The sequence below is a fragment of the Mesorhizobium sp. 113-1-2 genome, from assembly GCF_016756475.1.
Classification (GTDB): domain Bacteria; phylum Pseudomonadota; class Alphaproteobacteria; order Rhizobiales; family Rhizobiaceae; genus Mesorhizobium; species Mesorhizobium loti_C.
This window is the reverse complement of sequence record NZ_AP023242.1, coordinates 5,290,323-5,738,467: the sequence shown is the minus strand read 5'-3', so window position 1 is coordinate 5,738,467 and position 448,145 is coordinate 5,290,323. Positions and strand designations below refer to the sequence as shown.

The window sequence follows — 448,145 nt, the reverse complement described above, 5'->3', positions numbered from 1 at the left end:
ATGGGCGCGGCACCCCGGCTGGCGGCGATCATCACGCGTCGGCCGCATGTCTTCGACGGCCTTCTCGACCCCGCCCTTCTCACCGAACTGCCTGACCGCGCCTATCTCTCGGCACGGCTTTCTGCCTTCCTCGAAGGCGACCGGGCCTATGAGGAGGTGCTGGACCGGCTGCGTATCTTTGCCTCGGAACAAAAATTCCTGATCGGCGTGCGGCTGCTTGCCGGCTCGATCGATCCGTCTCGCGCCGGCCGCGCCTTTTCCGACCTCGCCGATCTCACCATCGAGGCGGCGTTGCAGGCGGTGTCCGCCGAATTCGCGGCGCGCCACGGCACGGTCGCCGGCGGCGTGGTTTCGCTGCTCGGCATGGGCAAGCTCGGCAGCCGCGAATTGACAGCTGGATCGGATGTCGACCTCATCCTGCTCTACGATCATAACGCGGACGCCGAGGACTCAGACGGCGACAAGCCGCTGGCGCCCTCCCACTATTACACGCGTATGACGCAGCGGCTGATCTCGGCCGTGTCGGCGCCGACGGCGGAAGGGGTGCTCTACGAACTCGATCTGCGGCTGCGGCCGTCCGGCAACAAGGGCCCGGTGGCGACCCACATCGATGCCTTCAAGAAATACCAGCGTCAGGAGGCCTGGACCTGGGAGCACATGGCGCTGGCGCGGGCGCGCGCCATTGGCGGCGACACCGGCCTGTGCGCCGAGGTCGAGGCGGAAGTTGCCGCGGTGCTTGGCCAGCCGCGCGACGCGGCAAAGGTAAAGGCCGAGGCCTTGGACATGCGGGCCATGATCGAGAAGGAAAAGCCTGCGCGTGACCTCTGGGACATCAAGCTGATCCCCGGCGGGCTGATAGACCTCGAATTCATCGCCCAGGTGGCTGTCATCACCGGGCAGGTCGAGGCCGGGCCGCGTGCCACCGGTACGGCAGAGATCCTGTCGCGCCTGGCAGCCAGCTTCGCCGATGCCGGGGTCAGGCAGGACCTTGGCGATGCCTATACGCTCTATCTGGCGCTGACCCAGATGACGCGGCTCTGCCTCACCGGCCCGTTCGAACGCGACGACGTGCCACCGGGGCTTTCCGATTTGCTTCTGGCGGTTACCGACCTGCCGGATTTCGGTGTGCTGGAAGCACACCTCAAGGAGACGTCGCAAAAGGTCAGGAAGGATTTTGATCTTTTGCTTCGTGCTGGATGACCGTGAAACGGTTGTCCGGCCGCATCGGGGGTGACGATGCAACAGGAGAAGACCATGAGAAAGTCAACCAAGCTTGCCCTTGCCTTCGCGGCACTTGCCGGAGCCGTCGGCACCACGGCCTACGCCGAAAACAATGCCAGCGCAAAAATGCGCGAGGACACGATGATGCGCCTCAACAAGGCGATGAGCGATTCAGACGGCGCCATCACCTTCGACCAGTTTTCCAACGCCATGAACGCGCGGCTGAAGAAGCTCGTTGCCGACAATGGCGGCAAGCTGACCGTCGCCCAGCTCGCCGACGCGCTGGAGAAGGCCCGCTTCGAGCGGATGGCCAAGCGCATCATCGCCCGCTACGACACCAAGGGCGACGGTACGCTGACCACGGATGACATCACCGGCCGCGAGAAGAAGGTGTTCGCCATGCTCGACAAGAACAATGACGGCAAGATCGAGAAGAGTGAACTGCCGAAGGGTGGCCGCTTTGGCCATCATGGCCAATCGGATGACGACGACGGCGTGGAGTGAGGCTGCTGAGGCGGGCTTCCGGCACGATCAGCCGGAGCCTGCTGCTTAGGCCGCCACCTTAACGGCCGCCGGCGCCTTCTTCACTGGAATGCGCACCGATACGATCGTGCCGACACCTTCGGTCGAACGGATCTTCAGCGCGCCGCCCTGGAGCTCGGCCAGCGAGCGTGAGATCGCGAGGCCAAGGCCTGATCCGGCATGGTTCTTGGAGAACTGGTTCTGCACCTGTTCGAAGGGCCGCCCGAGCTTGCCGAGCGCCTCCTTCGGAATGCCGCAGCCATTGTCCTCGATGGTCAGCACCAGCGCGCCCGATGTGTTGCGGGCCCTGACCGATATGTGGCCACCCTGGCCGGTGAACTTCACCGCGTTGGACAGGAGGTTGATGACGATCTGCTTGATGGCCCGGCGGTCGGCGAACAAAGTCAGCGCATCGGCGATACGTGTTTCCACGGTGATCGCCTTCTGCGCCGCCTGTAGCGAGACGACGCGCACCGTCTCGCTGATCAGCGGGCCGAGGTCGATCTGCTCGCGGTCCAGCGAGAACTGGCCGGCCTCGATCTTGGACATGTCGAGAATGTCGTTGATGACGCCGAGCAGATATTTGCCGCTGCTGTTGATGTCGGTGGCATACTCCTCGTAGCGCTCCGACCCCAGCGGCCCGAACAGCCCCTGTTCCATCAGCTCTGAGAAGCCGATGATGGCGTTCAGCGGTGTGCGCAGTTCATGCGACATGTTGGCCAGGAATTCCGATTTGGCCCGGTTCGCGGCTTCGGCGCGCTCGGTTTCCTTCATGTATTTGCGGTTGAGCTCGACCAGTTCGCTGGAGCGCTCCTCTTCGGAGCGCCTGGCGAGGCTGAGGTCATGGATCGTTGCCATTAGCCGGCGTTCGCTGTCGACCAGCTTTTCCTGATGCAGCTTGATCTGCGTGATGTCGGAGCCGACCGAGACGATGCCGCCGTCCCGGGTCCGGAGTTCATTGACCTGCAGCCAGCGGCCGTCGGACAGCTGCCGCTCGAAAGTGGCGCCGCCTTGCGGACCATTGGCGTTGGCAAGCCGGCGCTCGGACGCAAAGGCCAGCATCCGTTCTTCCAGCGAAGCGCGCGTCACGCCTGGCATCACGTCGCGATCCGACAGCCCGTTGTCCTGCTGGTATTTGGAGTTGCACATGATCAGCCGCTGCGCCGAATCCCACAGCACGAAGGATTCGTTGATGTTCTCGATCGCGGTCCTCAGCCGCAGATCGGCCGCTTCCGAACGTAGCGCCAGATGGCGCTGCTCGGTGACGTCGACGGCGATGCCGATCAGCTGGATTTCCGGCGCTTCCGGATCCATGACCTGTGCACGCGCGCGCATCCACACCCATTGGCCATCGGCATGCCGCATCCGGAACACCTGGTCGATGTGGTCGATCTCGCGGGCGACAATCTTGTTGGCGAGCTCGAACAGGTCGCCGTCCTCCGGATGGATGATCTCGTCGACTTCGCCGAAGGACAACATCGTGTCGCAGGGCTCGTAGCCGAGCATGTCGTACATCGAGCGCGACCAGTACATCTTGCCGCGCACCATGTCCCAGTCCCACAGGCCGCAGCGGCCGCGCACCAGCGCCATGTCGATGCGTTGATGCGCTTCGAGATAAATGCGGTCAGCGGCTTGGGCGCGCGCGGCCTGCCCGAAATAGGCGTAGAGGATGATGATGAGCACGCCGGCTGTCAGCACGAACAGGGTGACGTTGAGCGAGACGGTCTTGCGCCATGTGTCGAAGACTGCTTCCTGCGGCACCAGGGCCGCCGCCGCTCCCTTCCGGTCCTTGGCCACACTGACCGCCGCATACCAGTCCTGCCCTCCAATGCTGACCTCCATGACGCCGGCGCGGTCGCCGAACATGAAGAGCGGCTGGCCGCCCTCGACGAGGCCGTCGAGCGAATGGCCTTGCCATGGCATCGAGCGCGGCGTCACCGCGGTGATCTTGAAGGCGTTGTCGGTGATGACGAGTACGTGGCTGCGGCCCATCGCGCCCTGGCGGCTGGTGGTTTCCAGCAGGTCCTGGATGGCGCCGGGTACGGTGTCCGAGGTGGTAGCCAGCGAACTGGCCAGCTGACCCGCCGCCAGCGTCAGGATCGCCTTGGCATCGCGCTCGACATCGTCGCGCTCGTTCATAAGTGACAGCACGCGCAGCGCCGCGATGACGAGCAGGAAGATGATGATGAGGGCCGGTATCGACCGGCGCAGCAGCGGTTCGGCGGCCAGAAGCCGCTTGTAGGCCGGTTCGGCAATGAGCCGCGTATTCCCGGCAAGGCCATCGCTGCGCGTCTCGCGACGCGCAAAAGCCATCCCACCGGGCGCGCCCCACGCGTCCGCCTTCGCCATAAATGGCACTCCCCGAATTTGCCTATGCTGCTTTGTGATCCGGCAAACGCCGCACATCCGAATCGTCAGTAAAGAATCAAAGGTGATTCGCCTTGTCCAGTGGTCCGGCGAAAAAAGATTAAAAATCGACTAAAATAATCGGTTTTGGAGGTGCGACGGCTCGGGCCTTCTCCCCGCATGGGGAGAAGGCAAGGGGTGCCTAGGCCAGCGTGCGCTCGACGATATCGCGCAGATCCGCCGACAGGTTTTCGGCATTGGCGATCGAAAGCAGCGCTTCCCTGGCCTTGGCCTGCCGGCCTGGTTCGAGCGAACGCCACGACCGCAGGGCGGTCGCCAGCCTTGCCGCCACTTGCGGATTGCGCTTTTCGACCTCGAGCACGGTTTGCGCGAAGAACCGGTAGCCTTCGCCGTCGGCGCGGTGGAAGCCGGTCTGGTTGGCGCTGGAGAAAGTGCCGATCAGCGAGCGCACCCGGTTCGGATTGGCCATCGAGAAGGCTGCATGAGCCGATAGCGCCCGAACCGTGTCTATCGCCTGCGGCCCCGGCACGCTGGCCTGGATCTGGAACCATTTGTCCATGACCAGCGGGTCGGATGCATAGGTCTTTTCGAACGCCGCCAGCGCATGGTTTGCCTCCGGCGAACCATGGTGGCGATACGCGAGCACGGCAAGGGCGGCTGCGCGGTCGGTCATGTTGGTGGCGGACTGGAAATGCCTGGCCGCCAGTGCCGCTCCGTCCGGCAGCAACGAGAGATAATCCAGCAAAGTGTTGCGCAGGGCGCGTCGTCCTGCGCTCGCCGCGTCGGGGCTGAAGGCGGCCTTATCGGCAAGGCTGTGGTAGAGGCTGGAAAATACCTCGCCATTGGCCGTGGCGATGACCTGGGCCAGCGCCTCGCGGGCCGCGTGAATGCCGTCTGGGTCGATATTCCTGCCGATGTCGCGGGCGATGTCGGCGTCGCCCGGTAGCGCCAGCGCCAGCGCCCGGTAGGCGGGCTCCAGCGTCTCATCGGCGGCGATGCTGCCGGCAAGCTCGGTAAGCCGCGTCGCGAAGACCGGCTGCTTGCCGCCAAGGATTTCGCGGAAGGCTGCGATCAGCGCATCGGTGAGCAGCGTGTTGAAAGCTTGCCAGCGCGAGAAGGCGTCGCTGTCATGGCGGGCGAGGAAGAACTGGTCGTCGGCCTTCTGCTCGACCGACAGCGTTACAGGCGCCGAAAAGCCGCGGTTGAGCGACACGGCGGGACGTTCGGCAACGCCCGAGAAACGCACCATATGGCGGCGCTTGCGAAGATGGATGACGCCGTCCTCGACGCTGGCGCCCTCGACGCCGCTATAAGCGACAGGTTTGCCGCCGGTGCCGATCAGGCCGAAGGCGAGCGGAATATGCATCAGCCGCTTGCGGCTTTCGGAGGGTGTCGGCGGTACCGACTGCTCGATTTCGAGCGTAAACTCCTGCGCGGCCGCATTGTGCGTCGAACTGACCGTCAGGTTCGGCGTGCCCGCCTGGTGATACCAGAGCGCGAACTGCGACAGGTCACGCCCCGAAGCATCCTCGAACACCTTGATGAAATCCTCGATCGTCGCGGCGTCGCCGTCGTGCCGCACGAAATAGAGGTCCATGCCGGCGCGAAAGGCATCTGCCCCCAGAATGGTACGGATCATGCGCACCACTTCCGAGCCTTTTTCGTAGACCGTCGCCGTGTAGAAATTGTTGATCTCGCGGTAGCGGCGCGGCCGCACCGGATGCGCCAGCGGGCCTTGATCCTCGGGAAACTGATGCGCGCGCAGCAGGCGTACCTCGGCGATGCGCTTGACTGGCCGCGAGCGCTGGTCGGCGGAGAATTCGTGGTCGCGGAAGACCGTCAGCCCTTCCTTCAGGCAAAGCTGGAACCAGTCACGGCAAGTGATTCTGTTGCCTGTCCAATTGTGGAAATATTCATGGGCGATGATCGCCTCGATATTGGCGAAATCGGCATCCGTCGCCGTCTCCTGGTCGGCCAGCACATATTTGTCGTTGAATATGTTGAGGCCTTTGTTCTCCATCGCGCCCATGTTGAAGTCGGACACGGCGACGATGTTGAAGACGTCGAGGTCGTATTCGCGGCCAAACGCCTCCTCGTCCCATCGCATCGACCGCTTCAGCGCGTCCATCGCGTAGCCGGCGAGCTTCTCCTTGCCGGGTTCGACATAGATGCCGAGTTCGACCTTGCGGCCGGATAGGGTGACGAAACTGTCGGCGACCTGGCCGAGATTGCCGGCCACCAGCGCGAACAGGTAGGACGGCTTGGGGAAGGGGTCGTGCCAGACGGCATAGTGCCAGCCGTCGCCGATATCGCCACTGTCTCCCGGATTGCCATTGGACAGGAGCAGCGGCGCCTCGTCGCGCGGCGCCTCGATGCGCACGGTGTAGACGGACAGGATATCGGGGCGATCGAGGAAATAGGTGATGCGGCGAAAGCCCTCGGCCTCGCATTGCGTGCAATAGACGTTGTTCGAGCGGTAGAGCCCCATCAGGGCCTCGTTGCCGGCCGGCGCCAGTTCGGTCTCGATCAGCAGCTGGAACCGGCGCGCGGCAGGCGGCTTGAGAAGGGTGAGCTGGTCAGGGGTTACCAGCAGGTCCGCCGGTTTAGCCTTCTTGCCGTCGATCTCGATGCGCTTGAGCGTCAGCCCGTCGCCGTCGAGAACCAAGGGCGCCGCCGCGGATACGCCGTCGCGGCGTTCGATCGTCAGTATTGCGGTGACGATCGTGGCCTCGGGCGAAAGACGGAAGGTGAGGTTGGTCTGCGGAATGAGATAATCGTTGGGGCGATAGTCCTCGAGCTTGAAGACCTGGCCGGTGTCCGTGCGCATTCCCTGGGTTTTCCTGTCGATTGCGTTGGAAGCGGACAGTTCCCGCTGGTCCAAGAAATTTGAAGTCCGCGCTCTTTACACGAAACAGTCCCTCGACAAAACTCAGCGGATGCCTATTTCAGGCGTTCCTTCTCCACATCCTCACGAGGCAGCCATGACCGTCGTCACACCGAAATTCGGCATGGGCCCATCGCCGACGTGACGTCAGGAAAGGGGACCGAGCCAGAAACGACCAGCGGCCACGGCACGCTAAGGGGCATCGCACTGAAGATCGTCTCGGTGGCGGTTTTTGTCGGCATGCAAACCTGCATCAAGGCGGCCGGCGACGTGCCGGCCGGGCAGATCGTCTTCTTCCGCTCGTTCTTCGCCATCTTCCCGATCATTGCCTTCCTGGCGTTGAAGGGACAGCTGACGACGGCATTCGTCACCAAACGTCCCTTCAACCACGTCGCGCGCGGCGTCGTCGGCGTCGGAGCCATGGGGCTGGGCTTCTTCGCGCTGACCAGGCTGCCGTTGCCGGAGGCGATCACCCTGAACTACGCGCAGCCGCTGCTGGTCGTGGTATTCTCCTCCGTCTTCCTTGGCGAGACGATCCGCGTCTATCGCTGGAGCGCGGTCGCCGTCGGCCTCATTGGCGTGCTCATCATCTCATGGCCGGAACTGACCCTGCTCAACTCGGATGAAGCGCTCGACGACCAGGAGGTCCTGGGCGTCATGGCCGCGCTGGTGGCGGCGGCGATCTCGGCTGTCGCCATGCTGCTCGTGCGCAATCTCGTGCAGACGGAGAAGACGGCGACCATCGTGTTGTGGTTCTCGTCGACCGCGAGCGTGCTCTCGCTGCTGACGCTGCCTTTCGGCTGGCAAGCTCTGACGCCGGCGCAAGCCGCGCTGCTTGTCATGGCCGGCTTCTGCGGCGGCCTTGGCCAGATCCTGATGACCTCGGCCTATCGCCATGCCGAGGCCTCGGTGGTGGCGCCGTTCGAATACACCTCGATGATCCTCGGCGTCGTCGTCGGCTATTTCATTTTCGGCGACGTGACCTCGCTCAACACGCTGATTGGCGGTGCGATCGTGGTGGCCGCCGGCGTCTTCATCATCTGGCGCGAGCGGCAACTCGGCCTGGAGCGCACCCGAACGCGCAAGGTGACGCTGCCACAGGGGTGAGGAGAGGTCCGCGTAGCGGACGGAAAGCCAATTGCTTGGCTTTCCGAACGACGAACGCCCGGAGCGGTAGCGAGAGGCCGATATCCTCAGTTACGATCGTTCGTTTCGCTCCTTCGCCAGCCGCACCAGCACCGCGCGAGTCTGCTCGTCGGCCGGGAAAAATGACTCAATCGCCAGTTCCGACAAGGTCACATCGAGCGGCGTGCCGAACACGGTGATGGTGCTGATGAACGACAGCACCTGATCGCCATGCGCGAGGCGCAGCGGATGCACGATGGCGTTCGGCTCGACGGGCGTCGGCCGGTTGCCCTTCAGCCCGGACGGATAGCCGCGCAGCTCGCGCTCGAGATCGACCAGCACCGGATCGCCGCTGGCATCGTTCTGGTGCTTGAGACGTTCGAGCAGGTGCGTGCGCCATTCCGCGAGGTTGACGATGCGTGGTGCGATGCCGCCGGGGTGCAGGCTCAGGCGAAGCACGTTGACCGGCGGCGTCAGCAGCGAGGCCTCGCTGACATCGGCGAGGAAGGGAGCAATCGCGGCATTCGCCGAAACCAGGTTCCAGTGCCGGTCCACCGCCAGCGCCGGGAAGGGCTCATGCCCTTTGAGCACGATCTCGACCGCCGCCATCGCCGGCGCCAGCGTCGTGTCGGTCAGCGGCCGCTCGCTGAAGCTCGGCGCAAAGCCTGCCGCCAGCAGCAAATGGTTGCGTTGCCTCAACGGGATCGCCAACTGCTCCGCCAGATGCAGCACCATGTCGCGCGACGGCGCGGCGCGCCCGCTCTCGACGAAGCTCAGATGCCTTTGCGAAATCTCGGCCTCCATGGCGAGGTCGAGCTGGGACATACGGCGGCGCGTGCGCCATTCGCGGATGAGACTGCCGGCGGAATTTTGGGCTGATGTCATGGGTCAGGATTAAGGCGGCGGCAGAGGGATTTCAATTACCTCCGTGGTTATCGCTAGGAGAGTGCCCGCAGCTTCGCCTTGACCTCGAGAAAATCCCGCCATGCCAGCTTCTTGTGTGCCGGCGTCCGCAGGAGATAGGCCGGGTGCAGCGTCGGCATGGCCGGAATGGCGATGCCGGAGGCCGTGGTGTGGGCACGCCAGTTGCCACGCAGCCGCAAAATGCCTTCCGAGGTATTCAGCAAGGTCTTGGCCGACGGCCCGCCGAGATTGACCAGCACCTTGGGATTGACCAGCTCGATCTGCCGCTCGATGAACGGCCGGCAGATTTCGGTCTCGTGCGGCGTCGGCGTGCGGTTGCCTGGTGGCCGCCACGGGATGACATTGGCGATGTAGACTGATGTGCGGTCGAGCCCGATCGCGGCCAGCATGCGGTCGAGCAGCCGGCCCGAGCGGCCGACGAAGGGCAGCCCCTCAATGTCCTCATCGCGGCCCGGCGCTTCGCCCACCAGCATCACCGCGGCCTCCGGGTTACCATCGGCGAACACCAGGTTCTTGGCGGTGGCCTTGAGATTGCAGCCGTCGAATGCCGCCATGTGCTGGCGCAACTCGTCCAGGGTTGTTGCCGTTTTCGCCAACTGGCGCGCAAGTGCCGCCTGAGCTTCGTCTGGCACGGCGGCGACCGATGAACGCGCCGGTGCGTCCGGCACCCGGCTCGCATCCAACCCGGGCGATGCCGCGGGGCGCTCCGGCGCCTTGTCTTCGCGAGGCGGCGCCGTCGGCGTAGGTGCCCGCTCGACAGGTCTCGGCGCCGCCTCGGCGAAGCGGTTCACCGGGGCGTCTTCCAGCGCCTCATCGACGCCGGCGCTGGCATAGAACGCCAGGATGTCGGCAATATCGGTCGGGCTGTTGGGGGAGGCGGCAGTCATGGCGCGCACATTCGTCCGCATGACTGCAATTTGCAAGACCGGCTGCTTGCCCTATCCGGTCGGGATGCGCGGATCTTGCACCAGATAGAAGGTCCATCGCGGTGTGTAATCGGTCATCAGGAACTCGAAACTGACGGTCTTCAGCGGGTCGACCTTGCCGTTCTTGAACAGCAAGCGGTCATAGGGTTCGAAGTCGCGGTCGAAATCGGCGAAATTGCTCGACCAGATATTGTCGGGGGTCTTGTTGCGCTGGTCGAAGGAAAGCCCATCACCAAACACGCTCGGCTGATCCAGGATCTCCTGAAGCTCGAACTGGAACTCGATCCAGGCCTGGCCGCTGTTGTTGAGCACGTTGATGCTCATATACATGATGCCATTGGCGAATTCGCCCGCCTTGCCGAATGTCTCGATCGGCTTTGTGGTGCGGATGGTCAGCGTCACGGGTGTCGCCGAATTCAATTCTTCGGTGATGACCAGCGGATCGTCCTTGGTTCCGATGCCGGAGGCTCCGGTGATGCGGAAGCCGCCAAGTTCGTCGGAGAAGGAGTAGGCGCCTGTCGCCCAGACCTTCACCTCGTCCGCGGCGGCGTGCCCTGGTGCCGACGTCATAAGGGCCAGAAGAATCGCCCGGCAGGCCCGGCCGGGCGACAAAAGAAAGCGCGTCGAAGGAAAGCCGGCTGGCCCAGGAATGCGCATGGCGGGAAGTATGGCCGATAAGCACGCCGCCGAACAATTAAAAAACGCAAGCACCGTAGGTCGCGCCGGGCACGAACGGCTGCCCTGCCGCAGGATGCGCGACTTTTTGGCCAAATCCGCATTGTCACGTATGCGCCGGTTTCCTGTCGCCAATTGATGCGCTATGCAGCGCAGGAGCCAGCAAGATACGCAACAGCGGCAAGCCAGTGCGGAGGGGTTGATGAGCGATATCGAACGCGAAAGCATGGAATTCGACGTGGTCGTCGTCGGTGCCGGTCCGGCCGGCCTTGCCGCGGCCATCCGCCTCAAGCAGGTCAATCCCGAGCTTTCCGTCGTCGTGCTGGAAAAGGGCGGCGAGGTTGGCGCTCATATCCTCTCCGGCGCCGTCGTCGATCCGATCGGCATCGACCGGCTGCTGCCCGGTTGGCGCGAGGAGGAGGGGCATCCCTTCAAGACGCCGGTCACGGCGGACCATTTCCTGGTCCTCGGCCCCGCCGGCTCGTTTCGCCTGCCCAACATATTGATGCCGCCGCTGATGAACAATCACGGCAACTACATCGTCTCGCTCGGCAATGTCTGCCGCTGGCTGGCCGCCAAGGCCGAGGCGCTGGGCGTCGAGATCTATCCGGGTTTTGCCGCCGCTGGCCTGCTCTACAATGAAGAAGGCGCTGTCACCGGTGTCGTCACCGGCGACATGGGCGTCGAGAAGGACGGCACGCACGGCCCGGGCTTTGCACCGGGCATGGCGCTGATGGGCAAATATGTGCTGATCGGCGAAGGCGCGCGGGGCTCGCTCGCCAAGCAGCTGATCGCCAGATACAAGCTCTCCGATGGCCGCGAGCCCGGTAAATACGGCATCGGTCTCAAGGAGCTTTGGCAGGTCAAGCCGGAGAACCATAGGCCGGGCCTGGTGCAACATTCCTTCGGCTGGCCGCTCGACATGAAGACCGGCGGCGGCTCCTTCCTCTACCATCTCGAGGACAATCAGGTGGCGGTCGGCTTCGTTCTCCACCTCAACTACAAGAATCCCTGGCTTTCGCCCTTCGAGGAATTCCAGCGCTTCAAGACCCATCCGGCGATCCGCGGCACCTTCGAAGGCGCCAAGCGCCTGGGCTATGGCGCGCGCGCCATCACCGAGGGTGGCTGGCAGTCGGTGCCGAAATTGTCCTTCCCCGGCGGCGCGCTGATGGGTTGCGCGGCGGGCTTCGTCAACGTGCCGCGCATCAAGGGTTCGCACAATGCGGTGCTCTCCGGCATGCTGGCGGCCGAGCATGTCGCCGAAGCGATCGGCGCTGGCCGCGCCAATGACGAGCTTACGTCCTACGAGCAGGCCTGGCGCGCGACCGACATCGGCAAGGATTTGAAGAAGGTGCGCAACGTCAAGCCGCTATGGTCGCGCTTTGGCACCATCGTCGGCGTCGGCCTTGGCGGCTTCGACATGTGGCTGAACACGCTGTTCGGCGTCTCGCCCTTCGGCACGCTGAAGCATGGCAAGGCCGACTATGCGGCGCTCGAGCCCGCCGCCAAGCACGAAAAGATCGCCTATCCGAAGCCGGATGGCGTGCTGACCTTCGACCGCCTGTCCTCGGTGTTCCTGTCCAACACCAACCATGAGGAAAACGAGCCGGTCCATCTCATCGTCGGCGACATGGCCTTGCAGCAGCGCTCCGAGCACGATGTCTTCGCCGGACCCTCGACGCGCTATTGCCCGGCTGGCGTCTATGAGTGGGTCGACAAGGACGGCAACGCCGCCGCCGATCCGGCGGCGAAGGATGTGCGCTTCGTCATCAACGCGCAGAACTGCGTCCACTGCAAGACATGCGACATCAAGGATCCGAACCAGAACATCAACTGGGTGCCGCCGCAGGGCGGCGAAGGTCCGGTCTACCAGGGCATGTGACCTCGCGCGGCCGGGCGGTTCAGGTCTCTGCAGCAAAAAATGCAGGTGACTGCTGGCTGCGAGGGCATGCAGGCCGGCAGAACCGTTGAAACGGCCACCGGTCTATGGTTCCTTCTCCAGGGATAAGGAGAAGGCCATGCGCCGCACGGTTCTGACATGCCTCGTGGCCATCGGGGCGCTGTGTGCATCACAGGCCCTGGCCGGCGCCAGGGCTGTCGTCCAGACGCGGACCTACGACATTGCGGGAAGCTCGGGCGCCGCTCTCGTCGAAGCGATGGACAGCAAAGGCCCTAGGCACGGCTTCATGACGCATGCCATCGCCACCACGGCCTATACGGTCGACTGGAACCTCAACGCCACTGAGGGCAACGGCTTCTGCAGGATGCGGCGGGTCAATGGCACGCTCAACCTTTTCTACACCTTCCCTCGCCTTGCTTCGCCCGCGACGCCGGAGCTGAAAAGGCGCTGGGTCAGGTTTTTCGCCGGTGTTCGCGCCCATGAGGAAACACATGGGCGCATCGCCAGGGAGATGATGCGCGCTACGGAAAGGTCGATAGCCGGCCTGCGGGTCGCCAACGACCCGTCTTGCCACAAGACGCGCCGCGAAGCGCAGCTTCGCATCCGGGCTGTCTATGCCGAATACGAGGCCAAACAAAACGCCTTCGATCGGCGCGAGCACAGCAAGGGCGGACATGTCGAACATCTGATCGCTGCCTTGATCAGAAAACCATGAACGTGTGATCCGCTCAGCGTCGTGGCGCGCGGGCTTCGCTCAGCTGTGAGGCTTGGCTGACAAGTCGCTCGCCGCGAGCGCTGTGGCGTGGTCATTCTCAGGCTGCTTGTCGTCGGGGCGAAGCGTGAACTCGACCAGCACCGGCAGATGGTCTGAGCCGGTATCCTCCAGCCGCGTCGAAGACAGGATCGTCAACCCGCCCTTGCTGAACACCTGGTCGATCGGCAGGCCCGCATAGCGGCGCAGGACATCGGGCAGTGTCCGGTGGATCCAGGTCGGCCCGGCCGAGGGCATGAGCGTCAGCCCGCCGAGCGCCGCGACCCGCCGCACCGCCGCGCTCCACGGCACGGCGTTGCAATCGCCGGCCATGATCGCGGTCTCGCCAAGCCCGGCCAATGTCTGCGCCAGTTCGCCGATCTGCCAGTATTGCTCCTTCGGCCACGGCCAGCTCAGATGGATGGCGGCGACATCGACGCCGATGCCGCCGAAGTCGACGGTGGCGGTTGCCATCGCACCGCGCGGCTCGCAGCGCGGTGCCGTGCCTGCCACGAAGGGCCTGCGCGACAGCAACGCCACCCCGAACATGCCGTTCGGATAGGGACAGAGGATACGGTAGGGGTAGGCGCCGGTGATGGTGCCAAGCTCGGTCGTCCACATCTCCGACACCTCATCGAGGGTGATCACGTCCGGGTTGGTGCGGCCGATCAGGGAGAGAACTTTCTTCGGTGTCGGGTTGTTGAAGCGCAGGTTCATCTGCAGCAGGCTGTGCACAGCCTGATCGGAGGGCTTGGCGACCGCCGGCTGCGGCCAAAGCCTGGGCAGGGCGCTTGCTGTCGTGGCCAGGCAGGCGATGGCAAAGACCAGCCCCGCTGCGGCCTGCAGCCGAAATGAGCTGGCAAGCAGCGGCAGCGCCAGGAGCGCCATAAGCACGCTGAAGTGCATGCGGAAATGCGAGAAGGAATCGAAAGCCGGATGCAGCGTGCCGAAGAACCCGGCCAACAGCGCGGCCGACAATGCCGTCATCGCCAGGAATGCCAACCCAGCCGTCATATTCAAGCGCGCGCCTGTTGTCATTGAGGTCGTGTCTGCCGAATGCCGCCTGCGTTCGATCTGCTTATCGGCCAAATTGCGGCTTGAGCAAGACGGCGAATTGCCTCGCCGAGGCTTGGCGGCCGCCTACTGGAACGCCGTCTCCGAAAAGCTCCGGAGCTTGCGCGAATGCAGCCGCTCCATCGGCATCTCGGCCAGCTTCTCCATCGCCCTGATGCCGATGGTCAGGTGCTGCGCCACCTGCCGCTTGTAGAACTCGGTCGCCATGCCAGGCAGTTTCAACTCGCCATGCAGCGGTTTGTCGGAAACGCACAGCAGCGTGCCGTAGGGCACTCGGAAGCGGAAGCCATTGGCGGCGATCGTCGCCGATTCCATGTCGAGCGCGATGGCGCGGGACTGTGACAGGCGCTGCACCGGTCCGCGCTGGTCGCGCAATTCCCAGTTGCGGTTGTCGATGGTGGCCACCGTGCCGGTGCGCATGATGCGCTTCAGATCGTAGCCGGACAGGCCGGTGACTTCGGCGACCGCTTCCTGCAGCGCAACCTGGATTTCCGCCAGCGGCGGGATCGGCACCCAGACTGGAAGATCGTCGTCCAGCACATGGTCCTCACGCACATAGGCATGCGCCAGCACATAGTCGCCGAGCGCCTGGGTGTTGCGCAGCCCGGCGCAATGGCCAAGCATCACCCAGGCATGCGGCCTCAGCACGGCGATATGGTCGGTGATCGTCTTGGCGTTGGAAGGGCCGACACCGATGTTGACCATCGTGATGCCGCCATGGTTCGGCTTTTTCAGATGATAGGCCGGCATCTGCGGCAGACGCTGCGGTCCAACACCTTCGCTGGGCGTGCTCTGTCCGGCCTTGGTCACGACATTACCCGGTTCGACGAATTCAGCGTAACCGCCGCCGCCCTTCTCCATCAGGTCGCGGGCGCGGGCGACGAACTCGTCGATGTAGAACTGATAGTTGGTGAACAGCACGAAGTTCTGGAAATGCTGCGGGCTGGTGGCGGTGTAATGGGTCATGCGGTGCAGCGAATAGTCGATGCGCTGCGCCGTGAACGGCGCCAGCGGTCTTGGTTCGCCGAAGGCCACTTCGAACGTGCCATTGGCGATCTGGTCGTCGGTGCCGTCGAGATCCGGCACGTCGAACAGGTCGCGGATCGGCCGCTTGATGCGCTCCGCGGCGGCCCCGTCGACGTAAGCTCCCTCCAGGAAGGCGAAATGCAGCGGAATGGGCGTGGTCGATTCCGAAACCGTGACCGCGACACCGTGGTTGCGCATGATCAGGCGCAGCTGTTCGATAAGGTACCGCTCGAACAGCCGCGGCTGCGTGATCGTGGTGGCGAAATGGCCGGGCGTCGGCATATGGCCATAGGCCTGGCGCGAGTCGACCTGGGTGAACGAACTCGTGGTGACGCCGATCTCGGGATAGAAGGCGCGGTAGCGTTTGCTGCTGTCGCCGCCGGCCGACGCCAGGGCCGCGAAGGCATCGCGCAGGAACTTGGTGTTGCGGTCGTAAAGCAGCTGCAGCGCCGCAACGGCCTTTTCGGCGCTATCAAAGCTTTGCCGGCCAAAAGGCTCCGGCATGACGACCGATTCGATGGCTTGGGGATAGATTCGCTTTTCCATGGCTCAATATAGAGACTTGGACGTGCGGTTGGGAGGGGTGTCGCTGTCGAAGGCGCCCAAAGCGCCACTTTTCTTTATCCGCGCTGCAGGCTGACCAGCAGCACGAAACCCACGCCGGACTTCCTCAGGGCCGGCGCCTCGATCGTCGAGCCGGCGTCGGCGCGCATTATTGGCACGGCCAGAACCGGTGCTGAAAGAGCCACCAGGACGAGCGCAGCCCGCGGCAGGAGCCGAAGGGTCTGGAGGGTATTGGCGGCGATGCGGGTCATGGCTTTTGCTTTTCTCTCTGGATCTGTGTCTTTGTCGCTTCAGCGGCGAAAATGGTTCACGCAATCGAATTGGCAGGAACTGGCTTGGTCCCAGGAGCGGGGGGAACGGCCCGCTTCAGCGACGAGGATGGCGAAGAACATCCCAAACAGGCTCATCAGCAGGCAGACGATGGTGAAGCGGCGAGCAAGCATTGGGTCGTGTCTCCTTCAACACGCGAGAGAATGCCCCAACGCCTCTGAACCGGCTCTGATGTCGGCGTTCATCTGCGGTTCAAATTGATTGACGGGATTTTAGCGGGTCGCCGCGAGCCCGGACGGCCACAGCCAGCAGGGCGGGAGCACCAGGGTTCGACGTGCCGCTGAAACGAAAACGGGGCCCTGCCGGGCCCCGTCGTCAGGTCACAAGGATGTGGTCGATCAGAGCTTGTGCCAGGTCTGGCTCTTGCAGATCAGTCCGCCAAGCACGCATCCGCTCATCTTGAGCGAGGTGCCCGCCAATGTCGCCTTGCCCGAATAGGTCTTGTCGTTTGCCGGATCGGTGATGCTGCCGGCATATTTGTTGTCGCCGGCCGCTTTCAGCGAGCCGATGGTCTTGCCGGCGTATTTTCCTGATTTGAGCGTGATGGAAAACGAGCCGCTGCCTGAAATGGCGGCGGTGTCGCCGGCTTGCGTCTTCCAGTTGCCCTCGATCGGATCGGCCCACGCCGCACCGGCCATGATCAATGTGGCTGCAAGAGCCAGGCTCACTTTTCGAAACATGTCTTGCTCCCTTTGGATAGCCGGCCGAATTCTCCGCCTCGCCGGTCTGCCGCTTACGCAAACGTAAGCTAATCCAGCTCCCGACAAAACAAAAGCGGGTGCCGCAACGGAAGACTTTGGGATTTTGAAAGCACCTGAATCCGCCTTGTCGCGGAGGAAATAAAACGATCGGCGCATCGTGTTTGTTTCCCGTGGTTAGCGGAGTGTTGATTCCGCCGCCGAAAATTTTCGTCAAATTTGGCGAAAACCAGCCGAATTGCTGGCTTCGTATCCTTAACGAATTTACCCGTTTACCTCTTGTTTTAGCTTTGTTTTCTTCAAATTAAGCACGCTATTTAACGACGGATTCAAGCCTGATCGGCATTCTCGAAAGCATCGAAAGAGCAGCCCGGACAAGACAAACGGAGGCAGCTCTCGGGAGCCAGACAGGGGACTAAAATGGCACGTTTTGAAATGCTTGAAGCAGGTTTCGGCGCCATGGGGGCAACTGCCCAGGCCGACATTCTTTTCGAACTGGGCATGATGTATGCGACCGGCCGCGACTGCGAGACCGACGTCGTTGCCGCCCACAAATGGTTCAACATCGCCGCCATCAAGGGCTCGGCCCGCGCCGCCGAACTGCGCTCTGAACTGTCGGCCGCCATGTCGAAGGTCGAGATCGCCAAAGCGCTGCGCGAAGCCCGCGAATGGATGACCATGCACTGAGTTCCGGCAGACGGGGGCGCTCCGGCCACGACCGCTCGAAGACGGTCGGGCCAAACAGGATAAGGCTGCGCAGACAGCCGGGCCACAGGCCATGAACGACAAGAATGCGGCAGCCGGACAGGCCAAGCCGTACGACGGACCATGATCCCGAAAAGTGGAATCCGGTTTTCGGACAAGATCATGGCAGGGAAGACAGGGAAGGCGACGTTGGGTTTCGTGGCGCGGGGGCGCTGGGGAAACAGCCCGACAGGCAAAAAAGCCACGACCAGCCGGAACAAGGCTGGCGTGGCTTTTTCGCGTGTATGGGGCCTCGCAGGCCCAATCGAGCGGTGCGGATGCGCCTAGACAGGCCCAATGAAGGATGAAATTGTCCCGCCTCTCTGGAAGAAGCGCGGCCGGGGCGGCCGCGCGTGAGTGGAGGAGTTCTATTGCTATGAAAAAAATGAGTATTTTGAGCGCGGCCATTTTCGGCCTGATGATGAGTGCTCCGGTCGCCTTCGCCGATGACATCACCGTTTCGGTGGTCGGCCCGATGACTGGGCAGCTCGCCACCATCGGCGACCAGTTCAAGCAGGGCGCACAGGCCGCCGCCGATGCCATCAACGCCGCGGGCGGCGTCAACGGCTCGATGATCAAGCTCGACATCGAGGACGACCAGTGCGACCCCAAACAGGCCGTGTCGGTCGCCAACCGCATCGTCGCCAATGGCGTCAAATTCATCGACGGTCATGCCTGCTCGGGCTCGAGCATTCCGGCCTCGGCCGTTTATGCCGAAGCCGGCGCGCTGATGATGAGCCCGGCATCCTCGAACCCGGTGCTGACCGACGCGGCCGCCAAGGCCGGCTGGCCGACCATCATGCGTCTCTATACGCGTGACGACGCTCAGGGCGCCTTTATCGGCCCGTGGATCGCCAAGAAGTATGCCGGCAAGAACGTCGTCATCCTGCACGACAAGAGCGCCTACGGTCAGGGCGTCGCTGATGCCGTCAGGGCAACCATGAACACCGGTGGCCTCAAGGAAGTCTACTATGACGCCATCAATCCCGGCGAGAAGGACTATTCGGCGCTCGTCACCAAGCTCAAGGATCTCAAGGCCGACGTCGTCTATTTCGGCGGCTACCATCCTGAAGCCGGCCTGATCCTGCGTCAGTCGGCCGAACAGAACCTGAAGTTCCAGCTGATCATGCCGGACTCGATCGCTTCGCCGGAATTCTGGCAGGTTGCCGGCCCGGCCGGCGAAGGCACGATGTTCGTCTTCCCGTCGGACCCGCAGGCGAAGCCGGAAGCCAAGGCCGCGGTGGAGAAGATCAAGGCTGGCGGCTTCGTGCCGGAAGGCTTCACGCTGTTCTCCTACGCCGTGGTCCAGGCTTTCGCCGAAGGCATCAAGCGCGCCGGCAGCGACGATCCTGCGAAGGTTGCCGAAGCCTTGAAGAACGGCACGCCGATCAGCACTGTGGTAGGCGACGTCACTTTCGACGAGAAGGGTGACCTCAAGAACGCCAGCTACGACATCAATCAGTGGCATGACGGCAAGTACGCTCCGATCGCGCAGTAATCACTCTGGTGATCAGATAGACCAAAGAAATGGCCGGGTTCGTCCCGGCCATTTTGTTTGCGGTCGGCGATGCGCTCCGTGTCTCAGCCGGCGGCAGCGGTCGAGGCGGTCTGCTCCTCGACGAACCGCACCAGCACCGTCCCGTCCGTGACCTGCGCACCTTCCACCGCGATCTCGGCAACCACCCCATCATGCGGGGCGGCGATGGTGTGCTCCATCTTCATCGCCTCGAGGATCAGCAGCGCTTGTCCCTTGATCACCGCGTCGCCCTTGGCCACGCGCACCAGCTTCACAAGGCCCGGCATCGGCGCGCGCAGACTGCCGGAGGCAGCCGCCGCGTCATCGCTGCGTGCCAACGGGTCCTGCACCGCGAATGTATAGCCGACGGCGCCTTCGAACACCGTGATGTGACCTGGCCAGCGGGCGAGGCGGGGAACGGCGCGAAAATCATGTGCATTGGCGCTGTCATAGGGCGCGCCGAGCGCCACCTGGAAGCGCCCGTCCGGCCGCACCGAAACCTTTGCCAAAATATCGGCATCGCCGAACTTCAGCCGCGTGCGCCGCGCCACACCGTGGAAATGTGCGTAGCCGGAAAGCGAAGACCATGGCTCGCTCGTTTGCGGCAAAGCTTCTGCACCGGAGGCGGCAAGGGCGGCTGCCGCGACGATTTCGCCGGTCGGCGGTGCGACCTCGGTCAGTGCCGCCTGGTGTCTGCCGATCAGGCCGGTGTCGACGTCACCAGTGCAAAAGTCCGGATCGGCGGCAAGGGCGGCAAGAAAGGCGGTGTTGACGGTGGAGCCGGCGATCTCGGTTCGCGACAGCGCCGCGCCCAGCGCCTCCAGCGCCGACTGCCTGTCCTTTGCATGGACCACCAGCTTGGCGATCATCGGATCGTAATAGGGCGAGATGGCATCGCCGGCCCGCACGCCGGTCTCGATGCGCATCGCGGCACCATCGGGTGCCGCCTCGGGAAACTTCAAATGGTGCAGCGTGCCCGTTGCCGGCAGGAACCCCTTTGCCGCGTCCTCCGCATAGACGCGCGCCTCGAAGGCATGGCCGGCAAGCACAATCTCGCTCTGCGTTTTCGGCAGCTTCTCGCCGCTGGCGACCCGCAACTGCCACTCGACCAGATCGGTGCCGGTGACCATTTCGGTGACGGGATGCTCGACCTGCAGGCGGGTGTTCATTTCCATGAACCAGAAGCGATCGGCCGTCAGCCCTTGCGAGGCGTCGACGATGAATTCGATGGTGCCGGCGCCGGAATAGTCGATCGCCTTGGCGGCCTTCACCGCCGCTTCTGTCATCGCCTTGCGCAGCGCCGGCGTCATGCCGGGGGCGGGCGCCTCCTCGATCACCTTCTGGTGGCGGCGTTGCGCGGAGCAATCGCGTTCGTAGAGATGCACCGCATTGCCGAAATTATCGCCGAACACCTGCACCTCGATGTGCCGCGGCTTGTCGACATATTTTTCGACCAGCACGCGGTCGTCGCCGAACGCGGCTTTTGCTTCGCGCCGGGCGCTGGACAGCGCCTCGGAGAAATCATCGGGATGCTCGACGCGCCGCATGCCCTTGCCGCCGCCGCCGGCCCGCGCCTTGATCAGGACGGGATAGCCGATCTCGCGAGCCTTGGACGCAAGCAGCACGATCTCCTGCGCCTCGCCATGATAACCCGGCACCACCGGCACGCCGGCCTTTTCCATCAGCCGCTTGGCGGCGTCCTTGAGCCCCATGGCGCGGATCGAGGCTGCCGACGGGCCAATGAAGGTGAGCCCCGCCGCCACCACCTGGTCGACGAAATCGGGATTTTCCGACAGGAAGCCGTAACCGGGATGGATCGCCTGCGCCCCCGTCGAAAGCGCCGCCGCGACGATCTTGTCGCCACGCAGATAGCTCTCGCCGACAGGCGAGGGGCCGATATGAACGGCCTCGTCGGCCATTTCGACATGCATCGCTTTCGCATCGGCATCCGAATAGACAGCGACGGTGTGCACCCCGAGCTTGCGGGCCGTGCGGATGACACGGCAAGCGATCTCGCCCCGATTGGCGATCAGGATCTTGGCGAACATGGAGCCTCCATAGCCAGGGCTTGCTGAAAGCGACGCAGGCGTTCCTTCGCGCTCCTGCCGTCTCGCGAACCTATACAGGCAGGCTTCCCCTTCGCCGGATACCGCCTTGCAGTTCGGCACTTGATGCAGAGCATTCCCTCACCAAGGGAGCGCTCTGCGAGCGAAGCGCACTTGCCTACTTCGATGCCGAGATCGCGCAGCCGCCACTTGCGGTCTTGAGCTTCCAACGCGTCAAGCCGGCCTGGCAGTTGCGCAGCGCCATTTCTTCCGCTGCCTTCTGGGACGGCGCGTTGAGCTTCGTGCCGCAGATGATGTAGAGGTCGACGACGCGCGAATAAAAGGTCGTGGCGTAGGCCGAATGACCGCTCGCCGCGACGTAGCCCTTGTAGGCAACGTTGCATTCGCCCGTGCCCAGGGTCGGCGGAAAACGCACGTCTCCCTTGCTTCCTGCGAGCGATCCCGCCTGGCTGGCGCCGGCTGTCGTTAATATTAGTAATCCTGCAAGTATCGACGCAGCCGTCCGCTGGCAATATTTCAGTTTCATTTCCACCCTGTCCCCATTGCATTGCGCGGGAAAAGCAGTAGCGAATATTTTTCCTCGCCGCCAGTTCCTTGTCGGGGGTCGGAGTTTGCTTATGCTGATGAATCGGTTGGTCCATGCAATTCAACCTTTCCGCAGCGCAGCAACGGCTCGCCGGTATAGTTCCGCCATATGCTCGCCGAAGCAGCAGAAGATGACGGTTTCGGGCGTGTTTTTCTCTTCGACGATCATGCTGACCGTGCCGACAGCGATTTCGGCCGCCTCATCTTTCGGGTAGCGGTAAACACCGGTCGAGATCGCGGGAAACGCCACCGAACGGCAATCATGGGCGGCCGCGAGTTCCAGCGACCTGCGATAGCATGACGCCAGCAATTCGGCTTCGCCCTTGCTGCCGCCTTGCCAGACCGGCCCAACCGTGTGGATGATGTGCCGGGCCGGCAGTTTGTAACCCTTGGTGATCTTGGCGTCGCCGACCTTGCATCCGTTCAGCATCCGGCATTCGAACTCGAGTTCGCGGCCCGCGGCACGATGGATGGCGCCATCGACCCCGCCGCCGCCGAGAAGCGAGGTGTTGGCGGCATTGACGATGGCGTCGACATCCAGCTTCGTGATGTCGCCGGTGTGGATGCGGATCCTGTCCAGCGCCGTGCTCATCTTACATCCTGAACACGCCGAAGCGCGTCTCCTCGATTTCGGCGTTGAGCGACGCGGAAAGGCTGAGTGCCAGCACCTCGCGCGTCTTCGCCGGATCGATGATGCCGTCGTCCCAGAGGCGGGCGGATGAGTAGAGCGGATGGCCCTCATGCTCGTATTTCATCAGGATCGGCTTCTTGAATTTCGCCTCCTCCTCGGCGCTCCATTCGCCGCCTTTGCGCTCGATGCCTTTGCGCTTGACCATGGCAAGCACGGTTGCCGCCTGTTCGCCGCCCATCACCGAGATGCGGGCGTTCGGCCACATCCACAGGAAGCGTGGCGAATAGGCGCGGCCGCACATGCCGTAATTGCCGGCGCCGAACGAGCCGCCGATGATGACGGTCACCTTCGGCACCCTGGCGGTGGCAACCGCCATCACCAGCTTGGCGCCGTCCTTGGCGATGCCGCCGGCCTCATATTTCCGGCCGACCATGAAGCCGGTGATGTTCTGCAGGAAGACCAGCGGGATTCCGCGCTGGCAGCACAGCTCGATGAAATGCGCGCCCTTCAGCGCGCTTTCGGAAAACAGCACGCCATTGTTGGCGATGATGCCGACCGGCATGCCGTGGAGATGGGCAAAACCGGCGATCAGCGTCGTGCCGTAATTCTGCTTGAACTCGTCGAATTCGGACCCGTCGACAAGACGCGCGATGACCTCGCGCACATCGTAGGGCTGACGCAGATCGGTCGGCACGACGCCATAGAGTTCATCCGCCGGATGAAGCGGCGGAATCGATCTCTGTAAGTTCAGGCTTACGGTCTTGTTCCGATTCAGGTTTTTGACGATGCGCCGGCAGATGGCGAGCGCATGTTCGTCGTCCATCGCATAATGGTCGGCAACGCCGGAAAGCCGCGTATGCACGTCCGCGCCACCCAGATCCTCGGCGCTCACGTCTTCACCCGTGGCCGCCTTCACCAGCGGCGGGCCGCCGAGGAAGATCGTCGCCTGGTTGCGCACCATGATCGTCTCGTCCGACATCGCCGGCACATAGGCGCCGCCGGCGGTGCAGGACCCCATGACGCAGGCGATCTGCGGGATGCCGGCGGCCGACATGTTGGCCTGGTTATAGAAGATGCGGCCGAAATGCTCGCGGTCGGGAAACACCTCGTCCTGGTTGGGCAGGTTGGCGCCGCCGCTGTCGACCAGGTAGATGCATGGCAGATTGTTCTGCAGCGCGATCTCCTGCGCGCGCAGGTGCTTTTTCACCGTCAGCGGGTAGTAGGTGCCGCCTTTCACCGTGGCGTCGTTGACGACGACCATAACTTCGGTGCCCTCGACACGGCCGACGCCGGCGATCATGCCGGCCGAGGAAATCTCCTCGCCATACATCGACCACGCCGCGAACTGGCCGATCTCGAGGAAGGGCGAGCCGGTGTCGAGCAATTGCGCGAGCCGTTCGCGCGGCAACAGCTTGCCGCGCGAAATATGGCGCTCGCGCGCTTCCTCCGAGCCTCCGCGCTCGACCGTCGCGGCCTTGTCGGCGATATCGGCAACCAGCGCGCGCATGCGCTCGGCGTTAGTGCGAAAGGTGTCGGAGGAGGGGGAGATCTGGGTTTGGAGTACGGCCATGCTACACCCCCTCCGCCATGATCTCGCGGCCGATCAGCCAGCGGCGGATTTCGCTGGTGCCGGCGCCGATCTCATAGAGCTTGGCGTCGCGCAAAAGCCGGCCGGTCGGATAGTCGTTGATATAGCCATTGCCGCCCAGCAGCTGCAGCGCGTCGAGCGCCATCTGCGTCGCCTTCTCGGCTGCGAACAGGACGCAGCCGGCGGCGTCCTTGCGTGTCGTCTGGCCGCGATCGCAGGCGGCGGCGACGGCATAGACATAGGCGCGGGCCGCGTTCATGACGGTGTACATGTCGGCCAACTTGCCTTGCACCAGCTGGAATTCGCCAATCGGCTGGCCGAACTGCTTGCGCTCATGCACATAGGGGATCGCCACATCGAGGCAGGCGGCCATCAGGCCGATCGGGCCGCCGGCAAGCACCGTGCGCTCATAGTCGAGGCCCGACATCAGCACTTCGACGCCGCGTCCTTCTTCGTGCAGCACATTGTCGAATGGCACTTCGACATTCTCGAACACGAGTTCACCGGTGTTGGAGCCGCGCATGCCGAGCTTGTCGAGTTTCTGCGCCACGGAGAATCCCGTCATCGCCTTCTCGACGATGAAGGCGGTGATGCCGCGCGATTTCCGCTCCGGATCGGTCTTGGCGTAGACGACCAGCGTATCGGCATCCGGTCCGTTGGTGATCCACATCTTGGTGCCGTTGAGCACATAGCGGTCATTGCGCTTTTCGGCACGCAGCTTGAGTGAGACGACGTCGGAGCCGGCGCCGGATTCCGACATCGCCAGCGCGCCGATGCGCTCGCCCGAACACAGCGGCGGCAGGAATTTTTCCTTCTGCGCCGGCGTCGCCCAGCGGTTGATCTGGTTGACGCAGAGGTTGGAGTGGGCGCCGTAGGAGAGACCGACCGAAGCCGAGGCGCGGGAAATCTCTTCCACCGCAATGACATGGGCGAGATAGCCCATGCCGCTGCCGCCGAAATCGGGATCAGCGGTGATGCCGAGCAGGCCGAGCGCGCCGAGTTCGCGCCACAGATGCGCCGGAAATTCGTTCTGGCGGTCGATGTCGCCGGCGATCGGCGCGATCCTGTCCTGGGCGAAGCGCCGCACCAGGTCGCGCAGCGCCTCGATGTCCTCGTCATGCCCGAAGCTGAGCGTGTTCGTATACATGTTTCTCCTCCGTGGCGCATGACCCCGAAAATCGACTTTGATTTTCGGAAAGGATCATGCGCGAAAATCAAAGTGGGACAGCGTCCTTTGCGCGTCCGATGGACGCGGCGCTGTCAGCGATCTTCGCGCCGACGAGCCGCATTGTCATTGAAAGATATGTCGCTGTTACTTCAGGGACCGACAGCCGTTCGCCCGGGCGAAACCAGACGATGACGCCGGTCATCATCTGGATCAGCGCCATGGCCGTCAGGCCGGTGTCCTCGATCTCGAAGGCGCCGGCCTCGGCGCCGTCGCGCAGGATGGTGCGCAGGTCCTTTTCGTAGGCCGTGCGCATGCGCAGGATCTGTGTCAGCCTGTCGGGCGACAGGCTGCGCAATTCCATGTTCGACACATGCGTGGCGTGCCGGCGTTCGATGTGGAAAGCGATATGGTTGCGCACATAGGCCGCAAGCTGCTCCGCCGGATCGGCGCCGGTTGGCCGGGCATGTTCCCAAGCCTCGCAAAGCCCTTCCATGTGCTCGCGCATCAGGGTGAACAGCAGGTCTTCCTTGGTTGGGAAATAGCGGTACAGCGCGGCCGCCTGCACGCCGACCTCGGCCGCCAGCTGACGCATCGACATCGCCTCGTAGCCGTAGCGTGCGATCAGGTTGACCGCCGCTTCGCGGACTGCCGCCTCGGTTCGCCCGCCGTCGGATCCTGTGGTGCGCGCCATGATCGCCTCGTCAATGCGAAGATAATAAAACGAACGTTCAATTAATTCAAGAGAGTCCGATGAATTCAAGACGCGCATGCGCCTATGCGACGATCCTAAAATCTCCAGGCGCGGTCCAGGTCTCGATCTCCTCGACATCGATCCGTGAGATCGAAGCGCCCTGCGGGCCTTGCCAAAGTCGTTCGATCATAGCCGAAACCGCCGCGTCGGCGCCGGCAAGCCATGCCGTTACCGAGCCATCTCTTTCGTTACGCACCCAGCCCACCAGCCCAAGCCCCGTCGCTTCGCCTCTCGCCCAGATCCTGTAGCCGACGCCTTGCACCTTGCCGTATATGCGGGCCTGCACTGCCCGCTTCCGATCGCTCATGGCTCACTCCCTTGCATAGAGTCTGGCGCAGGATCGAGCCAAGGCAACTGGGTTGACTGGGGACGCTATCAAATTGATGAGCCGCGGTTGTCCGAAGATAGATGACTTGATCCAGTATATAATTGACTTGGTCAACTTTTTCGCGATGATCCGGCAGCATGGGAATCTTCTGGGGTGCCTGACATGTCAACCGATCGGAATGCTTTGGTCCGCAACCTCAGGTGCTTCAACCGGTTCTATACCGGCCTGATCGGGCTGCTCGACGAAACCTTGACGCACAGCGCCTACACGCTGACCGAGGCGCGGGTGCTGTTCGAACTGGGCCGTCGATCCGGCCATATTGCCGCCGCCCCTGACGGCAAGACAGGTTTCCTGGCAAGAGCGTTTCAAGTCGATTTCGCACCAGCGGCGTCCGACGTTGCCCGGGAACTCCAGTTGGAGCCGGCCTACGTCACGAGAATCCTTCGAAAATTCGCTGCCGCCGGCCTGACCGAAATGCGTGTTGGTCCCGATGCTGTGGGCCGGCGCATTCTCTCGCTCACCGCGCGCGGCCAGGCCGCGCTTGCAGCGCTTCAGTCGGCCGCGGATCGCGATCTCGCCCGCCTGACCTCAAACCTGGATGACGAGGAAGCTGCCGAGCTGTCGAATATGCTGGCACGCGTCAGGGATCTGCTGGGCGGAGTGCCGGCATCCGAACGCCGCGAAATTGGCTAGTTCGCTCGCGCCGCCGCCAAGGCGCCGGGCAGTTCCTCGGCAAAAATGTCCAGTTCGTGGTCGAGGCCGACGCTGACGCGGATGCAGCGGTCGAGCCCTGGCGCCATCGGCTTGCGGATGAAGACGTCGCGCGACAACAACCCCTGCAGCACTTTCAGCGCAAAGGCAGCATCGTGGCCACAATCGATGGTGACGAAATTGGTCGCCGAGGCCAGCGGCTTCAACCCGTTCTGCTCGGCGATATCAGCGATGCGCCGGCGCCCGGCAGCCACCCGCGCCACCACCGTCTCGAGATAGGCCCGGTCGGCAAGCGCCTCGACGCCGGCGATTTGGGCCATGCGGCTGACGCCATAGTGGTTGCGGATCTTCTCGAAGTCGCGGATCACCTGGGTCTCTGCAATCGCGTAGCCGCAGCGTATCCCGGCAAGTCCGTAAGCCTTTGAAAAGGTTCGCATGCGGATGACATTCGGCCGCGAGATATCGATCGGCGGCAGGGCCGAGGCCGGCCCCAATTCGCCATAGGCCTCGTCGAGCACAAGCATGGTGGTTTCCGGCAACTCTTCGATGAAACGGGTCACCTCGTCCGCTTCCCACCAACTGCCCATCGGGTTGTCCGGGTTGGACAGATAGACCAGCGGCGCCTTCTCCTTGACGACCGCCGCGAGCAAGCCATCCAGGCTTTCGCGGTCGTTCACGTAAGGCACGGCCACCAGCCGCCCGCCAACGCCGGCAACATGGAAGTTGAAGGTCGGATAGGCGCCGAGCGAAGTGACCACCGCATCGCCAGGCGCGACATACATGCGCGCCACCAGGCTGAGCAGGCCGTCGATGCCTTCGCCGACAACGACATTCTCGACGGCCACCTCGTGATGCGCGGCAGCCGCGACCTTCAGATCGAAATTGTCGGGATCGCAATACATCCACATGTCGCGGGCGATCTCGGCCATGCGGGCGATGACGCGCGGCGAAGGGCCAAAACTGCTCTCATTGGCACCGATGCGGGCACGGAAGGCTCGCCCGCGCTCACGCTCCTGCGCTTCCGGACCGACAAAAGGCACGGTCGACGGGAGTGCTGCGATAAGGGGCGTGAGAGGAGGACGCAGACGCATGAGGGAAGCTCGCGTGGAAAGGGAGTTTCTTGCTAGCGTGGCGACAAGGTGGGCGCAAGCTTGCGGAGCGTGCAGAAGGCTGGATTCCTTCGTGGCTTTTTGCTAGCAAGATTCAATGAACAACCGTCTGCCACCCGCCTGGGCAAAACACCTCAAGTCTGGTCCCGCGCCGAAGCCGCGCTTGCCTCAAGCAAATCCGACAGTAGCAAAACCACTCGAGCGCGCGGCCAATGACGCGCGTGCGCGGGCTGATGAACAATTGCTGGTGCAGGCGTATGAACATCAACAGGCCAAGCGGCTGGCCGAGGCCCAGGACTTATGCCTCGAGGTGCTGACGCGCACGCCGTATCATCCGCTGGCTCTCTACATCATGGGCACCGTTTATCTGGGCTACGACGACGAAGCGGCTTTGCGCTATTTCGGACGTGCGATCGCTGAGGAGCCTAGAAATCCCTACTACCATCTTAGCCTCGGCGAGGCCTATGGGAAGCTGAGTGAATTTTCAGTTGCCGTAAATCATATCCAATACGCCTTGGAAGTGCGGCCCGACCTTATCGAAGCCCTGTGTGCCTTGGGGCTTGTTTATACCCAGTACGACAAACCCGACCTGGCCTTGCCGCTTTATGAGAAGGCGCTGAAGATTAACCGTAATCACCCCAAGGCGCGGATCGGCATGGCTGCTGCGCTCACTGGTCTTGGGCGCATGGACGAGGCCGGCGTCTTTCTTAAGGAGGCGATCGAACGCCGCGTCGACGTAGGGGCGGCCTATTACGACCTTGTGCAGACCCGAAAATTCACCGAGGAGCCGGCCGAACTCCAGTCGATCCTGCGCGAGTTGGAGAGTCCGGGAATTAAGCCGGAGACGAAAGCGAGTCTCAACTACGCCGCCGGTAAGGTGGAAAACGACCTCAAGCGCTATGCGGAAGCCTTCGACCATTTCAAGAAGGCGAAGCAGGCCGAAGGCTATAGATTCGACATAGACCAGTACCGCCGCTTCATTGACGCATCGATCGAGACCTTCACGGCGGACTTCTTTGCAGAAAGGTCCGGCTACGGCAATCCTTCGGAAGCCCCTGTATTCGTGGTCGGGATGCCGCGTTCCGGCACAACGCTTACCGAACAGATATGCGCCAGTCATCCGGAGGTCCATGGCGCCGGAGAGCTCAGCAAACTGAGTCGGGTAGCCAACGCGATCGGTCTGCGACCCTCGGCTTCCGATTTGAAAAAGCCGGTCATGACGGTCACTGAAAGCTTGTCCAGGACGTTGGCCGAAGAGCACCTATCTTATTTGAGGGAGCGCGCTCCAACCGCACAGCGCATCGTCGACAAGATGCCGCACAATTTCGAATTGATCGGCCTTCTCACCCTGCTCTTTCCCAATGCCCGCATCATTCACTGCCGCCGCGATGCCATCGACAATTGCGTGTCGTGCTTTGTCCTGCCTTTCGGTTCGGCACACAGCTACAATACAGACCTGCGGGCACTGGGCCTCTATTATCGGGAATATGACCGCTTGATGCGGCACTGGAGCGAGGTTTTCCCGGGTCGTATCTTTGAAAATCGCTATGAGACACTTGTAGAGGATCAAGAGGCACAATCGCGCCGGCTCATCGATTATCTCGGGCTTCCCTGGGATGACGCGTGCCTTCGTTTCTTCGACAGGGAAGGGGCGGTCACCACGCCCAGCCGCTGGCAGGTCCGTCAGCCGATCTACAAATCGTCCATGAAGCGCTGGAAGAATTACGAAAGTGAGATCCAGCCTTTGATTGAAGCGTTGGGCGACCTCGCCGACGTTTGACCAGTTTCACAGGCCAAGGCATGTCAAAGAGCTAGGCGCAGAAGCGAATCTCAGAGATCGCGACACGCTTCGGCGCTTGGTAGAATCGCCAATGCGACGCCAGTGCGCCGCAGTCATCCTTCGGGCTGGACCTGGCTTGATCCGAGGATCCTTGCCGTGACCTGAGAGCGCCGCCACAGTGCAGAACTTGCTCCACCGCACTCCTCGGCAAAAGTCATGCATGGACCCTTGGGGCCTCGCTCCGCTTCGTGTCGCTCTGCCCAACGATGTCGCCCAAAGTGCGCAACGGCGCTGGAACAACGGTATGCATCAAAACAAAAAGAGGAACCCGGCGGTCGCCCGCCGGGTTCTCCTGTCTCCCCAGAAATATCTGGTTTTAGAAGTCGCGCTGGAAGCGGATGATACCGCCGACGCTGTTCTTCTTGGTGGCGCCGGTCCAGTTCGAGTTGTCGGCCTCGTCGAACTTGCCGTCGTGAAGGTAGTCAACTTCGCCGGTGACCGTGAAGCCCGGAACGAGAGTGTAGGCAACGTTCGCCGCGACCCCGTAATTCTTCCACTGATCACCCGACACCTGGAGATTGAACGAGGTCTTCTCGTTGAACTTGTAGGTGCCGCCGGCCCAGAACGCCCAATTGCCGCCCCACTGTTTGTAGAAGCCGCGGCCGCCGGCGGGGCTACCAACGATGAAACCGCCGCTATCGCGATTAACATCATTGAGCTTGCCGTCAGAGCCGTAACCACCGATGACGAACAGCGACAGTTCGTTGGAGACGTTGACGTCCAAGCGAATCTTGCCGGCCACCGACTCATAGTTGCTGTCATAAGCAACGACGCCGCTGATGCCGCCCCAGCCCTGCGTCCACTTCACGCCGCCGACGACATGCGGAACATAGCTATCAATCGTGCCTACACCGTAGAAGTCAGGAGTGCCGCCGCCCGCACCTTCTTCCAGCGAGACCACTGCCGAGAAACCATTGCCGGCGTCGAAGTAATACTGGATCTCGTTCGTCTGGAAATCGCCGTAAGGAACCAGCGTATCGTTGATGACGTTGCCGGCGTAGCCGATGAACGTATCGAACGCCGATTCGTCGAGACCAACGCGAAGACCGCCGAGCTGCACCCAGGCGAAGTGCAAGTCGAAGCTCTTGTTGCCGGCGGAATTGACATCGTCATCAGCGTTATGATTACCGAAATTCATGCGCATTTCGGTGTAGGTCTTCAACGTGCCGAGCTCGGTTTCCTGGCCGGTCCAGGTCTTCAGCGTGAAGCGGGTGTTCTTGAACCAGGTGCCCTGGTCCTTGCCGCTCGTCACGTCACCAGTGCGAGCACCATCGAACGAGCCGATATCGCCGCCGGCGGCATCGTAACGGACATAGCCGCCGATGCGCAGGCAGGTTTCGGTGCCGGGGATGTAGAAGTAGCCAGCGCCGTAGACGTCGCAAATCTTGACGTATTCAGCGGGTTCCGGCTCGGCGACGACGACGGCGTCGGCGGCGCGCGCACCGGAAACTGCGATCAGGGCCGCAGCGGAGCCGAGAAGAAGGCTCTTGATGTTCATTTTCTGACCTCCAGTCAGAATCGAGAGTGGAGGTCAGCGAAAAGCAGATCGAATGGCCGTTTTTCGTTTTATCTCAGATAGATAGCGTCACGGGCCGTCAGTGGGGCTCAGTTCGCCAAAATCGCTTGCTCGCAAAAGCCTTGCCCGATCCGGTCTTGAAATACTGCTCGAGCTGCCGTGCATTGGCCTCGGTTTCGACCGCGATATACGTCTTCAAGGCGACAGGCAGATGAGCCTTGGTCGAAGTCACATAGCCCGACTGATGTGATTCGAACCGGCGTCGAAGGTCGTTTGTCGACCCGACATAGACGTCACCATTATGGAGCTGCAGGAAATAAACGTACCACATAGTCCCCCTGCGCTACTTCGTAGCTTCGGGCGACACCTCACGCCCAAATGCGGCTTCGGGTGGCCTGCCACCCGAAGCCCGAGGGGCGTAGGGTGGCGGAGAGGATGGGATTCGAACCCACGAGAAGCTTTTGACCTCTACTCCCTTAGCAGGGGAGCGCCTTCGACCACTCGGCCACCTCTCCGTTGCGCCGCTGGATAAAGAAAAGCGCCGGCACAATCAACAAGCCCGCGTCATTATATGGAAAAATAACAGCGCACCGAACCGCGGCTTTCCCAGCTGCGGCGGTTCTGCGGCAATTCCCGGGCCGGTGACTCGCAGCCTTGCCATGATTCCGTCGGCCGATTGCCGGATTCGGCTGGAAATAAGCGGTTCCGGCGGGGCCAATGGTTAACGAGAGCTTTCTGAGTGAGGCCAAATCGTGTCATTTGTGCAACAACGCTGGGGGATAGCAGCCGAACAGCCCTTTCGCCGGTACGATCGTGGTTGAACGCCGCCGCCTCATGGGTAATGTCGAATTCGAAGGAGCGGCGCGGTGCGCATCTTTTTCGGTAGTGGGGATGGGGCAGGGAACGCTGTCCTTCAGCAAAGAATACCCAGACCCGTTTTTTAACTTTTGACTGGAGGTCAGAAAATGAACATCAAGAGCCTTCTTCTCGGCTCCGCTGCGGCCCTGATCGCAGTTTCCGGTGCGCGCGCCGCCGACGCCGTTGTCGTCGCCGAGCCGGAACCCGCTGAATACGTCAAGATCTGCGACGTCTACGGCGCTGGCTACTTCTACATCCCCGGCACCGAAACCTGCCTGCGCATCGGCGGCTACATCCGTTACGACATCGGCGTCGGTGACATTGGATCGTTCGATGGTGCTCGCAGCCACGACGTCGTCGACGGCAAGGACCAGGGCACCTATTTCAAGCATGCTCGCTTCGCGCTGAAGACCTGGACCGGCCAGGAAACCGAGCTCGGCACCTTGAAGACCTACACCGAGACCCGCTTCAACTTCCAAAACCACAATGGCGATGGAGATCCGAACGCCGCTGGCAACGCCGACACTGTCTCGCTGAACTTCGCCTGGATCCAGCTCGGTGGTCTCCGCGTTGGTAAGGACGAATCGGCCTTCGACACGTTCATCGGCTACGCCGGCAACGTCATCAACGACACGCTCGTCCCCTACGGCGGCTTCGACACCAACCTGATCAGCTACACCTTCGACGCCGGCAACGGTTTCTCGGCCATAGTCTCGCTCGAAGAAGGTTCGGGTGGTGGCAACCAGAAGTACGGGAGCTTCTATGGCGTCGGCACGATCGACAGCTATGTTCCGCACGTCGTCGGCGGTGTGAAGTGGACGCAGGGCTGGGGTGCGATCACGGGCGTCGTTGCTTACGACAGCAACTATGAATCGGTGTCCGGCAAGGTCCGCTTGGACGTCAACGTCTCCAACGAACTGTCGCTGTTCATCATGGGCGGCTACGGCAGCGACGGCAAGCTCGATGATAACACCATTCATGATCCGGCTGGCGATCGCGGCTTCTACAAGCCGTGGGGCGGCAACTGGGCGGTGTGGGGCGGCGGCACCTACAAGTTCAACGAGAAGACCTCGTTCAATCTGCAAGCCTCGTACGACGATTGGAAGAACCTCGGCATTGCGGCGAATGTCGCTTATGACGTCGTTCCCGGCCTCACTGTCACAGCCGAAGTCGACTACGTGCATGCAGGCAGGTTTGACGACGCTTTTGACGGGACCGGAAACAATTACAACTGGACCGGTGGCACCAAGAAGAACAGCGTCGGCGGCATGCTCCGCTTCCAGCGCTCCTTCTAAGGGCTGGTTTTTTACAGGTGAAATCCAGCCCGGGCGCGCAAACGCCCGGGCTGTTTTTGTTTCGTGACTGGGTCAACGCAACAGAAGGAACAGGGGGAATCGGTAGCTGAATAGATCCGCGGGATGATGTCGTGGGATCCGTTGATGGGCGGATGGGATCACAACCGCGTGATTAAAATCTCTTGAAAGGACGCTTCCAAGCGGGTAGGGCTGATCTATCCACTCGGGGGTGTGATCAGTTATGACCAACGAAGCGATTCAAGAGGGTAGCCCCCCGGATCCGTTTTCGATGTTTTCTTCTCAGAACTCAAAGATCAAGTACACCTACAACAAGATAAGAGAAGTAAAGTCGTACAGGGTCGGAGAGCTTTTTTCAGCTTACCGGGATATACTGTGGGATGATGGGCGGCATAAATACAATGTCAGCTCTTTCATCGGCGAAATAGACGAGATCCTCCTTGGGGAGCGTTTCAGCGCCGTCGACCAGAGTACCCTGGATAACCTTATCGGCACCTTGCGCCAGCGCGGCAACAGCAACGCAACCATCAATCGAAAGATGGCTGCCCTGAGCAAACTGCTGCGCAAGGCTTACAAGATGGGAGATATCCACAGCCTGCCCGAGTTCCGCCGCCAGAAGGAGCGGGCGGGACGGATTCGCTTCCTCGAGAGGGAGGAAGAGGCAAGGTTGTTCGCTGCCATCAGGACCCGCAGCGAGGATGCCTACAGGCTTTCCGTCTTCCTGGTCGACACCGGATGCCGTCTCGGCGAGGCGCTCGGGCTGATCTGGAACGACATCCAGGAACATCGCGTCTCCTTCTGGATTACCAAATCCGGCCGCAGCCGCACCATTCCGATGACCGAGCGGGTCAAGGAGGTCATCAAGCTGCCTCCGACCGAAGGCCGCCGGCCCAAAGGCCCGTTCACCAAATTGAGCCAGGCACAGTTCCGTGCGATCTGGAACGAGGCGAAAGCCGAAGTTGGCCTTGGCGCCGACGATCAGGTCGTGCCGCACATACTGCGCCACACCTGCGCCTCGCGCCTTGTCCAGGGCGGTATCGACATCAGGCGCGTGCAGATGTGGCTTGGTCACCAGACCCTGTCGATGACCATGCGCTACGCCCATCTGGCCACCAACGATCTCGATGGCTGTGTCGTGGTGCTGGAAACGCCGCGAAGCGAAGATGCGTCGCGTGGTGATGAAAGCTCGGCCTTCTCGTCCCCGCTGACCGCGCCTTCGGCGCCAAAGCGGGGCCAGACAGGCGAGGCGGGCGCGGCGAAGCCGGCCAAAGCGTCCGGAAAAAGCTCGAAGGCCAAATAGTTCCGCTGGCCTGCATATATTGTCATGATGACCCCAGGATCGGATCTGGTCTTGGGGTTTACTTTGTTTGGTCTAGAGCATGATGCCGAAAAGTATGAAGCGGTTGTCGGACGATATCATGCTCCAGCTCCAATGCATGTCACCCAAAATTGGCCTCGGTTTGCGAGAACGACATGCATAGAACAAAGACCTAAAGCGCGTGGCATGAATCCGTTCAGACGCGGCGCGCTCTAGCGTTCAGCCCGATCAAGGAAGGTCGCTATATCGCCGGGCAGGCTGCCGGTTTCGAGGAATGGCGCGTGACCTTGGTCGTCGACCGTGATCGTTTCCATCGCCGGATGGCGCTCTCGCATCTGCCGCATGGTGTCCGCGGACAGCAGTTTCGAATTGGCTCCGCGGATAGTGAGCAAGGGAATGGCGGCCAGCGCGTCGAACTGCGGCCACAAAGCCGGCAACGGCTGCGACAGGTCGAGACCAGCGACCGTGTCGACCAGTTTCGGGTCAAAATCCGGCAACAGCCCTTGATCCGTCTCGCGGTAGAGCGCCCCCACCATCCGCGTCCAGTCGGCGTCGGTGAGCACGGGAAAATCCTTGCCGTGAACGCTGCGTTGGGCATCCACCGCCTCGGTGAAGGTTTTCGGCTTCGGCGCGCGTTCGAGATAGGACTGGATGTGGGCGAGACCGGCCGGCTCGATCGCCGGCCCGATATCGTTGAGAACAATGGCTTTCAGCGCGGCCGGCCGCAGCGCGCCAAGCACATGGATGATCAGTCCGCCGCGCGAGGTGCCGATGAAAGCCGCCTCCTCGATGCCGAGTGCGGCCAGTCCGGCAAGGATGTCGCCAGCCTCGACGCCGACATTGTAGTGGCTGACATCGGGATCGTGGGCCGACTGTCCGCGTCCGCGATAGTCGAAGGCAACCACCTTGCGCGTTACCGGGGATCGCGTCGAAAGATACAGTGCAAGCTCATGAAAATCCCGTACGTTGCGGGTCAGGCCAGGCAGGCAGACGACCGGCCAGTGTCCGGAATTCGCTTCGCCATAGACGCGCGCGTGAAGTCTCAGCCCGTCTGGCGCGGCATAGAAGAAGTCGGAAAAACCTTCAGTGCTCGACATCTGGACACGCCACCTTCTCGCTGCTTCTCTGACTGCTACAGGCGAGGGCGGGGAGCGTCAAATGAAGGCCTTCCCTTCTCCCCCTTTGTGGGGCCAGAAGCGCGGGCGAGGCGCGTGACTCGCCCAGGGCAGTGGATCGGCGCAGCGCCGAGACGGTTGAGACGTTGGCGTTCCCTGGAGCACCCCTCATCCGGCCTCGCTTCGCGAGGCCACCTTCCCCCATAAGGGGAGAAGGAAAGAACCTCAGCTGCGTCCGTTCACCAAGTCGCCGACGATGTCGTATTTGCCGGAAATACGCATCTTGTAGACCTCGTAATTCTCCATCACGCGCTGTACGTAACTTCTTGTTTCCGTGTAGGGAATCCGCTCGATCCAGTCCACCACCGCATCGATGTCCTTGCCGCGCGGGTCGCCGTATTTCGCCACCCACTGGCTGGCCCTATTGGGGCCGGCATTGTAGCCGGCGAAGGTCAGTACATAGGAACCGTTGAAGCGGTCGAGCTGCTCGCCGAGGAAGGCTGAACCGAGTGTCGCATTATAGCCGGCATCGGTGGTCAGCCGTGCCTGCGAGAACTGCAATCCGGCCTTCTTCGCCAGTTGTTTGGCGGTGCCCGGCATCAGCTGCAGCAGCCCGCGCGCGCCGGCACTGGATACGGCACCGATGTTGAATTCGCTCTCTTGCCGGGCGATCGCATAGGCCAGCGCCTTGCCCGAGCCGGAAATATTGGCCGAATCAGGGATGACGCCGAGTGGGTGCGACAGCGCACCGACGTCGATACCGCGCGCGCCGGCGATCTTGCCGACCTTCAGCGCCATAAAATGGTTGTCCTGCTTCTCGGCAAGGACAGCGAGCAGCGCCAGTTCGCCCGGGCTGGTCAACTGCCCGGCAAGGTCGCGGTAGAGCGTTTCCGCATAGCGGTCGTAGCCTGCCTCCTGCAGCCGCTTGATGGCGCTGACAGCCTCGCGGCCGGCAAAATTCTGCCGGTCGGCGGCACTTGGCGTGGGATAGACGATGTTGAGCGCCTGCCTTCCGACACGTTCGGCGGCGAGCTGGCCATAGAAAGTCGTGCCGTAAGTGGCGGCGCGCCCAAAATAGTCCTTGGCATTGCCCGGGCCGCCGACTTCCGCCGCCCGGCCAAGCCAGTAATAGGCGCGCGACAGGGTCATCGGCCCCTGGGCAAGGTCGGCGATGCGCGCAAAATGCGTCGCGGCAAGCTTGGGATCATTCAGGCCTCGCAGCGCATACCAGCCTGCATGGAACTCGGCTTCGGCCGCATTGGCGGCACTTTCGGCGGCATGCGTGGCGACAATCCTGTACGCCGTCTTCATGTCGCCCTCGTCGACCAGTTCGCGCGACAGCACCCGGCGCTCAACCCACCAGGCATCCGGATCGACCAGAGCCTCGCGGTCCGTCGGCGCCTTCATGACGACGGCCGCGGCGCCGGCAAAGTCATCCTGCTTGCGCAGATATTCGGCCTGCGCGAAGAAGTAGCCGGCAGAACGCTGGGCCGCCGGGACCGCCTTCAGCAGTTTCAGCGCATTCTTGTCGCCTCTGTCGGCCGCGGCCCAGGCCTCGGCAAACTGCTGGGCGCCGGCAAGGCCGGCAATGCGCAACGCGGAATTCACCCGGTCGGCATAGAACATACGATCCATGCGAAAACGGTGGTCGGCGGCAGGGATCAGACTGCCGAATTCCTTGATCAGCGCCGTCTCGTCCTTGGCTTCCAGGATCGTGGTGCGCCAGAACGGCGACAGCACCGAGCGCGCCGCCTTGACGTTGCCCGTCGCCACATAGGCGCGGGCGAGAACCATGACGCCTTCGAATGTCTGCGGCTGGCTGCCGTCGAATGCCGCAATGACGATGTCGGGAGCGGGGTTTTCTCTGTAGAGCGCCCGCTCGCTGTTCTTGCGCAAGGCAATTGTGCCTGGCCAGTTGGGCAGCATCTTCGCGGCGGCGGCAATGTCACCGCTCGGAACCTTGTCGCCGCCGTAAAGCGCGATCGCCCAGGCCAGTATGTGCTGGTCGAGCGATTGGGCGGGAAGCGCGTCACGCACGCCACGGGCGGTAGGAATGTCTCCGGCGGCCAGTGCGTCCAGCCCGCTTTTCAACAGCGCAATGCTGGGCGAGGGGGCCTGCTGCGCATTGTCCTGCGGGCTCGGCATCGGGATCGCCGAGGTGACCCGCGCATCGACGCTGCCGCTGATCGCCACGCCGGGCATCAGCGCGGCGATGGCGCCAAGCAGCGCGAAGAGGTGGGGCCGACGGGTCGGCATGATCTCGTGTCTTTCCCTGATCCAGCATTTTACCAGCAGGCGAAGATGCCTCGAAGCCTAAACTTAGGTCGTGAAGGGCTCGTAAACAAAGAGTTATCGAGGCTGTTCGAATTGCGCTTGCTGGCACCATGGCAATGCTTGCCGCGCAACCATGTCGAGACTATGGTGCGCCGCCTCGCTTTCGGTTAGAAGGCGCGCACGACGAAAACACCGATGCATGTCGCCCAAAAGTGGATACCGGTTTTGGGACAACGGCGTGCATAAACCAAAGATGCATGTCGCCCAAAAGTGGATACCGGTTTTGGGACAACGACATGCATAGACAAACAAGTCCCAAGGAGTTGGACGACATGCTGAGAGGCTCGCTTACTGCGCTCGTGACACCGTTCGAAAAGAGCGGGCGTTTCGACGAGAAAGCCTTTCGCGCGTTTGTCGAATGGCAGCTCGGAGAAGGCACCACCGGCTTGGTTCCCGTGGGCACGACCGGCGAGTCGCCGACGCTGTCGCACGATGAGCACCGCCATGTCGTCAAGGTCTGCATCGAGGTGGCCAAGGGCCGCGCTCCGGTCGTCGCCGGCGCCGGTTCCAACAACACCGCGGAAGCCGTCGGCCTCGTGCAATACGCCGAAAAGGCCGGCGCCGATGCCGCCCTGGTCGTCACCCCCTATTACAACAAGCCGACGCAGCGCGGCCTCTACGAGCATTTCGCCGCCGTCGCCAGGGCGACCAAGCTGCCGATCATCATCTATAACATCCCGCCGCGCTCGGTGATCGACATGATGCCGGAGACGATGGGCCGGCTGGCGCACGACTTCAAGAACATCGTCGGCGTCAAGGACGCAACGGGCAAGGTCGAACGCGTTTCCGAGCAACGCATGACCTGCGGCAAGGATTTCATTCAGCTTTCCGGCGAGGATGCCTCGGCTCTCGGCTTCAACGCCCATGGCGGTGTGGGCTGCATCTCGGTGACGTCGAATGTCGCACCGCGGCTGTGCGCCGAGTTCCAGGAAGCCACGCTCTCCGGCGACAGCGCGAAGGCGCTGGAATTGCAGGATCGTCTCTTGCCACTGCACAAGGCGATCTTCCTCGAGCCCGGTGTTTCCGGCGCCAAATACGCGCTGTCGAAGCTGGGTAAGGTCGAGAATGTGCTGCGGTCGCCGCTGGTCACGGTCGAGGAAGCGACAGCGGCGAAGATCGATGCGGCGATGAAGCATGCCGGCTTGATTAATTAGGGATGAGGCGCCACCTCTCCGCATCATGAATCAAGTCAGAAAAGCCGATCCCAACAACAAGACCGTTGCGGAAAACCGCAAGGCACGGTTTTCCTATGAGGTTCTCGACACGATCGAGGCCGGCTTGGTGCTGACCGGCACCGAGGTCAAATCGCTGCGCCAGGGGCAGGCCAATATCCAGGACAGCTATGCCTCGGTCGAGGGCGGCGAGATCTGGCTGATCAATTCCTATCTGCCGGAGTATCTGCAGGCCAATCGCTTCAACCACGAGCCCAGGCGACGCCGCAAACTCCTGCTTAACAAGCGCGAGATGGCCAAGCTGTCGCAGAGCGTCGACCGCGAAGGCATGACCTTGGTGCCGCTGAAAATCTATTTCAACGATCAAGGGCGTGCCAAGCTCTTGCTCGCTGTCGGGCGCGGCAAGAAACTGCACGACAAGCGCGAAACCGAGAAGCAGCGCGACTGGTCGCGCGAGAAGGGCCGACTCTTGAAGGAGCGTGGGTGAGAGACATCTGGCGGTAGCCCTAGAAAAGCCTGCTTGGCTTTCAAGTTTCGTGCAAGCGCGGTCGGCAGATGCCAGAGGGGGCAGCCTTGAAGAACCGGATCATCCTCTGGGGATCAGTCACTTTGGTTTTTGCAGCGCTGGCCGTGGCCGGTGGCTTCATCTACTTCCACACCTATTCTCCCGACCGTACCAAATATCCGGTCAGGGGCATCGACGTTTCCCATCATCAGGGCCAGATCGACTGGCGCCGCGTTGCCGCCGACGATGTCGCCTTCGCCGTCATCAAGGCGACCGAGGGCGGCGATCATGTCGATCGCACCTTTGCCACCAATCTGCGTGAGGCCCGCGCGGCCGGCATCGCCGTCGGCGCCTACCATTTCTTCACCTTCTGCCGGCCCGGCGCCGACCAGGCGAAGAATTTCATCTCGGTCGTGCCGCACGATCAGCCCTTGCTGCCGCCGGTCGTCGACATCGAGTTCGGCGGCAATTGTCCGCAACGTCCATCGCCCGAACAGTTGAATGCCGAACTTCAGGCTTTCCTTGGACCTGTCGAGGCGGCGTTCGGCAAGACGGCGATCGTCTATCTGACCGATGAAGCCGAGGCCGCCTATGCCGGGCAGATCGCCGCTCGCCCACTCTGGCTTCGCTCACTGCTCATGGAACCGGACCGCCACGACTGGGTCTATTGGCAATACCACAACAGGGGGCGCGTGGACGGTATTGTGGGTGACGTCGACCTCAACGTTTTGCAGGGCGGGCCGGAGAAATTGGCGGCGCTGCTTGCGTCAGCGCATTGAAGTCTTCTGGCCGAATCGATCGGGGCTGCAAGTCCGAATCTGTTTCTTCATAAACCGGGCTATGCTCTTGTATGCATTGACGATCCGGCTGCTGCCGGCATCGTCAAACCGCCTCGGCAGCGTGCCTTGCCATTGCTGAGCCGCCGCCGCTTCAAGCCGCGGCCTGGGCCATCTCCGGCGCCAGCGTCACATTCGCATCGCCCCAGACTTTCAGGGCGGTGATCACCGGTTCCAGGCTTCTGCCGCGCGGCGTCAGGCTGTATTCCACCTTCGGCGGCACTTCCGGATAGATCTTGCGGGCAATCAGTCCGTCGGCTTCCAACTCGCGCAACTGGTTGGTCAGCATGCGCTGCGTGCAGTTGGGAATCCGCCGGCGGATCTCGTTGAAGCGCAGCGTGCCCTGGAACAGATGGTAGAGCACAACGCCTTTCCACTTTCCGTCGATATAGCGCAGCGTTCCCTCCACGGTGCAGCCGGGACTGCAATCGAATCGCTCATGGCGAATGCGCGGCATGACGGTATCCTTTTCGACACTATGTGCTTTATATGTGCATTCTTGCGCTCGACGTACATAATCCGCATCTCTGCCCCAGACAAAGCTCAACAGCAAATCGCGGAGATCGAAATGCGCGCCGTCGGCTATCAGATCCCAGCTCCCATCACCGATGAGGCCTCCCTCGTCGATATCGACCTGCCCAAGCCGGAGTCGAAAGGCCGTCAACTGCTGGTCGAGGTGAAGGCGATCTCGGTCAATCCGGTCGACACCAAGATAAGGCGAAGTGCCAAACCCGAAGCCGGAAGCTGGCGCGTGCTCGGCTGGGACGCTGCCGGTAGGGTCGTTGCAACGGGTCCGGACGCCAGCCTGTTCAAGGCTGGAGACGACGTTTTCTATTCCGGTGCGCTCGCGCCGCAGGGCACCAATGCCGAGTTCCACCTTGTCGATGAGCGCCTGGTCGGCCGCAAGCCCGGCTCGCTTGACTATGCGCAAGCGGCGGCACTGCCGCTGACAGCGATCACCGCCTTTGAGGCGCTGTTCGACCGCCTTGATGTGAAGAAGCCTGTCGTGGGTGCCGCGAATGCCATCCTGATCATCGGCGGCGCCGGCGGCGTTGGCTCGATCGCGGTCCAGCTTGCGCGCCAACTGACCGATCTGACGGTGATCGCCACCGCATCGAGGCTTGAAACACGCGACTGGGTGCTTGGGCTTGGCGCCCATCATGCCGTCGATCATTCCAAGCCGCTGGCTGCCGAGGTCGCTGCCCTCGGCATCGGCGCACCGGCCTTCGTGTTCTCGACAACCAACACCGACCGGCATTTGGCCGGGATCGCGGAACTGATCGCTCCGCAAGGCCGGTTCGGCTTGATCGACGATCCGCAGACGCTCGATATCAATCCGTTCAAGCGCAAGAGCGTTTCGGTCCATTGGGAACTGATGTTCACCCGCTCGCTGTACGAGACGCTGGATATGGCCGCGCAGGGCGAGCATCTCAACGAACTGTCACGACTTGTCGACGCCGGCACCATCCGCACCACCTTGGGCGAGACGTTCGGTCCGATCAATGCCGCCAATCTGAAACGCGCCCATGCGCTGATCGAGACCGGCAAGGCGAAGGGTAAGATCGTGCTGGAGGGGTTCTAAAAGGGCGGCACTATGTCCGCAGGAACGCCGCGATCTCGCTGAACACGTTGACGAACATTTCCTCCGTCAAAACGCCGGTGTTGGTGTTGTAGCGCGAGCAGTGATAGCTGGAAAACAGCGTGATGCCACCGGCCGGCAACTGCCCGCCATGCTTGAACGGATAGGCGGCGACGCGCCCGCCGAGCGCACGCACGGTGGACTGGTGCGCGATCGACCCCAGTGCCAGCACGGCGCGCAAGTTGGGGAACCGGGCGATCGTCGGCACCAGGAATGTGCGGCAGGTGGAGATTTCGGCGCCGACCGGCTTGTTCTCCGGCGGTACGCAGCGCACCGCATTTGTGATCGCCGTACCGACAAGCTCCAGCCCGTCATCGGGCCGCGCCTTGAATTCGCCGCGTGCAAAACCGTGAGCGATCAGGGTCGAGTAGAGCAGATCGCCGGCATAGTCGCCGGTGAAGGGGCGGCCGGTGCGGTTGGCGCCACGCAGGCCGGGCGCCAGCCCGACGATCAGAAGCTGGACGCTATCCTCGCCGCCCAGCGGCAGGAAAGTCGGCACCGGCGCGTTGAACCAGGATGGCTCGAGCTGCCGCCACTGCGCAATGAAATCATGCAGCCGCGGGCAGAGCGGGCAGTCGCGGTTCGGTTCGGAAGCAGAGAGGGCGGTCAAGGCGCCCGGCCTCAGTAGTCGTCCTCATCGACCTCAGCCGGTTCGGGCCGCCTTACGGGCCGTTCGGAGGGATCGCGGCCGACTTCGTTCTTCAGCGTCGTCAGGTCGATGAAGTGGTCGGCCTGGCGGCGCAGATCGTCCGAGATCATCGGCGGCTGCGAGGCCATGGTCGAGACGATCGAAACCTTGCGACCGCGCCGCTGCAGCGCCTCGACCAGCGTGCGGAAGTCGCCGTCACCGGAGAAGATGACATAGTGGTCGACGACATCGGCGAGTTCCAGCGCATCGACGGTGAGTTCGATGTCCATATTGCCCTTGATCTTGCGGCGGCCGGTCGAGTCGGTGAATTCCTTGGCCGGCTTGGTCACCACCTTGAAGCCGTTGTAGTCGAGCCAGTCGATCAGCGGGCGGATCGAGGAGTATTCCTGATCCTCGACCAGCGCCGTGTAATAATAGGCGCGCAAGAGATAGCCACGCTTCTGGAAACTCGACAGGAGCTTGCGATAGTCGATGTCGAAGCCGAGCGCCCGCGATGTGGCGTAGAGATTGGCGCCGTCGATGAACAGGGCGATTTTTTCACGAGGGTCGAACATGGAAAATATTCCTTTTCGAAAAATGCGGCCGTCTAAACGAAATGCGGTAGCGACTATCGGTCAGGCTCATAATAAACCGGCTGACCTTGTCCATCCGAGATAACGCCAGTTTGCTGGCAATCCAAGGCGAGATGGCGCAACGCAAGCAATTGTGATCGCGGCATAGGGCGCCATGGACGCAACGGCGTTTTGCTTCAATCTAGTGTTTGACCGCAGGATTGAGTGTCCTGCAGCGCCGACTTTGGCATGATGCTTGTATTTTGGCGGCGTTCGGGTTATGGACCGCGCCTGTTTTCCATCAAATCCAGGCATGAAAGGGGCAGTCCATGGCCCGCGTAACCGTTGAAGATTGCATCGACAAGGTCGACAACCGCTTCGAGCTGGTGCTTTTGGCCGGCCACCGCGCTCGCCAGATCAGCCAGGGCGCGCAGATCACCGTTCCTCGTGACAACGACAAGAACCCGGTCATCGCCTTGCGCGAGATCGCCGACGAGACGTTGTCGCCCGACGACCTCAAGGAAGATCTGATCCATTCGCTGCAGAAGCATGTCGAGGTTGATGAGCCCGAAGCCGACGGCGAAGTGATCGCCGACCAGACCGGCGGCGCCGTTGCAGCCGCCGAAACCGATGACGCCGAGGACAACATCACCTTCGATCGCATGACCGAGGAAGACCTGCTGGCCGGCATCGAGGGTCTGGTGCCGCCGGAAAAGAGCGACGACTACTAAGCGAGCGCTCTGGACCTGCCCGGAATACGTTTCCGGCACTTCCGTCCGGTCAGTTTCGTGGCTATCTATGAGGTGCGCCGTACGCTAGTGCGGCGCATCAATCATTTCAGCACCGCGAGATTCCGCCCATGATGCGTCAGTATGAGCTTGTCGAGCGCGTCCAGCGCTACAAGCCTGACGTCAACGAGGCGTTGCTCAACAAGGCCTATGTCTATGCCATGCAGAAGCATGGCCACCAGAAGCGGGCTTCCGGCGACCCCTATTTCTCGCATCCGCTCGAAGTCGCCGCCATCCTCACCGAAATGCACATGGACGAAGCGACGATCGCCGTCGCCCTGCTGCACGACACAATCGAGGACACGACCGCGACGCGGGCCGAGATCGACGATCTGTTCGGCCCCGAAATGGGCAAGCTGGTCGAGGGCCTGACCAAGCTGAAGAAGCTCGATCTCGTCTCCAAGAAGGCAGAGCAGGCGGAAAACCTGCGCAAGCTGCTGCTGGCGATCTCGGAAGATGTGCGCGTGCTGCTGGTCAAGCTCGCCGACCGCCTACACAACATGCGCACCCTCGACCACATGCCGGAGGCCAAGCGCCTGCGCATCGCCGAGGAGACGATGGACATCTACGCGCCGCTGGCCGGGCGCATGGGCATGCAAGGCATGCGCGAGGAGCTGGAAGAGATCGCCTTCCGCTTCATCAATCCGGAAGCCTACCGCGCCGTCACCGCGCGGCTTGCCGAGATTTTCGAGCGCAACAAGGACGTGCTGACCGACATTGAAAAGGCGCTGTCGGCACTGTTTGAAAAGCATGCCATCAACGCCGGCGTGAAAAGCCGGCAGAAGAAGCCCTGGTCGGTGTTCCGCAAGATGGAAGCCAAGGCACTGTCCTTCGAGCAGCTGTCCGATATTTTCGGCTTCCGCGTCGTCGTCGATACGGTCGAGGACTGCTATCGCGCGCTCGGCGCCATCCACACCACATGGTCGATGGTGCCTGGCCGCTTCAAGGACTACATCTCGACGCCGAAGCAGAACGATTATCGCTCGATCCACACCACCATAGTCGGGCCGTCGCGCCAGCGCGTCGAGCTGCAGATCCGCACCCGCGAGATGAACAAGATCGCCGAATACGGCGTCGCGGCGCACTCGATCTACAAGGACACCGGCGGCAAGACCAACGGTGCCGGTCATGCGATCTCGAAGGAGACCAACGCCTATGCCTGGCTGCGGCGCACCATCGAGCAGCTTGCCGAAGGCGACAATCCTGAGGATTTCCTCGAAAACACCAAGCTGGAACTGTTCCAGGACCAGGTGTTCTGCTTCACGCCGAAAGGCATGCTGATTGCCTTGCCGCGCGGCGCCACGCCCATCGATTTCGCCTATGCGGTGCACACCGATGTCGGCGACACTTGCGTCGGCGCCAAGGTCAATGGCCGCATCATGCCGCTGATGACGGAACTGAAGAACGGCGACGAGGTCGAGATCATCCGTTCCAAGGCGCAGGTGCCGCCGGCCGCCTGGGAATCGGTCGTCGTCACCGGCAAGGCGCGCGCCGCCATCCGCCGGGCCACCAAGAACGCCATCCGCAAGCAGTATTCGGGTCTCGGCGCGCGCATTTTGGAGCGCGCCTTCGAACGGGCCGGCAAGAATTTCACCAAGGAAAGCCTGAAGCCGGTTCTGCACCGGCTGGCGCGCAAGGACATCGAGGACGTGCTGGCGTCGGTCGGCCGTGGCGAACTCGCTTCCACCGATGTCATGAAAGCGGTCTTCCCCGACTACAAGGACGAGCGTGTCACGCCGGCAGCGCCCAAGCAGCGCGAGGAGGGCTGGTCGAAGATCCGCAACGCCGCCGGCATGCTGTTCCAGATTCCGGGCCGCGCCGCGCGCAAGGACAAGGACCAGCCGCGCGACGGCGCCGTGCCGATCCGCGGCGTGCGCGGCGACTTGCCGGTGCGCTTCGCGCCGGAAGGCGCGGTGCCGGGCGATCGCATCGTCGGCATCGTCCAGCCGGGCACCGGCATCACCATCTATCCGATCCAGTCGCCGGCACTGCAGGCCTTCGACGATCAGCCCGAGCGCTGGATCGATGTGCGTTGGGACATTGACGAGCGCACCAAGGAACGCTTTCCCGCGCGTGTTTCGGTCACCGCTATCAATGCGCCGGGCTCGCTCGCCGATATCGCCCAGGTCGTTGCGTCCAACGATGCCAACATCCATACGCTGTCGATGGTGCGAACCGCGCCCGACTTCACCGAAATGCTGATCGATCTCGAGGTCTGGGATCTGAAGCATCTCAACCGGCTGCTATCGCAGCTCAAGGACAATTCCAGCGTCAGCGACGCACGGCGTGTAAATGGCTGACACGACTGATCTATGAGGGGATAGGCGCAGATGAAGACCGATGAAGTGCTGGGCATTTTCCGTGAAGCGGGTGCCGTTCTGGAGGGGCATTTCATCCTGACGTCTGGCCTGCGCAGCCCGGTCTTCCTGCAAAAGGCACGGGTGTTCATGCATGCCGACAAGACCGAGCGGCTGTGCAAGGCATTGGCCAAGAAGATCCGCGCCGCTGTGCCGGGCAAGATCGACTATGTTGTCGGCCCGGCGATCGGCGGACTGATTCCGGCTTACGAGACTTCACGCCATCTCGGCGTGCCGGCGATCTGGGTCGAGCGGGAAGGGGGCGAGTTCCGCCTGCGCCGCTTCGAGATAGCTCGGGGAGCGCGCGTTGTCATCGTCGAGGATATCGTCACCACTGGGCTCTCGATCCGCGAAACCATCGACTGCCTGCGTGAGCTTGGCGCCGAGGTGGTTGCCGCTGCTTGCATCATCGACCGTTCGGCCGGCAAGACCCATGTCGGCGTGCCACTGATCGCGCTCGCCGAATACGAGGTTCCGGCCTACCCGCCGGACCGGCTGCCGCCGGAACTCGCCGCGATACCGGCGGTGAAGCCCGGCAGCCGCAATATCTAGCGAGGAGGGCGAGATGATCGTCGGTATCGATCATTTCGTGCTGACGGTGGCGTCGCTCGAAGCGACCTGCGGCTTTTACCAGCGCGTGCTGGGCTTTGAGCGCATCGATACGCCGGGCCGACCGACGGCGCTGGCTTTTGGCAACCAGAAGATCAATGTCCACGAAGTCCGCCGCACTTTTGAGCCGAAGGCGAAGGTGCCGACGCCAGGGTCAGGCGATTTCTGCTTGATCACCGAACGGCCGCTCGACGAAATCCGTGCCCGTCTCGACGCCAATGGCGTTGTGCTCGAGCTGGGACCGGTCGAACGCATTGGGGCGCGGGGCCCAATGATGTCTGTCTATTTCCGCGACCCGGACGACAATTTGGTCGAGGTCAGCGAATACCGGTCTTAGCCGTCAGCAAGGCCGTGCCCTTCGGCGAAGCAACTGCCGGCTCCATAAATTCGCCGCGATTGTCCAATGTTCGAACCGAGGACTGCCTATGCCGAAAGGACGGCAACATGTAGGCGCCGTACAGACGGTGTTCGGTTGTTCTTCCGGAAGCGCGTCGCTATATCAATGTTGCGATTGCCATCGGGCGATCGTTTAGCGCAAGATGATACATCTCACATTCGGCTGAAATTGCCGGCGCGAGAGCCGTGGAACGGGAACAGAGTGCTTTTTCGACGTCGCAAGCCTGATGGCCTTTTCGAACGGGTGCGTACCTACCTTTGGCCGCGCCGCTCGTTTTCGCGTTCGCTGCAGTATTTTTCGAAGCGCATCCTGCGGCTGAAGGCCACGCCGCATGCGGTGGCCGCCGGAGTGGCGGCCGGTGTCTTCGCTTCGTTCTTTCCCGTGGGCTTCCATTTCATCATTGCCGCCGTTCTGTGTTGGGTGATCGCCGGCAATCTGGTGGCGGCGGCGCTCGGCGCTGTTTTCTTCGGCAATCCGCTGACTTTTCCGATTCTGTGGGGCGCATCCTGGGAAACTGGCAAGCTCATCCTGCACGATCGCCTGCCGACACATGGTCCGCCGGCGCATCTGGGCGAGATGCTGCACACGCTTTCCTTCGCGAAACTGTGGCATCCCGTGCTGGAACCCATGCTGATCGGCGCGGTGCCGCTCGGGCTGGTCTTCGGCCTCCTGTTCTACGGTGTCACGCGCTGGGGCATGACTGTCTTCCGCGAGCAAAGGCGCAAGCGGTTGGCCGAGCGCGCGCGTCGCCACGCGCAATCGTCTCATCCCGGCGGAAGCGTCGGTTCCGCCGCACAATGATCATCGGCATCGGCAGCGATCTGATCGATATCAGGCGCATCGAGAAATCGTTGGATCGTCACGGCCCGCGCTTCGTCCAGAGAATCTACACCGAGGTCGAACAGGCGCGTTCGGAGAACCGACGTGCCCGCGCTGCCTCCTACGCCAAGCGCTTCGCCGCCAAGGAGGCCTGCGCCAAGGCGCTGGGCACCGGCCTGGCACAAGGTGTCTTCTGGCGCGACATGGGTGTCGTCAACCTGCCCAGCGGCGCGCCGACCATGGCGCTGACCGGTGGCGCGCTGGCGCGGCTGGAAAAGATCCTGCCGAAAGGCCATCGCGCGGCGATTCACCTCACCATCACGGATGATTTTCCGCTCGCTCAAGCCTTTGTGATCATCGAGGCGTTGCCCGTCGAAGAAGCGCCACATTGATTGCATTTGACGACCGGCATTGACGTTGCCCAGCGCGCGCCGAGACTCTATACATCCAACGCACAATCGAGGACGACATGAGCGTGGCTGAAAAATCCCAGAAGAAATCCGGCGGGCTTGGCGAAACCGTCAGCGTCATCGTCCAGGCGCTTTTGCTCGCCCTGGTCATCCGCACGCTGTTGTTCCAGCCCTTTTCGATCCCGTCGGGATCGATGCGGCCGACGCTTCTGGAAGGCGACTATCTGTTCGTCACCAAATGGTCCTATGGCTATTCGCGCTATTCGCTGCCTTTCGGACCTGACATCTTCTCGGGCCGCATCTGGGGCTCCGAGCCCAAGCGCGGCGACGTTGTGGTGTTCAAGTTCCCGCCGGATCCGTCCGTCGACTACATCAAGCGCGTGGTCGGCCTGCCCGGCGACAAGATTCAAATGAAGGATGGCCAGTTGTTCATCAACGGCGTCGGCGTGCCGCGCGTGAAGACCGGCCAGATCGACAATCCCGATATCACCGAAATGCCTCAGCCGATCGACGTCTACAGGGAAACCCTGCCCAACGGCGTCAGCTACGACACGCTCGACCTGAATCCGAATTCGATCGGCGACAACACGCGTGAATTCGACGTGCCGCCCGGTCACTATTTCATGATGGGCGACAACAGGGACAATTCGGCCGACAGCCGGTTCACCGTCGGCTACGTTCCGGCCGAGAACCTGGTTGGCCGCGCCAACCTTGTCTTCTTCTCGATCGCCGGCAAGGCAAGCCCTCTCGAAATCTGGAAATGGCCGTCGCTGATGCGCGTTTCGCGCCTGTTCCATTTCGTCAACTAGGGATGGCACCGGCAAAACGGCTGACCGCCGACGCGCTCGCCGAAGCGCTTGTGGAACGCACGGGCCATGCCTTTGCCGACCGCCAGCGCCTGCAGCGTGCGCTGACCCATGCCAGTGCCCGCGGTGCCAATGCCGGCACGGACTATGAGCGTTTTGAATTTCTCGGCGACCGGGTTCTCGGCCTGGTCGTTGCCGACATGCTGCTGGCCGCGTTTCCCGATGCGGCGGAAGGCGAATTGTCGCTGCGGCTCAACGCGCTGGTCAATGCCGAGGCACTCTCCGAGATCGCCGAACATATCGGGTTGCCGGACCTGATCCGCGCCGGATCCGATGTGCGCGGGCTCGAGGGGCGCAAGCGCGTCAATCTGCGCGCCGATGCGTTGGAATCGCTGATCGCCGTGCTCTACCTCGACGGTGGGCTGGAGGCGGCGCGTGCTTTCATCCATAAATACTGGCAGCCGCGTTCGCAGGCTTCCGGTGCGGCGCGCCGCGATGCCAAGACCGAATTGCAGGAATGGGCACATCAGGCCGCAAGTGCCGTGCCTGCCTACCAGATCGACAGCCGCGAGGGGCCGGACCACGATCCGCTGTTTACCGTCAGCGTCAGGGTTGGCGCTTTTCAGCCGGCAATCGGCAGCGGCCGTTCCAAACGTGAAGCGGAGCAGGCAGCTGCGGCTGCCCTTCTGCTGCGCGAAGGTGTATGGAACGCGGCATGACAAATATTGAAACTGCTGAAGCCCCTGCCACGCATTCCGGCTTCGTCGCTCTGATCGGCGCGCCTAACGCCGGCAAGTCGACGCTGGTCAACCAGTTGGTCGGCGCCAAGGTGTCGATCGTCACCCACAAGGTGCAGACGACGCGGGCCATCGTGCGCGGCATCGCCACGCATGACAACGCGCAGATCGTCTTCGTCGACACGCCGGGCATCTTCAAGCCCAAGCGACGCCTCGACACGGCAATGGTGACCACGGCCTGGGGTGGTGCCAAGGATGCCGATATCGTGCTGTTGCTGATCGACGCCGAGCGCGGCATAAGGGGCGACGCCGACGCCATCCTCGAACGGTTGAAGGACGTGCGTCAGCCGATGGCGCTCATTCTCAACAAGGTCGATCGGGTCAAGCACGAGACACTTCTGGCCCTGTCCGCGGCGGCGAATGAGAAAGTGCCGTTCAAGCGCACCTTCATGGTCTCCGCACTGACCGGCTCCGGCTGCAAGGACCTGCTCGATTATCTGGCGCAGGCGCTGCCGGCCGGCCCCTGGTACTATCCGGAAGACCAGATTTCCGACCTGCCGATGCGCCAGCTGGCGGCCGAGATCACCCGCGAAAAACTCTATCTGCGGCTGCATCAGGAACTACCCTATTCCTCGCATATCGAGACCGAGAAATGGGAAGAGAAGCCGGATGGCTCGGTGCGCATCGACCAGACCATCTATGTCGAGCGCGACAGCCAGAAGAAGATCGTGCTGGGCCACAAGGGCGAAACCATCCGCGCCATCGGCCAGGCGGCACGCATGGAGATTGCAGGCATCCTCGAGCAGAAGGTGCACCTGTTCCTGTTCGTCAAGGTGCGCGAGAACTGGGGCGACGATCCCGAGCGTTACCGCGAGATGGGTCTCGAGTTTCCTCACTAGGACAGATGGACGGCACGGTTACCATCGACACAGCCCTGGTTCGCCGGTTGGTCGCCGCGCAATTTCCCCAGTGGCACTGCCTTGCCGTCAGGCCCGTTGAATTTGGCGGCTGGGACAACCGCACCTTCCATCTCGGTGATGAGATGACCGTGCGGCTGCCAAGCGCTGCCGCCTATTCCCTGCAAGTGGAAAAGGAACATCGCTGGCTGCCGAGATTGGCGCCGCTTTTGCCGCTGCCCATTCCGGTACCGCTGGCGATGGGCGTTCCGGCTGGTGGCTATCCCTGGCATTGGTCCGTCTATGGCTGGATCGAAGGCGAGACCGCGAAACCGGATCGCATCGCCAACCTGTCTCAATTCGCTGCGGACCTGGCCGGGTTCCTGACTGCGTTGAAACGCATCGATCCGACCGATGGACCTTCGCCAGGGCAGCACAACTTCTGTCGCGGCGGACCACTGACCGTTTATGACGACGAGGCAAGGCAAGCCATCACCGCCCTTGGCAACCGCGTCGATGCCAGTGCGGCGCGTGCCGTTTGGGAAGCAGCCCTTGCTGCGACCTGGCAAGGACTGCCTGTCTGGTTCCATGGCGATGTTGCCGAGGGGAATCTCCTCGTTGAGGACGGCCGCCTGAGCGCCGTGATCGACTTCGGCACCTCCGGCGTCGGCGCCCTCATGCGACCTCGTGATCGCCTGGACCCTGTTCGAGGGCGAGAGCAGGGAAGTTTTCCGCGCCGGCATCGCGGTCGACGACGCAGCCTGGGCACGCGGACGTGGCTGGGCGTTGTGGAAGGCGCTGATCACCGCCGCCGGTCATATAGACAACTCGGTTGAAGTCGACAAATCCTGGCGCGTCATCGACGCGGTGCTGGCCGATCACAGGCGCCGGACGTGATGTGATTCCTTGATCGTCCTTGTTTCTGCTCGCCTGTGTTTGTCGCGTTGGGCTTGAAAAGTGGTCCCGTGCAGACTCACGGTAAGCGGGTGGCTGTCACAATCGATAGCGTTGGAGCGTGCGACAGCCTGTTTCGACCGCCTTGGCGAGATTTGGCCGACTTGGCAGGCGGTGTTGGAATTCCCTTGCGTCATCACGGGACATAGGACGCCTGCTTCACATCTGTGGCACGCAACGTAACGGTTACTTTTCAATATAAGTAGCCAAGAAATGCCATTTCCAGGCCATTATTTGGAAACATCTCGTGCTGAACGTATAGTTAGCCGAGAAACTATCCGAATATATATTGAATATGTAACGTTGTGCCAATTGTGCCAACCGCTATGTCGGCAAGTGTTATTTGTGCAACACAACATTAATCTGTTCGCAGAATCTCCTTTATTTCCAAAACCGTCATTGAAGGCGGAAGTTTGATGGGTATGTTCGCCGCGAAAAGGGGACGCGGTGCGCGCCTTTTTCGTTGTGGGGGTGAGGCGGGAAAACATATCCGCCAGCCACAAATCCGAAGCCATTTAAAACTATGACTGGAGAGGTCAGAAAATGAACATCAAGAGCCTCCTTCTCGGCTCAGCCGCGGCACTGATCGCGGTCTCCGGCGCTCGCGCCGCGGACGCGGTCGTCGTCGCCGAACCGGAACCGGCCGAATACGTCAAGATCTGCGACGTCTACGGCGCCGGCTACTTCTACATCCCGGGCACCGAGACCTGCCTGCGCATCGGCGGCTATGTCCGCTACGACATCGGCGTCGGCGATGCCGGCTCGTTAGATGGTGTCAACCATGTTCCGGACCATCAGAACGCCGGCGACACGCACTCTACCTACTACAAGAACACCCGTTTCACGTTGAAGACCTGGACCGGCCAGGAAACCGAACTCGGTACCCTTAAGACCTACACAGAGACTCGCTTCAACTACGGCAACAGCAGTGGCGACTATGCCAACCAGAACGCTTCCAATGCGGACGACTGGCAGGGCCGCAACAAGTCGCTCTCGCTGCGTTTCGCCTGGATTCAGCTCGGTGGCCTGCGCGTCGGTAAGGACGATACGGCTTTCGATACGTTCATCGGCTACGCCGGCAACGTCATCCAGGATACGCTGGTTCCGTATGGCGGGCAGGAGAGCAACGTCGTTCAGTACTACTTCGACGCAGGCAACGGCCTCACGGGGTTGGTCTCTCTCGAAGAGGGCGCCGGCAAGGTCGGCACCATCGACAGCTATGTTCCGCATGTCGTCGGCGGCTTGAAGTATAAGGGCGATTGGGGTGCGATCACCGGCGTCGTCGCTTATGACAGCAACTATGAAGAAGTCGCCGGCAAGGTTCGTTTGGACGTGAATGTGAGCAAGGAACTGACGCTGTTCGTCATGGGCGGCTACGGTTCGGACAACAACCTCAACGACAATGCGGGCAACGCCATCGATGCCAGCGGCCGCGGCTTCTACAAGCAGTGGGGTGGCAACTGGGCAGTCTGGGGCGGCGGCACCTACAAGTTCAACGACAAGACTGCGTTCAATGCCCAGATCTCCTACGACGACTGGAAGAACCTCGGCATTGCCGCCAACGTTGCCTATACCGTTGTGCCCGGCTTTACGGTCACGGCTGAAGTCGACTACCTCAATGCGGGTAAGTTCGGCGACCCCGACTTCAACAACTGGACCAAGGCTACCAAGAAGAGCAGCCTCGGCGGCATCCTCCGCTTCCAGCGCTCGTTCTAACGATCGACCGATTCCACTCGAACGCCCGCAGCGCATCGCTGCGGGCGTTTTTGCGCGCTGTCACGGCGCCGGACTGCCAGGCACCAAAGCCTCATCTTGATTTCGCCACCCAACGGGTGAAAAGCTCTGGGCATGGAATGGCGCGACGAGGGAATCATTCTCGGCACCCGCAAGCATGGCGAAACCAGCGCCATCCTCGAGGTGATGACTCGTGCGCATGGCCGCCATCTCGGCCTTGTCCGTGGCGGCCGCTCGCGCAAGCAGCAACCCGTTCTCCAGCCCGGCAATCGCGTCGATCTGTTATGGCGCGCACGCCTTGACGAGCATCTCGGCACCTTTCAGGCCGAGGCGATCGAGATGAATGCCGCGCGGCTGATGGACAGCGCCGTTGCTGTCTATGGCCTTCAGACCATGGCCGCGCATTTGCGCCTGTTGCCCGAGCGCGATGCCCATGGCGGCCTTTACGAGGCGCTCGCCGTGATGATCGTCCATCTCGACGATGCCGATGCCGCCGGCGAACTGGTGGCGCGCTTCGAGCTTCTGATCCTCGATGAACTCGGCTTCGGCCTCGACCTCAGCCAATGCGCGGCGACCGGCACAAGGCAGGATCTTGCCTATGTCTCACCGAAGTCGGGCCGCGCGGTGTCGCGCGAAGCCGGTGCGCCGTGGCGCGACAAGATGCTGGCGCTGCCGGCCTTTCTACAGCGCGGCTCCGGCCTGCGCGCCGATCCCGCGGCGGTCGAGGATGCCTTCCGGCTGACCGGCTTCTTCTTTGCCCGCCATGTCTATGAGCCGCGTGCCATCGAACAGCCCGACGCCCGCGCCGGCTTTCTCGCCGCGCTGCGCAAACATCACGCGGCGCGCAAGGCCATTGCCGGAGACAATGCTGCCAGAGAAATCATCACATGAGCGAAGTCGAACTCTATCCGGGCCGGGTCTCGCCGCTCGGCCTCGGCACCATTCCGCACGCCGACATCCTGAAATACACTGGCCTGGAATTGCTGCAACGAATCATCGACGGCAAATATCCGGCACCGCCGATCTCGTTCCAGCTCAGCTTCGCACTGACCGAAGTGTCGGAAGGTCGTGCTGTGTTCCGCGGCGTGCCGAATGAGCGCCACCTCAACCCTTTGGGCGGCGTCCATGGCGGCTGGGCGGCGACGTTGCTCGATTCGGCGCTGGCCTGCGCCGTGCAGACGCTGCTCGAGAGGGGCGAGGCCTACACGACGGCGGAGTTCAAGGTGAATCTCACGCGGCCGATCACGCCCAGGACCGGTGAGGTGGTCTGTGAAGGCAAGGTGGTCCACAAGGGCCGCACGCTTGCCGTTTCGGAAGCGACGCTCAGGGATGCCGCTGGCAAGTTGCTGGCTTTCGGCACCGAGACATGTTCGATATTTCCAGCCGCCAATCTGGCGGCACGTTGAGTTTTCCAGCCGTTTAGCCGCCGCATTTGAATGTCAGTGAGATGAAACGTCAGTGAAAACTGGCCTGGTTTGGGGGAACCGCCATGTTTGAAAGCCTGATCGGCCTTGCCGCCATCATCGCCTTGTTCGTCATCATTTCGCGCCAGCAGAGTCGCATCGGCCTTGTCGAGCGCGAACTTGGCGCACTGCGCAGCCTCATCCTGTCGGGCGCGGTGCCGCCGGTGGCCAAGCCGTCCGAGCAGGCCGCGACCGACAGCAAACCTGCAGATGTGGTTGCGGCGGTAGCCGCGGCCGATATGGCTTCGCCTGCGGTGAGCGAGGCCATCGTCGCGCCGGCGCAGGCTCCCGAGCCGGTGGCCGTCGCGACCAGCGAGGCTGTGCCCGGCCCCTGGTCCGCGGGCGAGGCTCCGAAGGCCGCGGAACCCGTCGAGCCGGTTGCGGCGGCCAAGGCCCCCGGCAAGCCGGACATCGAAACGGCGCTCGGCACGCGCTGGGCGGTCTGGGTCGGCGGGATCGCCCTGGCGCTGGGTGGCCTGTTCCTGATCCGCTACACCATCGAGGCCGGCATTTTCGGCCCCGGCGTGCGGCTCACCATGGCAGCGGTGCTCGGGTTGGTGCTGGTCGCCGGCGGCGAGTTCATTCGCCGCACCGGTTTCAAGGTTCCGGTGCAAGGCGTTGCCGGCGCCTATATTCCGGCGATTCTGACGGCGGCCGGCGCCTTCATCCTGTTCGGCACCGTCTATGCCGCCCATGGTATTTACGGCTTCATCGGCCCGGCGCCTGCCTTCACGCTGCTCGGCGCCATCGGCGTGGCGACGATCGTCGCTGCTCTCGTCCACGGTCAGGCCCTGGCCGGCATCGGTCTCGTCGGTTCCATGGCGACGCCGGCGCTTGTGTCCTCGCAGGCGCCAAATCCATGGGCGCTGTTCGTCTATCTCGCGATCGTGCTTGCCGCCACGGCGGCGATCGCCCGCATGCGCGACTGGAAGTTCCTGATAGCGGCCGCCTTCTTCGGCACCGGCGCCTGGACCATCGCCTATATGACGAACGCGCCCGGCGCCGACCTTGCCGTCATCCTGTTCATCGACACCGTGACGCTTGCCGTGCTTGCCCTTGTCTGGCTGGGCAGTCGTGGCGGCGAAGAAGAAACTGCAAAGCAGGGCTTCGACTGGCCGTCGATCGTGCCGGGCGTTTTTGTTGCGTTTTCGGCGCTGGGCCTATCCGTCGACTCCACACTTGTCGCTGCCGGCGATGCCTTGCCTGGCGCTTTGGTCCTCGTCGCCCTTGTCGCCACCGCGCTCTACCGACCGCGCGCTTTGCCGCTGCTGCACACCGCCGGGGTGGTGAGCGTGATGATCTATCTCGGCATCATTCCGCCCACCACCATCGGCCCCGATTTGTCCCAGGGCAACATAGGCTTTGACGGCCTGCAGGTGGCGGCCGGAAATCCTTTGACGCTGCGCATCGGCATTGGCCTCGGTCTCGTCTTCGTCGGCGCCGGTTTCTGGGCCGCCCGCCGTTTCGCCGCCGTCGCGCGGATCCGCGCGGCATGCTGGGCAGCATGGGGCATCGCTGCGCCGCTGGTCATCCTGCTGGCGCTGTGGCTCACTTACGGCAACCTCGACCGCGACTTTGTCTACGCCGCCGCAGCAGTGCTGCTGGTGGTGGTTTTCGCCGGCGGTGGCGACTGGATCGCGCGCGCCGAAGAGCCACCGCTCAGGGGCGGCATGGCGGTGTCCTTTGCTCTTGGCGGCGCGGCGATCGCCGGTCTCTTGATGTTGCACATGGCTTTCGATTCCGGCTGGACCACCATTCTGCTCGGTGCCGCTGCCATCGTACCGGCGCTGGCCACGCGTTGGCGCTCTTACCCGGTGCTTGGCTGGATTTCGGTTGGCGCGGCGATCGCCGTGCTTGGTCGTGTCGGCTTCGATCCGACCATCGTCGGCGCTGAATTCCTCTCCAGGACACCGGTGTTCAACTGGCTTCTGCCGGGCTATGGCGTCCCGGCGCTCGCCTTCGGCTTCGCTGCCTGGCAGCTCGCCCGCACCACCAAAGGCCGGCCTCGCCTCGCCATGGAAGCGGCGGCGGCGCTGTTTGCGCTGCTTGCCGTTGCCATGCTGGTGCGCCACGCCATGCATGGCGGCGTCATCGACACGGGGGCGATGACGCTTGCCGAGCAGGCGATCTACACGCTGATTGCCATCGGTGCCGGCGCCATCCTGGTCGCCATCGACATGCGCTCGCCAAGCTCGGTGCTGCGCTATGGTTCGATGGCGGCGGGTGTGGTTTCGGTCGCCCTCATCGCCGTCAGGCATTTCGTGGTGCTGAACCCGCTATTCACCGACGAATCGACCGGCCAGATCCCTGTGTTCAACCTGTTGTTCCTCGCCTATCTCCTGCCGGCCATCGCGGCCGGCGGGCTGGCGCTGTATGCTCGCAACAAGCGGCCGAAATGGTATGCGCAAATGTTGGCGGTGGTGGCGGCCGTGCTTGCCCTGGCCTATGCCACGCTGTCGGTGAGGCGGCTGTTCAAGGGCGAGTTTATCGGCCTGTGGAGCGGGCTCGGCCAGCTGGAAACCTACACCTATTCGGCGCTCTGGCTGGTGATCGGCGTGGCGCTGCTCACCGCCGGCGTCTGGCTGAAATCGCAGGTGCTGCGCATTGCCTCGGCCGCGCTGATCGCGATCGCCGTGCTGAAGGTCTTCCTCTTCGACATGTCGGAACTGGAAGGCGTGCTCAGGGCGCTGTCCTTCATCGGCCTGGGCGCCGTGCTGATCGGCATCGGCCTGTTCTACCAGCGGCTTTTGACCAGGGCAGCGAAGGAAAACGGATAAAGGCAAACAAGAACAATAAGATTTCAGTCCGGCCGGGAATAAACCGGCACCCGCCAGCGTTGTCTCATTGCTTGGGTGACCGGGGCGGTGGACCGCTTCGCGCTGGCCGCTTGCGTCGCGCCCGGAAGGCGCGTTGAATCGGGATCAATAAGGGCGATTTCAGAACCAGCGGTCATGGACGAAAAGAAGGCAGCAATCCTTGGCGAAATACCGCGCCTGCGCCGCTACGCACGCTCGCTGTTGCGCGACCGCGATTCTGCCGACGACCTCGTTCAGGACTGCCTCGAGCGCGCACTCATGCGGCTCGACAACTGGCAGACGGGAGAAAGCCCCAGGAGGTGGCTGTTTACGATCATGCATCATTTGTTCATCGACCAGATGCGCAAGGTGAACCGTCGCGGCGAAGCGGCAATGCTGCCGCTCGAAGCAGGCGAGGCGGTGGCCCAGCCGGCCGAGCAGCTGGAGGGCATTGCCTCGCGCGAGATCATCGACGCGCTGCAGGCGATCAGCCCCGATCGCCGCGCCGCCCTTGTCATGGTCGCCATCGAAGGCTTTTCCTATGCCGAGGCCGCCAACATGCTGGGCGTGCCCGCCGGCACGCTGATGTCGCGCATTGCGCGCGGGCGTGAGGAATTGCGCGGCTTGCTGGATGACACGGCGCGCCGCCGCGCGATAAGGATCGTCGAGAAATGATCCGCCGCGATTTTTCAGAACGTGACATCCACATGGCGCTCGACGGCGAACTGCCGGCCGACGAACGTGCCGCCTACGATGCCTGGCTCGACGCCAACCCCGAGATGAAGGCCAGGAGCGCCCGCTTCACAGCCGACCGCGAGGCATTGCGCTCAGCCTTTGCCGGCGTGCTGGATGAGTCTGTTCCCGCGCGCTTGCGCAAGGTGGTGCTCGGCGAAGCGCCTGTTAAGGCCGTGGTGCCAGGCTCGCGCTGGTGGCTTGCCGCTGCCGCGGCCGTGCTTTTGGCCACGGGCGGTTTTGGCGGCTATTTTGCCGGCGTCGGCGGCATCGGACAGGAGGATCCGGCGGAGGATCGGCTCGCCGAACAGGCGATTGCCGCCCATGTCATCTACGCCGCCGAGAAGCGCCATGCGGTGGAAGTGCCGGCCAGCGACAAGGATCATTTGCAAACCTGGCTGTCCAATCGGGTCGGGCTGAAGCTGGTGGCGCCGGACCTGACCGCGAACGGCTTCCAACTGGTCGGCGGCCGCTTGCTGCCGGCCGGCGAGGCCAAGGCCGCGATGCTGCTCTACGAGGACGACAAGGGCGAACGCATATCGCTTTTCGTCACCGCGGAATCGGCGGAGAATGCCAAGGGCACCTATGCTTCGGCGCAGGACGGCCCGCAGGCCGTCTACTGGCTGGACAAGGGCTATGGCTGCGCCGTCGTCGGCTCGTTGCCGCGCGAGCAATTGGCGGTCGTGGCCAAGAGTGCCTATGGCCAGCTTCTGGCAGGCCTCGCAAGCTGAGTTGGCCGCAATTGTTCGCAGCCGGTGGCCTATCAAAACAGCGATCCTGTTCAAAGCCCGCGGGCTTCCTTGCCGGCGCGGAAACTGTCACAATTCGGCCCTAATCAAGGAGCGATAGCGCTTGATGAATACCGGCGCTTCAGCCGGTGTTTGCGACGCTTTTGACCGGGGCCGTTTCCGCAACGCAATCGAGGTTTTCTCAAGTCGCATGCCTGCCGAGATCCGCACGGCCCGCGCGTCTGACGTCGATGATCTCGCCGCCATCGAGAAAGCCGTTTTTTCGAGCGATCGCATTTCCCGTCGCTCCTTTCGCCTGTTCATCGAGCGCGAGACCGCCGAGACGCTGGTCGCCGAAGTGGATGGCCGCGTCGCCGGCTACGCGATCGTGCTGTTTCGCAAGGGCAGTGGGGTGGCGCGGCTTTACTCCATAGCCACGGGTCCGTTTTTTGGCGGGCTGGGTGTCGGCCGCATGCTGCTTGCGTCGGCGGAGGAGGCGGCCTTCGAACACGACCGCATGATGCTGCGTCTCGAAGTGCGCGAGGACAACAGCCGCGCCATCCGCATCTACGAGCAGGCCGGCTACCGTAAGATCGGCCGTGAGCCGGGCTACTACGAGGACGGCGAGACCGCACTTCGCTATGAGAAAACCTTACGCGGCGACGTTCCGATCGCCACCAGGGTGCCGTTCTATCAGCAGACCTGCGAGTTCACCTGCGGCCCATGCTGCCTGATGATGGCCATGGCCAATTTCGATCGGGGCTTCGTGCCCGATCCGGTGATGGAAATCCGCCTCTGGCGCGAAGCGACGACCGTCTTCATGATGTCGGGACCGGGCGGCTGCGAACCATTTGGCCTCGCTGTCTCGGGGTACGAAAGCGGCCTCGCGGCGGAGATTTTCGTTTCCTTCTACGGCGCGCTTTTCCTGCAGTCGGTGCGCAGCGAGGACAAGCGCCGGGTGATGGAACTGGCCCAAGTCGACTTTCGCCGCCGCGCGGAACTATACGGCATCCCGGTGAATTACCGCTCATTCAGCATCGATGACATCCGAACCGCGATCGCTGCGGGAAAACTGGTGCTGGTGCTGATCAGCGGCTTCCTGATGTTCGGCAAGAAGGTGCCGCATTGGGTGCTGGCCATCGGCGATGATGGCGATCATATTCTGATCCACGATCCCTGGGTCGAGGACGAAAGGCAGGAAACCATCCTTGATGCCGCCAACATTCCCGTGCCCTACGGCATCTTCATGAACATGGCGCAGTTCGGCCGCGACGGACTGCGTGCCGCCATAACTCTGGGGAAGCGCGACACACAATGACCTGGGTCATCCTTACCGGCCGGCAGAGCGATCTCGACCAGGTGGCGACACCGCACAAGATCATCACCAATCGCGATTATCTCGCGCATCCGTCGCTGTTCCGTGGCCAGCGGCCGAAGGTCATCAACCTGTCGAACAACTATGGCTACCAGAGCCGTGGCTACTATGCCTCGCTGTTGGCGAGCTCGCGCGGCCACAAGGTCATCCCGACCGTCGAGACGATGATCGACCTGTCGGAGCGCAAGCTCTACGAACATGCGCTGCCGGAGCTGGAACTGGCGCTCAACAAATGCCGCAAGGACCTCGGCGGCGCCTTTCCGGCCAAGGTGTGTATCTTCTTCGGCATCGGCCCCTCGAAGGTCTGGGACCGCTTCGCCAAGCTGTTGTTCGACTGGTTCCGGGCGCCGGCGCTCGAGGTCCACATCAAGGACAGTGCCGAATGGGCCTCGATCCGCAAGATCGGGTTCCATCCGCTGGCGCGCATGACCGAGGACGAGGAAAAAAGCTTCATCCAGTGCCTGGAGACCTACACCAACCGCGAATGGCGCGACACCAAGGGGCGCACGCCGGCGCGCTACACTTTCGCCACGCTGGTCGATCCGCATGAGGAATTGCCGCCGTCGGAAATCTCGTCGCTGCGCTACTGGGCCAAGATCGCCGAAAAGATGGGCGTCGAAATCGAGCCCATCACCAAGAAGGATCTTGCCAAGCTCGCCAACTACGATGCGCTGTTCATCCGCGAGACCACCTCGATCTCAAACCACACCTATCGTTTCGCCCGCCGTGCCCAGCAGGAAGGCATGCCGGTCATCGACGATCCGCTGTCGATGATCCGTTGCACCAACAAGGTCTATCTCAACGAACTGATGTCCTACAACAAGGTGCCGGTGCCGCCGACAGTGATGATCGCTGGCACCTCCGACTTCGAACTGGCCGCACAGACGCTGGGCTTTCCGCTGGTGCTGAAGATCCCGGATTCGTCCTTCTCGCGCGGCGTCAAGAAATGCGGGAATCTGGAGGAGCTGACACGGCTTGCGACGGAGTGGCTGGAGGATTCCGACCTTCTCATCGCGCAGAAATTCATTCCGACCGAATATGACTGGCGCGTCGGCGTGCTCGGCGGCCAGCCGCTGTTTGCCGTGCACTATCTGATGGCCAAGAAGCACTGGCAGATCGTCAACCACAAGGCCAATGGCAAGCCCGACCAGGGCGGTATCAAGACCTTTACCCTGAAGGAGACGCCGCCCCATGTCGTCGAGACCGCGGTCAAGGCGGCGCGCTGCATCGGCGATGGCCTTTACGGCGTCGACCTCAAGGAGACCAAGGACGGCGTCTTCGTCATCGAGGTCAACGACAACCCCAATCTCGACCATGGCTGGGAAGATTCCGGCGAGAAGGACGAGGTCTGGGTGCGGCTGACGCAATGGTTCCTGGAGCGGCTCGACCGGCCGGGACGACAATAATTCAACCAGAGCGGCTCTGCGTTTCACGGAAACGGCGAGCCGCTCTATCTCTTTGTTTTGAAGCAATCCCTGTGGGGAAACCGCTTCACACTTTTCCTGGAATTGCTCGGGGGAAACATGCAGTTCATCGTGATCGAGGATTTCACCGGCTGCGATCGCAAGGATATCTATCGCCGCTTCCGCGATCGGGGCCGCCTGAAGCCGGAGGAACTTGTCGTGCACCACAGCTGGATCGCGGCAGATATGAGCCGCTGCTTCCTGCTGGTGGAGACGGACGACGTCACGCTGCTGCAGCGCTGGGTGATCGAATGGGCTGATCTGGTCGAGTTCGAGATTGTTCCGGTCGCGACGAGCAAGGACATGGTGGCGGCCTTGAGCGGGCACCTCTGATCATCGGGGTCTGTCAGATCAACGCAGCGCCGGCGAGCCCACTGTGCGCCGGCATTCGGTGATCAGCCAATCGCGGAACGCCGCTACCACGTCACGCCCGGCGCTGCGCTCCGGTATCGTCAGGCAATAGGGCTGGCGCAACGCTATCGCCCTGGCGGCGGGCCGGACCAGCCTGCCATCCTCCACCGCTTCGGCACAATAGACCCCTTGCGCCAACGCCACACCCAGCCCCGAAATGGCTAGGTCGAGTGCGGCGCGCGACGAGTTGGCCGACAAGCCGCGCTGCGCCGCCCGGCCGGGTTGCACACCTTCAGCCTCGAACCAGTTGCGCCAGGACGGAAACGAGGCGCCGGTCGGGCCCCAATCGGTATGGATCAGCGGCAGCCCTGCGAGTGGACCGCCGTCAGCCTTGATCCCGCTGGCAAGTCCTGGCGCGCAGACCGGATAAACGGCGTCCCGGGCGATATCCTCGGTCGGGTGCTCGCGATAGTGCGGACCGTAGGAGAGCCTGATGTCGATCAGTTCGCGGTCGAACGGCACCGGGTCGTCGTCGCCGCGCAGCGATATGTCGGCGGCGCCATGGCTGGCGACAAAGCCGGCGAGGCGCTGCGAAAGCCAACCCATGGCCATGGATGGCGGCACCGAGACCACCAGGCGCGGGCGGAAGGCATCGCCGCCCAACTCGCGCGAGACACTGCCGATTTCCTGGAAGGCCAGGGTCAGCCGAGGCAGCATTTCCACGCCGGCCTCGGTAAGCACAACCTTGCGGCTGACCCGATGAAACAGCTGACGGCCCATTTGTTCCTCGACGGTGCGGATGAGCTGGCTGACGGCGGCGGCCGAGACCGAAAGCTCTTCCGCCGCAGCGGCAAAGCTGCCCGTGCGCGCCGCAGCCTCGAAAGCCTGAAGTCCTTTGAGAGATGGAGATGTGACCATGACTACCGGATAGATAAGGTAAGCTTATCTAAATTGCAGCAATCGTCGTTTTTGGAAAGCTTTTTCATCGACTAGAGTGGGCCTCATCAAACCCCCAGCCTGGATCGAAGCCGATGGACCATCGCGACATAATCGCGTCATTGACCCCTGAAGAGCGCAGTCGCCTGACCGCCAAATCCAATGTTGCGGGCCTCCTGCAACTCGGTGCTCACTGGGGTGCGATTGTGATCACCGGATCGTTGATCGCGGCCAAGGTGCCGTTCTGGCCGCTGCTCATGCTGCCGCAAGGCATATTGATCGTGTTCCTGTTCACGCTACTGCACGAGACGGTCCATCGCACGGCCTTCGAGACACAGTGGTTGAATGACGTCGTGGCGCGGGTGTGCAGCCTGGTGCTCGCGCTGCCGGCGGACTGGTTCCGCTATTTCCATTTCGCTCATCACCGTTTCACCCAGGACCCCGAAAACGATCCGGAACTGGCTTTTCCCAAGCCGGAAACGCTGTGGCAATATCTCGTGCATGTGTCCGGCATCCCGCTGTGGTGGGGCCATCTCAAGACGCTCTACGCCAATGCAGTTGGCGGCGGCCAGGAAGGCTATGTGCCGCCGAAAGGCCGGCCCAAGGTGCGGGCCGAGGCGCGCGCCATGATTGCCTTCTATGCCGTCGTTCTTCTGCTGGCCGTTTATTTCCGGCTCACCGTGCTTCTTTACGTCTGGATCATTCCCGCTCTGCTCGGTCAGCCCTTTCTGCGCCTCTATCTCCTGGCCGAGCACGGCCGCTGTCCGTTCGTTGCCAACATGCTGGAGAATACGAGAACCACGCTGACCAACTGGGTGGTGCGCAAGCTCGCCTGGAACATGCCGTTCCATGCCGAGCATCACGCCTATCCCGGTGTGCCGTTTCATCAACTGCCGCAGTTTCACGCGCTGATCGAGCGGCATCTAAAGGTGGTCGAACCCGGCTATGTCAGTTTCCACGAGAAATATTTGGAAACGCTGCGTTGATGATGATGCGCGGTCGGCAACCGGTCGCGCCCTGCTCGAGGACGCGGCCGGCGTGACGGGCTAGACCTGTGCGGTGCCACCGTCGACGAACAGCTCAGCCCCGGTGACAAAACTGGAATCATCGGAGGCCAGGAACACAGCCGCCTTGCCGATCTCGTCAGGGTCGCCGAGCCGGCCCATAGGCACCTGGGTAGCAAGGAAATCAAGCAAACCCTTCTGCTGTTCGGCTTCGGGTCCGGCAAGCTCGGCAAGGCCTGTCGTACGGGTCGGACCAGGGCTGAGGATGTTGACGCGGATCTGCCGCTCCTTCAGGTCGATTATCCAGCTGCGGGCAAAATTACGCAGCGCAGCCTTCGACGCGCCATAGACGCTGAACGCCGCAGCGCCGGTTGAGCCTGCGGTCGAACCGGTCAGGATCACCGAGGCACCGTCGGCCAACAGTGCGAGCGCTTTCTGCACCGTGAACAGCACGGCCTTGACGTTGCGGTCGAATGTTTCGTCGAAATGCTGCTCGGTTATCTGGCCGAGCGGCAGCATGGAACCACCGCCGGCGTTGACCGAGAGCACATCGATACGGCCGCTTTGTGCTTTCACCTGAGCGTAGAGACGGTCGAGATCGGTGAAACTGGTCGAGTCGGCTTGGATACCGGTGGCGTTTTTGCCGATTGCTGCGACGGCCTTGTCGATCTCGGCCTGTCGCCGTCCGGTAATGTAGACATGCGCACCTTCCGCGGTGAAGCGCTTGGCAATACCAAGGCCGATGCCGCTGCTGCCGCCGGTAACCACGGCGATCTTTCCTTCGAGTTTCCTTGTCATTTTCGTCACTCCTGTTGTGGGTGACAGAGACATATGGACAGGTGTATCCTTTCGAAATAGCAATGCTTGCAAACAATCATTGCAGGATTGATGATGTCGAAAGTCCCGGACTTTGAAGGTTTGGCCATGTTCGCGAAGGTCGCGGAGGAGCGATCCTTTGCCGCCGCCGCACGTGTGCTTGGCCTGTCGGTGGCGACGGTGTCACGTGGCGTCAGCCGCCTGGAGGAGCGGCTTGGCGCGCGGCTTTTCAACCGGACGTCGCGCCGCCTGGCCCTCACGGATTTCGGTCATCGGCTCGCCGAGCGCGCGTCTCGCCTCTACCGCGACGCGGAGGATGCCGAGAACGCGATGCGAGAACTGTCGGCCAGTCCTCGCGGCCTTGTACGCCTGGCCGTTCCAATGTCGTTCGGGCTGAGGTGGGTGGCGCCGCTGCTTCCTGATTTCTTCAGGCTCTATCCTGACGTGTCGATCGACATGCATCTAAGCGATGCGGTCGTCGATCTGGTCGGCGAGGGGTTCGATGCAGCTTTGCGGATTGCCGTGTTGCCGGATTCCTCGTTGGTTGCCCGGCGTTTGTGCAACATTGCCCCGTTCATCGTTGCGGCGCCGTCCTATCTTGCCAGGCATGGCCGGCCGGGCACGCCACGCGACCTCGACGCACATCACTGTCTTGGCTATGCCTATCGGCCGCGGCACGACGTTTGGCATTTCAGCAATGCCGCGGGCGATGAAGAGGTTGTCACACCGTCAGGACCGCTGCGGGTCACCAATTCCGACGCCCTCGTTCCGACTGTGCTGGCCGGGACCGCGATCGCCGAGCTGCCGGAATTCATCGCCAGCGAGTATCTTGCCGACGGGCGTTTGGAAGCGATCCTGACCGATTGGACTTTGCCGAAGGGCGCGCTGTATTTCGTAACGCCGTCGGCCCGCGCGCGCCCGGCCAAGGTCGAAGCCGTCGCCGGTTTCATGGCTGCCCACCTGTCAAAACCGAGCTGGCAACCGATCCATCAATAGAGGGCAGGGCGCCCTCGAACGAATCAGCCGGTCCGGCTGTGCAGAGCACGCGCCTTCAACAGACGCTGGATGTCCGCGGCCTTCGACGGCACGCCGATCAGATAGCCTTGCGCCTCGGCACAACCATTGTCGCGCAGCATATCGAGTTGCACCTCGGTCTCGACGCCCTCGGCGGTGACGACAATGCCAAGCTCTGTGCCGAGCCCGATAATGGTGCGCACGATCGCCGCCGTGTCGCGATTGCCCATGTCGTGAATGAAGGAGCGGTCGATCTTGATCTTGTCGACCGGGAAACGCCTGAGATAGCCGAGCGAGGAATAGCCGGTGCCGAAATCATCCAGCGCGATGCGGATGCCGAGATCGCGCAGCTGGCGCAGCGTCTTCAACACGGCTTTGCTTTCGTCCATCAGCACGGTTTCGGTGATTTCCAGTTCCAGCTGTCCGGCCGGCACGCCGGAAAAGGCCAGAGCCGAGATGACGCTGCGGGCAAACCCACCGCTTTTGAGCTGCACGGCCGAGACATTGACCGCGATGCGCAAGCCGGGAGGCCAGCTTGCCGCCGCCGTGCAGGCCTTCCTCAGCGCCCATTCGCCGAGCGGCACGATCAGTCCGGTTTCTTCGGCGACGGGAATGAACGCATCCGGCGCGACCGTGCCGCGCGCCGGAGAATGCCAGCGCATCAAGGCCTCCGCGCCGATGATCTCGCCGGAGGCGATGTTCATGATGGGCTGGAAATCGAGATCGAACTCCTGGCGCGGCAGCGCCGCGTCGAGGTCGACTTCGAGCGCCCGTCGGGCTTGCACAATGGCGTCCATCGCGGGCTCGAAGAAGCGATAGAGGTTTCTCCCTTCGCTCTTGGCCCGATAGAGCGCCGTATCGGCGTTTTTCAGCAGCGTATCGGCGTCCTTGCCGTCTTCGGGGAAAACGGCAATGCCCAGGCTGATGCCGATATGCATATCCCGGCTCTTGTCGCGAAACGGTTTTGCGATGGCCTCGACGATACGCTTCGCCAGCTTTTCAGCATCGGCAATACCCCTGGAGTTGAACTGCATGACGACGAACTCGTCGCCGCCGAAGCGGGCGACGACGTCTGTCTCATTGCGCAGGCAACGCTGCAGCCTCTCGGCGACGCTTTTCAAGAGCCAGTCGCCGGCGGGATGTCCCCAGGTGTCGTTGACCGCCTTGAAGCGGTCGAGATCGAGCGAGAAGATCGCCAGCGGCGGCGCCGCCGCGTCCTCCAGCGCCAGGTCGAGCCGTTCGCGAAACATCGAGCGGTTGGGCAGTCCGGTCAGCGTGTCGTGATGCGCAAGATGGATCATGCGCTCTTCGGTGCGTCGACGTTCGGTGACGTCGTCGAAGGTCACCACCCAGCCGCCACCGCTCATCGGCTGGCGCGTGACCAGAACCGTCCTGCCGTCGGTTAGATAACGATAGGCCGAGTGCATTTTCGCCGCCGCCAGGCAGGCCTCTGTCTTGGCGACCTCGCTGTCGACGTCGATCTGCTGATAGATGCCGAGTTCCAGGAGCTTTTCGAGCGCGTCGCGGTGCGTCGTTCCGAGCGGAAAGTCCGCCGCGGTGGCGTTGTAGAGCTCCAGAAAACGCCGGTTGCGCACGATCATCTTGCCGTCGGCGTCGTACATCAGCAGCCCTTGCGACATGTTGGCGAGTGCTGCGTCGAAACGGCGATGCTGCTCCTTGAGGTCCTGCTCGGCGCGCCGTTGTTCGGTGATGTCCTCGTAGATCGAGACCCAGCCGCCCACGGCCAGCGGGCGGTGTGAGATGTTGATGATGCGACCATCCGACAGCGTCTCTTCGTAAGTCGAGGGTTTCGCCTGGTCGATATAGGGTTTGCGGATGGAATAGAGCTCGTCGGCGCTTTGCGAGGCGATGCCGATGTCGACGCTGTGGCGCAGGATGTCGATGAAGTGGATGCCCGGTCGTACCAGCTTGGCGTCGAGGCAGAAGAGTTTGATGTAGTTGCCGTTGCAGATGATCATGCGTTCGTCGGCGTCGAACATGCACAGCCCATGCGACATGTTCTCGACAGCGGCTGAAAAGCGTTCGTTCTGTTCGCGCAGCTCGTCTTCCATGCGTCGCGGGCGCTCCACGCCTTCGGGCGCCCGCTCGGGGACGATCGAACCATCCTTGACATCCACGACGGGCATGAGGCGCGCCTGCGGTGTGATCGAACACCACACTGTTGCCGTTTCCGGTTAATTTAGCGTTCTCTACCCTACCGCCGACGTCGCAACGGGATGCCGCGACGTCTCAAGCGCCGAAAACCGCTTCAGGAACGCATCCTGTGCCCAGGTTACCGAGCGCGGCGTGAAATCGAAGCGCTCGGCGGAAAAACCGCGCGGACGGCCGAAGAATTCGGTTGCTTCGGCGGTCGAGAAGCCGGCGAGCAGCGTTGCCTCGAAATAGGCGGCGATCTGGTCGGCGCGCTTGATGTCCCTGCGCAGCGCCGCGGTCGGTTCGGGAGGCAGCGAGAAGCGCAGATGGATGGCGCGCTGCAGTCGCAATTCGCAGTCCTTGTAGCTGCCGCCCATCACCGACTTGAACGGCGAGATCATGTCGCCGATGACATATTCAGGCGCGTCGTGCAGCAGTGCGGCGAGCCGGTCGGTGGCCGAAGCGTGTGGCACCAGATCGTTGAACAGGGCCTCCACCAGCAGCGAATGCTGGGCGACCGAGAACGCGTGCTCGCCGCTGGTCTGGCCGTTCCAGCGGGCGACACGGGCGAGCCCATGGGCAATGTCGGAAATCTCGATGTCGAGCGGTGAGGGGTCGAGCAGGTCGAGCCGGCGGCCGGACAGCATGCGCTGCCAGGCGCGTGGCGGCGCACCGGTGCGGTCTGCCGCCATCAGGCTTCCTCCGCGCTGACGGTTTCCTGCGGAAAACTGAATTTGGCCCAGGCGGGAATGGCCACCGTCACCGGCACAAGGCCGGCCAGGATCGGCTGGCCGGCGTCGAGCGCCGCCTTGACCCTGTCGATGCGGGCAATGGCAAGCCCTGTTGTGCCGGCGCTCGAGCCGAGCGTGCCGGCCGGCCGACCCTCGACGGTGAGTTCGGTGCCGGAAGCGGGCAGGGCAAGCCCGGCCCGCACGATCAGCACGCGCCGCCTTGCCGTGCCGCGATGCTGCATGCGTGAGACCACTTCCTGGCCGACATAGCAGCCCTTCCTGAAGCCGACCCCGCCGGTCTCGTCGAGCAGCACGTCATGCGGGAAGGCGTCGCCCAACGCGTAGTCGGCTCCGCTTTCGGCGATGCCGTGCGCGATGCGGAAGGCCTGCCACGCGGCGATGTCGCCGGTATCTGCAACGCCGGCATAGGAGCGCGTAACGCCTTCGTCGGGAAAGCGCCTGTCGGCAACCGCGGTTGAATCATTTTCTGAGGCGATTGACTCTCTTCCCCACGCAACGGTGACAAGCGCCTGTTCCGACTTGGTAATCTCGACCTTGGCGCGAAGTTTGTAGAGCATCAGCCGGCGAACGAAATCACCTGAAATATCGGCTCGGCATTCCAACCGGAAGGTGTTTTCGCCGGCGCGCGAGATCAGGAAGTCGAACAGGATCTTGCCTTGCGGCGTCAACAGCGCACCGGGCTTGGCTTCGCCGGCGCCAAGCGTGTCGAGATCGGTGGTCAGGATGTTTTGCAGAAAGTGCTCGGCATCCGGGCCGGAGACGGAGATGAGCGCGCGGTCTTTCAGCAGGGCAAAGGGCATGGGGAGGATAAAAGCCTGATCTTGCAAAACGGTTGGCCATTACGTAAGCCGCTGACACTCCCCCCGCAAGAGAGCATGGCCATGACCTACGACCTCATCCTGACAGGCGGCACAGTGGTCAACCATGACGGCGAGGGCGCGCGTGACATCGGCGTGAAGAATGGCCGCATCGCCGCAATAGGCGATCTCCGCCAGGTCTCGGCCGGCGAGACGATCGACTGCCGCGGCCTGCACATCCTGCCTGGTGTCGTCGACAGCCAGGTGCATTTTCGCGAGCCGGGACTGGAGCACAAGGAAGATCTGGAAACGGGCTCGCGGGCGGCGGTGCTTGGCGGCGTCACCGCGGTGTTCGAGATGCCCAACACCAACCCGCTGACCACCAGCGAGGCAACGCTTGCCGACAAGGTCCGGCGCGGCAGCGGCCGCATGCATTGCGATTTCGCGTTCTGGGTCGGCGGTACCCGCGACAACGCCGGAGATGTCGGCGAGCTCGAGCGGTTGCCGGGTGCGGCGGGAATAAAGGTTTTCATGGGCTCGTCCACCGGCGACCTGCTGGTCGAGGATGACGAAGGCGTCGCCTCGATCTTGCGGAACACCCGTCGCCGTGCGGCCTTTCATTCCGAGGACGAGTTCCGGCTGCGCGAGCGCCTTGGCGAGCGCATCGAGGGGGACCCGTCATCGCATCCGGTCTGGCGCGACGAGATCGCCGCCTTGCGCTGCACCGAAAGGCTGGTGCGCATCGCCAGGCAGACCCGCGCCCGCATCCATGTCCTGCACATCTCGACCGCCGAGGAGATCTTGTTCCTCGAACAGCACAAGGATGTCGCGACCTGCGAGGCGACGCCGCACCATCTGACGCTGAGCGCCGACGATTATGCGCGGCTGGGCACGTTGATCCAGATGAACCCGCCGGTGCGCGCCTCCCGCCACCGCGACGGCGTCTGGCACGGCATCGCGCAAGGCATCGTCGACGTGCTCGGCTCCGATCATGCACCGCACACGTTGGCCGAAAAGGCAAAACCCTATCCGGCCTCGCCCTCGGGCATGACCGGGGTACAGACGCTGGTGCCGATCATGCTCGACCACGTCAACGCCGGTCGGCTGACCCTGCAGCGTTTCGTCGATCTGTCCAGTCACGGCCCGCAGCGCATCTTCCGCATGGCCAGAAAAGGCCGCATCGCAGCCGGCTACGACGCCGACTTCACCATCGTCGACATGAAGCGGCGTGAGACCATCACCAATGCGCAGGCCGGTTCGAAGGCAGGCTGGACGCCCTATGACGGCAAGGATGTGACCGGCTGGCCGGTCGGCACCGTCATTCGCGGCCAGCGCGTCATGTGGGAAGGCGAGATCGTCACACCAAGCCAGGGCAGAGCGGTGGAGTTTTCCGAGGCGTTGCCGGGATAGCCTCGACCTCCCCCTTGTGGGGAGATCGGACCGAAGATCCGGGAGGAGGGCGCCCTCCTCACAAGGTGAGCTCGCTCAATCCCCGGCGACGAAAAATGTCCACTGCCCGGCGGGCGTGATGCCGACGCGGTAGAAGATGTACGCACCGAACTGCTTCATGTCGTCGAAATCGCCGGCGGTGACAATTTTGAACAGTTCGACCCGCTGTTTGGCGTCAAGCTTGTCCAGCGGCAGCGCGAAGAAATACGGCCAGACATAGAGTTCCTGCGGTGTTCCGGCGTCGACATGGACATAGCCGGCACTGAGCACTTCCTCCAGGATGGCCAGGATCTCCTGGCCGTCAGGGTCGCCGGAAAGGCCTTTGAGGAAGGCGATGGCGTCGCCGTCGATGTCGGCCAGCGACAGCTGGGTCATGCTGTCGCCCTTGCCGATCAAGGGCCGGAGTTTTTCGATGTCGCCGCTCCTGCACGCTTCGATGATGAGATCATGCATGCGCCGCACGGGCTCGGGCAGCTTGCCGAGATCGTAGACGACCTCCGGCAAGGGCGCTTCGGGATCGACTCGCGGCCTGTTGGTGCCGCCATCGGATGGACTGTCAGGCTCCGCGGCGTCCGGAGCGGCCGGCTGCTGGCCGGTCGAAGGCGGCGTTCCCATTGGGTCAGGCATGGGAATCGCGCCGCCGGGCGAAACGTTGTCATTCGTCGGCGGAGTGACAGGCGAGGGAAGCTCTTCGCGTTGGATCTCGCTCAGGGCATAGGCCGGTCTGCTTGCCAGGCACGTCACAAAGGCAATCGTGGCACAGCAAGCGGCGAGGCGGATGTAGAGGACCAAACCCTGCGGCCCGCCTGACATCGGAAAATTCACTGCCCGTATCTCCTTGGCTCCCGGGCACTTGATCGTCAAGGAACCGGATGTCGGTTCAGTGGCGCAGCCGCTCGGGTTCGAAGGCGCCAGCAATCACCTTCTCGCGCATGCGGTCGAGCAGGGCAAGGGCAGAGGTCTCGCCGTTGGCGCGCAGCATTTCACCGAATGCGGTTTCAAGCGCCGCTTCGGCAATGATCTCCGGCTCGATGCCGGCCGAAAGGCCTTCCGCCCAGGCTTCGCTGTGGCTCTCCACCGCGGTCAGGCGCTTTTCCTCCCTGACCAGGGCATCGATGTCGTTGGCAGCATGTTCCATAAGCGATGTCCACCCTTTCAAGCGGCGATCCATCCGTGCGGATCAGGCTTGATCTGTTCCGTTACACGCAGCCTCAAGTAAGTATCTGTAAATACGACATTTTTTTGATCGTCTTTTACAGAGGCGGCTGTATTTGGCGAAGCTGCGTTTCAACCCGGATCAAACTTAGCCGATTAGACCGGCCTGCGGGGCGAAAACCTTCAGTTTGAGTTAATTTCGCATTCGTGCGGTAACGTTTGATTAACGCTGTTGCAGAAGCGCAACATCAGGATTGCACCAAGACACAGACCGGTACAAGCCGGATTTGTCCGACATGCCCAGCGACGGCTAGGATATCTGTTGATGGATGCCTAGTTTCCGTAGCGCGAGGCGATATCACGCGACAGCGTCTCGCCTTCCTTCATGTAGCGGCTGATGGCCTCGGTAGCCGAGGCGGTGCACTGCGTATAGGTGCCGCCGAAGGAACGATAGCCGCGATTGAAGCTGGCGATGAAGCGGGCGCGCCGTTCGGGGTCCGGATTTTCCGAATCGAGCAGTTTTTCCATCTCGCCACGCCACTGGTCGCCCTTCTCGCCGCACAGATTGCGCAGGAAATGCAGCGAGCCCAGAACCTCCGCCAGCCGCATCAGTCCCGGCTCGAACGGCGACTCGGCACTGAACGCCGGCCGCACGGCCACGGCCGTACTGACGGCAAGGCATAAAGCGACAAGAAGAGGAGCGCGGCTCATAAGTCTATGTGGCCAAACAATTTGTCGCCTGCAAGGCGTTTCCGGCGCGGCAGTTTGGGAATTCAGCGGCTTTCAGGAGAACCAGCAGGTCGGCCAAGCAGATCTTCCGCCACCGCGAACACCGAACCGGCAAGCGGCAGCGCCGCCATCTCGTTGAGCGTATAGAAAGCGGCTGTCTCGGCATCGTCGCTGGCCATGGCCTCGCCACCGGCATAGGCCGCGCCGAAGACCGTAAGGCGGTAATCGACAGGGTGGGAATCGTCCCTGCCGTCGATATGGATTTCCCGAAGCGGGCGAAAACCGGTGGCACGCAAACCTGTCTCTTCCTGCAGCTCTCGCTTCGCGGCATCCTCCAGCGTCTCGCCGGCCTCGACCTTGCCGCCGGGAAAGGCATAGAGCCCTTGCGAGGGCTGCCGCGCTCGCTTGACCAGCAGCACGGTGTCACCACGCACGACGGCCACCGAGACGGCCGGAAGTGTCTTGCGCTGTTCGTTCATGGTTTCCGATCGGGCTCGATGGCAGGTCTGTTGTGGACCGCCCAGCATGAGGAAGCTTTAGCGGTTGCGCAACGCCGCTTCCATCGCCACCTTCGACCCGAACCATTCGAAGGGCGCCAATCGACCATGTGCGGACGTTTTGCCTTGACCGCGACGCCGGACCAGACGGCCGCCTATCTGGGCTTGGCCGAGTTGGAGGGTTTCCCGCCGCGCTACAATATCGCGCCGACGCAGCCGGTGCTGATGGCGACCGCGGGCGCGCCGCGCGCGCCCGGCTCCAATCTGCCCGACCGCCAGCCGATGCTGGTGCGCTGGGGGCTCATTCCCGCTTGGGTCAAGGATACGAGGGAGTTTCCGCTGCTGTTCAACGCACGCTCGGAAGGCGCAATCGAAAAAGCCTCGTTCAAGGCCGCGATGCGCCATCGCCGCGCATTGGTGCCGGCATCCGGCTTTTATGAGTGGCGGCAGACCGGGGGCAAGAAGGGGCAGCCCTATTGGATTCGCCCCAGGCATGGCGGCCTGGTCGCCTTTGCCGGCCTGATCGAGACCTATGCCGAGCCGGGCGGTTCGGAAATGGACACCGGCGCCATCCTGACGGTCAACGCCAATGCCGACATCGCCCATATCCACGATCGGATGCCGGTGGTGATCGATCCCAGGGATTTCGCTGGTTGGCTGGATTGCCGCACGCTCGAGCCGCGCGATGTCGCCGATCTGCTGCGGCCGGCGCAGCTCGATTTCTTCGAGGCTATCCCCGTCTCCGACCTCGTCAACAAGGTTGCCAACACTGGACCGGAGATTCAGGCGAGGGGCGAGATCGGGCCAGAGCCCGAGAAGGCCAGGCGCCAGAAGCCTGGCGCCGACGACAGTCAGATGACGTTGTTCTAGCTGAGCCTGTTATCTGGAGGCGTATATGAGCGCCTCATCGGCGCCTTTGGCGCCGGTCGCGCACCGCTTCAGGCAGCGCGGGGCGATACGATCTTCGGTGCCGGCTTCTTCTTCTTGGCGGTGTGGAGAAGGGCGGCGACGATCGCGGCCGGGCCGATTGCGCGATAGTGGCTGGCCAGCGCCGGTTGCTTGGCGCGGGTGGCGTCTTGCTTGCTTCGAGACATGTTTCTCTTCCCAGGTAACGTTTTCGTGTTCGCGTTTGACCGTTGATTCCGACCAAATCGTGACGCTTGGTGATCTAGCCGGCGAATGTTTCATGACTGTGCCGACATGTTTAATAAAATGTTTCACTGGCTGATTCCGCGTGATCAAGCGACGGATTTGCCGGTCCTGGCGACGTTTTTCCTGGGGTCAGCGGCTTGACGGCAACACTGACCAAGGCGATAAAGCCGCCCATGAAAACGTCTTTCGCCATTTGTGGCATTTGCATTATTGGCTAGCCTCGCGCTGGTCCGGACGTTTTCGCCTCATCTTTCCCCAGATTGGACAAACGCCCCGGCCAGCAGGCTGGAGTCTGATTTGCGCCTCGGCGCGCGGTTGGCTCCATCCAGATAAGAAGTTCTGAACCGGGAAGGCATGGAATGTCTGACGCATCGCAGGGCCTGCGCCTCTACAACACACTGACGCGCACGAAGGAGAGTTTCGTTCCGATCGATACGCTTAACGTGCGCATGTATGTCTGCGGCCCGACCGTCTACGACTTCGCGCATATCGGCAATGCCAGGCCGGTCATCGTCTTCGACGTGCTGTTCCGCCTGCTGCGCCATCTCTATGGCGAAACGCATGTCACCTATGTGCGCAACATCACCGACGTCGACGACAAGATCAACGCGCGCGCGCTGCGCGATTTCGGTAGCGAGATATCAGCCGGAAAACTGTCGCTCAACGAAGCGATCCGGCGGGTGACCGAAAAGACCGCCGACCAGTTCCACAGGGATGTCGCCACGCTCGGCTGCCTGGAGCCGACGGTTGAGCCGCGCGCCACCGAATTCGTCGAACCGCGCGCCGACGGCAAGACCGACATGATCACCTTGATTCAAAGCCTGATCAAACGCGGTCATGCCTATGTCGCGGCAGGCGAAGTTCTGTTCGACACCGCGTCGATGCCGGACTACGGCCAATTGTCGAAGCGCAATCTCGACGAACAGCAGGCCGGCGCCCGCATCGCTGTCGATGCCCACAAGAAGAACCCTGGCGATTTCGTGCTGTGGAAGCTGTCGTCACCGGAAGAGCCGGGCTGGGAAAGTCCGTGGGGCAGGGGTCGGCCGGGCTGGCATATCGAATGCTCGGCGATGTCGACCGCCTATCTCGGCGAAGTCTTCGACATCCATGGCGGCGGCCTCGACCTGATCTTCCCGCATCATGAGAATGAGATCGCCCAGTCGCGCTGCGCCCACGGCACGTCAGTCATGGCCAATGTCTGGATGCACAATGGCTTCCTCCAGGTCGAGGGGCAGAAGATGTCGAAGAGCCTCGGCAATTTCTACTCGATCCATGAGTTGCTGGAGACCGAGACCTTCGGCGGCCGCAGCTGGCCGGGCGAGGTGCTGCGGCTGGCGATGCTGATGACGCACTACCGCGAGCCGATCGACTTCTCCGTGCGCAAGCTGGAGGAGGCGGAGAACACGCTGCGCAAATGGAAACGCGCGGCGGATCTGGCGCCAGCTGCCGGGCAACTGCCGGCGCAGGTGGTCGATGCCTTGTCGGACGATCTCACCACCTATGCCGCGTTCCAGATTTTGACGCAGATGGCCAGCGAGGCAGCGGACGGCAACGAGGCCGCCGCTGCGCTGAAGGCGTCGCTGCAATTCCTCGGCTTCGATGTCGCCTCGGCAGAGGTGGATGAGGACAAGGTCGCCAAGGCAATCGCCGATCGCCTCGCGTTTATCGCGGCGAAGAACTGGGCCGAAGCCGACCGCATCCGCGACGAGCTTTTGGCGCAAGGTGTACAGTTGAAGGACGGCAAGGATCCGGTGACCGGCGAGCGCGTCACGAGTTGGGAGGTTAAGCGGTGAGGTTGGAGGCTTGGACCGCAGGATTGGAGAGGACGGTGCGAGGCGCCCCCCTCTGTCCTGCCGGACATCTCCCCCTCAAGGGGGGAGATTGGCTGTCCCAGCCGCCTTCGCCAATCATCAACGCTGATGGTGGGGCGCGGTTCGCGAAGCTGCTGATCTCCCCCCTTGGGGGGGAGATGCCCGGCAGGGCAGAGAGGGGGGGCTCGCAATGACCCATCATCGGGTATCTCCCATCAATCGCGGCAATGCGCGCAAGATGCGCAGGGTCATGACCGATGCCGAGCTGAAGCTTTGGAACGGGATACGCGCACACCGACTCATGGGGCTGGCGTTTCGACGTCAAATGCCGATAGCCGGCTTCATCGTCGACTTTGCTTGCCCCAACAAGAAGCTGATCGTTGAGCTGGACGGTTCCCAGCACGCTTCTCATGAGATTTCGGCGTCCGATGCCGCGCGAACAGCCAGACTTGAGGCGCTGGGCTGGACCATCCTGCGCTTCTGGAACGACGATGTGATCCGCGATATCGACAATGTCTGCCAGCACATCGTCATCGAGGCCGGCCTCGCCGGTGCCGAAGTGCCGGCGCATGAACCAGCAAGGGAGGCATTTCCATGATCGACCATCTCGGCATCGACGTTGCCGATTTCGACGCTTCGAAAGCCTTCTACGACAAGGCGATGGCGCCGCTGGGTGCCTCGCTGCTCTACATGGTGCCGCTGGAATATACCGGTGGCGCCAAGGTTGGTGGCTATGGCCGCGATCGGCCGGTATTCTGGCTGCAGGAAGGCAAGGAGGGTCAAAAGGCCCATCAGCACGTCGCCTTCACCGCGCGCAGCCGCGCCGAGGTCGATGCCTTCCATGCCGCGGCCCTTGCCGCCGGCGGCAGGGACAATGGCGCGCCGGGCCTGCGCCCGCACTATCATCCGAACTATTATGGCGCCTTCGTCTTCGATCCCGACGGCAACAATGTCGAGGCCGTCTGCCATGATCCGGAGTGAGACATGATGAGCCTCGACAACCGGCCGGTCTACACAGGCGGCTGCCAGTGCGGCGCGGTGCGCTTCCGCATCGAGGGCACGCTTGGCGACGCCTCGATCTGCCACTGCCGCATGTGCCAGAAGGCGAGCGGCAACTTCTACCTGCCGCTGGTCTCCGTGCGCGGCGCCAAGGTTGACTGGACGCGCGGCGAGCCCAAGCGCTTCCGTTCCTCCAATGCCGCCTGGCGCGGCTTCTGTGCCGAATGCGGCACGCCGCTGACCTTCGAGGCGCCCGACGGCATGGCGCTGGCGATCGCCGCCTTCGACGATCCGGCTGGCATCGCGCCGACCATCCAGTGGGGCACGGAGGCGAAACTGCCTTATGTCGACACCATTCCGCAATTGCCGGGCGAGGACACGATGGCGGATATGGGGTCGGCCCCCTATCTCGCCGAGCTTGTCTCCTACCAGCATCCCGATCACGACACCGACCAATGGCCGCCGGAGGAAAGACCATGACCGAGATTGTCCGAACCGGCGGTTGCCAGTGCGGCGCCGTGCGCTTCCGCGTCAAGGGGGCGCTCGGGCGCCCGTCCATCTGCCATTGCCGCATGTGCCAGAAGCAGTTCGGTTCGTTCTTCGGCGCGCTCGTGACCGTGCCCAAGGATGGCGTCGAATGGACGCATGAGGAACCGAGCTATTTCCAGTCGTCGGTCAACATCGATCGCGGCTTCTGCGCCCGCTGCGGAACGCCGTTGACCTACCGCCAGCCCGGCGGGCTGGAGATCGCCATCGGCGCCTTCGACGACCGCTCGGATCTGGCGCCGCAAATCCAGGTCAACTATGCGGCCCGGCTGCCCTGGGTGGAAAAAATCTTCGAGGCGCCGATCCATGACGACCGCGACTATTACGCAAGGCAGGAGCAGATCATCTCCTTCCAGCACCCCGATCATGAAACGGCCAACTGGCCGCAACAGGGCCTGAAACTATGACTGTTCACAGCACTTCCTTGCGCACCCTCTACCCGGAGATTGAACCGTTCGACTCGGGCATGCTCGATGTCGGCGACGGCCACACGGTCTATTGGGAGCGTTCCGGCACCAAAGGAGCCAAGCCGGCGGTGTTCCTGCATGGCGGACCGGGCGGCACCATCTCGCCAAAACACCGGCGGCTGTTCGACCCGAAACTCTACGATGTCATCCTGTTCGATCAGCGCGGCTGCGGAAAATCGACGCCCAACGCCTCGCTGGAGGCCAACACGACCTGGCATCTCGTCGCCGACATCGAACGGCTGCGCGAGATGGCCGGCTTCGACACATGGCTGGTGTTCGGCGGCTCCTGGGGGTCGACGCTGGCGCTCGCTTATGCCGAAACGCACCCCGATCGGGTCAGCGAACTGGTGGTGCGCGGCATCTACACGCTGACCCGCGCCGAACTCGAATGGTACTATCAGTTCGGCGTCTCCGAGATGTTTCCCGACAAGTGGGAGCGTTTCCTGGCGCCGATCCCCGAAGCCGAGCACGGTGACATGATGGCAGCCTACCGCAAGCGGCTGGTCGGCTCGGACCGCAAGGCGCAGCTGGAAGCAGCCCGCGCGTGGAGCCTGTGGGAAGGCGAAACCATCACGCTGCTGCCGGAACCGGAAACCAGCGGCAAGTTTGGCGAGGACGACTATGCCATCGCCTTTGCCCGCATCGAGAACCATTATTTCGTCCATGCCGGCTGGCTCGACGAAGGGCAGCTGCTGCGCGATGCGCATAAGCTCAAGGATATTCCTGGCACCATCGTCCATGGCCGCTACGACATGCCGTGTCCGGCGCGTTACGCCTGGGCGCTGCACAAGGCCTGGCCGAAGGCCGACTTCCACCTGATCGAAGGCGCCGGCCACGCCTATTCGGAGCCCGGCATCCTCGACCGGCTGATCCGCGCGACGGACAAATTTGCAGGCAAATGACCATGACCCGCGAGCGCCTCTATCTCTTCGACACGACACTGCGCGATGGCCAGCAGACGCCGGGCATCGACTTTTCGGTCGAGGACAAGATCGCGATTGCAAAACTGCTCGACGAGTTCGGCATGGATTATGTCGAGGGCGGCTATCCCGGCGCCAACCCGACCGACACCGCCTTCTTCCAGCAGAAACGCACCGCACGCGCCAAATTCGTCGCCTTCGGCATGACCAAGCGGGCAGGGGTGTCGGCGTCCAATGATCCCGGCCTTGCCGCGCTCGTACAGTCAAAGTCGGATGCCATCTGCTTCGTCGCCAAGAGTTGGGATTACCATGTCCGCGTCGCGCTCGGCTGCACCAACGAGGAGAATCTGGAGTCGATCCAGACTTCGGTCGAAACCGCTGTTGCTTCCGGCAAGGAGGCGATGGTCGATTGCGAGCATTTCTTCGATGGCTTCAAGGCCAATCCGGACTATGCGCTGGCCTGCGCGAAGACGGCCTATGACGCCGGTGCGCGCTGGGTGGTGTTGTGCGACACCAATGGCGGCACGCAGCCGTCGGAAGTACGCGTCATCGTCGACAAGGTCATCGCCTCGGGCATACCGGGCGATCATCTGGGTATCCACGCCCATGACGATACCGGCCAGGCGGTTGCCAATTCGCTGGCCGCTGTCGAGGCCGGCGTGCGCCAGATCCAGGGCACGCTGAACGGCATAGGCGAGCGCTGCGGCAATGCCAATCTGATCTCGATCGTGCCGACGCTGGCGCTGAAGCCGGCCTTCGCCGATCGCTTCGAGACGGGCATCTCGACCGATGCGTTGACCGGCATTTCGCGCCTGTCGCGTGCGTTCGACGAACTCTTGAACCGCGCCCCGGAAGCGCAGGCTCCCTATGTCGGCGCCTCGGCTTTCGCCACCAAGGCCGGCATCCATGCCTCGGCGCTGGCCAAGGAGCCGGCGACCTATGAGCATGTTCCGCCGGAATCCGTTGGCAACCGCCGCCGCGTCATGGTCTCCGACCAGGGCGGCAAGGCCAATTTCCTCGCCGAGCTGAAGCGGCGCGGCATCGAGGTGCCGAGGGACGATCACCGGCTCGATGCGCTGATATCAGTGGTCAAGGAGCGCGAGGCGGAAGGCTATGCCTATGAGGGCGCGGATGCGTCTTTCGAACTCTTGGCGCGCAAGATGCTGCATGGCCTGCCGGAATTCTTCAACGTCACCTCGTTCCGCTGCATGGTCGAGCGCCGCTTCGACGCCAACGGCAATCTGAAGACGGTTTCGGAAGCGATCGTGAAGGTCGAGGTCGACGGCGAAGAAAAGATGTCGGTCGCGGAAGGGCACGGCCCGGTCAACGCGCTCGACATCGCGCTGCGCAAGGATCTCGGCAAATATCAGAGCGAGATCGTCGACCTCGAACTCGCCGACTTCAAGGTGCGTATCCTCAATGGCGGCACCGAGGCCATCACCCGCGTCCTGATCGAATCGCATGACGGCACCGGCGCCCGCTGGTGGACGGTCGGGGTTTCCGAAAACATCATCGATGCTTCGTTCCAGGCGCTGATGGATTCGATCATCTACAAGCTGATGAAGAACCGCGAGATGGCGGGACTGGTGGCTGCGGAGTAGGCGCGTGGGTTTCTCGATAAGCTGGTTTGGCTTCCGCGGTTACGGGATCAAGGAAGCCGCGGCCTTGTTCGGCAGGGAAGTCGGTGGTTCGTCGGAAGATTTCGATGCCACGGTGAACGCTTATCGCAGCGAAAAGAACTGGGCGATTATCATCCTGGGCTACTGCAGCTTTCCCAATCCTCCTGACAGCTATCTGTCGGCGTTCTCGCAGGGCAGGGAAATGGTCGTCGTGCACATAGAAGAACATACTATGTTCGCTCGCGCCGAATTCTGGAGCAGCGGAAAGAACATCTGGAGGGTATGGCATACCGGCGACAAAAACGTCAGGGACCTTCATACCACAGGCGACCTTCCGATATCCTTTGAAGGCATGAGGCAGGCGGCCTTTTCAAAACAGGATGAAGATGCCGAAAGCCCGGGGGTCGACTTCGTTTTCGACATTCCTCTCGATCTTGCCGCAGAGTTGACGGGCTTCAGGCATGATGAGGGGGCGCCCGACAGGCTGTTCTTTGAGCTTATCGAGAAGCCCATCCAGAAATGAGCTGACAAGTTTGTTGCCATAGCTCTCGATGACGCAGTTCTTCGAAGGCGGCGGCTTGAACCATCAGCGAAAGTCCATTGATCCATCAGAACTTTGCGATGGTCTTGCAGAGGTTACTGGGCCATAGCGTTGGGCCATGGTCACTGAAGCAATTGCCTTGGACGCTGATTCACAGGCCCGTCGCGGCTTCCTGCTGGCGCTGGGGGCCTATCTCTTGTGGGGATTGCTGCCTTTCTACATGAAAGCGGTGGCGCATCTGCCGCTTGCCGAGGTCATTGCCCACCGCATCGTCTGGTCCGTGCCGATCGCCGCGGCGGTTTTGGTCTGGGCCGGCCGCACGGCGGACTTCAAGGCGGCCATTCGCTCGCCCCGCACCATCGGCATGGCGGCGCTGACGGCGGCGCTGATTTCGGTCAACTGGGGCATCTATGTCTGGGCGATCGCGGTCGACCGCACCGTCGAGACAGCACTCGGCTATTACATCAACCCGCTGGTGGTGGTCGTGGTCGGAGCCGTGCTGCTGGGCGAAAAGCTGGACCGGTTGCAGATCGCGGCGGTCGCGCTTGCGGCGGTTGCCGTCACGCTGCTGACGATCGAGGGCGGCAAGCTGCCCTGGGTGTCGCTGGCGCTGGCGTTTTCCTTCGCCGCCTACGGCTTCTTCCGCAAGACGCTGCCGATCGGCCCGAGCCAGGGCTTTCTGCTCGAAGTGCTTTTGCTGTCCGTGCCGGCTCTCGGCTACATCATCTACCTGATCACGACAGGGCAGGACCACATAATATCCAGCACCGGCACCGACACGGCGTTGCTGATCGGTTGCGGTCCGGTCACATCGGTGCCGCTGCTTCTGTTTGCGTTCGGCGCCAAGCTTTTGCGCCTCTCCACCATCGGTATCATGCAATACATCGCGCCAACGATGGTTTTCCTGATCGCGGTTTTGATTTTCAACGAGCCGTTCGGCACGGCACAGGCCGTTGCCTTTGCGCTGATCTGGGCAGCCCTGGCGATGTATTCCTGGTCTATGTTGACGAGCGCACGCCGGGCGGCTCGATAGGGATCTTCGCGCTTTGGCGCAAAGATGCCAGGTTGCGCTACAATCCCCGGCCAAGCCGCCTGACGAACAGATAGGTGGCTGCGGCGATAGCCACCGACACCGCCGTCACCGCCCAGAAGCCCACTGGCGTGTCGACCAGCGGCAGCCCGCCGACATTCATGCCGAACAGGCCCGATATGATGGTCATCGGTAGCAGCACCGCCGTCATGACCGAAAGAATGTAGAGCAACTGGTTCGACTGCATTGTCAGTTTCGCCATTAGCTCGTCCTGCAACAGCCTCGTGCGCGCCTGCAACTGCTCGCCGTCATGGTAAAGCGTCTGCGCCCGGTGCGAGAGCCGGGCCGCCATATCGTTGATCGGGTCAGGCAACTCGTCGCGATGCGAATGGTCGAGATGCCGAAACAGATTGGTGAGCGTCGCCATTTGCCGATGGATCACCACCAGTTGCCGGCGCGCCTCGACCAGCGCTTGCCGCTCATTGTGCCATGCGTCGCGCACGACGCGATCCTCGATGCCGTCGAGCGTGTCGCCGAGCTTGCCGAGCTCGGCCGACATGCCGTCGAGCGACTGGCCTGTGACCGCCTCGATCAGGTCCGCCGGCGAGCGGAATTTCCGTGATCCATTTTCCACCACCTTGCGGACCGCGTCGACCGACTCCAGCGGTTGCTTGCGGGCGCCGATCAGCATCGTGTCGTTGAAGGCAAAACGGAAATGGACGAGCCCGCGCGCCTCCGAAAAATCGTGCTTGAGGTCCGGCAGGTCGCCATAGAGCCAGCCATCCTCATAGTCGATGTGGCAGCCATGGCTGGGCGCCAGGAAAGCATCGCGCGCCGGGGTCGGCAGAGCCTTCTCGGCGCTGATCTCCTGGCGAGCGTGGAGGTCGGTGATCTGGTAGCTGCGCCAGGTCCATCGCGCCTGCGCAAGGTCCTTGGTGCGGGAGCCGTCGGCTGTGAAATGATAGGTAAAGAACAGCCCATGCTCATCGGGCAGATAGGGCGACAGGTCGGTGCCTTCCGGGGCGAGGGCGGTATCCATGGGCAGTGCCAAATGCAGGTTTCAATACGCCGCCGCATTGGCGGTCGCCTGGCCGCAATTTCTAGCACGTGCGAACCCGGTTCCGTGTGACGGTTTCTTGACAGCCGATCACAGTGTGTCGAGCAGGGAGAGGATCGATGCACCAGTTGCCGTCATCTTCGACGCTTGGATGGACTTCGCATCCACCGCAACGGGGCTGCAAGTCGTCGCCAACTGGGTGACGCGAGCAGTGCGTCGCGCTCGGCAAGAAGGTTGTCTCGATCATGCACCAATGCGTTCCGTTCGAGGCCGAGCTCACGATAGGCGCGGTTGATTGTGTCGCGCTCGCCGCGCAAATGGTCGGCCTCGGCCGCCGCCGCGGCGCCCACGACAGTGCATGCGTCATCGAATCTTGCCCGCATCAGGTCCAGCTCATCGCGCAATTCCTGGCTGTCGCCGTCGTCCGCCATGGCACATAGAATGTCGTAGGCAGCGCGGATCAGCGATGTCATATCCGGATGATTCTGCAGGTCCCCGACCGTTGCCCGTTCGTGATGCAGGTTCGCTGTCAGGAAACGCCCTATCTCGGTCTCCGCCTGGTCTAAGGGTGTCGGCCAGACGATGCCGGTCTTCTCCGCCGCGCGCTCGACATGATATCGCCAATCGATCAGGAATTGTTCGTGGCGAATGAAACAACGTGGCATGTGCCGCGAATGATATTCCGCATCGAGCAGGTGCCTCAGCCAGAGCAAAAGCGATTTTGCCAGCGGCAATCCATCCCGCCGCTCCAGCGAATAGGCGACCTCGAGAGGGTTGCGGAGCGGGAGCAAGGCCACCGGGTCGGTCTCCATCTCGGCAAGAATCGACGACATGAACGGAACGAACCGGCAGATCCTGGGATCCTTGACGAAAAACAGCGGCTCATCGCCGTACTCGCTTGCAAGGATCGCCTTGATCTTGTGGTGGTGACGCTCCGCCGCCAGCGATTGCAGCCATTGCGGATCGAGTGGCCGCCAGTCATGCCACGAGGAGGCTGCCGCTGTGAGCAGCTCGTCGTTGGCGAAATTGAGCGGGGTGCTTTCCCAATATCCCCGGGGATTGTTGCGGTCCGCGCGCAGTGGTTTTTTGGGGCGGGCCGATCCCAATGCGGCGATGGTGCCGGCAAGCATCGAGGTCCCGCTGCGGTGCATTCCAAGCACCAGGATCGCTTTTCTGCGGGAACGGCGCGGGCGATCGGGCATCGACGCGGCCTGTGGCGGCTCTTGCCGCAATGGCAGCCGGGCTTCGAGCCATTCGGCTATTCCCGCGGGCAGCGCCAGCGTTCCGTCCAGAAGCGGGTTCGCGGCAGCCGACTCCTCGTTGAACAGTCCATGATAGTGAATATGGACCAGCCGGGCCGGATCAGGCGCCGTGGCCGGGTTGAAGTTATGAAGCGGAAAATTATGCGTGGCCGGCAAAAGCCGCACGGAATGGTTGCCGGCAGTGGCCGCCAGTGAGAAGGCAGCCTGGCTCGTGCCCCAGAAGGCGGTGGCCTCTCCCTGCAAAATGCCTGTTCCGGTGCTGTAGGTTGGCTCGGCTCCGGCCCATGGCTTCATATTGGCCGCCACCAGCTTCCTGAAGATGTCTTCGGTGCGCTGAAAGAGGCCGCTCGTCCTTTTTGCGGCGATGAGCCCGCCATTGTAGCTGGCGCGCACCGCCAGGCCGTCGACGCTCGTGCGCACGATGGGCAGGTGCTCGTAGTCGACACCGGCAAGGGCGCATAGCTGTCGCCAATAAGCGTCGAATGGGTCACCAGGACCGGTCGTGCACATGCCCTTGCTGTCCACCGGGCGGGCAGCGGCGGAGCATGTACCCAACGAAAAGTCGGGCTCGGCTATGAATATCGCATCGCTGTCAAGCTGGATGATGACCGGCGGCCCGGACCGTCTTTCGGCATGAGCAAGGGAATGTATCCGGTATGAGGTGCCATATTGCGGACAGCAGCTGTCGACCTCGATTGGCAGATAGTCGACGCCGAGTTGCCCGAACCGGTCTATCGTCGACGGCGAGGGACGACGGCTGCTTCTGGGCGAAACCGCCGTTATCCGGGATCGGGAATAAGAGCCGGCGAAACATCTTATGCTTTCGCACAGCAGCAGGGCCTGCGCTTCAAGAATGCCCGCCTCGGCAATCAGCACGAACTCGACGTCGTTTTCAGATCCATCGGCTTTGGCTTCGGTAACGGGTTCTCGGCGCGGGGCAGGAGATGGAATTGCCGGGCGCTCATTCCTGGCGACGCCGATCTTCTGGATGACGACTTGCTCTCCTCGGTACAGCTCGCGGTATTGGCCAGCATGTACCGACAGGAAGCTGTCGATCCCGAGTTTTGGACGCTCGACCTCGTTGGCAAAGAACGTCCATTCGTAGTCGTCGAAAATGACGATCCCGCCGTCCCGCACCATCGGCCAGGAGAACACGGCATCGGCCTGGACATCGGCGCTGTGATGGCTGCCGTCGACATAGACGAGGTCGAAACGCCGCTCGTCGGTGATAAGGCGGGCCAATGCCTGGGACGAGGGACTTTTGATCTTCTCGACCCGTTTGCCGAACGCGGCGAGATTGCTGTCGAAGCGTTGCTCGACATGCGCAAGCGGGTCGCTCCATTTCTGCCGCAAGGTGTGTTCGGGACTGCCCCCGAATGTATCGATGCATGTCAGCCGGCATTTGCCGAAATAGTTGAGAAAGAAGATCGCCGACCGGCCCTCCCAGGAGCCGATCTCGAGGACATCGAGAGGCTCGTCGCGGCGCGACTGGAGCAGTGTGGCCCAGAGGGGAAAGAAGCGCGAAGTCCAGTCGGTCGAAAGGCTTTTGCCTGCAAACCAGGCAGAATAATCAAGGTCCATAATTCTCACTCTTTACGGCAGACGGCACCCTTCGGTTTCCAGAAATCTGTTCCTCGTCAATTGGGGCAGTATCAGTTCAACTGCCTCTCTTGGGCAACCACGCCTTGAGCCCGATTGCCAGTCGCTTCGTCACCGCACCGGCTACGGTTCGCCAGTCGAGCGGCCAGCACAGATAGCAGATGCGCAGCATCCCGGTGAAACCCGGCAGCGGGCTGGCCAGCATGCGCGCGACGATGGCATGGGCCAGCTGCCTTGCTGCAACCGCATCCTCCGTGCGCCTGAAGGGCCGCGACGCTGCAAGGAAAGCCTTGAATACGCCAAGCAACTTGCCGTAGGCGGCGGCGCGTCGGTCGACGGCGATCACGTGCCCGCGGATGAACTGGGTGAGGTCCTGGGCGAAAGCGTCGTCATAGAGGTCATAGGTCAAGCCGAGGCGCGCCCATGATGCCTGGCGGATCGGATGCGTGCGATTGCGGGCATTCGTTGCGTTTGTCGCGGTCAGCCCAAGTGCGTTCAGCCGGTAGCGCGTGAGCGGTTCGGCAAGATTTCGCGCCCGGCACAAAGGCAGCATGTCGAACCACAGATAGTGGTCCTGCGAGACCAGTTCATCGATCCTGTAGCGCCCGGCGGCCTCGAAGCAGCTGCGGCGGTAGGCGACCGTCGAATGGTAGAAAGGATTGTGGAACAGGATCGTCCAGCGAATCTCCAGATCCGTCTCGGGCATATGCTGCGCACCGACGACGCGGTCGGCTTCGTCGATCAGCGTCACAGCGTGTCCGACGAGGCCAAGTTCGCTGTCTTCGTCCAAGGCCGCGACCAGTCGGCCGACATGCGCGGGCTCGGCGATATCGTCCGCGTCGAGGCGCAGGATGATCTCGCCTCGGGCCGCCTCGATGCCGCGATTGGCGGCGGCGGCGGTGCCGAGATTGGTCGGATTGATGACCAGCCGGATGCGCGGATCGCGACGCGCCAGTTCCTGAAAAACCGCGTCCTGGCCCGTTCCGTCATCGACGATGATGAGTTCGAGATCGTTGAACTCCTGGGCCAGGATGCTGTTGACCGCTGCGTCGAGAAAGCGCTGGTCCGTATAGACGGTCATGACGACGGAAGCGCGTGGAACGCGATCCGCGTTGCCGCCTGTTCTGTCCGCCACCGTTCAATCCCCCTTGCGCATCTCTCCGATAACCAACCATCAGATTCGCCGCAAATGGAAATCGCCGGAGCGTTCGTGAGGCTCTGAATTGCCGCTCGACCCGCGGCCGGCGGTGAGCGCCGCCGACCGCACCGTCCGATGTGGTTCAGCGCTTCGGCCCAAACCCGGGGTAGGGGTTGAGCGGCACGATCGCGGCGATGTTCATCATGCCGGCCTTGATCAGCGGCAAAGTGGCGAGATGGCCGCGCACTTCGGCGTCGTCTGCGGCCTCGAACATCAGGCCGCTGCCGGGAATGTCGCCACGGTTCCAGACCTGGCGCACCGCGCCTTCGGCGTAGAGCGCGCGCCGCTGCTCGGCCTCGCCGGGCAGAAGCGGTGCGAAGTCGGCGTCGCCAAACTTTTCTGTGTTGCGGGTGAGAAGGGCGAAGAACTGCATGTCGGTCTCCTTGGTTGGGATGGCCGACTATCCCTTTTGGCTGGTCAGACTGTCCAAGACTGATTAGGCTAAAGTTGAGACCTGTTGGGACGTAAGCCTGGGATAAAATGTTCGACCTGCGCCAGCTCCGCTACTTCGTCACCGTCGCCGAGACCGGCAATGTCGGCCGTGCGGCCGAACTGCTGCACATTTCGCAGTCGCCGCTCAGCCGGCAGATCATGCAGCTCGAGCAGCAGCTGGGCGTTGCGCTGTTCGAACGGGCAAAGCAGCGGGTCCATCTCAATGCCGAGGGCCGCGCCTTCCTCACCGAAGCCCGCGCGCTGCTTGCCAATGCGCGACGCGTGGAGGAGTTCGGCCGCAACCTCGCCAGCGGCGCCGTCGGCCGTCTCGCCATCGGTTATGTCGAGGGCGCGGTGCATGCCGGCCTGATCGGCGGCATGCTCAGGCAATTCCGCCGCGAGCGGCCGCAATTGCATCTCAGCCTGATGAGCCTGCGCTCTGCCGCGCAGTTGGAGGGGCTGCGCCAGCGCACGCTCGATCTCGGCCTGATCTATTCGCCGCCGCCGGCCGATTATCCCGAAATTGCTTCGATTCTAGCTCGCCGCGAACCGCTGGTGCTGGCGATCCCAGAGGGCGATGCGCTCACCGCTCTTGCCGACATCCGCCCGCATCATCTCGACGGCCGCACCTGGGTAACCGTGGTGCGCCAGCCCGCCGACACCAACCGTGGCCAGTTCCTGGCCGCTTGCATCGAGGCCGGCTTCGTGCCCGACATCGCTTATGAGACGGCCGATCCCTTGACCTCGCTCGGCCTGGTCAGCGCCGGACTGGGGCTGGCGACGGTGCAGGAGAGCCTGCGAAGCGCCGCGCCGCCGGGAATCGTCTTCCGCGACCTTCCCTGGTTCAAGCGCAGCGTAGCGATCCATCTCGCCTGGCGGCGGCAGGATCGGCGGGCGGTGATTGCGGATTTGCGGAAGGCAGTAGGGCAGTAGGCAAGCCCTATCCCTACATTTTGTCGATCACCGACTGCATGCCCTCGGTCGGCGCGTCGACGGAGGAGCCTGCCACCATAATGGCGGCGACGATGGCTTCCGGATCGTTGATCACCAATGGCTGAACGCGTTTTGCAGTATGGATGAAGCCCTCTGCCGCCATGTGATCAAGCAACGACAGCATCGGGTCCCAGAATCCATTGATATTGCCAAAGACGATCGGTTTGCGGTGATGGCCGAGCTGTCCCCAGGTCATGATCTCGACGATCTCCTCCACAGTGCCGATGCCACCAGGCAGCGCCACAAAGGCGTCGGATTTCTCGAACATTCTGTGCTTGCGCTCGTGCATGTTGTCGGTGATGAGGAGTTCATCGAGCCGGTCGAGCGCGGTTTCTGTTGCTTCCTTGTTGATGAGGAAGCGGGGAATGATGCCTGTCACCTTGCCGCCGGCCTTGAGCGCGCCTTCGGCGACTGCGCCCATAATGCCTTTGGTGCCGCCGCCATAAACCAGCCGCAGGCCCGCTCTGGCAATTGAGCGCCCAAGCAGGTGTCCGGCCTTCGCATAGATTTCATCGCGGCCCGGAGACGAGCCGCAATAGACGCAGACGGATCGAATCGTGTTCATACGGATGATTGGTGATTGGGTCTGAAAGCGTGGTCAAGCCCCGGGGTGGGCTTTTTCTTGTCGGCTTTGGCAAAACACGCTAGACCGGCGTTAGGTGGCTAAGGGGTAGGGAAATATGGCAATTAATCCATTGAAGGCGTTCCTGTTCGCGGCGGGTGGGACCGTCGCGGCCGCGGGAACGGCCTATGTATCGGGCGCACTGGACCCGTATCTTCATCCAACGCCGCCGGCGCAGGTTGCGGCCTTGACGCCACCAGAGGCGCCGAAACCGGCTGATCCCGGCACGGAAGGTCGGCTGCCAGCGCCTGCGGTGCCGGCCGCTCCCGCCGCGGCGCCCCAGACGGCGGCTCCGGCAGCACCTGCGACAGAGGCTCCAGCAGCGCCCGCAACCGATGCGGCGGCTCCGGCCGCACCAGCAGCGGCCGGCCCGATCGCGCCGACTTTCGATGTCGTGCGCGTCGAGAGCAATGGCTCGATCGTCATTGCCGGAAATGCAACGCCCAATTCAAAGGTCGAGATCCTCAGCGGCACGACTGTGCTTGGTTCGACCGTGGCGGGGCCCGATGGCGCTTTCGTCATCGTGCTCGACGATCCGCTGAAGCCGGGCGACTACACAATTGCCCTGCGTTCGGCGGTCGGCACGGTGGTGACCGTCTCGGTGCAGACCGCCGTTGTTTCGGTTCCCAAGAATGCCGCCGGCCAGGTGCTGGCCATGGTCGAGGAGCCGGGCAAGCCGGCCGAACTGCTGACGGTTCCCGCGCCCGAGACCAAACCGGCAGCCCCTGCTACCGGCGACCAGGCTGCCGCACCGGCTGCCCCGGCGCCAGCTCCGGCCGCCGAAGCGCCCGCGACTGCTGCTTCGGCGCCTTCCGCACCGGCCCCGGCCGTCGTCGAGACGGCACCGGCCCCGGCCGCTCCGGCAACATCGCCCGCGGCAGCCGTGGCCGAACCAAAGATCGTCGTCGAGGCGGTCGAGATCGACGGCAACAAGATCTTTGTCGCCGGCCTCGCCGATCCGGGCCGCAAGGTGCGTGCCTATGCCAACGACATCCTGCTCGGTGACGCGCAGACATCGCCGGACGGTCATTTCCTCGTCGAAGCGAAGCGCGACATTCCGGTCGGCAGCTATACCATCCATGTCGACGGCCTCGATGCCGACGGCGTGAAGGTTGTGGCCCGCGCCGCCGTGCCGTTCGAGCGTGAACCGGGTGACGCAGTCGCCGCCGTAGCACCGGCCGAGACCAAGCCTGCAGAGACCAAGCCGGCCGCACCTGCAGCCGCCGAAGCGCCTGCCGCTCCGGCTCCTGCGGCGCCTGCCGTTGTCGCGGCTGCTCCGGCCGAGCCCGCTCCGGCCGCACCTGCCGCCGAGGCACCGGCCGTTGTCGCTGCGACCACGCCGCCAGGCGACGTGCCGGAGGTTGTGTCGCCCAAGCTCGAACATGCCGACGGCGCCGTCATCATCCGCCGCAACGACACGTTGTGGCAGATCTCGCGGCGCGTTTACGGCCACGGCGTGCGCTATTCGACCATCTACCTCGCCAACCAGGACCAGATCAGGGATCCCGATCGCATCTGGCCCGGGCAGGTGTTCAAGGTGCCGGAAAAGTCCAAGGAAGGCGAAGCCGCCGACCTCAAGGCAATGGGCGAGCAGGCAACGACGGCGCCGGCCAAGACGCAGTAGAGGCCCACTTCGATCAGCTGGCATCGCCTGCTTGATTGGAGTGAAGCGCGAAGCCGGTTGCACCGGAATCGCCCAGCTCAGGGCGGAGATTCATACTCGGGATGAGATAATCTCCGCCATTTTGGCGACGGTATGGGATGGGCGTCGTCGTCGCTAGTGTCCGCATCCTGTCGCGCAGGCGTTCAGCCACGGGTTCGAAGCCGGTCTCGTCCAGACGATCGACCTTGTAGACCACGAACGGCGGAAGCACGTCGTATCCGGGGTAATAAAGGATCCCGTGATTGATCGGGAACAGCAGGTCGTCGATAGGGCCGTTGATCCCGCGGGGCGTATAGTGCTCTTCCCAGCCTCCGGCGGTCACGATCAACATCGCTCGTTTCCCGACAAGGGTCCCCTCGCCATAGCGATCGCCCCAGCGCCGATCGCTATGCTCGCCAACGCCATAGGCGAATCCGTAGGCGAACACACGGTCGACCCAGCCCTTGAGGATCGCCGGCATGGCGAACCACCAGAGCGGGAACTGCAGGATCAAGGTGTCGGCCCACAGGAGTTTCTCGATCTCGGCCTTCACATCGCCGGTTAGCGTGTCGGCCTCGAAACCCTTCTTGGAAGCCGCGACCGGGATGAGCCGTGCATCGGGTTCCAGTGATGGGAAGTCGGCGCGGTCGACTTCGGATTTCCAGCCATCGGCGTAGAGGTCCGATACGCGCACCTCATGCCCTTGAGCCTCGAGTTCCCTTATGGCGACGTCACGAAGGGCGCCGCTCAGCGAGCGTGGTTCAGGATGGGCGAAGACAAGCAGGACTTTCATGGGTCAGATCCAATGTTGAGGAAACTGACGCAAACGTAGCCAACGACGGTACGATCCACTATATGCAGGTAATGCATAATATTGTGCCGAATAATGGATAAGTCAGACATTACATTCGAGCGTATGCGTAGCTTCGTTCGCGTGGCCGAGCGTGGCAGCCTGTCGGCGGTCGCGCGGGAACTTGGGGTTGGGCAGTCGACGATCACGCGGCACGTGCGGGAGCTCGAAGAAGCGGTCGGCGTGCCTTTGCTCAGCAGGACGACCCGGCGTGTCACGATGACCGCTGAAGGCAGCCGCTATTATGCCAACAGCGTCCAGATACTGCGTCTTGTCGAACAGGCCAGCGATGAGGCCCGGGGCACGCGTGGCGCGCCCGCCGGCACGATCAGGATAAGCTGCACGGCGGCCTTCGGTGTCTTGCACGTCAGCCGGCTGATCTTCGCTTTTCAGGACCGTCATCCTGACATTGGCGTTGACCTCAGCCTCACCGATGAGCGGGTGGATCTCGTCCGCGAGGGTGTCGATATCGCGCTTCGCCTCGGGCCGCTCACGGACAGCTCGTTGAAACTGCGGGCCCTTGGCCAGTCGCGGCGTCTGCTCGTGGCCTCTCCGGATTATCTGGCGGCGCGGGGAAGGCCGGCCGTCCTCTCGGATCTGTCCCGGCATGAGGGTATCCGGATGTCGAATGTGGCGGGTAGCGAAACGCTTGTTTTGCAGGGCGCCGGCGGCGAACGCCATACGGTGCCTTTCGCGGGGCGGCTGCGCATCGATCATGGACTTGCCGCGCGGCAGGCCATGGTCGCTGGTCGAGGGATCGCGCCGGCGCATCGATGGCTTGTGGACGATCTCCTGGCGGCGGGCTTGCTCGAGACGATCCTGACGGATTATTCGCTGCCGTCCGTCCCGCTGAACATGTTGATTGTCCCGGAGCGCGCGGGCGTCGCAAGGGTCCGCTTGCTGGTCGAGTTTCTGGCGGAGCAGATTGCCGCTATTCCTGGGATCGAGAAATCCGTCTCAAAGGACTAGCCGCCGTCCGATCTGCCCGGAAGAGTAGCTTGCGGCGGTGCCGTCCATCGTCTATCGCCGATGAACGATGGCAGAATCCACCCTTGAACCAGACCGCGCGACCAGCGCTCTACCCAACCGCATCTCCGACAGCCGTGCTGTTGCGGCGCGATTTGCGGCGTTGTCGCATCCGGCACGCATCGAGATACTGAAGCACCTCTCGGCCAGCAATTCCTGCTGTTGCCGCGAGGTCGTAGACCGTTTCGATCTGGCGCAGTCGACGGTCTCGCAGCATCTGAAAATCCTGGTCGAGGCCGGCCTGGTCCGCTTCGAGCCCGACCGCCAGCGCTCGCGCTATGCCGTCGATCGCGCAGCCCTTGCCGATGTATCGGCATCGCTCGCCGCTCTCGTCAATTCCTGCTGCTCCGGCCGCTGACCCTCTCACCCAAAAGGCAAGAAAAGTGGCCGAAAAAACCGTCTCCGCCGACACCTCAACCCTTACCACATTGCGCAACCTCTGGCCCTATATGTGGCCAGCCGACCGTGCCGATCTCAGAGCGCGCGTCACCTGGGCAACGCTGCTGCTGGTCGTTGCCAAGCTGACGCTGGTTACCGGTCCCTATTTCTTCAAATGGGCAACGGATGCGCTGGCGGGAGGCTCCAAAACACCACCGCCGCTGCCGTCTTTCCTGCTTGCCCCGGTCATGCTGGTCATCGCCTACAATGTGCTGAGGCTGGTCCAGCTTGGCTTCAACCAGTTGCGCGACGCGCTGTTTGCCCGCGTTGGCCAGCATGCGGTGCGCCAGCTCGCCTTCCGAACCTTCGTTCACATGCACCAGCTGTCGCTGCGGTTCCATCTGGAGCGCCGCACCGGCGGCCTGTCGCGCATCATCGAGCGCGGCACCAAGGGCATCGAGACGATCGTGCGCTTCATCATGCTCAACACCGCGCCGACCATTCTCGAATTCGCGCTGACCGCCGGCATCTTCGGCTTCACCTATGGCTGGAAATATGTGGCCGTGGTGGCGATCACCGTCTGGCTTTATGTATGGTTCACGGTCAAGGCCAGCGACTGGCGCATCTCGATCCGTCGCGACATGAACGACAGCGACACCGACGCCAACACCAAGGCGATCGACTCCCTGCTCAATTTCGAGACCGTCAAGTATTTCACCAACGAGGCCATGGAAGCCGACCGCTTCGACCGCTCGATGGCGCGCTATGAGATCGCCGCCACCAAGACCTGGACCTCGCTCGGCTGGCTGAACTTCGGCCAGGGCGTCATCTTCGGCATTGGTACGGTCGTCGTCATGTGCATGTCGGCGCTGGAAGTGCAGGCCCACACGCAGACGGTCGGCGATTTCGTCTTCATCAATGCCATGCTGGTGCAGCTTTCCGTGCCGCTCAACTTCATCGGCTTCATCTACCGCGAAATCCGGCAAGGCTTGACCGATATCGAGCACATGTTCGACCTGCTCGACGTGCCGCAGGAGATCGTCGACAAGCCGGACGCCAAGCCGCTCACCGTCGGCGCGGGCAAGGTCGAGTTCCGCGACGTGCATTTCTCCTATGATCCGAACCGCAAGATCCTGAAGGGTGTTTCCTTCGAGGTGCCGGCCGGCAAGACGGTAGCCATTGTCGGGCCGTCGGGTGCCGGCAAGTCGACCATTTCGCGCCTGCTGTTCCGCTTCTACGACGTGCAGGCCGGCCAGGTGCTGATCGACGGCCAGGACATCCGGGATGTCACCCAGGACAGTTTGCGCGCGGCACTTGGCATGGTGCCGCAGGACACGGTGCTGTTCAACGACACCATCGCCTACAACATCCGCTACGGCCGCGTCGGCGCGAGCGAGGAGGAGGTGCGCAAGGCCGCGGAACTCGCCCAGATCGGGCCGTTCATCGAAAAGTTGCCCGACGGCTACAAGTCGATGGTCGGCGAGCGCGGGCTGAAGCTCTCGGGGGGCGAGAAGCAGCGCGTGGCGATTGCCCGCACCATCCTGAAGGCGCCGCCGATCCTGATGCTCGACGAAGCCACCTCGGCGCTGGACAGCCACACCGAGCAGGAGATCCAGGCCGCTCTCGATCTGGTCAGCAAGGGTCGCACCACCATCGTGATTGCCCACCGTCTGTCGACGGTGATTTCCGCCGACGAGATCATTGTGCTGAAGGACGGTCAGATCGCCGAACGCGGCACCCATGTCGAACTGATGCGCAAGCACGGCCTCTATGCATCAATGTGGGATCGCCAGCGCGAGGCGACCGAAGCCGAGGAGCGGCTGCGCCTCGCCCGCGAGGGCGACGAACTCGGCGTCATCGTTCGCCGGCGGACCTCGGAGGTAAATTGATTTTTATGCTTGACCTCAACTTAAGTTGAGATTGTACGCCGTTCCTGGAGCCCGAAAACCCCATCATCCAGGAACGGAACAATCGAAATGAACGACATAAATCAGAACGTTAACGGCGGCAGCGTGTTCAGGGTGGACAAGTTCGTCGTCCCCGCCGCCTCTCGCGAGGAGATCCTCGTCAAGGTCAGGACGACGCATGAATTGCTGCGCCAACAGCAAGGTTTCGTGCAGGATTTCCTACTTGAGCAATTTTCAGGGCCAGGCGAATTCAACCTGGTGACGATCGTCGAATGGGAAAGCCAGGCGGCCGTCGACAAGGTCGTGCCGATCGTCAAGGCTGCGCATGAGCGCATCGCGTTCAACCCGCAGGAGACGATCGCCCGGCTTGGGGTGCGCGCCGACATCGCCAACTATCAGCGGATCCCGGGACTGTAGGTTTCGTTCCTAGGGCCAGCCGGCGCCAGGTGCCGGCGCTTCGATGCTGAGCACCTGGCCGGTGCGGGCGTCGCTGACCATGTGCTCGAAGCCGCGCCACTCGGCGGCGGCGATGAACAGCGTTTTCCTGTCCGCGCCGCCCAGCATGCAGGCAAAGCAGCCGCGATCGGCGGTGACGGTCTGCAGCACCTCGCCGCCTTCGCGCACCCGCACGCAGTGCTTGTTGGGAACATCCGCGTACCAGACCGCGCCTTCGGCATCGAGGCAGATGCCGTCGGGATAGCCGTCGAGATCGGCCCAGGTGCGCCGGTTGGAGAGGCTGCCGTCGGCGGCGATATCGAAGGCGGTCAGCCGGTTGCCGTGGGATTCGGCAAGGATCAGGGTCTTGTTGTCCGCAGTCACCGCCATGCCGTTGGCAAAGGCGATGTTGTCGGCCACTTGCCGTATCGCGCCGTCCGGCGTGATCAGCACGATGGTGCCCGGGCCGAAATACTCGCCAGCAGCCGGCGCCGGCCCGCCACCATTGACATAGATGTTGCCGCGCCCGTCGACGACGATCTCGTTCCACGGGCTTTTCGACAGGCCGCGCAGATCGGCATGAGTGACGAGCCTGCCATCGGCTTCCTGCCGCAGCAGCAAACCTTCGCGGCCTGAGACGACCAGCAGCCGTCCATCCGGCAGCCAGTCGATGGAATAGGGCAGGACAGCCGGTACGGTGAGCATGATTTCGCGGTTGCCTTCGGCATCGACCGCTATGATCTCGCCCGTGCCCCAGTTGCAGACCCACAGGCGTCCGTCATGCCAGCGCGGCGATTCCCCGAAGGCGAGGCCGGCGGTGACCAGATGTGGTGGGGAGACCGATTGTATCGGCATGGGGAACTCCTTGTGGATCTGTCTCACCAAGGACGGGCGAGGGGTCTTCTTTCCGACAGCCGCTTTGTTAGTTCGTTCAGGAAAGATTGCCGGCAGGGCGTTGGCGCCGCGTAATGGCGGCTTGTCGTCGAGCCCGCCAGCCGCAGCCAATGCGGCTTCGCCGATTGTTGCGTTGCGGCGAGGGGGGCTTTCGGCTATTGAGGCCGGACTTGAAACGGAGCCAGCCCCAGCCCGATGAGCCTTGTCGATACGGTCAAGAACGCGTTCGTACCGATCCATCGCGAAGGCTATCCCTTTATCGCGGCCTTTGGCGCGGCGACGCTTTTCCTCGGCTATTTCTCCTCGATCCTATTCTGGATCGGCCTGATCCTGACCGCCTGGTGCGTCTATTTCTTCCGCGATCCCGAGCGCGTCACGCCGGTCGATGACCGTCTGGTGGTGAGCCCCGCCGATGGCATCATTTCGGCCGTAGGACCAGCCGTGCCGCCGCGCGAGCTTGGCCTCGGCAATGTCGAGATGACCCGCATCTCGGTGTTCATGAATGTCTTTTCCTGCCATGTGAACCGCTCGCCCGTGCGCGGCCGCATCGCCAAGATCGAGCATCGGCCGGGGAAATTCCTCAACGCCGAACTCGACAAGGCCAGCACCGAGAACGAGCGCAACGGCCTGGTCATCGAAAGCCCCAACGGCACGGTGGCGGCCGTCCAGATCGCCGGCCTGGTGGCGCGGCGCATCGTCTGCTGGGCCGAGGCCGGCGGCTCGATCGGCACCGGCGAGCGTTTCGGCCTGATCCGCTTCGGCTCGCGTGTCGACGTCTTCCTGCCCTTGACCGCGACGCCGCGCGTTGCCGTCGGCCAGACGGCGGTCGGCGGCGAAACCGTGCTCGCCGAATTCGGTGGCGTCGCCGGCACTCCTCTTGTGCGGATTTCCTGAGCCTTGGGCGCGCCGTTCAAGAAATTCGAGGCTCATGCCAGCGGCGGTCCGCGCATCCGCGAGATCCCGATGCGCATGGTGCTGCCCAATCTGGTCACCGTGCTTGCCATCTGCGCTGGCCTGTCCGGCATCCGCTTTGCCTTCGAAGACCGCTTCGAGACGGCGGTGGTGATGGTGCTGCTGGCTGCCTTTCTCGATGGCATCGACGGTCGGCTTGCACGCATGCTGAAGGCGACTTCGAAATTCGGCGCGCAGATGGATTCACTCGCCGACATCGTCAATTTCGGTGTCGCGCCTGCTCTGGTGCTCTACGCATTCCTGCTCGACCGCGCCGGCTCGCCGGGCTGGATCGCCGCCCTTCTGTTCGCCATCGCCTGCGGGCTGAGGCTCGCCCGCTTCAACGTGCTCGACGACGAGAAGGCCGAGCGTCCGCTGTGGCAGTCGGAATATTTCGTCGGCGTGCCGGCGCCGGCCGGCGCGGTGCTGGTGATGCTGCCGCTCTATCTGTTTTTCCTGCGGCTCGGGCTGGAGCCAAGCCGCCTGGCCGCCTTCGTCGCCACCGGCTTCACCATCCTGGTCGCCTTCCTTCTGGTTAGCCGGCTGCCTGTTTATTCCGGCAAGAGCATCAAGATTCCGGGCGACAGGGTGCTGCCGGTCATTCTGGCCGTCGTGCTCTACATCCTCTTGCTGATGACCTATCCCTGGTACACGCTGACGGCGTCGGTCGCGGGCTATCTGATCTTCCTGCCGTTTTCCGTGCGCGCCTACTCCAAGCGCGCCAAGCTCGAGGGCGAGAAGGTACCGCCTTCGGACATAGGGTAGAACCCTAAGCAGCCACACCCAGGCCCAGCCTGTCGATCGCCAGCTTTCTGGTCGAGACATAATCGGTCTTGCCGGAACCCAGCACCGGGATTTCCTCCACCTTGACGATGTCGTTGGGCACCATCAGTTCGGCGGCCCCGGCCTTCTTGCCGAACTGGCGCAGCTCTTCGGGATTGGCATCGTCGGCGGTGGTGACCAGCACGATACGCTCGCCGCGCCTTTTGTCCGGAACCGCCACCGCCGCGTGGCGTTCCTCCGGCCACAGCGATTGCACCAGCATCTCGACGGCGCCCAGCGACACCATCTCGCCGGCGATCTTGGCGAAGCGCTTGGCGCGGCCGCGGATGCTGATGAAGCCTTCGCGGTCGACGGCGACGATGTCGCCGGTGTCGTGCCAGCCGGTCAGCGGTTGCAGCTCGCCGGGACGATCCGCGGTCATATAGCCCATCATCAGGTTTGGTCCATCGAGCCACAATTGCCCGGCATCCGAGATGCCCTCGACCGGCTCCAGCTTCATGCGCATCGCCGGCAACAGCCGCCCGACCGTGCCGTCGCGGCCATGGATCGCGGTGTTGACGGCAACCACCGGTGCGGCTTCGGTCAAGCCAAAACCTTCGATGATCTCGGCCTGGAAGCGCTCGCGATAGACGCGGCGCGTTTCCGGCTTCACCGCCTCGGCGCCGGCAACGACGAAGCGCAGGCTGGAGAAATCGCCGTCCTTGGCGGTGCGCGCATAGTTGGCGAGGAATGTGTCGGTGCCGAACATGATCGTCGGTTTCACCTTGCGGGCGATCTCGGGGATGATCTTGTAGTGGAGCGGCGAGGGGTAGAGGAATAGTTTTACCCCGGTGACCAGCGGCAGGATGGTGCCGCCTGTCAGGCCGAAGGAATGGAACACCGGCAGCACGTTGAGCAGGATATCGGCCGGCGAGATGGTGATGCGCGCCTCGGCCTGCATGGCGTTGGCGAGCAGGTTCCTTTGCGACAGGACAACCGCCTTGGGGGTGCCTTCGGAACCCGAGGTGAACAGGATCACGCCCGGCTTGGCCGCATCCTGCCGCTGCAGCGGCCAGCGCCACAGCAACGCGGCGGCAAGCTTGTCCAGCGCGGTCACGCTGGTCCGAACATCTTCCAGCCACAGCAGCCTGGCGCCGCCCTTTTCGACCGCGGCGACGATATCGGCGAGATCAGCCTTCTCGACGAAGGCCCGTGAGGAAATGACGGTGCGGATGACAGCCGTGCGCACGGCCGCCGTGACGCTCGCCGGCCCGGCGGTGTAATTGATCATTGCCGCCACCCGGCCCGCTGAGAGAAGGCCGACCAACGACAGCACGACACCATTGGCGTTGGGCAGCATCACCCCCACCGCTTCGCCCGGTGCCGTCACCGCCTCGAAGCGCCTGCCCAGCACGCGCGCGCCGATGAACATCTTGCGGTAGCTCAGCGCGCCCGAGATGACATCCTCGATGATCGGATGCGAGGCGCCGACCCTGGCCGCCGCATCGCGCATGGCCAGGAACATGCCGCGGTCGAGGTTGGTGCCGAAAAGCCGCGCTTCGGCGACGCGGTCGAACAGCGCATTGGTGTTCGAGGCCTGGTCCGGGTTGCGCGCCACCAATTCGGCGATGGTCATCGGCTCCAGCACACTGATCGACAGCTGTGGAAACCAGTGTCGCGGCGCCTTGTCCGCCGGCGTCAGCGACACAGGCAGGCTGCGCGCGCCGGCAACGAAGATCGGCACGATGCGGGCGTCGGCCTGCATGGCGATGCGGGTGACGGCGCGAAACAGCCGAAACGTCTTGACGTCGGGCTCGACCGCATCCGGCAGGTAGACGGCGAGCCGCCCCTTGCCCTTCAGCACCCGCACCAGCCGGCGGCTGACGAAAAGATGTTCGGCATTGAAGGCAATGGTGCGGCCAAGCTCACGCCAGGGTTCGAGCCAGGGCGAACGCGCCGAGACCTCATCGAGAATGTGCAGCGTGTCGTCCGGCAGCAGCGACAGCATCAGCGCCGGTTCGAAGCGCGACTGGTGCGAGATGACGTAGATGACGGGAGCCTGCGCCTTGCGTGCGATCCCGATGCGGTTGTCGCTGATCCGGTAGGCGAGCTTGAACGGCACGTAGAGCAGCGCCTGGGTGAAACGCAGGCCGAGGCGGAATTTCTCCACCACGCCGATCAGCAGCCAGGCCAGGGCAAGACCCGCAAGCAGCGCCAGTGTCAGGATCATGCCGCGTCTCTCCCAACGTTTTTGTCATCACGGCTCTGCGGCCGCTTCGGAGGCAGAGGGTAGCGGAAGTGCGCGCGAGGTCAATGCGGACTGATGCGGTGCTTCGATCGCCACTTGAAAGGTTGCGACACATGTCGTAAATAAACTGACACGTGACGTAGAAGTGAGCATGGCCAGTTTCCCGACGGGGTTTGCGGAAGCACCACACATGGAGCCGGAGTTCGAACGGCTGGTCGACCTGTTCGGCGGGCCGAAGGTTCTTGGATCCTCGGTATCCAGCCCGCTTGAGGCCCATGAAATGATCTTGCGTGGAATTCCAAGCCAGGCCTTGGAAAGCCTTGTCAGGCAACTGACCGTTATTGATGCTGATGCCTTCGAGGCGGCATTCGGCATGAGCGAGCGGACATTTCAGCGTCACAAATCGGATCACTCCCGGACGCTCAATCGGGAGCAAGGCTCACGGACCTGGAATTTTGCCAGGGTCCTCACCAAGGCCACGTCCGTTCTGGGAAACCAGGAAGCGGCTGAAAAATGGATGATTGAGCCCGCCATGGGCTTGGACAACCGGCGACCGATTGATCTCTTGGCCACGGCGGCGGGCACCATCCTTGTCCAGGAATTCCTCGAGCGGCTCGACTATGGTGTCTACGCGTGACGCCTTTGCCGGGCTCTCTTGGGACGGGAGAAGTCCTCGGCTGGAGACTTGATCACAAACGCTTCCAGGCAAGTTGGCACAGCGGTGAGGGGGCCTTCAAACTCGGTGGACGATGGAACAGCAAAGGGGTCAGGGCCGTATATGCGTCCATTGACCCCTCGACCGCCATTCTCGAGGTGGCCGTCCACAAGGGGTTTCGGACGCTGGATACGGTTCCGCATGTGCTGACGGCATTCGACATCGCCGATCCATCGAAGATTCATGTGGTGGAAATTGACGATATTCCAAACCCAAACTGGATGCGCCCCGGCATTCCCAGTGCAGGACAGCAGCAATTTGGTGACGGCCTGCTGGCAAAACATTCCTTGGTTTTAATTCCCAGTGCGGTATCCCCGCACAGCTGGAACCTGGTGTTCGACCCCGGCCAAGCGGCCGGTCGTTACAGGCTACACCTCCAGGAGGATTTCGCCCTCGATACAAGGTTTCATCCTCCTGCCAGGTAGCCGTTCGGTCGGAGCGGGCGCAGGAGCAGAATGCCCTTACGCCGCCTTCAGCCGGCCGCAGATGAAGCGGAACTCCTGCGTCTTGCCGCCATAGCCGTAGGCGGCTGCCGGCACTTCATGCACGAAGGCATAGCTTTCCTCGTGCACGCCACCCAGCAGGCGGCCGAAGGCCTCGAAGAGTGCCTTGAGATAGGCTTCCAGCTCGAGTTTGGTGTTGGTGCCGTCGACCACCTTGATATCCAGCCAGAACGTGTTGGTGCCGTGCTCGGCCAGCGACTTGCCGCCGGCGAACCAATGCTGCGGGTCGACATAGGACACGGCAACGGCGGTGATCGTCGGATCCTTGCGCAATTGCGTGGCGGTGATCTCGGTGATTTCCCTGGCGATGCTGGCGGACAAAGCGGCGTCTGGCTTGCCGGTGACGCTGATGTTGATGATGGGCATTTTTCGTCTCCTTGGTTCTAGCGGCGTCTAATCGCCGTTGGAGAGACCATGTCACTCTCCCTAGATCAAAAAAATCGAATTGTTTTCAACTAAAGATTCGATATTATGGAATTATGGAATTATGGAAACGCTCGATCCGGATCTGCTGAAAACCTTCCTTGCCTTCGTCGACAGCGGTTCGCTGGCGCAGGCGGCGTCGAGCGTCGGCCGTTCGCCCTCCGCGGTGACCGCCCAGATGCAGCGGCTGGAGGAGATCGTCGGCGAGCCGCTTCTTGCGCCACAGGGCAGAGGGCGCGGCCTGACGCCGGCCGGGGAGGACCTTGTCGGCCATGCCAGGCGCATCCTTGCTGTGCATCGCGAGGCGTGGCTGGCGCTGAAGGGGGCACGGGCCGCCGGGCGCGTCGCCATCGGCACGACGCAGGATTTCGCCGACAGCGGTCTGCCAGACCTGCTGCGCGCCTTCGCTGCCAGCCATCCGCGCGTCAGGATCGAATTGCGCGTCGGCCGCTCCGCCGAACTGGCGCAGGCGCTGCAGGCCGGCAGCCTCGATCTGGCGATCGTCATGCGTCAGACGGCGGCGCCGGACGAGGTCGGCGTCCTGCGCGAGCCGATGATCTGGTTGTGTTCGCAGAAAGGGCTGGCCTCGCGGCAGGAAGAGCTGCCGCTGGCGTTGCTCGATCCCTATTGCGGTTTTCGCGAGGCCGCACTCGCGGCGCTCGATGCTGCCGGCCGCCGCTACCGCATCGCCGCCGGCAGTGCCAGCCTGGCCGGCCTGCGTACAGCCGTGAATGCCGGCGTTGCGCTGACCCTGCGAACCCCGCGCTTTGCCCATTCCGGCATTGTCGAAGCGCCGCGTGAGCTGGGCCTGCCGCCGGTTCCGATGGCCGAATTCGCGATACGGCTGCGTGCTGGAGCCGATGCTTCCGCAGGCGATCTGGCGGCGCTGCTCAGCGGCAATCTGGCCCTGTCCCAGCCAGTTGCCTGAGTTGGCAGGGCTCGGAGCCATGTCAGCCTGTCGGCAAGGACAAAGCTGGCGGTCGGGCCTATCTGGCAAAGAAAAAGCCGACCTTGCGGTCGGCTTGGGAGTAGGACGGGCCGAGGGGTTCGGGGGGACTTGGGGGGTGGCCCGTCGCACCAATAATGTCTGACTCGGATGATGGTTCCGTGACTGTGTCATTTTTTTAAGAAATATTTGACGCTGCCTGCTGCGAGCGGGCCGCCAGCCAGTCGCGGCCGGCATGGGCGAACACTGCGCCGAGGACAATGACGCCGCCGACCATGCTGGCGACAGGCGGTATCTCGGCCAGGAAAAGGAAGGCAAACAGGATCGCGAACGGCACCTCCGCCGAGCCGAGCAAGCCGGATTCGGGCGCCGGGATAAGCCGCGCGCCTTCCGTCCACAGGATCGACGACAATGCGAAGGATGTGCCGAAGGTGACGAGCAGAACAGCATCCCTTGCCGAAACCGCCAAGGGATCGGTGATGATCCAGCCGATAATGAACAGCAGGAAGGCCGAAACCGCGCCCGCCCACACCACGGGCGTGTCGCGGAAAGCGCGCACCATGATCATGTAGAGCGCGCTGCCGGCCGTCATCAGCAGCGCCAGCCCGTCCCCGAACAGATTGCCGGTGCCGAAGCCCGACCAGACCATGATGGCCACGCCGCACAGCGATACGGCGGCCGCGAGCATTGTCTGCAGGCGGAAAGGCTCGCGCACCAGCACCCAGGCCAGCACGGCGGCAATGAAGGGCGACGTTGCGTAGATGACCGCGACATTGGCGACGTAGGTGAATTTGAACGCCGAGATGAAGGCGATGCTGGCCAGCGCGCCTTCCACCGCCAGCAGCCAGCCGCGCCAGCCAAGGCGGAGCGCGTCGCGGTTGCCCGACCGGCGGCGGCGCCAGAGCACATAGAGGCTGATCAGGATTGAACCGACAAAGCCGCGCCAGCAGGTAATCGTCAGCGGATCGGCGTGGATCGACTTGGTCAGCACGCCGGTCAGGCCGAACACGGCCGCCGATGACGACACCAGGATGATGCCAAGCGTGCGCTCGGCGGTTTCGGCTGTGGTGGCTGGGCCGTCAGTCATGCCCGCAGCCTACCTCGTCAGGTCCTGACATCGTAGTGTCAGCAGTGAGCGCCATCCCGATCACAGCCGCTTGCGGAAATGCTCGCCGCCGACGATCAGCAGCCCGGCGGCGATGATCAGGGCGGCACCGAGAAACACTTCGCGGCGCGGCACGTCGCCCCAGATTGCAAAGCCGAGCGCGAACGCCCACAGCAGCGAACTGTATTCGAGCGGGGCGAGGATCGATGCCGGCGTTCGCTTCATGCCTTCGAAGAGAAGATATTGCGCCAGGCCGCCAAGGGCGCCGACGCTGCCGAGAAGCAGCAGCTGGGTCAGATCAGGCGTATGCCACCACAACAGCGCCGGCACCGCCGAAAACACCAGGAAATAGAAATTGTTGAGCAGCAGCTGGATCGTCGAGCGTTCGGCAAGTGCGGTCTTGCGCAGGAGCACGATGGCGATGGCCCACAAAAGGGCGGCCGCCAGCACCAGCAGCACCGGCACGGACAGGCCGAGATGGGTCGGGTCGCAGGCGATGAAGACCCCGGCAAAACCGACCAAAACCGCCAGCCAGCGCAGCATGGGCACCTTTTCGCCGAGCAGGAACACCGAAAGCACGGTGACGATGATCGGCGCTGCGTAATAGACCGTGGTCAGTTCGGCGAGCTGCAGGCTGCGCGCGGCGTTGTAGTAGCAGAGCCATGCGGCAAGCGTGAAAGCGCTGCGCACCAGCATGGGCCGCACGATCGGCGAGCGCACCGTGTCGATAAACAGTTTTCGCCCGCCGATCGCCGCGCAGGCGCTCAGAATGGTGATGCTGCGAAAGAACATGATCTGCCAGACCGTCATGCCGGTCACCAGCAGCTTGATCGAGGCATCCTGCGTCGAAAACAAGAGATAGGCGGCACCGGTCAGCAGGATTCCAGCGAGAACCCTTTCGCGTGTTTCGAGAATGGCGATGTCGGCCATAGGCGCGGGACCAGTGTTACGGGAAGCGACAGAGATGCCGTGGATCAACACGATGGCCGGGAAGTCAGGCCTTCTTGCCAAGCTATACGGTCGAAAGTTGGCACAGCGCTACGCCAGCCCTGGGCTTGCGTTGGGGCAGGAACTGGCGGTCTTGCTTCGGCGAGGCGATAGGCACTTATATCTGGAAAAGCCATGCTGAAGGCTGGCCACAAAAGCGAAAGAGGCAGCGACATGGATGCAACCGAACTGAAGGCCATGCAGGCGCCGCTGAAGCAGGCTTACCGCGACGATGCTTCGCAGGCGCTGATCACACTGAGAGCGAAGGGGTCGATCGACGACCAGTCGGTGGCCTGCAAGGTGGAGACCGGCAGGGCGTTGGCCATCGCCGGTCTGCATCCGGCAACAGGCGGCTCTGGGCTCGAGCTCTGCTCCGGCGACATGCTGCTGGAAGCCCTGGTGGCCTGTGCGGGGGTGACGCTGAAGGCGGTGGCGACGGCGCTCGAGTTCAAACTTGACGCTGCCACGGTGGAGGCCGAAGGCGATCTTGATTTTCGTGGCACGCTCGGTGTCGCCAAGGACGCGCCGGTCGGTTTTCGAGCCATCCGGCTCAATTTCAGCCTCAACACGGATGAACCGCAGGAGCGGATAGATTCGCTGCTGAAGCTGACCGAGCGCTATTGCGTGGTGTTCCAGACCATCAACCAGAAGCCGGAGCTGACGGTGAGCGCCCGGAGCTGAAACGACAAGGCCCGCGGCCAGCGGCCGCGGGCCTTGCTGTAACGGATGCCTACTGCGCCGCCGGCTCTTCGGCATCGCCCTCGTCGGTGAAGGGGGAGGCGCTCGGCACGCACTGTACAGACCAGCCGGGGGGTGTCGGCTGCTTCTGATATTCGGTGATGGCGGCGGTGCACTGCTCGCGCTTGTCGAAGGTGCTGGGCAGCACCACCATGCCGCCCTGCGGGCCGGCGATTACCAGATACCAGACCAACGCTGCGGTCGTAGCCATGGGGATGTCCTTGTTCTGCCCAGCAGGGCGCTCGTTGTTGTGGGAGTCGTTTCGATCCTAACAACTCCTTGGAAATGACGAAAGCATGACCGCGACCCGGCCTTTCCCCCTCAGATCACAGCCGCGTGATGATCCAGCGGATTTTGCATCCAGATTTTGAGGCCCAATCGGCTCGGTCTGTCGCAAAACATTCGAAGAACGTCGGGAGTGCCCGAATTCTTCCGGCAAAAGGATGCAGCTACTCCGGTTGCCGGTAGGCAACAAAACGATTGTGCTTGGCCTGGAATATCAGTCCAGTCTCTTTCAGCTCGGGGCTCGCCAGCGGCACGATACGCTTGGCGATCTCTGAGGGGTGCGGCAGCGTCTCCGGATCCTCGCCGGGCACGGCCTGGGCCCGCATGGCGGTGCGGGTGGCGCCGGGGTCGGCGGCATTGACGCGCAACGGCAGGCTTTGCGTCTCGTGTGCCCACGAGCGCATCATGGTTTCGACCGCCGCCTTCGATGCCGCGTAGGGCGCCCAGAAGGCCCGTGCCGAATGCGCCGCGTTGGAGGACAGTATGATGGCGCGGCCGGCATCGGAAAGCCTGAGCAGCGGGTCGACCGAGCGGATCAGCCGCCAGGTCGAGGTGACGTTGATGGTCATCACCTTCTCGAAGGTTTTTGCCTCGACATGGCCGATCGGCGAGATGACGCCGAGCACGCCGGCATTGGCGACGAGAATGTCGAGCTTGCCCCAGCGCTCATGGATGGCGCCGCCCAGCCGGTCGATGCCGGCCATGTCAGCGAGATCGAGCGGCACCAGCGTCGCCTGGCCACCGGCTGCCTTGATCTGGTCGTCGAGTTCTTCCAGCCCACCGACCGTGCGCGCAACCGCGATAACATGCGCGCCGGCTGCGGCCAATTCCTTGGCGATGAAATAGCCGATGCCGCGCGAGGCGCCGGTGACGACCGCGACGCGGCCGGTAAGGTCGAGGGTCATGCGAGAATTCCGTAAGGTCCAGAGCAATTCCAGGAAAAGTGTGAAGCGGTTTTTCCGTCCGGAATTGTGTCAAAACAAAGAGTTAGAGCGGTTCGCCGTTTTCCGTGAAACGGTGAACTGCTCTAGCCTACGCCCCGTTGTTCGCCAGCAGCGACAGCGTGCGCACATTGTCGTGGCCTTCGAAGTCGAGCAGGCGGGTCGGGTATTGGCCGGTGAAGCAGGCGTCGCAGAACTGCGGCTGGTCGTCGTTGCGGCTGGCCTCGCCGACGGCGCGGTAGAGCCCGTTGATGGAGAGGAAGCCGAGTGAATCGACGCGGATGAACTCCGCCATCTCTTCCACCGACATGCGCGACGCCAGGAGCTTGGATTTCTCCGGCGTGTCGACGCCGTAGAAGCAGGAGGCGCTGGTCGGCGGCGAGGCGATGCGCATATGCACTTCCCTGGCGCCGGCGTCGCGCACCATCTGCACGATCTTCTGGCTGGTGGTGCCGCGCACGATCGAATCGTCGACCAGCACCACGCGCTTGCCCTCGATCATGCGGCGGTTGGCGTTGTGCTTCAGCTTGACGCCCATATGGCGGATCGAATCGCCGGGCTGGATGAAGGTGCGGCCGACATAGTGGTTGCGGATGATGCCGAGCTCGAAGGGAATGCCGGCTGCCTGGCTGAAGCCGATGGCCGCCGGGGTGCCTGAATCCGGCACCGGCACGACGATGTCAGCCTCAACCGGGTTCTCCTGCGCCAGTTCGGCACCGATGCGCTTGCGCACTTCGTAGACGTTGCGGCCTTCGACCGAGGAATCCGGCCGGGCGAAATAGACATATTCGAAGATGCAGAAGCGGGTCTTCTGCGGCTCGAACGGGAACAGGCTTTCAATGCCCTTGGAGGTGACGACGACCATCTCGCCGGGTTTCAGGTCGCGCACGAAACGCGCGCCGATAATGTCGAGCGCACAGGTCTCGGAGGCGAGGATCCAGGCGCCGTCGAGATCGCCCAGCACCAGCGGCCGGATACCGAGCGGATCGCGGCAGCCGATCATCTTCTTGGCGGTCATCGCCACCAGCGAGAAGGCGCCCTCGACCTGCCGCACGGCGTCGATGAAGCGCGAGTTGAGGTCGCGCTCCTTGCTGGTCGCAACCAGGTGCAGGAGCGTCTCGGTGTCGGAGGTGGAGGAGAAGATCGCGCCCTGTTTCTGCAGCGCGCGCTGCACCGTCATGGCGTTGGTCAGATTGCCGTTGTGGGCGACGGCAAAACCGCCATCGGCGAGCTCGGCGAAGAAGGGCTGGATGTTGCGCATGCCGGCGCCGCCGGTCGTGGCGTAGCGCGTATGGCCGATGGCGCGGTTGCCTTGCAGGCTGTCGATGACGCGCTGCTTGGTGAAAGTGTCGCCGATCAGGCCGACATGGCGTTCGACATGGAACTGGCTGCCGTCATAGGAAACGATGCCGGCTGCTTCCTGGCCGCGATGCTGCAGCGCATGCAGGCCGAGTGTGACGATGGCCGCAGCATCCTGCCGGCCGAAAATGCCGAACACGCCGCATTCGTCGTGGAAATGGTCGTCGGCCTCGGCGGAAAGCACGTCGTCTGCGTCTGCCATCTTAAGCTCCGCTAAAATCGCCATATAAGGCGCTCACGCGTCGAAAGCAACGCACACCGTGCAGTCGTTCACACCATCGTCCGCTCTGACGCCCATTTCAGGTGTCAGTTTGCCGGCGCTGCCGGCGCCGGCTTGGTGGTGTTGTCCGCAGGGCCAGCGTCATTGTCGTCGGGAGCCGGTGCGTTGGCGTCGTCGCCGCCGGCAGGGGCATCCGCCGCCGGTGCGTCAGGCGCTGCCGGTGTCTCGGCAGCCGGCTGATTTGGATTGAGCTTCTTCAGGATGGCGTTTTCCGGATCCTCGGGCAGCAGGCTTTCGAGCTTGGCGCCGATCTGTTCCAGCAGCGGCCGCGACTTGGCCTCCATCACCCAGGCCGGAGCCTTGGCGCCTGCCAGCCAGTTGAAGAACAGCAGCGCGACAGCGACGACCAGGATGCCGCGCGCGGCGCCGTAGAGGAAACCGAGCGTGCGATCGAGCGCGCCGATCCGCGAATCGATGATCCAGTCGGCGAGCTTCATGGTGATGACCGAGACGACGATCAGCGCGATGATGAAGACGACGCCGGCGGAGGCCGCCATGGCGATCTTCTCATTCTCGATATAAGGCTTCAGGTAGGGCAGGACCGGCTTGTAGAAGAAGAAAGCCGCCGCCGCTGCCGCCGCCCACGACACGACCGACAGGATTTCGCGCGAGAAGCCGCGAACCATGGCGAGCATCGCCGAGACCAGGGTGAAGCCGACCAAGATTCCGTCAAGCAGCGTAATCGGCATGTCTTTCGCCCCACTCCGATCTCTTTTTCACGGCTCGACGAGCCGCGTCACTCTTCATCGTCGACACGGCTGCGCCGTGAGCCGGCTATGCGCGCCACGAGGTCGGCAAGCTCGGTGGGCTGGAAAGCGCCGGCCCCGATCCCTCCGGCAAGTTCCTCGCTGCCCAAGGGCAGAACCGCGTTACCAAAACCCAGCTTTTCGGCTTCCTTGAGGCGTTGCTGCGCATGCGCAACCGGCCTCACCGCGCCCGAAAGGCTGATTTCGCCGAAATAGACGCAATCGGCGGGAAGGGCAAGACCGGTGAGCGAGGAAACCAGTGCGGCGGCGACCGCGAGATCGGCCGCCGGCTCGCTGATGCGGTAGCCGCCGGCAACGTTGAGATAGACGTCATGCTGGCCGAAACGAACGCCGCAATGGGCTTCGAGAACCGCCAGGATCATCGACAGGCGGGCTCCGTCCCAACCGACGACGGCGCGTCGTGGCGTGCCGAGCGAAGATTGCGCCACCAGCGCCTGGATCTCGACCAGAACCGGCCTTGTGCCTTCCATGCCGGCGAAAACCGCAGCACCTGGCGATTTCGCATGCCGCTCGCCAAGGAACAGCTCGGATGGATTGGCGACCTCGCGCAAGCCCTTGTCCGACATTTCGAAGACGCCGATCTCGTCGGTCGGCCCAAAGCGGTTTTTCACTGTGCGCAGGATGCGGTAGTGATGGCCACCTTCGCCCTCGAAGTAGAGCACGGCATCGACCATGTGCTCGACGACCCGCGGTCCGGCGATCTGGCCTTCCTTGGTGACATGGCCGACCAGCACGATCGCTGCCCCGGTGGATTTCGCATAGCGGATCATCGCCTGGGCGGCGGCGCGCACCTGGGTGACGGTGCCTGGCGCCGAATCGGCGAGGTCGGTCCACAGCGTCTGGATGGAATCGAGAATGACCAGATCCGGCCGCTTGCCGTCGGCGATCGTGGCAAGAATGTCTTCTACATTGGTCTCGGCGGCCAGTTCCACCGGTGTGTCGGCGACGCCGAGCCGCTGCGCCCTCAGCCTGATCTGCGCGACGGCTTCTTCGCCCGAGACATAGACTATGCGGTGGCCTCGCGACGCCAGCGCAGCGGCAGCCTGGGTGAGCAGCGTCGACTTGCCAATGCCGGGATCGCCGCCGACCAGAAGTGCCGAGCCGCGCACGAAACCGCCGCCGGTGGCGCGGTCAAGCTCGCCGATGCCCGAGATGATGCGCGGCGCGTCCTCGATGTCGCCCGAAAGCGTGGTCAGCACCACCGCGCGGCCCTTGCGGGCGTTGCGTGTGTTGGCCGGCCCCGAGCCGATGCCGCCGGAGGTTCCTTCCTCGACCAGCGTGTTCCATTCGCCGCAGGCATCGCATTTGCCGGCCCAGCGCTGATGCACCGATCCGCAATTCTGGCAGATGAACTGGACGCGCGATTTAGCCATCAGGCGTGGTCTGCCGTCAGATACGCGCACAAGGGTGCTAGAAGGGTCGAGGCCTGTCTCAAAAGGTCACTCAAACCTCTCCGCAATATGGTGCTCCTCAGCCAGATCGGAGAAGCGGGTGAATTCGCCGTGGAAGGCCAGCGTCACCGAGCCCGTGGGGCCGTGGCGCTGCTTGGCGACGATCACCTCGGCCTTGCCGCGCATCTCGTTCATCTCGTTTTCCCACTTGACGTATTCCTCAGTGCCAAGCTTGGGCTCGCGGTTCTTGAGGTAATACTCCTCGCGGTAGACGAACATCACGACGTCGGCGTCCTGCTCGATCGAACCGGATTCACGCAAGTCCGAGAGCTGCGGGCGCTTGTCGTCACGACTTTCGACCTGACGCGACAGCTGCGACAGCGCGATGATCGGCACCGCCAGCTCCTTGGCCAGCGCCTTCAGGCCCGTGGTGATCTCGGTGATTTCCTGCACGCGGTTCTGCGAGGCCCTGGCGGATGAACCCTGCATCAGCTGGATATAGTCGATGACGATCAGGTCGAGGCCGCGCTGGCGCTTCAGGCGACGCGCGCGGGCGGACAGCTGGGCGATGGAGATACCACCGGTCTGGTCGATGAACAGCGGGATCTTCTGCATGGTCTGCGAACAGGCGACCAGCTTTTCGAAGTCCATTTCGGTGATTTCGCCGCGGCGGATTTTTGAGGACGAGATTTCCGTCTGCTCGGAAATGATACGGGTGGCCAGCTGTTCGGACGACATTTCGAGCGAGAAGAAGCCGACCACGCCGCCATTGGCGGCCTTGAAAGAGCCATCGGCCTGCTGCGCCGGCACATAGGCCTCCGCGACGTTGAAGGCGATGTTGGTGGCAAGCGACGTCTTGCCCATGCCAGGGCGACCGGCAAGCACGATCAAATCGGACGATTGCAGGCCACCCATGCGGCGGTCGAGATCGCGCATGCCGGTGGCAAGGCCTGACAAATGGCCGTCGCGCATATAGGCGGCGTTGGCCATGTCGACCGCGGTCTTGACCGCGTCGGTGAAGCTCTCGAAGCCGCCATCGTAGCGGCCGGTTTCGGCCAGTTCGAACAGGCGGCGCTCGGCGTCCTCGATCTGCTCGGACGGCGACATGTCGACCGGCGCGTCATAGGCGATGTTGACCATGTCCTCGCCGACGGTGATCAGCGCGCGGCGCGTCGCCAAATCATAGATGGCGCGGCCATAATCGGTGGCGTTGACGACGGTTACGGCTTCGACCGCCAGCCGCACGATATATTGCGCCACCGTCATGTCGCCGACCTTTTCGTCGGCCGGCAGGAAGGTCTTCAAGGTGATCGGCGTCGCCACCTTGCCCATGCGGATCAGCTCGGCCGCGATCTCGAAGATCCTGCGGTGCAGGGGCTCGTAGAAATGGCCTGGCTTCAGGAAGTCGGAGACACGGTAGAAGGCATCGTTGTTGACGAGAATCGCCCCGAGCAGCGCCTGCTCGGCCTCGATATTGTTCGGTGCCTCGCGATAGAGCGGTTGCTCCGCCACGCCGAATTTCCGCGCTGCCTCTGCCATGATGTCCCCGATTTAGATCCCGGCCTTTCGATATCAGAACGAGACGAAACCGTGCTGACCTTTCTGCATCACCGCTCGACCAAACAGCCTTGATGCCCGTTGTTCACAGGAACGACAAACCGTCCACAGGACAGTGTTCCTGTGTCCCGATTCCGGTTGACTCGGCAAGCGGTGATTCTTATGCGAAGCCCTGGAACGAAGCAAGAACAATCGGTCGTTCACGTGCTGCCTGGGTCGAGCCTGTCGCCCCAGTCCAGCCGCCGGGCCAGCTTGAAGTCCGCGCCGTCACGCTTGGTGAAGAGTTGCTCCGTGGCCGTGCCGTCCTCCTGGCAAAGCTTGAGCAGAACCTTGCCGGAACCGGATTTCGGCGGTGCGATGACCCGCGCGGCGTGCGAAGCGGCCGGCCGGCGCGACGCGGCGACATAGATGAATTTCTCGTCTTCCCAAGGCACTTCCGCGTCCTTGGCCAGCCGGTGCAGGCGCGAGCGGGCGACGCGGCGGGAGAAGTGGCACCAGTCGGGCGGGGTGAGCGGGCAAGGCGCTGCGTGCGGGCAGGGCGCCAGCAGATGCGCACCGGCCTCGACGAGTTGCCGACGCACCGCCAGGATGCGCTGCCAGCCGGCCGGCGTACCCGGTTCGACGATCAGCAGCGTATCTGTCGTCAACTGCCATAGCCGGTCGACCATCTTGGGCAGCGATGCCGGCACGATCTCGTCCAGCACATAGGCGCAGGTGACGAGGTCCGCCGGCTGAAGCTCGGCAAGATCGATAGTGACGTCGCCGGCCTGCCAGACAGTGCGGGCCGTGATGGCATCGGCGGCGAGCGTCTCGCCGACCTTGCGCACCGCGGCACTTGCTTCCAGCAGAACGGCCTGTTCGAGATCGGGCCAGAGCGCGCTGGTGGCCCAAAGCACCGTACCAGGACCGGCGCCGACATCGAGCAGGGTTTTCGGTGCGAATTCAGGCCGCGCCTCGTTCAATGCGTCGAGACTGGCATGGACCGCGGCATAGGTCGCCGGCAGCCGCGTCGCCAGATAGGCCCTGACCGCCATGTCCTGCGCCATGTGCAGGCGGCCGTCGCGCAGTTCGGCGCGGTAGCGGTCTGACAGTGTTTTCGCCGCTTGCTTCAGCTCGAGCAGCGGGACTTTTTCCAGGATGCGATCGACAGCTTGTCGAAGAGGGGCTGGCAGCTCCACGCTATGCTCCTCGCGGTGCGAGCAGGATGACCGAAGCGCCGGCTATGCAGAGCGCAGCACCAGCAAAATCCCAGCGGTCGGGCCGCACGCCTTCCACCAGCCACAGCCAGGCCAGCGATGCGACGATGTAGATGCCGCCATAAGCGGCATAGGCGCGGCCCGCCGCATTGGTGTCGACCAGCGCCAGAAGCCAGGCGAACAAAAGCAGCGAGACGAAGCCTGGCGCCAGCCACAAGGGCGATCTTTCCAGCCGCCACCAGGCCCATACCGAAAAACAGCCAGCGATCTCGGCGAGCGCCGCGGCGGCATAGAGGAGATAGGTCATGAAAAAGGCCTCGCGACGATCACGAGACCTTTTTCAGGGCAGGGGCTGGGAATGGCAAGCGCCAATGGCGAAAGCCTGCGAACGCTCGGCTCTATTCCGCCACCTTGCGGCGGCGGGCTGGCTTGGCGGGCTTCTCGACGGGAGCCGCTTCGCGGCGGCCCATGTCGCGCATCTCCAGCGCCTTTTCGCATTTGGCCATATAGTCGCGGGTCATCGGCAGCGTGTCGTTCTTCTTGGCGATCTGGAACTGGAAGATGACCAGATCCTGCCAGCGGAAAGCGGCTTCCGAAGCGGCCAGATAGAATTCCCACATGCGGCAGAAGCGTTCGTCGTAGATGGCCTTGGCCTTGTCGCGGTTGGCGGCGAAGCGCTGGCCCCAGTGCTTCAGCGTGTCGGCATAGTGGAGCCTCAGGATCTCGACGTCGGTGACCACGAGGCCGGACTTCTCGATCGCCGGCAGCACCTCCGACATTGCCGGGATGTAGCCGCCCGGGAAAATGTACTTGCGGATGAAGGCGCTGGTCGCCCACGGCACGCCAGAGCGGCCGATCGTGTGCAGCAGCATGACGCCATCGGGCTTCAGCAATGTCGCTGCCTTGTCGAAGAAGGTGCGGAAGTGGTTCACGCCGACATGTTCGAACATACCGACCGAAACGATGCGGTCGAAGCGTTCGTTGAGTTCCCGATAATCCTTCAGCTCGAAATGGACATGGTTTTCCAGGCCTTGCGCATGCGCCCGGTCGGTGGCGACGCCATGCTGTTCGGTGGACAGCGTCACGCCCTGCACATCGACGTCGAACGCCTTGGCCAAATAGAGGCCGAGCCCGCCCCAGCCAGAGCCGATGTCGAGCACGGTCTGGCCGGCCTTCAGCCTGAGCTTGGCGGCGATATGGCGTTTCTTGGCGGCCTGTGCCTCGTCCAGCGTCATGTCCGGCTGCTCGAAATAGGCGCAGGAATACTGCATGTCCTCATCGAGGAAGAGCCGGTAGAGATCACCAGACAGATCGTAGTGGCGCTGCACGTTGCGGCGCGAGCGCGAGGTGGTGTTGATTTGCTGAAGGCGGCGGAAGGCGTGGCGCAGGCCTTCGATGGCTTTCGACCAGGTCGCGTCGATGCCGCCGCTGCCCATGTTCTGGAAGGCGATGCGCATCAGTCCGAGCACGCCGCCTTCGAGAATGTCGAGTTCGCCGTCCATGTAGGATTCTGGCACCGCCAGCATCGGATCGAAGGTGATGGCGCGTTCGGCATGTCGGGTCTTGATGTGCATGTGCACTGGCTCGCCGCTGCCGTCGCCGAAGACGAATGTCGTGCCTTTTGGCCCGGTTACCTTGAGATTGCCCGTGCGCACCAGGCGGTCGAGAACGCGCTTCAGCAGAATGTTCATAACCAAATGTCCCCTCACGGTCAGACTGGCTGCCTTAATTCTGCAACAATATATGGGGGTTCGAAAAGTTCCTTTTGGCACAAAAATGCCAGGGCGAGAGGCCCGGGCATTGGTCCAGAACGGCTGGATTAAGACAAAGTGATCGGAGCGCCGCTCCCTCGCTTGTCTTATGCGATCAGGCGTTGTCTTCGCCGCCGTCGAACTCGGCGTTCGGATCGAAGAAGTTTTCCGGCCGCGCATTGTCGTTGATGTCGTCGCCATAGATGGCTTCGGCGGTGGTCAGCGTCTCGCCCTTGGCCTGGCGCTCGGCTTCGTCGGCCGTGCGGGCGATGTTGAGCGTGACGGTGACTTCGACTTCCGGATGCAGCGCGATCGCCACATTGGTGAGACCGATGGTCTTGATCGGCTGGTTGAGCAGGATCTGGTTGCGGTTGACCGAAAAACCTTCCGCGGTCAGCAATTCGGCGATGTCGCGCGTCGACACCGAGCCGTAGAGCTGGCCGGTTTCACCCGCGGAGCGCACCGCGATGAAGCTCTTGCCGTCGAGCTTTTCGGCGACCTGGCTGGCTTCCGACTTGCGCTCGAGATTGCGGGCTTCGAGCTGGGCGCGCTGGCCTTCGAACTTCTTCTTGTTGGCTTCGTTGGCGCGCAGTGCCTTGCCCTGCGGCAGCAGGAAATTACGGGCAAAGCCGTCCTTGACCTTGACGGTATCGCCCATCTGGCCGAGGCGGGAAACGCGTTCGAGAAGAATGACTTCCATGGTTTTGTTCCTTTTGGTTGGGCGTCCGTCCATGAAGGCCGGCGCCGAATTCTCTGGAACAGGTCAGGAAGCAAAAGGGGCGTTGCCGCCGGTGTCGCTGTCCTGCCTGTCGCGGCAGTTAGAGGTTTTGACCTCAACTCGGGATTTGATGGCTTAACCGGTCACGCCCGTCATGGCCGGTGAAAGGAACGGGCGGCGAACCGCCCGTTCGAGAGAATTAGCGGACCACGTAGGGCAGCAGGCCGAGGAAGCGGGCGCGCTTGATCGCCTTGGCGAGTTCACGCTGCTTCTTCTGGCTGACGGCGGTGATGCGCGACGGCACGATCTTGCCGCGCTCGGAAATGTAGCGCTGCAGCAGACGCACGTCCTTGTAGTCGATCTTGGGTGCGTTGGCGCCGGAGAACGGGCAGGTCTTGCGGCGACGATGGAACGGGCGCCGGGTCGGGATCTGGTTGATGTCGACCATTATTCTGCACCCCCTTCAAAGCCTTCGCGCGGACGGCGCGGACCACGATCGCCACCGGCGTCGCCGAACGAACGCGGCGGACGATCGCCACGGTCGCCGCGATCACGGTCGCCGAACGAACGCGGGCCACGATCGCCACGGTCGCGGTCACCGAAGCTGCCGCGCTCGGAGCGCTCTTCGCGCTTCTGCATCATGGCCGACGGACCTTCCTCATGCGCCTCGACCTTGATGGTCAGGAAACGCAGGACGTCCTCGGACAGACCCATCTGGCGCTCCATCTCGTTGAGCGCTGCCGGCGGGCAGTTGAGGTCCATGAGCGTGTAGTATGCCTTCCGGTTCTTGTTGACCCGGTAGGTGAGGGACTTCAGTCCCCAGTTCTCGACCCGGCCGACGGACCCGCCATTCGCTGAGATGACGCCCTTGTACTGTTCGACAAGCGCATCGACCTGCTGCTGCGAGAGGTCCTGCCGGGCAAGAAACACATGTTCGTAAAGAGCCATTATGTCTTCGTGCCTTTCTTCGTTTCTCTCCCGGTTCCCGGCGGCAAAAGCCTCTGCAACTTCTCTGACCCGCTGGTCCCGGTTAAAGGGGCGGGGAAGAAAGGAGCATGACGAGACGGTCGAGAGCGGAGACACGGGAGGCGGAAGCACTTCCGGCTTCACACGAAGGCTTTTGATAAAACCTCCGGCCCTCCGTTCAGCCCCCAGCTGGGACCGGCAGATTGCGGGCGTCTATACAGCAATCCATAGGGAAGGCAAGGGCGGCCGGGCTATGGCACGTTTCCACGGTGTCGCAGCAGTGGAAAAAACGCCAACGTCCGCCAACGGTCGACCGCTTCCTGCAGGTCGCGCCGGACGCTGGTATAGCACGCAGAACGTTCAGTCGAGGTTTGCCCGGCGCTGACCACCAGCCTTCTCTTCGCGTCGTGCCTGTCGTTCGGCGGCGATTGCGCAGACCCTCGACGGGGACTGGGGTGAGATGTCGGTCCATTCAGCTTGCAGCCTGGCGAGATCGCTGGGCTTGTCCTGAGTCAACAACGGCGGTGAAATCCCTATCCGAAGCATGGCAACGAACATGGCTACGCGGGTATTCCAGCCGATTCCGTCACGCGATCCGTTCCACATTGAAATGAGCACTGGTTCGGCAACGGAGCGGCCAGCCGAACCGACGCGGCAAAGCCCCTCGATTCCGGCCTGGTCAACTGACGGGGCCAACGCTCGAGCATTGACAAGATAGGGTAGCGCTTCAGTGCCGAGGTCGCCCAGTCGCCTGAGCAGGGCCCCTGCCTCCCACAGCCAATGTTTGTCATCAGCCCTCGAGTAGAGGGCAAGGAGGCGAGGGCCAAATCCGACGAACCTCTCGTGAGGCATGGCGGCAAGCAGCCGGGCAAGTATCAGGCCGCTTTCACGCGCCCGGTACTGGTCCTTGCCGATGAACGCCGCCGCACGTTCCAGCCCGGCCATGATTGCATCGGCGCGAGTGGCCAAGGCCCCAGGATGGGTGGTCACCGCGTCAACCTGCCAATCGAGGCCCTTGGCAACGGGATTATCGATCATGGCATCGATGTTCGCCAGTTGGCGTGTCAGCGTCTCGTCCTCGACCGTCGCCATCTTCGCCAGCACGACCGCAGGGTCGCCGCCTTTGCGCTCTTCAATAGTGACAGGCTTCAAGCCCAAAGCCCGGGCAAGCACCATTGTATCCCGGCGGTATCGCGTATTGCCCGAAACGAGGGGCGTAAGGTCCTGGCGCCAGAACCGGGCCGCACAATCCCACCTTGCGCCTGAAAAGTTCACCCCGCAGCCTATTATCGGCAGGGGTATCCAGCTCAGAGGCGCCGCCACTCCTCCAAGAAGCTGGAAACGCTGTCCATCCGGCATCCGGATGGTCGTCGTGACACGGGTTGCTGGCAATCTTGATAGAGAAACCTTCTCCTCCCGCCGCGTCACTTCGACCTGAGGAAGCTCCGGCCGTTCGGGCATTGACAGCGCGCAGAAGCGGTTCTCCATTCGCTGCTCGCCGACAGTGTCTCCATCGTGAAATCCGAACGCATGCACGAAGCTGGCGCGCAGCGCGGGTGTTTCTCTGACCTTGGTGCAGACGGCGGCCTCCGCTATCCGATCGGACAGATATCCTTCAGGAAAGTTGGAGTTGGCGGAAAATGCCATGGGCAGGGCATAGTTTTGCGTGAGCCAGCCACCAGAATCTCCATCATTGGTGAAAACCAGCGACTGGCGGTTGGCATCGAATGGAATAGCAGCGCGCGCGTTGGCGGCATCATACGCGGCCGAAAGCAAATGCAGCACCATGTGATCATGGGCGGCCGATGCAAAATAGCCGCCGTAGAATGCCAGCGGCAACAGCAACCACCCCCGCGGCACTCTGCCGAACGCGACCTCGGCTGCAATCCCGATCATTCCAGCGTTGACCAGGAATACCGACCAGAACATCGCCAGTGCGAACATGAGGAAGATGCCGGTGACCGGAATAGCCTGAAGCGCGAAAACGGCCAGGGTCACGGCAAAGAAGACGAGCGAGACTGGGAAGTACGAACGCATAAGTTGTAGCTACTATCTGTGTCTGAACAATTCGTACAAGCAGGCGACTGGGGGTGGATGTCCTCGCCCTGCCTCATTGGTGCTCGGTCGGAAATCGTGAGAGGCGCCGGGTTGGCTGACACGGGGGAACCGGCGGACACGAAACTTCAGGGCTTGTGGGAAGGGGAACGGAAAGGTCCGCGACGGGTCAACCGATGACCTTCAAGCGCGACTTGACGCCTGGTATCAGGTTCGAGGAGGATTTTTTGCAAGCCTGCTGCTCGCGTTCGCCGATTTCGTGGTCGAAAAGCGCGAGGCATCGAAGAATGCCGGCGGCGCGAAATGACCGCAATGGCGGTGTGATCGCGACGCGCGGCCGGCTCAACTCGTATGGGCGACGACCTTGTCGACCGTCTCGGGGAAGAAGTCGGGCGCGGCTTGGCGTTTGCCGAACATCATGTCGTACTGGATGAGCCGGAAATCGCGGATCGCCGGGTCGATCTCCTTCTGACGTGACCAGTCGGGCGTGGCCTCGCCGGCCGGCGTCAGCAGCAGGTTGCGGTCGACGACGCGGTAGTGTTGACGCATCTCACCCAGAAAACCCGTGTAATAGGGATGGGTAATCCCCGCGGTGGTGAGGATATGATAGGGCAGGAAGGCCGGGCTCACCGCGCCAAGGTTCTCGACCGGACCGGAGCGGTTCGACCAGATGATCAGTGGCGTCTGATGATGCTCCAGTGCGTCTTGCGGTGTTGCTTCCTTACGTGGTGCGACATTGTCCTTCAGGAAGCCGGTTTCGACATAGACCGGCCCCAGCGGCGGCAGGTGGTCGCCGAAAAAGGCGATGACGGTGGGGCGGGAGCGCTTCTTGGCCCACTCGATCAGCCGTTCAAGGCCGCGGTCCGCGTCGGCTGAACCCTCCGCATAGCTCAGCAGCGAATCGCGCGCCCACTGGCTGATCGGCGCCTGCACCGCGTGGGTCGGGTTGTAATAGCGGTTCGGTTCATAGGGGCCATGGTTCTGCAGGCTGACCGCGAAGAAGAACACCGGGTCGTCGCTGGCGTCGGCTTCACGGATGATCTCGTCCGTCATCGCCGCGTCCGACGCCAGCGGTCCGCGCTTTTCCATCGGCGGCAGCGTCTCTTCCGACTTGAAATCGTTGAAACCGAAATCTGCATAGACCGCGCCGCGGTTCCAGAACCAGTTGGTGCCTGGATGGATGGCGCGCGCCTGATAACCCTCGCTCTTCAGGAAGGTCGCCATCGAAGGCGTCGGCGTACGCACATATTGCTGGTAGGGAATGCTGCCGGCGGGCAGGAAGGCGTTGGAAAAACCGGTCAGCGCCTCGAATTCGATGTTTGCGGTCATGCCACCGAATTCAGGCGAGAACATCGAACCGGAACGCAACGCCCGCACGGTGGGAATGGGATCCGGCGTGATGGTGACGCCGGGCAGCTTGGTCGGATCCCAGAAGGACTCGCTCATGACGACGATGATGTCGGGCTTTTCTTCGGGCACTGAAGCGGCAATCTGCGGCCGGTCGATCGCCGCGATCGCCTTGTCGGAGTAGCCGGGCGGTGCCGAGACATGCGCCATCGGCACGTTGAGCGCGAAGGCGAGCGCAAAGCCGTTGGAGGCGTAGTTTTCCTTCTGGTCCCACATGATCGGGATGATCTGCAGCCGGTCCCTGGTCCAGGAGAAGGTGGCGTAGTCCATGATCGAGACGAAGAAGGCGAGCAGCGGCACCGCCAGCGTCAGACGGGCAAGGCGGCCCTTGTGGCTGAGTGCGGGAACCCTGCGGCGCCACAGCCGCCAGCCATAGACGAGCAGCGACAGGCCGGCGACGATGCCGATGACCATGGCGAGCGCGGTCATCGGCCGGTCACGCACCAGCAGCGGCAGCAGGGCGACGATCTGGCGGGAGTAGAGGAAATCCGTCGGGTAGAGCGGATCGCCGAGATAATGCGATTTCTGGTGGCCGACAAAAGCCAGTGACAAGGTCAAGGGTGCGACGATCATCAGGCTTTGATGGCTGCGTCCGAGCACGGCATCGAGACCGATGAGGATAAGCGCAAAGACGACGATGGTCGTCCAGCCCGGCTTGAGCGGCTGCAGGAAGAAGGAAACGGTGCCGGCAACGTCACCGCGCACGATCAATTCAATGGCAAACACCAGGATGGCCGAGATCGCCAGGCTGATCAGCCCATAGCGGACGACCGGCCATCTCCGGCCCGGCAGATAGCCGGTGGACGGATCGTCTTCCAGGAATTGCGGCGCAGCTTTGCTGGCGCGTTTCGAACTCTTTGCCACTTTAACTTCCCACCCGGCGACAACCCAAGTCATGCGATTGTCATATAATTGTCACGCAAAGCTAGCGCCTGTGGCGGAAATAAGAAGAGCCAGCAAACGATTCGTGAGCGGTTTTCATCAGGAGTGATCGCCAAAAAGCCTTTTGGAACAGGCACTCGGCGCACGGCTCGAAGCTGGCACCGGGTTGAACCGGGCTTGACTTGGCGGCCTGCCTTGCGCCACAGGCAGGGAAAATTCGTGTTATCAGGCAAGTAAAACCAGTCTTCGGGAGCCCTCGCATGGCCGTCGCATTCACCTTTCCGGGACAAGGCAGCCAGGCTGTCGGCATGGGCAAGGATCTCGCCGACGCCTTTCCCGAGGCGCGCAGGGTCTTCCAGGAAGTCGACGACGCGCTCGGCGAAAACCTGTCGAAGTTGATCTGGGAAGGTCCGGAAGAAACCTTGACGCTGACGGCCAACGCGCAGCCGGCGCTGATGGCGGTGTCGCTGGCGGCGGTCAGGGCGCTGGAAGCGCGCGGTTTTTCGCTGAAGGACAAGGTCGCCTATGTCGCCGGCCATTCGCTGGGCGAATATTCAGCCCTAGCCGCCGCCGGTTTTGTTTCCGTTGCCGATGCCGCCCGGCTGCTGCGCATCCGCGGCAACGCCATGCAGGCGGCGGTGCCGGCCGGCGAGGGCGCCATGGCGGCGATCATCGGACTGGAGCAGGCGGATGTCGAAGCCGCTTGCACCGAGGCCGCGCAAGGGGCTGGCAAGGTCTGCCAGATCGCCAACGACAATGGCGGCGGCCAGCTGGTCATCTCCGGCGCCAAGGCCGCGGTCGAACTTGCGGCGAAACTGTGCACCGAAAAGGGCGCCAAGCGGGCGCTGATGCTGCAGGTCTCGGCGCCCTTCCATTCGGCGCTGATGGCGCCGGCGGCGAACGTCATGCGCGAGGCTCTCGCCGGTGTGGCGAAGCATGCACCGGCGGTGCCCGTGCTGTCCAACGTCACCGTGACCCCGACCGGCGATCCCGACGAGATCGCGCGGCGCTTGGTCGAGCAGATAACCGGCCGCGTGCGCTGGCGTGAAACTGTGGAATGGTTCGGCGCCAATGGCGTTGCAACGCTTTACGAGATCGGCGCCGGCAAGGTGCTGTCGAGCCTGGCACGGCGTATAAACCGCGACATCGCTACCGCGTCGGTCGGCACATCGGCCGATGTCGAGGCGGCGCTGGCCGCACTTGCATAATCCACTGGCGATTTGACCCCACCCGTGTGAAGGGTGTTTCCCTCAGATCAGGAGACGAAAATGTTCGAACTGACCGGCCGCAAGGCGCTCGTCACCGGCGCATCGGGAGGCATCGGCGAGGCGATTGCCCGCGTGCTGCATGCGCAAGGCGCCATCGTTGGGCTGCATGGCACCCGCGTCGAGAAACTGGAGACTTTGGCAGGCGAACTCGGCGATCGGGTCAAACTGTTCCCGGCCAACCTGTCGAACCGCGATGAGGTCAAGGCGCTTGGCCAGAAGGCGGAGGCCGAGCTCGAAGGTGTCGATATCCTGGTCAACAATGCCGGCATCACCAAGGACGGGCTGTTCGTGCGCATGTCGGACGCCGACTGGGATACGGTGATGGAGGTCAACCTGACTGCTGTGTTCAGGCTGACCCGCGAACTCACCCATCCGATGATGCGCCGCCGCCATGGCCGCATCATCAATATCACCTCGGTGGTCGGCGTAACCGGCAATCCCGGCCAGACCAATTACTGCGCCTCCAAGGCCGGCATGATCGGCTTCTCCAAATCCCTGGCGCAGGAAATCGCTACCCGCAACATCACCGTCAACTGCGTCGCCCCGGGCTTCATCGAATCGGCGATGACCGACAAGCTCAACGACAAGCAGAAAGAGGCGATCATGGCGGCGATTCCGACGCGCCGCATGGGCACGAGCGTTGAAGTGGCGTCCGCCGTTGCCTACCTCGCCTCCAACGAGGCCGCCTACGTCACCGGCCAGACCATCCATGTCAACGGCGGCATGGCCATGATTTGACGGATACAGCGGGGCTGTGAAAAGAGACCATTTCGCCTTGGACCTCCGCCATTTTTCGTGTAATGCGGCCCGCAACCCGGCGGTTCGGGCAAAAACCGGTCTGTAGCCGTTGCGTTTCCGGCAGGACCATCTTTCAGCTTGATTAGCGGCATTCTGCCCGCTAACGAAGACAGACAAACAAAAGACGAGGATGCCCCAAATGAGTGACACCGCAGAGCGCGTCAAGAAGATCGTCATCGAGCACCTTGGCGTCGATGCCGACAAAGTGACGGAGCAGGCGAGCTTCATCGATGATCTGGGCGCCGACAGCCTCGACACGGTCGAACTCGTCATGGCGTTCGAAGAAGAATTCGGCGTCGAGATTCCCGACGACGCGGCCGAGACCATCCTGACCGTCGGCGACGCGGTTAAGTACATCGACAAGGCTTCGGCCTGACGCTTTCAGCAGTCATCACCGGGGAGGACCTGCGATGAGGCGTGTCGTCGTCACGGGCCTTGGGTTGTTGTCGCCGTTCGGCATGGGCTTTGAGCACAGCTGGAAGGAACTTCTGACCGGCCGCAGCGCCGCCAAACGCATCACCGAGTTCGAGGTGGAGGATCTTGCCTGCAAGATCGCCCACGTCGTCCCGCGTGGTGACGGCAGCAATGCCACCTTCAATCCCGAGGCCGTGCTCGAGCCGAAGGAATTGCGCAAGATCGGCGACTTCATCCTGTACGGGATTGCCGCCGCCGACGAGGCGCTGAAGGATTCCGGCTGGGAGCCCAAAACCCACGAAGAGCAATGCGCCACCGGCGTGCTCATCGGTTCGGGTATTGGCGGCATCGAGGGCATCGCCGAGAACGCGATGATCCTCAAGGAGCGCGGTCCGCGCCGCATCAGCCCCTTCTTCATTCCGGGCCAGATCATCAATCTCGTCTCCGGCCAGGTTTCGATCCGGCACGGGCTGAAAGGCCCGAACCATGCCGTCGTCACGGCCTGTTCGACCGGCGCGCACGCCATTGGCGATGCGGCCCGGCTGATCATGTGGGGCGATGCCGACGTCATGGTCGCCGGTGGCGCCGAAGCGCCGGTGACGCGGCTGTCGATCGCTGGCTTTGCCGCTTGCCGGGCTCTGTCGACCGACCGCAATGACGCGCCGCAGACGGCGTCGCGTCCCTATGACCGCGACCGCGACGGCTTCGTCATGGGCGAGGGCGCCGGTGTTGTGGTGCTGGAAGAACTCGAGCACGCCAAGGCGCGCGGCGCCAAGATTTATGCCGAGGTAACCGGCTACGGCCTCACCGGCGATGCCTATCACATCACCGCACCCGCGGAGGATGGCGACGGGGCTTTCCGTTGCATGACTGCGGCGTTGAACCGGGCCAAGCTTACGCCCGCGGATATCGACTACATCAACGCGCACGGCACTTCGACCATGGCCGACACGATCGAGCTCGGCGCGGTCGAGCGGCTTGTCGGCAATGCCGCGTCGAAGATTTCGATGTCGTCGACCAAGTCGTCGATCGGCCATCTTCTGGGCGCGGCGGGTGCCGCCGAAGCGATCTTTTCGATCCTCGCGATCAGGGACAACGTCGCGCCGGCGACCATCAACCTCGACAACCCCGAGCGCGAAACCGCGATCGACCTGGTGCCGAACAAGCCTCGCTCCCGCCAGATCGACGTGGCGTTGTCCAATTCCTTTGGTTTTGGCGGCACCAACGCCTCGCTTGTGTTCCAGCGCTACAATGGCTGATCGTCCGGCTGCCGGACGAAGCTTCGGCGTGCCGTCAATTTTGCCATATTCGCCCCTACTCTGCCGCAGGGGATTCGTTGGGCGATCAAACGGTAGGGCAAGATGAACACAAATCCGTCGGGCAACGGAGAATTCGGGCAAAGGCCGGCGAACACCGGGCCGATCGTGCCGAAGACAGCCAGCGAGGCCTTGCGGCCGGAAGCCGGAACGCCGCCGCCGAAGCGCTCGCGCGCTTCGCGCAGCCAGGTCGTCGTGTTCATGAACTTCGTTATCTCCTTGGTGATGCTGATGGTTCTGGCGGCGGGCGCGGCGCTTTACTTCGGCAAGCAGGAATTCACAGAAGCTGGTCCCTCGGCCAATGGCGACACCTTCCTGGTCAAGCCGAACACCGGCGTCGCGGACATCGCCGACCAGCTTGAGCGCCGCGGACTGATCAGCGACGCCCGCGTCTTCCGCCTTGGCGTGCGTGCCTTCGGCAACGATTCGGCGCTCAAGGCCGGCGAATATGAGATCAAGCCCCGGGCATCCATGCGCGACATCATGGAGCTTCTGAAGAGCGGCAAGTCGGTGATGTATTCGCTGACCATTCCGGAAGGGCTGACGGTTGACCAGGCCCTGCAGCGTATCGCCGACGAACCCGCCTTGAGCGGCGACATGCCGGCGAAAACGCCCCCCGAGGGCAGCCTTGCCACCGACACGCTGCGCTTCACGCGCGGCGCGACGCGCCAGCAGATGATCGACAAGCTGGTGGCAGATCAGAAGAAGCTGGTCGACGAGGTATGGCAGCGGCGCGCGCCGGACCTGCCGCTCGCCAATATCGAGGACTTCGTCACCTTGGCTTCCATTGTCGAGAAGGAAACCGGCAGGGGTGATGAGCGTTCGCGCGTCGCCGCCGTCTTCCTCAACCGGTTGGCCAAGGGCATGCGCCTGCAATCCGATCCGACCATCATCTATGGTCTGTTCGGCGGCAAGGGAAAGCCCGCCGACCGCCCGATCTACCAGTCGGATATCCAGAAGCAGACGCCCTACAACACCTATGTGATCAATGGTCTGCCGCCGACGCCTATCGCCAATCCGGGCCGTGCCGCGCTCGAGGCCGTGGCCAATCCGTCGAAGACCGACGATCTTTATTTCGTCGCCGACGGCACCGGCGGGCATGTTTTTGCCGCGACGCTCGACGAGCACAATGAGAACGTCGCCCGTTATCGTGCGCTGCAGAAGAAGCAGGCCGATGACGCGGCCAAGGCTGCTGCCGCTGGTACCAATGGCGCTGCCGACAAGCCTGCTGGCGACAAGCCTGCCGATGGCAGCGACGGCACCGGTGGCGACACTGGCGATGCCGGCGGCGATGCGGGCGATGCCCAGTAAGATAAAAAAGGCGTTGCCCGGAACGCGGCAGCCTGACATTTGAAAGAAACGCCACGCGTCCGATTTCGACGCACCCACGGCGTGGTCATTTTTAAGCGGCACTTGCCCCTGTCCGGAAAGCTGGTTTGGGGTGATGCGCCAGGGGTGTGCAGGCGACATGAATTTGCAGAGCATGACCGGATTTGCGCGTGCCGTCGCCGAACATGACGGCACCTCGATCGCCTGGGAGGTCAAGTCCGTCAACGGCAAGAGCGTCGAGGTGCGGCTGCGGCTGCCGCAGGGTTTCGAACGGCTGGAGCCGGCGGTGAGGCAAACGCTGCAGAAGCGTTTCGCCCGAGGCAATTTCCAGGCGACGCTGACCATCGGCCGCGCCGCCGGTGCGCAGGCGCAACCCGTCGTCAACGAGGCGTTTCTGAAAGACCTTGCGGGTCTCGCCAAGCGGCTGCAGGAACAATTCGGCGTTGCTGCCGCGACGGCTGACGGGTTGCTGTCGCTGCGTGGCGTGCTCGACATTCCTGAAACCGTGGAAACCGAAGAGGCGCGCGCCGCGCTCGACACCGCCATCATGGCTGCGCTCGACGTGGCGCTGAAAGGGCTGGAGCAGGCAAGGCAAGGCGAGGGTGCGGCCCTGGCTTTGCTGCTGTCCGGCCATATCGACGCCATCGAGGCACTGACGCTGCGCGCGGAGGCGGATCCGTCACGCGAGACGGCGGCGATCCGTGAACGCATCGCCGAGCAGGTCAGGCTGCTGATGGACGCTTCCGCCAATCTGGATGCGAGCCGGCTGCACATGGAGGCGGCGTTCCTCGCCACCAAGGCTGATATTCGCGAAGAGATCGACCGGCTGAAAACGCATGTCGCATCTGGCCGGACCCTGCTTGGGGGCGGCGGCCCCATCGGCCGCAAGCTCGATTTTCTGGCACAGGAATTTAACCGCGAATCGAATACGTTGTGCTCGAAGTCGAACGCCGCAGCCGTCACAGCGATCGGGCTGGAGCTGAAGGCCGTGGTCGACCAGTTTCGTGAACAGGTCCAGAATCTGGAGTAGCCGATGGTTGCCAAGGAACCGATGGTTCCCAGGGATTTGGGTTCCCGCATCCGCCGCCGGGGGCTGATGCTTGTGCTGTCGTCGCCATCGGGCGCCGGCAAGTCGACGATCGCGCGCAACCTCCTGGAAAGCGATTCCAGCCTCGAACTGTCGGTCTCGGTCACCACAAGGCCGCGCCGCGGCTCGGAGATCGAGGGTGTTCACTACCATTTCCGCACCATGCGCGAGTTCGAGCGGCTGCGCGATTCCGATGCGCTGCTCGAGTGGGCGGAGGTGCATGGCAATTGCTATGCGACACCGCGCGAGCCCGCCGAACTGGCGCTGGCGCAAGGCCGCGACATGCTTTTCGACATCGACTGGCAAGGCGCACAGCAGCTCAAGGAGAAGATGCGCGCCGACATCGTTTCGATCTTCATCCTGCCGCCGTCGATGAAGGAATTGAAGGCGCGGCTGAAGCGTCGCGCCGAGGACCAGGAAGCGGTGATCGAGACGCGGCTGAAGAACGCCCGCAACGAGATCGAGCACTGGAAGGAATACGATTTCGTCATCGTCAATGACGATCTCGACCGCGCCTTCGCCGAAGTGCGCGGCATCGTCGTCGCCGAACGATTGCGGCGCGACCGCCGGCCCGGTCTGTTCGATTTCGTCTCCGGTTTGCTGGACGAGAAGACCGTCTAACCGGCTCAGGGCGCCATGCCGTCGGCCAGGATCAGATGTCGGCTGAGCGCGGCGTCGCGCACATCCAGTGCTGCAGCATACTCGGCCGATGCGTACCAGCGCCGTGCCTGCTCAATATCAGGAAATTCGACGACGATCAGCGGTGTGGGATGCCACTCTCCCTCCAGCGTCTCCACTTGGCCGCCGCGTACGAGGTAGCGTCCACCATAGTGGGCGATGGAAGCCGCGGCACGCGAGCGGTACGTCTGGAATGCCTCTTGGTCGCGGATCGTGACATCGGAAATGATATAGGCAGGCATTTGGCTTCTCCGGCAGTCTCACCAGCCTATCTATGCCGCTAACGTCACGATTCCAGGGCTGCCTGTGCTAAGCCGCATTGGTCAGTCGCACAAATTCCTCGACGCTGAGCGTTTCGGCGCGCCGGGTCGGATCGATGCCCGCGCGTTCGAGCAGGGGCTCGCCGCCCAGGCTTTTCACACTCTGCCGCAGCATCTTCCGGCGTTGGCCGAAGGCGGCTTCGGTGACGCGTCCGAGTTTTTTCACATCAGCGGGCAGGGGCGTCGCACGTGGCTCCAGATGCACCACCGACGAGGTGACCTTGGGCGGGGGTGTGAAGGCCTGGGGTGGCACGTCGAAGGCGATCCTGGCCTGCGTGCGCCAGCCGGCCAACACGCCGAGCCGGCCATAGGCATCGCTGCCGGGTGCTGCGACGATGCGCTGGGCCACCTCACGCTGGAACATCAGCGTCATCGAGGCGTAGAAAGGCGGCCAGTCCGGGACCGTCAGCCACCGCACCAGCAACTCGGTGCCGATGTTGTAAGGCAGATTGGCCACGATCCGCACCTGACCGCCGTCTTGGGCAGCCGAGGAGGCGAGGGCGGCAAAGTCGGTCTTCAGCGCGTCGCCGGAAATCACCTCCAGCCGGCCGGGATAATGAGCGGAGACTTCGGCAAGGGCAGCCAGGCAGCGTTCGTCGCGTTCGATGGCGACGACCCGGCGGGCGCCGTTGGAAAGCAGCGCCCTTGTCAGGCCGCCGGGCCCTGGACCAACCTCGATCACCGCGGTGTTTGTCAGATCGCCTGCGCTGCGTGCGATCTTGCCGGTCAAATTGAGGTCGAGCAGAAAATTCTGGCCAAGCGCCTTTTTCGCCTGCAGCCCATGGCGCTCGATGACGTCGCGCAGCGGTGGCAACCCATCGATGCTCATGCGTTCGAACCCGAAACGGCAGCGCTCATGCGGCCACGGCCTTTGCGTCGGTGTCGGCGAGCTTTCTGGCGAGCTTCAGCGCCGCGATCAGACTGTCGGGCCGTGCAACGCCCTTGCCCGCGATATCGAAGGCGGTGCCATGGTCGGGCGAGGTGCGGATGAAGGGCAGGCCAAGCGTGACGTTGACCGCCTCGTCGAAAGCCAGCGTCTTGGCCGGGATCAATGCCTGGTCGTGATACATGCAAAGTGCTGCGTCATAGCCTGCCCGCGCCCGGGCATGGAACAGCGTGTCGGCCGGCAGCGGGCCGAAAGCATCGATGCCTTCGGCACGCAGGATGTCGACTGCCGGGCGCACGATACGCTCATCCTCCAGGCCCATGGAACCGCCTTCGCCGGCATGCGGATTGAGGCCGGCAATGGCAAGCCTCGGCCTGGTGATGCCGAAGCGGTTGGCGAGGTCGGCCGCGGTGATGCGCGCGGTCGCGACGATCAGTTCGGTGGTCAGGGCCTTTGGCACCTCGGCCAGGGCGATGTGGATGGTGACGGGAACCGTGCGCAGGTCAGGGCCTGCCAGCATCATGACCGGCATTGCCTCGACACCACTATGCCGCGCCGCCAGATGCGCCAGATACTCGGTGTGGCCGGGAAAGCGGAACCCTGCGTCGTAGAGCGGCTTCTTGGCGATCGGGCAGGTGACCACGGCGGCGGCGTCGCCGGCAAGGCAGGCGGCGACAGCGCGGTCAATGGCCTCGACGGTGCCGGCCGCATTGGCCGGATCCGGCCGGCCGGGGCTGTCAATGAAATGGGCCGCCAGTGGAACGATGGGCAAGGTATGGGTGAAAACCTGCGCCGCTTGCACTGGCGTTGTCTCGACGATCGGCACCGACACGCCCAGCTGCCTCGCCCGCGAGGCGATCAGCGCCGGATCGGCCAAAAGATAGAAGGCGGGCACGCCGGCTGCCTCGCGCGCCAGGAAGGCGGCGATGGCGATTTCGGGGCCGATGCCGGAGGGATCGCCGACGCTCAGCGCCAGCGCGGTCATCGCGCTCTTCACGTCAGCGCTTGACGATACGGGCTTTCGCCTTCAGCTCGTCGACATATTTCTTGCTCAGATCGTCGGCCGCCTTGTCGTTGGAGCCTTCGCTTTGGAACACCATCTGAGCCGTCTTGTCGTCTGACACTTCGCGCGATGAGCAGATGCCGATGAATTCGACGCCGCGCTCGGTTTCGCGTGTGACCGTGGCGCCACCGACCTTGGTCGCCTTGATCTGCTCGGCCCAGTCCGGCGGCAATTGCGGCGCCAGCACCCGGCCCAGATCGCGAACGGTGACGTCGATGAGGCCCTTGGCGAATTCGCGCGTCGTGTTGCAGCCGTTGAAGCGGGCACGCATGGCATCGGCCTCGCGCTTGCGCTTGGCCAGCGTCGCGCTGCGTTCGGCGGCCGGTACGACGAAGATGACCTGCTGCAGCATGTACTCGGTGGCGCTTGGTTTGGCCCCGCCCTTATCGAGCATGCGCCGGACCGCGTCCTGTTCGGTCACGCTGCCGCCTTCGCCGGAATGGTAACGCGCACTCAAGGCCTGGTTCCAAGCCATCTGGGCGCGGATGAACTCCTTGAAATGGTCCTTGCCGACGCCGGATTTCTCCATCACGCCATCAAGCTGGCTGAGCTGCATCTTGTTGTTGGTGGCAAAGCGCTGATAGGCCGCCTCGACCTGGGCGTCGCTGATGCGGATGCCAAGCCGTTTGGCTTCGGCAAGGCGCAGCGTCTGGTCGATCATCTCCTGGGCGGCATCGCCCTTCTTGCGCTGCAGCTTCAAAAAGGCGGCGCGGTGCGCGATATCGCCTGACGTGACGGGTATGTCGTTGACGACGTATTTGATCTCGCTGGCAAAAGCCGGCGGCGTCATGACGGTCATCGACACGGATGTCGCCGCCACAAGCAGCGCGAACCCTGCTGAAAAGAGGTATTTCCTCATCATTAGCATCCCAATTCTATCCCGGTTCCGCCCAATTTCGTCCTCTCCCGGGTGCGCGAATCCGTGCCAGCCCTATGCGGCGAAACGATGTCTCGCCGGCTACTGGATGGTGTCGATTGCGCTGGTCGACGAGCCGAAGTCGCCGAGGGTGCGGAACGACAGGTTGAAGCCGATGCTCTGCGTCACTTCCCTGGTGTTCAGGTCACGCGACTGCGAGTACGTCATCAGATAGGTGAAGCAGGAATCGTTGTAGGCGAAGCCGACCCCATCCTTGACCAGCAGGCTTTCCTGCAGATCATAGGTTCCTGTCCCGAACACGCGCCAGTTCTGGGCAAGATGCGTCGATGCACCCAGCGTGACCTCGTGACGGTCAGTGGTGAAGCCGTACAGCGGCTGGGCCTGGATGAAGGCATATTTAGCGCTGAGCGACACCGGCAGGCCTGAATAGGCGGCCTTGAACTCGGCGCGGCGCATCTCGAAGGTCTGTTCGTCGAAGCGGCCGCTGACGGAGGCTGCAAATCCGTTCGGGCTGTTGACACCAAACAGGCCGACATAGTCGGACTTGGTGGTCTGAAGGCCCGAATAGGCGCCGACATTGACCAGATCCGGCTCGGCGAAGGAGTTCTCGCCGCCAATCTGATAGGACTGGCCGAAAATGGCATTGGTGCCCCAGCCGTTGATATAGGAGCCGGAATAGCGGACGCCGACATTGGCGCGCGAACCGCCTTCGATGCGGTCGTAACCGGAGAACTTGTCGCGCTCGAAGAGCGTGGTCGCGTCGAACACCATGCTCTGGGCGTCTTCATTCGGAACGGCGAGGCCACCGACATACTGTTCGTTGGGACGCAGAAATACTTGCGCCATCGGCTCGATGACATGGCTCGATCCGCTGGCCAGCGAAAACAGCATCGGCCAACGCATTTCGAGCCCGACGGTTGCCATGTAGCGGGCGAACGACGAACGCATATCGGCGCTGGCATTAATATCTGGGTTGGCCGCCATGTGGTTGATGGCATCGAGCGAACCTGATGACGCGTTGAGATAGTCGACATCGCCCTGCAGCGCCAGCAACGGTGTCAGCACCAGCCCGTCATCGCTGACGAACGACCGCTTCCACTCGGTCTCGGCAGTGAGACGGCCGGATTCGCCTTCAATGCCGCGCACGCGCTGCACAGGCGTGCTAGCGTCGTATGGGGTGTTGAAAGTCTGATCAAGTTCACCGCGGCGCAGGACCCGCGTGTTGACGTTGAGCGACAGCTGGCCGCCGGCCAGCGGCGCGTCGGGGATATAGGCGTAGTCAAGCGACGGCAGAACCCATGGCTGCTGGTTGCTGCGCGCGGCGATATTGCTGTTGAGTGTATTTTCCTGCACGTCGAAGTGCATGGCGCGCACATCGAAGTAGTTGCGGCCATTGAGACCTGTCAGGTAGACCGTCGACTGATGGACGCCGGCATTGTACTTGTCGATGTTGTAGGTGCTCGAGAAGTCCTTGTCGGTCTGCAGCAGCACGTCCCAGCCGAAGTTCCAGCGTTCGTTGATGGCGAACTGGCCTTGCGTGCCCATCATGCCGCGGAATTTGTTGGGATCGCCCGCCGCGCCCGAATCGACGTTGCGCCCGGCGCTGTCGATGAAGGCGTCCGGATCCCGCTGCTGGATTCCGGCGATCTTCAAACTGTATGCGCCATTGTTGAAGCGCTGGCGCCACTCGGCCTCTCCGAGGAAGCCCTGCTTGGTGTAGCCGCTTCCCGTCACCGTCAGGTCATAAGTCGGCGAAAGGGCGAAATAATAGGGAACCTTGACGCTGTATCCCAGGTGGCTGTTGTAGCTGATCCCCGGGATCAGGAAGCCGCTCTTGCGCTTCACCGTCGGGTCGGCGATCTCGAACGCCGGCAGGTAGGCGAGCGGAAAGCCGAAGAATTCGAAATTCGCATTCTCGAAGCGAACCGTCTTCTTCTCGCCGTTCCAGATGATCTTCCTGGCCTTCACGCGCCAGGTCGGTGCCTTGTCGGGCTTGTCCTCGCATGGCTCGCAGGCGGTGTAGACACCATTGTGGAATGTGGTCAGCACGCCGCCCATGCGCTCGGCGCTTTCGGCGGCGAAATAGGCCTTGTCGATGGTTTCAACGCGCAGCGCGTTGACGAAACCGTCGGCGAAATCGTCGGTGATGTCGATATGCTGCGAATTGATCTTGGTGCCGTCGCTGTTGACGATCTCAACATTGCCGGTGGCAACCATCCGCTTGGTGTTGCGGTCATATACGACCTTCTGGGCGACGAGGCGGTTGCCGCCATAGTCGATCTGCACGCCGCCAACGGCGGTCACCGTCTGGTTGTCGTTGTTGTACTCCAGTGTGTCGGCCGCCAGCAGCATCTGCGAGCCGGATGGCACGTTGGTCGCCATCTTGCCGACTTCCTGCGCGAACGCAGGCAATGGCACGGCGCTGGCAAGCAGGCACGCCAAGGCGCTCGCCGCATAGAGGCGCGCCAGATTGGCCTGCCTGTTGCTGGGCAAAAACGCCTCCCTCACTAGCCGTCTTCCTTGTATAGCAGGAAAGTCACCCCGAAGAACATAGCTACCACGACCGGCACCCAGGCGGCTATGGCGGTCGGCACGAACCCCGCCACGCCGAATGCCTTCACCAGCACCGAAACGACATAAAGCAGAAACCCGGCAACGACGCCACCCAGAATCATCGTTGCCGATTGTCCCATCCTCGCAAATCGCATTGAAACTGTTGCCGCAATCAGCGTCATGGCGACGAGGAGGAACGGCAACGCCACCAGCGAATCAAACTGCATGGCAAACGCATTTGCCTTGAGGCCGAAGGAACGGGCAACCTCGATTTTTCCAGGCAGGTCGTAGAACGGAATGGTCTCCGGTCGCGCCAGTCGCTCCTGCACGAATTCGGGCTTCAGATTGGTCGGCACACGATCGCTTGCCGCAGGCTGGATGGTGCCGTTCCTGAAGGTCTTCACATCCTGCAAATCCCAATAGCCATCCCGCAGGTAAGCACGCGCGGCATCCTTGCGCTCGACGATGTTGCCTTGCTGGTCGAGGACGAAAAAGACGGCGTCGGACATCTCCAGACCCTGGTTGAGGATGGCCCGCGCGCCGATGATGGTGTCGCCGGTGCCGGTTTTCTGGCGAATCCAGGGGGCGGCATCGGCCGAAACCGTATTTGATTTGCCGGAGCGCAACTGCGTCTCGATCTGCTCGGACAGAGAGAAGGCGTGCGCGGCGAGCGGGTTGATGAGCCCGACCGATACAAAGCCGAACAGCAAGGCTCCGATGCAGCATGGCAAAAGGAATTGCCAGGCGGAAACGCCGGCGGACCGCGCGATGACCAGCTCGTAGCGGCGGTTGAGCGAAACCAGTGTCGCCATTGCCGAGAACAGGCCGACAAACGGCACCGTCTGCAGCATGATCATCGGCATGCGAAGGCCCGAAATGGCCACCGCCGTTCCGTAGGTGAAGCCGGGCAGGCCGGTGGTGCGGCCGGACAGCTCGGTGAAATCGATCAGGAACACCAGCGCCAACAGGCCCAGGAAGAACCAGATCGTGATCGTGACGTAGCGGAAGAAGAAGTAACGGCCCAGCGTCCAGCCCATCAGCCGATCTCCTGGCCTGAAGTGCCGCGCCTGGACCAACGCAGCTTGAGGGCGTTCCAACCGTCACCGACGCGGCCGGCCAGGTTCGTCATCCAGTCCGCCCAGGCCACCGGCAGTTCCATGGTCCGGTTGGAGACGATGAACCAGATCGCCACTGCGGAAGCCACTATGGGCACGCCATAGACCATGTAGGCATATTGCGGCACTTCATCGGCCTTGCTTGCGGCAAAGAAACCCAGCCAGCGCACGAACAGCGATATGGTGATGGCCGTGATCAAAGGATTGACGCGCGCCTCGCGATGCGAGCGCGCGTCGCCGGCAACCGCGAGGGCGATCAGCGCGAACACCATGGAATACAGCCATTCCGAAAATCGTTGGTCGATCTCGGCCCGGTACTCCTGGGGGTTCTGCTGATAAAGCTTGTCGTTGACGTTGGGATTGAGCAGGTACTGGGTGGTCTGGTCCTTCGGCAGCAGCGTCACTTCGGAGGCCGCCGCCATGAAGGCCGACATGTCGAAGGCATAAGACGTGAACCGGATGACACTGAGGTCGCCGGTCAGCGTTTTGCGGTGGATGACGCCGTCATTCATCATCAGCACCTTTTCGCCGCCGCGTTCGACGACGCTGCCGGTCTTGGCGTAATAGACGAGATTGACGCCTTCCTCGCGCGAATCGGCGACGAAGATGCCGCCCAGCTTGTTATTGGGAAGCCGCTCGCCAATCTGCAGGAACAGCCCGTCCTCGATCTTGCGGAAAGTGCCTTCCTGGATGATCAGCGACAACAGATCGGCGCGCGACTCGGCCACCAGGGCGCGGTTCTTCTGCCGTGCATAGGGGTCGATGCCATTGTCGACGGCAAAGGAAAAAACGCTGGCTGCGAGCGCCAGCAGCATGATTGGCCGCACGATCGTCCAGCGCGAGGCGCCGGCGGCGTTGACGACGGCCAGTTCGGAATCTGAATTCATGACACTGAGTGTCTGGGCGACCGCCACCACCAGCGCGAAAGGCACGACGATCGGGATGATCGAGGGAAGAATGAGGGCGGCGACCTCGAAAAAGGTCAGCGACGACTGGCCGCTGTCGGTAACCAGGTCGATCTTGGCCAGCACCTGCGTGGTCCACACGATGGCCAGCGTCCAGACCAGCGCTGCCAGGAAGACCACGAAAGCGCGGCGCATGATGTAGCGTTCAACGACCTTCATGAAGGCTTTACTCGATTTTCTCGAACGGCATCATGCCACCACGCTAAGGGTAGCCGCCCGGCGGCGCCCGCACAACTGGCTCCGATAGGCTCGATCAGGCAGGCACTCCGGTTCCCGTCCCACGTCGCGTGCCGCAATGGACCGGAGTGTCGGAGGGAATGGATAAGAAAGGGAAAACATCGATGGTTAACAACAGGTTGCGGCATGAAGCGGGGCCGTGCCGCGACGAATCGCCATCGATTCCACGTGTCATATGGGTAGCCATTTCGGCAAAGTCTTGCCAAATGCCGGAAAACGACCAAATGTCGCGGATCGCTTCGAACCGCTTCGCTTACCATCGCGCAATCCCCGAAAGCAGGACATGATGAATCCGAGACCGTCGATCGCCTTTGCAAAATTCGCAGCGCCTCAGACGGCGGCAAGCAGAAAGGGCACGGTCTTCGTGCTGTCGGCGGATGACGGCGGCCTGAGCGGCGCGGCCATGGCTTACGATCCCGGCAAGACGCTGGAACGGGCCTTTCCGGTGGCCGAGTTCACCGGCAAGTTCGCCGGCGTCGTCGAGATTCTGGCACCAGAGGGAACGTCACTCGACAGGCTGGTCGCGGTCGGTGCCGGCAAGGCGGCGGGGCTCGATGAACATGCCTGGCTGAAACTGGGCGGTACCATTGCAGCGGCGTTGCGTAAGGCAACCGACGTTTCGGTGGTGCTCGACCTGGTCGGCGCTTCGGCGGATGGCAAGGATGCCGCCAACCTTGCGGCGGGCATTCTCCTGCGCAGCTATTCCTTCGACAAGTACAAGACCAGGAAGGACAAGGATGACGCGAAGGCCGATCCGAAGAAGCCGGTCAAGGTAACCATCCACACCGCCGATCTGGCAGGCGCCAAGAAGGCCTTCGCGGATGCCGAGGCGGTGATCGACGGCGTGCTTCTGGCGCGCGACCTCGTCAACGAACCGGCAAATATACTGGGACCGATCGAGTTCGCGGCCCGTGCCAAGGAACTCGAGACGCTCGGCGTCAAGGTTGAGATCCTGACCGAAAAGGAGATGAAGAAGCTTGGCATGGGCTCGCTGCTCGGCGTCGCGCAAGGCTCGCCACGTGGCGCGCGCATGGCCGTCATGCAGTGGAGCGGCGGCAAACCCAAGGACAGCCCGGTCGCCTTCGTCGGCAAGGGCGTCACCTTCGACACCGGCGGCAATTCGATGAAGCCGGCATCGGGCATGGAGGACATGAAGGGCGATATGGGGGGTGCCGCGGCGGTCACCGGGCTGATGCACGCCTTGGCCGCGCGCAAGGCGAAAGCCAATGTGGTTGGCATCATCGGCCTGGTCGAAAACGCCGTCGATGGCCATGCCCAGCGCCCCGGCGACATCGTCACGTCGATGTCGGGCCAAACCATAGAAGTGCTCAACACCGACGCCGAGGGCCGCCTCGTGCTGGCCGACGCGCTGTGGTACTGCAACGACCGCTTCCAGCCGAAATTCATGGTCAATCTGGCGACGCTGACCGGCGCCATCATGGTCGCGCTCGGCCTGCATTATGCCGGCCTGTTCTCCAACAATGACGAACTGGCGGAAAGGCTGGCGGCGGCGGGGCAGGCGACGCAGGAGCGCCTGTGGCGCATGCCGCTTGGCGCCGAATACGACAAGTTGATCGATTCCAAGAACGCCGACATGAAGAACATCGGCGGCCGCTACGGTGGCGCCATTATCGCCGCACAATTCCTGCAGCGCTTCGTCAAGGACACGCCCTGGGCGCATCTCGACATTGCCGGTACGGCCATGGGTTCGCCATCGAACGAGATCAACCAGTCCTGGGGCTCAGGCTTCGGCGTGCGGCTGCTCGACCGGCTGGTGCGCGATCACTACGAGAGCTGACCTTGATCCATGGCCGACGTGCTGTTCTATCACCTGACCGAATCGACGCTGGAGGATGCGCTGCCGGGCCTGCTCGAGCGCAGCATCGATCGTGGCTGGCGCGCCGTCGTGCAGACCGGCACCGAGGAACGACGCGACGCGCTCGATCAGCATCTTTGGACCTTCCGCGATGATTCTTTCCTGGCGCACGCGACCGATCGAGAGGCTTATCCCGGCGAACAGCCTATCTTGTTGACGACTGGCGATGGCAACCCCAACGAAGCCAAAATAAGATTCCTGGTCGACGGCGCGGTACCGTCAGACCTTGCCGGCTATGAGCGTGCCGTGTTCCTGTTCGATGGCCACGACGCCGCCCAGGTCGAGGCGGCGAGGGGGCATTGGAAGACGATGAAGGACGCGGGCCATGCCGTGACCTACTGGCAGCAGACATCAGACCGCCGCTGGGAGCGCAAGGCTTAACGCCACGCAGGGAACACAGGCCTGAAACGCGTCGCATCGATCCATATCGATGCGACGCGTTTCAACCAGCGATTTGGCGCGGATGATAAGGCTCTATTCTCGTGCCTTGATCCGTTTCTGTTTCCGGCTGACATAATCGCCGTATTTCAATTTCATGAACTCGTCCGCCAGGTTGCGATGCGAGCTCCTGAAGACGTACCAGTCGCCATCCGGTAATTTGCGCTGATAGAGCACCCTGCCGGCCTGGCGATGCTCGAAGCAGGTGAGGGCGTTGGAGTCGCCTCCCGCGCCATGCCATTTCGCCCGGAAGCAAAGCTTGCCTCCGCCAGGAATGAACCAAATACCGTCACCGTAGCCCAGCTTGCCCTTGTCCGAAGTCCAGGCGCTGAACTGACGACGCTGCACGGCAAAATATCCAGCGCCGTTTCGGCCCCAGAGCCACGAGCGGTTCTGATACATCTGGTAGATGCCTTCGTCGGGCATCGCTTCGGCCTGCTTGGCCAGTTCGGCGACTTGTGCCGCTGTCTTGGCTGCTGCTGGAAGCTGGCAAACCAAGACTGCTATGGAACAGGCAAGTGCCGTTCCAATGGAATTCCCCAGTACTCGTTTCACGACCCTACCCCTACGACTCTACGCCACACCCAATTTTTACGCTTGCATTTGCACCCGGTGCACGAGGTCTAGGGCAAGACGTGCTGGGTAACCCGCCAATCGGGCAGCCCATAGCCACCCAACCATGGCCACACTTCCTTCTGGTTGAAGTAGACGACCGACGTCAGGGCTGGAAATTCCGCATAGGACTTGCGGGAATCGGCCGCCCATTGCGACACATATTCCTGCTTCCCTACATAGCCGAGCTCCGCCACCTCGATCGGCTTGTTGAAACCCGCGACGCGGTCATATCCGGGCTTCAGCGTCTCGGCGAACGTACGATCACGCCCCTTTTCGTCGTTGTCTTTTTTCTGCAGGCCGAACACCGACAGGCCGATGACGTCGACGTAGTCGTCGCCAGGGTAGTATTTCTCCAGACCCTCTTCACCCTTGGGTGACCACATGTATTTGGCGGCTGGAGCAGCCTTGCGGCACACATCGACCTCGCGCTTATAGGCGGCGATCCAGTCCTTGGGTGCCCAGTTGGCCCAGGTGAAGCGGCCGTTCTTATCCTCCATTTCTTGCGCCCAGCGAATGGTGACGGGGCTCTTCATGGCCCCCACCAGGTTGCAGATTGCCTGCATGTTTGCGTCATATTTGCCGCTCAATATGCCGTCGCGCAGTTCGTTCGGGGTGATGCGCCAGTCCTTCGACCAGGTCCAAGGCTCGATGGTGATCAAGAGCGACCGGTTTCGCTGAAGAGCGTAGGCATCGGCCAGGGGAAGGCTCGCCAGATCGACGTCTTCCCAAGGCAGGAACAACTCCTCGATGCTGGCGGTCTTGTCGGCGCTGAAGTCGCCGTAAGGATCATAGGATCCAAACGCCGACGCGGCGCTGCTCGTCTGAACGGGATCCGTCGCGGCTGCCGATCCGGCACCCGCTGAAGTCGGCAACGTCGCACTGCCGCCCAAGGCCAACGCGATGGCAAGCGCGCTTACTGCGGTATGTTTCATGATAATCTCCCATGGCTTCGATATCCCGTGGGAATCGAAGCCTCGCCCACGCGTCGACAAGTGATCGACGCAACCATTCAACCCTATCGGCTTATCGGCGGAATCCGCGGGATTTCGGAGCGACTATTGGCGGGAGTGCTACGCACGGATCCCCACCATGAAAATCATCTCTCAAGACGCCGGTACGAGGAGCTCAAGAGAGAAGGTTTCGCCGCGATACTCACAAATTCGCGCCATATTCCGATATATCATCCCAAGCTAATTTAAGAGCCGATCGCGACCAGGAGTCAAGTACAATTAACGGTTGCTTAACCATAATACGCTCGGCATGGTTAACGGGCCGAGCTTGCCGGAATCCGACCGGGCGCGTTTGACTCACCAGCTATTTTCCAACGCTGAAAATTTCACTGGACGTCTATTCCGAAGTCGACCATCGGCCCTCGTGCCGAAAGTTTGGGCTCTCGTTCAAGGGGTTAGGTTAACCAACGCTCAAGAAGCATGGTTAAGGAATATTTAATTTAGTTGACACTAACGGAGCGACGGCCGATTCTGCTGCGGGGATTTAAGGGCCTTGCAGCAGTCGTTGGCTGCAGCCCAAAGTGGCGGCGTGTAAGGGTATGAGTTTAGACGTAGGCATCATCGGCCGTACGAGCACACAGGCGAGGCGGCCCGGGTCGGCTCTGGCCAACGCGGCGCAGAAGGCTCCTTTTCTCGTGCCCGTACTTTCTCCGGCCCAGCAATGGATCCTGCGGGCAGGCTTGGCTTTCTGGTTCGTCACCCTCGGCTTTTTCTGGGTCTGGTGGCTGAAGCCGGAACATATCGAACACATCGGACCATTCACCTTTGCCACGCTCGTGCTGGCCTGGCTGACCTTGATGCCGATGTACTTCCTGCTCAACGTGCACGCGTCACGGAAACCTTCAAAGCTTTACAGTGTCCCTAAGCGTTCGCGGGTCGCGATGGTTGTCACCAAGGCCCCATCGGAACCGTTTGCCGTGGTTGCGCGCACGCTGGAAGCGATGCTGGCGCAGGACTACCCGCATGATACCTGGCTTGCCGACGAGGATCCCTCCGAAGACACGATCGCCTGGTGCAATGCTCACGGCGTGCTGATTTCGACGCGGCGCGGCAGGGAAGACTATCACCGCAAGACATGGCCGCGCCGCACCCGCTGCAAGGAAGGCAATCTGGCGTTCTTCTATGATCACTATGGTTATGAGCGTTACGATTTCGTCGCCCAGATGGACGCCGACCACGTACCGACGCCGACCTATCTCAGGGAAATCCTTTATCCCTTCGCCGATCCCAGGGTCGGCTATGTGTCGGCGCCGAGCATCTGCGACAACAATGCCGCCGAAAGCTGGTCGGCCCGCGGCCGGCTGTTCCCGGAAGGGATGTTCCACGGCCCCTTGCAGTCCGGCCATACCGGCGGCGGGGCGCCGCTTTGCATCGGCTCGCACTATGCCGTGCGAACGAGGGCGCTGAAGCAGGCAGGCGGTCTCGGTCCGGAACTGGCGGAGGATCATTCCACCTCGATGCTGATCAACGCGGCCGGATGGCGCGGCGTGCATGCGATGGATGCCATTGCCCACGGCGACGGCCCGCAAACCTTTGCCGATCTTGTCACCCAGGAATTCCAGTGGTCGCGCAGCCTGATGACAATCCTGCTCGAATATTCGCCCACATACTTTCCCAAGCTGTCGCCGAGGTTGCGGTTCCAGTTCCTGTTCTGCCAGCTCTGGTATCCGCTGTTCGCCGTCTTTGCGCTGTTGATGTACGCAATGCCGATGTATGCGCTGTTCACCGGGCGCAACTTTGCCAATGTCATGTATGCCGACTTCCTCTTCTACTATCTGCCCAACGCCGGCGCCCTGGTTGGCCTTGTAATGATGCTGAAGGCATTCGGCCTCTCGCGGCCGATGACGGCCAAGACGATAAGTTGGGAAGGTACGCTGTTCCTCTTCTTCGCGCGCTGGCCCTGGGTGCTGGCCGGTACGGTGTCGTCGCTGCGCGACTATCTGACGAAGTCTTTCGTAGATTTCCGCGTCACACCAAAGGGCAGTGGCCCAAAGAGCCTGATTCCGCTCCGCGCCTTCTTTCCCTATGTGGTGCTGGCGATCGGTGCGGCGCTGCCCGTCCTGCTCGTTGACCACCCCTTCGACGCCACCGGCTTCTACTGGTTCGCCGCCCTCAACGCTTTCCTCTACGGGCTCCTGGTGTTGGTCATTGTCGTAAGGCATGTCATCGAGAACAGTATCCCGTTGCGTGCGAATGTGACGAAGCTCGCCTTGCAGGCTTCGCTTGCAATGTTGGCGCTCGTCGTGCCGGCGATGGGGTTTTACGACCGTGGCATGGAGGGCGTCTACGGGCTGCAGCAAGGCGCCGGCGGCTTGCGCATCGTACGCGTCGCCTATGTGGTTTCCGGTGCTGGCCAGGGCAATATCGGCACCCGCAACTTCTACTTCGATCCTGGTTGGGAAACGCGGCGCTGACGCCCAGTCTCATCCAACCGTAAAGAGTTCTCCCGAACTGCATCCACCTTGATTGACGGTCTCGATTGCGGGCCAGCGACCTGCTGCAGCTTCAGGCGTGAGCAAATAAGATCAAATTTTAATTATAATAGATCGAGCGCTGAAAGGCGGCACTGACCATGCCGTTTGCGCGAATTTTAATAAGTATCCTCTAATATTCGGGCAATGATGTGAGTGGCAGTTGGCTGTTCACGCGGCGCGGAAGACACCAAAGAAAAATATCTCTGCGTCCAATCGACTTGCATTTATCGACAGGGGATAGATGATGAACAAATTCATGAGGGGTTTGGCTGCCAAGGGCAGAAAAAATGCCTGGTCTATGGCTGCTGTTGCATTGATCTCGATGGTTTCCGGTTGCCAGAGCATGGACGCGACCACGACCGGCTCACTCGCCGGCAAGCCTGCGGTGCATGCGCCAGCCAAGAAGATCCACTACGTCGGGAAGAAGAAGCTGAGTCATGCGTTTAGCCGCAAGCGGCTTATGCAGACGACCAGCGTGACACGCACGACCGAGACTGCCTACGCCGCCTTCGTGCGGCCGCAACGGGCCAGGATCGTCGCGCCGGCGCCAGTGAGGGTTTCTTACCAGCCAGGCAATGGTGGCCCGTTCCTGGGTCATTCCCCCTGGATCTGCGGTCCGAGCGGATTTGGTCAGCGCGCGACTTGCCGCGCGCGCTAGCAAGACTTTCGGTGGGGACTGGAATCCGGGCGCGAGAAGTGAGGCGGCGCGGGGCGCGCCAGCCACCCCTTGCGCCCGGATTTCCATTCGTGCCGATATCAATCGGCAAACGCCCTCCAACCGTCCTCGGGCGGCCTCGTGGCTTGATGTCGAAGTCTCACATCGGCGCGTGTTTGCGGTGGCTTGTTGACCCCTTGGCCTGAAGCGCCGCGCTACGGCGCAAAAGGTTGACATCGGTCTTTGCCCGGCTGTTAATGACCGCAAGCCAAAGCTGCTGACCGCGCGCCCGGGAAACCCGGTGCTGCGTCGATGGGGAGAACGCTCCGAGGTGGCGCGTCCTCGGCCACGATCATGTCGGCGCTAAGCTGGATCGGGATACGAAAGCCGAAATGCGACCGCTGATTGTGCCGACAGTTTGGACCGGATTGCGTCGGCCTCGCACAGAGCCGGAACGCGGCCAGCCTGCCAGGCGCGCCTGGCTTTTGCCCCTGCTGGTCGTTTGTGGCCAGTTGGCGCTTTCTGGAGCGGCTCAGGCGGCCAACGAAAAGAACCCCAAACCTGCGGAAGCCGCCGTGCCGACGGCTTTCGAATTGCAGCTTCTCTACACGGACCGCACATGGCTGTGGAAAGACGGAGCGGCTTATTTTGGACAGATCGGTCGCCCCCTTCGGGCCTGGACGTCGGGGCAGGATTCAGCCTCTGTCGCAGAGGGCAGGTGGCTGGTGACCAAAGACGGCAAGATGTGCATGGACGTTGCCTGGCGGTCCAAGAGCTACAAGGGTAAGCAGCAGCGCACCTGCTACAGCCACCGCATCGTGGGTGGAGCAATTCAGCAACGCAAGGATCCGGATGGGGTATGGTACAGTTTCAAACGAACCCCTGAGGACCCGTCAGACGAGTATCAGAAATTCGAAGTGGGTGACGCCAAGGGCGCGCAGTTCGAGGAGACCCGCAAGCTGATCGATTCCAAGAATTAGGTCGGTTTCAGCCATATTGAGCCGGTGGTGCCTTGCATGAGCGTCGACGCAGTGAGCGATTGTGCGTTTCGCTCCAGGCCCGTCGCGACGGGCTGAGCAACCCCCAAATCCTTCCCTGTTTTGACAGTGCGCTGCTTTGCCGGCGCCTGTCGGGGAACCTGCGAATCGCTTATGGTCAAGCATCAAGCGGTTCTGCTGGGGCAGTAGGCGCGCCGACCGCCGATCGATCGCATTCAATTGCAACTGACGGACGACGAGACGGTGGCCTACCATAGGTTTTTATGAAATTTAATAATTAGTGATGTCTAATGTTCATGCGTGATGTGCGAGGGGTCGCCCGCGTGGCGTAGAAGCGACGAAGGCATGGTATGTCGCAATGCGCCCTTGGCTCATACTGATAACAAGGGACACATGATGAGCAAATCCGCAATGGGCGCATTTGGCCCAAGCAAAAATATAGTATCTATTGTTGCGGCTGTGGCGATGATCTCTGCGGTTGCAGGCTGTCAGGGCCTGGATGCGACCAAAACCGATGCGGTCTTCATCAAGCCTGTGGTCCATCCGGTCCGCGCCAAGCCCGCGGCTCAGCCGGTCTACGCCATGTCCACGGTTCATTCGCTCAGAAGCGATCCTCAGATTCTGATGACGAGCGCGGTACGAACGACTGAAAGTGCCTACGCCTTTACATCGCCGCAGCCGATCAAAGTGCGCACGCCGGGGCCTGTGAAAGTCTCTTTCAATCCGGGCGATGACGGTGCGTTGCTGGGCAGTTCGCCTTACATCTGCAGCCCTAGCGGTTTTGGCCAACTCGCAAGTTGCCACCCGCGCTATCTCTGATCTATCCAGCCGCGACGGATGCGGCCGCCTGGCTTGGCGGCAGTTTCACCGGTTTCGTCTGCAGCCCGAAGAACGGCGCCGCCGTCCTGACGATCGTGTCGATGTCGGAAAGCTGCGGCACAAAGCCAAGATGCGCGCGTGCCTGGCCCGGATCGGCATAGAGCTCGGCCGGATCTCCCGGGCGCCGGACTCTGAAGACGGCCGGAACCGGTCTTGAGGTTATCCGGCTGACCGCCTGTACGATCTCCCTGATGGAAACGCCTCGCCCGGTGCCAAGGTTGACCGCCAGGCTTTGTCCGCCGCCCTCGAGGTGCTGGAGGGCTTTCAGGTGGGCGCGGGCCAGGTCGCTGACGTGGATATAATCGCGCACGCAGGTGCCGTCCGGCGTGTCATAATCGGTGCCGAAGACCTCGATTTCGTCGATCATGCCTGACGCCGCCATCAGCACCCTGGGAACCAGATGCGTTTCCGGTGAATGCCACTCGCCGAGCTCGCCGTCGGGATCGGCACCGCAGGCGTTGAAATAGCGCAGGATCGCAAATTTCATCCCATAGGCGGACGCATAGTCGCCGATGATCTGTTCTCCCATCAGCTTGGTGCGCCCGTAAGGGCTGATCGGATTTTGCGAGGAGGTCTCGCGAATGGGCAGCGCTTCCGGCACGCCGTAGGTTGCGCAGCTGCTGGAGAAGATGATGTTTTCAATGGCGTGCGCGCGTGCCGCGTCGAGCACGGCGATGGTGCCGGTCACATTGGTCGAATAATAATCGGCCGGCTCGCCAACGGATTCCCCAACATAGGCCAGCGCCGCGAAGTGGATGACCGAGGTCGGCCTGTATGTCCCGATCGCCGTTTGCAGCGCATCCCGGTCCCGGATATCGCCGACGACAAGCGGTCCCCAGGCGACGGATTTCCGGTTGCCGCGGCACAGATTGTCGAAAGCCACGGGCAGATAGCCCGCGGCGGCCAGCAGCTTGCAGGTGTGACTGCCGATGAAGCCCGCCCCACCTGTCACCAGGATCGCCGGTCGGCTCATGAAGCCGCGGCCCCCGTGATCATCCGGCTGCCGTAGAGCAGCGTGTCGAAATAGTCGACGGTGTGCGCGAGCCCCTGGGCCAGGTTGATCTTTGGCTCCCAACCGAGATTGTCCCTGGCAAAGGAAATATCCGGTTTGCGCTGCCTGGGATCGTCGACCGGCAATGGCCGGTGCACGATCTTGGATCTGGAGTTGGTGTAGCCGACGACCAGCGTCGCGAGTTCCATGATGGTGAATTCGCCGGGGTTGCCGAGATTGACCGGATGGGCGGGCGCATGCGGTGCATTCATCAGCCGCATGAAGCCCTCGATCAGGTCGTCGGCGTAACAGAAGGAGCGGGTCTGCAGGCCGCTGCCATAGACGGTCAGGTCTTCGCCGCGCAACGCCTGGACGATGAAGTTCGAGACCACGCGCCCGTCATCGGGCTGCATGCGGCGGCCGTAGGTGTTGAAGATTCGGGCAACGCGGATGTCGAGGCCATATGTTCTCGAATAGTCGAAGAACAGGGTTTCGGCCGAACGCTTGCCTTCGTCATAACAGGACCGCGGTCCATGCGTGTTGACGTTGCCGAAATAGCTCTCGGGCTGAGGGTGTACGAACGGGTCGCCGTAGACCTCGGAAGTCGAGGCCTGGAATATCTTGGCATTGTTCCGGCGCGCGAGTTCCAGAAGGTTCAGCGAACCGAGCACACTTGTCTTGAACGTATGGATCGGGTCCGCCTGATAGTGCGGCGGAGAGGCAGGGCAGGCGAGATTGTAGATCTCGTCGACTTGAAGATCCACAGGCAGCGGATCGACGATGTCATGCTCGATGCAGGTGAATTTTGGATCGCGCAGAAGGGCGTTGAGATTGTACCTCTTGCCGGTGTGGAAATTGTCCAGCACGACGACATCATACCCATCCCGCAACAGGCGTTCGCACAGATGCGACCCCAGGAAGCCCGCGCCCCCGGCAACCAGGGCGCGACGTCGTTTTTGGTTCGGCTCTCTTTGACCGATCCCAGATCCCAGTTTCAGAACCTTGATGACCTTGCTCATGCTTGCCCCTTACGCAACGCGCACGCTATCGCCGAGCCGGGACAACAGTCCGACTACGCCTTCAGAACGTGACAAACCCTCCGCATCAGCGGATTCGCCAACATTGATGTGCGTCAATTATTCTTCAGGTTCGCCGGGCCGGTGCCGCACGCTTTACGTGCTGCCGCTTACCCTGCTCCGCGCCCCAAAATCGCGATCACGTGCCCAGTGCCATCATCGTCGATTGCTCGCCCAAATTGCACATCCCAACGCATTGAAAATATACCTGTGGAGATCATAGTCAACTAAATTAGCAATTCGTTAACTACAACAAATTGCGAATGGTTAACCCTCGGGTGGGTTCGACCCGCAATGCCATACCGCGCGGGTCCGAGGAGGATACCCTTTGCAAATCAACAGTTTGGATCGGCCATTTGACGGCCCGCCAGGGGGGCTGGGCACCGGGAAACACCGATGTCGGCACCCTATTGCATCTCGGCCTATATCCCAGGAAATATACCCAAATGAAGACGGGGGCTCGCGCGATCTTGGCGGACGTCAAACTTTCAGAGTGCAACTAGATTGTTGCCCAAAGCCGCTCGGGCTGCAAATATAAACGTCAGGATGAGAATATTTTGCCAATATTTCTTTATGAAGGGAGGATAGATCGCAACCGGCTATAGCGGAAAAGAAGCCAAGAACCAAAACCTGAACGGAAAGCCGCTTCGCGGAGATAGGCCGCAATTGCGGGTTGTTTTCATCGCACTGCTCGCAAGCTCTGCGCATAAAGGGCCTCTCATTCGCACCGCGCGGATCAATGGTCATTTTTGCCGGAAAGCGCGCACATGTCCATTCTATGCCGTAACATCGGTCATTTCGGCATGGCATTGAGCGCATAGGTAGAGAGCGCCGTCCATTGCGCGATCGCGTATCTGCGCGGAACGGCATGTCGGCATGGTGTCGCCCGACCTTGTCGGTTACGAGCGTCCCGTGTTCCTATTCAACGGCCGTGACACGATCCAGGTCGAGGCGGCCAGGGGACATTGGAAGAGATGAAAGTACGCCGACGCCACAGCCTACTGACAGCCGATGCCGGATCGGCGCCCGGAGCGCAAGGCCTGAGAAACGTTTGCAAATGATCGTCGCCTGCGCTTGGTTGTTACTGGCTCTTCTCTTCGATAAGCAACTGCCGGTTGGCTTGCAGCAGATCGAGATACCGCTGCCTCGTTTCCGGATCCGCTTGGCAAAAGAATCTCAGCAATTCGTTGGCACGGTCTTCGAACGCGCGAAACGCCGGAAACTCTTTCGTTCCGACACTTGTCGAACGACTGAGTGTGAACCGGTCACGTAAGTTCGATCCATCTCCCGAATAAGACACGATGATCCTGTCTACCTGCCCATCAATGTAGGATGTCGAGACACGCGATTGGTTTCCATTGGGCTTTTCATCGATCGTCTGGAGAATCCCGCTGCCGCCTGGATTTGGGCACTCGACCGAAACTCTCAGGAAATCGGTGTTGGCAAAGCAAGAGGTGGCTCCGCCAAGCAGCAAAACCAACGCAAGACCGATCGAGGTTTGCAAGGGCGGAGACCTTCTTTGCTTCACTCAAGAACTTCATCGTCGACGACGATTGACGGAATATCACCATAAATTGTTAGCATCGATCTATGAGTTGGAAGAAGAGCAACTCACGTGGCGGGCTGAGAGTGCGGATCAAGATCATCGGAACCGGGCGTGCCGTGCCGGCAAGGTGCGTGACGTCGCGCACGCTCGACGAAAAATTGGGACTCAGCCTCGGCCAGCTTGAGGCCGCCACCGGTGTCGTCGAACGCTATGTCTGCGATGCGGAATCGCAGGTGGATCTCGCTTGCGCGGCAGCCCGTCTGGCGCTCGCGGATGCCGGGATTGAGGCAAGCGAGATCGATCTCGTAGTAGGCGGCTGCGGCGTGCCCTACCAGCCGCTACCATCGACCGCGCCGCTGGTGATGCAGCGGCTGGGCATGGCCGATGGTTCGGCGGCGGCCTTCGACGTCAACAGCACTTGCCTCGGCTTCCTGACCGCCTTCGAGACTGCCGGCCGCATGATCGAGGCCGGGCAAAGCAAACGGGCGCTCATATTCTCCTCGGAGATCGCCTCGCGCGCCTTGCCCTGGAAAGACCAGCCGGAAATCGCTGCCCTGTTCGGCGACGGCGCGGCGGCGGCTATTCTGTGTCGGTCGGCGCCGGGAGAAGGCAAGATGGTAGCCAGTCTGATGCGAACCTATCCCTCAGCCTATGACGCTTGTGGCATAGGTTCCGGCGGAACTCGTTTCGACTTCCATCGCCAGCCGCAGGAATTCGCCAGCCACACTCTGTTTCACATGGATGGCAAGGAGCTGTTTCGCGTCACATCGCGACATTTCAACGGCTTCCTGGCTGACTTGTTGGAACGCGCGGGCTGGGATCACGAAGAGGTAGACCTCGTCGTGCCGCATCAGGCCAGCCCCTTCGCCCTGGTCCATATGGCGCGTCAGACCGGCTTTGCCCGGGAGAAGCTCGTCGATATCGCGGCGCGCTATGGCAACCAGATCGCCGCCTCCATCCCCTTCGCCCTCGACATTGCGCGGCGCGAGCGGCGCATAGCGCCGGGAGCTAAGCTACTTTTCCTCGGCACCTCGGCCGGCGTGTCGTTCGGCGGCATGGCGCTGCAGGCATGAGGCGCGTGCTCGTCACTGGCGCCAGCGGCTTCCTCGGCGCGCATATCGTGGCGCGGTTGGCAGCGGATGGCATGCAGGTGGTGGCGCAAGGCCGCGATGTCGGGCGCTGCGCGGCGCTCGAAGCCGACGGTCATGCGGTTGTCCGCCGCGATCTGTCGCAGCCGCTCGATGCGGGTGCCGGGGCCGCATTCGGGGAACTCGGTGCCATTGTGCATTGCGCGGCGCTTTCGGCGCCGTTCGGCCGGCTGGCGGATTTTCAAGCAGCCAACGTCACGGCAACCCGCAATCTCGTCGATTTCGCGCATCGGCAGGGCGTGCGCCGCTTCGTCCAGATATCCAGCCCCTCGGTCTGCTTCGCCTTTCGCGACCAGCTCGGCGTGCCGGAGGACATGGCTTTGCCGGAGCCGGTCAATGCCTATGCCCTCACCAAGCGGCAAGGGGAGGAGATCGTGCTCGCTGCGTCCGGGATTGGCCCGGTCATCTTGAGGCCACGCGGCATCTACGGGGCTGGCGACCGCGCCTTGCTGCCGCGCCTGCTTGCCGCGGCCCGGCGGCCATTGCCGCTGTTTCGCGACGGTCAGGCGCGTATCGACCTCACCCATGTCGACGATGTCGTCGAGGCGGTGGTCGCGGCGCTCGAAGCCGGCAGCGATGCCGATGGCCAGATTTTCAACATTTCCGGTGGCGAGGTGCTGCCGGTGCGCCGCATTGCCGAAACCGCCTGCGCGCGCGCCGGCGTGGCGGCGCGGTGGCGAAAAATGCCGTTGTGGCCGGCCATGCTGGCGGCGGGTGCGATGGAGGCGGTGGCACTGCGCTTGCCGGGCCGGCCCGAACCGCCGGTCACGCGCTACGGCCTCGGCCTGTTCGCCTATGCCCAGAGCCTCGATATTTCAAAGGCTGCGCGGATGCTGGGTTGGGCGCCGAAAGTGTCATTCGAGGAGGGACTTGACCGCACATTCGGCAAGGCGGCGGAAAGCCGGTTTGTAACAGGGAGGGCGGTAGCGTGAAGATTGTCTTCGCCAACAGCGCCTGGGTCAGTGCCGCCGAAAGGCTGATCCTGCACGGCGGCAGCTGGCGGAGCGTCCGGCTGCGTGTTCGCTATGGCCTCATCATCCACCCGCGGACCGGCCCGGTGCTGATCGACACCGGCTATACGCCGCAAGCGACCAGCGGCACCGACCGTGGCGCTGCACTGCGCCTCTATGGCGCGATACTGAAGCCCCAGCTCAACGCGGCCGAGCAACCGCTGCCGGTGCTGGCGCGGTTCGGCCTCACCCCGCACGATGTGCGCACTGTCATCGTCACCCATTTCCATGCCGATCACATTTCCGGCCTGTCGCAGTTTCCCAATGCCCGTTTCATTGCCAGCGACGCCGCCTGGTCGCGGCTGAAGGTGCGCGCGGCGTGGCAGAATCTGCGCCATGGCGTCTTCGCCGAACTGTTTCCGACCGACTTCGAGACCCGCCTCGACGGGCTGTCGACCAAGGCATGGATCGCACCGCGTGGCGCCATTCCCGGCGGGGCCGATCTGTTCGGCGACGGCAGCGTGGTTGCGGTCGATCTGCCCGGTCATGCCGACGGGCAGTTCGGCCTGTTGTTCGCCGGAATGGAGCGGCCGCTGCTTTACGCGGTCGATGTGCAATGGCTGCTCACGGCACTGGTGCAGAGACGTACACCCGGCTTTCCCGCGAGCCTGCTGGCCGAAGACTTCGCCGCTATCGAGCCGACCAGCGAAGTCCTGCGCCGTTTTCTGGCGGATGGCGGCGAGGTGATGTTCTGCCATGATCCGGAACCGAAATCATACGATCTGGATGGCGAGAGCGTATGAGTAGGTTTGCAGAAGCGCTGGGCTCGTTCGCCCACACCCGATGGGTGTCGCGCAAGAGCCGCAGGAATTTCGAACGCTGGCAGGCCCGCGCCTTGCGGCGCTGGCTCGACCGCGACCTGCCGCTGGCGCCTTTCTATGGCAAGCCGCCGCACCGTCTCGACGATCTGCCGGTGACCGACAAGGTACTGCTGATGGCGAATTTCGAGCGCTTCAATATCGGTGGCGTGTCGGCCCGCGATGCCTGGGCCGCTGCTTCCTCGGATGGCCGCCTCGGCGACCTGACCGTCGGCGCCAGCACCGGTACATCGGGCAATCGCGGCCTGTTCGTCATTTCCGAGGCAGAGAAATATCGCTGGCTGGGTACGATCCTGGCCAAGGCCATTCCCGACCTTCTGTGGCGCCGGCAGCGCGTGGCCGTGATCCTGCCGCAGAACAGCGGACTTTATGACAGCGCGCGCCAATCCCGGCGCGTCGAACTCGGCTTCTTCGACCTTAGGCTTGGTCCGGAAAATTGGCGCGATGCACTCGAGGATTTTGCGCCGACGGTGATCATTGCGCCGCCCAAGATACTGCGCCACGTCGCGACGGAGAATTTCAGGCTGGCGCCGGTCCGTGTCTTCGCGGCCGCCGAAACGCTGGATCCGGTCGACCGGCCGGTCATCGAGGCGTTTTTCGGGCTGCCGCTCGACCAGATTTACATGGCGACGGAGGGACTGTTCGCGGTCACGTGCCGGGAAGGCAGGCTGCATCTGGCCGAAGATTCAGTGTATTTCGAGTTCGAGCCGGTCGGCGACGGCTTGGTCATGCCGCTGGTCACGGCCTTCCGCCGGCAGACGCAGATCATGGCGCGTTATCGGATGAACGATTTGCTGCGTCTGTCCAAGGTGCCTTGCCGCTGTGGCTCGCCGCTGCGCACGGTGGACGAGATTGTCGGCCGCATGGACGATGTCTTCCGGCTGGTCTCGATGCATGGACCAATCCTGGTTACGCCAGATATTTTGCGAAACGCCGTGTTGGGGGCCGATCGCCGTATCGACGATTTCCGGCTGATCCAGACGGCAGCCGATACGGTCGAGCTGCGGCTGGCGCCGGGCCTCGCCGACGACGCGGCGGAGGCTGCACTGGAGGCGGTGCGCGCGCTGCTTGCCGCGCGCCAGGCAATCGTCGCAGTGGAACTCGTTCGTGCACCGCTGCCACTGGAAACCGGCCGCAAGTTGCGCCGCGTCGAATGCCGGCTGGGGGCGGGGCCGTGAGTCTTGGAAACATCGACGAAAGCCATGCCGATCGGGTCGAGAACAGTCCGCGCCAGGTCGAGGCTCTGGTCGAGCTTTTCAACGAGGTGCCCTCCCGCGATCTCGTGCGCAACCTGACGGTCAGGGTCGAGGCTTTCGAGGTCGCCGGGCGTATTTTTCCACTGACGTTGAACGACGCCAGCGAGGCGCCGAATTGCTACATCTGCTGCCCGTCCAGCGCCTATATCGACTATGCCATCGACGAAACGCGCAATTTTGCTTCGAGCCCATTGCTGCAGCGCACGGTTCGCGCGTTGGTCCGTGCCTGCGCACCGCTGGTGAAGGCAAGCGGCCTCGACCATCAGGTACAGGTCAACAATTGGCTCTATTCGACCAATCCGGTGCCACGGCTCGAACGCGCCGCCATCGCCGAGATGCGGACTGAGCTGACCACGCGCTTTCCCGATCGCGCCATTGTCATCCGCTCGCTCAACGATATCGCGGACCCCTCAACCATCGCGGCGCTGAAGGCGCAAGGCTTTCGCATGCTGGCGGCGCGGCAGATCTATATCTTCGCCGATCGCAGCGCGGCGCCGTCGACGACGCGCGACATGAAACGCGACCGTACCCGGCTGCGCTCGACGCCCTTTCGCTTGGTCGGCGATCGCGACTTCAGCGAAGCCGACTACGTCAGGAGCGAAGAGCTCTATGCTATGCTCTATCTCGACAAGTACACGCCACTCAATCCGCACTACACAGCCCGCTACATAGGCGAGATGCATCGTCGAGGCATCCTCAGACTTGCCGGCTTGCGTGACGGCAGCGGCAGGATCGTCGCCGTCACCGGTCTGTTCGAAAATGGCCGGACGCTGACCCAGCCCATCGTCGGTTACGATACCAGCCTGCCGATCGGCGACGGGCTCTACCGCATGGTGATGGCGATGGCGCAGGATCATGCCACGGCGCGCGGCCTGTTCTTCAACATGAGTGCCGGTGCGGCCGATTTCAAACGCCGTCGCGGCGCGGTGCCGGCGATCGAGTACAACGCCGTCTACGTCAGGCATCTGCCGCTTGGCCGTCGCGTTGCGGTTCGGATCATGGAAACGGTGCTGAATTGGGTCGGCATTCCGCTGCTTCGGAGATTTGAGCTGTGAGCGAGCCTGTGAAGAAAGACCACTGGCAGGCCGTATCACTGTCCACCGATGTAGGGCGCAAACCCTGGCGTCTCCTGCTGGATGGCGCGCCGGTGGTGCTGTTCCGCTCGACCACCGGGATATCCGCCCTGTTCGACCGCTGCGCGCACCGGCTGGTCGAATTGTCGACGGGCAAGATCGTCGAGGGCGAGATCGAATGCCCTTATCATGGCTGGCGTTTTGACGGTGATGGCCGCTGCACCGCCATTCCCGGCCATGTCGGCGCGGTGCCGCATTATCGGGTGCGGCGCTACCCCGCGATCGAGCGCGACGGCGTCGTCTTCGTTGCGGTCGGCTCCCCCGAGGGCGAACCTTATCTGCACTGCATGCAGGGCCAGGATGTGATCGTGCGGCGCGTGCGCTCCTCGACACAGTCGACGGTCATCGACGCCGCGGAAAACATCCTTGACGCCACCCACACGCATTTCACCCACAAGGGCTTGCTGCGCGGGCTCAGTGCCAAACGGCATCTGGTTCATGTCGAGGTGACCGGCGGCGAGGGCTGGGTCGAAGCCTGCTATACCGGCGAAGAGCGCCAGCAAGGATTGATCAGCCGGCTTCTGGAAGGCGCGCGCACCAAGACCATCGGCCGCTTTCGCCATCCCGGTATCGCCGAACTGGAATATTGGGGCACAAACGGGCTTGTGCTGGCGACGACTTTCCATCTGCGCCAGGCCGATGAGCGGACCGTCGAGGGTGTCGGCTGGCTGATCGGTCCGCGCCAGGGCGGGATCGGCCACCTCAAGGCGCTCGCCTTCAAACCGCTGTTCAACATTGCCCTGGAGCAGGATCGCAAGGTGCTGAAATCGGCGAGCGACAATGCGCGTTTCTCGCCGGAGGCGTTGCCGGCAATCGGTCCACTGGATTTCCTGCGCCGCGACATAGCGGCTATCATGGAGGGCAAGATGCCATCGGCCGCGGCGGGGCCTCGCGTTCACCAGATCGAGCTTTAGCTCTTGATCGATATTTACAAAGACCGTTCCTGAACGACGGGATAGGTCCATTTATCGATTCGACGAGGATCAGTCCTGAAGTGGTCCGTTCCATTCGATGTCGCGCGTCGACGCCTGCTGCAGGCTGATGTGCTGGCGCAGTGACGTGCCGGCGATCTCGGCCAGAGCGCGCCATTGCGCCCGTTTCGGCGCGGGGTCGCCGGGCCAGTCGAGCAGTTCGTCGGCTGCGCGCATCGCCTGACTGAAGCGCGCGATCCGCAGGAATCGTAAGGCCGCCGGCAATCCGTAGATCCACATCGCCAGCCGCACTGTCTGCGGCGTGGAGACGTCCGGTTTCACTTCGCGGCCATCCTCAAGCATGGCCTCAGTGAAACGCCGGGGATCCCGGAAGAAGTGCAAGCCGCTCACGGCACGCGGATTGCACTCCAAGGGCTGCACCCGGCCACCCTTTTCGCGCATCAGGTCGAAGGATATCTGGCCGGTCCAGCCGGTGCCGGCGACGAAGGTCTCGACGAAGCGGCGGGCGGCGGGGTCTTCCACCAACTCGAAGCAGATGCCGGCGCCCTTGCCGGCGCGGTAGAGCGAACGATAGAGCCCCAGTGCCTTGAGCTTGCCATTTAATGCCACCGCGTAGGCGCTGATCTCGTCGCCGGTGACAAAGCGCTGCGCCACCCACGGCATTGCCGGTGACGGCTCAATGGCATCGAGTTTTTCCGGTGATGGGCGCAGCAGGACATGGCTGGCAAAACGCGACCACACCGGCTTGAACACCAGTTCGCGCGATCGGCTGCGCACCGCCTGCAGATCCTCCTTGCTCTGCAGCAGCATTGTTTCCGGCACGGCGAGGCCGAGGCTTTCGGTCAGCTGCGTGAAGGCGTGCTTGTCATGCACCTGCGCCAGCAGCGCCATGTCGGGCGCGAACAGTCGCGCAGGCATGGCGCGGTCGCGCCAGAGCTGGCCGAGATAGAAGATCTCTTCGCAAGTCGGGATGACCAACTCGATACCTTCGCCGCGGACCAGTGCCTCCACGGCTTCGCCATAGGCGCGCCCGGCAAATCGCGGCGGCGGCAAGCGGTGATAGAGCGCACATGCGTTGCTCGCCGCGGCGATAGGGCGGGCCGGGCTGTCGGCCAGGATAACCCGCCGCCCGGCGCCGTGAAGCAGGCGCGCCAGATGCAGCGCCACCGGTGCTCGGGCTCCGGTGATCAGCACCGTGCTATTCGCCATGGGATATCGGCTCACGCGCCATTCGAAATCGTTTCGGCGCGAGCGTTGCGCGAAATCCCAGGCGTTGGCAATGCCTATGCGACAGTCAATCTGGCCGGTGCAAAATGACCAAACCTGGAAGATCGCGAAGTCGTCATTGGTGCTGACGGCATGCGGTGCTTTGATTAGGCATGACCCGCCGTCGACGGGTCATGCCGATGGCCAGAGGGAGCCATACCAGGCATCACTGACCGCCCATTTCCTTCTTGAATGTGTCGAAATCGACCTGCATGCCGTTGAAGATGGTGCTCCAGTGGCGGGTCAGCGCGGCCATCGCCACGGCTTCCTGGATTTCCTCGTCGGTGGCGCCGGCGCGCTTGGCGTCCTGCGTGTCCGACCAGATGCAGTAATTGCACGGAATCTGCGCCGCCACCGCCAGCGAGATCAGCGACTTGACCTTTGGCGGCAGCGCCGTCTTGTCGCTGAGTTCGATGGCCTTGACCTCGGCCCAGGCACCGGGCAGACCGGCCTTGGGAAACTGCTTCACAAAGCTCGGCACGCCGCCCATGGTCGACTGGATGTCCTTGAGGGTTGCATCATAGTCGTCGGCATGGACAGGTGCCGCGGCCAGCGTCAGCGCGCAGCCGGCAGCAGCGAGCAGGCAGGTCTGGCGTATGGAAGAAGGCACGGATGAAAGAATGCGATAGGCAGACATGACATTCTCCTCTGGTCTTTGTTAGCCTTACGATGTAAGGTGATGTGGAAAATGAACCTTACAGCGTAAGTTGTCAAGCGGCGCCATGGACTCACCGATCAAGAAAAAGCGAGCACGCGGGCGACTGTCGCGCGAAATGATCGAGGACGCCGCTTTCGAGGTGATCGAGCGGGAGGGGTTCGCCGGCTTTTCCACGCGCAAGCTGGCGGCCGAGCTCGGTTGCGAGGCGATGAGCATCTACCACCACTTTCCGTCCATGGCGCATCTGTTCGAGGCGATGGTCGACAGGCTGGTCAGCCAGCTGAAGATGCCGGATCCCGACCTGCCTTGGCGTCAACGGATGCGCATCGCGGTGCTGGACTATCGCCGGATCGGTCGGGAGCATCCAGCCTTCGCGACGTATTTCCTCACCTACCGGATGAACTCCCCCACCTGCCTTGCCTACATCGACAACATTGTCGGCCTGTTCAATGATGGCGGATTCAGTCCAGAGATGGCAGCAAGGCTGTTTCGCGCGGTCGGCTATTATCTGGGCGGAGCACTGCTCGACGAGACCGCAGGCTATGCCAAAGGCCCGTCGGCGGTCACAACCGTCAGCGACGAGCAACTGGCGCGTGATTTTCCCAACATCGCCGCCGCCGGCCGCTACTTCGGCAAGGCGGAATTCGACACAACCTTCGATCTTGGCCTCAAAATGCTGCTGGACGAGATGGAACGCATCCGCGACGGTGCGAATGCAGAATAATTGCAAGGCACGCCTCTGAATGCGCTTTCTGTTTGTCCTGATCCTGCTGGCCGGCACCGGCATCGGCCTCCTCTACCCATGGGCGATGACCAATTTTTCCGGCCGCGAGATCGGCACCTGGCGGGTCTATGAGCAAGGCCGCTTCAAGCCGTTGACGGTGTCGCTCGCAGGCCGCGATGCGCCGGTGCGGGTGTTGGTCGACCTCACCGCGCGGGCGGAACGCATCGTTTCGCAGCAGCGCACGGTGCTGACGCTGACCGCCGCCAGCAACGGCCGCACGGCGCTTGCCTCGACGCTTCAGTTCAACCATTCGGACAATCCGCGCCAAGCCAGTCCGCAACTGCCCGACAAGATCTTTCGCGACGAGGCTGGTGTGATCGCGACCGTCAGTCCCGGTCCCTATACCTTCACTGTCGGTCCGGGCGATGCGGAGGACATTCCGATACGCGCGGTCGACCTTGTCCTGCGTTCCGGTGTCGGCGAAACCGACCGGCGTGCGCGGCCGGTCGGCTTCTCGCTGATGGCGGTCGGCTTGATCGGCTTCCTGCTGTCCTTGCGTTCCGGTGGCGGCCGACCGGACAATCCGAACTCGCAGCCACCGCCGCCGCGCTGGGGCAGGGGACCTAAGTGAACTACCGCCACGCCTATCACGCCGGAAATTTCGCCGATGTCGTCAAGCATGTCGTGCTGACGCGGCTGCTCGACTATCTCAAACAGAAGGACAAGGCGTTTCGCGTCGTCGACACCCATGCCGGCATTGGCCGCTACGATCTGTCGTCGCTCGAGGCGCAGAAGACCGGCGAATGGCAGGGCGGCATCGGCAGGCTGATCGACGCCTCGTTCGACGCCAAGGTGGGTGCACTGTTGGCGCCCTATCTGGAGGCGGTGCGGTCGCTCAATCCTGAGGGCGGCATCCAGAAATATCCGGGCTCGCCGCTGATCGCGCGGCATCTGATGCGCAAGCAGGACCGGCTGTCGGCGATCGAACTGCATCCCAAGGATGCGGCGAAGCTGAGGACACTCTTTGCCGGTGATTTTCAGGCCCGCATCATCGAACTCGATGGCTGGCTGGCGCTCGGCGCGCATCTGCCACCGAAGGAGAAGCGCGGCCTGGTGCTCATTGATCCGCCCTTCGAGGAGGAGGGCGAGTTCGATCGCCTCGTCGACGGGCTCATAAGGGCACACAAGCGCTGGCCCGGCGGCATCTATGCGCTGTGGTATCCGATCAAGGACCGCAAAGCGGTGATCGCCTTCAGGAAAGCGCTGAAACAATCCGGCATCCCGAAAATCCTCGACATAGAATTCGAGATCAGGCCGGCCTCTTCTGAGCCAAGCCTCGATGGCAGCGGCATGGTGGTGGTCAACCCGCCCTTCACACTGGAAGGCGAATTGCGAACCGTGCTGCCGGCCCTGCACAAATTGCTCGCGGTGGAAAAGCCGGCGCACTGGTCGCTGGAATGGCTGGCCGGAGAGTAGGCGGGCATGGCTTCGGCTGCCTCGGCCGATTCTATACTCCGGTGGCAGCCAGCGCGGCCGGCGTGATGCCGGAGAGCCGCCTGCTCTCGCGTATCAGATGGGCCTGGTCCGCATAGCCGGCCTCGATCGCTAAGACCGCGGTCGAGGTATCGCCGGATGCCTGCCGCAGGCGCCTGAAGCGGTGGAAGCGCAGGATCCGGTCAAGCGTCTTCGGGCCATAGCCGAAACTTTCCTCGAAACGCCGCCGCAGCGTTCGTTCGCTCATATGCAGGGAGCGCAAGAGGAAAGGCACCAGCGGCTTGTCGGCTGGCAGACCCCGGTCGATCACGTCAAACGCAAAGCCCATGGTCGCATCGGGCGCACGGTGGTCTTGCGTGTGTGCCCCGATTGCCTCCTCCAATTGTCCCACCAGCTTGGCGAGATCGGGCGTTGCCTGGATGCGGCCTGACAGATGGCACGCGCTCGCACCCCAGAGTTCACCGAGGTCAAGACGTTCGCCGACGATCCGGTTGGCCGGCACGCCCAGCCAACCCGCTGCCGCCCCTGGCCGGAATCTGAATCCGACAATCGTCGCTCCTGACGGCAGTGTCTCGATCTGCGGCTCCCGGTCCGGTCCCGCGATCCGGAACCGACCGTCGATCCACTGCAGGTCGATCGTCGCATCCGGCGTTATCACGACAGGCGGAGCGTCGTGATCACGCATGCGGTGGACCCAGACGGACGTGAAAGCTGCAGCCAGCCGCCGCTCCGCGGGCCGTTCCCGAAAAAAGCCGGTGGTCTGCGCCAGTACCGCTTCCATCCCTTCAGCCTTCGTCAGTCCGCTCCGTCCTGGTGGTCTTCTCGCCGGCTTGCCGTTCGGTCAGTGGCCTCCGGCATTTTGGCCGAAATCTTCAATGCGTGCCGCTCCCGGCATGGCAAACCCGCACAAAGCCTTTTCGGTGCCATTCGCAATTACATCCGCGCCGAGGTCACCGATACCGTCCAAGTCCCGAACATAGAAAGGAGAAGCCAAAATGAAAGCTCGCATCAGTGTCATCACGCTTGGTGTCGACAATCTGGAAACGTCGCTCGAATTCTACCGAGACGGACTGGGGTTTCCGACCGAAGGCATCATAGGCAAAGAGTTCGAGCACGGCGCCGTCGCCTTCTTCGATCTGCAGAATGGCTTGAAGTTCGCGATCTTCGAACGCTCCAACATCGCCGTTGACGCCGGCATCGCCCAGACCGGCCGCAGCCCGACGGAGTTCACCATCGGCCACAATGTCACGAGCGAGGCCGAGGTCGATGCCGTGATGGCGCAGGCTATTGGCGCTGGCGCGCGCCTCGTCAAGCCGGCGCAGAACACGTTCTGGGGTGGCTATGCCGGCTACTTCCAGGACCCGGATGACCATCTCTGGGAAGTCGTCTTCAACCCTGCCTTTCTTCCCGAGGACTGATACTGGAGAGGAACGCGTAGCCGCTAGGTACGTTGGTAGACGCTCCAGATCGTTTCTGGAAACCATTGTTTCCGCAACCGCTTGACCGGCGCCAAGCGAATCCGCACAGTGCGCGTAATCGACCTTGAGAGGCTGCCATGACTCGCTTCGCCAAATCCGCACTTGCCGCCCTGATTTCGCTCTGCACCCCGCTTGCCGCGCCTCTCGGTATCACCCAAGCGGCGCAGGCGGCCGACCTTGCCGTCTATTCCGACGACGATGGCGGCGTCTGCGGCCAGCCCTGGGTGCTGAGCAAGATCACCAGCCGCTTCTCCTACCAGGTGCATCACGTGCCGCATCTGCCGGATGTGCAGATCACCGATTTCCAGCGCATCCACCAGCATCGCTATCTGCCGGCCAACGACACCTGGCCGATCGGCCGTCGCTATTGCGGCGCCACCGTCAGTCTCTCCGATGGCCGCGCCCGCACCATCTGGTACCTGATCGAGGAAGGCCAGGGCTTTGCCTCGATCGGCGACAATGTCGAATTCTGCGTCTCGGGCTTTGATCGCTGGATGGTCTACAACGGCCGCTGCCGCGTTCTCCGCTAGACGCAGCCTTCCAATTTTCGATTTCCTTTAGCGCCTGCGGCTCGACCGGCCGCAGGCGTTTTTCATGTCGTGTTGACAGAAGGCGAGATCCGTCTCATAGGTATGAGACAGACCTGTCTCATCACTTGGCGCTCACCATGACACCGTCACCTCTTTCCGACAAACGCCAGCATGTCGTCGAAACCGCCTATGCGCTGTTCAAGCGCGCCGGCTTCCATGCCACCGGCATCGACCGGATCATCGCCGAGGCCGATGTGGCCAAGATGACGATGTATCGGCATTTCCCCAGCAAGGACGAGCTGATCGTCGCGGTGCTCGACTATCGCGCCGGGCGTTTTGACGACCAGCTCGACCAGCTTGCCCGCAAGAGCATCACGCCGGAGCAGAAAATCGCCAGGATATTCGACTGGCATGGCCGCTGGTTTCGCAGCCCGGATTTCCATGGCTGTCTGTTCGCCCATGCGCTGGCCGAGTTCGGTGACCCCGAGCATCCGGTGTTCGAGGCTGTCGCCAGGCAGAAGAATGGCTTGAGGCAGCGCATGCAGTCGATCCTTATGGAAGTGATGCCGCGCGGTAGGGCCGAGAACGTGGCGGCGACGCTGTTGATGCTGATCGAAGGCGCGACCCTGATGGCGCAGATGGGGCAGGCGGAGACCGCCCTTCGTGAAGCCCGCAAGACCGCCCTGGACATCATCGCCGCCTCGCGCAGGCCGCAATGAGCCCGCTGGTCATCGGCCTCGCGCTGTTCGCGGCGATCCTGCACGCAAGCTGGAACGCTTTCCTGCGCACCGGCGCCAACAGGCTGTGGACCGTCACCGTCATGAGCTTCTCCAGCACGGCGCTGGCCATTCCGCTGGCCATCTTCAGCGGTTTTCCAGCCACGTCGGCCTGGCCCTATGTCGCGCTCTCGGCCTGTCTGCAGGTCGGCTACAGCGTGTTTCTGGTGGCAGCCTACAGATATGGCGAGTTGGGGCAGGTCTATCCGATCGTTCGCGGCAGCGTGCCTCTGCTCGTCACCCTTGGCGGCTTCCTGCTCGCCGGCCAGCAGCTCACCGTTCTGGAGACCGTCGGCGTTGCTCTGGTCGGTGGCGGCATCATGGGTCTTTCGCTCGGACGCGGAAGAGCGGCTACGACATCGATCCTTTATGCGCTGGCAACAGGAGCAATCATCGCCGCCTATGCGACGGTCGATGCGATCGGCGTTCGTGCGGCAGGCAATGTCGGTGCCTACACCGCCTGGGTCCTGCTGGCCTATGGCGCCTTGCTGCCGGCGACCTTCGTTGCCAGCCGCGGCCGGCTCGCTGTTGACCCGCGGGCGCCGGAGACCTGGAAGGCACTGGGCGGCGGCCTGTTCGCGCTGATGGCCTATGGCGTCGTGGTGGCGGCCTTCGCGCTCGGGCCTGCCGGTCCGATCACCGCGATCCGCGAGACCAGCGTCGTCTTCGCCGCGTTCATCGGCCGGCTGTTTCTCGGCGAGACGCTGACGCCGCGGCGGGTCGGCGCCTGCGCCGTCGTCGCGCTCGGCGCCATCTGCCTCGGCTATCAGTCGTGACGGCAATGCATGCGCCTGCCGGCACGCGCGCCACTGCCATCGACAATGGTCTGCTTGTCACACTCGCGGTCGCCGCGGGCCTGACCGTGGCCAACAATTATTACAACCAGGCGATGCTCGGCCTGCTGGCGCATCAGTTCGCTCTGTCCGCCGGCGCGGTCTCGGCACTTCCCGTCGTGACGCAACTGGGCAACGTCGCTGGCATCCTGTTTCTGGCGCCGCTGGGCGACCGGCTCGAGCGGCGTTCCCTCATCCTGGCGACGACGGCGGCACTGGTCGTCGCTCTTGCTGGTGCCGCACTGGCGCCCAGTTTTCCCTGGCTGGTCGTCGCCGGCATCGGCATTGGTCTCTTCGCCACGGTGACACAGCAGATTGTGCCGCTCGCCGTGCATCTGGCGGCACCGCACGAGCGCGGCCGCGTGCTTGGCATCGTCACCGGCGGCATTCTCGTCGGCATCCTGCTTGCCCGCACCGTCAGCGGCCTCATCTCGGATATCTGGGGATGGCAGGCCGTCTTCGCGGCCGCCGCCGCATTGATGCTTGCCACCGGCGCGGCACTCGCCTGGCGCCTGCCGCTAGTCGAGCCGGTCACCGATCTGAGCTATGGCAAGCTGCTCGGCTCGCTGTGGACGCTGCTGCGCACGCACGGCCTCCTGCGGCAGGCGATCGTCGTGCAGGCACTGATCTTCGCTGCCTTCATCGGCTTCTGGTCGACGCTCGCTCTGGCCTTTGACGCCGCCCCCTATCATTTCGGCGCCACGGCTGTCGGCCTGATGGCGCTGGTCGGCGTCGCCGGCGCGCTTGCGGCTCCGCTCGCCGGCCGCTTCGCCGACAAGCGCGGACCCGATGTCATCGTCTCGATCGGCGCCGGCCTGGTGGTCGCCGCCTTCGCCATCCTTGGCCTGTTCCAGGGATCGCTGGCGGCCATAATCGTCGCTGTGCTGATTCTCGATCTTGCCGTGCAGTCTTCGCAGGTCGCCAACCAGGCGCGCATCCATGCCCTCGATCCGGCCGCCCGCAGCCGCCTGAACACCATCTTCATGACGACGATGATTCTTGGTGGCGCTTGCGGCTCTGGTCTTGCGGGACTTGCCTATTCGGCGTGGGGGTGGAGCGGCACCTGCCTGTTCGGCGCAGCATCCGCCGCGGCTGCACTGCTGGTGTCACGAAGGTCCTGAACTTTCGGGCTATCGCCGGCAGGCAAATCGGCTAACCTGAGCACCCGAGAGCAACGCATCACTTTCGGGAACCTTCATGGACCTTGCCACCATCCTTGCCTTCGCGGCCGCCTTCTTCGTCTTCGCCGCCAGCCCCGGCCCCGACAACATGACGATCGTCGCCCGCACGATCTCCAGCGGCGCGGCGTCGGGCATCGCCTACGGCGCCGGCACCGTGGTCGGCATCCTCATCTTCCTGACGCTCGCAGCCTTCGGCCTGTCGATCATCGCCGCCAAGATGGCAATCGTGATGACGGTGCTTCGCTACGGCGGAGCAGCCTATCTGATCTGGATGGGCATCAGGCTCTGGACGGCCGTGCCCGTCGTGCCGGAGCTGCAGCCCGTCTCCGGGCGGCGCGGGCTGCTGACGATCTTCGCCACGGGTGTCGCGCTCAATCTCGGCAATCCGAAAATGCCGCTGTTCTATGTGGCGCTGCTGCCCAACGTCGTCGGAGCCTCGCTCACATCAGCGCATCTCGGCATACTGGTCGCGGTGATCATGGCCGTCGAGATCGTGGTGATCGGCGGGCACGTCGTTCTCGCCGGCCGCGCCCGCAATCTGTTGCGCACGCCCAGGATCGTGCGCCGGGTCAACCGCGCTGCAGGCGGCGTGATGATCGGGGCCGGTGTTGCCGTGGTCGCCACGCGCTAAAAACAATTCCAGGAAAAGTGTGTAGCGGTTTTCCCGGGGAATTGCGCCAAACGAAGCGCCTGAGAGCGTTCGCTCGTTCGCAGTGCTATTTCCTGCGTCGCGCGGGCTCGGCCATGTCGATGAGCTTGCGAAGATAGGCGATGTGGCCGCGAAAGGCCCGCCGCCCAATCGTTGTTGCCTTGATCCGGGTCTGCGGGCGCCGCCCGACAAAAAGCTTCTCGACATCGACATAGCCCGCTCTGGCGAGCGTATCGATGTGCGCCCCGAGATTTCCATCAGTGGCTTCGATCGTGGCCTTCAACTGGCTGAATTCCAACGCTTCGCGCCTTTCCAGCGTGTTCAGGACGGCCATGATCCTGAGCCTTGTGCCCTGGTGGATGATGTCGTCGGCGCTCATCGATGGGCTCCAATGCGGCAAGGCCTTGGGCCATCGCCACGGGGCTCGGCAACCGCGGCAGCGGTAGCTCTTGTGCAGAATACTCTGCCACACAGAGTATTCTGTCAACATGTCAGCAGTCGACGGAAGCGTGCTTGACAAGGTGATCTTCAGATCGGTCGTCGCGTCAGGTTCGTGATCCGCATGGACCCTTCACCTGCAGAAGATGATTGCCACGACGAGGTGGCATGTCGTGATATTCGCGGCCGAAGATCATGCGTGAAGCTGCTCGCTAATCTTCGCAGCGTCATGATGGCTTCGCATCGAGAATGCCGACGTGAAATTGCCGACCACATCAGAAGATCAGCAGCGGATTTTTGCGGTGATGAGTGCGATCGTGTGTCGATCTCAACCAAAATTTAAGCTGAGAAAATCATACCATTGCTTCGCTGGCTAGCGAGCCGCGAGTCAGATATGCATTGCGCGCCGGGGTCATTCACGGCCATCGGCATAACGTGAAGGGGCATGACATGGCTAAGCAGTCATCTAAAGCGCCGGCATCCAAGGCACCGGCAAAGAAAGCACCCGCAAAAGCAGTCGCGGCGAAGGCCGCAACAGCAGTGAAGAAAGCAGCGCCTGCGAAGGCGGCGGCAAAGCCCGCAGCGAAGGCAGCACCGGCCAAGAAGCCGGCGGCGGCCAAGGCTGTGGCGAAGCCCGCAGTGAAGAAGGCAGCGCCCGCCAAGGCAGCGGCAAAGCCGGCGGCCAAGGCAGCACCGGCGAAGAAGCCTGCAGCCAAGGCAGCGGCAAAACCCGCGGCCAAGAAAGCAGCGCCCGCCAAGGCTGCGGCAAAGCCCGCCGCGAAGGCAGCGGCAAAGCCGGCAGCAAAGCCAGCCGCGAAAGCAGCAGCGGCTGCGACCAAGCCTGCGGTGAAGAAAGCCGCCGCGCCGAAGGCCAAGGCAGCGCCTGCGAAGGCGAAGGCTCCGGCCAAGAAGTAGACCGGTCGTTGGGGCGTCGCGCGTCCTCCGGGACTCGGCAAGGACGCTCTGACGCACTGGATCGAAACAGTCCGGCAGCGGGTTCAGCCCGGAGGGCTGAACATCGGGATGGGACCGAGGGGCAAGCAAAGCGAGGCGCCGATTGGCTGCCTCGCTCGCCCTTTGAATTGTCTCCTTGCCGCGGTTGGCGAAGGCCCGGCGCAATGCCTGGGGTTGGTGCGATACGAATGCAGGTTTGAATCCCGTCAGCCTGCGGTTGTCGTTTGCTCGAATTTTCCAGCGTACCAGTCTGTAGGCTTGTCCGTGATATCTGGAGCGGAAGCCGCAACCGGTTTCTGGCTGTTGTTTTTCTGCGCTCTGGCGGTTGATCGCAAGCGCCTGTCCAGTCAACACTGGACGCCTGCAAACAGGAAACCGATCCATGCCGAAGCTGCTCTACGCATCCACCTCTCCCTACAGCTCGAAGGTGAGGATGGCCGCGGCCTATGCCGGGATCGCGATGGATCTGGTGCCGGTCAAGACGGAGGACAAACCGGCCGAGTTGATCGGCGCCAATCCGCTCGGAAAGATACCGGTGCTGGTGCTCGACGATGGCCGCTCGATTCACGACAGCCGCGCCATCACCCAGCACCTCAACCGGATTTCGAAGAACGCGTTGTTCCCACGCAATCCCGACAAGCGGCTGGAAGCGGAAGTGCTGGAGGCGCTGGCCGACGGTATCTGCGATTGCGCGCTGTCGATGGTCTATGAGCGCCGCACCCGGCCTGAGGAAATGGTCTATCAGCCCTGGCTCGACCGGCAATGGGCCAAGATCACCGCGGCACTGGACTTACTCAACGCCAACCCGCCAAAGCTGCCGAAGAAGATCACCGTCGGTCAGATGGCGTTGCGCGCCTGCCTCGGCTATCTCTCCCTGCGCTTCGCCGGCAAATGGGAAAAGGGCCGTGGCCGGCTGACCCGCTGGGCGGCGCGTTTCGACGAAAAATTCCCGGAGCTGAAGCCGGCGGTTCCAGGGTGAGAACTGCCGACTTCCCCTAGCCGGGAGATCAGCAGCTTCCTCACTGCCTCTCTCTATCTTGTGCGTTGAAGACAATTCGCTTTCGTGCTCGCATAGCACCCGGCAAATCGCACACAGGCGGTGAGCATGGCGAAGTCATCCACCACAACCGGCAGCGCGGTCGACCCGATGGTCGCTCGTCTGCGCGGTGCCCTTGGCAACCGGACCTTCACCGAACAGAAGATGTTCGGCGGCACCTGCTTCCTCATCAACGGCAACATGCTGGTCGGCGCATCGAAGCGTGGGCTGCTGGTCCGCGTCGGCAAGGCCGCGCATGCAGAGGCGGCCTTGCGTCCCCATGCGCGACCGATGGAGATGGGCGGGCGTTCGATGGAAGGCTACGTCCGTGTCGCGCCGGAAGGCACCGCGACCGATGCCGACCTTCGCGGCTGGCTCGATCTCGCGCTGGCCTTTGTCAGTACGCTTCCAGCAAAATCGAAATCCGCCAAGGTCGCAAATAAGCGCGCCTGAGCGGCTGGCTCAGCGCATTCTATGCATGTCGCCCAAAGTGACGTCGGTTTTGGGAGAACGACATTGCATAGAAACAAGCACCTCAAGCGCGTCGCATAAATCCCCTTTCGACGCGACGCGCTTCAGGCGGGTTGGGCGCATGGCGAGGGGAGGGTGCGATGGTCCTTACGGGAAACTGTATGTGCGGGGCGGTTGGCTGGACCTACTCCGGAGACACCACGCGCAATCTGGTCTGTCACTGCGTTGACTGCCAGCGCGCCACGTCCTCCCCCTTGACGGCCTTCCTGGGGATGAGGCGGGAGCACCTGAACTGGACCGGTGATGTCGTGCACTATGAGAGCAGCCCCGGGACGTTCCGGGGATTTTGCCCGACCTGCGGCACAAGGCTCTATTTCCGCTCTGGGAGATGGCCTTCGGAGGTTCACGTCCACGCCGCGACGATGACCGATCCGGGCGAATACCAACCAGACGCGCAAGTCTTCATTGGCGCGAGGATGAAATGGCTCGACCGGCTGCGGTCGCTTCCCAACCATCAGGGTTTTCAGCAAGCTCCGCAGGATTCTGCCGATACGCCCTGAGGGCGGAGCGAACGTGCCTGCCTGCACGGTCCGGTTTGTTGCTGTCTCGCACAAAGTTCTCGAAACCGGCAAGCTCCTGGGCTAGAAAGGTTTTTGAGAATGGCGGCGCGAAAATCGGACAATGACCATAACCAGCGAAGACAGCCCGAATGGCGCAGGCCATGCCACATTCACGCCGCCCGGTGATGGCGCTGCCGTGGAGCGGGTAGGGCGCCCGCGCAAGGCGCTGCTCTCGTCCTCCATGGTCGGCTCGACGAATCGTGGCCGCGTGCTACAGGCGCTGTTCGATCTCGGCCCCACCAGCCGCGCCGAGCTCGCGCGCATGGCCGGCGTCAATCGCACGACGATTTCCGGCATCGTGCAGCCGCTGATCGACGACGAGGTGCTGGTCGAGAGCGATCCCATGCCCGCCAATCCCGGTGGTGGCAAGCCGGCGCGTCCGCTTTGGTTCTCGCCGAAAGCCCGTCCCATCTGCGGTGTGCTCTTGATGCCGGACGCGGTGCACGCCTGCGTGGCGACGCTCGACGGAAAGATCGAGTCGGAACGCAAGATGACGCTGCCGGACGGCAGGGGGCAGGTCGCACCGATCATCGAGACGATTGCCGAATGTGTTGGCGAAACGCTTGCCAAGGCACGGCGCAAGCCCTTTGGCATCGGTGTCGCCGTCGGCGGCATGGTCGACACCGATCGCGGCTCGATCGTCACCGTCAATCTGGCCCCGGCGCTCGACCGCTATCCGCTGGCCGACGATCTCGGCCGGCGCTTCGGCCTGCCGGTCAAGCTCGATCATCATCCGCGCGCCCTGTTGGTCGGTGACCGCTGGTTCGGCGCCGGCCGTGGCGTCAGGCAATTCGCGGTCGTCTATACCGGCGAAGTGCTGGGCGGCGCGCTCTATTTCGATGGCCATCTCCATCGCGGCACGTCCGGAGCAGGCGGCGAGCTCGGCCACACTTTCGTGCAGCTCGATGGCGAGCTCTGCCGCTGCGGCCGGCGCGGCTGCTGGGACACCATCGCCACGCTGAGCTGGCTGCGGCGCGAGGGTGCCAATGCTGGCCTGCCCGAACCCCATCTGATCGACTCGGCCCGCCTTGTCGACATGGCCGATCGCCGACTGCCAGGCGCCGAAAAGCTGCTCGACCGCTATGCCCGCAACGTGGCGGTCGGCATCGCCAATCTGCAGCAGACGGTGGCGCCCAACATCTTCATCCTGCATGGCGACGTCGTGCTCGGCGGCGATCGTCTGCTCGGCGCGATCGCTGACCATGTCCGTGCCATGGTGCCGTCGCGCCCAGGCGGCGCGATCGAATTCATCGCCGGCGATGCCGGCGATGGTGCGGCATTGCTCGGCGCCGCAGGCCTGGTGATTTCGGAGTTGTTGCAGCTGCCGATCTAGACCCTAGCCGTTTTAACTTGGCTAGCGGGGTGGCGCCCCGATGGCGCACCGGTCGCAACGCGCAAGTCAATCTCAGCGCAAAGCCTGACCTCATCGCTTGAGTCCTGCGGCATGCGACGCCCATGACAGGTTATTCGTAGAGACGCGAGAAAGGGCTATAAACGTTACTTTCCAATATCGGCGCCGCGCCAATTGATGTCGTCGCCCCTACCCGATGTGGTGCGCAAAAACGCGATTGACAATATCGTGGTTTAGCGCATTCTAAATACACAGTTACTCTGAAATCGAAAACTACTGGGGAGCGTGCATGGTCAAGGCGCTTGCTTTGGCGGCGTTGCTTTGTTTGTTTTGACAGTCGGCCTTTTGCTGGGAGAGAGATGATCTAGCCAGCTTTCCTTAAGGGGTCAGAAATCGCGAAGGGAGAAATCCGTGAAACTTCCATTCAAGCCATGGTTGGACCAAGCCGGAGCATTCCCAATTTCCCATATCGCCGGCATACCGCACTACAACACACCGGTCTCTCCGACCACGCCGAGGACCGGCGTTCTCCATACCACGGAAGGAGGCTGGGCCGGCAGTTTGGCAATCTTCCGAGTGCACTATGCTCCGCACTTCATGCTCGGATACGATGCGACAGCCAAAGAAGTACGAATTGCTCAATTGGTCCAGGTGGGGACCATTGGCGCCGCGCTGAAGGCACACAACAACAAAGCGTTGGTGCAAATAGAAATGATCGGCTTCTCGAAACCCACGCCGTGGCTGCCTGACGATGGCACCGTGGAGGCCTTGGCTTCGCTGATGGCTGTTTGCTTCGTCGAATACGGAATACCGCTTACACGTCCTTGGGCCGACGGCGATTTCGGCAAGGCGGGGCCAAATCCGCACCGTACATCTGGAAACTACGGAACCGTCGCAGGGTGGTATGGCCACGGGGACTGTCCCAGCCCAGACACGCACTGGGACCCAGGTAATCTCGAATGGAGCAAGGTGTTCGCCAAGGCGCAAACGATAGCCAACAGCATGGGGCCATCATCGGATACGATTGGACCCGCCGCGATGGCAGGCATAGCAACCTCGAACGCTACGTCACCCGCAGCAAAGCCTAAATAAAGCGAAAGCCGGCGAAAGTAGATAGCTGCGTCGTGATCGGTGGTTCGTCTGCGCTGCCGCTGGCAGTGTGTCAAAAATTCAATGGCGATTTCGTAGACGGTTGCAATTCGTCGTCTCGTTATTCCAAGCCGCTGCGCATTCTTGAGTGACATGCCTGGTTACCCGGCCAAGCCCGGATAAGTCTGGAACCATGGCCTGATGCGCTCGAAGCGCGCCGCCATGTTGAGCACGCTCTCATCGGCATGCCGTCGCCCGATGATCTGCAGGCCGACCGGCAGGCCCTGCGCCGTCAGGCCGGCTGGAACCGAGATTGCCGGATGGCCGGTGTAGTTGATCGGATAGGTCATGCACCAGCCGATCAGCGGATCGACCGCCTCGCCGTTGATGGAGGTCGGTCCGATTGTGTTGCCGTCGGTGGCGTTCTTGACCGGCGGAATGGCAAGCGTCGGCGATACGATCAGATCGTGGCTCGCAAACACATCCTCGAGCCCGTCATGCACGCCGGTGCGCAGGAGATCGTCGAGCGCGTGGTCGACGGCGGACACTTTGTAGGCGTCCTTCAGCATGGCGAGGAATTGCGGGGTGAGCACGCCGGCATGCTCGCCCATCAGGTCGATGCCTTCCTGTTTCCAGTAGACCGCGATTGCCGCGTAGTGGATCGAGATCGTACGCACCCAAAGTGCCGCGAGGTCCTTGTGGTCGGCCCTGAAATCGAGTTCGATCTCGTCGACCGCAATGCCGTTGTCGCGCATGGCCGCGACCGCGTCGGCGACCACGGCGGCGACCTCAGGGTCGACCGGGAAATTGCCGAGGCGCGGACTGTAGGCGACGCGCAGCGGCCGGAAGGGCCCGCTCGCTGCGCCGACATAGTCGACGCCATCGTCGGGCAAGCTAAGCGGATCGCGGCTGTGCGGACCGGCCATCACCTTGGTCATCAGCGCGGCGTCGCCGACGGTGCGCGCCAGCGGTCCGATATGGACAAGCGGATGTGCCCACAGGAAACCGTCAGGGCGCGTCACGGAAGGGATGCGGCCGAACGAGGGCTTGAAGCCGACAGTGCCGCTGAACGAGGCGGGGATGCGCACCGAGCCGCCGCCATCGGTGCCTTGCGCCAGCGCCGCCATGCCGTCGGCGACGGCTGCGGCACTGCCGCCCGACGAGCCGCCGGAATTGTAGCCGATCGCGAAAGGCGTGCTGGTCGGCCCGAAGCGGAGATTGTCGGTAATGCCCTTGTGACCGAACTCCGGCGTGTTGGTCTTGCCGAGCACGATGGCGCCGGCTTCGAGCAGGCGCTCGACAGCCGCGGCGTTGGTTTGCGGCACCCTGTTGTGCACGGCGCGCGACGCCATTGATGTCGGCACGTCGGCGACATCGTCGAGATCCTTGATGCCGACCGGCACGCCATGCAGAGGGCCGAGCGGAACACCGGCCATCACCTCTTTCTCGGCGACGCGCGCTGCGTCCATCGCTTCGTCGCCGAGGACCAGTGTGTAGGCGTTGATGACGGGATTTCGCGCTTCGATGCGGCGCAGATAAGCTTCGGTTACCTCGACCGGCGACAGGTCGCGGCGCCGGATGCGCTGCGCCAGTTCGGCAGCCGGCAGGAAACAGAGTTCGTTGTCCGCAGAAGTCATGGAAGCCATTCCGTCTATTTGATGAAAACCGGATTTGTCGAACCGCCCGTGCCCTTGCTCACCTTGGTGGGACTGGCGCAGTAGAAGCCTTCGTAGCGCCGGTCCGCCGCGCAATCGGCGGCAAGCCGGTCGAGCGCGGCCATCTCGGTGAACACGATGCCGAGATTGCGCATCAGCGCCGCGTGCAGCACCAGCATCAGGCCGGTCTCGGGATCGTAGGTGGTCTCGTTGGCCAACGTGTCGGTGACCAGGCAAGGCACCTGCATAGCGTCGAACCAGCGCACGAGGTCCAAGCTGAAGGTCAGGCCGGGCTCCCAATAATTGTTCCCGACCGATTGCTGCCCGGCGGCCAGTGCGCCAACCCAGCCGGTGCGGATGAGCAGGATGCTGCGCGGCAGGATCTCGACACCTTGCGCCCGGGCGCAGTCCATCAAATCGTGATGAGAGAAGGTCTCGGCGCGATCAAGCACCGGCTTGCCGCGGAAGCGGGCAATGTCGAGCAGCACGCCACGTCCGACAATGCCGCGCTCGGCGATTGGCATGATGCCGGCCGTGGTCATACCGCCATTGGTGCTCGATGCCGGAAAGCCGTTCCACAGCGTGTCGTCGAACCACATATGGCCGAGCGCGTCGCAATGCGTGCCGGCCTGCGCAAAGCCGGTGACATAGTCATCGGCGAATTCGAGCCCGCCGGGCAGGGGGTGCCAATGGCCGTTCTCGAACCCGGCCTTGTCGGCGACCATGAAATGCTTGGCCGGCCAGCGGCCGGGGAACACGGCGTCGCCTTCGGGGCTGCCGATCGGCACGCCAAGCGTGAAGGTGCGGCCGTCCCGCACCGTCGCCAGCCCGCGCTTGACCTCGTCAGGCGTGAGATAGTTGAGCGCGCCGATCTCGTCGTCGGCGCCCCAATGGCCCCAGCGCTTGGGTGCGTTCGCCAACAGCCGGCGCAGCGTCATTGCGTCGGTCGCGCTCATGCGCCGGCCTCCATGGCCGCGGCGCTCATCGCCTCCTTGGCGCCGGTTATGTAGGCGACGACCTCTTCCATGTTGGTGGCGGAACTTGGCAGATCGGCGGCCTTGCGGCCCCTGCGCATCACCACCACCCGGTTGCAGACCTGCCAGAGGTGATCGAGATTGTGGGTGACCATGATGATGGTCAGTCCCTTGGCGCCCAGCCGTTTGATCAGCTCCAGCACCTCGCGCGATTCGCGCACGCCGAGTGCCGCCGTCGGTTCGTCGAGCAGCAACAGCTTGTGGCCCCAGAAGGCACCGCGCGCGATCGCCACCAATTGGCGCTGGCCGCCGGACATGCGCTCGACCGTTTTCGAGCGCACGCCGGGGATGTCGATGTGCAACTCGTCGAGCCCCTTGATCGCGGTGTCGCCCATCGACTTCCGGCGGATCCAGCGCAGCAGCGCCGGGCCGCGCCCATGCGCCAACTCGCGCCCGAGGAAGAAATTTTCCGCCGCGGTGAAGGTGCCGATCAGCGACAGGTCCTGGTAGACAGTCTCGATGCCGAGGCGCTGCGCCTCGGCCGGCGGCGACAGTTTTCGCGCCTGGCCTTCGAGGATCACCTCGCCGGAGGTCGGGTCATGCGCGCCGGCCAGGATCTTGATCAGCGTCGACTTGCCGGCGCCATTGTCGCCGACCAGGCCGATAATGTCGCCCCTGGCGATATCGAGCGAAACCGTGTCGAGCGCCTGGATGCCGCCAAAGCTTCGGCAGATGCGGCGCAGGCTGAGCAGCAGATCCTTTGCCATGGCCTAGCCCCTAGCGAAGCGGCGGCCGATGCCGCCGAGCGCCACGGCGACGACGAGCAAAGTGCCGGTGAACAGGAACTGGGTGAAGATCGGCGCGCCGATCATGGCCAGGCCATTGTTGCCGACGGCGACCGTCAGCACGCCGATCAGCGTGCCGAGAATGTGGAACTGGCCTTCGCGCAGAGCGGCCGAGCCGAGGAAGGCGGCGGAGAACGAGGTCAGCATGAAACTGTCGCCGGCCGTTACCTGGCCCGAGCCCAGATTGGAGGCCATCAGCACACCGCCTATGGCCGCGCATGTGCTGGCGATGGCGAAGGCGACGATCCGGCTGCGGTCGACGGCGACGCCGGCACGGCGCGCCGATTCGGGACTGACGCCGATCGCCTTGATGTGCTGACCCTGTACCGTGCGGTTGAGGATCATCCAGAGAAGGATGAGCACCACCGCCATGATGATGACGAGATGTGGCACGCCGGCGATGCGGCCGATGGCGATCCTGGTGAATTCGCGTGATTGGGTGAGCTGCAGCGGAATGCCGCCGGAATAGGCGTAGTTCAGCCCGACGACGATGGTGCCGGTGCCGAGCGTGGCGATGAAGGCGTTGACGCCGATCTTGGAGACGACGAGGCCGTTGACGACGCCGATGATCGTGCCGAGCGCGACGACGAGAACGATGGCCAGCGGGATCGACAGGCCGCTGCTCAGCAGCCCAACCGCGAGCAGGCCGCAGAAGCTCGCGACATAGCCTATGCTGAGATCGAAATCGCCGGCCACGAGTGGCACGGTGAGGCCCGCCGCGACGATGGTGCCGATTGCCATGTCGTTGATGATGTTGCGGAAATTGCCGACCGTGGCGAAGGTCCCCGGCTGCAGCACCGAGAACATCGCCAGCATCAGCGCCAGCACGATGATGGTGCCATAGGTGCCGAGCAGGCGCATCAGAAGCGCCCGCCGGTCGCGCATGCCGGGAGGGAGAGACCCGGCCTGCGCGACCGGCAAGGCGGCCTCCGCCGGAGCGGAGGTTTCTGGCAAGGGATGATCAGCGGTCATGACGGCTCTGTGCATGATGGAACTCCGGTGTGACCGGGCGTGCCCGGCCGCACCGTCAATCTGCAGGACTTACTGCGGATTGTCCTTCATGAACTGGTCGACATTGTCCTTGGTGACCAGCGTGTAGCCCGGCACGAAGGATTTCGGCTGCCACTTGTCGCCGGCCGCCAGTATGTCGGGGATCTGGTCGACCAGCATCTTGCCGGCGGACGTCAGGTCGACGCCGAGCGTCGCGGTCATCGTCCCGTCCTTGACCGCCTGGACGGCGGGCGCCGTGGCGTTGAACGAATAGACCTTCACATCGCTGCGGCCGTTCTGCTTCAGCGCCGCGATCGCGCCCATGGCGTTGTCGTCATAGCAGTTGAAGATCGCGAAAGGCCCCTTGGCATTGGCATTGGCGGCAAGCCAGGCACTGGTTGCGGCCTGCGAGGATTCGGCCGCACCTGGAATGCTGATCTCGTGCGACGTTGCCTTCAGCCCCGGATTGGCCTTCACCGCGGCATCGAAGGCGTCGGCCCGCTCGCGGCACGGAATGCCGGGGTGATAGGTCAGGTCGAGCACGGTGCCGGCATTGCCTATGTCCTTCAGCATAAGGTCGAGCAGTGGCGGCGCCGCTCCGGTGCTGGCCGAAAGCGCGATGCCGTCGGCCATGCCGCCGCCGGCGGAAAGCACCGGAATGTCGGCATCGGCCGCCGCTTGCAGCCCGGCGGCGAGGCCGGTCGAATCGAACACCGTGACGATGATGGCGTTCACCTTCTTGGTCGCCAGTTGCTTGATCGAGGTGATCGCCTGCGAAGGATCGCCATTGGCGTTGAGAGTTTCCACCGTCCAGCCCTTGGACCGGGCCTCCTTGCTCATCGTGTCGACCATCTGATTGGTGTCGACGTCGGAGGTCGAGAAGGTGACGATGCCGATCGTCAGCTTGTCATCGGCATGTGCTGCCGGCGCGAAAGATGCCGCGACGAGCGCCGCGGTAGACAGTTTCTGAAAGCGGTTCACGTTGCAAATCCCCTTTTGACCGAGTGTTCCGGTTCGCATCCCGACCTCGCCTGGCCTTGTGTCAGGCCTGTTTGCGGGGTCATCACAGGTGCACCTGTTTGTTCGTGCGAGACACGTACTAACTATAGGCACAAGGCTCGGGAGCGTGCAACGGCTATTTTGCGGGCTTCTCCTGTTCCGCAAGGGGAGACAGGTGGGAGGAGGCAGGCAATAAAAAAGCCGGGCGCGAGGCCCGGCTTTTTCGTGTCGTGGCTTGAACGACTTAGAACTTCATACCGACGCCGAAGGTGACGCGGTTGTCGGTGGCCTTGACCTTGCCGATACCGTCGAAGCTCTTTGAGCCGAAATCGGTGTAGCGATACTCGACACGGCCGAACACATTGTCGGTCAGCTTGATGTCGGTGCCGAGACCCGCAGTCCAACCGATCATCGTAGCCCGATCTGTGCCAAAGATAGGATCTTCCACCTTCAGGCTCCTGCCGGCCAGACCGCCGGTGCCATAGAGCAGGATTTCCGGGGTCACAGCGTAACCGAGACGGGCACGCAGCGAGCCTTCGAAACCGGCTTTGGAGTTTACGCCAGAATCGTCGCCCTTGACGCCGTTGTAGCCGAGTTCGGCTTCACCGCCGTAGACGAAGTTCTCCTGCTGCCATTGATAGCCGCCGAAGACGCTGCCGACGAAGCCCTTGGTGCCAACGTCAACGTTGTCTACTCCGAGGTCCTTCTCCTTGGTGTGGCCACTGAAGCCGTAGCCAACATTCAGACCGGCGTAGGGGCCGGCCCAGGATGCGACGGGCAGTTCGGCAACCGGTGCGGGTGCCGGGGGCTCTTCCTGGACGACGTCTGCGGCATAGGCAGTACCACCGAGGGCGAAGAGCCCGAGCGCAACGGCCAACGGCCGTGCGAATTTGAGATTGGCTTGCATTGTTCTTTACTCCTTAAGCCACAGGACACAGGCTTGTTTCTCACGATCGCCATCAACCCGTCCGGGGGGTGAAACGGATCTGGCGTTCGTCGGTTCCAAATGTCGTGTCAAAATGCGGCTGAAGCGAACCTGAACTTGGGTCATTACCCGGCGCGAATGAGGCGGAACCTTGACGTTGCATCTTCGCAACAGCGAAATGTCAGCAGCCATTTCATGCTGCGCTGCACACCGCTTGGTGCAAGGAGTCCAGCGTCCTATATTGCGGTCCGGCGGGTCCGGCTCCAAGACGAGTCGGCATGCCGAACCGGGCGTTTCGCCACAATGCTGCCCCAGGTGCGAATGCCGTTTAACGCATGCCGAGCCATATTTCGTCGGCGTCGTGTTTTCGTGCCGAAATTGAGGATTGACAACAGATGAGCAAAGCCACTGCCGCGGCGCTGGTGACGGGCGGGGCCAAACGGATCGGCAAGGCGATTGTCGAGGACCTCGCCAGCCATGGTTTTGCGGTCGCCATCCACGCCAATCGCTCGGGCGACGAGGCGGATATCTTGGCCGCGGGAATCAATCAGTCTGGCGGTCGCGCAGCGGTGGTAAGTGCCGACCTGACGGACATGGACGCCGTCAGCGACCTCGTCGGCCAGGCCGAAGCCGCGTTGGGCCCGATCTCGCTGCTGGTCAACAACGCTTCGCTCTTCGTTGATGATTCCATTGAGGATTTCGACTGGCAGGCCTGGGACCGCCACTTTGCCATTCACGTGAAAACCCCGGCGCTGTTGGCGCAGAATTTCGCCCGCTCCTTGCCGGAACGGCAGGAGGGGCTGATCGTCAACATCATCGACCAGCGCGTCTGGCGCCCGACGCCGCGCTATTTCTCCTATGCGCTGTCCAAATCCGCGTTGTGGACCCAGACGCAGATGTTGGCGCAAGCGCTCGGCCCGCGCATTCGTGTCAACGCGATCGGTCCCGGCCCGACGCTGAAAAATGTGCGCCAGGACGATTCCGACTTTGACGCACAGCTCGCCGGCCTGATCCTGAAGCGCGGCCCGGAATTGCCGGAATTCGGCGCCACCATCCGCTATCTCTGGGATGCGCGCTCGGTCACTGGCCAGATGATCGCGCTCGATGGCGGCCAGCATCTTGCATGGCAGACGCCAGATGTGACAGGCATGACGGAATGAGTCCTCTCGATCACAAGAACAAGGGGCGCGGCGGCGCCGATGATCTGCCTCCCGAAATTGACCTCGAGGATGAGGCGCTGGAGGAGATCGTCGAACCGGCCGGCCCGGATGTTGCCTTCACAGCCATCGACTGGACGCCGCATGCCGGCGATGCCGAAGGCATGGTCGGTGCCGAGGTGATCCAGACGCTGGTCAAGCGGCTGCCCAACGCGCCCGGCGTCTACCGCATGATGAACGCCGCCGGCGACGTGCTCTATGTCGGCAAGGCGCGCAGCCTGAAGAAGCGCGTCACCAATTACGCGCAAGGCCGGTTCCACACCAACCGCATCGGCCGCATGGTGCGCGAGACGTCGACGATGGAGTTCGTCGTCACCCGCACCGAGATCGAAGCGCTGCTGCTCGAAGCCAATCTTATCAAGCGCTTGCGGCCGCGATTCAATGTGCTGATGCGGGACGACAAGTCGTTCCCCTATATTCTCCTGACCGGCGACCACGTGTCGCCCGGCATCTACAAGCATCGCGGCGCGCGGTCGCGCAAGGGCGACTATTTCGGCCCCTTTGCCTCGGCCGGCGCCGTCGGCCGCACCATCAATTCGCTGCAGCGGGCCTTCCTGCTGCGCAGCTGCACAAATTCTTTCTACGAGAACCGCACGCGGCCGTGCCTGCTCTACCAGATCAAGCGCTGCGCCGGCCCCTGCACCGGCGAAATCTCGCATGAGGGCTATGCGGAACTGGTCGCCGAGGCGAAGGATTTTCTGTCCGGCCGCAGCCAGAAGGTGAAGACCGAGATTTCGGCCGCCATGCAGCAGGCGTCTGAAGACCTCGATTTCGAACGCGCCGCCATCTATCGCGACCGGCTGGCGGCCCTGTCGCATGTGCAGAGCCATCAGGGCATCAACCCTGCGACCGTCGACGAGGCCGATGTCTTCGCCATCCATCAGGAAGGCGGCCAGGTCTGCATCCAGGTATTCTTCTTCCGCACCGGCCAGAACTGGGGCAACCGCGCCTATTTCCCCAAGGCCGATCCGGCGCTGGAGGGAGCGGAAGTGCTGGGCTCGTTCCTCGCGCAGTTCTATGACGACAAGCCGACGCCGCGTGCCATTTTCCTGTCGCAAACCGTAGAGGACCAGGAATTGCTGGCCGAGGCGCTGTCCACCCGGGCTGGCCGCAAGGTGGCGATCTCGGTGCCGCAGCGCGGCGAGAAGAAGGACCTGACCGACAATGCCCTGCAGAACGCCCGTGAGGCGTTGGGCCGCAGGCTGGCCGAAACCTCGACGCAAGGGCGGTTGCTTGCCGGTTTCGCCGAGACCTTCGGCCTGGCCAAGCCGCCGGTGCGCATCGAGGTCTACGACAACTCGCACATTATGGGCACCAATGCGGTCGGCGCCATGGTCGTGGCGGGACCGGAAGGGTTTGTCAAAAACCAGTACCGGAAATTCAACATCCGCTCGACCGAAATCACGCCAGGCGACGATTTCGGCATGATGCGCGAGGTGATGGAGCGGCGTTTTTCGCGATTGCTCAAGGAGCATGGCGATGTTGCCGTGGCCGACGATGCGGCAGCGGGCGAGGCGGCCGATGATATCGAAGACGATGTCTCCGGCAGCTTCCCGGCCTGGCCCGACGTCATCCTGATCGATGGCGGCCAGGGTCAGATGACGGCGGTGCGCAAGATTCTCTCGGATCTCGGCATCGAGGACCGCGTCGTGGCGATCGGCATCGCCAAGGGGCAGGACCGCGATGCCGGCCGCGAGCGCTTTTTCGTCAAGGGCAAGGACTCGTTCTCACTGCCGGTGCGCGATCCCGTGCTCTATTTCGTCCAGCGCCTGCGCGATGAGGTCCATCGCTTCGCCATCGGCTCGCACCGGGCGCGGCGCAAGAAGGAGATGGTCAAGAGCCCGCTTGACGAGATCGCCGGCATCGGCCCCGGCCGTAAGCGCGCGCTGCTGTTGGCATTCGGCACCGCCAAGGCGGTCAGCCGCGCTGCGATCGAGGATTTAAGGAAAGTCGACGGCATTTCCGAACAGATCGCCAAACTGGTCTACAATCATTTCCACGAAAGTTAGAAAATTCTGCAGTTTCAGCTGGCCAGTCGAATCTGCCCTGTTGACCCCCTACATTGCCTTCTGATTTGAGTACGCAGGCAGAAAGAGTCCACAAGATATGGCCCAGCGCGCGTTCAACCTGCCCAACATGCTGACCTACGCCCGCATCATCGCGGTGCCGCTGGTGGTGCTGTGCTTTTTTCTTGAAGGCCATCTGAAATCGAGCGACTTCGCCCGCTGGTCGGCGCTGGTCATTTTCCTGCTGGCGTCCATCACCGATTATTTCGATGGCTATTTTGCCCGCGCCTGGCAGCAGACCTCCAACATCGGCAAGATGCTCGATCCGATCGCCGACAAGCTGCTGGTCGCCACCTGCCTTTTGCTGCTCGCGGCCGACACCGACCGCCACGCCGGCATTGCCGGCTGGTCGCTGTGGGCGGCGATCATCATCCTGTGCCGCGAAATCCTGGTTTCGGGCCTGCGTGAATATCTGGCGGCGCTCAAGGTCTCGGTGCCGGTGACGCAGCTTGCCAAGTGGAAGACCACCATCCAGATGGTCGCCATCGCCTTCCTGCTGGCGGGGCCGGCCGGTGACAAGATCTTCCCGCTGACCACGCAGACCGGCCTGGTGCTGCTGTGGATCGCGGCACTCGTCACGCTCTATACCGGCTACGACTATTTCCGCGCCGGCCTCAAGCACATTATGGACGAGTGAGATGACGACCCGTCTCATCTATTTTGCCTGGGTTCGCGAAAGGATCGGCATGCCTGAGGAGGATGTCGAATTGCCCGCCGGCATCGAGACGGTCGCCGACCTTTTGCGCTGGCTGCAATCGCGGGGCGAAGGCTACGAACACGCACTGCAATATCCCGACGTGATCCGCGTTGCCATCAACCAGGAACATGTCGACCACCGCGAGAAGATAGCGGGCGCGCGCGAGATCGCGCTGTTCCCGCCGATGACCGGGGGCTGACACCCATGTCGGCCGCTCTGGTGCCGAGCGTGCGCATCCAGCGCCAGGATTTCGACGTTGCCGCCGAGATCGCCGGGTTGACGCGAGGCCGTGCCGATATCGGCGCGGTGGTCACTTTCTCGGGTCTTTGCCGGGACGAGCAGGGCGCGCTCTCGGCATTGGAGCTTGAGCATTATCCCGGCATGGCGGAGGCCGAGATCGGCCGCATCGCCACCGAGGCGGTTCAGCGCTGGCCGCTGCAAGGCCTCACCGTCATCCACCGCCATGGCAAGATCGTGCCCGGGGAGAACATCGTGCTGGTGGTGGCCGCCTCGGCGCATCGCCAGGCGGCGTTCGAGGCGGCGAACTTCCTCATGGATTATCTGAAGTCACGGGCACCCTTCTGGAAGAAGGAGCATCGCACCGATGGTTCCGAGGGCGGCTGGGTCGAGGCCAAGGAAGCCGACGCCCAAGCGGCGAAGCGCTGGAAATCGTCCTCCGAATAATCCTGTCGCAGCCACGCATTGACCGCAATCCTTTGGCCAACTCCGCAGGGTTGATCAACCCGGGGATAGGCAACCCGGGCAAGGGAGGTGGTCATGCTGGGCAGGCTCGCAGAGTTCTTCGTCTTCGGATTCGTGCCTCTGGTCGTCGGCATCCTGGCTGTGCCGGAACTATCCGTGGCCGCTGAAAAGGCGGTGAGGGGCGAGGTGATCTATCGCGAGCGCATCGCCCTGCCGCCCAGCGCCGTGCTTTCAGTCCAGCTTGCCGATGTCTCGCTGGCCGATGCGCCGGCCAAGATCATCGGCGAGCAGACTGTCAAGCCGGCCGGCCAGGTGCCGATCAGCTTCGAGATCAAGTTCGATCCATCGGTGATCCGGCCGCAGATGACCTATGCGTTGCAGGCGCGGATCATCGTCGACGGCAAGCTGATGTTCATCTCCGATGTGCGTCATCAGGTCGATCCACTGACCGATGCGCCGCAGACCATCATGCTGAAAATGGTCGCGCCAGGCACCGAGCCGACGGCTTCCGTCTTTGGCCAGCTCTGGGTGGTCGACTATGTCGACGGCATTGGCGCCATCACCGCGCCGCAGGCGACGTTCAGGGTCAGCGAGGCCGGCAAGGCCGGCGGCAGCGGCCCCTGCAACACCTATTTCGCCACCGCCAAGGTAGATGGCCTGGCGATCGCGATCAGCGAGATCGGCTCGACCTACAAGGCTTGTGCGCCAGAGGTGATGGCCGAGGAAAAGGCGTTGTTCGATGCGTTGGCCAAGGCGGCATCATACCATGTCGATGCCGGCAAGCTCGCCATATCAGACAAGGACGGCCGCGAAATCCTGCGCTTCAGCGCCGCGAGCTGATTTCCGGATCGGCGTCACGTCGCGGCCGTCTCCTTGACCATGACCTTGACGATCTCGAACACGCATCCAAGTCAGGTCAGCTCGGCTCTCGACCGGGGGTGAGCAGCCGTCATCTGCCGGATGACTCGGCATTTGCGGCCACCTATACTCCGTGCGCCTCAGGCGAAAGAAAATGCGATGCGCAAAGCGCTGCCATGAAAGTCGCTCTCTTTGTCCCGTGCTTTATCGATGCGTTCTATCCAGAGGTCGGCATTGCGACGCTCGAGCTGCTGGAGCGCCTGGGCCTCGATGTGGACTATCCCGAAGAGCAGACCTGCTGCGGTCAACCCATGGCCAACAGCGGCGCACAAAAGGAAGCGGCAGGCGCGGAGGCTGTCTTCGTCAGCAACTTCGCCGGCTACGATTATGTCGTCGGACCTTCGGCGAGTTGCATCAATCATGTGCGGTCCCACCTGACCGCGATCGAGCAGACTGCGTCCGTGCGTCACGTCAGGGCGGCGGCCTATGACCTGACCGAGTTTCTTCATGACGTGCTGGACGTGCGTGAGTTCCCCTGGGCGGAATTTCCACATCGCGTCGGGCTGCACAACAGCTGCAGCGCCCTCCGGCATCTGCGCCAGGCGACAGCATCCGAAATCGATGAGCCGCCGTTCTCGAAGCCGCGTGCCTTGCTGGAAGGCGTCAAGGGGATCGAGTTCGTCGCACCGTCTCGGCCGGATGAATGTTGTGGCTTCGGCGGCACGTTCTCCGTCACCGAAGAGGCCGTTTCCGTGCGAATGGGTCAGGACAGGGTACGTGATCATCTGGCCGCGGGCGCCGAATACATCGTGTCCGGCGACATGTCGTGCCTGATGCACCAGCAAGGCTGCGCCGATCGTATGAAGCTCAATGCGCGCTTCATCCACATTGCGCAAATTCTGAATGGCGCTCGGGCATGAGCAAGCGGGTCGATCACGCCAAGGCCGCAAGCAATTTCCTCGCCAAGCCGGACCACGTGTCGTTCCACGACCGGCGGCTTTGGGATTTGCGGTTGAAGCGCGACGCACAGGCGCACGGCTTACCCGAATGGGAAACCCTTCGCGATCTCGCTTCCGGCATCAAGGAGCACACGCTCTCTCATCTCGCCCAGTACGTGGAGCAGTTTGTCGATGCGGCCGAAGGCAACGGCGTCGTCGTCCATTTTGCCGCCGACGCCCGCGAGCACAATGAGATCGTCTTCAGCCTTTTGTCCGAGCGCGGCATGACCACGCTGGTCAAGAGCAAGTCGATGCTCACCGACGAATGCGCGATGCGGGCCCATCTCGAGCCACGTGGCATCGTGGTGATGGAGACCGATCTCGGCGAACGTATTCAGCAGCTCGACAATCAGGACCCAAGCCACATGGTTGTTCCCGCGGTGCACAAGCTGCGCAGCGACGTGGCCGAGTTGTTTGGCCGCACCATCGGCACCGATCCCGCAAACAGCGACATCCATTACCTCGCCGAAAGCCAGCGCATGGACACGCGCCCGCACTTCCTGCGCGACAAGACGGCGGGCATGACCGGCTGCAATTTCGCGGTCGCGGAGACGGGCACAGTTGTCGTCTGCACCAACGAGGGCAACGCCGACCTGTCCGCCAACATTCCTCCTTTGCACATTGCCTCGATCGGCATCGAGAAACTGATACCGCGCCTTTCCGATCTCGGCGTCTTCATCCGGATGTTGTCACGCAGCGGGCTGGGTTCGCCGATCACGCAGTACACCTCGCATTTTCGCAGCCCCCGGCCAGGCACCGAGATGCACTTCATCCTGGTCGACAACGGCCGCTCTGAACGCCTCGCCATGGAGGACTTCTGGCCATCGCTGAAATGTATTCGCTGCGGCGCTTGCATGAATACCTGTCCGGTCTATCGCCGCAGCGGCGGCCTATCCTATGGCAGCACCTATTCGGGACCGATCGGAGCCATCATCAATCCGACCTTCGATCTGCAGCGTTTCAGCGCGCTGCCCTTTGCCTCGACGCTGAACGGCAGTTGCACCAGCGTCTGCCCGGTGCGCATCAACATCCACGAACAGATCTACAAATGGCGCGAGGTGATCAGCGCACGGCACGAGACACCGTTCGTCAAGGCGGAGGTGTTGAAGATGGCCGGGCGGCTGCTCGCCAGCCCGACATTGTATCGCGCCACCATTGCCTCGCTTGGCGGTGCCTTGAAACGGCTGCCCAACTTCCTGCTCTACAACCCGCTGAATATCTGGGGCCGGCAGCGCGACCTTCCCGATGCCCCAGTGCAAACCTTCCGCGACTGGTACCGCGAAAATCGGAAGCAGCCGAGATGACCTCCCGCGCCGTTTTCCTGGCGAAAATACGCAAGGCACAGCCTTCGCCGGTGTCGCTGCCCGACGTGCCGCTCTTCGCCACGCCCGCAGGCGATCGCGCCTCGCGCTTTGCGACGGCGCTGGCGCTCATGGGCGGCACATGCATCACGCTGCAAGGTCTTGGCGAGGTTCGAACCTGGGTAGCCGATCGTTTCGGCTCGGATGCTGTGATCGCATCCGCGGTGCGGGGAATCGATGGCAACAGGGCGATCGATTATCGAACCCTTCCCGCATCGCTGGAGGATGTCGCCGTCGGCATCGTGCGGGCGCGCTTTGGCGTCGCCGAAACGGGCTCCGTGTGGTTCAGTGAGGACGAATACGTCGTCAATGCGATCGGCTATCTCGTGCAGCATCTTGTGGTGCTGCTTGATCCCATGCGGATCGAGGATGGGCTTCAGGAAGCCTATCGCCGGCCAGACTTCAGGACCGCCCGCTACGCCGCATTGGTTACCGGACTATCCGCCACCGCCGATATTGAAGGCATCATGATCCGTGGCGCCCAAGGCGTGAGATCGTTGACGGTGGCGCTTGTACCTTGATGCCCAAAGTGTAGCAGCACCGCACGCATACGGACGCGCTGAATATCGACGTGCTCCGAATACGATCGGTCAGAAGAAAAAGGCCGGCGAAACGCCGGCCTTTTCCAATTCAGACTTGATGATATCGGCTCAGCCGACGATCTCGGTGTCCGAGAACCAGTACTTGATCTCCTGCGCGGCGGTTTCCGGCGCGTCGGAACCGTGCACCGAATTCTCGCCGATCGACAGCGCATGCACTTTGCGGATGGTGCCTTCGGCGGCGTTGGCCGGGTTGGTGGCGCCCATCACTTCGCGGTTCTTGGCAATGGCGTTCTCGCCTTCCAGCACCTGGACGATCGTCGGCGCCGACGACATGAACTCGACCAGCTCGCCGAAGAACGGACGGTCCTTGTGGACGGCGTAGAAGCCTTCGGCCTCACGGCGGCTCATCCACACGCGGCGCGATGCGATGACGCGCAGGCCGGCGTCTTCGAGCATCTTGGTGATGGCGCCGGTGAGGTTGCGCCGGGTTGCGTCCGGCTTGATCATGGAAAAGGTGCGTTCGAGCGCCATGGGTCGTCCCTGTCTGAGAATGGAATTGAGAGTGGCGGGCTCTATACAAGCCGTCCGGAGCCAGAGCAAGGGGTGAGGAGCGGTCCGCAAAGCGGACGGAAAGCCAATTGCTTGGCTTTCCGAGTAACGAACGGTGAAAGCCCGGTCCGCCTTCGGGCGGATTGAAAGGTCCAGTGGACCTTTCAAAGGGTTTGAACGCCCGAAGGGCAGGGAGCGATAGCGAAGGGCCGGAACAGTGCGTGTTTCTATGCAAGGCTGGTGTCGACAAGGCGAGCCGGGAGACGACATCAGATGGCTGCACAGCAACACTTTGCTTGCTATAGTCACGTGTCGGCGCCGCGCTGAAGTCGGCCCGAATGGAGACAACATGACCATGGCAGACGATCGTCAGGAGCGCATTCGCAATCGCGCACATCAGATCTGGCAGGAAGAGGGGCAACCGGCTGGTCACCACGAACGCCATTGGCACCAGGCGGCAGCCGACATCGATCGTGAGGACGCGGGGAAGAAGCCGGCCAAGAAGGCATCTGCCGCTGGCAAGGCGAAAGCCGCCCCCAAGGAAGAAAAAGCTGCCGCGAAAGCCAGCAAGCCGAAGACCAGCAAGCCAAAGAAGGCGGCCAAGTAAGGCCCGCTATTCTGCCGCTGATTTTCGCCACGGATTGACGGCGCCCAAGCCTTGCGGGCAGGGCAGGCGTTTTGCGGGTGTTAGGCCGCCGCGGCGACCTTTCGTCCAAGCCCGCCATGCAGGTCGAGGCAGCGGGCGAACCATTGCGCCACGACGTCGCTGTTTTCGAGCAGCTGATAGGGCGTAGCGATGCGCGCCCATTGCAGCGCGCCGAAGACGATATAGTCCGCAAACAGCGGTGCGGCGCCGCCAATGAAGGGCTGGTAGCTCAGCATCGAGCGCAGTGGCTCGAGCGACGCCCGAAACGCCGCCAGCCCGGCGTCGCGGCCCGCGACGACGTCTTCCAGCCGCTTGCCCAGGCGCTGCTCACGGCTCTGGCGGAAATAGGTGGCATTCTCCTCGTCCTGCATGGTGTGGAGATCGACGATCGCGGCGGTGGTGACATAGGGGTGGATGGTCAATTGCGACCAGCGCTCGATGAAGCGCGCCATCGCCTTGCCGCCTTCGCCGCCAAACAGCGTCGGCCGGTCCGGGTAGGCCTCGTCGAGATAGAGCGCGATGGCGAAGGAATCGGTGACGACCTTGTCGCCGTCGCGGATCACCGGAACGGTTTTCGAAGCACCACCCTCGATGGTAGGGACCTCGAGAAAACGCGTCGGCGCGGTTGAGATGTCGAGCCCCTTGTGAGCCAGCGCCATCGTCGCCTTCCAGCAATGCGGGCTGAACGGACGGCTCTCATCACGCCCGACGAGATCATAAAGCAGAATGGTCATTGGCGCGGGTCCCTTTGCGGTCTAGGTATCGCTCGCGACATCCCGAAAACGGGGCGGCGGGAGAAAAGATGAAACAGCACTTCATGATGTTTGCTGCGTACAATCAATGGGCCAATGGCCGCATCTACGATGCCGCCGCCGATCTCGATGAGGAGGAATTCAATCGCGATGTCGGCGCCTTCTTCGGCTCGCTGATGGGCACGCTCAACCATTTGCTCGCCGCCGATCGCATCTGGATGAAGCGCTTCACCGGCGAAGGCGATGCGCCGACAGCGCTGGATGCCATCCTGCACCGGGCCTTGCCCAATTTAAGGATGGCGCGCGAGGCGGAGGACCGGCGGATCATCGACTGGCTCGGCGGCTTGGGCGACAAGGCGCTGTCGGGCCGCTTCACCTATATGACGGTGTCGGATATGCGCACCGTCTCGCAGCGTCTGGCGCCCGCGCTGGCGCATGTCTTCAACCACCAGACCCATCATCGCGGCCAGGCGCATATGATCCTTACGGTTCTCGGCCGGCCTTCGGTGCCGCTCGATCTGGCGCATTTCCAGCGCACCGAAGAGGGCAGGGCTTTCGCCTGATCCAGATTGTCTCGTCCTAAACCGAGCGGCCTGCGCTGACTATCGCCGCATCTTCTGCAGAAGCATGGCCTTCACGTCAGGCCATTCTGAATCGATGATGCTGAACCGCACGGAATTGCGTTTCCGGCCGTCCGGCATGATCCGCTCATTGCGAACGATCCCTTCCTGCTTTGCCCCTATCCGCAGAATGGCCGCTCTCGATGCGTCATTGAGTTCATCGGTGGTGAACTGCACCCGCACACACGCCATGGCCTCGAAGGCATGGGCCAGGAGAAGGTACTTTGCTTCGGTGTTGACCCCTGATCGCTGAACCGAAGCGCTGAGCCACGTGTGCCCAATCTCCAATTTTCTGTTCATGCGGTCGATCTTCCAGAACCGCGTACTCCCACAGATCGCTCCGGTGCCGCGCAGGATGATTGTATAGGGCATGACGGTTCCGGTCCTTCGCCCGGCCAGGGCGCAGGCGACATAGTCATCGATCGTGGCTGGCCCGGGAACCACGGTGGCCGTCAAGTTCCACAGCTCACCGTCCGAGGCTGCAAGCAGAAGGCCCTGCGAATGCCCAGGCTGAAGCGGCTTGAGTTCAACAATTTTGCCGGCCAGGGCGGGTTGCATGGATTGGACGTCCATCAACCGTTGGTCCTCAATTTTCTGACCGGCGGTCATCGGGGGACAATTGGGGGCTGATCCGAATTTCAGACAGCTTCGGCAGCCAGGTCGTGGGCTTCGCTATCCAACTGGCGTTGCGTGAGAGCCGCTTCCGCCATCACCCATTGCTTGAACAGCAGCACCTTGCGTGCGGCAAGGCTCTTGTTGGGGGAGACGAAATACCAGCCTGCACTGTTTGGATGGTGGACAGCGAAAGGCGCGACTAGCCTTTCGGCGCGGATGTCGCTGGCCATATAGGCACGGTTGGCCACGGCAAAGCCCATTCCGGCATTGGCCGCCTCGTAAGACATCATGCACGAGTCGAAATAGATGCTTTTGGTCTCGCTGAGCACGAAGCTGGCGCCGGCGAAACCAAGCCAGGATTGCCAGTTCTGGGTGCAGGTGTCGGAATGCAGAAGCGTGAAGTGCTTGAGGTCGTCCGGTGTCACCTTTGACACCGGCTTGTGGCCGAGAACCTCATGGAACAGCTTGCGGCTGCACACTGGCGTGAGGTCTTCCCGAAACAGCAGATCGGATGGCAGCCCGTTGAACTGGCCGTCGCCATAGCGGATTTCGAGGTCGAAATCGGAGCTTGTGAACTCATGCGTCGCGTAGGAGGTCGAAACCCGCATCACGATATCGGGATATTGCCGCTGGAATTGCGGCAGGCGTGGAAACAGCCAGCGCGCGGCAAAGGTCGGCAGCACGGATATCTTCAGCACATGCTCCTGCGATTGCCCGGTCGCCTCCATACTGGCGGCGACGATCCGCTCCAGCGCTTCGCGAACGCGGGAGACATAGGTCTCGCCTTCCGGCGTCAGCGACACCGCATTGCCGCCGCGCTGGAAGATCTTGAAGCGCAGCTGATCCTCCAGGCTTTTGACGCGCTGGCTGACCGCCGAAGCGGTGATGAATTGCTCTTCGCCGGCTCGCGTGAAATTGCCGTGGCGCGCAGCACTCTCCACGATTTTCAGCGAATTGAGGTTGACCTGACTGAGCAGACGCACGGGCTTCGACCTTAAGCTGGGCTTACAGTAGCACCAGCATTCCTAATTTTACAGGGGGGGCTAATTTAATCGACTGTTAACTAAGTGTTTGCCCCCCACTTGGAGAAGTACAATGAACGCACATACCATACCCGAACTGCGCTACGCGATGAGCCGCGAGGCCATTATCGGCCATGAAACCGCTTGGAAAATATCGAGTTTCGGCGTTGCGCAGTATCTGCATGGCTATGATCCGGCCCTGCTTGCAGCGATCGAGGAGGCCGCTTTGAAGCTCAAGGCCAGCCATGCCGTGCACAAGCACCTCGATCTGACCTTCATCACGGGTGCCGACCGTTTCATCCCCGAAATCAAGGAGTTGCTGCACGACAAGCTGCGCCTGGAGCGGCTGTCGGACATGATGGGCACGAAGCTGGAGCCCTATCCGCTGTCGATCGTCGGTTCGACTGTCACCTTCATGAATCCAAGGGACGGTGCCGTCGAATGGCATTGCGATGGCGTTCCGGTTACCGAGCTCATTCCGCTGTCGATCAGCGATCCGCTGGTCGGCGGCCATCTCGAAATCTATTGCGACGATTCCGAAACCGGCCGCGCCATCCTCGAATCCGGCCGCGAGATTCCGCGCAACCGCATCATGCGTATCGATCACAAGATGAATTACGCGACGCTCGGGCAGTTCCTTGGCGTCCTGCATCGCACGGCACCGATCCAGTATGGCGACCGCGTCACCTTGGTGCTCAACCAGCGCTCGGTGGCCAAGCCCTATGTCGACGACAACAGAATGTTCTATCTTGCCGCCGACAATGATCACGACCGCGAATGGGTCAACGAGCTGGCTGAAGACGTTTGGACCAACCAGCTGCCGGCCTATCGCCGGTTCGAGGCGGAGCATCCCACGCCCGCCCCGGCTGCCGAAGCACAGGTTCCGGGTGGAGCCAGGGAATCATGGTAGCCAAATCCGCGCTGGTCTTTGCCGCCGGCGCGGTGGCTTTGTGGTCGACCAATGCCTTGGTCGGCAAATCCCTGCTGGCGACCCATCCGGTATCGCAGGTGCAGTTCCTGCAATTTGCGGGAGCTGCACTAGTCTTCGCCCTGATCCGGTTCACGAGCCGGGAGGGCGCCCCGCCGGTGGCGCCCAGCGGCGCGTTCGCAGCGTTCGTTGTCGGCCTCATCGGTCTGGTCGGCACCATGGTGCTGCAATACATCGCCTTCGCCTCGATGCCGGTGATCGAAGCCAATCTCGTCGCCTACACTTGGCCCCTGATGGTTGCAGCGGCAGTGATCGCCTTCGAAAATCCGCGGCGTCCGGCTTTGCTGGGCCTTGCCGCGGCCCTTGGGTTCGTCGGCGTCTCCCTCGTGATTTCGGGAGGGCGTGATCGCACCTGGTTCCAGGGCGATCTCGTCGGCTATTTCGCCGCATTTGGATCCGCATTGTGCATGGCGTTCTATTCGGTGACGGTGGGACGGCTCGGTACGTCGCCGGAGCGACTGTTGCTGCCCTCGTCGCTGATCGGCGTCGCCTTGACGCTTTTATGGTCAGCTCGCGAAGGCGTCGCTTGGCCGACCGGGGTGGATCTGGCGCTTGGGCTCTATCTCGGCGCCGGCCCGATGGGGCTGGGCTACTATTTCTGGTCGCGCGCCTTGAAGCTCGAAGGCAGCGGCAAGGTCGCGGTCGTCGCTTATCTCACGCCGATCGCGTCGACACTGCTGCTGACCCTGTCCGGTGAACGGCTGACGACGACCGCCATTGCCGGCGCCGTCCTCGTCATCGGCAGTTGTATCGCGGTCGGTCTGGAACGGTCGGAGGCGCAAGACTATGTTTGACGACAATGAACGTCTCGCCAGGCAAGAAGCGCATTGGCTCATCAAGGAATTTGGGGCCGAAGCACCGCTTTATGCTGCAATGAAGGCCGAAAAGGCGATTGAGCAGAAGGATTTCGGGCGCTGTGCCCGCTGGAAGCGTATTCTTGAGATACTGGCTGATGGCCGGACAACCAAGTCTGCCGCGTCCAAGTATTAGATTTTCTAATTTGCATGACGTCGATTTCCAATAAAAATAGTTGACGTCAAGTCTTGATTCGTTTTGGAGCTTGGCGGCCCGTTGGGGGACGCGGTTAAAGAGATACATCGACAAAAGTCTTCGCTGGGGTGGATGACTTTGTCGCAAATAGGGTGAAAGAATTGTCAAATATCGAGGATAAGACCGTTATCGAGCTAACGGCCGATATTGTCTCGGCCTATGTAGGCAACAATCCGCTTCCGGCTTCCGGCCTGCCTGACCTGATTGCCAGCGTGAGCGCATCGGTTCGAAAGCTGGCTGGTGCGGCCGTGGTGGAAAGCCCGAGCCTTGTTCCGGCTGTAAATCCGAAAAAGTCGGTGTTTCCCGACTACATCATCTGCCTGGAGGACGGAAAGAAGTTCAAGTCGCTCAAGCGACACCTCAGGACAGACTATGGTTTGAGCCCGGACGACTATCGGGCCAAATGGAGCCTGCCGCCGGATTACCCGATGGTCGCTCCGAATTACTCGGCGACCCGTTCGGCGCTGGCAAAGTCGACAGGGCTTGGCCGCAAACCGGCAGCAGCGCCGGCCGCCGTGGCAAAGGGAGCGAAGCGCAAGGCAGCTGGCTGAGCGCGAGGCGACCCGGCCAGCCGGCCTGGACGCGACACCCAATGGAACCCGGAATGCGGCTCTGCCTTCCGGGTTACCGCCTTATCTGCGGCTGATCGTGCAGAACCACGTTCAGCAACGAACTGTGCACCACGAGTTTCCCATTGTACTCGATGAATCCGAGGTCACGGAACTTGTTCATGAAGTAGCTGACTCTCGGCCGCGTTGTGCCGATCATTTCGGCTAGCGTCTCCTGGTTGACCTTGCCGAGAATGGGTTCAGGCTTTCCTTCCTTGCCGAAATTTGCCAGCAGGAGAAGTGCCCGTGCCAGGCGCTTTTCGCTCGAATTGAAAAGCTGATCGACCAGATCCTCTTCGACGCGGATGGTTCGTGTCAGAAGGTGGGCGATGAACATTTCCGAAAATGCCGGCTCGTTGTGAATGACGCGCATGATCGCCTTCTTGTCTATCTGCATGATCTCGCAATCCGTCATCGCAACCGCCGTTGCCATGCGCCGGGTCTGGCCGGCCATGCAACCTTCACCGAAGAAATCGTTGGTCCCCATTATTGCGACGACAGCTTCCTTTCCCTGTTCGGACAGGACACTGATCTTTACCTGGCCCTCATTGATGTAGAAGACCGAAGCTGCGACATCGCCTTGCGAGAATATTTTCTGGTTGGGGCCATAACGTGTAATCGTGCGCCCAAGATCGGCTTTCGCCAGAAAAACCTTTGGATCGAACGGCTGATCTGATTTTCCTTCCATCAATGACCTCATCCACTGACATCATGATGCGGGCGAGGCTTCAGCCTCGATGGAACAGAATCCAACATCTCGCGGGACCGGTCAATATTGACCAGACGCGGCTCGCTGCGAAGGCTATCCAGATGCGGTCGGCGTCATTCGGGTCTTCCTCCCCCGATCCTCTGGCGCCTTGATGAGTCCCTGGCCGGGGCTCTCGTCAGGCAAGGCATGCCTGCCGCAGTGTTCGGAATGGTTGGGAAGCCGCTTGCGAAGCGGTTTGACGTCGATGATCCGGGGTGAGCGGTAAGCGGGCCGCGAGCGCGACGCTAACGAGACACAGTTCCTTGCGCCAAGGGTCCCTGGGATGCAACTTCCTCACGCAATGTGTCGGCAATTTCCGTCAGACTGTGTCCGGCCTCGGGATGAGCGTCGAGCAACAGGCTGGCAACGGCTGCTATGTCCAGCCTGCGCCGACGCCGCCCGGCATCGGAAACGACATCTGCAATCTTGAGCGCCAAGGGAAGCGTGGGCATCCTCGAATCTCCGCCGCCTTGGGTTATCCGGGTCCTGATGGGAGTTTTGGCGGCCCTCCCGTTTCTGTGATGCAGGGCTGTTTCCTCTGCCGTGCTGAAAATCCCCGGCCGGGGCTCCTGCTGTCGCAACCAACTGTGGCTGGGGGCAGTCGGGTTTCGTCAGCCTGCGAAGCCTAGGATGCGCACCGGCCGGCCGTCTGTTCAATATTGACCACCCCAGCGCGGACGGGGATGCTGATAGACTTCACCTCGAGACTTTGCGTGCAGGAAGAAGGTAGTAATTGTTGCAATTCAAAGCGGGGCTAACTCAATCGCGGGTAGATTTTTGCAAGAAAAGATCGAAAAATTCCCAAGAGTCAATTATTGTCGGCTCTTGGCCCGAATTGGACGCGCTGCGATCACCTATCTCTCTGATTTTGTTGACCGTAAGGTCATCAAGGATCTCCGGCGATGAGCGTCGTCGCGTTTCACGATCGGGCCTGTTCGGACTGCTCCCGCGGTGGTCGAGGATAGGCGCGAATTTTCGCGGACAGGGCTACCAATTCGGGCCATCGCTCCCGCCCGTCTTCAGCCTCGTGCGGCCAACTGGCCCGCAAGGTCTTGCGAAGCGCTGATGTCCGGTGCAAAAGCGCGGCCATGCTGATCATCAATGACCTTTCGCTCCGCATGGCCGGGCGCCTGCTTCTCGACCACGCCTCGCTGACCTTGCCGGCTGGCACCAAGGCCGGTCTTGTCGGTCGCAACGGCACCGGCAAGACGACGCTGTTCAAGGCCATCACCGGAGATTTTCCCTCCGAGACCGGCTCGATCAGCCTGCCGAAGAACACGCGGATCGGCCAGGTGGCGCAGGAAGCGCCGGGAACCGAGGAGCCGCTGATCGAGATCGTGCTCAAGGCCGATCTCGAACGCACGGCGCTGCTCGAAGAGGAAAAGACCGCCACCGATCCGCACCGCATCGCCGACATCCACATGCGGCTTGCCGACATTGACGCGCATTCGGCTGAGTCCCGCGCGGCCACCATCCTGGCCGGCCTCGGCTTCGACGATGCCGCGCAGCGCCGTCCGGCCTCGTCCTTCTCCGGCGGCTGGCGCATGCGCGTGGCGCTCGCTGCCGTGCTGTTTTCCGAGCCCGACCTCCTGCTGCTCGACGAGCCGACCAATTATCTCGATCTCGAAGGCACGTTGTGGCTGGAAAACTACGTGTCGAAGTATCCGCACACAGTTCTGCTGATTTCGCACGATCGCGACCTGCTCAACCGTGCCGTCAACTCGATCGTGCACCTCGACCAGAAGAAGCTGACCTTCTGGCGCGGCGGTTACGACCAGTTCGAGCGCCAGTATACCGAGCAGAAGGAATTGCAGGAAAAGGGCCGCGTCAAGCAGGAAGCCGCCCGCAAGCACATGGAATCCTTCGTCGAGCGTTTTCGCGCGAAGGCGTCCAAGGCCAGGCAGGCGCAGTCGCGCATCAAGGCACTGGAAAAGATGAAACCGATCGCGGCCATCGTGAACGATTCGGTGCGGCCGTTCTCTTTCCCCGAGCCGGTGAAGACGGTTGCCTCGCCGATCGTGGCGCTGAACAACGTCAATGTCGGCTATACCGAGGGCCAGCCGATCCTGAAGAAGATGACGCTGCGCATCGACGCCGACGACCGCATCGCGCTGCTCGGCGCCAACGGCAACGGCAAGTCGACCTTCGCCAAATTGCTGTCCGGCCGGTTGAAGCAGGAGACCGGCACGATGACGGTGGCGCCCGGGCTGAAGGTGGCGATCTTCGCCCAGCACCAGCTCGACGATCTCCGTCCGGAAGAAAACGCCTATGAGCATGTGCGCCGGCTGATGCCGGAAGCGCCGGAATCGAAGGTGCGCGGCCGCGTCGCCCAGTTTGGTCTGACGACCGAAAAGATGAACACGCCTGCCAAGGACCTGTCCGGCGGCGAGAAGGCGCGTCTGTTGATGGGCCTGTCGGCCTTCGAGGGGCCCAACCTGTTCATCCTCGACGAGCCGACCAACCATCTCGACATCGACAGCCGTGAATCGCTGATCCATGCGCTCAACGAATTTCCCGGAGCCGTGATCCTGATTTCGCACGACCGCCATTTGCTTGAGGCGACCGCCGACCGGCTGTGGCTGGTCAAGGATGGCGCGGTCAACCCATATGACGGCGATTTGGAGGACTACAAGACGCTGGTCACCGGCGTGTCCGGCGATCGCCGCGGCAAGCGCGAGGCGGACAAGGCGTCAAAAGCCGACCGCCGCCGCGACGCCGCCGCGCGCCGTGCAGCCTTCGAGCCGCTGGCCAAGGAAATTCGCGCCACCGAAGCGCTGATGGACCGCATCCGCAAGCGCATCGACGGCATCGAGGACGAACTGGCCAATCCGGCGATCTACGAAAAGGATCCCTCGACGGCGACACGCCTGGCCAAGGAACGCTCGCAACTCGCCCAGACGCTCGCCGGCCATGAGGAAAAATGGCTGACCATGTCGGCCGAATATGAGGAAGGCACCGCGGAGTAGGGCGGCCGACTTTGTCGCAAAACCGCGATTGGGACCGATCACAGCGCCAGCCCATGCCGCAATTTCATGCAGCGGCATCCCAATCAGGCGCAAAGGGTGGCCGAACGAAGCGCTGGTCCTTCGGGAGAGCAGCGATCGTCGCGCGATCCTCATCGTCGAGCTGGATGCCGAGCGCATCGAGATTGGACTTCTGGCTTTCGGGGCGGGCGGCTTTCGGGATCACGATGACGCCCTCCTGGTCCAGAAGCCAGGCGATGGCCATCTGCGCGGCGCTGCAGCCATGCTTGCGCCCGAGGCCGGCGAGCGTTGCGTCACTGGCGGCCCGGCCCTGGGCGAGCGGCGCGTAGGCCGTCAAGGGGATGCCTTTGCCCCGCAGGTAGGACAGCATCCGGTCCTGGGACAGGAATGGGTGGTATTCGAGCTGGACGCTCGCGATCGGCGCGCCAATCTCCTCCACGGTGCGGCGCATCATAGGCATGTTGAAGTTGCACACGCCGATCGCACGCGTGAGGCCTTGCTCCTGCAGCGACATCAACGCCTCCAGCGTCGCCTTGATGTCCAGGTCTTTGGACGGCCAGTGGATCATGTAAAGATCGACATGGTCGAGCCGAAGCTTGCTCAGGCTGGCGTCAAAGGCTCGGCGCAACGCAGCCGGCGCAAGCTGGTCGTGCCATACCTTCGTCGTAACGAAGAGCTCGTTCCGGTTCACGCCGGACGCTGCTATGGCGGCGCCGACGGCGGCTTCGTTCTCGTACATCGCCGCGGTGTCGATATGCCGGTAGCCGAGCGCAATGGCGCTCTCGATGACCGGCTGGGCGTCGTCGCCCGGCATGCGGAACGTGCCGAAACCGAGGCGCGGAATCGCAATGCCGTGCGTGATGATCGATTCCATGATGTTTTCCTTTCGAAGCTGTGGCGGCGGCAGGGCACGGGCGACCGCCACCGCTTCGCGCGGGTGGCTGGTTCGCAAGTCCATGCGGCAAATCGTGATCGTGTCAGGTGGCTGCCCGGCTCGCCGCGACGAGGTTGGCGACAACGCTATCGAGCGTCGTTGTCCCTTTGATCGCCGACCGGCCTTGGTCGCCGAACTCGATCCAGCCCTCGTTGAAGCCGTCAAGCATCCGGATCCGCGGCAACGGATTTTGCGTACCCTGGGAACGGAAGATCTGCTCCCAGCTCTCGCGCGGCACCGTCTCGACCTTGACCGGGCGCTCCAGCACCGTAGCGAAGGCGCGGGCGAGATCGTTGGGCGAGACGCGGACAGGGCCCTCCAGTTCGACGACCCGCGTCCCGATCCAATTCTCCTGGAGCAGCACGGCGGCCAGGCGGCCGACATCTTGCGTCGCGACCATCGGCAACGGCCTGTCGGCCGGCTGCAGGAAGCTGCGCAGCACGCCTTCGTCGCGCGCCGAGGGAATATCCCAGAGCGAATTCTCCAAGAACCAGCCGGGCCTCAGGAAGGTGACCGGAAGCCCGATCCCGTCCAGCGCCTGTTCCATCAGTGTGCGCTGGGTCAGCAGGTTCTCGTGCGGCGCGTCCGCGCCGATGGTCGACAGGCAGACCACCTTGCCGGGACGCGCCTCGGCCAAGGCAGCGGTCACGGCCGAGATGACGCGCATAGCCTCGGGAAAGCCGGGCTCCGGATCGAACTCGGAGGGAGGCAGGATGAAGACGCCCGCGGCATCCCTGAAGGCCGAGGCCAGGCTTGCCGCATCGTCCATCTCGGCCAGGGCGACGTCACAGCCGCGACGTCTCCACTCCGCCGCCTTGGCCGCGTCGCGCAGGACGGCGCGGACAGGCAATCCCTCGGCGAGAAGGCTGCGCGCAAGCGCGCCGCCGACCTTGCCGGTTACTCCGGTGATTGCATACATGGTGGTTCTCCAAAAGGTTGATATCGATCGCCAGGGGCTCAGGCGAAGCCGGCATAGAGACCGCGCTCGAACGCGCCGTAGAGCGCGACGACCCGCTCGTCGTAGAAGGGCAAGACCTGGGTGAAGAGCGCGCCGGTGACGTGCTTCGCCGGGTCGAGCCAGAAGTAGCAGTTGAGCAGACCTGCCCAGGAGATGCTGCCCGCGGAGCGCCCATTCGGTCCCGGCTGCGTGTTGATGTCGAAGGACAGGCCCCATTTATGCGGCTGTTGTGGGAACTGGTCGAAGCTGCGGGAATAGGACGGCTGCGCCGAGCGCATCTCCTGGACGTTCAGCTCGCCGATCTGGTTCTGCATCATCATGGCGACCGTCTCCGGACGCAGGATTCGCGCGCCGTGCAGCGCGCCGCCATTCAGCAGTGCCTGCAGGAAGGCCAAATAGTCCCGCGGTGTCGAGAAGGCACCGCCGCCGCCCATGAAGAACTCCGGCCGTTGCGGCATCTCGAAGGGCGCCGGCTCCAGCCCGCCATCGGCGCGGCGGCTGTGGAAGGTGGCCACGCGCTGCTTCTGCTTGGTGCCGATCAGGAAGCCTGTATCCTTCATGCCGAGCGGCGCGAAGATGTTCTCGCGGAAGTAGATTTCGAGCGGCTGGTCGGACACAGCTTCGACGAGCTTGCCGATCCAGTCCATGCTGATGCCGTATTCCCACCGTTCGCCGGGTTCGAATTCGAGCGGGGCGGTGAAGGCAGCGTTCTTGCAGGTCGCGATGTCGGGCATGCCCGTCACCTTCTCGTAGCGGGTCAGGGCCTCGCTCCAGATCGAGTAGGTGTAGCCGGAAGTATGCGTCAGCAGATGGCGCACCTTGATCGCGCGCTTGGCCGGCCGCAGTCGCGGCGTTCCATCGTCGGCAAAGCCGTCGAGAATCTGCGGCGAGGCCAGCTCAGGCAGGTATTTCGCCGCGTCGTCGTCCAGATTGAGGCGACCCTGCTCGATCAGCTGCATGCAGGCCGTAGCCGTGAAAGCCTTGGTCATCGACAGCAGCCAGAACACCGTGTCGAGCGTCATCGGCGCCCCCGTTGCAGTGTTCGCCTTGCCGAAGGCACCCTCATAGATCATGCCTTTCGGCGTCGCCGCGACGGCGATGACGCCGGCCACGTCGTTCTTCGAAACGCCTTCACGCAAGGCGGCGTCGATTGCCTTGAACCGCACCGACGAACCGGCTGGCGTTGCCTTGGCCAGAGCGGGGCTGACGGTATCGAGAGCCAGGATGGCTCCCAGCATTCCGCCGCGCTGAAGCATCGTTCTGCGTGTGAGGTGGTTCATGGCTGACTCCTTTCCGGATCGAAGAAATCCGGCTTGCTCGGCCTCCTTCGGCCGGTACCGCCGGGACGCTGTGCTTGTACGTCCCGCCATCGAGTGATTCACGCGCATTAAGATCAGTGCTATGATGACCAAAACTCACCGCTCTCTGGTGTCGGGTGTAGCGGCTGGGGGCGAAAGGAGATCGAATGGTTTTCGACACGCGGCTTCTCACCGGCGTCGGTGTCCTGGCTGCGGTCACCGAAGCCGGGAATTTCGCCCGTGCCGCGGAGATGCTCGGCCTGACGCCATCAGGGGTGAGCCGCGCCGTCGCGCGTCTGGAGGCCCGGGTCGGCGTGCGGCTCTTCGATCGCAATCCACGCGAGGTCAGCCTGACCGAGGAAGGCCGGCGCTTTCATGCGCAGGTGATGCCGCTGCTCGCAGGCCTGGACGAGGCGGCGGCCGAGGCCGCGGGCGCGGCGGCGGTGGTGCGCGGACGGTTGCGCGTATCGGTGGACCCATGGTTCGCACGCACGGTGCTCGCAGGCGGGCTGCAGCGGTTCCTCGCCCGTTATCCGCTGCTCGTGCTGGACTTATTGACCAGCAACTATCGCGAGGAGATGATGAGCGGCGTGGACGTGGCGATACGCTTCGGGCCGCCCGACGCATCGTCCCTTATCGTGCGCAAGCTCCTGGAAGCCCCGATTCTGACGGTTGCGGCGCCGGCCTATCTCGAACGGCACGGCGAGCCGCGATCGCCGCACGACCTCGTCCATCACGAGGCGCTTCTCTTCCGCGATCCCCAGACCGGCCTTCCTTTTCCATGGGAGTTTCACCGAGGCGGGGAGATCGTCGAGGTCAAGATCCCAAGCCGTCTGGTGCTGGATGATCCTTCCGTTGCGGTAACGGCCTGCGTCGCAGGCCAAGGCATTTTCCAAAGCCTCGCCATCGGCCTGGCGCCGTTCCTGGCACGGGGCGACCTCGTGCCGATCCTCCCGGAGTGGTCGGAAGAGCTTTACCCCCTCTACGCCTACCACCCATCCCGCCATCTGCCACCGGCCAAGGTCAGGGCATTCCTGGATTTTATCCAGGAGATTGCCGTTGGGTTGTAATCGATGCTGGAGGCCATTGATGTTCAAGCGCACTGACGGCGTGCAACTGGCCCTACACGCTGTCTCGTCATCCCGCTAATCTCACGTCCGGACAGCCGAGGCGCCTATGTCAGCTATAGATGATCTCATCGATGAGTTCGTGCGCGAGGACGGGTTCTTTTTCGGCTTGCACCAACGGCAGTTTGACCCTGTCGCGGCCAAGCGTGCCTTGAAAGCTCTTAAGCGCACCGAGATCGGTGCCGATCACGGGGCGAATTATCGTCTTGTCGATCTTCTTTTTAACGCCGGAGTCGAGCTTAGTACCTACGCATATTACAATCGCGACAACGAAATGTTCGACCATCACTTCAACTTACTCTTCTTTGAGATTGCCGAGCGGTTCAATTCGGTCGGTAAATTAGGCGATGTTATGCGCGAGAAATAGCGTTCGGAGAGGCATCGATGCTCAGGGAATTTTGGATCGAAGCTGGAGAAGTACTGGCTCTGGATCCCAAGGCTGTCGTCAAATGCCCTGAATGCGGCGAAGCAGATCTGACGGTATTCGACACCAAAGCGGGTAGAGACCACATTGAGCGGCACATGCGCTGCCCAAAATGCGGCGCACACAACGCGCTCTACAAGAACATAAGCTGCGACTAGCCCGCAGATGTCTATTCCGCCCGGGCAAAGTGACTGCGGTGGGAGAGAAACCGCATCCTCAAAGGCAGCGTGTCAAGCAAATCTGGCCCTACACGCCTCGTTCGGAACCAGCTAGTTTGCCCCCATGAACCAGCACGCCAAGCTCCGCATCGGCCATTCGGCCTGTCCGCATGATTGCCCGTCGACCTGCGCGCTCGAGGTCGAACTGCTTGATGGCAATCGCATCGGCCGTGTCCATGGCGCCAAGTCCAACACCTATACGGCCGGTGTCGTCTGCGCCAAGGTTGCGCGCTATGCCGACCGCGTCCACCACCCCGACCGGCTGCTGAAGCCGCTGGTGCGGGCCGGCGCCAAGGGTGAGGGCGCCTGGAAGGAAGCGAGTTGGGAGGCTGCACTCGACCTTGTCGCCGAAAAATTCATCGCGGCCGAGGCGAAATACGGCTCGGAGACGGTCTGGCCCTATTTCTATGCCGGCACGATGGGGCTGGTGCAGCGCGACGGCATCGACCGGCTGCGTCACGCGAAAAAGTATTCAGGCTTCTTCGGGTCGATCTGCACCAATCTGGCTTGGACCGGCTGGATGATGGGGGCAGGCGCATTGCGGGGGCCCGACCCGCGCGAAATGGCGAAATCCGACTGCGTGGTGATCTGGGGCACCAATGCCGTGGTTACGCAGGTCAATGTGATGACCCATGCCATCAAGGCGCGCAAGGAGCGTGGCGCGAAGATCGTCGTCATTGACGTCTATGAAAACGCGACGATGAAGCAGGCCGACATGGGTCTGGTGCTGAAGCCCGGCACCGACAGCGCGCTGGCTTGCGCGGTCATGCATGTGCTGTTCCGGGAAGGGCTGGCCGACCGCGCCTATCTCGAGAAATACACGGACGATCCGAAGGGGCTGGAGGCGCATCTGAAGACGCGCACGCCGGAATGGGCCTCTGCAATTACCGGCCTTGGCGTCGCTGAAATCGAAGCCTTCGCGCGCTTGGTTGGCACGACCAAGAAAACCTATTTCCGCCTCGGCTACGGCTTTGCCCGCCAGCGCAACGGTGCCGTCAACATGCATGCCGCGTCCTGCATCGCCGCGGTCACCGGCAGTTGGCAGTACGAGGGCGGTGGCGCCTTCCATTCGAATTCCGGCATCTTCAAGCTTAACCAGGAGGTGCTGGAAGGCTCCAGGATGCGCGATCCCTCGATCCGCTATCTCGACCATTCGCGCATCGGTCCGGTGCTCACCGGCGCCAGCGATGCGCTCTATGGCGGGCCGCCGGTGACGGCGATGCTGATCCAGAACACCAATCCGGTGAATGTCGCGCCCGAGCAGCGGCTGGTGAAGCAGGGCTTTCTGCGCGACGACCTGTTCACGTGCGTGCACGAGCAGTTCATGACCGACACCGCCAAGCTGGCCGACGTCGTGCTGCCGGCAACGATGTTCCTCGAGCACGACGACGTCTACAAGGGCGGCGGCAACCAGCACATAACGCTCGGGCCGAAGCTGATCGAGCCGCCGGAAGGGCCGCGCACCAACCATTTCGTCATCGAGCAGCTGGCTGAGCGCCTGGGGGTCGCCGACCGCCCGGGCTTTGGCCTCACCGAACAGCAGCATATCGACATTATTCTCGGCAAGCGCGGGCTGGGCAGCTTCGACAGCTTGAAAGAGCAGAAATGGCTCGATCTGCAGCCGGATTTCGAGACCGCGCATTTCATTAAAGGCTTCGGCCATGCGGATGGAAAATTCCGCTTCCGCGCCGACTGGACCGGCCAGGCGGCTCCCAACCGGCCGCCGAAGAGCATGGGCCTGTTCGGACCGGTGGAACGGCTGCCTGAGTTTCCCGACCATGTCGACCTGATCGAAGTGGCCGACGAGGCGCATCCGTTCCGGCTGACGACCTCGCCGGCGCGCAACTTTCTCAACTCGACCTTTGCCGAAACGCCGGTGTCGAAAGAAAAGGAAGGCAGGCCGGTGCTGCTCCTGCATCCCGATGATGCAGCGGGCCTTGGGCTTGCCGATGGCGATCGTGTCGAGGTCGGCAACCAGCGCGGCGACCTCGTGCTGCACGCGAAATTCTTCGACGGCATCAAGCGCGGCGTGGTGATCGCCGAAGGCATCTGGCCGAACAGCGCGCATGAGCGCGGCGAGGGCATCAACGTGCTGACCGGCGCCGACGCACCGGCACCCTATGGCGGCGCTGCCTTCCACGACAACAAGGTCTGGCTGCGCAAGGCAAGTTGAGCCGGGCAAGGCGCTGGCGGCCGATTATACTGGCAGGGCCTCAGCCGTCTTTTTCCTGTTCAGCCGGTGCCGAATGTCATCGGCGATCGCCTGGGCCTCGATGCCGATTTCGCGCAGCAATCCGGTGACGGCATTGTGGAGACCGATGAGGTAGAGGCCGAGATCCGAAGCTTTGGGGGTAACGCCGCTGCGGTCCGGTTGGATGCCGGGCTCAAGAAATCTGGCATAGCCAGGCCGGTAGCCGGTGGCGAAGATAATCGCGTCGAATTCGCTGTGTTTGCCGTCGGTAAAACGGGCGCCGCGCTGCGATATCTCGGCGATGTCAGGTGCGACCTTGATGGCGCCTTCGCGGATCTTGCCGATGGTGCCGACGTCGATCACCGGAATGCGCGATGCAATCGCGATCTGTTCCAGCAATCCCTGTCCCGGCCGTCTGAGTCCATATTTGTCCAGCCGACCCAGCACCAGGTCGAGAATGATCGGGAAAAGAAAATCGTTGACGCGTTGCGGTCCCATGCGCGCCGCCATGCCGACCATCTGGATGGGCACGCCGAACAGTTCGCGCGGTACGATATGAACGCCGCCGCGCACGGAAATCGTCGGCCGTGCGCCGTTCTCCACCAGATCGAGCGCAATCTCCGCACCGGTGTTGCCCATGCCGATGACCAGCACCGACTGGCCGGCGAAAGGCGTGGCATTGCGATAATCGGCGCTGTGCAGCGTCTTGCCGGTGAAGCTGTCGATGCCGGCAAATCCGGGCCGCAAGGGCTCGGCATTGTAGCCTGACGCGATCACCACATGTTTGGCGCGCAACGGGCCGGATGTCGCATCCACACGCCAGCCGTGACCCGCTCGGGTGACCGCTTTCACCGTTTGCCCGAAGCGGGGCTTGAGGTCGAAGCGTTGCGCATAGGCGTCGAGATAGTCGACGAAGAGAGCGCGCGGCACATAGCGCGGATAGTGTTTGGGAAAGGGCACGAAAGGCAGCGACGAATAGCGCTTGGTCGTGTGCAGGTGGACGCGCTCGTAATGGCGCCGCCATGCGGGCGCGGCCTGCTGCTCCTTTTCGATGATGATGAAGTCGACGCCGGCCTGTTGCAGGCATGCGGCAACGGCCAGACCTGCCGGCCCGGCACCGATGATCGCAACTGTCGTGGTGTCGTCCAAGCGCGCCTCCCGGCTCAATTCGCGTCCTGAGAATGTCAAAAGCATGGCGGGACGGACCGGAGCCTGCCTGCCGGCAGGAGCTCAATCCGGCAACGGCACCGTCAGCCCGACTTTGACACGGTCCATGGCGACGAAGGTGCGGAACTTCCGGACATTGTTGCTGTCGAAGAACAGTTTTCGCGTCAGCGCCTCATAGGCGCCCATGTCGGCCACGGTGATGATGAGGATGAAATCGGCTTCGCCAGTGACGTAATAGCATTGCTGCACTTCAGGCGTTTGCGAGAATAGCCGTTTGGCCGCGTCGATCAGTTCGGTGCGTTCGCTCTCCAGCTCGACCTCGACGAAGATGGTGATGGGCTGGCCGACCGCCGCGGGTTCGATGACAGCGACATTGCTTGCGATGACACCGGTCTGTTCCATGCGCTTGATGCGGCGCTGCACGGCCGGCGCCGACAGGTTCACCGCTTCGCCGATCAGCCGCTGCGGTGTCGTGTTGTCCCGCTGCAAGATGGCCAGGATGGCGAGATCGAAACTGTCGAGCGGGGGCGGCGATTGAGGCAATGGCGATATCCCAAACGAAACAAACTTGCATTTCGCAGGCCCAATTACAGCGCTCTTTGCGCCTGTCCTGCAATATGGTTTCGCTTGATACCAAGGAGACCGCCAGTGTTCCTGCCCAATCGCAACGCCTTGCACGGCGAGCCGCTTGATGCGGCCGATGCCGAAACCCTCGGGATCGCGGGCGCGGACACGGTCGAGCGCTTTCTCGCCCATCGCGACAATCACGCGATGACGCCGCTGCACGCGCTGCCGGCGCTGGCGAGCGAACTCGGCCTCGCTCAACTGCATGTCAAGGATGAGGGCTTTCGTCTCGGCCTGGGCAGCTTCAAGGCGCTGGGCGGCGCCTATGCTGTCTTTCGACTTGTGCTGGAGGAGGCAGGCAAGCGGCTTGGCCGCCCTGTCGATGTCGAGGATCTCAACAGCCCCGATGTTCGCGCGGTCGCGGCAAAGATGACCTTTGCATGCGCCACCGACGGCAATCACGGCCGCTCTGTCGCGCAAGGCGCCGAACTTGCCGGCGCCAGGGCGGTGATCTTTGTCCACGCCGGCGTCAGCGACGAGCGCATCGCCGCGATCGCCCGCTATGGCTCGGAGATGGTCCGCGTCGACGGCAATTATGACGATTCGGTCAGGCAAGCCGCGCAGGTCGCCGCCGAGAAAGGCTGGACCGTGGTGTCGGATACGTCGTGGCCGGGCTATGAGCGCATTCCCGGCCTCGTCATGCAGGGCTATACGGCGATCGTGCGCGAAGCGCTGCGCCAGCTCAGCGAACCGCCGACCCATGTCTTCGTCCAGGCCGGCGTCGGTGGCATTGCCGCCGCGGTGGCCGGCCATCTCGCCATTGTGCTTGGCGACGCCAGGCCAACCTTCATCGTCGTCGAGCCGTCACGCGCGGCCTGCGTTGTCGGGGCTGCCCGGGAAGGGCGCGTGGTCAAGGTAGCGCACGACCAGCCGACGGTCATGGCCATGCTTGAATGCTACGAGGCTTCGCAGGTCGCCTGGCGCGTGCTGGCGCGCGCCGCCGACGCCTTCATGACCGTGGACGAGGACGACGCCATCGCGGTGATGCGTCGGCTGGCCCGGCCTGCCGGCGGCGATCCGCTGATCATCGCCGGCGAGAGCGGCGGCGTCGGCCTTGCCGGACTGATCCGGGCGATGGCAGAGAACAGGAACGATCTCGGCCTCGACGGCAAATCCCGCGTGCTGGTGATCAACACCGAAGGCGCCACCGACCCGCATCGCTATGCCGAACTGGTCGGCTTGAGCCCGGCCGATGTGCTGGCCGGCAAGCGCGCTGCCGGGGCAACAGCATGATCGCGATCGACGCACAGCGCCTACTTGGCCGCATCCGTGAACTCGGTGCTGTCGGCCGCAACAGTGAGGGCAGGCTGACCCGGCTGGCCGCCTCCGACACCGACAGACAGGGCCGCGACCTCTTCGTCGGCTGGCTGAGCCAGGCCGGGCTCGATGTCGCCATCGACCGCATCGGCAACATTTTCGGCATCTGGCAGAGCGCTGACAATGCAGGCGAGGCACCGCTGCTCATCGGCTCGCATATCGACACGGTCATCGACGCCGGCATCTATGACGGCTGCTACGGCGTGCTCGCCGGGCTGGAAGTGATCGAGACGCTGAAGGCCTCCGGACGGTCGCCATCGCGCCCGCTCGCGGTCGCCGCCTTCACCAATGAGGAAGGCGTGCGCTTTTCTCCCGACATGATGGGATCGTTGGTCCACGCCGGCGGCGTCGATGTCGAGGCAGCACTTGCTGCTGTCGGCATCGACGGCAGCACCCTCGGGCAGGAACTCGCCCGCATCGGCTATGCCGGCGAGCGCGAGCCGGGTTTTCTCAAGCCGCACATCTACATCGAACTGCATATCGAACAGGGGCCGGTTCTGGAGCGGGAGGGCATCCCGATCGGCGCGGTGGAAACCCTGCAGGGGATTTCCTGGCAGCGCATCACCCTCGATGGCATCGCCAACCATGCCGGCACTACGCCGATGTCGATGCGCCGCGATGCCGGATATGCCGCGGCACGCGTGGTCACCTTCCTGCATGACCGGGCAGCGGCATCCAACTCGCCAACCGTGGCCACGGTCGGCACGATGCGTTTGGAGCCGAACGCCATCAACGTCATTCCGTCGCGCGCCGTCTTCACCGTCGATCTGCGCGATCCCGACGAGCAGCGCCTGCAGGCGCAGGAGGCAGCGCTGGCCGCTTTTTTGGAACAGCTCGTCGCCGAGGGCATCACCGTGACGGTCGAAAGACTGGCGCGCTTCGAGCCGGTTATCTTCGACGGTCGCGTCGTCGAACTGATCGAGGCTGCAGCGAGGAAGCACGGGCTTGCCTCGCGGCGCATGACCTCGGGCGCCGGCCATGACGCGCAGATGATCGCGCGCATCGCGCCGGCGGCGATGATCTTCGTGCCGAGCGCCGGAGGCATCAGCCACAGTCCGAGCGAACACACCGAAGATGCCGAGCTTGTTGCCGGCGCCAACATCCTGCTTGATGTGGTCGCCGAACTTGCCGAACTCGAAGGCTGAAGAGATGGCTGAACTCGATCGCGAAACACTGAAGCGCGAGATGACCGCTTGGCGGCGCGACCTGCACGCGCACCCCGAATTCGGTTTCGAGGAGAAACGCACCGCCGCCTTCGTTGCGGCCAAGCTGCGCGAATTCGGCCTGGACGATGTCACTGAGGGTGTCGGCGGCACCGGCGTCGTCGGCACGCTGAAGCGCGGCACCGGCAACCGCGCCATTGCGCTGCGGGCCGACATGGATGCGCTGCGCATAGCGGAGCAATCGACCGCGCCCTACCGCTCCGGCAATCCCGGCGTGATGCATGCCTGCGGCCATGATGGCCACACCGCCATGCTGCTTGGCGCGGCAAAGCTGCTGGCCGGCGAGGGGCGTTTTGACGGCACCGTCCGCTTCATATTCCAGCCGGCCGAGGAGTGGGGCAGGGGCGCGCTGGCCATGCTTGACGATGGGCTGATGCAGCGCTTCCCTTTTGACGAGATCTTTGGCCTGCACAACATGCCCGGCCTTCCCATCGGGCATTTCGAGACCCGCGCCGGCCCGATTATGTCAGCCGAGGATAACTTCGAGATCGTGCTCAGGGGACTCGGCGGCCATGCGGCACGGCCGCATTCGGGCAACGAGACGCTGGTCGCCGCCTGTGCCCTGGTCACCAATCTGCAGACCATCGTCTCGCGTCGGCTGAGCCCGGCCGACATAACGGTTGTTTCGGTGACTGAACTGATCACTGACGGCACCCGCAACGCATTGCCCGGTCTTGCCCGTATCCTTGGCGACGCGCGCAGTTTTCGCGCCGAGGTCAGCGCGGAGATCGAACGCCAGATGCGCATCATCGCCGAGGGTACCGCTGCCGCCTACAACGTTGCCGCCGAAGTCAATTACAGCCGGGAATTCGTGCCTTTGCGCAACGATGCCGAACTGGTCGAGGCGGCCTTCGCCGCCGCCAGGAACGTCTTCGATCCAGGCAATATCGCGCTTGCCCGTGAGCCGATGACGGCGTCGGAGGATTTCGCTCGCTTCCTCGATCACGTGCCGGGCTGCTTCGTCTTCCTCGGCAATGGCGAGGCCTCGGCGCCGCTGCACAATTCCAGCTACGACTTCAATGATGACGGGCTGGTGTTCGGCGCGAATTTCCATGTCGCCATCGCCAGGCAACGGCTCGAGGTTTGACAGCCTTGTCGGCGCTTTTGCGGGGAAAAACGCCCGGAAAAGGCCGAAATCCGCGATCCCGGATGACGCAGCGGCAAGACTCAGCTAACCTATCTTGTGCGGCGGACCTGATTTATCCGCTTGGCCGGCGCCTTCTCCTCCCAAGCGGCGCCGGCCTTCTTCGTTGCGCCGACCCTCGTCTAGATTAGCATTTATCAAATTTAGAATATCCGCACTTGCCGGAAGTTAGCGTCTTTCTGGCATGGGAAGCCACCGGTCGTTAGGTGTTTGCGGGAAGACGGATGCGCGGGCGAAACTGGATTAAGGCGTTGCGTCAGGACGAGGCGCGGCAGGTGCGTGCGCGCATCGCTGAACTCGAGAAAAACCTGACGGCGTCGTCTCCGTCCCGGGGCCGTCAGCAGCGACGCCAAGTTCCGCCTTGAGCGCCTTGAGGAATGCATCGCGCCAATGCAATGAGCTTTCGACGGTAACCTTATTGCACTGACTTATCGACAGTCCCTGCGTTCATGACAGGATTGCCAGCGTGGGAGCTTTGTTCGGCGCCAGGAGCCTTGGTCGGTGGCAGTTTGTTGTCGCAGGCAGAGACAGCCAAAGCCACCAGAACGAGGCTTAATCTTAGCTTTTTCATCGCTACCGCCTCCAATCTACAACGAGCCTCCAATTCAAAACGAGGCGATATTGGTTTGGTTGCGAATTAGCGTTGAGGGAACAAAACACCATGCCTGCGGTTGATCTCTATTAGAGGAGGACCGCAGCATGATCCGTTTGCTTCTGGCAGGCACCTTTGCCTTTCTCGCTTACCGCCTCGCGCGCAAGATGATCGATGACGTGCCCGGCGACATTGATCCCCTGTTGCTGCCCGCATCGAGAAGCGACCGCGAGGCTCTGCGCCGCCAATCGGCGGCCATGGGTGTCGATCCCCGGCGCTAATTCCTCGTGCCGCTTGTGTATTGCGAACAAAGCGGAAACGATGCTTGATGGGCGATGAACCTCGCCGCCCATGATTCGACCTTTGTGGAATCGACTGCCCAGCCCGCTTATCTCGCCCGGCTGAACGACGCCCAGCGCCAGGCCGTAGAGCATGGCGACGGCAGGATCGCCGGGCCGCTGCTGGTCATTGCCGGCGCCGGCTCGGGCAAGACCAACACGCTGGCGCATCGCGTCGCTCATCTGATCGTTAGGGGTGCCGACCCGCGCCGCATTCTGCTGATGACTTTTTCGCGGCGCGCCGCCTCTGAAATGGCCAAGCGCGTCGAGCGTATCGCCGGCGAGGTGCTTGGCCGTGACGCCGCCGTGATCACCGATGCGCTGACCTGGGCCGGCACGTTTCACGGCATCGGCGCGCGGCTGTTGCGCGACTATGCGCTGGAGATCGGCCTCGATCCGGCCTTCACCATCCACGATCGTGAGGATTCGGCCGACCTGATGAATCTCGTGCGCCACGAGCTTGGCTTCTCCAAGACCGAGGCGCGTTTCCCGACCAAGGGCACATGCCTGGCCATCTATTCGCGCGCCGTCAACGCGCAGGCGCCGCTCGGCGAAGTGCTGGGATCCGCCTTCCCTTGGTGCGCCGGTTGGGCCGATCAGCTCAAGCAGCTGTTCGCCGGCTATGTCGAGGCCAAGCAGGCGCAGAATGTGCTCGATTACGATGATCTGCTGCTCTACTGGGCGCAGATGGCGGCCGAGCCGGAAATCGCGGCGCATCTGGGTGGGCGTTTCGACCATGTGCTGGTCGACGAATACCAGGACACCAACCGGCTGCAGGCCTCTATCCTGATGGCGCTGAAACCCGACGGCGCCGGGCTGACGGTGGTTGGCGACGATGCGCAGTCGATCTATTCGTTCCGCGCCGCCGAGGTGCGCAACATCCTCGATTTTCCCAAACAGTTCGCCCAGGCCGCTGATGTGGTGATGCTGGAGCGCAATTACCGCTCGACAGAAACCATTCTGGCGGCAGCCAATGCGGTGATCGGTGAGGCCTCGGAGCGCTTCACCAAGAATCTCTGGTCGGAACGCAAATCCACCGACAAGCCAAGGCTGGTGGCCGTGCGCGACGAGGTCGAGCAAGCCAACTTCGTCTGCGATACGATCCTGGCCGAGCGCGAGGCCGGTACGGCGCTGAAATCGCAAGCGGTGCTGTTTCGCGCCTCACACCACAGCGGGCCGCTGGAGATCGAGCTGACGCGGCGCAACATTCCTTTCGTCAAGTTTGGCGGGCTGAAATTCCTCGATGCCGCCCATGTCAAGGACGTGCTGGCGGTGCTGCGTTTTGCCGAAAACCCGCGCGACCGTGTTGCCGGTTTCCGCGTCCTGCAACTGATGCCGGGCATTGGCCCCTCGGCCGCCGGACAGATTGTTGAGACGATGACCACGGCACTGGATGAGGCGATGGGCCTCGCCGGCTGGCGCCCGCCACAGCGCGCGGCGGACGACTGGCCGGCCTTTGTTTCGCTTTATTCCGGCCTGCGGGCCGGCGCCAAATGGCCGGCCGACCTCGAACAGGTCAGGCTCTGGTACGAGCCGCATCTGGAGCGCATCCATGAGGATGTCATTACGCGCCGCGCCGATCTGTTGCAGCTCGAGCAGATCGGCTCGGGTTACGCCTCGCGCGAACGCTTCCTGACGGAGCTGACGCTCGATCCGCCGGATGCGACCAGCGACCAGGCCGGGCCGCCGCATCGCGATGAGGACTATCTGATCCTGTCGACCATCCACTCGGCCAAGGGCCAGGAGTGGAAGAATGTTTTCGTGCTCAACACCGTCGATGGCTGCATCCCGGCTGATCTCGGTGTCGGCACCAAGGAAGACATCGAGGAGGAGCGCCGGCTGCTCTACGTGGCGATGACGCGAGCCAAGGACAGCCTCAACCTCGTCATGCCGCAGCGCTTCTTTCCGCACGGCCAGGCCGCGCGCGGCGACCGCCACGTCTATGCCTCGCGCACCCGCTTCATCCCGGCCTCGATCCTTGACGCGTTCCAGCAGATGTCGTGGCCGGGCGCGCAAGCGGCTGAGGGCAGGGCGTCCCGGCCGGAGGTGCGCGTCGACATCGGCGCACGCATGCGCGGCATGTGGAAATAGCTGACGCCATGGCGCAACCGCCGATCAGGATCGCCATCGCCGGGGCGCTCGGCCGCATGGGCCGCCAGATGGCGGACGCCGTTCAGGCCGATTCGCGGCTGGCGCTTACGGCCCGCTTCCATCGGCCAGGCAGTGTCGGTGACGGGCTGGTGAGCCGCGACGAGGCGCTTGCCATGGCCGATGTGGTGATCGATTTCACCACGCCGGCCACCTCCGCCGATCTGGCGAGCTTCTGTGCCAAGCGCGGTGGACCGGCTTTGGTGATCGGGTCCACCGGTTTCGATGCCGCCGAACTGGCTGATATTGCCGATGCCGCGAAAACGATTCCCATCGTCCGCTCCGGCAGCTTTTCGCTTGGGCTCAACATGCTGGTCGGGCTGGTCGAGCAGGCGGCCAGAGCACTCGATGCCGATGACTGGGATGCCGAGATTTTCGAGGCGCATCATCGCCACAAGATCGATGCGCCGTCGGGCACCGCGCTGATGCTGGGACAGGCTGTTGCTGGTGGACGCGGCGTCGAACTGGATGCGGTCGCAAGGCGCGTCCGCGACGGGGTCACCGGCGCGCGTCCCACGGGTGAGATCGGATTCGCGGTGACGCGCGGCGGCAGCATCATCGGCGAGCACAGCGTCAGCTTCTGTGCCGAGGGCGAGCTTGTTACCTTGTCGCATGCCGCCGGCGACCGCATCATGTTCGCGCGTGGCGCCATTGCCGCGGCACTCTGGGTATCGGGACGCCCGCCTGGCGAATATGACATGCGTGACGTGCTGAGGCTGAACGATTGATGAGGCGCACGTCGTCCCGGCATGTTGCCCTGTGGTGGCGGGCAAGCGGCGGCTTACCAATCCGTAAGCTTTGATTTTCAGCTTTTCCTTGAAAGCTGGATGAAAGGTTGGTGCCATAACTGTTGTTTGGCGCCCCCATATTGTCGTGCAAAAGCGATGGGAGAGAGAGGGGCGCGGGAAACGAACAAAGGGAAGAGGCCATGTCGCTCGCGCGAATTCTGCTTGATTCAGCCGCCACAACCGCACTCGTCGCCATCATGGCCTTGTCAGCGCCATCCGCGCGCGCCGACGAAAAAATCTCCATCATGGTCGGCGGCTACGAAAAACAGATCTATCTGCCCGCCAAGCTGACCGAGGCCCTCGGTTACTTCAAGGACGAGGGCCTCGACGTCGAATTGCTGAATGAACCGGCCGGCGTTGATGCTGAAAACGAGATGCTTGCCGGTGCCGTCCAGGGGGTCGTCGGTTTCTACGACCACTGCATCGATCTGCAGGCCAAGGGCAAGTTCGTCGAATCCATCGTCCAGTTCAGCCAGGCGCCGGGCGAGGTCGAGCTGGTTTCGACGAAACATCCGGAGATCAAATCACCCGCCGACTTCAAGGGAAAGAGCCTGGGCGTGACCGGTCTGGGCTCATCGACGAATTTTCTTACGGAATATCTTGCCGTCAAGAACGGCTTGAAGCTCGGGGATTTCACCTCGGTTCCGGTTGGTGCCGGCACCACCTTCATCGCCGCCATGCAGCAGGACAAGATCCAGGCAGGCATGACGACCGAGCCGACGATCACCCGCCTGCTAAAAACCGGCGAAGCGACCGTTCTTATCGATATGCGCACAATGGAGGGCACCAAGGCCGCGCTCGGCGGCACTTACCCGGCCGCATCCCTCTATATGCAGACCGACTGGGTCGAAGCGCATAAGGACATCGTGCAGAAGCTGGCCAATGCCTTCGTCAAGACGCAGAAGTTCATCAACACCCATAGCGGCGCCGAGATCGCCGACAAGATGCCGAAGGACTATTATGTCGGCGACAAGGAAGGCTACGTGAAGGCCCTCGATGCCGGCAAGGCGATGTTCACCCCCGACGGGATCATGCCCGAAGGGGGCCCGGAGACGGTGCTGACGGTTCTTTCAGCCTTCAAGAAGGAACTGCAGGGCAAGCAGATCGACCTCTCTAAGACCTACACCTCGGAATTCGTCAAGAACGCCAAGTAGCAGGCCGAGCCGGCGCGATGCGCGACATCGCGCCGGCAATCGTCAGTTCTTAACGTCCGGCGGCCCTTGCCGACGGCTGGCGTCCGCTCGAACCCGGAGTTCCACCATGGCCCATGAAAAGACCACACCAGCGATTGAGCTGATCAACGTCAGCCGTCGCTTCCTATCGCCCACCGGTAAATCGCTGACGGCACTGCGTGATTTCACCATGACCGTAGAGCGCGGCGAATTCGTCGCCGTCGTCGGCCCGACCGGTTGCGGTAAATCCACCACTCTCAACCTGGTCACTGGATTGGCAAGCCCAAGTGCTGGCGAGGTTCGTGTCATGGGCGCGCCGGTCAAGGGGATAGACCCTCGCATCGGCTTTGTCTTCCAGAGCGATGCTTTGTTCCCCTGGCGAACCGTGATCGAGAACGTGATGGCCGGCCCGCTCTTTCGTGGCAGGGCTAAGTCGGATGCCACGGCCGCGGCACGCGATTGGCTGGCGCGCGTCGGCCTGTCGCGTTTCGAGCACCACTATCCGCACCAGCTTTCCGGCGGTATGCGCAAGCGCGTGGCGCTGGCCCAGACCTTTATAAATGGCCCGGAGATCCTTCTGATGGACGAGCCGTTTTCGGCGCTTGACGTACAGACGCGCGTGCTGATGCACGAGGAATTGCTGCGCCTGTGGTCGCAGGCAAAGGCTTCCGTGGTCTTCGTCACACACGACCTCGAGGAGGCGATTGCGCTTGCCGACAAGGTCTATGTCCTGACCGCCGGGCCAGCCACGGTAAAATCGGTCTACACGATTGATCTGCCGCGCCCGCGCGTCGTCGCCGATATCCGCTACGAACAGAGCTTCATCAATTACTCGCGCACGATCTGGGCGGACCTCAAGGAAGAGGTCGAGACCAGCTATGCGCGTGCGGCAGCCTGAGGAGGAAAGCCATGACCGATGCCGCCATCGACATCAGAGCAGGGGCCTTCAAGCCTGGCACATCAGACGCCGAAATCGAAGCCGCCGCCGCGAAGGCGGCAACGCATCGCCGCCGCACCGTGATGGTCTGGCGGGTCGCCATTCTCGTTGCCTTTCTCGGCCTTTGGGAAGTCGCCGCGCGCAAGGCCTGGATCGATCCGTTCTTCTACGCAATGCCGAGCGCGATCGCGCAGCGGCTCTATGAATGGACGACGGAAGGAACGTCCGAGGGGCCTCTCTGGTATCATCTCTATGTCACCATGGAGGAGTCGGTCATCGGCTTCGCGACCGGCTCGGTCGCCGGTATCATCATCGGTGTCGCGCTCGGCCGCAACCGGATGGCCGCCGACATTTTCTCGATCTATATCAAGGTCATCAATTCCATTCCGCGCGTGGTTCTGGCGCCGATCTTCATCATGATCCTCGGCCTCGGCCTCGCCTCGAAAGTGGCGCTTGCCTTCGTGATGGTTTTCTTTGTCGTCTTCCACAATGCCTTCCAGGGCGTGCGGGAGGCCGACAGGGCAATGATCGCCAATGCCCGCATCCTCGGCGCATCCAACTGGCAACTGACCCGCTCGGTGATCGTCCCTTCGGCGATGAGTTGGATCTTTGCCAGCCTGCATGTCAGCTTCGGCTTTGCCATCATCGGCGCGATCGTCGGCGAGTTCGTCGGCGCGCGCTTCGGCATCGGCCTCCTGATCAATATCGCCAAAGGGTCCTTCGACGCCGCCGGCATGTATGCCGCGATCGTCATCGTCATGGTGGTGGCGCTTGGTGCCGAGTATCTGATGACGATGGTCGAGAACCGCCTCGCAAAATGGCGCCCCCAGCCATTGCACGAGACGCAGTGAGCGGCGAAATAATTCAGCTGCCTGCCAGTGGCAGCCTGACCTCGACCACCAGACCGCCGGCCGCGCCATCCCGCAGGGTGACGCGGCCGGCGGCATTTTCGACGACCTCGCGCACTATGGCGAGCCCCAGCCCGCTGCCTTCCTCGGTCGAACCGGCGATGCGGTAGAAGCGCTCGAACACATGGTCTCTTTCGTCCACAGGGATGCCCGGACCGTCGTCGGAGACCGTCAGCATGGCTTCGCCATCGACGGCTGCCAGCCTCACCGTGACGCTGCCGCCTGATCTGGAGTAGCGCAGCGCGTTGTCGACGAGGTTGACGATCATCTCGCGCAGCATGGTGCCGTCGCCGATGACCGGCACGGGGCCGGCCTCCTCAAGGCCGAGATCGATGTTGCGACTGATTGCCAGCGGCGCTTGCGCCTCCAGCACGTGTCGGGCCGCTTCGGTCAGGTCGATGCGGTCGGCGCGCGGTCGCCGGCTGCCCGGTTCCGCTCGCGACAGGGTGAGCAACTGTTCTGCCAACCGCGCCAGCTTGCCGGAGCTTGTCTGCAGCGCCACCAGCGCCTCCTGGCGTGCGTCGGAGACAGTTTCGCGCAGCGCGTAGCTCGCTTGCGTCGACAGCAGCGCCAGCGGCGTGCGCAGCTGGTGCGCGGCGTTGGCGATGAAGCGGCGCTGGGCTGCCATCTGCGCCCGCACGCGCTCCATATAGACGTTGAGCGCATCGATCAGCGGGCGGATCTCGCTTTGCGCACCTGGCACCTCGACCGGGTCGAGATCGCTGCGACTTGGCGAGCGCACCGCGTCGCGCAACCGGATCAACGGTGCAAGGCCGCGATGCAGGCCGAGCAGAACGAACAGGCCGGCAATCGCCACCAGTGCCAGCTGCTGGGCAAAGGCGCCAAACCAGAGACGCCGCACCATGGCATCATGTCCGGCAAGCGTGACGCCAACGGTAACTGATATCGGCGAGTCGTCTCCGGCGCCGACCACCGTATGGCTGTAAGTAAGCAATCTCAGCAGATGGTCCCGATAGCTTGCCTCGGTGCCGGGATACTTCACCGCCTCCGGCAGGTCGGGATAGCCGGTCAGCAGCCGCCCTCCACGGGCCTTGACATGGTAGTAGACGCTGTCGCGGTCGCCGGTGTCGAACATCTCGAGCGCCGCCGGTGGTATCGTGGCGTCGAGCACGCCGTCAGTCACGGCGACACGTTCGGCAATAGCCCGGGCCGAGCCCATCAGCATGCGATCGGTGACCAGATCCGCGGTTGCCAGCGCGTTGCGATGGCTGGTCCACAGATTGATGGTGACCAGCCCAACGAGCGGCAAGACCACCCAGGCCAGCAGTTGCAAGCGGAGACTGTTAATCCTCATGTCGCAAGAGATAGCCGAGGCCACGCAAGGTGGCGATCTGGACCCGCGACCCCTCGAGCTTCTTGCGCACACGGTGCACATAGATCTCGATGGCGCTGGGGTCGGCGTCTGTCTCGAAGTCGTAGATCGCCGCCGAAAGCGCTGCCTTGCTCACCGTACGCCCGGCCTTGACCATCAATTGCTCCAGCACCGCATGTTCGCGCGGCGTCAGCGCCAGTGTCTCGCCGGCCAGCGAAAACAGCCGTGTGTTGGTGTCGAAGACGAGATCGCCGCAGGCAACGACAGGCGCGGTCCGGTCATTGGCGCGTCGCAGCTGCGCCCGGATGCGCGCCTCGAGCTCCTCGACCTGGAATGGCTTGGCCAGATAGTCGTCGGCGCCTTCATTGAGCCCCTTGACCCGACCGTCGAGGCTGGCATTGGCAGTCAGCACGATCACCGGCACCCGGTTGCCGCGCGCCCGCAGCATGCGCAGCACCTCCAGGCCGCTCATGCGCGGCAGCGCCAGGTCGAGGATGACAAGCGCGTGGTCGCCAGCGGCCAACGCATGCTCGACATCCTCGCCCTCATGGACGATGTCGACGACATAATTCGCCTGGCGCAAGGTCTTGCCTAACCAGTCGGCCAGTTCGTGATTGTCCTCAACAAGCAGCAGTCGCATATCTATGGCAGTCTGGATCCCATTTCCCTGCGGATCGCCTTGGGCGTGATCGGCCACGGCATCCCTGATCTCCGTTGAATGAGCGACAGTATCGATCTCAACGCAAGACAAATGCGATCTAGGCTAGCGGCAACAGCAGATCGTTACAGGTTCAGGTCGGCCAGTTTTCATCCAAAATCGAACCGAACGGTTCGGTTCTGATTGACAGATTGTATCGCAAACAGTGAACAATGGCCTCCAAAAGCACGCTGGTTCCGTTGGAGGTGATGAGCTTAATAGACTGAAATTGCTTCGTAAATCGCCTCGAGATTGCTGCGGTGCAGCATGCATTGTCTATAATATAAGGAAATTCTTCAAAGCCGACGCGGCTGGAAAACCTAAAAAGCATTCCCTACTTCGGGGTGGTCCGAGCGACGCGAAAATCCTCCCAAGGGCACGCCACCAGACGGACAGGAAGACAAATACTGGAGTACTTAAGATGACCAAGATCGCTCTTACCGCCGCCGCCATCCTCGTTGCCACCGGCACCGCTTTTGCCGGCAGCGACAACTACGGTTCCAACAATGTCAACCAGCCGGTTGCCAGCCAGTCGTCCGCCAACGTCGACACCACGCATACCGGTTCGATCGCGAAGTCCGTGAAGGCACAGGGCGACGCCAATGCCAACGTACCGGCTCAGTCGGGCCAGGGCATCTGGGGCCGCTAATTCCTTCAATCCCGGAAGACGACAAAGAGCGGTGGGCTTGGCCCGCCGCTCTTGTTTTTGTGCGCTGGGACAGATGTCTGCCGGTCGGGCTGGCAACTTACCGCCTGGCATGTCGAACGACGTCGTTCACCCAGACGTTTCACGCGGGTGTGCCGATCGAAAATCGAACCGGTCGGTTCAAGTTATGTTGACGAACCGTGAGCGGATGATTGATGCCGGCTGGGTGGATCGCCGGATCGTTCGCTGGATGTTTCCATATAACTATATGATATTAATAAATAAAATCCTTCTTGCCTAATCTCCTGGCGGAAGTTCAAGGTCTGGATTCGCCGCGTGATGGAACATCTTCGTGATTGGAAGTCGACGAACGAAAAACCCACTTCCGACCTGTCCGAGCGACGCGAAATTCCTCCCAAGGGCACGCCACTAGACGGACAGAACAGAGAAATACTGGAGTACTTAAAGTGACCAAGATCGCACTTACCGCCGCTGCCATCCTCGTTGCCACCGGCAGCGCCTTCGCCAGCAGCGACCATTATGGTTCGGACAACGTCAACCAGCCAGCCATCACCTCGCACGCCAGCGACATCGACCACAGCTACACGGCTTCGACCCGCAAGCCGGTCGAGCACCACGGCTTCAAGCTGACGCCCGATTCAGTCCAGCCGGAATCCGGCCAGGGCATCTGGGGCAACTAAGCCAACGCCCAACAGGGCCGCAGCACCTGGGCCGCTGCCCGCGCAGCAGGCCTTGATAACAAGAGCGGTGGGCTTGGCCCACCGCTCTTGTTTTTTGCGCAACAGGGCAGGCACCGGCGGCCAACGGTTTGAGCAGCCGGTCGTCTCAACCGGCAGAAAAAGCCTCCACCTCCAGGAATAAAATCGGACAGCCTCGGGTCTTATCCCTAGAGCCGGATGATTTCACGTCGAACCGACCTGAAATCTGAATCTGCCTCTAAATCAAAGAGATAGAGCATGATGTCGTCCGAGAACCGCTTCGCGCTTTTCGGCATCATGCTCTAGCGGAACCGTCCTCCCAAGACGCCGCTTAACGGATGAAACAGGAGATTGAAATGAACAAGATCGCTTTCGCCATTGCCTCTATCCTCGTTGCGACCGGCAGCGCCTTTGCCGGCAGCGACCATTATGGCTCCGACAATGCCAATCAGCCGGTAGCCTCGGTCGCCGGCGTGGATCATGCCGTCACCGGCGCGGTCAAGAACACGGACACGGCCGGGCACAAGGCAGCCGACACCAGGATGAAGACCACCACCGACTGGCCGGAACCCGGCCAGGGTATCTGGGGCAACTGAGGAGCGCGACGGGCTTGCCTGCTGCATCCGCCCGTCATGAAACGTCTAGCCCAGATCCTTCGGACGCAGGCAATGCGTCAACCGCCCGGTCGACAAGCCAGACCAGTCGCCATCGAAGACAAAGCGCGCGAGGGCCGCTGTGGGGAACTTTTCCTCGAGCCTCTTACGTGCTTTGGCCTCCGAGCCTGACCCGGCAAGCAGGTTCGCCAGATCCTCCAGACCCGGATTATGGCCGACCACCACCAGACAGCCGCTCGACGGCTCGGCCAGACGAATCTGGCTCAGAATATCGGCCGCCGAAGCCTCGTAAAGCGCTTCGGCAAACACGACCCGGGGGTGCGTCGGCAGTTCCGCGGCGACCAGCCGCCAAGTGTCGCGGGTGCGCAGCGCCGACGACACCAGAACCTGATCCGGCAGCCAGTCGCGCGCTGCAAGCTCTCGCCCGATCAATCGGGCCGCCTTCAATCCGCGTTGCGCGAGCGGCCGGTCGAAGTCGTCGAGGTCAGGGTCGTCCCAGCTCGATTTGGCGTGGCGTAGCAGGAGTAGTTGTTTCATCGATTTGAGTCCGACCAGGGGATGTCGGCATGAAAGTCTTTGCCATATCCGCCGCCGTGCTTTGTGCCGGCTTTCGTATCGAAAGCTGCGGAAAGGGCACCGAAGATGAACAACCCGACACGCCGCTCATCCTTATCCCACCGGACAACGATATCCGATCCGCTGATGGCCCAGGCGCCCGATCGTATGTGAATTGTATCAACGACGGAGCCTGACTCGTCGCCTTGTGCTCGATAGAGGTAAAAATACGCAGTGGCGTTTCGCGGGTCTCCGGCCTCGTCATACTCAAAGACTCCGGCCAGGTCGCCTTTCGTCCGGATCGCACTGTTGAAAACGTCCATTGGCCTGGGCCCTCAGGGCGTAATCCGCGCCAGATGCTCGAGGTCGGCTTCCTCGCGCAGCGGATCTGGCGCCATCACCACCGAGGTGCCGTTGTCGGCATCGTCGGCGAAGTGGGCAAGTACCGTGCGCCCGGCCTCCATGCGTGCCTTGCCTTCGGCGACCAGCCCGAGCGCCAGCGGATAGAGCCGGTGCTCGGCCTTCAGCACACGGGCAGCCAGCGTATCGGCATTGTCGCCGACCATCACCGGCACGGCGGCCTGGGCGATGATCGGCCCGTCGTCCATCTCCGACGTGACGAAATGCACGGTGCAGCCATGGATGCGCAGGCCGGCGGCCAGCGCTCGCGCATGGGTGTCGAGGCCCTTGAATGCCGGCAGCAGGGCAGGGTGGATGTTGATCATCCGGCCCTGCCATTTCTGGACGAAGCCGGAAGAGAGGATGCGCATGTAGCCAGCCAGCGCCACGATCTCGGCATTGAAGGCGGTGAGCGCCGCGTCGATCGCCGCGTCATGCGCCTGCTTGCTACCATGGTCGGCGCGGGCAATGACCTGCGTGGCGATGCCGCGCGCCTTGGCGATGCCCAGGCCTGCGGCGTCCGCCTTGTCGGAAATGACGCCGACGATCTCGGCCGGAAAGGCCGGGTCGCTGGCGGCGGCGATCAGCGCGGTCATGTTGGAGCCGCGCCCCGAGATGAGGACGACCGTGCGCTTCCTGCTCATAGGCCGATCGTGCCCCGATAGATGACGCCGGCGTCGCGGCGCGGCACGATGCGGCCGATCGGCGTCACCGTCTCGCCGGCTTCCTGCAGCACGGCGGCGACCTGCGCCGCCTGGCCGGAAGCGACCGCCAGGATCATGCCGATGCCGCAATTGAAGGTGCGCATCATCTCTTCGGGCGCCACGCCGCCGGTCTTGGCCAGCCACGAGAACACCGCCGGGACGTCGATGGCTTCGAGGTCGAGCTCGGCCGAAAAATCCTTGGGCAGCACGCGCGGAATGTTTTCCGGGAAACCGCCGCCGGTGATGTGCGCCAGCGCCTTGATGCCATGCGTGTTGCGGATGGCCTTGAGGATCGACTTGACGTAGATGCGGGTCGGTTCGAGCAGCGCCTCGGCCAGTGTCGCGTCGTCGTTGAATGGCGCCGGATCGCTCCACGAAAGGCCGCTGGCGGCGACGATGCGGCGCACCAGCGAAAAACCGTTCGAGTGCAGGCCCGAGGAAGCGAGGCCCAAAAGCACGTCGCCTTCGACGATGTCGTCCGTGGGCAAAAGCTGGCCGCGTTCGGCCGCGCCCACGGCAAAGCCGGCGAGGTCATAATCCTTGCCGTGATACATGCCCGGCATTTCCGCCGTCTCGCCGCCGATCAGCGCACAGCCGGCCTGCCGGCAGCCCTCGGCGATACCACCGACGATCGCCGCGCCCTGATCGGGGTCGAGCTTGCCGGTGGCGAAATAGTCGAGGAAGAACAGCGGTTCGGCGCCCTGCACGACGATGTCGTTGACGCACATGGCGACAAGGTCGATGCCGATCGTGTCGTGCTTGCCGGCATCGATGGCGATCTTGAGCTTGGTGCCGACACCGTCATTGGCGGCGACCAGCACGGGATCGCTGAAGCCGGCAGCCTTGAGGTCGAACAGCCCGCCGAAACCACCGATCTCGCCATCGGCACCCGGCCGGCGCGTGGCACGCACCAGCGGCTTGATCTTCTCAACCATGAGATTGCCGGCATCGATATCGACGCCCGCCTCGGCATAGGTGAGCCCGTTCCTGCGCTTGCCCGTTTTGTTCTGGCCAGTCTCGCGCTTGCTCATCGCAATTTTCCTGCTCGTTTGCGGGCTCTTCGCATGAACGGTTTCGGTCCGCAAGGATAACGGCGGAACCGAGCGCCTTTTGGCCTGACAAAAGCGTGGATAGCATTTTCCGACATTCGCGGCGAACACCGTGACAGCCGAATTGCGCGGCACGGAGCTTGCGGCGCCTCTCCATCTCCATCATCTATCCCTGACCTGAGAGGACGGCTGAGCATTTGACCATCCCCAACCTGATCACCATCCTGCGCCTTGTCCTGGTGCCTGCCGTGGTGCTGGCCATGCTGCAGGCACGCTGGGACTGGGCCTTTGCCGGCTTCGTCATTGCCGGCGTCTCGGATGGCGTCGACGGTTTCATCGCCCGCCGTTTCAACCAGCAGTCCAGGCTCGGCGCCTATCTCGATCCGATGGCCGACAAGCTGCTTTTGGTTTCGGTGTTCGTCGTCATGGGCTTCATTGGGCAGTTGCCGTTGTGGCTGGTCGTCACCATGGTGTCGCGTGATGCACTGATCATCTGCGCGGTTCTGTTGTCCACGGTGATGGCCCATCCGGTCGAGATAAAGCCGTTTCTGGTGTCGAAGGCTAACACGGCCATCCAGATCGTGCTGGCGGCGGTCGTGCTGGGGGAACTGGCCTTTGCCGTGCACCTCGACCCTTTGCGGCCAAGCCTCATATTGCTGTCCGGGGTCTTGACCGTGGCTTCGGCCGCAGCCTATCTCGTGGCTTGGCTGAGGCATATGAGCGGCTATGGCGAAGGCTCCAATCCGGACATCTGAGAAAGACGCGGCAGTGATCGAGGCTGCAGCTGCTGATCTTGCCGCGGCCTCCGCGTTCCGCCGGCAGATCTTCTTCTGGCTGGCCGGCGTCGCCGGACTTGCGCTGTTCCTCTATGTCTTCAGCAACATCCTGCTGCCCTTCGTCGCCGGCATGGTGCTGGCCTATTTCCTCGATCCGGTTGCCGACAGGCTGCAGCGGCTCGGCCTGTCGCGTTTCATGGCGACGGTGGTCATCCTCATCACCTTCCTCATTCTGCTGGTGCTGGCCTTCGTCATCCTCATTCCGGTCCTGGCGACGCAGATGGCCGATTTCGCCGGCAAGCTGCCGGAATATCTGACCCGGTTGCAGAGCCTGATCACCTCCTTTGACCCGAAATGGCTTGAGCAGAAATTCGGCGTCAACGCCAATGGCTTGCGCGACGGGCTGAATTCTTTGCTGACTTCCGGTTTCGGCTTGCTCACCACGGTCTTCACCTCGATCTGGAGTTCGGGCGTGGCGCTGGTTTCGGTGGTCAGCCTGTTCGTGGTGACACCTGTCGTCGCTTTCTACATGCTGCTCGACTGGGATCGTATGGTCGCGGTCATCGACAGCTGGGTGCCGCGCGACAATGTCGCGACCGTGCGCGCCATTGCGCGCGACATCAACACGGCGACCGCCGGCTTCGTGCGCGGCCAGGGCACGCTCTGCCTGGTGCTGGGCGCCATGTATGCAACCGGCCTGACGCTGACTGGGCTGAACTTCGCCATCCTGATCGGCCTGTTCGCCGGGCTGATCTCTTTCATTCCCTATGTCGGCTCGCTGACCGGGCTGGTGCTGGCCGTCGGCGTCGCTTTCGTCCAGTTCTGGCCGGATTGGACCATGATCGTCGCGGTTGCCGTGGTCTTCTTCATCGGCCAGTTCATCGAAGGCAACATCCTGCAGCCGAGGCTGGTCGGCAAAAGCGTCGGCCTGCATCCGGTATGGCTGATGTTCGCGCTGTTCGCCTTCGGCGCGCTTTTCGGTTTTGTCGGCCTGCTGATTGCCGTGCCGGCTTCCGCCGCCGTTGCCGTTCTCGTGCGCTTTGCCATCGCCCGCTATCTTGAATCGCCGCTCTACAAGGGCCACGCGACAGAGTCCGCGCCGCCGCTGCCGGCCGATCGCGGCGGCGGCCACCGCACGCAACCGCGTCGCTCGAAGTGACCGCCCAGCGAACCGATCCGCCGCGCCAGCTGCCGCTCGATCTCGGCCACGGTACCGGCTATTCCCGCGACGAGCTCGTCGTCTCCGGCACCAACAATCAGGCGGCGGCCCTGGTCGACCGCTGGCCGGACTGGCCTTCACCGGTGGTGGTGCTGGCAGGCCCCGCCGGCTCCGGCAAGACGCATCTGGCCGCCATCTGGCGTGCGCGTGCCAACGCGGTTGCCGTCGACGCCGGGCGCATCGGCGACAGCATTGCCAGTCTCGGCGCGCGGCCGGCGCTCATCGACGATGTCGATGCGGGCGCGGTCGACGAACAAGGCCTGTTCCATCTGATCAATGCGGTGCGTGGCGCCGGCTCGACGCTGCTGTTGACCGCGCGGCGTTTTCCCTCGGCCTGGGGTGTTTCGCTGCCTGATCTGGCCTCGCGGCTGAAGGCGGCGGCGACCGTCGAAATCCACGAACCCGACGACCTCCTGCTGGCCGGTGTCATCACCAAACTGTTCGCCGACCGCCAGGTCGAGGTCGAACCGCATGTCGTGCAGTATCTGGTGCGGCGCATCGAACGCTCGCTCGGCACAGCCATGCGCGTGGTGGAGCGGCTGGACCGCACCGCACTCGAGCGCAAGATGCCGATCACCCGGGCGCTTGCCGCCGAAACGGTCAACGCCATGGACGAGGGGCAGGGCGCGTTCGAGATTTAGATCTCAAACGACCGGTGAACCCAGGCGTGTCCCATTTTGGGAAACAGGACTGGCATCTATCTTGCTGCACCAGCTTGCCGGCTGACCCCGGTCCTGATTGCGTTCCAAATCAGGTTGTAGGCTCGCCGGGAATGAGTTTGGGGTTCTCGCCCGGCGAGCTTGCCTTCAGGTGTATCGAGCGATCGCCCCCGCCGCGGCAGCGGGCATGCAACAGGCATCGCTTCAATCATCGAAACTATTGAGATGGACCATTCAATGGTCCATGCGGAGCAAGCCTGGCCAATCTCAGAGCCACATTCTGACGAAATGCCGGACCAGCAGATAGACAGCCGAATGAGCGGCGACGTAGCAGGCTGCGACCAGCACAAAAATCCCGATACTGACAGGCCAGGAACGGGAGGCGATCGTGCCCGGAGACAGCCTGGCCTGCCTGCGGCTCTTACGATTGTTCCATGCCGCCAGCGCCGCACAAGCGACCGCCCACGCCACCATGAATGGAACCGTCACGCCCGCATAAGCAAAATAAGCCGGTCCGAACAGCGACACCCCCGCATCGATCCCAAGCATCGGCTACCCCCCGTTTTGCGGGAGTGTAAGCCGGCAATGTCGACGGATGCGAGCTTGAAATGGTGAAACCCGGATACTGGGATCAACCCTTCTCTGAGAATCCTGCCGCGCGGCAATAGCCGGCGAGTTGCCCATCATCGACGTCGGGCAAATTGATCACGATGTTTTCAGGCGTTCTGCAGGCCAGCCACCACAATTCTTCCGTCGTGCTCATATTGGCTTCCAGATGCGGCAGGAACGGCGGCACGAACATGAAGTCGCCGGCCGAGAGCTCGACAAACTCCTGATAGTCCTTGCCGAAATACATGCGGGCGTTGCCGGACAGCAGATAGGCACCGGTTTCCGCCTCGCCGTGATGGTGCGGCAGCGATCTGAAGCCGGCGCGTTGCTGGCCTTGCCAAACTACAATTTCGTTGCCGAGGTATGCTGCGGCCCAACGTCTGTCACCAGCGCCATGCCGCCGGACTGGCTGGTCTTGCTGCTCTCCTGGCCTTTCCGGGTGATCACCGGCCTGTCATTGGTTGCCATTCGAAGCGCTCCGGTATCAGACTCGCGCCGGAAAACCGTCGCAGCAAGGGCCCGCGACCGGGGCGGCGCAAGATGGCCATGCGGCCACGCCAATGCTGCATTTTCGAGAGGATGGTCGGAGTGGAGAGATTCGAACTCCCGACCCTCTGGTCCCAAACCAGATGCGCTACCAGCCTGCGCTACACTCCGAACGGTCTGTTGCCTATTCATTTCGGTGTTACATGGCAAGTGCAAAAACCTTGCCGCCATGCGCATTGCGCAGTAATGACGGGCGAAGGGGCGGCGATGCTGCCTTGCACAACCATGAGGTGGCCATGTCCGCGCGCATTTTCAGCCCAGCCAAAACCGCGATGCAGTCCGGCAAGGCCAAGACCGGCCACTGGGTGTTGGAATTCGACCCCGAGATGCGCAAGAAGATCGATCCCTTGATGGGCTATACGACGTCGGGAGACATGAGAAGCCAGATCAGACTCACCTTCGACACACGCGAAGAGGCCGTGGCCTACGCCGAAAAGGAAGGCCTTGCCTTTCGCGTCGAGGAGCCGAAAGAGACCAAGCGCCGCCAGATTTCCTATGCGGAGAATTTCCGCTATGACCGCAGGACGCCCTGGACGCATTGAACGGCGCCAGCGCCAGATACCCAGCCGGCCTCTTTGGCCGGCCAGCGGTCCCGTAGCTCAGCTGGATAGAGCACCGGCCTTCTAAGCCGATGGTCACAGGTTCGAATCCTGTCGGGATCGCCATTAAATAATTGATTTTACGAGATTATTTCTGCTCTATTAAAGGCGTGTCGGCTTACCTTCTGCCGCGTCGGGATGATGCCAGTATGCGCCGCAAGAAATGACCGGCGGGAACCTGACGCTTGCCGGCGCGTTGCCTCGCATGCTCAAGAAGATCGCCTTCGCCGCCGTGCTGTTCCAGGTTGCCGTTTTCTCGGCTCTGATAACGCAGACGGTTCTTTTCGCATCCACAGCGACTGAAGCGGCCGACGTGCAGCACGGCCAACCCGTTGCCGTCACCGACAAGGAATGCGCCGCCGCGACGTGGCCGAACATTCCGGATCGATGTCTGGAGCGGGTTGAGGCGCAACTCTATTACGACACTGGTGCTGGCGGCCGGGCAATAGAGCAACGCTGCCTGGGGCCATCAGGAATTATTTCGTGATCCGCCGAGGTTGGAACCTTAGCGCACACCGAGCGTTCGGGGCCTTGTATTCGCGGAGCCTCATAAAAGGCAATGTGCGGGCCGGCGAATGGGCGGGGCAAAACAAGCGCGGGTTGGGGGAGGAGAAAACGAGGCCATGTCGAAACGTGAAATTGGAACGTCCCCTGCCTTGGGGCGGCGTATTGCTGAACTCAAGGCCAGAATGCAGCATGCCGAAATTTCCGATTATGAGATGAAGACCTTCCACAAGGTCGCAGCCATCATGGGGGCAAGCGACGGGTCCCTACGACTGGATGCTGACGACCTGATCGCGGCATCCTTCGTCGTCGAGGCGGGTGAATCGGCGTCCAGCCGTTGACACCAGGGATTCCCTGCGTTGCAATCCAGTGAACGAGCTTGCTTTTATCGCCGGAGCACGGCCGCCTATTGGGCGAGCATGCTCCGGCTTCCGCTCATCTGATCTCGAATTGAAGGAAAGTCTTATCATTTTGTTTGCGTTGGTACGTCATAGTAGTGACGGCTAACGGAGTGGAACGCAATGAAGCTCGATCTGTCGCCGACGAGCTGGGGCAGGGTGATCGCTGTCACCGCTGCCGGTACGGCATTCTTCATCGCCGTGGCGTTTTTCGTCGACTCGTTCAATTTCCCCTATCTCTCGCCCGAGGCTGTCTGGCGCGCGCAAATGACAGATCTGATGCTGCCCCTGGTGCTGGGCGGGTCGTTTCTGTTTTTCCTGATGTGGAAGATCCGCCAGCTGGCCATAGCCCAGCGTGACCTCAGCGTCATCGCGGCGACCGACAGCCTGACGGCGGTGCTGAACCGCGGTGCCTTCTCGATGCTGGTCGAGGCCTATCTCGAGCAGACCCGCAAGCAGGAGGATACCCGCTCTGGCGCTCTGCTGATCATCGACGCCGACCATTTCAAGTCGATCAACGACCGCCTCGGCCATGACTGCGGCGACCAGGCGCTCAAGCTGATCGCGCAGGCGATCAAGGGACAGCTGCGCGGCAGCGATATCGTCGGCCGCATCGGCGGCGAGGAGTTTGGCGTGTTTCTTCCCGGTGTCGACCCCTCGCAATCCTGGCTGGTTGCCGAAAGCATCCGCCGGCGAATTCGCGAAATGGACTTTTCGCCCGGCGGCCGCGCCTGTCCGCTTTCCGTCTCGATCGGCGGCACCAGCTTCAGCGGGCCGACGACTTACGAGGCGATATTCTCCGCCGCCGACAGACGGCTCTATGCCGCCAAGTCGAATGGACGCGATCAGGTCAGCTTCGACCCGACGGAAGCCGCCTCGCAGGTGCCCCAGCCCAGCGTCGCCACGGTGCATTGACCGCTGCCTTGCTGCGCGCGATGGCTGACGTCGACCGCTTTCCTTGACGCTTTCTTGCCGGTGTGCTTCCTCCGCATCCAGGCCGCCCAGGTAAGCGCTACGCATGATCCATTTGTTCAACGGCTTTCAGAACCCGTTTGGCGGCAGCGAGCGCGAAACCCTGGACCTGTACCGGCTGTTGAGTGCCGACTCGCCTGTGCGTCTCTGGGCAACCTCATCGCACGTCTCCGACGAGCTCATGCGACAGTTTCCTGTTCGCCGTGTCTCGCCGGCAACGCGCGACGTGCCGGACGGCGGCACCTATGTTTTCCTCGGTGCGCATTGGCGCAACAAAATCTGGCCTTACCTGATCGCGCGGCCGCGCCGACTGATCTATGTCTTCAACACCTTTCACCCGAAGATCATCGCGCTGACGACGCGCATGCCGCGCCTGCTGGGCTGGCCGGACGCCGAACTGGTGCTGATCTCCGACTTTCAGAAGCGCATGCTGCAGGTCGAAGGCGTCGTGCATCCGTCACCGATCGATATCGAACGTTTCTCACCACGGCCGGCAAGGCCGGATCGGCCGTTCACAGTGGGGCGGCTGAGCCGCGATACGGCAGACAAGCATCATGCCGACGACGTTGCGCTCTACGAAGCCTTGCTGGCCGATGGCGTTGCGGTGCGGATCCAGGGTGGGATGCCGCTCAAGGACAGGCTCGCGCCGCATCCGCAACTCGAACTCCTGCCGCAGGGCCAATTTCCCGCCGAACAATTCCTGCCGACGCTCGACGTCTTCTACTATCGCACCGGCTCGCATGTGGAGACATTCGGCCGCGTCGTGTTCGAGGCGATGGCCTGCGGTTTGCCCGTGGTCTGCCATTCGCATGGTGGCTATGCCGACCACATCAGCCATGGCGAAAACGGTTTTCTGTTCGAGACGACGCAACAGGCGGCGCGGATCCTGGCCGAGCTCAAAGCCGATCCGGCGCTGCGAGCGAGAGTGGGCGACAAGGCGCGGCAGACCGTCGAGCAGCTGTTTTCGCCACAGGCATTGCGGCAGCGGCTGGATTTCTATCGGCGTTAGCGATACCGACCTGCGGAACCACGGTTTGCTCACCCCGTTTGTCATCGACCTCGACATCGCCAAAGCTGACATGCAAAAGAACCATCGGGCGGACCGCATCGGTGCCACCAGGTCGAGCGGGGCTCCTTACCAATGACATTGATGGGCGCGGCGGCGCTGCTGATCCTGGTCCTGACCTATGCCGGCGTCGCTATCGGCCGCATCCCTGGCCTGCGTCTCGACCGGGCGGGGATTGCGCTGCTTGGCGGCGCGGCGATGATCGCCATTGGCGCGATCAGCATGGAGGATGCCTACCGCGCCATCAATTTCGACACCATCACGCTTCTGCTCGGCATGATGATCGTGGTGGCGCATCTGAAGGTCTCCGGTGCCTTTCGTGGCCTTGGCGCCATCGCCATCGAACATGCGCATGCGCCGTTCATGCTGCTGGTAATGGTGACGCTGCTGACCGGCGTGCTATCGGCCTTCCTGGTCAATGATGCCATCTGCCTGGTCATGGCGCCGATCGTCGTGCATGTCACCCGCGTCATCAACCGCAATCCGATCCCCTATCTGATCGCCACCGCCACCGCGTCGAACTGCGGTAGCGTCGCCACTATCACCGGCAATCCGCAGAACATGGTCATCGGCACGCTGTCGGGCATCTCCTATCCCGCCTTTTCGGCGGCACTCGCGCCGGTCGCCCTGTTCGGCCTCGTCGCGGTCATCGTCATCGTGCGCATCGTCTATCGCGCCGAATTCACCCGCACCGCCGAATTGACGCCGCATGTCTCGCGCGGCCGCATGCATCGCGGCCAGGTGCTGAAGGCCGTGATCGTCTGCATCGGACTGGCCATCGCCTTCTTCGCCGGCGTCCCCGTTGCCAAGGCCGCGTTGATCGGCGGCGCCATTCTTCTGCTCACCCGCGCCATCAAGCCGGATCGCATCTACCGTGAGATCGATGGGCCGCTGCTGTTCATGTTCGCCGGTCTGTTCGTGGTGGTTGCCGGCGCTGAAAGGACGCTGCTGACGCCTGATCTCATCGCTTCGGCCAAGAATCTCGGCCTGGACGACGTCTGGCGCCTGTCGGGTTTCACCGCAGTGCTTTCCAACATCATGAGCAATGTGCCGGCCGTGCTGGCGCTGAGACCGTTCATACCCGGTCTGGAAAACCCCGAACGGGCCTGGCTGGTGGTGGCGATGAGTTCCACGCTCGCCGGCAATTTCACGCTGCTCGGCTCGGTCGCCAACCTGATCGTCGCCGAGCAGTCCAAGACTGCCGGCACGCCCTTGTCCTTCGGTGCCTTCTTCAAGGTCGGCCTGCCGCTGACGCTGATCACGCTCGTGGTCGGCACGGCGTGGCTGGCGCTTGGGTTCTAGAGGGAGCGGCAAAGCAATGGTGAACACCAATCAAGGTGAAAGCGGAGATCTGATTCGCCGGGCTGTGGCCGCTTTCAATTCCGGCAATCATGACCAGGCAGTGGATCTGTGCGAGTTGGGCCTAAAGCAGCGTCCGGGCGATTCGGCGCTTTGCCATCTGATGGCCGCGGTCCTCTTCGCGAGGGCCGACTTGCCGGAGGCTCGTGCGCGCATCGAAGCGAGCCTTGCCGCTCGTCCGGACAATGTACCAGCCTTGATTCTCGCGTGCCGGATTGCCCGGGCCCAAGGCAGGCTCGAAGCGGCGTTGCAGCATCTGGACCGCGCGGCAAGGCAATCATCGCAGGCGGAGATCCTGCTCGAGCGGGCACGTACCCTCGATCAGGCAGGTGATGCCTCGGCGGCTGGTGTGTGCTGGACACTTGTCTTGCAAAGGGAGCCGAAATCCAAGGAGGCAATGGCACGCCTGGGGCATTTTGCGTGGGAACGCGGAGAGTCTCTGGAGGCGGAAGCCTTCCTCGAACGCGCCGTCGCTGGCGGTGGGCATCCGGCTGCCTGGTTCGACCTCGGACTGGTGCGTCAGGACATGCGCAAATTCGGTAGCGCCGCCGAAGCCTACCGACGCGTGCTTGAGATGAGCCCGGACGCACCGGAGGCTGCCGTCAATCTGGGCGTCGTCTTGCAAGAAACCGGCGACCTCGACGGGGCTATGGCGGCGTATTCGATGGCCTATCGTCTGCGCCCATCCACGTTCGGCGTGATCGCCATGGCACTCACATCGGCGTCGAGCGGCAGGCTGTGGCTCGATGAAGAGGCGCTGCGTCGATCACTCGCCAGTGGTGCGCCCCCGCCTGGCGCGAAACCGCTTGCGGTAGACGCCGGGCGTTGACAGGACATCCGCGACCGTCTGCGCATAGGATGCCTGCCGCTTCTCGTCGAACACCTCGTACTCCAGCTGTGGCGCGGCGCGCGGAACCGCAAAGCACTGTGCGACAGGAGTTCCTTTCCGGAGCACGCCGGAGAATTCGGGCTCCGTCCAGATCGCCGGGAAATTGATGCCGCCGTCGCTGAACCGGTCGGAATCCACAAGTCCCGTCACCAGCCTGAACGGAAGATCCTGGCGATTGACAGGATGTGTCGCGAACAGCGACCAGCCATCCTCGACCTCGATGGTCCAGAAGCTGTTGAATTTGAGGGCGGCTTGGCTGGGCGTGGCAAACGGGCTTCCGGCGAGCTGCCCCGGCGTGTGGAAGCTCAATGGCGCTCTGGGGTGGTTCCGCGTGACCGGTTCTGGAATTTGCCAATCCCAGGAAAAAGTGCCCTTGTCGACGACGACGTCGCACGGCAGCAGGACCATGAAGCCATAGGTCATCGCATCGACAACGGGTGGGCACTGCTTGAGCGTGCGAATGTCACGGCCGTGGATCGCCGAATAGGCGGTGGCGGGCATGGCGCGCAGCCATTCCGGTAGAGCGCCCCGCGCCGGGATCGGGCGCGGCAAATGCTCAAACAACATTGGATCACATCGAAAGATGACACGCATCGCCGCCTCCTGGCATTGCGATACCATGCTTGCCGGCCACGCTCCAAGCGCGGTTGGTCAGTCCTTGTTCCGGCATCTCGCCCCAACAAGCGTGGCAGCGGCTCGTCCTCCTGCTTCGATGTAGTCGGGATTGCGATGGATCAGCATGATCGAAAAGCAGCCGTCGATCAGCAGCACGATCTCGCGGGCCAAGGCTTGCGGCTGCTCAATATCAAACCGGGACAATTCACCCGCCAGCCATGTCTCGAAATTCGACTTGTGGCGTGATCCGACCTTCACCGCCGGATGGCCGGGCATCGAAGCGAGTTCCGCGGCCGTACGCAGAAAACCGCACCCCTTCCATTTCGGATGGCGCGCAACCCGCGCCAGATTGCTGAAGATCGCTTCGACCTTGCGGTCCGCGCCGCCCTCCGCGGCATCAAACCAACTGGCCAGCTGCCGCAGATTGGGCTGGTCGCGGCCGTCGAGATAGGCGGCGATGAGGTCGTCCTTGCTCTTGAAGTGATAGTAAAGCGTGCGCTTGGTGAGGCCTGCCTTTTCGGCAACGGCATCGACGCTGACACGACCGATTCCCTCGGCATAGAACAGCTTCGTCGCGGCATCGACGATGCGTTTGCGGGTCGGGCTGGCGGCTTCAGGCATGGAGCATGTATACCGACTAGTGAATATACACGCAATCGAAAGCATGATCCCTTTCCGTCGTATCTGGAAAGGAAGAACAATGGCCGATCTTGTCCTGAACGAGACCCGTGACGGGGTGAGCGTCCTCACCCTCAACCGCCCGGAAAAGCTCAACGCGCTGAACTATGCCCTGATCGATCGCCTGCTCGCGGTCCTCGACGACGTTGAAGTCGATGGCAGCATACGGGCTGTCATCCTCACCGGAGCAGGGGAGCGGGCGTTTTCGGCGGGTGGCGATATCCACGAATTCTCGGCGAGCGTGGCTCGCGGTGCAGATGTGGCGGTGCGCGACTTCGTCCTGCGCGGCCAGCGGCTGACGGCAAGGCTTGAAGCCTTCCGCAAGCCCGTCATCGCCGCGGTCAACGGGATTGCCTTCGGTGGCGGCTGCGAGATCACCGAGGCCGTGCCGTTGGCGATCGCCAGCGACCGTGCGCTGTTCGCCAAGCCGGAGATCAACCTTGCAATGCCGCCGACCTTCGGCGGCACGCAGCGCCTGCCGCGGCTCGCCGGGCGTAAGCGCGCGCTCGAACTGCTTTTGACGGGCGACTGGTTTCCGCCGCCGCGGGCGCTCGAACTTGGTCTTGTCAATCAGGTCGTGCCGCATAGTGATCTGATGCCGGCGGCGCACGATCTTGCCCGCCGCATCATCACGCATTCGCCGGCAGCGCTCGCCAGCATCCTCACAGCCGTAGCGCGTGGCATCAACCTCAGCATCGCCGATGGGCTGCTGGTCGAGGCCGAGCAGTTCGCCCGCATGGCCCCGACTGCCGATCTCAGGGAAGGGCTTGGCGCCTGGATCGAGCGGCGCAAGCCCAGCTATGACGGCTCCTGGACGCACATCGCAAGGCCGGACGAGGCAAGGCGCGCCTCACTGCGGCTCGACCGGGCGGCGGGTCAGGGCAAAGCCTCGAGGTGACTCGTCATCTCGGGCGCAACGTCGCTGTCTGACGGCCGTCACTTCGCCCTGACGATGAACCCCAATTGCCCCAGCACTTTCACCGCGCCGCTCTTGCCGCCTTCGAAGTCGCCGGAGGCCAGCCTTTTGCCGGTGGCGAATTCGTAGGCGGTGCCGAGGATCGCTTTCGGCGGATAGACGCGGGTTTCCGCGACCAGTTCGTAGGTCGTGGTCGGGGCAAATCCGTGTTCGGCGAAAAAGCGCTCAGGCCCCAGCCGGTCGTATTCTTCCATCGCCCGCGCTACGTGGGCGCGGGTCACGCTGTTCCAGGCAATCATGGTGCCGGTGACGATGGCGACGGAGTTCGACATGGCAAGTCTCCTGTTTTCAGATCAGGGCAGGAAGTCGAGGATCGCCTTGGCGATCTCGCTGGCATGCGTTTCCAGCGCGAAATGGCCGGTGTCGAGGAAACGCACCACCGCGTCCGGCATGTCGCGCTTGAACGCATCGGCGCCGGGCGGCAGGAAGAATGGGTCGTTCTTGCCCCACACCGCCAGGAACGGCGGCTTGTGGGTGCGGAAATAGGACTGGAAGGCGGGGTAGAGGGCGACATTGCTCTTGTAGTCGCCGAACAGGTCGAGCTGTACTTCCTCGGCGTCCGGCCGGCCGAAATAGAAGCTGTCCAGCGAATAGCCGTCGGGCGAGACCAGGTCCGCCGGCGCGCCATGCGTGTACTGCCAGGCGATCGCGTCCGGCTTGAAGGCAGGGCGCAGCGCCTCGCGGTTGGCCGGCGAGGGGTCGCGCCAATAGGCGCGGATCGGATTCCAGTCCTCGCCGAGCCCTTCCTCATAGGCGTTGCCGTTCTGCGAGATGATCGCGCTGATGCGCTCCGGGTGCTTCACCGCCAGCCGGAAACCGGTCGGCGCGCCATAGTCGAACACGTAGAGCGCATAGCGGTCGAAGCCGACCACTTCGGTGAAACGGTCGATGATTTCGGCAATGTGGTCGAACGTATAAGCAAACGTCTCGCGCGGCGGCATGTCGGAACGGCCAAATCCCGGCAGATCGGGTGCGACGATGTGGAAGCGGCCGGCAAGCAGCGGAATGAGGTCGCGGAACATATGGCTCGAGCTCGGGAAGCCGTGCAGCAGCAGCAGTTTCGGCGCGCCCGGTGTCCCGGCCTCGCGATAGAAGATGTTGAAGCCGTCGACATCGGCGTTGCGATAGGCGGTCATGGTGCTCTCCGTTGCTGTAACCGAAAAATCGGCATTGGGAAGGTTATTGCGATTGAAGGCGGCTCAGGCTCACGCTTCGCCGGCACGCGCCGCTTCGATAATAATGTCGACGACGGCATCGGGCGCGGTGACCATCGCCGTGTGGTCCGCCGGTTGCACACGCGTCATGGCGTTCATGCGCCTGGCCATGAAATGCTGCGTCTCGGCAACGATCATGCGGTCCTGCTCGGCAATCAAAAACCAGGCCGGCCGGTCCTTCCACGACGGTCGCGGCATCGGCACGGTGATGCAGGCCGGCGAGATTGGCCGCTGGACTGCCTGCAGCACCGCCAGTTCGTCCGCCGAGGCGTTCTGGGCAAAGGCGGAATCAAAGGCACTGTCCGGCAGGTGGATCAGGCCATGATCGTCCGGCGCGAGCTTGGGCGCCTTGGCATGCGGCGTTGTGCGGTAGAACACGTCCGCCACGGTCTCGCCTTCGTCGGGCGCAAGGGCGGCGACATAGACAAGCGCCTTCACCTTGTCGCTGCGTGTCGCCCCGATCACCTCGCCGGCATAGGCATGGCCGGCAAGCACGACAGGCCCGGCGACGCGCTCCAGCGTCCGGTCGAGTGCCGCCACATCGTCCGCGAACGACGTCAGCGGCAGCGGCGCGGCAACCACGTTGAAACCCTGCGCCACGAGCGGCGCGATCACTTTGGCCCAGCTCGAGCCGTCCGCCCAGGCGCCATGGACGAGCACAACACTGACATCGTTCGAGGGCATCGCGGCATCTCCTTCCGGATTGAATTGACTAGTAACCTGTTAAAGCTGTCAGAAAGGGTTACTGGATATGAACGTAACTTGTCAACCGGCCTCGAAAGGGTTATCACCGATTTGTGTTTAGAGCGCTCGGCGGGATCGACGCGCGATTGGAGTTACGATGACCCCTGCGATCTTTGTCGGTGACGCGCTCGGCCTGGATTTCCTCAATTCGATCGCAACGCCGGTCGATACCCCTGTCGATTGGATCAAGGACGGCGAGGGGTTGCTGGATTGGGTCGAACAGGCGCGGCTGGCGCCGCCCGAGGCGCTCGACAGCGTTCGCACGCACGCTCTGCCGGGCGAACTCGATAAGGTGGCCGATCGGGCAAGGCATCTCAGGGAGTGGTTCCGCGGGTTCGTACGCGAACACAAGGGGCGTCCGCTGGTCGCCCAGGATCTTGCGCAATTGGAGCCGCTCAATCGCCTGCTCGACCGCGACGAGATCTTTACCCGGATCGCCCCCGTCCTTGCCGGTAAAGACATGCCTGCGGGTAGCGAAATCCCTTTTCAGCTTCAGACGGATCGCAAGTGGCGCACGCCCGAGGCGCTTCTGCTGCCGATCGGCGAAGCGCTGGCGCGGTTCGTCTGCAGCGAGGATTTCTCACATGTGAAAGCCTGCGAGGGCCCAGCCTGCACGCTGCTTTTCGTCGACCACACGCGCGGCCATCGGCGCCGCTGGTGCAGCATGGCGCAGTGCGGCAACCGGGCAAAACAGGCCGCGCATCGTCACCGCGTCAAAGCGCATCACGATTAGCCGCGCCGGCTCCTGCAAGATTGGACCGACGCCGTGAGGGCTGGCGGCTCTACGCCGCCAGCCGCAAGCGCATCACGGCGCCACGTTCACATGACCCTTCATGTTGGGGTGGAAGCGGCAGAAATAGTCGACCGCTCCCGCCGCCTTCAATGTCAGGCTCGCCGCTTTCTTCGGCGGGATCATCACTTCCCAGCCGCCCTTCACGGTGGCCGTGTGGGCAATCACGTCCTTGTTCACCCACTCGATCGTGTCGCCGACCTTCGCCTCGACGGTCGCCGGCGAAAAGACCAGCTTGTCGATGGTGACCTCTATCGTAGCGGCCGCCGCCGGCGCCGCTGTAAGCATCAGCGCCAGGGCGGCCAACCGCGACGGATGGATCAAGGCGCTCGCTTTCATTTCAGCATGCCGGCGACATGTTCGGCGTGCTGCTCATGCCCCTGGAAGATCTTGAGGCCGGTCTCGAGCAGGCTTTTTAGCTCGGCATTGCTGGCCGAGGGGATGAGCAGCGTTTCGAGCGCGCCGTTGACCTGCTTGTGATAGGCGACCTCGTTCTCGATATAGGCCTTGTCGAAAGCCGCGCCCTTCAGCTTGGCGAGCTTGGCACGTTCTTCTTCCGCCGCCTTGCTCAGTGCCTGGCTGGTGGCGTTGTCCTCGGGCTTCACCTTGAGCTTCTTGACCAGGTCGAGCGCCTGCTTGTTCACCGCCTCATGGTCGCGCTCCATGTCCTTGGCGAAGGCAATGACCTCCTTGTTCTTCGATGTCTTGATCGCCAGCTTGGCCGCCTCGATGTCGAGGACGCCGGCTGTGTAGGCGATGTGGGCGATCTGCGGATCGGTCGGCTTGTCCGCGGCTTGCGCGAAAGGGGCGGCGCTGACGAAAAGCAGGGCGGCAAGGCCGGCGGTATATCGGGTGAACATGGCATCCTCCTTCGCCCGGCTGCGAGGAAGCGCCGGGGCTTACATTTTCAGTTGACGCTGATTGGATGCGCGGCCGGGAGAAACGTTCCCGAAAATCAGAACAGGATCATTCGAAACCCAGCCGTCCCATCACGGCCTTGGTCAGCCGCTCGCAACGGCGGCCGGCGAAGGGGAAGGCGTCGAGCAGCACCGGGCCGATCTCGTCGTCCAGCGCCTTGCGCAACAGGCTGCGCGCCCGGTGCAGCCTTGTCTTGACGGTCTCCGGCCGCAGGTCGAGCAGATCGGCGGTTTCCTCCATGCTCAGGCCCTCGATGACGCGGGCCACGAAGACCATGCGGTAGATTTCGGGCAGGCTGTCGGTCGCCCGTTCGACAAGTGCGAGAATCTGCCGCTGCGCCATCGTCCGCTCCGGGTCGTCGCTGGGATTGAGGGGAAAGCGGATGATCTGCGCTTCCGGGTTTTCGGGCATCGCCACGGTGTGGCGCCTCTTGCGCAGGCGGCCGAGCGCTTCGTTGATGACGATGCGCGACAGCCAGGTGGCGAGCGAGGCATCGCCGCGAAATGTGGCGAGGCCGGCGAAAGCGCGGACATAAGCCTCCTGGACGACGTCCTCGGCTTCGGCGTCGTTGCGCAATATGCCGCGCGCTATGCGGTAGAGCCTCTGGTTGTATGTCTTGATGACGGTGCGGAAGGCGCCCGCGTCGCGCGCCAGTGCTCGCTGTACAAGCAGCAGGTCGGCGGAGAAGGCCTCGACCACTTCACGCCTTTTGACGGGCATTGCGAGCTTGCTCATCGCGACCGGATCTCCCGAACAGACGCTTGACTGCACGTTGGATGCACCTGCCGGAAAAAGGTTCCCGGATTTCGGCAACCTGGCTTCGCTATTCTAAGCCGCCGCCAGTCCCTTGTCTGCGGCCTGCACGCGTGCGGCCGCCGCCAGAAGATCGGTCTGCGTGATCAGGCCGAGAATGCGCCGCTCGCCATCGACGATGACCACGGCATGGCTGCGGCCGTCGGTCAGAATGGGAAGCAGGCTCATCGCCGGCGTGTCGGGCGAGGCGGTGCCGGCCTTCGACATCACGCCCTTCACCGTATCGATGGCCTTCGTCAGTTCGCGCAGGCCAACGGCGCCGACCAGCCGGGCATCCGCGTCGACCACCGGCAAGGTGCGGATATTGTGATCGAGCAGCTGCCGGCGCGCCTCGTCGACGGTGGCCTGCTCTGGCACCGAAATCACGTCACAGGACATGATGTCCTGGCACAGCAGGGTCCGGTGCGAGCGCACCATGGCCTGCAGTTCGACTTGTCTCAACAGCCGTTCGAGGTCGTTGCGGTCGATGTCGAAGGTTTCGTCGAGCGTGGTCAGCGCCGCGTCGATATCCTCGGGCCGGAAGCCGACGCGCTGCTGCGCCGGCGGATCGGCGGTCCCGTGACTGTTGGCGGCGGATGCGGCGACATGCGGGTAGTTGCGCCGCGCCAGCCTGTGGAAAAGGAAACCCAGGGTGACCAGGATGATCGAGTTCAACGCGACTGGCACGAAGGGAAACAGGAAGCCCGCGCTGACAACGGCAGGTCCGCCAAGCACTCCCGTCAACGCCGCCGCGCCGCCTGGCGGATGCAGGCAGCGCGTGAACGACATCGCCGCGATGGCGAGCGCCACGGCAAGGCCAGAGGCAAATACAGGATCATGGATGAAATGCGCCACGGTCACGCCTACCAGCGCCGATATGGAATTGCCGCCGATGATCGACCAGGGCTGCGCCAACGGGCTCGCGGGCACGGCGAAGAGAAGCACGGCGGAGGCGCCCATCGGCGCCACCAGCAGGGCCACATGCGGGCCGCCGCCCATCGCCAGCCCGCTGATCACGCCGGTCAGCGCGATGCCGATCGTGGCGCCGATGCAGGCAAGCAACCGCTCGCGCAGCGTCGCGCCGGCAAGGATGGGGACAAAAAGGCGAAAGGCCATGGCAAGCTTTGTTGGAAATGGATTGGTCGGGGATGCCGTGCAGCAGGCAATGCAGCCGAACCCACGGATTTGAAAGTCAAACAAATCCGCAAAGTCGCCGGCCAAGAGAATAATATTGCGCGCCACACCTCGCTGGGATGCCGCGAACGGCTCACACTTTGTCATCAGCGTCAGAGCCTTGCGGCCGTTTGCTGATTCCGTCCAGCAGTCAGCCGGCGCGCTGGTTAGGCTGTCGCTGCGGCCAGCCCACGCAAAATGTCGGCTTTTAGGTCGTCGACATCCTCAAGACCGATCTGTAGGCGGATCAACGGACCGTCATAGGGGCCTTTTGCAATGACACGGTCGCTGAGCCAGACCGGCACCGCGAGGCTCTCATAGCCGCCCCAGGAATAGCCGAGCCCGAAGATCTGCAGTGCGTCTAGAAAGGCATGCTGCTCCTTCTGGCCGCCGCCAGCCATAACGAAGGAAAAGATACCGCTCGAACCGCAAAAATCGCGCTTCCACAAGTCGTAATCCGGGTGGCTGGGAAGGGCAGGGTGGAGCACGCGCGCCACGCCCTTCTGGCCTTCGAGCCACGATGCGATGGCAAGCGCGCTGCGCTGATGATGCTCCAGGCGCACGCCCATCGTGCGCAGGCCGCGCAGCACCTGGTAGACGTCGTCGGGTCCCGCGCAGCAGCCGAGCGTGCAGAAGCTCTCGTAGAGCTGCTTCCAGTGGCTCTCATTGGCCGAGACCGTGCCGAGCAGCACGTCGGAATGGCCGGCCGGATATTTCGTCGCCGCGTGGATGGAGATGTCGACGCCGTGGTCGAGCGGCCGGAAATAGAGCGGCGTCGCCCAAGTGTTGTCCATCATCACGATGGCCCCGGCGGCATGCGCCGCCTTGGCGATCGCCGGTATATCCTGCACCTCGAATGTGTTGGAGGCCGGCGATTCCGTGAACACCACTTTGGTGTTGGGCTTGATCAAGGCAGCGATGCCTACGCCGATGCGGGGATCATAGTACTCGACCTCGACGCCGAGCCGCTTCAGCATCGTGTCGGCGAAATTACGGGTCGGATGGTAGACGCTGTCGACGATCAGCAGATGATCGCCAGCCGATACGAAGGCGAGCAGCGGAATGGTCACCGCCGCCAGGCCCGATGGCACCACGATCGTGCCGGCGGATCCCTCCAGCGTGTCAATGGCATGGGCAAGGGCGTCCGTCGTCGGCGTACCGCGTGTGCCGTAAGTGTATTTCTGGTTGCGCGCCGCCATCGTCGCGGCATCGCGGAACAGCACCGTCGAGGCGTGTACGACAGGCGGATTGACGAAGCCGAAATAGTCGTGCGGGTTGTTGCCCGAATGGGCAAGCCGCGTGTTGATCCCCATTTTTCCGGAAACCTGCTCGTTGCCGTCCTTAGCCATTCTTCGTCTTCGCCTTGTTTGACAAGGCGCTAGCCATAGTGCGGTGTCAGGGACCGTGCAACCGCCCACCGTCCGCCAGGGATAGACTTCGAATATGCCAATTCTCCAGCGGACCGGCGTCGCCGTCAGGTCGTGAAACCGGCCGGTCAGATGCGGCAGTGCGCAGGTGAGCAACCCGACACCTGGCCTAGCCTGCCGCCAAGGAAGGCCTGTGGATCGCCGGCATCGCCATCCTCGTTCTCCTGGAAAAGACAGTCACGACCGGGCCGTTGATTCCGCGCATTTCCGGTGTGTTGATGGCGGCGGCCGGCGCCTGGCTCGTTTCTCGGGCGCTTTAAGAGCGCACGTCTGATGACAGTCTTCGGGAGTGCCAATTCATTCCGTATCCAGATCAGTGACGCAACGCTGGTGTCAGGGATGGGTTTCGCCGCCGGCCCGCATTTGCGTTGAATGCGCTTTGCCGACTTTATTCGCGCCGTGACTAAATTGCGGGCGTGTTTGTCTGCAATTCGGGCATTTCAGGCAATCGATTTTCAAACACGTTCGGATTCGGTCATTTTCCTTGACCTCACGAGAATTATCGCCTTCGATGCCGTTCGTGAATGGGAGGCGGCGCGTCGGTTACGATGTGGAATTCCGGGGAATGGGCTGGAATGGGAGCCGCGTTCACACGGGAAAAAGAATCAGGGTTTGCCTGAAAAACAGAGAAAAGGGTCTGTGGGTCATGAAACATATTGCTATCGGCATTCTTGGCGCCGCTACGCTCGGGCTTATGGCGTCGGCCGCGTCGGCGACGACGCTCGACACCGTCAAGGCGAAGGGCTTCATCCAGTGCGGTGTCTCGACCGGTCTCGCCGGCTTCTCGGCGCCGGACGACAAGGGCGATTGGCAAGGCATCGATGCGGATTTCTGCCGCGCTGTCGCGGCCGCCGTCTTCGGTGACGGCACCAAGGTCAAGTTCACGCCGCTCAGCGCCAAGGAGCGCTTCACCGCGCTGCAGTCCGGCGAGGTCGACATCCTGTCGCGCAACACCACTTGGACCATCAACCGCGACACCGCACTTGGCCTGAATTTCGTCGGCACGACCTACTATGACGGCCAGGGCTTCATGATCAACGCCAAGAAGCTGCCGGGCGTCAATTCGGCCCTCCAGCTCTCGGGCGCTGCCGTCTGCGTACAGAGCGGCACCACCACCGAGCTCAACCTCGCCGACTACTTCAAGGCGAACAAGATGGAGTACAATCCGGTCGTCTTCGAAAAGCTCGAAGAGGTCAACGCCGCCTATGACGCCGGCCGCTGCGACGTCTACACCACCGACCAGTCGGGCCTTTACGGTATCCGCCTGACGCTGGGCGCGCCGGCCGATCACGTCGTGCTGCCCGAGATCATCTCGAAAGAGCCGCTCGGTCCGGCGGTGCGCCAGGGCGACGACCAGTGGTACCACATCGTCAAGTGGACCTATTTCGCGCTGCTCGACGCCGAGGAGCTCGGCATCACCAAGGCCAATGTCGACGAGATGAAGAATTCCCCCAGCCCAGAGATCAAGCGCGTGCTCGGCCAGGAAGCCGACACCAAGATCGGCACCGATCTCGGCGTCTCCAACGACTGGGTCGTCAACATCGTCAAGGCCGTCGGCAACTACGGCGAAATGTTCGACCGCAATGTCGGCTCGGGCAGCCCGCTCAAGATCGCGCGCGGCATCAATGCGCTGTGGACCAAGGGCGGCCTGCAATACGCTCCGCCGATCCGCTGACCGAAATGTGATCCGGAAGGCAGATATCTGCCTTCCGGTTTCTCTTTCCAGGGGACGGTGACATGGCATCGCAGGAAGTTATTCGCGAAGGGCCCAGCGGGGCTTCCTTCATCAATGATCCGAAAGTCCGCAGTCTCTTCTTCCAGACGCTGGTCGTCATCGTTCTGTTCGGCTCCGTCTGGTGGATTGTGCAGAATGTCATCGACAATCTGCAGCGCCTGCACATCGCTTCCGGCTTCGGTTTCCTCAGGGGACGCGCGGGATTCGACATCTCGGATACGCCGATCGCCTATACGTCGGATTCGACCTATGGCCGCGCCATCCTTGTCGGCCTGATCAACACCATCATCGTCGCCGTGGCCGGCATCATCACCGCCACCATCATCGGCTTCGTCATCGGCATCGGCCGGCTGTCGCATAACTGGCTGATCCAGAAGATCTGCACGGTCTATGTCGAGATCTTCCGCAACATCCCGCCGCTGCTGGTCATCTTCTTCTGGTATTCCGGCGTGCTGGCCGTGCTGCCGACGCCGAAGGAAAGCTATCATCTGCCCTTTGGCTCCTTCCTCAACCAGCGCGGCTTCTACTTTCCCCGCCCGGTCTGGGGCGAGGGCTCCTGGCTGATCTTCGTCGCTCTGCTTGTCGGCATTGCCATGGCATGGTTCGTCGCCCGCACGGCGCGTCAGCGGCAGATGGCGACAGGCCAGCAATTTCCGGTGCTCTGGACCTCGGTAGCGCTGATCGTAGGCCTGCCCTTGCTCGCCTACGTGCTGAGCGGCTTCCCGCTGAGCTTTGATCTCCCGAAGCAATCGACCTTCAACCTGACAGGCGGCTTTCAGGTCAAGCCGGAGTTCCTGTCGCTCTATCTGGCACTGTCCTGCTACACGGCGGCCTTCATCGCCGAGATCGTGCGCGCCGGCATCAGGGGGGTCAGCAAGGGCCAGACCGAGGCGGCCGCTGCTCTTGGGCTACGATCCGGGTCGATCTTACGGCTGGTTGTCGTACCGCAGGCCATGCGCATCGTCATTCCGCCGCTGACCAGCCAGTATCTCAACCTGACCAAGAATTCCTCGCTGGCGATCGCCATCGGCTATCCGGACCTGACGGCGACCGCCGGCACGGTGCTGAACCAGACCGGACAGGCGGTCGAAGGCGTGCTGATCATGATGATCGCCTATCTCATCCTCAGCCTTGTGACCTCGGCCGTGATGAACGTGGTCAACGCCAGAATGGCGCTGGTGGAAAGGTAGAGCCATGCAGGAACACGATATGTCCTGGGTGCGCACCGAAATGGCCCTGGCGCAACCTGCGCCAGCCAGTGTCAGCGGCCCCGTGGCCTGGGTGCGCAGGAACCTCATCGGCACGGTCGGCGACACCATCATGACCATCCTTGGCATCGCCATCGTTGCCTGGGTCCTGCCGCAGGTCATCAACTGGGCGTTCATCAATGCCGTGTGGACCGGGCCGGACCGCACGGTCTGCGCGACCGTCGCACAAGGCGGTATCCAGCCGGATGGCTGGAGCGGTGCCTGCTGGGCCTTCGTCAATGCCAAGTTCGGACAGTTCATGTTCGGCACCTATCCGATCGAGGAGCGCTGGCGGCCGATTCTGGTTGCCATCCTGTTCGTGGCGCTTTTGGTGCCGATGCTGATCCCCCGCGTACCACGCAAGGGACTGAACGCCATCCTGCTTTTCCTGGTGCTGCCGATCGTCTCGTTTTTCCTGCTGATCGGCGGCGTGTTCGGCTTGCCGCATGTCGAGACCTCGCGCTGGGGTGGCTTGCTGGTGACGCTCAGCCTGTCCTTCGTCGGCATTGCCGTGTCGCTGCCGCTGGGCACCGTGCTGGCGCTCGGCCGGCGTTCGAAAATGCCGATCGTCAAGACGCTGTGCGTGGTCTTCATCGAGACGGTGCGCGGCATCCCGCTGATCACCGTGCTGTTCTTCGTCAGCGTCATGCTGCCGCTGTTCCTGCCGGCGGGCGTCACCTTCGACAAGTTCCTGCGGGCGCTGATCGGCGTGTCGCTGTTTGCCGCCGCCTATATGGCTGAAGTCGTGCGCGGTGGTCTGCAGGCGATCCCCAAGGGCCAGTATGAAGGCGCCGATTCGCTCGGGCTCGGCTATTGGCAGAAGATGGGGCTGATCGTGCTGCCGCAGGCGCTGAAGCTGGTCATTCCCGGCATCGTCAACACCTTCATCGGCATGTTCAAGGACACCAGCCTGGTCCTCATCATCTCGATGTTCGACCTGCTTGGCGTCGTCAAGCAGAACTTCTCGGACGCCAACTGGGCGACGCCGCAGACGGCCAGGTCCGGCCTGGTGTTCGCCGCCTTCGTCTTCTGGCTGTTCTGCTTCGGCATGTCGCGCTATTCAATGTACACTGAACGCCGGCTCGACACCGGCCACAAACGCTGATGCATGTCGCCCAAAAGTGTGTTGCGGTTTTGGGATAACGACATGCATCATAACCAAAGATAAAAGAACAAGGGGACCCTGTCATGGCCACCGAAAACGCCGTCAGCGCGGAAGAGATCAAGGTCAACGCCGCCAAGATGCACATCTCGACCACCGATGTCGCCATCGACATCATCGCCATGCACAAATGGTATGGCGAGTTCCATGTGCTGAAGGACATCAACCTGAAGGTGATGCGCGGCGAGCGCATCGTCATCTGCGGGCCGTCCGGCTCGGGCAAGTCGACGATGATCCGCTGCATCAACCGGCTGGAAGAGCACCAGAAGGGCAAGATCATCGTCGACGGCAAGGAACTGACCAACGATCTGAAGAAGATCGACGAGGTGCGCCGCGAGGTCGGCATGGTGTTCCAGCACTTCAACCTGTTCCCGCACCTGACCATCCTGGAGAATTGCACGCTGGCGCCGATCTGGGTGCGCAAGACGCCGAAGAAGCAGGCCGAGGAAATCGCCATGCACTTCCTCAAGCGCGTGAAAATCCCGGAGCAGGCCAACAAATATCCGGGCCAGCTGTCGGGCGGCCAGCAGCAGCGCGTGGCGATCGCGCGCTCGCTGTGCATGAACCCGCGCATCATGCTGTTTGATGAGCCGACCTCGGCGCTCGACCCGGAAATGATCAAGGAAGTGCTGGAGACGATGGTGGGCTTGGCCGAAGAGGGCATGACCATGCTGTGCGTGACCCACGAAATGGGCTTTGCCCGCAAGGTCGCCAACCGGGTGATCTTCATGGATCAGGGCCAGATCGTCGAGCAGAACACGCCGGCCGAGTTCTTCGACCATCCGCGCCATGAGCGCACCAAACTGTTCCTCAGCCAGATCCTGCACTGAGCGGTTCCACACCGAACGCAAGAGCCCGGCCGCAATGCGGCCGGGCTCTTTTCTTATCGATCGGCCGATGCGATTGGCGGCAGGGCAGCGGGGGGCGTCATCGATGAGAAAAGTGCTGCGTTTCCTTCTCCTATTGCTGGCCGCGATCGTGCTGGCAGCAGCCCTAGGCACGCTGGTGCCGCGGCCGCTCTGGCCGGCGGCGTCCGCGGGGGAGCGTGCGCGCCATATACTGGTGCTGAAGAACCCGATCCATACCGACATCGCCATTCCGGTGGACGATGCCGTGCGTCAGCGCTTTCATTTTCTGGTTGAAGCCGGCATCCCGGCCGACATTCCCGAGGTTCGCTACATCGTCTTCGGCTGGGGCGGCCGCGCCTTCTATCTGGAAACACCGACCTGGTCTGAGCTGAAGGCCGTACCGGTGATGAAAGCGCTGACCCTTGATGCGTCGGTCATGCATGTCGATGTCGCCGGCGATATCGTCGAACCGCATCCCGATGTCGCCGGCTTCGACATTGGTGACAACCAGTTCGCGGCACTGCTCGATTTCATCGAGGCCAGTTTTCAGCAGGGACCGAGCGGTCCAATCCATATCCAGAATGCCGCTTATTCCAAATTCGACGGCTTCTTCGAAGCCCACGGCCATTTCAACGCACTGGTCGGCTGCAACACCTGGACGGCGGCGGCGCTGCGCACCGCTGGCCTGCGGACCGGCTGGTGGAACCCGTTGCCGATGTCGCTGGGATGGTCGTTGCGGCTGTACAATTAGCTCCCACGGGCGGGCCGCCGAGCCATGCCTCGATTTCAACGCCGAACGACCTTCGGCTCCTCCCAGCCATAAAGCCAGTCAAGGTCGGCCGCGAGCTTCTCCGCCGGCCGTGCCGCCAGCACCAGGTTGCGGGCCAGTGCCACCGGGCCTCGGGCGTGCCAGGCAAGCCGGTTGAGCGCGCCACGCTTAAGCACCTTCTCCACGCGCGGCCGCCGCAGGTTCTCCCAGGTGGTGAGGCTTTGTCGCGGATCGGCGGGAAAGTTGGCGACCAGAGTGGCAAGCGAGGCTGCGTCCTCAATCGCCATCGCCGCGCCCTGCGCCGCGAACGGCGTCATCGCATGCGCGGCATCGCCGATCAGCGCGATGCCGGCTGGCGTTGTCCAAGGCTGTTTCTGTTCGACGGTATGCAGCGGCCAGGTCAGCCACGGGCCGGCCATTTCCGCCAACCTCACGAGTCCTAGCGCGGTGCCGCGCATGGCGGCGGCGAGAATGCCGGGATCGGCATGGCCGGACCAGCCCTCGGCGATCCGTTCGCCTTTGGTGAAGGCGACGAGATTGAAGGCGTCGCCATTGCTGACGGGATAGGCCACCATGTGGAAACCCGGATGCAGGAAAGTTGTGACGCAATCGGCTGCGCCGATCGCGGCGAAGGCACGCCCGGCGCTGCTGTCGGCCGCGACGGTGGTCCGCCAGGCCAACTCTCCCGAAAAACGGCTTCTTGGCGACGCCATCCTTTTTGCGTCGACAAGCCCGCGCACCGACGACCAGACGCCATCGGCGCCAACCAGCAAGGAGCCTTGTTCCTCTGCCGTCTTGCCGCCGAGCTCGACGGTCGCCGTGACACCATGGCTGCCAGTCGCAATTCTTTGGATGCGCGCCCCAAGGGTGAGATGGACATCAGGCATCTCTGCCGCACGCGCCATCAGCGCGCTCTGCAGGTCGGCCCGGTGCGCGACGAGATAGGGAGCGCCCCAATGGTCTTCGCCCGATTGCCCCAACGGCACATGCGCCAATTCGCGCAACGTCCTGGCATCCTTCAGCACCACGGCCTCCGGCCGCACCGCCGCTGGCAGCAGCCGGTCGAGTACGCCGAGGTTGCGCAGGATGCGTGTCGCGTTGGGAGAAAGCTGGAGGCCGGCGCCAACGGCTTCCAGGCGCGGGGCTTGCTCGAACACCTGCACGGGGTAGCCGCGTTCGGCGAAGGCAATGGCCGCGGTCAGTCCGGCGACGCCCGCTCCGGCGATGACGACTTGCCGGGAGCGCGTGTCGTCCATCAGCTCTGTCGCGAAAGAATCAGGCGGCCTGGTCGATGTAGAGGCAGCCGGCCGGCAGCGTTTCCGTCGCCTTCAGCTTCGGCGAATAGCGATAGAGCGTCGAGCAATAGGGGCAGACCTTCTCATTGTCCTCGCCCATATCGAGAAACACATGCGGGTGGTCGAAAGGCGGATTGGCGCCCGTGCACATGAATTCCTTGACCCCGATGTCGATCGCCGGATGGCCGGCATCGTTCTGGAAATGGGGAATGGAACCGCCTGCCATCGTCGTCTCCTTAACGCAGTCTTGCATGCATCTGGATCATAACAGGTCTCTTTGCAAGATCGATGAAATGAAACTGTCGCAAAAGCCTGTCAGAGGATAAGTTGAGCCGGTTAAGCGTGTGACCACGGACGCCAAGCGATTCCGCGACCGATCATGCGTCACAAAGGCATGTTAGAGCGTCCATCACCATCTGGCGGCGCTTCAAAAGGAACGGTTGCGGGCAGGAACCATGAATGAACTGAAGCCGGTACAGAGCGAATTCGTCAACGTCGAGGCGGCCAGTTCAGAGGGCGGTAACCCGGATCGCTTCGTCAACCGCGAGTTTTCCTGGCTGCAGTTCAATCGCCGCGTGCTCGAGGAATCGCTGAACACCCATCACCCGCTGCTGGAGCGCGTCCGCTTCCTGTCGATCTCGGCGGCCAATCTCGACGAGTTCTTCATGGTGCGTGTCGCCGGCCTCGCCGGTCAGGTGCGCGAAGGCATCACGCTGAAAAGCCCTGACGGCCGCACGCCCGAGCAGCAGCTCGAACAGCTGCTGCGCGAGGTCGAGCGGCTGCAGGAAGACCAGCAGAAGAGCCTCTCGGCGCTCACCGTGCTGCTCAACAAGGAAGGCATTGAGAGCATTGCGCGCGATGCGCTGACCAAGGACGAAAAAGTCTGGCTGGAAGAGCATTTCCAGGATCAGGTGTTTCCAGTGCTCACCCCGCTGTCGATCGACCCGGCGCATCCGTTCCCGTTCATCCCCAATCTCGGCTTCTCGATGGCGCTGCAGCTGCGCCACCGCAAGAATGGCGAGGAGATGAGCGCGCTCTTGCGCCTGCCGGTGGCGCTGAAGCGCTTCATCCGTCTTCCGGACCGCAAGCACCATGTCCGCTTCATCCCGCTGGAAGAGGCGGTCGGCCTCTATATCGGCAAGCTGTTCCCTGGCTATGAGGTCAAGGGTTCCGGCACATTCCGCATCATCCGCGACAGTGATATCGAGGTCGAGGAGGAGTCGGAAGATCTCGTGCGCCTCTTCGAGACGGCGCTGAAGCGCCGCCGCCGTGGTTCGGTGATCCGCATCGAATTCGACAAGCTGATGCCTGGCGAATTGCGCGACTTCGTCGCCGGCGAGCTCGGCGTCTCGTCGAGCCGTATCAGCGTGCTCACCGGTCCACTGGCGCTCAGCCAGATCTCCGAAATCGTTGCCATTCCCCGCGAGGATCTGAAGTTCACGCCCTACAACCCCCGCTTTCCCGAACGCATCCGCGAGCATGGCGGCGACTGCTTTGCCGCTATCCGCGAGAAGGACATTATCGTCCATCACCCCTATGAATCCTTCGACGTCGTGGTGCAGTTCCTGCGCCAGGCGATGGCTGACCCGGAAGTGGTGGCAATCAAGCAGACGCTTTACCGCACCTCCAACGACAGCCCGATCGTGCGCGCGCTGGTCGATGCTGCCGAGGCCGGCAAGTCGGTGACGGCGCTGGTCGAGCTCAAGGCGCGCTTCGACGAGGAAGCCAACATCCGCTGGGCGCGCGATCTCGAGCGCGCCGGCGTCCAGGTCGTGTTCGGCTTCCTCGAGTTGAAGACCCACGCGAAAATGTCGCTGGTAGTGCGGCGCGAGGACGGCAAGCTGCGCAATTATGTGCATCTTGGCACGGGCAACTACCACCCGGTCACCGCGCGCATCTACACTGACCTGTCCTTCTTCACCACCGATCCGACGATCGCCCGCGACGTCGCCCAATTGTTCAACTTCATTACCGGCTATGCCGAGCCGACCGCCGAAATGCGGCTGGCGATCTCGCCGTTCACGCTGCGGAACCGCATCCTCCAGCACATTTCCAACGAAGTCGCCCATGCTCTCGAAGGAAAGCCGGCGCGCATCTGGATGAAGATGAACGCGCTTGTCGACCCGATCATCATCGACGCGCTCTACGATGCTAGCCGAGCGGGGGTGGAAATCGACCTCGTCGTGCGCGGCATCTGCTGCCTGCGGCCGCAGGTGCCGGGTCTGTCGGAAAATATCAGGGTCAAGTCGATCGTCGGCCGGTTTCTCGAGCACAGCCGCATCTACTGCTTCGGCAATGGCCACGGCCTGCCGTCGGACGAGGCGATCGTTTACATCAGCTCCGCCGACCTAATGCCGCGCAATCTCGACCGCCGGGTCGAGACCATGGTGCCGATCACCAATCCAACTGTGCATGAACAGGTTCTGGGCCAGATCATGCTGGGCAACATCATGGACAATCAGCAAAGCTTCGACGTATTGGCTGATGGAACCTCCCGGCGCGTCGTGCTGGAGGAGGGCGAGGAACCGTTCAACGCGCAGGAATATTTCATGACCAATCCGAGCCTGTCGGGACGGGGTGACGCGCTGAAGTCGCATGCGCCCAAGCGCATTGCACAGTTCAAGCGCCGCAAGAAAAACGGCGCAGCGTCCATCTGATGCTGTCCGTTTCCCAGGGCCGGCTGCAGGACCGCCGACCGCTGTCCATCATCGACATCGGGTCGAATTCGATCCGCCTCGTCGTCTATGAAGGGCTGGCGCGCTCGCCGACCATGCTGTTCAACGAAAAGATGCTGGCAGGTCTTGGCCGCGGCATCGTTTCGACCGGCAAACTCGACCCCGAGGCGGTGACGCGCTCGATGGAAGAGTTCCGCCGCTTTCGCGCGCTGTCTGACCAGGCCGGCTCCGAGCATATGTATGTCCTGGCAACCGCCGCCGCGCGCGAGGCGATCAACGGTCCCGATTTCATCCATCGCGCCGAAGAAGTGCTCAAGACCGAGATCCGCGTGATCAGCGGGCGTCAGGAGGCCTATTATTCGGCGCTCGGCGTCATTTCCGGCTTCCACCCGGCGAATGGCATCGCCGGCGATCTGGGTGGCGGCAGTCTCGAACTGGTCGACGTCAGTGGCGAAGCCATCGGCGACGGCATAACGCTGCCGCTCGGCGGCCTGCGCCTGCAGGACATGGCGAAGAACTCGCTCAGCCAGGCGCAGAAGATCGCACGCGAGGAACTGGCACGGGCAAAGCTGTTGAAGGGTGGGCAGGGCCGGCCCTTCTATGCCGTCGGCGGCACCTGGCGAAATCTCGCCCGGCTGCACATGGAGATGACCAACTACCCGCTTGGCGTCATGCACCATTACGAGATGTCGGCCGACAGCGCGACGACCTTCCTCAAGCAGGTGGCCAAAGCCGAGATCGAGAAGGTCAAGGGGATCGAAGGCGTCTCGAAGAACCGCCGCTCGCTGCTGCCCTATGGCGCCATAGTGCTGCAGGAGATCATGGCGGCGATGCAGCCGTCGAAGATCATCGTCTCGGCGCTCGGTGTGCGTGAAGGCTTCCTCTATTCGCTGCTCGACGAGGCCGAGCAGAAATCGGACCCACTGATCTCAGCCGCCGAAGAACTGGCGCTGTTGCGCTCGCGCTCGGTCCATCACGCGCATGAACTGGTCGAATGGACAGGTAAGGCCTTTGCCGCCTTCGACATCGACGAGACCGAGGACGAGGCCCGCTACCGCCACGCCGCGGCATTGCTGGCCGACATCGGCTGGCGCGCGCACCCGGAATATCGCGGCAGGCAGTCGCTCAACATTATCGCCCATGCCTCGTTCTTCGGCGTCGACCATCCCGGCCGTGCCTTCCTGGCTTTGGCCAACGCCTATCGTCACGACGGCATCTTCAACGAGTCCATCGCACCGGAAATCAAGGCGCTGGCGACGCCGCGCTACCTCGAGCGGGCTCGCGTGCTGGCGGCAATGATGCGCGTCGTCTATCTGCTGACAGCCTCGATGCCCGGCATCATGCCCAGGCTGAAGTGGGAGCAGCGCGCCAATGGCGTGCTGGCGCTGGTGTTGCCGGCGTCGCTCTCCGACCTCTACGGCGAGCGGCCGGCCGGCCGGCTGGCGCAGCTAGCGCGCATCACCAACCGCAGGCTGGTGCTGGCCGTTGAAGGCGGACCGAGCGTGTCGGTGAAGTAGGCCGTTCTGCGGACGGAGGCTCAGGTCACGTCTGCACCGATAGCGAAACCGCGCCCGTCCGCCGACCAGGCTCCGGCACCAGCCATGGCAAGCGCCAGGAAGCCGCCTGCTGTTGCAATGTCCTTCATCAGCATCTGCTGGTGCAGGAAGGCGAGCGTCGCGTCGTCGGCCCCCTGGCCGTAATGGCCGATGAAACCGGCCACGACGCAGAAGGCCGCCAGAAGCAGCGCCACGATTCGGGTCTGGAAGCCGATGAGGATCAGAAACCCGGCGATCAGCTCGAACAGGCCCGTGCCCCAGGCAGCGAGCCCCGGCAGCGGCAGGCCGAGGCCGGCGAAGTAGTTGGTTGTGCCGGCAATGTTGGCGAGCGCCTGGAAGCCGGACGGGACGAACAGCACGGCAAACAGTAGTCGCGAAACCATAAGCAATGCGTTGCGGGTCATGGCTAACCTCCCTTGCCGGCGCCCGGTTGGGCTTCCAGCCACAGCACAGTCTACGCCTGCGAAGCGATGGCCGAAACCGGCGAGCCGGCTATTCCAGACAACGAAAAAGCGGCGCGGAAAATTCCGCGCCGCTCTGTCAAGCTTTGGGAGACGGGCTTGGGAGGGGGAGGCTCAGCCGCGCTTGGCGTCGATGGAGTAAGCGCCGGCGCCGGAGGAGGCAAGCAGCAGGAAGCCGCCGGTGATGGCCACGTTCTTCAGGAAATGGATCATCTGGTTCTGATCGGCCCAACCGGTGTGGGCAACCAGCGCAGTCGCGATGGTGAATACAGCGAGCACCCAGGCGGCGATGCGGGTCTGGAAACCGACGAGGATGGCAAGACCGCCGAGCAGTTCGATCAGGCCGACGACAATCGCCGTGACGGTCGGCGCCGGCAGGCCCATCGCGCCAAAATAAGCGGCGGTACCGGAAATGGCAGTGAGCTTGCCGAAACCCGAAAGCAGGAAAATGACCGCGAGCAGGATGCGGCCGAGGAGGATGGTGACAGAGCTGTTGGACGCGGTGCCGGCGCCGGCGGTGGAAGTGTTGATGGACATGGTGACTCTCCGAATGGGTTGAATGCCGGAGAGATAGACGATGCCGACTGTTCACCAAAGCCGCCTATCCGGCGACACATCGTTCACAGGCTGTACATTTCCGTGATCGGCCAAGAAGCGCGAAATTCGTGTCGGGTGATGCGGTGACGGGAGTAAATTATCCCGCCGAAAAACAGTTTACCCTGGATGCGTCATGTCCTCCGGCCGCACCAGCCGGTCATAGTCGGCCTCGCTGACCAGTCCGGTGGCCAGCGCTTCCTCGCGAAGAGTCGTGCCCTTCTTGTGCGCCGTCTTGGCGATCTTGGCGGCATTGTCATAGCCGATGGTGGGCGCCAGCGCCGTCACCAGCATCAGCGAGCGGTCGAGGGCCGCCTTGATGTTGTCTTCGCGGGCCTCGATGCCGACGACGCAATTGTCGGTGAAGGAGACCGAAGCGTCGGACAGCAACTGTACCGACTGCAGGAAATTGTAGGCCATCAGCGGGTTGTAGACGTTGAGCTCGAAATGCCCCTGGCTGCCGGCGAAGGTCAGCGCCGCATTGTTGCCGAACACCTGCACGCAGACCTGCGTCATCGCCTCGCACTGCGTCGGGTTGACCTTGCCCGGCATGATCGACGAGCCCGGCTCGTTCTCCGGCAATGAGAGTTCGCCGAGGCCCGAGCGGGGGCCGGAACCGAGGAAGCGGATGTCGTTGGCGACCTTGAAGAGCGCGGCGGCAGCGGCGTTGATCGCGCCGTGCGAGAACACCATGGAATCGTGCGCTGCCAGCGCCTCGAACTTGTTCGGCGCGGTGACGAAGGCGATGCCGGTGATGGCGGCGATGCGATCGGCCACTTTTTCAGCAAAGCCGACGGGCGCGTTGAGGCCGGTGCCGACGGCGGTGCCGCCCTGAGCCAGTTCCTGCAGGCCGGGCAGCGTCATTTCGATGCGCTTGATCGACGAGGCGACCTGCGCCGCATAGCCCGAGAATTCCTGGCCGAGCGTCAGCGGCGTGGCATCCTGTGTGTGGGTGCGGCCGATCTTGATGATGTGGTTGAAAGCCTTGGCCTTGGCGTCCAACGCCTTGTGCAGGTGCTTCAGCGCCGGCAATAAATCGTGCACGATGCGCTCGGCGCAGGCGATGTGCATTGCCGTCGGATAGGTGTCGTTCGACGACTGGCTCATATTGACGTGGTCGTTGGGATGCACCGGCTTCTTTGAGCCCATGACGCCGCCCAGCATCTCGATCGCCCGGTTGGAGATCACCTCATTGGCGTTCATGTTGGACTGCGTGCCCGAGCCGGTCTGCCAGACGACCAGCGGGAAATGATCATTGAGCTTGCCGTCGATAACCTCTTGCGCGGCCGCTATGATCGCCTTGCCGATCGCCGGATCGAGCCGCTTCAGCTCCATATTGGCTTCCGCCGCCGCCCGCTTGACGATGCCGAGTGCGCGCACGATCGAAGCCGGCTGCTTTTCCCAGCCGATCTTGAAATTGCCGAGGGAACGCTGCGCCTGCGCACCCCAATAGCGGTCGGCGGCAACCTCGATGGGGCCGAACGTATCGGTTTCGGTTCTGGTCTTTGGCGTGCTCACGGCAAGTCTCCGGTCTGTCGATTTGGGCAAGGGCGTATCGCGTTGCACAAATGGCTTCAAGCGGAGATTGCGGACGGTGAGGATGCAAATCGGTTGAAGGAACGCACCTCACTCCCCGCGGCGCAACCGTGTGCGCGGGAAGGAGATGTTGCCGAAGGGGAGAGTTGGCTTGCTTCTTGTCAGGCTAAGGGTGGGCCAACAATGTCGATGCCATTGCTTGCGCAGAGCTGCACCAATGCCGCGATGATCTCCGGCGTTGGCTCCATCTGCGACGGCAGTTCCGGCCGTTCTGCCGGACGGCTCGCCCGACGCAGCATCGTCTCGAAATCGGAGCCGCGCGTGACGGTGAGGCTGCGCGCGCCTTCGGGAGACTCGACCCGGTAAGTATGCGGCAGGCCTTTCGGCGCGATGACGGTCTCGCCGACGCCCGCGATGCACTCGTGGCCGTCGATGGTGAAGCGCATGACCCCTCCCAGGATATGAAACACCTCGTCCTCGTGCCGATGCACATGCAGCGGTGGAGAGTCGCCATATGGCATGCGATGTTCAACGACGCAGATGCCGTCCTCTCCCGCCGCCGACGAGACGTGGATCGCGACGAGCGTGTTGTTGAACCAGAAGAGTTCCTTGCCTGTGATTGTCCCGGAGGTCATTGTCATGGCTCTGTGTTCCTTTTGGGTCGCTTTTTGCCGACGGGGCGGCGCCGACAACGACCTAACCAGGGACATGCCGGCGATGGAAATCCAATGATCGTATGGGGCGAATTGATGCGATGAATTTGAATGGCCTCGATCTCAATCTCGTCAGGGTGCTCGACGCGCTGCTGCGGGAAAGAAGCGTGACGCGCGCTGGTGAGCAGATCGGCCTCAGCCAGCCGGCCGTCAGCGCGGCGCTCAATCGCTTGCGCCACGCTCTCAACGACCAACTGTTCGTGCGGCGCGGCAACGACATGGTGCCGACGCCGCGCGCGGAGAGCGTGGCGGAGCCCGTGCGCCTGGCACTGCGCGAGATCGAACGCGCCTTCCATTCGGCGCAGTCGTTCGATCCGGCGGAGCTCGAGCGAACCTTCACGCTCATGGGTGCGGATTTCTTTTCCATGCTGCTGATGCCGACGCTGGCGGCGCGCGTCGCGGCTATCGCGCCGCGTGTGTCGTTGAGGTTTCTCGATAGCGCGCGCGGCGATGTTTCGCGGCTGCTCCAGGATGATGAAATCGATGCGGCACTGGAACGTCCGCTTGAGGTCTTGGACTGGGTCTCCAGCGTACCGCTGTTCCATTCGCCATTCGCAATCATTGCGGCGCGGGACAACGCTGCGATCAGACAGGCGGGGATCGCAGATGGCGAGCCGCTGCCGCTTGAGCTTTTCTGCGAACTGCCCCACGTTCTTCGCTCGATCGACGGCTCGATGTCGGGCTCCACCGACGAGGCGCTCGGCAAGATCGGACGAAAGCGTCGTGTCGGGCTGGCACTGCCGCACTTTCAGGCCGTCGCGTTGGCCGTGGCAAACGGAAATTACCTTTCCGCGGTTCCCAGGCAGTTCGCGGTTTGGGCGGCCAAGACCCTGCCGCTCGCCATGTTTGAACCGCCACTTCCCATTGCTGTTCCTGAAATCAGGATGTACTGGCACGCACGCCACGACGACGAGCCACCTCATCGCTGGATTCGCAATCAGATCCTGGAAGTTGTCGACGCTCTTGGATTTGTGGAAAGCGCCGCCGGTCAAGTTGCCGCGCCGTAGCGGCAAGGCAATTCACCCGCCGTATACCGGCTTTCGATCGCAAAAAATGCCGCCGCTGGTCGAGGTGTAGCTTCCCGCTGCATGTGCGCGGAACTCTTTTCCTTGACCTAACGGCCGCGGCGGCCAAATCCCGTTGGACCTGTGGGACGCCTCGTTTGCGGTGCCGGAGGCGCGGAATCCATCCTGCTGGCTTGCTGTTCCAGTCTGGTGGATCGCGATTGCAACTGGACAGAGCGTTCGGCCGCCATACGGGAGATGTGGGCGCTGAGGTCCCTTCTCGAGGCCTCTGTACCGGGTGGCGGGCCATAGTCGTTGTTGCCGTCCGATCCGGAGAAAAAGCCGCATTCGACGAGCACCCATAGCCCGCCAATATAGGGAAGGAACAACAGCAGCGACCATCGGCCCGATTTGTCCAGATCATGGTACCGCTTGATCGTTGCGGCGAAATTGACCCAGAGCGAAAGCGCGGCGCCGATGAGCAGCACCAGATTGGCACTTAGACTGTCTGAGGGAAACGCTCTGAGCCTGTGTCCGGCCGAAGCAGCTCCGACATGGACCAAGGCGGCAACGGTCACCACCAGCAGGGCCAGCACTACGAACTGGGCCAGCCACCATTGCCCACGGCCGATGCGCCCGGAAAATCCAAACAAAAGATTCATTTACATCCCCGTCGGCAGTGAGGGCAATATTCATTGTGTATGTAAAAAGTTACTAAAGATGTGCCAGTGAAGTAATGAGCGCGGCGGGTCGATTAGTTGGATGGTTAATTGATATGAAATGGTATGTATAAATAGAGTTTGGTATTTTATTTCTGCCGACGGGGCTGCGCGCGGGAAGCAGCTGTTTGGTTGAGGGCGACGGCCGGCACTCACCCCGCGGTATATCCACCGTCGACCGCGAAAACAGCGCCACTGGTCCATGCCGCCTCGCTGCTGGCGAGATAAACCGCCATGCCGGCGAGGTCGTCCGGGCGGCCGATGCGCCCCAGCGGGTAGCTGCGTTCGACATAGGCCTTCAGCTCCGCCTGCGCCTCGATCGGCAGACTGTCGACGGTCTTGCGCCGCATGGCGGTGTCGACCGTACCCGGCGCGATGGCGTTGATGCGGATGCCGCGCGGGCCGAGCTCGAAGGCCAGCGATTTGGTCAGCGAGTTCAGTGCCCCCTTCGACAAGGAGTAGAGGCTGGAGGGCCGCTTCGGGATCATCTTGCTGGCGAAATAGGAGGAGATGTTGATGACGGATGCGCCAGCGCCGAAATGCTGCAGCAGCCCCTGGGTGAGGAAGAACGCCGCCGTCACGTTGAGCGCGAAGGAGTGCTGGAACTGCGCCTCGTTGACGGTCTCGAACGGCACGAGGTAGGCGACACCGGCATTGTTGGCCAGAACGTCGAGCGGCCGGCCGGTCTCTTTCACATGCTCGATGACAGTCGCAACGCCGAGGCTGGTGGCAAGGTCTGCCGATACCGTCTCCACGGCGCCAGCCGGCCCGTGGGCCGTCAGCTTCCGGCGTGCGGTTTCGAGCTTGCCGGCGTCGCGGCCGACGATCAGGACATCGGCGCCCTCGCGCACGAACGCCTCGGCGATCGCCAGGCCGATGCCGTCCGAGCCGCCGGTCACCAGCGTACGCTTGTCCTGAAGTCTCATCGGGCGCTCCGAAATCGTCTTGGCCAATGCCAGAGCACCGCATAGGTGCGGCCCGGGTCAAGCTGCCGGCCTATCCCACGGTATGAACTTCGCTTGTTGCCGACACCGGGATGGGGCAGGCGCGACCGGCTGCCGGGGCCGGTTTACGCGCCGGCAATCGCATCCTGGCGCATGGCCAGTCGTGCAGCGACGAAATCCTTGACCTGGCGGATCGCCTGTTCGCGCGACACGCTGCCCGGCTCCAGGCCGAGCCGCAGCCAGAGCCCGTCGATCAGCGCGGTGACGCCAAGCGCGATGTCGTCGGCATCACCGGGCGAGGCAAGCCCGCGCAGGCCGGACAACAGGTTGGAGCGCATGCGCGCGTGCAGCACTTTCTGGATACGCGCCAACTTCTCGTCGCGTGGCACCTCGGCGCACAGCGAAAGCCAGGCATGGCATAGCGGCGGCAGGAACAGATGCTCCTCGAAATTGCCGGCGATAACCGCATCGAGCCGCTCCATCGGCGTGCGCGCCTGGCGAAGCCGGGCGACCACCGCGTCGCGCAGCACGGCGTTGGCCTCGCGCATCGCGTGCTCGAACAATTCCTGCTTGTTGCGGAAATAGTGCAGCACGATGCCCTTGGAGGCGCCGGCATGGGCGGCCACCTTTTCCAGCGTCGCACCCGCAATGCCCTCGCGCTCCAGCACCGCGAAGGCGGCCTGCCGCAACTCCTTGCGGCGTATGTCACTGAGACGTTTGAGTTTCACGGCTTCGATCCCGGCATTGCGAATCCACGTTGACATTTTCGTCCGCCTAGATCAACAATTGACCAGTGGGACAATAAAAAGACCAAGTGGTCAAAATCCGATGACGAGGAGAATCGAAATGGACCGCATGCTTGCAAATGGCGTCTGTCTTGCAGCCCTGATGCTGGGCGTTCATGTGGCCTCAGCGGCCGAGGCCGAGCAGTGCAGGGCGGTGCGCATGGCCGAACCGGGCTGGAACGATCTCGCCTTCACCACCGGCGTCGCCAATGTCTTACTCGGTGCGCTCGGCTACCAGCCGCAAAGCTCGGTGCTGGGCATCAACGTCATCTACGAAGGCATGAAGAACAACGATCTCGACCTGTTCCTCGGCTATTGGGATCCGGCCATGGTCACCTATTACGAGCCCTACAAGAAGGATGGCTCGGTCGAGAACGTGCGCGTCAATCTCGAGGGCGCCAAATACACCTTCGCCGTCCCGACCTATGTCTGGGATGCCGGTGTGAAGGACTTCGCCGACCTGCATAAATTCGCCGACAAGTTCGGCAGGAAAATGTACGGCATCGAGCCTGGTTCGAACCAGCTGATGATGGACGCCATCGCCGACCCGTCGCTCGGTCTCGATGGCTGGCAAGTGGTCGAGTCGAGCGAGGCCGGTATGCTCTCCGAGGTCGGCTATGAGATCAAGGAGAAGCAGTTCATCGTCTTCCAGGGCTGGGCCCCGCATCCGATGAACACCCTATATGATTTCAAATATCTCACCGGTGGCGACAAGTTTTTTGGCCCGAATTTCGGCGCGGCGACGGTGACGACGCAGGTGCGCAAGGGCTATCTGCAGCAATGCCCGAATGTCGCGCAGTTCCTGAAAAATCTCGCCTTCGACATCGATTTCGAGAATGTCGGCATGGGCTATCTCATCAATGACGGCATGAAGCCGGAGGACGGGGCGCTGAAGGCGATCACGGCGAACAAGAATCGCCTCGACGCCTGGCTCGCCGGCGTCACCACCTTCGACGGCAAGCCCGGCCTTGCCGCGGTCAAGGAGAAGCTCGGCCTGTGACATCGGTCGCTCTGGAAGCGGCTGCGGATGCCTGGGCGGAACAGGACGCCTGGGCCGATCGCAAGCAATCCGTCAATCATGGCGGCCTCGAGATCGCCTATGTCGAGATTTCCGGCGCCGAACCGGCGCTGGTCCTGGTGCATGGCTTCACCGACACCAGCCGCAGCTTCTCACTCCTGGCGCCGCATCTGGCCGGCCGCCGGCTGATCATGCCCGACCTGCGCGGCCACGGCGCATCGCAAGCGGGCAAGGGCTTTGCGATCGCCGACTTTGCCGAGGACATTGCGGGCCTGATCGGGCATTTGCAGCTCGATCGGCCTGTTGTCGTCGGCCATTCGTTGGGCGCCATGGTGGCCATCGCTCTGGCCGCGCGGCACAAGGATCTCATCGGCGGATTGGTGGTCCTGGCCGGCACGTTGAAGCCCGATTTCGCGTGGGATCATCCGCTCGTCATCGGTGTCCAGGCCCTGCGCGACCCGATATCGCCGGCCGACCCGTTCTATGCCTGGTGGCATGCCTGCCGGCCCGGCGTCCCCGAGCCGTTTCTCGCCGGCCTGGCGAAGGACGCCTCGGCAATGCCCGCGGTGCGCTGGCGCGTCATCCTGGAGGAGATTTGCCGGGCCGACCTGACCAGTGCGGCACAAAAGGTGCGGGTCCGAACGCTGATCGTCGCGGGCGCCTGCGACCCGCTGTTCGGCGAGGCGCATCAGCAGGCGCTGTTGCGTTGCCTAGCGGGGGCGAGCCTTGTGCGTGCCGAAGCGTGTGGCCACAACCCGCATTGGGAGGACCCGGCCTTTGTCGCGCGGGCCATCATCGAGGCATTTGAAACCTAACGCCCGATCAGCGATCGCGACGTGGGCGACAGCCGCAAAGTCTCCGATGGTTTGGCCAGATCAAGCTGAACTGCCGACCAAAAGGCCTGCCAATTTGGCGATGCGGCCAAGGCGGCTTCGTGGCGTGCGTGCGCGTCGACGCCGTCGAAGCCGGTAACGGAAATAAAGACGTTTTCGCTGGTCCGGACCGGCAGGCGCGGAAAACTGTTTTCGGCATGCTCCGTGACAAAAGCGGCAAGGAGGCGTGCGTCGGGTGCCGTCATCGTTGGCGCCGCCTCGGCCGCGAAGCGATTGGCGAATTCAGTTTCCGTTCCCGGCCGCAAATGATGAATCTGGATGACAACAATGCCGGCCAAGCGGTTCGCTTTGCTGGAGTTTTCCTGCTCGACAGCAATCGGCCGCTGAAGCCCCGAGAGATCAAAGCCGGCGCCCGGCCACACCGGCCTCAGCAGCAGCACATCGTCGGAATCGATCATTGTCGCGTTGGCCGCATCGCGATGCGCTGCCCAGATCGGGCCGCCGTAGAAAGCGGTCAGCGCTTCCTTGCGGGCGCCCATGCCATCGAAGCCGCGCAGCCAGACGAACATGTCGGGACGGTCCAGATCGCGGAACTGGCCGATGATGGTCATTCCGGTGGCTTCCTGGCTTTCGATGAACTCCCGATCGAAGAGGGTAATCAGCGTTTCGCGCTGCCCGGGCCTCAATGTGTACTGCCTCAGCTCGACAACGGGTGAGGCAAGCGCTGCGGCCTCCGAAGCGACGTTCAGCGGCAGGTTCATCGGCAGTCTCCAAAACAGGACGATCATCCTGTTTATAAACAGACCGGTTGTCCTGTTTTGTCAACATGCTATTCTCGAACAATGTCAGCAGAGATGACCATTCGATCAGGCACAAGGCCACGAAAGCGCATCAACGACCCCGGGGGCATGCGCCGGAAAGTCCTGGATGTCGCCGAAGAGGCATTTCAGGCACGCGGCTATCACGCTTCCAGCCTCGGCGACCTGATGGCGGCGGCAGGGGTCAGCGGCGGCGCGCTGCATCATCATTTCCCGACCAAGAAGGCGCTGGCCCTGGCGGTGATCGAAGAGCGCGTGGCTGCAGCGGTCGAGGAGACATGGATCGCGCCGGTAAAGACGGCGGCTTCGGCGCGCGAAGGAGTACGGGCCGTATTCGAGGCCGTGGCGGCGGAGCTGGAGCAGCAGGGTTTCGTGCGCGGCTGTCCGCTCAACAATCTGGCGCATGAACTGTCGCTCGCCGATCCCGATTTCCGGGCTGCCCTGGCCGGCATATTCGCGGCATGGCGCCAGGCGATCGCCGACAAGATCACGGCTGACCAGCAGGCGGGCAGGGAGCAAGGCACCGATCCCCAGCGTTTTGCGGCACTTGCCGTCGCCACCTATTCCGGCGCCATGTCGATGGCCAAGACGGCGCAGGACGCGACCGTGCTGCATGACTGTCTGGCGGCTCTCGGCGAAGCCTGAGCCGCAGCCGCGCTACGTGCGGTTGACGACGGCGTTTGAGGGCGGGCCAACGGACCCGCGCTCGAAGATCGATGTGGGCAAAATGAGCCTTTCCGCCGGGCGTGGATCTCCCTTCAAGCGCCGGATAAGCAATTCCGCGACACTTTTGCCGAGCGCGTAGACGGGCTGGTCGATGACGGTAATGGGTGGGGTCGTCACGCTCGTCCAGTCCGCATCATGGAAGGTGATCAGCGAAATGTCCTCGGGAACCCGCAAGCCGCGTTGGCGGATTACCCGGAATATCTCCAGTGCTATGACGCTGTCCGAAGCAAGGATCGCCGTCGGCCGATCCGGCCCGGACAGCATCTCGTTGGCAACCCTGCGCGTTTCGGCGGGGCTTGTTGCACCAAGGCGAACATAACGTTCTGGCCGATCAATGCCCGCATCCCGGCACACGGTGAGGAAACCGTCGATGCGCTCGCGAACCGACGAGGTGTAGATTTGCCCGAGATCGCGGTACTCGTGCCCTTCGGCATCGACCGCAGTCACATAGGCGATGTTGCGGTGTCCGGCATCCACGAGAATGCGGGTTGCCCGCATGGCGATGCCGCGATCGTCGACCGTGACTGTATCGACATCCAGATCGGGCAGCGCCCTGTCGAGCAGGGCAAGCGGCCGGCCTGAACGATGGATATCGCGCAGGTGTGAGATGTCACGCGATTCGGATGGCGTGACGATCAGCCCGTCGACGCGCTTGCCGATCAACAGCCGCACGGCTGCCTTTTCAGCCTCGATCCTCTCGCCGGAGTTGGCCAGAATGACGTTAAACCCGGCTGCCCTTGCCGCGTCGCTGATGCCGCGCACCGCGAGGCTGAAGAACGGGTTCTCGATGTCGCCGACAACCACCCCGATGATGCCGGACCGGCCAGTCGTCATGCTGCGCGCCAATTCGTTCGGACGGTAGTCCAGTGCCTTGGCCGCGGCCATGACGTCCGCGCGGATCGTATCGCTGACAACACCGTATCCGCCCAGCACGCGCGCGGCTGTCGCTTTCGATACGTTTGCCGCGCGGGCGACATCGCTGACCGTTATCGACTGGGTCTTGGGCGCGGTTCTTTTCATCGGATGAACGACTACAAGAGTTGTTGACGGAAGGTCAATCTGGCGATAACGATTATCAAAGAGACCGGTCTCAATCAATAAGAGACCGGTCTCTTTTAGAAAATTGCGAGCCACGAGGCGCGACGAAAGCCTCCTGCGTCATGCTGTGGTCATGGCGGCGGGTGGTATCGGGCGCGAGATCGGGGCTCGACGCAAAGATCAAGAAGAAACAGACCTTCAGAGTGGAGAGAAGACATGCGCAGGATAGGAATTCTCAAGTCGCTGATGTCGCCGGTCCGGACCGGCGCAATGGCTCTCATGGCCGTGTGCATTGGCGCCGGATTGGTTTCGGCCGCCGCCGCGGAGGACAATCCCTATGGTCTTATTGATGCGAAAGTCATCAGCGTTGGCACCATGGGCGATGCCAAACCTTACGCTTTCACCCAGGCGGATGGCACGTTCACCGGCTTCGACATCGAATTGTTCCGCAACGTCGCCAGCCGCCTTGGATTCAAGCCGGACCAGGTGATCTTCACCGGTCAGGAATTCTCGGCGCTGATGCCCTCGGTTGCGAACGAACGCTTCGATGTCGCGGTCGCGGCAATCGGCACGACGGAAGCACGCAAGAAGACCGTCGACTTTTCCGACGGGTACCTTGCGGGCTATCTCTCCGTGCTTACCTCGGACAAGGCGATCACGTCGGCGGACGGGCTCAAGGGCAAGCGCCTCGGCGTCGTGCAGGGGACGCTCCAGGAAATCTACGCGGCGAAGAACTTTGTCGGAACCGATCTCGTGAAATTCCCCGACAACAACTCCGCCGTTTCAGCACTCAACAACGGAACCGTCGACGCGCATTTCCTCGATTACGAGGCCGCCAAGGACTATGGCGTTCGCTATCCGAACCTGAAGATCGCGGTCAACATTCCTTCCTTTGACGCGCCGGCCGGCTTTGTCGTGCGCAAGGGCAACGACAAGTTCCGCGAGGCATTGAACACTGCCCTTCATGCGGCCATGCAGGACGGCACCTGGAAGACGCTCTACGAGAAGTGGTTCCCCGGCTCCCCCATGCCCGATCAATATCTCCCCAAGAAGTAACCGCGCCTCCAGCCACCGGCCTTGACGGCCGGCGGCTGGACGACACGCCGTTGCGCCTGATTTCCTGATGGCACGAATGGCGCAGTGGAAAAGGGGACCGAATGAACTGGCTTGAAAACCTGCGGCGCAGTTTCCTTGACTGGCAGGCCATGGCGGACGTGCTGCCGAGCATGATCACCATCGGATTGAAGAACACCCTGATCCTCGCGGCCGCGTCCACGGTGCTGGGCGTCGTTCTCGGCATGATCCTGGCTGTCATGGGCATCTCGCAATCGCGCTGGCTGCGCCTTCCCGCGCGGGTCTACACCGATATTTTCCGTGGCCTTCCGGCGATCGTCACCATTCTGCTGATCGGCCAGGGCTTTGCCCGCATCGGCCGTGAAATCTTTGGACCTTCGCCCTATCCGCTCGGCATTCTTGCCCTCAGCCTGATCGCTGGTGCCTATATCGGCGAAATCTTCCGCTCGGGCATCCAGAGCGTCGAGCGCGGGCAGATGGAGGCCTGCAGGGCGCTCAGCATGAGCTACGGCCAAGGCATGCGGCTGATCGTAATCCCGCAAGGCATCCGCCGCGTCTTGCCGGCCCTGGTCAACCAGTTCATCGGCAACGTCAAGGATTCGAGCCTTGTCTACTTCCTCGGTCTGCTCGCGTCGGAGCGTGAGATTTTCCGTGTCGGCCAGGACCAGGCGGTGGTCACCGGAAACCTCTCTCCATTGCTTCTGGCCGGCGTATTCTATCTCGTCATCACCGTCCCCTTGACCCACGTAGTCAATTACATCGACAACTCGCTACGCGCCGGAAAGCAAAAGGCCGGTCTCGTCACCAGCGGTCTCGCCGAGGTCGATGAACTGGAAAACGCCATCAGCAATCCACCGGCGCAGACCAGTCTTGAGGGCAACTCTGCGCTTCCCCGCTTCAAGGGCGGCAGTCTCACCATCACCGATCTCGACATGGCCTATGGCAATCTCGATGTTCTCAAGGGTGTCAGCCTGACGGTCAGGCCGGGGACGGTCACCTGTGTCATTGGTCCGTCAGGGTCGGGCAAGTCGACCTTGCTGCGTTGCCTCAACCGCCTGGTTGAACCCAAAGGCGGTGACGTGCTGCTCGACGGTGCCAGCATCCTGGCGATGAAGCCGGAAAAACTGCGCCGGCGGGTCGGCATGGTGTTCCAGCAGTTCAACCTGTTTCCCGACCACACAGCCCTGGAAAACGTCATGCTGTCGCTGACCAAGGTCAAGCACCTTCCGGTGCAGGAGGCCGAGAGTATCGCCGAGGCGCGCCTTGCCGATGTCGGGCTGGCCGCCCGCAAGAACCATCGTCCCGGCAGTCTATCCGGTGGCCAGCAGCAGCGTGTGGCGATCGCCCGTGCGCTGGCAATGGACCCGGAAGTTATCCTGTTCGACGAGGTGACGAGCGCTCTTGATCCCGAACTGGTGAAGGGCGTTCTCAACCTTATGGCGGATCTCGGCCGGCGCGGCATGACAATGGTCGTGGTCACCCATGAAATGGGCTTTGCCCGCAAGGTCGCCGATCAGGTCGTCTTCATGGATGAAGGCCGCGTCATCGAGGCCGGCACGCCTGCAGCGATCTTCGACACGCCGAAAAGCACGCGTCTGAAGCACTTCCTTGCCGAAGTGCTCTAGTCGCACCATCCGCATGACCCCTGGGATGGCCGCCCAATCCAACCTCCACCCGTGAAAGAATATCCCATGGCTACAGCACATTTCGTCTCAAAGGTCGTTGTTGTCGGGGGCGGCATTTTCGGTGTCTCCTCGGCCGTTCATCTGGCAAGGCTCGGCATCCAAACCGTTCTGGTCAATGATGGGCCGCTCGCCAAGGGCGCTTCCGGCCGCTCGCTCGCCTGGCTCAACTCCGCGCGCAAGCGATCGGCCGAGTATCATCGCCTGCGCATGATCGGCATCGACCGCTACCGGACGCTGTCGGCGAGATATCCGGATGCCGCCTGGCTGCGTTTCGACGGTGGCCTGACATGGGATGCGGACGACGCGTCGAATGAGATCGTCGATGTCTTCGCTCATGAAAAAGCCATCGGCTATGATGCGCAACATCTGTCCGCCGGCGCCATAGCCTCAGCCACGCCAGGTGTCGCCGCAAGCGCTGTCACGCCTCAAGGCGCGATCTTCAATCCGGGCGAGGGCTGGGTCGACCTGCCATCGCTGATCGAGATATTGATTGCGGAATTTGTCGAGCGTGGCGGGCAACTGGTCACCGATGCCGGAAGCGCTGCGGTCACGGTCGTCGACGGTCGCGCCACCGGCGTCATCACGACAAGCGGCATCAGCCTTGCTGCCGATGCGGTACTCCTGGCGACCGGTGCTGATGTGCCGCGAATGGTTGCGGATTCCGGCCGGCATATCGCCGACGGGACGCCAATCGCGCTGCTCGTCAGGACCAAGCCGGTGAGCTTACCGCTTCGGGCCGTGCTCAACACGCCGCGCGTCGCCATCCGGCCGACGCCGGACGGAGCCCTCGCGCTCGATTCAGCCTGGTCGGAAGAAGAGGTGGTCGTCAATTCGGATGGCACATATAGCGTGAGAGATTCGACTATTCAGGGGCTTCTCAACGAAGCCTCGAATGTTCTCGAGGGTTATCCAAAGTTGGAATTGCAGAACTACGGTGTCGGCCCCAAGCCGATCCCCGGAGACGGCGAGCCGGTCTTCGGCCAGTTGAAGGATATCCAGGGATATTACGTTGCCTTCAGCCACAGCGGCGCAACGCTTGGTCTGATTGCGGGCGAACTGCTCGCCGGCGAGATCGCCAGCGGCATTGAGCATCCGCTGCTTGCGAACTTCCGTCCAGGCCGCTTTTGATCAGACCAGTCCAAAGGCTTCTTGCGCACCATAGACCCTCTATTCGGCCAGCGGCTTGATCGTCTCGTAGCCATTGACCGATTGCGCGCTGGTGCCTTCATCATAGCGCCGGGCAAGAGCAGCCTGCAGGTCAGGCGAATAAAGCGCGGTGAATGCATCGAGCGTCTCGCCGGCCGCGTTCTTGAAGGTCTCGTTGACGGCGAGCACGTTATATTTGCAGTCGCCCAGGCTGAAGGTCTCCTTGCCCTTGACCACCAGGGTCAGCGTCTTGGTGGCCTTCGGCTGCTTGTCCGGCGACAGCTCGACAAACTCGATCGTGCTCTTTGCTCCGGCCTTCAGCGGAAACAGTTTTCGCAGGTCGGAAAACGGGATCATTGCCAGCCGCCCGGTGTCGCTGTCGCGAAAAACCTCAATCAGGCCGGCGAACAGGAACTGCTTTTGCGGTGATTGAGACTCGTAGCTATTGGTGACGGAGATCATTCCGCCCGCGACGGGCCGAAACTCGCTCTGGATGCCGGGCCTCGCCAGGATGAACCCATTTTTCGCCGACTTCGCATCGACGCAGGGACCGGCAAACGCAACACTTGCCGGCAGCAAAACCGCCAATGCCATGCCGATAAACGCGCTCTTCATAGCACTCCCCCATTTCTTCCAAATCAAATGCAAGTGCAGGTAGAAGTGGCAGACGTGCAGTGCGATGTCGATGGTCGACGCAGTCGCGATTCAAGGCATTCGCGATATTGCCGAAACTGGACGGACGGACGCCGCTTGTGCTGAAATTCCGCCGATGATGAATCACCGGTCGCCAAGATTGTTTTCACGACGCAGCTTCCTGACGCAGGCCGTCGGTCTTGCCGCGGCTGGTGCACTGTCACGCCCGGCGTTCAGCCAGACCGGGCAGCGCATCCAGCCGATCGACGCGACCTTCCTGTTCATCGCCGATGTCCATGCCTGCCGCATGGCGAGCGGCCTGAGCCCCAATTGCCAGCAGGAGGGCAAGACCGACGCTGCGCTGTTGCGCAATGTCGCGGCATTGAACGCCATCGGCGACAAGGACTGGCCGGCCGAGATCAACGGCGTCGCCACCGGCTTGCGTTCGGCCGGCAGCCGGATCGGCATGCCGCTCGGCCTTGTCGTCGGCGGCGACATCACCGACGATGGCGGCGGCCAGATCACCCAGCCCAGCGAGGGTACGCAATTGCTGCAGTTCAGCCAGCGCTACAGCCAAGGCGTTGGCCCGGATCGCGTCCACATGCCGGTCTATGTCGGGCTCGGCAACCACGATCTCGACCAGAACGGTCCGCCGCACCATGTCGACTGGTACCGGCGCGAGATGCGCGACTATGTCGAGGTCAACCACCGCCCGGGCGTGTTCTTCAAGCCGCCCGTGCCGGCCACCGACTACGATGTCGACACCGACTGCTATTCATGGGACTGGGGCGGCCTGCATCTCGTCCAGACGCATCGTTTCGCCGGCGACACCGGCCATGGCGCCGAGAGCAGCCTGCCATGGCTGAAGCAGGATCTGGCGACCTACGCGGCGGACGGCCGCCCGGTCATCCTGTTCCAGCACTATGGCTGGGACACATTTTCGACGGAGCGGTGGGATCCCGCCAAGAAAACCTACGACGATGAGGGCGCCGGCCCGCCGCACTGGTGGGGCGAGGCTGACAGGCAAGCGCTGCTGGCAGCGCTGAAGGGCTACAATGTCGTCGGCATCTTCCACGGCCACCAGCATGACGCCTCACTGATCTATCGTCGTGACGGGATCGATCTGTTCAAGCCGAAGGCCGCCTATATGGGAGGGTTCGCCGTGGCCAGGGTGACCAGCGATGGCATGGACGTCGTGTTAGGCGAGGCGACCGATGACCATGGCGAGGTCACCTTCACCAACGCTTTCAGCAAGGGCTGGAGCACGTGAAAAAGGCGGCCTTGGCGACCGCCTTTTCCGATAGGAGCGTTTCTGGATGCGCGATCAGAACGCCTTCTTGACCTTGTCCTTCACGTCGCCATAGGCCTTCTGCACCTTGCCGGCGACCTTGTCGACCATGCCTTCAATCTGGGTCCGCCTGTTGCCGGTCGCCTTGCCGGCCGCCTGTTTTACCGAGCCTTTAATCTGCTTGGCCATACCAGCAACCTGATCCCTGTTCACCACTTTCGCATCTCCTGGGAGTCTTTGAATTCCGGGGAATTCATCCGCGCGGATAAACGGACTGCCATCGTTTAGGTTCCAGGCACCCAACCGGAAGCAGACGAAACGCGCGAGGCGGCTTCCGGCGGCTAGGCAGGCAGGCTAGGCTGTAGATACGCGCCGACCAATCGCGCGCACGGGGAGAAAAATGGCGGAATTCACACTCTACATCGGCAACAAATGCTTCTCCTCATGGTCGCTCAGGCCATGGGTGGCGATGAGGCATCTGGAGATCCCGTTCGAGGAGGGCTTTGTGCGGCTGCGCACGCCCGAGACCTTTGCCAATCTGGCGAAAGTGTCGCCGACCGGTCAGGTGCCGGTCTTGGATCACAATGGAAGGATTATCTGGGAAACCCTTGCTATCCTTGAGTATCTTGCCGACCTGTTTCCCGAGAAAAAACTCTGGCCCGATGATATAGGCGCCCGTGCCTTGGCGCGCGCTGTGGCAACCGAGATGCATTCCGGTTTTCGCGAGGTCCGCTATGGCTGGCCGATGAATTTGCGCCGGCCGAAGGGGCGCAAGCCGCTCGACGCCGAAGGGGAAGTGCAGCGGGCCCGCATCGAGGCGCTGTGGCGCGAGTGTCGCGAAAAATATGGCAAGGGCGGCCCGTTCCTGTTCGGTCATTTCACCGCGGCCGATGCCATGTACGCGCCGGTCGTCACCCGCTTCGACACCTATGGCGGCGACCTCGCGCCCGACACCAGAGCCTATGTCGACGCTGTTCTGGCAATGCCGGCGATGCGGCACTGGTATGCAGAGGCGGCGAAGGAGCCGTGGCCGGAACCCGGTCCCGACGAATAAGCCTGACAACAGGTGGCAATAAGGTTTCGCTCCTGGAGGAGGACCGATGGTCAGCAACAAAGCACTGCATGAAACCGCAACGACAAAAATCTTCCATTGCCGGCTGATTCCGCCGCGGCCGGATTTTGCCTTCACCATGACGGAGGAGGAGAGGGAGCTGATGGGCCGGCATGCCGACTACCTGCGCGGCAAGCTGCGCGAGGGCGTGATGATCATGGCCGGTCCCGTTGCCGATCCGGCCGGCCCTTGGGGCCTGCTGATCCTGCGTGCCGGCAGCGAGGCCGAGGCAAAGGCGGTCACCGATGGCGATCCAGTGGCAAAGTCAGGTCGCGGCTTTCGCTATGAGATCCTGCCCATGATCAGCACGATCATGTAGGCAACCGGCATGGGCACGCGGCCGGCTTCGGCCACCAGGCTCCTGGTATCCGTCAGATACAAGAACGCCCCTCGCACCGGTTATTGTGCGGGAGGCGTCCTTTTGCCAGCATTCCTGAGATTGCTCTTCAAAATTGCTGACACCATTGAAATGCGCTGGCGCTGATTTGGTTCCGGGCTCGGTGCCTTTTTTTACGCACGGTCATTCAGCCGGTTCGTCAGTTGAGGCCCCTGCGTTGAGCAACCCAGAATTGAACTCAGAGCGTTGGAAAACCAGAAATTGACTCGGCTGCAAAAGCAGTCTAGAAGAAACATGTCGATATTTGTTTGACTGACTTTTGTTATCCGCGCACGCATGCGCGCCTTTGACGAACTTCCCCATCAAAAATCGAGACAAAAATCGTTGTGCATTCGCACTGCGATTAACGAATATTTGCCATGGAAAGGGTTCGTTTATGAGCACCGGCACAGTTAAATGGTTCAACGCCACCAAGGGTTTTGGTTTTATTCAGCCTGACGACGGTTCGGCCGACGTTTTCGTCCACATCTCGGCCGTAGAGCGCGCCGGCATGCGCGACATCGTCGAGGGCCAGAAGCTCGGCTACGAGATGGTCCGCGACAACAAGTCGGGCAAGATGTCCGCCGACCAGTTGAAGGCGGCCTGAAGAAAGAATTCAGTCCTCCCGGTGACCACGGATGTACTGGCACCGGTGAAGGGCGAATTCTGGCGCGTGGCCTTAGAAACCTGAGTTTCCAAGGCACATCATGCGCATAAGAGGAGTGTCCTGCGCATCCATCCCTGTGCATCCTTCTGGATGTCACTGGGTGCGCGGCGCTCAAGCGAAGGTCAGGCGGTGCCTGGCCTTTTTCATTTTACGCTTGTTGCCGCCGAAAATGCGCTGCGCGTCGGGCTGAACGTGCTAAGGAACGCCTTAGCAATTTGAATCCGCTGCCGTATTGCCCCAATGCAGTGTTGCTTTGTGCGTGGTCCTGACCGAAGACCCGGTCTCGCCTATCGGCACCAGGCTCCTGACAGGAGAAAGATTTTGACCGCCAATCCGAAGACCACCGCCGATCCGGCGGTGTCGCTGTTCAGCAAGACGCAGACCCAGTCGATGTCGCTCGGCCGCATCCTATCCGAGCGCGATGCCGTCAGCGAGGCGCGGGAAGCCAAGACCGCCCGCTTGCGCGAACTGCGCCTGGAAAAGGAAGCGGACGAGATGGCGGCGGCCGCAGCGCTCGCGGCGCTGCCGAAACGAGCCGGAAAACGCTGATGGCCACCAAGCGCGTACCGCCAACGCCAATCGCGGCCGATGCGACCATCGCCGACATGGTCGAAACCCTGGACAAGCCGGTCGAATATGTCCGGCGCGTGCTGGAAAAACTCGAACGCTGCAGGCGCGCCCATGGCGATGCACAGGTTCGTGTCGGCGTGCGCGGCCGCGCCGAAGCCCCGAACTACCTGATCGAATATGTCCGCGAGGACAAAAAGACCCAGGAGCGTGTGACTTACCAGGATGCCGCCTACAGCGGCAGCACGCATCGTGAGCTGGCGCCGCATCACATCGCGGAAGCCAGGAACTGGTCGCCCGAGGAAATGAACATCACAGCGGTTTCGGCGCTGATCGGCCGCTTGCGCAATCCGCGCGCACCATCATCGCGTTTCGCCGACGAGGACTGACATGGCCATTAAATTCTCCGCCAAGGACCAGCCGGCAGCGCCGGCTCCCGCTGCGAAACCGGCCAAGCCGGTTGCCGCGAAGCCCGGCGAACCCGCCGACGCCGCGACCGATCTGTTCAAGTCGCCGGTCGAAGCGCCGGCGCGCAAGACAGGCAAGAAGAAATAGCGCCTTGCCGCAGGACGCCGGTCGCAATCCTGCCGCGCCGGGGCTGCTCGCGCTGGTCGCTGCCGCGAGCCTTCCGTCGTCGCAACACGAGACCGCTCCGCTCTTCGACTGCCAGAGCTGCGGCGCGTGCTGTTCCTATTCGGCCGAATGGCCGCGCTTCTCCACCGAGGACGATGCGCAACTCGACCGCATCCCAGAAAAATATGTAGCGGCCGATCTGTCGGGCATGCGCTGTGAGGGCGTGCGCTGTTCGGCGCTGTCGGGCGAAGTCGGCAAGTCGACCGCTTGCGGCGTCTACGACGTCCGCCCGGATGTCTGCCGCGCGTGCATGCCTGGCGACGAAGAGTGCTTGATGGCGCGCCGGGAGCACGGATTGCCGACGTCCTAGAATTGTGGGCGGCTTGACGAAGCCTCCTTGCTGGCTACGCTGCGTCAGGGCAGGGCCGTGGAGGAACCATCGTGAGCATCGAATTCCTGTTGACGTCGCTGATCGTCGTGGCCTCGCCCGGCACCGGCGTTCTCTACACGCTGAGCGCCGGACTTTCGCGCGGTGCGCGAGCCTCGATCATTGCCGCCTTCGGCTGCACGCTCGGCATCATCCCGCATATGGCAGCCGCCATCACCGGCCTCGCGGCGCTGCTGCACACCAGCGCGGTCGCCTTCGAGATGCTGAAATATCTCGGCGTCGCCTATCTCCTCTACATGGCCTGGAACACGCTGAAGGAGAAGGGCGGGCTCAGCGTCGAGGACGATGTCGCGCCGCGCTCGGCCGGCAAGGTGATCGCCACCGGCATCCTCGTCAACGTGCTCAATCCGAAACTATCGATCTTCTTTTTCGCCTTCCTGCCGCAATTCGTCAGCACCACCGAGCCCAATGCGCTGTCGAAGATGCTGGAACTCAGCTTCGTCTTCATGCTTTTGACCTTCGTGGTTTTCGTCGGCTACGGCATCTTCGCCGCTTCGATCCGCAGCCATGTCGCCTCACGGCCGATGGTGTTGACCTGGATGCGCCGGACGTTTGCCGGCGCCTTCGTCATGCTTGGCGCCAAGCTGGCATTGGCTGATCGGTAGCGGCGATCGGCCGACTATCCCTTCACATAGCCCATCGCCTCGACGATGCGGCCGTCCTGGACGCGCATCAGATTGACGCCGCGGACGGAGGTGTGGTCGGCCATCCAGTAGCGCCAGCGTATCGTCGCCCGGTCGCCGGCGACAAAGGTCTCCTCGAGGTCGAAGCGCGTGCCTGGCTGGGTGGCGATCGCCGACCACAATTCGATGCAAGCCGCCTTGCCGGCGCGGCGCGCGCCGTCCGGCGCGGGTGTGGTGTTCTCGATCACGCAGTCTTCAGCAACCAGATCGGCAAGTGCCGACGGGTCGTGGTGCTGGAAGACATCGTTGAAGCGTCGCATCATCTGTGCCGTCTCGCCGGAGTGCGCGGCAGCGGTGCTGTCGATGATCAGTTCCATGGATTTGCTCCTTCCGTTTCAGTCGTCGAGGTGTCAGGTCAGCGCTGCCTTGAGCGTGATGCTGGCGACGCCGGCCAGCGCCCGCGAGACCAGGCAGGCCGCCTTGGCCTTTTGCGCCAGCCGCTCGAAATCCTCGGCGGCAATGCCTGCGACGCTGGCTTCCGTCTCCAGTTCGATGCGGGTGATTGTCGGCCCGGCTGCGGTCGCACCGAGATGCGCCTTCGCGATGGTGCGGATGCTGTCGGGCGCGTGGCCTTCGCTGCCGAGGATGGCGCTCAGCGCCATCGAGAAGCAGCCGGCATGGGCAGCCGCGATGAGTTCCTCCGGGTTGGTGCCGGGACCGTTCTCGAAGCGGGACGGGAACGAGTAGGCGCCTTCGAAGACACCGCTGCCCAGCCTGAGCCGGCCGGATCCTTCCTTGAGTGTACCGCGCCATTCGGCCGATGCATCACGAACAGTCATTGCTTGCTCTCCTCTGGTTGATGGAATGCGGGATCATGCGCAGTCGATGACAACCTTGCCGATGACATCGCCCTGCATGAAATGCCGATAGGCCTCGCGCGCCTCGGCGAACGGAAAGACCCTGTCGATGATCGGCTTCAGCTGGTGCTTGCCGACTGCGGCCAGCATCGCCTCCAGCCCATTGCGGTTGCCGACGAACACGCGGCCAATGGTGGCGAGGCTTCGCTGATAGATAGCGCCCGGGATCTCGATCGAATTGCCCTTCGCATCCTGAACGGTCAGCGCAACGATGCGGCCATAAAGGGAGCTTGCGATCAGCGATTGCGTGAAGGTCGTTGGACCGCCTGTCTCCACCACCAGATCGATGCCGCCGGTCGCCTCGCGCAGCTTCATGCCCCATTCCGCCGTCTCGCTGGCGGCGATGACGATATCGGCGCCAAGCGCGCGCAGCCGGTCAGTCTTTTCAGCGCGCGAGGTGACGGCGGCGACGCGGCAGCCAAGCATCTTGGCGAACTGCAGCGCGAACAGCGCCACGCCGCCTGAGCCGATGGTCAAAACCCATTGTCCGGGCTGCGGAATCTCCGCTCCTGTCAATGCGCTCCAGGCGGTCAAACCGGCGCAGGTGAAGGTCGCGGCTTCCTGCCAGGAGAGATGCACGGGCAACCGCGCGGCCCATTGCTCGTCGAGCAGCGCGTATTCGCTGAGCATGCCGTCCAGCGTGCAGCCCAGCTGGTCGATGATTTCGGGACGAAGCCGGCCGTCGATCCAGCGCGCGAAATAGCTGCCGGTGACACGGTCGCCGACCGCAAAGCGCGTGACGCCGTCGCCGATCGCCACCACTTCCCCGGCTCCGTCGCTCAATGGAACGATGCCGGCGCGGGGTGGCAGCGGGTATGTGCCCTTGAGGATCATCGCGTCGCGGCGGTTAAGCGACGTGGCGTGCACTCGCACCAGGATCTGATGCGCGCCGGGCTCGGGTATTGCCTCTTCGCGCGTTGCCAGCTTCTCGATCCCGCCAAAACCCTCAAGTCGGTAGCGCTGCATTGTTGTCTCCAAAGTATGTAGACCGATCTACATATTATGTAGACCGGTTGTCATATTCGGAGCAAGGCCTATAATGCGCATTCCTGACAGGGGCTGACATGGCGACAGACACACGCACCCGTATGATCGAAGCGACGGCGCTGCTTTTGCGGCGGCGCGGCTATCACGGCACATCACTGAACGACATTTTGAGCGCCAGTGGCGCGCCACGAGGCTCGCTCTACTTCCATTTTCCGGGCGGCAAGGACCAACTGGTCATCGAGGTGACACGCGACAGCGTGGCCGGCGTGACGGAGCGTCTTGACGCGGCGCTGGCGGCGGAACACGATCCGGCGGTCGCTGTGCATCACATTTACCAGTCGGTGGCCCGCATGCTGGAGGAGAACGAGTTCTCGCTCGGCTGCCCGATCGCGCCGGTGGTGCTCGACGCGCCGAACGACGTGCCAGGCCTGGCCGAGATCTGCCGCGCCGCATTCGAGCAGTGGATAGGCCTGCTGCGCGAGGCCTTCATGCGGGCAGGGGTGCCTGAACGCCGCGCCCACGCTCTGGCGCTGCTGGTGGAATCGTCGCTGGAAGGGCTGATGGTGATCGCCCGCGCCACCCGCGACCGCGCTCCGCTACAGGCGGTGGCCGACGAGGTCGCGGCGCTGATCGAAGCCGCGGTACTTGCCGGCGAGGTGCGGCAACGCGCGGATGCCACTGTCTGAAGGTAGGCCCCCTGGTTCGGAAAGCATGCGCCGGCGCTGAGGTTCGGGCCATTCGCCAGCGATGTGAGGAAGGCCGGCAGTACGGTCGCGAATGTGTAGGGCGCGGTCATCACGTGGCGCTGCGCGTCCCCAACTACGAGATCGCCAAGAACTGGTATGTCGACAAGCTCGATTTCCGTGTCGTTCACGAATGGCCATTCGCCGACGAGCAGCTCGCCTAGCTGGCGCCGGCCAATGACGATCATTTCATGATCGAATTGCTCGGCGGCGGTGATCCGCTGCCGATCGATGCGCCGGCCTGCAAGGATCTCGCCGATAGCCTGCGCTACTCCGGCTATCATCATTTCTGCATCAACGTGGCCGACATCGAAGCGACGGTCGCCGAACTGCGCAAGCGCGGCGTCACCATCGTCACCGAGCCGTTCAAGCTCGACGACATCAGCCGCAAGCTGGCCTTCTTCGCCGACCCGTTCGGCAATCTGATCGAACTCGCCGAGGTTGTCTGAGGCGACATGACCACAGAAGCAAAAAGGGCGGCATCGCTGCCGCCCTTTCGTACGCATAAGCCAGGTTGGCTGGATTAGAAATCCATGCCGCCCATGCCGCCCATGCCGCCGCCGCCCATGCCGCCGGGCATGCCGCCGCCAGCCGACTCCTTCTTCGGAGCCTCCGCGATCATGGCTTCGGTGGTGACGAGCAGGCCGGCGACCGAAGCCGCGTCCTGGAGAGCCGTACGGACAACCTTGACCGGGTCGACGATACCCATGGCGATCATGTCGCCATATTCGCCGGTCTGGGCGTTGTAACCGAAGGTCGCGCCCTTGTTCTCAAGGATCTTGCCGGCAACGATCGAAGCTTCCGCACCGGCGTTCGAGGCGATCTGGCGGGCCGGAGCCTGCAGCGCACGACGCACGATGTTGATGCCTGCGGCCTGGTCGGCATTGGCGCCGGTGGCCTTGATGTTGGCCGAAGCGCGCAGCAGGGCCACGCCACCGCCAGCAACGATGCCTTCTTCCACGGCCGCGCGGGTCGCGTTGAGGGCGTCATCGACGCGGTCCTTCTTTTCCTTGACTTCGACTTCCGTCGCACCGCCGACGCGGATCACCGCAACGCCGCCGGCGAGCTTCGCCAGACGTTCCTGCAGCTTCTCCTTGTCGTAGTCCGAAGTGGTCTCTTCGATCTGCTGCTTGATCTGGGCAACGCGGCCCTGGATCTCGGCCTTCTTGCCGGCGCCGTCGACGATGGTGGTGTTCTCCTTGGAGATCGACACCTTCTTGGCGCGGCCGAGCATGTTGAGGCCGACGTTCTCGAGCTTGATGCCGAGGTCTTCCGAGATGACCTGGCCACCGGTGAGGATGGCGATGTCTTCCAGCATCGCCTTGCGGCGATCACCGAAGCCCGGAGCCTTGACGGCGGCGATCTTCAGGCCACCACGCAGCTTATTGACGACCAGCGTGGCCAGGGCCTCGCCTTCGACGTCTTCCGAGATGATGAGCAGCGGCTTGGAGGTCTGCACGACAGCCTCAAGAACCGGCAGCATGGCCTGCAGGTTGGAGAGCTTCTTCTCGTGGAGCAGGATGTAGGCGTCCTCGAGATCGGCAACCATCTTGTCGGCGTTGGTGACGAAGTAGGGCGAGAGGTAGCCGCGGTCGAACTGCATGCCTTCGACGACTTCGAGTTCGGTCTCGGCGGTCTTGGCTTCCTCAACCGTGATGACGCCCTCGTTGCCGACCTTCTGCATCGCTTCCGCGATCATCTTGCCGACCGACTCGTCGCCATTGGCCGAGATCGTGCCGACCTGGGCAACTTCCTCGGAGGTCTTGATCTTCTTGGCAGCCTTGCCGAGCGCCGTGACGACTTCGCTGACGGCGAGGTCGATGCCGCGCTTCAGGTCCATCGGGTTCATGCCGGCGGCAACCGCCTTGTGGCCTTCCTGGACGATCGACTGCGCCAGAACGGTCGCGGTCGTGGTGCCGTCGCCGGCGATGTCGTTGGTCTTCGAAGCAACTTCGCGGACCATCTGCGCGCCCATGTTCTCGAACTTGTCCTCAAGCTCGATTTCCTTGGCGACGGTGACGCCGTCCTTGGTGATGCGCGGGGCGCCGAACGACTTGTCGATGACGACGTTGCGGCCCTTGGGGCCGAGGGTCACCTTCACCGCGTCGGCGAGGATGTTGACGCCGCGCAGCATGCGCTCGCGGGCATCACGGGAGAATTTTACGTCTTTAGCAGCCATTTTTAAGCTCCTGGCAGGGGCTTGGGGTAAGCCCGGAATTCAGTTGACGGTGAGGCCGATGATCAGCCGATGATGCCCATAATGTCGGATTCCTTCATGATCAGAAGGTCTTCGCCATTGAGCTTGACTTCGGTGCCCGACCACTTGCCGAACAGGATGCGGTCGCCAGCCTTGACGTCCAGGGGGACCAGCTTGCCGCTTTCGTCACGGGCGCCGGAGCCGACGGCGATGATCTCGCCTTCCTGCGGCTTTTCCTTCGCCGTATCCGGGATGATGATCCCGCCGGCGGTCTTGGATTCGGATTCGACCCGGCGAACGACCACGCGGTCATGAAGCGGGCGGAACTTCGACTTTGCCATTTTTTCTTCCTCGAATGAGAACGGTGAGAAACAGTTCCTCCGTCCGGCGAAGCCGGACACATAGTTAGCACTCACCAGGGGCGAGTGCTAACGTGGCGCTGAAATAGGCCGCCGACCTGCGAGAGTCAAGGCGCGCGGCAGCCTCGAAAGGCGGTAATTTTTTCCACGGATTGGGGCTTAGAGAAACAGCCGCAACTGTGTGTGGATGATCGACCGGTAATCCTCGATGGTCCGGCGGCTTTCCGCTTCGCCCTCCGCGAGCGCCAGGCGCACCACGCCACCGGCGAGCTGGAATATCAACAGAACCATGCGTTCGAACTGCTCGTGCTTGCCCGGTTCGATCAAGGCGGTGACATGATCGCAGAACATCTTGGCCTGATGGCGGGTTTCGGCGATGTCGAGATTCTTGAGCGCCTTGTCGGCCTGGATGGCGTTCTGCAGGTCCTGGATGGCCGGATCGCCGGCAACACGGCTGAGGTAGTCGTCAAGCAGCCGGTCGGCCGCAGCGATAACGTCCTTGGCTTCGCGGACGTCGGCGATGATCGCAGTCAATCGCGCGCGGCTGACCTCCGAGAACCGCTCGTAGAGCATCGCAAGGATCGCCGACTTGTTGGGGAAGTAATGATAGACTGTGGCGATCGGCCCGCCCGCCAGCATGCCGACCTCCTTCATGGTGACGGCGTCAATGCCCTTCTCGCCGATCAGCCGCATGGTCGTCGACAGGATGGCGTCGATGCGCTCGCGGCTGCGCTCCTGCTTGGGTTTGCGCCTCGGCTCCGTCGCTGTTCGCCTTGCTTCCATCATGCACTGATCTTTCGCACGAATTGCCAAATTCTGGTTGACAAAAAATATGATCAAGTATCAGTTTCTGAAATGCTGACAGGTTGTCAGCTTTTTTGCCGTACGGCAAGGACGTTGGGAGGCGCCTTTGACTTCGACAAGCACCGGTCATCTGGGCGACGGCGACTGGCTGGTCGGCAATCCGACCGGCGGGCAGCTTGCCTCGGCCCTGTGGATCGGCTCGGTCGGCCTGCTCATTCTCGGGCTGCAGCCCGTCCTGCTCGGCGCGCTCTACACCGAGGGCCATGTCAGCGGCGATGAGCTGGCACTGGTCGCCACCGCCGAGATGATCGCCATTGCGATCGGTTCGGCTGTTGTGGCGATGCTGCTGTCGGCCCGCAACATGCGCTGGAAAAGTGCGGTCCTGCTGCTCTTGCTGGCACTGGCGAATGTCTGGACGGCCTATGCCGCCGGCGTCAATACGCTGATGGCGGCACGCGCTTTGGCCGGTCTCGCCGAAGGCGGCTTGGTCGCGGTCGCCACCGAACTGATCGCCCGTTCGCGGCGTGCCGAACGCATCGGCGGCTATTTCGTCACCATGCAGACGCTGGCGCAATGCGCGCTTGCCTTGCTGCTGGCGCTCTATGTCATTCCAGCGGCCGGGTCGGCCGGCGGCTTTCTCATTCTCGCGGTCGTCTGCGTCCTGTCGCTCGTGATCGCCTTCATCGTCCCCGCCGATTACGCCGACCTGCCCAAGGATGAGAACCTGGCCAATGTGCTGACGGTTCCTTCTATCACCGCGCTGTTGTGCGTCTTCTGCTACTTCATGTTCTTCGGTTCGGTCTGGGCGTTTCTGGAGCCGCTTGGCGCGCAGTTCGGCATCGACGGCCGCACCGTCGGGCTGATCGTCTCGGCCAGCCTTGCAGTGCAGGTCCTGGGTGCGATGACGGCGACCGTGTTCGAGGCACGCATCGACTATCGCCTTGCCATCGCAGCCATTGGCACTGTCGCGCTTGTCGCCTCGCTCATCCTTGCCAGCGGACCTGGCCTCTCGACATTCTGGGTCGCCGCCCTGGTCATGGGTTTTATCCTCCTGTTCATCGTACCCTACCAGATACGGCTGGCGATCACGGCCGATGACACCCGCACCGCCGTGCTGCTGGTGCCGGCCGCCCAGCTCTTCGGCCTGGCGATCGGGCCGGTTGCGGCGTCGCTGCTCATCGACGGCAAGGATTTTCGCCCGGTTCCGGAATTTGCCGCCGCCAGCGCTGTCGCCAGCGTAGCGCTGCTCGGCTTTTTTGTCCTCGTGGCGCGGCATCGCCGGGTCGTCGCGTGAGCGCCATGTCGAACATCTGGAGCAACTGGTCCGGCTATGTCACCGCAAAGCCGAGGCTGATCGCCAGCCCCGCCGATGCCGGCGAGCTCGGCGACCTCGTGCGAACGGCACCAGGTCCAATTCGCGTCGTCGGTGCCGGTCACTCCTTCACGCCGCTGGTGAAATCGCAAGGCACCATCCTATCCCTGGAGAGGTTGGAGGGGCTGATTTCGCATGACGCTGAAAAGCATCAGGCGCGCGTGCGGGCAGGGACGCGGCTTGGTTCGCTGATGCACATCCTGCAAGGCATCGGCCAGGGCCTGCCCAATATGGGCGATATCGACCGCCAGGCGATCGGCGGCGCATTGGGCACCGCCACCCATGGCTCGGGACCGACACTCGGCGCCTATCACACGCAACTGGAAACGGTGCAGATCGTCGACGGGCTTGGCAAGGTTCGCGAGTTCAACAGGGCAGGGGATCAGGACACGATCCACGCCATCGGCGTCGCGCTCGGTGCCTTCGGCGTGTTGAGCGAAGTGACGCTGAACAACATTGCGACCTACCGGCTGCGCCGTCGCAAATGGGTGCTGCCGATCGCCGACATGCTGCGCGACTTCGAGAAGATGATGACCGCGCACCGCTCTGCCGAATTCTACTACATTCCGTTTTCCGGCTATGCGCAGTTCATCGCCAGCGATTTCAGCACCGAGGCGACCACCACGCGCCCGACCGACGATGACGAAGGCTCCTTGCGCACGCTGCGCCGGTTGCGCACCGGGCTTGCCTGGCTGCCGTCGCTGCGCCGCCGGCTGATCCTGGGCGCCGTCGCGAAAGTGCCGTCCGAGGATTATGTGCAGGACTGGCTCAACGTCTATGCCAGCGACAGGCAAACCAAATTCAACGAGATGGAATATCACCTTCCCTTCGAGGAAGGGCCGAAGGCGCTGGCCGAGATCATAGAGCTGACCGAGAAGCGCTTTCCCGAAGTCTATTTCCCGATGGAGGTGCGCAGCGTCGCGGCCGATCAGTTCTGGCTCTCGCCCTTCTACAACAGGCCGACCTGCTCGATCGCCATCCACCATGATGCGGCCAGCGATCCGTTGCCCTTCATGCAGGCGGCCGAGCCGATCTTCCGCAGATATGGCGGCAGGCCGCATTGGGGCAAGATGCACAGCCTGAAGGCGGCGGACTTCAAGAAGCTCTATCCGCGCTGGGATGACGCCATGGCGGTGCGCCGCGACATCGATCCGCAGAACCGCTTCATCTCGCCCTATATGGCCGGGCTGTTCGGCATCGAAGCATGAGGACCTATTTTTCCGCCCTATCGGAGGCACTGAGGCAAGCCAGCGTCTTCCAGCCTTGCCTGCTGCTCGACCTTGATCGGCTGGACGGCAACATCGCGCTGGTGAAAGGTAGGCTTGACCCCGGTCTTGCGGTGCGGCTGGTCGACAAGTCGCTCGCTTGCCTGCCGCTGCTGTCGCATATCGGGAAAGCGCTCGGAACCGATCGCTTCATGACTTTCCACCCGCCGATCAGCGCGGCGGTGCTGAAAGCGTTTCCGGACGCGAATCTGCTTTACGGCAAACCAATGCCGGTCGGCGCGGCAAGGGCGGCGCTGGTGAAGGATGACGCCGACTGGTCGCGTGTCTGCTGGCTGATCGACAGCGACGAAAGACTGGCCGAATATGGCGCTCTCGCCGCCGAACTCGGTGTCGACCTGCGTATCGCCTTCGAGATCGACGTCGGGCTGCATCGCGGCGGCTTCGCCAGCCCCGGGGCCCTGTCGAAAGCGTTGCGCGCGCTGCCGGCTCATAAACGGCTGCGTTGCGAAGGCGTCATGGCCTATGAAGCGCATGCACCGCACATTCCTGGCCTGTTCGGTGGCCCGGCCAAGGCGTTGGCACAGGCCTCGGAACGGGCCGCCGCTTTCGTCGCATGCCTTGGTGCGGATCACCGAGGCATTCTCAACATTGGCGGTAGCAAGACCGCGCTGCTGCATCACGGCGGCATTGCCAATGAAGTGTCGATGGGGTCGGCCTTCGTGCTGCCCAGCGATTTCGACACGCCTAGCCTCGACGATTTCTTGCCGGCGGCCTTCATCGCGACGCCGATCCTGAAAGTGGTCGAGCCGATGCTGCCGGGTTCGCCGGCCGCTTCGCGTCTGCTGCAGGCGCTCGGCCGGTTTCCCCGCAAGGGCTGCTACCTCTATGGCGGCAAATGGATGGCCGAGCCTGTCTTTCCCGAAGGCATGAAGACGAATGGCCTGCTCGGCTTGTCCTCGAACCAGCAGTTCATGGGTCTGCCCGCCGATAGTGCCGCAAGGCCTGGCGACTACGCTTTCCTGCGGCCGACGCAGAGCGAGGCCGTGCTGCAGCAGTTCGGCCCGATCGCGGTGCTTTCCGGCGGCAAGATCGTCGATCGCTGGCCGGTTTTGCCGATGATGTGATCGAGCCGGGCAAATCCAGATAATTGACTCTGTCAAGTAAATGGTTGATCCTGTGTGGACAGGAGATGCTCATGACGATTCACCATCAGCCCAACAATGATGCACCCAACAAGCAACTGATCGATGCTGTGCGGGCCTTCAACCGCTTCTACACCCGCCAGATCGGACTGCTCGACGAAGGGCTCTTGAAAAGCGCCTTCTCGCTGACCGAAGCGCGTGTACTTTACGAGCTGGCGCACCGCGACGGTCTGACCGCGACCGACCTTGGACGCGACCTCGGTCTCGATGCCGGCTATGTCAGCCGTCTGTTGAAGAAGTTCGAGCGGCTTCAGCTCATCTCCAGGTCGACGCTGGTATCGGACGCCAGGCAATCGTCGATCGCGCTGACGCCGGCGGGCAGGAATGCCTTCGCACCGCTGAACAAGGATTCGCACGACCAGGTCGCGGCCTTGCTCGATCGGCTGCCGGCGTCCGAGCAGGACCGGCTGGTGAAGTCCATGCGCACGGTCCAGGCACTGCTCGGCGAAAGCGCCGAACCGAAAATCCCTTATCTGTTGCGGCCGCTGCAGGTCGGCGACATCGGCTGGATCACCCGCCGGCAAGGCATGCTCTACGCACAGGACTATGGCTGGGACGAAACCTATGAGGCGCTGGTCGCCGAAATCCTCGCGGCCTTCGTGAAATCCTTCGATCCGAAATGGGAGCGCAGCTGGATCGCCGAGCGCGATGGCGAGGTGGTCGGCTCGGTCTTCGTCGTGCGCAAATCGCCGGAGGTGGCCAAGCTGCGCCTGCTCTATGTCGAGCCTTCGGCGCGCGGCCTCGGCATCGGCAAGCGGCTGGTCGAGGAGTGCATCGGCTTTGCCCGTGCGAAAGGCTACAAGACGCTGACCTTGTGGACCAACGACATCCTGACCGCCGCCCGGCACATCTACCAGGTGGCCGGCTTCAAACTGATCGAGGAAGAGCCTCACCATTCCTTCGGCAAGGACCTGGTTGGCCAGACCTGGGATCTCGACCTTTAGCGAAGCTTCTCCGCCATCCGTTTCCGTGATGCGCGGTTGTTGGCGGCTTGCGCCGATGCTATGAAACGCGGGTCGAAAAGGACCCTGGAGCGGCAAACGGTAAGCCCGCTCCCTTCCACCGGCTGGAAGCTCCGTTCCCATCCAAGATGGGAACCCACGGCAAGCCCACGGCGTGCTTTTACGCCAGGCTTGGCGTTCGGAGTCTTCGCTGATCGGCGTTCCTTCGTTTGCCAGGCGCCAACGAGGAGAAGAAGAATGCCCATCATTCGCGCCGAGACCAGCGTCATCACCCAGATCAATGTCTTCACCGTACCAGAAGGCGGACAGCAGGCGCTGATCGACCTGCTGCGCGAGGCGGCGATGAGCTGCCGCGGCGTCCCCGGCTGGATGTCCGCCAGCCTGCACCGAAGTCTCGATGGCACGCGTGTCGTCAATTACGCCCAGGCGCAGGACCAGGCGGCCATGCAGCGGGTCTTCGAGCATCTGCGCGGCAGCGGTTTTCTCGATCGTAACCAGGCCTTGGGTCAGGCCCAGCCCGGCCTTTATGAGGTCGCCTGCACCGTGGAATAGGCGGAGCGGCGGACCGTCCCTTGGCCCATGCCAAGGGACGGTTGCCCGATACCTATGACTTGACCGGTATCCAGATCTCCAGCCCGCCATTGCCGCTGCGCGGATCGAACTCCGGGCCATAGCGTTCGAATTCGGGCGCGTCCGCTATTTCGTGCCCTGAGGCCGGCAGCCATTTGTTCCAGATCGTGTTAACGGTGCGGCGGATGGTCGAGATGTGTTCGCGGTGCGCGAACACCGCATATTTCTGCGCCGGTATGCGCACGCGGCTGAATTCCCTGGGAAGGTCGGAAAAGTCCGAGACCTCGACACCGGCGATGTAATCGAAATTGCCGGCGTCGTCGCCATTCACGCAGACGCCATAGGCAACGTCGCCGGTCTCGCCCGGGATGTTGCCGATATAAGGGCCGAAGCGCTGCCACTGCATCGGAATGGCAGCGCTGGTTTCGCAGCTGTAGCGTTCGCCAAGGCCAGCGATCAGGAACGGGCGGCTTGTCTCGAAGCGTGGTGGTTCGAGGTTGGTGAGAAAGGACTGGTCCATCAGGATCGGCTCCACGAGGTCGAGGGTGTTGGTCGAGCCTTGCGCGCGCACCAGCTCCGGCGTCGTGCCGAACTGGTCGCGGAAGGCACGGGTGAAAGCCTCATGCGAGTTGTAGCCGGCATCGAGCGCCACCGAGAGGATGTCGGGCGCCCCGCCGGCCAGCTTGCGCGCCGCCTCGGTCAGCCGTCGTGCGCGCATGTAGCCCATGACCGAGCGGCCGGTGGCGGCACCGAAGGCGCGTGTCACATGGAAGCGCGACACGCCGCTGCTTGCCGCGACATCTTCGAGTGAGATCGCCTCCGGCAGATGGCTCTCGACAAACCACAGCGCTTTCTCGGTCGGGTTCATGGCTTCTCGCATTTGGCTGGGCTATCTTGCCCTCTCCGCGCGCGGCCGTTTGATCGAAATTGCGCTTGCCGTGCAATCAACGCGGCGATGATCGGCAGCGCTCGCCGAAGCCGCAGGTCAGGAAGCGGCCGGGGCGGCGCAGGAATCTCTGACGACGAGCGTCGATTTCAGTCGCACCGAACGTGGCGCGGCGGTCAATCCGTTGATCCGCTCGACAAGCATCTGCGCGGCCCTGTGGCCGATCTCGTTGCAGGGCTGCGCGATCAGGGTCAGCCGGGGTTCGAAATAGTCCGCCCACTCGAAATCGTCGAAGCCGGCAAGCGATATGTCTTGCGGTATTCTCAGGCCCGCTTTGCGGATGGCCGCCACGGCGCCGATGGTTGTCAAATTGTTGCCGGTGATGATGGCGGTTGGCGGATTTGCCAGTTTGAGCAAGGCTGCCACCGCGTTTTGAGTGGCTTCGAAATTCATGTTCGAAGGCTGCACGAGATCCGCGTCGAAACCGATGCCGTTGCGTTTGAGCCCCAGTCGATAGCCTTCGATGCGCTCCCTGGTGGTGCTGAATCCCGCCTGGGCGCCGAGCATGCCGATTCGCCTGTGGCCAAGTCCCGCAATGTGCGAAACCAGATTGGCGACGGCCTGCTTGTTTTCGACGCCGACATGGTCGAAGGCCGACTCGGCGAACCGGTCGACGAGCACGGTCGGAATGCCGCTCCTTTCCAGATAGCGGACGGTCGCGTTTTCAGGGTCGCCACAGGGGGCCAGAATGATGCCGTCGACCCTTCGCTCCTGCAGCGCCTGCACCACGGCGAGTTCATGACCGGGCTCGTCGCGCGTGTCGGCAAGGAAGACCAGCAAGCCGAGGCGCGCGCACTCGTTCTCGATGGCGCAGATGATGTCGCTGAAATAGGGATTGGTGATCGCCGAAATGGCGATGCCGACATAGTTGCTGACCTTGCGCGCCAGCGATCTTGCCAGCGCGTTCGGCTGGTAGCCGGTCGCGGCGATTGCCTCGTTGACCAGGGCGGTTTTCTCGGGGCTGACGAGACGCGTGCCGTTGATGACATGGGACACGGTGGACGTGGACACCCGGGCGCGGCGCGCAACGTCGCTGATCGTTGCAGCCGCCTTCGCCATCCCGTCACCTCAATCCGGCTTTTGCCTGTCCATGAACCTTGTGCGGATGCCGGTCCGCGCTCCGACTATTCATTGTTGCCGGCTATAATCAATGAGGTTTGTGCCGCTGTCGCCGTCGAAATAGTGGACATGGTCCATGTCGATGGAAAACAGCCGATTTTCCCCAACCTTGGAACGGTCGCTGGGCGGCAGCCGTGCGATGCACCGGTGATCGCCCGCACTGAGGTCGAGAAGAACTTCATGCCCCAGATGCTGGATCACATCGACATCGAAGGCGATGGAATCGGGCTCGGGGACGGCGCCTGGCGGCAGGATGCTGAAATGCTCCGGCCGCACGCCGAGCGTGACCTTCTTTCCCTTGTGGCCGGCAAGTGCCGCACGCCGGTTCTGCGGCGCCGCGATCCGCACTGCGCCGGCCTTGTCCAACAGGGAATTGCCATCGTACAGCAGGCTCAGGAAGTTCATGGCGGGCGATCCGATGAAGCCGGCGACGAACTGGTTGGCTGGCCGATTGTAGACTTCGAGCGGCGCCGCCGCCTGCTGGATCTTGCCGCCATTCATGACGACGATCTTGCTGCCCATGGTCATGGCCTCGGCCTGATCATGCGTGACATAGACGGTCGTGGTGCCGATCTCCTGATGCATCTTGGTCAGGAAACTGCGCGCCTCGATGCGCATCTTGGCGTCGAGGTTGGACAGAGGTTCGTCCATCAGGAACACGCCGGGGCGGCGAACCAGCGCGCGTCCAAGCGCGACGCGTTGCCGCTGGCCGCCGGACAGCGCCTTGGGCAGTCTGTCGAGCAGGTCATCGATACGCAGCCGCTGCGCAACTTGCCGTATCTGCGCATCCATATCGGCTTTCGGGGTTTTCCGGATCTTCATGCCGAAGGCGATGTTGTCGCGGACCGTCATGTGCGGAAACAGCGCATAGGACTGGAACACCATGGCGATGTCGCGGTCCTTCGGCGGCAGCGTGGTAACGTCGCGCGCACCAATGCGCAAAGTGCCGCCGGTGATCGATTCCAGCCCGGCGATCATGTTCAACGTCGTCGTCTTGCCGCAGCCTGACGGTCCCACCAGCACGGTGAATTCGCCATCTTGTATGTCCAGGTTCAGCCCGGACAGCACCGGCACCATCGCATAGCGCTTCTCGACGTCCTTCAGGGACACTTCAGCCATTGCAAATTCCTTGTTGCGAAAAGACCAGGGACATCAGCCCTTCACAGCGCCCGAGAGATTACCGCCCGAGATCTGCCGGTAGGTGAGGATAAACAGGATGACGATCGGCAATTGCGAGATGACGAGACCCGCGGCCGGCAGATTGAAGACGGCGAGGTAGCGGTCGCTGTTCAGTTTCAGCATGCCGACGGTCACCGGAAAATTGTCTTCGCTGTTGAGGAACACCAGCCCGAACACGAATTCCTTCCAGATGGCGATGAAGTTCAGCGTGTAGCCGACCAGAATGCCGGGAACCGACAGCGGCAGGATCACCTTCCAGAAGACCTGGAAATCGGTCGCGCCCTCGACATAGGCGGCCTTCTCGATTTCCGGCGGAATTGTCGTCATGAAGCCACGCAGGATCAGCACCTGCAACGGCATTCCATAGACGCCGTGCACGATGATCAGGCCGATCTTGGTGTCCAGCAGGTGGAATGTGCGCAGCGTGTCGTAGAGCGGGATCAGCACCGTCTGCTGCGGCAGCATCAGGCCGGTCAGCAAAAGGCCGAAGATCCACTTGCGCCCGGGAACATTCATGCGGCTGAGCGCGAATGCGGGAACCAGCGCCAGTGTCACCGCGAGCGCTGAGCCTGCGGTCGCATAGATCAGGCTGTTTCTCAAAAGCGTGCCGAAGCCGAGACCGAACCAGACATCGATATAGGGTTGGATCGTCGGCGACTTGGGCAAGGCGAAAGGCCCTGCCAGGAACTCGGCGTTCGACTTGATCGACGTCATCACGATCAAAAGCAGCGGTCCAAGCCATACGGCCGCCAGGACCAGCATGAGGGCGGTCGCGGCGAGTTTGGGCAGAACCGCAAGGAGACGGCCGCGGCCGGCGGGGTTGATGGCCATATCAGACATCGAAAGCACCTTTCAGCACCTTGCCGAGCAGCAAGGCAGCCAGCGATCCGGCAATCACCAGGATGACGACGCTGAGCGCCGCGCCGTAGCCGAAGCGGGAATTCCAGAAGCTTTCCATGTAGACGAGATAGCCAAGCACGTTGGTCATGCCGAAAGGCGCGCCCTTGGTCAGCATGGCGATCAGGTCGAAGGCGCGCAGCGATTCGAACAGCGTGAGCATGACGATGATCGCGGTGACGGGGCGCAACTGGGGCAGGGCGACGCTGCGGATCATGCGCCAATGCCCGGCGCCCTCGGTGCGGGCGGCGTCGAATGTTTCTTTCGGAACGTCACCGAGCCCGGCGAAGTAGAAGATCATCGGCATGCCGGTGAAGGCCCAACCGGAAATGACCGCCAGTGTGTAGAGCGCGATGCGGTAGTCGCCGAACCATTCATGCACCAGGAAGCCGAGGCCGACAGACCGCAGCAATGTGTCGAAGGCGCCGAACACCGGATTGAGGATCAAAAGGAACATCAGGCCGACCGCGATCAGCGACATGGTCACCGGAAAGAAGACGATCGTGCGCAGCAGCGACGGCGCAAACACCAGGCGCGCCTTCATCACATAGGCGATCAGGAACCCGAGCGAGACCGGGAAAACCAGCGAAACGACCAGCCACTTGGCGTTGTTGATCAGCGCTATGTAGAAATACTTGTCCTGGAACAGGTAGGCGTAGTTGGCGAAGCCGACGAATTTCTTCTGCGGCGCCATGCCGTTCCATTCGAAGAAACTGAGGTAGATCGTGTAGAGGATCGGGTAGCCGATGAAGCAGGCGAACACCAGCAGCGGCACGGCCACGCCGAACACGGTCACGAACACATGCTGGCGGGCGTAGCCGACGAAGGTGCCGTCATCGAAGCGCCTTGCGCTGCTGGCCATGGTGTCGCGCCTTTCGATTGATTCAGGAAATGGTTTTGGCAGCGCCCGCGATGCGGCGTCGCCACCATCCCGGTTCGGGAGAGGATGACTGCCTCTGCAATGAAGCACGTCGTGACGGGCCGGGAGAGGCGCCTTGCACCTCTCCCGGTCCGTTCGCGTTACGACTTCTTGACGCGCGCGGCCTCGTCCTCGGTCAGCTTCATCGCGTCTTCAGGTGACATGGCGCCGGCCAGAACACCCTGGACGCCGTCGAGGAACTTGTCGGAAATCGCCGGCGGTGTGGCATGGTCGACATGCATGAAGGTGAAGGAGCCGGACTCGGCCATCGCCTTGCCAAGGCGCTGCTCCATTTCGCTCAGCCGCGACAGGTCGGAATTGACGTTCGACGGGAAAGGCTTGTCGAGCTCGAGCTTCTTGCTCATAGCTGCGTCGGAGACCATCCAGTCGAGGAACTCCGCCGCCGCATCCTTGTTAGGGCTGTTCGCATGGATCATGATGGTGTCCTCGGCGAAGACCGACATGATCGGCTTCTTGCCCGGGAAAGCCGGCATCGGGAAGAAGTCCATCGGCACGACGCAGCATTGCGGCTGGTCGCCACGGAAGCGGCCGAGATTGAACGAGCCCTGATACCAATGCAGGCCCTTGCCCTGAGTCCACGGCACCATGGCAGGCCCGAGATCGATCGAGTTGAACGACGGCTCGAACATGCCGTCCTGGGCCAGCTTCTGCATCATGGCGGTCACGTCGACGGCGCGCGGGTCGGTCCACGGTATCGTGCCGTTGATCAGCCCGTCATAGACGTCCAGCCCGTGCTTGTTGACCAGGATCGCGGACCACATGAATTGTGAGGGCCACTTCTTTTGGTTGGCCAGCATGAAGGCGGCAAGGCCGGCTTCCTTGCCCTTCTGTGCATTGGCCATCAGCTCATCCCATGTGGTCGGAACCTTGAGGCCGAGCTGTTCGTAGATGTCCTTGCGGTACCAGACCACCGACGCGCTCATCTCCGTCGGCACGAAATGCTTCTTGCCATTGTAGACTGACAGCGCCACGCCGGCCGGGTTCAGCTTCTTGTCCCAGCCATACTTCTCGTAATAGGGCGTCAGATCGGCGGAGAAACCGTTGTCGACGATCTCCTTGCCGCGGCCGCCTTCCCAGGAATAGAAAAGATCAGGCGGATTGCTCGATGACAGCTCGATCGTCTGCTTGGTCTTGTAGGTCTCGCCGTCGACGCTGGCTCCGGTGACATGGACCCGGTCGCCATTCTTCTTGTTCCATTCGTCGATCAGCCAATTGGCGTAGACCTCCGAGGACGGCCATGGCGCCCGGTAGAAATACCTGATTTCGGCGGGCGCGGCCCGCGCCACCTTGACCCCTGACGCCGCCGCCACTGCGGTCGCGCCGAGTGCCGCGGAAGCCTTCATGAAAGTGCGGCGGGACAGTGCATTCTGTTTGATGTTCATCGTTTTCCTCCCGGTTCGATCTGACAATGACAGGCAGCAGCAAGCCGCCGCGAAGCGCGAGCGCGACGCGTGTCGACAGTGACTGTTGCTGACCCTCCGAAGGCGAAGTTGGTGGCGTGGTTTTTCCGTCGCCAAATTCGTCACGGAGATTGAATTAATCTAATCGAAGCGCTTGCGCAAGCGCTTCGATGGTCAATTTCGGATATTTTCGGTTGCCTCCAGCCGGGGTGGTTTGACTGAACTCCGCCTTGCGCGGTCGCAACCTTGCCGACAAGCCGACATGGCTCTCACGACAAGGGGATTGACAGCGACAGAGGATATCATTCTAACGTTATGTTATGACATTACGAATGGAAATATCACATGTGTCTTCTCTGATGAGGCCAAGGCTGCTGGTGCCGCGATGGTGACAGGCTTGGTCGAAAAGAATCGTTGCGATGCGCCGGGGGCAAATCTACGATGCTCGGCTGATGGTCCCCGCGCCGAAAGGCAAGGGGTGAAAAGGGAACACGGTGAGACCCGCAAAGGTCGAGACCGTGGCTGCCCCCGCAACTGTAAGCGGTGAGCAAGATCCGACATGCCACTGGCCGGCAAGGCTGGGAAGGCAGGATTGCGCAACGACCCGCGAGCCAGGAGACCTGCCATCACTGAGTTGACCGGACGGGGTGTGCCGGGAGGAAACGTGGACGTCGGTCTTGCCGGCCGGCTCGCCAACATCCTTCCGTCGCCAGTTTTGGAAAGTGACGGAAGTTGGACGGCGCCATCGATCATCGCATCATCGTGTGCACGCTTTGCCGTGATATCCCAACCGGGGTCAGGTCGGGCGAAAGCCTTTGCGCCGATCTGCGCTCCCGGCTTGCGGCTCACCATGAGCCTGATGTGGCGCATGGCTTCACGATCGAAGGCGTCGAATGCATGGCGGGCTGTGCGCGGCCGCTGACGGTGGCCTTCCAGGCGCCGGGCAAGGCTTCCTATCTTTTCGGCTCCATCGACGCCGAGGCCAAGGCCGGCGATCTCGTGCGATTTGCCAGGCTTTACGCATCGCTCGCCGACGGCTGGTGCAATTCCGGACAACGTCCGCCGCGACTGGCCGGCAAGACTCTGGCCCGCATTCCCGGACCGGCCAAGATTGCGGGCGACAGCCGATGACAATGCCGCTTCTCGAAGCCCGCGACCTCTGCGCGATGGCGAACGGCCGCGATCTGGTCCATGCGGTCAGCCTGTCGGTGGCCTCTGGCGATCGTCTCGCCATCATCGGCCCCAATGGTGCCGGCAAGACCACGCTGCTGCGCATGCTCTCTGGCATGCTCAGGCCAAATGCGGGCGAGGTGAAGCTCGGTGGGCGCCGCCTCGACAGGATCTCGACCGCCGAACGCGCCTTGCACATCGCCGTCGTCGGCCAGACCGACCAGCCGGATCCGCGTCTGGCGGTGATCGACTATGTCGAGCTTGGCCGCGTCCCGCATGCCGGCCTGAGGCGCAGGAGCGAGGAACGCGACATCGTCGTCGACGCGCTGCGCCGGACCGGGCTGTTGCCGCTGCTTGGCCGCAGCATCGGCTCGCTGTCGGGCGGCGAACGCCAGCGCGCCCAGCTGGCGCGCGCCATCGCGCAGCAACCGAAAGTGCTGTTCCTGGACGAGCCGACCAACCATCTCGATCCGCGTGCCCGCGCGGAACTGCTCGAGCTCGTGGCCGGCTTCGGCATGACCGTGATCGCGGCGCTGCATGATCTGGCTCTGGTGGCGCCCTTCGCCACAAGGGTCGCGGTGATGCACGAAGCGCGGCTGCACGCGCTGGCCGCCTCCCGTGAAGCGCTGACCCAAAAACTGATCCGCGAGATTTTCGGCGTCGACGTGTTTCGCCTGCGCCATCCCACCGAAGACCGCGAACTCACGGTCTTCGACGTTCCGAACCGCGCCGCGCCGCCATCCTGATCGAACCCATCCCCCATCCCACACTGTTCAACCCAGGAGCAAAATCCGTGAAACGTCTCGCACTGTCGCTCGTCTTCTCGCTGCTGGCCTCGACAGCCTTCGCCTTCCCGGTCACCGTCGACAGTTGCGGCAAACCGCTGATCTTCGACGCGCCGCCCAAGCGCGCCGTCATCCATGATCTCAACATGGCCGAGATGGCCTTCGCACTGAAGCTGCAGCCATCGATCGTCGGCCTGACCGGCATCACCGGATGGTACAAGGTCGGCCCCGAATTCAAGGCCGAGCAGGGTGCCATCCCGGAACTGGCGCCCAAATATCCGACGCTCGAAAACCTGGTCGCGGTCGAGCCCGATTTCTTCTTCGCCGGCTGGTACTATGGCATGAAGCCGGGCGGCGACGTGACGCCCGACACGCTCGCCCCGCACGGCATCAAGACGCTGGTGCTGACCGAGAGCTGCGTCCATCTCGACAAGAACCGCCCCGCTGCCTCGATGGATCTTCTGTATGGCGACGTCGAAAAGCTCGGCAAAATCTTCGGCAAGGAGGCGGACGCCGAAAAGCTCGTCTCCGGCTGGAAGGCGCAACTGGCTGACATCACCACCAAGGTCGGCAGCGCCAAGGGGACGCGTGTGTTCCTCTATGATTCCGGCGAGGACAAGCCGTTCACCGCCGGAAAATTCGCCATTCCGAGCGCCATGATCACGGCGGCCGGCGGCAACAACATCATGGCCGACATGGATACCAGCTGGGGCAACACAGACTGGGAAACCGTGGCGTCGCGCAACCCGCAATTCCTCATCCTGCTCGACTACCAGGATGGTGGCGGCTACAAGAAACTGCTCGATTTCTTGAAGGCTCATCCGGCAATGAAAGAGACGGACGCGGTCAAGAACGAGCGCTTCGTGGCGCTTCGCTATGCCGAATTGACGCCCGGACCGGCAAACATCGAGGCGATCGCCAAGATCGCCAAGGCGATGCATCCGGAAGCGTTCTGATGCTTCTTGCCCCCGGGCCCGGTGCCCTTTCAGGGCACAAGGCATTCGCGCTGGCGATGGTGGCGGGCACGGTGGCGGTCGTCGCCCTCGTGCTCATGTCGATCGCCTATGGATCGACGCTGATCCCGCTGACCGACGTCATCGCCTCGCTTGGCCATGCCGTCGGGTTGAACGGGCATCAGGTGTCGGGTCCGGTCGGCAAGATCGTCGTTGACCTGCGGCTGCCGCGCACCATCCTGGCGGTCTGCGTCGGCGGCGGCCTCGGTATCACCGGCGCGCTGTTGCAGACGGTGACCCGCAACGATCTCGCCGATCCTTTCCTGTTCGGCCTGTCGTCGGGGGCGGCCGCCGGCGCTGTTTCCGTCATCACCGTCTTCGGCGACAGTTTTGGCATCTGGACCTTGCCGGTCGCCGCCTTCACCGGCGGCATACTGGCCGCCTGCATCGTCCTGCTGCTGGTGGCGCGGGTCAGGGGGCAGGGGCCGGAACGGCTGATCCTCGCCGGCCTTGCCGTCTCCTTCCTGTTCACCGCCTTGACCAACTATCTGGTCTTTGCCGGAGACCAGCGCGCCGCCCATTCGGTGCTGTTCTGGACGATGGGCGGGCTCGGTCTGGCGCGCTGGGACAATGTCTGGCTGGGCGCCTTGGGCGCCGGCACGATCGCGGCCTACGGGCTCTGGAACCACCGCCGGCTAGACGCCTTCCTGGCCGGTGAAAGTGCCGCCGAAAGCCTTGGTGTGCCGGTGGCGCGGATGCGCCGGACGACGTTTCTCGTCGCCGCCTTCTCGACGGCAATTCTCGTCTCGGTAGCCGGCGTCATCGGCTTTGTCGGGCTGATGATCCCGCATCTGTCTCGGCCGCTGGCCGGTCCCTTGCATCTGCGCCTGATCGCCAGCTGCGCGCTGTTCGGCGCGGTGCTGTTGCTGGCAAGCGACCTTCTGGCGCGGACCTTGCTGCCGCCGCAGGAACTGCCGATCGGCATCATCACCAGCTCGCTCGGCGCCTTCTTCGTCGTCACGCTGGTCGTGCGAAACCGGCTCTGACCGGCGGGGTGGAGGCTGCCCGTTCAGACTGTCCAGAAATAGCGCACGATGTGGAAGAAGATCGGGGCGGCGAAGATCAGGCTGTCGGTGCGGTCCATCATGCCGCCATGGCCTTCGATAAGATGGCCCCAGTCCTTGACGCCCTGGTCGCGTTTGATGGCCGAGGCGACCAGCCCGCCCAGAAAACCCATCGAACAGATGACGAAGGCGACAAAAGCCGCCTGCAGCGGCGAGAATGGCGTCACGAACGACAACAGCGCGCCGAGCAGACTCGCCGACACCAGTCCGCCGATCAGGCCTTCCCAGGTTTTCGACGGCGACACGGTCGGCGAGAAACGGTGTTTTCCAAACAGCTTGCCGAAGATGTATTGCAGCACGTCGCTGCCTTGCACGACGATGATCAGGAAGGCGATCAGCAGCAGGTTGCGGCCTTCGAAGCCGGGCACGTCGAGCGTGAGCAGCGCCGGGACATGGCTGACGCAATAGACCGAGATCATCACAGCCCATTGCTGCGCGGCGATCCGCTCGAGGAAGCGTTCGGTGTCGCCATGCAGCGCGGTGATGGCCGGCATCAACAGGAAGCAATAGACCGGAATGAAGATGACGAAGAGGCCGTACCAGGCGGTCCACACCAGCCAATACTGAAACGGGATGATGATGCCGAACATGCCAAGCAGCACCCAATGGTCGCTGCGGCGCGTGTGTGTCAGCGTCACGAATTCGCGCAGCGACGCGAAGGAAATCAGCGCGAACAGGATGGTCAGCCCGTAGCGGCCGAAGAAGAAGGCGACCGTCATCAGCGCCACCATTACCCACCACGCATTGATGCGCTGGGTGAGATTGACCAGCGTCGAACTCAGCGGCTTCGGCGCCCGCGCCGACAGTATGGCGGCGACGATGCTGGCAGTCGTCAGCACCACGAACAGGCCGATGATCAGGATCGAGATGTCGTGGCGCATCAATCGTCTCGTTCGGGACGCGGGTTGAGCGCCAGAAGCGTGGCGTGGGCCCGGTCGAGGAAGGCGCGGCGCTCTTCGCCCGGGGCCACCGTCACCGGCGCGCCGAAGACGACGCGACACAAAAGCGGAACCGGCAGGAACTGGCCCTTGGGCAGCACACGCGACATGTTCTCGATCCAGCACGGGATCAGCTCGACCTCCGGCCGCGCCATCGACAGATTGTAGAGCCCGGAGCGGAAGGGCAGCAGCGGCTCCTCGGTCATGTTGCGGGTGCCTTCGGGAAACAGGATCAGCGAGTGGCCCTGGTCGAGAACCGACAGCATGATCTCGATCGGGTTTTCCTCGGGCTTCGTCCACTGCCGGTTGATGAGCACAGACGACAGCATGTCCTCGGCGATAAAGCGTCGCAGCCGCGACTTTCCCCAATACTCGCCGGCCGCCACGGCATGGGTGATCGCGCGCTCTTTTTCACTCAGGCAGGCCGACAAAAGGATGAAGTCGCCATGGCTGGTGTGGTTGGCGAAATAGATGCGCTGCCGGTCCGAGGGCTGGCTGCCGTTCCAGATCGGGCGCACCCCGGTCACCACCCAGGCCAGCGCCGAGAGTCCGACGGAGGTTACCGTCTGCAGCAGCGTAAAAGTCTTTAATGCAAGCTTGCTCATCGCGGCGCCCAGAATCCGGCCGCCAAAAGCATCGCCACGAACAGGCCAAGGGCTATGCGTTGCCTGGTGAGCAACCGGCGCGTACCGGCCATGCGCTCGTCGAGCGAACGCGTGGCGGGCGGCAGCGGCTTCAGGCGCATGCGCGCCAAGAACTCATCCACCGCGGCGCCGCCGGAAATCTCGTCGTCGTGGCTGGCCATCAGCCGGAACAGCAGCGCATCGAACGCCAGCAGCGCCGATAGCGCCAGCACGGCAACCGCGCTCGCGGCGGCGAGCGACAGGGCGAGGGCCGCATGCCGGGTCTCGAAGGCGCCGCGCGCCGAAGCGGCCAGCGGCGCAAGGATGTTCGCTGCCACGACAACTGCGGCCGGCCACGCGGCCTGCCGCATCAGCATGCGGGCGAAGCGATCGGTGCTTTCCTGGTAGGCATTGCCGGTCATGACGTCGCCCGCTCCACGGCCTCGGCAAGATGGACCGGCCGGCCGGCCGCCGTCAGCATCTCGCGGGCCAGGGCCGGCGTCTTGGCCCTGCCGGTCGCCACCAGCCATTCGGCGACAACGCCGGCACTGCGCTGGAAGCCGAGCGCGCAGCAGACAAGCACCGTGCCTTCGCTGCGCGCTTTCTCCAGCGTGCCGGCTGCCTGTTGCTGCGTCATTTCGGGCGGCGGCAACAGGTCGACCATCGGAAAGCTGATCCAGCGGCACGTCGCTCCCGCCGGCCTTTCAAGTTCGGCGGCGAGGTCGATGACCGTGCCGAAGCCGTTGGCCTCGCTTGCACTGGGAAAGCGCCCGAGAAAGACGCCGTCGGTCACCGCGACCTGCGGCGCAAGATCACGCGTCCATGCCCATATGTTTGTCCTGGCGCCGAGGCGGTAAGGCAAGAGCAGGATGCGGCTGGCGAGCGTGACGCTGCCATCCGCGGATTTCTGGAACACTTTTGCGCCGGATCCGGCATAGGCAAAGGCGACGACGGCCAGCGCCAGGGCCGGCCAAAGCAGGATGAGTGCGACGGCGGAAAGGAAGGCGCCGAGTGCAGCGCCGGCCAACGCAAGGATGGCGCCCAGTGCGTAGAACCGCGCCAGCCGGCGGGCTTTCGCATCGCCGGTCAGCCGGCCGCCTGAAAACGGCAATTCGCCGCCGCGGGGAAACAGCCACAGCGCAAAGAAACCGAGCAGCGCGCCGGTTGGGATGTCGATGAAATGATGTTGCCATGTCGTTAGCACCGAGGTGCCGATCAGGAAGCACCAGCCATGCCAGATCGGCAGGAGAAGGCCACCGAGCCGGTGGCGCCAATGGTCCCAGATGATCACCAGCAGGGCGATATGCAGCGAGGGCGCCTGGTTGAACGGCTTGTCGAAACCGCCAAGCACGGCAAACATGAAGCCCGGCAGGCCGGTCGTTGTCGGCCGCACGAATGTCGCGGTCAGCGGGAACAGGATGAAGCAAGAGACGGCGACGATCTGCGCGGTGAGAAAGCGGCCGGCCAGGCGGTCGACCCCTTGCCGGCTGTCGTTGAGCAGCAGCGACAGGCCGTAGAACAGGTTGATCGACCAGTAGGGCACGATGGTCCAGGCGACGAACGGGATATTGTGTTCCCAGGAGAACACGATGCTGCCGACATCGTCGCGCCGCGACGCCAGCCAGTTGGCGAAGCCATAGGTCAGGTAGAAGAGCGGCGCCAGGAACGCCAGCCACAACGCCGCCCTCACGACCACCCGGCCATAGGGTTCGGCGGCGACGATGGCTGCGGATTGCGAAGCTTCAGGGTCAGTCGGCATGCCTCGGCTGATCCTACAGGCGCCGTGCGACCGAGACGGTGAAGATGCCCCATTGGTCGATGCGCTCGTCGAGCTTTTCGAAACCGGCGGCTTCGACGAGCTGGTCCATTTCGCCTTGCGTGCGCCGGCGCATAACCCAGGCCTGGCCGCCGCGATGCGAGGTCAGGCTGCGTGCGATCATCTCGAGCTGCGGATGCCAGGGCTGGTTGGTGTAGAGGAGCAGGCTGCCCGGCTGCATGGTGCGGGCCAGTCCACCGAGTGAGCGGGCGATCATCGCATTGTCGGAGAACAGTTCGTAAAGGCCGGAGACGATGGCGAGGTCCGGCGCCGGATCGATCGCGGCGAGCATGTCGGCATCGAAAGCGTCGGCGCGCCGGAACGAGACGCTGGCCGGCAATTGCCGATCGGCGATCAGCTTGCGGCCAAGCTCGACATTGAGGTCGGAATAATCCTGCAGGCGCACGCTGGCCGGCTGGTCGGGGCTCTTGACGATCGCATCGAGAACATAGCGGCCGTGGCCGGCGGCGATGTCGAGAATGTGGGCTGGCCGGCCGGCGGCCTTGAGTGTCGACAGCGCCGCGCCGATCAGTTCTTCCAGGTGCAGCTTGCGCTGACGGATGCCGCGCCAGCCGATGGCCTCCAGAAAGATGCGGTCGACAAAGCGGCCAAGCGGCGTCAGCCCCCGCGCTTCGTTTTCATAGACATAGTCCAGCGTCGAGCCGGAATCGAAGCCGGTGGCGACGCCGGCCTTCATGCCCGACGAGACCCAGGCGCCCATGCGGATGGAAGCGCGGCTGAAGGCCCAATAGAGGCCCCTGGGCGATAACAGGTCGAGCGGCGAGGCAAGCCGGTCTGCCTCGTCGCGCGTGTAGCCGGCAATATCCGCCTGCTTGAGGTCAACGGACGCGTCCGGCGTCGTATACTGCCTCGCCAGGAACGGCCGGATCAGGTCGAGGGCCTGCGCCCGGTCGCGCTCGCCCAGCGTGTCGTGGAAGAAACCCGGCAAGACATGGCGTTCCTTGGTCCGGCTGCCGAGATTGACGAAGAATTCGTGCTGCGGGCCGTGGCGCACCACCCAGTCGCTTCCCGAAAGCATAAGCTGCGTCGGCACGGTGATGGCGCGGGCGTCCGCAACGATACGGGCGGCGTGCTGGTAGAGCTCGACCAGGATGTTGGAGGCGATCGGCCGCGTGATCAGCGGATCGCTCTCGAAAGAGGCGATGCGCACGGGGTCATGGGTCAGGAATTTCGCCTTGACGTAGGAGTTGACGAAGAAGCGGCCCTTGAGCTTTTGCCAGAGCGCGATGCCCTCCTTGGCGAAGGGCACGTAGAGCTTGACCGAAAAGGCCGGCGAGGCCAGCACCATGGCGCGCAGTTTCGGCGCGTAGTCGTGCACCCAGGCCGCGGCAAGCACGGCGCCGAAGGACTGCGCGATCAGCGCAATGTCCTGCGTGGCGAAGCCATCCCTGGCGGCGATCTCGCGCATGAAGCAGTCGATGTCGCGCACCAGCGCCGAGAAGGACGGAGCATAGCCGCGTTCGCCGGACGAACGGCCATTGCCGCGCGCGTCCCAGGCGTAGAAAGCGTGGTCCGGCATCTGCAATTCGTCGACGAGATGGGCCATGCGGCCGCCATGTTCGTGGCCGCGATGGAAGAGCACCACCGCGCCCTTGGCCTCCGCGGACGCCGCCGGCCAGAACCGGTAGAAGATTTCTGCCCCGTCATGGCTTTGGAAGACGCGCTCCTGCGCTTGGCGGCCAAGATGTTCCGCAGCCGCTGCGATCGGTCCGTGCATCATGGTTTTTCCCTCTGCCGGCATGGCGAGCCTCAGTGCTCAGCTGGCGCTGCCAATAAGACCAGCGCGTATCCGGTTTATGGCGGTCAGCAGCGAAAGCGTTGCCATGGCCGGAAACACGAGCGCCGCGATGGATGCCGGCCACAGCCCGGCGGCGCACAGGATCGCCACCACGCCCAGCGCCAGCGCCCTGTCGCTCTTGCCGAACGGTCCGGCATAATTGCGTCCGATGCCGGCGGCGATGCCGAGCACACCGGCGAACTCGGTCAGCCCCGCGGTGATGGCGAAGGCGATGACGCCCCATGCGCCGAACAGCGCAAAGGCCGCGAAAGGAAGGATCAGCGCCAGGTCCGAAACGACGTCGCAAATCTCGTTCAGATACATGCCGAGCGTCGAAGCCTGGCCGTGTTCGCGCGCCAGCATGCCATCCACCGCATTGAGCGCCATGCGCACGAACAGCACGACGGGAATGATCAGCAGCGGCCAGCGCCGTTCATGCAGGACCGCGATGGCCGCTCCGGCCGCGATCGACATCAGGGCCGCCAGGATGGTGATGCTGTTGGCGGTGACGCCGATTGCCGCCAGCCGGTTGACCAGCGGCCGCAGTCTTCCCTGGAAAGCCGGCTTGAGCGCGTAAAGCGTCGGCATTGCGTCGATCCCCCGATCCTGACCTGCGGCTGTACATGAATATGTCATACGCGACCAGCGGCTGCAGCGCCCAAACGGGCACTAGCGTCTTGATGCGGCCGGTATTTGAACGCCGCCCGGCGATGCTCGGTCGCCGCGTACCCATCTCGGGCCACGGCTCTTACCAGTTGCTAACCATGATCATGCTGCGCCATTGCCGTGCACATTTGCCGGCTTCCGAGATCACACAGCTGCTTGAATAGTAAGCACGCTTATTATATATACCGCTCATGGTTTCAGATGGCATCGACAGATTGGGATTTTTGATCCACGACGTGCAGCGCCTGATGCGCAAGCGTTTCGAGACGCGTGCCAGTGGGCTTGGCCTGTCTTCGGCGCAATGGCGCCTCATGGTGCGTGTCGCCAAGGAGGAAGGCGTCACCCAGGCCCGGCTTGCCGAACTGCTCGAAATCGAGCCGATCAGCGTCTCGCGCCTTGTCGACCGGATGGAAGAGGGCGGCTGGATCGAGCGCCGCGCCGACGCCGCCGACCGCCGCGTGCGCATGATTTTCCCGACCGCCAAGGCAAGCGCTGCCTATGCCGAGGTCAAGAGCCTCGCCGGCGAAGTCTATGAGGAGTCGCTTGTCGGTGTTTCGCCGGAGGACCGTCGCGTCCTGATCAGGGCGCTCGATGCGATGGCACAGAATCTGGCGGACGGGGATACCTCGGAAAAAGTCGAGCCTACGAAAGGCGCAGCAGCATGAATGCGGTAGCCAAAGTCGACGAAAACGCCGCCAAGGTGGAGATGGAAGCTCCGGCCCAGCCGACTGCTGCTCCCGTCGCGGTCGCTTCTCCCATAGAGCCGGTCCAGGCGCCGAAGAAGAAGCGCCGCATGGGCCGCTTCCTTTTGATGTTTGCCTTGCCGGCGGCGCTGATCATTGGTGGCGGCTATGTCTGGGTGACCGGCGGGCGCTATCAGGAAACGGAAAACGCCAATCTGCAGCAGGCCAAGGTGTCGATCGCCTCGGACACGGCCGGCCGCATCGTCCAGGTTGCGATAGCGGACAATCAGATGGTCAAGCAGGGCGATCTCCTGTTCGCCATCGACCCCGAGCCTTACCGGATCGCGCTTGCCCAGGCCGACGCGGCCGTAGCCGCCGCGCGCCTCAACGTCGAGCAGCTGCGCGCCGCCTACAGCCAGTCGACGGCGCAGGAGAAATCCGCCAGCAGCGAGGTCGACTACGCGCAGTCGCAATATGACCGCGCCGCCGATCTCGCGCAGAAGGGCATCAACGCCAAGTCGTCGCTGGATCAGGCCCGCAACGACCTCGACAAGGCAAAGCAGCAGGTCGCCGTCGCCCAGCAAGGCATCATCAGCGCCAAGGCCGCACTTGGCGGCAACCCCGACATCGAAACCGACAAGCACCCGACCGTGATGGCCGCGCTCGCCGCACGCGACAAGGCCGCCTACGACCTGGCGCAGACCACGGTGAAGGCGCCCGCCGATGGCGTCATCTCCCAGGCCTCGTCCTTCAAGGTCGGCCAGTATGTCGGCTCCGGCACGCCGCTGTTTTCGCTGGTCGAGACCAACGACACCTGGATCGATGCCAATTTCAAGGAAACCCAGCTCACCAACATGAGGCCGGGCCAGAAGGCCGAGATCGTCGTCGATACCTATCCGGGCAAGACATTCGAAGCGACGGTCAAGGCGATCGGTGCGGGAACGGGTGCTGAATTCTCGCTGCTTCCCGCCCAGAACGCCACCGGCAACTGGGTCAAGGTCACGCAGCGCATTCCGGTACGCCTGGAACTGACCGATCCCGACGCCAGGATGGCGCTGCGGACCGGCATGAGCGCCTCTGTCACCGTCGATACCGGCGTTGCCCGCGGTTTTCCCGCAATATTCGGTCACGCCACGGCTGGTGAGGCCGCGCACTAGAATCAGCTGAAGCCCGCGCTGACCAGCGGGCGGAAGCGGGTAGCAGGATTGGTCTGACGGGAGGAGTGTGAAGGATCAGAGCCTGGTTCGAGCCGCGTCGCGGCCTGGCCGAAATCTGAAAATCTTCGACACGGACCCTTCGGTCCTCATGTTTCCGGGCGGCAGGCATCCGCTCATCAGAGACTTTCGATCGATGTAACCCCCACATCGATAATCGCGTCCCACCGCGATGAGGGTCTCTCAACGGAAGGCGTTGCCGCCCGGAAACCCCTATGTACACGTTTTTGTTACCTGCTGGAAGTTCCGCATCATGAGCACGCCAGAACCATTTCGAGAGGTGCCGCATCGCGGCCTGATCACGGTTGCGCTCATGCTGGCGACGATCATGCAGGCGCTCGACACCACGATCGCCAACGTCGCGCTGCCGACCATGACCGGCGATCTCGGTGCCTCTCCCGACAACATCAACTGGGTGCTGACCTCCTACATCGTCGCCGCCGCCATCATGACGCCGGTCACCGGCTGGCTCGCCGACCGCTTCGGCCGCAAGGAGCTGTTCCTGACGACCGTGGTCGGCTTCACCGTCTTCTCCATGCTGTGCGGCCTGGCATGGAGCCTTGAAACCATTGTGCTGTTCCGGCTGATGCAAGGCGTGTTCGGCGCCGCCATCGTGCCGCTGTCGCAGACCTTCCTGCTCGATATCAACCCCAAGGAACGTCACGGCCAGGCCATGGCCATCTGGGGCGCCGGCATCATGCTGGGACCGATCCTGGGCCCGACGCTGGGCGGCTGGCTGACCGACAATTTCAACTGGCGCTGGGTGTTCTTCATCAACCTGCCGGTCGGCATCGTCGCCTTCCTTGGCATGGCCGCCTATCTGCCGGCTGTTGCCCGGCGGGTGCGCAGCTTCGATTTCTTCGGCTTTGCCATGATATCGCTCGGCGTCGGCGCGCTGCAGCTGATGCTGGACCGCGGCGGCGAGGTCGATTGGTTTTCCTCGGTCGAGATATGGATCGAACTCGGTCTGGCCATCACCGGTTTCTGGGTTTTCATCATTCACACGGTGACGGCGGAACATCCCTTTATCGATCCGAAGATTTTCCTCGACCGCAACTTCGTCACCGGCCTGGCCTTCATCTTCATCATGGGTGTGCTCATCCTGGCCTCGATGTCGCTGCTGCCGCCGATGCTGTCGACGATTTTCGGCTATCCGACCATCACCATCGGCATCGTCATAGGTCCGCGCGGTATCGGCACGATGATTTCGATGCTCGTCGTCGGGCGGCTCATGAACAAGATCGACGCCAGAATTCTCGTCGTCATCGGCTTTCTGCTGACCGCGCAGTCGCTCTACACAATGGCGAGCTTCACGCCGCAGATGGATAACTGGCTGATCCTTAGCTCCGGTGTGATTCAGGGCCTGGGTATGGGAATGGTGTTCGTGCCGCTGTCGACAGTTGCCTTCGCCACGCTCGACGCGCGCTACCGCACCGATGCGACCGCGCTGTTCAGCCTGGTGCGCAATCTTGGCTCGTCGATCGGTGTGTCGGTGGTGACGGTGCTCCTGGTGCGCAACACGCAGATCAATCACGCCGAGCTTTCAGCCTTCATCAACCCGTTCAATCCCAATCTCTGGGCGGTCTCGCCGGCGGCTGCGGGCGGCGATCCGATGGCGCTGTCGGAGGTCGATCGCATGGTCAATCTCCAGGCGATGATGATCTCCTATGTCAACGACTTCAAAATCCTGATGGTGATGACGCTGCTAGCCATCCCGTTCGTCTTCCTGCTGCGCAAGCCGAAGGCTGCGCCGGCCGGCGGCGCACCTGCGGCGCATATGGACTAGGCCCTCGGGCCGCCGCCGCGGTGCCTGCGGTCAAATGCGGCTCCCCGACGCCGGGTCGAAGAAATGCACGGTCGACTTTCGCAGGGAAAGCATGACGGTCTCATCCGGTCTCAAAGTGACGCGTTCGCGCAGCACGCAGACGAGTTCGTGGCCCGCCATTTCGACAGAAAGATGCGTCTCCGCGCCGGTCGGCTCGACGACGATTACCCTGGCCGCTGCGCCGGTTGTGCTGTCGATGTGAATGTCTTCCGGACGCACGCCCAGCACGAGGCGCCGCCCTGCGGCTGTGGCAGGAATGGCTGACAGCGGGATGATCGATCCGTCGTCCAGTTCGAGGCCGGGATGAGGATTGTCGCGCGCTGTTCCTTCGATGAAATTCATCGCCGGCGATCCAAGGAATCCGGCGACGAACATATTGACCGGCCGGTCGTACAGGTCGAGCGGCGAGCCGATCTGCTCGATCCTGCCGCCATTGAGCACGACGATCTTGTCGGCCATCGTCATCGCCTCGATCTGGTCGTGTGTGACATAGACGATGGTCGACTTGAGACGCTGGTGCAGCGCCTTGATCTCGGAGCGCATCTGCACGCGCAGCTTGGCGTCGAGGTTGGAGAGCGGCTCGTCGAACAGGAATACCTTGGGATCGCGCACGATGGCGCGGCCCATGGCGACGCGTTGGCGCTGGCCGCCCGACAACTGGCGCGGATAGCGCGCGAGCAGCGGCTGCAGCCCCAGGATCGATGCCGCCGTGTCTACCTTTTCCTTGATCTCGGCTTTCTTGGCGCCGGCGAGTTCGAGGGCGAAACCCATATTCTGCGCGACGGTCATCTGCGGATAGAGCGCATAGTTCTGGAACACCATGGCGATGTCCCGTTCCTTCGGCTGCAGATGATTCACCACTCGCTCGCCGATCGATATCTCGCCGCCCGAGATGGTTTCGAGCCCGGCGATCATGCGCAGCAGCGTCGATTTTCCGCAGCCCGAAGGGCCGACCAGAATGACAAATTCACCGTCCTCAATGTCGACACTGACCCCATGGATCACGGGGGTCGCGCCATAGGACTTCTTCACATCGACGATCTGGACAGAAGACATCTCGTAACCCCGTTTCCTAGAGCCGCGGCCTGACGCGGATGGCTTGATAGGGCTTGCCGGGCAACTCGACCCCGAAAGCAGCGTCCGCCTTGCCCCCACGCACGACCGAGCCATGGCGTGTAGGATGCGGAATCGGCGCCGGCACTTTCGTGGCGGGCGTCACCGTCATGGCCCAAGTGTCGATGATGTCGATGTCGTAGTGGCCATCCTGCAGCGGTAGGCCGGTGGACCAGACGACCGGCTGATGCTCGCCAAGATAGATGTAACGAAGATCGCCGTCTCTGGCGCCGGAGACGCGGCTCCAGGGCCATTCGCTGTTGTGGCCCATCGGCTCCAACCCATTGCTGACGTCCTCTTCGATGAGGTCGCGCAGGAAGCCGATCCGCTTCCACGCCTCGCCGTGAAGCCGGCCGCCCTTGGCCCACCAGATCAGATCCTGGGGGTGCATGTAGGTTTCGCCATGCCCGGCATAGCCGCCGCGCATGACGGTGAGCCAGAAGCGGTGCACCAGTTCTTCGGCACTGATGTTGCCCCATGGGAAGACGATGTTGCCTTCATATTCAGGTTCGTCGTTGACGACCGGCTTGCCGTAGGCGTCGCGCCATTCGGGCGTGCGTTTCACATCCCAGTTCTGGATGCAGACATGGCTGACCCATGGCTTGCGGTGGTCGAAATTCATCGACTGCTCGCCATTGTGGATCGATTTCAGATGTTGGTAGGGGTCGTTTTCCTCGAGGATATGGAAGTAGCGGTCCCACTGCGCCATCGGCTTGGTGTCGAGCAGGAAATCGTACTCGTTGGCCAACGACCACCAGACGTTGCGGTAGGCAGCAAGCCGTGCGGCGAGGTAGGCGACATAGCGGAAATCCTGAGCCGCGCTCATGTTGGCGTAGCCCCAACGGTCATAAGGATGGAAGATGATGATATCGGCTTCGATGCCGAGATCGCGCAACGCGCCGACCTGCGCCTCGAAATGGCGGAATGCAACAGGGTTCGGCCGGTCGAAATCTTTCTTGCCGTCCGGCCTGGCCTCGAAGATCGCGTGCAGCGCCGCATTGGTGTTGAAGGGATAGTCTTTCGGGAAGACACCCATGCGCAGCTTGTTGAAGCGTGCATTCTTCAAGGTCGCCAGCGTCTCGGCCTGCATGTCGAGCGGCTGGTGCGTCCAGGCATAGCAAGTGGTGCCGAAGGGGAAGTAGGGCGTGCCGTCGGCATAGGCGAAATGGAATTTGTTGCGCACGCGCACCGGACCGTGGTTGCCCGCCGATGGTGCCGTTGCCTCGAAGGCGCCGCTCTTGCCCGCCAGTGACGGGATGGTGGAGTGCGTGACGTAACTCCAGCTGCCTTCATTGTCCGGCATGAAACGGATGCGATAGGTGCCGTCGCCATCGTAGAAGCCTGGCACCGCGATGCTGCGGTTCGCTTGCGAAAAGCTGGCGGACAACTCGATCTCGACAAAGGGATTGCCATCCGCAGGCCCCTTCAGTTCGATCTCGAACATGTCCCATTTCTCGACTGTCGTGCCGTCGGTCATGCGTGGTTCCTTGCGTTGCTATTCCTTGACCGCGCCCGATGTCAGCCCCGAGACGAAGTAGCGCTGGAAGATGAGGTAGACGATCGCCGCGGGCAGCACCGTCATGACGATCGCCGCGTTGAGCTGGCCGTAGTCGCGGGCGAACTGGCTCTGGAACGACATCAGGCCGAGCGGCAGCGTCCAGCGATCCGGATCCTGCAGGATGACCAGTGCCATGGCGAATTCGTTCCAGGTGGCGACGAAGTCGAGGATCAGCAGCGCCGCAAGCACCGGCAGCGACACCGGCAGGAAGATGCGCCGGAACACGGTGAAATGCGACGCGCCGTCGATAAGCGCCGCCTCGCTCAGTTCCTTCGGCACGTCTTTGAAGAAACCGTGCAGGATGAACACTTGGTAAGGGACGCCGAAGGCGAGATAGGGCAGGATGATGCCGACATAGGTGTTGATCAGCCCGAAGCTGTTCACCTGCTTGAAGATCGGCGCCAGCATCACCTGGAACGGGATCATCGTGCCGAACACGATGGCAAGGAAGACGACCTTGTGTCCCCGGATCTGGATGCGGCTCAGCGAATAGGCGGCCATGGCCGATATCATCAGCCCGAGTGGCACCTTGATGACGGTGATGATGGTGCTGTTGACGACCGTTGTGCCGAAATCGCCGCGCCGCCAGGCATTGGTAAAATTCTCCCAGGCGATGCTGGTCGGTGGCGAGAACGCGCCGGTCCCCATCACCGTCGCGTTCGATTTCAGCGACGTGAAGATGATGAAGACGAACGGCGCGATCCAGATCATGGCGACGATGATCAGCGTGATCCACAGTGCCACCAGCAGCGGATCCACCCGCTCCGCGCCGGCCTGGCGAAAGGGGCTGGCCACACCGCTCATTGATAGGCCTCGTGCCGCTTGAGCGTCCAGCGCAGGTAGGGGATAACGATGGCGACGGTGATGAGCAGAAGCACGACGGAAATGGCGCTGCCGCGGCCGAAGTCACCGAGTTGCATGGCTTGCGTATAGGCCCACATGGCCAGCATCTGCGTCGATTGCGCCGGTCCGCCGCCGGTCATGCCGTAGACGATGTCGAAGGCTTTCAGCGAGTTGATCAGCGACAGGATCAGGACGATGGTGATGGTGGGCCTCAGCGCCGGCAGCGTCACGTAGCGGAACAGCTGGAAGCGTCCTGCGCCATCGATGCGGGCGGCTTCGATCAGCGTCGGCGAGACCCCTTGCAGCCCGGCCAGGAACAACACCATCGAGAAGCCCGCGACCTCCCAGACATAACCGATGAAGACCGAATAGAGCGCGACGTTGCGGTCGCCCAGCCAATCCTGGATCAGGTTGGGCCATCCGGCCGCGGAGAGCAAACTGTTGAACAACCCGAAGAAAGGGTCGAACATCCAGCGCCACATCGTTGCCACCGCGATCGGCGCGATGATCACGGGCATGTAGAACAGAGCGCGCAGCGGCGAGCGGCCGGGGATGTTCTGGTTGAGGCCGAGCGCCAGCCCAAAGCCGATCAGCGGCGGGAAGACAACTGACAGGAAAGTCCAGATCAGCGTGTTCTTGAAGGCGACCCAGAAGACCGGATCGTCGGCGAGCACGTAGCGGTAGTTGTCGAGCCCCACCCAATGCTTGTCCGCGTTCAGTCCATTCCATTTCATGAAGCTGAGCTGGATGACGTCGATCATCGGGTAGAAGGCAAAGACTGCGTAGGTCAGCACCGCAGGCGCCAGTAGTATCAGTCCCTGCAGGGTCGGATCCTGCAGTTTCCGGCGAAGCTGACCTGACCGGGTCGGCATTCGCGCATGGCGATCGGCGGCGGAAATGTTCACAGCCATGTATCATCCCAGGAGCGGTGCGAAAAAATCGGCTGGCCGGCCCCGGCCTTCGGCTTGTCGGGGCCGGCCATCGCGAGGTTCAATATCAGCTGCGGTTGCCGATGAATTTCTGCAGCTCGGCAGCTGCCGCCTTAGGATCGAGATTGTCGCTGGCAACCTCGTTGATGACCCGGAAATATTCGGTCGTGACATCGAGCGGGAAGGCCTGGTCGCCATTGACGAATGTCGACGGGAACTTGCCGAAAATCTCGATCCATTTCTGGTCGAGCGGTTCGGTGCTCGTGTACTTTACGTTCTTGTTGACCGAGATCGAACCGAAATCGCCAAGGTGCTTTTGCTGCACGTCGGTGGATTCCAGATAGTTCAGGAATTTGGCGGCGATGTCGGGAACTTTGCTCTTGGTCGAAATGTAGTTGTACTCGGCGAAGCCATAGAGGCGGTCGGTGCCGGTCGGGAACGCGAACAGGCCGAAATCGGCTGTGCGGTTTTCGCCCTTGAGCTGTCCCACCAGCCAGTCGCCTTCAAGCATCATGGCGGCCCGATTGCCGAGGAAGAGATTGAACGACTGCGCCTGATCGATGCCCATGAACGGCTTCAGCGTGTAATTCGATGTCCATTTGTGGAACTCCTCGAAGGAGGCCGTGGCGCAGGCCTCGTCAGCCCAGCTCACTCGCATGCTCATCAGCTGGTCATGCTTCTCGACGCCGCATTTGGTTTCCAGGATCATGTCCATGAGACGCATGACGTGCCAGTTGACGGTTCCGCCAAAGGTGATCGCCGGAATGCCGGCGGCTTTGAGCTTCTCTGCGTCGGCGACGAGCTCATCATAGGTCGCGGGGGCAGTGGTGATGCCGGCCTTCTCGAACAGCGCCTTGTTGTAGTAGAGCGCCTCGCCGTGGAATGTGTAGGGTACGCCGTGCCTGCCACCCTCATACTGCTTGGAGAAGGAGAGCGCCGGTGAGAGCAGTTCGTCGTCCCATTTGTATTCGGCGTAGTATTTGTCGAGCGGTAGGCTAAGTCCCGCCTTGACGAATTCGCCGCCAAGGCCGAGGCCGCCCCACATGAAATAGATGTCTGGTCCCTGGTCGGAACCTGAGGCGACGCGTAGCGCCGACTTGTGTTCATCGGTGCCGCGGCCCTCAACCTTGATGGTGACGCCTGGATTGGCGGCCTCGAACTCCTTCACGATGTCAGCCCAGGCCTTGTTTGCGGAATCGTTGGCGAAGGTCAAAGTCCAGACCTTGATCTCCTGGGCCGACGCCGCGCTGGCGACCATCATGGCGATACCGCTCAAAAGCGCTATGCGCCGAATTTTCCTCGACGTTTGCATAGTTTCCTCCTCGTCGGGCTCCCTCAAGATGCACTGAGCCTTCGAAGCCGACCCTAGTTATATTAATCATCATGTCAACTGGTATAATGAGATGAAGAGTGATGCTCGGCATCTGCGGTATCGGCGGCACGCACCGGAACGCAGCCTCTGCAAAGATCGGTGCGGCCGCTTGGTCGGCGGCTACTTGCCCAGGGCCAAGTATCGCAGGTCGGGGTCGCGCCTCTGGCGCATATGGACTAGGACGGACAGGTCGGTTGGTCCTAGCCTATTGCCGAACCCGACTGCATCGTCCCGGCGGGCGACCGTCTGGACGCGAGAATGATGCAGGCGACATTTCCGGTATTCGACCTCAAGCGGTTCGAAGACGCCGGCGCACGAGAGAAAAAGACGCTCGGCGCCGAGGTCGACCGCATCTGCCGCGACACCGGGTTTCTGGCTGTGACCAACCACGGTATTCCGCAAGCGGTGGTCGACGCGGCGTGGTCGAAGGCCCGCGCCTTCTTCGATCTGCCGCCGGAGCAGAAGCAGCGCGCGAAGGCGCCCTACAAGGGCTATCCGTACGGTTATCTCGGCCCCGAACTCGAAGCCTTGGCCAAATCCCGCAACGTCGACACGCCACCCGACCTCAAGGAGAGTTTCAACGGCGGACCGCTCAGCGTGCCGCAAGGCATGTCCGATCCAGAGGCGCTTGCCTTCTGTTATGCGCAAACGATCTGGCCTGAAGAACCGGACGGATTCGTCGACGCCTGGAAAGCCTATTATGCGGCGCTCGAGGATCTGGCGCTGCGCATCATGCGTGTCTTCGCCACGGCGCTTGGCCTGTCTGAAAATCATTTCGACAGCTATCTCGATGCGCCGATCAGCGCGCTGCGGGCGCTCAACTATCCCGAACAGCATGTCGCGCCGAAGCCCGGCCAGATCCGCGCCGGCGCCCACACCGACTATGGCAGCCTGACCATCCTTTTGCCGCAGGCCGGATCGCGCGGCCTTCAGATCATCACGCCGGATGGAGAATGGACCGAGGTGCCGCCGATCCCGGGAGCCTTCATCATCAACATTGGCGACCTGATGGCGCGCTGGACCAACGACCGCTGGGTCTCCACACTGCATCGTGTGGTCAATCCATCGACAGAACAGGGCGGCAGGGACCGGCGCCAGTCGATGGCCTTCTTCCATCAGCCGAACTGGGATGCCGAGATCAAGGTGCTCGACGGCTGCCTTGCCGATGGCGAGGCGCCGAAATACGCACCGGTGCGCTCCGGCCCCTATCTGATGGGAAAATTCAAGGCGACGACGAAGTAATGCATGCCGCCCAAAAGTGTGTGATGCTACCTGCCGAGAACCAGCGACCAATAGCGCAGGTTGGGGTCACGTCCGTCGCGGACATAGGCGAGCCCGAAGCGGCTGAAATCCGCATCGAGTATGTTGCGCCGGTGACCTTGCGAATGCATCCAGATGTCGAACAGTTTTTGCTGGTCGAAGCGGCCTTCGGCGATGTTCTCGGCCGCGGCTCCCCGCACGCCGTTGTCCTTCATGCGCGAGGCAAAATCCTTGCCCCAGCCCGTGGTGTGGCTCATGCGCTCCCGCGATGCCATGTAGCCGGCCTGCTGCAGCGCCGCCTGCTCGAGCTGGGCGTCCGGCGTCAGCGGGCCGAGCCCGGCTGTGGCGCGCAAACCCGCCAGAGTGGCGGTGGCTGAGGAGGAGACGCCTGCGCCTTCGCCCGTCGGGACTGAGACGGTGCTGCAGGCGGAAAGCACGGCAATGGCTGCAAGGCCGGCTACCTTGAGCAACGTGCGCCTGTTCGGATTCGGGATTGGGGAGTTTGCAGTTTTCGCGATCGTCATGCCCACCTGACATAATGGCGATCATGGCTTTTGCCGGGCAGGGCGGTAAAATCTGAGATGGAAATGAGAAGCCAACCGCTCATTTCACAAGGGTGATCAGGCGGCTGGCATACATCTCGCGATTTCCAAACACGGCCGAGCAGTCGGTTTTGATGGATGAGTTTCCGGTCATCTGCACGGTCAAGCCAACAAGCCTCAGACAGTCCCCCTGACCGCTCATATCTGAGTTGCCGGCAAAGGAAATGGCCGCGTCAGGCGCATAGACGAAACCGCTGATCACGGAATTTGCGCCGCCATTCAGCGTCAAGGCCGACGTGTTGCCGCGGTTCTCGAAAATGGTGATGCCGGCGTAGGGACCGCTGGTGGGTGGCGATAGATTCACCTGTTCATTGGCATTTATGGTGATCTGTGAGCCCTCCATGAGGAATAAGGTCACGCCTTGACCGGTCAGGCTGCCGTTGCCGCCGGGTTTCAAGGTGACGCCGCGGAAAATGTAGACGCCCGGATTGAGCGTGATGTTTCCCGACAACGTCTTGTCGCAATAGGTTCCGGGCGACAGCGCATAGGTTTTGCCGTTCGGGACCGGCAGGCACAATGTGTAGGGGGGAGGGACGACATCCGCCAGAGGATCGAAAGACGCATATTGATGTTCGAGCGGGGCTCCGCAGGTGAGATTGGCGCTGGGCGGCAAAAGCCCGGAAGTGCCGCCGACGGTCGAGACGCAACCCGCAGACACCTGCGCGGAACCGCCTCGGCTGACGGCATCGGACGCGTCCGAGTTTGCTGCGATCACGCAGCTGCTCATAGCGACATTGGTCGAGCCCTGCAGGCTTACGGCTGCCGAAGCATGTGGATCGAGCGCCAGCACACAGGCCTGCGCACCGGGGTTCATCTTGACCGTGGCTGAGCGGTGAGCTGGCCAGGGGGCCGCGCCATTGATGAAGCTCGGATGGTTGATGCTGGACGAAAGCGAGATGTAATAGGCGCTCGGGTCGCCGCTGGCGGTTGTCGAAAAAGCGGAGACGCTGTCGGAATATTCCTGCTGGTCGGCCAGGCTCAAATTGGCCGCAAAGAATGTCAGCCCAAGTCCCTGGACATCGCTCGCGGCCATGCTGGGCAGGTACTTCGTACCGACGGCAAGCCCTGCCGCGTCCAGCGAGTTCTGCAATTGCGCGGCGTCGTCACTCGTGCCCGTCAGATCGATCGTGCCGGCCACGACAACCATTATCGGCAGCATCGCTATGGCGGTCGCCATGGCAAAGTTGCCGCGCTTCGAAGGCCAGAAGCCCCTCAATGTGAACATCGTCCGCCGCCAAGGTTTGCAATGCCTAGGTGATACGCTTGGGGTCTCTATGAGTAATTTAAGCAATAACTAAAATGCATGGGTTCTAAAATGAGGCGAGGTGGCTCGCCAAACGAAGGCCGCCCGGCACGCCCAATGAGGGGCAGCAGCCGGAGATGACCGACAACGACTGGTTCCAGCCATTGACGCGGCGACAACCGACGCCAGATCTGCTATCGTCACTCTCGTTCTTGCAGTGGCAGCTACGGGCGGCCTCACCGCGTGACCGCCCCCGACACACGGGAGGATGGTTATGGCCGGCTTTCATGTCATGGCGGACGCGTATGGGATGCATGTGCAGCCCACGGTGCGCCGTATCACCACGACGGACCTCTGGGACGCGCTCAAGCTCGGCGCCGAGGATTTCTGGGCAAAACCGTCTCACTACGTGTTCCTGTGTTTGATCTATCCGATTGTCGGCCTGATCCTCACGCAGTGGAGTTCGGGTTCCAACGCCATTCAACTCGTCTATCCCTTGATGTCGGGCTTTGCCCTGGTCGGGCCTTTTGCCGCGATCGGGCTCTACGAGATCAGCCGCCGGCGCGAGCTGGGCATGAACACGGATTGGCGCCATGCGCTGGATGTGCGCCGGTCCCCGGCGCTGCCGTCGATCGCAGTCATCGGCATCATGCTGTTTGCGCTGTTCCTTTTGTGGCTGTTCACCGCGCAATCAATCTACACCAGCCTGTTCGGCGACCAGCCGCCGGCATCGATCGGCGCCTTCGCCCGCGATGTGCTGACGACCGGCAAGGGCTGGACCCTGATTCTGCTTGGCAACGCGGCCGGGTTCGTCTTTGCCGTGGTGGTGCTCGCCACGACGGTGATCGCCTTTCCGCTGCTGCTTGACCGTGATGTCGGTGCCGTCTCGGCAATCGAAACCTCGGCCCGGGCGGTGATGGCAAACCCGCTGCAGATGGCGCTGTGGGGGCTGCTGGTTGCAGTGCTTCTGGTGATCGGCTCCATCCCGCTGTTTGCCGGGCTGGCGGTGGTCATGCCGATCCTGGGCCACGCCACCTGGCACCTCTACCGAAAGGTAGTCGAGCCGGCGCAGATCCGCCCGATCCGCCGGCCGATGTAGACCAGAGCATGGCCCCCGAACGTGGGAACCGGTTTTGGGATCATGCTCTGCCGGAAGGGCTCAGCGCTGGGCGTCGGTCGCCATCTTCAGCGCCAGCGCCGTCAGCACCCCTCCCATCATCCAGCGCTGGATGACCAGCCACAATGGCCGCCCGGCAAGGAAGGTGGCGATCGAGCCGGCCGTCACCGCGATGATGGCATTGACGGTCAGGCTTATTGAGATCTGCGTCGCGCCCAGAACCAAGAGCTGCGACAGGACATGGCCTTTGCCGATGCTGATGAATTGCGGCAGGAGCGACAGATAGAGCACCGCTACCTTGGGGTTGAGCAGATTGGTCATCAGCCCCATGGCGAATAGCTTGCGCGGCCGGTCTTTCGGCAGGTCGCGCACCTGGAACGGTGAGCGGCCGCCAGGCTTCACGGCCTGCCAGGCAAGCCACAAGAGATAGAGCACGCCGGCAAAGCGCAGTGCGTCATAGGCATAGGGCACGGCGAGCAGCAGCGCCGTAATGCCGAACGCCGCCGACACCACATAGAACAGGAAGCCCACCGCGACCCCGCCAAGCGAGATCAGTCCGGCCTTCGGCCCTTGCGACAGCGAGCGTGAGATCAGGTAGATCATGTTCGGGCCTGGCGTCAGCACCATGCCAAGGCAGACCAGCGCGAAGGCGATATGATTGGCGGTATCGGGCATTGTTCGTCCCCTAAGCGTGCCGCGATGGACGCACGATCCCGCGAGCGGGTGATATGTGCCTGTCGCGGCAGGCACCCGCAAGGGCTTGGCGGCGCCAGGCGTTGCGCCAGAAAATCACAAGCCTGTCATCGACATGCCAATTCCCCGTCTTAAGGACGAGCCGGAGTTGGCGTTTCATTTCATGCGGTCTATGCCTGCAATGCCCGGGAGTTCATCGTGACCACGAACAAAGCCATCAAACTTGCGGTGATCGGACGTGGTCTGATCGGCTCGGCGGCTGCGCGACATTTGTCCAAAATGGGCCATGATGTTGCACTGATCGGGCCCGATGAGCCGACCGATTATCCGCACCATGGCGGTGTCTTTGGAAGCCACTACGATGAGGGCCGTATCACGCGGGTTTTCGACGCCCATCCATTCTGGCGGCAGGCCAACAGCGCTGCGATTTCTCGCTACGGCGAGATTTCCGCGGAGAGCGGTGTGGAATTCTACCGGGAAGTCGGCGTGCTTCATGTCGGCCCTCGCGAAAGCACTGATATCGCCTCGGTTGGCAAAATAGCCGCCGAGGCTGGCATTCGCTGTGAAGCCTATGATGATACTGCGCTCGCGGAGCGATTTCCGTTTCTGAAATCGACGGCGGGAATGCGCGGATATTTCGAGCCGCGCAATGCCGGACACATCAGCCCGCGCCGCCTGGTCCGGGCGCAGACGATTGCGGCGGAGCGCGCCGGGGCTCGCATCATCGACGAACCTGTCCTGGGGATTTCGGAAAGCGGCTCCGGTGTGACGATCCGGACGCGATCGGGCAGTGTCGAGGCCGAGCGTGTTCTTGTCGCGGCAGGCGGGCATACCCAGTCACTGCTCGGTCAATCCCTGGGCTTTACGGTCTATGGGCGTACCGTGGCGATGTTTCGGCTCGGTGCGGGGGAGGTTCAACGCCTGGCCGGAATGCCGTCGATGCGTTGTTTCGGACCCAAGGGCGAGGATCCCTATATTCTGCCGCCGATCCCCTATCCGGACGGGCAAACCTGGTTGAAGCTCGGCGGCGACCCGGTCGATCTGCCGCTCGAAAGCGAGGCGGATATCAAGGACTGGTTCAAATCGGGCGGGTCGATCGAGGTTGCCGATGGGCTTCAAAAGCAGATCCTTGAGCGTATTCGCGACCTCGATTTCGAAGAACGCCGGGTCGTGCCTTGCATGACCACCTTTGGCGACTCGGGCTTGCCTTGCATCCGGCCGCTTTCGCAGCGTGTAGCGGTTGCATTCGGCTGCTATGGCAAGAGTGCGAAATGTTCGGACGAATTGGGCCGGTTGGGCGGCATGGCGCTGCTCGGCGAGATCAGAGCCGAGCTCGCACCCAAGAACGTGTTCAGCGCCGCTTCCTAGCCGACCACCCGCAGGTTCGACAGTTCGTTGCCGATTTCCTTGAAGTCGTTCGACAGGCTGGCGCCGGTCGCATTCCAGAACAGCTTGGCCGGCTTGGTCGGATCCGTCGCGTCCTTGCGGAAGCGCGAGTCCGACGAGCAGGATTTCAGCGCATCGATCGCCAGCTTGTCGCTTGCCTTGGTCGTCGACAGGTCGAGCGCCACCGTCATCACCATGATGTTGGCTGCCTTGGCGTTGTTGCAGAGCGTTACCATCTGCTCGTTGAGCGCGTTGGTGTAATTGCCGTTCGAATAGTCGAACTGACCAATGGCGCTCGATGTGCCCATGAACATGCGGCCGACCGTGGTGCCGTTGTAGCCGGGGTTGAGATAGCCGTAGGACGCATAGGTCGATTTCGAATTGGCGGGATCTGAATAGCCCAGCGAAGACGGTGTGTAGTAGGTGTTGGCGCCGTCGGTCAGCACGATCACCACCTTGTCGTTGCCTTTCTCGGTTTCCGCGCGCCCTTGCGTGAACGGCTCGCCACTCGAAACCACCCGCCAGCCCCACGCCAGGCCCTCGGGAACATTGGTGCCGCCATTTGGCTGCATGAGGTCGATCGCGGCCTTGATCGCGGTGGCCCCATCGGTGACGCTGACATCGGTCAGCGGCGTGATCGGGTTGGTGGTGCAGCTGTAGTTCGGGCCATTGCCAGAGGGTAGCGCCGGCGCATCTATTGGCCGCGGCTGGAAATATTTGGCCATATTGCGCAGCCGCGATTGACCGGTGCTGCTCGAAGGATCGTCGTTCCACCAGCTGTTCACCGCGCCGTAGGTCACCGGGGCGGCTTCGTCGGGGTCTTGGGTGAGCTTCCAGTGATTGCCGGGCTCGTCGGGAGCGAACATCGGCACGAACATCGTTGCCGGATCGCCGACGCCTATGCCGGTGTTCGCCGAACCCCCGGATGGCGGGGTGTCGTTGACATTGTAGGGGTAGGGCCGGGCCTCCACGCAGCCCTGCCAGCTGGCAAATGGACCGTAGGAATCGATGTAGTCATATTCGTCGTGGCTGCGTTTGCAGGTGTTGTTCGAATTGTACTCGTCGCAAACCACCCGCTTGCTGTTGACGACACGCTCGTGGTTGGTGACGACCTTCATGTCCCGATACAGCGAAAACCGGGTCAGCATCTGGCCTTCCTCGGTGCCCCAGCCAGTGCCGCGCTTGTACCAGATACCGTTGGTCTGCTGGGCGTATTTGTTGGCCGCATTCAGCGTCGACCAGTCGAAATTCTCGTTCGACACCGGCGACAGGCCCTCGGTGTCCATCCACGACGCGTTGCCATTGCCGGGGCCGACATTGACCGAAGCGGCAAAGGGCACGAGGCCGAACTGCACCGGCTTGTCGACCTGCTTGATCATAACCGCCTGCTGGGCCAGCGTGTCGACCAGCTGCTTCGACGCAGTCTTGAGAAGATCGATGCGCTTTTGTCCAGAGCCGGTGCCGAGTGTGGTCATCGATCCGGAATTGTCGAGCACCAGGGCAACTTCCAACGTGTTCTTCAGCCGCACCTGGGAGGTGATGTTGAAGCTGATCCTCTGGTTCGCATCGGTCGCGGATTTGCCGACCATCTGGGCGAAGGCGGGATAGAAATAGGGCTTGTAGGCAAGCTGCGCCGTCATCGTGAGCAGGCCACCGCCGCTGGTGTTGCTCGGCAAGGTGACGTTGAGCGTCGTGCTGGCGGGATCGACATCGTTCAGGTTGGCATTGAAGAAATCGAGCGCATAGGCTCTCAACTGGTCGTCGGTCGCACCTTCCGTCAGCCGGCGCGCCGTGGCGAAGTTGGCGGCGTCGAGCGCATTCGTCACCATCTGCTTTTCGCGGTTCATTTCGGTGAAGTCGACCGCGATCGCCAGGCCGCCCATCAACGGCACCATCGCCACGACTGTCATAAGAGCATAGTTGCCGCGTCTGTCGCGGCGGAACTGGCGCCAGATTTCATGCATGTCTTGCAGCGGCCCCCGCCGGCGGATTCTCGATTGGCGCCAGCTTTTCACAAAACGCTGAAGGGCCGGTTTGGGAAACCGCTCTATTGCTCGGTCGGCGCTTCACCAACCGCTAACCATCCAACGGCCGCGGCCCTGATGCCGTCCAGAAAAACGTCTGCCGACGCAGGACTTGGGCATATCGGGCTGACAAATAACAGGGATAAGGCGGAGCTCATGGTCGTCCAGTCCAACTCTCATTGATCAATTGACGAGACCGTCAGGTGAAAGCTGGTGACAGCATGGATCGGTTCGGATAATTCGAACCCGCTGTGGCGAACCGTCGGCCGCGGCGCTCGCAACGCTCATATTGAAGGACACGGCATGGCGGATTCGCCTGAAATCGTCGGCTCGCTCGAAGACGTCTCGAAAGCCTATTCGGCAATTCTTTGCGATGTCTGGGGTGTCGTGCACAACGGCGAATGGCATTTTCCCGCGGCCGCGGCGGCGCTGGCCAAGGCGAGGGCAGCCGGTATTCCCGTTGTCCTCATCACCAACTCGCCCCGCCGCAACGCCGATGTCGTGGCTCAGATGAGCGCAATCGGCGTTCCGCCGTCAGCCTACGACCGTGTGGTGACCTCGGGCGACGTGACCCGTGACCTGATCGCGGAGGGCCCACGCAAGGTTTTCCACATCGGCGCCGACCGCGACCTGACCCTCTATGACGGCCTCGATGTCGATCTCGTCGAGGAATTCGAGGCCGCCGGCGTTGTCTGCACCGGGCTGTTCAACGACGAGGTCGAGAAGCCTGAGGATTATGCGGAAATGCTGCGCCGATTGCGGGCCAGGAACCTGCCGTTCATCTGCGCCAACCCCGATATCATGGTGGAGCGCGGCGAACGGATCATCTGGTGCGCCGGTGCCCTGGCGCGCGACTATGCCCAGCTCGGCGGCCGCACGCTGATCGCCGGAAAGCCCTACGCGCCTGTATATGACGTGGCGATGAAGGAGGTGGCGGAGCTGCTTGGCCGGCCGGTTGAACGTTCTCGGATATTGGCCATCGGCGACGGGATGATGACCGATGTGAAGGGCGCGGCCGACAATGGTTTCGACGTTCTCTATGTCTCCGGCGGCATTCATGCCCGCGACTACGGCGATGCATCCCGGCCGGATCCGGCAAAGCTCGGGCTCTTCCTGGAACGGCACGGCTATCGTCCGGTGGCCGTCATGGTCAGACTGCAGTAGGTGGCAATGGTAGCCTTCCAGCATCTCTCGGCAACCGCGCCGCTGCCCGCCGATGTGCGTGGCGGCGTTGTCGCGATCGGCAATTTCGATGGCGTCCACCGTGGTCATCAGGCGGTGCTCGAACGGGCGCTGGCCGAGGCTGTGCGGCGTGACGTGCCGGCCCTGGTGCTGAGCTTCGAACCGCATCCGCGAAAGGTCTTCAGGCCTGACATGCCGTTGTTCGTGCTGACGCCGCCGCCGATGAAGGCGCGGCTCTTGTCGTTGCTGGGCTTTGCCGCGCTCGTCGAGCAGCCGTTCACGCGCGACTTCGCCGCGCTGTCGGCGGAAGCGTTCATCACCGACGTGCTGGAGAGGACGCTCGGTATCACCCACGCTGTGACTGGTTTCGATTTCCATTTCGGCAAGGACCGCCAGGGCGGACCGGCTTATCTGATGGCAGCCGGCGAACGCCATGGCTTTGGCGTCACGCTTGTCGACGCCTTTCGCGACGAGGGCGCCGAGGTGGTTTCATCGAGCCGGATCCGGGCCTTGCTCTGCGATGGCGAGGTGAGCGAGGCCGCCGGTCTGCTCGGCTATCGCTTCACGGTGGAGAGCGAGGTCGTCGGCGGCCAGCAACTCGGACGGACGCTCGGCTTTCCCACGGCGAATATGCGGCTTCCCGCGGAAGCCACCCTCAAGGAAGGGATCTATGCCGTCCGCTTCCGGCGCGCCGACGGCACGTTGCATGACGGCGTCGCCTCCTTCGGCCGCCGCCCGACCGTTGACGACAATGGCGCACCGCTTCTGGAAACCTTCGTCTTCGATTTTTCCGGCGATCTCTATGGCGAGACCTGTGAGGTCTCGTTCTTCGGCTTCCTGCGCAGCGAGATCAAATTCGACGGGCTCGATGCCTTGGTGGTGCAGATGAAGCGCGATGAAGCCGAAGCACGCGCGCTGCTTGCCAGCGTCAAGCCGCTATCCGGTCTGGACGCTTCGGTGGCGTTCTGAGCTACTTCTTCAGCGCAAGGCCGACCGCGATGAAGGTCCAGCCCTGGAAGATCAGGTCGATCGCCAGGAACAATCCGAGCACCCATAGGCTGTTGACCGGCCAACCCATGGCGATGATTAAGCCAGCAACCACGCTGATGATACCCGCCGCGACGATCCAGCCCCAGCCCTGTTGCGGGCGGTGACTGTAGCCGACCCAGACCCGCAGCGCGCCGGAAGCGACGAGCGCAACGGCCAGCAGGAAGGTCAGCACCGCCGAGGCCAGCAGCGGATTGTCGAAAGCGAAAAATCCGGCGACCGCGTAAAGCAGTCCGCTGAGCAGCCAGTAGAAGAAGCGGCCCCAGGTTTTGACCCCGAAAGCATGCATGATCTCGATGATGCCGGCCACCAGCATCAGCCAGCCGACGACATAGACGGAAGCCACCGTGGCGATGAACAGATTGCCGAAGGCAATGCCGCCGAGGATCAGCAGCAACACGCCCAGACCGACGAACCATCCCCATTTTGCTCGGGTCTCCCCGATCGCGTTCTTCAGTGTATCGCCGTGCAAGGTCATGTCGCCACCTCCGTCGAGGACCGCCAGCATGCAACGAAGTTAGCTCCGGTGCCTGTCCGCGTCCAGCCGGGGCGGCCCGATGGTGCAGCCAATTCGAGGCGGATGTCTCGGCCTTAAATCAAATTTTACCAAAGCCTCGTCAAAGCTGTCACCGAAGGACAGTTGTATCGTGTTAGTGGAGTGGCCATGAGTCCGGTCGGGAAGATTTCTGCAGCCTTGGCTACTTTAATGCTGGCCACGTCAGGCGCGGCCGAGGCCGGCGACGGCGCTTTCGGCTGGCTATCCGGCGACTGGTATCTGACGGTTGGCGCCACTGGCCTGATCGCGCCCAATTTCGAGGGCGGCAAGCAATACATGCTGAGTGCCCAGCCCATCATCTCCTTGGGCAAGGCGGGCCTCCAGGCACGCTTCACCTCGCGCAACGACAACATTTCGCTGGCGCTGGTCGATGACGGCAGCGTCCGCGCCGGCCTGACCGGCAAGTTCCTGTTCTCACGCGATGACGGCAATGCCGACGAGCTCAAGGGTCTCGATCCGGTCCGCTGGGGCGGCGAAGTCGGCGGCTTCTTCGAATTCTACCCGACGGACTGGATGCGCGCGCGCGCCGAGTTGCGGCATGGCATCCGTGCCCATAACGGCTTTGTCGCCGATATCGCCGCCGACGCCTTCTATGATGTGACGCCAACCGTCAGGATTTCGGGTGGTCCGCGCGTGTCCTTTGCCTCGGCCAACTATTTCGACGCTTATTATGGCGTCAACGCACAGGAAGCCGTGGCCTCGGGCCTGAGCCAATACAATCCCGGTAGCGGCCTGAAATCCGTCGGTCTCGGCGGCGCGGTGACCTGGAAGGTGACCGATCCGATGACCGCCAGCCTGTTTGGCGAATATTCACGCCTGGAAGGCCCGGCGGCCGATTCCAGCCTGGTCAGGGAGCGCGGCGACCGCAACCAGTTCATGGTCGGTGTGTCGACCACCTATCGCTTCGACTTCAAGATGTAAGCGAATCGAACGAGACGCTTTATTCCTGCGCCTATCTCCGCTAAAAGCCACGCCATGATGAGCTTTTCGCGCCTTTTCGCGATCGCGATACGAATTACTGGCCCGGTGTTCCGGGTGGCCTGAGCGCCGCCGGAGCCGCCGGGAGTTTCGCGCGCGCCCTCGCGCTTTTTCCAGATCATCGACGCATATCGCCCAAAAGTGGGTCCGGTTTTGGGAAAACGATATGCGTCAACCAAAGACTTCAACGCCCGGGCTTTGTGCCGACGGGTTACCCAGATGGCAGATCAATGACCGACACTGTTGAAACGATCGACTATTCCAAGACGCTTTACCTGCCGCAGACGGATTTCCCGATGCGCGCCGGCTTGCCCGAGAAGGAACCAGTGCTGGTCAAGCGCTGGCAGGACATGGACCTCTACCGCAAGCTGCGCGAGAGTGCCGCCGGCCGCACGAAATATGTGCTGCATGACGGCCCGCCCTACGCCAACGGCAACATCCATATCGGCCATGCGCTGAACAAGATCCTCAAGGATGTCATCACCCGCTCGTTCCAGATGCGCGGCTATGATTCCAACTATGTGCCCGGCTGGGACTGCCACGGCCTGCCAATCGAATGGAAGATCGAGGAGCAGTACCGCGCCAAGGGCAAGAACAAGGACGAGGTGCCGGTCAACGAGTTCCGCAAGGAATGCCGTGAATTCGCCGCGCACTGGATCTCGGTGCAGGGCGGCGAGTTCCAGCGGCTCGGCGTCATCGGCGACTTCAAGAACCCCTATACGACGATGGCCTTCCACGCGGAGTCGCGCATCGCCGGCGAATTGCTGAAATTCGCCATGTCGGGCCAGCTCTATCGCGGCTCGAAGCCGGTGATGTGGAGCGTCGTCGAGCGCACCGCATTGGCCGAGGCCGAGATCGAGTACCAGGACTATGAGTCCGATACGATCTGGGCGAAGTTTCCGGTGGCCAATCTCGTCGTTGCCAGTGTCGTGGATGGGCAGCCGGCGGAACTCAATCCGGACCTGAGCGGGCGGTCGCTGGATTTGCTGGATGCCCATGTCGTCATCTGGACGACGACGCCGTGGACCATCCCGGGCAACCGCGCCGTCAGCTATTCGCCGCGCGTCGCCTATGGGCTGTACGAGGTGACGGCGGCCGAGAATGCGTTTGGCCCGCAGCCGGGTGAGAAGCTGATCTTCGCCGACGCCCTTGCCGAGGACAGCCAGGCCAAGGCCAAGGTCACCTTGAAGCGCCTTCACGGCGTCAGCGCCGAACAGCTTGGAAATCTTGTGCTTTCGCACCCCTTCAAGGGTCTCGGCGGCGGCTACGAGTTCCCGGTGCCGATGATCGCGGGCGATCACGTGACCGACGATGCCGGTACCGGCTTCGTCCACACCGCGCCCAGCCATGGCCGCGAGGATTTCGACGCCTGGATGGACGCGGCGCCCCAATTGCGCGCACGTGGCGTTGATACCGTGATCCCCTTCACGGTCGACGATGCCGGCTTCTTCACCAAGGAGGCACCGGGCTTCGGGCCGGACCGCGAGGGCGGGGCCGCGCGTGTCATTGACGACAACGGCAAGAAGGGCAACGCCAACCAGGCGGTCATCGACGAGCTGATCAAGCGCAACGCGCTGTTCGCGCGCGGCCGCCTGAAGCACAGCTACCCGCATTCCTGGCGGTCGAAGAAGCCGGTCATCTTCCGCAACACGCCGCAATGGTTCGTCTACATGGACAAGGACCTCGGCGACGGCACGACGCTGCGCAGCCGCGCCTTGAAGGCCATCGACGACACGCGCTTCGTGCCGGCCGCCGGCCAGAACCGCATCCGCGCCATGATCGAGGAGCGCCCCGACTGGGTGCTGTCGCGCCAGCGCGCCTGGGGTGTGCCGATCGCCGTCTTCGCCGATGAGGACGGCAACGTGCTGAAGGACGAGGCGGTCAACCAACGTATCATGGACGCCTTCGAGGAAGAGGGCGCCGATGCCTGGTTCGCGGCGAACGCCAAGGAACGCTTCCTCGGCAACCATGATGCTTCCAAATGGAAGCAGGTGATGGACATCCTCGACGTCTGGTTCGATTCGGGCTCGACCCATGTCTTTACGCTGGAGGATCGGCCCGACCTGAAGTGGCCGGCCGACGTCTATCTCGAAGGCTCCGACCAGCATCGCGGCTGGTTCCACTCCTCGCTGCTCGAAAGCTGCGGCACCAGGGGCGGGGCGCCTTACGACACCGTCGTCACCCACGGCTTCACCATGGACGAAGACGGACGCAAGATGTCGAAGTCGCTTGGCAACACGGTGGTGCCGCAGGACGTCATCAAGCAGTCCGGCGCCGACATCCTGCGCCTGTGGGTGGTGACGACGGACTATTGGGAAGATCAGCGGCTCGGCAAGAACGTGCTGCAGACCAACATCGACGCCTACCGCAAACTGCGCAACACCATCCGCTGGATGCTGGGCACGCTCGCCCATGACGATGGCGAGACCGTGCCGCTGGAAGCGATGCCGGAGCTGGAGCGGCTGATGCTGCATCGGCTGGCCGAACTCGATGAGGTGGTGCGCCAGGGCTACGATGCCTTCGAGTTCAAGCGCGTCACCCGCGCGCTCATCGATTTCATGGTGGTCGAGCTGTCGGCCTTCTATTTCGACATCCGCAAGGACGCGCTCTACTGCGACGCACCGTCGAGCGTGAAACGCAAGGCCTCGGTTCAGGTGGTGCGCCATCTGTTCGAATGTCTGGTGAAATGGCTGGCGCCGATGCTGCCCTTCACCATGGAAGAGGCCTGGCTCGACCGGCATCCCGATGCCGTGTCGGTGCATCTCGACCAGTTTCCGGAAATCCCGGCGGGCTGGAAGAATGAGGCGCTGGCGGAAAAATGGCGCAAGGTCAGGCAGGTGCGCCGCGTCGTCACCGGCGCGCTCGAGATTGCGCGTGCCCAGAAGGTGATCGGCTCCTCGCTGGAGGCGGTGCCGGTCGTCACCATCAACGACGCGACGCTCGAGGCAGCGATAGCGGACGTCGACATGGCCGAGATGGCGATCACCAGCGATCTCGTCATTGTCCGAGGCAAGGTGCCGGAAGGCGCCTTCACGCTCGACGATGTCAAGGGCGTCGCCGTTGTTGTCGAGAAGGCGGAGGACCGCGGCCTGGTCAAATGCGCGCGTTCCTGGCGCTACACGGCCGATGTCGGACAGGATCCTGCATTTCCCGATGTCTCGGCGCGCGACGCCGCCGTGCTGCATGAGCTGAAGGCGCTCAGCCGGCTTTAGGTGCATGTCGTCCAAAAGCATGCCCTCGGGGCCTGACCCTAGGGTGTGCCGCGGTTTTAGGAAAACGACATCCACCCGATCAATAGTGCACAAATGCCACGCCGGGCGGTGCAAATCCGCCCGTGCGTTGCCCTTAACGAGTGGTTGAGGTAAACACGCGAAACTCCGGAAGACAAATTGTCGCCGGATTTCCGTCGCAAGTGCTTGGACGATGGGGATCGGTCATAAGACCGGTGGCGATCGAGAGGCTGTCTAGAGTGGGACTTTTTGGCATGACCGAGAGATATAACGCGCGCCTTGCGCTGCTGGCGCCGCTTTTCGCATCGGGCCTTGCTTTATCCGGCTGCATGGGTTCTCCGACCTACGGAACCGATAAGACCGCGGCCGAACAGCTGGCCGGCGATCTCACCGGCGCCGTTTCCTTCGCGCCCAAACACAAGGACCCGATCGACTACAAGCCGCGCCCCACCTTGGTGAAGCCAGCTCCCGGACAGAAGGACGCGCTGCCTGCACCGCAGGAAAGCATCGAAACGGCAAGCGCCGAATGGCCCGAATCGCCCGAGCAGCGCCGCGCGCGGCTGCGCGCTGACGCCACGGCCCACCAGAATGATCCGAGCTATCAGGCTGAGATCGTCGATGATGTGCAGACCGATCCGGCCTCGGTGAAAAAGGCGATGGCGGATTCAGGCTCCAGCCACCCGCCGGCATGGACGCCCGCGGACTCCGACAAGGGCCGCGCCGCCGAAATCCAGCGTCGTCTTGCAGAGGGCAAACAGGGCGATCCCAACACCCGCAAATACCTGAGCGAACCACCCTTGGCCTACCGTGTCGCGTCCGACACAGCGCCGCAGAACGAACTCGGCGAGGACGAATACAAGAAGGAGCGCCGCCTGAAGAAGCAGGCGGAAGGCAAGAAGGGCTGGTTTGACTGGTTGCCGTCCCTCTAAGAACGGCCACGCCGCCCCCTTACGGAGGGGCATGGCGTGGTTCAGTCACGACGTTCCTTGAAAAAATCCTTCAGCAGCAGGGCCGCTTCGGTCTCGCCCATGCCCGGATAGACGTCTGGCGTATGGTGGCAAGTCGGCGAGGCGAAGAAGCGTACGCCATTGACGACCGCACCGCCCTTTTCGTCGGCGGCGCCGAAGTAAAGCCGGCGCAACCTGGCGAAGGAAATGGCGCCGGCACACATCGCGCAAGGCTCCAGCGTCACATAGAGATCGTGGCCGGTGAGCCGTTCGGCCGAGAGTTTCCCACAGGCTTCGCGGATCACCAACATCTCGGCATGCGCCGTCGGATCGGCAAGCTCGCGGGTGCGGTTGCCGGCTTTTGCAAGGACCGTGCTGCCGCTGGCGATGACGGCGCCGACCGGCACTTCGCCGCGCAAGCCAGCCGCTTCGGCCTCTTTTAGCGCCAGCGCCATGAAATCCGGCCGCTTCACGCTGGTTCCATTCCTATTATCTCCTCGCCACTCCAGGCTTTTGGTTTTCGTTTGTCTTTTCGGGAAAACCAGTCTCCACTTTTCGCTGACAAACTCTGATGATCCTGTTTTTCAGGGAAAACCGGTTTCCACTTTTCCCTGACAAACTCTGGCGATCCTGTTATTGAGCGCATCAACCCGAAAATCGGACTCGATTTTCGGAAATGATCATGCGCCAAATCAAAGTGCACCAGCGTTCGTTGCGCGCCCGAAAGGATGCGCCACGCTGTAGCAGCGCAAACGGACAAAGGCCACATGGACGACAACGACAAGAAATCTCCGCGCCAAAAAGGCCCGGGCAAGAAACCTGCGGCTCCGCGAGGCGGCGGCAAGCCATCCTTCGGCGCCAAGAAACCTTACGCGCCGCGCGGCGATCGGCCGATGGCCGCCGAGGGCGAACGCCCAAAGCGCGACTTCAAGGGCGGCGACAAGCCGTTCAGCAAGGGGCCACGCCCAGCGGGCAAGCCCTATGAAAAGCGCGAAGGGCCACGCAAGCCCTACGCGCCGCGCGGCGACCGTCCGATGGCGGCCGAAAGCGAGCGCAAGCCCTATGAGAAGCGCGAAGGACCGCGCAAGCCCTACGCGCCGCGTGGCGACCGTCCGATGGCGGCCGAAGGCGAGCGCAAGCCCTATGAGAAGCGCGAAGGACCGCGCAAGCCCTACGCGCCGCGCGGCGACCGCCCGGTTGCCGCTTCGGCGGAGGGTGGTGAAAAGCGTTTCGACCGTCCCAAGCGTGATTTCGGCGATCGTCCGAAGCGTGACTTTTCTGACCGTCCCAAGCGCGACTTCAGTGATCGCCCGAAGCGTGACTTCGGTGATCGGCCGCAAGCGGCATCGGGCGGCGGCTTCAAGCCGCGCCCACGGCCCGCCGAGGCCACGGAAGAGGCCGGCGAGCGCATCGCCAAGCGGTTGGCGCGCGCCGGCCTTGCCTCGCGCCGCGACGCCGAGGAATTGATTGCGGCCGGCCGCGTCAAGGTCAACGGTCGTGCTCTGACTTCGCCGGCTTTCAATGTCATGCCTGGCGACATCATCCATCTCGACGGCATGGAGATCCCGCCGATCGAACGCACGCGCCTGTTCCTGTTCCACAAGCCGGCCGGCGTCGTCACCACCAACCGCGATCCCGAGGGCCGCAAGACGGTCTTCGACGTGCTGCCGGCCGAATTGCCGCGGCTGATGACCATTGGCCGGCTCGACATCAACACCGAAGGCCTGCTGCTGCTCACCAATGATGGCGGCCTGTCGCGCGTGCTAGAACTGCCGGCCACCGGCTGGCTGCGCCGCTACCGCGTGCGCGTCCACGGCAAGGTCGAGGAAAGCGCGCTCGCCGGCCTGCGTGAAGGCATTGCCGTCGACGGCGTCTTCTATGGCGCCATCGAGGCCAGCCTCGACCGCGAGCAGGGCTCCAATGCCTGGCTGACGATCGGTCTGCGCGAAGGCAAGAACCGTGAGGTCAGGAACATCCTCGGTGCGCTCGGCCTCGACGTGACGCGGCTGATCCGCATCTCCTACGGCCCATTCCAGCTCGAGGATCTTCCCGAGGGCCATGTGCTGGAGATCAAGGGCCGCGTGCTGCGCGACCAGCTGGGCGAGCGCCTGGTGGAGGAATCCGGCGCCAATTTCGACGCCGAGATAACAAAGCCGTTTTCCAACAAGCCGGTGCGGCGCACTGAAGTTCGCGAACCAGAACCCGAACGGCCGAAATTCACACGCGACGGCGAGCGCCGGCCGATCGGCGAGGGCGGGCTGATCAAGAACCGCAAGCGCCGCGAAGGCAGCCGCGATGAGGCACTCGGCAAGTTGTCGACCAGTCCCGACAGAGCCGAGAGGCCGGAAAAGAGCTTTGGCGAACGCGGCCCGAGGCCCGAACGCGGCGGCTTTGGCGACAAACCCCGTGGCAGTTTCGGCGACAAGCCGCGTGGTGGCTTCGGCGACAAGCCTCGCGGTGGTTTTGGCGGCAAGAAAACCGAGCGCGAGCAGCGGCCGATCGAGCCGCCCGGCCAGCGCAAGGCCAATGTCTGGATGGCGCCCGGTGCTAGGCCGATCGGCAAGGGCAGGGCGGAAGCCGACGCCGCCAAGGCGGCGGACGCCAAGGCGCGCAAGGCCTCGTTCAAGCCGTCCTATGGCAAGCCCGCTGGCAAACCGGGCGGCGCGAAGCCGTTCGGCAAGCCACGTGGCGAGCGTCCGGCCGGTGGCGGTGAACGGCCGCGCGGCGGCCCCAAGGGTCCCCGCACAAGATGAGAATCGTCGGCGGTGAGTTTCGTGGGCGTCCGCTGGCGACGCCCCGCAGCAGCGCCATCCGTCCGACGACCGACCGCACCCGCGAGGCCGTCTTCAACGTGCTGGCGCATCGCTTTGCCGAGCATTTGGACGGCGCGCGCGTGCTGGACCTGTTTGCCGGCACCGGCGCGCTTGGTCTGGAAGCGCTGTCGCGCGGCGCGTCCTATGGCGTCTTCATCGAGGAATCGGCCGAAGGCCGCGGCCTGATCCGCGACAATGTCGAGGCCTTTGGCCTGACCGGACGCACCAAGATTTTTCGCCGCGACGCCACCGGCCTTGGCGAGGCGGGCACGCTGGCGCCATTCGGTCTCGTCTTCGCCGACCCGCCCTATGGCAAGGGACTTGGCGAGCGCGCCTTGCAGTCGGCGAAGGCCGGCGGCTGGCTGCGGCCCGGCGCGCTGTGCGTGGTCGAGGAGACCGCGGCGGTTCCCTTCGAGCCGGGCCCAAGCTTTGCCGTGCTGGATGAGCGCAACTATGGCGAGACCATCATCCGTTTCATCGAGGCTGCCTGATACGCCTGCGTTGCGGCGGCCTCTTTGCCGCCGCCTTTGCCGGCAACAACAATTCACTTTGCTTGTCGCCTGCACCTTGCCCTATCGTCGTACCCAAGCAATTCCAGGAAAAGTGTTATGCGGTTTTCCGTCCGGAATTGCGTCAGAACAAAGAGACAGAGCAGTTCAGCGTTTCCGTGAAACGGTGAACTGCTCTACAAACCGGAGCCATTGATGACATTTCAGGCTGAATGGCTGCAGGGAACACTGCTGGCAACGTCGCTGGCCTTCACGCTCACCGGCTCCGCGCTGGCAGATAGCGCCGTGCCGCCCAACACCAAGTCGGCCGAGTTCAAGGTGACGGATTTCCTGCTCGACAACGGCATGGAGGTGGTCGTCATCCCTGATCACCGCGCGCCAATCGTCACCCATATGGTGTGGTACAAGATCGGCAGTGCCGACGAGCCGCCCGGCAAATCCGGCATCGCCCATTTCTTCGAACATCTGATGTTCAAGGCGACGACACATCATGCGGCCGGCGAGTTCGACCGCGCCGTCTCCGACATTGGCGGCTCCAACAACGCTTTCACCTCCTACGACTACACCGCTTTCCACGAGACGGTGGCGCCGTCGGCGCTCGAGCAGATGATGGGCTTCGAGGCCGACCGCATGCGCAACCTCATCCTCACCGACGATGTCATCAAGACCGAGCGCGATGTCATCCTCGAGGAGCGCCGCTCGCGCATCGACAACAATCCGCAGGCGGTGCTCGACGAGGAAGTCGATGCCACGCTCTGGCAAAACCAGCCCTATCGCATCCCCGTCATCGGCTGGATGCAGGAGATGGAACAGCTGAACCGCATCGACGCCACCGCCTTCTATGACAAATACTATCGGCCCAACAACGCCGTGCTCATCGTGGCCGGCGATGTCGAACCCGCCATGGTCAAGGCGCTGGCCGAAAAAACCTATGGCAAGGTAGCGCGCGGCCCGAACCTGCCGCCGCGCATCCGCCCGGTCGAGCCGGAGCAGAACACCAAACGCACCGTCACGCTCTCCGACGCCCGCGTCAGTGTGCCGAGTTTCTCGACGCAATGGGTGGTGCCATCCTACCACACCGCCAAGCCGGGCGAGGCCGAAGCGCTTGACCTCCTGGCCGAAATCCTCGGCGGCGGCAACCGCAGCCGGCTCTACCAGGCCCTGGTCGTCCAGCAAGGCATCGCTTCCAGCGCCGGTGCGTATTTCCAGGGCACCATGCTCGACGACACCAATTTCACCGTCTATGGCGCGCCGCGCGGCGACGCCAAGCTCGCCGACGTTGAGGCCGCGGTCGATGCGGAGGTGGCGCGCATCGCCAGCGGCGGCGTCACGGCGGACGAGCTCGAAAAGGCCAAGGACCGCTATGTCAGGTCGATGGTCTTTGCCCGCGACAAGCAGGATTCCATGGCCGAAATCTATGGCTCGACCCTCGCCACCGGCGGCAATGTGCAGGACGTCCAGCAATGGCCTGACCGCATCCGCAAGGTCACGGCGGACGAGATCAAGGCCGTCGCCGCGCGCTATTTGGTGCTCGCCCGCTCGACCACTGGCTATCTCTTGCCGCAGCAACAGGCGGGGAATTGATGATGAACTCGATGCATATGCGCGAGGCAGTGAAAGCGGGTGACCTTCTCCCCTTGGCGGACAAGGAAAGACCGCGCGTGGGCGCCGCCCTCGCGACCCTCTTCCTCTCCATCCTCTTCCTGGTCCTGCCCGCACTAGCCGCCCGCGCCATGGACATCCAGCAGGTCACCTCGCCAAAAGGCATCACTGCCTGGCTGGTCGAGGATTATTCGGTCCCGATCGTCGCCGTCCGCTTCGTCTTCGATGGCGGCTCGACGCAGGATCCGGTGGGCAAGGAGGGTCTGGCCAATCTGATGACCGGCCTGTTCGACGAGGGCGCCGGGCCGCTCGATTCGGAAGCCTTCCAGATCAGGCTCGACGATGCCGGCGCCGAGATGAGTTTCGAGGAGACCCGTGACGGCGTCTATGGCTCCATGCGTATGCTGGCCGAACAGCGCGACGAGGCGTTCGACCTGTTGCGGCTGGCGGTCAACGAGCCGCGCTTCGATCAGGCGCCGATCGACCGCATCCGCGCCCAGATCCTGTCCGGCATCATCGCCAACGAGAACGATCCCGACACGGTGGCGCAGCACAAATGGGCGCGCGCCATCTATGGCGACCACCCCTATTCGCGCTCCGACCAGGGCTCCAGGCAGAGCATCGCCGCGATCACGCAGGACGATCTGAAAACCCTGCACAAGGCGGTCTTCGCGCGCGGCGGCCTGCATGTCGCCGTGGTCGGCGCCATCGACGCCGAGACCCTGAAGAAAAAGCTGGACATGGTGTTCGGCGACCTGCCCCAGAAACAGGCGCTCACCCCGGTCGCCGATGTCGAGCCGAAGCTCGCACAGCGCCTCGAGGTCAATTACGACCTGCCGCAGACTTCGCTGCAACTCGCCTGGCCGGGCGTGAAACGCAAGTCGGCGGATTTCTTCCCCGCCGTGCTGATGAACGAGATCCTTGGCGGCGGCACCTTTACCTCGCGCCTTTACCAGGAGGTGCGCGAAAAGCGCGGGCTGGCCTATGGCGTCAACTCCTCGCTGGTCAACCAGGACCATGCCGACGCGCTGATCGTCACCACCGGCACGCGTTCCGACCGCGTGGCCGAGACACTCGGCATTGTCCGCGACGTCGCCAGGCAGTTGGCTGAGGATGGCCCGACCGAGGCTGAGCTCGCGGCAACCAAGAAATACCTGATCGGCGCCTATGCCATCAGCAATCTGGACTCTTCGAGTTCCATCGCCGCGACGCTGGTCGAATTGCAGCTTGACGATCTCGGCATAGACTACATGCAGCGCCGCGCCGGTTACATCAACGCGGTGACGCTCGACCAGGTCAAGGCGGCGGCGAAAAAGCTGCTGACCGCCGAGCCGACCATCATGGTGGTCGGGCCGCCGCTGGCCGGAGCCGGCAAGGGATGAGCCCGACCTTCGGCATAGCTTTCGGCGGCGGCGGTGCGCGCGGTTTGGCGCATATCCATGTCATCGAGGCGCTGGACGAACTCGGCATAAAGCCGGTGGCGATCGCCGGCTCGTCGATAGGCGCCATCATGGGCGCCGGCATGGCCGCCGGCATGACCGGCAGGGACATCCACGACTATGCCCGCTCGATTCTCGGCCGCCGCGCCGAAGTGGCGAGCCGCATGTGGCGCGCCCGGCCGGGCACCATCGCCGAAGCCATGCAGAACGGCATCCGCGTCAGCCAGTTCAATGTCGAGCGCATCCTCAAGGCGTTTTTGCCCGAGGCCATTCCCGAAACCTTCGCCGAACTGAAAATCCCGCTGAAGGTGACGGCGACCGACTATTTCGGCCACAAGCTCGCCGTGTTCGACGAAGGCGACCTGCATTCCGCGCTGGCCGCCTCGGCTGCCATTCCCGCCGTCTTCCGCCCGGTGACGCGCGACGGCAGGCTGCTGATCGATGGCGGCATCTACAACCCCGTGCCGTTCGATCTCATAGAGAACGACGCCGACATCATCATCGGCGTTGACGTCGTCGGCGCGCCGGAAGAGGCCGACCGCAAGCATCCCACCTCCGTCGACCTGATGTTCGGCGCCACGCAGCTGATGATGCAGTCGATCATCGCCAACAAGTTGAAACAATGCCGCCCCGACATATTGGTCCGCCCGGCGGTGTCAAAATACCGCGTCCTCGATTTCCTGAAGATCGACGCCCTGATGAACGAGACGGCGGATATCAAGGATCAGTTGAAGCGGGAAGTGGCGAGAGTGGTGGAGGCGCGCGCTGCCATCAAGGGGAGGCGAGGGAAGAAGGCCGGTTGAGTGGTGGGGTCGGCTAAGACTTCGCTGGCGCGTACTCCAGCGCAACAACGCCATTGCTGAACGGCGTGGCCGAAATCAGCTCGAGCGGTACTTGTTCGCTTGGTGGGAACAGCGGCTTGCCCTGGCCGACGGCGCCGGGATAGCTGAGCAGCCTGACGCGGTCGACCAGCCCGTGGCGCAGCAATTCCTGTGCGACGCTGAGGCTGCCATGCACATAGATGTTGCCGCCGCTGCCTTGCTTCAGCGTCCTCACCGCATCCGACAACGCACCCTTGAGGAGTTCGGCCGGTTTCCAGTCGAGCGCCTTCAAACTCGTCGATGCAACGTATTTCGGCAGCGCGTTGAACCGGTCGGCAAAATCTCCGGTTTCCTTGGGCCATGAGCCGGCAAAAATCTCATAGGTCTTGCGTCCCAGAAGCATGGCGCCGCTGTCGGCAAGTTCATCTTCCTTGAACCTGTTCATCTCGTCATTCCAGGTCACGCCGGGCAATTTTTCGACCTCGGCAACACCATCGACGCTGATGAATTCGGTGACGATGAGTTTTCTCATGGCGTTCTCCTCTTCGCTCAAAGGACGAACTGGATGAGCCTTTTGCTACAGGCCCTGAAAAATCCGGGTGGTTTGTCGCAGAAGGGGTTTCTCTGGCCTAAGCTAGGCACCAAGTCGAATTTTGGTGCTACATCTCAGCGGATATTTCCAAAGCTACAGGAAGATCATGGGATTCGGGGTCTTCATCCACCGCTCAGATTCGATCTACGATGACAGCCCCGCTGAGCGATATCAGTTCCCCAGCCAGTATCTGCGCCGTGTGGAAGCATGCGTTGGCGATTGGATCATCTACTATGAACCTAGCAAAGTAGACGATACCCGTGGCTATTTCGCTCTGGCCAAAGTCCAGGAAGTTATCCCTGACCCTGTCGCGCCTGGTATGTATCTCGCTTTGATTGAGCCGGGGTCGTACCTCGATTTCGCCAATCCCGTTCCATTCAATGGGATGGACGGGCTCGTTGAGCGAGGTTTGCTTAACGACCAGGGACGGATTTCCGGCCGCGCTCAATCGGCCGTACGACCGATCAGCCCGAGCGACTTCAACCACATTCTCGATCTGGGCCTTGACGCCCGTGAGCCGTTGCTGCCACGCGTCGATGAAATCGGCATTTCATCCGGATTTCAGGATGAAGAGGCGCCATTCCAGTTCGAGCACAGCCGCGACCGCATAAGTTACATCGGATCGCGAATCGTGCGGGACCGCATTTTCCGCCGCATCGTCTTGCGCGCCTATGATGAGCGCTGCGCAATCACGGGACTGAAGTTGATAAATGGCGGTGGTCGGGCAGAAGTTGCCGCGGCACATATTCGGCCCGTCGAAGCGAACGGGCCCGATGTCGTCAACAACGGGCTCGCACTATCAGGGACCGCGCATTGGATGTTCGATCGCGGATTGATCAGCCTCTCCGACGATCTCGAAATCCTGATTTCGCGGCAGGTCAACGACCTCGAAAGCGTGCAAGGGTTCATAAACAAGACCCGCCGCGCGCTTCCGCCTCGCCGACAGCTCGAACGCCCGCACCCTCATTTCTTGCAATGGCATCGCGAGCACTGCTTCAAGCAGTAAGGCGACGCCCTTCGCTTTGGGATTGGCAGACTTAAGGGCCCCTCAGTCCTTCGCCCGCTCCACATAAGACCCATCGGCCGTCATCACCACCACGCGGGTGCCGGGCGCGATGTGGGGTGGCACGGCTGTGCGCACGCCGTTGGAGAGCACGGCGGGCTTGTAGGAGGACGAGGCCGTCTGGCCCTTGGTCGTCGGTTCGGTCTCGACCACTTCGAAAGTGGCGCGCTGCGGCAGGACCAGGGAGATCGCGATGCCGTTGAACTGCGAGACCTGCACCGGCATGCCTTCCTGCAGATAGGGGGCTGCGTCGCCGACCACGGCTTCGCTCACCGCCACCTGATCGTAGGTTTCCGGGTTCATGAAGTGATAGCCTTCACCATCGGCGTAGAGGAAGGTGTGCTCGCGCTCCTCGACATAGGCGCGCTCAACCTGCTCTGTGGTGCGGTAGCGCTCCGAAACCTTCACCCCGTCGCCGATGCGGCGCATGTCGAGCTGCGTCACGGGTGTGCCCTTGCCTGGGTGGATGTTTTCGGCAAAGAGGATCACATAAAGCTTGCCGTCCTTGTCGACGACATTGCCTTTGCGGAGCGAACTGGCGATGACTTTCACCACGGTTTTTTATCCTGCGAGAGTTGACGGGCGTTTGCCGGCTTGTGCGGCGCTGGTAGCGCATCTTGGCGCGAACCGCCAGCCCCTAAGGCGCGCCAGCATGCCTTCAAATCGCTCATGACCGCCGCTTCGCCCTGGTGGACGCCTGACGTTCACGCCGACCGCCGCCCGCGCCTGATGCTGCGCAACAGCCTCACCGCTGCGCTGCGCGACTGGTTTGCCCGCAATGATTTCATTGAGGTGGAAACGGCGGCGCTGCAGGTCTCGCCCGGCAATGAGGCGCATCTGGCGGCCTTCGCCACGGAGGCGGTCGGGCCGGATGGCGCGCGTTCGCCGCTTTATCTCCACACTTCGCCGGAATTCGCCTGCAAGAAGCTGCTCGCGGCCGGTGAACAGCGCATTTTCAGTCTTGGTCCGGTCTGGCGCAACCGCGAGCGCGGCCCTTTGCACCATCCCGAATTCACCATGCTCGAATGGTACCGGGTGGGCGAGACCTATGAGAGCCTGATGCGCGATTGCGCCGATCTGCTGGCGCTGGCCGCGACGAGGGCAGGGGCGCCGCGCTTTTCCTTCCGGGGCCGCGACTGCGATCCGCTCAGTGAGCCGGAGCGGCTGACAGTGGCTGACGCTTTCTCGCGCCATGCCGGCATCGACCTCCTGGCCACGGTCGCCGCCGATGGCGGCACGGATCGGGACGCGCTCTACGCCGCCTTGACGAAGGCCGGCCTGCGCACGGCACCCGACGACAGCTGGGCCGACCTGTTCAGCCGGGTGATGGTGGAAAAGATCGAACCCAATCTCGGCATCGGCCGCGCGACCATCCTGTGCGAATATCCGGTGGCCGAGGCGGCACTTGCCCGGCCAAGCCTCAGGGATTCACGTGTCGCCGAGCGTTTCGAGCTCTATTGTTGCGGCGTCGAGCTCGCCAACGGCTTTGGCGAACTGACCGATGCCGAGGAGCAGCGCCGGCGCTTCATCCTCGAGATGGACGAGAAAGAGCGCATCTATGGCGAGCGCTATCCGCTGGACGAAGATTTCCTCGCCGCCCTTGCCATCATGCCGCAGGCCAGCGGCATCGCGCTCGGCTTCGACCGCTTGGCGATGCTGGCGACCGGAGCGCAAAGGATCGAGGATGTCATCTGGACGCCTGTGGCCGCGTCCTGAGACAACCAAAACGCTCGCGCCGCCCTTCTTTTGCCCGTCTTGAGCCACAGGCAATCACTCCATTGTTTCGGGCCTTCGCCATTGCACAAGCCGGATCGGGACAATAGATGGGTGGGCGCGGCCGCAAGCTGGCCGCGACGAGCAGGATCACAGGCATGGCCGACACATCAGACGCTAAAAAACTGACCGACCGCGTCGCGGCGCTGGTCGAGGCCGCCAAAAAGGCAGGCGCCGATGCCGCCGACGCAGTGGCCGTGCGCGGCCGTTCGACGGGCGTGTCCGTGCGGCTCGGCAAGGTCGAGGCCACCGAATCGTCCGAGGCAGAGGATGTTTCGTTGCGCGTCTTCGTCGGTCAGCGCGTGGCGAGCGTCTCGGCCACCGCCGCGTCCGACCCGCGCTCGCTTGCCGAGCGCGCCGTTGCGATGGCGAAAGTCTCGCCCGAGGATCCCTATCAGGGTCTCGCCGATCCGGCGCTGCTGGCGAAACGAACGCGCGATCTCGACCTGTTCGACGCCACCGAAGTCTCCGCCGATCAGCTGAAGGAAGCCGCCCTTGCGGCGGAAGCGGCCGCCCTTGCCGTCAAGGGCGTGACCAATTCGGCCGGCGCCAGTGCCGGTGCTGGCCTTGGCGGCATGGTGCTGGCCACTTCGCACGGCTTCCTCGGCCACTATGTCGGCTCGCGTTTCTCGCGTTCGGCCAGTGTCATTGCCGGCGAGGGCACCGGCATGGAGCGCGACTATGAATTCTCCTCGCGCCAGCATTTCGCCGATCTCGACGCGCCTGATGACATCGGCCGCAAGGCTGGCGAACGCGCTGTGCGCCGCCTCGGCGCGCGCAAGGCGGCGACTGGGCCGGTCGACGTGGTGTTCGACCCGCGCGTGGCGCGCGGCATCGCCGGCCACATTGCCGGTGCCATCAACGGCGCCTCCGTCGCGCGCAAAACCTCGTTCCTGCGCGACATGATGGGCAAGCAGGTGGCCGCATCCGCCATTACGGTCACCGACGAGCCGCTCAGGCCGCGTGGCCAGGCCTCGCGTCCGTTCGATGGCGAGGGCGTCGAGGGCGAGAGGCTACTCATGGTCGAAAAGGGCGTGCTCAACCATTGGTTCCTGTCGACCTCGGCCGCGCGCGAACTGGGATTGATCACCAACGGGCGCGGATCGCGCAGCGGCTCTTCCGTTTCACCGTCCTCCACCAATCTCGCCATCGAGCCGGGCGAACGCTCGCCGGGCGACTTGATCAAATCGCTCAAGACCGGCTTCTACGTCACCGAAGTGTTCGGCCAGGGCGTCGACATGGTGACCGGCGAATACAGCCGCGGCGCCTCCGGCTTCTGGATCGAGAATGGCGAACTGGCCTATCCGGTCGCCGAGGTCACCATCGCCTCGAACCTGAAGACCATGTTCCTCAACATGGTGCCGGCCAACGACCTCGACCGCAATTTCGGCACCGCTGCGCCAACTCTGCTGATCGAAGGGATGACCCTTGCCGGAGCATGAGCTGACCGCTGCCGGTGCCTCCTCGGGCGCCATCGGGGATCTGCCGCTGCTGCGCGACGCCGCCCGCGAGGCGGGTCTCATCGCCATGCGCTACTTCGGCAACAGCCCGCAGGTCTGGATGAAGGGCGGCACCTCGCCGGTCAGCGAAGCCGATCATGCGGCCGACGCCTATCTGCGTCGCACGCTGCTGGCGGCACGGCCCGACTATGGCTGGCTGTCGGAAGAGACGGTCGATGACCCGGTGCGGCTTTCGGCGCGCCGCACCTTCGTCGTCGATCCGATCGATGGCACGCGCGGCTTCCTCGAGGGCCAGCGCACCTGGTGCGTCAGCGTCGCTGTCGTCGAACAGGGCCGCACGCTTGCCGGCGTGCTCGAATGCCCGGCAATGGACGAGACCTACTGGGCGCTGCCCGGCCAGGGCGCCTTCCGCAACGGCAAGCGCATCGCGGTGCGCACGCTTGGCGACAAGGCCGAGATTTCCGGGTTGAAGCAGTTGATCGACCTGGTGCCGGCCGGCTGGCAGAAGCGGCTGACGCGGGCACCCTACAGCCCCTCGCTTGCCTACCGCCTGGCGATGATCGCCAATGGCACGCTCGACGCCACCTTCGTCAAGCCGAACGCGCATGATTGGGACATCGCCGCCGCCGATCTCATCCTGGGCGAGGCCGGCGGCCGGTTGCTCGACCCGCATGGCCGCGCGCCGCTCTATGCCGGTGAAGTCACCCGCCACGGCGCGCTCGCCGCCGGCAGCGGTGAATTGCTGGCTGTGCTCGTCGATGTCATCGCCGGGCTGGATGCGTGAAAGCACATTCGCAGGTTCCAAAGTCGGCGGCTTTGGTCTAGACCTGTCACAAACTCACAATATGTGAAGGACCGACATGACCGCGGAAGACGGGAAGAAACAGCTTTTGCATCTGGTGTTCGGCGGCGAACTGAAGAAGCTTGGCGGCACCGAGTTCCGCGATCTCGACGGGCTCGACATTGTCGGCATCTATCCTGACTATCAATCCGCGCACACGGCGTGGAAAGCCAAGGCGCAAGCCAGCGTGGACAATGCCCATATGCGTTATTTCGTCGTTCATCTGCACCGTCTGCTCGACCCCGACAACAAGGCTGTCGGTTGACCTCGATGGAGCATGACCTGGCGAAAGGGCCAGCGAGCGAGGCAACGCCCACCGGCAGGGGCGGCAGCCGCGCGACCAAGGCGTTCTGGCGCAAGGTGCGCGAACCGCTGGCGCAGTCGCGATTCGTCAAGAACGCCATTGCCAGCCTGCTGGCGCAGTTCGTGCGGCTGGTTCGCCTGACCAGCCCTCTGGTTGCCGGATCGGCACGCTTTTCGGGCGGCGCCTATGCCGAATTCGAGCCCGGCATCATCGCTTTGTGGCACGGCCAGCATCTTTTGACGCCGGCCTATTATCCCAAGCGCAAACCGCTGGTCGCCATGGTGTCGCGCAGTGCCGATGCCGAACTCAATGCGCTGATGCTGGAGAAATTCGGTATCGAGGCGGTGCGCGGTTCGGGCGGGCGTGACAATGCCAGGCATCTCGACAAGGGTGGGGCCAAGGCCCTCATCGCCCTCAAAAAGTCGCTCACCGCAGGCAAGAACGTCGCCATGATCGCAGACATTCCGCACGGCACCCCGCGCGACGCAGGGCTCGGTATCGTTCTCCTGGCGCGCCTCTCGGGCCGGCCGCTGCTGCCGGTCGCCATCGCCACCTCCCGCCGCAAGGTGCTGGAAAAGAGTTGGGACAAGACCACCATCAACCTGCCGTTCGGCCGTTCCGCCGTGACCATCGGCGCGCCGATCTTTGTCGCGGCGGACGCCGACGACGCCGAAATGGAGCGCAAGCGCCAGGAAGTCACCACCGCGCTCAATGCCGCGACCGCCGAGGCCTACCGTCTCGTGGATGGCCGGCGATGAGCGGTCGCTGGGCGCGCACCATGCTGACGGCATACCGTTTCGCCGGTGCCGCGGCCTATCCGCTGGTCGGGCCTTATGTCGCCTGGCGCACCTCGCGCGGCAAGGAGGACCGCAACCGCCGTCGCGAGCGCTACGGCGTCGCCGGCCGGCCGCGCCCTGAGGGGCCCGTCATCTGGATCCATGCCGCGAGCGTCGGCGAGACCATAGCCGTCGTGCCGCTGGTCGAGAGCATTCTCGACTATGGCGTCAACATCGTGCTGACCACAGGCACGGTGACATCGGCCCAGGTTGCCGATGAGCGGCTCGGTGACCGCATCATCCACCAATATGTGCCGCTCGACCTGAAGCCGGCGGTCAGCCGGTTCCTCGACCACTGGCGGCCGGATCTGGCGATCATCGCCGAATCCGAGATCTGGCCGATGACCATCCTCGAGCTTGGCGCGCGCCATGTGCCGCAGGTGCTGGTCAATGGCAGGCTTTCCGATCGCTCGTTCTCTTCGTGGAAGAAGCGCGCCAACATCGCCGAAGCGCTGTTCGAGAACCTGGCCCATGTCGTTGCCCAGTCCGATGTCGACGGCGAGCGTTTTCGCGCGCTTGGTGCCCGGCCGGTCACCGTGTCGGGCAATCTCAAGGTCGACACCAACCCACCGCCGGTCGACGAACGGGTACTGGCCACCTTGCAGCGGCAGATCGGCGGCCGCCCGACCTGGGCGGCGATCTCCACTCATGATGGCGAGGAAGTGGTCGCGGCGGAAGTCCATGCGACGCTGCACAAGCGTCACCACGGCCTGCTGACGATCGTCGTTCCGCGCCATCCCGATCGTGCCGAGGCGCTTGCCGCGCAGATTTCCGGCATGGGGCTGAAGGTCGCGCGGCGCAGCAAGGGCGACCGCATCGGGCCCGACACCGATATCCTGCTCGGCGACACGATCGGCGAGATGGGGCTCTATCTCCGACTGACCGAAATCGCTTTTGTCGGCCGCTCGCTGACCTCCGAGGGCGGGCAGAACCCGCTCGAGCCGGCCATGCTCGACACCGCGGTCCTTGCCGGCCGCAATGTGCAGAATTTCCGCGAGGCCTATCAGCGCCTGATCGACAGCGGTGGCGCCAAGCTGGTGCGCGATCGCGACATGCTGGCCGGTGCCGTCAATTTCCTGCTGACCAACGAAGTCGCGCGGCACGAGATGATGGCGGCGGGGATCGCGACCGTCGATGAGATGCGCGGCGCGCTGGCGCGCACGCTGAAATCGCTCGAACCCTATATCCAGCCGCTGGTCGTCAAGTCGCGCCTGAAGGGCGCCAACGGGCGCTAGCGTGGCCTCCGAAGCACCACCATTCTGGTGGGAAGAGCCGGACTGGAAAGTCCTGGCGCTGTCGCCCCTATCGGCCGTCTATGCGCTTGTCGCCGGCCGCGGCATGCGGCGGGCACGACGCGAGAAGATCGAGGCGCCGGTTCTGTGCGTCGGCAATTTCACCGTCGGCGGCACCGGCAAGACGCCGGTCGCCATCGCGCTCGCCGAACAGGCCAAGCGCATGCAGCTGAAGCCCGGTTTCCTGTCGCGCGGCCATGGCGGCTCCTTCGCCGAGCCGCATGTCGTCGATGCCCATCACGATGCCGCCAAACATGTCGGCGACGAACCGCTGCTTTTGGCCGAACACGCGCCGGTCGCGGTGACGCCGAACCGCGCTGCCGGCGCCCGGCTGCTCATCGAAAAGCACGGCTGCGATTTCCTGATCATGGATGACGGCTTTCAGAGCGCACGCATCCACATCGACTATGCGCTGATCGTGGTCGACGCCCGCTACGGCATCGGCAATGGTCGCGTCATTCCGGGCGGCCCGCTAAGGGCCAAGATCGTTGACCAGTTGGTCTTCACCAGCGGGCTGTTGAAGATGGGCGAGGGCACCGCCGCCGACGCCGTGGTGCGCCAGGCGGCGCGCGCCGGTCGGCCGATCTTCGAGGCGCATACGGAGCCCAGCAGCAAGACAGGGCTTGCCGGCAAGCGGTTCCTGGCCTTTGCCGGCATCGGCCATCCCGACAAATTCTTCGACACGGTGAGGGCGGCCGGCGGCGAGGTGGTTCTCTCAAAGCCCTTTCCGGACCATCATTTCTACGCTGAGGACGAACTCGCCGAACTGGCGGCGACGGCGCGCGCCGAAGGCCTTGGCCTCATCACCACGGCCAAGGACGCTGCCCGGCTGCGCCATGGCGCCTCGCAGGACTTTCTCGACAGGCTCGAGGTGCTGGAAATCGACACGGTTTTCGAGCTCGACCATGTTCCCGAGCGAATCATCGACGAGACGCTGGATGCCTGGCGGCAGCGCAAGCTGAGAGGCTAGAGCAATTCCAGGAAAAGTGTGAAGCGGTTCTCCCGGGAAAAGCGTGTAGCGCTTTCCCTTGGGAATTGCGTCAAAACAAAGAGCTGGAACGGTTCGGCGTTTCCGTGTGAAACGATGAACCGTTCTAGCTCCGCTTGCGCAGCTCCGGATGCATTTCGATTTCGCGGCGCAGCGAGGCGGTGGCGTTGGCGTAAGGCTCCTGCCTGGCGACGCTCCAGTATTTCAGCTCGTCCAGGGGGATGTTTTCCCCGGTCACCGCGCAGCGCACGAACGAGCCGGGGCTGGTGACCTGGAAATCGCCATCGAGATAGCGGATGCGGGCTTCCTTGCCGCCCGGGCCTTCAAAACGGTTCATCATGCGGTGGTGCCGAGGTTCATGCTGATTTCATCGCCACAAATCGCCGGCCAGGTCAAGCATGCGACAAGCCTCGGACAATGCTGAGGCACTAGGACAGGTATGAAAAGCGCTTTTATCGGGGGCATGATGGATATTTCTTCCGCCCGCCTGGCTTCCCTGCTCAAGGAGGCGATGACGCCGCAACCCGTGCCGTTGGCGAAAGCCGATCCGGTCAGGACGGCGCTGGTCAGGGAACTGGTCCAGCCCGCCGCGCCCTCTCTGTTCGCCCAAAGGACGGCGCCCGCCTTGATGGCGATGCCTGCCGCACCAATGGCCGTCAAATCGCAGCAGATAGCTTCGGCGGGCATCGTCGAAGCCTATCAGGCCCAGCTCGACACGCGGGACGAGGCGGTGCTGGCAACGGTCGTGGCGAGGAGAGCTGCCCCGCCCGAGGCCGAAACGCAGCGCGGCGCCATGCCGCCTTCGGCGACGGCCAATGACAACGCGCAGGCCAGGCCCGCGGGTGTGTCCTTGCTGTCGTTTATCCCGCCGCAGGCTCCGGTCCCGCAAAACGCCGCCCTGGCAATGCCGGCGGGACGGCATAGGCCCGCCAATCAATCCTACGGTGCGGCGCCGAATCCCGAACGTCTTTTGATGAAGATCGGCTTTGTTTCGATAACGCTGGGTTTATTGGGAATCTTGACCGTTGGCTTCGTTCTGCTGCTGCTTCGTTGAGTCTGTGAATCGACTGATCTTGGGCGGGGGCAGGAGACCTATCGCTCGGCTTCGATAAACGCCTCGATCTTGTCCGGCGCCAACCCGGCCTGCTGCGCGATGCGGCGGGCAAGGTCGGCGGCGGCCGTGCGTGGCCGTCCTAGCGGACGGTCGAGCCAATAGGACACCGGACTGAGCGCGGTGTGCTCGTCGACCGCGGTGATGCGGCCCGACTGCAGCTGATGCCCGGTCAGCGGCGGACGCGCCAATGCGATGCCGAGCCCATAGGCTGCGGCATCCAGCACCAGATTGTAATCCTCGAATCGCCGGTCCTGTGGGCGTGGCCGGTAGTCCATGCCTTGCGCGGCGAACCAGGCACGCCAGGCGGAGGCGTCGGAATCGTTGATCAACGGAAATTTGAGCAGCCTGGCCGGGTCGCCCCGCCCGATTTCGCGTGCCAGCTCGGGCGAAGCGACCGGGAAGACATGCTCTTCGAACAGCTGCACCGAAACGCGGCCCGGAATGCCGCCGCGGCCGCAGCGGATCGACAGGTCGATGCCTTCATCGGCAAGGTCGGCCTGGCGGATGTCGACATCGAGCACGATGCGCAGCTTGGTGGGATTGTTTTCCAGCGCCGCCATGCGCGGCATCAGCCACAGTCCGCTCACCGACGGGATAGAGGTCAGCCGCACCACCGCCGTGCCGCGTGGCTCGACCCAGCGGTCGGAATGGCTCGATATCAGCGCGAAAGCCTCCGATGTGCGCAGATGCAGCCGGTTGCCTTCGATCGTCAGCGAGACGCCGCGCGCGCCGCGATCGAACACTTTCAACCCGAGCCAGTCCTCCAGCTTGGCGATCTGCCGGCTGACGGCGCCATGGGTGATGTTGAGCTTTTCGGCAGCCGCAGAAAAACTGCCGGTCCGCGCCGCCGCGTCGAAGGCGCGCAGCGTTTCCAGCGGCACCATTGTCTCTGAGCTGTGATCCATAGTCACAGCTGATCCTCGATTTGGTCGTTTGTCAACGGCGCCGAAAAGACGTTTTCTGCATTCAAGGGCGGAAAACACGAGGACAGCAAGATGAGCGCGATCACGGGAACGTCGAATCAGACACAGCGGATGGACACCACGGCAGCGATCGCGGTCGCGCTCACGGTGGTGGGCTGGGCGTCGGCCTTTCCGGCGATCCGTGCCGGCCTCGCCGCCTTCGGCCCCCTGGAACTCGGTGCGCTACGCTTTGCCATCGCTGCCGTGCCGGCAGCGATTTTCCTTGCCGCCAAGCGTCCGGCATTGCCCAGGCTCGATGAATTGTGGCGCCTCGCCTTTGGCGGCGCCATTTTCGTCGCGCTCTACACCGTCATGCTCAATTTCGGCGAGTTGACCGTCTCGGCCGGGGCCGCCGGCTTCATCATCAATGTCAGCCCGATCTTCACCGCCATTATGGCTATGGCATTGCTCGGCGAGCGCTTCTCAGGTTGGGCCTGGTTTGGCACGGCCATTTCTTTCGCCGGCATCGGCATCATCGCCGTGGCCGACGGCAATGGCCTGCACTTCAATGCCGGCGCGCTGTTGGTTCTTGGCTCTGCGCTATGCTCGGCCGTCAACACGATCGTCCAGAAGCCGCTGTTTGCCCGCCATCATCCACTGACCATCTCAGCCTCGAATATGATCCTTGGCGCACTTTGCCTGTCACCCTTTCTACCAAGCGGCTTTGCACAGGCAGCGGTCGCCAACACAGCCGGCCTCGGCGCCGTGATCTTTCTCGGCATCGTGCCCAGCCTGATCGCCTATGCCGCTTGGGCAACCGCGCTGTCGCGTCTCCCGGCGGCGCGCGCTTCGAACTTCCTCTACCTAGTCTCGCCGATGTCCGCCTTGATCGGCTTCTTCTGGCTGAGCGAAGTGCCGACGCTGCTCGGCATCCTCGGCGGTGCGCTCGCGCTCGGCGGCGTCATCGTGGTCAATTTGAAGCGGTAAAACAAAAGATTAGAGGCATTTCTGGACTCAAACCGAGAACCGTTTCCAGCAGCATGCAGACACCCGGCGAAAGGGCCGCTATGGTGAACCGTCTTCGCTGGGGGACCAAATGGAGCGACTCTTCGTATCGATGGTTTGCTGGCCGTTGCTGCTGACCGGACAAGCTGCGGCGGGCTGGTATCAGGTAAAGAATTTCGAAGGCTCCATCGGATCGAGGCCGGTTCATCTGTCCCTCCAAAGATATGACGGCTTCGGCAGCGGGATCACGGTCGAGGGAAGCTACTTTTATGATGCCAAGCAGCGCCCCATCGCGCTCTACGGCAAAGCCGAAGGAACCAAACTCACGCTTTGTGAGATCGCGGACGACAAGGAATTGGATCGATTGTTGGTGGTGGGATCAAAGACGCCCATCGATACCACGGGATGCCCGCTTTCGCTCGACATCAGAGAAAGTGGCGCGACGGGGGGCTGGGTCAAGGGAGCGGAGAAGTTCCCGGTCGTGCTTAAGCAGGTTGCGGGCCTCGACGATACGGCCGAGGGTAAGATCAATGGAATTGTCGAGATTCCCTTTTGGGCGCAGACGGCGGCCCATAGATTTGCTGGCATCTTCACCAAAACCGACGCCGGCATCTGCATGACCACACTGCAGGTCATCAGCAAGAAGACAAAGAGAGCCGTCCAGAGCATCCGGTTCGACGACGATGACTGCAATGCAGGCATGTTGATGACGCCGGTCTATATGAACGTTCAAAAGCAGGGCGAAGAGATTATTTCCGTGAATTTTCGCGGCGGAAACGGCGGCCACGCGATGGAGTATGGCTACTCTCCCAAAACCAGGAAGTATCACCGATTGGTGAACTGAGCGAACTCACCGCCGCCCGAACAACCGCTCGATATCGGCGAGCTTCAATTCGATATAGGTAGGCCGGCCATGGTTGCAGGTGCCGGATCCCGGCGTCGCTTCCATCTGGCGCAGCAGCGCGTTCATCTCCTCGGCCTTGAGCAGCCGGCCGGAACGCACCGAACCGTGGCAGGCCATGGTGGCGGCGATCTTGTCCAACCTCTCCTTCAGCGTTTCGACCGTGTCATTGTCGGCGATCTCGTCGGCGAGGTCGCGCACCAATTGCCGGACATTGGTTTCGCCCAGCATTGACGGCGTCTCGCGCACAGCGACGGCGCCGGGGCCGAAACGCTCGATGCCGAGGCCGAAGCGGGCGAGCGTTTCGGAATGCATCGCGAGCCGCTCGGCGTCCTCTTCCGGCAAATCGATGATCTCCGGCAGGAGCAGCATCTGCGAAGGCACGGGTCGCGAGTGCAGGGCGTTCTTCAGCGCTTCGTAAACCAGTCGCTCATGCGCGGCATGCTGGTCGACGATGACGAGCGAATCCCTGGTCTGCGCCACGATATAGTTCTCATGCACTTGGGCCCGTGCCGCGCCTAGCACCGTGCCGAGGAGGGTCTCAGCCGCTTCGCTCAGCCCCGCGCGCGCATCGGCGCTGGCAAGCTCACCGGCATCGAACGCCGCCTGGCCGGGCTCGCCAAAGCCACTGCCATTCCTTGCGCCGGCGCGCTCAAAGTCCGCACCTTCGAAACCCATGTCGAGCGGGCGCTGCGGTGAGTGCGAGGGGTCGAAACCGGCGGAGCCGGACGCGCGATAGGCCGCGTCGTAGCTGCGATGGCCGTTGGCCGGGCCGCCGTGATTGTAGGGTGCGGCACCCGGCCGGAACGCCGCCATCATGCCGGCGGCTCCGGTGGTGGCTGAGCGGATGCCGGCATCGGCCAGGGCCTGGCGGATGGCGCCGACGATCAGCCCGCGCACCAGGCCCGGATCGCGGAAGCGCACATCGGCCTTGGCCGGATGGACATTGACGTCGACTATGGCCGGATCGAGCGTCAGGAACAGCACCGTCACCGCGTGGCGGTCGCGCGGCAGGACATCGGCAAAGGCGCCGCGGATGGCCCCGGCGATCAGCTTGTCGCGCACCGGCCTGCCATTGACATAGGCATATTGCTGCAGCGCGTTGGCGCGGGTGAAGGAGGGGATCGACACATGGCCGGTCAAATGCACGCCTTCGCGCATCGCGTCGATGGCAATGGAATTGTCGGGAAACTCGGCCCCCATCACCTGGGCGACGCGGCGCAGGCTGCCTTCCGGACTGTCGTCGGTCGCCGGCAATTCCAACGTCGAGCGGTCGGAACCGGCCAGCGTGAAACGTACCGTCGGAAAGGCAATTGCGATGCGCTTGACGACATCGCTGGTCGCCGAGCTTTCGGCGCGCTCACCCTTCATGAATTTCAGCCGCGCCGGCGTTGCGAAGAACAGGTCGCGCACCTCGACGGTCGTGCCGCGGTTGGCCGCCGCCGGCCTGACGGGGAGCACGCGGCCGCCCTCTATGCCGATTTCGGCGGCGCTGTCGCCCAAAGCCGTGCGCGACCGGATCGACAGCCGCGACACCGAGCCGATCGACGGCAGCGCCTCGCCGCGAAAGCCGAGCGAGCGGATGTCGTTGATATCCTCGGCGAGCTTGGAAGTGCAGTGGCGCGCGATCGCCAGCGCCAGTTCCGGTTCGGGGATACCGGAACCGTCATCGGTGACGCGGATCAGGTTCAGCCCGCCGCCTGCCGTGACGATTTCGACGCGCGATGCACCGGCATCGAGCGCATTCTCGACCAGTTCCTTCACCACGCTCGCCGGACGCTCGATGACTTCGCCGGCGGCGATCTGGTTGATCATCGTTTCGGAAAGCTGGCGAATGGGCATGACGGCAGTATAGGCGGATTCGTGTCGTGCGGGCGAGGGCGAACTGCGGCGGAACGGCTTTATGCCTGCGCCGCCAGCCAATCCCTTACCTTGCGGGCATTCTCGCTCAGCTCCCGGTTCTTCGGCCAGACGATATAGAAGGCCTTGCCGGTCTTGAGCACATGATCCGTCACCTGCACCAGCAGTCCTGTCGCCAGCAGTCGCTCGGCGAGGTGCCGCCAGCCGAGTGCGATGCCTTGACCCTCCATCACGCCCTGGATCACCAGGCCGTAGTCGTTGATGCGCAGGCCGCGTGCGGTGTCGCCCAGGTTGCCGCCGGCTGACTGGAACCATTCATCCCAGCTGGCCGCCTCGCGGTACGGCTCCTCGAGATGGATGAGACGGTGCGTGGCCAGGTCCCCGACCGTCCTCGGCATGCCGAATTTGGCCAGATAGCTGGCGCCGGCGACGGGGAATATCTCTTCATCGGCGAGTGGCAGCGAATGGTAGTCCGGCCAGTCCCGCGGCTCGCCGCCGCGCACGGCCAGCGGAATGCCTTCGGCGATGATGTCGAGATCGCGGTCGGCGGTCTGGATGCGCAGATCGATGCCCGGCAATTCGTCGCGGAACTGCTGCAGGCGCGGCATCATCCAGAACGAGCCGAAGGCGGTCGAAGCGGCAAGCGTCACATGGCCGCCGGTCGCCTGCAGACGCAGATCCTCGGCCGACTTGCGGATGTGCGACAAGCCGAGCGAGACATCGGCGTGGAAGCGTTCGCCGGCTTCGGTCAGGCTGACCTGCCGGTGGCGGCGCTGGAACAGCTTGGCGCCGAGCTGCTCTTCCAGCCCGCGCACCGCGTAGGAGACGGCCGCCTGCGTCATGCCGAGTTCGCGCCCGGCGGCGGTGAAACTCGACAGCCGGCCGGCCGCCTCGAAGACGATCAGGCTGCCGGCGGAGGGCAGGAGGTGGCGCAGGCTTCGCATAAATGCAGCTTATACAAGAGATCAGGATTTTCCAGCGTCACAGCTATATTTCGGGTCGCTAACGTGGGTGGCGGGAAGAAGGAGGCTCCATGAACGCACCAGCCGTCGAATTGACCGAACAGACCCACCGCCGCGGTGGTGGTCGTCTTGGCCGCAAGGCGCTCAGAAGCGCGCCGATCGCTTCCTTTCCGACCTTGGTGCGCAAGATCCCCGTCTATGAGATCGTGCCTGACGAGGCGGTGGAGCTGATCCACGAGGAATCGCTCAAGATCCTCGAGGAGGTGGGCTGCGAATTCCGCGACGACGGCGCGATCGAGCTCTGGAAGGCCGCCGGCGCCGATGTCAGGGAGACGCGTGTCCGCATCGACCGCGCGCTGCTGATGGAACTCGTCTCGAAGGTTCCGTCGGAGTTCACGCTCAATGCGCGCAACCCCGAGCGCACGGTCCGCGTCGGCGGCAAGAACTCGATTTTCGTGCCGATGTATGGCGCGCCCTATGTGCGCGACCTCGACAACAATCGCCGCTACGGCACGCTCGCCGATCTCAACAATTTCCACAAAATGGCCTACATGGCGCCGGCGCTGCACTCCTCGAGCTCGGTCATCTGCGAGCCGATGGAAATCGCGGTGCCGAAACGGCATCTGCACATCATCCACTCGGCACTGAAGCATTCCGACAAGCCGTTCATGGGCATCGTGACGTCGAAAGAGCGCGCCGAGGACACGATGGCGATGGCTGGCATCGTCTTCGGCGAGGAGTTCGTCCGCGACAACCCTGTGCTGGTGGCGATCACCAACTGCAATTCGCCGCTGGTATGGGACGCCACCATGATCGACGCCATGCGGGTCTATGCGAGCCACAACCAGCCGCTGATCCTGGCGCCTTTCGCGCTGTGCGGGGCCTCGACCTCGGCTTCCGCCGTCGGCGCCGTGGCGCAGGTCAACGCCGAGGCACTTGCCGGCGTGGCGCTGACCCAGCTCATCCGTCCAGGCTCGCCGCAGCTCTACGGCCAGTTCATGGTCACCGTCGACATGAAGACCGGCGCGCCGATGGGCGGTACGCCGGAAGCCGCCCAGATGATGTATCTGATGGGCGCACTGGCGCGGAAATACCGCCTGCCGTGGCGCACCTCGGGCTTCCATGTCGGCTCGAAGCTGAACGACGCCCAGGCGGGCTACGAATCGAACATGCTCATGCATGCTGCGATCCTATCGGGCGCCAACTACATCTGGCATTCCGCCGGATGGCTGGAAGCTGGGCTCACCTGCGGCTATTCGAAATTCGCCACCGACTGCGAACAGCTTGTCGGCTGGTACAAATATGCCGGCGGGCTGTCCTTCGACGATTTCAAGGAAGCCATGGCGGCGATCCGCGAGGTCGGACCGCAGGGCCATTTCCTCGGCACCCAGCACACGCTCGAACATTTCGAGTCCGCCTTCTTCATGCCCTCGATCATGGACTTCAATTCCTATGAACAGTGGAACGCCGAAGGGGCGAAGGACCACGACACGCGCGGCCGCGAGAAGGCGCGCAACATGCTCGCCGATTACGAGGAGCCGAAACTCGATGAGGGCATTGCCGAGGGGCTCAGGGATTTGATTGCGCGGCGCGAGGAGAAACTGCCGGACACCGTCAGTTGATGCAAAGCGCGAAGACCCGACGGGAACCATAAGGGAGGAAGAAAATGACGCTTTTCAGAAGCAATGGCGACCGAGTCCCCGCCGCCATCGAGGCGATGGCGGGAGAAGCACGTGCCGGCCGCATGGACCGGCGTGAGTTCCTGGCGCTGGCAAGCGCCTTCGGCGCGTCGACCGCGCTTGCCTATGGCATGATCGGCCTTGCCGTTCCGACAAAGGCGCTGGCCGACGAGCCGAAGAAGGGCGGAACGCTGCACGTCGCGATGTCGGTGAAGGCGCAGAAGGATCCGCGCACCTATGACTGGACGGAAATGGCAAACGTCACCCGGACATGGCTGGAGCCGCTCGTCCGTTACACGCACCAGTTCACTTTCGAGCCGGTCCTGCTCGAGAGCTGGGACGTCAATGACGACGCCACCGAATATACGCTGCATCTTCGCAAGGGCGTGACCTGGAACAATGGCGATGCTTTCAACGCCGACGACGTGGTCTCCAATCTGAACCGCTGGTGCGAGAAGGGTGCCTCCGGCAATTCCATGGCTGCGCGCGTCGGCGCGCTGATCGACACAAAGACCGGCAAGGCCAAGGACGGCGCCATCACCAAGGTCGACGACAACACGGTCAAGCTGAAGCTATCCGAGCCCGACATCGCGATCATACCCGGCTTCACCGACTATCCCGCGCTGGTCGTGCATCGTGACTTCGACAAGGACGGCGCCGATCCGATCAAGAAGCCGATCGGGACCGGAGCTTTCGAGTTGGTGTCCTATGCAGTGGGTTCGAAGGCGGTGGTCAAGCGCCGCGAGAACGGCAAATGGTGGGGTGGCGAAGCACCACTCGACAGCGTGGAATTCATCGACTACGGCACTGACTTCAACGCCACGCTGAATGCCTTCGAGTCCGGCGAGATCGACCTCGATTTCGAAACGCCGGCCGACTTCATCGACCCCCTCGACAAGATGGGTCTGGTGAAATCGGAGGTCGCGACGGCGACCACGCTCGTTGCCCGCACCAACATTACCCATAAGCCCTATGACGACCAGCGGGTGCGCAATGCGCTGCAGATGGCCGTCGACAACAATGCCGTCATGCAGCTGGGCTACGCCGGGCTCGGCACGGTTGGCGAGAACCACCACGTCGCCCCGATCCACCCCGAATACTATCCGCTGCCCAAGAAGACGCGGGATGCCGCCGCCGCCAAGAAGCTGATGGCCGACGCCGGACAGGCCGACTTCGAGCACGAGCTGATCACCGTCGAAGACGAATGGCAGAAGAACACCGGCGATGCGATCGCCGGTCAGTTGCGCGACGCCGGGATCAAGGTCAAGCGTACGGTGCTGCCGGGCTCGACCTTCTGGAACGATTGGACGAAATATCCCTATTCGATGACCATCTGGTACATGCGCCCGCTCGGCGTCCAGGTGCTGGCGCTGGGATATCGCACCGGCGAGGCCTGGAATGAGACGGCCTTTGCCAACCCGGACTTCGACGCGAAGCTCAAGCAGGCGCTTTCGCTGGCCGACCCAGCCAAGCGCAAGGAGGTGATGAAGGACGTCGAGCAGATCCTGCAGGACTCCGGCGTCATCATCCAGCCGTTCTGGCAGAAGCTCTACTGCCACATGAACAAGAAGGTGAAGAACTACGGGATGCACCAGACCTACGAAATGGACTTTCAGAACGTCTGGCTCGACAGCTGAAAGGAGGCCGGGCAGGGCTTCATGAGCCGCAAAAAAGCCGGTATGCAGGATGCGTGGCGTGGATTGATTCAAGCCACCAAAAGCGGAGATTCTGCATGCGACGGACAGTGCTGCTTGCCGCCCTATCGACAGCCTTGCCCGCGGCCGCCTTGGCCGGACCGGCGTCCGACGCCGTAAAGTTCTTCTATGTTCCGGCGGTCAAATTCGAGGCTGACGCACAATATCGGGATCGCTTTACCGACCCGGTGACGAAACTGTTCGATCTCAACGACCAGGCGACCAAGAAGAATCCCGATCAGGTCGCCTGCATCGACTTCGATCCCGGTTTGGATGCGCAGGATTTCGACCAGAAGACCGTCTCCAAGACCTTGAAACTGTCCGAGACGGTGGATGGCGACACCGCGCAAGTGGTGGCGAGCTTCAAACTTTTTCCGGACGGAGACGATGCGCAGCGTGAAATGCACTGGTCGCTGAAGAAGCTCGATGGCAAATGGAAGGTATCGGACATTGCCTCGAAGACCAGCGACTGGACGCTGAGCCAACTCGAATGCATGGCGGGGCAGGATCCGGAGTGATGCCGTGAGGCTCGGTTGCTCCCGCTGGGGCGTCGAATCGGCCGGTTCATGTCGCTGCTTGCCGTCGTCACGCGCGAGGCCTGCTAAATTTCGTGGAACGTCAAGCACTTCGACTGTAGTGTGAAGGCGATGTAACAAAACTACGAAGGCGGCTGCGTAGCTTGGCGCGTCGCCGCGCTTCCGAGAAATACAAATCGGCGATCCGGTTTTGAGGTCGCGTTGCTTTTGACAGGGCAACGCGCTAAACTTCCTGCGCTTGGTTGTGAACGAATCTCTTGTTCCATTTAGGGGGAATGATCATGAAAATTCTAGGTTACCTACTATCATCGCTGTTTCTCGCTTTGGCGATGGCGCTGATCGCTACTCCGGCTTCCGCACAGGCAACCCGGACATGGGTTTCCGGCGTTGGTGACGACGCCAATCCCTGCAGCCGCACTGCGCCTTGCAAGACCTTTGCCGGCGCGATTTCCAAGACCGCCGCCGGCGGTGAAATCAACTGCATCGATCCAGGTGGTTTTGGCACGGTGACGATCACCAAATCGATCACCATCGCATGCGAGGACGTCGAGGCAGGCGTGTTGAACGCAGGGGTAAATGGCGTCATCGTCAATGCGTTGGCCACTGACGTTGTCGTTCTTCGTGGTCTCGATATCGACAGCACGCCGACTTCGCCCGGCCTCAATGGGGTGCGGTTTCTTGTCGGCGCCGCATTGTTTATCGAGGACTGCGTCATTCGCGATAACACTGCTGCCTCGCCGAATGGCATGGGTATCCTCTTCGCTCCGTCCGTGGCGGCTGAGCTCTACGTCAACAACACCACAATCACCGGCAACAATGACGGCATCCATGTCCAGCCGACCGGCACCGGATCCGCGAAGGTCGTTATCGAAAACTCTTCGATCGAGAACAACAATCTTGCCGGGGTGAAGGCCGACGGCACCGGCAGCACCGGCGGCATGAACATAACCGTCGTGAGCAGCAATGTGTCCGGCAATACCAACTCCGGCATCAGCTTGTTCAATACGGCGGGTGGTGCAGCAATCAACATCATGGTTGATCGCGTCGCTGCGGCCAACAACGGGGCGAACGGGGGCCTTCGGGCCGATGGACCGAACACCCTGCTGCGGGTGGGCAACTCTACGGTCAGCGGCAATACCACTGGCACAGCGATCAACAATGGTGGCTTGATCCAGTCTTACGGCAACAACCAGATCAACGGCAACACCAGCGATGGGCCAAATCCGCCTGTCATTGCACTGAAATAGCCTGATGTGGCTCGCTTGGCGCGATACCGATCGCGCCAGGCAAGCAATTTGAATGGCGTGGCCTTGTCTACGCCAACAAACTCTGCATGGTTCTGGATCAGGCCCGAAGGTTGTGTGGCTGGATGTCCAGCCAATCGAATGCATGCCCATCAAAAGGCATGACTGGCCAAAGCCTTGGTGACGTTATGGCCCGTACCTGTCTTCTGGCATTCTCGGTTTTTTTCATACTGGCGTCGGGTTTGAGCGGCGTGGCTGCGCAAGGGTTGTTTGGCGCGCCCCCCGCAAACCCTCCCGCTGACGGCGCGCCCTCGGCTAGCACTCCTGCCGACAGCGGGGCACCTCCCGCCAATGCGCCGGGCGGCGCGGCGGAGCCGGCAACGCCGCCGGTCGCCTGGCCGCCCAGCGAACCTGCCGCACCCATCCAGCCGGGATCGCCGACGGCGGTGGTGCGGCCGTTCTACGATCAGGTTGGCCTGGAGATCGATCCGGCGCAGCGCAGCCATTTCATCGATCCGGCGAAGACCGTGCTCGACAAGAGCGACGCGTTGCGCAAATCCGGGCAGGGCGAATGCCTCGACCCCAACATGGCGCTGGACAATGCCGATTACAACAAGGACGAGATCGACAAGAGCCTGAAGACGCTCGAGTCGATCAATGGCGACCAAGCCAAGGTCGTCGTCGCCTTCGTCGTTGCCGGCAACCCGCATCGGCTTGAATGGAAGCTCAAGAAGGTCGACGGCGACTGGAAGATATCGGACCTGCTTTCGGTGACCGGCGAGTGGGCACTCAGCCAATATCAGTGCGAATGAGGGCCGGCTCAGCCGCGGCCGCGATACGGCGCAACACCGGTTTCCGGCAGCCAGGCGCCTTCCGGTGGCGCGCCGGTTTGCCAGAACACATCGATCGGAATGCCGCCGCGCGGATACCAATAGCCGCCTATGCGCAACCACAGCGGCTTGGTTGCTGCCACGATGCGGCGGCCGATCATCACGGTGCAATCCTCATGGAAGGCGCCATGGTTGCGAAATGAGGTCATGAACAGCTTCAGCGATTTCGATTCCACCAGAGCCGCATCGGGTGCGTAGTCGATGACGATATGGGCGAAATCCGGCTGGCCGGTCACTGGGCACAGCGAGGTGAATTCCGGGCAGGTGAAGCGCACGATCGCCGGCGGACCGTCGCCACGCGTGAACGGCACGGTCTCCAGGACTGCCTGTTCAGGGCTCTGTGGCGTCTCGACGTGCGCGCCGAGTTGGGTGAGAGTTTTGGTATCGATCATGAGCGGGATCTCTTTCAATTTTCGCCGCTCCTTAGCACCGGACCGAAAGGTGCGCAGCCGTTTTCGGACGAATCCGATGCTTAAATAGGAACTGGAGCAGCGTGCTGCCCCACATAATTTGAAACAGCAGGAAGACGATGACCACCAACGACCCGCTTCTCCAGCCCTACCAGCTCAAACATCTGACGCTCAAGAACCGGGTGATGTCGACCAGCCACGAGCCGGCCTATTCGGAGGACGGCATGCCGAAGCAACGCTACCGACTCTACCATGCCGAGAAAGCCAAAGGCGGTATGGCGCTGACCATGACCGCCGGCTCGGCCATCGTCTCGCGCGACAGTCCAGCCGCTTTCGGCAATTTGCATGTCTATGACGACCGCATCGTGCCGTGGCTCAGCGAACTCACCGAGGCCTGCCACGAGCACGATTGCAAGGTGATGATCCAGATCACCCACCTTGGCCGCCGCACCGGCTGGAACAAGGCCGACTGGCTGCCGGTGCTCTCCGCCTCGCCGGTGCGCGAGCCGGCGCACCGCGCTTTCCCGAAGACCATTGAGGACTGGGACATCGAACGCATCGTCGCCGACTATGCGTCGGCCGCCCAACGCTGCCAGGCCGCCGGCCTCGACGGCATCGAGTTCGAGGCCTACGGCCATCTGATGGATGGCTTCTGGTCGCCGGCCACCAATCATCGCGATGACGAATATGGCGGCTCGCTCGACAATCGCCTGCGCTTCACCAACATGGTGCTCGATGCCGTGCGCGCGGCGGTCGGCGAAAAATTCGTCGTCGGCATCCGAATGGTCGCCGACGAGGACTTCGAGAAAGGTCTGTCGAAGGAAGAAGGCATCGAGATCGCCAGGCGGCTGGCCGGCTCCGGCAAGGTCGATTTCCTCAACATCATCCGCGGCTCGATCGAAAGCGACGCGGCACTCACCAAGGTCATTCCGGTGACCGGCATGCGGTCTTCGCCGCATCTCGATTTCGCCGGCGAGGTGAGGGCGGCGACGAAATTCCCGACCTTCCATGCGGCGCGCATTTCCGACGTCGCCACTGCGCGTCATGCGATCGCCACCGGCAAGCTCGATATGGTCGGCATGACCCGTGCGCACATCGCCGATCCGCACATCATCAAGAAGGTGATGGAAGGCCGCGAGCACGAGATCCGCCCCTGTGTCGGCGCCACCTACTGTCTCGATCGCATCTATGAAGGCGGCGAGGCCCTGTGCGTCCACAATGCCGCGACCGGCCGTGAGGTCGAGATTCCGCACATCATCGTCAAGACCGACGGGCCGAAGCGGAAAGTCGTCGTCGTCGGCGCCGGCGCCGGCGGGTTGGAGGCGGCGCGCGTCGCAGCTGAGCGCGGCCATCAGGTCACGATCCTGGAGGCCTCGTCACAAGCGGGCGGCCAGGTAAGGCTGGCGACGCAGAACCCGCGCCGCAAGGAATTGATCGGCATCATCGACTGGCGACTGGCCGAACTCGACCGGCTCGGCGTCGAAATCCGCTATGACACCTGGGCGGAAAAGGATGATGTTCTGGCGCTGGCTCCCGATGTGGTGGTGGTCGCCACTGGCGGCCTGCCGCAGAACCCGCCGCTGACAGCGGGCGACAATCTCGTCACCTCGAGCTGGGACATCATGGCCGGCAGCGCCAAGCCTGCCGAGAACGTTCTGCTCTTTGACGACAATGGCGGCCATCAGGGCATGGGCGCGGCCGAGTTGATCGCCAACAGCGGCGCAAGGCTGGAACTGGTCTCGCCGGAGCGTTTCTTTGCGCCCGAAATGGGCGGCATGAACCACGTGCCGTATATGCGCGCCTTCCAGGAAAAGGGCGTCACCATCACCATCAACACGCGCCTTCGCTCGGTGCGCCGCGAAGGCAATCAACTGGTCGCAGAACTCGCTTCGGATTTCGCCGATGGCTGGCGCGGGGAGCGCCGTGTCGACCAGGTGGTGGTCGAGCACGGCACGGCGCCGCTCGACGATCTCTACCTCAGCCTGAAGCCGCTGTCGAAAAACGGCGGCGCTGTCGATTACGAACGTCTGGTGGGCGGCGGCGACATCTTTCCGGCGCGCAACCCGCAAGGCGGCTTCGTGCTGTTCAGGATCGGCGATGCCGTCGCCTCGCGCAACATCCATGCCGCCATCTATGACGGGATCAGGTTGGGCTTGCGGATCTAATACGGCCCGCTCAGCCTGGCATGTTGAACGGCGTGATGATCTGGATGTTGGACGCGCCCGGCGCGACCGATTTCGGCAGCGCGCCCTGCGCCCGCATGACGTGGATGCAGGCTGTGCGCATGTCTTGCCTGAGATCGTGATGCAGTACGGCCGAAATGCGTCGGCTTCGCAGCAGTTCGAGATTGTCGGCGTCGAGATCATGGCCGACGAACACTCGGCAGGTCCGTTTCAGCTCAGCGAATGCCTGCACGATGGAGGCGTTTCCACCGCCGATGGAATATACCGCCGCAATGTCGGGATGATGTGTCAACGCGGTGCGGACCAGCTCGCCCGTTGCGCGATCGATGCCGTGCCCTTCGCTGACGTCGACAATTCCGAGGTCGGGAAAGTTTTCACGCAAAGCGCGGCGAAAGCCGATTTCGCGCTCCTCCTCGCCCCGAAAGCGGTTGCTGCTCAAGGTGACAAGGACATCGGCACGACGTCCACCTAGCCATGCGCCGATCAGATAGGCAGCCGTTTCGCCGGCGGCGCGGTTGTCGACGCCGACATAGGCCAGCCTCCGGCTGTTCGGCAAGTCGGTGACCAGCGTCACGACAGGTATTCCGACCTGAACGACCCGGTCGACCGCGGCTGCTATCTCCGGAACATCAGGCGCCTTGAGAAAAATGCCGTTGCTGCCGCGACGCGCAATCGCGTCGAGCAGGGAGACGGTGTTCGCCGCCGCACGCATCTCGGCAAGGTGGTGGCGCGCGCGGAACACGGCTGGGTGCAAGCCCGGCATCTCAGCCTCCAGCGCGGCGCGCACCGCTTCGGTGAAGCGCAGCGGAGCTTCCATGACGAGGTCGAGAATGAATTTGCGGCCGGACAGGCCGAGCTGGGAGCGTTGCGTTTCGAGTTCATGGATCGCCTGCTCGATGCGGCGGACGGTGTGCTGACGCACGCCGCTGCGCCCATGCAGGACGCGGTCGACCGTGGCGATGCTGACGCCCGCCTGTTGGGCGATGTCCTTCACCAGGAATGGATGCGACATCAGCCGTCTCGGTCAATTCTGAGGTGTTTTTGAGGTGTTTCAGCCGTATTCCACCTCTCACCCAAAGCTATACTTCCGCCATTCAGTCGAAACAAGACCATGGGGAGGACGCCGTGAAGGCCGACAATTTTGCCGAGCTCAGATCCGATCGTATTTGGCTAACCGCCGATATGTGCAGCATCGACGATTTCGCGACGTCGACGCAGCGGATCACGAAGCTGGCGGAGTATCCGTTCGCGTCCGAGGTGCAGAAGAATGTGCTGATCTACGACGGCGCTTCGGTGCGCGCGGCCGCCGGCGATCCAGCCCGGCGCAAGGCGCTTCTTGCCGAGTGGGTCGAGGCGATGACCGACGGCCCGGGTGTCGTCGTCTTTCGTGGCGCCTTCGAGGATGTCGCTCCAGTCGATGCAGCCACCGAGGCTTTCAATGCGATCATCGCCGAGGAGCGCACGGCCGGGGCAGGCGGCGGCGATCATTTTGCCAAGCCCGGCGCCAACGACCGGGTGTGGAATGCGCTGGAAAAGCTTTGTCTGCGCGACCCCGCAACCTTTGCCGCCTATTACGGCAACGACATTATCGCGCTGATATCGGAAGCCTGGCTTGGTCCTGCCTATCAGCTCACATCGCAGGTGAACAATGTCAGGCCGGGTGGCGCGTCCCAGTCGGCGCACCGGGATTATCATCTCGGCTTCCAGACGGCGTCGGTCATCGAACGCTATCCGGTGCATGTCCATCGGATTTCGCCAGTGCTGACACTGCAGGGCGCGGTCGCCCATTGCGACATGCCGGTGGAAAGCGGGCCAACGCTTTACTTGCCCTATTCGCAGACCTACCTGCCGGGATACCTGGCGATGAACCGCCCCGAATTCCAGGCCTATTTCACCCAGCACCATATTCAACTGCCCCTGAAGAAGGGCGATGCGGCGTTCTTCAATCCAGCGCTGTTCCACGCCGCCGGCACCAACCGGTCGGCTGATATCCAGCGCATGGCGAACCTGTTGCAGGTGTCATCGGCCTATGGCCGCGCCATGGAGAGCGTTGACCGGACCCGCATGAGCGCGGCCCTCTATCCCGTAGTCCGGCGCATGCTCGGCAACGGCAGCCTCACCCGGCTAGCGGCCGACAACGCCATAGCATCGTCAGCGGAAGGCTATTCCTTTCCGACCAATCTCGATCGCGACCCACCGCTTGGCGGTCTTGCACCGGAAACACAGCAGGCGCTCTTCCACCGGGCGCTCGATGCAGGGTGGGAACCTACTGTCTTCGTGGAGGCACTGGAGAAGCAGGCGCGCAAGAAGCTGACCTGAGGCCGCAGCAACGATCTGCATTGGTGGCGCGCGGTCGGACCTGCATACGAGAGCCCGAGTATGCCGGCCTGGCCGCGCGCCCGCACGTCATTGGCTCATCGCCTGATAACGTGCGATCTCTGAGTTTGCGGTGGGATGTTCAGATCATCCTGGCGATCGCCATGCACAGCACCGTGACCACCAGCAGCCATGCGGCGATGCGTTCGCCCATGGCCATTCTGGTGCGCAGCTGCGTTTCGATTTCCGCATTGGCGCCGGCAAGTTGCCGGCTCGGCGCCCTGACCATGGCGCCGAGCACACCCGCGGCGGCGAAAGCGGTCAGAATGCCAAGCGCCAGTACCATCTCCGTCGAGCCAAAATAGGCGCCGTGGAAGAAATACCACAGCAGCGCCCCGGTCAGGAAAACCACGCCGGCCGCGCCCATCTGCGGCTGGATGAAGCGTTCCGCCTTGATCTCGGGATCGCGGGCAAGCGTGATGGTGGTGCCAGCCCAGAACACCCCTGCCATGACGTGAAGACCGATAACCACGATGTAGACATATTGCATGCCGGCTCTCCTCTTTCGCCTGCTGGTACATCTAATAGTTAGATATCTAACTGTTAGATGTCAATGTATAAGAGAGGAGTCAGTTCCATCCGAGAAAAACACCGTCTAGTGTCCTGCGATGACGCCTTTTGAACGCCCGCCAGTCGGCATGAATCTCGGCCGCACCGCCAAGCTTGTTGCCCAGGCCTTCGACGCCGCTTTGGTCGAAGCGGGCGGGACATTGCCGGTCTGGCTCACGCTGCTGTCGGTCAAGTCGAGCAAGCTCGCCAATCAGCGCGAACTCGCCGGCATGATCGGCATCCAGGGCGCGACGCTGACCCACCACCTCAACGCGATGGAAGCGCAGGGCCTGCTGACGCGCCGCCGCGATCCCGTCAACCGCAGGGTCCATCTGGTCGAATTGACAGAAGCGGGAGAAGCGCTGTTCGAGACATTGCGACAGGCCGCGCTTGTCTTCGACAAGCGGCTTCGCACAGGACTGCCCGACGAGCGTCTGGCGGAGTTTGCGCAGGTGCTGGAGGCGCTGCGGGACAATGTCGAAAGCTAGGAGTACCGAACCTTTGGCTCAGTTGTCATAGCTCGGGATCGTTCCAAAGGCGTAATGGCGCAACTTCAGCGCGGTGATCAGGTTGGTCAGCTTCGTCTTGCCGTCAAAGCCGTCCTGGAACATCTCGTCATGCATCAAGAGGATCAACTTGCTCGGCTTGGCGAAGTGGCCATAGCCGAACAGGTGGTCGATCTCGCTGACCAGATGGTCGACGCTCTGGACCGGCTCGCCGCTGTCCTTGTGCACCCATTCGTGGTCCCAGCCATAAAGATAGAAGCCGGAAGCGGCGACGAACTCGTAGTCGGGATCCTCACGGCCGGCTTGTGCGGGGCCGAGCGAGTTGTCGTCCTTTGACATCGAAGGCAGCCGGAACACATCGCGTCCCGGCAGGCGCGCATGCACCGCCGGCTTCAGGCCCAGCACGGCATTCGCCATGAGCATATCGGCGACCACCCCTTCCGTATCGCTGTAGAAGTACCGGTAGTGATTATAGGCGTGGCTGTAACTGTGGTTGCCGATCGTCACCAGCGGCATCGCCTTGGCGCGCCGCACCAGCGCCTTGTTGGACGCGCTGGCCTCGGCATGCATGCCGACCATGAACAGCGTTGCCGGAACCTGTTCCGCCGCCAGCACGTCGAGGATGTTGCTGGTGCCGCTCAACGGGCCATCGTCGAAGGTGAGATAGATGGTGCGATCCGCCCCATAGGCGGGCCACGCGGACATCAGCATGGCCGCCAGGACAAACCGCAAGAATGTCATAAGCCGCACGATCCGGTTGTTACCGTGACAGGCCGCCATTTCGGTGGCTGGTTGTCAAGCCGGTCCGCTACGCCAGGCTGCCCTGCAAGACCCGCAGTTTGGCCTTCTTCGGCATGCGGGCGGTCAGCCATTCCAGCGCCTTGTCCTGCGGCATCGGGAAGGCGATCGAATAGCCCTGCACCTGGTCGCAGCCGATTGCCATCAGCGAGTCGAGTTCAGCCTCGGTTTCAGCGCCCTCGGCGACGATGGAGATGCCGAGGCCGCGGGCGAGCTCGGTGATGGCGCGCACGATCTTCGAGTTGTCGCCATTTTCATGGATGTTCTGGACGAAGCGGCGGTCGATCTTGAGTCGGTCGATCTCGTTGGGATTGACGTGGCTGAGCGACGCATAACCGGTGCCGAAATCATCGAGTTCCAGATGGACGCCTGCCGCCCGGATGTGACGCAGCTTCGCCGCGATGCCGGTCTTCTCATCGTCGAGAATGACGGATTCGACGATTTCCAACGACAGTTTCTGCGGCGGCAGTCCGGCCTTTTCCAGCGTCTCGAACAGAAACGCATCGAAATCGTGCTCGCGCAGTTCGGTGCCCGAGACATTCACGGCAAGCCGGCCGAAGGCAATCCCGGCGCGGTTCCATTCGGCTGCCTCGTTGATCGCCTTGCTGATCACGATGCGGCCGATCTCCGGCATGAAGCCGCATTTCTCGGCGACCGGAATGAATTCGCCCGGCGAGATCATGCCGCGCTCATGATGGTTCCATCGCACCAGGGCCTCGATGCCGCTGATCGTGCCGTCGGTCAAGGAGACCTGCGGCTGGAAATAAACCTGGAATGCCCGCTCGGCGATGGCGACCTTGATGTCGTGTTCGAGCTGCTTGCGGTAGTCGAGCTCGCGGCGCAGCTCCTCCGAGAAGAACGAGAAGTTGCCGCCGCCCATTTTCTTGGCGGAGTAAAGCGCCAGATCCGCATGGACGAGCAAGTCCTGGGCATTGTCGGCGTCGATCGGATAGACTGCGATGCCGCCGCTGGCACCCGGAAGAATGGTGGTGCCCTGGAAGACGATCGGCTCGTTGATGTGCGCCAGGATGCGCCGCGCGAGCATGTTGATGTCTTCGGTGCTGCCCGCTCCGTTGAGGATCATCACGAATTCGTCGCCGCCGAGCCGAGCGCACAGATCCGACGCCCGGCAGGAATCGCGCATGCGCTGTGCCGTCACGACCAGGACATAGTCGCCGGCGGCGTGGCCAAGCGTATCGTTGATCTGCTTGAAGCGGTCGAGGTCGATCTGGACGACAGCCAGGCGTTCGCGCCGCCGGTGCGCGCCTTTGATCAGCGTGTCGAAATGATCGGTCAGGAAGGTGCGGTTGTGCAGGCCGGTCAGGCCGTCATGAACCGCGATGAAAGCCATCGAATTGCGCGCATCGACCAGTTCACGCGTCTTGCGCAGGATGGCGTTGGACATCGGCCTGAAGATGAACAGCGCCACCAGCAGGATGACGCCGAGCGTGGCGTAGAACAGCGTGCGGTGAAGAGCGAGCAGCTTTTCGGAGCGCTCGTCGGCCTCGGCGCTGATGCGCTGGCCAAGGGCCGCATAGCCCGACAAGGTGGCATTGGCGACCGAGGCATCGAGGTTGACGCGTTCGGCGCTGCCTTTGTAGCCGTCATTGTCGAGATTGAGTCGCGATTCAAGGGCCGAGATCAGACGGTCGCCATTGGCGATCAGCCCGACCGAGAAATAGTCGAGATGGAAAGGCTTGGCGAAGAGCACGCTCTCGATCGACTTCGCATCGAGCTTGGCCGGCGATTGCGGATCGGCGCCTGTCTGCTTGAGCAGCAGATCGTAGTTGGTCTCGAACTCGGCTGTGGCCTGCTTGAGCGCGCTGACCAGCGCCGGCTGCTTGTCACGCGAGGCGGCACCTGTTGCACTGGCCAGGAAGACGATGCGCTGCGACAACGTCTTCTGCGTGCTGACGATGTCGAGCAAGGTGTTGTTGTGCTGCTGCGTGGCCATCGTCTGCTGCAGCAGGACGAAAGACGCCGCCACCATGGTGGCAATGATCAGCAGCGCCAGCCAGTAGCCGGCTTTGATCAGCAGGATAAGCTTGCCTGAAACGGTATGCACCGGCTGCTGCGACATGTTCGGGGGCGGCCCTCTCGCCAACGGATTCCTGTATGAGCACCATTGAACTGGAAACGTTAACAGGACCGGAAACCGGCAGCCGGCCGGCAAGGGGGAGGAGCGGAAAGATCGCGAAATGGTTATCGCCTCCTTTCGTCGCCGGCCTGCATTTGAGCATTCGTTATCCCATGCGCTCCCGAGTGGTTGCTTGGGCGATGTCCATGGCGTCTCTTCTGATGCTACCCGGCCACCCGATCCGGTCGCTTTTGCGATGGATTTTTCGCGCGGGCGGGACGACAGTCTGCCCACGTCAAACGAGGCCTGATCATGACCGCAGCATTTCTCTCCCATATCGCCAGTGAGCTTGCCGGGCTCAAAACTGCCGGCCTCTACAAGTCCGAGCGGGTGATTTCCTCGATGCAGTCGGCCGAGATCGAGGTCGGTGGCGAGAAAGTGCTGAACTTCTGCGCCAACAACTATCTCGGCCTCGCCGACAGCGCCGACCTGCGAAAGGCGGCCACCCAGGCGCTCGACCGATACGGCTACGGCATGGCCTCGGTGCGTTTCATCTGCGGCACGCAGGAGGAGCACAAGCAGCTCGAGGCGACGATTTCCTCCTTCCTCGGCCTGGAAGATACCATCCTCTACGGCTCCTGCTTCGACGCCAATGGCGGCCTGTTCGAGACGCTGCTCGGTGAGGAAGACGCGATTATCTCGGATGCGCTGAACCACGCCTCGATCATCGACGGTGTCAGGCTGTCGAAGGCCAAGCGCTTCCGCTACGCCAACAACGACATGGCCGATCTGGAAGCGCGGCTGAAGGAAGCCAGGGATTGCCGTTTCCGGCTGATCGCCACCGACGGCGTGTTTTCCATGGACGGCATCATCGCCAACCTGAAAGGTGTCTGCGACCTTGCCGACAAATACGATGCGATGGTCATGGTCGACGACAGCCATGCGGTTGGCTTCGTCGGCAAAAATGGCCGCGGCTCGGCCGAGCATTGCGGCGTCGAGGGCAGGGTCGACATCATCACCGGCACGCTCGGCAAGGCGCTCGGCGGCGCTTCCGGCGGCTATACCTCTGGGAAGAGCCAAGTGGTCGACTGGCTGCGCCAGCGCTCGCGGCCGTATCTGTTCTCCAACACGCTGATGCCGGCGATCGCCGGCGCTTCGATCAAGGTGTTCGACCTGATCCGCAATGGCGACGCCTTGCGCGAGCGCCTCTATGCCAATGCGGCGCGGTTCAGGTCTGAGATGGGTAAGCTCGGCTTCACGCTGGCCGGGGCCGATCACCCGATCATTCCGGTGATGTTGGGCGACGCGACGCTGGCGCAGGAGATGGCGGCCCGAATGCTGAAGCGCGGCATCTATGTCATCGGTTTCTCGTTCCCGGTGGTACCCAAGGGCCAGGCGCGCATCCGCACCCAGATGTCGGCGGCGCATTCCATTGCCGATATCGACCGTGCGGTGGAGGCTTTCGCTGCGGTCGGCAAGGAGCTGGGCGTCATTTCCTGAGCAGCCGGCGCCGAAAAGCGATTCCAGATCAAAAGTTTCAAGGGACAAAAGAATGTCGAACATGATGAAGGCGCTGGTGAAGGCCAAGGCCGAGCCGGGCATCTGGATGGAAGAGGTGCCGGTGCCGGAGATCGGGCCCAACGACGTGCTGATCAAGGTCAGGAAGACGGCGATCTGCGGCACCGACGTGCACATCTACAATTGGGACCAGTGGGCGCAGAAGACCGTGCCGGTGCCGATGGTGACCGGCCATGAGTTCGTCGGCACCGTCGCCGATTTCGGCGCCGCGGTCACCGAATACAAGGTCGGCCAGCGTGTCTCGGGCGAGGGCCACATCGTCTGCGGCCATTGCCGCAACTGCCGTGCGGGGCGAGGGCATCTCTGCCGCAACACGCTCGGCGTCGGCGTCAATCGTCCCGGCGCCTTCGGCGAATATCTGGCGATCCCGCAGCACAATGTCGTGCCGATCCCCGACGATGTGCCGGACGAAATTGCCGCGATTTTCGATCCCCTGGGCAATGCGGTGCATACGGCATTGTCCTTCGACCTGGTCGGCGAGGATGTGCTGGTCACCGGCGCCGGGCCGATCGGCATCATGGGCGCGCTCGTTGCCCAATGCGTGGGTGCGCGAAAGGTGGTCATCACCGACATCAACCCGGTGCGGCTGGCGCTGGCCAAGAAGCTGGGCGTCCAGCATGTCGTCGACGCCTCGAAGGAAAAGCTGCGCGACGTGATGCCGGCGCTTGGCATGACCGAGGGTTTTGACGTCGGCCTCGAAATGTCGGGTGCCGCACCCGCCTTCCGCGACATGATCGACACCATGAACAATGGCGGCAAGATCGCCATTCTCGGCATCGCCCCGACCGGCTTCGAGATCGACTGGAACAAGGTCATCTTCAAGATGCTGCACTTGAAGGGCATCTATGGCCGCGAAATGTTCGAGACCTGGTACAAGATGATCGCTCTGGTGCAGGGGCCGCTGGATGTGAGTGGGTTGATCACGCATCGGATTGGCATCGACGATTTCCAGACGGGGTTCGACGCGATGCGCAGCGGCAGTTCCGGCAAGGTGGTGATGGATTGGTGAGGCCAGTTGTTCTTTCGCCATCGGCCGAAAAAGCCTGAGATCCTCGCGGACATGTACCCCTAAACGCAGGACTTCCGTCCCGGGTTGAAGACATGGGGATAATCGTGCTCGTCGAGCATATCGAGGAATGCGTCCAATCCCGTTGTCTTGATGAATTCCAACTCCATGCCGGAGATCAGATGGACGCAAAGGATCGCGACGTCGTCGTTGTCGATGGTGAGCCTCTCTGCAATTCGCTGGTCCGGCGCGATGATGGGCGTCAAGAACAGGAAAGTTCTGAATTCCGATCCTGAGACAGGCGGCCAAGGCATCGCAATGCGGTGGCCGAAACCCAACCATGTATCGTCTATGAAGGGATACTCGGCCAACCACCTTATGTTGCTGAGGATATTCGGTTCAGGCTCGCGAACGTACCACATCAACTCAGCCCGCCGCTTGAAGTCTCCACCTGCGTCTGACCGGACGGCCATACGCCGATCGCTCATGCCGTTGGTTAGGAGGACAAAGCCGTCGCCGGCAGGATCGATGAGCGAGAAGTCCCGCCCAAACGCAAGAACCTCGACGCTATCAGGCCCGTTACCCGGGAAGATACGGTCGGGCTCCCCAAGCTCTTTGGTATAGACCGATCGTCTGTGCAAGTTGTTGGGGCCACCGGATGCGGGCGGTTCTCCACGGAGAAATCTCTTCGGAAGCCAAGCCATCTTCCATCCGTCCCTGATTTTCAGCCCTTTTGGTTGATATGACTAGCATCAAGTCCGACTTGTCCCAACTGGGCCTCCAGCGCCGCCACACCGCTAACGATTGCTGCTCGTTGCCCCGCGCTTAGCCTAGCCAAAAGCTCTGTTTCAAACGCCTTCGCCAGTGGCACCATCTCGCGATAGGCGACGAGCCCCATCTTGGTCAGAGTCAGATGCTCCACACGGCGATCATTCTCGTCCGGCGTGCGCGTCAGCCAGCGCCGCCGCTCCAGTTCGGCCACCGCGCGCGACACTTTGGTCTTGTGCATGGCTGACTGCTCTCCGAGCTCGGTCGCCGTCATCGTACCGCGCTGGCCGAGGCCTGAAAGCGTGCGCCACTCCGGCCGCGTCAGGCCTTGGCGATCGCGGTAGATCTTCGAGAATTCGCGGCTGACGGCATCGGCAAGCCGGTAGAGGCGGTAGGGCAGGAAGTTTTCCAGCTCCAGAATGTCGGGTTCCATGACGCGCGCCGTGGCCGTTGATAGTTACATTTTCGATGGTTACAAATGAAACCAGTTTGGTCAATATCACCGGCAGGCTGGCTTTGTGAAGCTTGAAGCCGGGGATCAGGGAGGATCGGATGGCCTTTTCCTACATGCCCGGTTTCGGCAACGATTTCGAGACCGAGACCTTGCGCGGCTCGCTGCCGCAGGGGCGCAACTCGCCGCAGCGGCCAGCCTACGGCCTCTATGCCGAGCAGCTTTCCGGCTCCCCGTTCACTGCCCCGCGTGGCACCAATGAGCGCTCCTGGCTCTATCGCATCCGGCCCAGCGTCAAGCACACCGGCCGTTTCAAGGCGGTGGCTTATCCCCTTTGGAAGACCGCTCCCAATGTCGGCGACCATGAACTGGCGCTCGGCCAGTATCGCTGGAACCCGGTGCCGATGCCGAAGGAACCAACCGATTTCATCCAGGGCATGCGCAGCATCACCACGGCTGGCGACGTGCTAGGGCAAAGCGGCATGGCAGCCCATGTCTATGTCGCCAACACATCGATGATCGACGATCATTTCTTCGACGCCGATGGCGAGTTGCTGGTTGTCCCGCAGGTCGGTGCCTTGCGTCTGGTCACCGAAATGGGCGTCATCGAGCTTCGGCCTGGCGAGATCGCCGTGTTGCCGCGCGGCCTCGTCTTCAAGGTCGAACTCGTCGATGCCGAAGTGCGCGGCTATGTCTGCGAGAATTACGGCGCCAAGCTGACCTTGCCCGACCGGGGTCCCATCGGCGCCAATTGCCTGGCCAATCCGCGCGACTTCAAGACGCCTTGCGCCTGGTTCGAGGAGAAGGAGACGCCGTGCCGGCTGATCGTGAAATGGTGCGGCAATTTCCACGTCACCGAGATCGGCCATTCGCCGCTCGACGTTGTCGCCTGGCACGGCAACTACGCGCCCTACAAATATGACCTGGCGACGTTTTCGCCGGTCGGCGCCATCCTGTTCGATCACCCCGATCCGTCGATCTTCACCGTGCTGACCGCGCCAAGCGGCGAGGAAGGCACCGCCAATATCGATTTCGTCATCTTCCCGCCGCGCTGGCTAGTGGCCGAAGATACGTTCCGGCCGCCTTGGTATCACCGCAACATCATGAGCGAATTCATGGGGCTGATCCACGGCCAGTACGACGCCAAGGAGGAGGGGTTCGTGCCCGGCGGCATCAGCCTGCACAATTTGATGCTGGCCCATGGCCCGGATGCGCCTGGCTTCGAAAAGGCCTCGCGCGCCGATCTGAAACCGGTCAAGCTCGACAACACCATGGCCTTCATGTTCGAGACCCGCTACCCGCAGATGCTGACCCGCTACGGCGCCGAACTGGAAACAAGGCAGGACAACTACATCGACTGCTGGGCAGACCTGAAGAAGCGCTTCAATGGCACGCCCGAGGGCGACTGGTCTTGAGCGGAAAGCCGATGCCAGACCGGCTGGTGCTGCTCGGCTCGAAGGGTGGCCCGGCGCTGCGGCCGGGCGGACCGTGGCCGAGCTCGTCGCTGCTTGAGATCGGAGGGCGAACCATCGTCGTCGATTGCGGGCTTGGCGTGACGCGCGGTCTGGTCGATGCCGGGATCAGCCTGAAGGCGCTCGACCTGATCTTCATCACGCACCTACATTCCGATCATGTGCTGGAGCTCGGACCGCTGATCCACACCGCCTGGACGGCAGGGTTGGCGACGCCGGTCACCGTGTTCGGTCCCCTCGGCACCGGCCACTACTGGCGGCGCTTCTGCCAGGCGATGGAGTTCGACATCGAAATCCGCATCGTCGACGAGGGCCGGCCTGACATTCGCGAACTGGTTTCGATCGATGAGTTCGGCGAGGAGCAGGTGGTCGAGCAAGGTGGCCTGAAGGTGACGGCACTGCGCGTCGATCATCCGCCGGTGACCGACTGCTTTGCCCTGTGCTTCGAGCATGGCGGCAGAAGCGTGGTCTTTTCCGCCGATACAGCCTTCTTTCCACCGCTTGCCGATTTCGCCAAGGGTGCTGACCTTCTCGTCCATGAAGCCATGCTGGAGGAGGGCATCGAACGACTGGTTGCCAGAACCGGCAATGGCGCGCGGCTCAGGCAACATCTGCTCGCCAGCCACAGCCTTGCCGAGGAAGCCGGGCGCATCGCCAGCGATGCCGGCGTGAAGAGACTGGTGCTCAACCACCTCATTCCCGCCGACGATGCCGAGATCGGCGAGGCGGATTGGCTAGCTGCTGTCAGGAAAACATGGGCCGGCGACTTGACGATCGCCCGCGACGGCCTTGTTGTGGAGTTTCGGGAGTGAGGATGGCTAACGACAAGCTTTGGGACGAGGTGAACAAATCCGAGGCGACATCCTCGGCACAGCTCTCCTTGTTCCTCGATCGAGTTGAGGACGTGCCGTCTTTTGTTCAGTTCATCGATGCGCTGCGGAAGGACCGAGAGGACGCCGACCGTAAGGAGGCGATGCAATCGGCTGGCCCCTACACCAGCTGGAATGGGTGGCAAAGTAGTTCGATCAGTACCTTTCTCGAATCGGGCGTCGCCTGGGCCGAAACCAAACCCGCGCATCTAGCTGACGAAAATCCCTGGAAAGCCGCGGCCAGAATTCTCTATGCCGGCAAATATTACGAATAATCATTGGGAGGACGCATGAAGCTTGCCACATTGAAGGACGGGACGCGTGACGGAAAACTCGTCGTCGTCTCACGCGACTTGACGCAGTACACGGATGCCTCGTTCTTGGCGCGCACGCTGCAGGCGGCATTCGACGACTGGCGCAGGGTCTCGCCGCATCTCGGCACAATCGCGGAATCGCTGGAAAACAATGCGGTGCCGTCCGCGCGCTTTCATGAGCACGACGCGCATTCGCCGCTGCCGCGCGCCTATCAATGGGCTGACGGGTCCGCCTATGTGAACCATGTCGAACTGGTGCGCAAAGCGCGCGGCGTCGAGATGCCGGCGAGCTTCTGGACCGACCCGCTGATCTACCAGGGCGGCTCGGACTCCTTCATTGCGCCGCGCGATCCGATCCGCATGGCCGATGAAGCCTTCGGCCTCGACATGGAGGGCGAAGTCGCCGTGATTGTCGACGACGTGCCGATGGCGGCAAGCCTCGATGAAGCGCGCGCCGCGATCCGGCTGGTCATGCTGGTCAACGACGTCACGTTGCGCGCGCTCACCGGGCCGGAACTGGCCAAGGGTTTCGGCTTCTTCCAATCAAAACCATCCTCGGCCTTTTCGCCCGTTGCGGTGACTCCGGATGAGTTGGGCGATGCCTGGGATGGCGGCAAGGTTAGCCTGCCGCTGCTTGCCGATCTCAACGGCAAGCCCTTCGGCCGCGCCAATGCCGGTATCGATATGACCTTCGACTTTCCGGCGCTGATCGTGCATGCCGCCAGGACAAGGCCGCTGGTATCAGGCACCATCATCGGCTCGGGCACCGTCTCCAACAAGCTCGATGGCGGCCCGGGCAAGCCGGTCTCGGCGGGCGGCGCCGGCTATTCCTGCATTGCCGAACTGCGCATGATCGAGACCATCGAGAATGGCGAACCCAAGACGCCGTTCCTGCGCTTCGGCGACACGGTGCGCATCGAGATGAAGGACAAGACCGGGCATTCGATCTTCGGCGCCATCGAGCAGAAGGTCGAGAAATACGAGAGATAGGGGGACGGAATGACGGGGGAGGCGTTCTATCTGCTGGCTGGCGTATGGGCTCTCGGGATTCTGGTAGTCTTCATCCTGGCGACCCGGCTGAGCTATCGCATCGAGGCGCGCTCACCGGACCTGACCAACCGCAGCGGCTACCCGCGCAAGGCGATGATGTTTCACACCATCACCAACATGAAAGTCGCACGGGACGAGGAAACGCAAGCCATGCGTCGGCGCATGAATGGGTTGCTGCTGATCGTTCTTGCGGGGTTCGCGATTATGGCGGCAGGCTTGCACCTGGTGCGGTCGGGGGGATGATCTCATGACCCTGCTCGATCATCTGCGCCGCATGGCCGGCAACAATCTCTGGTCGAACGACCGGCTCTATCGTGCCGTGCTTGCGCTCGAGCCCGGAGAGTTCGAAGCCGAACGCACCAGCTTCTTCCCGTCGATCAAGGCAACGCTCAACCACATCCTCGCGGTCGATCACCTCTATCTCGATTTTCTCGAAGAGGGCGGCGTCGGTGCCGCGGCCCATGATGAGTTCGTGCCCTTCGACGAACCCCGGGCGCTGTTTGCCGCCCAGGTCGCGGCCGACCGGCGGCTGATCGCCTTCTGCAATGGCCTGTCGGAGGCCGATCTCGATCGCCGCGTCATCACCGACCGGCGCGAGGACGGCATGATCCCCGAAAAGATCGGCGACATTCTCGCCCACGTCTTCCTGCACGACATTCACCATCGCGGCCAGGTGCACGCAATGCTGTCCGGCACCTCGGTCGCGCCGCCGCAACTCGATGAGTTCCTGCTCGATTATGATATGAAGTTGCGAGAGAAAGAGGTCGAGCGGCTGGGGCTCAAGATCTGATTTTGCATATGGCCCATAGATGGGCCATATGCAAATCCGCCCGACCTGAACTTTACTCTGCCGCCTGAACCTTGATCACGCCGCGCTTGATCTGGTCCTGCTCGATCGATTCAAACAGCGCGCGGAAATTGCCTTCGCCAAAGCCTTCGTCGCCCTTGCGCTGGATGAACTCGAAGAAGATCGGGCCGATCACGGTTTTGGAAAAGATCTGCAGCAGGATCTTGGTCATGCCGCCGTCGACCACGCCTTCGCCGTCGATCAGGATGCCGTGCTTCTTCATCCGCTCGATCGGCTCGTCATGGCCGTTCACCCGGTCATACGACATGTCGTAATAGGTCTCCGGCGGGCCGGGCATGAATTTCAGCCCGTTGGCGGCGAGCTTGTCGGTGGCGGCGTAGATTTCGTCGGTGCCCACCGCAATGTGCTGGATGCCTTCGCCATTGTACTTCTTCAGATACTCGGCGATCTGGCTGGTCTCGTCCTTGGATTCGTTGAGTGGAATGCGGATCTTGCCGCAGGGCGAGGTGATGGCGCGGCTGACCAGGCCGGTGATCTTGCCGTCAATGTCGAAGAAGTGGATCTGCTTGAAGCCGAACAGATTGCGGTAGAAATCCCACCATTTGTCCATCTGGCCGCGATAGACATTGTGGGTCAGGTGGTCGAGGAAATAGAAGCCGACGCCTTGCGGCCGCGGATCGCGCGCGCCAAGCCACTCGAACTCGGCATCATAAGCCGAACCCTTCTTGCCGTAGGTATCGATGAAATAGAGCAGCGAGCCGCCAATGCCAACGATCGCCGGCACGTCGAGTGCCTTGTCCTTGCCTTCGTAAGGCGTGGCGCCCTTCGAGACGGCATGGTCGAACGCGTGCTTGGCATCGACCACCCGCCAGGCCATCGAGGCCGCGCACGGGCCGTGCTTGTCGGCAAACTTCATCGCATGCGAGCCGGGCTCGGCATTGACGACATAGTTGATGTCGCCCTGGCGCCAGACGGTGATGTTCTTGGTGCGATGCTTCGCCACCGCCACATAGCCCATGCGGGTGAACAGTTCGGCGAGCTTTTGCGGCTCCGGATGCGCGAATTCGACGAATTCGAAACCATCGGTGCCGGCAGGGTTGTCCTTGCTGATCGTGGCGGGCGGGGCGTCGTGCGGGAAGGGACCCATGGTATTCCTCCAAAGCTGGCTCGGCCTGAAAAGGCCACCTAACGCCATCATAGCGCGGAGCCGGCGCATGGTGCTTGCATTCAAACGCTTGAAATGGTCATCTCATGCGCGAAACATGCATGATGAGAGACAAAACCATGGATGAGACGCGCATCGATCAGTTTGACCGCAAGATAATGGCGCTCCTGCAGGGTGATGCGCGGCTCACCAACAGCGATCTCTCGGAGCGGGTGAACCTGTCGGCCTCGCAATGCTCGCGCCGCCGCCAGCGGCTCGAGGAAGACGGTTTTATCAAGGGCTATCGGGCGGTGCTCGACCGCGACAAGCTCGGCTTCTCGCTGGTCAACGTCATTTCGGTAACGCTTGCCACCCACAACCGCGACAATGCCCGGCGTTTTGGTGAGTTGGTGGCGCGGCTGCCCGAGGTGCAGGAGGCGCATGCGCTGACCGGCGAAATGGATTACATCCTGAAAGTGGTGACGCCCGATCTGAAGTCGCTGTCGGAGTTCGTCAACGGCGTGCTGCTGCCACACGAATCCGTGCAGCATGTGAAGACGGCGATCGTTCTCGAAACGCTGAAAGAAACCGGCGCGCTGCCGATTTAGCCCTTCGACTGCTGGATCAGCCCATACAGATTCGCGCAGCGCGCGCCCGAGCGGCAATAGGCGAACACCGGGCCTTCTAGTGCGTCCAGCGCCTCGGCCTGGTCCTCGACATTCTCCGCGGTGATCTGGCCGCTGATGACGGGGATGTAGCGGAAGGCGAGGCCCGCGGCTTCGACCGCCGATCCGATGCTTTTGGCCGAAGGCTGGCCGGGCTGTTCGTCGTCCGGTCGGTTGCAGATAACGCTCTTGAAGCCGGCTTCCTTGATGGCGGCGACGTCTTCGGGCTGGATCTGGCCAGAGACCGAATAGTCCTCGCTGATTTCGCGGTATTCCATGGCAGCATCCTCGCAATCTGATTTGCGGGGAGTCTTGCCACTCCCCGACGTGGTCGGCAATCCGCGCCGACGGAAATCATTCAACTGAGATAGACGCATCCAGTGGAGAATCCAACTCAGGCCGCCCAGACCGGGAACGGATCGGGTAGCGCTCGCCACAGTTCGGGCTGAAAATCCTCGGCCAGAAAGGCGGAGACTGGCTCCGCCTCTCCGAGCACGGTGCTTCTCAGCTGCCGAGGATCGCGCCTTTGATCTGGCGGATGTTGTTGTGCATCATGTCGATATAGGTCGAGCCCGGGCCATCGGGCTGCGACAGCGCATCCGAATAGAGCGTGCCGCCCACCTTGATCCCGGTCTCGCTGGCGATCTGTTCGATCAAGCGCGGGTTGGTGATGTTTTCCACGAAGATCGCCGCCGCCTTGTCCTGCTTCACCTGCTCGACCAGCTTGGCGACGTCAGCGGCCGACGGTTCGGAGTCGGTCGAAATGCCTTGCGGAGCGAGGAAGGTCAGGCCGTATTCGTGCTCGAAATAGCCGAAGGCGTCGTGCGAGGTGATGACGACGCGCTTGGCCTCAGGGATCGACTGGATCGCCGCCTTCACTTCGCCTTCCAGCGCATCAAGCTTCTTGGTGTAGGCGGCGGCATTGGTCTGGTAGCTGACGCAGCCCTCGGAATCGGCCGCGCAAAAAGCCTCGGCGATGTTCTTCACATAGATCTTGGCATTGGCGATCGACTGGAAGGCGTGCGGATCGGTAACGGTCTTGCCGCCGCCGGTGCCGGCACCTTCGGCCGCGTCCGCGTCGGCGAATTCAGGCTTGAAGTCGATCGGTGTCACGCCCTTGGTCAAGGTGACGATCGAGGCCTTGGTGGCGCTGGCATCGACCAGCCGCTGCAAAAAGCCTTCGAAATGCAGGCCGTTGACCAGAACGATATCGGCCTTGGCCATGGCGACCGCGTCGGCCGGGCTCGGCTCATAGACATGGGCGTCGCCATCCGGGCCGACGATGGTGGTGATATCGACACGGTCGCCGCCGACATTTTTGGCGAAATCGGCAATGACCGTGAAGCTGGCGACGACTTTCAGCGGCGCCGCGAAAGCTGACGATGCGCTAAAGGCTGTTAATGTTATAACGCTCATCGCCAGGGCGGCACGGATGGATCTCAGCATAGGCGGGGTCTCCTTTCGAGGGGCGGGGGATCAGGCCGTTCTGTGACGGTGATGGATAATGCGGGCGCGCAGGATGCCGCGCGTGCCGAACAGGATCGAGGCGAAATAGACGACGCCTGCCGACAGGATGATGGCCGGGCCAGACGGCAGCGAGGCGTGGTAGGACAAAAGCAGCCCGGCGATGCAGGAGGCAAAGCCGATCAGCACGGCCAGCACGCACATCGGCTCGACGCGCACCGTCCAGAAGCGGGCGGCTGCCGCCGGCAGCATCATCAGTCCGACGGATAGAAGCGTGCCGAGCGCCTGGAAACCGCCGACGAGGTTGAGCACGACCAGGCCAAGGAAGATGAAATGCACCGGACTGCCCATCCGGCTGACCGAACGCAGGAACAGCGGATCGAGGCATTCGGCGACCAGCGCCCGCCAGAAGATAGCGAGGCTGACCAGCGTCACCGCGACGATGCCGCCGATCAGCGTCAGCGCTTCGTTGTTGAGCGCCAGCACCGTGCCGAACAGCACATGCATGAGATCGACGCTGGAGCCGCGGATCGACACCATCAGCACGCCGATGGCGAGTGAAATCAGATAGAAGGCCGCCATCGAGGCGTCCTCTCGCTGGACGGTGAAGCGCGAGACGGCGCCGGCGCCGAGCGCCACGATGATGCCGGCGATCAGCCCGCCAATGGTCATCGGCAGGATTTCCAGCCCATAGAACAGGAAGCCGGCGGCCGCACCCGGCAGGATGGCATGCGCCATGGCATCACCCGACAGGCTCATGCGCCGCAGCATCAGGAAGACGCCGATCGGGCAGGCGCCAAGCGACAGCATCAGTGAGCCGAACAGCGCCCGCTGCATGAAGCCGAAATCGGCAAAGGGTGCGATGAACAGACCGTAGACCCAGTCCATCAGGCAGCCCTCGGCCCGGCGCCGTGATGATGGTCGTGATCGTGGCCATGATGATCGTGGCTATGGGAATGATCATGACCGTGCCCGTCCGGCTCGCACCACGGCGCGTTCTCCTCCCAGGCTTCGTGGAAGCGGCGGGCGCGCAACAGGTTTTCCGGCTTCAGCGTCTCGCGCGTTTCGCCCCAGGCGATCGGCTGGCGGGCCAGAAGCAGCGTCTCCGGAAAATTCTGACGGACCAGATCGAGATCATGAACGACGACCATGATGGTGCGTTCCTCGCCATGCCAGCGCTTGATGAGCGCAATCAGGTCGCCGACCGTCTTGGCATCGACAGCGTTGAACGGCTCGTCGAGCAGGATCAGGTCGGCGTCCTGCAACAACACCCGGGCAAACAGCGTGCGCTGCAGCTGGCCGCCTGACAGCGTGTCGATCGGCCGCTTCTCGAAGCCGCCAAGGCCGACTGCCATCAGCGCCTGGCTGACCGCCGCGCGATCCTCTGCGGTGTAGCGGCCGAGCATGCCGCGCTTCGGCCAGAGGCCGAGCGAGACCAGGTCGACGACGCGTGCGGGAAAGGAGCGGTCGAGTTCCGATTGCTGCGGCAGGTAGGCGGCGCGCACGCCTGGTGCGCGAACAACCTCGCCGGCCATCGGCTTCAAAACGCCGACAATGCCCTTCATCAGCGTCGATTTGCCGGAGCCGTTGGCGCCGACCACGGCCGTCAGCGACCCCTTGCGGATCGTGCCGTCAAGATGGTGGATCGCCGGGTGGCTGTTATAGCCCAGCGTCAGGTCACGGAATGTCAGGCAGGTCTGGGTCATGTCGTTCCGTCGGGCAGCCGATTTCGGCTGCGGGCAGGGGCCGATTGGATATGTGATGTTATTACATTAGTCAACAAGCCAATCGGGCGGAATTACGACCGGCAGCTCAACTTGCCGTGAATCTCGCCACTCGCTGGTCCAAGGGGATTTGGCCCCGGCGGCCTTGCCCGATGCGAACCGCAACTCTAAACAGGCGCCACCCATAACAGGAAGGAACCTCCCATGAGCATTCGTCGCATCGATGTTGGCCCGCGCATGAGCCAGATCGTCATCCACGGCAACACCGTCTATCTGGCCGGCCAAGTCGGCGAGCCCGGCGGCAACGTCGCCTCGCAGACCCGCGATATTCTGGCGGCCATCGACGAATTGCTGGCCAAGGCCGGCACCGACAAGACCAAGATCGTTCAGGCGATCATCTGGCTGGCCGACATGGGCACCTTCGCCGAGATGAATTCGGAATGGGACAAGTGGGTGCCGCAGGGCCACACCCCCGCCCGGGCTACCGGCGAAGCCAAGTTGGCTGGTCCGGAATATCTGGTCGAGATTATCGTCACGGCGGCGATTTGAGGCACGGCCTTCTACCTCCCCCTTGTGGGGAGGTCGGACCGCAGGTCAGGGTGGGGGTTGGCGCCGCCCCCACCTCGCTGCTTCGCAGCGACCCTCCCCACAAGGGGGAGGGTAAGAGGCGCTACCCCTGCGACGGCGTGAACCTCGCCACCAGCGTGTGGCTTTCCGCGGGATAGATAAACCGCACATGCGTGACCGGGTGCTCGGCACTCCAGGTGCGGCGCTCGACCACAAGGCAGGGCGCGCCCGGGTCGATGTCAAGCGCGTCGGCAACAGTCTCGTCGGCGGCCATGGCGCGGATACGGTGCTCGGCCTCGCTCCACGGCACGCGGCCGATAAGCCAGGGCCCGGCGGCGATCTCCCTGAACTCTTCGTCCCCGGCTTCTGGAACCGCGGAAAGATTGATCAGGCGCTGCTCGAGTGCGAATGGCCGTTCGCCGGCGAAATGCAAGCCTTCGACCCATAGCACCGACCCGGCGGCGGACGACCCAAGCAGCACTCTGTCCTCCGCGTTGCAGCGCCGCTTCCGGCGCTCCAGCCGCTCGTAGCGATAAAGCAGGCCAAGCGCCTCGACCTCGATCCTGATGTCGTGAAGTTCCAGCACCGCCGCCTGCGACTGCGGCCGGCGGACAAAGCTGCCGGAGCGACGGCGGCGTTCGATCAGCCCGGCCTTAGCCAGTTGCGACAGCGCCTTGTTCACCGTCATGCGCGAGCAATTATACTCGGTCGTCAGTTCGTGCTCGAACGGAATGCGATGTCCGGGCGCCCACGCGCCGGACAGGATTTTTTCGCGGATGTCGGACAGGATGCGCTGATGCAGCGAGACCGTCTCGCCGCCGTCAATGTCATCTGTCTCGATCAGGCTCATCGGCTTCAGTTCTGCGACAGCGCGGTCATGACTTTGCGGAATCGTTCGGCAATGGCCTCGCGCTTCGCATGCCTGCCGCCGCTGACCTGCTTCTTGCCATGCACCCAGACGCAGTCGACCTTGCTGCCATTGGCGAAGATCCAGGCGTCGAGGATCGCGTCGCCGGCCTTGCCGGCCAGCGAGGGGGTCTTGGCGTCGAGCGAGACAAGATCGGCGGCTCTCCCGACGGCGATCTGCGAAGCGCCGGCGCCAAGCGCCACGCCGCCACCGTCAAGCGCGGCATCGAACAGCGCTCGCCCGGTCGAGCCGCCGGCCACCGCCAGCACATTGCGGGCGCGGTGGGCGAGGCGCTGCGAATATTCGAGTTGGCGCAATTCGTCGGGCAGGCCGATCAGCACGTTGGAATCGGAGCCGATACCGAAGCGGCCGCCATGCTCGGTGAATAGCGGAGCGGCAAATGTGCCGTCACCGAGATTGGCTTCGGTGATCGGGCAAAGGCCGGCAATGGCACCGCTCTTGGCCATGCCGATGGTTTCGGCGTCGGTCATATGGGTGGCATGGATCAGGCACCAGCGCTGGTCGACCTCGGCATTGGCCAGCAGAAATTCGACCGGCCGCGCGCCGGACCAGGCAAGGCAGTCCTCGACTTCCTTTACCTGCTCGGCGACATGGATATGGATCGGCCCATTCGGTGTCAGAGCAGCAACTTGAGCGAGTTCCTCCGGCGTCGCGGCGCGCAGGCTGTGTGGCGCTACACCGACGACAGCTTGATTCAACGCGCGAACCGATTCGCGGCTCTTCTCAACAAGCCGGGAGAACCGATTCACATCGTTGATGAATCGCCTTTGGCCATCGTTGGGAGCTGCGCCACCGAAGGAGGCGTGCGCATAAAACACCGGCAGCAGTGTCAGACCGATACCGGTTTCGCCGGCCGCAGCTGCGATGCGCTCGGCCATCTCGGCAAGGTTGGCGTAAGGTTTTCCATCGCGGTCGTGGTGCAAATAGTGAAATTCGCCGACGCGCGAGAAACCGGCCTCCAGCATCTCGACATAGAGCTGTGCGGCAACCGCCTCGACCTGATCGGGCGTCATCGACAGTGCGAAGCGGTACATCACCTCGCGCCAGCTCCAGAAACTGTCGGCGGAAGGCCCGCGAAGCTCGGCAAGGCCGGCCATGCCGCGCTGGAAGGCGTGGCTGTGCAGATTGGGCATGCCAGGCACGAGAATGGCGTGGCGCTCGTCGCCGGCCCGCGGAACCGCACCCGCTTCGACGGAAGCGATGTGGCCTCCATCGAGCGCGATCCTGACATTGCCTTGCCAGCCCTCGGGTAGCAGCGCCTGTTCCGCAAAGATCGCCGTCACGTCCATCTCCGAATCTGCATGCCTGAACGACGATACCACTTGCGTCGCGTTTCAATATGTATATACATAATCGCCATCCTTTCAAATGGAAAAGATGATGGGTGGAGCAAACAAGAAGAGCGGCCTTCGTGTCTGGCACAATGCGCGCCTGGCGACCATGGCCGACGGCGTGGCTGGCCTCGGCATTGTCGAGAAAGGCGCGATCGCCGCGCGCGACGGTGTCATTGTATATGCTGGCGCGGAGGCTTTGATGCCGGCTTCGGCAGGGCAGGGCGCCGAGACCATTGATTGCGAGGGCCGCTGGATCACGCCGGGCCTGATCGACTGCCACACCCATCTGGTCTATGCCGGCAACCGCGCCAACGAGTTCGAGATGCGGCTGGCCGGCGCCACCTATGAAGAAGTCGCCCGCGCCGGCGGCGGTATTGTTTCCTCCGTCAAGTCACTGCGCGCTGCCAGCGAGGATGAACTCGTTGCCCAGACGCTGCCGCGCCTCGATGCGCTGATGGCCGAGGGTGTCACCTCAGTCGAGGTCAAGTCGGGCTATGGGCTCGATCTCGACAATGAGAAGAAGTCGCTGCGCGCCGCCCGCCGGCTGGGCGGTGAACGGGCGGTGACGGTCCGCACGACCTGTCTGGCTGCCCACGCCCTGCCGCCCGAGGCCAAGGGGGACAAGGATGCTTTTATCGATCTGGTCGCCAGCCAGATTGTTCCGGCGGTTGCCGCCGAAGGACTGGCCGATGCCGTCGATGGTTTTTGCGAAGGCATAGCGTTCTCGCCGGAGCAGATGGCGCGCGTTTTCGATGCCGCCAAGGCCTTAGGCCTGCCGGTCAAGCTTCACGCCGACCAGCTGTCCAACCTGCACGGTGCCGCGCTTGCCGCCAGCTATGATGCGTTGTCCGCCGACCATCTCGAATATACGGATGAGGCGGGAGCTGCCGCTATGGCCAAGGCCGGCACGGTGGCGACCATCCTGCCCGGCGCCTATTACTTCATCCGCGAAACGAAGAAGCCGCCTGTCGACCTGTTCCGCCGCCATGGCGTGAAGATGGCGGTGGCGACGGACAGCAATCCCGGCACCTCGCCGCTAACCTCGCTGCTGCTCACCATGAATATGGCCGCGACGCTCTTTGGCTTGACCGTTGATGAATGCCTGGCCGGCGTCACCCGCGAGGCTGCGCGTGCGCTTGGCCTTCTCGACAAGGCCGGCACACTGGAAGCCGGCAAATCCGCCGATCTGGCGATATGGGACATCGAGCGTCCCGCCGAACTCGTCTACCGCATGGGCTTCAACCCGCTCCATGCCCGCATCTGGAGAGGACAATGACCGAACTGACCTTGAAGCCCGGCAGTGCGACGCTGGCCGACTGGCGCGCCATCTATCGTGGCGCCGTGCCGAAGCTGGATGATGCCTGCCGTCCAAAGATCAAGGCGAGCGCCGAGGCCGTTGCCAGGATCGTTGCCAAGGGTGAGCCGGTCTACGGCATCAACACCGGTTTCGGCAAACTGGCCAGCGTCCGCATCCCGGCAAGCGATCTCGAGACCTTGCAGCGCAACATCGTCCTGTCGCATGCCGCCGGCGTCGGCGAGCCGATGCCCGTCGCTGTCGCCCGGCTGATGATGGCGCTGAAGCTTGCCAGCCTGGCGCAGGGGGCGTCCGGTGTGCGCCCCGAAACCATCGAGTTGCTGGAAGCAATGCTCGCCAACGACGTCATCCCGGTGGTGCCGGCGCAAGGCTCGGTCGGCGCTTCCGGCGATCTCGCGCCGCTGTCGCATATGACGGCTGTGATGATCGGCGTCGGCGAATGCTTTACCCCGCATGGCCGCTTCCCGGCTAAGGTCGCCTTTGTCTCGCATGGCCTGGAGCCGGTGACGCTTGGCGCCAAGGAAGGTCTGGCCCTGCTCAACGGCACGCAGTTTTCCACCGCCTATGCGCTGGCTGCTTTGTTCGAGGCCGAAGTGCTCTACCAGTCGGCGCTGGTCGCCGGCGCCCTATCGACCGACGCGGCAAAGGGTTCCGACGCCCCCTTCGATCCGCGTATTCATCTCTTGAGAAAGCACCGTGGCCAGATCGAGACGGCGGATGCGCTGCGCAATCTGATGGCCGGCAGCGCTATCAGGGAATCGCACCGTGTCGGCGACGAGCGCGTACAGGATCCCTATTGCCTGCGTTGCCAGCCACAGGTCATGGGTGCGGTACTCACCGTGCTGCGCCAAGCGGCCGACACGCTGGGCACCGAGGCCAATGGCGTCACCGACAATCCGCTGATCTTCGCCGAGGATGATACCGCGCTCTCCGGCGGCAATTTCCACGCCGAGCCGGTGGCCTTCGCCGCCGACATGATCGCGCTTGCCGTCTGCGAGATCGGTTCGCTGTCGGAACGCCGCATCGCCATGCTGGTCGACCCGGCGCTGTCGGGCATGCCGGCCTTCCTGACGCCCAAGCCTGGCCTCAACTCCGGCTTCATGATCCCGCAGGTGACGGCGGCGGCACTCGTTTCGGAAAACAAGCAGAAGGCCTATCCGGCCAGCGTCGATTCGATCCCGACCTCGGCCAATCAGGAAGACCACGTCTCGATGGCCGCGCACGGTGCCCGCCGGTTGATCGGCATGGTCGAGAATGCAACCGCCGTGATCGGCATCGAATTGCTGGCCGCCGCGCAAGGCTGCGATTTCCACCAGCCGCTGGCGTCGAGCAACGCGCTGGAAGCGGTACGCAAGCTGGTGCGGGCCGAAGTGCCGCATCTCGACAATGACCGCCATTTCCACCCCGACATGGAGAAGGCAATCGCCATGGTCCGCAGCGGTGCTACGATCAAGGCGGCCGGCGCGGTGACTCTGCCTTCGATCTCGGGAGCCTGACATGACCGACTGGCTGACAGTGACGGAAGGCACGGCACCTCTGCTGGTGTCGATCCCGCATACCGGTATCGATCTCGCCGGAATCGACAACCGGCTGGTTTCGCCCTGGCTCGGCCGCCGCGATTGCGACTGGTGGATCGACAATCTCTACGATTTTGCCGCCGGCCTTGGCGCAACTGTCGTGCATACGTCGATCTCGCGCACCGTCATCGACGTCAACCGCGATCCCTCCGGCGCTTCGCTCTATCCGGGGCAGACAACGACGACGCTTTGCCCGACCGAGACTTTCGATGGCGATCCGCTTTATCTGCCCGGCGAAGAGCCGACGCCGTCGGAGATCGACCAGCGCCGCATAGCCTATTTCGTGCCCTACCATGAAATGCTGGCGGCCCAGGCCGTCAGGCTGCGCGGCCTGCACGAAAAAATCGTCATCTACGATTGCCACTCGATCCGTTCGGTGCTGCCGCGTCTGTTCTATGGCACGCTGCCAGTGTTCAATCTCGGCACCAATGACGGCCAGACCGCCGACCCGACGCTGCAGGCACTGGTCGGCCAGATCATGGCCGAAAGCGGTGAAAGCTATGTCATCAACGGCCGGTTCAAGGGCGGCTGGATCACGCGTTACTTCGGCAATCCGCAAGGCGGCTACCATGCGTTGCAGATGGAGCTTGCCGATCGCGGCTATCTGCGCGAGCCCGAGGGCAAGGGCGAGCCGGACAATTGGCCGGTGCCTTATGACGCCGAGTTTGCCGTGCCGATGCGCGCCACACTGACCAAAATCCTTCAAACCGCCATTGACTGGGCCGGGCGCTGACGCGCCGCCATCCGAAAGGGACAATGATGAACAATCCTCGCCACAACATCCGTGAAGTCCGTGCGCCCCGCGGCGACAAGCTCAACGCCCGCTATTGGACGACCGAAGCACCGCTGCGCATGCTGATGAACAATCTCGACCCCGAGGTTGCCGAAAACCCCAACGAATTGGTCGTCTACGGCGGCATTGGCCGCGCCGCGCGCACCTGGAACGATTTCGACAGCATCGTCGCCTCGCTGAAGACGCTTGGCGAGGACGAGACGCTTTTGGTGCAGTCCGGCAAGCCGGTCGGTGTGTTCCGCACCCATGCCGATGCGCCGCGTGTGCTGATCGCCAACTCCAATCTGGTGCCGCATTGGGCGACCTGGGACAAATTCAACGAGCTCGATAGAAAGGGTCTGATGATGTACGGCCAGATGACGGCCGGCTCGTGGATCTATATCGGCACGCAAGGCATCGTGCAGGGCACCTACGAGACCTTCGTCGAAGCCGGCCGCCAGCATTATGGCGGCAACCTCAAGGGCAAATGGATCCTGACCGGCGGCCTCGGCGGCATGGGCGGCGCCCAGCCGCTGGCCGCCGTCATGGCCGGCGCCTGCTGCCTCGCCATCGAATGCAATCCGGACTCGATCGATTTCCGCCTGCGCACCCGCTATGTCGACGAAAAGGCCGAGACGCTCGACGAAGCGATGGAGATGATCGAGCGCTGGACCAAGGCCGGCGAGGCGAAATCGGTCGGCCTGCTCGGCAATGCCGCCGAGATCGTGCCGGAAATGTTCAGGCGCGGCATCCGCCCCGATATGGTCACCGACCAGACCTCGGCCCACGACCCCATCAACGGCTATCTGCCCAAGGGCTGGACCATGGCCGAGTGGCGCGAGAAGCGCGTCAGCGACCCGAAGGCGGTTGAGAAAGCCGCCCGCGCGTCGATGCGCGAGCATGTCGAGGCGATGGTGGCATTCTGGAACGCCGGCGTGCCGACGCTCGACTATGGCAACAACATCCGCCAGGTGGCCAAGGACGAAGGGTTCGAGAACGCTTTCGCTTTCCCGGGCTTCGTGCCGGCCTATATCCGCCCGCTGTTCTGCCGCGGCATCGGTCCGTTCCGCTGGGCCGCGCTCTCCGGCGATCCGGAAGACATCTACAAGACCGACGCCAAGGTGCGCGAACTCACCCCCGGCAACACCCATCTGCACAACTGGCTCGACATGGCGCGCGAGCGCATTGCCTTCCAGGGCCTGCCGGCGCGCATCTGCTGGGTTGGTCTTGGCGATCGCCATCGGCTGGGTCTCGCCTTCAACGAGATGGTGGCCAAGGGCGAACTCAAGGCGCCGGTCGTCATCGGCCGCGATCACCTCGATTCCGGCTCGGTCGCCTCGCCGAACCGCGAGACCGAAGCAATGAAGGACGGCTCGGACGCCGTCTCCGACTGGCCGCTTCTCAATGCTTTGCTCAACACCGCGTCGGGCGCCACCTGGGTGTCGCTGCATCATGGCGGCGGCGTCGGCATGGGCTTTTCCCAGCATGCAGGCATGGTCATCGTCGCCGACGGTACGCAGGACGCCGCAAGGCGCCTTGAGCGGGTGCTGTGGAACGACCCGGCGACTGGCGTCATGCGCCATGCCGATGCCGGCTACGACATCGCCATCGAGTGCGCCAAGGAGCACCAGCTCAATTTGCCCGGCATTCTCGGCTGACATCATGCGCATCCTTCGTGCCGCCGACTACCGCGTCATGCCGTGGAAGAACGGCGGCGGCACGACGACCGAGATCGCCGTCTCGCCCGACGGCGCCGGCCTCGACGCGTTTGACTGGCGCATCTCGATGGCGCGCGTCGAAGGCAGCGGGCCCTTTTCCAGCTTTGCCGGCATCGACCGCACGCTGTCGGTGCTGGAAGGCGAGGGGATCGTACTTGATGTCGCCGGCCAACCTGCGGCCCGGCTGACGCCGGTTTCCCAGCCTTTTACCTTTCCAGCCGACCTGCCGACCAGTGCCGCGCTGATCGCCGGCCCGATCACCGATCTCAACGTCATGACGCGCCGTGGCCGCATGCTGCATTCGGTCGAGCGCACGGCGATTTCGCGGCCAGTGGACATCGCGACCCCAGCCGGTTCGACCCTCGTCCTTTGTCACAAGGGCGAGGCTGTTTTTCCCGAGGCTCAGTCAATTCGCCTCGGGCCGCTCGACACGCTCCTGCTCGGGCCGGATGCTTCCGTCCTGCGGGTTGAGCCGGCTCGGGATACGACGCTGTTCGTGGTCCGCATAACCGCCGCGGGCTGATGCTTTCGCGCCAACGGTTACCGCCTGTTTCCAAACATGATCGCGACGCCGGCGAAATATAGCGTAAGCTCCTGCCGGCATCACGAAAAAGCCCGAATCCTCTCCGTCGATCGATCCCGACGGGAGCGAGGGGCGCTCGTCTTTGAGTTTGGTCGAAAGATGACGCCCTGTCGTGGTGCGGAAACAAACTTTCGGCATAGGGGTTGATGCAACCAATTGCATTTGAACCGGTTTTAGGGCCATTGCCGTGGCGGTGACGCCGCTGAGTGCCCGCTTACGGAATTTTCAATGAATATTCAGACGAATCCTGCCCAGATCGAGAAGACAAGCGCGAGCTTTCCGGCCATCACGGAAGAGCCGATACGGTCGACATTCCTGCCCGAGGAGCGCCTGAGGCTGCTCGGCGAAAGCCTGGCAAAAGGCGATCTCGCCGACCTGTTCGGCTTGATCCCGTTCGATTTCCAGGCCCGTATCCGCGACAGCGCCAAGAAGATCCTCGAAGTCTACCGATCGACCAATGCGGCGCAGGCCAAGGGCGAGACGATCACCCCGGCCGCGCAATGGCTGCTCGACAACAACTATTTGGTCGAGGAGACCATTTTCCAGGTCAAGCGCGACCTGCCGCGCCGCTTCTATCGCCAGTTGCCGACGCTGAAACTGCCCAATGGCGGCACCGTTCCGCGCGCTCTTGCGCTGGCCTGGACCTATGTGGCGCATTCGGACAGTTCCGTCTCGGCGACCATGTTCAAGGCGATCGTCCAGGGGTTCCAGTCGGTCGAGCCGCTGAAGATCGGTGAACTCTGGGCGCTGCCGTCGCTTCTGCGCTTCGTGCTGATCGAAAATCTCCGCCGGCTGGCCGTCAGGGTCAATCGCACCCGCCAGATGCGCCAGATATCCAACGATGTGGCTGACAAGGTTCTCGCAACCGACGACAGCGCCGACCGGCAGGCGATCCTGGCCAATTTCAGTGCGCATGCGCAGGACACCACCTTTGCCACGCAGCTTCTCTATCGCTTACGCGATGGATCGCAGAATGCCGGCAAAGCCCTGGAGTGGTTGGAAGGCGAGCTCGAAAAGACCGGCTCCGATGCCGAGGAGATCATCATCTCCGAGCATCACACGCTGTCCAGCGGCAACGTGACGACCGGCAACATCATCCGCGGCCTGCGCCTGATCAACGACGTCGACTGGACCGTGTGGTTCGAAGGCGTCAGCCGCATCGACACCGTGCTGCGCGAGCGCACCGATTTCGCCGCGCTCGACTTCTTCTCGCGCGATCAATACCGCACAGCGATCGAGGAACTGGCGCGCCGCTCGAACCTGTCGGAATATCGCGTCGCCGAAAAGGCGATCGAACTGGCCGGCCAAGCCGCTAGTGAACACGCCGCCAGCGAACACGCATCGGCTGGCGATGGCGACGATTCCGCTCCGGCTCCGTCCGCGCATACCGATGTCGGCTTCTTCCTCGTCGGCCCGCGCCGGCTGGAACTGGAAAAGGCGATCGACTATCGGCCAACGATCAGCCAGACGGTCAAGCGGACCTTCGCCAAGACCGGATGGCTGGGCATCGTCCTGCCGGTCTTCGCCCTGACGGCGCTGCTTCTTAGCCTCACCGGCAATGCCTTGGCCCATCTCGGCCTGTCGGTGACCTCGATCGTCGTGATGCTGGCGCTGTTTGCCGTGCCGGCGAGCGAGGGCGCGCTGGCCTTCTTCAACACCGTGGTCTCGCTGTTCCTCAAGCCGACACGGCTGATCGGCTATGACTATCGGCACGGCGTGCCGCCCGAGGCGCGCACTCTGGTGGTTGTGCCGTCGCTGATCGGCTCGCGTGACGATGTCGAGGAAAACATCCGCAACCTCGAAGTGCACTACCTTGCCAATCTGGTGGACGAGATCTATTTCGCGCTGCTGTCGGACTGGCCCGACAGCAAGATCGAGATCGATGCGGCGGACACCGAGATCCTCGAATATGCCCGCGCCGAGATCGCCCGTCTCAACGCCCGCTATCCCTCCGAAGGCGCGCCGCGCTTCTACATCCTGCACCGCCGCCGGCTCTACAATGCCGCCCAAGGGGCTTGGATGGGCTGGGAGCGCAAGCGCGGCAAGCTGCATGAGCTTGACCTTTTGCTGCGTGGCGACAGCGACACCACTTTCCTGCCGCTCGAGGTGCCGCTGCCGGAAAAAGTCGTCCATGTGATGACGCTCGACGCCGACACGCGCACCACCCGCGATGCGGTGGCGAGCCTCGTCGGCAAGCTCTGCCACCCGCTCAACCGCCCGCATTTCGACGCCACCAAACGTGTTGTTACCGCCGGCTACACGATCCTGCAGCCGCGCATCACCGCGTCGCTGACATCAGGCGACGAGGCTTCGTTCTTCCAGCGTGTGTTCTCGGCCAATCGCGGTCTCGACCCCTACGTCTTTGCCGTCTCCGACCTCTATCAGGACGTCTTCAGCGACGGGTCCTTCACCGGTAAGGGCCTCTATCACGTCGATGCCTTCGAAGCCGCCCTGCAAGGCCGCATCGAGGAAAACACCGTCCTCAGCCACGATCTGCTCGAGGGCGCGCTGGCGCGCGCAGCACTTGTCACCGACGTCGAGCTGGTCGAGGACTACCCGACCCGCTACTCGGTCGACGCCTCGCGCCACCATCGCTGGGCACGCGGCGACTGGCAGCTGCTGGGCTTCATCCTCGATCCGCGCTCCGGCGTTCCGGCTCTGTCGCGCTGGAAGATGGTCGACAATCTGCGCCGCTCGCTGACGCCGATCTTCTGGGTGATGGCGGCGATCGCCGGCTGGACCTTGCTGCCCTTCACGCAGGCCGCGCAATGGCAGGCTCTGCTGATCCTCAGCCTGTTCATGGCGCCGACCTTCGACGTCGTCAACGCCATCCTGCCCAAGAGCGGCGACCAGACGCCGCGCGGCCATTTCTCGGCACTGGCACGCGACGTCGCCTTCGGCACCGCCATGGTGGCGCTGAAGATCGTGCTGATGGCGCACAACGCCTGGATGATGGGCGACGCGATCGTGCGCACGCTTTACCGGTTGTTCGTCAGCCGCCAGAACCTCCTGGAATGGCGCACCGCTTCCCAGGCGCACAAGGCCGGCGACAACGATGTCGGCTCCTATTACGGCATGATGTATGGCGCCGTGATCATCGGCTTCGTCGGCCTCGCCATTCCGGTGCTGGCCGATTCCACCGGCGCCTTCGTTGCCTTCTTCTTCGCCCTCTTCTGGATCGGCTCGCCGGCGATTGCCAGCTGGATCAGCCGCTCGGCCGAAACCGAGGACCGGCTGCGCATATCGCAGGCCGACATCCATGCACTGCGCACCGTGGCGCGGCGCACCTGGCATTATTTCGAGAGCTTCGTCACGGCAGAGCATCACAATCTGCCGCCGGACAATTTCCAGGAAAGTCCTGCGCCGGTCGTGGCGCCGCGCACCTCGCCCACCAATGTCGGCGTCTACCTTCTGTCGGTCGTTTCGGCGCGCGATTTCGGCTGGATCAGCCTGTCCGATGCCATCACCCGCATCGACGCCACGATGACGACCATCGAGAGCATGCCGCGCCACCGCGGCCATCTCTTCAACTGGTACGACACCACGACGCTGAAGCCGCTCTATCCGCTCTATATTTCGGCCGTCGACAGCGGCAATCTCGCCGGCCACCTGGTAGCGGTGGCGGCTGCCTGCGCCGAATGGGCGGAAGCGCCTTCCGTGCACCTCCAGGGCGATTTCGAAGGCATCCTCGACACGGTCACCATTCTGAGCGAAAGCCTCGATCAGCTGCCCGACGACCGTCGTCAGCTCAGGCCTCTGCGCCAGCGTCTCGTCGATCGCCTGGACGGCATGCGGCGCGCCGTCGAAACGATCAAGGCGCAGCCGGAAATGGCCTCGATCCGCACCATCAATCTCGCTGTGCTGGCGGGCGAAATTCGCAAGCTCGCGACCGCCATCCACACCGAGGCGGCATCGGCCCAGAGCGATGTCATCGTCGACTGGGCAGCGAGGCTCGAGGCAACCTGCGAGGCACATGTTCACGACGCCCACAGCGACGACAATGCCGTCGAGGCGTTGCGCGCCAAGCTCCTGACCTTGCGCGAGCGCACGCGCCGTTTCGCCTTCGAGATGGAATTCGCCTTCCTGCTGCGGCCGGAACGCAAGCTGCTGTCGATCGGCTACCGCGTCGAGGAGCACCAGCTCGACGAAAGCTGCTACGACCTTCTTGCTTCCGAGGCGCGGCTGACCAGCCTGTTCGCCATCGCCAAGGGCGATCTGCCGACCGAGCACTGGTTCCGGCTCGGCCGCCCGATCGTCGAGATCGGTTTCCAGGGCGCGCTGATGTCCTGGTCGGGCTCGATGTTCGAGTATTTGATGCCGCCGCTGGTGATGAAGGAGCCGCAAGGCTCGATCCTCAACCAGACCAGCAAGCTGATCATCAAGCGCCAGATGCAGTACGGCCGTCAGAAAAACGTGCCGTGGGGCATTTCGGAAGCGGCGTATAACGCCCGCGACCGGGAACTGACCTATCAGTACACCAATTTCGGCGTGCCTGGGCTTGGGCTGAAGCGCGGTCTTGGCCAGAACACGGTGATCGCGCCTTACGCGACCATCCTGGCGGCGCAGTTCAACCCGCGTGAAGCCGTGCATAATCTTGAGCGTCTGCGCGAGATCGGTGCGCTGGGCCCGCATGGCTATTACGATGCGGTCGATTTCACGCCGCAGCGCGTGCCTGAAGGTACCAACCACGCGGTCGTGCTGAATTACTATGCGCACCATTCGGGCATGTCGATCGCGGCGGTCGCCGACGCGATCTTCGAGGGCCGCCTGCGCGACCGTTTCCACAGCGATCCTGTAATTGAGTCGGCCGAACTCCTGCTGCAGGAGAGGGCGCCGCGCGACATCCCGACCGCGACCGTCAGAACCGAAGCGGACGAGCGCGCGAAAGACGAGACCGAGACCGAGAGCCCCGACACCCGCATCGTGCTCGACCCCCTGCGGGCGCTGCGTTCGACCAATGTGATGTCGAACGGCCGTTATTCGGTGATGGTCACCGCGACCGGCTCTGGCTACAGCCGCTGGGGCGATCTGTCGGTGACCCGCTGGCAGCCGGATCCAGTAGAGGACCGTCTGGGCTCCTACATCTTCCTGCGTGACGTCAGCACCGGAGACTGGTGGTCGGCAACGGCGGAGCCCAAGCGCGCCGCCGAAGAGAAGGTGCAGACCCTGTTCTCCGACGACAAGGCGAGCTTCGTCAAATCGGTCGGCACGTTGCGCTCCGAGGTCGAATGTATCGTCGTTTCCGAAGGCAATGGCGAAGGCCGTCGCATCACGCTCTACAATGAGAGCACATCCGATCGTCACATCGAAGTGACGTCCTTCGCCGAACTGGTGCTGGGCTCGGAGGCTTCCGACAACGCGCATCCGGCCTTCTCGAAGATGTTCGTGGAGACCGAAATCGCCGCCAACAACGGCGCGATCTTCGCCACGCGCCGCAAGCGTGAAACCAGCGAGCCCGATATCACCCTGGCGCATTTCGTCACCGATCCGTCCGGACCGGCGCGCGATGCCGAGGCCGAGACCGACAGGCGCGCCTTCATCGGCCGTGGCCGCTCGATCGCCGATGCCGCCGCCTTCGATCCGGGCGCCAGGCTCGGCGGCCATTCCGGCTTCACGCTCGATCCCATCGCCTCGCTGCGCCGTCAGGTGCGCGTGCCCGCCAACAAGAAAATATCGCTGACCTTCTGGACCGTGGTCGGAACCAACCGCCCGGAACTGGAAGAGGCTATAAACCGCCTCGACCATCAGGAGAGCTTTGCCCGCCAGGCCATGCTTGCCTGGACGCGCAGCCAGGTGCAGACCCGCCATATGGGGCTCAGCCTGACCGATGCCGCCAACGTGCAGAAACTGGCGCGCTATCTGATCTATCCCGATGCGTTCCTTCGCCTGCCGGCAGAATCCATCGCTTCGGGCCTTGGTAAGCAGTCGAGCCTGTGGCCGACCAGCATTTCGGGCGATTTCCCGATCTTCCTGGTCAGGATCGGCGACGTCGCCGATCTGGAAATCGTTGCCCAGGCGCTACGCTTCCAGGAGTATATGCGCACCCGCGGCATGATGATCGACTTCGTCGTCGTCAACGAGCAGGCATCGTCCTACGTCCAGGACCTGCAGCGCGCGGTCGAGACGCTGTGCGAAAACAGCCGTTTGCGCGGCAAGGAGCTTGGCCCCCGGCAGCACATCTTCGCGGTGCGCCGCGACCTGATGGAAGAGACCACCTACAAGACGCTGCTCGCCGTCGCCCGGGTGGTGCTGCATACGCGCAACGGCACCATCTTCGATCAGATCGAGCGGGCCGAGGCGGCCGCCTTGCAGGCGCGCGACGCTCTGCTGCCCACCGGATTGCCGACGCTGCGCGAAATTCCAGCGCCGGCCTACACGGCGCATGCATTCGCCTCGCAGGCCGTGGCGGATGTCAGTGCCGATGGCACCGGCCTCAGCCAATGGAACGGCTTTGGCGGTTTCGACGGCGACGGACGGCACTATGTGGTCCGTCTGGCCGGCCGGCGCACCACACCCCAGCCCTGGATCAACGTCGTCTCCAACGCCTCGTTCGGCTTCCATACGTCCGCCGAGGGCGCGGCCTTCACCTGGAGCCGCAACAGCCGCGACTATCAGTTGACGCCGTGGTCGAACGATCCGGTCTCCAACCGGCCGGGCGAGGGCGTCTATATCTACGATCAGGCCAGCGGCAGGGCGTTCTCGCCGATCGCCGCGGTGGTGCGCGATCCCTCGATGACCTACGAGGCTTGGCATGGCCAGGGCTTCTCCACCTTCCGCTCGAAGCGTGGGCCGCTGTCGATGGACCTGACCCATGTGGTCGACCCCGTCGATCCGGTGAAGATCACGCGGCTGCGCATCCAGAATTCCGGCTCGGTGCCGGCGCGGCTGCGCGTCTATGCCTATGCCGAATGGGTGCTTGGCGGGCATCGGTCGCGCACGGCCGCTACCATCGTGCCGTCGCGCGACAGGGCGACCGGCGCGTTGCTGGCGCAAAACCCCTATGGGCTCGATTTCAGCGAGCGCGTGGCGTTCCTCGCCGCCGATGCCGCTGTTCATTCGGTGACAACGGATCGCTCCGAATTCCTCGGCCGGCATGGCTCCAGCGAACTGCCGCAGGCGGTGCTGACCGGCGCGGCACTGTCAGGCCGTGTCGAGGCGGGCGACGACCCTTGCGCGGCGATCGCCCGCGACGTCGAGATCCCGGCAGGCGGCGACGTCACGCTGCTCTGGCTGCTCGGCGATGCCGACACCTCCGCGCAGGCGAGCGCGCTGGTGCAGACGCATCGGGGCAAGGATTTCGACCAGCGCCTGGCCGACAACGAGCGCGCGTGGCGCGCGTTCCTCGATACCATCCAGGTCGAGACGCCGGACAAGGCGCTCGACGCCATGGTCAATCACTGGCTGCCCTATCAGAGCCTTGCCTGCCGCATCCGCGCCCGCTCGGCCTTCTATCAGGCAAGCGGCGCCTTCGGCTTCCGCGACCAGTTGCAGGACACGCTGGCGCTGCTGGCGCATGATCCGACGCTGGCGCGCGACCAGATCCTCAACGCCGCGCGGCGGCAGTTCCCGGAAGGCGACGTGCAGCACTGGTGGCTGCCGCGCACCGGAGCCGGCGTGCGCACCATGATCTCCGACGACGTGGTCTGGCTGGCCCACGCCACGGCGCGCTATCTCAGTGTCACCGGCGACGCCGCCATCCTGAAGGAGCAGCTGCCCTTCATCGATGGGCAGGCGCTGGGCGAGGGCGAGCACGATGCCTTCTTCACTCCGGAAATCTCGAAGAAGACGGTGTCGCTCTACGACCACTGCGCGCGTGCGCTCGACCTCGCCATCAAGCGCAGCAGCCCGGCCGGCCTGCCGCTGATCCTTGGCGGCGACTGGAACGACGGCATGAACCGCGTCGGCGAGCACGGCAAGGGCGAGAGCGTGTGGCTGGGCTGGTTCCTGCTGAAGACGCTTGGCGACTTCGCCGCCGTCGCCAAGAGCGAAGGCGACAGCAAGCGCGCGCAGGCCTGGGCAAAGCATGCCGAGGCGCTGAAGCGGGCGCTGGAGAGCACGGCATGGGACGGCGAATGGTACCGCCGCGGCAGTTTTGACGACGGCACGGCTTTGGGGTCGCGTACATCTGAAGAGTGCAGGATCGACTCCATAGCCCAGTCCTGGAGCGTGCTTTCGGGCGAGGGCGACCCGGCGCGGTCGACGACGGCGATGCAGCAGGCGACCAGCCTGCTCGTCGACGACAAGCTCAAGATCGTCAAGCTGTTCACGCCACCCTTCTCGAAGACGCAGAAAGACCCCGGCTATATCAAGAGCTATCCGCCGGGCGTGCGCGAGAATGGCGGCCAGTATACCCACGCGGCGACGTGGTTCGTCATCGCGCTGGCCGAGATGGGGCAGACCGACGAAGCCTATCGCTGCTTCTCGATGCTGAACCCGGTCAACCATGCGTACGACGAGGCTTCGGCCGAGCAATACCGCGTCGAACCCTATGTGGTCGCCGCCGATATCTATGCCGGAGACGACAAGGGCGGGCGCGGCGGCTGGACCTGGTACACCGGCTCGGCGGGCTGGCTCTATCGTGCGGCGGTGGAGGGTATCCTCGGCATCGAACGGCGCGGCAAGCAGATCACGTTCCGGCCGAAACTGCCCAGCCATTGGGACGGCTACCACGCCACGCTCAAGATGCTGGGTGCAGAGATCAAGGTTCAGGTCATTCGCGACAAAAAGACCAAGACGATCTCGCTAGAAGTCGATGGTTCGAAAACAAAGTCCGCTTCATTCGAACCAAAAGCCGGCACTCAGACCGAGATCGTGGTCAAGATACCGGGGTAAAATCAACAGCTTGGGTTGCTTGTTCGCGCGTCCTTCGGACGCGCGACTCTGCGTCTCGTTACTTGCGCGCGATACGTCACTGCGCCGGCAAGATGCCTCCCGATTAAGCCTTGCAATACGGTCGTGATTAAAAATGTGGCAGTGCTCGGCCGCTGCCATGATTTTGCCGCAAGGCTGGCATTTCACCTTTTATCTCAAACCGTTAGGTGATCACGTCAGATTTCGCATCGTCGTCATGTTTTGTTCGCTAAATGGGAACGGAAGCGATAGACGGGCATTGTTTTGCGACGCATCAACCGTTACGTGTCAAGGAATGGTGCAGTGCACAATATTGGTATTGGGCACAATAGAGAGTTGGCGGAGTAGCTGAAGTGTCACTTCTGCAGATCTATTGGAGAGCGCTGGGGTATCTGGCCGCCGACAAGAAGCGCGTCGCGCTGATTTGCGGCGCCAATGTCGCGCTGGCCATGGTTGCCATCCTCGAGCCGATCATGTTCGGCCGGGTTATCGACGCCATCTCCGATCACGGTTCGGTGTTTTCGACGCTCGCCGTCTGGGCCGGCCTCGGCGCGTTCAATGTCTTGGCCGTCGTTCTGGTGTCGCGCGGCGCCGACCGTTTCGCGCATGCCCGCCGCAGCGAAGTGCTCTGCGAGTCTTTCGAGCGCGTGATCACCATGCCGCTCGCCTGGCACCACCAGCGCGGCACCTCCAACGCCCTGCACACGCTGTTGCGCGCGGTCGAGACACTGTTCAGCCTGTGGCTCGAATTCATGCGCCAGCATCTGTCGACAGCGGTGGCGCTGGTTCTGCTGGTGCCGACGGCTCTCGCCATGGACGTGCGCATGTCGATGGTGCTGCTCGTGCTCGGCGTGCTCTATGTCTGCATCGGCCGGCTGGTGATGAAGCGGACCAAGGCCGGCCAGGCGGCCGTTGAGCGCCACTATCACAAGGTGTTCGCGCATGTGACGGACTCCGTCAGCAACGTCGCCGTTCTCCAGAGCTACAACCGACTTGGCCATGAGGCCGAGACGCTACGCTGCTACGTCAAGAATCTGCTCGATGCGCAAAACCCGGTGCTCGACTGGTGGGCCATCGCCAATGCGCTCAATCGTCTGTCGTCGACGATCTCGATGATGGTGGTGCTTCTGATCGGCGCTTATCTGGTCACCCATGGCCAGTTGCGGATCGGCGATGTCATCGCCTTCACCGGCTTTGCCACGCTGCTTATCTCGCGGCTGGACCAGATGTCGGCTTTCGCCAACCAGATTTCGGAAGCCCGCGCCAAGCTCGAGGAGTTCTACAAGCTCGAGGACTCGGCCGCCGATGCCGCCGAGCCGGATGGCCTGCGCGATCTCACCAACGTCACTGGCCATGTCCGTTTCGAGGATGTCGGCTTCGAATTCGCCAATTCGGGGCAGGGCGTCAGCGACGTCTCCTTCGAGGTCCAGGCCGGCCAGACCGTCGCCATCGTCGGACCGACGGGTGCCGGCAAGACGACGCTGATCAACCTGCTGCAGCGCGTCTTCTCGCCGTCCAGCGGCCGTATCCTGATCGACGGCATCGACACCCGCACCGTGAGCCGCAAGTCGCTGCGCCATTCGATCGCCACCGTGTTCCAGGACGCCGGGCTTCTCAACCGCTCGATCGAGGACAACATCCGTGTCGGCCGCGCCGAAGCCAGCAATGACGAGATCCATGCCGCGGCCATCGCGGCGGCCGCGCAGGATTTCATCCTGGCCAAGAGCAATGGCTACGATACGGTGGTCGGCGAGCGCGGCGGCCAGCTGTCGGGCGGCGAGCGCCAGCGCATCGCCATCGCCCGCGCCGTGCTCAAGGACGCCCCGATCCTGGTGCTCGACGAGGCGACCAGCGCGCTCGACGTCGAGACCGAGGATCGCGTCAAGGAAGCGATCGATGAGCTGCGGCGCGACCGCACCACCTTCATCATCGCCCATCGCCTGACCACCGTTCGCGACGCCGATCTGGTCGTGTTCATGGACAAGGGCAGGGTGGTCGAAATGGGTGGCTTCGCCGAACTGTCGCTGCGCAACGGCCGCTTCGCCAGCCTGCTGCGCGCCGGCGGCCTGCTCAACGACGAGGAAGTCCGCCGCCTCAGCCGCTCCGTGCAGGGCGAGGCCGCCTGATCTGATGACGGTTCTTCCTTCCCCCTTTTTGGGGGAAGGTGGCCTCACGAAGCGAGGTCGGATGAGGGGTGTTCCAGCTTGGCATCCGCATCCAAATTGGCCGGAAGACTATGGTCTTCAACGCCTCACTCCGCTGGATCACCCCTCATCCGTCTCGCCGCTACGCGGCGATCCACCTTCTCCCACAAGGGGAGAAGGAAGACCTTACGCACCTGCGACACCGCCGCTCGATTGCCCCGATCGCGCCGGCGGTCTATGTAAAGGCGCATGAGCGACACGACTTCACGCCTGAGCGGCTGGATTGACCTTGCCAACCCGACACGCTTCGTCGCGCTGGCCGACAAGGTCGTGCCGTGGCTGGCGGCGATCGCCGCACTCGTCATTGTCGTCGGCCTCTATATGAGCTTCGCCGCGCCCGAGGACTTCCAGCAAGGCATCACCGTCCGCATCATGTACATCCACGTGCCTTTCGCCTGGCTCGCCATGATGTGCTACACGCTGATGGCGGTGTCGGCCCTTGGCACGCTGGTCTGGCGGCATCCGCTGGCCGATGTTGCGCTCAAATCGGCGGCTCCCATCGGCGCCGTCTTCACAGCACTTGCGCTGATCACCGGTTCGATTTGGGGCAAGCCGATGTGGGGCACCTGGTGGGTGTGGGACGCGCGCCTGACCTCTGTCTTCGTGCTGTTTTTGATGTATCTCGGCATCATCGCGCTGACCCGCGCCCTCGACGATGCCAGCCGCGCCGCCTGGGCCGCCGCCATCATCACGCTGGTCGGCTTCATCAACATCCCGATCATCAAATTCTCGGTCGACTGGTGGAACACGCTGCACCAGCCGGCCTCGGTGTTCCGCCTCGGCGGCCCGACCATCGATCCCAGCCTGCTCTGGCCGCTGCTGGTCATGGCTGTCGGCTTCACGATGCTGTTCTTCGCCCTGCACCTGATGGCCATGCGCACCGAAATCCGCCGCCGCCGGGTGATCGCCATGCGGCGGGTAGCGGCCCGGCAGGCGGAGCGGGCTTAACCTTCTCCCCACAGGGAGAGAAGGGTGGGCCACTCATCCCATTTTCCCCCGCGCTGCCACCGGGAGTGTCTCCAGCACGGTCTCACCGTCGATCAGGTTGACCTCGTTGAACAGATTGGTGACGACGCAGCAATGGTCTGGCACCACGCGCACGCGCTCGCCGATGCGCAGCTTCGCGCCACCGGAAAGCGTGACGGTGCCATGCTCTTCGCTGAGCCCGGTGACCCTGGCGTCGGGAGCACTGAGCAGCTCGCCAAAATCCTTCAGTCCGAGCGTGTCGCTGGATAAGGCCTTGCTGCCGGCATCGAGGATGGCGCGCGTTGCCGTTGGATGGCTGACCACCGTCGACAGCACCGTCAGTGCGCAATCGTCCAAGGTGCCGACGCCTTTGGCGACCTGATAGCGGTCGAGATAGATGTAGGTGCCGGGTCGGTATTCGGTGACGACGGAGGCATCGGCGGAGCGCCACATGTCAGGCGTGCCGCCGCTGGAGATGCGTTCGCAGGCGAGACCCGAAACGGCGAGCGCCTGTTTGGCGCCGGCGAGCCAGGCTTCGGCCTCCGCCGCGCGGCCGGCCGCCGGATAGGTCATCAGCCCGCCGAAACTGAGGCCACCGGCACTGTCGATCAGCCTTGCCAGTGCAGCCGCTTCATCGGCCGTCTGCACGCCGCAGCGGCCCATGCCGGTGTCGCATTCGACCAGCACGGGCAGGGGGTGCCCGGCATCGGTGAAAGTCGCGGCGAGTCCTTCCAGCGTCTCCGTGCTGTCCGCCGTCACCGATAGGGTTACGCGGCCGTGCAGCGTCTTCAGCCGCTCCAGTTTGGCGCGGCCCAGAATGTTGTACGGCAGAAAAATGTCGGACAGCCCGGCGTCGGCCATCACTTCGGCCTCGCCGATCTTCTGGCAGGTGATGCCGACAGCGCCCGCGGCCACCTGCTTCTTCGCCCAATAGGGCAATTTGTGCGTCTTGATATGCGGCCTGAGCTTCAGGCCGTTTCTGTCGGCATGAGCCTGTGCGCGGGCAATGTTGGCTTCGGCGCGCGCGGCATCGATCAGGATCGACGGCGTATCGAGGTCGTGGATCGTCGGCATCTTCTATTCCTGTGAGAATTCGCAGGGTTTATGAGCTTGAAAGCGCGTGATGTCACGCGGCCAGCGGACCGGATCGGTGGGCCATCCGCGTGTTGCCAAGCGCGAGCCAGGCGGCAAGACGGATCGACACCGCAGCGGCGTTCGGCTATGCGATTTGTCGAAAAAGTCGACACGAAGGACCATGATCATGAAACGCTCCGCCATCAACGACATCATCCGCGAAGCCGACGCTTTCATCCGCTCGTTCGGCTACATCATGCCGCCCTTCGCCTACTGGTCGCCGGAGGAGATGAAGGCGCGCCAGGTCGATTCCTCGGCGATCTACACCTCGCGGCTCGGTTGGGACATCACCGATTACGGCCAGGAAAAATTCAAGGAGCTCGGCCTGTTCCTGTTCACCGTGCGCAACGGCCGCTACGAGGACATGAAGAAGGGCATGGGCATGCTCTATGCCGAGAAGATCATGATCTCGCGCAAGGACCAGCTGTCGCCCATGCACCGCCACAACATCAAGGCCGAGGACATCATCAACCGTGGCGGCGGCAAGCTGGTGCTGGAACTGTTCATGCACGATCGCGACGGTGGTATCGACCCAAAAGCGGAAGTGTCGGTGCCTGTCGACGGAACCATCCACCGGCTGCCGGCGGGCGGTCTGCTGAAGCTCGACCCGGGCCAGAGCGTCACGCTGCTGCCCGGCGTCTGGCACGCCTTCTGGGCCGAGGGCAAGGACGTGCTGATCGGCGAGGTGTCGACCGTCAACGACGATCTCACCGACAACGTCTTCCGCGAGCCGATCGGCCGCTTCTCCAACATCGACGAGGATGTCGCCCCGGTGCACCTGCTGGTGGCCGACTATGAGAAGTGGCTGGGGTAGTGCAGGTCAAATTGGTCACGCGCTACCGCGCGTACTTATCCGCTTTCCGGTTTCCGAGCAGCAGCTTGCGCTCGAGATGCGCCCTGAGCTCGCCGTAATAGGCGGTGAGGAAGGCCTTTGAATCGATCGGCTCGACTTTGGCGCCGATCCTGCCGCCGATGGTCTCGGCAACGGCCTTCATCGCGAAATAGTCGTCGCGGCGCAGCACTTCCTCCAGCTTGTGCAGCTCGGCGATGCCATAGGCGTCTAGCTGCGCCGGGCTGAAATGGAAGCGCTTGGCAATCGGGTCTTGTCGCTGCGAAAGGTCCTCGACCAGCTTGAATTTCGGCGTTTCTACCACCCAGGTTCCGGCCAGCAGGTCGCCGATGCGCAAGCGATCGCGGTTGAACAGCAGGAACAGCGAAAACAGCAGCGCCCACACCAGGCCGAAAATCGTCGACAGCGTGTCGGCGACACCGGCGCCGCCGCGCGCGGCGATGATCGATAACGGTAGGAAAACCTCGATCTCGCGCATCAGGTTGCGCGCGATGACCTGATCGATGGTGAGACCCGCGCCACTGCGCGAGGCGACCCGCACGCCGACGATCCGCTTGCCGGGCGTCGCGGCCCGCCGCCCCGCTTCGAAGGCGATGAAATAGACGTTGCGCAGCAGGAAGATGAAGATCATCCAGACGATGAAGAGCGGCTCCGCCTCCTTCACGCCAAGGCCGCCGAGGCCGAAGATGATGACGAGGGTAACCGCGATGGCGGCAGCGACGATGATCACCACATCGAGCAGGAAGGCCGCAGCCCGTGTGCCGGCGTCGGCCAGCTTGACCCTGAGATCGACTCCCTCCGGCGTGACCAGGGGCCGTATCAGCGCCGCAGGGTTTCTAGCCGTTGCCATGCCGCACCATTCGGAACAGGTAGAAATAGGCGATCCACAGCGCCAGCATGCCGCCGCCTATGGCGTAGCGCGTCGCATCGCTGCTGATCGTCTGCCGGCCGATGCCTTCGAGCAGGCCGGCAAACAGAAGCATGATCATGACACCGACCATGGCGGTCGCCGCCACCCGCCCGGCCTGGGCCGCGGCCGCCATCCGGGTCAGTTCCCCGGGGAAGGCTATGCGCGTGCCGATCCGCATGCCTGCCGCACCCGCCAGTGCGATGGCGAACAATTCCGTCGTGCCGTGGATCGACAGCCAGCCGCCGAGCTCGAAGCCCAACCCCTTGGCCGCGTAGACCTGGAACAGCGCGCCCAGCATGCATCCGTTCATCAGGATGATCAGCACGCTGGGCACCGCGAAAGCGAAGCCCAGTGCAAAAGCCAGGATCGCCACCTGCGTGTTGTGGGTGAAGAGATAGGCGGCAAAGCCGGACAGAAAATGGTCGCCGCCGCTGTCATAAAGCACGCTGCGCAGCGTCTCGACCGACGAGTCGGGGTTGCGCCCGCCGGCGAGGCTCGGCGCAATGATGGCGTCGTACCAGCGGCTGTCGGAGGCCACCAGCCAGTAGGCGGCAATCGCGCCGATCACCGTCAGTCCGACCGAGACCCAGGTCTCGCGCCACAGATCGCGGATCGCCGCCGGCCAGTCGCGCAGGAAGAAATCGCCCACACGCTGCCTCAGGCCGCGCCGTGCGCCATAGAGATAGAAATAGCCGCGCAGGCTAAGTGCCTCCAGATAGGCGATCAGCGCGCTGTCGAGCGAGGTTGCGCGCGCCACGGAGAGCGAGGAGAGTGCTGAGCGATAAAGCAGTGGCAGCGACAGCAGTTCGTCTTCCGAAAGCGCACGTGGCGCGCGTTTTTCGACACGCGCAAGCAGCGCCTCGAACGCCTTCCAGTCGGCCTCGCGCTCCTGGCGGAAGCTTGCCAGCGACTGGCGTACCGCATCGGTGCCGGCGGGCAGCGTCATAAGAGGTTCTCCTCCTTGAGCTGGATATAACGCTCGACCAGTGCGGGACCGAGCCGCTGGTGGTCGGCCTCGATCACATGCGCGCCAAGCAGCCGTAGCCGCCCGATCACCACTTGCCGCTCCCGAAGGAGGCCGCCCGCGGTGACCGAGCGGGCGACATCTTCCGGCGTCTCGGGCTTCATGTCGGCCAGCGTCTCCAGCTCAACATCCTTCATCAGCATGAACAGAACCAGATGCCGCTCGGTCAGCCGGCCGACGGTGCGCAGCATCAGTTCGGCGCTGATCGGATCGACGAAATCGGTGAAGACGATGACCAGCGAGCGCCTGTCGAGCTTGGCCGCCAATGTCGTCAGGGCGAGCGTGAAGTTGGTCTCCTCGCTGGAATAGTCGATCTCGGCCGCACGCTTCTGGATCATCATGAAACTCGCCGAGCCACGCACCGCGCCGCTCGAGACGCGCGGCCTGGCATCGAACGAGAACAGGCTGACGAGGTCGCCGCCCTTGAGCGCAATGAAGGCCGACAACAGCGCTGCCGTTACCGCCCGGTCGACTTTCGGCACGCCGTCGACCGGCTCGCACATCAGTCGCCCGCTGTCGATCGCCAGCACGATGTTGTTGTTCTCCTCGACCCTGAACTCGCGCGCCAGAAGCTTGCCGTGACGCGCACTGCGCTTCCAGTCGATCATCCGCCGGCCCATGCCTGGCTGATAGTCCTTCAGCGCCTCGAACTCGCGGCCCTGGCCGGCCCGCCTTTGCGCGTGGCCGTCAGCGAGCGCGGAGCGCTGCAGCAAGGTGATCGCCTCATCGCGCGCGCTGCTGATGTCGGGCAGTATCGCTACTTTGCGGTCCATCGGCAGGATGACCTGGTTCCAGATCAGCCCGAACGGACCGTTCCAGCGCAGCCAGATCCGGTCGAAACTGGCAATGCCGCGCCTGCGTGCCGTGAATTCGAGATCGAGCGTGCCACCGTTCGCCGGCAACGCGCCGCCTGTGCGGTTGACCGGCTCCACACGCTGATCGTGGCCGACGCGCGCTTGCAACATACGCGCCCGCTGGCCGAGGCTGGCCGCGACATGCACGGTAAAACGCCCACCGACGCCGACCTGCGGCGGCGCCGAGAGACTGGCGCTGAGCGAGGCGCGCCCGCGCCCGGCCGCCGCGTCGACCGCCAGGAAGGCGAGCAGAATGCAGATCCACAACAGGCCGAGATACCAGAAGGAGGGCAGCGCAAGCGCGATCAGGAAGGCGGGGATGGCACCCGCCGCCGCTGCCCAAACCGCTTTGCCGCTTGGGTAGATCAACGGGGCGCTGCCGTCTGGTCGACAAGGTCCGAGACGATCTGCTCCACCAGCCGTCCGTCGATCTGCGCCGCCGGCGACAGGATGACGCGGTGGCGCAGCGCTGGCACCGCGAGGGCCTTGACGTCGTCGGGAATGACATAGGCGCGGCCGTCGAGCGCTGCCCTGGCGCGGGCGGCACGCGCCAGCATGGCGCCGGCGCGAGGGCTGGCGCCAACCTCCAGATCCGGGCTTTCGCGCGTGCCGCGCACAAGGGCCGCGATGTAGCCGACGATATCGTCGACCAGCGTGACATCGCCGACCGTGGCAAGTGCTGCCTCCAGCGTCTTGCGGTCGGTCTGCGCCTTGATGCCGTATTGCTTGATGTCGTGCGAGGCGGAGCCGCCTCCGTGATGCACGATGATGGCACGTTCCTCCTGTGCATCGGGATAGCTTACCCGGTGCTTGAACAGGAAGCGGTCGAGCTGGGCTTCGGGCAGGGGATAGACGCCCTGATGCTCGATCGGGTTCTGCGTCGCCACCACCATGAAGTTCTGGCTGAGCGCGTGCGTGGTGCCGTCGAAGGTGACGGCATGCTCCTGCATGGCTTCCAAGAGCGCCGCCTGCGTCTTCGGCGGCGTACGGTTGATTTCGTCGGCAAGCAAAAGATCGCAGAAGATCGGCCCGCGCGTCAGCGTGAACTGTCCGCTCTGGAAATTGTAGATGTTGGAGCCGACGATATCGCCAGGCATCAGGTCTGGCGTGAACTGGATGCGGCCATAGGCGACGCCAAGTGCTTGCGCGAAGCATCGCGCGGTCATGGTCTTGGCGGTTCCCGGCGGGCCTTCCAGCAAAATATGTCCGCCGGCGAACAATGCCGTCAGCATCAGGTCGACCGTGTCGTGCTGCCCGGTGATCGCTTTGCCCACTTCTTCCCTGATCGCGGTCGCCAGGGCCTTCACATCATCGACGTTCACCGAGCCTCCTTGTCGTCCAGTCATGCAGCTCCTGCGCTGCTTCATGCATTTGAGCCAGAGTCCTGGCTTCGTTCGTGGCCTTGTAGCGACGGCTGAAACCCTGCGGTTCGCCGTGGTCGCGGGAATCGAGCCAGCGGTCGAGCGCTTCGCCAGGCAAGCCTTGCGGCGCGCCTTGCAATGCGCCGGCACGCGCACGCATCAGCGCCGCATAACGGTCGCCAAGCTCCTCGATCCGCCCGGCGCGCTTCAAAAGCATCGCAGTGGTGTCGACCAGCGCCCTTTTGCCGAAGGCAATCGCCCGCGCCTCAGTGCGCGGCGGTCCGAACCGGCCGAGCCCGTGCAGGAAGGCAAGTGCAGCGGCCGCCAGAACCGACAGCGTCAGCGCCAGGAATGGCGGTTCGACCAGGAGTTTCGCCAGATCGTATTTCTGCCCGATGCCATGCAGTGTCAGGTCGAACATCACCGCGCCCTTGCCGGGCTCCAGCATGGCGATCATGTCGAGTGCCGCCGCCGCCTTTTGCGGGTCCTTCAACGCCGCATTGTTGATAAGATCCGGGTCGGTCAGGATGTAGAACGGCTCTTTGTCGAGCTCGGAGAGAACCGCCCTGCCGGTACCCGCCGCGATCAGGGGGTGGTCGTCGGCCACCCACTGCAACTCGTCGGGCGCGGCGACTGTACGGCCTTCGACATCAAGTTGTTTTATGGTGCTGTCGCCTTCACCGAGCTTTGCCTTGGTGATGCGGCCGAGCCAGTCGTTGACAACCGTATCAGGCAGCCGCTCGAGCTTCATTTCCCACCCTTCGTGCGCCTGCTGCGGCAAGGTGATCCATTTGGGCAGCACGAACAGCGTGGCCTTGCCCGAGCGAAGCTTGATGATTCTTGCCAGCGCGGCCGGGTCGCTGTTCGGCGCGATGGTGACGATCAGCAGGAAACGCGATGCCAGGCCGGAACTTAGAGCCTCCTCGCTGCGGGCCATGGGCGGCCACTGTCCATTGGCAAGTTTCAGCCATTCGACGAGCCCGGCATAGCCTGAACCGCCCTTGGAGACCGGCGTGCCGCCACCTTCCGGCTGGCGAAAGTCCGGCGCGTAGGTCGACAGCAGGAAAAAGCCCGCCGCCGCGAGCAGGCTGGCAAAAATGCCCCAGAACAGGGTTTTTCGGCTGAACGGTTCCTGCGCTGCCTCGGCCGCCGGTGCGCTCATGCCCAGGCATCCCGGAAGGCGAAGCGTTCATAGGCGCCGCGTGCCTGCTGCCAGCCCTCGGCACCGACCGGCCGGCGGGCAAACAGGGCGGCTTCGACGATGCGCGCGATCTCGCTGAAGGCCTGGCGCGCCCGCGACGGCATCGATGGGGCCGTGGCAATGTCGCGCGACGTCAGCGACGGTCGTAGGAAGTCGGGCAACCGCCCCGCAATGTCGGCGACGCTGCGCCGAAGCAGGAGATGCACCGCCTCGTCATAGTCGCCGCGCGCGGCGAGCGCGTCGGCCTCGGAGAGCAGGATCTGTGCCGTCGCTGCGTCCGGGCGCCAGGCCTCTTCCGCCTCTGGCTGTTTGCGAGCGCGCCGCCACGGCAGCCGCCAGGCGACCCCCTTCGCTTCGAGGGCGACGAGCAGCGCAATGACCGCGACACCGATGATCACAGCGCCCCAGAACAGATAGATCATGTAAGGGCCGATCTTCGCCAATGCGTCCAGAAAAGGCCTCAGCCATTCCGGCGGCGTGGGCTGCACCAGCGTCGGCAGGTCAAACTGGATCGAATCGTCCGACAGCAGCTGCTTGTGCACCTTGGCCAGCCATTCGGCGTCTACCGGCTGTGCAACTGTCACCCGCTCGCTCCCCTGCAACCTGCGGTTCGGCGCCGACACTGGCAATACGCCTCGACAATTGCAAGTCCACTGGACGAAGCCTTTCAATCTTGGCAGATTTACTTTCGATGTCGGCCGTTTGGATGCGGCGGCGACCGGGGGGAAATGTCATGACCACTGCGACACTGGGACAACCCAGCCGGTTCGAGATCGGCAGGGTGTTCAACAACACCTTTGCCGTCATCGGCCGCAACATTGGGCTTTGCCTTGGCCTTGCCGCGCTGTTCGCGGGTGTGCCGACACTGCTTATCCGGTTGTGGACCCAGCCGCAGATCGACGCGATGTTGCATAGCGATCCGGGCGCGATGGCGGATCCCCACGCGATGTTTCGCAATTCCTACCTCAGCCTCATCGCCGGGCTGGTTTCCTTCGTTTTCACGCTGCTGCTTCAGTCGTCGCTGGTCCGGGCGACCATCGAGGACCTTAATGGCAGGCGGCCGTCCTTCGGCGATTGCATTCAGATTGCCGTCCGCTTCCTGCTGCCGACGCTGGCGATTGGCTTCCTCGTCGCCCTTGGCGCCGGCCTTGCCATGCTGGCCCTGATCGTGCCCGGCATCATCTTGTGGCTTGGATGGTCGATGTCGGTGCCGGTCCTGATCCAGGAGCGCCGGGGCGTGTTCGGTTCGATGTCGCGCAGCCGCGCCCTGACAAAGGGCAACCGCTGGTCGCTGTTTGGCCTGTTTCTCATACTGATGATCATCGCGATGGTCATCCAGTGGGGGATATTGCTGGTTTTCGTCCTGTTTGGTGGAATTCTGGCTCAGCTGGGCGCTGCGCTGGTGCAGACCGTGGTCTCCATGGTGCTGTCGATCGCCGCCGCGGTCAGTTATGTCGAACTGCGCCAGGTCAAGGAAGGTGCAAGCATCGACGAACTGGCGAAGATATTCGCGTAGCGGATGGCGCCATTCGCCCGAGGGGCGACAGCCCACTTCAACGACAGCAGGGATTTGATTACACGCTCGGCACAGGCATGACGAACTGGATCAGGGGCGACGAGGCTTGAGGGTTTGAGAGTAGACCAAGTCCGACGCCAATTTGCGGCAGCTTCATCAAAATGGATGGCGACTTTCGGCGACGCCTATGGTGGAATCCAGCCCAGGTGGAGTGCGGCCCACCGGAGCAACAGGTGGTTCCATCCTTCCGGTGAGTGGGCCAACTCCCTCATTGAGCGGGCCTCTTAATAGGCTCCGACCGAGGAGAGTCGATATGCAAGATTCTGCCGAGAGGAACAAAAGGCCGCCTCGTACCCAACCAGCCGAAGATGAGCGCCTGGCGCGGCTCGAGAAAACAGCCAGGCTCAAGCGGCTTAGGTCTTACGCTTCCTGGCTTGCGCCTGACGCATGTGCCCAATTTCACGACGAGATCGACTGCTCTGCGCTAATTGAGGAAAGCCGTTCATTGAGCCTGGTATGATCGGCTGATGCCGTTTTCCCTCGCCTGATCAAGAATGCGCGCAGCGTACTTCGGCGATCAACCGAGGACTGACCGCGCCGCGGCCATAAATAAAATGCTTATCCAAGGCCTGGTCTGTGCGGTGGCGGCTCGGGCATCCATCTCCTGAAGGCCGGGTTCGGATAGAAACATCCTCAGATTGGAAATCTCAGTGACAGCAGCTTGGACCCGCTTGCACGCTCGTCCGGCACAGGCAGGACGAGCTGATCGTCACATCCGCCTTGGCCACCGCCGCAGCGAGCTTGGCCCGCAACCCCGGCAGCTCTTTGCTCTCGCCACGCCGCCTCAAACATTCCACCAGCCCGTGCAGCGACCAGACATTGTCCGGGTGCTGGGCGCAACGCTGCACCTTGCCGCTTAGGCCGAGATCGTCGCGATAGACCTGCTCAGCCTCTTGCGCGTGGCCCTGGTCGAGAAGCAGCGCCGCCAGCGCATGGCGGGGAGGGTGCATCCACGCCCATGGCTCGGTGTAGGAGAGGTTGTCATCCAGCTCGACCGCTTGCCGCAAATGGGCGTAGGCTTCGTCGTGCCGGCCCTGATGGTAGGCAAGCTCGCCATCGAACAAGGCGGCACCGACGGCGAGCGAGGCGCGGGTCGGGTTGCTGAGAAAACGCCGCTCGGCCGGAATGTCCGCCACATGCCGGTGGAACCGCTCACGCTCGCGCTCGGCTTCAGCGAATTGCCTCAGCGTCGCATGCGCGACGCCTTTGGCGTAGTGCTGCATCGCCGCCGTCAGCACATAGAGACCCGGCTCTTCGACCGCCGGTTCGTCGATGATCTCCTGCCAGCGGCCGAAGCGCACCAGCACATGCGATTTCATCGCATGATAGCCTTCCACCGTTTGCGTCAGCTTGGGCCGGTCCTGGATGGCGACCACGTCGCGCGTGACCAGGCTGCGCACCTTGTCGGCGGCCCACAGCGCCGGTCGGTACTGGCCAAGGAACATGCAGGTGAACATCATCAGATGCAGATCGTGGCAGCAGCCGAGCAGGTAATAGGTCGGCTCGCCGGCATAGGCGAGATAGAGGTCGTTGGCGCGGACTGCTTTTTCACTCGCGATCTTCGCCTTTTCATAGTCGCCGCACAGCACATAGATGTGCCCCGGCATGTGGTTCATGTGCCCGGCATCGGGGCACATTTCGCCAAGCAGGTCAGCCGGGCGCATGCCGCGTTCCGGCATGGTCGACATTTCCAGGAGATGGATGTGCAAGTGCAGGATCGCCGGGTGTTGTGCGGCACCCGCCTCGTCGGCGAGCCGGATCGACCGTTCGCAAACCTCCAGAGCTTCAAGCACATCCGAATTCGGTGCCGGCGCACCGGTCTTGAGGTTCCACAGCCGCCGCACGGTGCGCATCATCAGAGCCTCGACCAGCAGCGCCATCACATCATGGTCGTCGGGAAAGTTTTCGTAGACCCGCCGCATCGCGGCGGCATAGGCATCGTCCCACTGTTCGAATTCCTGCGAGCTCACCTTGTGCGGCTTCTGGAAACGGCATGCCAGCGCCTCGATCAACTGGCGTTCGACCTCGCTGGCGCCAGCCGCCTTGGCGCGTGCCAGCTGGACATGCTCGTAGCAAAGCTTGGTCGCACTGTTGGCCTCGGCCTCGCCATGCTCCTTCCAGGTCAGATTGTAGAAAGGCCCGGCGGCATAGGCGATGCCCCAATGCACAAAAGCGCAGCCGGGATCCGTCTCCAGCGCCTTCTCAAAGCACTTGATGCCTTCCTCATGGTTGAAGCCGTAGCACCAGTTCAGCCCGATATCGAACCAGCGCTGGGTCTCAGTGGAGCGCGTAGAGATCGGGCGGCGATAGGTACCAAGGTTGAAGCGGTCCATGTCTTCCATTCAAGTCCGACGAGCCGCGAGCCAAGCCGTGGCCAGATTCCTTCGCCATCAATGTGTGCCGAAATCTGGAAACATGGCAAACGCCATGAGCAGCACCGCCACTGTTTGAGAGAGTAAGGCAGGCGTCTCTGACAAAAAAGCCGCCCGGCTTGTATAAGCGGGCGGCTTTTGAAAATGGAGGTCTGAATGGGAATTGAACCCATTACGTCGGTTTTGCAGACCGATGCGTCACCGTCCCGCCCTCAGACCGTGCTGGTCTTATGGCCACCCCATCAGCACGCGTCAACCTTGCTGTAGGCGCGCCCTTGCGCGGTTAGGGTGACGATAACGGGGACTGTCGGAGGCGCGCCACCTTAGTTGCTCCCTTCGTGCCGCGCTTCGCTTTGCCAGCCGGCCAGCTCCGGCAGGTCGTCAAGCCAACTTTTCTCGCTCATCAAAGCATCGCCGGCCTGCGGTGCAGCCTCCGTGGCGTTTTGAATCAGCCAGTCCATCCACTTCCGGTAGGCAACCGGATCAAGCTGGGGCGGCAGCACCTTGGCCTTGAGCAGCATCCGCTTGCGGAAACTGGTTTGCCTGCGCAGTTTGGTCGTCGTGAATTTGATGACCTTGCCCTGGTATTCAACCGTCCAGCGGTCGCCTCCAAGACTGACAAGGCTGTCGATGGCGAAACCGGCGTCAACCGGTCGATCCCGCCAGGGAAGCTCGATGGCATTCTTCCTCAGATCGAGTGCCCAACGCCTGTAGCTGGCCCCCGCACGTTGGGGCGGCAGTACACCGGCCTGTTCGAGCATCTTCCTGCGGAAGGTAGGCTGCTTCTTCAGCTGGCCGGTTGTGAACTCGACGCGATGCCCACGAAACTCGACGTGCCAGCGGATCCTTCCATTGCCGACATATTTCACCAGCCTGTCGATGAGGAATTCACCATCGGCAAGCGTCACGCAGCCTTGGTTGATGCATTCGAGAATGAACTCGGTGTCAGTGACCATTACGCAGCCCTGTGGCGGAAACTTCTACGCAGGTTAGCCATTGGAAGGCACCGGCAGCCAATCTTTTTTGCCTGCAAATCTCACCTGCTTCGACTGCCACTAGGGCCTTCCATCCTGACACGAATGTGCAAACCGTCGTGTTACGGTCCGATGGTGTCATGTCATCGAACTGATTGCCATCGAAGCAAATGGGAGAGTTCGCCACGTCCAGGATCAATCGCCGCGCCTTGCTTTTCCACTCCGGCAGCTCAGTCGTCGCCTCGACGGCTGCGGCAACGGCACTCGGCACAGAGCCGCCGGGCCGAGACCAGGAACCGTCCGATAGACTGCGAGAGCTGATTGAGGTGCACAGGATTGCATATGCGGCGTTCGGCAAGTCGCTGCACGGCAATGGCGCCGACTCCGACAGAGCCAGTCGGGAGGAGGAGAGGGCGCTGCTCGCCATCTGCGGCCACACTGCGGTTGAGGAAGGCGATCGCCTGGCCAAGGCCCGATATCTTTTGGAGATAGAGGCGCGCGGCGAACTCGACCTTCCCGAGCATATGCAGGCTGTTCTTCGATCGACGATGTGGAAGGGATGAAGGCAACCGGCACGCAACCACGACAATGTCATCGCGCTGATGCGCGCAACGGTCGCGGGCGACATATTCATGTCGCGACAACAGCCTCGCCGCCTGACGCGAACCTTTTAGCCAGCAGGTTGCAGCTTACCCTACGCCGGCTTGGCGTATTGCTCGGCGCTCATGACCTCGATGCAGACGAAGCGTTCGTTGCCTTCCACCCAGGCATCGTGGCCAGGCGGGATCGTATAGGACGTACCCTTCGTGAAGGTTTTCTGAGTCCCGTCGTTCATCCTGATGGTGATGGTTCCGGAAACGACGTAGCCGACATGCGATACCTGACAGCTGTCCGTCTTGACGCCCGGCTTCACGCATTCGGACCATTTCCACCCCGGCTCCATATTGAGCCGCCCGAGCGTAAAGCCTGGAAGCCGCACGACCTCGACGCGTGTCTTGGCGGGCGAGCGAACCTCATCCGGGTTGTCGTGAGATTTGGATTCAAGTTTGGTGACATTCATTCCACCATCGGCCATGGCATCCTCCCATACGCGACGCGGAGCCAGACGCTGGCACTTTTTCATTATATTAGCAATTGCTTTTATGCCAGCGAAGGTCGACCACAGCCCGCGCTCACCCACCTAAACGGGTGACCTGGAATGGCCCACATCAGGATAATTGCTGTAAGAATCCCTCACCCACAAAGTTGCCGGCAATGGTCAAGCACGCCGCGCGGGAGGCGAAGCGTTGCTCCTGCCTGGAAAACATTAAGCTTCCGCGATCACGCCATAACGCCGGCCCGATAAATCGGCCATCTGTGCGGCGCGGCGGACCTGTTTCCGCCTGGCCGGCGCCTTTACCCAACGCCACCCCGCCCAACGGGCGCCGGCCCTTTTCAAGGGAACATCCTGACGTCGGCGACGTTTGCGCGGATGGCTCTCATCACCGGGTTCGCGTCGGCAGTGGTTGTCCTCTTTGTCGTGTTGCTGTTCACTCACGCAGCCCGAGATCTTCAAAGCTCGCCGATCTATCACCGGATATGCCGCCGACTGCGCCGAGCCCTTTAGCGCCTCTTCGGCTTCGGGTAATCTCCTCGACCCGCGCTTTACGCCGTCCTGGACCATCGCCTGTTCAAGCGCCTCGGCTTCTGCCTTGTCTTTAGCGGTAAGGACGGTCTGCCGGGACATACGCCTGCCGCACGGATCGGGGGGCGCAGAAGAATGGCCGGTGCAGGGATGCTTGGGTTGGAAGCGGGCGGCACCGGCCATTGCGGGTTAGGCTTCGATTTGGGATCGTCCCCCGCACTGCCTAAGTTATAGTCATATTAGCGATTGCTCAACTAAGACCGAAGTCCCTACCCACAGGGGGCCGAACCGGTCCCGTGGTGTTCCATTGGATGAACTCGACCTCCTTACCAGTGACGTCCCTCACCGCCTTCAACAATACCTCATGCAGGGTTCGCGTTGCTGGGTAGTGATCGCATGCAGGCGATAGAGCGGGTTCACGATGCTCTGATGCAGCGCTTCCGCTGCCACCAGGAAGCGCTCGATTTCAGCCTGCGATAACTGTTTGAAAGGTTTGGTTCTGGCCATCGGCGATCCCCGTTTTGGGTGGGGCGCCGCAACTGGGAGGATTGTCCTGTACTTCCCTCACCTGCCACCAGCTACAGGTTGTGTAGCGGATTTACGCATTCTTGAGCACGTTAGCGCATCGTAATGAGCGGACATGCTAAGTATCTCGTACATGGCTAAGGCCCCGGCGATTCACCCTGCGCCGGGGCCTTTTTGCAAGCTCTGTCATGGCGCAGCGTTGCGTCGAGGATTGTGCGGTAGAGGCTTGTCCACTTCTTCGTCGATCTCGTGCCGCTTGATACCGGCCGCCTTGGCGTATGCGCGTCGGAGCTGGCGTTGCCGAACGTGGTCTGGAAGCGTGCCGTTTGTGCCGGCTTAAGCTGGCATAGCTATTGCTCTGGCATTATATTAAGATGATCTAATAAATTGGGCGAAGAACTTCGTGAGACATTCCGAAACCGTCAGTTTTTAAAGCAGGGGCATGGCCGATAACAGACCGTCTGCCCCAGCAGTAGAAATCAGCCAATCCTTGGGCGAGTGGGTTGTTAGGATCGTAACAACGGACGGCAACAGCTATTCCAGAGCCTTTGAACGTGAGCCAGATGCCGTCGCTTTCGCTGAAGGTCAGCGTTTGCGCCTGGGATTGCAGCCGCCGACGCCCGACTAGTGCGGAACTGGCACCTCGCCTTAGGCCTTTTTCCTCCTGGACTGGCCAGGAGTCAGGAATCCATCCCGTATCAGGTCCAACGCGTCGAGCGCGTCCTCATCCAACAAGTTTGTCAAGGGCACTCCACCCACGCGCACAACCTTGTCGTTGTCTATGTCGTAGACCTCCCAGAGCCCATCCATGACTCTTCGGATTGCGTGCCGTCTCTCCATAAGGGATTTCTAATAAACGAGTCACCGAAGCTCCAGCAAGAAAACTCGATCCAGAGAGTTAACGGTGGAAAACCATGATCGCTTTGGCGACAAGGTTGAACCGAAGCCCGCCCCAGACAGTTTTGCCCCCGTCCGAGGCGGGCCGTGGAAGCTGAATGGAGGCAGCCTCCTGCCTTGGCCCGCCGGCGGCGGCGGAAAATCTCTGCTTGGAGCTTGACGCGACACAAACGCGACATGGAAGCCCGAAAGCGAGACTTAGATATCGCTAAGTGCTTGAAATTGCTTGGCTGGGGAACCTGGATTCGAACCAGGACTAACGGAGTCAGAGTCCGTGGGTCTACCGTTAACCTATTCCCCAGCAGGCGTGGTCATGAACCGCGCGGGCCGAACGGCTGAGCCGCTTGAGCGCTGCCTTGTAGCCGCCAGCGGAAAATAGTCAAGCCTGCTCTGCGGTTCAATCGCCACGTTTTGACAGGTGGTTTCAAACGCCGGGTTTCATATGGCTCGCGGGTGCGGTCACAGAATCCGATCCTGTGCCTCAGCTCTCCGTCCGGCTGAACTGCGAGCGTTCGAAGAACAGCACCACGCCCAGGCCCAGAATCAGCGGGATGATGAGATAAAACAGCCGGAACACAACCAGCGCCGCCAGCACGTCGACCGGTTCCATGTCGGCAAGCCCGGCCAGGAACACCACCTCGAACACGCCCAGCCCGCCCGGCGCGTGCGAGAGCTGGGCGACCGAGAAGGAGACGAGGAAGACGCCGAGCACGACGAAATAGCCGGGATTGTGAACCTCGGGCAGGGCGAAGAAGATGATCGCCGCGGCGGCAATCAGTTCGATCGGGCCGATCAGCAATTGCCTGGCGACGATCGGCAGTGCCGGATAGTGCAGCTGAAAGCTGGCGATCTTCAGCGGGCGCAGATGCAGCGCGCTGCCGAAGATGTAGGCGCTGATGAGAATCAGCATGGCAAGGCCGGCGGCGATCGCCAGCCCGTGATGCGGGGCGCCTGAGAAGCGGTCGACGATTTGCGGCTCCAGCACCAGCACCAGACCGCCGGCCAGAAGACTGGACAGCACGAAGGTGATCCAGCAGATCGCCACCAGCACGCCGACATCCTGGCCGGTCAACCCCCTGGTGCCATAGGCGCGGTAGCGGATGACGGCGCCGGAAAACACCGAGCCGCCGATATTGTGCGACAGCGCATAGGTGGTGAAGGAGCACAGCGTCACGAACAGCCACGACACACGCTTGCCGATATGCAGCAGCGCTATGTGGTCGTAACCGGCGAGTGCGGCATAGGCGATGACGGAACTCAGCCCCGCCAGCACCCAGCCGCGGGTTGGAATGGCGGCGAGCCCATCCCAGACATCGTCGAGCGAAATCCCGCGCAGTTCGTGCCAGAGCAGCAGCAGCGAGAAGATCACCGCGGCGACGCCGACCACCGGCCAGAAATAGCGTCTCCAGTTCATTGCCTGATCGCCATGCGTTGCGTGTCCGCGTCCTTTTCGCTTGATGCTGGGAGGCCGCCTGCCCGGTGACTTCCCTACATTTCAGAAATGCCTCATTGAAGCCGGCTATTCAACCGCGAACACTTGTCGCGCCGGCCGCTGGCAAGATCTGCCCGCAGCGAAAGCAGTGCAACGGCCAGCGAGGAGGCGTCGGCATCGACGAGAGTTATCTTCGCCGGCATTGCGCTACCAACCCAGGCTTGCGGCTACATTACGCGGCGGGACGAAAGGCGGTTCGCTCCCAGCCGGCAAAATTCAGCATGCGGCTCTTGGTGATCGGGCACGGCACTGTTAGTCTGGCGGCAACTTGAAACATGCCAAAGCGCCTGCTGCGTCCTTCATCGGTTCGCGCGGCGCCGGAAGGAACGACAGTGGAAGACCGCGACACCGGCGCAGGCGCGTCGGAGGTGGGCGCGTCCAGCGCTTCCCCAGGGCCACCGGGTCAGGGGACAGCCGGTTGGCAGCAACGCCGCCCGACGGAGCAGCGCTCCGCCGATGGGCCGGCGGGTGACGCGACCCATCACCAGAAGGGCAAGCCCAAGAAACGGCGCAAGCGAAGGCGCGGGCGCAAGGTTTTTGCGCGCGACGAAGCGCACCCCCAGGGCAATCGATCTCCGGCCCCAGGCCAGGCCGCTGCCCCGGCTTTGGAACCGAAGCAGCCAACGGCGCCGGCAATCTCCCCCGTCGCTCCGGCGCCACGCCCCGAACAGGGCACCCGCCGGCCGCCGGTGCACGAACTTCCGGTCTTTGCCGCCCTCGACCTTGGCACCAACAATTGCCGGCTGCTGGTTGCTGTGCCGACACGGCATGGCCAGTTCCGCGTCATCGACGCCTTCTCGCGCATCGTCAGGCTGGGTGAGGGGCTCACCGCCAATGGCCGGCTCGGCCAGCCGGCGATGGATCGCGCGGTCGAGGCGCTAAAGATCTGCGGCGACAAGTTGCGCAGCCGCAAGATCAGGAAGGCCAGGCTGATCGCCACCGAAGCCTGCCGCTCGGCCGAAAACGGCGTCGAATTTCTCGAACGCGTCGAGCGCGAGGCTGGCCTGAAGCTCGAGATCATCGATCGTCAGACCGAGGCGCGGCTGGCGGTTTCCGGCTGCGGCTCGCTGGTCGAGCGCGACACGCAAGGCGTCGTGCTGTTCGATATCGGCGGCGGCTCTTCCGAAATCGCGCTGATCGATCTCACCGGTCGCCGTTCGCCGCGGCTCGCCAACCATATCGTGTCGTGGACGTCGCTGCCGGTCGGCGTCGTCTCCTTGGCCGAGCGCTTTGGCGGTCGCACGGTGACTCGCGAAATCTTCACCGCCATGGTCGACGACGTTGCCGGCCGTTTGGCGAGTTTTGACGGCCGCGACCGGCTGAGCCACCTCAAGGCCAGCCCGAATTTTCATCTGCTCGGCACGTCCGGCACAGTGACAACGCTGGCCGGCGTTCACCTCGATCTCGAACGCTACGACCGGCGTCGGGTCGACGGGCTGTGGATGGACCGCGACAGTGTCGACCGCATGGTGGAGAGGCTGGTCGGCTGGGATTTCCAGCAGCGCTGCGCCAACCCTTGCATCGGTGCCGACCGCGCCGATCTGGTGCTGGCTGGCTGTGCTATCCTCGAAGCGATCCGCGCGGTCTGGCCCTCCGAGCGGCTGCGTGTCGCCGATCGGGGCCTGCGCGAAGGCATATTGAGCGAGCTGATGGCCGATGACGGCGTCTGGCGCAACGATGGGCGTGGCCGTTAATGACCAAGAAACCGGAAAATCCAGGATCGGCCGGCATTCGCGTGCTGAAGACGCGGATCAAGAAGAAAAGCGGCCTGAAGGAATCGTCGCGCCGCTGGCTGCAGCGCCACATCAACGATCCCTATGTCCAGCGGTCGAAGGCCGACGGCTACCGCTCGCGCGCGGCCTACAAGCTGATCGAAATCGACGACAAACACCATCTATTGAAGCCCGGCATGAAGGTGATCGATCTCGGCGCTGCCCCCGGTGGCTGGTGTCAGGTCGCGGCCGCGCGCACGAAATCGACGGCGGAAAATCCGCATGTCGTCGGCATCGACTATCTGGAAATGGATGCCGTACCCGGCGCGCCGGTGCTGTTGATGGATTTTCTCGATCCGGATGCACCGCGCAAGCTGGCTGAAGCGCTGGGCGGTGACCCGGATGTCGTGTTGTCCGACATGGCGGCACCAACCACCGGTCACAAACGGACCGACCACATCCGCACCATGCATCTGTGCGAGGTGGCGGCCGATTTCGCGCTGTCCGTCCTGAAGCCGGGCGGTCATTTCCTCGCCAAGACTTTTCAAGGCGGCGCCGAGAACGAATTGCTCTCGATGCTCAAGAAGAATTTCCGCTCCGTCCACCACGTCAAGCCGCCGGCCTCGCGGGATGAATCGGTGGAGCTTTATCTGTTGGCGAAAGACTTTAAAGGGCGAGAAGCAGCCGGCGAGTAGCGCCTTCCCTTCTTCCCCTGTGGGAGAAGGTGGCCTCGCGAAGCGAGGTCGGATGAGGGGTGTTCCAGCTTGACGCCAACGGCACTCCGTCACCCACCCCTCAACCGTCTCGGCGCTACGCGCCGATCCACCTTCTCCCACAAGGGGAGAAGGAGAGGCGCCTCACCCCTTCACTCCCCCGGCGATCTCGCCGGCTCCAGCGTCTTGGGTGTTGTCAGCCGGCCGTGGCCGGAGACGGCATTGCCGGCGTCGGGCGCCAGCCGCATGAACGACAGCGACGCCGCCGCCGATACGGCGGCGACGATGAAGAAGGCGATGTGGAAATCGCCCAGCGTCAGCGGGCCACCATGGATCGAGGTCGAGACCTCCAGGATGCCGCCGGCGAGCGCCACGCCGAGCGCGATCGACAGCTGCTGGAACACCGCCGTGATCGGCGTTGCCTTGCTGGTGTCCTCGGCCGACACTTCTGCGTAGGACAGGGCGTTGACGCCGGTGAAGAACATCGAACGGATGAAGCCGCCGACCAGCAATATGGCCAGCATCAGCACATAAGGCGTTTCAGGGGTGAACAGGCCGTAGATGGCGATCGATGCGGCGGCGACCAGCGAGCCGACGATCAGCACGCGACGGAAGCCGGCAACGCGAAAAATCAGCGCGGTGACGAATTTCATACCGATGGCGCCGATCGCCGAGACGAAGGTGATCATGCCGGACTGGAACGGCGTCAGGCCGAAGCCGATCTGGAACATCAGCGGCAGCAGGAAGGGCACCGCGCCGATGCCGATGCGAAACAGCGATCCACCCAGCACGGAGGAGCGGAACACCTGGTTGCGGAACAGTTCGAGCGCCAGCAGCGGATCTTTGGCGCGGCGCGCATGCATCAGGTAGAGCGCGCCCGACAGCAGCCCGACGGCCACGGTGATGAACCCGGTCGCCGGCGGCAAATAGGGCAGGCTGACCACCGACAGGCCAAACACCACGCCGGATGCCGCCACCCCGCTCAGCACAAAGCCAATGAAATCGAGCGGCGGCGTTTCCATCGATTCGGTTTCCGGCAGGAAGCGCGTGGCCAGCCAGATGCCGACCAGGCCGATCGGCACATTGATCAGGAAGATCCAGTGCCAGGTGAAATAGGTGGTGATGAAGCCGCCGATCGGCGGTCCGACCAGCGGCCCGACCAGTGCCGGAACCGTCAGCCACGACATGGCGGCGACCAGGTCACTCTTGGGCGTGGCGCGCACCAGCACCAGGCGCCCGACCGGGGTCATCATGGCGCCGCCAATGCCTTGCAGGAAGCGCGACACGACGAAGGCCGGCAGCGAACCGGAGAAGGCGCAGGCGACCGAACCGACGATAAACACCGCGATCGCGGCGCGAAAAATGGTCTTGGCGCCGAAGCGGTCGGCCATCCAGCCGCTGATCGGAATGAAGATCGCCAGCGAAACGAGATAGGCGGTCAGCGCCAGCTTGAGCGCGATCGGGCTGGTGTGGATGTCGACGGCGATCGCCGGCAGCGATGTCGCGATGACGGTCGAATCCATGTTTTCCATGAAAAGGGCGACCGCCAGGATCAGGGGAATGGTGCGGTTCACGAGCGTGGCCGTTTCAAATTTTCTTTCCGGCCCGATTCTCGTTCGGAAAAGGGGAGCGAGCCGATACAGGGGGCGGGTATCATGGCTGGCCATTGATGTCGTGTTAATTTGCTGTCACTTTTGTGCGACCGCAACCACGGGTGGCGGTTCTCTTTGGGCTGCCGCCGTGCCAGGAGAGATCTTATGGCTTGCGAAAGGCGGCAGGCCTCCTTATTGTAGTGAATATAACTACTATAGGCCGTATCATGGAAGAAGCCGTTTCGGCAGCCGATGCCAACCGCAAGTTCTCTCACATCCTGCGCGGTGTTCGCGAAGGACAAAGCTATGTCGTGACCAGTCACGGGCGCCCGGTCGCACGGATCGTTCCCGCCGACCAACAGGAGGGTGTGGCCTCCCGTTCGCGCACGGCGTTGTTGTCGCGCCTCGAACGCCAGCCTGTTGTGGATGCCGGGCGCTGGACGCGTGATGAGCTTTACGAGGACGAACGGTGAAAGTCGCGCTCGACACCAATGTCCTTGCCTACGCGGAAGGGGTCAACGGTGCCGAGAAGCGCGACATCGTTCTCGAATTGCTGCGCAACCTCCCGCAAGAAGCCGCCATCGTTCCGGTTCAGGTCCTTGGTGAACTGTACAACGTTCTCGCCCGCAAGGCCGCAAGACCATCTCCAGAGGCCCGGGATGCCCTTCTGAGCTGGCGCGACGCGTTTCCAGTTGCCGCGACGACGCACGACGTGATGATGATGGCGGCCGATCTGGCTACGGACCACCGCTTCAGCATCTGGGATGCGGTCGTTCTGTCCACCGCCTCACAAACCGGTTGTCGGCTGCTCCTGTCGGAAGACCTGCAGGACGGTTTCACATGGGGTGGGGTAACTGTCGTCAGTCCTTTCGCATCGCCGCGTCATGCCTTGCTGGATGCTCTCCTGGGGAAGTCTTCCGAATAGAACGCGAAGTGCCGCAACGATCGGCTTTTCATCCGCGTCGCGACGTGTTACCAGCCAGCGCCAATCCTGAAAGGGAAGATGAGAGTCGGCGCTGTCCATCCTGGTCCAGCGCTTTTTCCGCATTCTAAAGGGCTGGCTATGGCAAAAATCATCGAAACGTCCACCGGCGTACTGGCGCTGACCTTTGACGACGTGCTTTTGCAGCCGGGTCATTCCGAGGTCATGCCCGGCGAAACCGATGTCCGCACCCGCATTGCCGGCGACATCGACCTCAACGTGCCGATCCTCTCGGCCGCGATGGACACCGTCACCGAGGCGCGTCTTGCCATCGCCATGGCCCAGGCCGGCGGTATCGGCGTCATCCACCGCAATTTCTCGCCGGCCGAACAGGCCGAGCAGGTGCGGCAGGTGAAGAAATTCGAATCCGGCATGGTGGTCAATCCGGTCACCATTGGTCCGGACGCAACACTCGCCGACGCGTTGTCGCTGATGCGCACCTATTCGATCTCGGGCATTCCGGTGGTCGAGAATGGCGGCACCGGCGGCCACAAAATAGGCCGGCTGGTCGGCATCCTGACCAATCGCGACGTGCGCTTTGCCTCCGACCCGGCACAGAAGGTCTACGAGTTGATGACCCGTGAGAACCTGATCACGGTCAAGGAGAATGTCGACCAGGACGAGGCCAAGCGGCTTCTGCACCAGCACCGCATCGAAAAGCTCGTTGTTGTTGACAAGTCAGGCAATTGCGTCGGGCTGATCACCGTCAAGGACATCGAGAAGTCGCAGCTCAACCCGCACGCCACCAAGGATGCGCAGGGACGCCTGCGCGCGGCGGCGGCCACCAGCGTCGGCGACGACGGCTTCGAGCGCGCTGAGCGTCTGATCGACGCCGGCGTCGACCTTCTGGTCATCGACACCGCGCACGGCCACTCGCAGCGCGTGCTGGACGCAGTCACGCGGGCGAAAAAACTCTCGAATTCGGTACGCATCCTGGCCGGCAATGTCGCCACCGCCGAAGGCACGCAGGCGCTGATCGACGCCGGCGCCGACGCCGTCAAGGTCGGCATCGGTCCGGGCTCGATCTGCACCACCCGCATCGTCGCCGGTGTCGGCGTGCCGCAGCTTTCGGCCATCATGTCGGCGGTCGAGACAGCGCACAAATCCGGCGTTTCGGTGATTGCCGATGGCGGCATCAAATATTCCGGCGATCTCGCCAAGGCTCTGGCTGCCGGGGCAAGCGCCGCCATGATCGGTTCGCTGCTGGCCGGTACCGACGAAAGCCCGGGCGAGGTCTATCTGCACCAGGGTCGCTCCTTCAAGGCCTATCGCGGCATGGGGTCGGTCGGCGCCATGGCGCGCGGCTCGGCTGATCGCTACTTCCAGGCCGAGGTGCGCGACACTCTGAAACTGGTGCCGGAAGGCATTGAAGGCCAGGTCCCATACAAAGGACCTGTGTCTGGCGTGCTGCACCAGCTTGCAGGCGGGCTAAAAGCCGCTATGGGTTATGTCGGTGGCCGCGATCTTGCCGATTTCCGCGACCGCGCCACTTTTGTGCGCATATCCAACGCCGGACTTCGTGAAAGCCACGCCCATGACGTCACGATTACCCGCGAAAGCCCGAACTATCCCGGCGGAGCCTGAACAATACGGGCTCGGGCGGAGCCTGACCGCGACGATCCTGCGGCTGCCCCGTCACGCGGCCGCACTGTGTTTCCTGTCGGCGGCCGTCTTTATCGCCATGACGGTGCTGGAATTCTTCTATTTCCGCCAGTTGAGCGGCGGCTTGCCGTCGCTCGACATGCGCTATTTCGGTTTCACGCCCGACGAAGGCATGGCCTGGCTGACGGCGCTCGGCCGGCGCGGCGGCGAGATCATTCTGGTCTGGCACTATCTGACCTTCGATCTTTTGTTCCCGGCGCTGCTGTCGCTGACCCTGGTCAGCCTGATCCTGGCCACCGGCCGGCGCCTGGAGACTTTCCGCACGCTGCCGGGGCAGGTGCAGTCGATCTTCGCGCTGGTTCTGGTGCTGCCCTACACGCTTGCCGACTACGGCCAGAACATCGCCGTGGCGCGGCTTTTGTCCGATTTCCTGTCGGCCAACCCGGATTCGCTGTCTTTGGCTTCGGCGCTGATCGTCACCAAATTCGCGCTTCTCGCCATCCCGCTGGTCGTCATCGCGATTCTTGCCCTGGCGGGCCAGAAGCCGCGCCAGGGGTGATCGAGGTTTAGCAGGGCAGGGGGCAACTATGAACCAGACCGCGATCTTCTGGCCTGTGCTGGCGCAGGTTCTGCTGGTCTATATCGTTTACGTCGTGATGGGCCGGCGCCGGTTCGTCGCGGTGAAGTCCGGCGAGGCCAAGGTCGGCCAGTTCAAGACGCGTTCGACCGAGCCTGCGTCCAGCGTCACCGTAGCCGCCAATCTCTGCAACCAGTTCGAACTGCCGGTGCTTTTCTTCGTGCTGTGCCTGACACTCCACGTCACCAACGGCGTCAACTATCTGACGTTGGCGCTGATGTGGATTTTCGTCGCCTCGCGCTATTTTCACGCTTGGGTCCACCTGACCAGCAACAATCTGCGGCTGCGTAGCCGCTCTTTCTTCGCAGGCGCGGCGGTGCTGGCGCTGGCCTGGATCTGGTTCGCGCTGCACCTGCTGGGAGCGGTTTGAGCAGAGCAGTTCTTCCTTCCCCCACACAAGGGGATAGGGCAGAAGCTACAAATCGAACAACGCTATTTTTCGCTTGTCGAATTTTATCCCGATCTCACCGCGCACCAGCTTCAGTGCCGCCTCGCCGAAGACGGCGCGACGCCATCCCTGCAGTGCCGGCACATCGGCATCCTCGCCCTCGGCCGCGATGCGGTCGATGTCGTCGCTGGAGGCCAGCACCTTCGAGGCTACGCCCTGCTTTTCGGCGACGATCCGCAGCAGCACCTTCAACAGTTCCGCCGCGGCGCTTGAGCCTTCCGGTGGCTGGAAATTCTTCGGCAGCTTCGGCATCTGCTCCTTGGGCAGGGCAAGTGCGGCATTGACTGCTCCAAGCAGGGCCGTCGCCGTCGAGGAGCGCTCCCAGCCTTTTGGCGTGGTGCGCAGCTTGCCGAGGGCCGCCGCATCGCGCGGCGCCTGCTGCGCCACTTCGTAGATCGCGTCGTCCTTGAGCACACGGCCGCGCGGCACGTCGCGCTCGCGCGCCTCGCGCTCGCGCCATGCCGCCACGGCCTGCACGATCGCCAGTTCCTGCGGCTTGCGCAGCCGCATCTTCAGCCGCTTCCAGGCGTCCTCGGGGTGTGGATCATAGGTCTCGCGCGAGGTCAGGACGTCCATTTCCTCATTCAGCCAGTGGGCGCGGTTTTCCCGTGCCAGCTCGGCGCTCAAATGCTGATAGACCTCGATCAGATGGGTAACGTCGGCTAGCGCGTAATCGAGCTGCTTGTCGGACAGCGGCCGGTGGCGCCAGTCGGTGAAGCGTGAAGACTTGTCGAGCCGCGCTCCGGTGATGCGCTGCACGAGCTGGTCGTAGGAAACGCTGTCGCCGAAGCCGCAGACCATTGCCGCGACCTGTGTATCGAACACCGGGTGCGGAACCAGATCGCCGAGATGGACGATGATTTCGATGTCCTGCCGGGCGGCATGGAAGACTTTCACCACCGCCTCGTTGGCCATCAGCCTGAAGAAGGGCGCCAGGTTGATGTCAGGCGACAGCGGATCGATCAGCGCCGTCACGCCAGGGGCGGCCATCTGGATCAGGCACAGGATTGGCCAGAAGGTCGTTTCGCGGATGAATTCGGTGTCGACGGTGACGAAATCCGACTTTTCGAAAGCGGCGAGAACGGTCTCGAGTTCTTTCTGGGTGGTGATGACGTGCATCAAATCGCTTTTGGCAGGAGTAAGGTCTTCCTAGATTTCAGCCGGGAAGGCTTTCGTCAAGCTTTGGCGCCTCGGTCATGTGCTTCCCGGGTCATCGGAATCGCCATTCCGCCTGGCCAGGCGCGCGAAAATGGTCGAAGTGCGCAACAGCGCTGTGAAGCGGCTGCGCTTGCCCACGGGCACGCCGGACCGCGCCTGCATGCGGTAGAGGATGACGGCGATGAAGATCGCATAGACGGTGGCGCTGAACACGAACAGCGCGCTCGGCCCGAAATATTGCATCGCAGTCGAGGCGGCGAACGGCCCGCCAATGGCGCCGAAGGAGTAGAACAACATCAGCGCCGCGTTGATCAGCACGAACTCGCCCGTGTCGGCGCGGTCGTTGGAGTGCGCCGCCGACAAGGAATAGAGCGGCATGGCGAAACAGCCGAAGATGAAGATGATAACGAAATTGAGCAGCGGATTGCTGCCGGCGATGAACGCCAGCGCCAAAGCGGAAAGCATCGCGCAGCAGGTCGTCAGCAACAACACCCGGCGCCGGTCCCAGCGGTCTGAGAGGTAGCCGAGCGGATACTGGATGATGGCGCCGCCAAAGATGCCGACGCTGACGAAGGTGACGACATCGGCAACCGACATGCCGATCTGTTCGGCATAGACCGGCGACAGCGTGCGAAAGGCGCTGTTGGTGACGCCGACGGCAATGCAGCCGAAGCAGCCGAGCGGGGAAATGCGCCAGACGCGCGCCAGGTCGAGCTTGACCTCCTCCGGCGGCGTCGGGTTGGAGCGGTCGCCGAGCGAAACCGGCACCAGCGACAGCGTGATCATGATCGACATGATGGCGAAGATGGTGAAGCCGCCGGCGCCGAAGACCGGGATCAGGAACTGGGCAGATGTCACCGAGCCGGTATCGACCATCCGGTAGATCGCCAGCACGCGGGCGCGGTCCTTGTTGGTGACGCCGGAATTCAGCCAGCTTTCGACGATGGTGAACAGCCCGGCGAAGCAGAAGCCGCCGGCAAAGCGCACCGCGCACCACATCACCGGATCGAGGACCAGCACCAAAAGCAGAGTGCCGACCGAGGCGATCGCGGCAAGTGCTGAAAACGCCCTGATATGGCCGACCGCCTTCATGATGCGGGTGATGGCCAGGCAGCCGAGCAGGAAGCCGGCGAAATAGAAGGTGCCCATCAGGCCGATGTCGGAAGCGGGAAACCCTTCCTGCGCACCGCGCAGTGCGATCAGCGTGCCCTGCAGCCCATTACCGCCGAGCAGGATGCCTGCGGCGAGAAGGAGCGGGATCAGCGGGCGGATGGAGGACATCAAGAAGCAATCACGGATCAGTGATCCTTCTTGAACCATCCCTCCCATCAATGCCAGCAGCAATTCCCCGCACCAACAGGATGATCGGTATATCCGCCTGAATTTGATTTCAGGAAGGCCGGGGCTCCCGATGTCTAGAGCCGAACCCTGCTCCTGATGCGATCGCTATTCCGGCGAGGACCGCGATGAGCCCGACAATCAGTTTCGCGCTCACCTGCTCGCCCAGGAAGACGACACCGAAGATCGATGCCGTGACCGGGTTGACGGCAACGGAGACGGCAACCAGTGTCGTGGTCGATCACCTCGCACAGCGCCTACGGTTGTCGGCCATGGGTTCGTAGGGATGTGATTGCCTTCAAGGTTGCCGAGAGCGCTCAGGCCGAGCTTCGCAGCATGAGTTCGGCGTTGAGCAGGATGCGCCCGCTGCCTGGTTTGGCCGAGGATTCTTCGTCCAGCCTTTCCAGCAGAAGTTCGATGGCCAGGCGGCCGATCTCATTGTAGTTTTGCGCAACGGTCGTGATCGGCGGGCAGGCGTAGCGCGACAGCGGATGGTCATCATGTCCCGCGACCCGCATATCGCAGTCGGATCCGTGGCCCACCTTCAGGCCCAGTTGATAGGCGGCCGCGATGACGCCGAAGGCAACACGGTCATTGGCGCAAAGCACTGTCTTGGTGGCAAAGCCCTCCGCCTTCAGGATGCGAAGCGCTTCATCATAGCCGAACTTCTCGAAATCCCATGACCGCGCATCAGTGACGGGCACGATTTCAGGCGTCATCTTGAACTGGTGCATGGCCTCGACATAGGCATCCTGCCGGGCCGAAGCGTTGTTGTTGACGAGCGGCATGGCGAAGTAGCAGGGCGGCTCGCCGGACCGGCAGAGATAGTCGACGATCAGCCGGAAACTCTGCCTGTTGTCGGTGCCGACGAACGAGGAGGTCTCGTCAAGCGGCGAGTCGACATAGATCAGCGGGATGCTTGATCCGAGTTCTGCGAGTATCCGGTGATGGGATTGCACGCCGAGCGGCGCGATGATGGCGCCGGCAATGTTCATCGACCTGAATGTCTGGATCGCCTGGTCCTCCATTTCGGCGTGCCCGTCGGAAGACAGCACAAATGCCAGGAAACCGGCTTCATTGGCGATCGTTTCGATGCGACGCGTCAGCGCCATGTAGAACGGATCCGTCGAATTCGGAATGATGACGCCGAGAATGTTGCTGCGGCGGCGGTTGAGATTGACGGCGAACATGCTTGGCCGGAAGCCTGACTTCTTTTGCGCGGCCTCGATCACGGTTCGGGTGTTTTTCCGCACTGAGCCGGGATCGTTGAAATATTTGGAAACGGTGGTGCGAGACAGGCCGACAAAGGCTGAGAAGTCCTCCATCGTCCTTATCGTCTTTGCCATCCGTGGGCTCCTTGTTCGAAATGCCGTCGTCACTGTCTACTTGAGTCACCTTTTGGCGGAAAGGACAAGGAATAGGCTTTCCAAGTGGGGAATCTGCCTGCGGCCCCAGGCGCGGCTGTTCTTCGAAATTAGGACTCCGCTGAAAACTGTACTTTCATCGTCGCCGGGTCGCCGCTGCTCTTGCCGAAGAAAGGCAACAGTTCGGACAGTGGCAGCTGGTGGCTGACAAGCCGCGCCATCGTGCCGTCGTCGCGCTTGAGGATATCGAGCGCCTGCGGGATGTTGCGGTTGAGCGAATGCGATCCCGCCAGTCTGATCTGCCGGCGGAAGATCTCGAACGGGGCAATCGAGATCCTGGCATCGGGCGCACAGACGCCGAAGACCAGGGCCGTGCCACCATCGGCGGTGAAGCCGATCATGCTTTCGACCACCTTGGCGACACCGGTGGCATCGGCGACGAAATCGAAGCCGCGCGCCCGCGTCGACAGTGCCTGCGATCCGGATACCAACGGTTCCAGTCCGAGAGCCTCGGCGAAGGCAAGGCGCTGTTCGCTGATATCGGCGACCGCCACGCTTGCGACCCCCTTGGCCTTGAGCGACAGCGCCATGAGCAGGCCGATCGGCCCGGCGCCGAAGACCAGCGCATTGCCGGGCACGTGCTTGCCGGCCTCGACGCCTGCGGCACCGAGGCCGTTGAGCACGCAGGCGAGCGGTTCGGCCAATGCAGCCGTATCGAAGGCGAGATCGCCGATGCCGTGCAGATGATCGACGGCCACGAGGCTGAACTCGGCGAAGCCACCATTCTCGGTCACGCCATAGGCCTTCAAAGAGGCGCACAGATTGGTCAGGCCCTTCCGGCAGGCGGGGCAGTGGCCGCACGGTATGTTGGGATCGACGGCGACCCGGTCGCCGGGCTTCACCGCCACGACATCGTCGGCGACCGCCTCGACAGTGCCGGCATATTCATGACCGGGGACCAGCGGAAACGCGCCCACGCCATAGCGGCCATGCAGCACCTCGATGTCGGTGTGGCAAAGTCCGGCCGCGCGGACGCGGACCAAAGCGTGGCCGGCTTTCATGCGGGGCATTTCGAGGTCCGCCATGCCGGCGACGCCGGCCGCGGCAAATCGTATGGCCTTCATGTCAGTCTCCCTTGACCTTGGGCTGCGAGCCTCAGCTCATCCAGTTGCCGCCGTCGACATTATAGGTCTGTGCCAGGATGTAGTCGCTGTCGGAGGAGGCCAGGAACACGGCCAGCCCGGCAATATCCTCGGGGTTCGCGAAACGGCCGATCGGGACGGACTTTGCCACCGCAGCCTTCTTTTCTCCCGGCTTCAGGCCCTCCCAGCGGGCAAAGTGGGCGTCGACGACATCCCAGTGCTCGCCGTCGACGACGCCGGGCGCAATGGCGTTGACGTTGATGCCATGCTTGACGAGCGCCAGTGCCGCGGACTGCGTCGCCGAGATGATCGCTGCCTTGGAGGCGCAGTATAGCAGCACCAGCGCCTCGCCGCGGCGACCGGCCTGGCTGGCCATGTTGATGATCTTGCCGCCGCGGCCGCGTTTGATCATCAGATTGGCCACCGCCTTCATCACGAACAGCGGTCCCTTGAGATTGATGTCGAAGACCTTGTCGTAGCTTGCCTCGGTGATATCGGTGATCGGCGCCATGTCGAAGATGGCGGCGTTGTTGACCAGGATATCGATGCCGCCGAATTCCTTGTCGACTTGCGCCGCGACGCTCTCGATCACGGCGAGATCGGTGACGTCGAGCTTTTTGGCGCTGGCCTGCGGGCCGATCCCCGCCGCCGCCTTGGTCGCGCGCTCGATGTCGATGTCGGCGATCACCACACGCGCGCCCTCGCGCACGAAGGCCTCAGCGAAGCCAAGGCCGATGCCGCGCGCGCCGCCTGTGATCAGGGCTGTCTTATTCTCTAGCTTCATTCAAGGGTTCCAACTCTTCGCGATTTCGAAATTTGGTCGGGAGGAATGCAATCCCTCCTCCTTCGAGGAACGCACGGATCCACCTTTTGCTCACCAAGACGGATCCGCGCATCCTCCGGCCAACCGCGAGGGAGTTCCGCGGCGAGCCGGATGGCCGAGAGGCGGCGCACGTTCCGCATCCCGGCTTGTTGTCGGGGCTCGGCTACTTGATGTAACCCGCCTCCTTCATCGTGTTCTCGACAGAGGTCTGGGCGCCGTTGAGTACATCGTCGACCGACTTCTGGCCGGTCACCGCGGCCGCGATCGCCTGACCGACCTCGGTGCCGATGCCCTGGAATTCGGGGATGGCGACGAACTGGATACCGGTATAGGGGACCGGATCCTTGGTCTGCTTGGTTGGATCGGCGGATTCGATCGCGGCAAGCACCGTCGCGGCGAAAGGTGCGGCCTTCTGGTAGTCCGGGCTGGCATAGGTGGACTTGCGGGTTCCTGGCGGCGCCGCGACCCAGCCCTCGGTCTCACCGACGCGCTGGACATAAGCTTTCGAAGTCGCCCATTTGACGAAGGATTTTGCTGCATCCGCTTTCTTCGTCGAGGCCGGAATGGCGAGGCTCCATGCCCAGCCCCAGGCCGAACCGTTTGGCGTGACCGCCACCGGCGCCTTGGCGAAGGCAACCTTGTCGGCGACCTTGCTTTGCTTCGGATCATAGACGCGACCCGCCGCCGACGTGGCATCGATCCACATGGCGCAATGGCCGGAGGCGAACAAGGTCTGGTTCTCATTGAAGCCGTTGGAGCTTATTCCCGGAGGACCATCCTTCTTCATCGTATCGACATACCAGCCGATCGCCTTCTTCCACGCGTCGGAATTGATCTGCGGCTTCCAGTCCATGTCGAACCAGCGGCCGCCAAACGTGTTCACCAGCGTGCCGACAAAGGCCATGTTCTCGCCCCAGCCCGGCTTGCCGCGCAGGCACAGGCCGTATTGTTCCTTCGACTTGTCGGTGAGCTTGTCGGCGAATTCCGTGATCTGGTCGTAGGTGGGCTGCTCCGGCATCTTCAGGCCGGCGGCGTCGAACAGATCCTTGCGATAGAGCGTGAACGAGCTTTCGGCGTAGAAGGGGACGGCATAGAGCTTGCCGTCGACGGTCAGGCCGCTGCGCACCGGAGCGATCAGGTCGTCATAGTCGTAATCGTCGCCGAGATCGTTGAGCGATGTCAGCCAGCCGCTCTTGCCCCAGATCGGGGTCTCATAGCCGCCGATCGTCAGCACGTCGAACTGGCCGCCCTTTGTGGCGATGTCGGTGGTGACCCGCTCGCGCAGGACGTTTTCCTCGAGCACCACCCAGTTGACCTTGTTACCGGTCGCCTTCTCCCATTCCGGCGACAGCTTCTGCATGATGATCATGTCACCATTGTTGACCGTCGCAACCGTGATCTCCTCGGATAGGGCGGCACTGGCCGCCAGTGCCGAAGCGGCGGCCGACAGGCCAAGAATTCCGATACGCTTACCTCTTAGCATTTCGTCTCCTCCTTTACGAATGCGCATGTGTAAGTGAACATGCGTATACATTTTATTGCGCTACAGGAAAGCCAAGTCAAGCGTGTCGTCGTCTGATGCTGGCGTCATGCCTTCGTCCTACGCTTGAGGCTTCGCCATCCGGGACGACGAAGAAAGCCGCATGCGCAGTAAAATAAGTGGACGTGCGTGCAGTTTCTATTGACTTCAACCTTGCCGCAATTTACCTCCGCTGCGGACAGGCGCTATCGTGCAGTCGGCGCGCCGTGACCGGCGCGCGGCTGGGGAGAAGGAATTGCAGGAAATGAACCGCCGAAGGGAGATCGCCTCCCAATCCACGGGGCCGACGATAGTCGCCGGCGAAATCCTGGTCGAGATCATGGCGACGGAGCGGGGTGTCGGCTTCCTCGAGCCGCTGACGCTGATAGGCCCCTATCCGAGCGGGGCGCCGGCCATCTTCATCGACCAGGTGGCAAGGCTCGGCGGCGGCGCCGGCCTCATCGGCTGCGTCGGCCGCGACGATTTTGGAACCATCAATTTGGAAAGGCTGAGGCGCGACGGCGTCGACGTTTCGGCCGTTGATGTCAGCGACCGCTACCCGACCGGAAGCGCGTTCGTGCGCTACAGGCCGGACGGCGGCCGGGACTTCGTCTACAACATCGCCGAATCCGCCGCCGGGCAGATCCGGCTCACCGCCGAGGCGCGCCAACTGGCGGACAAAGCAGGCCATCTGCATGTCATGGGGTCGACCCTGTCCGTATCCGGGCTGAAGGAGATCGTCGCCTATGCCTTAAAGGCGGTGCGGGCGCGGGGTGGCTCGACCTCCTTCGATCCGAATGTGCGCAAGGAGCTGATCGACGGCGCCGACGGCGCACAATTTTCCGCGCTGGTCGACGACGCGGACCTGCTGCTGCCTTCCGGCGACGAGCTGCTTGCCGCGGCGGGTGTCGATGACGAACGCGAGGCGGTGACGGCGCTGATCGCCAGAGGCGTCGGCGAGATTGTGCTGAAGCGCGGCGCTGCCGGTTCCACCCGTTTCGGCGCCGATGGCAGCAGGATCGACTGTGCCGGCTTCCTGGTGGAGGAAGTCGACCCCACCGGGGCCGGCGACTGTTTCGGCGCGACCTATCTAACCTGCCGGCGCAAGGGGATGGAGCCTGCCAAGGCGCTGTTTTATGCCAATGCCGCCGGCGCCCGCAACGTGACGCGGCGTGGGCCCATGGAGGGCCTTGCCGGCTTCGACGTGCTTGACGATTTCATTGCCGGGACACAGAGGGCGACATGATGGCCAATCCGCTCGCAGCTCTCGCCACCGCGCGCAAAAACGGTTCGCCTTACGGCATCACCTCGATCTGCTCGGCCCATCCGCTGGTGATCCAGACGGCGATCAGGCGTGCCGTCGCCGACAAGGAAGCCACGTTGCTGATCGAGGCAACCTGCAACCAGGTCAACCAGTTCGGCGGCTACACCGGCATGACCCCGGACCTGTTCGTCGCCTTCGTGCTGGAGATCGCCAGCAGGGAAGGTCTGGACCCCCAGCGCATCATCTTCGGCGGTGACCATCTCGGACCAAACCCGTGGCGCACTGAGCCGGCCGCACAAGCGATGAGCAAGGCCGAGGCCATGGTCACTGCTTACGTCTGGGCCGGTTTCAGCAAGATCCATCTCGACGCCTCGATGGGTTGTGCCGGCGAGCCGGCGGCGCTGGATGACGAGACCATTGCGACCCGGGCGGCGCGACTGGCCAAGGCGGCTGAAAAGGCGGCGCTCGCGCGCGGTGGCGCATTGCCGGTCTACATCATCGGCACCGAAGTTCCGGCCCCGGGCGGCGTCGATCACGCAATCAGCGAGCTCAAACCCACCGAGGCGGCGGCGGCGCGCCGCACCATCGAGGTTCATCGCGAAATCTTTGCCCGCGAGGGTCTGGCGGAAGCGTTTGGCCGCGTCATTGCAGTGGTCGTGCAGCCCGGCGTCGAGTTCGGCAGCCAGAACGTCGTCGCCTACAGGCCGGAGGCGTCGAAAACACTGACCGGACTGCTCGATGAAGAGCCGTCGCTCGTCTATGAGGCGCATTCCACCGACTACCAAAGCCGTGCGGCGCTGACCGCGCTTGTCGGCAACGGCTTTCCGATCCTTAAAGTCGGTCCGGGTCTGACCTTTGCCTTGCGCGAGGCGCTTTACGGGCTTGACCTGATCGCCAGCGAAATGATCGCGGACTATGGCGACAGGTCGCTAGCCCGCACGATGGAGCGCGTGATGCTGGCGGCACCCGGCCATTGGCACAGCCACTATCATGGTGATGAAGCGCGCCTCCATCTGCAGCGGCATTACAGCTATAGCGACCGCATTCGCTACTACTGGACCAACCCCGCCGCCGGCCTTGCCGTCGGCCGTCTGCAGGAGGCGCTCAACGGCGTCGGCATTCCCGAAACGCTGATGCGGCAGTTCGTGCCGATGGTGCCGGCCAGGCTCGGGCCGGCGGGAGATCCCAACGCCATCCTTCACGACGCGATCGGCCAGGTGCTGGCCGACTATGACGCGGCTTGCCGTGGGCACGCCGCCTGAGTCCTTTTGCCCGTCCTCTCGTCGCCTTCACGAGGGAGGCGCCATCACCCCTCTGCTGCCCGCGCCAGTACTTTGTCCCGAGTCGGTTCGGACGGCTCGCTCGCCGGCGCGGCGGGCTTGTCGGCGGCGGGCCGCCGGCCAAGCGATCCCGCGGTCAGCAGGCTGAGGATGATGAACGGTATGCCGATGCCAAAGGCCGAGCGGATGCCCCAATGGTCGGAGACGAAGCCGAGCAGCGGCGGGCCGAGCAGGAAGGCGACGAAGGAGATCTGCGACAGCGCCGCGACATTGATCGCCGCCGGCCGGTCCGTCCGCTGGGCGGCGGCCGAGATCGCCAGCGGGAAGAGGGCGCTGGTGCCGATCCCCAGAAGCGCAAAGCCCAGCATGGAAACGAACGGCATGGGCGAGAAGAAGACAAGCATCACGCCCGCCGCCATCATCGCCAGCAGCACCCGCGCCACGCCGCTCGGCGAATGGCGATCAACGAAACTGTCGGCGAAGAAGCGCGTGGTTGCCTGGGAAAAGGCGAACAGCGCCACGGTGAAGCCGGCGACGAAGGGACCTGACTCGAACACTGTGCGCATATAGATCGCCGACCAGTCGATGCTGGCGCCTTCCATCAGCATCGCCGAGAGCGTCACCGCGACGAGGACCAGGATCGGCAATGTCGGCCGCGCCAGCACGGGTGCCTTCTCGCCGGTGCCGGCGAAGCGGCTCGGCGCCGGCTGGTAGCCGCCGAGGAACAGCGCCATCGAGATCGCGACGATCGGCACGATCAGCGCCAGATGCAGTTGCGGCGATATGCCGAGATGCGCAAGTGCGGCGCCGAACAGGCCGGCACCGAAAAAGCCGATGCTCCAGAACGAATGCGCGCGGTTCATGATGCGGCGCTTGACCAGGAATTCGGTCCGGTCGGCCTCGACATTGAGCATGATCTCGACGCTGCCGATCATCAGGCCGACCGGAAAGAGCATCAGGAACAGCGCCAGCGGCCCCGGCGCGTGCGCCGCGATCGCATAGGCAAGCGCCAGCAGCGGGACCAAAGCGAGCAGCGCGCGGCGGAAGCCGACGCGCTCGAGCAGCGGCGTTGCCAATGACAGCGCCGTCAAGGTGCCGATCGGCGTTCCGATCAGGGCAAGGCCGAGCGTGCCGTCGCCGATGCCCATGGCGTGCTTGATGTCGGGCAGCCGCGGAAAAATGTTGCCCATGGCGAAGGAATAGATCGCGAACCCAGCATAGACGCGGTGTTGCGGGGCAAGGCTGAGGCCAAAGGTCATGGCGATGCTTTCAGGGCAAGAGATCTGGCGGTGATCACCGCCTGGTACGCGTACATCTTGCATAAACATGCAAATCATGCAAGAACGTGCATGAAGAAAACAGGATCATGCAATGCTTACCGATGAACGGCATCAAATCATCCGCGATCGCCTTGCGGCCGAGGGAAGGGTGCTGGCCGGCGAGTTGGCGGGCCGCTTCGGCGTTTCGGAGGACACGGTGCGCCGTGACCTCAGGGAACTGGCGAAAGCCGGGCACTGTCGCCGGGTCTATGGCGGCGCGGTTGCGGCGGCGCCTTTCGCGACAACGCCAGTCGGCCTGCGCGCCAGCCATGCGGTCGAAGAAAAGGCGCAGCTGGCTCGCGCGACCGTGGCATTGCTCGCGCGCGGACAGACTTTGTTTATCGACAGCGGCACCACCAATGCTGCGATAGCCAGGGCCATTCCGCGCGACCTCGATCTGACCGTCGCCACCAATTCGCTCGAAGTTGCCTCGGTCTTGTCAGGCCACGCCCTGATCGAGTTGATTGTGCTGGGCGGCAGGTTCGACCGCCACCTCGGTGCTTGCGTCGGTGCCGACACGCTGGCCGCCGTCGCGCAGCTTGGCGCGGACCTGTTCATTCTGGGCTCCTGCGGTCTCGATGCCTCGCGGGGCGTGACGGCTTTCGATTCGGCTGAAGCCGAGGTGAAACGGGCCATGGCCAGGAACAGCGCCGGCATCGTCATCGCCGTCACCAATGACAAGCTCGCCACCGCGGCGCCGTACCGCGTCGCCGGAGCCGAGGCGATCCGCCATCTGGTGGTCGAGAAGACGGCATCGCCCGTGATCCTTGCCGATTTCGAACGCCAGGGCGCCGAAATCCACTTCGCTTGAACACTTGGCGGCACGCCGGGCGTCGGGATCGCCTGCTTGCCTTGACAAAGCCGGTCTCTCATGCGCTTTTCGCGCAAATTTTGGGCCGGGCTTGATGCTTTGGCCTGCCACCCAGCGCCCCGGACTTTACCAATGACAATGCACCGTTACCGCAGCCATACCTGTGCCCAGTTGAGAAAGAGCGATGTCGGCTCTTCCGTTCGCCTGTCGGGCTGGGTACATCGCGTGCGCGACCATGGCGGCCTGCTCTTCATCGATCTGCGCGACCATTACGGCCTGACCCAGATCGTCGCCGATCCCGATTCGCCGGCCTTCAAGGTCGCCGAGACCGTGCGCGGTGAATGGGTCATCCGCGTCGATGGCGAGGTCAAGGCGCGTTTGCCCGAGACCACCAACGCCAATTTGCCGACCGGCGAGATCGAGATTTTCGCCCGTGAGATCGAGGTGCTGTCGGCGGCCAAGGAATTGCCGCTGCCGGTGTTCGGCGAGCCGGACTATCCCGAGGATATCAGGCTGAAGTACCGCTTCCTCGATCTGCGCCGCGACACGCTGCACAAGAACATCGTGGCGCGCACGAAGATCATTGCCGAGATGCGCAAGCGCATGACCGATGTCGGCTTCACCGAATTCTCGACGCCGATCCTGACGGCTTCGTCGCCGGAAGGCGCGCGCGACTTCCTGGTGCCGTCGCGCATCCACCCCGGCACCTTCTACGCGCTGCCGCAGGCGCCGCAGCAATACAAGCAATTGATCATGGTGTCGGGCTTCGACCGCTATTTCCAGATCGCGCCCTGCTTCCGCGACGAGGATCCGCGCGCCGACCGTCTGCCAGGCGAGTTCTACCAGCTCGACCTCGAAATGAGTTTTGTCGAACAGGACGATGTGCTCAATACGATGGAGCCTGTCCTCCGCGGGGTCTTCGAGGCCTTCGCCAACGGCAAGCCGGTGACGCAGAAATTCCAGCGCATTCCCTATGATGTCGCCATGCGCAAATACGGCTCCGACAAGCCGGACCTGCGCAACCCGATCGAGATGCAGGCCGTCTCCGACCATTTTCGCGATTCCGGCTTCAAGGTGTTCGCCAACATCCTGGCCAACGACCCGAAGGCCGAAGTGTGGGGCATTCCGGCCAAGACCGGCGGCAGCCGTGCCTTCTGCGACCGCATGAACTCATGGGCGCAAGGCGAGGGCCAGCCGGGCTTGGGCTACATCTTCTGGCGCAAGGAAGGCGAAAAACTCGAAGGCGCCGGCCCTCTCGCCAAGAACATCGGCGAGGAGCGCACCGAGGCGATCCGCCAGCAACTCGGCCTGACCGATGGCGACGCCGCCTTCTTCGTCGCGGGTGATCCGAAGAAGTTCGTGTCCTTCGCGGGCGCCGCGCGCACGCGTGCCGGCGAGGAGCTGAACCTCGTCGACCGCGAGCGTTTCGAATTGTGCTGGATCGTCGACTTCCCGTTTTTCGAATGGAACGAGGAGGAGAAGAAGATCGACTTCGCCCACAACCCGTTCTCGATGCCGCAAGGCGGCATCGATGCGCTGAACGGCGAGGATCTGCTCGGCATCAAGGCGTTCCAGTACGACATGGTCTGTAACGGTTTCGAGATCGCCTCAGGCGGCATCCGCAACCATCTGCCCGAAACCATGGTCATGGCGTTCGAGACGGTCGGGCTGGATCGCGCCACGGTGGAAGAGCGTTTCGGTGGCCTCTACCGCGCCTTCCAGTATGGCGCGCCGCCGCATGGCGGCATGGCAGCCGGCGTCGACCGCGTCGTCATGCTCTTGGTCGGCGCCAAGAACCTGCGCGAGATCACCATGTTCCCGATGAACCAGCAGGCCTATGATCTGCTGATGAACGCGCCGTCGGAAGCCTCGCCGCAGCAGCTTCGCGAACTGGCGCTGCGCGTTGCACCGACCAAGAAGGACGGCTGATCGCGCGTTTTCGGCGGTACTTTAAAAAACCGGCAGAACCGGCTGTTTCGACTCGATAATCCCACAAAAAAGCCCGGCATCGCTGCCGGGCTTTTTCTTGGTCTTGAGGCCGTTCGATTAGTCTTCGTTCGCCTTGACGCTGACGCCAAGCGTCTTCGGCAGGTCGAGCGGGTTGGACATGGCGCCCGCCATGATCAGCGCGAACGGCACCGATGCCGGCGGTTCGGCCGAGATTTCGAGGCTCTTCGGATCGTCGAGATATTTGCTGACCGCAGCCGTCACTTGTGCCGTCAGTTCCGGGTTGTTGAGCTGCGCCATGCCGAACGGCACGATCGCCTTGGCCTGGTTGGCGATGTCCTTGGCCGACATGCCTTGCTGCTTGCCGACATAGTCCAGCACCTTGCCGGTCAGCGAATCGTCGTCGAAGCGGATCGAGGCGCTGTTGAAGGAAAGCTGCTGCAACAGGCCGAGCATGGCCATGCCTTGCGCCGAATTGTCGGCGCCTTCCGGCTGCGCGGCCATCTTCTTCTGCATTTCCTGCAGCGACTTGATGAAGTCCATCGTGTAGCCGCCGAGGTCGAAGGTCATGCCGAGCGTGCCGGCATTCTCGACGGAGATGTCGTATTTCGACAGCTCCATCTTGCCGTCCGAAGGCTGCCAGTTGCCGGCCATCTCAAAATTGCCGGAGATGTTCTGGTAGCCGAGCGCGTCGATAACTTCCTTGGACTTGGGATCGTCGACCAGCGACAGATCGGCGGTGAACTTTTCCGTGTTGCCGGTGAATTCCATCGCCTTGCCGTCCGCGGGCGGCGTGATCTGGATAGCAAGCCCATCCATCGAGAAGGCGGTCTTGTCGGCGACCTTGACCGTCATGTTGGAGAGTTCAGCCGATTTGTACATCATCAGCGAGCCCAGCGGGCCGGTGGCGCCATCGGCCGGAACGGTCATGTCGTGGATGACGAAGGGGCTGAGATTGAGGGTGACGCCGTCCTTGCTGTGTTCGAAGGCCGAGGTCGAGACGGTGCCGATGTCGAAGCCGCCATTGGCCGCGGTCACGTTCTCGAGCTTGACGTCGCCGATGGAGAGGGCTTCCTTTTCCGCCGCCGGCTTGATGGCGACGCCCTGCAGCACCATGCTGGTGTTGTCGCCGGTGACGCCGGTCCAGGAGATGTCGACGCCCTGGGCTGCCAGCGCCGCCTTAAGCCGGTCGGCAACCGCGGCATCCTGGGCAAGGGCCGCATTCAGCGGCAGGGTGAACAAGAAGGTCGAAAGAGCGAATTTCCGGAGAGTTGAGCGTTTGATTGTCATCGCAAGGTCCCTGAGAGTGTCCTGAAATTGTTTTTCAATTCTTCGCGCCATCACCATTCCGTGACGAACTGGACGGGAAAAAGGCGTGTCCCGGCACAATGGTCAAAAATCGCGGTGAAAGGCAAACCCCATCCGAATGCTATTGGAGAATGCAGTGAATTTGGCATGAAGGTCGGGCCGTAGAGCGTTACCGTGCTTCGCAATAGATGTGGCATGTAACAGACTGATGTTGGCCGGCAAGCTCGACTTTGCTGTTTCCTGTTGCAGAACAGCGCACAAGTCGTCCGGTCCTGTGCGCGCCTCTTGCCGCGAATCACCCGCTCGGCTAGTCCCAGCCCATGGGAAAAAGGCTTTTGCCGCCTCAAGATGGCGGTGGCGATCACATTGAACCGGTCGATCTTAAGAAGGCGCTGGAAGAGCGCTATCTTGCCTATGCGCTGTCGACCATCATGCACCGGGCGCTGCCCGACGTTCGCGATGGGCTGAAGCCGGTCCACCGCCGCATCATGCACGCCATGCGCCTGCTGCGCCTCAACCCTGATCAGGGTTTCGCCAAATGTGCCCGTATCGTCGGTGAGGTGATGGGCAAGTTCCATCCGCATGGCGACCAGTCGATCTATGATGCGCTGGTGCGGTTGGCGCAGGATTTTTCGATGCGCTACCCGCTGGTCGACGGGCAGGGCAATTTCGGCAACATCGACGGCGATAACGCCGCCGCCATGCGCTACACCGAAGCACGCATGACCGACGTGGCGACTGAACTGCTCGCCGGCATCACCGAGGACGCCGTCGACTATCGGCCGACCTACAATGAAGAGGACGAGGAGCCGGTGGTGCTCCCCGGCGCCTTCCCGAACCTCCTGGCCAACGGCTCGTCCGGCATTGCGGTCGGCATGGCGACATCGATCCCGCCGCACAATGCGGCTGAACTCTGCGACGCGGCATTACACCTGATCGAGCATCGGGACGCCCCGGTGGCCAAGCTGATGGAGTTCGTCCAGGGCCCGGATTTCCCGACCGGCGGCATCATCGTCGACAGCCGCGCCTCCATCCTCGAAGCCTACGAGACCGGGCGCGGGGGTTTCCGCGTGCGGTCGAAGTGGAGCCAGGAGGACCAGGGCAGGGGCACCTGGAGCATTGTCGTCACCGAAATCCCCTATAGCGTGCAGAAGGCGCGGCTGATCGAGAAGATCGCCGAGCTGTTGATGGCGCGCAAGCTGCCGCTGCTCGAGGACATCAGGGACGAAAGCGCTGAAGACATCCGTGTCGTGCTGGTACCGAAGAGCCGTTCCGTCGATCCGGGTATCCTGATGGAATCGCTGTTCAAGCTCACCGAGCTTGAAAGCCGCTTTCCCCTCAACATGAACGTGCTGTCGCGCGGCAAGGTGCCTAACGTGCTGTCGCTGAAGGGCGTGCTGCAGGAATGGCTCGATCATCGCCGCGACGTTCTGATCCGCCGCTCGAAACATCGCCTGGGCGAGATCGAGAGACGGCTGGAGATCCTTGCCGGCTACCTGATCGCCTATCTCAACATCGACGAGGTGATCAAGATCATCCGTGAGGAGGACGAGCCCAAGCAGGTGATGATGGCCCGCTGGGATCTCACTGACACCCAGGCCGAAGCCATCCTCAACATGCGCCTGCGCGCCTTGCGCAAGCTGGAAGAATTCGAGATCCGCAAGGAATTCGACGGCCTCACCACCGAGAAGAAGCAGATCGAAGCGCTGCTGGCGTCCGATGCCAAGCAATGGTCGACGATCAAGTGGGAAGTCACCAGCATTCGCGACAAGTTCGGCCCGGAAACCGAGCTCGGCAAGCGCCGCACCCAGTTCGCCGATGCGCCCGAGCACGATCTGACCGACATCGCCCACGCCATGATCGAGCGCGAGCCGGTCACCGTTGTCGTTTCAGAAAAAGGCTGGCTGCGAGCGATGAAAGGCCATCTGGCCGATCTCTCGACGCTGACCTTCAAGGAAGGCGACAGCCTCAAGCTCGCCTTCCACGCGCAGACCACCGACAAGGTGCTGGTCTTCACCACCGGCGGCAAGTTCTACACGATCGGTGCCGACCGGCTGCCCGGCGGGCGCGGTCATGGCGAGCCGATCCGCATCATCGTCGACATGGACAACGACCAGGACATCGTCACCGCCTTCGTTCATGATCCGAAACGCAAGCTGCTGCTGGCGTCCTATGACGCCAACGGCTTCATCGTGCCGGAGGAGGAAGTGGTCGCCAACACCCGCAAGGGCAAGCAGGTGATGAACGTCAAGGCGCCGGACGAAGCCAAGCGCTGCGTACCGGTGACCGGCGATCACCTCGCCATCGTCGGCGAGAACCGCAAGATGCTGGTGTTCGCGCTTTCGGAAATTCCCGAGATGGGCCGCGGCAAGGGCGTGCGGCTGCAGAAATACAAGGATGGCGGCCTGCTCGATCTCAAGCCGTTCACCTTGGAGACAGGCCTGTCTTGGCAGGATTCGGCCGACCGCACGTTCACCCGGTCGCGCGAGGAACTGGCCGAATGGATCGGTGCCCGCGCCTCGGCGGGGCGCATGGTGCCGAAGGGTTTCCCGAGGACGGGGAAGTTTGGGTAGCGGCCGTCCTTTCCTTCTCCCCTTGTGGGCCTGTTGCGTAATTGGCTGGTTGTGATTCTCTGAGACATAAGCTCGGAGGACGAACCGATGGCGGTGAAGCGGACAGGTCAGTTGAGTCTGGTGGAGGGATTTCTGGGCGACAAGCTGTCGGGTGGCTCCTCGCCGCTCGACCGGTTGTCTGGCCTTGTGAAGTGGTACCGCTTCGAGAAGCTGCTTAACCCTCTGCGCGATGGCGGACCGGGTCGGGCGGCTTGGCCGCCGCTGGTGCTGTTCAAGGCACTGCTGCTGCAATCGCTTTATGGGCTGTCGGATCGCGAACTTGAGGAGGCGCTCGGCGACCGGCTGTCGTTCCGGCGTTTTGCCGGGCTTGGGCTGGGAGAGAGCATTCCCGACCACACGGTGCTCTCGCGCTTTCGCAATCTGCTTGTCGGTGAAGGGCTGCTGGAGAAGCTGTTTGGCGAACTCGACCGGCAGCTGGAGAAGGCCGGCGTGATCCTGAAGCGCGGCACGATGCTGGATGCAACGCTGATCGATGCAGTCTCAGCGCCGCCGACAGCTGAGCGGCCTTCGAAAGATGCGGACGCCCGTGTCACCACGCGGCAGGGCAAGGGCGGTTTCACTTTTGGCTACAAGGCCCATGTCGGCGTGGATGAGGGCTCTGGCATCATCCGCACGGTGATCACCACACCGGCCAACGTCAACGACACGGTGATGGCCGATGACTTGATCCGCAGCGACGAGAAGACGGTGTGGGCCGATGCCGCCTACGACACGCACGCCCGGCGTGCCCGGCTCAAGGCCGAGGGCAAGAAGGTGCGCATCGCGCGCCGCCCCAACAAGCATCATCCGGAGCTGCCGTTGCGGCTCAAACGCTACAATCGCCTCATCGCCAGGCGTCGGGCGGCGGTGGAGACCACCTTCGCCACGCTCAAGAACCGCATGAAGCTGACCGCGATCCGCTACGTCGGACTGGCCAAGGCGTCCGCCCAAGTGACGATGGCGGCGATCGCCTTCAACATGCGCCGATGGGCCGCCATCACGGGATAGGTGCGCCTGCAGTCCGGCCGTACGGGCCGAACCGCCACCTCAACCCCTCAAAACCAGACTCCAATCCACAAGCGCAAGCAACAACCCGCTGCATTCCACTCCCGTCCGCGCACTCCCGAAACTGCGCAACAGGCCCCTTGTGGGAGAAGGTGGCCGAGCGAAGCTCGGTCGGATGAGGGGTGCTCCAGGGAACACCAACGTCTCACTCCGCTGGAACACCCCTCAACCGTCTCGGCGCTGCGCGCCGATCCACCTTCTCCCACAAGGGGAGAAGGACGCTGCACATCATCATTTGGAGTATCGTCACGATTGCTGCACTATATCAGTGCATAACGGGGAAGGGTGTTTGAGAGAGACGGGCGTTTGAAGGAATCCAGGATCCAGAAACCGGAACGGCAGCAGCGCCTGTTCGGCCTGTCGACGCCGCTGCGGTCGGCTGTCATTCCGCCGCTGTCGGCGGCGCGCTGGCTGCTGGTGCTGATCGTCGCCGCCGGCGTCTATTTTTTCCACGGCTTCCTGTTCCCGGTGCTGGCCGCACTGGTCATCGCTTTCGCCAGCTGGCCGCTTTACCAGCGGCTGCTGGCTGGTGTCGGCGGCAACCGCACCATCGCCGCCACTCTGGCTATCCTGTTCATCCTTGCGTTCCTGGTGATACCGATCGCGCTTGCCGGCACCTATGCCATCAACGAGGTGCGCGAGTGGGTTGGCTGGGCGATCGAGACCAATCGGCACGGGGCCGTGACGCCGCACTGGATCGCGACCATGCCTGTCATTGGCGACTGGCTGAACGAACAATGGACGACCAATTTTGGTCATCCCGGCGGCATTGGTGAGCTGATCCAACTGGTCAGCGGCGCCAATATCGGCAGCATCTATCGCGGCGCGCTCGCCGCCGGCGGCAGTGCCTTTGGGCTGCTGCTGACGTTGCTGTTCATGATGATCGCCCTGTTCTTCGCCTATCGTGACGGCGAGCATTTCGCCGGCCAGGTCGACCGCCTCGGCGAGCGCATCCTGCCAACGCGATGGGAGCGGATTTCGCGTGTCGTGCCGGCGACGATTTCCTCGACGGTGACCGGCATGACCGTCATTGCCATCGGCGAGGGGTTGGTGCTGGGCATTGCCTACTGGCTGGCAGGCGTGCCGTCGCCGGTGACGCTTGGCGCCCTGACCGGCGTCATGGCGCTCATCCCCGGCGGGGCGCCTTTGTCCTTCACCCTTGTCTCGATCTACCTCGCCGCCAGCGGCTCGCCCATGGCCGGTCTGGCGCTGTTCCTGTGGGGCGCGGTAGAACTGTTCATCGTCGACAAGACACTGCGCCCGAAGCTCGTCGGCGGGCCGATAAAACTGCCCTTCCTGCCGACTTTTTTCGGCCTGATCGGCGGCGTCAAGACGATGGGTTTTCTCGGCCTGTTCATCGGCCCGGTGCTGATGGCGCTGCTGGTCGCCATCTGGCGCGAGTGGCTGCGCGAGGTGGAACTGGTCGACGAGATCGCAGCCGACTCGGCAGCCGAGATCGAAGCCGGTCCGCAGATCGAGATCCTGCCGGAACCTGGCGTGGCGAAGAAGGCCAGCGCCTGATCCCGAAAGCTTGTTCTAGACTGGATGATGCACCGCGAGATCGGGTCGGCGCCTGCGGCCATCATGCAACTGCCAGAGCGAATGGGCGACCAGCGTGACGATCAGGATCGCGCCGCCGATCAGGCTGTTGCGGGTCGGTGTCTCGGCAAAGATCATCCACACCCAGACCGGCGCCAGCACGGTTTCGAGCAGGTAGAACATCGCCACCTCCGGCCCCGAAATGTATTTCGGCCCGGCGGCAAGGCAGAAGAACGAGATCGGCATGATGACGGCGCCGTTGAAGATGATCCACCAGGGCGCGTTCACGTGAAAGCCTTCGCCTGACACCATGAGGGCGGCGAGCGCCATCGGCAGAAGGACGCCGACCAGCGAGGTGAAGCCCATGTCCTTGCCGCTGGCGCGCGAAATGGTGATGGCGACCGCGATGAAGAAGGCCGAGCACAGCGCCATGAAATCGCCGAACAGCTTGCCGGTGCCGACCGACCCGCCGACGATGACCAGCACGCCGAGGATCATGATCGACATGGCGATGATCGTCACCAACTGCGGCCTCTCCTTCAGGAATAGCCAGGACAGCAAGCCCGCGAACACGGTGTTGAAGGCCAGGATGAAGACCAGATCGGCGGTCGAGGTGTGATAGACGGCGGTAACGAAGGTGATCCCGGTCAGCCCATAGCAGATCGCCACGATCAGGCCGGACCAGCCGGGGATGAGCGGCGGGGCGTTGCGGCTGAGCGCCCGCCAGACCGACCAGATGACCATGGCGGCGACGAATGTGGTGCCGGTGCGCAGCAGCATGATGGTCCATGCGCCACCATCGGCGAGGCGGATCAATGGTATGTCGACGGTCAGCGTCAGCCCGCCGATGGCGGTTATCAGAAGGCCCTTCTGGTGATCATGGTGGGAGGACATGCAGGAACTTTCGCAATGAAATGCAGGCCGACGGCTGACCCGTGCAATGGCGCACTCTCTGCAGCCAACCGGCTGAAAGACCAGCATCCCCTGCCTTGAAACAGTTTTAAGCGCGGATCGTGGAAAAACTCAGCGTGAAACCGCTTCGTTGGTGTAGCGCTCCCAGCCCTTGGGGCCGAGATGCTCCTGCGGCATGAAGCGCATCTTATAATTCATCTTGCGCGAGCCGTTGACCCAGTAGCCGAGGTAGACATGGGGCAGGCCCATCGCCCTGGCGCGGGCGATGTGGTCGAGGATCATGAACGTACCGAGCGAACGCTCCTCGAATTCGGGATTGAAATAGGAATAGACCATCGACAGGCCGTCGGCCATCTTGTCGGTGAGCGCCACCGCGATGAGTTCGCCCTGGCCCTTGCCGGTGATGAACGTGTCGGGTCCGCGCCGCCTGTATTCGATCACCTTGGTGTCGACATGGGTGTCCTCGACCATCATGGCATAGTCGAGCACCGTCATGTCGGACATGCCGCCGCGGCGGTGTCGGGCATCGAGATAGCTGCGGAACAGCGAATATTGTTCGGTCGAGGGCTCGGCATTGTGCATGGCGCCGACGAGATCGGAATTGTGCTGCAGCACGCGCTTCATATTGCGGCTGGGGACGAATTCCTGGGCGAGGATGCGCACCGAAACACAGGCGCGGCAGGTCTCGCAGGCTGGCCTGTAGGCGATGTTCTGCGAACGCCGGAAGCCGCCTTGCGTCAACAGGTCGTTCATCTCCGACGCCTTGTCGCCGACCAGATGCGTGAACACCTTGCGCTCGAACTGGCCGTCGAGATAGGGGCACGGCGACGGCGCGGTCAGGAAGAACTGCGGCGACTGGGTCGGATGCTGCGTCATCTAAGTCTTGGAAACACTCCTTCGAGTCGCTCTACCTTTGGCGCGGAAAGCGAAAAATTCAACAGGATTGTGAAGGTGCGCGCAATCGGATGCCTTCACATTTGCGCCGACGAGGCAGGAGCGCTCCCGAAAACCGCCTTTAACGGCCGCTGCGGCTGACCACCGTGCCGAGCAGAAGGTCATGCAGCGTGCGCTTGCGGTCGGAGAACAAGGTCACCAGTAGGACCAGCGGCGACAGGATGACGTTGCCCGCCCAGAACAGCACCGAATGGACGACCGCGGTCAGGCCGTCGATCGGCCGGCCGTCGAGACGGTCGAGGCGGATACCCATCATCTTCATGCCCGTGGTGGCC

General features: G+C 62.9%; 438 protein-coding genes, 5 tRNA genes, 3 pseudogenes and 1 riboswitch (2 of these 447 cut by a window edge). Of the genes and pseudogenes, 243 read left to right on the top strand and 203 right to left on the bottom strand.

Annotation, left to right across the window (positions count from 1 at the left end; all coding sequences use genetic code 11):
- Nucleotides 1-1,200, top strand: the end of a protein-coding gene (locus tag JN279_RS28085) for a bifunctional [glutamine synthetase] adenylyltransferase/[glutamine synthetase]-adenylyl-L-tyrosine phosphorylase (RefSeq protein ID WP_202350791.1). 1,755 nt of this gene lie to the left of the window's left edge; only the last 1,200 of its 2,955 coding nucleotides appear in the window; the start codon falls outside the window, past its left edge; its stop codon occupies nt 1,198-1,200.
- A 54-nt stretch (nt 1,201-1,254) separates the two neighbouring features.
- Nucleotides 1,255-1,725, top strand: coding sequence for a hypothetical protein (locus tag JN279_RS28080; RefSeq protein WP_202350790.1), 471 nt, complete (start codon nt 1,255-1,257; stop codon nt 1,723-1,725).
- 45 nt (nt 1,726-1,770) lie between these two features.
- On the opposite strand, the gene JN279_RS28075 is transcribed toward JN279_RS28080, so the two are convergent.
- Together JN279_RS28075 and pepN are read right to left on the bottom strand one after the other, a co-directional pair.
- A complete protein-coding gene (locus tag JN279_RS28075; RefSeq protein ID WP_202350789.1) occupies nt 1,771-4,092 on the bottom strand; it encodes a PAS domain-containing sensor histidine kinase in 2,322 nt (773 codons plus the stop codon).
- Between the two features lie 199 nt (nt 4,093-4,291).
- Nucleotides 4,292-6,937, bottom strand: a complete 2,646-nt coding sequence (gene pepN, locus JN279_RS28070) for an aminopeptidase N (RefSeq protein WP_202350788.1) — start codon at nt 6,935-6,937, stop codon at nt 4,292-4,294.
- Between the two features lie 198 nt (nt 6,938-7,135).
- Between pepN and JN279_RS28065 the strand changes: the two genes are divergently transcribed.
- Nucleotides 7,136-8,101, top strand: a complete 966-nt coding sequence (locus tag JN279_RS28065) for a DMT family transporter (protein WP_202350787.1) — start codon at nt 7,136-7,138, stop codon at nt 8,099-8,101.
- Nucleotides 8,102-8,191: 90 nt separating this feature from the next.
- Here JN279_RS28065 and JN279_RS28060 read toward each other — a convergent pair whose 3' ends face one another.
- From JN279_RS28060 to JN279_RS28050, 3 genes are read right to left on the bottom strand one after another with little or no spacing between them, the layout of a single operon-like run.
- Nucleotides 8,192-9,004, bottom strand: a complete 813-nt coding sequence (locus JN279_RS28060) for a helix-turn-helix domain-containing protein (RefSeq protein WP_202350786.1) — start codon at nt 9,002-9,004, stop codon at nt 8,192-8,194.
- Nucleotides 9,005-9,057: 53 nt separating this feature from the next.
- A complete protein-coding gene (locus JN279_RS28055; RefSeq protein ID WP_202350785.1) occupies nt 9,058-9,930 on the bottom strand; it encodes a uracil-DNA glycosylase in 873 nt (290 codons plus the stop codon).
- Between the two features lie 51 nt (nt 9,931-9,981).
- Nucleotides 9,982-10,626, bottom strand: coding sequence for a hypothetical protein (locus JN279_RS28050; protein ID WP_202350784.1), 645 nt, complete (start codon nt 10,624-10,626; stop codon nt 9,982-9,984).
- Nucleotides 10,627-10,846: 220 nt separating this feature from the next.
- On the opposite strand from JN279_RS28050, the gene JN279_RS28045 reads away from it, so the two are divergent.
- Nucleotides 10,847-12,526, top strand: coding sequence for an electron transfer flavoprotein-ubiquinone oxidoreductase (locus tag JN279_RS28045; RefSeq protein ID WP_202350783.1), 1,680 nt, complete (start codon nt 10,847-10,849; stop codon nt 12,524-12,526).
- 136 nt (nt 12,527-12,662) lie between these two features.
- A complete protein-coding gene (locus JN279_RS28040) occupies nt 12,663-13,259 on the top strand; it encodes a DUF922 domain-containing Zn-dependent protease (protein ID WP_202350782.1) in 597 nt (198 codons plus the stop codon).
- A 39-nt stretch (nt 13,260-13,298) separates the two neighbouring features.
- Here JN279_RS28040 and JN279_RS28035 read toward each other — a convergent pair whose 3' ends face one another.
- The 5 genes from JN279_RS28035 to JN279_RS28015 all read right to left on the bottom strand — a co-directional run bounded on the left by JN279_RS28035 (nt 13,299) and on the right by JN279_RS28015 (nt 16,969).
- On the bottom strand, nt 13,299-14,309 hold the full coding sequence (locus tag JN279_RS28035) for an endonuclease/exonuclease/phosphatase family protein (RefSeq protein WP_202350781.1): 1,011 nt from the start codon (nt 14,307-14,309) through the stop codon (nt 13,299-13,301).
- A gap of 126 nt (nt 14,310-14,435) precedes the next feature.
- Nucleotides 14,436-15,899 (bottom strand): AMP nucleosidase, encoded by a 1,464-nt coding sequence (locus JN279_RS28030; protein WP_244734766.1) that lies wholly within the window; start codon nt 15,897-15,899, stop codon nt 14,436-14,438.
- Between the two features lie 116 nt (nt 15,900-16,015).
- Nucleotides 16,016-16,210, bottom strand: coding sequence for a hypothetical protein (locus JN279_RS28025; protein ID WP_202350780.1), 195 nt, complete (start codon nt 16,208-16,210; stop codon nt 16,016-16,018).
- 39 nt (nt 16,211-16,249) lie between these two features.
- On the bottom strand, nt 16,250-16,402 hold the full coding sequence (locus JN279_RS28020; RefSeq protein ID WP_179298143.1) for a hypothetical protein: 153 nt from the start codon (nt 16,400-16,402) through the stop codon (nt 16,250-16,252).
- Between the two features lie 225 nt (nt 16,403-16,627).
- A complete protein-coding gene (locus JN279_RS28015) occupies nt 16,628-16,969 on the bottom strand; it encodes a DUF2147 domain-containing protein (RefSeq protein WP_096456274.1) in 342 nt (113 codons plus the stop codon).
- 438 nt (nt 16,970-17,407) lie between these two features.
- Between JN279_RS28015 and JN279_RS28010 the strand changes: the two genes are divergently transcribed.
- Nucleotides 17,408-17,674 carry a sel1 repeat family protein gene (locus JN279_RS28010; protein ID WP_010915070.1) on the top strand — a complete coding sequence of 89 codons (267 nt, stop codon included), beginning with the start codon at nt 17,408-17,410 and terminating at the stop codon, nt 17,672-17,674.
- A gap of 433 nt (nt 17,675-18,107) precedes the next feature.
- Complete coding sequence (locus JN279_RS28005; protein WP_027046653.1) at nt 18,108-19,229, top strand: branched-chain amino acid ABC transporter substrate-binding protein; 1,122 nt, start codon at nt 18,108-18,110, stop codon at nt 19,227-19,229.
- An 83-nt stretch (nt 19,230-19,312) separates the two neighbouring features.
- On the opposite strand, the gene JN279_RS28000 is transcribed toward JN279_RS28005, so the two are convergent.
- From JN279_RS28000 to JN279_RS27970, 7 genes are all read right to left on the bottom strand, one after another.
- On the bottom strand, nt 19,313-21,295 hold the full coding sequence (locus JN279_RS28000) for an acetyl/propionyl/methylcrotonyl-CoA carboxylase subunit alpha (protein ID WP_096456276.1): 1,983 nt from the start codon (nt 21,293-21,295) through the stop codon (nt 19,313-19,315).
- Nucleotides 21,296-21,470: 175 nt separating this feature from the next.
- On the bottom strand, nt 21,471-21,839 hold the full coding sequence (locus JN279_RS27995) for a hypothetical protein (RefSeq protein ID WP_096456278.1): 369 nt from the start codon (nt 21,837-21,839) through the stop codon (nt 21,471-21,473).
- A 120-nt stretch (nt 21,840-21,959) separates the two neighbouring features.
- Nucleotides 21,960-22,490, bottom strand: coding sequence for an O-acetyl-ADP-ribose deacetylase (locus tag JN279_RS27990; RefSeq protein ID WP_202350779.1), 531 nt, complete (start codon nt 22,488-22,490; stop codon nt 21,960-21,962).
- A gap of 1 nt (nt 22,491) precedes the next feature.
- The gene (locus JN279_RS27985) at nt 22,492-24,099 is read right to left on the bottom strand and encodes a carboxyl transferase domain-containing protein (protein WP_202350778.1); all 1,608 of its coding nucleotides are present in this window, start codon (nt 24,097-24,099) and stop codon (nt 22,492-22,494) included.
- 1 nt (nt 24,100) lies between these two features.
- A complete protein-coding gene (locus tag JN279_RS27980) occupies nt 24,101-25,264 on the bottom strand; it encodes an isovaleryl-CoA dehydrogenase (protein WP_096456284.1) in 1,164 nt (387 codons plus the stop codon).
- Between the two features lie 67 nt (nt 25,265-25,331).
- Nucleotides 25,332-25,976 carry a TetR/AcrR family transcriptional regulator gene (locus JN279_RS27975; RefSeq protein ID WP_096459046.1) on the bottom strand — a complete coding sequence of 215 codons (645 nt, stop codon included), beginning with the start codon at nt 25,974-25,976 and terminating at the stop codon, nt 25,332-25,334.
- Between the two features lie 82 nt (nt 25,977-26,058).
- Nucleotides 26,059-26,343, bottom strand: coding sequence for an acylphosphatase (locus JN279_RS27970; protein WP_096456286.1), 285 nt, complete (start codon nt 26,341-26,343; stop codon nt 26,059-26,061).
- A gap of 183 nt (nt 26,344-26,526) precedes the next feature.
- Here JN279_RS27970 and JN279_RS27965 point away from each other — a divergent pair, with 183 nt between their 5' ends.
- Nucleotides 26,527-27,057 carry a MarR family winged helix-turn-helix transcriptional regulator gene (locus JN279_RS27965; RefSeq protein ID WP_096456288.1) on the top strand — a complete coding sequence of 177 codons (531 nt, stop codon included), beginning with the start codon at nt 26,527-26,529 and terminating at the stop codon, nt 27,055-27,057.
- On the opposite strand, the gene JN279_RS27960 is transcribed toward JN279_RS27965, so the two are convergent.
- The gene (locus JN279_RS27960) at nt 27,054-28,166 is read right to left on the bottom strand and encodes a pyridoxal phosphate-dependent aminotransferase (RefSeq protein WP_096456290.1); all 1,113 of its coding nucleotides are present in this window, start codon (nt 28,164-28,166) and stop codon (nt 27,054-27,056) included. The two genes, JN279_RS27965 and JN279_RS27960, sit on opposite strands and share 4 nt — an antisense overlap.
- 115 nt (nt 28,167-28,281) lie before the next feature.
- Here JN279_RS27960 and JN279_RS27955 point away from each other — a divergent pair, with 115 nt between their 5' ends.
- Complete coding sequence (locus JN279_RS27955; protein WP_202350777.1) at nt 28,282-29,964, top strand: tetratricopeptide repeat-containing sulfotransferase family protein; 1,683 nt, start codon at nt 28,282-28,284, stop codon at nt 29,962-29,964.
- A 376-nt stretch (nt 29,965-30,340) separates the two neighbouring features.
- Here JN279_RS27955 and JN279_RS27950 read toward each other — a convergent pair whose 3' ends face one another.
- The 3 genes from JN279_RS27950 to JN279_RS27940 form a co-directional block, all read right to left on the bottom strand.
- On the bottom strand, nt 30,341-31,522 hold the full coding sequence (locus JN279_RS27950; RefSeq protein WP_096456292.1) for a porin: 1,182 nt from the start codon (nt 31,520-31,522) through the stop codon (nt 30,341-30,343).
- A gap of 97 nt (nt 31,523-31,619) precedes the next feature.
- Nucleotides 31,620-31,871: a GIY-YIG nuclease family protein gene (locus JN279_RS27945; protein WP_096456294.1), complete on the bottom strand. Its 252-nt coding sequence runs from the start codon at nt 31,869-31,871 to the stop codon at nt 31,620-31,622.
- 93 nt (nt 31,872-31,964) lie between these two features.
- Nucleotides 31,965-32,055: transfer RNA gene (locus JN279_RS27940), tRNA-Ser, on the bottom strand.
- 450 nt (nt 32,056-32,505) lie between these two features.
- Between JN279_RS27940 and JN279_RS27935 the strand changes: the two genes are divergently transcribed.
- Both JN279_RS27935 and JN279_RS27930 read left to right on the top strand, forming a co-directional pair.
- Nucleotides 32,506-33,693 (top strand): porin, encoded by a 1,188-nt coding sequence (locus JN279_RS27935; protein ID WP_096456296.1) that lies wholly within the window; start codon nt 32,506-32,508, stop codon nt 33,691-33,693.
- Between the two features lie 289 nt (nt 33,694-33,982).
- Nucleotides 33,983-35,011, top strand: a complete 1,029-nt coding sequence (locus JN279_RS27930) for a tyrosine-type recombinase/integrase (protein ID WP_446720428.1) — start codon at nt 33,983-33,985, stop codon at nt 35,009-35,011.
- A gap of 230 nt (nt 35,012-35,241) precedes the next feature.
- Here the strand turns inward: JN279_RS27930 and JN279_RS27925 are convergent, their stop codons facing one another.
- Both JN279_RS27925 and JN279_RS27920 read right to left on the bottom strand, forming a co-directional pair.
- Nucleotides 35,242-36,126, bottom strand: a complete 885-nt coding sequence (locus JN279_RS27925; RefSeq protein ID WP_096456299.1) for an alpha/beta fold hydrolase — start codon at nt 36,124-36,126, stop codon at nt 35,242-35,244.
- 243 nt (nt 36,127-36,369) lie between these two features.
- On the bottom strand, nt 36,370-38,400 hold the full coding sequence (locus JN279_RS27920) for a lytic transglycosylase domain-containing protein (RefSeq protein WP_096456301.1): 2,031 nt from the start codon (nt 38,398-38,400) through the stop codon (nt 36,370-36,372).
- Between the two features lie 350 nt (nt 38,401-38,750).
- Between JN279_RS27920 and dapA the strand changes: the two genes are divergently transcribed.
- From dapA to JN279_RS27905, 3 genes are all read left to right on the top strand, one after another.
- Entirely contained in the window at nt 38,751-39,632 is an 882-nt protein-coding gene (dapA, locus tag JN279_RS27915) for a 4-hydroxy-tetrahydrodipicolinate synthase (protein WP_096456303.1), read from the top strand.
- Nucleotides 39,633-39,657: 25 nt separating this feature from the next.
- Nucleotides 39,658-40,137: an SsrA-binding protein SmpB gene (gene smpB / locus JN279_RS27910; RefSeq protein ID WP_006202221.1), complete on the top strand. Its 480-nt coding sequence runs from the start codon at nt 39,658-39,660 to the stop codon at nt 40,135-40,137.
- An 86-nt stretch (nt 40,138-40,223) separates the two neighbouring features.
- Entirely contained in the window at nt 40,224-40,934 is a 711-nt protein-coding gene (locus JN279_RS27905; protein WP_096456305.1) for a glycoside hydrolase family 25 protein, read from the top strand.
- Between the two features lie 151 nt (nt 40,935-41,085).
- Here the strand turns inward: JN279_RS27905 and JN279_RS27900 are convergent, their stop codons facing one another.
- Nucleotides 41,086-41,448, bottom strand: a complete 363-nt coding sequence (locus JN279_RS27900; protein WP_202350776.1) for a winged helix-turn-helix transcriptional regulator — start codon at nt 41,446-41,448, stop codon at nt 41,086-41,088.
- Nucleotides 41,449-41,559: 111 nt separating this feature from the next.
- Between JN279_RS27900 and JN279_RS27895 the strand changes: the two genes are divergently transcribed.
- A complete protein-coding gene (locus JN279_RS27895) occupies nt 41,560-42,573 on the top strand; it encodes a zinc-binding alcohol dehydrogenase family protein (protein WP_096456307.1) in 1,014 nt (337 codons plus the stop codon).
- A 10-nt stretch (nt 42,574-42,583) separates the two neighbouring features.
- Here the strand turns inward: JN279_RS27895 and JN279_RS27890 are convergent, their stop codons facing one another.
- Nucleotides 42,584-43,240, bottom strand: coding sequence for a uracil-DNA glycosylase (locus JN279_RS27890; protein WP_096456309.1), 657 nt, complete (start codon nt 43,238-43,240; stop codon nt 42,584-42,586).
- 11 nt (nt 43,241-43,251) lie between these two features.
- The gene (locus JN279_RS27885; protein WP_010915096.1) at nt 43,252-43,833 is read right to left on the bottom strand and encodes a LabA-like NYN domain-containing protein; all 582 of its coding nucleotides are present in this window, start codon (nt 43,831-43,833) and stop codon (nt 43,252-43,254) included.
- A 326-nt stretch (nt 43,834-44,159) separates the two neighbouring features.
- Here JN279_RS27885 and rpoZ point away from each other — a divergent pair, with 326 nt between their 5' ends.
- The 19 genes and pseudogenes from rpoZ (at nt 44,160) to JN279_RS27790 (ending at nt 63,226) form a co-directional block, all read left to right on the top strand.
- Nucleotides 44,160-44,561, top strand: coding sequence for a DNA-directed RNA polymerase subunit omega (gene rpoZ / locus JN279_RS27880; RefSeq protein ID WP_056563448.1), 402 nt, complete (start codon nt 44,160-44,162; stop codon nt 44,559-44,561).
- A gap of 128 nt (nt 44,562-44,689) precedes the next feature.
- A complete protein-coding gene (locus JN279_RS27875; protein ID WP_202350775.1) occupies nt 44,690-46,918 on the top strand; it encodes a RelA/SpoT family protein in 2,229 nt (742 codons plus the stop codon).
- Between the two features lie 30 nt (nt 46,919-46,948).
- Nucleotides 46,949-47,527 (top strand): orotate phosphoribosyltransferase, encoded by a 579-nt coding sequence (gene pyrE / locus JN279_RS27870; RefSeq protein WP_202350774.1) that lies wholly within the window; start codon nt 46,949-46,951, stop codon nt 47,525-47,527.
- A 13-nt stretch (nt 47,528-47,540) separates the two neighbouring features.
- Nucleotides 47,541-47,921 carry a VOC family protein gene (locus tag JN279_RS27865; protein ID WP_202350773.1) on the top strand — a complete coding sequence of 127 codons (381 nt, stop codon included), beginning with the start codon at nt 47,541-47,543 and terminating at the stop codon, nt 47,919-47,921.
- Nucleotides 47,922-48,182: 261 nt separating this feature from the next.
- On the top strand, nt 48,183-48,782 hold the full coding sequence (locus tag JN279_RS27860) for a DUF2062 domain-containing protein (RefSeq protein WP_202353807.1): 600 nt from the start codon (nt 48,183-48,185) through the stop codon (nt 48,780-48,782).
- Nucleotides 48,779-49,192, top strand: a complete 414-nt coding sequence (gene acpS, locus JN279_RS27855; protein ID WP_096456319.1) for a holo-ACP synthase — start codon at nt 48,779-48,781, stop codon at nt 49,190-49,192. The genes JN279_RS27860 and acpS overlap by 4 nt, the downstream gene beginning before the upstream one ends.
- 77 nt (nt 49,193-49,269) lie before the next feature.
- Entirely contained in the window at nt 49,270-50,019 is a 750-nt protein-coding gene (lepB, locus tag JN279_RS27850) for a signal peptidase I (protein WP_095203241.1), read from the top strand.
- Nucleotides 50,020-50,021: 2 nt separating this feature from the next.
- Complete coding sequence (gene rnc, locus JN279_RS27845; RefSeq protein WP_202350772.1) at nt 50,022-50,735, top strand: ribonuclease III; 714 nt, start codon at nt 50,022-50,024, stop codon at nt 50,733-50,735.
- Nucleotides 50,720-51,652 (top strand): GTPase Era, encoded by a 933-nt coding sequence (gene era / locus JN279_RS27840; RefSeq protein WP_202350771.1) that lies wholly within the window; start codon nt 50,720-50,722, stop codon nt 51,650-51,652. The genes rnc and era overlap by 16 nt, the downstream gene beginning before the upstream one ends.
- A 5-nt stretch (nt 51,653-51,657) precedes the next feature.
- A pseudogene (locus JN279_RS27835) lies at nt 51,658-52,546 on the top strand (aminoglycoside phosphotransferase family protein).
- A 600-nt stretch (nt 52,547-53,146) separates the two neighbouring features.
- A complete protein-coding gene (locus JN279_RS27830) occupies nt 53,147-54,319 on the top strand; it encodes a porin (protein ID WP_202350770.1) in 1,173 nt (390 codons plus the stop codon).
- Nucleotides 54,320-54,451: 132 nt separating this feature from the next.
- The gene (gene recO, locus JN279_RS27825; RefSeq protein ID WP_202350769.1) at nt 54,452-55,228 is read left to right on the top strand and encodes a DNA repair protein RecO; all 777 of its coding nucleotides are present in this window, start codon (nt 54,452-54,454) and stop codon (nt 55,226-55,228) included.
- Nucleotides 55,225-55,743 (top strand): PaaI family thioesterase, encoded by a 519-nt coding sequence (locus JN279_RS27820; protein WP_096456331.1) that lies wholly within the window; start codon nt 55,225-55,227, stop codon nt 55,741-55,743. Before recO ends, JN279_RS27820 begins: the two co-directional genes overlap by 4 nt.
- An 83-nt stretch (nt 55,744-55,826) precedes the next feature.
- The gene (locus JN279_RS27815; RefSeq protein ID WP_202350768.1) at nt 55,827-58,577 is read left to right on the top strand and encodes a DUF2339 domain-containing protein; all 2,751 of its coding nucleotides are present in this window, start codon (nt 55,827-55,829) and stop codon (nt 58,575-58,577) included.
- A 174-nt stretch (nt 58,578-58,751) separates the two neighbouring features.
- Nucleotides 58,752-59,270: an RNA polymerase sigma factor gene (locus JN279_RS27810; protein ID WP_096456335.1), complete on the top strand. Its 519-nt coding sequence runs from the start codon at nt 58,752-58,754 to the stop codon at nt 59,268-59,270.
- Nucleotides 59,267-60,058, top strand: a complete 792-nt coding sequence (locus tag JN279_RS27805) for an anti-sigma factor family protein (RefSeq protein ID WP_202350767.1) — start codon at nt 59,267-59,269, stop codon at nt 60,056-60,058. The genes JN279_RS27810 and JN279_RS27805 overlap by 4 nt, the downstream gene beginning before the upstream one ends.
- 208 nt (nt 60,059-60,266) lie before the next feature.
- Nucleotides 60,267-61,373, top strand: a complete 1,107-nt coding sequence (locus JN279_RS27800; RefSeq protein WP_202350766.1) for a peptidase C39 family protein — start codon at nt 60,267-60,269, stop codon at nt 61,371-61,373.
- A complete protein-coding gene (locus JN279_RS27795) occupies nt 61,370-62,836 on the top strand; it encodes a RimK family protein (RefSeq protein WP_202350765.1) in 1,467 nt (488 codons plus the stop codon). The genes JN279_RS27800 and JN279_RS27795 overlap by 4 nt, the downstream gene beginning before the upstream one ends.
- A gap of 129 nt (nt 62,837-62,965) precedes the next feature.
- Complete coding sequence (locus tag JN279_RS27790) at nt 62,966-63,226, top strand: DUF3303 domain-containing protein (protein WP_244734170.1); 261 nt, start codon at nt 62,966-62,968, stop codon at nt 63,224-63,226.
- An 18-nt stretch (nt 63,227-63,244) separates the two neighbouring features.
- Here the strand turns inward: JN279_RS27790 and JN279_RS27785 are convergent, their stop codons facing one another.
- Entirely contained in the window at nt 63,245-64,162 is a 918-nt protein-coding gene (locus JN279_RS27785; protein ID WP_202350764.1) for a LysR substrate-binding domain-containing protein, read from the bottom strand.
- 113 nt (nt 64,163-64,275) lie between these two features.
- Between JN279_RS27785 and JN279_RS27780 the strand changes: the two genes are divergently transcribed.
- Nucleotides 64,276-65,166, top strand: a complete 891-nt coding sequence (locus JN279_RS27780) for a fatty acid desaturase family protein (RefSeq protein WP_202350763.1) — start codon at nt 64,276-64,278, stop codon at nt 65,164-65,166.
- Nucleotides 65,167-65,226: 60 nt separating this feature from the next.
- On the opposite strand, the gene JN279_RS27775 is transcribed toward JN279_RS27780, so the two are convergent.
- Complete coding sequence (locus JN279_RS27775) at nt 65,227-65,982, bottom strand: SDR family oxidoreductase (protein WP_202350762.1); 756 nt, start codon at nt 65,980-65,982, stop codon at nt 65,227-65,229.
- Between the two features lie 93 nt (nt 65,983-66,075).
- Here JN279_RS27775 and JN279_RS27770 point away from each other — a divergent pair, with 93 nt between their 5' ends.
- On the top strand, nt 66,076-66,996 hold the full coding sequence (locus tag JN279_RS27770; protein ID WP_202350761.1) for a LysR family transcriptional regulator: 921 nt from the start codon (nt 66,076-66,078) through the stop codon (nt 66,994-66,996).
- A 23-nt stretch (nt 66,997-67,019) separates the two neighbouring features.
- On the opposite strand, the gene JN279_RS27765 is transcribed toward JN279_RS27770, so the two are convergent.
- The 3 genes from JN279_RS27765 to ygfZ form a co-directional block, all read right to left on the bottom strand.
- Nucleotides 67,020-69,161 carry a putative bifunctional diguanylate cyclase/phosphodiesterase gene (locus tag JN279_RS27765; RefSeq protein WP_202350760.1) on the bottom strand — a complete coding sequence of 714 codons (2,142 nt, stop codon included), beginning with the start codon at nt 69,159-69,161 and terminating at the stop codon, nt 67,020-67,022.
- A 63-nt stretch (nt 69,162-69,224) separates the two neighbouring features.
- A complete protein-coding gene (locus JN279_RS27760) occupies nt 69,225-69,860 on the bottom strand; it encodes an HD family hydrolase (protein WP_202350759.1) in 636 nt (211 codons plus the stop codon).
- Nucleotides 69,860-70,720, bottom strand: a complete 861-nt coding sequence (gene ygfZ, locus JN279_RS27755; RefSeq protein WP_202350758.1) for a CAF17-like 4Fe-4S cluster assembly/insertion protein YgfZ — start codon at nt 70,718-70,720, stop codon at nt 69,860-69,862. Before ygfZ ends, JN279_RS27760 begins: the two co-directional genes overlap by 1 nt.
- Before the next feature lie 75 nt (nt 70,721-70,795).
- On the opposite strand from ygfZ, the gene JN279_RS27750 reads away from it, so the two are divergent.
- A complete protein-coding gene (locus JN279_RS27750) occupies nt 70,796-72,127 on the top strand; it encodes a dihydroorotase (protein WP_202350757.1) in 1,332 nt (443 codons plus the stop codon).
- 75 nt (nt 72,128-72,202) lie between these two features.
- Here the strand turns inward: JN279_RS27750 and JN279_RS27745 are convergent, their stop codons facing one another.
- The 4 genes from JN279_RS27745 to JN279_RS27730 all read right to left on the bottom strand — a co-directional run bounded on the left by JN279_RS27745 (nt 72,203) and on the right by JN279_RS27730 (nt 74,529).
- Nucleotides 72,203-72,991: a hypothetical protein gene (locus JN279_RS27745; protein ID WP_202350756.1), complete on the bottom strand. Its 789-nt coding sequence runs from the start codon at nt 72,989-72,991 to the stop codon at nt 72,203-72,205.
- Nucleotides 72,992-73,046: 55 nt separating this feature from the next.
- On the bottom strand, nt 73,047-73,304 hold the full coding sequence (locus tag JN279_RS27740) for a hypothetical protein (protein ID WP_015318556.1): 258 nt from the start codon (nt 73,302-73,304) through the stop codon (nt 73,047-73,049).
- Nucleotides 73,305-73,654: 350 nt separating this feature from the next.
- A complete protein-coding gene (locus JN279_RS27735) occupies nt 73,655-74,032 on the bottom strand; it encodes a TIGR02301 family protein (RefSeq protein WP_140768500.1) in 378 nt (125 codons plus the stop codon).
- 62 nt (nt 74,033-74,094) lie between these two features.
- Nucleotides 74,095-74,529: an NUDIX hydrolase gene (locus tag JN279_RS27730; protein WP_096456355.1), complete on the bottom strand. Its 435-nt coding sequence runs from the start codon at nt 74,527-74,529 to the stop codon at nt 74,095-74,097.
- Nucleotides 74,530-74,655: 126 nt separating this feature from the next.
- Here JN279_RS27730 and JN279_RS27725 point away from each other — a divergent pair, with 126 nt between their 5' ends.
- Nucleotides 74,656-75,417: an SOS response-associated peptidase gene (locus JN279_RS27725; protein WP_202350755.1), complete on the top strand. Its 762-nt coding sequence runs from the start codon at nt 74,656-74,658 to the stop codon at nt 75,415-75,417.
- A gap of 68 nt (nt 75,418-75,485) precedes the next feature.
- On the opposite strand, the gene JN279_RS27720 is transcribed toward JN279_RS27725, so the two are convergent.
- Together JN279_RS27720 and JN279_RS27715 are read right to left on the bottom strand one after the other, a co-directional pair.
- Complete coding sequence (locus JN279_RS27720; RefSeq protein ID WP_081294303.1) at nt 75,486-75,641, bottom strand: hypothetical protein; 156 nt, start codon at nt 75,639-75,641, stop codon at nt 75,486-75,488.
- 110 nt (nt 75,642-75,751) lie between these two features.
- The gene (locus tag JN279_RS27715) at nt 75,752-75,892 is read right to left on the bottom strand and encodes a hypothetical protein (protein ID WP_202350754.1); all 141 of its coding nucleotides are present in this window, start codon (nt 75,890-75,892) and stop codon (nt 75,752-75,754) included.
- 166 nt (nt 75,893-76,058) lie between these two features.
- Here JN279_RS27715 and cysS point away from each other — a divergent pair, with 166 nt between their 5' ends.
- The 9 genes from cysS to rarD all read left to right on the top strand — a co-directional run bounded on the left by cysS (nt 76,059) and on the right by rarD (nt 83,635).
- Nucleotides 76,059-77,492 carry a cysteine--tRNA ligase gene (gene cysS, locus JN279_RS27710; protein WP_202350753.1) on the top strand — a complete coding sequence of 478 codons (1,434 nt, stop codon included), beginning with the start codon at nt 76,059-76,061 and terminating at the stop codon, nt 77,490-77,492.
- 208 nt (nt 77,493-77,700) lie between these two features.
- On the top strand, nt 77,701-78,108 hold the full coding sequence (locus JN279_RS27705; RefSeq protein WP_202350752.1) for an endonuclease domain-containing protein: 408 nt from the start codon (nt 77,701-77,703) through the stop codon (nt 78,106-78,108).
- Complete coding sequence (locus JN279_RS27700) at nt 78,105-78,491, top strand: VOC family protein (protein ID WP_096456362.1); 387 nt, start codon at nt 78,105-78,107, stop codon at nt 78,489-78,491. The genes JN279_RS27705 and JN279_RS27700 overlap by 4 nt, the downstream gene beginning before the upstream one ends.
- 6 nt (nt 78,492-78,497) lie before the next feature.
- Entirely contained in the window at nt 78,498-78,989 is a 492-nt protein-coding gene (locus JN279_RS27695; RefSeq protein ID WP_202353806.1) for a GFA family protein, read from the top strand.
- Nucleotides 78,986-79,462, top strand: coding sequence for a GFA family protein (locus tag JN279_RS27690; RefSeq protein ID WP_202350751.1), 477 nt, complete (start codon nt 78,986-78,988; stop codon nt 79,460-79,462). Before JN279_RS27695 ends, JN279_RS27690 begins: the two co-directional genes overlap by 4 nt.
- Nucleotides 79,459-80,424 (top strand): prolyl aminopeptidase, encoded by a 966-nt coding sequence (pip, locus tag JN279_RS27685; protein ID WP_096456366.1) that lies wholly within the window; start codon nt 79,459-79,461, stop codon nt 80,422-80,424. The genes JN279_RS27690 and pip overlap by 4 nt, the downstream gene beginning before the upstream one ends.
- Nucleotides 80,421-82,043, top strand: a complete 1,623-nt coding sequence (cimA, locus tag JN279_RS27680) for a citramalate synthase (RefSeq protein ID WP_202350750.1) — start codon at nt 80,421-80,423, stop codon at nt 82,041-82,043. The genes pip and cimA overlap by 4 nt, the downstream gene beginning before the upstream one ends.
- 4 nt (nt 82,044-82,047) lie before the next feature.
- The gene (locus tag JN279_RS27675) at nt 82,048-82,584 is read left to right on the top strand and encodes a hypothetical protein (protein ID WP_096456370.1); all 537 of its coding nucleotides are present in this window, start codon (nt 82,048-82,050) and stop codon (nt 82,582-82,584) included.
- Nucleotides 82,585-82,720: 136 nt separating this feature from the next.
- Nucleotides 82,721-83,635 (top strand): EamA family transporter RarD, encoded by a 915-nt coding sequence (gene rarD / locus JN279_RS27670; protein ID WP_096456372.1) that lies wholly within the window; start codon nt 82,721-82,723, stop codon nt 83,633-83,635.
- 37 nt (nt 83,636-83,672) lie between these two features.
- Here the strand turns inward: rarD and JN279_RS27665 are convergent, their stop codons facing one another.
- The 4 genes from JN279_RS27665 to JN279_RS27650 all read right to left on the bottom strand — a co-directional run bounded on the left by JN279_RS27665 (nt 83,673) and on the right by JN279_RS27650 (nt 89,121).
- Nucleotides 83,673-84,671, bottom strand: coding sequence for a transporter (locus tag JN279_RS27665; RefSeq protein WP_202350749.1), 999 nt, complete (start codon nt 84,669-84,671; stop codon nt 83,673-83,675).
- Nucleotides 84,672-84,823: 152 nt separating this feature from the next.
- Nucleotides 84,824-87,532, bottom strand: a complete 2,709-nt coding sequence (locus tag JN279_RS27660) for a class I SAM-dependent methyltransferase (RefSeq protein WP_202350748.1) — start codon at nt 87,530-87,532, stop codon at nt 84,824-84,826.
- Nucleotides 87,533-87,608: 76 nt separating this feature from the next.
- A complete protein-coding gene (locus JN279_RS27655; protein WP_202350747.1) occupies nt 87,609-88,685 on the bottom strand; it encodes a glycosyltransferase in 1,077 nt (358 codons plus the stop codon).
- A 145-nt stretch (nt 88,686-88,830) separates the two neighbouring features.
- Entirely contained in the window at nt 88,831-89,121 is a 291-nt protein-coding gene (locus JN279_RS27650) for a muconolactone Delta-isomerase family protein (protein ID WP_202350746.1), read from the bottom strand.
- 107 nt (nt 89,122-89,228) lie between these two features.
- On the opposite strand from JN279_RS27650, the gene JN279_RS27645 reads away from it, so the two are divergent.
- Complete coding sequence (locus JN279_RS27645; protein WP_202350745.1) at nt 89,229-90,113, top strand: LysR substrate-binding domain-containing protein; 885 nt, start codon at nt 89,229-89,231, stop codon at nt 90,111-90,113.
- A 13-nt stretch (nt 90,114-90,126) separates the two neighbouring features.
- Here the strand turns inward: JN279_RS27645 and JN279_RS27640 are convergent, their stop codons facing one another.
- Nucleotides 90,127-90,738, bottom strand: a complete 612-nt coding sequence (locus JN279_RS27640; RefSeq protein WP_096456384.1) for an LOG family protein — start codon at nt 90,736-90,738, stop codon at nt 90,127-90,129.
- A 115-nt stretch (nt 90,739-90,853) separates the two neighbouring features.
- Between JN279_RS27640 and JN279_RS27635 the strand changes: the two genes are divergently transcribed.
- Entirely contained in the window at nt 90,854-92,419 is a 1,566-nt protein-coding gene (locus tag JN279_RS27635) for a LysM peptidoglycan-binding domain-containing protein (RefSeq protein ID WP_202350744.1), read from the top strand.
- A gap of 13 nt (nt 92,420-92,432) precedes the next feature.
- On the opposite strand, the gene JN279_RS27630 is transcribed toward JN279_RS27635, so the two are convergent.
- Nucleotides 92,433-93,230, bottom strand: coding sequence for an NAD(P)H-dependent oxidoreductase (locus JN279_RS27630; protein ID WP_202350743.1), 798 nt, complete (start codon nt 93,228-93,230; stop codon nt 92,433-92,435).
- 93 nt (nt 93,231-93,323) lie between these two features.
- On the opposite strand from JN279_RS27630, the gene JN279_RS27625 reads away from it, so the two are divergent.
- The 4 genes from JN279_RS27625 to JN279_RS27610 all read left to right on the top strand — a co-directional run bounded on the left by JN279_RS27625 (nt 93,324) and on the right by JN279_RS27610 (nt 97,015).
- Nucleotides 93,324-94,256: a LysR family transcriptional regulator gene (locus JN279_RS27625; protein ID WP_202350742.1), complete on the top strand. Its 933-nt coding sequence runs from the start codon at nt 93,324-93,326 to the stop codon at nt 94,254-94,256.
- Between the two features lie 67 nt (nt 94,257-94,323).
- The gene (locus tag JN279_RS27620; protein WP_202350741.1) at nt 94,324-94,671 is read left to right on the top strand and encodes an ArsR/SmtB family transcription factor; all 348 of its coding nucleotides are present in this window, start codon (nt 94,324-94,326) and stop codon (nt 94,669-94,671) included.
- Nucleotides 94,672-94,696: 25 nt separating this feature from the next.
- Nucleotides 94,697-96,580: an ABCB family ABC transporter ATP-binding protein/permease gene (locus JN279_RS27615; protein ID WP_202350740.1), complete on the top strand. Its 1,884-nt coding sequence runs from the start codon at nt 94,697-94,699 to the stop codon at nt 96,578-96,580.
- A gap of 87 nt (nt 96,581-96,667) precedes the next feature.
- Nucleotides 96,668-97,015 (top strand): antibiotic biosynthesis monooxygenase, encoded by a 348-nt coding sequence (locus tag JN279_RS27610; RefSeq protein ID WP_096456396.1) that lies wholly within the window; start codon nt 96,668-96,670, stop codon nt 97,013-97,015.
- 9 nt (nt 97,016-97,024) lie between these two features.
- On the opposite strand, the gene JN279_RS27605 is transcribed toward JN279_RS27610, so the two are convergent.
- A complete protein-coding gene (locus JN279_RS27605) occupies nt 97,025-97,888 on the bottom strand; it encodes an SMP-30/gluconolactonase/LRE family protein (protein ID WP_096456398.1) in 864 nt (287 codons plus the stop codon).
- Nucleotides 97,889-98,122: 234 nt separating this feature from the next.
- On the opposite strand from JN279_RS27605, the gene JN279_RS27600 reads away from it, so the two are divergent.
- Together JN279_RS27600 and JN279_RS27595 are read left to right on the top strand one after the other, a co-directional pair.
- Nucleotides 98,123-98,821, top strand: coding sequence for a phosphatidylserine decarboxylase (locus JN279_RS27600; protein ID WP_096456400.1), 699 nt, complete (start codon nt 98,123-98,125; stop codon nt 98,819-98,821).
- 3 nt (nt 98,822-98,824) lie between these two features.
- Complete coding sequence (locus JN279_RS27595; RefSeq protein WP_095204975.1) at nt 98,825-99,643, top strand: CDP-alcohol phosphatidyltransferase family protein; 819 nt, start codon at nt 98,825-98,827, stop codon at nt 99,641-99,643.
- Between the two features lie 4 nt (nt 99,644-99,647).
- Here JN279_RS27595 and JN279_RS27590 read toward each other — a convergent pair whose 3' ends face one another.
- The gene (locus JN279_RS27590; RefSeq protein WP_202350739.1) at nt 99,648-101,870 is read right to left on the bottom strand and encodes an AMP-binding protein; all 2,223 of its coding nucleotides are present in this window, start codon (nt 101,868-101,870) and stop codon (nt 99,648-99,650) included.
- A gap of 169 nt (nt 101,871-102,039) precedes the next feature.
- On the opposite strand from JN279_RS27590, the gene parS reads away from it, so the two are divergent.
- Nucleotides 102,040-102,525, top strand: coding sequence for a type II RES/Xre toxin-antitoxin system antitoxin (gene parS / locus JN279_RS27585; RefSeq protein ID WP_096456404.1), 486 nt, complete (start codon nt 102,040-102,042; stop codon nt 102,523-102,525).
- On the top strand, nt 102,522-103,028 hold the full coding sequence (locus JN279_RS27580; protein ID WP_096456406.1) for an RES family NAD+ phosphorylase: 507 nt from the start codon (nt 102,522-102,524) through the stop codon (nt 103,026-103,028). Before parS ends, JN279_RS27580 begins: the two co-directional genes overlap by 4 nt.
- A gap of 36 nt (nt 103,029-103,064) precedes the next feature.
- On the opposite strand, the gene JN279_RS27575 is transcribed toward JN279_RS27580, so the two are convergent.
- Nucleotides 103,065-103,472 (bottom strand): tautomerase family protein, encoded by a 408-nt coding sequence (locus JN279_RS27575; protein ID WP_096456408.1) that lies wholly within the window; start codon nt 103,470-103,472, stop codon nt 103,065-103,067.
- 121 nt (nt 103,473-103,593) lie between these two features.
- On the opposite strand from JN279_RS27575, the gene JN279_RS27570 reads away from it, so the two are divergent.
- Nucleotides 103,594-104,457: a LysR substrate-binding domain-containing protein gene (locus tag JN279_RS27570; protein WP_096456410.1), complete on the top strand. Its 864-nt coding sequence runs from the start codon at nt 103,594-103,596 to the stop codon at nt 104,455-104,457.
- Nucleotides 104,458-104,653: 196 nt separating this feature from the next.
- Here JN279_RS27570 and JN279_RS27565 read toward each other — a convergent pair whose 3' ends face one another.
- Nucleotides 104,654-105,562 (bottom strand): DMT family transporter, encoded by a 909-nt coding sequence (locus tag JN279_RS27565; RefSeq protein WP_202350738.1) that lies wholly within the window; start codon nt 105,560-105,562, stop codon nt 104,654-104,656.
- Nucleotides 105,563-105,622: 60 nt separating this feature from the next.
- Nucleotides 105,623-106,510 carry a DMT family transporter gene (locus JN279_RS27560; protein ID WP_202350737.1) on the bottom strand — a complete coding sequence of 296 codons (888 nt, stop codon included), beginning with the start codon at nt 106,508-106,510 and terminating at the stop codon, nt 105,623-105,625.
- A gap of 231 nt (nt 106,511-106,741) precedes the next feature.
- Here JN279_RS27560 and JN279_RS27555 point away from each other — a divergent pair, with 231 nt between their 5' ends.
- The gene (locus JN279_RS27555) at nt 106,742-107,248 is read left to right on the top strand and encodes an OsmC family protein (protein WP_202350736.1); all 507 of its coding nucleotides are present in this window, start codon (nt 106,742-106,744) and stop codon (nt 107,246-107,248) included.
- A 49-nt stretch (nt 107,249-107,297) separates the two neighbouring features.
- Here the strand turns inward: JN279_RS27555 and JN279_RS27550 are convergent, their stop codons facing one another.
- The 14 genes from JN279_RS27550 to JN279_RS27485 form a co-directional block, all read right to left on the bottom strand.
- On the bottom strand, nt 107,298-107,516 hold the full coding sequence (locus JN279_RS27550) for a hypothetical protein (protein ID WP_096456416.1): 219 nt from the start codon (nt 107,514-107,516) through the stop codon (nt 107,298-107,300).
- Between the two features lie 238 nt (nt 107,517-107,754).
- Nucleotides 107,755-108,495: an SDR family NAD(P)-dependent oxidoreductase gene (locus JN279_RS27545; protein ID WP_057143382.1), complete on the bottom strand. Its 741-nt coding sequence runs from the start codon at nt 108,493-108,495 to the stop codon at nt 107,755-107,757.
- Nucleotides 108,496-108,622: 127 nt separating this feature from the next.
- Nucleotides 108,623-110,092 (bottom strand): amidophosphoribosyltransferase, encoded by a 1,470-nt coding sequence (gene purF, locus JN279_RS27540; protein WP_202323161.1) that lies wholly within the window; start codon nt 110,090-110,092, stop codon nt 108,623-108,625.
- Between the two features lie 104 nt (nt 110,093-110,196).
- Nucleotides 110,197-110,859, bottom strand: coding sequence for a CvpA family protein (locus tag JN279_RS27535; RefSeq protein WP_202350735.1), 663 nt, complete (start codon nt 110,857-110,859; stop codon nt 110,197-110,199).
- 47 nt (nt 110,860-110,906) lie between these two features.
- Nucleotides 110,907-112,310, bottom strand: coding sequence for a DNA repair protein RadA (radA, locus tag JN279_RS27530; protein ID WP_202350734.1), 1,404 nt, complete (start codon nt 112,308-112,310; stop codon nt 110,907-110,909).
- A gap of 66 nt (nt 112,311-112,376) precedes the next feature.
- Nucleotides 112,377-113,867, bottom strand: coding sequence for a replicative DNA helicase (locus JN279_RS27525; protein WP_096456423.1), 1,491 nt, complete (start codon nt 113,865-113,867; stop codon nt 112,377-112,379).
- A gap of 218 nt (nt 113,868-114,085) precedes the next feature.
- A complete protein-coding gene (locus JN279_RS27520; protein WP_202350733.1) occupies nt 114,086-115,063 on the bottom strand; it encodes a small ribosomal subunit Rsm22 family protein in 978 nt (325 codons plus the stop codon).
- Between the two features lies 1 nt (nt 115,064).
- Complete coding sequence (locus JN279_RS27515) at nt 115,065-115,388, bottom strand: YnfA family protein (RefSeq protein WP_202350732.1); 324 nt, start codon at nt 115,386-115,388, stop codon at nt 115,065-115,067.
- 91 nt (nt 115,389-115,479) lie between these two features.
- Nucleotides 115,480-116,772, bottom strand: a complete 1,293-nt coding sequence (locus JN279_RS27510; protein ID WP_096456429.1) for an SAM-dependent methyltransferase — start codon at nt 116,770-116,772, stop codon at nt 115,480-115,482.
- Nucleotides 116,773-116,947: 175 nt separating this feature from the next.
- The gene (rplI, locus tag JN279_RS27505; protein WP_010915167.1) at nt 116,948-117,532 is read right to left on the bottom strand and encodes a 50S ribosomal protein L9; all 585 of its coding nucleotides are present in this window, start codon (nt 117,530-117,532) and stop codon (nt 116,948-116,950) included.
- 217 nt (nt 117,533-117,749) lie between these two features.
- Complete coding sequence (rpsR, locus tag JN279_RS27500; RefSeq protein ID WP_006203718.1) at nt 117,750-117,998, bottom strand: 30S ribosomal protein S18; 249 nt, start codon at nt 117,996-117,998, stop codon at nt 117,750-117,752.
- Nucleotides 117,998-118,498 (bottom strand): 30S ribosomal protein S6, encoded by a 501-nt coding sequence (gene rpsF / locus JN279_RS27495; protein ID WP_010915168.1) that lies wholly within the window; start codon nt 118,496-118,498, stop codon nt 117,998-118,000. The genes rpsR and rpsF overlap by 1 nt, the downstream gene beginning before the upstream one ends.
- A gap of 378 nt (nt 118,499-118,876) precedes the next feature.
- Nucleotides 118,877-120,553: a hypothetical protein gene (locus JN279_RS27490; RefSeq protein ID WP_202350731.1), complete on the bottom strand. Its 1,677-nt coding sequence runs from the start codon at nt 120,551-120,553 to the stop codon at nt 118,877-118,879.
- A gap of 360 nt (nt 120,554-120,913) precedes the next feature.
- The gene (locus JN279_RS27485) at nt 120,914-122,875 is read right to left on the bottom strand and encodes an LTA synthase family protein (protein WP_202350730.1); all 1,962 of its coding nucleotides are present in this window, start codon (nt 122,873-122,875) and stop codon (nt 120,914-120,916) included.
- A 245-nt stretch (nt 122,876-123,120) separates the two neighbouring features.
- Here JN279_RS27485 and fabD point away from each other — a divergent pair, with 245 nt between their 5' ends.
- From fabD to gmk, 7 genes are all read left to right on the top strand, one after another.
- Complete coding sequence (gene fabD, locus JN279_RS27480) at nt 123,121-124,068, top strand: ACP S-malonyltransferase (protein WP_202350729.1); 948 nt, start codon at nt 123,121-123,123, stop codon at nt 124,066-124,068.
- Between the two features lie 60 nt (nt 124,069-124,128).
- A complete protein-coding gene (gene fabG, locus JN279_RS27475; protein ID WP_202350728.1) occupies nt 124,129-124,866 on the top strand; it encodes a 3-oxoacyl-[acyl-carrier-protein] reductase in 738 nt (245 codons plus the stop codon).
- A gap of 199 nt (nt 124,867-125,065) precedes the next feature.
- Nucleotides 125,066-125,302, top strand: coding sequence for an acyl carrier protein (locus JN279_RS27470; protein ID WP_006203723.1), 237 nt, complete (start codon nt 125,066-125,068; stop codon nt 125,300-125,302).
- 34 nt (nt 125,303-125,336) lie between these two features.
- Nucleotides 125,337-126,599 (top strand): beta-ketoacyl-ACP synthase II, encoded by a 1,263-nt coding sequence (gene fabF / locus JN279_RS27465; RefSeq protein ID WP_096456441.1) that lies wholly within the window; start codon nt 125,337-125,339, stop codon nt 126,597-126,599.
- A gap of 102 nt (nt 126,600-126,701) precedes the next feature.
- Nucleotides 126,702-127,967, top strand: coding sequence for an endolytic transglycosylase MltG (mltG, locus tag JN279_RS27460; RefSeq protein ID WP_096456443.1), 1,266 nt, complete (start codon nt 126,702-126,704; stop codon nt 127,965-127,967).
- Between the two features lie 157 nt (nt 127,968-128,124).
- Nucleotides 128,125-129,015, top strand: coding sequence for a YicC/YloC family endoribonuclease (locus tag JN279_RS27455; protein ID WP_096456445.1), 891 nt, complete (start codon nt 128,125-128,127; stop codon nt 129,013-129,015).
- Nucleotides 129,016-129,036: 21 nt separating this feature from the next.
- Nucleotides 129,037-129,693 (top strand): guanylate kinase, encoded by a 657-nt coding sequence (gene gmk, locus JN279_RS27450; RefSeq protein WP_027053294.1) that lies wholly within the window; start codon nt 129,037-129,039, stop codon nt 129,691-129,693.
- Between the two features lie 5 nt (nt 129,694-129,698).
- Here gmk and JN279_RS27445 read toward each other — a convergent pair whose 3' ends face one another.
- The 7 genes from JN279_RS27445 to lptF all read right to left on the bottom strand — a co-directional run bounded on the left by JN279_RS27445 (nt 129,699) and on the right by lptF (nt 137,688).
- Complete coding sequence (locus JN279_RS27445) at nt 129,699-129,992, bottom strand: DUF1330 domain-containing protein (protein WP_096456447.1); 294 nt, start codon at nt 129,990-129,992, stop codon at nt 129,699-129,701.
- 67 nt (nt 129,993-130,059) lie between these two features.
- Complete coding sequence (gene rsmA / locus JN279_RS27440; protein WP_096456449.1) at nt 130,060-130,899, bottom strand: 16S rRNA (adenine(1518)-N(6)/adenine(1519)-N(6))-dimethyltransferase RsmA; 840 nt, start codon at nt 130,897-130,899, stop codon at nt 130,060-130,062.
- Between the two features lie 25 nt (nt 130,900-130,924).
- Complete coding sequence (gene pdxA, locus JN279_RS27435) at nt 130,925-131,941, bottom strand: 4-hydroxythreonine-4-phosphate dehydrogenase PdxA (RefSeq protein ID WP_202350727.1); 1,017 nt, start codon at nt 131,939-131,941, stop codon at nt 130,925-130,927.
- A 13-nt stretch (nt 131,942-131,954) separates the two neighbouring features.
- The gene (locus JN279_RS27430) at nt 131,955-132,887 is read right to left on the bottom strand and encodes a peptidylprolyl isomerase (protein WP_179298103.1); all 933 of its coding nucleotides are present in this window, start codon (nt 132,885-132,887) and stop codon (nt 131,955-131,957) included.
- 90 nt (nt 132,888-132,977) lie between these two features.
- Nucleotides 132,978-135,404: an LPS-assembly protein LptD gene (locus tag JN279_RS27425; RefSeq protein WP_202350726.1), complete on the bottom strand. Its 2,427-nt coding sequence runs from the start codon at nt 135,402-135,404 to the stop codon at nt 132,978-132,980.
- Nucleotides 135,404-136,489, bottom strand: a complete 1,086-nt coding sequence (gene lptG / locus JN279_RS27420; RefSeq protein WP_202353805.1) for an LPS export ABC transporter permease LptG — start codon at nt 136,487-136,489, stop codon at nt 135,404-135,406. Before lptG ends, JN279_RS27425 begins: the two co-directional genes overlap by 1 nt.
- Nucleotides 136,486-137,688 carry an LPS export ABC transporter permease LptF gene (lptF, locus tag JN279_RS27415; protein ID WP_096456455.1) on the bottom strand — a complete coding sequence of 401 codons (1,203 nt, stop codon included), beginning with the start codon at nt 137,686-137,688 and terminating at the stop codon, nt 136,486-136,488. Before lptF ends, lptG begins: the two co-directional genes overlap by 4 nt.
- Before the next feature lie 364 nt (nt 137,689-138,052).
- Between lptF and JN279_RS27410 the strand changes: the two genes are divergently transcribed.
- The gene (locus JN279_RS27410) at nt 138,053-139,564 is read left to right on the top strand and encodes a leucyl aminopeptidase (RefSeq protein ID WP_096459076.1); all 1,512 of its coding nucleotides are present in this window, start codon (nt 138,053-138,055) and stop codon (nt 139,562-139,564) included.
- Nucleotides 139,565-139,573: 9 nt separating this feature from the next.
- Complete coding sequence (locus tag JN279_RS27405; RefSeq protein WP_096456457.1) at nt 139,574-140,023, top strand: DNA polymerase III subunit chi; 450 nt, start codon at nt 139,574-139,576, stop codon at nt 140,021-140,023.
- 93 nt (nt 140,024-140,116) lie between these two features.
- On the opposite strand, the gene JN279_RS27400 is transcribed toward JN279_RS27405, so the two are convergent.
- Nucleotides 140,117-140,635 (bottom strand): DUF995 domain-containing protein, encoded by a 519-nt coding sequence (locus JN279_RS27400; protein WP_096456459.1) that lies wholly within the window; start codon nt 140,633-140,635, stop codon nt 140,117-140,119.
- Nucleotides 140,636-140,703: 68 nt separating this feature from the next.
- Entirely contained in the window at nt 140,704-141,627 is a 924-nt protein-coding gene (locus JN279_RS27395; RefSeq protein WP_096456461.1) for a glycoside hydrolase family 26 protein, read from the bottom strand.
- 617 nt (nt 141,628-142,244) lie between these two features.
- On the opposite strand from JN279_RS27395, the gene JN279_RS27390 reads away from it, so the two are divergent.
- The 4 genes from JN279_RS27390 (at nt 142,245) to JN279_RS27375 (ending at nt 146,651) form a co-directional block, all read left to right on the top strand.
- Nucleotides 142,245-144,119, top strand: coding sequence for a glycosyltransferase family 2 protein (locus JN279_RS27390; protein ID WP_096456463.1), 1,875 nt, complete (start codon nt 142,245-142,247; stop codon nt 144,117-144,119).
- A gap of 304 nt (nt 144,120-144,423) precedes the next feature.
- Nucleotides 144,424-144,837, top strand: coding sequence for a hypothetical protein (locus JN279_RS27385; RefSeq protein ID WP_244734169.1), 414 nt, complete (start codon nt 144,424-144,426; stop codon nt 144,835-144,837).
- Between the two features lie 389 nt (nt 144,838-145,226).
- Nucleotides 145,227-145,814 carry a DUF995 domain-containing protein gene (locus JN279_RS27380; RefSeq protein ID WP_096456467.1) on the top strand — a complete coding sequence of 196 codons (588 nt, stop codon included), beginning with the start codon at nt 145,227-145,229 and terminating at the stop codon, nt 145,812-145,814.
- Nucleotides 145,815-146,228: 414 nt separating this feature from the next.
- Complete coding sequence (locus JN279_RS27375; protein WP_096459079.1) at nt 146,229-146,651, top strand: hypothetical protein; 423 nt, start codon at nt 146,229-146,231, stop codon at nt 146,649-146,651.
- A 1-nt stretch (nt 146,652) separates the two neighbouring features.
- Here JN279_RS27375 and galE read toward each other — a convergent pair whose 3' ends face one another.
- From galE to JN279_RS27360, 3 genes are all read right to left on the bottom strand, one after another.
- Nucleotides 146,653-147,684 (bottom strand): UDP-glucose 4-epimerase GalE, encoded by a 1,032-nt coding sequence (gene galE / locus JN279_RS27370; protein WP_096456469.1) that lies wholly within the window; start codon nt 147,682-147,684, stop codon nt 146,653-146,655.
- Nucleotides 147,681-148,721 (bottom strand): UDP-glucuronic acid decarboxylase family protein, encoded by a 1,041-nt coding sequence (locus tag JN279_RS27365; protein WP_096456471.1) that lies wholly within the window; start codon nt 148,719-148,721, stop codon nt 147,681-147,683. The genes galE and JN279_RS27365 overlap by 4 nt, the downstream gene beginning before the upstream one ends.
- 1,138 nt (nt 148,722-149,859) lie before the next feature.
- Nucleotides 149,860-150,282: a hypothetical protein gene (locus JN279_RS27360; RefSeq protein WP_096456473.1), complete on the bottom strand. Its 423-nt coding sequence runs from the start codon at nt 150,280-150,282 to the stop codon at nt 149,860-149,862.
- 125 nt (nt 150,283-150,407) lie between these two features.
- On the opposite strand from JN279_RS27360, the gene JN279_RS27355 reads away from it, so the two are divergent.
- The 6 genes from JN279_RS27355 to JN279_RS27330 are packed head-to-tail and all read left to right on the top strand — an operon-like array spanning nt 150,408 to nt 156,603.
- A complete protein-coding gene (locus tag JN279_RS27355; protein ID WP_096456475.1) occupies nt 150,408-151,397 on the top strand; it encodes a 3-oxoacyl-ACP synthase III family protein in 990 nt (329 codons plus the stop codon).
- Nucleotides 151,394-152,404 carry an NAD-dependent epimerase/dehydratase family protein gene (locus JN279_RS27350; RefSeq protein ID WP_096456477.1) on the top strand — a complete coding sequence of 337 codons (1,011 nt, stop codon included), beginning with the start codon at nt 151,394-151,396 and terminating at the stop codon, nt 152,402-152,404. The genes JN279_RS27355 and JN279_RS27350 overlap by 4 nt, the downstream gene beginning before the upstream one ends.
- The gene (locus JN279_RS27345) at nt 152,401-153,225 is read left to right on the top strand and encodes an MBL fold metallo-hydrolase (RefSeq protein WP_202350724.1); all 825 of its coding nucleotides are present in this window, start codon (nt 152,401-152,403) and stop codon (nt 153,223-153,225) included. Before JN279_RS27350 ends, JN279_RS27345 begins: the two co-directional genes overlap by 4 nt.
- On the top strand, nt 153,222-154,478 hold the full coding sequence (locus JN279_RS27340) for a F390 synthetase-related protein (RefSeq protein ID WP_096456481.1): 1,257 nt from the start codon (nt 153,222-153,224) through the stop codon (nt 154,476-154,478). Before JN279_RS27345 ends, JN279_RS27340 begins: the two co-directional genes overlap by 4 nt.
- Entirely contained in the window at nt 154,475-155,611 is a 1,137-nt protein-coding gene (locus JN279_RS27335) for a GNAT family N-acetyltransferase (protein ID WP_244734167.1), read from the top strand. The genes JN279_RS27340 and JN279_RS27335 overlap by 4 nt, the downstream gene beginning before the upstream one ends.
- Complete coding sequence (locus JN279_RS27330) at nt 155,608-156,603, top strand: Rieske 2Fe-2S domain-containing protein (protein ID WP_202350723.1); 996 nt, start codon at nt 155,608-155,610, stop codon at nt 156,601-156,603. The genes JN279_RS27335 and JN279_RS27330 overlap by 4 nt, the downstream gene beginning before the upstream one ends.
- A gap of 69 nt (nt 156,604-156,672) precedes the next feature.
- Here JN279_RS27330 and JN279_RS27325 read toward each other — a convergent pair whose 3' ends face one another.
- Both JN279_RS27325 and JN279_RS27320 read right to left on the bottom strand, forming a co-directional pair.
- Nucleotides 156,673-157,830, bottom strand: coding sequence for a hypothetical protein (locus JN279_RS27325; RefSeq protein WP_202350722.1), 1,158 nt, complete (start codon nt 157,828-157,830; stop codon nt 156,673-156,675).
- Between the two features lie 223 nt (nt 157,831-158,053).
- Nucleotides 158,054-158,524: a carboxymuconolactone decarboxylase family protein gene (locus JN279_RS27320; protein ID WP_095202506.1), complete on the bottom strand. Its 471-nt coding sequence runs from the start codon at nt 158,522-158,524 to the stop codon at nt 158,054-158,056.
- 85 nt (nt 158,525-158,609) lie between these two features.
- Here JN279_RS27320 and JN279_RS27315 point away from each other — a divergent pair, with 85 nt between their 5' ends.
- Genes JN279_RS27315 through JN279_RS27305 form a run of 3 tightly spaced genes read left to right on the top strand, consistent with a single transcriptional unit; the run spans nt 158,610 to nt 160,745 of the window.
- Nucleotides 158,610-159,269 (top strand): TetR/AcrR family transcriptional regulator, encoded by a 660-nt coding sequence (locus JN279_RS27315; protein ID WP_202350721.1) that lies wholly within the window; start codon nt 158,610-158,612, stop codon nt 159,267-159,269.
- A gap of 19 nt (nt 159,270-159,288) precedes the next feature.
- Nucleotides 159,289-159,900, top strand: a complete 612-nt coding sequence (locus JN279_RS27310) for a hypothetical protein (RefSeq protein ID WP_202350720.1) — start codon at nt 159,289-159,291, stop codon at nt 159,898-159,900.
- Complete coding sequence (locus JN279_RS27305; RefSeq protein ID WP_202350719.1) at nt 159,897-160,745, top strand: 23S rRNA (adenine(2030)-N(6))-methyltransferase RlmJ; 849 nt, start codon at nt 159,897-159,899, stop codon at nt 160,743-160,745. The genes JN279_RS27310 and JN279_RS27305 overlap by 4 nt, the downstream gene beginning before the upstream one ends.
- A gap of 31 nt (nt 160,746-160,776) precedes the next feature.
- On the opposite strand, the gene JN279_RS27300 is transcribed toward JN279_RS27305, so the two are convergent.
- Complete coding sequence (locus JN279_RS27300) at nt 160,777-161,544, bottom strand: AraC family transcriptional regulator (RefSeq protein WP_202350718.1); 768 nt, start codon at nt 161,542-161,544, stop codon at nt 160,777-160,779.
- Nucleotides 161,545-161,758: 214 nt separating this feature from the next.
- Here JN279_RS27300 and JN279_RS27295 point away from each other — a divergent pair, with 214 nt between their 5' ends.
- From JN279_RS27295 to JN279_RS27270, 6 genes are all read left to right on the top strand, one after another.
- Nucleotides 161,759-162,181 (top strand): VOC family protein, encoded by a 423-nt coding sequence (locus tag JN279_RS27295; RefSeq protein ID WP_202350717.1) that lies wholly within the window; start codon nt 161,759-161,761, stop codon nt 162,179-162,181.
- A 137-nt stretch (nt 162,182-162,318) separates the two neighbouring features.
- A complete protein-coding gene (locus tag JN279_RS27290; RefSeq protein WP_202350716.1) occupies nt 162,319-162,771 on the top strand; it encodes a hypothetical protein in 453 nt (150 codons plus the stop codon).
- Between the two features lie 137 nt (nt 162,772-162,908).
- Nucleotides 162,909-163,490, top strand: a complete 582-nt coding sequence (locus JN279_RS27285; RefSeq protein ID WP_202350715.1) for a TetR/AcrR family transcriptional regulator — start codon at nt 162,909-162,911, stop codon at nt 163,488-163,490.
- On the top strand, nt 163,487-164,323 hold the full coding sequence (locus JN279_RS27280) for a DMT family transporter (RefSeq protein WP_202350714.1): 837 nt from the start codon (nt 163,487-163,489) through the stop codon (nt 164,321-164,323). The genes JN279_RS27285 and JN279_RS27280 overlap by 4 nt, the downstream gene beginning before the upstream one ends.
- 5 nt (nt 164,324-164,328) lie before the next feature.
- Entirely contained in the window at nt 164,329-165,501 is a 1,173-nt protein-coding gene (locus JN279_RS27275) for an MFS transporter (RefSeq protein ID WP_244734764.1), read from the top strand.
- A gap of 76 nt (nt 165,502-165,577) precedes the next feature.
- Nucleotides 165,578-166,192, top strand: coding sequence for a LysE family translocator (locus tag JN279_RS27270; RefSeq protein WP_202350713.1), 615 nt, complete (start codon nt 165,578-165,580; stop codon nt 166,190-166,192).
- A gap of 85 nt (nt 166,193-166,277) precedes the next feature.
- Here JN279_RS27270 and JN279_RS27265 read toward each other — a convergent pair whose 3' ends face one another.
- Nucleotides 166,278-166,589 carry a transcriptional regulator gene (locus tag JN279_RS27265; RefSeq protein ID WP_202350712.1) on the bottom strand — a complete coding sequence of 104 codons (312 nt, stop codon included), beginning with the start codon at nt 166,587-166,589 and terminating at the stop codon, nt 166,278-166,280.
- Nucleotides 166,590-167,188: 599 nt separating this feature from the next.
- Here JN279_RS27265 and JN279_RS27260 point away from each other — a divergent pair.
- The 6 genes from JN279_RS27260 (at nt 167,189) to JN279_RS27235 (ending at nt 172,172) form a co-directional block, all read left to right on the top strand.
- Nucleotides 167,189-167,563 (top strand): hypothetical protein, encoded by a 375-nt coding sequence (locus JN279_RS27260; RefSeq protein WP_202350711.1) that lies wholly within the window; start codon nt 167,189-167,191, stop codon nt 167,561-167,563.
- A 421-nt stretch (nt 167,564-167,984) separates the two neighbouring features.
- Nucleotides 167,985-168,581 (top strand): glutathione S-transferase family protein, encoded by a 597-nt coding sequence (locus JN279_RS27255; protein ID WP_202350710.1) that lies wholly within the window; start codon nt 167,985-167,987, stop codon nt 168,579-168,581.
- Nucleotides 168,582-168,707: 126 nt separating this feature from the next.
- Nucleotides 168,708-169,091, top strand: coding sequence for a TfoX/Sxy family protein (locus JN279_RS27250; RefSeq protein ID WP_096456513.1), 384 nt, complete (start codon nt 168,708-168,710; stop codon nt 169,089-169,091).
- A 158-nt stretch (nt 169,092-169,249) separates the two neighbouring features.
- Nucleotides 169,250-169,669 carry a GFA family protein gene (locus tag JN279_RS27245; protein WP_202350709.1) on the top strand — a complete coding sequence of 140 codons (420 nt, stop codon included), beginning with the start codon at nt 169,250-169,252 and terminating at the stop codon, nt 169,667-169,669.
- A gap of 121 nt (nt 169,670-169,790) precedes the next feature.
- Nucleotides 169,791-171,062, top strand: a complete 1,272-nt coding sequence (locus JN279_RS27240; protein WP_202350708.1) for an ROK family protein — start codon at nt 169,791-169,793, stop codon at nt 171,060-171,062.
- A gap of 429 nt (nt 171,063-171,491) precedes the next feature.
- Entirely contained in the window at nt 171,492-172,172 is a 681-nt protein-coding gene (locus JN279_RS27235; RefSeq protein WP_096456519.1) for an N-acetylmuramoyl-L-alanine amidase, read from the top strand.
- A gap of 158 nt (nt 172,173-172,330) precedes the next feature.
- On the opposite strand, the gene JN279_RS27230 is transcribed toward JN279_RS27235, so the two are convergent.
- The 6 genes from JN279_RS27230 to JN279_RS27205 form a co-directional block, all read right to left on the bottom strand.
- Nucleotides 172,331-173,806 carry an amidase gene (locus JN279_RS27230; protein ID WP_202350707.1) on the bottom strand — a complete coding sequence of 492 codons (1,476 nt, stop codon included), beginning with the start codon at nt 173,804-173,806 and terminating at the stop codon, nt 172,331-172,333.
- 14 nt (nt 173,807-173,820) lie between these two features.
- A complete protein-coding gene (locus tag JN279_RS27225) occupies nt 173,821-174,780 on the bottom strand; it encodes a cyclase family protein (RefSeq protein WP_096456521.1) in 960 nt (319 codons plus the stop codon).
- Nucleotides 174,777-175,565 (bottom strand): ATP-binding cassette domain-containing protein, encoded by a 789-nt coding sequence (locus JN279_RS27220; RefSeq protein WP_096456523.1) that lies wholly within the window; start codon nt 175,563-175,565, stop codon nt 174,777-174,779. Before JN279_RS27220 ends, JN279_RS27225 begins: the two co-directional genes overlap by 4 nt.
- 3 nt (nt 175,566-175,568) lie before the next feature.
- A complete protein-coding gene (locus tag JN279_RS27215) occupies nt 175,569-176,630 on the bottom strand; it encodes an ABC transporter permease (protein WP_244734163.1) in 1,062 nt (353 codons plus the stop codon).
- Between the two features lie 54 nt (nt 176,631-176,684).
- Nucleotides 176,685-177,614: a sugar ABC transporter substrate-binding protein gene (locus JN279_RS27210; protein WP_096456525.1), complete on the bottom strand. Its 930-nt coding sequence runs from the start codon at nt 177,612-177,614 to the stop codon at nt 176,685-176,687.
- A 262-nt stretch (nt 177,615-177,876) separates the two neighbouring features.
- The gene (locus tag JN279_RS27205; protein WP_096456527.1) at nt 177,877-178,539 is read right to left on the bottom strand and encodes an outer membrane protein; all 663 of its coding nucleotides are present in this window, start codon (nt 178,537-178,539) and stop codon (nt 177,877-177,879) included.
- Nucleotides 178,540-178,952: 413 nt separating this feature from the next.
- Between JN279_RS27205 and JN279_RS27200 the strand changes: the two genes are divergently transcribed.
- The 9 genes from JN279_RS27200 to JN279_RS27160 all read left to right on the top strand — a co-directional run bounded on the left by JN279_RS27200 (nt 178,953) and on the right by JN279_RS27160 (nt 186,977).
- On the top strand, nt 178,953-179,717 hold the full coding sequence (locus JN279_RS27200) for an SDR family oxidoreductase (protein WP_096456529.1): 765 nt from the start codon (nt 178,953-178,955) through the stop codon (nt 179,715-179,717).
- Nucleotides 179,714-181,783: an excinuclease ABC subunit UvrC gene (uvrC, locus tag JN279_RS27195; protein ID WP_096456531.1), complete on the top strand. Its 2,070-nt coding sequence runs from the start codon at nt 179,714-179,716 to the stop codon at nt 181,781-181,783. Before JN279_RS27200 ends, uvrC begins: the two co-directional genes overlap by 4 nt.
- Nucleotides 181,784-181,880: 97 nt before the next feature.
- Nucleotides 181,881-182,477: a CDP-diacylglycerol--glycerol-3-phosphate 3-phosphatidyltransferase gene (pgsA, locus tag JN279_RS27190; RefSeq protein ID WP_013896263.1), complete on the top strand. Its 597-nt coding sequence runs from the start codon at nt 181,881-181,883 to the stop codon at nt 182,475-182,477.
- A 1-nt stretch (nt 182,478) separates the two neighbouring features.
- On the top strand, nt 182,479-182,736 hold the full coding sequence (moaD, locus tag JN279_RS27185; protein ID WP_027034532.1) for a molybdopterin converting factor subunit 1: 258 nt from the start codon (nt 182,479-182,481) through the stop codon (nt 182,734-182,736).
- A gap of 5 nt (nt 182,737-182,741) precedes the next feature.
- Nucleotides 182,742-183,221 carry a molybdenum cofactor biosynthesis protein MoaE gene (locus JN279_RS27180; protein ID WP_096456533.1) on the top strand — a complete coding sequence of 160 codons (480 nt, stop codon included), beginning with the start codon at nt 182,742-182,744 and terminating at the stop codon, nt 183,219-183,221.
- 93 nt (nt 183,222-183,314) lie between these two features.
- The gene (locus JN279_RS27175; RefSeq protein ID WP_096456535.1) at nt 183,315-184,079 is read left to right on the top strand and encodes a YbaY family lipoprotein; all 765 of its coding nucleotides are present in this window, start codon (nt 183,315-183,317) and stop codon (nt 184,077-184,079) included.
- A 194-nt stretch (nt 184,080-184,273) separates the two neighbouring features.
- Nucleotides 184,274-185,017, top strand: coding sequence for a (Fe-S)-binding protein (locus tag JN279_RS27170; RefSeq protein WP_096456537.1), 744 nt, complete (start codon nt 184,274-184,276; stop codon nt 185,015-185,017).
- Nucleotides 185,014-186,399, top strand: a complete 1,386-nt coding sequence (locus JN279_RS27165; RefSeq protein WP_096456539.1) for a lactate utilization protein B — start codon at nt 185,014-185,016, stop codon at nt 186,397-186,399. Before JN279_RS27170 ends, JN279_RS27165 begins: the two co-directional genes overlap by 4 nt.
- On the top strand, nt 186,396-186,977 hold the full coding sequence (locus JN279_RS27160) for a LutC/YkgG family protein (protein WP_202350706.1): 582 nt from the start codon (nt 186,396-186,398) through the stop codon (nt 186,975-186,977). The genes JN279_RS27165 and JN279_RS27160 overlap by 4 nt, the downstream gene beginning before the upstream one ends.
- A gap of 129 nt (nt 186,978-187,106) precedes the next feature.
- Here JN279_RS27160 and ndk read toward each other — a convergent pair whose 3' ends face one another.
- Entirely contained in the window at nt 187,107-187,529 is a 423-nt protein-coding gene (gene ndk, locus JN279_RS27155; protein ID WP_008875017.1) for a nucleoside-diphosphate kinase, read from the bottom strand.
- Nucleotides 187,530-187,896: 367 nt separating this feature from the next.
- Between ndk and JN279_RS27150 the strand changes: the two genes are divergently transcribed.
- Nucleotides 187,897-188,154 carry a DUF2934 domain-containing protein gene (locus tag JN279_RS27150; protein ID WP_096456543.1) on the top strand — a complete coding sequence of 86 codons (258 nt, stop codon included), beginning with the start codon at nt 187,897-187,899 and terminating at the stop codon, nt 188,152-188,154.
- A gap of 80 nt (nt 188,155-188,234) precedes the next feature.
- Here JN279_RS27150 and JN279_RS27145 read toward each other — a convergent pair whose 3' ends face one another.
- A complete protein-coding gene (locus JN279_RS27145; RefSeq protein WP_096456545.1) occupies nt 188,235-188,927 on the bottom strand; it encodes a glutathione S-transferase family protein in 693 nt (230 codons plus the stop codon).
- A 68-nt stretch (nt 188,928-188,995) separates the two neighbouring features.
- On the opposite strand from JN279_RS27145, the gene JN279_RS27140 reads away from it, so the two are divergent.
- Nucleotides 188,996-189,508 carry a DinB family protein gene (locus JN279_RS27140; RefSeq protein ID WP_095202479.1) on the top strand — a complete coding sequence of 171 codons (513 nt, stop codon included), beginning with the start codon at nt 188,996-188,998 and terminating at the stop codon, nt 189,506-189,508.
- Between the two features lie 39 nt (nt 189,509-189,547).
- On the opposite strand, the gene JN279_RS27135 is transcribed toward JN279_RS27140, so the two are convergent.
- Together JN279_RS27135 and JN279_RS27130 are read right to left on the bottom strand one after the other, a co-directional pair.
- Nucleotides 189,548-190,138 (bottom strand): GNAT family N-acetyltransferase, encoded by a 591-nt coding sequence (locus tag JN279_RS27135; protein WP_096459090.1) that lies wholly within the window; start codon nt 190,136-190,138, stop codon nt 189,548-189,550.
- A gap of 65 nt (nt 190,139-190,203) precedes the next feature.
- The gene (locus tag JN279_RS27130) at nt 190,204-191,163 is read right to left on the bottom strand and encodes a LysR substrate-binding domain-containing protein (protein ID WP_096456547.1); all 960 of its coding nucleotides are present in this window, start codon (nt 191,161-191,163) and stop codon (nt 190,204-190,206) included.
- Between the two features lie 112 nt (nt 191,164-191,275).
- On the opposite strand from JN279_RS27130, the gene JN279_RS27125 reads away from it, so the two are divergent.
- The 4 genes from JN279_RS27125 to JN279_RS27110 all read left to right on the top strand — a co-directional run bounded on the left by JN279_RS27125 (nt 191,276) and on the right by JN279_RS27110 (nt 193,791).
- Complete coding sequence (locus JN279_RS27125) at nt 191,276-192,112, top strand: hypothetical protein (RefSeq protein WP_179298100.1); 837 nt, start codon at nt 191,276-191,278, stop codon at nt 192,110-192,112.
- Entirely contained in the window at nt 192,106-192,984 is an 879-nt protein-coding gene (locus JN279_RS27120) for a DMT family transporter (protein ID WP_096456549.1), read from the top strand. Before JN279_RS27125 ends, JN279_RS27120 begins: the two co-directional genes overlap by 7 nt.
- Nucleotides 192,977-193,180: a hypothetical protein gene (locus tag JN279_RS27115; protein ID WP_095202476.1), complete on the top strand. Its 204-nt coding sequence runs from the start codon at nt 192,977-192,979 to the stop codon at nt 193,178-193,180. Before JN279_RS27120 ends, JN279_RS27115 begins: the two co-directional genes overlap by 8 nt.
- Before the next feature lie 161 nt (nt 193,181-193,341).
- Entirely contained in the window at nt 193,342-193,791 is a 450-nt protein-coding gene (locus tag JN279_RS27110) for a MucR family transcriptional regulator (RefSeq protein WP_096459093.1), read from the top strand.
- A gap of 73 nt (nt 193,792-193,864) precedes the next feature.
- On the opposite strand, the gene JN279_RS27105 is transcribed toward JN279_RS27110, so the two are convergent.
- Nucleotides 193,865-194,536 carry a Crp/Fnr family transcriptional regulator gene (locus JN279_RS27105; protein ID WP_096456551.1) on the bottom strand — a complete coding sequence of 224 codons (672 nt, stop codon included), beginning with the start codon at nt 194,534-194,536 and terminating at the stop codon, nt 193,865-193,867.
- Nucleotides 194,537-195,684: 1,148 nt separating this feature from the next.
- Between JN279_RS27105 and JN279_RS27100 the strand changes: the two genes are divergently transcribed.
- A complete protein-coding gene (locus tag JN279_RS27100) occupies nt 195,685-197,562 on the top strand; it encodes an ABC-F family ATP-binding cassette domain-containing protein (RefSeq protein ID WP_056565525.1) in 1,878 nt (625 codons plus the stop codon).
- Nucleotides 197,563-197,626: 64 nt separating this feature from the next.
- Here JN279_RS27100 and JN279_RS27095 read toward each other — a convergent pair whose 3' ends face one another.
- The 3 genes from JN279_RS27095 to JN279_RS27085 all read right to left on the bottom strand — a co-directional run bounded on the left by JN279_RS27095 (nt 197,627) and on the right by JN279_RS27085 (nt 200,752).
- Nucleotides 197,627-198,454 (bottom strand): aldo/keto reductase, encoded by an 828-nt coding sequence (locus JN279_RS27095; RefSeq protein ID WP_202350704.1) that lies wholly within the window; start codon nt 198,452-198,454, stop codon nt 197,627-197,629.
- 103 nt (nt 198,455-198,557) lie between these two features.
- Entirely contained in the window at nt 198,558-199,433 is an 876-nt protein-coding gene (locus JN279_RS27090; RefSeq protein WP_202350703.1) for an NmrA family NAD(P)-binding protein, read from the bottom strand.
- Nucleotides 199,434-199,471: 38 nt separating this feature from the next.
- Entirely contained in the window at nt 199,472-200,752 is a 1,281-nt protein-coding gene (locus JN279_RS27085; RefSeq protein WP_202350702.1) for a serine hydrolase domain-containing protein, read from the bottom strand.
- A gap of 185 nt (nt 200,753-200,937) precedes the next feature.
- Between JN279_RS27085 and JN279_RS27080 the strand changes: the two genes are divergently transcribed.
- From JN279_RS27080 to JN279_RS27065, 4 genes are all read left to right on the top strand, one after another.
- Nucleotides 200,938-201,840 (top strand): LysR family transcriptional regulator, encoded by a 903-nt coding sequence (locus tag JN279_RS27080; RefSeq protein WP_202350701.1) that lies wholly within the window; start codon nt 200,938-200,940, stop codon nt 201,838-201,840.
- A gap of 106 nt (nt 201,841-201,946) precedes the next feature.
- The gene (locus tag JN279_RS27075; RefSeq protein ID WP_096456558.1) at nt 201,947-202,264 is read left to right on the top strand and encodes a hypothetical protein; all 318 of its coding nucleotides are present in this window, start codon (nt 201,947-201,949) and stop codon (nt 202,262-202,264) included.
- A gap of 17 nt (nt 202,265-202,281) precedes the next feature.
- A complete protein-coding gene (locus JN279_RS27070) occupies nt 202,282-202,479 on the top strand; it encodes a hypothetical protein (RefSeq protein ID WP_096456560.1) in 198 nt (65 codons plus the stop codon).
- Nucleotides 202,480-202,603: 124 nt separating this feature from the next.
- Nucleotides 202,604-204,712 carry a molybdopterin-containing oxidoreductase family protein gene (locus JN279_RS27065; protein ID WP_202350700.1) on the top strand — a complete coding sequence of 703 codons (2,109 nt, stop codon included), beginning with the start codon at nt 202,604-202,606 and terminating at the stop codon, nt 204,710-204,712.
- Nucleotides 204,713-204,736: 24 nt separating this feature from the next.
- Here JN279_RS27065 and JN279_RS27060 read toward each other — a convergent pair whose 3' ends face one another.
- On the bottom strand, nt 204,737-205,879 hold the full coding sequence (locus tag JN279_RS27060) for a flavin-containing monooxygenase (protein WP_446720366.1): 1,143 nt from the start codon (nt 205,877-205,879) through the stop codon (nt 204,737-204,739).
- 81 nt (nt 205,880-205,960) lie between these two features.
- Nucleotides 205,961-206,440 (bottom strand): Lrp/AsnC family transcriptional regulator, encoded by a 480-nt coding sequence (locus JN279_RS27055; protein ID WP_202350698.1) that lies wholly within the window; start codon nt 206,438-206,440, stop codon nt 205,961-205,963.
- A 105-nt stretch (nt 206,441-206,545) separates the two neighbouring features.
- Between JN279_RS27055 and JN279_RS27050 the strand changes: the two genes are divergently transcribed.
- From JN279_RS27050 to JN279_RS27010, 9 genes are all read left to right on the top strand, one after another.
- Complete coding sequence (locus tag JN279_RS27050) at nt 206,546-207,754, top strand: diaminopropionate ammonia-lyase (RefSeq protein ID WP_202350697.1); 1,209 nt, start codon at nt 206,546-206,548, stop codon at nt 207,752-207,754.
- A complete protein-coding gene (locus tag JN279_RS27045) occupies nt 207,751-208,983 on the top strand; it encodes a Zn-dependent hydrolase (RefSeq protein WP_202350696.1) in 1,233 nt (410 codons plus the stop codon). Before JN279_RS27050 ends, JN279_RS27045 begins: the two co-directional genes overlap by 4 nt.
- Nucleotides 208,984-208,987: 4 nt before the next feature.
- Nucleotides 208,988-210,148, top strand: a complete 1,161-nt coding sequence (locus JN279_RS27040) for a M20 aminoacylase family protein (protein WP_202350695.1) — start codon at nt 208,988-208,990, stop codon at nt 210,146-210,148.
- A 756-nt stretch (nt 210,149-210,904) separates the two neighbouring features.
- Nucleotides 210,905-211,078, top strand: coding sequence for a hypothetical protein (locus tag JN279_RS27035; RefSeq protein WP_202350694.1), 174 nt, complete (start codon nt 210,905-210,907; stop codon nt 211,076-211,078).
- 54 nt (nt 211,079-211,132) lie between these two features.
- Nucleotides 211,133-213,226: an ATP-dependent helicase gene (locus JN279_RS27030; RefSeq protein ID WP_202350693.1), complete on the top strand. Its 2,094-nt coding sequence runs from the start codon at nt 211,133-211,135 to the stop codon at nt 213,224-213,226.
- An 8-nt stretch (nt 213,227-213,234) separates the two neighbouring features.
- Nucleotides 213,235-214,011: a 4-hydroxy-tetrahydrodipicolinate reductase gene (gene dapB, locus JN279_RS27025; protein ID WP_096456576.1), complete on the top strand. Its 777-nt coding sequence runs from the start codon at nt 213,235-213,237 to the stop codon at nt 214,009-214,011.
- Nucleotides 214,012-214,268: 257 nt separating this feature from the next.
- Nucleotides 214,269-215,225 (top strand): ABC transporter substrate-binding protein, encoded by a 957-nt coding sequence (locus JN279_RS27020; protein WP_446720427.1) that lies wholly within the window; start codon nt 214,269-214,271, stop codon nt 215,223-215,225.
- A gap of 106 nt (nt 215,226-215,331) precedes the next feature.
- On the top strand, nt 215,332-216,141 hold the full coding sequence (locus JN279_RS27015) for an ABC transporter ATP-binding protein (RefSeq protein ID WP_096456580.1): 810 nt from the start codon (nt 215,332-215,334) through the stop codon (nt 216,139-216,141).
- Nucleotides 216,142-216,152: 11 nt separating this feature from the next.
- Nucleotides 216,153-217,031, top strand: coding sequence for an ABC transporter permease (locus JN279_RS27010; protein ID WP_096456582.1), 879 nt, complete (start codon nt 216,153-216,155; stop codon nt 217,029-217,031).
- Between the two features lie 13 nt (nt 217,032-217,044).
- Here the strand turns inward: JN279_RS27010 and JN279_RS27005 are convergent, their stop codons facing one another.
- Together JN279_RS27005 and JN279_RS27000 are read right to left on the bottom strand one after the other, a co-directional pair.
- The gene (locus tag JN279_RS27005) at nt 217,045-218,403 is read right to left on the bottom strand and encodes a sensor histidine kinase (protein WP_096456584.1); all 1,359 of its coding nucleotides are present in this window, start codon (nt 218,401-218,403) and stop codon (nt 217,045-217,047) included.
- Entirely contained in the window at nt 218,393-219,061 is a 669-nt protein-coding gene (locus JN279_RS27000; protein ID WP_096456586.1) for a response regulator, read from the bottom strand. The genes JN279_RS27005 and JN279_RS27000 overlap by 11 nt, the downstream gene beginning before the upstream one ends.
- A 478-nt stretch (nt 219,062-219,539) precedes the next feature.
- Between JN279_RS27000 and JN279_RS26995 the strand changes: the two genes are divergently transcribed.
- The 3 genes from JN279_RS26995 (at nt 219,540) to JN279_RS26985 (ending at nt 221,079) form a co-directional block, all read left to right on the top strand.
- A complete protein-coding gene (locus JN279_RS26995; RefSeq protein WP_096456588.1) occupies nt 219,540-219,767 on the top strand; it encodes a DUF680 domain-containing protein in 228 nt (75 codons plus the stop codon).
- Nucleotides 219,768-220,231: 464 nt separating this feature from the next.
- Nucleotides 220,232-220,465 (top strand): DUF680 domain-containing protein, encoded by a 234-nt coding sequence (locus JN279_RS26990; protein ID WP_096456590.1) that lies wholly within the window; start codon nt 220,232-220,234, stop codon nt 220,463-220,465.
- Nucleotides 220,466-220,839: 374 nt separating this feature from the next.
- Nucleotides 220,840-221,079, top strand: a complete 240-nt coding sequence (locus tag JN279_RS26985) for a DUF680 domain-containing protein (RefSeq protein ID WP_096456592.1) — start codon at nt 220,840-220,842, stop codon at nt 221,077-221,079.
- Between the two features lie 45 nt (nt 221,080-221,124).
- On the opposite strand, the gene JN279_RS26980 is transcribed toward JN279_RS26985, so the two are convergent.
- The 4 genes from JN279_RS26980 to purM are packed head-to-tail and all read right to left on the bottom strand — an operon-like array spanning nt 221,125 to nt 223,786.
- The gene (locus tag JN279_RS26980) at nt 221,125-221,634 is read right to left on the bottom strand and encodes a SixA phosphatase family protein (RefSeq protein WP_096456594.1); all 510 of its coding nucleotides are present in this window, start codon (nt 221,632-221,634) and stop codon (nt 221,125-221,127) included.
- Nucleotides 221,631-221,975 (bottom strand): hypothetical protein, encoded by a 345-nt coding sequence (locus JN279_RS26975; protein WP_096456596.1) that lies wholly within the window; start codon nt 221,973-221,975, stop codon nt 221,631-221,633. The genes JN279_RS26980 and JN279_RS26975 overlap by 4 nt, the downstream gene beginning before the upstream one ends.
- A 12-nt stretch (nt 221,976-221,987) precedes the next feature.
- Nucleotides 221,988-222,695 carry a phosphoribosylglycinamide formyltransferase gene (gene purN / locus JN279_RS26970; protein ID WP_096456598.1) on the bottom strand — a complete coding sequence of 236 codons (708 nt, stop codon included), beginning with the start codon at nt 222,693-222,695 and terminating at the stop codon, nt 221,988-221,990.
- The gene (gene purM, locus JN279_RS26965; RefSeq protein ID WP_096456600.1) at nt 222,692-223,786 is read right to left on the bottom strand and encodes a phosphoribosylformylglycinamidine cyclo-ligase; all 1,095 of its coding nucleotides are present in this window, start codon (nt 223,784-223,786) and stop codon (nt 222,692-222,694) included. Before purM ends, purN begins: the two co-directional genes overlap by 4 nt.
- A gap of 215 nt (nt 223,787-224,001) precedes the next feature.
- On the opposite strand from purM, the gene JN279_RS26960 reads away from it, so the two are divergent.
- The 3 genes from JN279_RS26960 to hdaA are packed head-to-tail and all read left to right on the top strand — an operon-like array spanning nt 224,002 to nt 226,440.
- Nucleotides 224,002-224,559 (top strand): CDP-alcohol phosphatidyltransferase family protein, encoded by a 558-nt coding sequence (locus tag JN279_RS26960; protein WP_096456602.1) that lies wholly within the window; start codon nt 224,002-224,004, stop codon nt 224,557-224,559.
- Nucleotides 224,531-225,739 carry an AI-2E family transporter gene (locus JN279_RS26955; protein ID WP_096456604.1) on the top strand — a complete coding sequence of 403 codons (1,209 nt, stop codon included), beginning with the start codon at nt 224,531-224,533 and terminating at the stop codon, nt 225,737-225,739. Before JN279_RS26960 ends, JN279_RS26955 begins: the two co-directional genes overlap by 29 nt.
- The gene (hdaA, locus tag JN279_RS26950; RefSeq protein WP_096456605.1) at nt 225,736-226,440 is read left to right on the top strand and encodes a DnaA regulatory inactivator HdaA; all 705 of its coding nucleotides are present in this window, start codon (nt 225,736-225,738) and stop codon (nt 226,438-226,440) included. Before JN279_RS26955 ends, hdaA begins: the two co-directional genes overlap by 4 nt.
- 285 nt (nt 226,441-226,725) lie before the next feature.
- Here the strand turns inward: hdaA and JN279_RS26945 are convergent, their stop codons facing one another.
- From JN279_RS26945 to JN279_RS26935, 4 genes are all read right to left on the bottom strand, one after another.
- A complete protein-coding gene (locus JN279_RS26945) occupies nt 226,726-227,007 on the bottom strand; it encodes a hypothetical protein (protein WP_096456606.1) in 282 nt (93 codons plus the stop codon).
- A gap of 82 nt (nt 227,008-227,089) precedes the next feature.
- Nucleotides 227,090-227,332 carry a hypothetical protein gene (locus JN279_RS38365; protein WP_244734760.1) on the bottom strand — a complete coding sequence of 81 codons (243 nt, stop codon included), beginning with the start codon at nt 227,330-227,332 and terminating at the stop codon, nt 227,090-227,092.
- 77 nt (nt 227,333-227,409) lie between these two features.
- Nucleotides 227,410-227,535, bottom strand: a complete 126-nt coding sequence (locus JN279_RS38755; protein WP_274608592.1) for a hypothetical protein — start codon at nt 227,533-227,535, stop codon at nt 227,410-227,412.
- A gap of 112 nt (nt 227,536-227,647) precedes the next feature.
- Nucleotides 227,648-227,724: transfer RNA gene (locus JN279_RS26935), tRNA-Pro, on the bottom strand.
- A gap of 125 nt (nt 227,725-227,849) precedes the next feature.
- Between JN279_RS26935 and JN279_RS26930 the strand changes: the two genes are divergently transcribed.
- The 8 genes from JN279_RS26930 (at nt 227,850) to JN279_RS26895 (ending at nt 233,340) form a co-directional block, all read left to right on the top strand.
- Entirely contained in the window at nt 227,850-228,155 is a 306-nt protein-coding gene (locus JN279_RS26930) for an ETC complex I subunit (protein WP_015318428.1), read from the top strand.
- 46 nt (nt 228,156-228,201) lie between these two features.
- Nucleotides 228,202-228,278, top strand: a tRNA-Arg gene (locus JN279_RS26925).
- Nucleotides 228,279-228,417: 139 nt separating this feature from the next.
- Nucleotides 228,418-228,699 carry a hypothetical protein gene (locus JN279_RS26920; protein ID WP_244734162.1) on the top strand — a complete coding sequence of 94 codons (282 nt, stop codon included), beginning with the start codon at nt 228,418-228,420 and terminating at the stop codon, nt 228,697-228,699.
- 136 nt (nt 228,700-228,835) lie between these two features.
- Complete coding sequence (locus JN279_RS26915) at nt 228,836-229,057, top strand: hypothetical protein (RefSeq protein WP_096459099.1); 222 nt, start codon at nt 228,836-228,838, stop codon at nt 229,055-229,057.
- Nucleotides 229,058-229,237: 180 nt separating this feature from the next.
- Nucleotides 229,238-230,029: a GGDEF domain-containing protein gene (locus JN279_RS26910; RefSeq protein ID WP_202350692.1), complete on the top strand. Its 792-nt coding sequence runs from the start codon at nt 229,238-229,240 to the stop codon at nt 230,027-230,029.
- A 103-nt stretch (nt 230,030-230,132) separates the two neighbouring features.
- Complete coding sequence (locus tag JN279_RS26905; protein WP_202350691.1) at nt 230,133-231,095, top strand: glycosyltransferase family 4 protein; 963 nt, start codon at nt 230,133-230,135, stop codon at nt 231,093-231,095.
- Between the two features lie 132 nt (nt 231,096-231,227).
- Nucleotides 231,228-232,454 (top strand): anion transporter, encoded by a 1,227-nt coding sequence (locus JN279_RS26900; RefSeq protein WP_096456614.1) that lies wholly within the window; start codon nt 231,228-231,230, stop codon nt 232,452-232,454.
- Nucleotides 232,455-232,470: 16 nt separating this feature from the next.
- Entirely contained in the window at nt 232,471-233,340 is an 870-nt protein-coding gene (locus tag JN279_RS26895; RefSeq protein WP_096456616.1) for a tetratricopeptide repeat protein, read from the top strand.
- On the opposite strand, the gene JN279_RS26890 is transcribed toward JN279_RS26895, so the two are convergent.
- A complete protein-coding gene (locus tag JN279_RS26890) occupies nt 233,278-233,994 on the bottom strand; it encodes a hypothetical protein (RefSeq protein WP_096459102.1) in 717 nt (238 codons plus the stop codon). The two genes, JN279_RS26895 and JN279_RS26890, sit on opposite strands and share 63 nt — an antisense overlap.
- Nucleotides 233,995-234,051: 57 nt before the next feature.
- On the bottom strand, nt 234,052-234,636 hold the full coding sequence (locus tag JN279_RS26885; protein ID WP_096456618.1) for a TetR/AcrR family transcriptional regulator: 585 nt from the start codon (nt 234,634-234,636) through the stop codon (nt 234,052-234,054).
- Nucleotides 234,637-234,715: 79 nt separating this feature from the next.
- Between JN279_RS26885 and JN279_RS26880 the strand changes: the two genes are divergently transcribed.
- The gene (locus tag JN279_RS26880) at nt 234,716-235,591 is read left to right on the top strand and encodes a crotonase/enoyl-CoA hydratase family protein (protein ID WP_096456620.1); all 876 of its coding nucleotides are present in this window, start codon (nt 234,716-234,718) and stop codon (nt 235,589-235,591) included.
- Between the two features lie 38 nt (nt 235,592-235,629).
- On the opposite strand, the gene JN279_RS26875 is transcribed toward JN279_RS26880, so the two are convergent.
- The 3 genes from JN279_RS26875 to JN279_RS26865 all read right to left on the bottom strand — a co-directional run bounded on the left by JN279_RS26875 (nt 235,630) and on the right by JN279_RS26865 (nt 237,567).
- Nucleotides 235,630-235,941, bottom strand: a complete 312-nt coding sequence (locus JN279_RS26875) for a hypothetical protein (RefSeq protein WP_244734161.1) — start codon at nt 235,939-235,941, stop codon at nt 235,630-235,632.
- Nucleotides 235,942-235,962: 21 nt separating this feature from the next.
- A complete protein-coding gene (locus JN279_RS26870; RefSeq protein WP_096456622.1) occupies nt 235,963-236,805 on the bottom strand; it encodes an alpha/beta fold hydrolase in 843 nt (280 codons plus the stop codon).
- A 69-nt stretch (nt 236,806-236,874) separates the two neighbouring features.
- Nucleotides 236,875-237,567, bottom strand: a complete 693-nt coding sequence (locus JN279_RS26865; RefSeq protein WP_096456624.1) for an alpha/beta fold hydrolase — start codon at nt 237,565-237,567, stop codon at nt 236,875-236,877.
- 157 nt (nt 237,568-237,724) lie between these two features.
- Here JN279_RS26865 and JN279_RS26860 point away from each other — a divergent pair, with 157 nt between their 5' ends.
- Complete coding sequence (locus tag JN279_RS26860; protein WP_096456626.1) at nt 237,725-238,360, top strand: CGNR zinc finger domain-containing protein; 636 nt, start codon at nt 237,725-237,727, stop codon at nt 238,358-238,360.
- Nucleotides 238,361-238,432: 72 nt separating this feature from the next.
- Here JN279_RS26860 and JN279_RS26855 read toward each other — a convergent pair whose 3' ends face one another.
- From JN279_RS26855 to JN279_RS26835, 5 genes are all read right to left on the bottom strand, one after another.
- Nucleotides 238,433-238,756 carry a cupredoxin domain-containing protein gene (locus JN279_RS26855; protein ID WP_202350690.1) on the bottom strand — a complete coding sequence of 108 codons (324 nt, stop codon included), beginning with the start codon at nt 238,754-238,756 and terminating at the stop codon, nt 238,433-238,435.
- Nucleotides 238,753-239,277, bottom strand: a complete 525-nt coding sequence (locus JN279_RS26850; RefSeq protein WP_096456628.1) for a DUF4142 domain-containing protein — start codon at nt 239,275-239,277, stop codon at nt 238,753-238,755. Before JN279_RS26850 ends, JN279_RS26855 begins: the two co-directional genes overlap by 4 nt.
- Nucleotides 239,278-239,383: 106 nt before the next feature.
- A complete protein-coding gene (locus JN279_RS26845; RefSeq protein ID WP_202350689.1) occupies nt 239,384-240,070 on the bottom strand; it encodes an RNA polymerase sigma factor in 687 nt (228 codons plus the stop codon).
- 93 nt (nt 240,071-240,163) lie between these two features.
- Nucleotides 240,164-241,243, bottom strand: a complete 1,080-nt coding sequence (locus tag JN279_RS26840; protein ID WP_096459114.1) for an HPP family protein — start codon at nt 241,241-241,243, stop codon at nt 240,164-240,166.
- A gap of 224 nt (nt 241,244-241,467) precedes the next feature.
- Entirely contained in the window at nt 241,468-242,649 is a 1,182-nt protein-coding gene (locus JN279_RS26835; RefSeq protein ID WP_096456630.1) for a cystathionine beta-lyase, read from the bottom strand.
- 724 nt (nt 242,650-243,373) lie between these two features.
- Between JN279_RS26835 and JN279_RS26830 the strand changes: the two genes are divergently transcribed.
- From JN279_RS26830 to JN279_RS26810, 5 genes are all read left to right on the top strand, one after another.
- On the top strand, nt 243,374-244,402 hold the full coding sequence (locus JN279_RS26830) for an amino acid ABC transporter substrate-binding protein (protein ID WP_095202432.1): 1,029 nt from the start codon (nt 243,374-243,376) through the stop codon (nt 244,400-244,402).
- A 62-nt stretch (nt 244,403-244,464) separates the two neighbouring features.
- On the top strand, nt 244,465-245,652 hold the full coding sequence (locus JN279_RS26825; protein ID WP_096456632.1) for an amino acid ABC transporter permease: 1,188 nt from the start codon (nt 244,465-244,467) through the stop codon (nt 245,650-245,652).
- A gap of 4 nt (nt 245,653-245,656) precedes the next feature.
- On the top strand, nt 245,657-246,814 hold the full coding sequence (locus JN279_RS26820; RefSeq protein ID WP_096456634.1) for an amino acid ABC transporter permease: 1,158 nt from the start codon (nt 245,657-245,659) through the stop codon (nt 246,812-246,814).
- Between the two features lie 137 nt (nt 246,815-246,951).
- Complete coding sequence (locus JN279_RS26815) at nt 246,952-247,701, top strand: amino acid ABC transporter ATP-binding protein (protein WP_031240865.1); 750 nt, start codon at nt 246,952-246,954, stop codon at nt 247,699-247,701.
- 103 nt (nt 247,702-247,804) lie between these two features.
- On the top strand, nt 247,805-248,470 hold the full coding sequence (locus tag JN279_RS26810; protein ID WP_096456636.1) for a TIGR02117 family protein: 666 nt from the start codon (nt 247,805-247,807) through the stop codon (nt 248,468-248,470).
- A 35-nt stretch (nt 248,471-248,505) separates the two neighbouring features.
- Here the strand turns inward: JN279_RS26810 and JN279_RS26805 are convergent, their stop codons facing one another.
- Entirely contained in the window at nt 248,506-249,744 is a 1,239-nt protein-coding gene (locus JN279_RS26805; protein ID WP_096456638.1) for an FAD-dependent monooxygenase, read from the bottom strand.
- 19 nt (nt 249,745-249,763) lie between these two features.
- Entirely contained in the window at nt 249,764-250,009 is a 246-nt protein-coding gene (locus JN279_RS26800) for a zinc-finger domain-containing protein (protein WP_096456640.1), read from the bottom strand.
- 229 nt (nt 250,010-250,238) lie between these two features.
- Between JN279_RS26800 and JN279_RS26795 the strand changes: the two genes are divergently transcribed.
- Both JN279_RS26795 and ppx read left to right on the top strand, forming a co-directional pair.
- The gene (locus JN279_RS26795; protein WP_096456642.1) at nt 250,239-252,440 is read left to right on the top strand and encodes an RNA degradosome polyphosphate kinase; all 2,202 of its coding nucleotides are present in this window, start codon (nt 250,239-250,241) and stop codon (nt 252,438-252,440) included.
- A complete protein-coding gene (gene ppx, locus JN279_RS26790; protein ID WP_096456644.1) occupies nt 252,440-253,975 on the top strand; it encodes an exopolyphosphatase in 1,536 nt (511 codons plus the stop codon). Before JN279_RS26795 ends, ppx begins: the two co-directional genes overlap by 1 nt.
- A 20-nt stretch (nt 253,976-253,995) precedes the next feature.
- On the opposite strand, the gene JN279_RS26785 is transcribed toward ppx, so the two are convergent.
- The 4 genes from JN279_RS26785 to JN279_RS26770 form a co-directional block, all read right to left on the bottom strand.
- Nucleotides 253,996-254,418 carry a DoxX family protein gene (locus JN279_RS26785; protein WP_096456646.1) on the bottom strand — a complete coding sequence of 141 codons (423 nt, stop codon included), beginning with the start codon at nt 254,416-254,418 and terminating at the stop codon, nt 253,996-253,998.
- Between the two features lie 171 nt (nt 254,419-254,589).
- Nucleotides 254,590-255,012 (bottom strand): DoxX family protein, encoded by a 423-nt coding sequence (locus tag JN279_RS26780; protein WP_096456648.1) that lies wholly within the window; start codon nt 255,010-255,012, stop codon nt 254,590-254,592.
- A gap of 177 nt (nt 255,013-255,189) precedes the next feature.
- Complete coding sequence (gene fumC / locus JN279_RS26775) at nt 255,190-256,587, bottom strand: class II fumarate hydratase (protein ID WP_096456650.1); 1,398 nt, start codon at nt 256,585-256,587, stop codon at nt 255,190-255,192.
- Between the two features lie 179 nt (nt 256,588-256,766).
- Nucleotides 256,767-257,246: a cupin domain-containing protein gene (locus tag JN279_RS26770; RefSeq protein WP_095202421.1), complete on the bottom strand. Its 480-nt coding sequence runs from the start codon at nt 257,244-257,246 to the stop codon at nt 256,767-256,769.
- A gap of 113 nt (nt 257,247-257,359) precedes the next feature.
- Here JN279_RS26770 and JN279_RS26765 point away from each other — a divergent pair, with 113 nt between their 5' ends.
- Entirely contained in the window at nt 257,360-258,325 is a 966-nt protein-coding gene (locus tag JN279_RS26765; RefSeq protein ID WP_096456652.1) for a LysR family transcriptional regulator, read from the top strand.
- Nucleotides 258,326-258,432: 107 nt separating this feature from the next.
- Here JN279_RS26765 and JN279_RS26760 read toward each other — a convergent pair whose 3' ends face one another.
- From JN279_RS26760 to betI, 3 genes are all read right to left on the bottom strand, one after another.
- Nucleotides 258,433-258,984, bottom strand: a complete 552-nt coding sequence (locus JN279_RS26760; RefSeq protein WP_096456654.1) for a DUF805 domain-containing protein — start codon at nt 258,982-258,984, stop codon at nt 258,433-258,435.
- 209 nt (nt 258,985-259,193) lie between these two features.
- Nucleotides 259,194-259,967 carry an SDR family NAD(P)-dependent oxidoreductase gene (locus tag JN279_RS26755; RefSeq protein ID WP_096459117.1) on the bottom strand — a complete coding sequence of 258 codons (774 nt, stop codon included), beginning with the start codon at nt 259,965-259,967 and terminating at the stop codon, nt 259,194-259,196.
- Between the two features lie 143 nt (nt 259,968-260,110).
- Nucleotides 260,111-260,749: a choline-binding transcriptional repressor BetI gene (gene betI / locus JN279_RS26750; protein WP_096456656.1), complete on the bottom strand. Its 639-nt coding sequence runs from the start codon at nt 260,747-260,749 to the stop codon at nt 260,111-260,113.
- An 82-nt stretch (nt 260,750-260,831) separates the two neighbouring features.
- Between betI and choX the strand changes: the two genes are divergently transcribed.
- Entirely contained in the window at nt 260,832-261,770 is a 939-nt protein-coding gene (choX, locus tag JN279_RS26745) for a choline ABC transporter substrate-binding protein (RefSeq protein WP_096456658.1), read from the top strand.
- Nucleotides 261,767-262,603: an alpha/beta fold hydrolase gene (locus tag JN279_RS26740; RefSeq protein ID WP_202350688.1), complete on the top strand. Its 837-nt coding sequence runs from the start codon at nt 261,767-261,769 to the stop codon at nt 262,601-262,603. Before choX ends, JN279_RS26740 begins: the two co-directional genes overlap by 4 nt.
- On the opposite strand, the gene JN279_RS26735 is transcribed toward JN279_RS26740, so the two are convergent.
- The gene (locus tag JN279_RS26735; protein ID WP_096456660.1) at nt 262,600-263,382 is read right to left on the bottom strand and encodes an NIPSNAP family protein; all 783 of its coding nucleotides are present in this window, start codon (nt 263,380-263,382) and stop codon (nt 262,600-262,602) included. The two genes, JN279_RS26740 and JN279_RS26735, sit on opposite strands and share 4 nt — an antisense overlap.
- Before the next feature lie 147 nt (nt 263,383-263,529).
- Here JN279_RS26735 and JN279_RS26730 point away from each other — a divergent pair, with 147 nt between their 5' ends.
- Nucleotides 263,530-264,084, top strand: a complete 555-nt coding sequence (locus tag JN279_RS26730; RefSeq protein ID WP_244734160.1) for a TetR/AcrR family transcriptional regulator — start codon at nt 263,530-263,532, stop codon at nt 264,082-264,084.
- A gap of 12 nt (nt 264,085-264,096) precedes the next feature.
- Here the strand turns inward: JN279_RS26730 and JN279_RS26725 are convergent, their stop codons facing one another.
- On the bottom strand, nt 264,097-265,185 hold the full coding sequence (locus JN279_RS26725; RefSeq protein ID WP_096456664.1) for a LacI family DNA-binding transcriptional regulator: 1,089 nt from the start codon (nt 265,183-265,185) through the stop codon (nt 264,097-264,099).
- Nucleotides 265,186-265,449: 264 nt separating this feature from the next.
- On the opposite strand from JN279_RS26725, the gene JN279_RS26720 reads away from it, so the two are divergent.
- From JN279_RS26720 to JN279_RS26710, 3 genes are all read left to right on the top strand, one after another.
- Nucleotides 265,450-266,259: an ABC transporter substrate-binding protein gene (locus JN279_RS26720; RefSeq protein WP_446720426.1), complete on the top strand. Its 810-nt coding sequence runs from the start codon at nt 265,450-265,452 to the stop codon at nt 266,257-266,259.
- 101 nt (nt 266,260-266,360) lie between these two features.
- Nucleotides 266,361-267,902: an amino acid ABC transporter permease/ATP-binding protein gene (locus JN279_RS38750; RefSeq protein ID WP_096456668.1), complete on the top strand. Its 1,542-nt coding sequence runs from the start codon at nt 266,361-266,363 to the stop codon at nt 267,900-267,902.
- A gap of 66 nt (nt 267,903-267,968) precedes the next feature.
- Entirely contained in the window at nt 267,969-269,090 is a 1,122-nt protein-coding gene (locus JN279_RS26710; protein WP_202350687.1) for an NAD(P)/FAD-dependent oxidoreductase, read from the top strand.
- Between the two features lie 39 nt (nt 269,091-269,129).
- On the opposite strand, the gene JN279_RS26705 is transcribed toward JN279_RS26710, so the two are convergent.
- Nucleotides 269,130-269,723 (bottom strand): hypothetical protein, encoded by a 594-nt coding sequence (locus JN279_RS26705; protein WP_202350686.1) that lies wholly within the window; start codon nt 269,721-269,723, stop codon nt 269,130-269,132.
- A 154-nt stretch (nt 269,724-269,877) separates the two neighbouring features.
- Between JN279_RS26705 and JN279_RS26700 the strand changes: the two genes are divergently transcribed.
- Nucleotides 269,878-271,011, top strand: coding sequence for a metallophosphoesterase (locus JN279_RS26700; protein ID WP_202350685.1), 1,134 nt, complete (start codon nt 269,878-269,880; stop codon nt 271,009-271,011).
- A 54-nt stretch (nt 271,012-271,065) separates the two neighbouring features.
- Here the strand turns inward: JN279_RS26700 and JN279_RS26695 are convergent, their stop codons facing one another.
- Complete coding sequence (locus JN279_RS26695) at nt 271,066-271,245, bottom strand: CsbD family protein (protein WP_274608591.1); 180 nt, start codon at nt 271,243-271,245, stop codon at nt 271,066-271,068.
- Between the two features lie 184 nt (nt 271,246-271,429).
- Here JN279_RS26695 and JN279_RS26690 point away from each other — a divergent pair, with 184 nt between their 5' ends.
- The 8 genes from JN279_RS26690 to JN279_RS26655 all read left to right on the top strand — a co-directional run bounded on the left by JN279_RS26690 (nt 271,430) and on the right by JN279_RS26655 (nt 275,376).
- Complete coding sequence (locus JN279_RS26690; RefSeq protein ID WP_202350683.1) at nt 271,430-272,083, top strand: glutathione S-transferase family protein; 654 nt, start codon at nt 271,430-271,432, stop codon at nt 272,081-272,083.
- A 46-nt stretch (nt 272,084-272,129) separates the two neighbouring features.
- Nucleotides 272,130-272,459, top strand: coding sequence for a YciI family protein (locus JN279_RS26685; RefSeq protein WP_096456678.1), 330 nt, complete (start codon nt 272,130-272,132; stop codon nt 272,457-272,459).
- 454 nt (nt 272,460-272,913) lie between these two features.
- Entirely contained in the window at nt 272,914-273,123 is a 210-nt protein-coding gene (locus JN279_RS26680) for a cold-shock protein (protein ID WP_010915421.1), read from the top strand.
- A 381-nt stretch (nt 273,124-273,504) separates the two neighbouring features.
- A complete protein-coding gene (locus tag JN279_RS26675; protein WP_202350682.1) occupies nt 273,505-273,732 on the top strand; it encodes a hypothetical protein in 228 nt (75 codons plus the stop codon).
- A complete protein-coding gene (locus JN279_RS26670; protein ID WP_199643004.1) occupies nt 273,732-274,139 on the top strand; it encodes a hypothetical protein in 408 nt (135 codons plus the stop codon). Before JN279_RS26675 ends, JN279_RS26670 begins: the two co-directional genes overlap by 1 nt.
- A gap of 1 nt (nt 274,140) precedes the next feature.
- Nucleotides 274,141-274,305 (top strand): hypothetical protein, encoded by a 165-nt coding sequence (locus JN279_RS26665; protein WP_096456682.1) that lies wholly within the window; start codon nt 274,141-274,143, stop codon nt 274,303-274,305.
- A gap of 4 nt (nt 274,306-274,309) precedes the next feature.
- Nucleotides 274,310-274,693 (top strand): YkgJ family cysteine cluster protein, encoded by a 384-nt coding sequence (locus JN279_RS26660; RefSeq protein ID WP_202350681.1) that lies wholly within the window; start codon nt 274,310-274,312, stop codon nt 274,691-274,693.
- A gap of 71 nt (nt 274,694-274,764) precedes the next feature.
- Entirely contained in the window at nt 274,765-275,376 is a 612-nt protein-coding gene (locus tag JN279_RS26655) for a LysE family translocator (RefSeq protein WP_202350680.1), read from the top strand.
- A gap of 14 nt (nt 275,377-275,390) precedes the next feature.
- Here JN279_RS26655 and JN279_RS26650 read toward each other — a convergent pair whose 3' ends face one another.
- Genes JN279_RS26650 through JN279_RS26640 form a run of 3 tightly spaced genes read right to left on the bottom strand, consistent with a single transcriptional unit; the run spans nt 275,391 to nt 277,277 of the window.
- Nucleotides 275,391-275,771, bottom strand: coding sequence for a nuclear transport factor 2 family protein (locus JN279_RS26650; RefSeq protein ID WP_202350679.1), 381 nt, complete (start codon nt 275,769-275,771; stop codon nt 275,391-275,393).
- Between the two features lie 33 nt (nt 275,772-275,804).
- Nucleotides 275,805-276,233 carry an OsmC family protein gene (locus JN279_RS26645; protein WP_202350678.1) on the bottom strand — a complete coding sequence of 143 codons (429 nt, stop codon included), beginning with the start codon at nt 276,231-276,233 and terminating at the stop codon, nt 275,805-275,807.
- 33 nt (nt 276,234-276,266) lie between these two features.
- Nucleotides 276,267-277,277, bottom strand: coding sequence for a zinc-dependent alcohol dehydrogenase family protein (locus JN279_RS26640; protein WP_202350677.1), 1,011 nt, complete (start codon nt 277,275-277,277; stop codon nt 276,267-276,269).
- Nucleotides 277,278-277,375: 98 nt separating this feature from the next.
- Between JN279_RS26640 and JN279_RS26635 the strand changes: the two genes are divergently transcribed.
- Nucleotides 277,376-277,984: a TetR/AcrR family transcriptional regulator gene (locus tag JN279_RS26635; protein WP_096456694.1), complete on the top strand. Its 609-nt coding sequence runs from the start codon at nt 277,376-277,378 to the stop codon at nt 277,982-277,984.
- A gap of 113 nt (nt 277,985-278,097) precedes the next feature.
- Nucleotides 278,098-278,490, top strand: a pseudogene (locus JN279_RS38350) (VOC family protein).
- A gap of 74 nt (nt 278,491-278,564) precedes the next feature.
- Here the strand turns inward: JN279_RS38350 and groL are convergent.
- From groL to JN279_RS26615, 3 genes are all read right to left on the bottom strand, one after another.
- The gene (gene groL, locus JN279_RS26625) at nt 278,565-280,220 is read right to left on the bottom strand and encodes a chaperonin GroEL (RefSeq protein WP_096456696.1); all 1,656 of its coding nucleotides are present in this window, start codon (nt 280,218-280,220) and stop codon (nt 278,565-278,567) included.
- Nucleotides 280,221-280,282: 62 nt separating this feature from the next.
- The gene (gene groES, locus JN279_RS26620; RefSeq protein ID WP_010915433.1) at nt 280,283-280,579 is read right to left on the bottom strand and encodes a co-chaperone GroES; all 297 of its coding nucleotides are present in this window, start codon (nt 280,577-280,579) and stop codon (nt 280,283-280,285) included.
- A gap of 177 nt (nt 280,580-280,756) precedes the next feature.
- On the bottom strand, nt 280,757-281,383 hold the full coding sequence (locus JN279_RS26615; RefSeq protein WP_096456698.1) for a TetR family transcriptional regulator: 627 nt from the start codon (nt 281,381-281,383) through the stop codon (nt 280,757-280,759).
- Nucleotides 281,384-281,507: 124 nt separating this feature from the next.
- On the opposite strand from JN279_RS26615, the gene JN279_RS26610 reads away from it, so the two are divergent.
- From JN279_RS26610 to JN279_RS26590, 5 genes are all read left to right on the top strand, one after another.
- Nucleotides 281,508-282,695 carry an MFS transporter gene (locus JN279_RS26610; RefSeq protein WP_096456700.1) on the top strand — a complete coding sequence of 396 codons (1,188 nt, stop codon included), beginning with the start codon at nt 281,508-281,510 and terminating at the stop codon, nt 282,693-282,695.
- Between the two features lie 5 nt (nt 282,696-282,700).
- Nucleotides 282,701-283,981: a D-arabinono-1,4-lactone oxidase gene (locus JN279_RS26605; RefSeq protein WP_096456702.1), complete on the top strand. Its 1,281-nt coding sequence runs from the start codon at nt 282,701-282,703 to the stop codon at nt 283,979-283,981.
- Nucleotides 283,978-285,123: a DSD1 family PLP-dependent enzyme gene (locus JN279_RS26600; RefSeq protein WP_096456704.1), complete on the top strand. Its 1,146-nt coding sequence runs from the start codon at nt 283,978-283,980 to the stop codon at nt 285,121-285,123. The genes JN279_RS26605 and JN279_RS26600 overlap by 4 nt, the downstream gene beginning before the upstream one ends.
- Nucleotides 285,124-285,194: 71 nt before the next feature.
- Nucleotides 285,195-286,145 (top strand): bifunctional helix-turn-helix transcriptional regulator/GNAT family N-acetyltransferase, encoded by a 951-nt coding sequence (locus JN279_RS26595; RefSeq protein ID WP_202350676.1) that lies wholly within the window; start codon nt 285,195-285,197, stop codon nt 286,143-286,145.
- 255 nt (nt 286,146-286,400) lie between these two features.
- Nucleotides 286,401-286,715: an antibiotic biosynthesis monooxygenase gene (locus JN279_RS26590; protein WP_096456707.1), complete on the top strand. Its 315-nt coding sequence runs from the start codon at nt 286,401-286,403 to the stop codon at nt 286,713-286,715.
- Between the two features lie 52 nt (nt 286,716-286,767).
- Here the strand turns inward: JN279_RS26590 and JN279_RS26585 are convergent, their stop codons facing one another.
- The 6 genes from JN279_RS26585 to JN279_RS26560 form a co-directional block, all read right to left on the bottom strand.
- Nucleotides 286,768-287,601, bottom strand: a complete 834-nt coding sequence (locus JN279_RS26585; RefSeq protein WP_202350675.1) for an AraC family transcriptional regulator — start codon at nt 287,599-287,601, stop codon at nt 286,768-286,770.
- A gap of 117 nt (nt 287,602-287,718) precedes the next feature.
- Nucleotides 287,719-288,738, bottom strand: coding sequence for a LacI family DNA-binding transcriptional regulator (locus tag JN279_RS26580; protein WP_096456711.1), 1,020 nt, complete (start codon nt 288,736-288,738; stop codon nt 287,719-287,721).
- Between the two features lie 69 nt (nt 288,739-288,807).
- The gene (locus JN279_RS26575; RefSeq protein ID WP_096456713.1) at nt 288,808-289,917 is read right to left on the bottom strand and encodes an ABC transporter ATP-binding protein; all 1,110 of its coding nucleotides are present in this window, start codon (nt 289,915-289,917) and stop codon (nt 288,808-288,810) included.
- 33 nt (nt 289,918-289,950) lie between these two features.
- Entirely contained in the window at nt 289,951-290,817 is an 867-nt protein-coding gene (locus tag JN279_RS26570; protein ID WP_096456715.1) for a carbohydrate ABC transporter permease, read from the bottom strand.
- Nucleotides 290,810-291,736, bottom strand: coding sequence for a carbohydrate ABC transporter permease (locus JN279_RS26565; protein ID WP_096456717.1), 927 nt, complete (start codon nt 291,734-291,736; stop codon nt 290,810-290,812). Before JN279_RS26565 ends, JN279_RS26570 begins: the two co-directional genes overlap by 8 nt.
- A gap of 158 nt (nt 291,737-291,894) precedes the next feature.
- Nucleotides 291,895-293,196: an ABC transporter substrate-binding protein gene (locus tag JN279_RS26560; protein ID WP_096456719.1), complete on the bottom strand. Its 1,302-nt coding sequence runs from the start codon at nt 293,194-293,196 to the stop codon at nt 291,895-291,897.
- A gap of 453 nt (nt 293,197-293,649) precedes the next feature.
- A riboswitch (cobalamin riboswitch) is annotated at nt 293,650-293,856 on the top strand.
- A 90-nt stretch (nt 293,857-293,946) separates the two neighbouring features.
- Here JN279_RS26560 and JN279_RS26555 point away from each other — a divergent pair.
- From JN279_RS26555 to JN279_RS26540, 4 genes are read left to right on the top strand one after another with little or no spacing between them, the layout of a single operon-like run.
- Entirely contained in the window at nt 293,947-294,345 is a 399-nt protein-coding gene (locus JN279_RS26555; RefSeq protein WP_096456721.1) for a DUF1636 family protein, read from the top strand.
- Nucleotides 294,342-295,130 carry an ABC transporter ATP-binding protein gene (locus JN279_RS26550; protein WP_202350674.1) on the top strand — a complete coding sequence of 263 codons (789 nt, stop codon included), beginning with the start codon at nt 294,342-294,344 and terminating at the stop codon, nt 295,128-295,130. Before JN279_RS26555 ends, JN279_RS26550 begins: the two co-directional genes overlap by 4 nt.
- Before the next feature lie 47 nt (nt 295,131-295,177).
- On the top strand, nt 295,178-296,125 hold the full coding sequence (locus JN279_RS26545; RefSeq protein ID WP_096456725.1) for an ABC transporter substrate-binding protein: 948 nt from the start codon (nt 295,178-295,180) through the stop codon (nt 296,123-296,125).
- Nucleotides 296,125-297,168, top strand: a complete 1,044-nt coding sequence (locus JN279_RS26540) for a FecCD family ABC transporter permease (protein WP_202350673.1) — start codon at nt 296,125-296,127, stop codon at nt 297,166-297,168. The genes JN279_RS26545 and JN279_RS26540 overlap by 1 nt, the downstream gene beginning before the upstream one ends.
- Nucleotides 297,169-297,191: 23 nt before the next feature.
- On the opposite strand, the gene JN279_RS26535 is transcribed toward JN279_RS26540, so the two are convergent.
- Genes JN279_RS26535 through JN279_RS26510 form a run of 6 tightly spaced genes read right to left on the bottom strand, consistent with a single transcriptional unit; the run spans nt 297,192 to nt 303,009 of the window.
- Nucleotides 297,192-298,127 (bottom strand): phosphatidate cytidylyltransferase, encoded by a 936-nt coding sequence (locus tag JN279_RS26535; RefSeq protein WP_096456727.1) that lies wholly within the window; start codon nt 298,125-298,127, stop codon nt 297,192-297,194.
- Nucleotides 298,127-298,789 (bottom strand): lysophospholipid acyltransferase family protein, encoded by a 663-nt coding sequence (locus JN279_RS26530; RefSeq protein ID WP_096456729.1) that lies wholly within the window; start codon nt 298,787-298,789, stop codon nt 298,127-298,129. Before JN279_RS26530 ends, JN279_RS26535 begins: the two co-directional genes overlap by 1 nt.
- Nucleotides 298,786-299,229, bottom strand: coding sequence for a hypothetical protein (locus tag JN279_RS26525; protein ID WP_096456731.1), 444 nt, complete (start codon nt 299,227-299,229; stop codon nt 298,786-298,788). The genes JN279_RS26530 and JN279_RS26525 overlap by 4 nt, the downstream gene beginning before the upstream one ends.
- Nucleotides 299,226-300,566, bottom strand: a complete 1,341-nt coding sequence (locus JN279_RS26520; RefSeq protein WP_096456733.1) for a phosphatase PAP2/dual specificity phosphatase family protein — start codon at nt 300,564-300,566, stop codon at nt 299,226-299,228. Before JN279_RS26520 ends, JN279_RS26525 begins: the two co-directional genes overlap by 4 nt.
- Before the next feature lie 13 nt (nt 300,567-300,579).
- The gene (locus JN279_RS26515) at nt 300,580-302,364 is read right to left on the bottom strand and encodes a bifunctional alpha/beta hydrolase/class I SAM-dependent methyltransferase (RefSeq protein WP_446720365.1); all 1,785 of its coding nucleotides are present in this window, start codon (nt 302,362-302,364) and stop codon (nt 300,580-300,582) included.
- A 36-nt stretch (nt 302,365-302,400) separates the two neighbouring features.
- Nucleotides 302,401-303,009 (bottom strand): CDP-alcohol phosphatidyltransferase family protein, encoded by a 609-nt coding sequence (locus tag JN279_RS26510; RefSeq protein ID WP_096456737.1) that lies wholly within the window; start codon nt 303,007-303,009, stop codon nt 302,401-302,403.
- Between the two features lie 269 nt (nt 303,010-303,278).
- Here JN279_RS26510 and JN279_RS26505 point away from each other — a divergent pair, with 269 nt between their 5' ends.
- From JN279_RS26505 to JN279_RS26495, 3 genes are all read left to right on the top strand, one after another.
- On the top strand, nt 303,279-303,752 hold the full coding sequence (locus tag JN279_RS26505) for a MarR family winged helix-turn-helix transcriptional regulator (RefSeq protein ID WP_019857459.1): 474 nt from the start codon (nt 303,279-303,281) through the stop codon (nt 303,750-303,752).
- Nucleotides 303,749-304,927, top strand: coding sequence for an HlyD family secretion protein (locus JN279_RS26500; RefSeq protein ID WP_096456741.1), 1,179 nt, complete (start codon nt 303,749-303,751; stop codon nt 304,925-304,927). The genes JN279_RS26505 and JN279_RS26500 overlap by 4 nt, the downstream gene beginning before the upstream one ends.
- 310 nt (nt 304,928-305,237) lie before the next feature.
- A complete protein-coding gene (locus tag JN279_RS26495; protein WP_096456743.1) occupies nt 305,238-306,770 on the top strand; it encodes a DHA2 family efflux MFS transporter permease subunit in 1,533 nt (510 codons plus the stop codon).
- Between the two features lie 30 nt (nt 306,771-306,800).
- On the opposite strand, the gene JN279_RS26490 is transcribed toward JN279_RS26495, so the two are convergent.
- From JN279_RS26490 to JN279_RS26470, 5 genes are all read right to left on the bottom strand, one after another.
- On the bottom strand, nt 306,801-307,865 hold the full coding sequence (locus tag JN279_RS26490; protein ID WP_096456745.1) for an ABC transporter ATP-binding protein: 1,065 nt from the start codon (nt 307,863-307,865) through the stop codon (nt 306,801-306,803).
- Nucleotides 307,866-307,881: 16 nt separating this feature from the next.
- Nucleotides 307,882-309,399: a DUF5060 domain-containing protein gene (locus JN279_RS26485; RefSeq protein ID WP_202350672.1), complete on the bottom strand. Its 1,518-nt coding sequence runs from the start codon at nt 309,397-309,399 to the stop codon at nt 307,882-307,884.
- 18 nt (nt 309,400-309,417) lie between these two features.
- Nucleotides 309,418-310,284, bottom strand: coding sequence for a carbohydrate ABC transporter permease (locus JN279_RS26480; RefSeq protein ID WP_096456749.1), 867 nt, complete (start codon nt 310,282-310,284; stop codon nt 309,418-309,420).
- Complete coding sequence (locus tag JN279_RS26475) at nt 310,281-311,234, bottom strand: carbohydrate ABC transporter permease (RefSeq protein ID WP_096456751.1); 954 nt, start codon at nt 311,232-311,234, stop codon at nt 310,281-310,283. Before JN279_RS26475 ends, JN279_RS26480 begins: the two co-directional genes overlap by 4 nt.
- A gap of 85 nt (nt 311,235-311,319) precedes the next feature.
- A complete protein-coding gene (locus JN279_RS26470) occupies nt 311,320-312,564 on the bottom strand; it encodes an ABC transporter substrate-binding protein (protein WP_096456753.1) in 1,245 nt (414 codons plus the stop codon).
- A 318-nt stretch (nt 312,565-312,882) separates the two neighbouring features.
- Here JN279_RS26470 and JN279_RS26465 point away from each other — a divergent pair, with 318 nt between their 5' ends.
- A complete protein-coding gene (locus JN279_RS26465) occupies nt 312,883-313,866 on the top strand; it encodes an isopenicillin N synthase family dioxygenase (protein ID WP_096456755.1) in 984 nt (327 codons plus the stop codon).
- A 26-nt stretch (nt 313,867-313,892) separates the two neighbouring features.
- Here the strand turns inward: JN279_RS26465 and JN279_RS26460 are convergent, their stop codons facing one another.
- Both JN279_RS26460 and JN279_RS26455 read right to left on the bottom strand, forming a co-directional pair.
- Complete coding sequence (locus JN279_RS26460) at nt 313,893-314,408, bottom strand: CAP domain-containing protein (RefSeq protein WP_096456757.1); 516 nt, start codon at nt 314,406-314,408, stop codon at nt 313,893-313,895.
- Between the two features lie 79 nt (nt 314,409-314,487).
- Nucleotides 314,488-315,711 carry a TadE/TadG family type IV pilus assembly protein gene (locus tag JN279_RS26455; RefSeq protein WP_096456759.1) on the bottom strand — a complete coding sequence of 408 codons (1,224 nt, stop codon included), beginning with the start codon at nt 315,709-315,711 and terminating at the stop codon, nt 314,488-314,490.
- Nucleotides 315,712-316,003: 292 nt separating this feature from the next.
- Between JN279_RS26455 and JN279_RS26450 the strand changes: the two genes are divergently transcribed.
- Nucleotides 316,004-316,828, top strand: a complete 825-nt coding sequence (locus tag JN279_RS26450) for a DUF2189 domain-containing protein (RefSeq protein ID WP_096456761.1) — start codon at nt 316,004-316,006, stop codon at nt 316,826-316,828.
- A 60-nt stretch (nt 316,829-316,888) separates the two neighbouring features.
- On the opposite strand, the gene JN279_RS26445 is transcribed toward JN279_RS26450, so the two are convergent.
- Entirely contained in the window at nt 316,889-317,521 is a 633-nt protein-coding gene (locus JN279_RS26445) for a LysE family translocator (RefSeq protein WP_027054935.1), read from the bottom strand.
- Between the two features lie 216 nt (nt 317,522-317,737).
- Here JN279_RS26445 and JN279_RS26440 point away from each other — a divergent pair, with 216 nt between their 5' ends.
- The gene (locus JN279_RS26440; RefSeq protein ID WP_202350671.1) at nt 317,738-318,907 is read left to right on the top strand and encodes an FAD-dependent oxidoreductase; all 1,170 of its coding nucleotides are present in this window, start codon (nt 317,738-317,740) and stop codon (nt 318,905-318,907) included.
- Here the strand turns inward: JN279_RS26440 and JN279_RS26435 are convergent.
- The gene (locus JN279_RS26435) at nt 318,904-320,889 is read right to left on the bottom strand and encodes a TadE/TadG family type IV pilus assembly protein (RefSeq protein ID WP_202350670.1); all 1,986 of its coding nucleotides are present in this window, start codon (nt 320,887-320,889) and stop codon (nt 318,904-318,906) included. The genes JN279_RS26440 and JN279_RS26435 overlap by 4 nt on opposite strands.
- Nucleotides 320,890-321,252: 363 nt before the next feature.
- Here JN279_RS26435 and JN279_RS26430 point away from each other — a divergent pair, with 363 nt between their 5' ends.
- Both JN279_RS26430 and JN279_RS26425 read left to right on the top strand, forming a co-directional pair.
- The gene (locus JN279_RS26430; protein WP_096456765.1) at nt 321,253-322,113 is read left to right on the top strand and encodes a TIGR01459 family HAD-type hydrolase; all 861 of its coding nucleotides are present in this window, start codon (nt 321,253-321,255) and stop codon (nt 322,111-322,113) included.
- Nucleotides 322,114-322,119: 6 nt separating this feature from the next.
- A complete protein-coding gene (locus JN279_RS26425; protein ID WP_202350669.1) occupies nt 322,120-323,100 on the top strand; it encodes a bifunctional riboflavin kinase/FAD synthetase in 981 nt (326 codons plus the stop codon).
- Nucleotide 323,101: 1 nt separating this feature from the next.
- Here JN279_RS26425 and JN279_RS26420 read toward each other — a convergent pair whose 3' ends face one another.
- Complete coding sequence (locus JN279_RS26420; protein WP_096459132.1) at nt 323,102-323,656, bottom strand: HdeD family acid-resistance protein; 555 nt, start codon at nt 323,654-323,656, stop codon at nt 323,102-323,104.
- Nucleotides 323,657-323,884: 228 nt separating this feature from the next.
- Between JN279_RS26420 and JN279_RS26415 the strand changes: the two genes are divergently transcribed.
- The 3 genes from JN279_RS26415 (at nt 323,885) to JN279_RS26405 (ending at nt 328,871) form a co-directional block, all read left to right on the top strand.
- Nucleotides 323,885-324,655, top strand: coding sequence for a MipA/OmpV family protein (locus tag JN279_RS26415; RefSeq protein WP_244734157.1), 771 nt, complete (start codon nt 323,885-323,887; stop codon nt 324,653-324,655).
- A gap of 287 nt (nt 324,656-324,942) precedes the next feature.
- Nucleotides 324,943-327,924, top strand: a complete 2,982-nt coding sequence (ileS, locus tag JN279_RS26410; RefSeq protein WP_202350668.1) for an isoleucine--tRNA ligase — start codon at nt 324,943-324,945, stop codon at nt 327,922-327,924.
- Between the two features lie 272 nt (nt 327,925-328,196).
- Nucleotides 328,197-328,871 (top strand): hypothetical protein, encoded by a 675-nt coding sequence (locus JN279_RS26405; RefSeq protein WP_096456773.1) that lies wholly within the window; start codon nt 328,197-328,199, stop codon nt 328,869-328,871.
- A 41-nt stretch (nt 328,872-328,912) separates the two neighbouring features.
- Here JN279_RS26405 and JN279_RS26400 read toward each other — a convergent pair whose 3' ends face one another.
- The gene (locus tag JN279_RS26400) at nt 328,913-329,362 is read right to left on the bottom strand and encodes a nucleoside deaminase (protein WP_096456775.1); all 450 of its coding nucleotides are present in this window, start codon (nt 329,360-329,362) and stop codon (nt 328,913-328,915) included.
- A gap of 294 nt (nt 329,363-329,656) precedes the next feature.
- Here JN279_RS26400 and JN279_RS26395 point away from each other — a divergent pair, with 294 nt between their 5' ends.
- From JN279_RS26395 to JN279_RS26375, 5 genes are all read left to right on the top strand, one after another.
- Nucleotides 329,657-331,642 (top strand): pseudouridine synthase, encoded by a 1,986-nt coding sequence (locus JN279_RS26395; RefSeq protein WP_096456777.1) that lies wholly within the window; start codon nt 329,657-329,659, stop codon nt 331,640-331,642.
- A complete protein-coding gene (gene rsmD, locus JN279_RS26390; RefSeq protein WP_096456779.1) occupies nt 331,639-332,193 on the top strand; it encodes a 16S rRNA (guanine(966)-N(2))-methyltransferase RsmD in 555 nt (184 codons plus the stop codon). Before JN279_RS26395 ends, rsmD begins: the two co-directional genes overlap by 4 nt.
- A 213-nt stretch (nt 332,194-332,406) precedes the next feature.
- A complete protein-coding gene (locus tag JN279_RS26385) occupies nt 332,407-333,795 on the top strand; it encodes a M16 family metallopeptidase (protein ID WP_202350667.1) in 1,389 nt (462 codons plus the stop codon).
- 77 nt (nt 333,796-333,872) lie between these two features.
- Nucleotides 333,873-335,195, top strand: coding sequence for a M16 family metallopeptidase (locus tag JN279_RS26380; RefSeq protein ID WP_202350666.1), 1,323 nt, complete (start codon nt 333,873-333,875; stop codon nt 335,193-335,195).
- Nucleotides 335,192-336,055, top strand: coding sequence for a patatin-like phospholipase family protein (locus tag JN279_RS26375; RefSeq protein WP_096456783.1), 864 nt, complete (start codon nt 335,192-335,194; stop codon nt 336,053-336,055). The genes JN279_RS26380 and JN279_RS26375 overlap by 4 nt, the downstream gene beginning before the upstream one ends.
- A 13-nt stretch (nt 336,056-336,068) precedes the next feature.
- Here the strand turns inward: JN279_RS26375 and JN279_RS26370 are convergent, their stop codons facing one another.
- On the bottom strand, nt 336,069-336,605 hold the full coding sequence (locus tag JN279_RS26370) for a dihydrofolate reductase family protein (RefSeq protein WP_096456785.1): 537 nt from the start codon (nt 336,603-336,605) through the stop codon (nt 336,069-336,071).
- Nucleotides 336,606-336,771: 166 nt separating this feature from the next.
- Here JN279_RS26370 and JN279_RS26365 point away from each other — a divergent pair, with 166 nt between their 5' ends.
- The gene (locus JN279_RS26365; protein WP_096456787.1) at nt 336,772-337,671 is read left to right on the top strand and encodes an HNH endonuclease; all 900 of its coding nucleotides are present in this window, start codon (nt 336,772-336,774) and stop codon (nt 337,669-337,671) included.
- A 42-nt stretch (nt 337,672-337,713) separates the two neighbouring features.
- Here JN279_RS26365 and efp read toward each other — a convergent pair whose 3' ends face one another.
- On the bottom strand, nt 337,714-338,283 hold the full coding sequence (efp, locus tag JN279_RS26360; RefSeq protein WP_096456789.1) for an elongation factor P: 570 nt from the start codon (nt 338,281-338,283) through the stop codon (nt 337,714-337,716).
- Between the two features lie 114 nt (nt 338,284-338,397).
- Here efp and epmA point away from each other — a divergent pair, with 114 nt between their 5' ends.
- The 7 genes from epmA (at nt 338,398) to lpxK (ending at nt 345,204) form a co-directional block, all read left to right on the top strand.
- Nucleotides 338,398-339,444 carry an EF-P lysine aminoacylase EpmA gene (gene epmA, locus JN279_RS26355; RefSeq protein WP_202350665.1) on the top strand — a complete coding sequence of 349 codons (1,047 nt, stop codon included), beginning with the start codon at nt 338,398-338,400 and terminating at the stop codon, nt 339,442-339,444.
- Nucleotides 339,445-339,599: 155 nt separating this feature from the next.
- Nucleotides 339,600-340,943: a TldD/PmbA family protein gene (locus tag JN279_RS26350; protein ID WP_096459138.1), complete on the top strand. Its 1,344-nt coding sequence runs from the start codon at nt 339,600-339,602 to the stop codon at nt 340,941-340,943.
- Nucleotides 340,930-341,745, top strand: a complete 816-nt coding sequence (locus JN279_RS26345; RefSeq protein ID WP_096456793.1) for a 3'(2'),5'-bisphosphate nucleotidase CysQ — start codon at nt 340,930-340,932, stop codon at nt 341,743-341,745. The genes JN279_RS26350 and JN279_RS26345 overlap by 14 nt, the downstream gene beginning before the upstream one ends.
- Nucleotides 341,746-341,821: 76 nt before the next feature.
- The gene (locus tag JN279_RS26340) at nt 341,822-342,067 is read left to right on the top strand and encodes a DUF4170 domain-containing protein (RefSeq protein WP_095202347.1); all 246 of its coding nucleotides are present in this window, start codon (nt 341,822-341,824) and stop codon (nt 342,065-342,067) included.
- 5 nt (nt 342,068-342,072) lie between these two features.
- Nucleotides 342,073-342,864, top strand: a complete 792-nt coding sequence (locus JN279_RS26335; protein WP_096459141.1) for a lysophospholipid acyltransferase family protein — start codon at nt 342,073-342,075, stop codon at nt 342,862-342,864.
- Nucleotides 342,861-344,177, top strand: a complete 1,317-nt coding sequence (gene waaA / locus JN279_RS26330; protein ID WP_202350664.1) for a lipid IV(A) 3-deoxy-D-manno-octulosonic acid transferase — start codon at nt 342,861-342,863, stop codon at nt 344,175-344,177. Before JN279_RS26335 ends, waaA begins: the two co-directional genes overlap by 4 nt.
- A gap of 1 nt (nt 344,178) precedes the next feature.
- A complete protein-coding gene (gene lpxK, locus JN279_RS26325; RefSeq protein ID WP_202350663.1) occupies nt 344,179-345,204 on the top strand; it encodes a tetraacyldisaccharide 4'-kinase in 1,026 nt (341 codons plus the stop codon).
- A gap of 124 nt (nt 345,205-345,328) precedes the next feature.
- On the opposite strand, the gene JN279_RS26320 is transcribed toward lpxK, so the two are convergent.
- Nucleotides 345,329-345,562 (bottom strand): DUF2093 domain-containing protein, encoded by a 234-nt coding sequence (locus JN279_RS26320; RefSeq protein WP_096456798.1) that lies wholly within the window; start codon nt 345,560-345,562, stop codon nt 345,329-345,331.
- 288 nt (nt 345,563-345,850) lie between these two features.
- Here JN279_RS26320 and JN279_RS26315 point away from each other — a divergent pair, with 288 nt between their 5' ends.
- Nucleotides 345,851-346,276 (top strand): hypothetical protein, encoded by a 426-nt coding sequence (locus JN279_RS26315; RefSeq protein ID WP_244734156.1) that lies wholly within the window; start codon nt 345,851-345,853, stop codon nt 346,274-346,276.
- A gap of 38 nt (nt 346,277-346,314) precedes the next feature.
- On the opposite strand, the gene JN279_RS26310 is transcribed toward JN279_RS26315, so the two are convergent.
- On the bottom strand, nt 346,315-347,241 hold the full coding sequence (locus JN279_RS26310) for a LysR substrate-binding domain-containing protein (protein WP_202350661.1): 927 nt from the start codon (nt 347,239-347,241) through the stop codon (nt 346,315-346,317).
- A 90-nt stretch (nt 347,242-347,331) separates the two neighbouring features.
- Here JN279_RS26310 and JN279_RS26305 point away from each other — a divergent pair, with 90 nt between their 5' ends.
- Together JN279_RS26305 and JN279_RS26300 are read left to right on the top strand one after the other, a co-directional pair.
- A complete protein-coding gene (locus JN279_RS26305; RefSeq protein ID WP_202350660.1) occupies nt 347,332-348,225 on the top strand; it encodes a DMT family transporter in 894 nt (297 codons plus the stop codon).
- Between the two features lie 109 nt (nt 348,226-348,334).
- Nucleotides 348,335-349,087 carry a hypothetical protein gene (locus JN279_RS26300; RefSeq protein ID WP_202350659.1) on the top strand — a complete coding sequence of 251 codons (753 nt, stop codon included), beginning with the start codon at nt 348,335-348,337 and terminating at the stop codon, nt 349,085-349,087.
- A 6-nt stretch (nt 349,088-349,093) separates the two neighbouring features.
- On the opposite strand, the gene mutL is transcribed toward JN279_RS26300, so the two are convergent.
- Both mutL and JN279_RS26290 read right to left on the bottom strand, forming a co-directional pair.
- Complete coding sequence (gene mutL / locus JN279_RS26295) at nt 349,094-350,986, bottom strand: DNA mismatch repair endonuclease MutL (RefSeq protein WP_202350658.1); 1,893 nt, start codon at nt 350,984-350,986, stop codon at nt 349,094-349,096.
- Nucleotides 350,987-351,045: 59 nt separating this feature from the next.
- Nucleotides 351,046-351,948, bottom strand: coding sequence for a LysR substrate-binding domain-containing protein (locus JN279_RS26290; RefSeq protein WP_095202336.1), 903 nt, complete (start codon nt 351,946-351,948; stop codon nt 351,046-351,048).
- 89 nt (nt 351,949-352,037) lie between these two features.
- On the opposite strand from JN279_RS26290, the gene JN279_RS26285 reads away from it, so the two are divergent.
- From JN279_RS26285 to JN279_RS26265, 5 genes are all read left to right on the top strand, one after another.
- Nucleotides 352,038-353,588, top strand: coding sequence for a trimethylamine methyltransferase family protein (locus tag JN279_RS26285; RefSeq protein WP_202350657.1), 1,551 nt, complete (start codon nt 352,038-352,040; stop codon nt 353,586-353,588).
- A 44-nt stretch (nt 353,589-353,632) separates the two neighbouring features.
- Nucleotides 353,633-355,282, top strand: coding sequence for an ABC transporter substrate-binding protein (locus JN279_RS26280; RefSeq protein WP_202350656.1), 1,650 nt, complete (start codon nt 353,633-353,635; stop codon nt 355,280-355,282).
- Between the two features lie 95 nt (nt 355,283-355,377).
- Nucleotides 355,378-355,857, top strand: a complete 480-nt coding sequence (locus tag JN279_RS26275; protein WP_202350655.1) for a DUF3828 domain-containing protein — start codon at nt 355,378-355,380, stop codon at nt 355,855-355,857.
- Between the two features lie 299 nt (nt 355,858-356,156).
- Nucleotides 356,157-357,122, top strand: coding sequence for a right-handed parallel beta-helix repeat-containing protein (locus JN279_RS26270; protein ID WP_244734155.1), 966 nt, complete (start codon nt 356,157-356,159; stop codon nt 357,120-357,122).
- Between the two features lie 185 nt (nt 357,123-357,307).
- The gene (locus JN279_RS26265; RefSeq protein WP_096456814.1) at nt 357,308-357,931 is read left to right on the top strand and encodes a hypothetical protein; all 624 of its coding nucleotides are present in this window, start codon (nt 357,308-357,310) and stop codon (nt 357,929-357,931) included.
- 8 nt (nt 357,932-357,939) lie between these two features.
- Here JN279_RS26265 and queF read toward each other — a convergent pair whose 3' ends face one another.
- A complete protein-coding gene (queF, locus tag JN279_RS26260) occupies nt 357,940-358,401 on the bottom strand; it encodes a preQ(1) synthase (protein WP_096456816.1) in 462 nt (153 codons plus the stop codon).
- 137 nt (nt 358,402-358,538) lie between these two features.
- Here queF and JN279_RS26255 point away from each other — a divergent pair, with 137 nt between their 5' ends.
- Nucleotides 358,539-360,584 (top strand): oxidoreductase, encoded by a 2,046-nt coding sequence (locus JN279_RS26255; RefSeq protein ID WP_096456818.1) that lies wholly within the window; start codon nt 358,539-358,541, stop codon nt 360,582-360,584.
- Nucleotides 360,585-360,594: 10 nt separating this feature from the next.
- Here JN279_RS26255 and JN279_RS26250 read toward each other — a convergent pair whose 3' ends face one another.
- A complete protein-coding gene (locus JN279_RS26250) occupies nt 360,595-361,614 on the bottom strand; it encodes a LacI family DNA-binding transcriptional regulator (RefSeq protein WP_096456820.1) in 1,020 nt (339 codons plus the stop codon).
- A gap of 113 nt (nt 361,615-361,727) precedes the next feature.
- Here JN279_RS26250 and JN279_RS26245 point away from each other — a divergent pair, with 113 nt between their 5' ends.
- Nucleotides 361,728-362,921 (top strand): phytanoyl-CoA dioxygenase family protein, encoded by a 1,194-nt coding sequence (locus JN279_RS26245; protein ID WP_096456822.1) that lies wholly within the window; start codon nt 361,728-361,730, stop codon nt 362,919-362,921.
- Between the two features lie 139 nt (nt 362,922-363,060).
- Here the strand turns inward: JN279_RS26245 and JN279_RS26240 are convergent, their stop codons facing one another.
- Nucleotides 363,061-363,468 (bottom strand): hypothetical protein, encoded by a 408-nt coding sequence (locus tag JN279_RS26240; protein ID WP_096456824.1) that lies wholly within the window; start codon nt 363,466-363,468, stop codon nt 363,061-363,063.
- A gap of 118 nt (nt 363,469-363,586) precedes the next feature.
- On the opposite strand from JN279_RS26240, the gene JN279_RS26235 reads away from it, so the two are divergent.
- Complete coding sequence (locus JN279_RS26235) at nt 363,587-364,015, top strand: MarR family winged helix-turn-helix transcriptional regulator (protein ID WP_096456826.1); 429 nt, start codon at nt 363,587-363,589, stop codon at nt 364,013-364,015.
- Nucleotides 364,016-364,033: 18 nt separating this feature from the next.
- Here JN279_RS26235 and JN279_RS26230 read toward each other — a convergent pair whose 3' ends face one another.
- On the bottom strand, nt 364,034-364,738 hold the full coding sequence (locus tag JN279_RS26230) for a polysaccharide deacetylase family protein (protein WP_244734154.1): 705 nt from the start codon (nt 364,736-364,738) through the stop codon (nt 364,034-364,036).
- Between the two features lie 103 nt (nt 364,739-364,841).
- Entirely contained in the window at nt 364,842-366,911 is a 2,070-nt protein-coding gene (locus tag JN279_RS26225) for a putative bifunctional diguanylate cyclase/phosphodiesterase (protein WP_096456830.1), read from the bottom strand.
- Nucleotides 366,912-367,220: 309 nt separating this feature from the next.
- On the opposite strand from JN279_RS26225, the gene JN279_RS26220 reads away from it, so the two are divergent.
- Nucleotides 367,221-368,408 (top strand): glycine C-acetyltransferase, encoded by a 1,188-nt coding sequence (locus tag JN279_RS26220; protein ID WP_096456832.1) that lies wholly within the window; start codon nt 367,221-367,223, stop codon nt 368,406-368,408.
- A gap of 52 nt (nt 368,409-368,460) precedes the next feature.
- Complete coding sequence (gene tdh / locus JN279_RS26215) at nt 368,461-369,495, top strand: L-threonine 3-dehydrogenase (RefSeq protein WP_096456834.1); 1,035 nt, start codon at nt 368,461-368,463, stop codon at nt 369,493-369,495.
- A 59-nt stretch (nt 369,496-369,554) separates the two neighbouring features.
- Here tdh and JN279_RS26210 read toward each other — a convergent pair whose 3' ends face one another.
- Together JN279_RS26210 and JN279_RS26205 are read right to left on the bottom strand one after the other, a co-directional pair.
- Nucleotides 369,555-370,196, bottom strand: coding sequence for a suppressor of fused domain protein (locus JN279_RS26210; RefSeq protein WP_096456836.1), 642 nt, complete (start codon nt 370,194-370,196; stop codon nt 369,555-369,557).
- A 20-nt stretch (nt 370,197-370,216) separates the two neighbouring features.
- Nucleotides 370,217-370,693, bottom strand: a complete 477-nt coding sequence (locus JN279_RS26205) for a MarR family winged helix-turn-helix transcriptional regulator (protein ID WP_096456837.1) — start codon at nt 370,691-370,693, stop codon at nt 370,217-370,219.
- 119 nt (nt 370,694-370,812) lie between these two features.
- Between JN279_RS26205 and hmgA the strand changes: the two genes are divergently transcribed.
- From hmgA to JN279_RS26175, 6 genes are read left to right on the top strand one after another with little or no spacing between them, the layout of a single operon-like run.
- On the top strand, nt 370,813-372,126 hold the full coding sequence (gene hmgA, locus JN279_RS26200; RefSeq protein ID WP_096456839.1) for a homogentisate 1,2-dioxygenase: 1,314 nt from the start codon (nt 370,813-370,815) through the stop codon (nt 372,124-372,126).
- 11 nt (nt 372,127-372,137) lie between these two features.
- Complete coding sequence (locus tag JN279_RS26195; protein ID WP_202350654.1) at nt 372,138-372,995, top strand: MBL fold metallo-hydrolase; 858 nt, start codon at nt 372,138-372,140, stop codon at nt 372,993-372,995.
- Between the two features lie 2 nt (nt 372,996-372,997).
- Nucleotides 372,998-373,327, top strand: a complete 330-nt coding sequence (locus JN279_RS26190; RefSeq protein WP_202350653.1) for a hypothetical protein — start codon at nt 372,998-373,000, stop codon at nt 373,325-373,327.
- 15 nt (nt 373,328-373,342) lie between these two features.
- Nucleotides 373,343-374,356, top strand: coding sequence for a fumarylacetoacetate hydrolase family protein (locus tag JN279_RS26185; protein ID WP_202350652.1), 1,014 nt, complete (start codon nt 373,343-373,345; stop codon nt 374,354-374,356).
- 9 nt (nt 374,357-374,365) lie between these two features.
- Complete coding sequence (locus JN279_RS26180; RefSeq protein WP_202350651.1) at nt 374,366-374,659, top strand: hypothetical protein; 294 nt, start codon at nt 374,366-374,368, stop codon at nt 374,657-374,659.
- Between the two features lie 4 nt (nt 374,660-374,663).
- Complete coding sequence (locus JN279_RS26175) at nt 374,664-375,206, top strand: DinB family protein (protein WP_202350650.1); 543 nt, start codon at nt 374,664-374,666, stop codon at nt 375,204-375,206.
- 52 nt (nt 375,207-375,258) lie between these two features.
- Here JN279_RS26175 and hppD read toward each other — a convergent pair whose 3' ends face one another.
- Nucleotides 375,259-376,371 carry a 4-hydroxyphenylpyruvate dioxygenase gene (gene hppD, locus JN279_RS26170; RefSeq protein WP_202350649.1) on the bottom strand — a complete coding sequence of 371 codons (1,113 nt, stop codon included), beginning with the start codon at nt 376,369-376,371 and terminating at the stop codon, nt 375,259-375,261.
- Between the two features lie 137 nt (nt 376,372-376,508).
- On the opposite strand from hppD, the gene JN279_RS26165 reads away from it, so the two are divergent.
- Nucleotides 376,509-376,976, top strand: a complete 468-nt coding sequence (locus JN279_RS26165; protein WP_202353802.1) for an Lrp/AsnC family transcriptional regulator — start codon at nt 376,509-376,511, stop codon at nt 376,974-376,976.
- Here JN279_RS26165 and JN279_RS26160 read toward each other — a convergent pair.
- The 4 genes from JN279_RS26160 to aztA form a co-directional block, all read right to left on the bottom strand.
- Nucleotides 376,973-377,311: a TIGR01244 family sulfur transferase gene (locus JN279_RS26160; protein WP_202350648.1), complete on the bottom strand. Its 339-nt coding sequence runs from the start codon at nt 377,309-377,311 to the stop codon at nt 376,973-376,975. The two genes, JN279_RS26165 and JN279_RS26160, sit on opposite strands and share 4 nt — an antisense overlap.
- A 226-nt stretch (nt 377,312-377,537) precedes the next feature.
- Nucleotides 377,538-378,479, bottom strand: a complete 942-nt coding sequence (gene aztC, locus JN279_RS26155) for a zinc ABC transporter substrate-binding protein AztC (protein ID WP_096456853.1) — start codon at nt 378,477-378,479, stop codon at nt 377,538-377,540.
- Between the two features lie 30 nt (nt 378,480-378,509).
- A complete protein-coding gene (gene aztB, locus JN279_RS26150; protein ID WP_202350647.1) occupies nt 378,510-379,385 on the bottom strand; it encodes a zinc ABC transporter permease AztB in 876 nt (291 codons plus the stop codon).
- Nucleotides 379,385-380,203: a zinc ABC transporter ATP-binding protein AztA gene (gene aztA, locus JN279_RS26145; protein ID WP_202350646.1), complete on the bottom strand. Its 819-nt coding sequence runs from the start codon at nt 380,201-380,203 to the stop codon at nt 379,385-379,387. The genes aztB and aztA overlap by 1 nt, the downstream gene beginning before the upstream one ends.
- 222 nt (nt 380,204-380,425) lie before the next feature.
- Here aztA and JN279_RS26140 point away from each other — a divergent pair, with 222 nt between their 5' ends.
- On the top strand, nt 380,426-380,770 hold the full coding sequence (locus JN279_RS26140) for a RidA family protein (RefSeq protein ID WP_019857529.1): 345 nt from the start codon (nt 380,426-380,428) through the stop codon (nt 380,768-380,770).
- A 121-nt stretch (nt 380,771-380,891) separates the two neighbouring features.
- Here the strand turns inward: JN279_RS26140 and hutC are convergent, their stop codons facing one another.
- Nucleotides 380,892-381,638, bottom strand: a complete 747-nt coding sequence (hutC, locus tag JN279_RS26135) for a histidine utilization repressor (RefSeq protein ID WP_202350645.1) — start codon at nt 381,636-381,638, stop codon at nt 380,892-380,894.
- A gap of 5 nt (nt 381,639-381,643) precedes the next feature.
- Nucleotides 381,644-382,999, bottom strand: coding sequence for a formimidoylglutamate deiminase (locus tag JN279_RS26130; protein WP_202350644.1), 1,356 nt, complete (start codon nt 382,997-382,999; stop codon nt 381,644-381,646).
- 97 nt (nt 383,000-383,096) lie between these two features.
- Between JN279_RS26130 and hutI the strand changes: the two genes are divergently transcribed.
- The 8 genes from hutI (at nt 383,097) to JN279_RS26090 (ending at nt 401,017) form a co-directional block, all read left to right on the top strand.
- Nucleotides 383,097-384,326 carry an imidazolonepropionase gene (hutI, locus tag JN279_RS26125; protein WP_202350643.1) on the top strand — a complete coding sequence of 410 codons (1,230 nt, stop codon included), beginning with the start codon at nt 383,097-383,099 and terminating at the stop codon, nt 384,324-384,326.
- Nucleotides 384,323-385,861 (top strand): histidine ammonia-lyase, encoded by a 1,539-nt coding sequence (gene hutH / locus JN279_RS26120; RefSeq protein ID WP_202350642.1) that lies wholly within the window; start codon nt 384,323-384,325, stop codon nt 385,859-385,861. Before hutI ends, hutH begins: the two co-directional genes overlap by 4 nt.
- Nucleotide 385,862: 1 nt before the next feature.
- Nucleotides 385,863-386,675, top strand: a complete 813-nt coding sequence (gene hutG / locus JN279_RS26115; protein WP_096456863.1) for an N-formylglutamate deformylase — start codon at nt 385,863-385,865, stop codon at nt 386,673-386,675.
- A gap of 23 nt (nt 386,676-386,698) precedes the next feature.
- Nucleotides 386,699-388,372, top strand: a complete 1,674-nt coding sequence (gene hutU, locus JN279_RS26110; RefSeq protein ID WP_202350641.1) for a urocanate hydratase — start codon at nt 386,699-386,701, stop codon at nt 388,370-388,372.
- Between the two features lie 4 nt (nt 388,373-388,376).
- Nucleotides 388,377-388,955 (top strand): HutD/Ves family protein, encoded by a 579-nt coding sequence (locus tag JN279_RS26105; protein ID WP_202350640.1) that lies wholly within the window; start codon nt 388,377-388,379, stop codon nt 388,953-388,955.
- Between the two features lie 288 nt (nt 388,956-389,243).
- Entirely contained in the window at nt 389,244-397,847 is an 8,604-nt protein-coding gene (locus tag JN279_RS26100; protein WP_202350639.1) for a GH36-type glycosyl hydrolase domain-containing protein, read from the top strand.
- A gap of 371 nt (nt 397,848-398,218) precedes the next feature.
- Complete coding sequence (locus JN279_RS26095; RefSeq protein WP_202350638.1) at nt 398,219-399,991, top strand: glucan ABC transporter ATP-binding protein/ permease; 1,773 nt, start codon at nt 398,219-398,221, stop codon at nt 399,989-399,991.
- A gap of 267 nt (nt 399,992-400,258) precedes the next feature.
- Nucleotides 400,259-401,017: a heme ABC transporter permease gene (locus tag JN279_RS26090; RefSeq protein WP_202350637.1), complete on the top strand. Its 759-nt coding sequence runs from the start codon at nt 400,259-400,261 to the stop codon at nt 401,015-401,017.
- Nucleotides 401,018-401,050: 33 nt separating this feature from the next.
- Here JN279_RS26090 and JN279_RS26085 read toward each other — a convergent pair whose 3' ends face one another.
- Entirely contained in the window at nt 401,051-402,109 is a 1,059-nt protein-coding gene (locus tag JN279_RS26085) for a D-TA family PLP-dependent enzyme (RefSeq protein ID WP_202350636.1), read from the bottom strand.
- Nucleotides 402,110-402,296: 187 nt separating this feature from the next.
- Here JN279_RS26085 and JN279_RS26080 point away from each other — a divergent pair, with 187 nt between their 5' ends.
- The gene (locus JN279_RS26080) at nt 402,297-402,983 is read left to right on the top strand and encodes a D-lyxose/D-mannose family sugar isomerase (RefSeq protein WP_096459153.1); all 687 of its coding nucleotides are present in this window, start codon (nt 402,297-402,299) and stop codon (nt 402,981-402,983) included.
- A gap of 22 nt (nt 402,984-403,005) precedes the next feature.
- Here JN279_RS26080 and JN279_RS26075 read toward each other — a convergent pair whose 3' ends face one another.
- The 6 genes from JN279_RS26075 to JN279_RS26050 are packed head-to-tail and all read right to left on the bottom strand — an operon-like array spanning nt 403,006 to nt 408,953.
- The gene (locus tag JN279_RS26075) at nt 403,006-403,869 is read right to left on the bottom strand and encodes an RDD family protein (protein ID WP_202350635.1); all 864 of its coding nucleotides are present in this window, start codon (nt 403,867-403,869) and stop codon (nt 403,006-403,008) included.
- The gene (locus JN279_RS26070) at nt 403,856-404,875 is read right to left on the bottom strand and encodes a stage II sporulation protein M (RefSeq protein ID WP_202350634.1); all 1,020 of its coding nucleotides are present in this window, start codon (nt 404,873-404,875) and stop codon (nt 403,856-403,858) included. Before JN279_RS26070 ends, JN279_RS26075 begins: the two co-directional genes overlap by 14 nt.
- Nucleotides 404,872-406,176, bottom strand: a complete 1,305-nt coding sequence (locus JN279_RS26065; RefSeq protein ID WP_202350633.1) for a DUF58 domain-containing protein — start codon at nt 406,174-406,176, stop codon at nt 404,872-404,874. Before JN279_RS26065 ends, JN279_RS26070 begins: the two co-directional genes overlap by 4 nt.
- Nucleotides 406,173-407,129, bottom strand: coding sequence for an AAA family ATPase (locus tag JN279_RS26060; RefSeq protein WP_202350632.1), 957 nt, complete (start codon nt 407,127-407,129; stop codon nt 406,173-406,175). The genes JN279_RS26065 and JN279_RS26060 overlap by 4 nt, the downstream gene beginning before the upstream one ends.
- The gene (locus tag JN279_RS26055) at nt 407,116-408,330 is read right to left on the bottom strand and encodes a DUF4350 domain-containing protein (protein WP_202350631.1); all 1,215 of its coding nucleotides are present in this window, start codon (nt 408,328-408,330) and stop codon (nt 407,116-407,118) included. The genes JN279_RS26060 and JN279_RS26055 overlap by 14 nt, the downstream gene beginning before the upstream one ends.
- A complete protein-coding gene (locus JN279_RS26050) occupies nt 408,327-408,953 on the bottom strand; it encodes a DUF4129 domain-containing protein (protein WP_202350630.1) in 627 nt (208 codons plus the stop codon). The genes JN279_RS26055 and JN279_RS26050 overlap by 4 nt, the downstream gene beginning before the upstream one ends.
- A gap of 149 nt (nt 408,954-409,102) precedes the next feature.
- On the opposite strand from JN279_RS26050, the gene JN279_RS26045 reads away from it, so the two are divergent.
- The gene (locus JN279_RS26045) at nt 409,103-409,885 is read left to right on the top strand and encodes a hypothetical protein (protein ID WP_096456887.1); all 783 of its coding nucleotides are present in this window, start codon (nt 409,103-409,105) and stop codon (nt 409,883-409,885) included.
- Nucleotides 409,886-410,592: 707 nt separating this feature from the next.
- On the opposite strand, the gene JN279_RS26040 is transcribed toward JN279_RS26045, so the two are convergent.
- The 3 genes from JN279_RS26040 to JN279_RS26030 form a co-directional block, all read right to left on the bottom strand.
- Entirely contained in the window at nt 410,593-412,278 is a 1,686-nt protein-coding gene (locus JN279_RS26040; RefSeq protein ID WP_202350629.1) for a tetratricopeptide repeat protein, read from the bottom strand.
- Nucleotides 412,279-412,462: 184 nt separating this feature from the next.
- Nucleotides 412,463-412,536, bottom strand: a tRNA-Cys gene (locus tag JN279_RS26035).
- 104 nt (nt 412,537-412,640) lie between these two features.
- A complete protein-coding gene (locus tag JN279_RS26030) occupies nt 412,641-413,273 on the bottom strand; it encodes a hypothetical protein (RefSeq protein WP_096456893.1) in 633 nt (210 codons plus the stop codon).
- Between the two features lie 344 nt (nt 413,274-413,617).
- Between JN279_RS26030 and JN279_RS38345 the strand changes: the two genes are divergently transcribed.
- Entirely contained in the window at nt 413,618-413,854 is a 237-nt protein-coding gene (locus tag JN279_RS38345) for a hypothetical protein (RefSeq protein ID WP_244734153.1), read from the top strand.
- Between the two features lie 131 nt (nt 413,855-413,985).
- Here JN279_RS38345 and JN279_RS26020 read toward each other — a convergent pair whose 3' ends face one another.
- The 5 genes and pseudogenes from JN279_RS26020 to JN279_RS26000 form a co-directional block, all read right to left on the bottom strand.
- On the bottom strand, nt 413,986-414,366 hold the full coding sequence (locus JN279_RS26020) for a cupin domain-containing protein (RefSeq protein WP_096456897.1): 381 nt from the start codon (nt 414,364-414,366) through the stop codon (nt 413,986-413,988).
- Nucleotides 414,367-414,597: 231 nt separating this feature from the next.
- Nucleotides 414,598-415,017 (bottom strand): hypothetical protein, encoded by a 420-nt coding sequence (locus JN279_RS26015; RefSeq protein WP_202350628.1) that lies wholly within the window; start codon nt 415,015-415,017, stop codon nt 414,598-414,600.
- Between the two features lie 148 nt (nt 415,018-415,165).
- Nucleotides 415,166-415,422: pseudogene (locus JN279_RS26010) on the bottom strand (hypothetical protein).
- Nucleotides 415,423-416,564: 1,142 nt separating this feature from the next.
- Nucleotides 416,565-416,638: transfer RNA gene (locus tag JN279_RS26005), tRNA-Gln, on the bottom strand.
- A 180-nt stretch (nt 416,639-416,818) separates the two neighbouring features.
- Nucleotides 416,819-417,751: a lysylphosphatidylglycerol synthase domain-containing protein gene (locus JN279_RS26000; RefSeq protein WP_202350627.1), complete on the bottom strand. Its 933-nt coding sequence runs from the start codon at nt 417,749-417,751 to the stop codon at nt 416,819-416,821.
- Nucleotides 417,752-418,104: 353 nt separating this feature from the next.
- On the opposite strand from JN279_RS26000, the gene JN279_RS25995 reads away from it, so the two are divergent.
- Nucleotides 418,105-419,523, top strand: coding sequence for a Ppx/GppA phosphatase family protein (locus JN279_RS25995; RefSeq protein WP_446720363.1), 1,419 nt, complete (start codon nt 418,105-418,107; stop codon nt 419,521-419,523).
- Nucleotides 419,523-420,236, top strand: a complete 714-nt coding sequence (locus JN279_RS25990; protein WP_202350626.1) for an RlmE family RNA methyltransferase — start codon at nt 419,523-419,525, stop codon at nt 420,234-420,236. Before JN279_RS25995 ends, JN279_RS25990 begins: the two co-directional genes overlap by 1 nt.
- A gap of 170 nt (nt 420,237-420,406) precedes the next feature.
- On the opposite strand, the gene JN279_RS25985 is transcribed toward JN279_RS25990, so the two are convergent.
- On the bottom strand, nt 420,407-421,828 hold the full coding sequence (locus tag JN279_RS25985) for an MFS transporter (RefSeq protein ID WP_202350625.1): 1,422 nt from the start codon (nt 421,826-421,828) through the stop codon (nt 420,407-420,409).
- 245 nt (nt 421,829-422,073) lie between these two features.
- Here JN279_RS25985 and JN279_RS25980 point away from each other — a divergent pair, with 245 nt between their 5' ends.
- From JN279_RS25980 to JN279_RS25960, 5 genes are all read left to right on the top strand, one after another.
- Nucleotides 422,074-422,319: a type II toxin-antitoxin system Phd/YefM family antitoxin gene (locus tag JN279_RS25980; RefSeq protein WP_202350624.1), complete on the top strand. Its 246-nt coding sequence runs from the start codon at nt 422,074-422,076 to the stop codon at nt 422,317-422,319.
- Entirely contained in the window at nt 422,316-422,771 is a 456-nt protein-coding gene (locus tag JN279_RS25975) for a PIN domain-containing protein (protein WP_202350623.1), read from the top strand. Before JN279_RS25980 ends, JN279_RS25975 begins: the two co-directional genes overlap by 4 nt.
- Nucleotides 422,772-422,909: 138 nt before the next feature.
- A complete protein-coding gene (guaB, locus tag JN279_RS25970; RefSeq protein WP_202350622.1) occupies nt 422,910-424,412 on the top strand; it encodes an IMP dehydrogenase in 1,503 nt (500 codons plus the stop codon).
- Nucleotides 424,363-424,989: a hypothetical protein gene (locus JN279_RS25965; RefSeq protein ID WP_244734151.1), complete on the top strand. Its 627-nt coding sequence runs from the start codon at nt 424,363-424,365 to the stop codon at nt 424,987-424,989. The genes guaB and JN279_RS25965 overlap by 50 nt, the downstream gene beginning before the upstream one ends.
- A 28-nt stretch (nt 424,990-425,017) precedes the next feature.
- Nucleotides 425,018-425,437: an MAPEG family protein gene (locus JN279_RS25960; protein WP_202350621.1), complete on the top strand. Its 420-nt coding sequence runs from the start codon at nt 425,018-425,020 to the stop codon at nt 425,435-425,437.
- Nucleotides 425,438-425,482: 45 nt separating this feature from the next.
- On the opposite strand, the gene rnd is transcribed toward JN279_RS25960, so the two are convergent.
- Both rnd and JN279_RS25950 read right to left on the bottom strand, forming a co-directional pair.
- Entirely contained in the window at nt 425,483-426,634 is a 1,152-nt protein-coding gene (gene rnd, locus JN279_RS25955) for a ribonuclease D (protein ID WP_096456917.1), read from the bottom strand.
- A gap of 75 nt (nt 426,635-426,709) precedes the next feature.
- Entirely contained in the window at nt 426,710-427,954 is a 1,245-nt protein-coding gene (locus JN279_RS25950) for an MFS transporter (RefSeq protein ID WP_202350620.1), read from the bottom strand.
- 185 nt (nt 427,955-428,139) lie between these two features.
- Between JN279_RS25950 and JN279_RS25945 the strand changes: the two genes are divergently transcribed.
- Nucleotides 428,140-428,295: a hypothetical protein gene (locus tag JN279_RS25945; protein ID WP_202350619.1), complete on the top strand. Its 156-nt coding sequence runs from the start codon at nt 428,140-428,142 to the stop codon at nt 428,293-428,295.
- 33 nt (nt 428,296-428,328) lie between these two features.
- Here the strand turns inward: JN279_RS25945 and JN279_RS25940 are convergent, their stop codons facing one another.
- The 4 genes from JN279_RS25940 to JN279_RS25925 all read right to left on the bottom strand — a co-directional run bounded on the left by JN279_RS25940 (nt 428,329) and on the right by JN279_RS25925 (nt 432,823).
- Nucleotides 428,329-429,336 (bottom strand): LacI family DNA-binding transcriptional regulator, encoded by a 1,008-nt coding sequence (locus JN279_RS25940; RefSeq protein WP_244734756.1) that lies wholly within the window; start codon nt 429,334-429,336, stop codon nt 428,329-428,331.
- A gap of 149 nt (nt 429,337-429,485) precedes the next feature.
- Nucleotides 429,486-430,499: a zinc-dependent alcohol dehydrogenase family protein gene (locus JN279_RS25935; protein WP_202350617.1), complete on the bottom strand. Its 1,014-nt coding sequence runs from the start codon at nt 430,497-430,499 to the stop codon at nt 429,486-429,488.
- A 31-nt stretch (nt 430,500-430,530) separates the two neighbouring features.
- A complete protein-coding gene (locus JN279_RS25930) occupies nt 430,531-431,301 on the bottom strand; it encodes an L-iditol 2-dehydrogenase (protein ID WP_202350616.1) in 771 nt (256 codons plus the stop codon).
- A 202-nt stretch (nt 431,302-431,503) separates the two neighbouring features.
- Nucleotides 431,504-432,823 carry an ABC transporter substrate-binding protein gene (locus tag JN279_RS25925; protein WP_202350615.1) on the bottom strand — a complete coding sequence of 440 codons (1,320 nt, stop codon included), beginning with the start codon at nt 432,821-432,823 and terminating at the stop codon, nt 431,504-431,506.
- A gap of 301 nt (nt 432,824-433,124) precedes the next feature.
- Here JN279_RS25925 and JN279_RS25920 point away from each other — a divergent pair, with 301 nt between their 5' ends.
- Nucleotides 433,125-434,105: a tagatose kinase gene (locus JN279_RS25920; protein WP_202350614.1), complete on the top strand. Its 981-nt coding sequence runs from the start codon at nt 433,125-433,127 to the stop codon at nt 434,103-434,105.
- Nucleotides 434,105-435,385, top strand: coding sequence for a D-tagatose-bisphosphate aldolase, class II, non-catalytic subunit (locus tag JN279_RS25915; RefSeq protein ID WP_202353799.1), 1,281 nt, complete (start codon nt 434,105-434,107; stop codon nt 435,383-435,385). The genes JN279_RS25920 and JN279_RS25915 overlap by 1 nt, the downstream gene beginning before the upstream one ends.
- A gap of 44 nt (nt 435,386-435,429) precedes the next feature.
- Here JN279_RS25915 and JN279_RS25910 read toward each other — a convergent pair whose 3' ends face one another.
- The gene (locus JN279_RS25910) at nt 435,430-436,662 is read right to left on the bottom strand and encodes an MFS transporter (RefSeq protein ID WP_202350613.1); all 1,233 of its coding nucleotides are present in this window, start codon (nt 436,660-436,662) and stop codon (nt 435,430-435,432) included.
- 112 nt (nt 436,663-436,774) lie between these two features.
- Between JN279_RS25910 and JN279_RS25905 the strand changes: the two genes are divergently transcribed.
- Entirely contained in the window at nt 436,775-437,533 is a 759-nt protein-coding gene (locus JN279_RS25905; protein WP_202350612.1) for a DeoR/GlpR family DNA-binding transcription regulator, read from the top strand.
- A gap of 138 nt (nt 437,534-437,671) precedes the next feature.
- Nucleotides 437,672-439,462: an aspartate--tRNA ligase gene (gene aspS / locus JN279_RS25900; RefSeq protein ID WP_202353798.1), complete on the top strand. Its 1,791-nt coding sequence runs from the start codon at nt 437,672-437,674 to the stop codon at nt 439,460-439,462.
- Between the two features lie 117 nt (nt 439,463-439,579).
- Here the strand turns inward: aspS and JN279_RS25895 are convergent, their stop codons facing one another.
- Nucleotides 439,580-440,770 carry a hypothetical protein gene (locus JN279_RS25895; RefSeq protein WP_202350611.1) on the bottom strand — a complete coding sequence of 397 codons (1,191 nt, stop codon included), beginning with the start codon at nt 440,768-440,770 and terminating at the stop codon, nt 439,580-439,582.
- Nucleotides 440,771-441,108: 338 nt separating this feature from the next.
- On the opposite strand from JN279_RS25895, the gene parC reads away from it, so the two are divergent.
- The 3 genes from parC to JN279_RS25880 all read left to right on the top strand — a co-directional run bounded on the left by parC (nt 441,109) and on the right by JN279_RS25880 (nt 445,986).
- On the top strand, nt 441,109-443,361 hold the full coding sequence (gene parC, locus JN279_RS25890; RefSeq protein WP_096456935.1) for a DNA topoisomerase IV subunit A: 2,253 nt from the start codon (nt 441,109-441,111) through the stop codon (nt 443,359-443,361).
- 87 nt (nt 443,362-443,448) lie between these two features.
- On the top strand, nt 443,449-444,408 hold the full coding sequence (locus JN279_RS25885) for an IS5 family transposase (protein ID WP_096447906.1): 960 nt from the start codon (nt 443,449-443,451) through the stop codon (nt 444,406-444,408).
- A gap of 363 nt (nt 444,409-444,771) precedes the next feature.
- A complete protein-coding gene (locus JN279_RS25880; protein WP_096456937.1) occupies nt 444,772-445,986 on the top strand; it encodes an AI-2E family transporter in 1,215 nt (404 codons plus the stop codon).
- A 15-nt stretch (nt 445,987-446,001) separates the two neighbouring features.
- Here JN279_RS25880 and JN279_RS25875 read toward each other — a convergent pair whose 3' ends face one another.
- The 3 genes from JN279_RS25875 to JN279_RS25865 all read right to left on the bottom strand — a co-directional run.
- Entirely contained in the window at nt 446,002-446,898 is an 897-nt protein-coding gene (locus tag JN279_RS25875) for a DMT family transporter (RefSeq protein ID WP_202350610.1), read from the bottom strand.
- A gap of 129 nt (nt 446,899-447,027) precedes the next feature.
- A complete protein-coding gene (locus JN279_RS25870) occupies nt 447,028-447,792 on the bottom strand; it encodes an arginyltransferase (protein ID WP_095201618.1) in 765 nt (254 codons plus the stop codon).
- 139 nt (nt 447,793-447,931) lie between these two features.
- Nucleotides 447,932-448,145, bottom strand: partial view of an RDD family protein gene (locus JN279_RS25865; RefSeq protein WP_202350609.1) — the 3' end only. 257 nt of this gene lie beyond the right edge of the window; only the last 214 of its 471 coding nucleotides appear in the window; its start codon lies beyond the right edge, outside the window — the gene reads right to left on this strand; the stop codon is at nt 447,932-447,934.

Excerpts from the sequence above, each read along its gene's own strand:
- JN279_RS28080 (WP_202350790.1), top strand. The coding sequence starts at position 1,255 with ATGAGAAAGTCAACCAAGCTTGCCCTTGCCTTCGCGGCACTTGCCGGA.
- JN279_RS28075 (WP_202350789.1), bottom strand. The coding sequence starts at position 4,092 with ATGGCGAAGGCGGACGCGTGGGGCGCGCCCGGTGGGATGGCTTTTGCG.
- pepN (WP_202350788.1), bottom strand. The coding sequence starts at position 6,937 with ATGCGCACGGACACCGGCCAGGTCTTCAAGCTCGAGGACTATCGCCCC.
- JN279_RS28060 (WP_202350786.1), bottom strand. The coding sequence starts at position 9,004 with ATGACATCAGCCCAAAATTCCGCCGGCAGTCTCATCCGCGAATGGCGC.
- JN279_RS28055 (WP_202350785.1), bottom strand. The coding sequence starts at position 9,930 with ATGACTGCCGCCTCCCCCAACAGCCCGACCGATATTGCCGACATCCTG.
- JN279_RS28050 (WP_202350784.1), bottom strand. The coding sequence starts at position 10,626 with ATGCGCATTCCTGGGCCAGCCGGCTTTCCTTCGACGCGCTTTCTTTTG.
- JN279_RS28045 (WP_202350783.1), top strand. The coding sequence starts at position 10,847 with ATGAGCGATATCGAACGCGAAAGCATGGAATTCGACGTGGTCGTCGTC.
- JN279_RS28040 (WP_202350782.1), top strand. The coding sequence starts at position 12,663 with ATGCGCCGCACGGTTCTGACATGCCTCGTGGCCATCGGGGCGCTGTGT.
- JN279_RS28035 (WP_202350781.1), bottom strand. The coding sequence starts at position 14,309 with ATGACGGCTGGGTTGGCATTCCTGGCGATGACGGCATTGTCGGCCGCG.
- JN279_RS28030 (WP_244734766.1), bottom strand. The coding sequence starts at position 15,899 with ATGCCGGAGCCTTTTGGCCGGCAAAGCTTTGATAGCGCCGAAAAGGCC.
- JN279_RS28025 (WP_202350780.1), bottom strand. The coding sequence starts at position 16,210 with ATGACCCGCATCGCCGCCAATACCCTCCAGACCCTTCGGCTCCTGCCG.
- JN279_RS28020 (WP_179298143.1), bottom strand. The coding sequence starts at position 16,402 with ATGCTTGCTCGCCGCTTCACCATCGTCTGCCTGCTGATGAGCCTGTTT.
- JN279_RS28015 (WP_096456274.1), bottom strand. The coding sequence starts at position 16,969 with ATGTTTCGAAAAGTGAGCCTGGCTCTTGCAGCCACATTGATCATGGCC.
- JN279_RS28010 (WP_010915070.1), top strand. The coding sequence starts at position 17,408 with ATGGCACGTTTTGAAATGCTTGAAGCAGGTTTCGGCGCCATGGGGGCA.
- JN279_RS28005 (WP_027046653.1), top strand. The coding sequence starts at position 18,108 with ATGAAAAAAATGAGTATTTTGAGCGCGGCCATTTTCGGCCTGATGATG.
- JN279_RS28000 (WP_096456276.1), bottom strand. The coding sequence starts at position 21,295 with ATGTTCGCCAAGATCCTGATCGCCAATCGGGGCGAGATCGCTTGCCGT.
- JN279_RS27995 (WP_096456278.1), bottom strand. The coding sequence starts at position 21,839 with ATGAAACTGAAATATTGCCAGCGGACGGCTGCGTCGATACTTGCAGGA.
- JN279_RS27990 (WP_202350779.1), bottom strand. The coding sequence starts at position 22,490 with ATGAGCACGGCGCTGGACAGGATCCGCATCCACACCGGCGACATCACG.
- JN279_RS27985 (WP_202350778.1), bottom strand. The coding sequence starts at position 24,099 with ATGGCCGTACTCCAAACCCAGATCTCCCCCTCCTCCGACACCTTTCGC.
- JN279_RS27980 (WP_096456284.1), bottom strand. The coding sequence starts at position 25,264 with ATGTATACGAACACGCTCAGCTTCGGGCATGACGAGGACATCGAGGCG.
- JN279_RS27975 (WP_096459046.1), bottom strand. The coding sequence starts at position 25,976 with ATGGCGCGCACCACAGGATCCGACGGCGGGCGAACCGAGGCGGCAGTC.
- JN279_RS27970 (WP_096456286.1), bottom strand. The coding sequence starts at position 26,343 with ATGAGCGATCGGAAGCGGGCAGTGCAGGCCCGCATATACGGCAAGGTG.
- JN279_RS27965 (WP_096456288.1), top strand. The coding sequence starts at position 26,527 with ATGTCAACCGATCGGAATGCTTTGGTCCGCAACCTCAGGTGCTTCAAC.
- JN279_RS27960 (WP_096456290.1), bottom strand. The coding sequence starts at position 28,166 with ATGCGTCTGCGTCCTCCTCTCACGCCCCTTATCGCAGCACTCCCGTCG.
- JN279_RS27955 (WP_202350777.1), top strand. The coding sequence starts at position 28,282 with ATGAACAACCGTCTGCCACCCGCCTGGGCAAAACACCTCAAGTCTGGT.
- JN279_RS27950 (WP_096456292.1), bottom strand. The coding sequence starts at position 31,522 with ATGAACATCAAGAGCCTTCTTCTCGGCTCCGCTGCGGCCCTGATCGCA.
- JN279_RS27945 (WP_096456294.1), bottom strand. The coding sequence starts at position 31,871 with ATGTGGTACGTTTATTTCCTGCAGCTCCATAATGGTGACGTCTATGTC.
- JN279_RS27935 (WP_096456296.1), top strand. The coding sequence starts at position 32,506 with ATGAACATCAAGAGCCTTCTTCTCGGCTCCGCTGCGGCCCTGATCGCA.
- JN279_RS27930 (WP_446720428.1), top strand. The coding sequence starts at position 33,983 with ATGTTTTCTTCTCAGAACTCAAAGATCAAGTACACCTACAACAAGATA.
- JN279_RS27925 (WP_096456299.1), bottom strand. The coding sequence starts at position 36,126 with ATGTCGAGCACTGAAGGTTTTTCCGACTTCTTCTATGCCGCGCCAGAC.
- JN279_RS27920 (WP_096456301.1), bottom strand. The coding sequence starts at position 38,400 with ATGCCGACCCGTCGGCCCCACCTCTTCGCGCTGCTTGGCGCCATCGCC.
- dapA (WP_096456303.1), top strand. The coding sequence starts at position 38,751 with ATGCTGAGAGGCTCGCTTACTGCGCTCGTGACACCGTTCGAAAAGAGC.
- smpB (WP_006202221.1), top strand. The coding sequence starts at position 39,658 with ATGAATCAAGTCAGAAAAGCCGATCCCAACAACAAGACCGTTGCGGAA.
- JN279_RS27900 (WP_202350776.1), bottom strand. The coding sequence starts at position 41,448 with ATGCCGCGCATTCGCCATGAGCGATTCGATTGCAGTCCCGGCTGCACC.
- JN279_RS27895 (WP_096456307.1), top strand. The coding sequence starts at position 41,560 with ATGCGCGCCGTCGGCTATCAGATCCCAGCTCCCATCACCGATGAGGCC.
- JN279_RS27885 (WP_010915096.1), bottom strand. The coding sequence starts at position 43,833 with ATGTTCGACCCTCGTGAAAAAATCGCCCTGTTCATCGACGGCGCCAAT.
- rpoZ (WP_056563448.1), top strand. The coding sequence starts at position 44,160 with ATGGCCCGCGTAACCGTTGAAGATTGCATCGACAAGGTCGACAACCGC.
- JN279_RS27875 (WP_202350775.1), top strand. The coding sequence starts at position 44,690 with ATGATGCGTCAGTATGAGCTTGTCGAGCGCGTCCAGCGCTACAAGCCT.
- pyrE (WP_202350774.1), top strand. The coding sequence starts at position 46,949 with ATGAAGACCGATGAAGTGCTGGGCATTTTCCGTGAAGCGGGTGCCGTT.
- JN279_RS27865 (WP_202350773.1), top strand. The coding sequence starts at position 47,541 with ATGATCGTCGGTATCGATCATTTCGTGCTGACGGTGGCGTCGCTCGAA.
- acpS (WP_096456319.1), top strand. The coding sequence starts at position 48,779 with ATGATCATCGGCATCGGCAGCGATCTGATCGATATCAGGCGCATCGAG.
- lepB (WP_095203241.1), top strand. The coding sequence starts at position 49,270 with ATGAGCGTGGCTGAAAAATCCCAGAAGAAATCCGGCGGGCTTGGCGAA.
- rnc (WP_202350772.1), top strand. The coding sequence starts at position 50,022 with ATGGCACCGGCAAAACGGCTGACCGCCGACGCGCTCGCCGAAGCGCTT.
- era (WP_202350771.1), top strand. The coding sequence starts at position 50,720 with ATGGAACGCGGCATGACAAATATTGAAACTGCTGAAGCCCCTGCCACG.
- JN279_RS27830 (WP_202350770.1), top strand. The coding sequence starts at position 53,147 with ATGAACATCAAGAGCCTCCTTCTCGGCTCAGCCGCGGCACTGATCGCG.
- recO (WP_202350769.1), top strand. The coding sequence starts at position 54,452 with ATGGAATGGCGCGACGAGGGAATCATTCTCGGCACCCGCAAGCATGGC.
- JN279_RS27820 (WP_096456331.1), top strand. The coding sequence starts at position 55,225 with ATGAGCGAAGTCGAACTCTATCCGGGCCGGGTCTCGCCGCTCGGCCTC.
- JN279_RS27815 (WP_202350768.1), top strand. The coding sequence starts at position 55,827 with ATGTTTGAAAGCCTGATCGGCCTTGCCGCCATCATCGCCTTGTTCGTC.
- JN279_RS27810 (WP_096456335.1), top strand. The coding sequence starts at position 58,752 with ATGGACGAAAAGAAGGCAGCAATCCTTGGCGAAATACCGCGCCTGCGC.
- JN279_RS27805 (WP_202350767.1), top strand. The coding sequence starts at position 59,267 with ATGATCCGCCGCGATTTTTCAGAACGTGACATCCACATGGCGCTCGAC.
- JN279_RS27800 (WP_202350766.1), top strand. The coding sequence starts at position 60,267 with ATGCCTGCCGAGATCCGCACGGCCCGCGCGTCTGACGTCGATGATCTC.
- JN279_RS27795 (WP_202350765.1), top strand. The coding sequence starts at position 61,370 with ATGACCTGGGTCATCCTTACCGGCCGGCAGAGCGATCTCGACCAGGTG.
- JN279_RS27785 (WP_202350764.1), bottom strand. The coding sequence starts at position 64,162 with ATGGTCACATCTCCATCTCTCAAAGGACTTCAGGCTTTCGAGGCTGCG.
- JN279_RS27780 (WP_202350763.1), top strand. The coding sequence starts at position 64,276 with ATGGACCATCGCGACATAATCGCGTCATTGACCCCTGAAGAGCGCAGT.
- JN279_RS27775 (WP_202350762.1), bottom strand. The coding sequence starts at position 65,982 with ATGACAAGGAAACTCGAAGGAAAGATCGCCGTGGTTACCGGCGGCAGC.
- JN279_RS27770 (WP_202350761.1), top strand. The coding sequence starts at position 66,076 with ATGTCGAAAGTCCCGGACTTTGAAGGTTTGGCCATGTTCGCGAAGGTC.
- JN279_RS27765 (WP_202350760.1), bottom strand. The coding sequence starts at position 69,161 with ATGCCCGTCGTGGATGTCAAGGATGGTTCGATCGTCCCCGAGCGGGCG.
- JN279_RS27760 (WP_202350759.1), bottom strand. The coding sequence starts at position 69,860 with ATGGCGGCAGACCGCACCGGTGCGCCGCCACGCGCCTGGCAGCGCATG.
- ygfZ (WP_202350758.1), bottom strand. The coding sequence starts at position 70,720 with ATGCCCTTTGCCCTGCTGAAAGACCGCGCGCTCATCTCCGTCTCCGGC.
- JN279_RS27750 (WP_202350757.1), top strand. The coding sequence starts at position 70,796 with ATGGCCATGACCTACGACCTCATCCTGACAGGCGGCACAGTGGTCAAC.
- JN279_RS27740 (WP_015318556.1), bottom strand. The coding sequence starts at position 73,304 with ATGGAACATGCTGCCAACGACATCGATGCCCTGGTCAGGGAGGAAAAG.
- JN279_RS27735 (WP_140768500.1), bottom strand. The coding sequence starts at position 74,032 with ATGAGCCGCGCTCCTCTTCTTGTCGCTTTATGCCTTGCCGTCAGTACG.
- JN279_RS27730 (WP_096456355.1), bottom strand. The coding sequence starts at position 74,529 with ATGAACGAACAGCGCAAGACACTTCCGGCCGTCTCGGTGGCCGTCGTG.
- JN279_RS27725 (WP_202350755.1), top strand. The coding sequence starts at position 74,656 with ATGTGCGGACGTTTTGCCTTGACCGCGACGCCGGACCAGACGGCCGCC.
- JN279_RS27720 (WP_081294303.1), bottom strand. The coding sequence starts at position 75,641 with ATGTCTCGAAGCAAGCAAGACGCCACCCGCGCCAAGCAACCGGCGCTG.
- JN279_RS27715 (WP_202350754.1), bottom strand. The coding sequence starts at position 75,892 with ATGGCGAAAGACGTTTTCATGGGCGGCTTTATCGCCTTGGTCAGTGTT.
- cysS (WP_202350753.1), top strand. The coding sequence starts at position 76,059 with ATGTCTGACGCATCGCAGGGCCTGCGCCTCTACAACACACTGACGCGC.
- JN279_RS27705 (WP_202350752.1), top strand. The coding sequence starts at position 77,701 with ATGACCCATCATCGGGTATCTCCCATCAATCGCGGCAATGCGCGCAAG.
- JN279_RS27700 (WP_096456362.1), top strand. The coding sequence starts at position 78,105 with ATGATCGACCATCTCGGCATCGACGTTGCCGATTTCGACGCTTCGAAA.
- JN279_RS27695 (WP_202353806.1), top strand. The coding sequence starts at position 78,498 with ATGAGCCTCGACAACCGGCCGGTCTACACAGGCGGCTGCCAGTGCGGC.
- JN279_RS27690 (WP_202350751.1), top strand. The coding sequence starts at position 78,986 with ATGACCGAGATTGTCCGAACCGGCGGTTGCCAGTGCGGCGCCGTGCGC.
- pip (WP_096456366.1), top strand. The coding sequence starts at position 79,459 with ATGACTGTTCACAGCACTTCCTTGCGCACCCTCTACCCGGAGATTGAA.
- cimA (WP_202350750.1), top strand. The coding sequence starts at position 80,421 with ATGACCATGACCCGCGAGCGCCTCTATCTCTTCGACACGACACTGCGC.
- rarD (WP_096456372.1), top strand. The coding sequence starts at position 82,721 with ATGGTCACTGAAGCAATTGCCTTGGACGCTGATTCACAGGCCCGTCGC.
- JN279_RS27665 (WP_202350749.1), bottom strand. The coding sequence starts at position 84,671 with ATGGATACCGCCCTCGCCCCGGAAGGCACCGACCTGTCGCCCTATCTG.
- JN279_RS27660 (WP_202350748.1), bottom strand. The coding sequence starts at position 87,532 with ATGGACCTTGATTATTCTGCCTGGTTTGCAGGCAAAAGCCTTTCGACC.
- JN279_RS27650 (WP_202350746.1), bottom strand. The coding sequence starts at position 89,121 with ATGCAGTTCTTCGCCCTTCTCACCCGCAACACAGAAAAGTTTGGCGAC.
- JN279_RS27645 (WP_202350745.1), top strand. The coding sequence starts at position 89,229 with ATGTTCGACCTGCGCCAGCTCCGCTACTTCGTCACCGTCGCCGAGACC.
- JN279_RS27640 (WP_096456384.1), bottom strand. The coding sequence starts at position 90,738 with ATGAACACGATTCGATCCGTCTGCGTCTATTGCGGCTCGTCTCCGGGC.
- JN279_RS27635 (WP_202350744.1), top strand. The coding sequence starts at position 90,854 with ATGGCAATTAATCCATTGAAGGCGTTCCTGTTCGCGGCGGGTGGGACC.
- JN279_RS27630 (WP_202350743.1), bottom strand. The coding sequence starts at position 93,230 with ATGAAAGTCCTGCTTGTCTTCGCCCATCCTGAACCACGCTCGCTGAGC.
- JN279_RS27625 (WP_202350742.1), top strand. The coding sequence starts at position 93,324 with ATGGATAAGTCAGACATTACATTCGAGCGTATGCGTAGCTTCGTTCGC.
- JN279_RS27620 (WP_202350741.1), top strand. The coding sequence starts at position 94,324 with ATGGCAGAATCCACCCTTGAACCAGACCGCGCGACCAGCGCTCTACCC.
- JN279_RS27610 (WP_096456396.1), top strand. The coding sequence starts at position 96,668 with ATGAACGACATAAATCAGAACGTTAACGGCGGCAGCGTGTTCAGGGTG.
- JN279_RS27605 (WP_096456398.1), bottom strand. The coding sequence starts at position 97,888 with ATGCCGATACAATCGGTCTCCCCACCACATCTGGTCACCGCCGGCCTC.
- JN279_RS27600 (WP_096456400.1), top strand. The coding sequence starts at position 98,123 with ATGAGCCTTGTCGATACGGTCAAGAACGCGTTCGTACCGATCCATCGC.
- JN279_RS27590 (WP_202350739.1), bottom strand. The coding sequence starts at position 101,870 with ATGATCCTGACACTGGCGCTGCTTGCGGGTCTTGCCCTGGCCTGGCTG.
- parS (WP_096456404.1), top strand. The coding sequence starts at position 102,040 with ATGGCCAGTTTCCCGACGGGGTTTGCGGAAGCACCACACATGGAGCCG.
- JN279_RS27575 (WP_096456408.1), bottom strand. The coding sequence starts at position 103,472 with ATGCCCATCATCAACATCAGCGTCACCGGCAAGCCAGACGCCGCTTTG.
- JN279_RS27570 (WP_096456410.1), top strand. The coding sequence starts at position 103,594 with ATGGAAACGCTCGATCCGGATCTGCTGAAAACCTTCCTTGCCTTCGTC.
- JN279_RS27565 (WP_202350738.1), bottom strand. The coding sequence starts at position 105,562 with ATGACTGACGGCCCAGCCACCACAGCCGAAACCGCCGAGCGCACGCTT.
- JN279_RS27560 (WP_202350737.1), bottom strand. The coding sequence starts at position 106,510 with ATGGCCGACATCGCCATTCTCGAAACACGCGAAAGGGTTCTCGCTGGA.
- JN279_RS27555 (WP_202350736.1), top strand. The coding sequence starts at position 106,742 with ATGGATGCAACCGAACTGAAGGCCATGCAGGCGCCGCTGAAGCAGGCT.
- JN279_RS27550 (WP_096456416.1), bottom strand. The coding sequence starts at position 107,516 with ATGGCTACGACCGCAGCGTTGGTCTGGTATCTGGTAATCGCCGGCCCG.
- JN279_RS27545 (WP_057143382.1), bottom strand. The coding sequence starts at position 108,495 with ATGACCCTCGACCTTACCGGCCGCGTCGCGGTCGTCACCGGCGCCTCG.
- purF (WP_202323161.1), bottom strand. The coding sequence starts at position 110,092 with ATGGCAGACGCAGACGACGTGCTTTCCGCCGAGGCCGACGACCATTTC.
- JN279_RS27535 (WP_202350735.1), bottom strand. The coding sequence starts at position 110,859 with ATGCCGATTACGCTGCTTGACGGAATCTTGGTCGGCTTCACCCTGGTC.
- radA (WP_202350734.1), bottom strand. The coding sequence starts at position 112,310 with ATGGCTAAATCGCGCGTCCAGTTCATCTGCCAGAATTGCGGATCGGTG.
- JN279_RS27525 (WP_096456423.1), bottom strand. The coding sequence starts at position 113,867 with ATGGCAGAGGCAGCGCGGAAATTCGGCGTGGCGGAGCAACCGCTCTAT.
- JN279_RS27515 (WP_202350732.1), bottom strand. The coding sequence starts at position 115,388 with ATGACCTATCTCCTCTATGCCGCCGCGGCGCTCGCCGAGATCGCTGGC.
- JN279_RS27510 (WP_096456429.1), bottom strand. The coding sequence starts at position 116,772 with ATGAACATTCTGCTGAAGCGCGTTCTCGACCGCCTGGTGCGCACGGGC.
- rplI (WP_010915167.1), bottom strand. The coding sequence starts at position 117,532 with ATGGAAGTCATTCTTCTCGAACGCGTTTCCCGCCTCGGCCAGATGGGC.
- rpsR (WP_006203718.1), bottom strand. The coding sequence starts at position 117,998 with ATGGTCGACATCAACCAGATCCCGACCCGGCGCCCGTTCCATCGTCGC.
- rpsF (WP_010915168.1), bottom strand. The coding sequence starts at position 118,498 with ATGGCTCTTTACGAACATGTGTTTCTTGCCCGGCAGGACCTCTCGCAG.
- JN279_RS27490 (WP_202350731.1), bottom strand. The coding sequence starts at position 120,553 with ATGCGTTCGTACTTCCCAGTCTCGCTCGTCTTCTTTGCCGTGACCCTG.
- JN279_RS27485 (WP_202350730.1), bottom strand. The coding sequence starts at position 122,875 with ATGACTTGGGTTGTCGCCGGGTGGGAAGTTAAAGTGGCAAAGAGTTCG.
- fabD (WP_202350729.1), top strand. The coding sequence starts at position 123,121 with ATGGCCGTCGCATTCACCTTTCCGGGACAAGGCAGCCAGGCTGTCGGC.
- fabG (WP_202350728.1), top strand. The coding sequence starts at position 124,129 with ATGTTCGAACTGACCGGCCGCAAGGCGCTCGTCACCGGCGCATCGGGA.
- JN279_RS27470 (WP_006203723.1), top strand. The coding sequence starts at position 125,066 with ATGAGTGACACCGCAGAGCGCGTCAAGAAGATCGTCATCGAGCACCTT.
- fabF (WP_096456441.1), top strand. The coding sequence starts at position 125,337 with ATGAGGCGTGTCGTCGTCACGGGCCTTGGGTTGTTGTCGCCGTTCGGC.
- mltG (WP_096456443.1), top strand. The coding sequence starts at position 126,702 with ATGAACACAAATCCGTCGGGCAACGGAGAATTCGGGCAAAGGCCGGCG.
- JN279_RS27455 (WP_096456445.1), top strand. The coding sequence starts at position 128,125 with ATGAATTTGCAGAGCATGACCGGATTTGCGCGTGCCGTCGCCGAACAT.
- gmk (WP_027053294.1), top strand. The coding sequence starts at position 129,037 with ATGGTTCCCAGGGATTTGGGTTCCCGCATCCGCCGCCGGGGGCTGATG.
- JN279_RS27445 (WP_096456447.1), bottom strand. The coding sequence starts at position 129,992 with ATGCCTGCCTATATCATTTCCGATGTCACGATCCGCGACCAAGAGGCA.
- rsmA (WP_096456449.1), bottom strand. The coding sequence starts at position 130,899 with ATGAGCATCGATGGGTTGCCACCGCTGCGCGACGTCATCGAGCGCCAT.
- pdxA (WP_202350727.1), bottom strand. The coding sequence starts at position 131,941 with ATGACCGCGCTGGCGCTGAGCGTCGGCGATCCCTCCGGCATCGGCCCC.
- JN279_RS27430 (WP_179298103.1), bottom strand. The coding sequence starts at position 132,887 with ATGCTAATGATGAGGAAATACCTCTTTTCAGCAGGGTTCGCGCTGCTT.
- lptF (WP_096456455.1), bottom strand. The coding sequence starts at position 137,688 with ATGAAGGTCGTTGAACGCTACATCATGCGCCGCGCTTTCGTGGTCTTC.
- JN279_RS27410 (WP_096459076.1), top strand. The coding sequence starts at position 138,053 with ATGAATCCGAGACCGTCGATCGCCTTTGCAAAATTCGCAGCGCCTCAG.
- JN279_RS27405 (WP_096456457.1), top strand. The coding sequence starts at position 139,574 with ATGGCCGACGTGCTGTTCTATCACCTGACCGAATCGACGCTGGAGGAT.
- JN279_RS27395 (WP_096456461.1), bottom strand. The coding sequence starts at position 141,627 with ATGAAACATACCGCAGTAAGCGCGCTTGCCATCGCGTTGGCCTTGGGC.
- JN279_RS27390 (WP_096456463.1), top strand. The coding sequence starts at position 142,245 with ATGAGTTTAGACGTAGGCATCATCGGCCGTACGAGCACACAGGCGAGG.
- JN279_RS27385 (WP_244734169.1), top strand. The coding sequence starts at position 144,424 with ATGAACAAATTCATGAGGGGTTTGGCTGCCAAGGGCAGAAAAAATGCC.
- JN279_RS27380 (WP_096456467.1), top strand. The coding sequence starts at position 145,227 with ATGCGACCGCTGATTGTGCCGACAGTTTGGACCGGATTGCGTCGGCCT.
- JN279_RS27375 (WP_096459079.1), top strand. The coding sequence starts at position 146,229 with ATGAGCAAATCCGCAATGGGCGCATTTGGCCCAAGCAAAAATATAGTA.
- galE (WP_096456469.1), bottom strand. The coding sequence starts at position 147,684 with ATGAGCCGACCGGCGATCCTGGTGACAGGTGGGGCGGGCTTCATCGGC.
- JN279_RS27365 (WP_096456471.1), bottom strand. The coding sequence starts at position 148,721 with ATGAGCAAGGTCATCAAGGTTCTGAAACTGGGATCTGGGATCGGTCAA.
- JN279_RS27350 (WP_096456477.1), top strand. The coding sequence starts at position 151,394 with ATGAGGCGCGTGCTCGTCACTGGCGCCAGCGGCTTCCTCGGCGCGCAT.
- JN279_RS27340 (WP_096456481.1), top strand. The coding sequence starts at position 153,222 with ATGAGTAGGTTTGCAGAAGCGCTGGGCTCGTTCGCCCACACCCGATGG.
- JN279_RS27325 (WP_202350722.1), bottom strand. The coding sequence starts at position 157,830 with ATGGCGAATAGCACGGTGCTGATCACCGGAGCCCGAGCACCGGTGGCG.
- JN279_RS27320 (WP_095202506.1), bottom strand. The coding sequence starts at position 158,524 with ATGTCTGCCTATCGCATTCTTTCATCCGTGCCTTCTTCCATACGCCAG.
- JN279_RS27315 (WP_202350721.1), top strand. The coding sequence starts at position 158,610 with ATGGACTCACCGATCAAGAAAAAGCGAGCACGCGGGCGACTGTCGCGC.
- JN279_RS27310 (WP_202350720.1), top strand. The coding sequence starts at position 159,289 with ATGCGCTTTCTGTTTGTCCTGATCCTGCTGGCCGGCACCGGCATCGGC.
- JN279_RS27300 (WP_202350718.1), bottom strand. The coding sequence starts at position 161,544 with ATGGAAGCGGTACTGGCGCAGACCACCGGCTTTTTTCGGGAACGGCCC.
- JN279_RS27295 (WP_202350717.1), top strand. The coding sequence starts at position 161,759 with ATGAAAGCTCGCATCAGTGTCATCACGCTTGGTGTCGACAATCTGGAA.
- JN279_RS27290 (WP_202350716.1), top strand. The coding sequence starts at position 162,319 with ATGACTCGCTTCGCCAAATCCGCACTTGCCGCCCTGATTTCGCTCTGC.
- JN279_RS27285 (WP_202350715.1), top strand. The coding sequence starts at position 162,909 with ATGACACCGTCACCTCTTTCCGACAAACGCCAGCATGTCGTCGAAACC.
- JN279_RS27280 (WP_202350714.1), top strand. The coding sequence starts at position 163,487 with ATGAGCCCGCTGGTCATCGGCCTCGCGCTGTTCGCGGCGATCCTGCAC.
- JN279_RS27275 (WP_244734764.1), top strand. The coding sequence starts at position 164,329 with ATGCATGCGCCTGCCGGCACGCGCGCCACTGCCATCGACAATGGTCTG.
- JN279_RS27270 (WP_202350713.1), top strand. The coding sequence starts at position 165,578 with ATGGACCTTGCCACCATCCTTGCCTTCGCGGCCGCCTTCTTCGTCTTC.
- JN279_RS27265 (WP_202350712.1), bottom strand. The coding sequence starts at position 166,589 with ATGAGCGCCGACGACATCATCCACCAGGGCACAAGGCTCAGGATCATG.
- JN279_RS27255 (WP_202350710.1), top strand. The coding sequence starts at position 167,985 with ATGCCGAAGCTGCTCTACGCATCCACCTCTCCCTACAGCTCGAAGGTG.
- JN279_RS27250 (WP_096456513.1), top strand. The coding sequence starts at position 168,708 with ATGGCGAAGTCATCCACCACAACCGGCAGCGCGGTCGACCCGATGGTC.
- JN279_RS27245 (WP_202350709.1), top strand. The coding sequence starts at position 169,250 with ATGGTCCTTACGGGAAACTGTATGTGCGGGGCGGTTGGCTGGACCTAC.
- JN279_RS27240 (WP_202350708.1), top strand. The coding sequence starts at position 169,791 with ATGACCATAACCAGCGAAGACAGCCCGAATGGCGCAGGCCATGCCACA.
- JN279_RS27230 (WP_202350707.1), bottom strand. The coding sequence starts at position 173,806 with ATGACTTCTGCGGACAACGAACTCTGTTTCCTGCCGGCTGCCGAACTG.
- JN279_RS27225 (WP_096456521.1), bottom strand. The coding sequence starts at position 174,780 with ATGAGCGCGACCGACGCAATGACGCTGCGCCGGCTGTTGGCGAACGCA.
- JN279_RS27220 (WP_096456523.1), bottom strand. The coding sequence starts at position 175,565 with ATGGCAAAGGATCTGCTGCTCAGCCTGCGCCGCATCTGCCGAAGCTTT.
- JN279_RS27215 (WP_244734163.1), bottom strand. The coding sequence starts at position 176,630 with ATGCACAGAGCCGTCATGACCGCTGATCATCCCTTGCCAGAAACCTCC.
- JN279_RS27205 (WP_096456527.1), bottom strand. The coding sequence starts at position 178,539 with ATGCAAGCCAATCTCAAATTCGCACGGCCGTTGGCCGTTGCGCTCGGG.
- JN279_RS27200 (WP_096456529.1), top strand. The coding sequence starts at position 178,953 with ATGAGCAAAGCCACTGCCGCGGCGCTGGTGACGGGCGGGGCCAAACGG.
- uvrC (WP_096456531.1), top strand. The coding sequence starts at position 179,714 with ATGAGTCCTCTCGATCACAAGAACAAGGGGCGCGGCGGCGCCGATGAT.
- pgsA (WP_013896263.1), top strand. The coding sequence starts at position 181,881 with ATGGCCCAGCGCGCGTTCAACCTGCCCAACATGCTGACCTACGCCCGC.
- moaD (WP_027034532.1), top strand. The coding sequence starts at position 182,479 with ATGACGACCCGTCTCATCTATTTTGCCTGGGTTCGCGAAAGGATCGGC.
- JN279_RS27180 (WP_096456533.1), top strand. The coding sequence starts at position 182,742 with ATGTCGGCCGCTCTGGTGCCGAGCGTGCGCATCCAGCGCCAGGATTTC.
- JN279_RS27175 (WP_096456535.1), top strand. The coding sequence starts at position 183,315 with ATGCTGGGCAGGCTCGCAGAGTTCTTCGTCTTCGGATTCGTGCCTCTG.
- JN279_RS27170 (WP_096456537.1), top strand. The coding sequence starts at position 184,274 with ATGAAAGTCGCTCTCTTTGTCCCGTGCTTTATCGATGCGTTCTATCCA.
- JN279_RS27165 (WP_096456539.1), top strand. The coding sequence starts at position 185,014 with ATGAGCAAGCGGGTCGATCACGCCAAGGCCGCAAGCAATTTCCTCGCC.
- JN279_RS27160 (WP_202350706.1), top strand. The coding sequence starts at position 186,396 with ATGACCTCCCGCGCCGTTTTCCTGGCGAAAATACGCAAGGCACAGCCT.
- ndk (WP_008875017.1), bottom strand. The coding sequence starts at position 187,529 with ATGGCGCTCGAACGCACCTTTTCCATGATCAAGCCGGACGCAACCCGG.
- JN279_RS27150 (WP_096456543.1), top strand. The coding sequence starts at position 187,897 with ATGACCATGGCAGACGATCGTCAGGAGCGCATTCGCAATCGCGCACAT.
- JN279_RS27145 (WP_096456545.1), bottom strand. The coding sequence starts at position 188,927 with ATGACCATTCTGCTTTATGATCTCGTCGGGCGTGATGAGAGCCGTCCG.
- JN279_RS27140 (WP_095202479.1), top strand. The coding sequence starts at position 188,996 with ATGAAACAGCACTTCATGATGTTTGCTGCGTACAATCAATGGGCCAAT.
- JN279_RS27135 (WP_096459090.1), bottom strand. The coding sequence starts at position 190,138 with ATGGACGTCCAATCCATGCAACCCGCCCTGGCCGGCAAAATTGTTGAA.
- JN279_RS27125 (WP_179298100.1), top strand. The coding sequence starts at position 191,276 with ATGAACGCACATACCATACCCGAACTGCGCTACGCGATGAGCCGCGAG.
- JN279_RS27120 (WP_096456549.1), top strand. The coding sequence starts at position 192,106 with ATGGTAGCCAAATCCGCGCTGGTCTTTGCCGCCGGCGCGGTGGCTTTG.
- JN279_RS27115 (WP_095202476.1), top strand. The coding sequence starts at position 192,977 with ATGTTTGACGACAATGAACGTCTCGCCAGGCAAGAAGCGCATTGGCTC.
- JN279_RS27105 (WP_096456551.1), bottom strand. The coding sequence starts at position 194,536 with ATGGAAGGAAAATCAGATCAGCCGTTCGATCCAAAGGTTTTTCTGGCG.
- JN279_RS27100 (WP_056565525.1), top strand. The coding sequence starts at position 195,685 with ATGCTGATCATCAATGACCTTTCGCTCCGCATGGCCGGGCGCCTGCTT.
- JN279_RS27095 (WP_202350704.1), bottom strand. The coding sequence starts at position 198,454 with ATGGAATCGATCATCACGCACGGCATTGCGATTCCGCGCCTCGGTTTC.
- JN279_RS27090 (WP_202350703.1), bottom strand. The coding sequence starts at position 199,433 with ATGTATGCAATCACCGGAGTAACCGGCAAGGTCGGCGGCGCGCTTGCG.
- JN279_RS27085 (WP_202350702.1), bottom strand. The coding sequence starts at position 200,752 with ATGAACCACCTCACACGCAGAACGATGCTTCAGCGCGGCGGAATGCTG.
- JN279_RS27080 (WP_202350701.1), top strand. The coding sequence starts at position 200,938 with ATGGTTTTCGACACGCGGCTTCTCACCGGCGTCGGTGTCCTGGCTGCG.
- JN279_RS27075 (WP_096456558.1), top strand. The coding sequence starts at position 201,947 with ATGTCAGCTATAGATGATCTCATCGATGAGTTCGTGCGCGAGGACGGG.
- JN279_RS27070 (WP_096456560.1), top strand. The coding sequence starts at position 202,282 with ATGCTCAGGGAATTTTGGATCGAAGCTGGAGAAGTACTGGCTCTGGAT.
- JN279_RS27065 (WP_202350700.1), top strand. The coding sequence starts at position 202,604 with ATGAACCAGCACGCCAAGCTCCGCATCGGCCATTCGGCCTGTCCGCAT.
- JN279_RS27045 (WP_202350696.1), top strand. The coding sequence starts at position 207,751 with ATGATCGCGATCGACGCACAGCGCCTACTTGGCCGCATCCGTGAACTC.
- JN279_RS27040 (WP_202350695.1), top strand. The coding sequence starts at position 208,988 with ATGGCTGAACTCGATCGCGAAACACTGAAGCGCGAGATGACCGCTTGG.
- JN279_RS27035 (WP_202350694.1), top strand. The coding sequence starts at position 210,905 with ATGATCCGTTTGCTTCTGGCAGGCACCTTTGCCTTTCTCGCTTACCGC.
- JN279_RS27030 (WP_202350693.1), top strand. The coding sequence starts at position 211,133 with ATGAACCTCGCCGCCCATGATTCGACCTTTGTGGAATCGACTGCCCAG.
- dapB (WP_096456576.1), top strand. The coding sequence starts at position 213,235 with ATGGCGCAACCGCCGATCAGGATCGCCATCGCCGGGGCGCTCGGCCGC.
- JN279_RS27020 (WP_446720427.1), top strand. The coding sequence starts at position 214,269 with ATGGCCTTGTCAGCGCCATCCGCGCGCGCCGACGAAAAAATCTCCATC.
- JN279_RS27015 (WP_096456580.1), top strand. The coding sequence starts at position 215,332 with ATGGCCCATGAAAAGACCACACCAGCGATTGAGCTGATCAACGTCAGC.
- JN279_RS27010 (WP_096456582.1), top strand. The coding sequence starts at position 216,153 with ATGACCGATGCCGCCATCGACATCAGAGCAGGGGCCTTCAAGCCTGGC.
- JN279_RS27005 (WP_096456584.1), bottom strand. The coding sequence starts at position 218,403 with ATGAGGATTAACAGTCTCCGCTTGCAACTGCTGGCCTGGGTGGTCTTG.
- JN279_RS27000 (WP_096456586.1), bottom strand. The coding sequence starts at position 219,061 with ATGCGACTGCTGCTTGTTGAGGACAATCACGAACTGGCCGACTGGTTA.
- JN279_RS26995 (WP_096456588.1), top strand. The coding sequence starts at position 219,540 with ATGACCAAGATCGCTCTTACCGCCGCCGCCATCCTCGTTGCCACCGGC.
- JN279_RS26985 (WP_096456592.1), top strand. The coding sequence starts at position 220,840 with ATGAACAAGATCGCTTTCGCCATTGCCTCTATCCTCGTTGCGACCGGC.
- JN279_RS26980 (WP_096456594.1), bottom strand. The coding sequence starts at position 221,634 with ATGAAACAACTACTCCTGCTACGCCACGCCAAATCGAGCTGGGACGAC.
- JN279_RS26975 (WP_096456596.1), bottom strand. The coding sequence starts at position 221,975 with ATGGACGTTTTCAACAGTGCGATCCGGACGAAAGGCGACCTGGCCGGA.
- purN (WP_096456598.1), bottom strand. The coding sequence starts at position 222,695 with ATGAGCAGGAAGCGCACGGTCGTCCTCATCTCGGGGCGCGGCTCCAAC.
- purM (WP_096456600.1), bottom strand. The coding sequence starts at position 223,786 with ATGAGCAAGCGCGAGACTGGCCAGAACAAAACGGGCAAGCGCAGGAAC.
- JN279_RS26955 (WP_096456604.1), top strand. The coding sequence starts at position 224,531 with ATGGCGAAGGCTCCAATCCGGACATCTGAGAAAGACGCGGCAGTGATC.
- JN279_RS26945 (WP_096456606.1), bottom strand. The coding sequence starts at position 227,007 with ATGCTTGGGATCGATGCGGGGGTGTCGCTGTTCGGACCGGCTTATTTT.
- JN279_RS38755 (WP_274608592.1), bottom strand. The coding sequence starts at position 227,535 with ATGGCAACCAATGACAGGCCGGTGATCACCCGGAAAGGCCAGGAGAGC.
- JN279_RS26930 (WP_015318428.1), top strand. The coding sequence starts at position 227,850 with ATGTCCGCGCGCATTTTCAGCCCAGCCAAAACCGCGATGCAGTCCGGC.
- JN279_RS26920 (WP_244734162.1), top strand. The coding sequence starts at position 228,418 with ATGCTCAAGAAGATCGCCTTCGCCGCCGTGCTGTTCCAGGTTGCCGTT.
- JN279_RS26915 (WP_096459099.1), top strand. The coding sequence starts at position 228,836 with ATGTCGAAACGTGAAATTGGAACGTCCCCTGCCTTGGGGCGGCGTATT.
- JN279_RS26910 (WP_202350692.1), top strand. The coding sequence starts at position 229,238 with ATGAAGCTCGATCTGTCGCCGACGAGCTGGGGCAGGGTGATCGCTGTC.
- JN279_RS26905 (WP_202350691.1), top strand. The coding sequence starts at position 230,133 with ATGATCCATTTGTTCAACGGCTTTCAGAACCCGTTTGGCGGCAGCGAG.
- JN279_RS26900 (WP_096456614.1), top strand. The coding sequence starts at position 231,228 with ATGACATTGATGGGCGCGGCGGCGCTGCTGATCCTGGTCCTGACCTAT.
- JN279_RS26895 (WP_096456616.1), top strand. The coding sequence starts at position 232,471 with ATGGTGAACACCAATCAAGGTGAAAGCGGAGATCTGATTCGCCGGGCT.
- JN279_RS26890 (WP_096459102.1), bottom strand. The coding sequence starts at position 233,994 with ATGCGTGTCATCTTTCGATGTGATCCAATGTTGTTTGAGCATTTGCCG.
- JN279_RS26885 (WP_096456618.1), bottom strand. The coding sequence starts at position 234,636 with ATGCCTGAAGCCGCCAGCCCGACCCGCAAACGCATCGTCGATGCCGCG.
- JN279_RS26880 (WP_096456620.1), top strand. The coding sequence starts at position 234,716 with ATGGCCGATCTTGTCCTGAACGAGACCCGTGACGGGGTGAGCGTCCTC.
- JN279_RS26875 (WP_244734161.1), bottom strand. The coding sequence starts at position 235,941 with ATGTCGAACTCCGTCGCCATCGTCACCGGCACCATGATTGCCTGGAAC.
- JN279_RS26870 (WP_096456622.1), bottom strand. The coding sequence starts at position 236,805 with ATGACCGCCTATCGCAACGCCGATGTCGACGGCTTCAACATCTTCTAT.
- JN279_RS26865 (WP_096456624.1), bottom strand. The coding sequence starts at position 237,567 with ATGCCCTCGAACGATGTCAGTGTTGTGCTCGTCCATGGCGCCTGGGCG.
- JN279_RS26860 (WP_096456626.1), top strand. The coding sequence starts at position 237,725 with ATGACCCCTGCGATCTTTGTCGGTGACGCGCTCGGCCTGGATTTCCTC.
- JN279_RS26855 (WP_202350690.1), bottom strand. The coding sequence starts at position 238,756 with ATGAAAGCGAGCGCCTTGATCCATCCGTCGCGGTTGGCCGCCCTGGCG.
- JN279_RS26850 (WP_096456628.1), bottom strand. The coding sequence starts at position 239,277 with ATGTTCACCCGATATACCGCCGGCCTTGCCGCCCTGCTTTTCGTCAGC.
- JN279_RS26845 (WP_202350689.1), bottom strand. The coding sequence starts at position 240,070 with ATGAGCAAGCTCGCAATGCCCGTCAAAAGGCGTGAAGTGGTCGAGGCC.
- JN279_RS26840 (WP_096459114.1), bottom strand. The coding sequence starts at position 241,243 with ATGGCCTTTCGCCTTTTTGTCCCCATCCTTGCCGGCGCGACGCTGCGC.
- JN279_RS26835 (WP_096456630.1), bottom strand. The coding sequence starts at position 242,649 with ATGGCTAAGGACGGCAACGAGCAGGTTTCCGGAAAAATGGGGATCAAC.
- JN279_RS26830 (WP_095202432.1), top strand. The coding sequence starts at position 243,374 with ATGAAACATATTGCTATCGGCATTCTTGGCGCCGCTACGCTCGGGCTT.
- JN279_RS26825 (WP_096456632.1), top strand. The coding sequence starts at position 244,465 with ATGGCATCGCAGGAAGTTATTCGCGAAGGGCCCAGCGGGGCTTCCTTC.
- JN279_RS26820 (WP_096456634.1), top strand. The coding sequence starts at position 245,657 with ATGCAGGAACACGATATGTCCTGGGTGCGCACCGAAATGGCCCTGGCG.
- JN279_RS26815 (WP_031240865.1), top strand. The coding sequence starts at position 246,952 with ATGCACATCTCGACCACCGATGTCGCCATCGACATCATCGCCATGCAC.
- JN279_RS26810 (WP_096456636.1), top strand. The coding sequence starts at position 247,805 with ATGAGAAAAGTGCTGCGTTTCCTTCTCCTATTGCTGGCCGCGATCGTG.
- JN279_RS26805 (WP_096456638.1), bottom strand. The coding sequence starts at position 249,744 with ATGGACGACACGCGCTCCCGGCAAGTCGTCATCGCCGGAGCGGGCGTC.
- JN279_RS26800 (WP_096456640.1), bottom strand. The coding sequence starts at position 250,009 with ATGGCAGGCGGTTCCATTCCCCATTTCCAGAACGATGCCGGCCATCCG.
- JN279_RS26795 (WP_096456642.1), top strand. The coding sequence starts at position 250,239 with ATGAATGAACTGAAGCCGGTACAGAGCGAATTCGTCAACGTCGAGGCG.
- ppx (WP_096456644.1), top strand. The coding sequence starts at position 252,440 with ATGCTGTCCGTTTCCCAGGGCCGGCTGCAGGACCGCCGACCGCTGTCC.
- JN279_RS26785 (WP_096456646.1), bottom strand. The coding sequence starts at position 254,418 with ATGACCCGCAACGCATTGCTTATGGTTTCGCGACTACTGTTTGCCGTG.
- JN279_RS26780 (WP_096456648.1), bottom strand. The coding sequence starts at position 255,012 with ATGTCCATCAACACTTCCACCGCCGGCGCCGGCACCGCGTCCAACAGC.
- JN279_RS26770 (WP_095202421.1), bottom strand. The coding sequence starts at position 257,246 with ATGACAATGACCTCCGGGACAATCACAGGCAAGGAACTCTTCTGGTTC.
- JN279_RS26765 (WP_096456652.1), top strand. The coding sequence starts at position 257,360 with ATGAATTTGAATGGCCTCGATCTCAATCTCGTCAGGGTGCTCGACGCG.
- JN279_RS26760 (WP_096456654.1), bottom strand. The coding sequence starts at position 258,984 with ATGAATCTTTTGTTTGGATTTTCCGGGCGCATCGGCCGTGGGCAATGG.
- JN279_RS26755 (WP_096459117.1), bottom strand. The coding sequence starts at position 259,967 with ATGAGACTTCAGGACAAGCGTACGCTGGTGACCGGCGGCTCGGACGGC.
- betI (WP_096456656.1), bottom strand. The coding sequence starts at position 260,749 with ATGTCAACGTGGATTCGCAATGCCGGGATCGAAGCCGTGAAACTCAAA.
- choX (WP_096456658.1), top strand. The coding sequence starts at position 260,832 with ATGGACCGCATGCTTGCAAATGGCGTCTGTCTTGCAGCCCTGATGCTG.
- JN279_RS26735 (WP_096456660.1), bottom strand. The coding sequence starts at position 263,382 with ATGAACCTGCCGCTGAACGTCGCTTCGGAGGCCGCAGCGCTTGCCTCA.
- JN279_RS26730 (WP_244734160.1), top strand. The coding sequence starts at position 263,530 with ATGCGCCGGAAAGTCCTGGATGTCGCCGAAGAGGCATTTCAGGCACGC.
- JN279_RS26725 (WP_096456664.1), bottom strand. The coding sequence starts at position 265,185 with ATGAAAAGAACCGCGCCCAAGACCCAGTCGATAACGGTCAGCGATGTC.
- JN279_RS26720 (WP_446720426.1), top strand. The coding sequence starts at position 265,450 with ATGTCGCCGGTCCGGACCGGCGCAATGGCTCTCATGGCCGTGTGCATT.
- JN279_RS38750 (WP_096456668.1), top strand. The coding sequence starts at position 266,361 with ATGAACTGGCTTGAAAACCTGCGGCGCAGTTTCCTTGACTGGCAGGCC.
- JN279_RS26710 (WP_202350687.1), top strand. The coding sequence starts at position 267,969 with ATGGCTACAGCACATTTCGTCTCAAAGGTCGTTGTTGTCGGGGGCGGC.
- JN279_RS26705 (WP_202350686.1), bottom strand. The coding sequence starts at position 269,723 with ATGAAGAGCGCGTTTATCGGCATGGCATTGGCGGTTTTGCTGCCGGCA.
- JN279_RS26700 (WP_202350685.1), top strand. The coding sequence starts at position 269,878 with ATGATGAATCACCGGTCGCCAAGATTGTTTTCACGACGCAGCTTCCTG.
- JN279_RS26690 (WP_202350683.1), top strand. The coding sequence starts at position 271,430 with ATGGCGGAATTCACACTCTACATCGGCAACAAATGCTTCTCCTCATGG.
- JN279_RS26685 (WP_096456678.1), top strand. The coding sequence starts at position 272,130 with ATGGTCAGCAACAAAGCACTGCATGAAACCGCAACGACAAAAATCTTC.
- JN279_RS26680 (WP_010915421.1), top strand. The coding sequence starts at position 272,914 with ATGAGCACCGGCACAGTTAAATGGTTCAACGCCACCAAGGGTTTTGGT.
- JN279_RS26670 (WP_199643004.1), top strand. The coding sequence starts at position 273,732 with ATGGCCACCAAGCGCGTACCGCCAACGCCAATCGCGGCCGATGCGACC.
- JN279_RS26665 (WP_096456682.1), top strand. The coding sequence starts at position 274,141 with ATGGCCATTAAATTCTCCGCCAAGGACCAGCCGGCAGCGCCGGCTCCC.
- JN279_RS26650 (WP_202350679.1), bottom strand. The coding sequence starts at position 275,771 with ATGGAACTGATCATCGACAGCACCGCTGCCGCGCACTCCGGCGAGACG.
- JN279_RS26645 (WP_202350678.1), bottom strand. The coding sequence starts at position 276,233 with ATGACTGTTCGTGATGCATCGGCCGAATGGCGCGGTACACTCAAGGAA.
- JN279_RS26640 (WP_202350677.1), bottom strand. The coding sequence starts at position 277,277 with ATGCAGCGCTACCGACTTGAGGGTTTTGGCGGGATCGAGAAGCTGGCA.
- JN279_RS26635 (WP_096456694.1), top strand. The coding sequence starts at position 277,376 with ATGGCGACAGACACACGCACCCGTATGATCGAAGCGACGGCGCTGCTT.
- groL (WP_096456696.1), bottom strand. The coding sequence starts at position 280,220 with ATGGCTGCTAAAGACGTAAAATTCTCCCGTGATGCCCGCGAGCGCATG.
- groES (WP_010915433.1), bottom strand. The coding sequence starts at position 280,579 with ATGGCAAAGTCGAAGTTCCGCCCGCTTCATGACCGCGTGGTCGTTCGC.
- JN279_RS26615 (WP_096456698.1), bottom strand. The coding sequence starts at position 281,383 with ATGATGGAAGCAAGGCGAACAGCGACGGAGCCGAGGCGCAAACCCAAG.
- JN279_RS26605 (WP_096456702.1), top strand. The coding sequence starts at position 282,701 with ATGTCGAACATCTGGAGCAACTGGTCCGGCTATGTCACCGCAAAGCCG.
- JN279_RS26600 (WP_096456704.1), top strand. The coding sequence starts at position 283,978 with ATGAGGACCTATTTTTCCGCCCTATCGGAGGCACTGAGGCAAGCCAGC.
- JN279_RS26595 (WP_202350676.1), top strand. The coding sequence starts at position 285,195 with ATGACGATTCACCATCAGCCCAACAATGATGCACCCAACAAGCAACTG.
- JN279_RS26590 (WP_096456707.1), top strand. The coding sequence starts at position 286,401 with ATGCCCATCATTCGCGCCGAGACCAGCGTCATCACCCAGATCAATGTC.
- JN279_RS26585 (WP_202350675.1), bottom strand. The coding sequence starts at position 287,601 with ATGAACCCGACCGAGAAAGCGCTGTGGTTTGTCGAGAGCCATCTGCCG.
- JN279_RS26580 (WP_096456711.1), bottom strand. The coding sequence starts at position 288,738 with ATGGCGAAGGCGGCTGCAACGATCAGCGACGTTGCGCGCCGCGCCCGG.
- JN279_RS26575 (WP_096456713.1), bottom strand. The coding sequence starts at position 289,917 with ATGGCTGAAGTGTCCCTGAAGGACGTCGAGAAGCGCTATGCGATGGTG.
- JN279_RS26570 (WP_096456715.1), bottom strand. The coding sequence starts at position 290,817 with ATGTCTGATATGGCCATCAACCCCGCCGGCCGCGGCCGTCTCCTTGCG.
- JN279_RS26565 (WP_096456717.1), bottom strand. The coding sequence starts at position 291,736 with ATGGCCAGCAGCGCAAGGCGCTTCGATGACGGCACCTTCGTCGGCTAC.
- JN279_RS26560 (WP_096456719.1), bottom strand. The coding sequence starts at position 293,196 with ATGAACATCAAACAGAATGCACTGTCCCGCCGCACTTTCATGAAGGCT.
- JN279_RS26550 (WP_202350674.1), top strand. The coding sequence starts at position 294,342 with ATGACAATGCCGCTTCTCGAAGCCCGCGACCTCTGCGCGATGGCGAAC.
- JN279_RS26540 (WP_202350673.1), top strand. The coding sequence starts at position 296,125 with ATGCTTCTTGCCCCCGGGCCCGGTGCCCTTTCAGGGCACAAGGCATTC.
- JN279_RS26535 (WP_096456727.1), bottom strand. The coding sequence starts at position 298,127 with ATGCGCCACGACATCTCGATCCTGATCATCGGCCTGTTCGTGGTGCTG.
- JN279_RS26530 (WP_096456729.1), bottom strand. The coding sequence starts at position 298,789 with ATGAGCAAGCTTGCATTAAAGACTTTTACGCTGCTGCAGACGGTAACC.
- JN279_RS26525 (WP_096456731.1), bottom strand. The coding sequence starts at position 299,229 with ATGACCGGCAATGCCTACCAGGAAAGCACCGATCGCTTCGCCCGCATG.
- JN279_RS26520 (WP_096456733.1), bottom strand. The coding sequence starts at position 300,566 with ATGCCGACTGACCCTGAAGCTTCGCAATCCGCAGCCATCGTCGCCGCC.
- JN279_RS26515 (WP_446720365.1), bottom strand. The coding sequence starts at position 302,364 with ATGATGCACGGACCGATCGCAGCGGCTGCGGAACATCTTGGCCGCCAA.
- JN279_RS26510 (WP_096456737.1), bottom strand. The coding sequence starts at position 303,009 with ATGCCGACGCTTTACGCGCTCAAGCCGGCTTTCCAGGGAAGACTGCGG.
- JN279_RS26505 (WP_019857459.1), top strand. The coding sequence starts at position 303,279 with ATGGTTTCAGATGGCATCGACAGATTGGGATTTTTGATCCACGACGTG.
- JN279_RS26500 (WP_096456741.1), top strand. The coding sequence starts at position 303,749 with ATGAATGCGGTAGCCAAAGTCGACGAAAACGCCGCCAAGGTGGAGATG.
- JN279_RS26495 (WP_096456743.1), top strand. The coding sequence starts at position 305,238 with ATGAGCACGCCAGAACCATTTCGAGAGGTGCCGCATCGCGGCCTGATC.
- JN279_RS26490 (WP_096456745.1), bottom strand. The coding sequence starts at position 307,865 with ATGTCTTCTGTCCAGATCGTCGATGTGAAGAAGTCCTATGGCGCGACC.
- JN279_RS26485 (WP_202350672.1), bottom strand. The coding sequence starts at position 309,399 with ATGACCGACGGCACGACAGTCGAGAAATGGGACATGTTCGAGATCGAA.
- JN279_RS26480 (WP_096456749.1), bottom strand. The coding sequence starts at position 310,284 with ATGAGCGGTGTGGCCAGCCCCTTTCGCCAGGCCGGCGCGGAGCGGGTG.
- JN279_RS26475 (WP_096456751.1), bottom strand. The coding sequence starts at position 311,234 with ATGGCTGTGAACATTTCCGCCGCCGATCGCCATGCGCGAATGCCGACC.
- JN279_RS26470 (WP_096456753.1), bottom strand. The coding sequence starts at position 312,564 with ATGCAAACGTCGAGGAAAATTCGGCGCATAGCGCTTTTGAGCGGTATC.
- JN279_RS26465 (WP_096456755.1), top strand. The coding sequence starts at position 312,883 with ATGATGCAGGCGACATTTCCGGTATTCGACCTCAAGCGGTTCGAAGAC.
- JN279_RS26460 (WP_096456757.1), bottom strand. The coding sequence starts at position 314,408 with ATGACGATCGCGAAAACTGCAAACTCCCCAATCCCGAATCCGAACAGG.
- JN279_RS26455 (WP_096456759.1), bottom strand. The coding sequence starts at position 315,711 with ATGTTCACATTGAGGGGCTTCTGGCCTTCGAAGCGCGGCAACTTTGCC.
- JN279_RS26450 (WP_096456761.1), top strand. The coding sequence starts at position 316,004 with ATGGCCGGCTTTCATGTCATGGCGGACGCGTATGGGATGCATGTGCAG.
- JN279_RS26445 (WP_027054935.1), bottom strand. The coding sequence starts at position 317,521 with ATGCCCGATACCGCCAATCATATCGCCTTCGCGCTGGTCTGCCTTGGC.
- JN279_RS26435 (WP_202350670.1), bottom strand. The coding sequence starts at position 320,889 with ATGCATGAAATCTGGCGCCAGTTCCGCCGCGACAGACGCGGCAACTAT.
- JN279_RS26430 (WP_096456765.1), top strand. The coding sequence starts at position 321,253 with ATGGCGGATTCGCCTGAAATCGTCGGCTCGCTCGAAGACGTCTCGAAA.
- JN279_RS26425 (WP_202350669.1), top strand. The coding sequence starts at position 322,120 with ATGGTAGCCTTCCAGCATCTCTCGGCAACCGCGCCGCTGCCCGCCGAT.
- JN279_RS26420 (WP_096459132.1), bottom strand. The coding sequence starts at position 323,656 with ATGACCTTGCACGGCGATACACTGAAGAACGCGATCGGGGAGACCCGA.
- JN279_RS26415 (WP_244734157.1), top strand. The coding sequence starts at position 323,885 with ATGCTGGCCACGTCAGGCGCGGCCGAGGCCGGCGACGGCGCTTTCGGC.
- ileS (WP_202350668.1), top strand. The coding sequence starts at position 324,943 with ATGACCGACACTGTTGAAACGATCGACTATTCCAAGACGCTTTACCTG.
- JN279_RS26405 (WP_096456773.1), top strand. The coding sequence starts at position 328,197 with ATGACCGAGAGATATAACGCGCGCCTTGCGCTGCTGGCGCCGCTTTTC.
- JN279_RS26395 (WP_096456777.1), top strand. The coding sequence starts at position 329,657 with ATGGACGACAACGACAAGAAATCTCCGCGCCAAAAAGGCCCGGGCAAG.
- rsmD (WP_096456779.1), top strand. The coding sequence starts at position 331,639 with ATGAGAATCGTCGGCGGTGAGTTTCGTGGGCGTCCGCTGGCGACGCCC.
- JN279_RS26385 (WP_202350667.1), top strand. The coding sequence starts at position 332,407 with ATGACATTTCAGGCTGAATGGCTGCAGGGAACACTGCTGGCAACGTCG.
- JN279_RS26375 (WP_096456783.1), top strand. The coding sequence starts at position 335,192 with ATGAGCCCGACCTTCGGCATAGCTTTCGGCGGCGGCGGTGCGCGCGGT.
- JN279_RS26370 (WP_096456785.1), bottom strand. The coding sequence starts at position 336,605 with ATGAGAAAACTCATCGTCACCGAATTCATCAGCGTCGATGGTGTTGCC.
- JN279_RS26365 (WP_096456787.1), top strand. The coding sequence starts at position 336,772 with ATGGGATTCGGGGTCTTCATCCACCGCTCAGATTCGATCTACGATGAC.
- epmA (WP_202350665.1), top strand. The coding sequence starts at position 338,398 with ATGACCGCCGCTTCGCCCTGGTGGACGCCTGACGTTCACGCCGACCGC.
- JN279_RS26350 (WP_096459138.1), top strand. The coding sequence starts at position 339,600 with ATGGCCGACACATCAGACGCTAAAAAACTGACCGACCGCGTCGCGGCG.
- JN279_RS26340 (WP_095202347.1), top strand. The coding sequence starts at position 341,822 with ATGACCGCGGAAGACGGGAAGAAACAGCTTTTGCATCTGGTGTTCGGC.
- JN279_RS26335 (WP_096459141.1), top strand. The coding sequence starts at position 342,073 with ATGGAGCATGACCTGGCGAAAGGGCCAGCGAGCGAGGCAACGCCCACC.
- waaA (WP_202350664.1), top strand. The coding sequence starts at position 342,861 with ATGAGCGGTCGCTGGGCGCGCACCATGCTGACGGCATACCGTTTCGCC.
- JN279_RS26320 (WP_096456798.1), bottom strand. The coding sequence starts at position 345,562 with ATGATGAACCGTTTTGAAGGCCCGGGCGGCAAGGAAGCCCGCATCCGC.
- JN279_RS26315 (WP_244734156.1), top strand. The coding sequence starts at position 345,851 with ATGGCGATGCCTGCCGCACCAATGGCCGTCAAATCGCAGCAGATAGCT.
- JN279_RS26310 (WP_202350661.1), bottom strand. The coding sequence starts at position 347,241 with ATGGATCACAGCTCAGAGACAATGGTGCCGCTGGAAACGCTGCGCGCC.
- JN279_RS26305 (WP_202350660.1), top strand. The coding sequence starts at position 347,332 with ATGAGCGCGATCACGGGAACGTCGAATCAGACACAGCGGATGGACACC.
- JN279_RS26300 (WP_202350659.1), top strand. The coding sequence starts at position 348,335 with ATGGAGCGACTCTTCGTATCGATGGTTTGCTGGCCGTTGCTGCTGACC.
- mutL (WP_202350658.1), bottom strand. The coding sequence starts at position 350,986 with ATGCCCATTCGCCAGCTTTCCGAAACGATGATCAACCAGATCGCCGCC.
- JN279_RS26290 (WP_095202336.1), bottom strand. The coding sequence starts at position 351,948 with ATGCGAAGCCTGCGCCACCTCCTGCCCTCCGCCGGCAGCCTGATCGTC.
- JN279_RS26285 (WP_202350657.1), top strand. The coding sequence starts at position 352,038 with ATGAACGCACCAGCCGTCGAATTGACCGAACAGACCCACCGCCGCGGT.
- JN279_RS26280 (WP_202350656.1), top strand. The coding sequence starts at position 353,633 with ATGACGCTTTTCAGAAGCAATGGCGACCGAGTCCCCGCCGCCATCGAG.
- JN279_RS26275 (WP_202350655.1), top strand. The coding sequence starts at position 355,378 with ATGCGACGGACAGTGCTGCTTGCCGCCCTATCGACAGCCTTGCCCGCG.
- JN279_RS26270 (WP_244734155.1), top strand. The coding sequence starts at position 356,157 with ATGAAAATTCTAGGTTACCTACTATCATCGCTGTTTCTCGCTTTGGCG.
- JN279_RS26265 (WP_096456814.1), top strand. The coding sequence starts at position 357,308 with ATGGCCCGTACCTGTCTTCTGGCATTCTCGGTTTTTTTCATACTGGCG.
- queF (WP_096456816.1), bottom strand. The coding sequence starts at position 358,401 with ATGATCGATACCAAAACTCTCACCCAACTCGGCGCGCACGTCGAGACG.
- JN279_RS26255 (WP_096456818.1), top strand. The coding sequence starts at position 358,539 with ATGACCACCAACGACCCGCTTCTCCAGCCCTACCAGCTCAAACATCTG.
- JN279_RS26250 (WP_096456820.1), bottom strand. The coding sequence starts at position 361,614 with ATGTCGCATCCATTCCTGGTGAAGGACATCGCCCAACAGGCGGGCGTC.
- JN279_RS26240 (WP_096456824.1), bottom strand. The coding sequence starts at position 363,468 with ATGCAATATGTCTACATCGTGGTTATCGGTCTTCACGTCATGGCAGGG.
- JN279_RS26235 (WP_096456826.1), top strand. The coding sequence starts at position 363,587 with ATGACGCCTTTTGAACGCCCGCCAGTCGGCATGAATCTCGGCCGCACC.
- JN279_RS26230 (WP_244734154.1), bottom strand. The coding sequence starts at position 364,738 with ATGTCCGCGTGGCCCGCCTATGGGGCGGATCGCACCATCTATCTCACC.
- JN279_RS26225 (WP_096456830.1), bottom strand. The coding sequence starts at position 366,911 with ATGTCGCAGCAGCCGGTGCATACCGTTTCAGGCAAGCTTATCCTGCTG.
- JN279_RS26220 (WP_096456832.1), top strand. The coding sequence starts at position 367,221 with ATGACCGCAGCATTTCTCTCCCATATCGCCAGTGAGCTTGCCGGGCTC.
- tdh (WP_096456834.1), top strand. The coding sequence starts at position 368,461 with ATGTCGAACATGATGAAGGCGCTGGTGAAGGCCAAGGCCGAGCCGGGC.
- JN279_RS26210 (WP_096456836.1), bottom strand. The coding sequence starts at position 370,196 with ATGGCTTGGCTTCCGAAGAGATTTCTCCGTGGAGAACCGCCCGCATCC.
- JN279_RS26205 (WP_096456837.1), bottom strand. The coding sequence starts at position 370,693 with ATGGAACCCGACATTCTGGAGCTGGAAAACTTCCTGCCCTACCGCCTC.
- hmgA (WP_096456839.1), top strand. The coding sequence starts at position 370,813 with ATGGCCTTTTCCTACATGCCCGGTTTCGGCAACGATTTCGAGACCGAG.
- JN279_RS26195 (WP_202350654.1), top strand. The coding sequence starts at position 372,138 with ATGCCAGACCGGCTGGTGCTGCTCGGCTCGAAGGGTGGCCCGGCGCTG.
- JN279_RS26190 (WP_202350653.1), top strand. The coding sequence starts at position 372,998 with ATGGCTAACGACAAGCTTTGGGACGAGGTGAACAAATCCGAGGCGACA.
- JN279_RS26185 (WP_202350652.1), top strand. The coding sequence starts at position 373,343 with ATGAAGCTTGCCACATTGAAGGACGGGACGCGTGACGGAAAACTCGTC.
- JN279_RS26180 (WP_202350651.1), top strand. The coding sequence starts at position 374,366 with ATGACGGGGGAGGCGTTCTATCTGCTGGCTGGCGTATGGGCTCTCGGG.
- JN279_RS26175 (WP_202350650.1), top strand. The coding sequence starts at position 374,664 with ATGACCCTGCTCGATCATCTGCGCCGCATGGCCGGCAACAATCTCTGG.
- hppD (WP_202350649.1), bottom strand. The coding sequence starts at position 376,371 with ATGGGTCCCTTCCCGCACGACGCCCCGCCCGCCACGATCAGCAAGGAC.
- JN279_RS26165 (WP_202353802.1), top strand. The coding sequence starts at position 376,509 with ATGGATGAGACGCGCATCGATCAGTTTGACCGCAAGATAATGGCGCTC.
- JN279_RS26160 (WP_202350648.1), bottom strand. The coding sequence starts at position 377,311 with ATGGAATACCGCGAAATCAGCGAGGACTATTCGGTCTCTGGCCAGATC.
- aztC (WP_096456853.1), bottom strand. The coding sequence starts at position 378,479 with ATGCTGAGATCCATCCGTGCCGCCCTGGCGATGAGCGTTATAACATTA.
- aztB (WP_202350647.1), bottom strand. The coding sequence starts at position 379,385 with ATGGACTGGGTCTACGGTCTGTTCATCGCACCCTTTGCCGATTTCGGC.
- aztA (WP_202350646.1), bottom strand. The coding sequence starts at position 380,203 with ATGACCCAGACCTGCCTGACATTCCGTGACCTGACGCTGGGCTATAAC.
- JN279_RS26140 (WP_019857529.1), top strand. The coding sequence starts at position 380,426 with ATGAGCATTCGTCGCATCGATGTTGGCCCGCGCATGAGCCAGATCGTC.
- hutC (WP_202350645.1), bottom strand. The coding sequence starts at position 381,638 with ATGAGCCTGATCGAGACAGATGACATTGACGGCGGCGAGACGGTCTCG.
- hutI (WP_202350643.1), top strand. The coding sequence starts at position 383,097 with ATGGGTGGAGCAAACAAGAAGAGCGGCCTTCGTGTCTGGCACAATGCG.
- hutH (WP_202350642.1), top strand. The coding sequence starts at position 384,323 with ATGACCGAACTGACCTTGAAGCCCGGCAGTGCGACGCTGGCCGACTGG.
- hutG (WP_096456863.1), top strand. The coding sequence starts at position 385,863 with ATGACCGACTGGCTGACAGTGACGGAAGGCACGGCACCTCTGCTGGTG.
- hutU (WP_202350641.1), top strand. The coding sequence starts at position 386,699 with ATGATGAACAATCCTCGCCACAACATCCGTGAAGTCCGTGCGCCCCGC.
- JN279_RS26105 (WP_202350640.1), top strand. The coding sequence starts at position 388,377 with ATGCGCATCCTTCGTGCCGCCGACTACCGCGTCATGCCGTGGAAGAAC.
- JN279_RS26100 (WP_202350639.1), top strand. The coding sequence starts at position 389,244 with ATGAATATTCAGACGAATCCTGCCCAGATCGAGAAGACAAGCGCGAGC.
- JN279_RS26090 (WP_202350637.1), top strand. The coding sequence starts at position 400,259 with ATGAGCGACACGACTTCACGCCTGAGCGGCTGGATTGACCTTGCCAAC.
- JN279_RS26085 (WP_202350636.1), bottom strand. The coding sequence starts at position 402,109 with ATGCCGACGATCCACGACCTCGATACGCCGTCGATCCTGATCGATGCC.
- JN279_RS26080 (WP_096459153.1), top strand. The coding sequence starts at position 402,297 with ATGAAACGCTCCGCCATCAACGACATCATCCGCGAAGCCGACGCTTTC.
- JN279_RS26075 (WP_202350635.1), bottom strand. The coding sequence starts at position 403,869 with ATGGCAACGGCTAGAAACCCTGCGGCGCTGATACGGCCCCTGGTCACG.
- JN279_RS26070 (WP_202350634.1), bottom strand. The coding sequence starts at position 404,875 with ATGACGCTGCCCGCCGGCACCGATGCGGTACGCCAGTCGCTGGCAAGC.
- JN279_RS26055 (WP_202350631.1), bottom strand. The coding sequence starts at position 408,330 with ATGAGCGCACCGGCGGCCGAGGCAGCGCAGGAACCGTTCAGCCGAAAA.
- JN279_RS26045 (WP_096456887.1), top strand. The coding sequence starts at position 409,103 with ATGACCACTGCGACACTGGGACAACCCAGCCGGTTCGAGATCGGCAGG.
- JN279_RS26040 (WP_202350629.1), bottom strand. The coding sequence starts at position 412,278 with ATGGACCGCTTCAACCTTGGTACCTATCGCCGCCCGATCTCTACGCGC.
- JN279_RS26030 (WP_096456893.1), bottom strand. The coding sequence starts at position 413,273 with ATGGTCACTGACACCGAGTTCATTCTCGAATGCATCAACCAAGGCTGC.
- JN279_RS26020 (WP_096456897.1), bottom strand. The coding sequence starts at position 414,366 with ATGGCCGATGGTGGAATGAATGTCACCAAACTTGAATCCAAATCTCAC.
- JN279_RS26015 (WP_202350628.1), bottom strand. The coding sequence starts at position 415,017 with ATGTCCCGGCAGACCGTCCTTACCGCTAAAGACAAGGCAGAAGCCGAG.
- JN279_RS26000 (WP_202350627.1), bottom strand. The coding sequence starts at position 417,751 with ATGAACTGGAGACGCTATTTCTGGCCGGTGGTCGGCGTCGCCGCGGTG.
- JN279_RS25995 (WP_446720363.1), top strand. The coding sequence starts at position 418,105 with ATGCCAAAGCGCCTGCTGCGTCCTTCATCGGTTCGCGCGGCGCCGGAA.
- JN279_RS25990 (WP_202350626.1), top strand. The coding sequence starts at position 419,523 with ATGACCAAGAAACCGGAAAATCCAGGATCGGCCGGCATTCGCGTGCTG.
- JN279_RS25980 (WP_202350624.1), top strand. The coding sequence starts at position 422,074 with ATGGAAGAAGCCGTTTCGGCAGCCGATGCCAACCGCAAGTTCTCTCAC.
- guaB (WP_202350622.1), top strand. The coding sequence starts at position 422,910 with ATGGCAAAAATCATCGAAACGTCCACCGGCGTACTGGCGCTGACCTTT.
- JN279_RS25965 (WP_244734151.1), top strand. The coding sequence starts at position 424,363 with ATGACGTCACGATTACCCGCGAAAGCCCGAACTATCCCGGCGGAGCCT.
- JN279_RS25960 (WP_202350621.1), top strand. The coding sequence starts at position 425,018 with ATGAACCAGACCGCGATCTTCTGGCCTGTGCTGGCGCAGGTTCTGCTG.
- rnd (WP_096456917.1), bottom strand. The coding sequence starts at position 426,634 with ATGCACGTCATCACCACCCAGAAAGAACTCGAGACCGTTCTCGCCGCT.
- JN279_RS25950 (WP_202350620.1), bottom strand. The coding sequence starts at position 427,954 with ATGTCCTCCATCCGCCCGCTGATCCCGCTCCTTCTCGCCGCAGGCATC.
- JN279_RS25945 (WP_202350619.1), top strand. The coding sequence starts at position 428,140 with ATGAGCCCGACAATCAGTTTCGCGCTCACCTGCTCGCCCAGGAAGACG.
- JN279_RS25940 (WP_244734756.1), bottom strand. The coding sequence starts at position 429,336 with ATGGAGGACTTCTCAGCCTTTGTCGGCCTGTCTCGCACCACCGTTTCC.
- JN279_RS25935 (WP_202350617.1), bottom strand. The coding sequence starts at position 430,499 with ATGAAGGCCATACGATTTGCCGCGGCCGGCGTCGCCGGCATGGCGGAC.
- JN279_RS25930 (WP_202350616.1), bottom strand. The coding sequence starts at position 431,301 with ATGAAGCTAGAGAATAAGACAGCCCTGATCACAGGCGGCGCGCGCGGC.
- JN279_RS25925 (WP_202350615.1), bottom strand. The coding sequence starts at position 432,823 with ATGCTAAGAGGTAAGCGTATCGGAATTCTTGGCCTGTCGGCCGCCGCT.
- JN279_RS25920 (WP_202350614.1), top strand. The coding sequence starts at position 433,125 with ATGAACCGCCGAAGGGAGATCGCCTCCCAATCCACGGGGCCGACGATA.
- JN279_RS25915 (WP_202353799.1), top strand. The coding sequence starts at position 434,105 with ATGGCCAATCCGCTCGCAGCTCTCGCCACCGCGCGCAAAAACGGTTCG.
- JN279_RS25910 (WP_202350613.1), bottom strand. The coding sequence starts at position 436,662 with ATGACCTTTGGCCTCAGCCTTGCCCCGCAACACCGCGTCTATGCTGGG.
- JN279_RS25905 (WP_202350612.1), top strand. The coding sequence starts at position 436,775 with ATGCTTACCGATGAACGGCATCAAATCATCCGCGATCGCCTTGCGGCC.
- aspS (WP_202353798.1), top strand. The coding sequence starts at position 437,672 with ATGCACCGTTACCGCAGCCATACCTGTGCCCAGTTGAGAAAGAGCGAT.
- JN279_RS25895 (WP_202350611.1), bottom strand. The coding sequence starts at position 440,770 with ATGACAATCAAACGCTCAACTCTCCGGAAATTCGCTCTTTCGACCTTC.
- parC (WP_096456935.1), top strand. The coding sequence starts at position 441,109 with ATGGGAAAAAGGCTTTTGCCGCCTCAAGATGGCGGTGGCGATCACATT.
- JN279_RS25885 (WP_096447906.1), top strand. The coding sequence starts at position 443,449 with ATGGCGGTGAAGCGGACAGGTCAGTTGAGTCTGGTGGAGGGATTTCTG.
- JN279_RS25875 (WP_202350610.1), bottom strand. The coding sequence starts at position 446,898 with ATGTCCTCCCACCATGATCACCAGAAGGGCCTTCTGATAACCGCCATC.
- JN279_RS25870 (WP_095201618.1), bottom strand. The coding sequence starts at position 447,792 with ATGACGCAGCATCCGACCCAGTCGCCGCAGTTCTTCCTGACCGCGCCG.